At 36.2% G+C, this 461,373-nt stretch carries 387 protein-coding genes, 2 tRNA genes, 4 rRNA genes and 1 riboswitch (2 of these 394 running past the window's edge); of the genes, 197 read left to right on the forward strand and 196 right to left on the reverse strand.

Annotated elements, in window-relative coordinates; translation table 11 throughout:
* From ACM9HF_RS13215 to cyaY, 6 genes are all read right to left on the reverse strand, one after another.
* Window positions 1-382 carry the 5' portion of a PH domain-containing protein gene (locus ACM9HF_RS13215; RefSeq protein ID WP_473609299.1) on the reverse strand. Its footprint begins 164 nt before the window's first position, so 382 of the gene's 546 nt are visible here — the first part of the coding sequence; its start codon is at window positions 380-382; its stop codon lies off the left edge, out of view.
* A gap of 148 nt (window positions 383-530) precedes the next feature.
* Entirely contained in the window at window positions 531-1,715 is a 1,185-nt protein-coding gene (locus ACM9HF_RS13220; protein WP_473609302.1) for a heme biosynthesis HemY N-terminal domain-containing protein, read from the reverse strand.
* Complete coding sequence (locus ACM9HF_RS13225) at window positions 1,715-3,283, reverse strand: uroporphyrinogen-III C-methyltransferase (protein ID WP_473609307.1); 1,569 nt, start codon at window positions 3,281-3,283, stop codon at window positions 1,715-1,717. Before ACM9HF_RS13225 ends, ACM9HF_RS13220 begins: the two co-directional genes overlap by 1 nt.
* 1 nt (window position 3,284) lies before the next feature.
* Window positions 3,285-4,040 (reverse strand): uroporphyrinogen-III synthase, encoded by a 756-nt coding sequence (locus ACM9HF_RS13230; protein WP_473609311.1) that lies wholly within the window; start codon window positions 4,038-4,040, stop codon window positions 3,285-3,287.
* The gene (gene hemC, locus ACM9HF_RS13235; protein ID WP_473609315.1) at window positions 4,027-4,971 is read right to left on the reverse strand and encodes a hydroxymethylbilane synthase; all 945 of its coding nucleotides are present in this window, start codon (window positions 4,969-4,971) and stop codon (window positions 4,027-4,029) included. Before hemC ends, ACM9HF_RS13230 begins: the two co-directional genes overlap by 14 nt.
* A 124-nt stretch (window positions 4,972-5,095) precedes the next feature.
* Window positions 5,096-5,416 (reverse strand): iron donor protein CyaY, encoded by a 321-nt coding sequence (gene cyaY, locus ACM9HF_RS13240; RefSeq protein WP_473609318.1) that lies wholly within the window; start codon window positions 5,414-5,416, stop codon window positions 5,096-5,098.
* A gap of 102 nt (window positions 5,417-5,518) precedes the next feature.
* Here cyaY and lptM point away from each other — a divergent pair, with 102 nt between their 5' ends.
* The 6 genes from lptM to uvrD are packed head-to-tail and all read left to right on the forward strand — an operon-like array spanning window position 5,519 to window position 11,525.
* Window positions 5,519-5,665: an LPS translocon maturation chaperone LptM gene (gene lptM, locus ACM9HF_RS13245; RefSeq protein WP_473609322.1), complete on the forward strand. Its 147-nt coding sequence runs from the start codon at window positions 5,519-5,521 to the stop codon at window positions 5,663-5,665.
* Window positions 5,666-5,708: 43 nt separating this feature from the next.
* Window positions 5,709-6,953, forward strand: a complete 1,245-nt coding sequence (gene lysA, locus ACM9HF_RS13250; protein WP_473609326.1) for a diaminopimelate decarboxylase — start codon at window positions 5,709-5,711, stop codon at window positions 6,951-6,953.
* Between the two features lie 51 nt (window positions 6,954-7,004).
* Window positions 7,005-7,835 carry a diaminopimelate epimerase gene (gene dapF, locus ACM9HF_RS13255; protein WP_473609330.1) on the forward strand — a complete coding sequence of 277 codons (831 nt, stop codon included), beginning with the start codon at window positions 7,005-7,007 and terminating at the stop codon, window positions 7,833-7,835.
* Window positions 7,832-8,560, forward strand: a complete 729-nt coding sequence (locus tag ACM9HF_RS13260; RefSeq protein WP_473609333.1) for a DUF484 family protein — start codon at window positions 7,832-7,834, stop codon at window positions 8,558-8,560. The genes dapF and ACM9HF_RS13260 overlap by 4 nt, the downstream gene beginning before the upstream one ends.
* Window positions 8,560-9,306, forward strand: a complete 747-nt coding sequence (locus tag ACM9HF_RS13265) for an HAD-IA family hydrolase (protein WP_473609336.1) — start codon at window positions 8,560-8,562, stop codon at window positions 9,304-9,306. The genes ACM9HF_RS13260 and ACM9HF_RS13265 overlap by 1 nt, the downstream gene beginning before the upstream one ends.
* 44 nt (window positions 9,307-9,350) lie before the next feature.
* Window positions 9,351-11,525: a DNA helicase II gene (gene uvrD / locus ACM9HF_RS13270; RefSeq protein WP_473609339.1), complete on the forward strand. Its 2,175-nt coding sequence runs from the start codon at window positions 9,351-9,353 to the stop codon at window positions 11,523-11,525.
* 56 nt (window positions 11,526-11,581) lie between these two features.
* Here uvrD and ACM9HF_RS13275 read toward each other — a convergent pair whose 3' ends face one another.
* The gene (locus tag ACM9HF_RS13275; RefSeq protein WP_473609343.1) at window positions 11,582-12,037 is read right to left on the reverse strand and encodes a thioesterase family protein; all 456 of its coding nucleotides are present in this window, start codon (window positions 12,035-12,037) and stop codon (window positions 11,582-11,584) included.
* Window positions 12,038-12,166: 129 nt separating this feature from the next.
* Between ACM9HF_RS13275 and recQ the strand changes: the two genes are divergently transcribed.
* Window positions 12,167-13,978, forward strand: coding sequence for a DNA helicase RecQ (gene recQ / locus ACM9HF_RS13280; protein ID WP_473618306.1), 1,812 nt, complete (start codon window positions 12,167-12,169; stop codon window positions 13,976-13,978).
* Window positions 13,979-14,030: 52 nt separating this feature from the next.
* Here the strand turns inward: recQ and ACM9HF_RS13285 are convergent, their stop codons facing one another.
* Window positions 14,031-14,330, reverse strand: a complete 300-nt coding sequence (locus ACM9HF_RS13285; RefSeq protein ID WP_473609346.1) for a c-type cytochrome — start codon at window positions 14,328-14,330, stop codon at window positions 14,031-14,033.
* A 157-nt stretch (window positions 14,331-14,487) separates the two neighbouring features.
* On the opposite strand from ACM9HF_RS13285, the gene ACM9HF_RS13290 reads away from it, so the two are divergent.
* Together ACM9HF_RS13290 and ACM9HF_RS13295 are read left to right on the forward strand one after the other, a co-directional pair.
* Complete coding sequence (locus ACM9HF_RS13290; protein ID WP_473609350.1) at window positions 14,488-14,802, forward strand: DUF3630 family protein; 315 nt, start codon at window positions 14,488-14,490, stop codon at window positions 14,800-14,802.
* 2 nt (window positions 14,803-14,804) lie between these two features.
* A complete protein-coding gene (locus ACM9HF_RS13295) occupies window positions 14,805-15,278 on the forward strand; it encodes a 2-thiouracil desulfurase family protein (RefSeq protein ID WP_473609354.1) in 474 nt (157 codons plus the stop codon).
* An 8-nt stretch (window positions 15,279-15,286) separates the two neighbouring features.
* On the opposite strand, the gene ACM9HF_RS13300 is transcribed toward ACM9HF_RS13295, so the two are convergent.
* From ACM9HF_RS13300 to tatA, 7 genes are all read right to left on the reverse strand, one after another.
* On the reverse strand, window positions 15,287-16,258 hold the full coding sequence (locus ACM9HF_RS13300) for a GGDEF domain-containing protein (RefSeq protein WP_473609358.1): 972 nt from the start codon (window positions 16,256-16,258) through the stop codon (window positions 15,287-15,289).
* A 224-nt stretch (window positions 16,259-16,482) separates the two neighbouring features.
* Window positions 16,483-17,493: a porphobilinogen synthase gene (gene hemB, locus ACM9HF_RS13305; RefSeq protein WP_473609361.1), complete on the reverse strand. Its 1,011-nt coding sequence runs from the start codon at window positions 17,491-17,493 to the stop codon at window positions 16,483-16,485.
* A 14-nt stretch (window positions 17,494-17,507) separates the two neighbouring features.
* Window positions 17,508-19,025, reverse strand: a complete 1,518-nt coding sequence (locus tag ACM9HF_RS13310) for a sensor domain-containing diguanylate cyclase (protein WP_473609365.1) — start codon at window positions 19,023-19,025, stop codon at window positions 17,508-17,510.
* The gene (locus ACM9HF_RS13315) at window positions 19,025-19,813 is read right to left on the reverse strand and encodes a TatD family hydrolase (protein WP_473609369.1); all 789 of its coding nucleotides are present in this window, start codon (window positions 19,811-19,813) and stop codon (window positions 19,025-19,027) included. Before ACM9HF_RS13315 ends, ACM9HF_RS13310 begins: the two co-directional genes overlap by 1 nt.
* A 152-nt stretch (window positions 19,814-19,965) precedes the next feature.
* Window positions 19,966-20,721: a twin-arginine translocase subunit TatC gene (gene tatC / locus ACM9HF_RS13320; RefSeq protein ID WP_473609373.1), complete on the reverse strand. Its 756-nt coding sequence runs from the start codon at window positions 20,719-20,721 to the stop codon at window positions 19,966-19,968.
* Window positions 20,714-21,067: a Sec-independent protein translocase protein TatB gene (tatB, locus tag ACM9HF_RS13325; protein WP_473609376.1), complete on the reverse strand. Its 354-nt coding sequence runs from the start codon at window positions 21,065-21,067 to the stop codon at window positions 20,714-20,716. The genes tatC and tatB overlap by 8 nt, the downstream gene beginning before the upstream one ends.
* A gap of 2 nt (window positions 21,068-21,069) precedes the next feature.
* Window positions 21,070-21,306: a twin-arginine translocase TatA/TatE family subunit gene (gene tatA / locus ACM9HF_RS13330; protein ID WP_473609380.1), complete on the reverse strand. Its 237-nt coding sequence runs from the start codon at window positions 21,304-21,306 to the stop codon at window positions 21,070-21,072.
* Window positions 21,307-21,423: 117 nt separating this feature from the next.
* On the opposite strand from tatA, the gene ACM9HF_RS13335 reads away from it, so the two are divergent.
* Window positions 21,424-22,353, forward strand: coding sequence for a hypothetical protein (locus ACM9HF_RS13335; RefSeq protein ID WP_473609383.1), 930 nt, complete (start codon window positions 21,424-21,426; stop codon window positions 22,351-22,353).
* 12 nt (window positions 22,354-22,365) lie between these two features.
* Here the strand turns inward: ACM9HF_RS13335 and ACM9HF_RS13340 are convergent, their stop codons facing one another.
* From ACM9HF_RS13340 to ftsY, 5 genes are all read right to left on the reverse strand, one after another.
* Window positions 22,366-24,978, reverse strand: coding sequence for a sensor domain-containing phosphodiesterase (locus ACM9HF_RS13340; RefSeq protein WP_473609387.1), 2,613 nt, complete (start codon window positions 24,976-24,978; stop codon window positions 22,366-22,368).
* 146 nt (window positions 24,979-25,124) lie between these two features.
* On the reverse strand, window positions 25,125-25,988 hold the full coding sequence (gene rpoH, locus ACM9HF_RS13345) for an RNA polymerase sigma factor RpoH (RefSeq protein WP_473609391.1): 864 nt from the start codon (window positions 25,986-25,988) through the stop codon (window positions 25,125-25,127).
* Window positions 25,989-26,248: 260 nt separating this feature from the next.
* The gene (ftsX, locus tag ACM9HF_RS13350) at window positions 26,249-27,226 is read right to left on the reverse strand and encodes a permease-like cell division protein FtsX (RefSeq protein ID WP_473609395.1); all 978 of its coding nucleotides are present in this window, start codon (window positions 27,224-27,226) and stop codon (window positions 26,249-26,251) included.
* Complete coding sequence (gene ftsE / locus ACM9HF_RS13355; protein WP_473609399.1) at window positions 27,216-27,917, reverse strand: cell division ATP-binding protein FtsE; 702 nt, start codon at window positions 27,915-27,917, stop codon at window positions 27,216-27,218. Before ftsE ends, ftsX begins: the two co-directional genes overlap by 11 nt.
* Window positions 27,918-27,929: 12 nt before the next feature.
* Window positions 27,930-29,204 carry a signal recognition particle-docking protein FtsY gene (ftsY, locus tag ACM9HF_RS13360; RefSeq protein WP_473609403.1) on the reverse strand — a complete coding sequence of 425 codons (1,275 nt, stop codon included), beginning with the start codon at window positions 29,202-29,204 and terminating at the stop codon, window positions 27,930-27,932.
* Between the two features lie 184 nt (window positions 29,205-29,388).
* Here ftsY and rsmD point away from each other — a divergent pair, with 184 nt between their 5' ends.
* The gene (gene rsmD / locus ACM9HF_RS13365; RefSeq protein WP_473609407.1) at window positions 29,389-29,967 is read left to right on the forward strand and encodes a 16S rRNA (guanine(966)-N(2))-methyltransferase RsmD; all 579 of its coding nucleotides are present in this window, start codon (window positions 29,389-29,391) and stop codon (window positions 29,965-29,967) included.
* Window positions 29,968-30,010: 43 nt separating this feature from the next.
* Here the strand turns inward: rsmD and ACM9HF_RS13370 are convergent, their stop codons facing one another.
* The 5 genes from ACM9HF_RS13370 to ACM9HF_RS13390 form a co-directional block, all read right to left on the reverse strand.
* Window positions 30,011-31,456 carry a sulfatase gene (locus ACM9HF_RS13370; protein WP_473609410.1) on the reverse strand — a complete coding sequence of 482 codons (1,446 nt, stop codon included), beginning with the start codon at window positions 31,454-31,456 and terminating at the stop codon, window positions 30,011-30,013.
* A 256-nt stretch (window positions 31,457-31,712) separates the two neighbouring features.
* Window positions 31,713-33,284 (reverse strand): serine hydrolase, encoded by a 1,572-nt coding sequence (locus ACM9HF_RS13375; RefSeq protein WP_473609413.1) that lies wholly within the window; start codon window positions 33,282-33,284, stop codon window positions 31,713-31,715.
* Between the two features lie 45 nt (window positions 33,285-33,329).
* The gene (locus ACM9HF_RS13380) at window positions 33,330-33,917 is read right to left on the reverse strand and encodes a YjaG family protein (RefSeq protein ID WP_473609417.1); all 588 of its coding nucleotides are present in this window, start codon (window positions 33,915-33,917) and stop codon (window positions 33,330-33,332) included.
* Window positions 33,918-33,972: 55 nt separating this feature from the next.
* Complete coding sequence (locus ACM9HF_RS13385; RefSeq protein WP_473609421.1) at window positions 33,973-36,027, reverse strand: hypothetical protein; 2,055 nt, start codon at window positions 36,025-36,027, stop codon at window positions 33,973-33,975.
* 216 nt (window positions 36,028-36,243) lie between these two features.
* A complete protein-coding gene (locus ACM9HF_RS13390; protein ID WP_473609424.1) occupies window positions 36,244-37,008 on the reverse strand; it encodes a SapC family protein in 765 nt (254 codons plus the stop codon).
* Between the two features lie 192 nt (window positions 37,009-37,200).
* Between ACM9HF_RS13390 and ACM9HF_RS13395 the strand changes: the two genes are divergently transcribed.
* From ACM9HF_RS13395 to ACM9HF_RS13405, 3 genes are all read left to right on the forward strand, one after another.
* The gene (locus ACM9HF_RS13395; protein ID WP_473609428.1) at window positions 37,201-37,524 is read left to right on the forward strand and encodes a hypothetical protein; all 324 of its coding nucleotides are present in this window, start codon (window positions 37,201-37,203) and stop codon (window positions 37,522-37,524) included.
* Between the two features lie 116 nt (window positions 37,525-37,640).
* A complete protein-coding gene (locus tag ACM9HF_RS13400) occupies window positions 37,641-38,777 on the forward strand; it encodes a lactonase family protein (protein WP_473609431.1) in 1,137 nt (378 codons plus the stop codon).
* A 143-nt stretch (window positions 38,778-38,920) separates the two neighbouring features.
* Window positions 38,921-39,319 carry a hypothetical protein gene (locus tag ACM9HF_RS13405; RefSeq protein ID WP_473609434.1) on the forward strand — a complete coding sequence of 133 codons (399 nt, stop codon included), beginning with the start codon at window positions 38,921-38,923 and terminating at the stop codon, window positions 39,317-39,319.
* A gap of 153 nt (window positions 39,320-39,472) precedes the next feature.
* Here the strand turns inward: ACM9HF_RS13405 and ACM9HF_RS13410 are convergent, their stop codons facing one another.
* The 25 genes from ACM9HF_RS13410 to rpmH all read right to left on the reverse strand — a co-directional run bounded on the left by ACM9HF_RS13410 (window position 39,473) and on the right by rpmH (window position 64,866).
* Entirely contained in the window at window positions 39,473-40,324 is an 852-nt protein-coding gene (locus tag ACM9HF_RS13410; protein ID WP_473609438.1) for a universal stress protein, read from the reverse strand.
* Between the two features lie 9 nt (window positions 40,325-40,333).
* A complete protein-coding gene (locus ACM9HF_RS13415; RefSeq protein WP_473609441.1) occupies window positions 40,334-41,821 on the reverse strand; it encodes a SulP family inorganic anion transporter in 1,488 nt (495 codons plus the stop codon).
* A gap of 621 nt (window positions 41,822-42,442) precedes the next feature.
* Window positions 42,443-44,272: a glutamine--fructose-6-phosphate transaminase (isomerizing) gene (gene glmS / locus ACM9HF_RS13420; protein WP_473609446.1), complete on the reverse strand. Its 1,830-nt coding sequence runs from the start codon at window positions 44,270-44,272 to the stop codon at window positions 42,443-42,445.
* Between the two features lie 31 nt (window positions 44,273-44,303).
* The gene (locus ACM9HF_RS13425) at window positions 44,304-45,065 is read right to left on the reverse strand and encodes a DeoR/GlpR family DNA-binding transcription regulator (protein ID WP_473609449.1); all 762 of its coding nucleotides are present in this window, start codon (window positions 45,063-45,065) and stop codon (window positions 44,304-44,306) included.
* Window positions 45,066-45,184: 119 nt separating this feature from the next.
* Entirely contained in the window at window positions 45,185-47,092 is a 1,908-nt protein-coding gene (locus tag ACM9HF_RS13430) for an alpha/beta hydrolase family protein (RefSeq protein ID WP_473609453.1), read from the reverse strand.
* Between the two features lie 25 nt (window positions 47,093-47,117).
* On the reverse strand, window positions 47,118-48,476 hold the full coding sequence (gene glmU / locus ACM9HF_RS13435) for a bifunctional UDP-N-acetylglucosamine diphosphorylase/glucosamine-1-phosphate N-acetyltransferase GlmU (RefSeq protein ID WP_473609456.1): 1,359 nt from the start codon (window positions 48,474-48,476) through the stop codon (window positions 47,118-47,120).
* A 132-nt stretch (window positions 48,477-48,608) separates the two neighbouring features.
* Window positions 48,609-49,028, reverse strand: coding sequence for a F0F1 ATP synthase subunit epsilon (locus ACM9HF_RS13440; protein ID WP_077339686.1), 420 nt, complete (start codon window positions 49,026-49,028; stop codon window positions 48,609-48,611).
* A 67-nt stretch (window positions 49,029-49,095) separates the two neighbouring features.
* Entirely contained in the window at window positions 49,096-50,481 is a 1,386-nt protein-coding gene (gene atpD / locus ACM9HF_RS13445; protein ID WP_077339684.1) for a F0F1 ATP synthase subunit beta, read from the reverse strand.
* Between the two features lie 58 nt (window positions 50,482-50,539).
* Window positions 50,540-51,400 carry a F0F1 ATP synthase subunit gamma gene (gene atpG, locus ACM9HF_RS13450; RefSeq protein ID WP_077339682.1) on the reverse strand — a complete coding sequence of 287 codons (861 nt, stop codon included), beginning with the start codon at window positions 51,398-51,400 and terminating at the stop codon, window positions 50,540-50,542.
* Window positions 51,401-51,430: 30 nt separating this feature from the next.
* Window positions 51,431-52,972 (reverse strand): F0F1 ATP synthase subunit alpha, encoded by a 1,542-nt coding sequence (gene atpA, locus ACM9HF_RS13455; protein WP_473609467.1) that lies wholly within the window; start codon window positions 52,970-52,972, stop codon window positions 51,431-51,433.
* A gap of 12 nt (window positions 52,973-52,984) precedes the next feature.
* Window positions 52,985-53,518 (reverse strand): F0F1 ATP synthase subunit delta, encoded by a 534-nt coding sequence (gene atpH, locus ACM9HF_RS13460; protein WP_473609471.1) that lies wholly within the window; start codon window positions 53,516-53,518, stop codon window positions 52,985-52,987.
* A gap of 14 nt (window positions 53,519-53,532) precedes the next feature.
* Window positions 53,533-54,003, reverse strand: coding sequence for a F0F1 ATP synthase subunit B (gene atpF, locus ACM9HF_RS13465; protein ID WP_473609475.1), 471 nt, complete (start codon window positions 54,001-54,003; stop codon window positions 53,533-53,535).
* A gap of 47 nt (window positions 54,004-54,050) precedes the next feature.
* The gene (atpE, locus tag ACM9HF_RS13470; protein WP_076417406.1) at window positions 54,051-54,272 is read right to left on the reverse strand and encodes a F0F1 ATP synthase subunit C; all 222 of its coding nucleotides are present in this window, start codon (window positions 54,270-54,272) and stop codon (window positions 54,051-54,053) included.
* Window positions 54,273-54,384: 112 nt separating this feature from the next.
* Complete coding sequence (atpB, locus tag ACM9HF_RS13475) at window positions 54,385-55,155, reverse strand: F0F1 ATP synthase subunit A (RefSeq protein WP_077339676.1); 771 nt, start codon at window positions 55,153-55,155, stop codon at window positions 54,385-54,387.
* Between the two features lie 43 nt (window positions 55,156-55,198).
* Entirely contained in the window at window positions 55,199-55,591 is a 393-nt protein-coding gene (locus ACM9HF_RS13480; RefSeq protein ID WP_473609484.1) for an ATP synthase subunit I, read from the reverse strand.
* A 189-nt stretch (window positions 55,592-55,780) separates the two neighbouring features.
* A complete protein-coding gene (locus ACM9HF_RS13485) occupies window positions 55,781-56,659 on the reverse strand; it encodes a ParB/RepB/Spo0J family partition protein (protein WP_473609488.1) in 879 nt (292 codons plus the stop codon).
* A 15-nt stretch (window positions 56,660-56,674) separates the two neighbouring features.
* Window positions 56,675-57,469 carry a ParA family protein gene (locus ACM9HF_RS13490; RefSeq protein ID WP_473609492.1) on the reverse strand — a complete coding sequence of 265 codons (795 nt, stop codon included), beginning with the start codon at window positions 57,467-57,469 and terminating at the stop codon, window positions 56,675-56,677.
* Window positions 57,470-57,499: 30 nt separating this feature from the next.
* On the reverse strand, window positions 57,500-58,126 hold the full coding sequence (gene rsmG, locus ACM9HF_RS13495) for a 16S rRNA (guanine(527)-N(7))-methyltransferase RsmG (RefSeq protein ID WP_473609496.1): 627 nt from the start codon (window positions 58,124-58,126) through the stop codon (window positions 57,500-57,502).
* Between the two features lie 31 nt (window positions 58,127-58,157).
* The gene (mnmG, locus tag ACM9HF_RS13500) at window positions 58,158-60,047 is read right to left on the reverse strand and encodes a tRNA uridine-5-carboxymethylaminomethyl(34) synthesis enzyme MnmG (protein ID WP_473609499.1); all 1,890 of its coding nucleotides are present in this window, start codon (window positions 60,045-60,047) and stop codon (window positions 58,158-58,160) included.
* Between the two features lie 412 nt (window positions 60,048-60,459).
* Window positions 60,460-60,903, reverse strand: coding sequence for a flavodoxin domain-containing protein (locus ACM9HF_RS13505; RefSeq protein ID WP_473609503.1), 444 nt, complete (start codon window positions 60,901-60,903; stop codon window positions 60,460-60,462).
* Window positions 60,904-60,946: 43 nt separating this feature from the next.
* Entirely contained in the window at window positions 60,947-62,332 is a 1,386-nt protein-coding gene (gene mnmE / locus ACM9HF_RS13510; RefSeq protein ID WP_473609507.1) for a tRNA uridine-5-carboxymethylaminomethyl(34) synthesis GTPase MnmE, read from the reverse strand.
* Between the two features lie 152 nt (window positions 62,333-62,484).
* The gene (gene yidC / locus ACM9HF_RS13515) at window positions 62,485-64,113 is read right to left on the reverse strand and encodes a membrane protein insertase YidC (RefSeq protein ID WP_473609511.1); all 1,629 of its coding nucleotides are present in this window, start codon (window positions 64,111-64,113) and stop codon (window positions 62,485-62,487) included.
* Between the two features lie 6 nt (window positions 64,114-64,119).
* The gene (yidD, locus tag ACM9HF_RS13520; RefSeq protein WP_473609515.1) at window positions 64,120-64,368 is read right to left on the reverse strand and encodes a membrane protein insertion efficiency factor YidD; all 249 of its coding nucleotides are present in this window, start codon (window positions 64,366-64,368) and stop codon (window positions 64,120-64,122) included.
* Window positions 64,332-64,691, reverse strand: a complete 360-nt coding sequence (gene rnpA / locus ACM9HF_RS13525) for a ribonuclease P protein component (protein WP_473609519.1) — start codon at window positions 64,689-64,691, stop codon at window positions 64,332-64,334. The genes yidD and rnpA overlap by 37 nt, the downstream gene beginning before the upstream one ends.
* 40 nt (window positions 64,692-64,731) lie before the next feature.
* A complete protein-coding gene (gene rpmH, locus ACM9HF_RS13530; RefSeq protein ID WP_033080930.1) occupies window positions 64,732-64,866 on the reverse strand; it encodes a 50S ribosomal protein L34 in 135 nt (44 codons plus the stop codon).
* Window positions 64,867-65,334: 468 nt separating this feature from the next.
* Here rpmH and dnaA point away from each other — a divergent pair, with 468 nt between their 5' ends.
* The 6 genes from dnaA (at window position 65,335) to glyS (ending at window position 74,605) form a co-directional block, all read left to right on the forward strand.
* On the forward strand, window positions 65,335-66,693 hold the full coding sequence (gene dnaA / locus ACM9HF_RS13535) for a chromosomal replication initiator protein DnaA (RefSeq protein WP_473609526.1): 1,359 nt from the start codon (window positions 65,335-65,337) through the stop codon (window positions 66,691-66,693).
* 31 nt (window positions 66,694-66,724) lie between these two features.
* On the forward strand, window positions 66,725-67,828 hold the full coding sequence (gene dnaN / locus ACM9HF_RS13540) for a DNA polymerase III subunit beta (protein ID WP_473609529.1): 1,104 nt from the start codon (window positions 66,725-66,727) through the stop codon (window positions 67,826-67,828).
* Window positions 67,828-68,922, forward strand: a complete 1,095-nt coding sequence (gene recF, locus ACM9HF_RS13545) for a DNA replication/repair protein RecF (protein WP_473609533.1) — start codon at window positions 67,828-67,830, stop codon at window positions 68,920-68,922. The genes dnaN and recF overlap by 1 nt, the downstream gene beginning before the upstream one ends.
* A gap of 5 nt (window positions 68,923-68,927) precedes the next feature.
* Complete coding sequence (gene gyrB, locus ACM9HF_RS13550) at window positions 68,928-71,372, forward strand: DNA topoisomerase (ATP-hydrolyzing) subunit B (protein WP_473609536.1); 2,445 nt, start codon at window positions 68,928-68,930, stop codon at window positions 71,370-71,372.
* Window positions 71,373-71,609: 237 nt separating this feature from the next.
* Window positions 71,610-72,533 (forward strand): glycine--tRNA ligase subunit alpha, encoded by a 924-nt coding sequence (glyQ, locus tag ACM9HF_RS13555; protein WP_473609538.1) that lies wholly within the window; start codon window positions 71,610-71,612, stop codon window positions 72,531-72,533.
* A gap of 5 nt (window positions 72,534-72,538) precedes the next feature.
* The gene (gene glyS / locus ACM9HF_RS13560; protein WP_473609543.1) at window positions 72,539-74,605 is read left to right on the forward strand and encodes a glycine--tRNA ligase subunit beta; all 2,067 of its coding nucleotides are present in this window, start codon (window positions 72,539-72,541) and stop codon (window positions 74,603-74,605) included.
* Window positions 74,606-74,683: 78 nt separating this feature from the next.
* Here glyS and tusA read toward each other — a convergent pair whose 3' ends face one another.
* Entirely contained in the window at window positions 74,684-74,938 is a 255-nt protein-coding gene (tusA, locus tag ACM9HF_RS13565; protein WP_473609547.1) for a sulfurtransferase TusA, read from the reverse strand.
* Between the two features lie 335 nt (window positions 74,939-75,273).
* Between tusA and ACM9HF_RS13570 the strand changes: the two genes are divergently transcribed.
* The 4 genes from ACM9HF_RS13570 (at window position 75,274) to ACM9HF_RS13585 (ending at window position 80,785) form a co-directional block, all read left to right on the forward strand.
* Complete coding sequence (locus ACM9HF_RS13570; RefSeq protein WP_473609551.1) at window positions 75,274-77,172, forward strand: transglycosylase SLT domain-containing protein; 1,899 nt, start codon at window positions 75,274-75,276, stop codon at window positions 77,170-77,172.
* Between the two features lie 104 nt (window positions 77,173-77,276).
* Window positions 77,277-78,593, forward strand: a complete 1,317-nt coding sequence (gene pepQ, locus ACM9HF_RS13575; protein ID WP_473618307.1) for a Xaa-Pro dipeptidase — start codon at window positions 77,277-77,279, stop codon at window positions 78,591-78,593.
* Window positions 78,594-78,596: 3 nt separating this feature from the next.
* On the forward strand, window positions 78,597-79,229 hold the full coding sequence (locus tag ACM9HF_RS13580) for a YigZ family protein (protein ID WP_473609555.1): 633 nt from the start codon (window positions 78,597-78,599) through the stop codon (window positions 79,227-79,229).
* Window positions 79,230-79,303: 74 nt separating this feature from the next.
* On the forward strand, window positions 79,304-80,785 hold the full coding sequence (locus tag ACM9HF_RS13585; protein WP_473609559.1) for a TrkH family potassium uptake protein: 1,482 nt from the start codon (window positions 79,304-79,306) through the stop codon (window positions 80,783-80,785).
* A gap of 41 nt (window positions 80,786-80,826) precedes the next feature.
* Here ACM9HF_RS13585 and trkA read toward each other — a convergent pair whose 3' ends face one another.
* Genes trkA through def form a run of 4 tightly spaced genes read right to left on the reverse strand, consistent with a single transcriptional unit; the run spans window position 80,827 to window position 85,058 of the window.
* On the reverse strand, window positions 80,827-82,206 hold the full coding sequence (gene trkA, locus ACM9HF_RS13590) for a Trk system potassium transporter TrkA (RefSeq protein WP_473609562.1): 1,380 nt from the start codon (window positions 82,204-82,206) through the stop codon (window positions 80,827-80,829).
* A gap of 1 nt (window position 82,207) precedes the next feature.
* Window positions 82,208-83,524 carry a 16S rRNA (cytosine(967)-C(5))-methyltransferase RsmB gene (rsmB, locus tag ACM9HF_RS13595; protein ID WP_473609565.1) on the reverse strand — a complete coding sequence of 439 codons (1,317 nt, stop codon included), beginning with the start codon at window positions 83,522-83,524 and terminating at the stop codon, window positions 82,208-82,210.
* The gene (fmt, locus tag ACM9HF_RS13600) at window positions 83,524-84,525 is read right to left on the reverse strand and encodes a methionyl-tRNA formyltransferase (RefSeq protein WP_473609569.1); all 1,002 of its coding nucleotides are present in this window, start codon (window positions 84,523-84,525) and stop codon (window positions 83,524-83,526) included. Before fmt ends, rsmB begins: the two co-directional genes overlap by 1 nt.
* A gap of 20 nt (window positions 84,526-84,545) precedes the next feature.
* The gene (def, locus tag ACM9HF_RS13605) at window positions 84,546-85,058 is read right to left on the reverse strand and encodes a peptide deformylase (RefSeq protein ID WP_473609572.1); all 513 of its coding nucleotides are present in this window, start codon (window positions 85,056-85,058) and stop codon (window positions 84,546-84,548) included.
* A gap of 115 nt (window positions 85,059-85,173) precedes the next feature.
* Between def and ACM9HF_RS13610 the strand changes: the two genes are divergently transcribed.
* The 12 genes from ACM9HF_RS13610 to ACM9HF_RS13665 all read left to right on the forward strand — a co-directional run bounded on the left by ACM9HF_RS13610 (window position 85,174) and on the right by ACM9HF_RS13665 (window position 94,306).
* Window positions 85,174-86,268, forward strand: a complete 1,095-nt coding sequence (locus tag ACM9HF_RS13610; protein WP_473609576.1) for a LysM peptidoglycan-binding domain-containing protein — start codon at window positions 85,174-85,176, stop codon at window positions 86,266-86,268.
* 39 nt (window positions 86,269-86,307) lie between these two features.
* Window positions 86,308-87,441 carry a DNA-processing protein DprA gene (gene dprA, locus ACM9HF_RS13615; protein ID WP_473609580.1) on the forward strand — a complete coding sequence of 378 codons (1,134 nt, stop codon included), beginning with the start codon at window positions 86,308-86,310 and terminating at the stop codon, window positions 87,439-87,441.
* Between the two features lie 53 nt (window positions 87,442-87,494).
* The gene (locus ACM9HF_RS13620; protein WP_077339628.1) at window positions 87,495-87,968 is read left to right on the forward strand and encodes a DUF494 family protein; all 474 of its coding nucleotides are present in this window, start codon (window positions 87,495-87,497) and stop codon (window positions 87,966-87,968) included.
* Between the two features lie 93 nt (window positions 87,969-88,061).
* The gene (locus ACM9HF_RS13625) at window positions 88,062-88,625 is read left to right on the forward strand and encodes a DNA topoisomerase family protein (RefSeq protein ID WP_473609587.1); all 564 of its coding nucleotides are present in this window, start codon (window positions 88,062-88,064) and stop codon (window positions 88,623-88,625) included.
* Between the two features lie 164 nt (window positions 88,626-88,789).
* Window positions 88,790-89,272 (forward strand): 5-(carboxyamino)imidazole ribonucleotide mutase, encoded by a 483-nt coding sequence (gene purE / locus ACM9HF_RS13630; protein WP_473609591.1) that lies wholly within the window; start codon window positions 88,790-88,792, stop codon window positions 89,270-89,272.
* A 9-nt stretch (window positions 89,273-89,281) separates the two neighbouring features.
* A complete protein-coding gene (locus ACM9HF_RS13635) occupies window positions 89,282-90,421 on the forward strand; it encodes a 5-(carboxyamino)imidazole ribonucleotide synthase (RefSeq protein WP_473609595.1) in 1,140 nt (379 codons plus the stop codon).
* Window positions 90,422-90,494: 73 nt separating this feature from the next.
* On the forward strand, window positions 90,495-91,040 hold the full coding sequence (tsaC, locus tag ACM9HF_RS13640) for an L-threonylcarbamoyladenylate synthase type 1 TsaC (RefSeq protein ID WP_473609598.1): 546 nt from the start codon (window positions 90,495-90,497) through the stop codon (window positions 91,038-91,040).
* Window positions 91,037-91,942, forward strand: coding sequence for an oxygen-dependent coproporphyrinogen oxidase (hemF, locus tag ACM9HF_RS13645; RefSeq protein WP_473609602.1), 906 nt, complete (start codon window positions 91,037-91,039; stop codon window positions 91,940-91,942). Before tsaC ends, hemF begins: the two co-directional genes overlap by 4 nt.
* Before the next feature lie 28 nt (window positions 91,943-91,970).
* The gene (locus ACM9HF_RS13650) at window positions 91,971-92,351 is read left to right on the forward strand and encodes a diacylglycerol kinase (RefSeq protein WP_473609606.1); all 381 of its coding nucleotides are present in this window, start codon (window positions 91,971-91,973) and stop codon (window positions 92,349-92,351) included.
* 125 nt (window positions 92,352-92,476) lie between these two features.
* Entirely contained in the window at window positions 92,477-93,154 is a 678-nt protein-coding gene (locus ACM9HF_RS13655; protein ID WP_473609609.1) for an OmpW/AlkL family protein, read from the forward strand.
* Between the two features lie 108 nt (window positions 93,155-93,262).
* Entirely contained in the window at window positions 93,263-94,078 is an 816-nt protein-coding gene (aroE, locus tag ACM9HF_RS13660; protein ID WP_473609612.1) for a shikimate dehydrogenase, read from the forward strand.
* Window positions 94,079-94,306: a hypothetical protein gene (locus ACM9HF_RS13665; protein ID WP_473609616.1), complete on the forward strand. Its 228-nt coding sequence runs from the start codon at window positions 94,079-94,081 to the stop codon at window positions 94,304-94,306.
* Between the two features lie 33 nt (window positions 94,307-94,339).
* On the opposite strand, the gene ACM9HF_RS13670 is transcribed toward ACM9HF_RS13665, so the two are convergent.
* Window positions 94,340-94,885 carry a gamma carbonic anhydrase family protein gene (locus ACM9HF_RS13670; RefSeq protein ID WP_473609619.1) on the reverse strand — a complete coding sequence of 182 codons (546 nt, stop codon included), beginning with the start codon at window positions 94,883-94,885 and terminating at the stop codon, window positions 94,340-94,342.
* 751 nt (window positions 94,886-95,636) lie between these two features.
* On the opposite strand from ACM9HF_RS13670, the gene ACM9HF_RS13675 reads away from it, so the two are divergent.
* The 6 genes from ACM9HF_RS13675 to ACM9HF_RS13700 all read left to right on the forward strand — a co-directional run bounded on the left by ACM9HF_RS13675 (window position 95,637) and on the right by ACM9HF_RS13700 (window position 101,339).
* A 16S ribosomal RNA gene (locus ACM9HF_RS13675) occupies window positions 95,637-97,179 on the forward strand.
* A gap of 151 nt (window positions 97,180-97,330) precedes the next feature.
* Window positions 97,331-97,406 (forward strand) — tRNA-Ala (locus tag ACM9HF_RS13680).
* Window positions 97,407-97,869: 463 nt separating this feature from the next.
* Window positions 97,870-100,760 (forward strand): 23S ribosomal RNA (locus ACM9HF_RS13685).
* A gap of 141 nt (window positions 100,761-100,901) precedes the next feature.
* Window positions 100,902-101,016 (forward strand): 5S ribosomal RNA (gene rrf / locus ACM9HF_RS13690).
* A 91-nt stretch (window positions 101,017-101,107) separates the two neighbouring features.
* A 5S ribosomal RNA gene (rrf, locus tag ACM9HF_RS13695) occupies window positions 101,108-101,222 on the forward strand.
* The 16S, 23S and 5S rRNA genes sit together here with 2 tRNA genes alongside, the layout of an rRNA operon.
* A gap of 32 nt (window positions 101,223-101,254) precedes the next feature.
* Window positions 101,255-101,339, forward strand: a tRNA-Tyr gene (locus tag ACM9HF_RS13700).
* Window positions 101,340-101,572: 233 nt separating this feature from the next.
* On the opposite strand, the gene ACM9HF_RS13705 is transcribed toward ACM9HF_RS13700, so the two are convergent.
* Complete coding sequence (locus tag ACM9HF_RS13705) at window positions 101,573-103,207, reverse strand: response regulator (protein ID WP_473609623.1); 1,635 nt, start codon at window positions 103,205-103,207, stop codon at window positions 101,573-101,575.
* A 209-nt stretch (window positions 103,208-103,416) separates the two neighbouring features.
* Between ACM9HF_RS13705 and ACM9HF_RS13710 the strand changes: the two genes are divergently transcribed.
* Entirely contained in the window at window positions 103,417-104,781 is a 1,365-nt protein-coding gene (locus tag ACM9HF_RS13710) for a DEAD/DEAH box helicase (RefSeq protein WP_473609626.1), read from the forward strand.
* A 5-nt stretch (window positions 104,782-104,786) separates the two neighbouring features.
* Here the strand turns inward: ACM9HF_RS13710 and ACM9HF_RS13715 are convergent, their stop codons facing one another.
* Window positions 104,787-105,236 (reverse strand): YaiI/YqxD family protein, encoded by a 450-nt coding sequence (locus ACM9HF_RS13715; RefSeq protein ID WP_473609629.1) that lies wholly within the window; start codon window positions 105,234-105,236, stop codon window positions 104,787-104,789.
* A gap of 209 nt (window positions 105,237-105,445) precedes the next feature.
* Here ACM9HF_RS13715 and ACM9HF_RS13720 point away from each other — a divergent pair, with 209 nt between their 5' ends.
* The 3 genes from ACM9HF_RS13720 (at window position 105,446) to ACM9HF_RS13730 (ending at window position 106,894) form a co-directional block, all read left to right on the forward strand.
* A complete protein-coding gene (locus ACM9HF_RS13720) occupies window positions 105,446-105,922 on the forward strand; it encodes an acyl-CoA thioesterase (RefSeq protein WP_473609633.1) in 477 nt (158 codons plus the stop codon).
* A 20-nt stretch (window positions 105,923-105,942) separates the two neighbouring features.
* Window positions 105,943-106,311: a DUF2750 domain-containing protein gene (locus ACM9HF_RS13725; protein ID WP_473609637.1), complete on the forward strand. Its 369-nt coding sequence runs from the start codon at window positions 105,943-105,945 to the stop codon at window positions 106,309-106,311.
* Between the two features lie 112 nt (window positions 106,312-106,423).
* The gene (locus ACM9HF_RS13730; RefSeq protein WP_473609640.1) at window positions 106,424-106,894 is read left to right on the forward strand and encodes a c-type cytochrome; all 471 of its coding nucleotides are present in this window, start codon (window positions 106,424-106,426) and stop codon (window positions 106,892-106,894) included.
* Window positions 106,895-106,987: 93 nt separating this feature from the next.
* On the opposite strand, the gene ACM9HF_RS13735 is transcribed toward ACM9HF_RS13730, so the two are convergent.
* A complete protein-coding gene (locus ACM9HF_RS13735) occupies window positions 106,988-107,677 on the reverse strand; it encodes a cytochrome b/b6 domain-containing protein (RefSeq protein ID WP_473609643.1) in 690 nt (229 codons plus the stop codon).
* A gap of 157 nt (window positions 107,678-107,834) precedes the next feature.
* Between ACM9HF_RS13735 and ACM9HF_RS13740 the strand changes: the two genes are divergently transcribed.
* Window positions 107,835-109,064 carry a DEAD/DEAH box helicase gene (locus ACM9HF_RS13740; protein ID WP_473609647.1) on the forward strand — a complete coding sequence of 410 codons (1,230 nt, stop codon included), beginning with the start codon at window positions 107,835-107,837 and terminating at the stop codon, window positions 109,062-109,064.
* Window positions 109,065-109,287: 223 nt separating this feature from the next.
* Here ACM9HF_RS13740 and ACM9HF_RS13745 read toward each other — a convergent pair whose 3' ends face one another.
* On the reverse strand, window positions 109,288-112,740 hold the full coding sequence (locus ACM9HF_RS13745; RefSeq protein ID WP_473609651.1) for a LamG-like jellyroll fold domain-containing protein: 3,453 nt from the start codon (window positions 112,738-112,740) through the stop codon (window positions 109,288-109,290).
* Between the two features lie 489 nt (window positions 112,741-113,229).
* On the opposite strand from ACM9HF_RS13745, the gene ACM9HF_RS13750 reads away from it, so the two are divergent.
* The 4 genes from ACM9HF_RS13750 to ACM9HF_RS13765 all read left to right on the forward strand — a co-directional run bounded on the left by ACM9HF_RS13750 (window position 113,230) and on the right by ACM9HF_RS13765 (window position 121,503).
* On the forward strand, window positions 113,230-116,946 hold the full coding sequence (locus tag ACM9HF_RS13750; protein ID WP_473609655.1) for a TonB-dependent receptor domain-containing protein: 3,717 nt from the start codon (window positions 113,230-113,232) through the stop codon (window positions 116,944-116,946).
* Between the two features lie 68 nt (window positions 116,947-117,014).
* On the forward strand, window positions 117,015-119,099 hold the full coding sequence (locus tag ACM9HF_RS13755; RefSeq protein WP_473609658.1) for an Ig-like domain-containing protein: 2,085 nt from the start codon (window positions 117,015-117,017) through the stop codon (window positions 119,097-119,099).
* Window positions 119,100-119,217: 118 nt separating this feature from the next.
* Window positions 119,218-120,768, forward strand: coding sequence for a tryptophan halogenase family protein (locus ACM9HF_RS13760; protein WP_473609662.1), 1,551 nt, complete (start codon window positions 119,218-119,220; stop codon window positions 120,766-120,768).
* 15 nt (window positions 120,769-120,783) lie between these two features.
* Window positions 120,784-121,503: a SapC family protein gene (locus ACM9HF_RS13765; RefSeq protein ID WP_473609666.1), complete on the forward strand. Its 720-nt coding sequence runs from the start codon at window positions 120,784-120,786 to the stop codon at window positions 121,501-121,503.
* Window positions 121,504-121,603: 100 nt separating this feature from the next.
* Here ACM9HF_RS13765 and ACM9HF_RS13770 read toward each other — a convergent pair whose 3' ends face one another.
* Window positions 121,604-122,416, reverse strand: coding sequence for a formate/nitrite transporter family protein (locus ACM9HF_RS13770; RefSeq protein WP_473609669.1), 813 nt, complete (start codon window positions 122,414-122,416; stop codon window positions 121,604-121,606).
* A 37-nt stretch (window positions 122,417-122,453) separates the two neighbouring features.
* On the reverse strand, window positions 122,454-122,903 hold the full coding sequence (cynS, locus tag ACM9HF_RS13775; RefSeq protein WP_473609673.1) for a cyanase: 450 nt from the start codon (window positions 122,901-122,903) through the stop codon (window positions 122,454-122,456).
* A gap of 341 nt (window positions 122,904-123,244) precedes the next feature.
* On the opposite strand from cynS, the gene ACM9HF_RS13780 reads away from it, so the two are divergent.
* The 14 genes from ACM9HF_RS13780 to ACM9HF_RS13845 all read left to right on the forward strand — a co-directional run bounded on the left by ACM9HF_RS13780 (window position 123,245) and on the right by ACM9HF_RS13845 (window position 137,001).
* The gene (locus ACM9HF_RS13780) at window positions 123,245-125,095 is read left to right on the forward strand and encodes a sigma-54 interaction domain-containing protein (RefSeq protein WP_473609677.1); all 1,851 of its coding nucleotides are present in this window, start codon (window positions 123,245-123,247) and stop codon (window positions 125,093-125,095) included.
* Between the two features lie 125 nt (window positions 125,096-125,220).
* Window positions 125,221-126,864, forward strand: coding sequence for a diacylglycerol kinase family protein (locus ACM9HF_RS13785; RefSeq protein ID WP_473609681.1), 1,644 nt, complete (start codon window positions 125,221-125,223; stop codon window positions 126,862-126,864).
* Between the two features lie 182 nt (window positions 126,865-127,046).
* Complete coding sequence (locus ACM9HF_RS13790; protein WP_473618308.1) at window positions 127,047-127,970, forward strand: mechanosensitive ion channel family protein; 924 nt, start codon at window positions 127,047-127,049, stop codon at window positions 127,968-127,970.
* A 30-nt stretch (window positions 127,971-128,000) separates the two neighbouring features.
* A complete protein-coding gene (locus ACM9HF_RS13795; protein WP_473609684.1) occupies window positions 128,001-128,867 on the forward strand; it encodes an MlaA family lipoprotein in 867 nt (288 codons plus the stop codon).
* A complete protein-coding gene (locus ACM9HF_RS13800; RefSeq protein ID WP_473609688.1) occupies window positions 128,867-131,275 on the forward strand; it encodes an efflux RND transporter permease subunit in 2,409 nt (802 codons plus the stop codon). Before ACM9HF_RS13795 ends, ACM9HF_RS13800 begins: the two co-directional genes overlap by 1 nt.
* Window positions 131,276-131,522: 247 nt before the next feature.
* The gene (locus tag ACM9HF_RS13805; protein WP_076420688.1) at window positions 131,523-132,074 is read left to right on the forward strand and encodes a BON domain-containing protein; all 552 of its coding nucleotides are present in this window, start codon (window positions 131,523-131,525) and stop codon (window positions 132,072-132,074) included.
* Between the two features lie 130 nt (window positions 132,075-132,204).
* Window positions 132,205-133,197, forward strand: coding sequence for a GGDEF domain-containing protein (locus ACM9HF_RS13810; RefSeq protein ID WP_473609693.1), 993 nt, complete (start codon window positions 132,205-132,207; stop codon window positions 133,195-133,197).
* 271 nt (window positions 133,198-133,468) lie between these two features.
* Window positions 133,469-133,771: a hypothetical protein gene (locus tag ACM9HF_RS13815; RefSeq protein WP_473609697.1), complete on the forward strand. Its 303-nt coding sequence runs from the start codon at window positions 133,469-133,471 to the stop codon at window positions 133,769-133,771.
* Between the two features lie 105 nt (window positions 133,772-133,876).
* Window positions 133,877-134,530: a hypothetical protein gene (locus ACM9HF_RS13820; protein WP_473609699.1), complete on the forward strand. Its 654-nt coding sequence runs from the start codon at window positions 133,877-133,879 to the stop codon at window positions 134,528-134,530.
* Between the two features lie 85 nt (window positions 134,531-134,615).
* On the forward strand, window positions 134,616-134,930 hold the full coding sequence (locus tag ACM9HF_RS13825; RefSeq protein ID WP_473609703.1) for a hypothetical protein: 315 nt from the start codon (window positions 134,616-134,618) through the stop codon (window positions 134,928-134,930).
* 576 nt (window positions 134,931-135,506) lie between these two features.
* Window positions 135,507-135,935: a hemerythrin domain-containing protein gene (locus ACM9HF_RS13830; RefSeq protein ID WP_473609707.1), complete on the forward strand. Its 429-nt coding sequence runs from the start codon at window positions 135,507-135,509 to the stop codon at window positions 135,933-135,935.
* A gap of 70 nt (window positions 135,936-136,005) precedes the next feature.
* The gene (locus ACM9HF_RS13835) at window positions 136,006-136,320 is read left to right on the forward strand and encodes a DUF883 domain-containing protein (RefSeq protein WP_473609711.1); all 315 of its coding nucleotides are present in this window, start codon (window positions 136,006-136,008) and stop codon (window positions 136,318-136,320) included.
* A 17-nt stretch (window positions 136,321-136,337) separates the two neighbouring features.
* A complete protein-coding gene (locus ACM9HF_RS13840; protein WP_473609715.1) occupies window positions 136,338-136,754 on the forward strand; it encodes a hypothetical protein in 417 nt (138 codons plus the stop codon).
* Window position 136,755: 1 nt separating this feature from the next.
* Window positions 136,756-137,001 (forward strand): hypothetical protein, encoded by a 246-nt coding sequence (locus ACM9HF_RS13845; RefSeq protein WP_077343120.1) that lies wholly within the window; start codon window positions 136,756-136,758, stop codon window positions 136,999-137,001.
* A gap of 169 nt (window positions 137,002-137,170) precedes the next feature.
* Here ACM9HF_RS13845 and map read toward each other — a convergent pair whose 3' ends face one another.
* The 20 genes from map to ACM9HF_RS13945 all read right to left on the reverse strand — a co-directional run bounded on the left by map (window position 137,171) and on the right by ACM9HF_RS13945 (window position 163,616).
* Entirely contained in the window at window positions 137,171-137,965 is a 795-nt protein-coding gene (gene map / locus ACM9HF_RS13850) for a type I methionyl aminopeptidase (RefSeq protein WP_473609722.1), read from the reverse strand.
* Complete coding sequence (locus ACM9HF_RS13855) at window positions 137,958-138,164, reverse strand: ParD-like family protein (protein ID WP_077343124.1); 207 nt, start codon at window positions 138,162-138,164, stop codon at window positions 137,958-137,960. Before ACM9HF_RS13855 ends, map begins: the two co-directional genes overlap by 8 nt.
* 147 nt (window positions 138,165-138,311) lie before the next feature.
* Window positions 138,312-139,367: an OmpA family protein gene (locus ACM9HF_RS13860; protein ID WP_473609728.1), complete on the reverse strand. Its 1,056-nt coding sequence runs from the start codon at window positions 139,365-139,367 to the stop codon at window positions 138,312-138,314.
* Window positions 139,368-139,580: 213 nt separating this feature from the next.
* Window positions 139,581-140,165, reverse strand: coding sequence for a YqaA family protein (locus ACM9HF_RS13865; RefSeq protein WP_473609731.1), 585 nt, complete (start codon window positions 140,163-140,165; stop codon window positions 139,581-139,583).
* Window positions 140,166-140,225: 60 nt separating this feature from the next.
* Window positions 140,226-140,687 (reverse strand): hypothetical protein, encoded by a 462-nt coding sequence (locus ACM9HF_RS13870; RefSeq protein WP_473609735.1) that lies wholly within the window; start codon window positions 140,685-140,687, stop codon window positions 140,226-140,228.
* 107 nt (window positions 140,688-140,794) lie between these two features.
* Window positions 140,795-141,043 carry a hypothetical protein gene (locus tag ACM9HF_RS13875; RefSeq protein ID WP_473609738.1) on the reverse strand — a complete coding sequence of 83 codons (249 nt, stop codon included), beginning with the start codon at window positions 141,041-141,043 and terminating at the stop codon, window positions 140,795-140,797.
* A 60-nt stretch (window positions 141,044-141,103) separates the two neighbouring features.
* Window positions 141,104-141,280: a DUF1328 family protein gene (locus tag ACM9HF_RS13880; RefSeq protein ID WP_076420663.1), complete on the reverse strand. Its 177-nt coding sequence runs from the start codon at window positions 141,278-141,280 to the stop codon at window positions 141,104-141,106.
* A 196-nt stretch (window positions 141,281-141,476) separates the two neighbouring features.
* Window positions 141,477-143,483 carry a response regulator gene (locus tag ACM9HF_RS13885; RefSeq protein ID WP_473609743.1) on the reverse strand — a complete coding sequence of 669 codons (2,007 nt, stop codon included), beginning with the start codon at window positions 143,481-143,483 and terminating at the stop codon, window positions 141,477-141,479.
* Between the two features lie 44 nt (window positions 143,484-143,527).
* On the reverse strand, window positions 143,528-143,980 hold the full coding sequence (locus tag ACM9HF_RS13890; RefSeq protein ID WP_473609747.1) for a response regulator: 453 nt from the start codon (window positions 143,978-143,980) through the stop codon (window positions 143,528-143,530).
* Between the two features lie 10 nt (window positions 143,981-143,990).
* Complete coding sequence (locus ACM9HF_RS13895) at window positions 143,991-145,469, reverse strand: sensor histidine kinase (RefSeq protein WP_473609750.1); 1,479 nt, start codon at window positions 145,467-145,469, stop codon at window positions 143,991-143,993.
* 22 nt (window positions 145,470-145,491) lie between these two features.
* The gene (locus ACM9HF_RS13900) at window positions 145,492-145,704 is read right to left on the reverse strand and encodes a histidine kinase (RefSeq protein ID WP_473609754.1); all 213 of its coding nucleotides are present in this window, start codon (window positions 145,702-145,704) and stop codon (window positions 145,492-145,494) included.
* Window positions 145,705-145,721: 17 nt separating this feature from the next.
* Window positions 145,722-147,068, reverse strand: coding sequence for a sigma-54-dependent transcriptional regulator (locus ACM9HF_RS13905; protein WP_473609761.1), 1,347 nt, complete (start codon window positions 147,066-147,068; stop codon window positions 145,722-145,724).
* 232 nt (window positions 147,069-147,300) lie between these two features.
* Window positions 147,301-149,223, reverse strand: coding sequence for a bifunctional diguanylate cyclase/phosphodiesterase (locus tag ACM9HF_RS13910; protein ID WP_473609766.1), 1,923 nt, complete (start codon window positions 149,221-149,223; stop codon window positions 147,301-147,303).
* 4 nt (window positions 149,224-149,227) lie between these two features.
* Window positions 149,228-149,935 carry a transglutaminase-like cysteine peptidase gene (locus ACM9HF_RS13915; RefSeq protein WP_473609770.1) on the reverse strand — a complete coding sequence of 236 codons (708 nt, stop codon included), beginning with the start codon at window positions 149,933-149,935 and terminating at the stop codon, window positions 149,228-149,230.
* A gap of 15 nt (window positions 149,936-149,950) precedes the next feature.
* Complete coding sequence (locus tag ACM9HF_RS13920; RefSeq protein WP_473609775.1) at window positions 149,951-150,595, reverse strand: OmpA family protein; 645 nt, start codon at window positions 150,593-150,595, stop codon at window positions 149,951-149,953.
* A complete protein-coding gene (locus tag ACM9HF_RS13925; protein WP_473609779.1) occupies window positions 150,588-151,976 on the reverse strand; it encodes a TolC family outer membrane protein in 1,389 nt (462 codons plus the stop codon). The genes ACM9HF_RS13920 and ACM9HF_RS13925 overlap by 8 nt, the downstream gene beginning before the upstream one ends.
* 26 nt (window positions 151,977-152,002) lie before the next feature.
* Window positions 152,003-153,349 carry an HlyD family type I secretion periplasmic adaptor subunit gene (locus tag ACM9HF_RS13930; RefSeq protein ID WP_473618309.1) on the reverse strand — a complete coding sequence of 449 codons (1,347 nt, stop codon included), beginning with the start codon at window positions 153,347-153,349 and terminating at the stop codon, window positions 152,003-152,005.
* Between the two features lie 26 nt (window positions 153,350-153,375).
* Window positions 153,376-155,550 (reverse strand): type I secretion system permease/ATPase, encoded by a 2,175-nt coding sequence (locus tag ACM9HF_RS13935; protein ID WP_473609783.1) that lies wholly within the window; start codon window positions 155,548-155,550, stop codon window positions 153,376-153,378.
* A gap of 99 nt (window positions 155,551-155,649) precedes the next feature.
* Window positions 155,650-162,771: a retention module-containing protein gene (locus tag ACM9HF_RS13940; RefSeq protein WP_473609787.1), complete on the reverse strand. Its 7,122-nt coding sequence runs from the start codon at window positions 162,769-162,771 to the stop codon at window positions 155,650-155,652.
* A 272-nt stretch (window positions 162,772-163,043) separates the two neighbouring features.
* Entirely contained in the window at window positions 163,044-163,616 is a 573-nt protein-coding gene (locus ACM9HF_RS13945) for a PEP-CTERM sorting domain-containing protein (RefSeq protein WP_473609790.1), read from the reverse strand.
* An 802-nt stretch (window positions 163,617-164,418) separates the two neighbouring features.
* Here ACM9HF_RS13945 and ACM9HF_RS13950 point away from each other — a divergent pair.
* Together ACM9HF_RS13950 and ACM9HF_RS13955 are read left to right on the forward strand one after the other, a co-directional pair.
* A complete protein-coding gene (locus ACM9HF_RS13950) occupies window positions 164,419-165,210 on the forward strand; it encodes a class I SAM-dependent methyltransferase (RefSeq protein ID WP_473609794.1) in 792 nt (263 codons plus the stop codon).
* Between the two features lie 435 nt (window positions 165,211-165,645).
* Window positions 165,646-167,589 carry a CRTAC1 family protein gene (locus ACM9HF_RS13955; protein ID WP_473618310.1) on the forward strand — a complete coding sequence of 648 codons (1,944 nt, stop codon included), beginning with the start codon at window positions 165,646-165,648 and terminating at the stop codon, window positions 167,587-167,589.
* A 124-nt stretch (window positions 167,590-167,713) separates the two neighbouring features.
* Here the strand turns inward: ACM9HF_RS13955 and ACM9HF_RS13960 are convergent, their stop codons facing one another.
* From ACM9HF_RS13960 to ACM9HF_RS13975, 4 genes are all read right to left on the reverse strand, one after another.
* Window positions 167,714-168,532 carry a DUF6933 domain-containing protein gene (locus ACM9HF_RS13960; protein ID WP_473609798.1) on the reverse strand — a complete coding sequence of 273 codons (819 nt, stop codon included), beginning with the start codon at window positions 168,530-168,532 and terminating at the stop codon, window positions 167,714-167,716.
* A gap of 69 nt (window positions 168,533-168,601) precedes the next feature.
* On the reverse strand, window positions 168,602-169,750 hold the full coding sequence (locus ACM9HF_RS13965) for a hypothetical protein (RefSeq protein ID WP_473609802.1): 1,149 nt from the start codon (window positions 169,748-169,750) through the stop codon (window positions 168,602-168,604).
* A 324-nt stretch (window positions 169,751-170,074) separates the two neighbouring features.
* On the reverse strand, window positions 170,075-170,734 hold the full coding sequence (locus ACM9HF_RS13970) for a hypothetical protein (protein WP_473609805.1): 660 nt from the start codon (window positions 170,732-170,734) through the stop codon (window positions 170,075-170,077).
* 52 nt (window positions 170,735-170,786) lie between these two features.
* The gene (locus tag ACM9HF_RS13975; RefSeq protein ID WP_473609810.1) at window positions 170,787-170,918 is read right to left on the reverse strand and encodes a hypothetical protein; all 132 of its coding nucleotides are present in this window, start codon (window positions 170,916-170,918) and stop codon (window positions 170,787-170,789) included.
* Between the two features lie 268 nt (window positions 170,919-171,186).
* Here ACM9HF_RS13975 and ACM9HF_RS13980 point away from each other — a divergent pair, with 268 nt between their 5' ends.
* From ACM9HF_RS13980 to ACM9HF_RS14015, 8 genes are all read left to right on the forward strand, one after another.
* Window positions 171,187-171,783: a restriction endonuclease subunit S gene (locus ACM9HF_RS13980; protein WP_473609813.1), complete on the forward strand. Its 597-nt coding sequence runs from the start codon at window positions 171,187-171,189 to the stop codon at window positions 171,781-171,783.
* Window positions 171,783-173,057, forward strand: a complete 1,275-nt coding sequence (locus ACM9HF_RS13985) for an N-6 DNA methylase (RefSeq protein ID WP_473609816.1) — start codon at window positions 171,783-171,785, stop codon at window positions 173,055-173,057. The genes ACM9HF_RS13980 and ACM9HF_RS13985 overlap by 1 nt, the downstream gene beginning before the upstream one ends.
* Window positions 173,058-173,132: 75 nt before the next feature.
* A complete protein-coding gene (locus tag ACM9HF_RS13990; protein WP_473609821.1) occupies window positions 173,133-174,815 on the forward strand; it encodes a type I restriction-modification system subunit M in 1,683 nt (560 codons plus the stop codon).
* Window positions 174,802-175,959: a restriction endonuclease subunit S gene (locus tag ACM9HF_RS13995; protein WP_473609824.1), complete on the forward strand. Its 1,158-nt coding sequence runs from the start codon at window positions 174,802-174,804 to the stop codon at window positions 175,957-175,959. Before ACM9HF_RS13990 ends, ACM9HF_RS13995 begins: the two co-directional genes overlap by 14 nt.
* Window positions 175,960-176,005: 46 nt before the next feature.
* Window positions 176,006-179,392 carry a type I restriction endonuclease subunit R gene (locus tag ACM9HF_RS14000; RefSeq protein ID WP_473609826.1) on the forward strand — a complete coding sequence of 1,129 codons (3,387 nt, stop codon included), beginning with the start codon at window positions 176,006-176,008 and terminating at the stop codon, window positions 179,390-179,392.
* A gap of 12 nt (window positions 179,393-179,404) precedes the next feature.
* Window positions 179,405-180,109, forward strand: coding sequence for a M48 family metallopeptidase (locus tag ACM9HF_RS14005; RefSeq protein WP_473609828.1), 705 nt, complete (start codon window positions 179,405-179,407; stop codon window positions 180,107-180,109).
* Window positions 180,110-180,123: 14 nt separating this feature from the next.
* Window positions 180,124-180,582: a hypothetical protein gene (locus ACM9HF_RS14010; RefSeq protein ID WP_473609832.1), complete on the forward strand. Its 459-nt coding sequence runs from the start codon at window positions 180,124-180,126 to the stop codon at window positions 180,580-180,582.
* A complete protein-coding gene (locus tag ACM9HF_RS14015) occupies window positions 180,575-181,606 on the forward strand; it encodes a serine/threonine-protein kinase (protein WP_473609836.1) in 1,032 nt (343 codons plus the stop codon). The genes ACM9HF_RS14010 and ACM9HF_RS14015 overlap by 8 nt, the downstream gene beginning before the upstream one ends.
* 228 nt (window positions 181,607-181,834) lie before the next feature.
* Here ACM9HF_RS14015 and ACM9HF_RS14020 read toward each other — a convergent pair whose 3' ends face one another.
* The 5 genes from ACM9HF_RS14020 to ACM9HF_RS14040 all read right to left on the reverse strand — a co-directional run bounded on the left by ACM9HF_RS14020 (window position 181,835) and on the right by ACM9HF_RS14040 (window position 189,141).
* On the reverse strand, window positions 181,835-183,400 hold the full coding sequence (locus tag ACM9HF_RS14020) for a TnsD family Tn7-like transposition protein (protein WP_473609840.1): 1,566 nt from the start codon (window positions 183,398-183,400) through the stop codon (window positions 181,835-181,837).
* 50 nt (window positions 183,401-183,450) lie between these two features.
* Complete coding sequence (locus tag ACM9HF_RS14025; protein ID WP_473609844.1) at window positions 183,451-184,881, reverse strand: ATP-binding protein; 1,431 nt, start codon at window positions 184,879-184,881, stop codon at window positions 183,451-183,453.
* A gap of 3 nt (window positions 184,882-184,884) precedes the next feature.
* Entirely contained in the window at window positions 184,885-187,011 is a 2,127-nt protein-coding gene (locus ACM9HF_RS14030) for a TnsB C-terminal domain-containing protein (RefSeq protein ID WP_473609848.1), read from the reverse strand.
* Window positions 186,998-187,873, reverse strand: coding sequence for a TnsA endonuclease N-terminal domain-containing protein (locus ACM9HF_RS14035; protein WP_473609852.1), 876 nt, complete (start codon window positions 187,871-187,873; stop codon window positions 186,998-187,000). Before ACM9HF_RS14035 ends, ACM9HF_RS14030 begins: the two co-directional genes overlap by 14 nt.
* A gap of 83 nt (window positions 187,874-187,956) precedes the next feature.
* A complete protein-coding gene (locus ACM9HF_RS14040) occupies window positions 187,957-189,141 on the reverse strand; it encodes a BaiN/RdsA family NAD(P)/FAD-dependent oxidoreductase (RefSeq protein ID WP_473609855.1) in 1,185 nt (394 codons plus the stop codon).
* Window positions 189,142-189,554: 413 nt separating this feature from the next.
* On the opposite strand from ACM9HF_RS14040, the gene ACM9HF_RS14045 reads away from it, so the two are divergent.
* The 3 genes from ACM9HF_RS14045 (at window position 189,555) to ACM9HF_RS14055 (ending at window position 192,051) form a co-directional block, all read left to right on the forward strand.
* Window positions 189,555-189,962 carry a GntR family transcriptional regulator gene (locus tag ACM9HF_RS14045; protein ID WP_473609859.1) on the forward strand — a complete coding sequence of 136 codons (408 nt, stop codon included), beginning with the start codon at window positions 189,555-189,557 and terminating at the stop codon, window positions 189,960-189,962.
* Window positions 189,962-190,672, forward strand: a complete 711-nt coding sequence (locus ACM9HF_RS14050) for an ABC transporter ATP-binding protein (protein WP_473609863.1) — start codon at window positions 189,962-189,964, stop codon at window positions 190,670-190,672. Before ACM9HF_RS14045 ends, ACM9HF_RS14050 begins: the two co-directional genes overlap by 1 nt.
* 185 nt (window positions 190,673-190,857) lie before the next feature.
* Entirely contained in the window at window positions 190,858-192,051 is a 1,194-nt protein-coding gene (locus ACM9HF_RS14055) for a hypothetical protein (RefSeq protein WP_473609867.1), read from the forward strand.
* An 18-nt stretch (window positions 192,052-192,069) separates the two neighbouring features.
* Here the strand turns inward: ACM9HF_RS14055 and ACM9HF_RS14060 are convergent, their stop codons facing one another.
* Complete coding sequence (locus tag ACM9HF_RS14060) at window positions 192,070-193,260, reverse strand: helix-turn-helix domain-containing protein (RefSeq protein ID WP_473609869.1); 1,191 nt, start codon at window positions 193,258-193,260, stop codon at window positions 192,070-192,072.
* Window positions 193,261-194,006: 746 nt separating this feature from the next.
* Here ACM9HF_RS14060 and ACM9HF_RS14065 point away from each other — a divergent pair.
* The 5 genes from ACM9HF_RS14065 to ACM9HF_RS14085 all read left to right on the forward strand — a co-directional run bounded on the left by ACM9HF_RS14065 (window position 194,007) and on the right by ACM9HF_RS14085 (window position 205,614).
* Complete coding sequence (locus ACM9HF_RS14065) at window positions 194,007-195,689, forward strand: hypothetical protein (RefSeq protein WP_473609873.1); 1,683 nt, start codon at window positions 194,007-194,009, stop codon at window positions 195,687-195,689.
* Window positions 195,690-195,989: 300 nt separating this feature from the next.
* Window positions 195,990-200,876, forward strand: a complete 4,887-nt coding sequence (locus ACM9HF_RS14070) for an Ig-like domain-containing protein (RefSeq protein ID WP_473609876.1) — start codon at window positions 195,990-195,992, stop codon at window positions 200,874-200,876.
* Between the two features lie 11 nt (window positions 200,877-200,887).
* Entirely contained in the window at window positions 200,888-201,397 is a 510-nt protein-coding gene (locus ACM9HF_RS14075) for a PEP-CTERM sorting domain-containing protein (protein ID WP_473609880.1), read from the forward strand.
* A gap of 197 nt (window positions 201,398-201,594) precedes the next feature.
* Window positions 201,595-203,049 carry a sulfatase-like hydrolase/transferase gene (locus ACM9HF_RS14080; RefSeq protein WP_473609884.1) on the forward strand — a complete coding sequence of 485 codons (1,455 nt, stop codon included), beginning with the start codon at window positions 201,595-201,597 and terminating at the stop codon, window positions 203,047-203,049.
* A gap of 186 nt (window positions 203,050-203,235) precedes the next feature.
* The gene (locus tag ACM9HF_RS14085) at window positions 203,236-205,614 is read left to right on the forward strand and encodes an agarase (RefSeq protein WP_473609888.1); all 2,379 of its coding nucleotides are present in this window, start codon (window positions 203,236-203,238) and stop codon (window positions 205,612-205,614) included.
* 93 nt (window positions 205,615-205,707) lie between these two features.
* On the opposite strand, the gene ACM9HF_RS14090 is transcribed toward ACM9HF_RS14085, so the two are convergent.
* Together ACM9HF_RS14090 and ACM9HF_RS14095 are read right to left on the reverse strand one after the other, a co-directional pair.
* Window positions 205,708-207,057 (reverse strand): sensor histidine kinase, encoded by a 1,350-nt coding sequence (locus tag ACM9HF_RS14090; protein WP_473609892.1) that lies wholly within the window; start codon window positions 207,055-207,057, stop codon window positions 205,708-205,710.
* A complete protein-coding gene (locus ACM9HF_RS14095) occupies window positions 207,054-208,430 on the reverse strand; it encodes a sigma-54-dependent transcriptional regulator (protein WP_473609895.1) in 1,377 nt (458 codons plus the stop codon). The genes ACM9HF_RS14090 and ACM9HF_RS14095 overlap by 4 nt, the downstream gene beginning before the upstream one ends.
* A gap of 261 nt (window positions 208,431-208,691) precedes the next feature.
* Between ACM9HF_RS14095 and ACM9HF_RS14100 the strand changes: the two genes are divergently transcribed.
* From ACM9HF_RS14100 to ACM9HF_RS14110, 3 genes are read left to right on the forward strand one after another with little or no spacing between them, the layout of a single operon-like run.
* Window positions 208,692-209,936, forward strand: a complete 1,245-nt coding sequence (locus ACM9HF_RS14100) for an efflux RND transporter periplasmic adaptor subunit (protein ID WP_473609899.1) — start codon at window positions 208,692-208,694, stop codon at window positions 209,934-209,936.
* Window positions 209,936-210,631, forward strand: a complete 696-nt coding sequence (locus ACM9HF_RS14105; RefSeq protein WP_473609903.1) for an ABC transporter ATP-binding protein — start codon at window positions 209,936-209,938, stop codon at window positions 210,629-210,631. Before ACM9HF_RS14100 ends, ACM9HF_RS14105 begins: the two co-directional genes overlap by 1 nt.
* A complete protein-coding gene (locus ACM9HF_RS14110) occupies window positions 210,624-213,062 on the forward strand; it encodes an ABC transporter permease (protein ID WP_473609907.1) in 2,439 nt (812 codons plus the stop codon). Before ACM9HF_RS14105 ends, ACM9HF_RS14110 begins: the two co-directional genes overlap by 8 nt.
* A 248-nt stretch (window positions 213,063-213,310) precedes the next feature.
* Here the strand turns inward: ACM9HF_RS14110 and ftnA are convergent, their stop codons facing one another.
* The 4 genes from ftnA to ACM9HF_RS14130 form a co-directional block, all read right to left on the reverse strand.
* Entirely contained in the window at window positions 213,311-213,841 is a 531-nt protein-coding gene (ftnA, locus tag ACM9HF_RS14115; RefSeq protein ID WP_473609910.1) for a non-heme ferritin, read from the reverse strand.
* Window positions 213,842-213,993: 152 nt separating this feature from the next.
* The gene (locus tag ACM9HF_RS14120; RefSeq protein WP_473609914.1) at window positions 213,994-214,467 is read right to left on the reverse strand and encodes a peroxiredoxin; all 474 of its coding nucleotides are present in this window, start codon (window positions 214,465-214,467) and stop codon (window positions 213,994-213,996) included.
* Window positions 214,468-214,887: 420 nt separating this feature from the next.
* The gene (locus ACM9HF_RS14125) at window positions 214,888-216,342 is read right to left on the reverse strand and encodes a cellulase family glycosylhydrolase (protein ID WP_473609918.1); all 1,455 of its coding nucleotides are present in this window, start codon (window positions 216,340-216,342) and stop codon (window positions 214,888-214,890) included.
* Window positions 216,343-216,638: 296 nt separating this feature from the next.
* Window positions 216,639-218,576 (reverse strand): methyl-accepting chemotaxis protein, encoded by a 1,938-nt coding sequence (locus ACM9HF_RS14130; RefSeq protein WP_473609922.1) that lies wholly within the window; start codon window positions 218,574-218,576, stop codon window positions 216,639-216,641.
* 248 nt (window positions 218,577-218,824) lie between these two features.
* On the opposite strand from ACM9HF_RS14130, the gene ACM9HF_RS14135 reads away from it, so the two are divergent.
* The 3 genes from ACM9HF_RS14135 (at window position 218,825) to ACM9HF_RS14145 (ending at window position 221,181) form a co-directional block, all read left to right on the forward strand.
* Window positions 218,825-219,529, forward strand: a complete 705-nt coding sequence (locus ACM9HF_RS14135) for a CoA transferase subunit A (RefSeq protein ID WP_473609926.1) — start codon at window positions 218,825-218,827, stop codon at window positions 219,527-219,529.
* A gap of 12 nt (window positions 219,530-219,541) precedes the next feature.
* Window positions 219,542-220,204 (forward strand): 3-oxoacid CoA-transferase subunit B, encoded by a 663-nt coding sequence (locus ACM9HF_RS14140; protein ID WP_473609930.1) that lies wholly within the window; start codon window positions 219,542-219,544, stop codon window positions 220,202-220,204.
* 494 nt (window positions 220,205-220,698) lie between these two features.
* Entirely contained in the window at window positions 220,699-221,181 is a 483-nt protein-coding gene (locus ACM9HF_RS14145) for a chemotaxis protein CheW (RefSeq protein WP_473609934.1), read from the forward strand.
* Between the two features lie 439 nt (window positions 221,182-221,620).
* Here the strand turns inward: ACM9HF_RS14145 and ACM9HF_RS14150 are convergent, their stop codons facing one another.
* Window positions 221,621-222,115, reverse strand: a complete 495-nt coding sequence (locus ACM9HF_RS14150; protein ID WP_473609938.1) for a MarR family winged helix-turn-helix transcriptional regulator — start codon at window positions 222,113-222,115, stop codon at window positions 221,621-221,623.
* A 355-nt stretch (window positions 222,116-222,470) separates the two neighbouring features.
* On the opposite strand from ACM9HF_RS14150, the gene ACM9HF_RS14155 reads away from it, so the two are divergent.
* Window positions 222,471-223,289, forward strand: a complete 819-nt coding sequence (locus tag ACM9HF_RS14155) for a hypothetical protein (protein WP_473609941.1) — start codon at window positions 222,471-222,473, stop codon at window positions 223,287-223,289.
* A gap of 12 nt (window positions 223,290-223,301) precedes the next feature.
* Window positions 223,302-225,878, forward strand: coding sequence for a [protein-PII] uridylyltransferase (gene glnD / locus ACM9HF_RS14160; protein WP_473609946.1), 2,577 nt, complete (start codon window positions 223,302-223,304; stop codon window positions 225,876-225,878).
* Between the two features lie 126 nt (window positions 225,879-226,004).
* Here the strand turns inward: glnD and ACM9HF_RS14165 are convergent, their stop codons facing one another.
* The gene (locus ACM9HF_RS14165; RefSeq protein WP_473609950.1) at window positions 226,005-227,345 is read right to left on the reverse strand and encodes a magnesium transporter; all 1,341 of its coding nucleotides are present in this window, start codon (window positions 227,343-227,345) and stop codon (window positions 226,005-226,007) included.
* A 335-nt stretch (window positions 227,346-227,680) separates the two neighbouring features.
* Between ACM9HF_RS14165 and ACM9HF_RS14170 the strand changes: the two genes are divergently transcribed.
* The 6 genes from ACM9HF_RS14170 (at window position 227,681) to ACM9HF_RS14195 (ending at window position 233,220) form a co-directional block, all read left to right on the forward strand.
* Entirely contained in the window at window positions 227,681-227,986 is a 306-nt protein-coding gene (locus tag ACM9HF_RS14170; protein ID WP_473609954.1) for a hypothetical protein, read from the forward strand.
* The gene (locus tag ACM9HF_RS14175; protein WP_473609958.1) at window positions 227,983-228,828 is read left to right on the forward strand and encodes a mechanosensitive ion channel family protein; all 846 of its coding nucleotides are present in this window, start codon (window positions 227,983-227,985) and stop codon (window positions 228,826-228,828) included. Before ACM9HF_RS14170 ends, ACM9HF_RS14175 begins: the two co-directional genes overlap by 4 nt.
* Window positions 228,829-228,849: 21 nt before the next feature.
* Entirely contained in the window at window positions 228,850-229,449 is a 600-nt protein-coding gene (locus ACM9HF_RS14180) for a sigma-70 family RNA polymerase sigma factor (RefSeq protein WP_473609962.1), read from the forward strand.
* A 67-nt stretch (window positions 229,450-229,516) separates the two neighbouring features.
* The gene (locus tag ACM9HF_RS14185) at window positions 229,517-230,320 is read left to right on the forward strand and encodes a glucosaminidase domain-containing protein (protein WP_473609963.1); all 804 of its coding nucleotides are present in this window, start codon (window positions 229,517-229,519) and stop codon (window positions 230,318-230,320) included.
* A 319-nt stretch (window positions 230,321-230,639) separates the two neighbouring features.
* Window positions 230,640-231,761, forward strand: a complete 1,122-nt coding sequence (locus ACM9HF_RS14190; protein ID WP_473609967.1) for an OmpA family protein — start codon at window positions 230,640-230,642, stop codon at window positions 231,759-231,761.
* Window positions 231,762-232,392: 631 nt separating this feature from the next.
* Complete coding sequence (locus tag ACM9HF_RS14195; RefSeq protein ID WP_473609971.1) at window positions 232,393-233,220, forward strand: hypothetical protein; 828 nt, start codon at window positions 232,393-232,395, stop codon at window positions 233,218-233,220.
* A 140-nt stretch (window positions 233,221-233,360) separates the two neighbouring features.
* Here ACM9HF_RS14195 and ACM9HF_RS14200 read toward each other — a convergent pair whose 3' ends face one another.
* Complete coding sequence (locus ACM9HF_RS14200) at window positions 233,361-233,873, reverse strand: hypothetical protein (RefSeq protein ID WP_473609974.1); 513 nt, start codon at window positions 233,871-233,873, stop codon at window positions 233,361-233,363.
* A 194-nt stretch (window positions 233,874-234,067) separates the two neighbouring features.
* On the opposite strand from ACM9HF_RS14200, the gene ACM9HF_RS14205 reads away from it, so the two are divergent.
* The gene (locus tag ACM9HF_RS14205) at window positions 234,068-234,259 is read left to right on the forward strand and encodes a hypothetical protein (protein ID WP_473609978.1); all 192 of its coding nucleotides are present in this window, start codon (window positions 234,068-234,070) and stop codon (window positions 234,257-234,259) included.
* 107 nt (window positions 234,260-234,366) lie between these two features.
* Here ACM9HF_RS14205 and ACM9HF_RS14210 read toward each other — a convergent pair whose 3' ends face one another.
* From ACM9HF_RS14210 to prlC, 3 genes are all read right to left on the reverse strand, one after another.
* Window positions 234,367-235,173 carry a class I SAM-dependent methyltransferase gene (locus ACM9HF_RS14210; RefSeq protein ID WP_473609982.1) on the reverse strand — a complete coding sequence of 269 codons (807 nt, stop codon included), beginning with the start codon at window positions 235,171-235,173 and terminating at the stop codon, window positions 234,367-234,369.
* A gap of 45 nt (window positions 235,174-235,218) precedes the next feature.
* On the reverse strand, window positions 235,219-235,926 hold the full coding sequence (locus ACM9HF_RS14215; RefSeq protein WP_473609987.1) for a DNA-3-methyladenine glycosylase I: 708 nt from the start codon (window positions 235,924-235,926) through the stop codon (window positions 235,219-235,221).
* A gap of 104 nt (window positions 235,927-236,030) precedes the next feature.
* The gene (gene prlC / locus ACM9HF_RS14220) at window positions 236,031-238,061 is read right to left on the reverse strand and encodes an oligopeptidase A (RefSeq protein WP_473609990.1); all 2,031 of its coding nucleotides are present in this window, start codon (window positions 238,059-238,061) and stop codon (window positions 236,031-236,033) included.
* A gap of 576 nt (window positions 238,062-238,637) precedes the next feature.
* Here prlC and ACM9HF_RS14225 point away from each other — a divergent pair.
* Entirely contained in the window at window positions 238,638-243,194 is a 4,557-nt protein-coding gene (locus ACM9HF_RS14225) for an EAL domain-containing protein (RefSeq protein ID WP_473609994.1), read from the forward strand.
* 143 nt (window positions 243,195-243,337) lie between these two features.
* On the forward strand, window positions 243,338-244,690 hold the full coding sequence (gorA, locus tag ACM9HF_RS14230; protein ID WP_473609997.1) for a glutathione-disulfide reductase: 1,353 nt from the start codon (window positions 243,338-243,340) through the stop codon (window positions 244,688-244,690).
* Window positions 244,691-244,879: 189 nt separating this feature from the next.
* On the opposite strand, the gene mdoH is transcribed toward gorA, so the two are convergent.
* From mdoH to ACM9HF_RS14250, 4 genes are all read right to left on the reverse strand, one after another.
* Window positions 244,880-246,985: a glucans biosynthesis glucosyltransferase MdoH gene (mdoH, locus tag ACM9HF_RS14235; protein WP_473610001.1), complete on the reverse strand. Its 2,106-nt coding sequence runs from the start codon at window positions 246,983-246,985 to the stop codon at window positions 244,880-244,882.
* Window positions 246,961-248,505, reverse strand: a complete 1,545-nt coding sequence (locus ACM9HF_RS14240) for an OpgD/OpgG family glucan biosynthesis protein (RefSeq protein ID WP_473610005.1) — start codon at window positions 248,503-248,505, stop codon at window positions 246,961-246,963. Before ACM9HF_RS14240 ends, mdoH begins: the two co-directional genes overlap by 25 nt.
* A gap of 659 nt (window positions 248,506-249,164) precedes the next feature.
* Window positions 249,165-250,592 carry a sensor histidine kinase gene (locus tag ACM9HF_RS14245; RefSeq protein ID WP_473610009.1) on the reverse strand — a complete coding sequence of 476 codons (1,428 nt, stop codon included), beginning with the start codon at window positions 250,590-250,592 and terminating at the stop codon, window positions 249,165-249,167.
* Between the two features lie 49 nt (window positions 250,593-250,641).
* Window positions 250,642-251,190 carry a hypothetical protein gene (locus ACM9HF_RS14250; RefSeq protein ID WP_473610012.1) on the reverse strand — a complete coding sequence of 183 codons (549 nt, stop codon included), beginning with the start codon at window positions 251,188-251,190 and terminating at the stop codon, window positions 250,642-250,644.
* Between the two features lie 291 nt (window positions 251,191-251,481).
* Here ACM9HF_RS14250 and ACM9HF_RS14255 point away from each other — a divergent pair, with 291 nt between their 5' ends.
* The 6 genes from ACM9HF_RS14255 (at window position 251,482) to speB (ending at window position 258,038) form a co-directional block, all read left to right on the forward strand.
* On the forward strand, window positions 251,482-252,552 hold the full coding sequence (locus ACM9HF_RS14255) for an ATP-binding protein (RefSeq protein WP_473610016.1): 1,071 nt from the start codon (window positions 251,482-251,484) through the stop codon (window positions 252,550-252,552).
* Between the two features lie 85 nt (window positions 252,553-252,637).
* Complete coding sequence (locus ACM9HF_RS14260; RefSeq protein WP_473610020.1) at window positions 252,638-253,081, forward strand: response regulator; 444 nt, start codon at window positions 252,638-252,640, stop codon at window positions 253,079-253,081.
* Between the two features lie 367 nt (window positions 253,082-253,448).
* A complete protein-coding gene (locus ACM9HF_RS14265; protein ID WP_473610023.1) occupies window positions 253,449-254,090 on the forward strand; it encodes an MlaC/ttg2D family ABC transporter substrate-binding protein in 642 nt (213 codons plus the stop codon).
* A 30-nt stretch (window positions 254,091-254,120) separates the two neighbouring features.
* Window positions 254,121-254,966: a mechanosensitive ion channel family protein gene (locus tag ACM9HF_RS14270; RefSeq protein ID WP_473610026.1), complete on the forward strand. Its 846-nt coding sequence runs from the start codon at window positions 254,121-254,123 to the stop codon at window positions 254,964-254,966.
* 216 nt (window positions 254,967-255,182) lie between these two features.
* Window positions 255,183-257,096: a biosynthetic arginine decarboxylase gene (speA, locus tag ACM9HF_RS14275; RefSeq protein ID WP_473610029.1), complete on the forward strand. Its 1,914-nt coding sequence runs from the start codon at window positions 255,183-255,185 to the stop codon at window positions 257,094-257,096.
* Window positions 257,097-257,111: 15 nt separating this feature from the next.
* Complete coding sequence (gene speB, locus ACM9HF_RS14280) at window positions 257,112-258,038, forward strand: agmatinase (RefSeq protein ID WP_473618311.1); 927 nt, start codon at window positions 257,112-257,114, stop codon at window positions 258,036-258,038.
* Between the two features lie 50 nt (window positions 258,039-258,088).
* Here the strand turns inward: speB and ACM9HF_RS14285 are convergent, their stop codons facing one another.
* The 4 genes from ACM9HF_RS14285 to rimK are packed head-to-tail and all read right to left on the reverse strand — an operon-like array spanning window position 258,089 to window position 261,448.
* Window positions 258,089-258,955 carry a mechanosensitive ion channel family protein gene (locus ACM9HF_RS14285; protein ID WP_473610032.1) on the reverse strand — a complete coding sequence of 289 codons (867 nt, stop codon included), beginning with the start codon at window positions 258,953-258,955 and terminating at the stop codon, window positions 258,089-258,091.
* A gap of 60 nt (window positions 258,956-259,015) precedes the next feature.
* The gene (locus ACM9HF_RS14290) at window positions 259,016-259,459 is read right to left on the reverse strand and encodes an ATP-dependent zinc protease family protein (RefSeq protein WP_473610035.1); all 444 of its coding nucleotides are present in this window, start codon (window positions 259,457-259,459) and stop codon (window positions 259,016-259,018) included.
* A 43-nt stretch (window positions 259,460-259,502) separates the two neighbouring features.
* On the reverse strand, window positions 259,503-260,531 hold the full coding sequence (locus ACM9HF_RS14295; protein ID WP_473610038.1) for a succinylglutamate desuccinylase/aspartoacylase family protein: 1,029 nt from the start codon (window positions 260,529-260,531) through the stop codon (window positions 259,503-259,505).
* 8 nt (window positions 260,532-260,539) lie between these two features.
* Window positions 260,540-261,448 (reverse strand): 30S ribosomal protein S6--L-glutamate ligase, encoded by a 909-nt coding sequence (rimK, locus tag ACM9HF_RS14300; protein WP_473610042.1) that lies wholly within the window; start codon window positions 261,446-261,448, stop codon window positions 260,540-260,542.
* 212 nt (window positions 261,449-261,660) lie between these two features.
* On the opposite strand from rimK, the gene ACM9HF_RS14305 reads away from it, so the two are divergent.
* Window positions 261,661-262,509 (forward strand): LysR family transcriptional regulator, encoded by an 849-nt coding sequence (locus tag ACM9HF_RS14305; protein ID WP_473610045.1) that lies wholly within the window; start codon window positions 261,661-261,663, stop codon window positions 262,507-262,509.
* A 91-nt stretch (window positions 262,510-262,600) separates the two neighbouring features.
* Here the strand turns inward: ACM9HF_RS14305 and ACM9HF_RS14310 are convergent, their stop codons facing one another.
* Entirely contained in the window at window positions 262,601-262,849 is a 249-nt protein-coding gene (locus tag ACM9HF_RS14310) for a hypothetical protein (protein WP_473610048.1), read from the reverse strand.
* Between the two features lie 15 nt (window positions 262,850-262,864).
* Window positions 262,865-263,101, reverse strand: a complete 237-nt coding sequence (locus ACM9HF_RS14315; protein ID WP_473610052.1) for a hypothetical protein — start codon at window positions 263,099-263,101, stop codon at window positions 262,865-262,867.
* A gap of 316 nt (window positions 263,102-263,417) precedes the next feature.
* On the opposite strand from ACM9HF_RS14315, the gene ACM9HF_RS14320 reads away from it, so the two are divergent.
* Complete coding sequence (locus ACM9HF_RS14320) at window positions 263,418-263,915, forward strand: DUF1353 domain-containing protein (RefSeq protein ID WP_473610056.1); 498 nt, start codon at window positions 263,418-263,420, stop codon at window positions 263,913-263,915.
* 106 nt (window positions 263,916-264,021) lie between these two features.
* Here ACM9HF_RS14320 and ACM9HF_RS14325 read toward each other — a convergent pair whose 3' ends face one another.
* On the reverse strand, window positions 264,022-265,209 hold the full coding sequence (locus ACM9HF_RS14325) for an acetyltransferase domain-containing protein (RefSeq protein WP_473610059.1): 1,188 nt from the start codon (window positions 265,207-265,209) through the stop codon (window positions 264,022-264,024).
* Between the two features lie 334 nt (window positions 265,210-265,543).
* Between ACM9HF_RS14325 and ACM9HF_RS14330 the strand changes: the two genes are divergently transcribed.
* The 3 genes from ACM9HF_RS14330 to polA all read left to right on the forward strand — a co-directional run bounded on the left by ACM9HF_RS14330 (window position 265,544) and on the right by polA (window position 270,109).
* Complete coding sequence (locus tag ACM9HF_RS14330) at window positions 265,544-266,137, forward strand: thioredoxin family protein (RefSeq protein WP_473610063.1); 594 nt, start codon at window positions 265,544-265,546, stop codon at window positions 266,135-266,137.
* Window positions 266,138-266,213: 76 nt separating this feature from the next.
* Window positions 266,214-266,792 (forward strand): DUF2780 domain-containing protein, encoded by a 579-nt coding sequence (locus ACM9HF_RS14335; RefSeq protein ID WP_473610067.1) that lies wholly within the window; start codon window positions 266,214-266,216, stop codon window positions 266,790-266,792.
* Window positions 266,793-267,358: 566 nt separating this feature from the next.
* Window positions 267,359-270,109, forward strand: coding sequence for a DNA polymerase I (polA, locus tag ACM9HF_RS14340; protein ID WP_473610071.1), 2,751 nt, complete (start codon window positions 267,359-267,361; stop codon window positions 270,107-270,109).
* A 649-nt stretch (window positions 270,110-270,758) separates the two neighbouring features.
* On the opposite strand, the gene ACM9HF_RS14345 is transcribed toward polA, so the two are convergent.
* Entirely contained in the window at window positions 270,759-270,896 is a 138-nt protein-coding gene (locus ACM9HF_RS14345; RefSeq protein WP_473618312.1) for a type II toxin-antitoxin system antitoxin, read from the reverse strand.
* A 231-nt stretch (window positions 270,897-271,127) separates the two neighbouring features.
* Window positions 271,128-272,003 carry an SPFH domain-containing protein gene (locus ACM9HF_RS14350; RefSeq protein WP_473610075.1) on the reverse strand — a complete coding sequence of 292 codons (876 nt, stop codon included), beginning with the start codon at window positions 272,001-272,003 and terminating at the stop codon, window positions 271,128-271,130.
* A gap of 285 nt (window positions 272,004-272,288) precedes the next feature.
* On the opposite strand from ACM9HF_RS14350, the gene ACM9HF_RS14355 reads away from it, so the two are divergent.
* Window positions 272,289-275,141, forward strand: coding sequence for a M16 family metallopeptidase (locus ACM9HF_RS14355; protein WP_473610078.1), 2,853 nt, complete (start codon window positions 272,289-272,291; stop codon window positions 275,139-275,141).
* A gap of 150 nt (window positions 275,142-275,291) precedes the next feature.
* On the opposite strand, the gene ACM9HF_RS14360 is transcribed toward ACM9HF_RS14355, so the two are convergent.
* Window positions 275,292-275,858 carry a DUF4166 domain-containing protein gene (locus ACM9HF_RS14360; protein ID WP_473610082.1) on the reverse strand — a complete coding sequence of 189 codons (567 nt, stop codon included), beginning with the start codon at window positions 275,856-275,858 and terminating at the stop codon, window positions 275,292-275,294.
* Between the two features lie 216 nt (window positions 275,859-276,074).
* Here ACM9HF_RS14360 and ACM9HF_RS14365 point away from each other — a divergent pair, with 216 nt between their 5' ends.
* Window positions 276,075-276,608 carry a PEP-CTERM sorting domain-containing protein gene (locus tag ACM9HF_RS14365; RefSeq protein ID WP_473610085.1) on the forward strand — a complete coding sequence of 178 codons (534 nt, stop codon included), beginning with the start codon at window positions 276,075-276,077 and terminating at the stop codon, window positions 276,606-276,608.
* Between the two features lie 62 nt (window positions 276,609-276,670).
* Here the strand turns inward: ACM9HF_RS14365 and ACM9HF_RS14370 are convergent, their stop codons facing one another.
* From ACM9HF_RS14370 to ACM9HF_RS14390, 5 genes are all read right to left on the reverse strand, one after another.
* Entirely contained in the window at window positions 276,671-277,168 is a 498-nt protein-coding gene (locus ACM9HF_RS14370) for a 2TM domain-containing protein (RefSeq protein ID WP_473610089.1), read from the reverse strand.
* A 235-nt stretch (window positions 277,169-277,403) separates the two neighbouring features.
* A complete protein-coding gene (locus ACM9HF_RS14375) occupies window positions 277,404-278,030 on the reverse strand; it encodes a HutD/Ves family protein (RefSeq protein ID WP_473610092.1) in 627 nt (208 codons plus the stop codon).
* Window positions 278,011-278,859: an S-formylglutathione hydrolase gene (gene fghA, locus ACM9HF_RS14380; protein ID WP_473618313.1), complete on the reverse strand. Its 849-nt coding sequence runs from the start codon at window positions 278,857-278,859 to the stop codon at window positions 278,011-278,013. The genes ACM9HF_RS14375 and fghA overlap by 20 nt, the downstream gene beginning before the upstream one ends.
* Before the next feature lie 19 nt (window positions 278,860-278,878).
* Window positions 278,879-280,012, reverse strand: coding sequence for an S-(hydroxymethyl)glutathione dehydrogenase/class III alcohol dehydrogenase (locus ACM9HF_RS14385; protein ID WP_473610094.1), 1,134 nt, complete (start codon window positions 280,010-280,012; stop codon window positions 278,879-278,881).
* A complete protein-coding gene (locus tag ACM9HF_RS14390; protein ID WP_473610099.1) occupies window positions 279,993-281,702 on the reverse strand; it encodes a M1 family metallopeptidase in 1,710 nt (569 codons plus the stop codon). The genes ACM9HF_RS14385 and ACM9HF_RS14390 overlap by 20 nt, the downstream gene beginning before the upstream one ends.
* Before the next feature lie 141 nt (window positions 281,703-281,843).
* A riboswitch (TPP riboswitch) is annotated at window positions 281,844-281,942 on the forward strand.
* Between the two features lie 97 nt (window positions 281,943-282,039).
* On the opposite strand from ACM9HF_RS14390, the gene thiC reads away from it, so the two are divergent.
* The 5 genes from thiC (at window position 282,040) to thiE (ending at window position 287,935) form a co-directional block, all read left to right on the forward strand.
* The gene (gene thiC / locus ACM9HF_RS14395; RefSeq protein ID WP_473610102.1) at window positions 282,040-284,016 is read left to right on the forward strand and encodes a phosphomethylpyrimidine synthase ThiC; all 1,977 of its coding nucleotides are present in this window, start codon (window positions 282,040-282,042) and stop codon (window positions 284,014-284,016) included.
* 8 nt (window positions 284,017-284,024) lie between these two features.
* The gene (locus tag ACM9HF_RS14400) at window positions 284,025-285,248 is read left to right on the forward strand and encodes an FAD-dependent oxidoreductase (RefSeq protein WP_473610106.1); all 1,224 of its coding nucleotides are present in this window, start codon (window positions 284,025-284,027) and stop codon (window positions 285,246-285,248) included.
* A 1-nt stretch (window position 285,249) separates the two neighbouring features.
* The gene (gene thiS, locus ACM9HF_RS14405) at window positions 285,250-285,471 is read left to right on the forward strand and encodes a sulfur carrier protein ThiS (RefSeq protein ID WP_473610110.1); all 222 of its coding nucleotides are present in this window, start codon (window positions 285,250-285,252) and stop codon (window positions 285,469-285,471) included.
* A gap of 18 nt (window positions 285,472-285,489) precedes the next feature.
* Window positions 285,490-286,290 (forward strand): thiazole synthase, encoded by an 801-nt coding sequence (locus ACM9HF_RS14410; protein WP_473610114.1) that lies wholly within the window; start codon window positions 285,490-285,492, stop codon window positions 286,288-286,290.
* Between the two features lie 103 nt (window positions 286,291-286,393).
* Window positions 286,394-287,935, forward strand: a complete 1,542-nt coding sequence (gene thiE / locus ACM9HF_RS14415) for a thiamine phosphate synthase (protein ID WP_473610118.1) — start codon at window positions 286,394-286,396, stop codon at window positions 287,933-287,935.
* A gap of 12 nt (window positions 287,936-287,947) precedes the next feature.
* Here thiE and ACM9HF_RS14420 read toward each other — a convergent pair whose 3' ends face one another.
* The 7 genes from ACM9HF_RS14420 to ACM9HF_RS14450 form a co-directional block, all read right to left on the reverse strand.
* Complete coding sequence (locus ACM9HF_RS14420; RefSeq protein ID WP_473610121.1) at window positions 287,948-289,036, reverse strand: PQQ-dependent sugar dehydrogenase; 1,089 nt, start codon at window positions 289,034-289,036, stop codon at window positions 287,948-287,950.
* Between the two features lie 323 nt (window positions 289,037-289,359).
* The gene (locus ACM9HF_RS14425; RefSeq protein ID WP_473610125.1) at window positions 289,360-290,895 is read right to left on the reverse strand and encodes a methyl-accepting chemotaxis protein; all 1,536 of its coding nucleotides are present in this window, start codon (window positions 290,893-290,895) and stop codon (window positions 289,360-289,362) included.
* Window positions 290,896-291,104: 209 nt separating this feature from the next.
* Window positions 291,105-291,725: a c-type cytochrome gene (locus tag ACM9HF_RS14430; RefSeq protein WP_473610127.1), complete on the reverse strand. Its 621-nt coding sequence runs from the start codon at window positions 291,723-291,725 to the stop codon at window positions 291,105-291,107.
* 130 nt (window positions 291,726-291,855) lie between these two features.
* Entirely contained in the window at window positions 291,856-293,109 is a 1,254-nt protein-coding gene (locus tag ACM9HF_RS14435; RefSeq protein ID WP_473610131.1) for a hypothetical protein, read from the reverse strand.
* 3 nt (window positions 293,110-293,112) lie between these two features.
* Window positions 293,113-295,446 (reverse strand): bifunctional diguanylate cyclase/phosphodiesterase, encoded by a 2,334-nt coding sequence (locus ACM9HF_RS14440; RefSeq protein WP_473610135.1) that lies wholly within the window; start codon window positions 295,444-295,446, stop codon window positions 293,113-293,115.
* A 26-nt stretch (window positions 295,447-295,472) separates the two neighbouring features.
* On the reverse strand, window positions 295,473-296,150 hold the full coding sequence (locus tag ACM9HF_RS14445; protein ID WP_473610140.1) for a cupredoxin domain-containing protein: 678 nt from the start codon (window positions 296,148-296,150) through the stop codon (window positions 295,473-295,475).
* 149 nt (window positions 296,151-296,299) lie between these two features.
* A complete protein-coding gene (locus ACM9HF_RS14450; RefSeq protein ID WP_473610143.1) occupies window positions 296,300-297,535 on the reverse strand; it encodes a c-type cytochrome in 1,236 nt (411 codons plus the stop codon).
* 200 nt (window positions 297,536-297,735) lie between these two features.
* Between ACM9HF_RS14450 and yihA the strand changes: the two genes are divergently transcribed.
* Complete coding sequence (gene yihA / locus ACM9HF_RS14455) at window positions 297,736-298,383, forward strand: ribosome biogenesis GTP-binding protein YihA/YsxC (RefSeq protein ID WP_473610147.1); 648 nt, start codon at window positions 297,736-297,738, stop codon at window positions 298,381-298,383.
* Between the two features lie 619 nt (window positions 298,384-299,002).
* Entirely contained in the window at window positions 299,003-299,551 is a 549-nt protein-coding gene (locus tag ACM9HF_RS14460) for a hypothetical protein (protein ID WP_473610151.1), read from the forward strand.
* Window positions 299,552-299,621: 70 nt separating this feature from the next.
* Here the strand turns inward: ACM9HF_RS14460 and ACM9HF_RS14465 are convergent, their stop codons facing one another.
* Window positions 299,622-300,290 (reverse strand): RloB family protein, encoded by a 669-nt coding sequence (locus ACM9HF_RS14465; RefSeq protein WP_473610154.1) that lies wholly within the window; start codon window positions 300,288-300,290, stop codon window positions 299,622-299,624.
* Window position 300,291: 1 nt separating this feature from the next.
* Complete coding sequence (locus ACM9HF_RS14470) at window positions 300,292-301,602, reverse strand: AAA family ATPase (protein WP_473610158.1); 1,311 nt, start codon at window positions 301,600-301,602, stop codon at window positions 300,292-300,294.
* 192 nt (window positions 301,603-301,794) lie between these two features.
* Here ACM9HF_RS14470 and ACM9HF_RS14475 point away from each other — a divergent pair, with 192 nt between their 5' ends.
* From ACM9HF_RS14475 to ACM9HF_RS14490, 4 genes are all read left to right on the forward strand, one after another.
* Complete coding sequence (locus ACM9HF_RS14475) at window positions 301,795-302,226, forward strand: hypothetical protein (protein ID WP_473610162.1); 432 nt, start codon at window positions 301,795-301,797, stop codon at window positions 302,224-302,226.
* A 603-nt stretch (window positions 302,227-302,829) separates the two neighbouring features.
* Window positions 302,830-304,014, forward strand: a complete 1,185-nt coding sequence (locus ACM9HF_RS14480) for a hypothetical protein (RefSeq protein WP_473610165.1) — start codon at window positions 302,830-302,832, stop codon at window positions 304,012-304,014.
* Entirely contained in the window at window positions 304,014-304,814 is an 801-nt protein-coding gene (locus tag ACM9HF_RS14485) for a hypothetical protein (RefSeq protein ID WP_473610170.1), read from the forward strand. The genes ACM9HF_RS14480 and ACM9HF_RS14485 overlap by 1 nt, the downstream gene beginning before the upstream one ends.
* Window positions 304,807-305,637 carry a hypothetical protein gene (locus ACM9HF_RS14490; protein ID WP_473610173.1) on the forward strand — a complete coding sequence of 277 codons (831 nt, stop codon included), beginning with the start codon at window positions 304,807-304,809 and terminating at the stop codon, window positions 305,635-305,637. Before ACM9HF_RS14485 ends, ACM9HF_RS14490 begins: the two co-directional genes overlap by 8 nt.
* A 429-nt stretch (window positions 305,638-306,066) precedes the next feature.
* Here the strand turns inward: ACM9HF_RS14490 and ACM9HF_RS14495 are convergent, their stop codons facing one another.
* Window positions 306,067-306,960, reverse strand: coding sequence for a helix-turn-helix domain-containing protein (locus ACM9HF_RS14495; protein WP_473610176.1), 894 nt, complete (start codon window positions 306,958-306,960; stop codon window positions 306,067-306,069).
* A gap of 135 nt (window positions 306,961-307,095) precedes the next feature.
* Between ACM9HF_RS14495 and ACM9HF_RS14500 the strand changes: the two genes are divergently transcribed.
* From ACM9HF_RS14500 to ACM9HF_RS14510, 3 genes are all read left to right on the forward strand, one after another.
* Entirely contained in the window at window positions 307,096-309,174 is a 2,079-nt protein-coding gene (locus tag ACM9HF_RS14500; RefSeq protein ID WP_473610182.1) for a TonB-dependent receptor, read from the forward strand.
* A gap of 5 nt (window positions 309,175-309,179) precedes the next feature.
* Complete coding sequence (locus ACM9HF_RS14505) at window positions 309,180-310,322, forward strand: PepSY-associated TM helix domain-containing protein (protein ID WP_473610186.1); 1,143 nt, start codon at window positions 309,180-309,182, stop codon at window positions 310,320-310,322.
* Window positions 310,323-310,846: 524 nt separating this feature from the next.
* Entirely contained in the window at window positions 310,847-311,371 is a 525-nt protein-coding gene (locus ACM9HF_RS14510) for a hypothetical protein (protein ID WP_473610189.1), read from the forward strand.
* Between the two features lie 239 nt (window positions 311,372-311,610).
* Here the strand turns inward: ACM9HF_RS14510 and ACM9HF_RS14515 are convergent, their stop codons facing one another.
* Window positions 311,611-311,736 (reverse strand): hypothetical protein, encoded by a 126-nt coding sequence (locus tag ACM9HF_RS14515; protein WP_473610192.1) that lies wholly within the window; start codon window positions 311,734-311,736, stop codon window positions 311,611-311,613.
* A 373-nt stretch (window positions 311,737-312,109) separates the two neighbouring features.
* On the opposite strand from ACM9HF_RS14515, the gene ACM9HF_RS14520 reads away from it, so the two are divergent.
* The 4 genes from ACM9HF_RS14520 (at window position 312,110) to ACM9HF_RS14535 (ending at window position 314,160) form a co-directional block, all read left to right on the forward strand.
* Window positions 312,110-312,565 carry a DUF2798 domain-containing protein gene (locus ACM9HF_RS14520; RefSeq protein WP_473610196.1) on the forward strand — a complete coding sequence of 152 codons (456 nt, stop codon included), beginning with the start codon at window positions 312,110-312,112 and terminating at the stop codon, window positions 312,563-312,565.
* A 27-nt stretch (window positions 312,566-312,592) separates the two neighbouring features.
* The gene (locus ACM9HF_RS14525) at window positions 312,593-313,318 is read left to right on the forward strand and encodes a siderophore-interacting protein (protein ID WP_473610199.1); all 726 of its coding nucleotides are present in this window, start codon (window positions 312,593-312,595) and stop codon (window positions 313,316-313,318) included.
* Between the two features lie 99 nt (window positions 313,319-313,417).
* The gene (locus tag ACM9HF_RS14530; RefSeq protein ID WP_473610202.1) at window positions 313,418-313,888 is read left to right on the forward strand and encodes a DUF4405 domain-containing protein; all 471 of its coding nucleotides are present in this window, start codon (window positions 313,418-313,420) and stop codon (window positions 313,886-313,888) included.
* On the forward strand, window positions 313,885-314,160 hold the full coding sequence (locus ACM9HF_RS14535; RefSeq protein ID WP_473610206.1) for a hypothetical protein: 276 nt from the start codon (window positions 313,885-313,887) through the stop codon (window positions 314,158-314,160). The genes ACM9HF_RS14530 and ACM9HF_RS14535 overlap by 4 nt, the downstream gene beginning before the upstream one ends.
* Window positions 314,161-314,228: 68 nt before the next feature.
* Here ACM9HF_RS14535 and ACM9HF_RS14540 read toward each other — a convergent pair whose 3' ends face one another.
* Window positions 314,229-315,149 carry a hypothetical protein gene (locus ACM9HF_RS14540; RefSeq protein WP_473610210.1) on the reverse strand — a complete coding sequence of 307 codons (921 nt, stop codon included), beginning with the start codon at window positions 315,147-315,149 and terminating at the stop codon, window positions 314,229-314,231.
* Between the two features lie 270 nt (window positions 315,150-315,419).
* On the opposite strand from ACM9HF_RS14540, the gene ACM9HF_RS14545 reads away from it, so the two are divergent.
* Window positions 315,420-316,205 carry a phytanoyl-CoA dioxygenase family protein gene (locus ACM9HF_RS14545; protein WP_473610211.1) on the forward strand — a complete coding sequence of 262 codons (786 nt, stop codon included), beginning with the start codon at window positions 315,420-315,422 and terminating at the stop codon, window positions 316,203-316,205.
* Between the two features lie 16 nt (window positions 316,206-316,221).
* On the opposite strand, the gene ACM9HF_RS14550 is transcribed toward ACM9HF_RS14545, so the two are convergent.
* From ACM9HF_RS14550 to ACM9HF_RS14565, 4 genes are all read right to left on the reverse strand, one after another.
* The gene (locus ACM9HF_RS14550; RefSeq protein ID WP_473610214.1) at window positions 316,222-316,914 is read right to left on the reverse strand and encodes a tRNA (adenine(22)-N(1))-methyltransferase; all 693 of its coding nucleotides are present in this window, start codon (window positions 316,912-316,914) and stop codon (window positions 316,222-316,224) included.
* An 18-nt stretch (window positions 316,915-316,932) separates the two neighbouring features.
* Window positions 316,933-318,507, reverse strand: coding sequence for a nitrilase-related carbon-nitrogen hydrolase (locus tag ACM9HF_RS14555; protein WP_473610219.1), 1,575 nt, complete (start codon window positions 318,505-318,507; stop codon window positions 316,933-316,935).
* Between the two features lie 134 nt (window positions 318,508-318,641).
* Window positions 318,642-319,685, reverse strand: coding sequence for an NADPH-dependent curcumin/dihydrocurcumin reductase (gene curA / locus ACM9HF_RS14560; RefSeq protein ID WP_473610222.1), 1,044 nt, complete (start codon window positions 319,683-319,685; stop codon window positions 318,642-318,644).
* A 201-nt stretch (window positions 319,686-319,886) separates the two neighbouring features.
* Window positions 319,887-320,582, reverse strand: a complete 696-nt coding sequence (locus ACM9HF_RS14565) for a type 1 glutamine amidotransferase domain-containing protein (protein ID WP_473610225.1) — start codon at window positions 320,580-320,582, stop codon at window positions 319,887-319,889.
* A 159-nt stretch (window positions 320,583-320,741) separates the two neighbouring features.
* Between ACM9HF_RS14565 and ACM9HF_RS14570 the strand changes: the two genes are divergently transcribed.
* The gene (locus tag ACM9HF_RS14570; protein WP_473610228.1) at window positions 320,742-321,650 is read left to right on the forward strand and encodes a LysR family transcriptional regulator; all 909 of its coding nucleotides are present in this window, start codon (window positions 320,742-320,744) and stop codon (window positions 321,648-321,650) included.
* A 42-nt stretch (window positions 321,651-321,692) separates the two neighbouring features.
* On the opposite strand, the gene ACM9HF_RS14575 is transcribed toward ACM9HF_RS14570, so the two are convergent.
* The 4 genes from ACM9HF_RS14575 to ACM9HF_RS14590 form a co-directional block, all read right to left on the reverse strand.
* Window positions 321,693-322,649 carry a carbohydrate kinase family protein gene (locus ACM9HF_RS14575; RefSeq protein ID WP_473610232.1) on the reverse strand — a complete coding sequence of 319 codons (957 nt, stop codon included), beginning with the start codon at window positions 322,647-322,649 and terminating at the stop codon, window positions 321,693-321,695.
* A gap of 40 nt (window positions 322,650-322,689) precedes the next feature.
* Window positions 322,690-324,012, reverse strand: a complete 1,323-nt coding sequence (locus ACM9HF_RS14580) for an IS4 family transposase (RefSeq protein WP_473607552.1) — start codon at window positions 324,010-324,012, stop codon at window positions 322,690-322,692.
* Window positions 324,013-324,145: 133 nt separating this feature from the next.
* Entirely contained in the window at window positions 324,146-326,566 is a 2,421-nt protein-coding gene (locus ACM9HF_RS14585; protein WP_473610236.1) for a TonB-dependent receptor domain-containing protein, read from the reverse strand.
* A 306-nt stretch (window positions 326,567-326,872) separates the two neighbouring features.
* Window positions 326,873-328,246, reverse strand: coding sequence for an MFS transporter (locus ACM9HF_RS14590; RefSeq protein ID WP_473610239.1), 1,374 nt, complete (start codon window positions 328,244-328,246; stop codon window positions 326,873-326,875).
* A 303-nt stretch (window positions 328,247-328,549) separates the two neighbouring features.
* Between ACM9HF_RS14590 and gtfA the strand changes: the two genes are divergently transcribed.
* The 4 genes from gtfA to ACM9HF_RS14610 all read left to right on the forward strand — a co-directional run bounded on the left by gtfA (window position 328,550) and on the right by ACM9HF_RS14610 (window position 333,025).
* Window positions 328,550-330,031: a sucrose phosphorylase gene (gene gtfA / locus ACM9HF_RS14595; RefSeq protein WP_473610243.1), complete on the forward strand. Its 1,482-nt coding sequence runs from the start codon at window positions 328,550-328,552 to the stop codon at window positions 330,029-330,031.
* 199 nt (window positions 330,032-330,230) lie between these two features.
* The gene (locus ACM9HF_RS14600; RefSeq protein WP_473610247.1) at window positions 330,231-331,262 is read left to right on the forward strand and encodes a LacI family DNA-binding transcriptional regulator; all 1,032 of its coding nucleotides are present in this window, start codon (window positions 330,231-330,233) and stop codon (window positions 331,260-331,262) included.
* Between the two features lie 60 nt (window positions 331,263-331,322).
* Complete coding sequence (locus ACM9HF_RS14605) at window positions 331,323-332,120, forward strand: alpha/beta fold hydrolase (protein ID WP_473610251.1); 798 nt, start codon at window positions 331,323-331,325, stop codon at window positions 332,118-332,120.
* Window positions 332,117-333,025, forward strand: a complete 909-nt coding sequence (locus ACM9HF_RS14610; RefSeq protein WP_473610255.1) for a GGDEF domain-containing protein — start codon at window positions 332,117-332,119, stop codon at window positions 333,023-333,025. The genes ACM9HF_RS14605 and ACM9HF_RS14610 overlap by 4 nt, the downstream gene beginning before the upstream one ends.
* A 38-nt stretch (window positions 333,026-333,063) precedes the next feature.
* Here ACM9HF_RS14610 and ACM9HF_RS14615 read toward each other — a convergent pair whose 3' ends face one another.
* Window positions 333,064-333,648: a TetR/AcrR family transcriptional regulator gene (locus tag ACM9HF_RS14615; RefSeq protein ID WP_473610258.1), complete on the reverse strand. Its 585-nt coding sequence runs from the start codon at window positions 333,646-333,648 to the stop codon at window positions 333,064-333,066.
* 132 nt (window positions 333,649-333,780) lie between these two features.
* Here ACM9HF_RS14615 and ACM9HF_RS14620 point away from each other — a divergent pair, with 132 nt between their 5' ends.
* From ACM9HF_RS14620 to ACM9HF_RS14630, 3 genes are all read left to right on the forward strand, one after another.
* Window positions 333,781-334,251, forward strand: coding sequence for a nuclear transport factor 2 family protein (locus tag ACM9HF_RS14620; protein ID WP_473610262.1), 471 nt, complete (start codon window positions 333,781-333,783; stop codon window positions 334,249-334,251).
* A gap of 65 nt (window positions 334,252-334,316) precedes the next feature.
* Window positions 334,317-334,592: a damage-inducible protein J gene (locus ACM9HF_RS14625; protein ID WP_473610265.1), complete on the forward strand. Its 276-nt coding sequence runs from the start codon at window positions 334,317-334,319 to the stop codon at window positions 334,590-334,592.
* On the forward strand, window positions 334,589-334,867 hold the full coding sequence (locus ACM9HF_RS14630; RefSeq protein ID WP_473610269.1) for a type II toxin-antitoxin system RelE/ParE family toxin: 279 nt from the start codon (window positions 334,589-334,591) through the stop codon (window positions 334,865-334,867). Before ACM9HF_RS14625 ends, ACM9HF_RS14630 begins: the two co-directional genes overlap by 4 nt.
* A 39-nt stretch (window positions 334,868-334,906) precedes the next feature.
* Here ACM9HF_RS14630 and ACM9HF_RS14635 read toward each other — a convergent pair whose 3' ends face one another.
* Both ACM9HF_RS14635 and ACM9HF_RS14640 read right to left on the reverse strand, forming a co-directional pair.
* A complete protein-coding gene (locus ACM9HF_RS14635) occupies window positions 334,907-335,590 on the reverse strand; it encodes a 2OG-Fe(II) oxygenase (protein ID WP_473618314.1) in 684 nt (227 codons plus the stop codon).
* Between the two features lie 157 nt (window positions 335,591-335,747).
* Complete coding sequence (locus ACM9HF_RS14640) at window positions 335,748-336,248, reverse strand: metal-dependent hydrolase (RefSeq protein ID WP_473610273.1); 501 nt, start codon at window positions 336,246-336,248, stop codon at window positions 335,748-335,750.
* Between the two features lie 117 nt (window positions 336,249-336,365).
* Here ACM9HF_RS14640 and ACM9HF_RS14645 point away from each other — a divergent pair, with 117 nt between their 5' ends.
* Both ACM9HF_RS14645 and ACM9HF_RS14650 read left to right on the forward strand, forming a co-directional pair.
* On the forward strand, window positions 336,366-338,351 hold the full coding sequence (locus ACM9HF_RS14645; protein WP_473610276.1) for a S1 family peptidase: 1,986 nt from the start codon (window positions 336,366-336,368) through the stop codon (window positions 338,349-338,351).
* 290 nt (window positions 338,352-338,641) lie between these two features.
* On the forward strand, window positions 338,642-338,878 hold the full coding sequence (locus ACM9HF_RS14650) for an RNA recognition motif domain-containing protein (RefSeq protein ID WP_473610280.1): 237 nt from the start codon (window positions 338,642-338,644) through the stop codon (window positions 338,876-338,878).
* Between the two features lie 79 nt (window positions 338,879-338,957).
* Here ACM9HF_RS14650 and ACM9HF_RS14655 read toward each other — a convergent pair whose 3' ends face one another.
* Entirely contained in the window at window positions 338,958-339,788 is an 831-nt protein-coding gene (locus ACM9HF_RS14655; RefSeq protein WP_473610284.1) for a LysR family transcriptional regulator, read from the reverse strand.
* A gap of 130 nt (window positions 339,789-339,918) precedes the next feature.
* Between ACM9HF_RS14655 and ACM9HF_RS14660 the strand changes: the two genes are divergently transcribed.
* The 4 genes from ACM9HF_RS14660 to ACM9HF_RS14675 all read left to right on the forward strand — a co-directional run bounded on the left by ACM9HF_RS14660 (window position 339,919) and on the right by ACM9HF_RS14675 (window position 341,770).
* A complete protein-coding gene (locus tag ACM9HF_RS14660; protein WP_473610289.1) occupies window positions 339,919-340,197 on the forward strand; it encodes a hypothetical protein in 279 nt (92 codons plus the stop codon).
* A gap of 1 nt (window position 340,198) precedes the next feature.
* A complete protein-coding gene (gene maoP, locus ACM9HF_RS14665) occupies window positions 340,199-340,531 on the forward strand; it encodes a DUF413 domain-containing protein (RefSeq protein WP_077339076.1) in 333 nt (110 codons plus the stop codon).
* 205 nt (window positions 340,532-340,736) lie between these two features.
* On the forward strand, window positions 340,737-341,471 hold the full coding sequence (locus ACM9HF_RS14670) for an AzlC family ABC transporter permease (RefSeq protein WP_473610297.1): 735 nt from the start codon (window positions 340,737-340,739) through the stop codon (window positions 341,469-341,471).
* The gene (locus ACM9HF_RS14675) at window positions 341,468-341,770 is read left to right on the forward strand and encodes an AzlD domain-containing protein (RefSeq protein ID WP_077339074.1); all 303 of its coding nucleotides are present in this window, start codon (window positions 341,468-341,470) and stop codon (window positions 341,768-341,770) included. Before ACM9HF_RS14670 ends, ACM9HF_RS14675 begins: the two co-directional genes overlap by 4 nt.
* A gap of 25 nt (window positions 341,771-341,795) precedes the next feature.
* Here ACM9HF_RS14675 and ACM9HF_RS14680 read toward each other — a convergent pair whose 3' ends face one another.
* The 6 genes from ACM9HF_RS14680 to ACM9HF_RS14705 all read right to left on the reverse strand — a co-directional run bounded on the left by ACM9HF_RS14680 (window position 341,796) and on the right by ACM9HF_RS14705 (window position 349,390).
* Window positions 341,796-342,131 carry a tRNA-binding protein gene (locus ACM9HF_RS14680; RefSeq protein WP_077339073.1) on the reverse strand — a complete coding sequence of 112 codons (336 nt, stop codon included), beginning with the start codon at window positions 342,129-342,131 and terminating at the stop codon, window positions 341,796-341,798.
* Window positions 342,112-343,038, reverse strand: a complete 927-nt coding sequence (locus ACM9HF_RS14685) for a DMT family transporter (RefSeq protein WP_473610307.1) — start codon at window positions 343,036-343,038, stop codon at window positions 342,112-342,114. The genes ACM9HF_RS14680 and ACM9HF_RS14685 overlap by 20 nt, the downstream gene beginning before the upstream one ends.
* 158 nt (window positions 343,039-343,196) lie before the next feature.
* Window positions 343,197-343,916: an AraC family transcriptional regulator gene (locus tag ACM9HF_RS14690; RefSeq protein WP_473610311.1), complete on the reverse strand. Its 720-nt coding sequence runs from the start codon at window positions 343,914-343,916 to the stop codon at window positions 343,197-343,199.
* Window positions 343,903-346,944, reverse strand: coding sequence for a DUF2339 domain-containing protein (locus ACM9HF_RS14695; protein WP_473610315.1), 3,042 nt, complete (start codon window positions 346,942-346,944; stop codon window positions 343,903-343,905). The genes ACM9HF_RS14690 and ACM9HF_RS14695 overlap by 14 nt, the downstream gene beginning before the upstream one ends.
* A gap of 13 nt (window positions 346,945-346,957) precedes the next feature.
* Window positions 346,958-348,577, reverse strand: a complete 1,620-nt coding sequence (locus ACM9HF_RS14700; RefSeq protein WP_473610318.1) for a phospholipase D family protein — start codon at window positions 348,575-348,577, stop codon at window positions 346,958-346,960.
* Window positions 348,578-348,703: 126 nt separating this feature from the next.
* A complete protein-coding gene (locus ACM9HF_RS14705) occupies window positions 348,704-349,390 on the reverse strand; it encodes an SDR family NAD(P)-dependent oxidoreductase (RefSeq protein ID WP_473610322.1) in 687 nt (228 codons plus the stop codon).
* Between the two features lie 178 nt (window positions 349,391-349,568).
* Here ACM9HF_RS14705 and ACM9HF_RS14710 point away from each other — a divergent pair, with 178 nt between their 5' ends.
* Window positions 349,569-351,338: a bifunctional lysophospholipid acyltransferase family protein/GNAT family N-acetyltransferase gene (locus ACM9HF_RS14710; protein WP_473610325.1), complete on the forward strand. Its 1,770-nt coding sequence runs from the start codon at window positions 349,569-349,571 to the stop codon at window positions 351,336-351,338.
* Between the two features lie 26 nt (window positions 351,339-351,364).
* Here ACM9HF_RS14710 and ACM9HF_RS14715 read toward each other — a convergent pair whose 3' ends face one another.
* The 4 genes from ACM9HF_RS14715 to ACM9HF_RS14730 all read right to left on the reverse strand — a co-directional run bounded on the left by ACM9HF_RS14715 (window position 351,365) and on the right by ACM9HF_RS14730 (window position 355,397).
* On the reverse strand, window positions 351,365-351,880 hold the full coding sequence (locus ACM9HF_RS14715; RefSeq protein WP_473610329.1) for a DinB family protein: 516 nt from the start codon (window positions 351,878-351,880) through the stop codon (window positions 351,365-351,367).
* 197 nt (window positions 351,881-352,077) lie between these two features.
* Window positions 352,078-353,781, reverse strand: a complete 1,704-nt coding sequence (locus ACM9HF_RS14720) for a bifunctional protein-serine/threonine kinase/phosphatase (RefSeq protein ID WP_473610332.1) — start codon at window positions 353,779-353,781, stop codon at window positions 352,078-352,080.
* A gap of 145 nt (window positions 353,782-353,926) precedes the next feature.
* Window positions 353,927-354,739 (reverse strand): formate/nitrite transporter family protein, encoded by an 813-nt coding sequence (locus ACM9HF_RS14725; RefSeq protein WP_473609669.1) that lies wholly within the window; start codon window positions 354,737-354,739, stop codon window positions 353,927-353,929.
* Between the two features lie 235 nt (window positions 354,740-354,974).
* Window positions 354,975-355,397 carry a CBS domain-containing protein gene (locus tag ACM9HF_RS14730; protein WP_473610336.1) on the reverse strand — a complete coding sequence of 141 codons (423 nt, stop codon included), beginning with the start codon at window positions 355,395-355,397 and terminating at the stop codon, window positions 354,975-354,977.
* Between the two features lie 128 nt (window positions 355,398-355,525).
* Here ACM9HF_RS14730 and oxyR point away from each other — a divergent pair, with 128 nt between their 5' ends.
* A complete protein-coding gene (gene oxyR / locus ACM9HF_RS14735) occupies window positions 355,526-356,422 on the forward strand; it encodes a DNA-binding transcriptional regulator OxyR (RefSeq protein WP_473610340.1) in 897 nt (298 codons plus the stop codon).
* A 65-nt stretch (window positions 356,423-356,487) separates the two neighbouring features.
* Here the strand turns inward: oxyR and dmeF are convergent, their stop codons facing one another.
* Window positions 356,488-357,456 carry a CDF family Co(II)/Ni(II) efflux transporter DmeF gene (dmeF, locus tag ACM9HF_RS14740; RefSeq protein ID WP_473610343.1) on the reverse strand — a complete coding sequence of 323 codons (969 nt, stop codon included), beginning with the start codon at window positions 357,454-357,456 and terminating at the stop codon, window positions 356,488-356,490.
* Between the two features lie 100 nt (window positions 357,457-357,556).
* Here dmeF and ACM9HF_RS14745 point away from each other — a divergent pair, with 100 nt between their 5' ends.
* The 3 genes from ACM9HF_RS14745 to ACM9HF_RS14755 all read left to right on the forward strand — a co-directional run bounded on the left by ACM9HF_RS14745 (window position 357,557) and on the right by ACM9HF_RS14755 (window position 360,852).
* Window positions 357,557-357,838: a metal/formaldehyde-sensitive transcriptional repressor gene (locus tag ACM9HF_RS14745; RefSeq protein ID WP_473610347.1), complete on the forward strand. Its 282-nt coding sequence runs from the start codon at window positions 357,557-357,559 to the stop codon at window positions 357,836-357,838.
* 177 nt (window positions 357,839-358,015) lie between these two features.
* Window positions 358,016-358,747: a haloacid dehalogenase type II gene (locus tag ACM9HF_RS14750; RefSeq protein ID WP_473618315.1), complete on the forward strand. Its 732-nt coding sequence runs from the start codon at window positions 358,016-358,018 to the stop codon at window positions 358,745-358,747.
* A gap of 317 nt (window positions 358,748-359,064) precedes the next feature.
* Window positions 359,065-360,852: a putative bifunctional diguanylate cyclase/phosphodiesterase gene (locus ACM9HF_RS14755; RefSeq protein ID WP_473610351.1), complete on the forward strand. Its 1,788-nt coding sequence runs from the start codon at window positions 359,065-359,067 to the stop codon at window positions 360,850-360,852.
* A 126-nt stretch (window positions 360,853-360,978) separates the two neighbouring features.
* Here the strand turns inward: ACM9HF_RS14755 and ahpF are convergent, their stop codons facing one another.
* The 3 genes from ahpF to ACM9HF_RS14770 all read right to left on the reverse strand — a co-directional run bounded on the left by ahpF (window position 360,979) and on the right by ACM9HF_RS14770 (window position 365,106).
* Complete coding sequence (ahpF, locus tag ACM9HF_RS14760; protein ID WP_473610355.1) at window positions 360,979-362,583, reverse strand: alkyl hydroperoxide reductase subunit F; 1,605 nt, start codon at window positions 362,581-362,583, stop codon at window positions 360,979-360,981.
* 109 nt (window positions 362,584-362,692) lie between these two features.
* Window positions 362,693-363,262: an alkyl hydroperoxide reductase subunit C gene (gene ahpC / locus ACM9HF_RS14765; RefSeq protein WP_473610358.1), complete on the reverse strand. Its 570-nt coding sequence runs from the start codon at window positions 363,260-363,262 to the stop codon at window positions 362,693-362,695.
* 359 nt (window positions 363,263-363,621) lie between these two features.
* A complete protein-coding gene (locus ACM9HF_RS14770; protein WP_473610361.1) occupies window positions 363,622-365,106 on the reverse strand; it encodes an aldehyde dehydrogenase family protein in 1,485 nt (494 codons plus the stop codon).
* Between the two features lie 604 nt (window positions 365,107-365,710).
* Between ACM9HF_RS14770 and pobA the strand changes: the two genes are divergently transcribed.
* Window positions 365,711-366,892 carry a 4-hydroxybenzoate 3-monooxygenase gene (gene pobA, locus ACM9HF_RS14775; protein WP_473610364.1) on the forward strand — a complete coding sequence of 394 codons (1,182 nt, stop codon included), beginning with the start codon at window positions 365,711-365,713 and terminating at the stop codon, window positions 366,890-366,892.
* A 32-nt stretch (window positions 366,893-366,924) separates the two neighbouring features.
* On the opposite strand, the gene ACM9HF_RS14780 is transcribed toward pobA, so the two are convergent.
* Together ACM9HF_RS14780 and ACM9HF_RS14785 are read right to left on the reverse strand one after the other, a co-directional pair.
* The gene (locus ACM9HF_RS14780; protein WP_473610368.1) at window positions 366,925-367,854 is read right to left on the reverse strand and encodes a helix-turn-helix domain-containing protein; all 930 of its coding nucleotides are present in this window, start codon (window positions 367,852-367,854) and stop codon (window positions 366,925-366,927) included.
* Window positions 367,855-367,935: 81 nt separating this feature from the next.
* On the reverse strand, window positions 367,936-368,811 hold the full coding sequence (locus ACM9HF_RS14785) for a helix-turn-helix domain-containing protein (RefSeq protein WP_473610372.1): 876 nt from the start codon (window positions 368,809-368,811) through the stop codon (window positions 367,936-367,938).
* Window positions 368,812-369,138: 327 nt separating this feature from the next.
* Between ACM9HF_RS14785 and ACM9HF_RS14790 the strand changes: the two genes are divergently transcribed.
* Complete coding sequence (locus ACM9HF_RS14790) at window positions 369,139-370,047, forward strand: LysR family transcriptional regulator (protein WP_473610376.1); 909 nt, start codon at window positions 369,139-369,141, stop codon at window positions 370,045-370,047.
* On the opposite strand, the gene ACM9HF_RS14795 is transcribed toward ACM9HF_RS14790, so the two are convergent.
* Both ACM9HF_RS14795 and ACM9HF_RS14800 read right to left on the reverse strand, forming a co-directional pair.
* Entirely contained in the window at window positions 370,044-371,111 is a 1,068-nt protein-coding gene (locus tag ACM9HF_RS14795) for an OsmC family protein (RefSeq protein ID WP_473610380.1), read from the reverse strand. The two genes, ACM9HF_RS14790 and ACM9HF_RS14795, sit on opposite strands and share 4 nt — an antisense overlap.
* Before the next feature lie 257 nt (window positions 371,112-371,368).
* Entirely contained in the window at window positions 371,369-373,618 is a 2,250-nt protein-coding gene (locus ACM9HF_RS14800; RefSeq protein WP_473610384.1) for a TonB-dependent receptor, read from the reverse strand.
* Window positions 373,619-374,097: 479 nt separating this feature from the next.
* Between ACM9HF_RS14800 and ACM9HF_RS14805 the strand changes: the two genes are divergently transcribed.
* From ACM9HF_RS14805 to ACM9HF_RS14825, 5 genes are all read left to right on the forward strand, one after another.
* A complete protein-coding gene (locus ACM9HF_RS14805) occupies window positions 374,098-375,312 on the forward strand; it encodes an OsmC family protein (protein ID WP_473610388.1) in 1,215 nt (404 codons plus the stop codon).
* An 88-nt stretch (window positions 375,313-375,400) separates the two neighbouring features.
* Complete coding sequence (locus ACM9HF_RS14810; RefSeq protein WP_473610391.1) at window positions 375,401-376,174, forward strand: coniferyl-alcohol dehydrogenase; 774 nt, start codon at window positions 375,401-375,403, stop codon at window positions 376,172-376,174.
* 64 nt (window positions 376,175-376,238) lie between these two features.
* The gene (locus tag ACM9HF_RS14815) at window positions 376,239-377,609 is read left to right on the forward strand and encodes an alkyl sulfatase dimerization domain-containing protein (protein WP_473610395.1); all 1,371 of its coding nucleotides are present in this window, start codon (window positions 376,239-376,241) and stop codon (window positions 377,607-377,609) included.
* Window positions 377,610-377,644: 35 nt separating this feature from the next.
* Entirely contained in the window at window positions 377,645-379,993 is a 2,349-nt protein-coding gene (locus ACM9HF_RS14820) for a TonB-dependent receptor (protein ID WP_473610398.1), read from the forward strand.
* A 114-nt stretch (window positions 379,994-380,107) separates the two neighbouring features.
* Window positions 380,108-381,742, forward strand: coding sequence for an arylsulfatase (locus ACM9HF_RS14825; protein ID WP_473610402.1), 1,635 nt, complete (start codon window positions 380,108-380,110; stop codon window positions 381,740-381,742).
* A gap of 138 nt (window positions 381,743-381,880) precedes the next feature.
* Here the strand turns inward: ACM9HF_RS14825 and ACM9HF_RS14830 are convergent, their stop codons facing one another.
* Entirely contained in the window at window positions 381,881-382,738 is an 858-nt protein-coding gene (locus ACM9HF_RS14830) for an MBL fold metallo-hydrolase (protein ID WP_473610405.1), read from the reverse strand.
* A gap of 317 nt (window positions 382,739-383,055) precedes the next feature.
* On the opposite strand from ACM9HF_RS14830, the gene ACM9HF_RS14835 reads away from it, so the two are divergent.
* The 3 genes from ACM9HF_RS14835 to ACM9HF_RS14845 all read left to right on the forward strand — a co-directional run bounded on the left by ACM9HF_RS14835 (window position 383,056) and on the right by ACM9HF_RS14845 (window position 386,825).
* Window positions 383,056-384,288, forward strand: a complete 1,233-nt coding sequence (locus ACM9HF_RS14835) for a YuxH family protein (RefSeq protein WP_473610410.1) — start codon at window positions 383,056-383,058, stop codon at window positions 384,286-384,288.
* Window positions 384,289-384,595: 307 nt separating this feature from the next.
* Entirely contained in the window at window positions 384,596-385,849 is a 1,254-nt protein-coding gene (locus ACM9HF_RS14840) for an EAL and HDOD domain-containing protein (RefSeq protein ID WP_473610413.1), read from the forward strand.
* A gap of 46 nt (window positions 385,850-385,895) precedes the next feature.
* Window positions 385,896-386,825, forward strand: a complete 930-nt coding sequence (locus ACM9HF_RS14845) for a helix-turn-helix domain-containing protein (RefSeq protein WP_473610417.1) — start codon at window positions 385,896-385,898, stop codon at window positions 386,823-386,825.
* A gap of 90 nt (window positions 386,826-386,915) precedes the next feature.
* On the opposite strand, the gene ACM9HF_RS14850 is transcribed toward ACM9HF_RS14845, so the two are convergent.
* From ACM9HF_RS14850 to ACM9HF_RS14860, 3 genes are all read right to left on the reverse strand, one after another.
* Window positions 386,916-387,719: a DUF6174 domain-containing protein gene (locus tag ACM9HF_RS14850; protein WP_473610421.1), complete on the reverse strand. Its 804-nt coding sequence runs from the start codon at window positions 387,717-387,719 to the stop codon at window positions 386,916-386,918.
* 206 nt (window positions 387,720-387,925) lie between these two features.
* Complete coding sequence (locus ACM9HF_RS14855; RefSeq protein WP_473610425.1) at window positions 387,926-389,983, reverse strand: methyl-accepting chemotaxis protein; 2,058 nt, start codon at window positions 389,981-389,983, stop codon at window positions 387,926-387,928.
* A 186-nt stretch (window positions 389,984-390,169) separates the two neighbouring features.
* Window positions 390,170-391,408 carry a TMEM143 family protein gene (locus ACM9HF_RS14860; protein WP_473610429.1) on the reverse strand — a complete coding sequence of 413 codons (1,239 nt, stop codon included), beginning with the start codon at window positions 391,406-391,408 and terminating at the stop codon, window positions 390,170-390,172.
* A gap of 217 nt (window positions 391,409-391,625) precedes the next feature.
* Between ACM9HF_RS14860 and ACM9HF_RS14865 the strand changes: the two genes are divergently transcribed.
* On the forward strand, window positions 391,626-391,787 hold the full coding sequence (locus ACM9HF_RS14865) for a YqaE/Pmp3 family membrane protein (RefSeq protein WP_076417636.1): 162 nt from the start codon (window positions 391,626-391,628) through the stop codon (window positions 391,785-391,787).
* Window positions 391,788-392,168: 381 nt separating this feature from the next.
* Complete coding sequence (locus ACM9HF_RS14870) at window positions 392,169-392,936, forward strand: spermidine synthase (RefSeq protein WP_473610435.1); 768 nt, start codon at window positions 392,169-392,171, stop codon at window positions 392,934-392,936.
* 11 nt (window positions 392,937-392,947) lie between these two features.
* Here the strand turns inward: ACM9HF_RS14870 and ACM9HF_RS14875 are convergent, their stop codons facing one another.
* Window positions 392,948-393,451 carry a hypothetical protein gene (locus ACM9HF_RS14875; RefSeq protein WP_473610438.1) on the reverse strand — a complete coding sequence of 168 codons (504 nt, stop codon included), beginning with the start codon at window positions 393,449-393,451 and terminating at the stop codon, window positions 392,948-392,950.
* Window positions 393,452-393,644: 193 nt separating this feature from the next.
* On the opposite strand from ACM9HF_RS14875, the gene ACM9HF_RS14880 reads away from it, so the two are divergent.
* The 3 genes from ACM9HF_RS14880 to ACM9HF_RS14890 all read left to right on the forward strand — a co-directional run bounded on the left by ACM9HF_RS14880 (window position 393,645) and on the right by ACM9HF_RS14890 (window position 395,685).
* Complete coding sequence (locus ACM9HF_RS14880) at window positions 393,645-393,992, forward strand: rhodanese-like domain-containing protein (RefSeq protein WP_473610442.1); 348 nt, start codon at window positions 393,645-393,647, stop codon at window positions 393,990-393,992.
* Window positions 393,993-394,145: 153 nt separating this feature from the next.
* Complete coding sequence (gene zntR / locus ACM9HF_RS14885; protein ID WP_473610445.1) at window positions 394,146-394,562, forward strand: Zn(2+)-responsive transcriptional regulator; 417 nt, start codon at window positions 394,146-394,148, stop codon at window positions 394,560-394,562.
* Window positions 394,546-395,685: an SO_0444 family Cu/Zn efflux transporter gene (locus ACM9HF_RS14890; RefSeq protein ID WP_473610447.1), complete on the forward strand. Its 1,140-nt coding sequence runs from the start codon at window positions 394,546-394,548 to the stop codon at window positions 395,683-395,685. Before zntR ends, ACM9HF_RS14890 begins: the two co-directional genes overlap by 17 nt.
* Here the strand turns inward: ACM9HF_RS14890 and ACM9HF_RS14895 are convergent.
* Genes ACM9HF_RS14895 through ACM9HF_RS14910 form a run of 4 tightly spaced genes read right to left on the reverse strand, consistent with a single transcriptional unit; the run spans window position 395,676 to window position 399,178 of the window.
* Window positions 395,676-396,656 (reverse strand): WD40 repeat domain-containing protein, encoded by a 981-nt coding sequence (locus tag ACM9HF_RS14895; protein WP_473610451.1) that lies wholly within the window; start codon window positions 396,654-396,656, stop codon window positions 395,676-395,678. The two genes, ACM9HF_RS14890 and ACM9HF_RS14895, sit on opposite strands and share 10 nt — an antisense overlap.
* Before the next feature lie 11 nt (window positions 396,657-396,667).
* The gene (locus ACM9HF_RS14900; protein ID WP_473610454.1) at window positions 396,668-397,150 is read right to left on the reverse strand and encodes a copper chaperone PCu(A)C; all 483 of its coding nucleotides are present in this window, start codon (window positions 397,148-397,150) and stop codon (window positions 396,668-396,670) included.
* Window positions 397,151-397,176: 26 nt separating this feature from the next.
* Complete coding sequence (locus tag ACM9HF_RS14905; RefSeq protein WP_473610458.1) at window positions 397,177-397,728, reverse strand: DUF6436 domain-containing protein; 552 nt, start codon at window positions 397,726-397,728, stop codon at window positions 397,177-397,179.
* On the reverse strand, window positions 397,712-399,178 hold the full coding sequence (locus tag ACM9HF_RS14910) for a methyl-accepting chemotaxis protein (RefSeq protein WP_473610461.1): 1,467 nt from the start codon (window positions 399,176-399,178) through the stop codon (window positions 397,712-397,714). The genes ACM9HF_RS14905 and ACM9HF_RS14910 overlap by 17 nt, the downstream gene beginning before the upstream one ends.
* Window positions 399,179-399,523: 345 nt before the next feature.
* Between ACM9HF_RS14910 and ACM9HF_RS14915 the strand changes: the two genes are divergently transcribed.
* The 7 genes from ACM9HF_RS14915 to ACM9HF_RS14945 all read left to right on the forward strand — a co-directional run bounded on the left by ACM9HF_RS14915 (window position 399,524) and on the right by ACM9HF_RS14945 (window position 408,759).
* Window positions 399,524-400,753 carry a glycoside hydrolase family 117 protein gene (locus tag ACM9HF_RS14915; protein ID WP_473610465.1) on the forward strand — a complete coding sequence of 410 codons (1,230 nt, stop codon included), beginning with the start codon at window positions 399,524-399,526 and terminating at the stop codon, window positions 400,751-400,753.
* A 507-nt stretch (window positions 400,754-401,260) separates the two neighbouring features.
* Window positions 401,261-401,869 (forward strand): TonB family protein, encoded by a 609-nt coding sequence (locus tag ACM9HF_RS14920; RefSeq protein WP_473610469.1) that lies wholly within the window; start codon window positions 401,261-401,263, stop codon window positions 401,867-401,869.
* 24 nt (window positions 401,870-401,893) lie between these two features.
* Window positions 401,894-402,487, forward strand: coding sequence for an RNA polymerase sigma factor (locus tag ACM9HF_RS14925; RefSeq protein WP_473610472.1), 594 nt, complete (start codon window positions 401,894-401,896; stop codon window positions 402,485-402,487).
* Window positions 402,484-403,221: an energy transducer TonB gene (locus ACM9HF_RS14930; protein ID WP_473610474.1), complete on the forward strand. Its 738-nt coding sequence runs from the start codon at window positions 402,484-402,486 to the stop codon at window positions 403,219-403,221. Before ACM9HF_RS14925 ends, ACM9HF_RS14930 begins: the two co-directional genes overlap by 4 nt.
* Window positions 403,222-403,347: 126 nt before the next feature.
* Window positions 403,348-404,070 carry an SIMPL domain-containing protein gene (locus ACM9HF_RS14935; RefSeq protein WP_473610478.1) on the forward strand — a complete coding sequence of 241 codons (723 nt, stop codon included), beginning with the start codon at window positions 403,348-403,350 and terminating at the stop codon, window positions 404,068-404,070.
* A gap of 533 nt (window positions 404,071-404,603) precedes the next feature.
* Complete coding sequence (locus ACM9HF_RS14940) at window positions 404,604-407,147, forward strand: glycoside hydrolase family 2 TIM barrel-domain containing protein (RefSeq protein ID WP_473610481.1); 2,544 nt, start codon at window positions 404,604-404,606, stop codon at window positions 407,145-407,147.
* Window positions 407,137-408,759, forward strand: a complete 1,623-nt coding sequence (locus ACM9HF_RS14945) for a sulfatase family protein (RefSeq protein WP_473610483.1) — start codon at window positions 407,137-407,139, stop codon at window positions 408,757-408,759. The genes ACM9HF_RS14940 and ACM9HF_RS14945 overlap by 11 nt, the downstream gene beginning before the upstream one ends.
* A 162-nt stretch (window positions 408,760-408,921) precedes the next feature.
* Here ACM9HF_RS14945 and ACM9HF_RS14950 read toward each other — a convergent pair whose 3' ends face one another.
* The 4 genes from ACM9HF_RS14950 to ACM9HF_RS14965 all read right to left on the reverse strand — a co-directional run bounded on the left by ACM9HF_RS14950 (window position 408,922) and on the right by ACM9HF_RS14965 (window position 411,341).
* Complete coding sequence (locus ACM9HF_RS14950) at window positions 408,922-409,284, reverse strand: hypothetical protein (RefSeq protein ID WP_473610487.1); 363 nt, start codon at window positions 409,282-409,284, stop codon at window positions 408,922-408,924.
* Window positions 409,209-410,069, reverse strand: coding sequence for a lipase family protein (locus ACM9HF_RS14955; RefSeq protein WP_473610490.1), 861 nt, complete (start codon window positions 410,067-410,069; stop codon window positions 409,209-409,211). Before ACM9HF_RS14955 ends, ACM9HF_RS14950 begins: the two co-directional genes overlap by 76 nt.
* On the reverse strand, window positions 410,066-410,719 hold the full coding sequence (locus ACM9HF_RS14960; RefSeq protein WP_473610494.1) for a DUF6795 domain-containing protein: 654 nt from the start codon (window positions 410,717-410,719) through the stop codon (window positions 410,066-410,068). The genes ACM9HF_RS14955 and ACM9HF_RS14960 overlap by 4 nt, the downstream gene beginning before the upstream one ends.
* Before the next feature lie 127 nt (window positions 410,720-410,846).
* Entirely contained in the window at window positions 410,847-411,341 is a 495-nt protein-coding gene (locus ACM9HF_RS14965; RefSeq protein ID WP_473610498.1) for a hypothetical protein, read from the reverse strand.
* 181 nt (window positions 411,342-411,522) lie between these two features.
* On the opposite strand from ACM9HF_RS14965, the gene ACM9HF_RS14970 reads away from it, so the two are divergent.
* Window positions 411,523-412,116, forward strand: a complete 594-nt coding sequence (locus tag ACM9HF_RS14970; protein ID WP_473610501.1) for a DUF1294 domain-containing protein — start codon at window positions 411,523-411,525, stop codon at window positions 412,114-412,116.
* 361 nt (window positions 412,117-412,477) lie between these two features.
* Here the strand turns inward: ACM9HF_RS14970 and ACM9HF_RS14975 are convergent, their stop codons facing one another.
* On the reverse strand, window positions 412,478-412,822 hold the full coding sequence (locus tag ACM9HF_RS14975; RefSeq protein ID WP_473610505.1) for a hypothetical protein: 345 nt from the start codon (window positions 412,820-412,822) through the stop codon (window positions 412,478-412,480).
* A gap of 109 nt (window positions 412,823-412,931) precedes the next feature.
* On the opposite strand from ACM9HF_RS14975, the gene lexA reads away from it, so the two are divergent.
* The 5 genes from lexA (at window position 412,932) to ACM9HF_RS15000 (ending at window position 418,778) form a co-directional block, all read left to right on the forward strand.
* On the forward strand, window positions 412,932-413,546 hold the full coding sequence (lexA, locus tag ACM9HF_RS14980) for a transcriptional repressor LexA (protein ID WP_473610509.1): 615 nt from the start codon (window positions 412,932-412,934) through the stop codon (window positions 413,544-413,546).
* Between the two features lie 549 nt (window positions 413,547-414,095).
* A complete protein-coding gene (gene coxB, locus ACM9HF_RS14985) occupies window positions 414,096-415,652 on the forward strand; it encodes a cytochrome c oxidase subunit II (RefSeq protein ID WP_473610512.1) in 1,557 nt (518 codons plus the stop codon).
* A 78-nt stretch (window positions 415,653-415,730) separates the two neighbouring features.
* Entirely contained in the window at window positions 415,731-417,266 is a 1,536-nt protein-coding gene (ctaD, locus tag ACM9HF_RS14990; RefSeq protein WP_473618316.1) for a cytochrome c oxidase subunit I, read from the forward strand.
* 35 nt (window positions 417,267-417,301) lie between these two features.
* Window positions 417,302-417,853, forward strand: a complete 552-nt coding sequence (locus ACM9HF_RS14995) for a cytochrome c oxidase assembly protein (protein ID WP_473610516.1) — start codon at window positions 417,302-417,304, stop codon at window positions 417,851-417,853.
* Window positions 417,854-417,893: 40 nt separating this feature from the next.
* Window positions 417,894-418,778: a cytochrome c oxidase subunit 3 gene (locus ACM9HF_RS15000; protein ID WP_473610519.1), complete on the forward strand. Its 885-nt coding sequence runs from the start codon at window positions 417,894-417,896 to the stop codon at window positions 418,776-418,778.
* Between the two features lie 52 nt (window positions 418,779-418,830).
* Here the strand turns inward: ACM9HF_RS15000 and ACM9HF_RS15005 are convergent, their stop codons facing one another.
* Window positions 418,831-419,103, reverse strand: a complete 273-nt coding sequence (locus tag ACM9HF_RS15005; protein WP_473610523.1) for a DUF2909 domain-containing protein — start codon at window positions 419,101-419,103, stop codon at window positions 418,831-418,833.
* Here ACM9HF_RS15005 and ACM9HF_RS15010 point away from each other — a divergent pair.
* Genes ACM9HF_RS15010 through ACM9HF_RS15030 form a run of 5 tightly spaced genes read left to right on the forward strand, consistent with a single transcriptional unit; the run spans window position 419,081 to window position 423,080 of the window.
* A complete protein-coding gene (locus ACM9HF_RS15010) occupies window positions 419,081-419,854 on the forward strand; it encodes an SURF1 family protein (RefSeq protein WP_473610526.1) in 774 nt (257 codons plus the stop codon). The two genes, ACM9HF_RS15005 and ACM9HF_RS15010, sit on opposite strands and share 23 nt — an antisense overlap.
* Window positions 419,851-420,411, forward strand: coding sequence for a redox-active disulfide-containing membrane protein (locus ACM9HF_RS15015; protein ID WP_473610529.1), 561 nt, complete (start codon window positions 419,851-419,853; stop codon window positions 420,409-420,411). Before ACM9HF_RS15010 ends, ACM9HF_RS15015 begins: the two co-directional genes overlap by 4 nt.
* Window positions 420,412-420,466: 55 nt before the next feature.
* Window positions 420,467-421,471 (forward strand): COX15/CtaA family protein, encoded by a 1,005-nt coding sequence (locus ACM9HF_RS15020; RefSeq protein WP_473610533.1) that lies wholly within the window; start codon window positions 420,467-420,469, stop codon window positions 421,469-421,471.
* Window positions 421,472-421,479: 8 nt separating this feature from the next.
* Window positions 421,480-422,388: a heme o synthase gene (cyoE, locus tag ACM9HF_RS15025; protein WP_473610536.1), complete on the forward strand. Its 909-nt coding sequence runs from the start codon at window positions 421,480-421,482 to the stop codon at window positions 422,386-422,388.
* A 44-nt stretch (window positions 422,389-422,432) separates the two neighbouring features.
* The gene (locus ACM9HF_RS15030; protein ID WP_473610540.1) at window positions 422,433-423,080 is read left to right on the forward strand and encodes an SCO family protein; all 648 of its coding nucleotides are present in this window, start codon (window positions 422,433-422,435) and stop codon (window positions 423,078-423,080) included.
* Between the two features lie 20 nt (window positions 423,081-423,100).
* Here ACM9HF_RS15030 and ACM9HF_RS15035 read toward each other — a convergent pair whose 3' ends face one another.
* On the reverse strand, window positions 423,101-424,198 hold the full coding sequence (locus ACM9HF_RS15035) for a polysaccharide deacetylase family protein (RefSeq protein ID WP_473610544.1): 1,098 nt from the start codon (window positions 424,196-424,198) through the stop codon (window positions 423,101-423,103).
* Window positions 424,199-424,331: 133 nt separating this feature from the next.
* Here ACM9HF_RS15035 and ACM9HF_RS15040 point away from each other — a divergent pair, with 133 nt between their 5' ends.
* Window positions 424,332-424,754: a GNAT family N-acetyltransferase gene (locus tag ACM9HF_RS15040; RefSeq protein WP_473610548.1), complete on the forward strand. Its 423-nt coding sequence runs from the start codon at window positions 424,332-424,334 to the stop codon at window positions 424,752-424,754.
* An 11-nt stretch (window positions 424,755-424,765) separates the two neighbouring features.
* Here ACM9HF_RS15040 and ACM9HF_RS15045 read toward each other — a convergent pair whose 3' ends face one another.
* Together ACM9HF_RS15045 and nfuA are read right to left on the reverse strand one after the other, a co-directional pair.
* Window positions 424,766-425,002 carry a hypothetical protein gene (locus ACM9HF_RS15045; RefSeq protein WP_473610552.1) on the reverse strand — a complete coding sequence of 79 codons (237 nt, stop codon included), beginning with the start codon at window positions 425,000-425,002 and terminating at the stop codon, window positions 424,766-424,768.
* 24 nt (window positions 425,003-425,026) lie between these two features.
* Window positions 425,027-425,605, reverse strand: a complete 579-nt coding sequence (nfuA, locus tag ACM9HF_RS15050; protein WP_473610555.1) for a Fe-S biogenesis protein NfuA — start codon at window positions 425,603-425,605, stop codon at window positions 425,027-425,029.
* A gap of 326 nt (window positions 425,606-425,931) precedes the next feature.
* Between nfuA and ACM9HF_RS15055 the strand changes: the two genes are divergently transcribed.
* Window positions 425,932-428,496: a M14 family zinc carboxypeptidase gene (locus ACM9HF_RS15055; protein WP_473610559.1), complete on the forward strand. Its 2,565-nt coding sequence runs from the start codon at window positions 425,932-425,934 to the stop codon at window positions 428,494-428,496.
* Between the two features lie 27 nt (window positions 428,497-428,523).
* Here the strand turns inward: ACM9HF_RS15055 and ACM9HF_RS15060 are convergent, their stop codons facing one another.
* Window positions 428,524-429,297: a ComF family protein gene (locus ACM9HF_RS15060; protein WP_473610562.1), complete on the reverse strand. Its 774-nt coding sequence runs from the start codon at window positions 429,295-429,297 to the stop codon at window positions 428,524-428,526.
* A 54-nt stretch (window positions 429,298-429,351) separates the two neighbouring features.
* On the opposite strand from ACM9HF_RS15060, the gene bioH reads away from it, so the two are divergent.
* The 3 genes from bioH (at window position 429,352) to ACM9HF_RS15075 (ending at window position 431,673) form a co-directional block, all read left to right on the forward strand.
* The gene (gene bioH, locus ACM9HF_RS15065; protein WP_473610565.1) at window positions 429,352-430,164 is read left to right on the forward strand and encodes a pimeloyl-ACP methyl ester esterase BioH; all 813 of its coding nucleotides are present in this window, start codon (window positions 429,352-429,354) and stop codon (window positions 430,162-430,164) included.
* Window positions 430,165-430,412: 248 nt separating this feature from the next.
* Window positions 430,413-430,709, forward strand: coding sequence for a hypothetical protein (locus tag ACM9HF_RS15070; protein WP_473610568.1), 297 nt, complete (start codon window positions 430,413-430,415; stop codon window positions 430,707-430,709).
* Between the two features lies 1 nt (window position 430,710).
* A complete protein-coding gene (locus ACM9HF_RS15075) occupies window positions 430,711-431,673 on the forward strand; it encodes a putative metalloprotease CJM1_0395 family protein (protein ID WP_473610573.1) in 963 nt (320 codons plus the stop codon).
* Between the two features lie 267 nt (window positions 431,674-431,940).
* On the opposite strand, the gene pyrE is transcribed toward ACM9HF_RS15075, so the two are convergent.
* The 7 genes from pyrE to ACM9HF_RS15110 all read right to left on the reverse strand — a co-directional run bounded on the left by pyrE (window position 431,941) and on the right by ACM9HF_RS15110 (window position 438,775).
* Window positions 431,941-432,594: an orotate phosphoribosyltransferase gene (pyrE, locus tag ACM9HF_RS15080; protein ID WP_473610576.1), complete on the reverse strand. Its 654-nt coding sequence runs from the start codon at window positions 432,592-432,594 to the stop codon at window positions 431,941-431,943.
* Window positions 432,595-432,610: 16 nt separating this feature from the next.
* Window positions 432,611-433,324: a ribonuclease PH gene (gene rph, locus ACM9HF_RS15085; RefSeq protein WP_076417697.1), complete on the reverse strand. Its 714-nt coding sequence runs from the start codon at window positions 433,322-433,324 to the stop codon at window positions 432,611-432,613.
* Between the two features lie 157 nt (window positions 433,325-433,481).
* Window positions 433,482-434,234 (reverse strand): 4'-phosphopantetheinyl transferase family protein, encoded by a 753-nt coding sequence (locus ACM9HF_RS15090; RefSeq protein WP_473610582.1) that lies wholly within the window; start codon window positions 434,232-434,234, stop codon window positions 433,482-433,484.
* 21 nt (window positions 434,235-434,255) lie between these two features.
* Window positions 434,256-435,026 carry a 2,3-dihydro-2,3-dihydroxybenzoate dehydrogenase gene (gene dhbA, locus ACM9HF_RS15095; RefSeq protein ID WP_473610586.1) on the reverse strand — a complete coding sequence of 257 codons (771 nt, stop codon included), beginning with the start codon at window positions 435,024-435,026 and terminating at the stop codon, window positions 434,256-434,258.
* A 5-nt stretch (window positions 435,027-435,031) separates the two neighbouring features.
* The gene (locus ACM9HF_RS15100; RefSeq protein ID WP_473610589.1) at window positions 435,032-435,898 is read right to left on the reverse strand and encodes an isochorismatase family protein; all 867 of its coding nucleotides are present in this window, start codon (window positions 435,896-435,898) and stop codon (window positions 435,032-435,034) included.
* Between the two features lie 10 nt (window positions 435,899-435,908).
* Window positions 435,909-437,579: a (2,3-dihydroxybenzoyl)adenylate synthase gene (locus ACM9HF_RS15105; RefSeq protein WP_473610592.1), complete on the reverse strand. Its 1,671-nt coding sequence runs from the start codon at window positions 437,577-437,579 to the stop codon at window positions 435,909-435,911.
* Window positions 437,576-438,775 carry an isochorismate synthase gene (locus tag ACM9HF_RS15110; protein ID WP_473610595.1) on the reverse strand — a complete coding sequence of 400 codons (1,200 nt, stop codon included), beginning with the start codon at window positions 438,773-438,775 and terminating at the stop codon, window positions 437,576-437,578. The genes ACM9HF_RS15105 and ACM9HF_RS15110 overlap by 4 nt, the downstream gene beginning before the upstream one ends.
* Before the next feature lie 188 nt (window positions 438,776-438,963).
* Between ACM9HF_RS15110 and ACM9HF_RS15115 the strand changes: the two genes are divergently transcribed.
* On the forward strand, window positions 438,964-440,199 hold the full coding sequence (locus ACM9HF_RS15115; protein ID WP_473610599.1) for an MFS transporter: 1,236 nt from the start codon (window positions 438,964-438,966) through the stop codon (window positions 440,197-440,199).
* 119 nt (window positions 440,200-440,318) lie between these two features.
* Here ACM9HF_RS15115 and ACM9HF_RS15120 read toward each other — a convergent pair whose 3' ends face one another.
* From ACM9HF_RS15120 to ACM9HF_RS15130, 3 genes are all read right to left on the reverse strand, one after another.
* Window positions 440,319-441,932, reverse strand: a complete 1,614-nt coding sequence (locus tag ACM9HF_RS15120) for a PepSY-associated TM helix domain-containing protein (protein ID WP_473610602.1) — start codon at window positions 441,930-441,932, stop codon at window positions 440,319-440,321.
* Window positions 441,933-441,960: 28 nt separating this feature from the next.
* On the reverse strand, window positions 441,961-442,245 hold the full coding sequence (locus ACM9HF_RS15125; protein ID WP_473610606.1) for a hypothetical protein: 285 nt from the start codon (window positions 442,243-442,245) through the stop codon (window positions 441,961-441,963).
* A gap of 549 nt (window positions 442,246-442,794) precedes the next feature.
* The gene (locus ACM9HF_RS15130; RefSeq protein ID WP_473610610.1) at window positions 442,795-444,723 is read right to left on the reverse strand and encodes a TonB-dependent receptor domain-containing protein; all 1,929 of its coding nucleotides are present in this window, start codon (window positions 444,721-444,723) and stop codon (window positions 442,795-442,797) included.
* A gap of 145 nt (window positions 444,724-444,868) precedes the next feature.
* On the opposite strand from ACM9HF_RS15130, the gene fes reads away from it, so the two are divergent.
* From fes to ACM9HF_RS15155, 5 genes are all read left to right on the forward strand, one after another.
* Entirely contained in the window at window positions 444,869-446,200 is a 1,332-nt protein-coding gene (fes, locus tag ACM9HF_RS15135) for an enterochelin esterase (protein WP_473610614.1), read from the forward strand.
* Window positions 446,201-446,236: 36 nt separating this feature from the next.
* The gene (locus ACM9HF_RS15140; RefSeq protein WP_076417708.1) at window positions 446,237-446,407 is read left to right on the forward strand and encodes an MbtH family protein; all 171 of its coding nucleotides are present in this window, start codon (window positions 446,237-446,239) and stop codon (window positions 446,405-446,407) included.
* A gap of 94 nt (window positions 446,408-446,501) precedes the next feature.
* Window positions 446,502-453,800 carry a non-ribosomal peptide synthetase gene (locus ACM9HF_RS15145; protein WP_473610620.1) on the forward strand — a complete coding sequence of 2,433 codons (7,299 nt, stop codon included), beginning with the start codon at window positions 446,502-446,504 and terminating at the stop codon, window positions 453,798-453,800.
* 202 nt (window positions 453,801-454,002) lie between these two features.
* Window positions 454,003-454,962, forward strand: coding sequence for a DM13 domain-containing protein (locus tag ACM9HF_RS15150; protein WP_473610624.1), 960 nt, complete (start codon window positions 454,003-454,005; stop codon window positions 454,960-454,962).
* A gap of 83 nt (window positions 454,963-455,045) precedes the next feature.
* A complete protein-coding gene (locus ACM9HF_RS15155; RefSeq protein ID WP_473610628.1) occupies window positions 455,046-455,909 on the forward strand; it encodes a YicC/YloC family endoribonuclease in 864 nt (287 codons plus the stop codon).
* A 50-nt stretch (window positions 455,910-455,959) separates the two neighbouring features.
* Here the strand turns inward: ACM9HF_RS15155 and ACM9HF_RS15160 are convergent, their stop codons facing one another.
* Both ACM9HF_RS15160 and ACM9HF_RS15165 read right to left on the reverse strand, forming a co-directional pair.
* Window positions 455,960-457,228 carry a glycoside hydrolase family 117 protein gene (locus ACM9HF_RS15160; protein WP_473610631.1) on the reverse strand — a complete coding sequence of 423 codons (1,269 nt, stop codon included), beginning with the start codon at window positions 457,226-457,228 and terminating at the stop codon, window positions 455,960-455,962.
* Between the two features lie 189 nt (window positions 457,229-457,417).
* The gene (locus ACM9HF_RS15165) at window positions 457,418-458,533 is read right to left on the reverse strand and encodes an AraC family transcriptional regulator (RefSeq protein WP_473610635.1); all 1,116 of its coding nucleotides are present in this window, start codon (window positions 458,531-458,533) and stop codon (window positions 457,418-457,420) included.
* Between the two features lie 363 nt (window positions 458,534-458,896).
* Here ACM9HF_RS15165 and uxaC point away from each other — a divergent pair, with 363 nt between their 5' ends.
* Complete coding sequence (gene uxaC, locus ACM9HF_RS15170; protein ID WP_473610638.1) at window positions 458,897-460,306, forward strand: glucuronate isomerase; 1,410 nt, start codon at window positions 458,897-458,899, stop codon at window positions 460,304-460,306.
* 79 nt (window positions 460,307-460,385) lie between these two features.
* Window positions 460,386-461,373, forward strand: partial view of a glycoside hydrolase family 2 protein gene (locus ACM9HF_RS15175; RefSeq protein ID WP_473610642.1) — the 5' end (the start) only. 1,865 nt of this gene lie beyond the right edge of the window; the window shows 988 of its 2,853 coding nt (coding positions 1-988); it begins with the start codon at window positions 460,386-460,388; its stop codon lies beyond the right edge, outside the window.

A 461,373-nucleotide genomic window follows, 5' to 3' on the forward strand; every position in this document is an offset into this window, starting at 1 on the left:
GCTCAACATGTTGAATACGTAATATAGGTTGGGTAACTGCTTTTTTAAATATAAGGCCTGATATGTAACTTAAATCTTGGTTTCTTAATGCGTAAAATTTTCGTTTATCAGCAAAAAAACCAAAGATAGTTTTACCTAAAAATATGAGTGCTAATATCACGCAAATAATTGGGACCGTTTTTACGGCGTTAGGAGATATAGGCATAAAACTTTGAACATGAACAAACAAGGCAATAATAAGCGCGAGTAGGATTAAAAGTATATTAATACCTAAATTAGCCATACGGTGCTTACTGGATATAGCAACAAGCTTAAGTTGTTCAATTTGAGGTAAAGATTGAACATTCACTTCATTGTTTTCAAAAGATATTTCATCTTCCACTCTACTTTCCTTAATGTTGCTTTAGGTTCAATTATTATATTTTTATCATACTACGATGACTATTAATAAGGGAATATGCACACCAGTAAATCAGATACAAAAAAGGCCAGTAATATACTGACCTTTCAATAACATCTGTAAGCGTTGATTAATGCAACCTAGCGTAAACCTGTGCTGCTTTTTCAAACTGCTCACGTTGTTGTAATATTTTAGCAAAAGCAATCAAGTCGACTTTGTCGTATTGAATCTCACCCAAGTTAACTAAGCTATTAAACGCTTTTTCGGCCATATCCCATTGTTTACTTGAAACGGCTAAATGAGCTAAACAACTTAACCATAAGCCATTTTGTGGATCTTTGTGTAAATGCTTTTGCACTACAGCAATAAGTTCATCCGCTGCTCTTAACGGTAAGCTGCGCATTTGTTGTAAAAAGGTTTTATCTGTTCCTTTTTTAACAACAGGCAGTAATATTTTATTTAATGGTTGTATTATATTTTGCTCTGCAAGTACTTTACAATAAGCCATAACAACAACTTCACGCTGTTTGACTTTACTTGGTAAGTTGTTCCAGTAACGAGAAAGTTCTTCCGCATTTTTTTCAAGAACTAGCTGGTTAAACGCCCCGTAAAAAGCTGTTTCTTCCCATTGTGTAATGGTTTGTTCTGTTATTGTTTTTTGCTTACGAGCCAGCACTAAAGATTCAACAGCAGCAATAAAACGTTTTTCAATTAACATTAAGTTGATGTCTAATGAGAGCAAACGAGCGTCGTGACCAATAAATTTATGATGTTCATCAATTAAAGCACGTGCTTTTTCAAAATCATTTTGTTCAATGTGCAATTTTATAGTCACAAGTACTGACTCTAAATTACCATTTTTGACATTGTTACCAATACTGTCTAATAACCCCAAATAGTGTTGCGTATTCGAACGTAATGCTTGTTTAGATGCAGCAGATGAGGCAAGTAAATATCCAACACGTTGTTGTTGAGCGGGTTCTGCACTTTTAGCAAATAAATGCTCAGCTTGTACGTAATCTTCTAAAATGTAGGCCGCTACTGCTTTTTCAAAATCTTTAACTCCACGACGTTTACTCGCAAAGGCCAATTTATTCCATGTACCTAAGCTGAACCTAAAACCCCCTCGTAAAAGAATAAAGAGTAAGATAAGAATAAGAAAAACAAATAAGATCCAAAACATTGCCGTGTACATAGTAAGTTCGTAAATCATGCCACCCATAGCAATAGAGATGTAGCCAGGATCGTCAATTAACATTGGCGCAAACGCGATAAAGGTAAAAAATATTAATAACAGAACACCGAGTTTTTTCATTACGCTGCCTCGCTTACTTTAGCTGCTTGTTCAGCGCTTTTTTCTATAACTTCGTCTTGTATATTTTTAGGTGAGTTATCGATAGTTTTAGGACTTTCTACGTTATTAGATTTAACTTCAGGTTGAATGTTTTTTTCTACATCTTTAATTTTTTCATTTACGTTTTCTTTTGTTTCATCAATCGTTTCTATCACTTCTTTTTTTAGTGACTTAACAGGCGGTTTAACCGACTGTTGATCCGCCAATACTTGTCTAATGGCTTTTAAAGAAACAAATTTATGATTTGTATTTACGGAAATTATTTTCCCTTTTAAGCTTTCGATTGACTCGATAAAGGCTTTGTTTTTTACATCATTTAAATCAAAGTATTGCGTTAACCACGCTTGCGCATCGTTTAACGATTTAATAAATATGTCATGCTTACCTTTACTTACGGCCCACTGTGCTACTTGTAGTTTAAGGTTTAAATTTTCTTTTAAATGCTGACGTTGCTCTGCAGGTAAAATAGGCTCTAATTCACCCACCTTGCTGTGTACTACAACAAACGTCTGCATGAATCTATCCCACGTTTTCGCCATATTTTCGCGCCAGTCAGATACATTTTCTGATAATGTAAAGCGGTCTGTATTTTCAGCTTCTCGAGCAACAGTCAAGGTAATTAAAGGTAACGACTGTACCTGTTCGCCTAACGCCATTAACGACAAAATGGTTTGTTCTGTTTCAAGCTTAGGTATTAATTTTAATGCTTCAATATCTTGATAAATAAGCTGACGAATAGGTAATATTTGAGGATCATTTAATTCAGTAATACGTGCATCAGCATCTTGTAATAAACCAATTGCTGCGGTTGTGTCTTTTTCTAACCATAAGGTACGGGCAGCAATTCGCACTAAGTATTCAGCTTCATGTACTAACCAATCGGTTGGTTGATTTTCACTAAACTTTTCAACCATTTGATTAAGCTTTTCAATATTTTCTTGTGTTTCTTGTTTCATGTTATTAGCTGAATCAGTAAATTGCATCGCAAGATTTTTTTCTTGAGCTTGCAAGGTTTTCATTATTTTTTCTTGCGCTAATAGATTGCTTTTCGCTGTATCACTTTTAACTTGTTGTAACTGAGAAATAATTTCTGTTTGCTGTTGAACATGCCAAAAATAAAGTAACACAACACCCACTACGGCAATTAAACCAATAAGAAAAGATAAAATAGCCAGTTTAGATATTTTTGATGGCGCTTCTGAGCGAGATTCTGGTTTCATAGTTTGTTTTGCTTGTTCTGAGGAAGATTTAGGTGATGGTGTTTTTGTTACTGTCTTTTTATCACTTACTGGCGGTTCAATCGCTTTGTCTGCTGAACCTTTGCTATCAGCTTTATCAATTTTGGTTTCTGATTCACTGCTTTTGATAGCGTCGGTGCTATTAGACATATTAACCGATACTTTAGTTTGAGGTACATTTGAAGATGAACTGTCAGCAGACTTTTGAGCAGATTTAGTAATAGTATTCGCCTTGCTGGCAGATTCTTTTGCATTATCACTATTTTTAGACGTTGGCTTATCGGTCATCATCTTATTCCATGTTATTTGTTACATCAGATGTTATTACTTTAGAAATAGCATTATCGTTAGCGCCGTTAGCATTAATTACATGCCGAAAACCTAAGGCCTTTGCATTTTGTGCAATACGCTCACTTGCTACCACCCAATAACAAGCGGTTTGCCAATATCCATCTGATCGATTAATTAATTGTACTATGTTTTGTAATATAGCGTCACTAGTTATCACCATACAATTAATATGGTGATTTCGCCAATGTTGTTCGATATTGCTGGGTAATTGTCGCCAAATGCGTTGATACGCTTCAAAATAGGTTACATTCGCGTTTCTAGCTTTAAGAGAGTCAGCCAAATGTTCACGTCCGCCATCTCCTCGTACAATAATGATGTCTTGGCCGGTAATATTTTGTAGTTCAGCGAAAGCCAGTAAACCTTCGCTAGTTTGAATTGTAGGAGATTTTGCTTCTACATTAATTGCTTTTAATGCTTGTGCGGTTGCAGTACCTACGGCAAAAAATTGTCGAGCAGGCCAAGATGACAGGGTATAAAGTTTATTTGCATAAGTAACGGCTGAAACACTAATAAAAATAACAATGGGCTGTTGAACTTGCCTTAATAGTTTGTGTAGTGTTTCTTGATTATCGTTACCTTGGTAATCAAACATAGGCTGACAAAGTGAATTGACACCAAGTTTGTCTAGCTTGTTAGCTAACACTCGCCCTTCATTTTCAGGACGAGTGATCAGTACATTAACGTTATTGATCGGCATATACCTGTTGTAATATTTTATCAGCACCTTGCGCTAATAATTTTTGCGCTAATGTATTACCTAACGTTTCAGCTTGTTCAATAGGACCGCGGATCTCGCTATGTAATATTGTGCTGCCATCAACAGCCCCAACTAAACCACGTAAATAAAGCACGGGTTCAGATGAGTTTTGCTCTAAAACAGCATAGCTCCCAATAGGTACTTGGCAACCACCTTCTAACGCTCTATTCATTGATCTTTCAGCGAGTACTCGAATACGCGTTTCTTTACATTCAAGTGGAGCAAGTAGCGCTTTAATCTTTTCGTCATCAGTTCTACATTCAATACCTACAGCACCTTGGCCATTAGCAGGTAGCATAAGTTCTGGCGCTATATATTCTTTTATGCGCTCTGGCATTTCTAATCTGATCAAGCCAGCTGCGGCAAGTATTATTGCGTCGTACTCACCATCATCTAATTTTTTCAAACGTGTATTCACGTTACCGCGTAAGTCTCTGATCACTAAATCAGGACGCATTGCTTTAATTTGACACTGTCGACGTAAACTTGAAGTACCGACAATAGCGCCAGCAGGTAACGATTCGAAATTGGTGATAGTATTTGAAACAAAAGCATCACGTGGATCTTCTCGTGGGCAAATAACTTCTAAACCAAGTCCTTCAGGAAATTCTACCGGAACATCTTTCATTGAGTGAACAGCAATATCAGCACGATCTTCTAACATAGCCACTTCAAGTTCTTTTACAAACAAGCCCTTACCACCGACTTTAGCTAAAGGTGTATCTAAAATAATGTCACCTTTGGTGGTCATAGGCACAAGTTCAACGGTAATATTTTCATGAAACTTTTCAAGTTGTGCTTTTACATACTCTGCTTGCCATAAAGCTAAGGCACTTTTGCGAGTTGCGATGCGTACAATATTATTGTTCATAGTTTGTTGCCTGATTTTTATATTTTGATGATCGTACTTATTTAATGTATATCTCCGTTACCAATCAAGGTGCATATTTCAGAGCATCTTGAATGGTTACGGATATGGATACCCCGAATTGAGGTTAATTAGCTTGTAATGAAATTTTAGCTTCAGCTTGCACGCTAACGGCTTCTGAAATAAATTGCCAAAATTCATCTCCACCGCGTTTATCTATCCATTGATCGTTTTCAAAATGAAAGTGATGACCATTAAATTTAGTGGCAACCCAAATTTCATGTAAAGGAGCTTGCTTATTAATGATAATTTTAGTGGTATTTTTAAATGTTAACGTGAGTAAACCACCAAAACCTTCATAATCAATATCGTGACCGCAATCTTCAATAGACTCTTCTACAGCCAGTAATAAATCTTCTGCTGCAATATTATATTCACTATCGTTCATTTATTGTCCTTTATACCTAATTTGGTAAATTATTTAAGATCGCTGTTATACCAATCTGATTATAAAACGTCTATCATGGGAAAAAAATCGAATTAATCAAATATGTGTAAACAAATTTCAATTATTTTGGTCTGTATTATCTCTTTGGTGGCAATTACGGGGTGCGGTATAAAAGGCCCTTTGTATCAAACACCATTAGAAAAGGTTGATCCTAATCCTCCTGAAAAGACCGAAATGAGTCAACAATAAAACAAATTTAAATATTAGCACTAGTAGAAGGTAGGAAACACCGGTGGACTTTTTTAATCGTAAAAATACATCTTTATATGCTGAAGACAGCAAAGTAACTGACATTGCAAATGCACATGGCACACCTTTATATATATATTCAAGAGCCACCATTGAAAGACATTGGAAAGCATTTGATAACGCCGCTGGTAGTCGTCCACACATTGTATGCTATGCCGTAAAAGCAAACAGTAACCTTGCCGTATTAAATGTAATGGCTCGATTAGGTTCAGGTTTTGATATTGTATCAAAAGGTGAATTAGCACGTGTTTTAGAAGCGGGCGGGGATCCTAAAAAAGTGGTATTTTCTGGTGTTGGTAAAACCTCTGATGAAATAGCGTACGCACTTGATAAAGGTATTTACTGTTTTAACGTTGAATCAGGCGCTGAGCTTGATCGCATTCAAAACGTAGCAAAATCACTCAATGTTGTTGCCCCAATTTCTTTACGTGTAAATCCAGACGTAGATGCCGGTACTCACCCTTATATTTCTACCGGATTAAAAGACAATAAGTTTGGTATTAATATTGATGATGCTGAAGCGTTTTACGTTTATGCGTCTAAGTTATCAAACATTGCAGTAAAAGGCGTTGATTGTCATATTGGTTCTCAAATCACAGAAGTTGCACCTTTTCTCGATGCATTAGATCGTGTATTAGCGCTAGTAGATAAATTAGCGGCGAAAGACATCAACTTATCGCATATTGATGTAGGTGGTGGATTAGGTGTTTGTTACGACGACGAAAAACCACCACATCCAGAACAATACGCAAAAGCCATTGCCGATAAATTAGAAGGTCGTGAAATAACGCTAATATTTGAACCGGGTCGCGCTATTATGGCGAATGCCGGCATATTAGTTACTGAAGTTGAGTTTTTAAAATCAAACGAAGAGTTAAATTTCGCTATTGTCGATGCAGCAATGAATGACTTAATCAGACCGTCATTATACTCAGCATGGCAAGCGATTATTCCTGTTGAACAAAGAGATACACCAACGAAAACTTATGACATAGTGGGTCCTATTTGTGAAACAGGTGATTTCTTAGGTAAAAAACGTGAGCTAGCGATTGAAGCAGGCGATTTACTCGCTATACGTTCATCAGGTGCTTATGGTTTTACCATGAGCTCTAACTACAACAGTCGACCTCGTGTGGCTGAAATTATGGTAGACGGTGAAGACGTTCATGTGGTCCGTAAACGCGAAACAATAGAACAACTTTGGCAAGGCGAATCATTGCTTCCTTAAGCATAAACAGTTCATTGAAAAAACAGAATTAGTAATGAGAATAATAAGTAAATGCTTGTAAATTTTTCAAAAATGCATGGTTTAGGTAACGATTTTTTAGTACTAGACAACGTTACCCAAAATGTTTATTTGTCGAACGAACAAATAAAACAACTTGCCGATCGTAACTTTGGTGTAGGCTTCGACCAACTTTTGGTTGTAGAGCCTCCTTACGACCCCGATTTAGACTTTCACTACCGTATATACAATGCAGATGGTAGTGAAGTAGGTCAATGTGGGAATGGCGCACGTTGTTTTGCTCGGTTTGTTAGATTAAAAAACTTAACCAATAAAAACAAAATTAAGGTTTCAACTCAATCAGGCAAAATGACCCTGTTTGTTGAACGCGACGGAAACGTTACGGTAAGCATGCCAGTACCACAATTTGAGCCAAACAAAATACCTTTTACGGCTCAAAAAGCTGAAGGCACTTATATTTTACGCTGCGACGACGAAACTGTTTTATGTGGTGCTGTTTCTATGGGTAACCCTCATTGTGTGATCACAGTTGATTCAGTTAAAGATGCTCCACTTGAAACATTAGGTAAAGCCCTTTCAGTTCATGAACGTTTTCCTGAAGACGTTAATGTAGGTTTTATGGAAGTGGTTTCACCTGAGTTTATAAAACTACGCGTTTATGAACGTGGTGCCGCAGAAACATTAGCCTGTGGCAGCGGCGCATGTGCAGCCGTAGTGATTGGACAAACACAAAAAAAATTAGCAAAAGAAGTTACTGTAGAATTACCCGGAGGCCAATTAAAAATATTTTGGAAAGGCCCGGGTAACCCTGTAAAAATGACAGGTCCTGCGGTTCATGTTTTTGATGGACAATTACATTTATGAGTTCAGATAAGAGTTCAAGCACTAATAATAAAATAACTAAGGCTAATTTAATGCAATCTGCAGAACTAATACTTTCAGATGATATTGTGGTGAGTTATTTACAAGACAATCCTGAAATTTTCGCACGACATCCTGAGTTATTAACCAGCATACGCCTTGCTGATCATCAACGAGGAACCGTTTCTTTAGTTGAGCGCCAGCAACAACAACTGAGATTAAAAATTCATTCGTTAGAAGATGAAATTACACAATTAATGTCTATTGCGAATAACAACGAGCAGCTGTTTTCATTGTATAGCGACTTATACCTTCGCTTACTTGATTGCACCTCGGCGAATGAATTACTGGATTGTTTATTTCAAGCAACGACAGAACTCTTATCGTTATCAAATTTAAAATTATGGTTAGCAAAACCAATAGCAGTTGAGCACCACAGCTTAATTAAAAATGACTGTGGCGGTATTATTCAAAATAGGCTAGGTAAAGACGACTACTATTTTGGACGCTTGCAGCAAAGCGAACAAGAACTCGTGTTTTCACAAGCAACTGAAGGTTCTGTAGTACTTGTGAAGTTAGAACACCAGAATGAAGTGTTAGGATTTTTAGCTATTAGCAGTGCTGATGCTGAACATTTTGATCCTAGAATGGACACATTGTTACTAAGCCAATTTAAAAAGCTAGTAGCCAAACTACTTAAGCAACATTTAACCTTTAAAGAAGTTTAATGAAATTTTATCGTCGACTAGCCCCTTTTAAAGCCATAAGTTTTGATTTAGACGATACGCTATATAGCAATCATCCCATCATGCAGGTAACAGGTAGTGCTATGGTTGCTTATTTTCAAAAAGAGTTACCTAAATTACTTGAAAATACTACCGATATACAAGCTGAGTACGACATCAATTTTTGGTCGCCATACAAAAATAAAGCCATCGCTTTTAACGCAGAGCTAACACACGATGTTTCAGCCTTAAGAATTGAAAGCTACTATTTGGGGTTGATTGATTTAGGTATAGCGAAAAAACAAGCTCGTCAAGCAGCAGAAAAAGCGTTAGCACATTTTGATTTTCACCGAAGCAACTTTAGCGTACCTAACAACATACATAACTTATTATCTGCACTTACTAAAAAATGGCCCTTAATTGCCATCAGTAATGGTAATGTAAACACCCATACTATTGAACTTAATCAATATTTTAGTGCGGTATATCATGCAGGTGGGCAAAGTTCAGGTAAGCAAAATAGACAAAAGCCGTGTTCAGATATGTTTGATAATGCTTGTAATCATTTAAACATACATCCTTCTGAGCTTTTGCATATAGGTGATTGTGGAAAGGCTGATATTTTAGGCGGTATATTAGCTGGCTGCCAAACCGCTTGGGTATCTAGTTTTAATGTAGGTAAACCTTTATCTATTTTGCCTCATCTTGAATTATCTGATGTAGAAGAACTACATCAATTTTTATTATAAAAAGCCTTACGCTTTTTTAACTTTATCAATAATTTGGTTTATCTATGGATGTTTCTCAATTACTCGACTCGTTAAACGAAAAACAGCGTGACGTTGTCGCTGCTCCGCTACAAAATATGCTGGTACTCGCGGGAGCTGGTAGTGGAAAAACGCGTGTACTCGTACAACGTATTGCTTGGCTTATGCAAGTTGAAAACGCATCGTCTCATAGTATTTTAGCGGTAACCTTTACCAATAAAGCCGCAGCCGAAATGCGCGCTAGAGTAGAACAAACGGTTGGTGGTAATACCCATGGTATGTGGATAGGTACTTTCCATGGTTTAGCTCACCGCTTATTGCGCATGCATTTTCAAGAAGCAAATTTACCGCAAACTTTTCAAGTGTTAGATTCTGACGATCAATTAAGATTAGTTAAACGTATTGTTCGTTCACTCAATATTGATGAAAAAAGATACCCACCTAAACAATTACAATGGTATATCAACGGCAAGAAAGATGAAGGTATTCGTCCCCAACACATTGAAGTGTACGACGATCCTACAGAGCAAACCTTTGTAAAAGTATACAAAGGCTATCAAGATGCTTGTAACTTATCAGGTTTAGTTGATTTTGCTGAATTATTACTAAGAGCTCACGAGCTTTGGCTTAACAACCCTGTATTATTAGAACATTACCAACAACGTTTTAAACACATTTTGGTAGACGAATTTCAAGATACTAACAGTATTCAATATGCTTGGTTAAATATTTTAGGTAAAACATCAAGTAAAGTGATGATAGTCGGTGATGATGATCAATCTATTTATGGCTGGCGTGGTGCAAAAATTGAAAACATTGAACGTTTTTTAAAAGACTTTGATAACGCTCAAACCATCAAACTTGAACAAAACTACCGCTCGACCGCTAATATACTAAATGCAGCCAACCAACTCATTTCAAATAACAACAATCGCTTAGGTAAAGACCTGTGGACTGAAGACGAGTCAGGCGAAAAAATATCTATTTATACTGCCTTTAACGAAATAGATGAAGCTCGCTTTATTGCAGGCAGAATTAAAGATTGGCAAAAAGAAAATGGGTCATTAAGCGATGTAGCCATTTTATATCGAAGTAACGCACAATCGCGTTTACTCGAGGAAGCCTTACTGCAAGGTGGTTTACCATACAGAATTTATGGTGGCCAACGTTTCTTCGAACGACAAGAAATTAAAGACGCACTTGCCTATATGCGGTTAATTAATAATAGAGACGATGATGCTGCTTTTGAGCGTATTATTAATACACCTACGCGAGGTATTGGTAATCAAAGTATTTCACTAATACGAGATGCCGCTAGAAGCCTGAATGTTACCTTATGGCAAGCTTGCCAACATATGATCAACAATCAAGATCTCAAAGGTAGAAGTGCAAAAGTTATTACTCACTTTGTTGAGCTTATTAATCAACTTGAAGATGACTCATGTAATTTAAATTTAGACCAACAAGCTAATTTTGTTATAAAAAATAGTGGTCTAAAAGCTATGTATCAAGCCGAAAAAGGCGAACGAGCAGAAGCACGAATTGAAAACTTAAATGAGCTAGTCACCGCTTGCCAAACCTTTGAAGTTGATCCTGAATTAGAAGAAGAGCAAACAAAACTGACTTCTTTTTTAACTCACGCAGCACTTGAATCAGGCGAATCTCAAGCTGATGAATATGAGTCAGCAGTGCAATTAATGACTATGCATTCAGCTAAAGGATTAGAATTTCCATTAGTGTTTATTGCCGGCTTAGAAGAAGGCATGTTTCCTTCTCAACAATCGGTTGAAGAAATAGGGCGCTTAGAAGAAGAAAGACGCTTATGTTACGTCGGTATGACTCGCGCTATGCAGAAGTTATACTTATGTCATGCAGAAAGCCGACGTTTATATGGTCAAGAAAAGTATCACAAACCGAGCCGATTCTTAAGAGAATTACCTAACGAATGTACAGAAGAAATACGCTTGCAAAATCAAGTATCTCGACCAGCAAGTACAGGTAAATTTTCAAACACCTTTACCACTGAAACCTTCGACAACACAGGATTTTCATTAGGCCAGTCTGTTATGCACGCAAAATTTGGTGAAGGTGTTGTACTTAACTATGAAGGTTCAGGTGCGCAAAGCCGTATACAAGTTAACTTTGCTGATGTAGGTAGTAAATGGTTAGTTGTCGCTTACGCAAATTTACAAGCGCTTTAAGTGAATATCAGCTTCGTATTAAGTTTATCTCTATTTATACCCGAAGCTGATATAGCTCAACCCACCATGTAAGTTCCGGTGCCAAACGCTATATGTTCACCTTTTTCATTATGCATTTCCATTCTAGCTACCGCGACTTTTGTACCACCTCTAATAATACGAGCAGTCACAATAAATTCTTTTCCTCTACCCGGTATCAAGTAGTCAGTTCTTAAATCAATAGTACCCAATTTACTTAAGCTGTCATGTACCATTTCAGGAGAGGTTAATTCTAACCCATCAAGAATATTAGCTGCAGCTACAACGCCTCCAGCTAAATCTAAAGCTGCCGCAGTAACGCCGCCATGCAAGATTTTTTGAATAGGATTACCAATGAGTTTATCTTGCCATAAAAATCTTACTTCCGATTGCTTACTATCAAACTGAGTAATATTAAGACCCAATAATTGATTAAAAGGCATTTTTTCATTCCAAAACTCTATTACTTGTAAAGCTATTGTTTTATTAACCATAAACTCATCTGACCTCTTGGTTTGTTATTTAGATTAGCAAATAAATCATGACGGAACAAAATAATTCTCTACCATTGGCTCCAGCTGCGTTAAAATACAATTCTTATCATTACACTGAAGAATAATGTTATCAACAACGCTGAACCGAGCATATCAACCTCTGTACTACTCGATACGTTAAAACATAATTTTGGTTATCAATCTTTTCGTCAAGGACAGGAAGATATTATCCAACAACTGTTTATGGGTAGAGATAGCCTTGTTTTAATGCCAACAGGTGGCGGAAAATCCATGTGCTACCAGTTACCAGCAATTTTATTACCCGGTGTAACTATTGTCATATCGCCTTTAATCGCCTTAATGAAAGATCAAGTTGATAGCTTAACGCTACAAGGAATTTCAGCCGCTTATATTAATTCAAGCTTAGATCAAACAACAATAACCCAAACAATGCAGGCTTTATATCAAGGAAAAATAAAACTCTTATACATAGCTCCTGAACGGTTAAATAGTTACTATTTTAGACAAGAGTTAATGCAACTTAACATTAGTTTATTTGCCATTGATGAAGCCCACTGTATTTCACAATGGGGACACGATTTTCGACCTGCCTACACAAAATTAAATACCATTAAACAAAGCTTCCCTTATGTGCCGGTTATGGCACTTACTGCAACAGCAGATGTAACTACACGAAAAGATATATTGGCTCAATTAGATTTAGTTAACCCTTATATTCATCTTGATAGTTTTGATCGTCCTAACATTCGCTTAACCATGGCCGAAAAGTATAACGGCGAACAACAGTTACTGGGCTATATCAAAAAACGACGTGATGAATGTGGCATTATTTATTGTAATAGCCGTTGGCAAGTTGAAAAAATTTCAAAGTATTTAGGTAATTCAGGTATTAATTGTGCGGCTTACCATGCAGGCATGGAAGTTGAAATAAGAAATACCGTCCAAGACTCTTTCGCTAAAGATAATATTCAAGTCGTTGTTGCCACCATAGCTTTTGGTTTAGGGATTAACAAATCAAACATCCGTTATGTTATTCATTTTGAACCACCTAAAACGCTAGAATCTTATTATCAAGAAATAGGTCGAGCTGGACGAGATGGGTTAGAAGCAGAAGCCTTGTTTTTGTATGACGCTAAAGACGTAGAACGCATCAAAAAGCGCATTAGTGAAGGCGAAAACGAACAAAGAGTCAATGTAGAGCTACAACGCTTTCAAGCCATGATTGGCTTCTTTGATGCTCAAACCTGCAGAAGACAAGTCGTTTTGAACTACTTTGCTGAATATACACAAAAACGCTGTGGAAACTGTGATATTTGTTTAGATCCTCCCAGTTTATTTGACGCTTCTATAGAGGCTCAAAAAGTACTTTCATGTGTTTATCGTATTCAACAGCAGGGCGATATAGAACATGTAATTGATGTATTAAGAGGTGAACACACGCTAGCCATTAAACAAAAACAACATGATCAAGTTTCCACCTTTGGTATAGGACAAGAAAAAGCACCTGGTTATTGGTTTTCAATTGTTAGGCAACTTATTCATTTAGGTTTTTTACAACAAGATATATCTCAACAATCAGCCCTTTGTTTAACTGAAGCATCAAGATCCGTATTAAAAGCTGAAGAACCACTTATGCTCGCTTCGCCAAGACTACAAAAAGCAAGTTATTGGAAAAGAGATAAACCTAATCAAACATACGACAGAGTATTGTTTGCTAAATTACGTTCACTGAGAAAAGAGATTGCCGACGCTGAAGATATTGCTCCTTTCATTGTATTTAGTGATGCTACACTCTCAGAATTAGCCAAAGCTAAACCTCTTAATTCTAGAGATATGCTAGCAATAAGTGGTATTGGTGATACTAAATTAGCAAGGTATGGCCAGCCATTTTTAGAACTGATCCAACAGCACAATAATTAGGATATAAAAAAAGCGCCAGAAGGCGCTTTTCATATTAATTGGTACACAAAGCTTATTTTAAACTTGCGTAGTATGCTGCAACGTTTTCAATATCAGCATCAGATAAACCCATAGCCATCGGAGCCATAACAGGATCTTTACGGTTGCCCGATTTAAAATCTTTTAATTGCTTAGCGATATAGGCTTCTTTTTGCCCAGCTAGGTTAGGGTACATAGGAACAGCAGAAACCCCCATAGCTCCGTGACAAGCTGCACACATAGCAGTTTTCGATTTACCAGCAGCAATATCACCCGCAAAGACAGGAGATGCCATTAGTGCTGTTAATGCAACAGCTATAGTCAATTTTTTCATATATTTATCTCTCTAAACTTAAGTATGTTGATATTATTACTTAGACTACATTGATTATAGAAAAAAATATATCGATTATCTTAAGTTTTTTAGAGTAAGATCTTTGTCAATATTGAATTTATCTATTTTAACCCTACAAAAATGAGGGATTTAATCAATGACTATTGCTCAAACTCTTAAAATATCGTCTGTTGAATTGGTTAATCAAGCCAGTTTGCAAATTACTTTTGTTGAGAGTTGGTATCAAGAAGATATCCCTCTATTAACCTCTTTAGTATTAAACTTTCTAAAAGATCATTATCTTATTGAAACAACACAAGGAGCTGATCGAGAATACACACGTTTTAAATGGCAAAATGATTATTTTTTGCTAAATTTTGAATGTTATAGTGAGTCATGCTGGATTGAAAACGAAACGACACCTAATATCCCATTATTAAACTTAATAAAAGAAAATATAGAAGCACGTTAACGATGGAAAAAATATTTATTAGTGCCTGTTTTATGGGCGAAAATGTTAGGTACGATGGAGGCCATCAAAGTTTAACTCATCAATCTATTGAAAAATGGAAAAAAGAAAATAGATTAATCAGTGGTTGCCCCGAATGTTTAGGAGGACTTCCTGTACCAAGAGAGCCTGCAGAAATTCAGCAAAAAGACCAAAAAATCATTACTATTCAAGGTGTAGATGTAACCGATAATTTTCATGATGGCGCATTAAAAACGCTATCTGTATGTCTGAAAAATAATATCAAATTCGCTTTATTAAAAGAATCTAGTCCTTCTTGCGGTAGCAATACTATTTATAATGGGGAGTTTTCTAATACCAAAATTATGGGGCAAGGGGTTACCACTCAACTTTTAACAAAACACAATATTACCGTATTTTCAGAAAAAACACTCGATGCATTAATAGATGCAATCAATGATAGCGAAACCTACTTTTAATAGCTGAATTAAGTACTAATGGAATTTCGAGTTTTATCGATAACAGCATTAACATTTTGAGAAACATTAAATTTATTAACACCTACTGAAATAGTCATTTGCGGTAAACGAACACCTGACTTACTGCTAATAAAGCGTAATTTACCAACACCTTCCCTGATTTTTTCACCAATTTCGTAGGCTATTTGGCTATCAACTTCGGGAAGTAAAACTAAAAACTCATCTCCACCGGTTCTAACAGGTAAACCGCTACCATCAACATAGCTTTCAATTTTATTGGCTATTTTTGAAAGTAAAACATCACCTATAAGTGTGCCAAAGCGTTGTGTTATTAGGCTATATTGGTCAACATTAATAACAATTGCAGCAACACTTTTATTCGGATCTTCTTTATACCAAGCTTCAATATGTTTCGACATGGCTTTACGATTATGTAAACCGGTAAGTGGATCTAAATATATCTCTTTTCTAACGTCCTCAAGCTCTGCTTGTAACTGATTACTATGTTGCTGTACTTTTTGTAATCGCTCTATTAAGCGCTGTTGTTGTGTTTTAAATTTGATAGTTGCTTTAGTTAAGTTGCTACAGGCGTGGGTTACCTTTTCCTTATTTCCTGATTTCAAATCATTTAAATTAGTATCTAATTCAGAAATAAAGCTATCTACAGAAGTTGCTGAGTCGTTTGCATTAGTCTGCACTAAGTCTATCAAACTGCCAAATTCAGCAAGCATGTCATCTCTAAATTTACTCTGCCCCAAAATAAATTGTTGATACACAGCTTCCATGTAAAAATTATCTAATTTTTTTCCTGTAGAGAGCTGATATTTGATGGCAGCAGAAAGAGCTTTATTCGTTTGCGCAACAAATTCATAACTAACAGCATAGTTTATAGGTGTAGCCGCTAAGTACCAAAGTTGTAACTGCTTTATTGCTTGCGACAATATGATATCTGCTTGTTTAATGGAATCCTGGTATTTCATTTCAGACCTTTTTATTATTCCAATGTTTGTACTCTTATTTTATAAATAGGAGTGCAAACATATTCTTGAGCATAAACAGAAAAAGTACCACTATTAATTCAATATATTTATAAAAATCCTTAAAAACGATAGAAAGATCGCGAAACTTATCGATAAAGACAATAGCTTAAACAAGTCATATTGCGTATTTAAATTTGCTGGAAATAGAATAAGCCTTTAAAAATTTAAGAGCCTTCCTTCAACCAATAAGCAACTTTTTTAGCAAAATAGGTCAAAATCCCATCGGCTCCAGCCCGCTTAAAGGCAAGAAGCCCTTCCATAACACAAGGCTTTTCAGCTAACCAACCGTTTTGAATAGCTGCTACATGCATAGCGTATTCACCACTCACTTGATATGCGTAGGTAGGCACTTGAAAATTATCTTTAACTCTACGAACAATATCTAAATAGGGCATTCCTGGTTTCACCATAACCATATCAGCACCTTCATGAATATCTTGTGCAACTTCATGTAGAGCTTCATCGCTATTGGCAGGGTCCATTTGATATGAATATTTATTGCCCCCTTTAATATTTCCCGCAGAACCGACAGCATCTCTAAACGGCCCATAGTAATTAGACGCATATTTAGCAGAATAAGCTAAAATTTTAGTATTCACAAAACCATTTTCTTCTAGCGCTTGGCGAATAGCGCCAACCCGACCGTCCATCATATCTGACGGAGCAACAATATCAGCACCAGCTTGGGCGTGTGATACCGCTTGTTTAACTAAAATGTCTTTGGTTATTTCATTCAGCACATAGCCATTGTCGTCAATAATTCCGTCTTGGCCATGTGTTGTAAATGGATCTAAGGCAACATCAGTGATAACACCTAAGCTTGGAAATTTTGCTTTTAAAGCTTTTACTGTTCTTTGTGCTAAACCGTCAGGATTATAAGCTTCTTCAGCCATTAGTGATTTAGCATTACTCGGTGTAACAGGAAATATTGCTATAGCAGGAATACCTAGATCAACAAGCTCTTGAGCTTCTTCAAGTAATAAATCAATACTCTTTCTTTCTACACCAGGCATTGAGCTAATAGCTTCTCTTTGGTTTTCGCCTTCTAAAACAAAAACAGGGTAAATTAAATCATTAACTGTTAATTGGTTTTCAGACATTAAACGTCGAGAAAAATCATCTGCTCGCATTCTACGTAAACGACGAGCAGGGTATTGACCAAATGTGTTATTCATTTTTTTAACCTTAATTAAGACTCTGTAGTACCAGTAAGTATTTTTTTCTGTACCTGATTACGGCCATTTTTCTTAGCACTGTATAATGCTTCATCTGCTGCAGCGAAAATATTTTCAGGGGTTATATCAGGCTGCTGCCAATAAGTACTAACGCCACAACTTATAGTCATAGGTATTTCTACTCGATCAAAAACGAAAATCTCTGATTCTATAGAATCTCGTAATGTCTCAGCTAACGACATTGCACCTTTAGTATCCGTTTCAGGTAATATTAAACAAAACTCTTCCCCCCCATAACGACACCCTAAATCAGTCACACGTCCCAAAGAAGCCTTGATTTTACCTGCAACCCATATTAAACATTGATCTCCAGCAATATGGCCATGATTATCATTTACCTTTTTAAAGTGATCAATATCAATAACCACTAGACTTAAAGGGGTTAAATTACGACGGCTACGACGATATTCAGCTAATACTTTTTGGTCGTAGTAACGACGATTATATAATCCCGTCAGTTCATCGAGTGTGTTCTTTTCAGCTAATTCTTTATTCGCACTCTCAAGCTCTTGTAGAGCTATATTTAACTCTAATGTGCGCTCTTGTACTCGACTCTCTAATTTTTCTTGGCTCTCTTCTTGTAGTGTTAATAACTCAGCTTGAGCTTTTTTAGACTTGTCTAAACTTGCCAGAGCCTTTTGTTCTGCTATTTGTTTATCTTGAATTTGATAATAATATCCTCGACTCAACATAAACACAGTAATACTGCCACTTAACCAAAATGAAATTGTATACAGGTAAGGGTATTGATGATAAATATCAATACTAAAACCAAAGAGAGCAACAACATTAAGTAATGCGAAAATAAATTGAATAAAAACAAAAAGGGTAAATAAAGTCGATAAACGCTGAGATTTTTGAATTAAATAAACACCAAATATAACTAATAAGGCACTAATAGATAATTCAATATATACACTAAGGTAAATGCTAATTTTTATTGGCAACATGAAGCAGACTGGTAGGTAAAACAATAATATCCAGCACGATGATTTAATTATCCAATAAGCTTTTGTGGCGTTTACCTTAGCTTTAAAAATAAGTACCGAAAACCACATAAGTATAAGTTTAGACACTATGACTAATATAGGTACATCAATGCCGTATAGCTGATAAAAATGAGTAGAAAAAACAGTAAGAGGAAATTCTAATAGAACAGAAAGTAACATTGCACTTGATAAGAAGTACCCTGACAACAAAAGAACAGTAACCTTACCATTAGCTAAATAGATAAATAGCATAGAAAAAGCTAACGCAAAAGCCGAGCCGATAGCTAAACCATCGGTAAAACAACGGCCTTCATGTGATAAATGAGTGTTTTCTACGTTATTTAGTAGATACGAATAAGCATTTAAATGTTCTTTAACATCAGCATAATGAAATCCAATAACACCCTCAGCCATATAAATAAAGAACACGGCAAGAATAAAGGCACAAAATAGGGCTGAAGTAAGTGCTAACTTTTGAATCATTAACTATTCCCTAACCCAAAGACGCGTTGTGCGTTTTTACTCGTATATTGAATAATATCTTGTTCGGAATAATCGGTTAATCTAGCTATTTCTTCTACAACATAGCGTAAATATTTTGGTTCATTCCTACTGCTTTTGGGTTTAGGTCGTATGGTTCGAGGCGTTAAATAAGGTGCATCCGTTTCTATCATTAATCTATTTAAAGGTATTTTATTAACAATATCTCGAAGACCTTGACCTCGTCGTTCGTCACATATCCAGCCAGTTATACCAATATACATATTCGCTTCTAAACATAAATTTAATTCTTCAGCTGTACCTGTAAAGCAATGAGAAACCATGTGAGGAACGTTGGAAAAATAAGGTGTAAGAATATCAAACCATTCTTTAAATGCATCTCTTTGATGCAGAAATAAAGGAAGCTGCAATTGTTGAGCTAATTTGACTTGTTCGTGAAACACTTTTTTTTGATTAGTTGGCGTTGAAAAATTACGATTGAAATCTAAGCCACATTCACCAATGGCTTTAACATTCGACTGACTAGCTAACGATTGTAATTGTTCTAAATAATCATGAGATACATTATCTGCGTCGTGCGGGTGTACGCCAGCAGTACAAGATAAATATAGGGGGTACTTTAAACAAAGCGCTAAAGCTTTTTGGCTTTCGAACACATTTGTACCTGTTACCAACAAATGCCTCACGCCACTTTCATTAGCTTGAGATATAACCTCATCTACGTCTTTATCAAAACGATTGTTGGTTAAATTCACACCTATATCAATCAAAAAAAATACCTGCTAGCAAACAAATGAAATTTCAATTTTATGCTCTGCTTTTTTATAGTAATCAATATCTCACTTCCTTGTAAGTACAATGATAATTATATTCATGTATATTATAGTTCAGTGTAAATAACACTATTTAATTATCGATTAAACTATTCTATTTGATCCACATCTTCTTCATCTTTATTTTCTTGATAATAAAAAGAGGCAATAAATACACCAAGCTCAAATAGTATCAGCATAGGTATAGCAAGCATCGTTTGAGAAATAATGTCAGGTGGAGTTAATAACATACCCACAATAAATGAACCAACAACAATATAAGGTCGTTTAGCCCTTAAACTATCAGGGGATGTAAAATTAGTCCAACACATTAAAATAATTGCTACAGGAATTTCAAAAGCCGCGCCGAAGGCAAAAAAGAGTTTAAGCACAAAATCTAAGTAACTACTTATATCAGTGGCTATGGTAACCCCTTCAGGTGCAACAGAACTAAAAAAAGCAAATACAACAGGAAACACAACAAAATAAGCAAAGGCAATACCACTATAAAATAATAAGGTACTTCCTAACATCAGAGGAGCAATTAATCTTTTTTCGTTTCGGTATAACCCTGGTGCAACAAAAGACCATATTTGAAATAAAATATAGGGCATTGCAATAAAAACAGACAAAACGATGACCAGTTTAAAAGGTGCAAATAAAGGTGATGCCACATCCGTTGCTATCATTTGAGTACCTATAGGCATAGTCGCTAATAAAGGCTCAGCAACATAATGATAAATATCTTGTGCAAAATAAATTAAACAACACAATATAACTAAAACCCCAATAAAAGATTTTAATAATCGTGAACGTAACTCTAAAAGATGGTCAAACAATGTGTAGTTATTAGGCGTATCACTCATTAGTTGTTCTTTTCGCTATGGATTCTGTAGGCTGATCAGCCTCTTCTGTTTTCACTTGATAAGGCTTATTAACCATATCTGCTGCATCTCGCAAGGTTTTTAATGATTCAGCTATTTCTGGCGATAAATTCTCCATGTTAGCTTCTTCGGCTTTTTTCAAGTTACTATGCAATTCATGAATGCGTAATTCCTCTGTCAGCTCGCTTTTTACATTCTCACTAATTCTACGCGCATTAGCGATCCAATTTCTAACGGTTCTAATCGCAACAGGTAACCGTTCAGGTCCTAAAACAATTAAAGCCAGTAATCCTATAAGTAAAAGCTCCCAGAATCCTATATCAAACATAATTAAGCTTGATCTTTTTCTTTTTGTGCTACGGTACTTTCAACAGTTGATTTATCTACAATTGAATCGGTATTCTCTGACTCAACAGTTTTTGCTGTATCATCGTCAGTCACTGCTTTTTTAAAACCTTTAACGGCAGAACCTAAATCGCCACCCAAATTACGTAACTTTTTTGTTCCGAATAACAATACAACAATTACAACAATAATTAATAATTGCCAAATACCTATATTACTCATGAAAAATCTCCTATTATTTAATTATAGTTATTATAAAGTTTTAGTTGTAAAAAGCACCTTTTCTCACACTAATTTTATGAGGTACAACAAGGTTTGTTTAAAAATTTATGTAAGCTTGTGTTTATAATTTTTAATTTAATGCCTTTTTACTGTTTTGGTGAAGAGGATAAAAAACAATACCCTACAGAAAACACTGAAAATACTCCTTGGATAAATGCATTTCATGACACAATTTCTGATTCAGTCTATCAATCGGCAGCATGGTTTGATGAATTTTTTACCGAAGAAGGAAACACTAAGCGGAATCCCAAAGTTAATGCAAAAATAAGACTCGAATGGCGCCCACGAAGTAGTGATTGGGCAGAAATAAAAGCTCGCTTTAGAATTAAAATGACACTGCCTCACTTTAAAGAAAAAGTAGATCTTATTTTATCTGATGACGATGAATCTGAACAAAACCAGTTACCATTAGAAACCACTCATATTCAACCCGAAGAAGAAAAGTTCTCAGCCGCACTTAGATATATGCACAAAAACGAAAAAAATAAATTTACAGATACAAGAATAGGTATTTCAGGTGGTGATATTTTTATTCGCAGTCGGCATAAACGCTTTATAAATTGGAGCGAACATAGCGCTTTTAAAATTGAGCCTTCAATATTTTATTTTTTAGATGAAGGCTTAGGTAGTCGACTCCTCCTAGAGTATAACTTTCAACAAAACCCTGAAACTCAGTACAGAATAAATTACAGCATAAAAGGCTCAGAATCTTTTAGTGGTATTCGTTGGAAGCATGGTCTTTATCAACTAAAACATTTAAACGAAAAAACAGCTTCCGTTACCTCATTGCAAGTAGAGGGAGAACGCAATGGCACTCGAGGATTTGTTGTTGATAATTATACGCTAAGCTACCGTTATCGATTTAATGCATATAAAAAATGGCTTTTCTTTGAAATTGAACCATTTTTAGAATGGCCTGAAATTAGGAACTACGATACAACACCTGGTATAGCGTTTAGAGTGGAGGGATATTTTTATAAAGGATAGTTAGTTACTTAACTAACCATTTATTACATTAACAATACTACTTTCTTCATTATCAATTCGGCAAGGACGATTAATATGATACCCCTGCCCAAACTCACAGCCTACATTTTTCAATTTTTCTAGCATCTCGGCACTTTCAATACCTTCGGCAACCAATCTGTAACCAAAATTACCGCCTAATTCGTGCAATGCTTTTACTAACGACAAGTTTTTGTTATCTAAATTTAATGTTTTAATAAAGCTTCTATCAAGTTTAATAAATTCAAATGGGTAACCATGTAAAAAATTAAGTGATGACAAACCAGCACCATAGTCATCCAGCGCTAACTTAACACCAAATTCTTTAAGTTTTCTTAACCCTTTTAGGGCCAACTCTGTATGCTGTGAAAAAGCAGACTCTGTAAACTCTAAGATCAAACGTTGTGGCTCAACTGTATTTGCTTCGATCAAACTAATAAGTTTTGATAATTGATTTACTTGGGTTAAATGGCGTCCTGATAAGTTAACGCCAATAAAAATATTTTTATATTCAGACGATGCTTGCCAATGTTTAAGCTGAACACATACATCTTCTATTACCCACGCTTCTATGTCTAAAATCATCCCCGTTTCTTCAGCCATGAAAAGAAACTCACTAGGTGTCAATAACCCTTTCTCTGGGTGATTCCATCTAAGTAGCGCTTCAAAACCAATAGTTTTAGTATTTTCAAGATCTGAAATCTTTTGATAATGTAGTTCAAACTGACACTCTTTTATCGCAACTCTCAATTCTTGCTCTAATGTCATGCTCGCAATAAGTTGCTCTCGCATACTTTCATCAAAAAACACATAACGACCACAACCCAAACTTTTGGCTTGATACATTGCAGCATCTGCATCTCTCAAGATTTCATTCGAATCGTTATAATGATTTCCACACATGGCAATACCGATACTCGCATTAGAATGTACCGTGTGCCCTTCTAATTCAAAACCAGCAGATATTTTATTAATGATCCGCCCAGCAACTTCTTCTACGTCATCTTCAGATTGTAGTGAATCGAGTAAAATTACAAATTCATCACCACCTAATCGAGCCAAAATATCATTATCTCGCACACAATCTTGTAATCTAGCGGCAATCTCTACTAAAAATAAGTCACCTGCATGATGCCCAAGCGTATCGTTAATAATTTTAAAGCGATCTAAATCAATAAAAAGTACGGCAAACTGATGCGATGAGTGACGTTTTAAATGACGTAATGAATAACTTAATCGATCAGTTAACATAGCTCTATTGGGTAACTTAGTTAATGCATCATGATGAGCTTCATAATACAATTGAGCTTCAGCTTTTCTTCTTTCTTCAATTTGCATTCGTAAATTCAAATTTGTACTTTGTAATTCTTTTGTTCTTTCATTTATTGCTTGCTCTAGAGCTTCATTACTTTTTTGTATTTCGGCCTGAGATCTAATTCTAAGTATAGCAGTGGCAATATGTTGACTAACAAATTCAACCAGATCTAAATCACTTAATTGATAAGCGTTAACATCTTGATAGTGATGAACAGCAAAAACGCCAAAGGCGACGCCTTGATCAATTAACGGAGCCCCTAACCACGCTTTAGGTGTTTTATTTTTTAGCGAATTAATAGCATGAATATGATATTTCGCATTCCCATCCTCATCCAGTGTAATAATTTCAGAGCCTTTAACCAGTAACGGTTCTCCTATTTTAATCGCTAATTCAGTAAGACCATTCGAAAATTTTCTAGATTCAGCTACATATAAATATTCATCTTTGTAATAGGGAAAATCTATCCACTGATTATTTTGAGAAGTTAATGCGATATAAAAATTATTAGAGGGGATTAGAGCGGTTATTTCTTTATGTAATACTTGATAAAAGGAAGCTAGATCAGTTGTGGTTGCTGTGATCTCAGAAATAGCTAACAACGCTTTATGTATTTTTACTGCCTTTTGACGCTCAGCTATTTCTTTCTGTAATTTTTCATTGGTTTCGGTAAGTTTTTGGGTACGTTCAATAATGTTTTTTTCTAGCAGCTCACGACTTCTTACTCTATCGATTGCCGTCACTAAATGCTCAGCAATAAACTCAAGAAGTTGAGAGTCTCGGTCACCAAAAACAGTCTCATTATCGTAGCTTTGCAATGCAATAACACCAATAACCTGGTTACTCCGTTTTAAAGGAACACCTAGCCAACTCGTACAAATAGAATTATATAAAGATAAATTATATTCTTTACTTAACTCCTCTCTTTCTTGTGCATTACAACAGATAGATTTCGCTTGAGAAAACACTACACCGGTTAAACTATTTTTCCATTTATCCTTATCATGCCGAGTAAGAATACTTTTTTCACTTGGATTATGAGAATAGGCTAAAGATAAATTTTTGTGATGATTTAGTAGGGTAATATGAAAGCTATCGGTGATCAGGATCGTTTTGATAATAGCTTCTAGAGCAGAATAAAAAGAATTCATATCGGTAACAGAACTTGCTAACTCAGAAAGCTGTAAAAGTCCTGATTGTATAGTTCTAGCTTGACGATACTTTTTAAGTAAAGACTTTAACTTTGGTATCTGACGAGCCGCTAATACGTTTTCGTTTACACCCACTTGCATCAAAAATTACCTATGCTTATTAGTATTATAGTTAGGTTTAAATTTTTAAATATAAGGTAATTAAAATATTATAACGACCTTATTATCAATCTTTTTATAAACAAGAAAACCGACTACTGTCGGTTTTCTACTCACATCAGTGCTGACTAGGCAGCCATAGACGCTTTTAATTTATTTAATGCATTTTTTTCTAACTGACGAACACGTTCAGCTGATATTTGGTATTTATCTGCCAAATCTTGAAGTGTTGTTTTATCTTCAGTTAACCAACGTGTACGAATAATATGCTGGCTTCTATCGTCTAAACATACTAATGCATTACTAAGACGTTGATTGGCTTGATCACTCCAATCACTTGCTTCTACAGAGTCAGCTAAGTCAGACGATTTATCTTCTAAGTACTGCGCAGGAGAAAAACTCGCCGCACTAGCATTGTCATCATCATCTGTAGAAAGTTCAAATGCTTGATCTTGGTTGCTCATTCGAGATTCCATTTCAAGTACATCTTTTTTTGTAACGCCTAATGTTTCAGCTACATTTGAAACTTCTTCATTGCTGAACCAACCTAAACGCTTTTTATTTTTTCTTAAATTAAAAAACAATTTACGTTGAGCTTTCGTTGTAGCAACCTTAACAATTCTCCAGTTACGTAATACAAATTCATGTATTTCCGCTTTAATCCAATGAACAGCAAAAGACACGAGTCGTACGCCAACTTCAGGATTAAAACGTTTTACGGCTTTCATTAAGCCAACGTTACCTTCTTGAACAAGATCTGCTTGTGCTAAGCCATAACCAGCATAGCCTTTAGCAATATGTATAACAAAACGTAAGTGCGACATAATCAGTTCTTGAGCCGCTTGTAGGTCGTTTTCTGTATATAAACGAGTAGCTAATTCTTTCTCACGCTCAGCCGTTAACATAGGAATGCTATACGCAGATTGCATATAGGCTTCAATACTGCCACTTTGTGGGACAGTCAATGCTGTAGTTTGTATCGAATTACTCATTTACTTTCTCCGTATTACCTTACTTTCCTCGCGATTATAACATTCCTTTATTTATATCGCGACCATTTATAAATAACACATTAACTTAACTGGGATAGCGATACAACAGGCTATTACAATTTTTAAAAGCTAAAATGTATGAAATTGTTACTTTTTACAAAACTAACAATAATATGGCTGTTTTCGCCATACCTATAGTAAAGACCTAGAATAACAAGATAAAGTTACAGAGTAATTTCAAAAAAATAATATCGGTAATATTAATCAGCAGTGGGTTCTATTGTTTTAATATGTTTACGAACAGAAATATAGCTGCCTGAATAGCCCAGAATTATAGCGGATAATATTAATAATAGAATTTCAGAAGAGGTTAAACCTTCAAGTTTAAAGTTGCTGTGGTATAGGTGTGTTAGATTTTCTAGTGCATAAGATAAATACGTACCTAATACATACACACATAAACAAGCGACTAAACCACCTAATATACCGTACCAAATACCCGCGTATAAAAATGGGCGTTGAATAAAAGCGTCTGTAGCTCCTACAAGCTTCATAATAGCAATAGCGTCTTTCTGGTTTAAAATAGCTAAACGTATAGTGTTACCGATAATTAACACTACGGATAAACATAATAATAATGCTAAGCCTATTACGATATCTTCAATCAATTCAGCCATAGCTTGTAATCGAGTTAACCATTCTAAATCAAGTTTACCTTGTTCTACTTCTCTTTCTTGCTCTAATTTAAGCAGTAAGTCTCCGGCCGCTTCGGCCTGACTAGCACGTAGTGTAGGAGTAACTAAAACAGTAGCCGGTAGCGGGTTATCGTCTAAATATTCTAGCGCATCACCAAACCCTGAAAGCACTTTAAACTCAGCTAATGCCTGATCTGCTGAGACATATTTTACACTGGCAATATCAGGGTATAATGAAAGTCGTTGAACGAGTTGCTGAGCTGATTTTTCAGAAACTGAAAGCTTCAAAAATAAAGTAATTTCAGAAGCCGAATTCCACTGTTCTGTAACGGTTTTCGCATTTTTAACAAAAAGATGAAGTGTCGCAGGTAAAGTTAAGCTAATACCTAAAACTAAAATAGTCATTACTGAAGTAAAGGGCGTACGCCATAAATCACCTAAGCTTCCTATACCTTGTTGAACATGGCGGATAACCCAGCCAGCAAAACGTGCGGAAAAGCCTAATTTATTCGAAGGACGAGCAAAATGTTCGCTATCTTGCATCTTGGCTCCCTTTTGAATGTAAGCCTTCAATCAATCCGTCTGTGATCATTTTCCCTTGCTTCAAGGTTAAGGTTCTATATTTCATACGAGCGATTAAGCCTAAGTCATGAGTCGCAATAAGAACAGTTACACCTAAGTCATTAAACTCTTCAAAAAGCTTAATAATATCTAATGATAATTTAGGATCTAAGTTTCCTGTTGGCTCATCCGCCAGCAATATAGGAGGCTTATTAACAAGAGCTCTTGCTATACCAACTCGTTGCTGTTCTCCACCAGAAAGCATATTAGGGTAATATTTGAGTTTATTTTGTAGGTGTACTTTTTCTAAAGCCGCTTCAACTCGTTTACGCGTTTCTTTTAAACTACAACCTTCAATAATGAGAGGCAGTGCAACATTATCAAAAACAGTACGATCCATTAGCAGGTTATGATTTTGAAAAATCATACCGATATTACGACGAGCGTAAGGAATGTTGTTATACTTAATTTTTGAGAGATCTGTGTTATTAAGTTCAACAGTACCACTTGTGGCTTTTTCCATTAAACACATAAGTTTTAACAACGTACTTTTACCTGCGCCAGAGTGGCCCGTTAAAAAAGCCATCTCCCCTGATTCCACTTGAAAACTGACATCTTTAAGTGCAACAAATCCACCAGGGTAAACTTTACTTACATTATCAAAACGGATCATAAATTAGCAGTGTTAGCTCTGTTCGTTATCATGAGAAAATAAAGCATCAATAAAATCATCACCTTTAAAAGGTCTTAAGTCATCAATACCTTCTCCAACTCCTAAATAACGAATTGGAATATTATGTTTGTCTGCAATAGCGAATACCACACCACCTTTTGCAGTACCATCTAACTTAGTGAGTGTTAGCCCAGTTAATCCTACCGCTTTATCAAATAAGTTAGTTTGGCTTAATGCATTTTGTCCAGTGCCCGCATCCAGAGTTAGCATGACTTCATGAGGTGCATTTTCATCAAGTTTTTTCATCACACGAACAACTTTTTTCAGCTCTTCCATTAGGTGATCTTTATTTTGTAATCGACCTGCAGTATCAGCAATAAGTACATCAATACCTTTTGTTTTTGCTGAACTAATTGCATCAAATATTACAGACGCACTATCTGCGCCGGTATGTTGAGCAACAACAGGAATATCATTTCGCTCGCCCCATACTTGCAACTGTTCTACTGCGGCAGCCCTAAAAGTATCGCCAGCGGCTAACATAACCGATTTGCCTTCAGCTTGAAATTGTTTAGCAAGTTTACCAATTGTTGTTGTTTTACCTACCCCATTTACACCTACCATTAAGATAACGTAGGGGCCTTTACCTTCAGGAATAATAAGAGGTTGGTTTACAGGTTCAATAATTTTTTTAAGCTCAACTTTCAATAAGTCGTACAAAGCTTCTGCATCTTTTAATTGATTGCGAGATGCTGAAGCCGTTAAAGAATCTATAATTTTAGTGGTGGTGTCAACACCAACATCAGCAAGTAGTAAATGAGTTTCTAACTCTTCAAATAACTCGTCATCAATTTTTTTACCGCGGAATAAACTAAATATTCCACCACCTAAGTTTTGGCTGGTTTTTTTCAAACCTTGCTTTAAACGAGCAAAAAATCCGCGCTCTGGCTCTGGCTCTGGCTCTGGCTCTGGCTCTGGCTCTGGCTCTGGCTCTGGCTCTGGCTCTGGCTCTGGCTCTGGCTCTGGCTCTGGCTCTGGCTCTGGCTCTGGCTCTGGCTCTGGCTCTGGCTCTGGCTCTGGCTCTGGCAGGATAGTTTCGTTTTCTAGTGTAGTATTTACAATACTATTTTCATTATCTTCAAGTAATTTTTCATCTACTGGCGCTACGGGTTCAATTTCAGCAGACACTTCTTCTACTTGAGGCTTTTCTTCAATAGGTGTTTCTTGTTTTTCTTTATCTTGGCTACCAAAACCTAACCAAGAAAACATACCTTTCTTTTTTGACATAAAACTATTTCTTCTATGTGCCACACATATTGATGGCATTAATGCAATAAACAGGGATAATATTACCCACATAGTATCATTTAATATCACTGACATTAAAGATTGTTTCGGGTATTCCTTGATAAAACTAAGGTTTTATAAGTGTATACCTTATAAACAGTCATAATCAGCGACAACATCTTTCATGAATAAGCAAAAAATATCAAAAAGCTCATCTAAAGGAAGCATTAGAATTATCTCAGGTAAACATCGAGGTAGAAAACTCCCTGTATTAATGGCTGAAGGGCTAAGACCAACAACAGACAGAGTAAAAGAAACTGTTTTTAATTGGTTAATGCCTTATATGCATGAAAGTATATGTTTGGACTGTTTTGCGGGCTCTGGCGGTTTAGGTTTTGAAGCGCAGTCAAGGGGAGCTAAGGGTGTTACTCTTATTGAACTCAACAAAGCAGCAGCACAGCAATTAGAACAAAATAAAGCCTTATTGAAAGCCAACAATATAACCATTGAAAATACCAACACGTTAACTTTTTTAGAAAAGTGTTCAAAAAAGTTTTCAATTGTTTTTATTGACCCGCCTTTTCGTAAAGGGTTAATTGAGCAAACTATCGATTTGTTAAATAATAATCTACTTGAAACAAATGCCTTGATCTATATTGAAATGGAAAGTGAAGAAGAAATTCAATCGATACCCGGTAACTGGCAATTATTAAAAGAGAAAAAAGCAGGACAAGTCGCTTATCGTTTATATCAAACAATCTAGCTACTGCCCACTTAATTAATGAAACATTTATAACCTACTAAATTTATTGAGCGTTAGATGGGCGAAAATCATCCATTCTTTTCATAGCTGCGCCTTCATACTTACGAAGTAATTGCCACTTAGGGCGCTCTAAAGTTAATTCCCAAGAAAATAGTTTTTTGTACATTTCACGCACTCTATCAGGGTAGATTGACGCGAAGTCTTTCAATTCTGATGGATCATTTTCAATATTATAAAGTTCTGCTGGACGGTCAGGAAATCGAATTAATTTCCAATCACCGTCACGTATGGCACCACGATTTTCTTTTTTCCAATATAAGGTTTGATGCGGACGATCTTTAATTTGTTCATTGATATATGGCATTAAGTTTTCACCATCAATATTTTTTAAGTCTCCCTTATCGCCTTTAGCTACACTATAAAAAGTTGGTAATAAATCAAGCGTACTAACAGGGTAATTATAACTAGTTGCAGCTTTGATATGATGTGGCCATCGCATTATCATAGGTACTCGTATACCACCTTCAAGATGATTAGCTTTTGTACCACTTAGTGGTAAATTTACTGATGCATTTGTGTCTGAAGGACCACCATTATCGTTTGTATAAACCACTAAAGTATTATCTGCAATGCCTAAATCATCTAACTTTTTCAATACTCGACCAATTGCACGATCCATTGAAACTGTTAACGCTGCCGCAACTTTACGCTTACCCGATAGCTCGGGAAACAATTCCAAATCTTCAGGTTGCGCTTCTAATGGAGTATGTACAGCATTAAATGACAAAAATATAAAGAATGGTGAATCTTGGGTATTTTCAATTATTGATATAGCCTCATTGGCAAGAGCATCTGTTAAATACAGAGTTGATTCTTCAAATTGCTTAAAGTCACGCTCTAACTTATTCTCTAAACGGTCGAGAGGGTGTTTTTCGTTATATTCAAAATAACTTCTTGAGCCACCTCGAAAACCATAAAAAGAGTCAAAACCTCGTTTCAATGGATGAAATTTATCTGCGTTACCTTGATGCCATTTACCGATTATTGAGGTTTGATAATTTTGCTTTTTTAAATAATCAGCCACAGTCACCTCATTAACGTCAAGTCCCATTTCATCACCAGTCGTACCATTTTTACTCATATAACCTGGAACATTATTCTCTTCAAAACCAAATCGTTGTTGATACCGCCCTGTTAATAAGCCTGCACGTGATGGACCACACACAGCAGCCGACACATAGGCTTGTTTAAATAACATACCTTGTTTAGCTAATTTATCTAAATGAGGAGTTTTAAAGGTTTTACTGCCATGAAAACCAAAATCTGCATAGCCTGCATCGTCAGATAAAATAAACAAAATATTGGGTTTTTCTATTATTTTACTTTCAACCGCGCTTACGCTTGAAACATAACTAAAACAGTAAAATACAAAAAACAATGCGCTTAAGATAGGTTTACAAAAAAATGGTTTTTGCTGCGATAACATCATGAAGAACAGTAACTGTATAATTAATTGTTAACAGTATACTAATGTAAAAAATGCAATAACAAAAGATTAATAAAATATCCCGTTACCAATCAAGGTGCGTATTTCAGAGCGCTTGAGCGTTATTAACTTTAGTCAGGTTTCTACATGGGTGTAGGCACTAGGGCAACGTAGGAATCGTACCGATAATCACCATGACGTAAACTTAATGCCTTGCAAACAGACTGCTGCAAAAACATACCTGAAAGGTCAATAGACCCTAATTAGGTACCAATTTAAGATCGTGAAAATCGTAACTAAAATCGGTTAAATTCGATACGGCTTCCATAGTGGCATAACTAATGATCCCTTCAGGGGTTACTAAAAATCTTACAAAAGCATCTGCCTCTAACTTTCTATCATGCCAACGTGCAATAAAAGTATTATCTTTATAATGAATAAGCTCGCCTTTTAAAGCAGGTGTATTGCTAAACTGCATCAATAATTTATTATTGTTTAACGTGATTTTAATTTCGCCATACCATTTATCAAAATAGGTTCGGGCGTATTTTTTTAAAGAAAGTGGTGGATTAGAATGTTTCGCTAAATGCTCTTCAATTTTACTTAAACGTTTTTTATCTCGCTTTAACGCTCTGTTTTCTTGTTGATGGTAGTAATCGATCCAATCTTTTTCAGGTAGCTCTAAATAAGTTTCAAAAACCTCTCGATAAATAGCATTTAACGCAGCGCTCGATTGCTGGTTTGATAAAATAACAACACCTACGTTTTTTTCTGGTATTAAAGCGACTTTAGACATCATCCCCCGCATACTACCACTATGATGAACGAGTTTTACGCCCTGAAAGTCATTTAAAAACCAGCCTAAGCCATAAGCTGAAAAGTGTGTTTTGTCATGTTCAGTTGCTGCTTCAGAAACTGTACGTAATGTGTGTGGTTGCCACATTTTTTTGGCTTGATTTGATGTATATAGCAACTTAAAACGTGTTGTTTTTTGTGAATTTATCTTTCCTAAATTTAATAATGTTTTTAGCCAGAGCGACATATCATTCACTGTAGAGATAACAGAACCAGCGGATGAAAAACCTTCTAAATAATGACTTTTAGCCGCTATTAATTCTTTTTCTATAAATACATGAGGTGTAGCGATATCTTTTTGTTTATCGCCTAATTGTGAAAAACTAGCGAAAGAATTATACATACCTAATCCGCTGAACAAATTAGATTGAATAACATTGCTCCATGGTTTTCCTGTGATTTTTTCCACAACCTTACCTGCAACAATGTACATTAAGTTGTTATAGGAAAATTCTGTTCGGAAACTAGCAGCTTGAGGCAGGTATTTTAATTTATCCAAAACCTCTTTATTTGTGTATGTCGTCTTTGGCCATATTAATAAATCGCCAGCTCCCATACCTAATCCACTACGATGAGACAACAAATCAATTAAGGTAAAATCTTGAGTTACTGCATCGTTATACAATTGAAATTCAGGCAGAATATCTACGATTTTGGTTTGCCAAGAAACTTTATATTGATCAACCAACTGCGCTAATAGTGCAACCGTCATAGCTTTAGTGTTTGAAGCAATACCAAACAAGGTATCAGGCGTGACTTGATCTGATTTACCGTACTCTTTAACACCAAATCCTTGGCTGAATACTATTTGATTATTTTGCACAATAGCAACAGCAACACCAGGAACGTTAAATACATTCATGGCGTTAACAATAGCTTGTTCTACTTTCAGGTTTTTATTTGATAAAGCCGCCGCACAACCACAACAGCTATATAAGGATATGAGTAAGCAACTGAATAATGATAATAGTCTCATTTAGTCACCCTACACATTAAATGTTCCTAACCTAGGTTTTGATGATTAAATTTCTATGCCTAAATTAGATAAACCTTCTTCAAGAACGAGTGCTTTAGCATGTATACACGATTTTTTATTTTCTTGTGCAATGCTAATATAATTAAAAAGTTCTTGCTGGGTTGCAAGTTCCCACTCCATTAAAGGGTGCGAGTCAATATGCTCATCAGAAATAGCGTCTTCTTCCATCTCTTGGCTCAGTATTAACTCTACGTATTTTACTACGCTATTTTCAGACAGCTTACTAACATTCATACATCCATCAGAGTCTTTATCTTGCATTATTTGAAATAACGACACCATGGCCATACAAGCATCTAAAGCAGGATAAACACCAAAAAAGTCAAACGATTCCGGTTCAGGTATTTGCGGTTCTAACTTGGTTAGCTGTGCTTCATAGTTAATTTTACAGCGATTATTTTTATCTAACCACTGCCAAACAGTGTCAAGTTGATTACGTAGTACAGAATACTCACCAAACTCGGTAGCTTCTGAGAAAAGCTTATAATTAGGCAGCATACGTTCTAATAAGGCCGCACTAAATGCAATTTGTTGCCATTGGCTTAATGCATTAAAAGAAAGAGGTTTAGACAAAAGATTTTTCCATTACAGCATAATGAATAAGCATTAAAACTTATTCATTATTAGATTATTGTTGATTCAACTGCTTTTGAGCATATTCAAAGCGTAAACGGTACTCGCGTAACTTATCTTCTAACTCGCTGACTTGTTGATCTAACTTAGTATGTAGCTCTAAGTTCTCATCACGCAGATATTTAATGGTATCACGCGCTTTATTATACTCATTTTCTTGTTTTTCTTTATTTGCTTCAACCCGTTTTTGAATTTCTTGAGCATTGTTGTGTGTGCTTTCATATTTTTCTTTTAAGATTTTTATTTCTTGTTGATAACCTTCAATCGCTTTATCTGCTTTTTCATTGTTAACTAATAAGTCTTTATTTTTATCCGTTAACTCTGTTACATTTTTCTCTAACAAGTCGAGTTTATTACCTAATTCAGCTATTTGTTTTAACGATTCACTATCAGACTTAGCTGATTTTTCTGTTAACGTTTTATGAGCTTTAATTTGTTCTTCTAACGCTACTTTTTGAGTATTCAGTTGCTCTTCAAATGACTTAACCGCTTTTTGTTCTTGAGAAAGCGTTTTATTTAATTCAGCTAATACCAATTGATGAGATTTTTCTTTTTCTGCTACGGTTTGTTGTTGTTGAGATTTTTCTTTTTCTAAATCAGTAATAGTCTGAGTTAATTTATTAACGTCAGCTTTATTTTTTTCATTAGTAGAAGTTAGTGTTTCTAATTCGACTCTATGCTTATCAATGCTTTTCTTCAATGAGTCTATTTCTAATAAGTGTTTACTCTTTTGTTGGCCTTGTAATTGTCGTTCAACATTAAGTAAGTGTTCTGCCTCTTTTTTAGCATTCTCACTCATTGTGAGTTGCTTATGTAATTCTTCAAGTTTTTTCTGAAGTGATTCTGAATCTGCTTGAGTTTGTTGGGCTTTATTTTTTTCTGTTGATATTGAATTATTTAAGCTATCAATGGTTTGCGTTAATTCGGTTACTTTAGTCTGTAATACTTTACTTGAATCTTTCTCTGTAGCGATTAACTTTTCTAACTCGTTAATTTTATTAGTAAACCCTGAAATTTCTTTTTTATAACCCTCTATACTCTTTTGTTCTTGCGATAGTTTTTTCTCTACCGTTGAGCTTTCTTTAGATAATTGAGTAATATTTTCTTGTAGTAGTTTAGCGGCTTGTTTTTCACTTTGTAACGACGTTTCTATTTCTGTGTTTTTTTGCGTTAATATGTCGATTTCTTTATTAAGCTTGTCTATTACGTTTTTCTCATTACCTAAAGTTTTATCAATATCTGCAATAGATTGATTTAATGTTTTAACTTGAGTTTCTAATGTTTGTTTCTCTGACGTTTCTGCAGATAAGGATTTTTCTATCTTGGTAATTTTTTGTTTTAAATCGCTTATTTCTTTTTGGTATTGCTTAACTGTACGTTGTTCTTCAGATAATTGTTTATTTGAAGAGGCAGCCTGCTGACTATGTTCAGCTTTCAGATAATCTAGTTCACTGGTTATATTATTAAGTTGTAATGTGAGATCTGATATTTGATGATTCTGAACTTCTAATGTGGCAGCTTTAGCTTTGTCATTTTTAACTAATGAACTTTCGGCTGCTTCAAGCGTTTTAATTTTATTTAGTGATTCATCTAGCTGTTTTGTAGCATTAATTAAAGATTTTGATTTTTCTTCGTTTTCTGCGGTTAACTGTTTAAAAGCCTCAGTAAGCATAGACAACTCGGCAAGCTTCTCTTTTAATACTTGCTCTGTATCAGTGAGTTTTGCGGTGTTTAACTGATCACTATTCTTAATAGCTTCGTCGCGGCTAGCAACTTGCGTATTTAGCTCTGAAATAGTTTTTTTATATTCTTCAATTTCAGTCGTATTAGCTGAATTAACTTTTTTTAAGTCTGCTTCTAACTTTGTAAAGTCAGCTTTTAACGACTGATAAATCACATGGTTTTCTATTATTTCATTCGTAATTTCTGCAGGTTTAGCATACGTAGAAACAAATGCTGATACCTTATCTTCAATTTGAACGTAAATATCACCAGCAAGACTTTGAATTTGCTCCTCAATATCCAAAGGTGCTTTTGATTGCTGTGTCATATATCCCTCAATAGTTTATCCAAAACATTTACTTAAACTAACACAGGTCAATCAATGTGTTAATGAATAATTTTCAGAACTAATTGAGTTTAAATACCACGTTTAAAAATTTATTAAAAACATCACTTAATTTACCTTTATAAAAAAGTAGAGTTTTTTTATTTCAGGCAATAAAAAAGAGGCCTAAGCCCCTTTAAATATAACTATCTGTATTTTTTATTTTTTTTCTTCAGCAACAACCGGTGTAAATTTAATACCAGCAATTTTTTGTTCTGAACTACTTAAATTACGTAGTTGCGCTAAACGATTAACTTGAGCAATTGAACCTAACATTGCATGAATAGGGATAAATAAGCCACGTTTGTGGAAATCGACAACCTTTTCATCAGATAAATCTTGAAGTTTTGCTTCATTAATACCAAACAAACCTACTAATTTTTTAGTTTGATTGTTGCTAAAAGTAATATTAAGTTCTAACTCCATTAATAAGTTATTTTCTTCTAATTCTTTTATAAACTTATCTGTCATTATTTCACTTTCATATAAGCGACCTAATGAATCTTGTACATTTTTATAAAAATCAGTATCTTTACCGTCTGCATCAAAAAGAGCGTTTTCTTTATCTTCACCAACAAACGAGCTGTCTAAATCAATACAGGTAGTTAATGTTTTTTCTTTTTCTGGATCTAAACCTAAACCAAATGGCACCATAGAGATACCTTGTGGAACATAAATAGCGTCCCATTTATCTTCACTGTAATATAAATTTTCGCCAGCCTCTAAACCTAACATAACAACACTACGATAACGTGATGATTCAGGATCTTTTACCAAGATAACAGGGTAGCTAGTTGCTGCTTGTGCAAACTCTAACGCGTTAATAGGTGCAATGTGTTGATCTGCTACATGTGCTAAGTTACGCTGTGATGCTACTTTTAAATTTTTATGCTGATCGCTTCTTACTGGAACATTATTAGCCATTTTTATTTTCTCTTTTATTATCGCTACTGGTTATTTTATTCAAAGATAGCAGCATATATGAATTTCTTATAAGGTTATGGTGACAGCTATTCAAGCTTTCAATAGTAAATATTAAATAATCGCATTTTTTTTATCAATACTTAACTTTTGGTTATAGTTTATTAACTCATTTTAAATTAAGCGCTTGAAAATATGGATAAATATTTAATTACAATATATTGCTTTTATTTAGCTTTTTTAGGAGCTGTTTCTTTTTCGGTACAAGCTTTACCAAAAGTAAATATAGAACATAGCACTAATGCTCAAGGGGTACCAAGAATAAAGGTAACCAATGAAACTACAATAACCTTAGCTTGTTACATCGCTATTGATGGCCATAAAAAGAAGTTTATATTAGAGCCTTTTAAAGCATCAAAATGGTATTCAGCAGCAAGTAATTTATATAATCAAACAAACTTTAGTACTTGGTGTGACGCTCTAGAGTTTCATCCCGATTATAAAAAATATCGTGAATGATCCTCAAACAAAAAATTTTTAACTTATACATTTCAAATGAATGATTAATTGTATAAATATTTACGAATTTATATATGATAATGCCATTAAAAAACATTTCGATAACAAGGACTCGAATGAACTTTATATCTAAAAAAATAATACAATCAGCACTTGTCAGCTCTCTTATAATGCTAACAAGTTGTAAAACAACAGAAAATAACGCATCACCAATGGTAGAGACCAAAGAGCATTTTTTAATTGGTACTTACACTAAAGAGTCGAGTAAAGGTGTATATAAGGTAACATTAGACCCAACAACACAATCATTTACTAATGAAGGTGTAATTGCGACCGCTGAAAATCCTTCTTATTTAGCTCTATCAAAAAATCAATCAACATTGTTTGCAGCAACAGGAAGTACATCAGGCAGTGTAGATCGCCTTACTTGGAACAATGAGTTAGGACAATATAATTTAGCACAACAAATGAAAGATTTAGGCCAAGGTACTTGCCATATTTCATTAAACCCACAAGAAACTCAAATAGCTATAGCTAACTACGGCTCTGGTGACGTACATTTATTTAATGTTGATACACAAACACAAGAATTATCAAAAGCAGGTTACTTTAAAAATTCAGGTAAAGGACCAAGCTTGCGACAAGAAAAGCCACATATGCATTTTGTAACTTGGGATATTGCAGGTAAATTTTTATATTCAGTCGACTTAGGAACTGATGAAATAAAAGTTTTTAACTCAAATGATAAAACCTTCACTCCTTCTGTAGCTGCCAAGTTACCTGCTGGTGACGGCCCTCGACATATGATTTTTCATCCTACAAAACCTTGGGTATATGCGGTTAACGAGTTAACAAATACTATTGCTGTATTTACTCAAAATGAAGTAACAGGCAAGTTAACTCAAACTCAACACGTAGAAATTGCAGAAGGAAGAGGGGATAAAAACATTTCATCTGCGATAAAAATATCTAACGATGGCCAATACCTTTATGCTGCCGTGAGAGGTATTAATGAAATAGCTGTGTTAAAAATCAATGATGATGGAAAAGTTAAGTTTATTCAATCTCATACTACATTAGGTAACTGGCCAAGAGATATCACATTGTCGGCTAACCAAGATCACTTATTAATTGCTAATCAAAATTCTAATACCGTAACGGTTCTAAAGCGTGATGTGAAAACAGGCTTATTAACAAGTACTGATATGAAGTTAGATATTTCTATCCCTTCATATATAGGTGTATTTAAATAAGTTATCAAAAATCATTTAGTTACGATATAATTTACATTCGTGTATTTAAAATACAGTTATAACGGTTTCATTATAAAATTAGTCTATTTTAAGCAGTAGGGATGATCGATTTATAGTGATATCAGTTCATTTAAGGGATAAAAATGCAAAGTTTAAAAGTTATATTTTTTGCTTGTTTAATAGTAATAGTTTCAGGATGTAAAACTACAATTCCTATGCCAAGCTATTTAAATCAGCCTATTACTAACTATGGTAATAATGAAATAACTCAGCAACAAGTAGAGAAGTCAATTATACAAGCGGCAATTTTAAAAGGATGGAAACCAGTAAAAGTAGAAGAAGGAAAAATAAGAGCAACCTTGAATATTCGCAAACATCGCCTAGACATATTAATTACTTATGATAGCAAACTCGTATCAATTGAATATATTGACTCAGCCAATTTGAAATACAATGGTAAAGAAATTCATCGCCAGTATGCTAATTGGGTCAACAGTTTATTAAATACTATCAATTCTTTAGTTGTGGTTAATAACGACTAGCCTAATATTAGACAAAGATTTTAAGCTTATTTATAATGTTTAAATATCAAAAAAAAGCGACTATTCTTTATGAATATGTCGCTTTTTTTATCAAAATTTACAATAAATATTATAAAACATTCACGCTACTGTGCGCCAAGCTACCTAATAATGTTAACGCAAAATCACCATAGGTAAGTTTGTATTTTCCATCATTTTTAACGTATTACTACCTAAAAATACCTGAGCGATTTTAGAATGGGAGAATGCGCCCATCACCAACATTTCTATTTTATTTTCAGCTTTATAATTCATTAAAGCATCATAAATATTACCTTCTAAAAAGCTGGCTGTAACATTAAACCCACTTTCTATTAGTAAGTTTTTAGTTTGCTCAAATTTCTCAGCTAAAGTACTTTGCTTATTTTTTACTGTCACTAAATGACAAGTTAGGTTATGAAGTAATCCACCATCTATAATGCGCTTAACAGCTTTGTCAGCAGTTTCTCGTCCATCGTAAGCCAACATAAAGTTGCTAGGCTCTTTGAAGCCTTTATTAGCAATAAGTAAAGGCGTGTTAACCTGACGGATTATTTGTTCAATGTGCGAACCTAAAGCTTTAAAGTTTTTGCCGTGGTTTTCACCTGAACGACCAATAACAATAAAACGGGCATCAGCTTCAAGATCACAAATAGCTTCAGTGATATCACTATGGCGCTGAGTTTTATCAACTGAGCTACAGCCATTTTTAGTTGCTATTTCACAAGCCTGATCTAGCATTTCTTTACCTACCGTTAATGCTAGTTTGCTGCGCTGTTCATCTAATAAAGACATCTCTTCAAGTAAAGAGGAATGAGCACCTAAACCAATACTACCACTTAAGTTTTCTACTACAGATGTATTCACCTTTTCAATAGCATGTAAAAATAAGAGCGTTTTATTCAGTTTTTTGGCTGCCCAAATACCTGCGTTACATACATCATCCGCATAAGCCGAACTATCTACACATGTAATAATATTTTTCATGATTGTCTCCTAGTGTCCGGCCATTAATTTTTCAACTTCTTTCGGATCGTTATGTACACCAAACTTATCAACAATTGTTTCTGTTGCTTCACTCATACCAATAATTTCGACTTCTGCACCTTCACGCCTAAACTTAATAACAACTTTATCAAGTGTTGATACTGATGTTATATCCCAAAAATGTGCATTAGTTAAATCAATAACAACTTTAGTTACTGCTTCTTTAAAGTCAAACGACTCAACAAATTGCTCAGAGGAAGCAAAAAAGACTTGCCCAATAACTTGATAAGTACGAACGTCTTCACCGGTTTTTTCAGCTTTTACTACCATGAAACGCCCAATTTTATTGGCAAAGAATAAGGTTGCTAATAACACACCGACTAATACACCCATAGCTAAGTTATGCGTAGCAACTACCACTACAACGGTTGAGAGCATAACAATGCTGCTTGAAAGCGGGTTTTTCTTTAAATTAATAACTGATGTCCAAGAGAAAGTACCAATAGAAACCATGATCATTACGGCAACAAGTGCAGCCATAGGAATTTGCTTGATCCATTCATCCATAAACACCACCATGATGATCAAAAATAAACCAGCAACAAAAGTAGATAATCGGCCTCTACCACCTGATTTTACATTGATAATAGATTGACCAATCATGGCACAACCTGCCATACCGCCCATTAAGCCAGCACCAATGTTTGCAATACCTTGGCCTTTACACTCACGGTTTTTATCACTTTTTGTATCGGTTAAGTCATCAACAATCGTTGCTGTCATCATAGATTCAAGTAAACCAACTACAGCAAGCCCCACTGAATAAGGTAAAATAATCATTAATGTATTTAAGTTTAATGGTACGTCTGGCCATAAAAAGATAGGTAAAGTATCAGGTAATTCGCCCATATCACCAACAGTACGAATATCTAGCCCTACGGTCATAGCAACACCAGTTAATACAACAATACATACCAATGGAGATGGGATAGTTTTTCCAATAACAGGTAAGTACGGGAATAAATAAATAATACCAAGTCCTGCTGCTGTCATAGCATATACATGCCAAGTAACGTTTGTAAGCTCTGGTAATTGCGCCATAAAGATAAGAATAGCCAGTGCGTTTACAAAGCCAGTGACTACTGAGCTAGAAACAAACCGCATTAAACTACCCAGCTTTAAATAACCAGCAAATATTTGAAAAACACCTGTTAGCAAGGTTGCAGCAAGAAGATATTCAAGCCCATGCTCTTTCACCAAGGTTACCATTAACAATGCCATAGCACCTGTGGCCGCAGAGATCATTCCTGGGCGTCCACCAACAACAGCAATAATAACAGCGATACAGAATGATGCGTATAAACCTACTTTAGGGTCAACACCTGCAATAATAGAAAAAGCGATAGCTTCAGGGATCAAAGCCAACGCTACAACAATACCTGCGAGTAGATCGCCTCGAACATTAGAGAGCCAATCTAGTTTCATTTTTTCTAACATAAATAACCTTGTAATAAGTTTAACAAAACGCCTATGCGATATTTAGCCCAATATTATTAAGCTAAAATTTATTTAATGCTTTAACGCTTTTTAATTGTTTATTAATAATTCTGGCACTGACGCGCCCACCGAAAAACGGTATGAGGGTGCCACACTTAATTGAATGGCTTTGTATTAGGAATATTAGGGCGGCGTAACACGCAAAGCGATTTACCTTATATCAATGGAGAGTTATATAAGTATGCAACTAGCCCTATTTACGACTTAAATGGTTGTATTACTCACGCCAGAGATCAGATAATAAGTTAACCTAATCAGCCGATAATTATATCACATAATTTTTTTTAATTAATACCAAATATTACGAATAAAATGATATAACTTACTCAAAATATAGTGCCATAGATGTTCAGTTTAATTTATATGAAAACTCTATTAATATGTACGATTTTAATAACGCTTAATAACAAAAAACGATACGTTTAACGGTATCGTTTTTTAAATAATATGTATACAACATCAGGCTGAGTTATTGATTTAAATAAGTAATCCTCATTAACATTCAAGATGCGTATTCAAAGTGCATCTTGATGTAATAGACCTAATAGTAGATATAAAGACTTATTCAACAGTAACAGACTTTGCCAAGTTACGTGGCTGATCCACATCCGTACCTTTGATGATAGCTACATAGTAAGAAAGTAACTGTAATGGTAAGGTGTAAACGATTGGCGCAATAATATCGTCGCAATGAGGTACGTTAATTACTTTCATTGTTTCATCACTTTCAAACTTAGCATCTACGTCAGCAAACACATACATTAAGCCGCCACGCGCTCTGACTTCTTCTACGTTTGATTTTAATTTTTCAATTAAGTCATTTTTAGGCGCGACAACAATAACGGGCATTTCAGCATCTATTAACGCTAATGGACCATGTTTTAACTCACCCGCTGCATATGCTTCAGCATGAATATAAGAAATCTCTTTAAGCTTAAGAGCACCTTCCATTGCGATAGGGTATTGATCACCTCTACCTAAAAATAATGAATGATGTTTATCAGCAAAGTCTTCCGCTAAATCTTCAATAGAACTTGCTAGCGCAAGGACTTCTTCTAATTTGTTCGGTAATTTTTGCAATGAGCCTGTGATTTCAGCTTGAGTTTCTATACTCATACCATGATGTGAACCAATCGCTATAGTCATCATCAATAAACCCACTAACTGAGTTGTGAAAGCTTTCGTTGATGCTACGCCAATTTCGACGCCAGCTTTAGTCATAAAAGCTAAGTCTGATTCGCGTACTAATGACGAACCTGGTACGTTACAAATACTTAAACTTGATTGATAACCAATCTCTTTAGCTAAACGTAACGCTGCTAGTGTATCGGCAGTTTCACCAGATTGTGAGATAGTAACTAGTAATGCATTTTTTGGTACATGAGATTTACGGTATCTAAATTCACTCGCTATTTCGATATTACAAGAAACACCCGCTAATGACTCTAACCAGTAACGTGCCACCATACCTGAGTGATAACTGGTACCACAGGCGATGATTTGAACGTGTTCTATATTTTTAAATATTTCGTCTGCATTTTTGCCAAAAGCGTCTGTTTGAATAGTGTTTTCTGTAAAACGCCCCTCAAGGGTATTTCTTATTGCTGTTGGTTGTTCGTAAGTTTCTTTTAGCATGTAGTGACGATATTCACCTTTATCGCCAGCGTCGTGACATACTTCAGACTCTTTTGCTTCGCGTATAACTGGTTTTCCATCAACATCAAATACATTAACTTCAAAGCGTGTTATTTCAGCAACGTCACCTTCTTCTAAGAAAGCAAATCTACGAGTAACAGGTAATAATGCCATCATGTCTGATGCGATAAAGTTTTCACCCACACCGTAGCCTATTACTAAGGGGCTACCAGAACGAGCAACAACAACACGATCTTTATCATTAGTGTCTAATACAACTGTGCCATAAGCACCTTCAAGTTGCTTAACTGTTTTTTGAACAGCTTGAGTAAGGTTTTGTGATGTTTTAAGTTCATGATGTACTAAGTGGGCAATAACTTCAGTGTCTGTTTCAGAGACAAATACATAACCTAAACCCGACAATTGCGTTCTAAGTTCATCATGATTTTCTATGATTCCATTATGAACAACAGCAATGTTTTCGCTAGAAACGTGTGGATGTGCATTGATCTCGCTTGGAGCACCATGAGTAGCCCAGCGCGTATGAGCAATACCTGTACCACCCGTAAGAGGGTTAAGTTTAACCGCATCAGCTAACTCTTGTACTTTACCTAATCGACGAACGCGATTAATCTTGTTATCGCTAACAATTGCAACACCAGCAGAATCATAGCCTCGGTATTCTAAGCGTCGTAAACCTTCTACTAAAATATCTACTACATCACGCTGTGCAACTGCACCAACTATTCCACACATAACTCTTCCTTTACTTTAATTTCTCTATTCTTTAATTAACTATAATCAAGTTTAAGCCTTGATCTATAAGCTGTTTACGCTTTTCAAGCGATAAATCATCATCAGTTATTACTGTATGTATTTGATTTATTGGTATTTCTACATTGGGTATTTTTCTATTAAATTTATCTGATTCAACTAAAACAAAAACTTCTCTCGACACTTCTGCCATTACACGTGATAAGCCAATTAACTCGTTAAAGGTTGTTGTACCGCGATCTAAATCTATACCATCAGCACCGATGAATAGCTGATCAAAATCATAAGATCTTAAAGAGTTTTCAGCTACTTGACCTTGAAATGATTCAGAATGAGTATCCCAAGTTCCACCGGTCATCAATAATGTAGGTTCATTTTCTAATGTTTGTAGTTTATTCGCTATAGCTAAAGAGTTAGTCATAACCACTAACCCTTTCTTGTTATTTAATTCAGACACTAATGCTGACGTTGTGTGACCGCTATCAATAATAATTCGATTGTGATCTTTGATCATCATTGCAGCCTTTTGGGCAATCATTATCTTTCGCTGCGAAAGGTTCTCATCTTTATTGTCTGTTATCTCTTTCGGTAATGGTACTGCACCGCCATATCGACGAAGTAATAATCCGCTATTTTCTAATATAGCAAGATCTTTTCTAATCGTTACTTCTGATGTATCAAACCGTTTTGCTAATTCATCAACACCTACTTCTCCCTGTGAGTTAAGTAGAGTAATGATTGTATGTCGTCTTTGTTGGGTATTACGTTTTGACAAAAAGCATCTCCTAAGTTTCGATTCGAAAGGAATTATACCTTAAAGCGAAACAATATCAATAAAGCAAAAAAAAGAGCAACCGTATAGTTGCTCTTTTTTTATATAAAGGAAACTCTTTTTTAATGTATAGGTAAGTATTTATCTAAAAATTTGTCTAACTTTTTAAAAGTTTCTAGCCTATCTTCGTTGTTACTTAAATAATGATCTGCCCCTTCCACTTCAAGATAATCAACTATTTTATCTTCATCTATAAGTTCATCGTACATATATTCTGAATGTTTATAATCTACAACTCTGTCTTTAGATCCATGAATTAACAGTACTGGCGATTTGATTTTTTTTGCATGTTTTAAAGGTGAAGCATCCCATAATTTGTCATAATCGCTACCAATTTGTTTTTTTACAATATCATAATTCGTATACTTTCTATGTGACTTAACTAACTTTTCAATATCTGTAACGCCAGCAAAGCTTACGATACACTTGTATAATTCAGGAGTTTTAATTCCTCCCATTAAGGCCGCGTAACCACCATAACTAGCACCAACAATACAAACTTTATTTTTATCTGCAATGCCTTCGTGTATAAGCCAACGAGTTCCATCTTCCACATCATCTTGCATAGCTTGTCCCCATGAAGCAATACCTTGTTTCATAAAGTCATGCCCATAGCCTGATGACCCTCTAAAATTCATTTGAAAAACAGCATAGCCTTTATTAGCAAAAAATTGTGTCCAATAATCAAACCCGCCGCTGTCGTAACTTATTGGGCCACCATGAGGGAAAATAATAGTAGGTAGATTTTTTTCTTGTTTAATTTTTGGTAACGTTAAATATCCTTCTATAGTTAATCCATCTCGAGCTTGGTATTTTACTCTTTTCTTAGTTGCTAATAGCTCTGTTTCTAATTTAGGATATTTATAAGCAAGTACTTTAAGTGTTTTAGCTTTTTTGTCACCAATAAGGTATATACCAGGTTGATTATCGCTAGTTGCTAATAATATATACTTATTTCCGTCTGCACTTTTATCCAGTAATAAGTTATCCGTATCAGGTAACGCTTCATCAATCATTTTTACTAATTTTTTATACTCTTCATCCCAATACCTGTAACTAACACCAACTATTTCATTTGTTTCTTTAGATTTTCGTAAACGCCCATCAATATCGTAATTTTCATCATAAAAAACTAACTCTTTTTTTAATGTTTCATCATTTAAATTTACTTTGTAAATAGCATATTTGTCTTTATAAAGCGCTCTAATAAATAAAATATTATTATCTGCTCCAAATGCTAAGGGCCATACTTGGTTACTTGAAAATGCCTCAAACACCCAAAGATCTTTAAACTTACCTGTTGGCAGTTTTTCTTTTATTGTATATGTTGTTTCATCTCTATGTATTGCAATGCGTACCTTATGATTAGCATCTGTGATCCAATCAGTTACATTACCTTTTACATTTTGAATTTTTTTCCGTTTACCCTTATCTGAAATAGGTAAACGATAAACAGCTTCTCCTATACCATTTATAAAACCACCTAAAGACATGAGAATATGGTCTTTATCATTAGGTAATAAATCAATAACAGATGTTTGAACGTTTGGAATAAACTTCATTTTTTGATAGACAGATTTTGGAATTACTGGTGAAATTTTACCAGTATGAATATTTACTTTTAATAATCTAGTTTCAGTTGTAGGTGTTCTATATCTCTTGGCTGGAAACTTAGCTGTAACAAAAAGTGTCTCATTATTTGCCCAATAACTATTAGTTATAATGTACTTTTCGTTAGCGGAATAGACGAGTTGTTTATCTTCTTCCGTTTCGGTGTTGTACATCTTAATGAGTACGCCTTTATGTTTTTTCGTATTTACACGTAATGAATAAGCAATGTATTTTCCATTGGGTGCTAATCGAACATCACTAATATCAGGAATACTAACAATATCTTCAAGTGTTAACGCTTCTTGAGCTAATGACGCGCTACCTATAAATAATAGTAATGCTGTTATTAATTTTTTCATTCTACATCCTTGTACTTTATTATAATTATTTTTTAGTGGGACGCTGCCAACCATCTATATTACGTTGTTTACCACGAGCAACGGCTAGTTCATCATCCTTCACATCTTTTACTATAGTTGAACCAGCTGCCGTTGTTGCCATATTACCAATATTCACAGGCGCTACGATTGATGCATTTGAACCAATAAAAGCATTGTCACCGATAATGGTTTTAAATTTATTAACACCATCATAATTACAGGTAATTGTGCCTGCACCTATATTAGAGTTTTTACCTATTTCAGTATCACCTAAGTAAGATAAATGACCTGCTTTAGAGCCTTCACCTAATACAGTTTTTTTCATTTCAACAAAATTACCAATATGGGCATTTTGCTTTAATTCAGAACCTGGACGAATACGAGCAAAAGGACCAGCAGAAGCATTTTCGCCTATAATTGCGCCTTCAATAACTGAATTAGGTTTAATTTCTGCATTTTCACCAATAGTACTATCAATAATAATACAGTTTGCACCTATTCTTGCACCATCAGCTATTGTAACTTTACCTTCAAAAATACAATTCACATCTATTGTAATTTCTTGACCTACGGTTACTTCACCACGAATATCGATACGATTTGGGTCAAGTATACTTGCACCTGCAATCATCAATTCTTCTGCTTGACGATATTGAAAAGCTCTTTCAAGTGATGCTAATTGAACTCTGTTATTTGCACCTTCTACTTCTATTTCGCTATCAGGATGCGCTGTAGCTATTTTTTTACCTTCTTGATGAGCAGCAGCAATAATATCAGTAAGGTAATATTCGCCTTGAGCATTATCGTTTGATAAGTTTGCAAGCCATCTTTTTAAATCACCACCATTCGCTAGTAGAATTCCAGTGTTACACTCATTAATTAATAATTGCTCAGCGTTAGCATCTTTTTGTTCAACAATACCAACAACGGTGTTGTTATTACGCATTATACGACCGTAACCATTAGGATTACCTAAATGAACCGTTAACAATGACATACCGTTTTCAGGTTTAGCATCAATCAATCTATTTAAGGTAGAAACCTTTGTAAGTGGTACATCACCGTATAGTACTAATACATCTTCATCATTTTTTAAAAATGGTGATGCCATATCAACTGCATGTCCAGTACCTAATTGCTCTTTTTGTTCTACGAAAGTTAAGTCATCACCTTGTACTTTAGCTTTAAGTACATCGCCGCCAAACCCATAGACTACGTAGGTATTTTCAGCATTAACCTGCCTAGCAGCATCGATGACATGATTTACCATAGGTTTATTCGCTATAGGGTGTAACACTTTAGGTAAAGAAGATCGCATGCGAGTACCTTTACCTGCGGCTAAGATTACGACTGAAAGAGACATTTTTTTATTCCATTATCAGATTAAAGATGTATTGCTTGTCTATTGTAACTATTTTCCCATAAAAAAAGCGACCACTTACTTAACGTAAAGGTCGCCTTTTTGTATCACTAAAACTAAGTGTTAAAGTTTAAACTATTTTTTACTTGAAGCTTGGATAACACGTAATTGTGCTACTGCACGAGCTAATTCAGATGCAGCTTCTGCATAATCGACGTCTCCGCCATGATCATTTAAGTGCTTTTCTGCTCTTTCTTTAGCTTGTAATGCAGCTTCTTCGTCCAAATCATCACCACGTATAGCTACATCTGCTAATACAGTAACATTGTTTGGTTGAACCTCAAGCATACCGCCAGAAAGGTAAATAACTTCTTCGTCACCACCTTTCTTAACGATTCTTGCCATACCAGGTTTTAGTGAGGTCAGCAAAGGTGCGTGACCAGGCATAATACCTAATTCACCTTCGCTACCTGCTATCTGTAATGATTCTATGCTACCAGAGAATATGCTCTCTTCAGCACTTACTACATTAAGATTTACAGAAAGTATTGCCATGTTGACCTCCAAATGGGCGACTAAATAGACTTAGTAGTTTACTTAAGCAGTTAGTCGCCAGCCTTCATTACATGTTTTTAGCTTTTTCAGTTGCTTCTTCAATAGAACCAACCATGTAGAAAGCTTGCTCAGGTAAATCATCAAATTCACCAGCAAGTAATCCTTTAAAGCCACTGATAGTGTCTTTAAGTGATACGTACTTACCAGGAGAACCTGTGAATACTTCAGCAACGAAGAACGGTTGTGATAAGAAACGTTGAATCTTACGAGCACGGTTTACCGCAAGCTTGTCTTCTTCTGATAACTCATCCATACCTAAGATAGCAATGATATCTTTAAGTTCTTTATAACGTTGTAATGTAGATTGAACGCCACGAGCTGTTTCATAATGCTCAGCACCTACTACTAACGGATCTAATTGACGCGAAGTAGAATCTAGTGGATCGATTGCAGGGTAGATACCTTGCGAAGCGATGTCACGAGAAAGTACAACTGTTGCATCTAAGTGAGCAAAGGTTGTAGCTGGTGATGGATCGGTTAAATCATCTGCAGGTACGTATACCGCTTGGATTGAAGTGATTGAACCTTTCTTCGTAGACGTAATACGTTCTTGAAGAACACCCATTTCTTCAGCAAGTGTTGGTTGGTAACCAACGGCTGATGGCATACGACCTAACAATGCAGATACTTCTGTACCAGCAAGTGTATAACGGTAGATGTTATCTACGAAAAATAATACGTCACGACCTTCGTCACGGAATTTTTCAGCCATTGTTAAACCAGTAAACGCTACACGTAAACGGTTTCCTGGAGGCTCGTTCATTTGGCCGTAAACTAACGATACTTTATCAAGTACGTTAGAATCGTTCATTTCATGGTAGAAATCGTTACCTTCACGAGTACGCTCACCTACACCAGCAAATACTGAGTAGCCGCTATGCTCAATCGCGATGTTACGAATAAGTTCCATCATGTTAACGGTTTTACCAACACCAGCACCACCGAATAAACCAACTTTACCACCCTTAGCGAATGGACATACTAAATCGATTACTTTGATACCAGTTTCTAATAGTTCATTAGACATCGCTTGGTCAGCATAAGCTGGAGCCGCACGGTGAATTGACCATTTTTCTTCTTCGCCGATTGGGCCAGCTTCATCAATAGGCTCACCCAAAACGTTCATGATACGACCCAAAGTTGCAGTACCAACTGGAACTTGAATGTTATCACCTGTGTTTACTACGTTCAGACCACGACGCAAACCATCTGAAGAACCCATAGCGATAGTACGAACTACGCCACCACCAAGTTGCTGTTGTACTTCTAGTACTAAGCCACTAAGGTCACCTTCGGTTATATTTAATGCGTCATATACCTGAGGTACAGCATCTTGTGGGAATTCTACATCCACAACTGCGCCAATGATTTGGACGACTTTACCTGTACTCATGTTTAATCCTCTAATCTTGTGCTCTTATTTACTAATAAAATAAACAAAGAACCTTTGCTTATACCGCTGCCGCGCCAGCACAAATTTCACCCAATTCTTGAGTAATACTTGCTTGACGAGCTTTGTTATATACCAATTGTAAATCATCAATTAAGTCACCCGCATTATCTGTTGCAGCTTTCATTGCAATCATACGAGCGGCTTGTTCACATGCGAGGTTTTCAACCACACCTTGATATACTTGAGACTCTGTATAACGAACAAGTAGTTGTTCAAGCAAAGCTTGAGCATCTGGTTCGTATATATAATCCCAGCGATGCTTAATTGCGTCATCATCTGACTTAGGCAAAGGTAAAAGTTGATCGATTGTCGGTTTTTGCGTCATTGTATTAACAAACTTGTTATACACAACAAACAACTTATCTATATCACCATTATCATAGGCATTTAACATCACTTTCACACTACCAATTAAATCAGTAAGTGAAGGTTCGTCACCTAAACCTGAAATTTGTGAAGTGATTTTAGCACCCATATTGTTGAAAAATGCAGTAGCTTTAGAGCCAACAACTGCAAATTCAACTTCGGCGCCAGCTGCTTGCTGTTTACCAGCATCAGCAAGTACTTGTTTAAATAAATTAATATTTAAACCACCACACAAACCACGGTCTGTTGATACAACGATATAACCTACGCGCTTAACTTCGCGTTCAACCATATAAGGATGATTGAACTCTAAATTACCAAGCGCGATGTGACCGATCACATTTCGCATATTTTCAGCGTATGGACGAGATGCAGCCATGCTATCTTGCGCTCTGCGCATTTTACTAGCTGCAACCATTTCCATTGCGCTGGTGATCTTCTGTGTGTTTTTTACACTTCCGATCTTTGATTTAATCTCTTTACCACCAGCCATGACTAATTCTCCGCGAAAAGGTTAACTAAATTACCAAGTTTGAGTAGCTTTAAAAGCTTCAATTGCTTTAGCTAAACCAGCTTCGATATCTTTGTTATAGTCACCTTTTTCGTTGATAGTAGCCATAAGCTCAGCGTGATCACTGTTCACGTATGAACGAAGTGCATCTTCAAAATCAACTACTTTTTCAATAGCAACATCATTTAAATAGCCTTTTTCTGCGGCAAACAATGATACGGCTGTTTCAGCGATTGATAATGGGCTGTATTGCTTTTGCTTCATCAACTCAGTAACACGTTGTCCATGCTCTAATTGAGCACGAGTCGCGTCATCTAAATCAGATGCAAATTGAGCAAATGCGGCTAACTCAGCATATTGTGCTAATGCTAAACGGATACCACCACCAAGTTTCTTGATGATTTTCGTTTGAGCAGCACCACCAACACGTGATACAGAGATACCGGCGTTAACAGCAGGACGAATACCTGAGTTAAATAGGTTAGATTCTAAGAAGATCTGACCATCGGTAATTGAAATAACGTTTGTTGGTACGAATGCTGATACATCACCCGCTTGAGTTTCAATAATTGGTAATGCTGTTAAAGAACCTGTTTTGCCTTTAACTTCACCATTAGTGAATTTCTCAACGTAAGCTTCGTTTACACGAGCAGCACGTTCTAATAAGCGAGAGTGAAGATAGAAAACGTCACCTGGGTATGCTTCACGACCTGGCGGACGACGTAATAATAATGAAATTTGACGGTAAGCAACTGCTTGCTTTGACAAATCATCATATACGATTAACGCATCTTCACCGCGGTCACGGAAGTATTCACCCATAGTACAACCAGAGTAAGCTGATAAGTATTGTAATGCAGCAGCCTCAGAAGCACCGGCAACAACAACGATAGTATTATCTAACGCGCCGTGCTCTTCTAAAGAACGAACTAAGTTCGCAACAGTAGAGGCTTTTTGACCAATAGCTACATAAACACACTTAATGCCTGTGTTTTTCTGGTTGATGATTGCATCTAGTGCAATCGCTGATTTACCGATCTGGCGGTCACCAATGATAAGTTCACGTTGACCACGACCGATAGGAATCATTGCATCAATTGATTTAATACCTGTTTGTACAGGTTCATCAACAGATTTACGTTCGATAACACCTGGTGCCATTACTTCAACAGGAGAGAAACCATCGTTTTCGATAGGTCCTTTTCCGTCAATAGGTTCACCTAATGTGTTTACTACGCGGCCTAATAAGCCACGTCCTACTGGTACTTCCAAAATACGGCCAGTACTTTTAACTTTTACGCCTTCAGCTAGGTCCGCATATGGGCCCATAACTACCGCACCTACCGAATCTCGGTCTAGGTTTAACGCTATTGCGAAGCGGCTGCCAGGAAGTTCGATCATCTCACCTTGCATTACATCTGCAAGGCCATGGATGCGAATGATACCGTCAGTTACAGAAACGATAGTACCTTCGTTACGAGCTTCACTAACTACGTCAAACTTTTCAATACGATTTTTGATCAGTTCGGCGATTTCAGTGGAATTCAGTTGCATGCTCTGTCCCCGTTATGATTGCATTGTTGTTGCTAAGCGGCTCAATTTACCTCGTATTGAACCATCTATTACCATGTCACCAGCTTTAATTATTAAGCCAGAAACCACGTTCGCGTCTACAATACAATTGAGCTTTACTTTTCGAGCCAAACGCTTTTCAAGCGCGGCACTTAATGTAGTTACTTGATCCGCTACTAATTCAACAGCAGATGTTACATCCACAGTAACTTCTTTTTCATATTCAGCTTTTAAAATACTAAATTGAATAAGAACTTGTGGTAGTACCAACAAACGTTCATTTTCTGCCATTACTTTTATAAAGTTTTGGCCATTGCTATCGAGTTGATCTTCACAAACTTTTAAAAATAAGTCTGCAGCTTGATCAGAAGACACACCACCACTAAGGTAGTTTGTCATTGTTTCATTTTCAGAAACTTCTGCAGCAAATACTAACATAGATAACCAGTTATCAATGGTATTTGCTTCAACAGCAAAATCGAACGCTGCTTTAGCGTAGGGACGAGCAACGGTTGTCAATTCAGACATAAGCTCTATCCCTCTTAAAGTTCAGCTACAAGTTTATCTAAAATGTCGCTATGTGCAGCGGCATCGATTGAACGTTCAAGAATTTTCTCTGCGCCAGCTACAGCTAAAGCTGCAACTTGTTGACGAAGTTCTTCTTTTGCTTGATTACGTTCTGTTTCTATTTCTGCATGGCCTGACGCTAAGATTTTTTCTTTCTCAGCTTGGGCTTTAACTGCAGCTTCTTCTACCAATTGAGTTTCACGCTTCTTAGCTGCTTCAATAATGTCAGCAGCTTGAGCTTTCGCCTCTCTTAGTTGTGCTGTTGCTTTCTCTTGAGCAAGCTCAAGTTCTTTAGCAGCACGATCTGAAGCAGCAAGTCCGTCAGCGATAGTCGCTTGACGCGCTTCTATAGCACCAATAATTGGTGGCCATACAAACTTCATACAAAAAATTACGAATACGATAAATGCGATTAATTCACCAACTAAGGTCATATTAAGATTCATTTATGTATCTCCTATTCTAATTCGCGTAAATAACAACTTAAAAAAAATTAAGCACCAACTGCGAATAATAGGTATAAGCCGATAGCAACACCGATCATTGCGATAGCATCAATAAGACCTGCTACGATGAACATTTTTACTTGAAGTTGAGGTGCTAATTCAGGTTGACGTGCAGCAGACTCTAAGAATTTGCCACCTAGTAAACCAAAACCGATAGCGGTACCTAAAGCACCTAAACCGATTAGTAAAGCAACAGCGATATATAACATATTTATCTCCGATTATTTAAGTTAAAGTTTAAAGTTAAAAATTTGTTTTTACGGGCTTCCTGCCCTAAACCCTTCGGCCCGACTAGTGTCGTTCTAACTCAGTCCCGAAGAGTTAGTGATCTTCATGCGCAAGACTCAAATAAAGAATCGTTAGCATCATAAAAATAAACGCTTGTAATGGGATAACCAACAAGTGGAACGCTGCCCATAAAAAGTGTACTGGCAATTGGAATAAACCAATTGTCGCAATCAGTAAAAATATCAACTCACCTGCATATAAGTTACCAAATAAACGTAACGCTAATGATAATGGACGAGCTAATAAGGTAACCATTTCAAGAATAAAGTTCACTGGATATAAAGACCAATGTCCAAAAGGTTGAGTTGTTAATTCTTTAATGAATCCACCGACACCTTTTACTTTAATTGAATAGTAAATAATAAGAACAAACACACCTAATGCTAATGCAAAAGTCATATTTGGATCAGTTGTTGGTACAGCTTTCATATAATGAACACCAAACAACTCAAAAATACGTGGAATAAGGTCAACGGGTACCCAATCCATTGCGTTCATTAGTAATACCCAAACAAAAATAGTTAATGCTAAAGGCGCAATAACTGGATTTTTACCATGAAACGTACTTTTTACACTGTCGTCTACAAATTCTACTACCATTTCTACTGCACATTGCAGTTTTCCTGGTACGCCCGAGTTTGCTTTTTTAGCAACTGAACGGAAAATGTAAAGAAAAACTAAGCCTAAAAATATTGACCATCCTAGCGTATCTATGTGAACAGCCCAAAAGCCTTCGCCCACAGTAAGATTTTGCAAATGATGTTTAATATATTCTTGGCTGGTTATTTCAGCACCTGAAGCCATATTAAATTACCCTAATGATTAAAGTTTAAAAAAACTATGCCAATTATTGTTTATTAATAATTGGTTGTAGTAACGGCATAACCATTACTAAACAAAACATGCCAAATAAAGGAAGCGGCTCTATCACTAAAAACTTAAAGGCTAGTGAAAATAAAATTGCCGTTAATACCATCTTTATTTTTACACCGCTAAAAAAGGATTCAACCACTTTTTTAGCTGATCTTGCACCCGCATATCTAAATGCTTTAAGTGCAAATATTATGTTAGGTATAATTCCAATCAAACCACCAATTAACGCTGATTTGGCAGAATCTTGGTCCCAAATAATATAAATACTGACTGTAATACTTATTACAACAATAAAGGTAATTAGTATTTGTTTAAACGCTAATTTCAACCCAGGTTTAGCTAACTCGCTTTCTACAAAGAGATTCACTAAAAGCTCCGTACGAAAATATTCGTAAAACATATAGATGTTTAAAGTAAATACTTTAAACATTAAAAGTCTGCGCAAGTATACTTAATTGCGTTTTTAATGCAACAAAATAGGGCTACGTAAGCCCTATTATTGTGCGAATTATTTTATCTTTACTATCATTAATAGTTATATACTCATTTAAAGTCTTTATTGAGTATTAAATCGTGCCACTATTCCATCAAGTTCATCTAAATTAGTATAAGAAATTACAAGCTTACCTTTACCTTTTTTATTATGAGAAATTGAAACTTGTGAACCTATTTTTTCTGATAAGCTTTGTTCTAACGATTGTGTATCGGGATCTATTTCTTTAGCTTTAATTTCTTTTACAGGTTCTTGTAATTTTTTTATTAGTGCTTCAGTTTCTCTAACGGTTAATTCTTTAGCGACCACAATTCTCGCTGTGTTCGTTTGTTCATCATCAGAAAGACCAAGTAATGCTCGCGCATGACCCATTTCAAGATCACCATGTTCTAAAAATGTTTTAACTTCACTATTTAAGTTATTTAAACGTAATAAATTACTAACTGTTGTTCTTGATTTTCCAACAACATCTGCCACTTCTTGATGAGTTAATTCAAACTCAATTAAAAGTCTTTCTAACGCTATAGCTTCTTCCATAGCATTAAGATCTTCACGTTGAATATTTTCAATTAACGCCATAGCAACAGCAGATTCATCAGGGACATCTTTTACTAAACAAGGCACTAATTCTAAACCAGCAAGTTGTGCTGCTCTCCAACGTCTTTCACCCGCAATAATTTCATATTCTTCATGATCTGTTTGTCGAACCACAATAGGTTGAATAATTCCTTGCGATTTAATTGAATTTGATAATTCAATTAATGCTTCATCAGACATATCTTTACGCGGCTGATATTTACCGGTATGAAGTAATTCAATAGGAAGGTTTTGAAGTTCACTTGTTTGAGGATCTGATGATGAATTAGCAGATGAGTCCTTAGGTACCGATGTTAATAGGGCATCTAGACCACGGCCTAATCCTCTGCGTTTAGTTGGACTCATAGTTTTCCTTGAATGTTAACTTGTTACGGTTTCTTTGTTAGCTTTCTTTTCATTTTTACGTAATATTTCGCCGGCTAATGCTAAATAGGCTTTAGCGCCTGTAGACGATTTATCGTAATACATTGCTGGTGAACCAAAGCTTGGTGCTTCAGCTAAACGAACATTTCTTGGGATAACTGTTCTATACACTTTATCACCAAAATGTCGCTTAAGTTGTTCAGATACATCATTAGCTAATCTATTTCTTGGATCATACATGGTACGTAAAATACCTTCTATATGTAGATTTCCATTAACAACAGAAGTTAATTGAGAAATAGTATCCATTAATGCCGTTAAACCTTCTAATGCGTAGTATTCACATTGCATGGGTACTAAAACAGAATCTGCGGCAGTCATAGCATTTACAGTAAGCATATTTAATGATGGAGGGCAGTCTATTATAATAAACTCATAGTCATTTTTTACTTTAGCTAATGCTCTTTTTAATCGTTGTTCTCTTGAATAGACTTCCATTAATTTAATTTCTACTGCTGTTACGTCAGCATTTGCAGCAATTAAATGATAAAGACCTGTTGTTTCTGTAATAACAACTTCTTCAAAAGGTTTTTCATCTACAAGTAATTCGTAACATGTGGCAGGAGCATCATATTTATCGACACCACTTGCCATTGATGCATTACCTTGAGGATCAAGATCTATAAGTAATACTTTTCTTTTTGTAGCAGCCAAAGATGCAGCTAAATTTACTGAGGTTGTTGTTTTACCAACGCCTCCTTTTTGATTAGCTACTGCAATTATTTTTCCCACAAATCCCTCGAATTTCTCGGTTACAATATTTTATTGTATTTTAACTAATTCAATTAAGTGTCTTTCAGCATTTAACTGAGGAACAATTATAGTATGACTTTTTATCATTTTTACGTTAGTAGGTAAATTTTCAATTTCATCTGTTGGAAATTGTCCTTTTAAGGCTAGAAATTTTCCATGATCTTTCGATACTAAATGATCACACCAGGTAACCATATCATTAAGTGAAGAAAATGCTCTACTTAAAACACCATCAAATGGTTTTTCAGGTTGATATTTTTCTACTCTTGATTGAATTGGTGTAACATTTTTAAGGGATAGTTGATAAGTAACCTGTTTTAAAAAGGTAATACGCTTACCTAAACTATCTAATAAAACAAATTCTTTATCTGGATAAGCTATAGCTAATGGAATTCCTGGTAAACCGGGGCCTGTTCCTACATCTATAAAATATTGGCCCTCTAGTAAAGGGCCTATCATTAAACTGTCCATAATATGTTTAATAATCATATCTTGTGGATCACGAATGGAGGTTAGATTATAAGTTTTATTCCATTTATTTAATAATTCAACGTAATCAATAAGTAATTTAACTTGCTGATCAGTGAGCTGTAATTGTGTTTCTTTTAACAGTGTTTTTAATTTATCGGTTAACATTATTTAAATTACTAGCTCATATGGTTAAAGGTTAAGCTGATTTACGTAATAAACCATGCTTTTTTAGATAAACTAATAATAACGAAATTGCAGCGGGAGTAATACCTGAAATTCGCGAAGCTTTACCGATAGTTTCTGGTCGTGTATCTGTTAATTTTGCAATAACTTCATTTGATAGCCCAGAAATTTGTGAAAAATTAAAATCATTTGGTATTAATGTAAGTTCATGTTTTTTCTTTTTCGCTATATCTTCAAGTTGACGTTCAATATATCCAGCATATTTTATTTGAATTTCTACTTGTTCAGAAGCTTGAATATCTTCTAATTTAGGTCCTAAACTTTCAATACTCATAAGATCGCTATAATTAACTTCAGGACGACGTAATAAATCTTCTAAACTATTTTCTCTACTTATAGGTGTTTTTAATAAAGGATTAATATCATTTACTGCTGCATGATCTTTATGGATCCACGTTGATTTTAGACGTTGACGTTCTTGCTCTACATTTTCCATTTTTTCATTAAAACGTTTCCAACGAGCTTCATTTACTAAACCAAGCTTATAACCTTTTTCAGTTAAGCGGATATCAGCGTTATCTTCTCGAAGTAATAATCGATATTCTGCACGAGAAGTAAACATTCTGTAAGGTTCTTTAGTACCTAATGTTGCTAAGTCATCAATGAGTACACCCATGTATGCTTCATCACGACCTAAAATAAGTTCTTCTTTGCCTTGAACACGTGCTGCAGCATTTGTTGCTGCTATTAAGCCTTGAGCACCTGCTTCTTCATATCCTGTTGTTCCATTTATTTGGCCAGCAAAATATAGGTTATTAATAAATTTACTTTCAAGAGTCTGTTTTAAATCTCTAGGATCAAAATAATCATATTCAATAGCATAACCAGGTCTTGTAATGTGAGCATTTTCAAAACCTACAATTGATCTTACTAAGTCCATTTGTACGTCAAATGGTAAACTTGTTGAAATACCGTTAGGGTAAATTTCATGTGTTGTTAAACCTTCAGGTTCAACAAATATTTGATGAGAGTCTTTATCTGAAAAACGATGTATTTTATCTTCAATGGATGGACAATATCTTGGTCCAATACCTTCAATAACACCTGTGTACATTGGAGAGCGATCTAGACCTCCGCGAATGATGTCATGTGTTTTAATATTTGTATGTGTAATAAAACAAGAGATTTGTTCAGGATGTTGGGATCTATTTCCCATATAAGAAAATACGGGTCTAGGATCGTCACCTGGTTGTTCTTGCATTACTGAAAAGTTTAAGCTTCTAGCATCTAGTCTAGGAGGTGTTCCTGTTTTTAAACGATCGATCCTAAAGGGCATGTCTCTTAAGCTTTTAGCCAAGTTAACACTTGCAGGATCTCCAGCACGGCCACCTTGATAGTTATTTAAGCCAATATGTATTTGACCTGCTAAGAATGTTCCTACAGTTAAAACGACAGATTTAGCTTTAAACTTTAATCCCATTTGTGTTGAAACACCCACTACAACATCGTTTTCTAGAATAAGATCGTCACAAGGTTGTTGAAAAATAGTTAAGTTTTCGTGGTTCTCTAAAGTGTTTCTAACAAAAGATTTATACAATAATCTATCAGCTTGAGCTCTGGTTGCTCTTACTGCTGGGCCTTTACTCGCGTTTAAGGTTCTAAATTGGATTGCAGCATGATCTGTTGCAGTAGCCATTAATCCACCTAAAGCATCAATTTCTTTTACAAGATGACCTTTGCCAATACCACCAATTGCTGGGTTACATGACATTTGTCCTAAAGTGTCAATATTATGAGTTAACAATAATGTCTTACAACCCATACGTGCAGCAGCTAAACAAGCTTCTGTTCCGGCGTGTCCACCGCCAACAACAATCACGTCATAAGTTTCTTGATACCACATAAATTTTTTAACCTTTAGATTAATGATCTTTTCAAATTAGGGAGCGTATTTTAGCTTGTTTTTGAGGGGAGGGGAATGATCAAATACCGAAAAAGATCTTAGTATGATCTTCTTAAATATATATAAGATCTTTTTAAAGATCTTGTTGTTATTACTTATTAAGGATCCTTTTTTCTGTTGATAAGTCCTTTTATAGATTTTATTTCAATTACTTAGGCTACTATAAAGCTTGTTTACAACCTTGGATCATTTAACTTTAAACCTATGATCAAAAAGGCCTGTTATCCACAAGGAGAATAAATTTTATTTATATACACTGAATAATAATAAGAAAATAATAGCTTAATCACAGAGTTATACACATTACATGTTTTATTTTTGTAATTCTGTGAATAACTTCTTAGTAAGATCATTACAATAGATCTTTATTTTCAGTAATCCAGCATTGAGCAAGATCTTCTGGATCTATATCTTGTGACATATCTAATAGCTTTATTGTCGCTATTCTTATACAACCCTTTGAATTTAATAGTTTATCTATATTTTTAGCAGCTAAGCAATAAGTATCATAATTACGATCACCAACCCCTATGATCATATAATTAATACTTGTTAGATCCTGTGTGCAGTTTTCAAGATCTAAAACAAATTTTTGAATATTATCAGGGTAATCTCCAGCACCGTGAGTTGAAGTGCAAATGAGCCAATTTGTGTTTTTATTTTCTATTTCTTCAAAATTAGGTGTTAAATGCAGCTGAGTTTGATGTCCTAAAGCGTTTAATTGTTCTTCACAAGCTTCAGCTACGTACTCAGTTCCACCTAACATACTGCCAACAATAATTTGATATGAATTCATATTTATCTCATAAATAAGTGATTTTTACTCGTTGTTAATTGTGCTATTTACCTATACAGAATGATGAAAATATTTCTGTTAGTAAGTCATCATTAGTAAATTCACCTGTTATTTGGTTAAGTTCTTCTTGGCAAAACCTTAATTCTTCGGCGAGTATTTCACCTGCAACATAAGATTCAAGTTGTTCTAATCCAATTTCTAAATGATGATGTGCTTTCTCTAATGCAGATAAATGTCTACGACGAGCCATAAAGCCGCCTTCAGTACTTCCTTGGTAGCCCATAATCTCTTTTAAATGTTCTTTTAGTACATCTACACCGTCACCATTTTTAGCTGATAATGTAATGGTAGGCGTATTGTTTGGGTTTGAGTATCCTGTTTGAGCTTTACTAATGTCTGCTTTATTGCGAATAACGGTTAAACCTATTTTTTCAGGTAATTTAGCAAAAAATTCTGGCCATTGCTGTTTAGGATCCTCATCAATATTTAGTGATGAATCCACCATAAGTAATACACGATCAGCTTGGTTGATTTCGTTCCATGCACGCTCAATACCTATTTGTTCTACTTTATCTGTGCTTTCTCGTAGTCCAGCGGTATCAATAATATGCAATGGCATACCATCAATATGGATTTGCTCCGATAACACGTCGCGGGTTGTACCTGCTATATCTGTTACGATTGCGCTTTCTTTACCACTAAGGGAGTTGAGTAGGCTTGATTTACCAGCATTAGGTCTACCTGCAATAACAACACGCATACCTTCTCTAATAATGGCACCTTGCTGTGCTTGTTTACGTACATCAATTACTTGGGTAATGATACTTTTAAGCTTATCGACGACTTTTTTATCAGCGAGAAAATCAATTTCTTCCTCTGGAAAGTCTATCGCTGCTTCTACGTACATTCTTAAATGAATTGTATCTTCAACCAGTTGATTAATAAGTTTAGAGAAGTCACCTTGAAGAGAGTTAAGTGCGCATTTAGCCGCTTGTTCTGAACTTGAATTGATTAAATCAGCAATGGCTTCTGCTTGTGTTAAATCTAACTTATCGTTTAAAAATGCTTGTTCACTAAATTCACCTGGGTTTGCCATTCTGACTTTAGGCAAGGATAAAATTTCTTTGAGTAGCATATCTAATATTACAGGGCCACCGTGTCCTTGAAATTCAATAATATCTTCACCAGTAAATGAATTAGGGCCTTTAAAATATAATGCTATGCCTTGATCTAAAGTTTCACCCTTTAAGTTTTTAAATGGAAGATATTCAGCTTTTCTAAGTTCAGGTACTTTACTTAAAATAGCTTTAGCTACATTTTGTACCTCTGGACCAGATACTCTGATAATGCCAACTCCACCTCTACCTGGTGCAGTAGCTTGTGCTGCAATGGTTTCTTTGGCTAGATTAGATAAACTTAATTCACTCATTTATTACTCGATTTAACGCTTTCATTTTGTGCGTATTATAACCCTAAAGTATTTAAATATGCATGATGTGAATTATTATGTGGAAGGGGATGTAGAAATTATTGATGAAAAAAAGGTGACCTGAGTCACCTTTATTTACTTGCTTACTAAATTTATTCTTTAGCTTTCGCTTTTTCTAATCCTGAAAATATTATTTTCATTTGTGCTATTGATATTAAGTTACTTATAAACCAATAAAGCACTAAACCTGATGGGAACCATGCCATGAATACTGAGAAGGCGACAGGCATGTATTGCATTATTTTTTGTTGCATTGGATCTTGTATTGTCATAGGTTGCATCTTTTGCATTACAAACATACTGATACCCATAAGTACAGGTAATACGTAGTAAGGATCCATTGCTGATAAATCTTGTATCCATAACATGAAAGGTGCATGACGTAATTCAACACTTTCTAAAAATACCCAATACAAAGCTAAGAATATAGGCATTTGAATAAGTAAAGGTAAGCAACCACCAGCTGGGTTTACTTTTTCTTTACGGTACATTTCCATTGTGGCTTGAGACATTTTTTGTCTATCATCACCAAAACGTTCTTTTAATTGAGTCATTTTAGGCGCTAAAGCACGCATTTTAGCCATAGAGGTATACTGCGCTTTTGTTAGCGGGTACATAGCACCTTTAACTATTAAGGTAATTACTATAATAGCTAAGCCCCAGTTTGATACAATAGATTGAATTTGTATTAGTAACCAGAACAATGCTTTACTGATCATCCATAAAAACCCGTAGTCAATTGTAAGATCTAAGTTTGGAGCTATTGTTTCAAGTACGTCTTGATCTTTTGGTCCTACATATAAAATAGCAGACGTTGTTGCTTGACTATTTGGTTGTATTGAAATTACAGGTGCTTTGTAGCCAATTACTGCATCTTGATTTGAAGTGTATGTAGTATAAATCTGATTTAAATCGTCTTTATTTGGTATCCATGATGATACAAAGTAATGTTCTGACATTGCAATCCAACCACCTATGGTTGAAAGAGATAACTTCTTCTCTGCTATATCATCAAAACCATACTTTTCGTATCTTTCATCTGTTGTAGAATATGCGGCACCATTATATGTTGGCATAAGTGCTGAGCCGCTTTCTACTAACGTTGATTGTTTTAGTTGAGCATACATTTGCACACTAGCGACAGCTGCAGTGTTATTTTTAATGATGTATTCAACATTAACGCTATAGCTTGCTTTATTAAAGGTGAAGCGTTTGGTTACAGCTAATCCATCAGAGGTTACAAAGTTTAAATCAACAGCTATTGAATCTTTATCTGCTAGTTCATACGTTGTCGCTTGAGTTTGATAAATTGGACGACCTTTAATAACACGATCTATACCTTGTTCACCAATTAATCCACTTTGTGCTACATATTTTTTTGGACCATTTTGCATTAATGTAAATGGAATTCCATTACCTTGTTCGGTATTAAATTCTAATAATTTAGCTTCAACAATATCACCACCACGAGTATCAATTTTTATTGCTAAAACATCTGTATTTACAGATACAAGCTGTTTAACAGGATTAATTGATTCTTGAATTACGGCGCTATTAGTGGATGATTCGGGAATATATTCGCCGTTAGCATTTTGAATAGTATTAGTTTGTACTTGTGCTGGTTGTTCAATTACTGGGGCATTATCTTTTTGCCATTCAGTAAATAATAAATAGGTAACAACCATTAGCGCAATAAACAAAAAACTGCGTTGAGATTCCATAATGAATTATTTCTCTTTTTTTGATAGTGGCACGGGATCAGATCCTCCCGCATTAAGTGGGTGGCATTTTAGTATACGTTTGCTCGCTAACCAACAACCTTTTAACACTCCAAAGCGATTAATTGCTTCAATAGCATAAAAAGAACATGTTGGATTAAATCTACAATTGTTGCCCAATAAAGGACTTAGCAAGCGTTGGTAAGCTTTTATTATATAAATTACTGTACTTTGTGGCGCTGAATTATTTTTCGCCATATTTTTTCTAATTGTTGATTAATTTCTTTGTTGTCTAGTTTATCAGTACCTGATTTTACCATAACAACTATATCTATATGGGGGAGGTTGTGCTGATTTAAACGAAAACTTTCTCGAATTACTCGTTTAATTCTATTTCTTTGAACAGCTAACTTAACTCTTTTTTTAGCTATAGCTAAACCCAAACGATTAAGTTTATTAGAATTTTGGATGACAAGAATTGTTATATGACTAGAACCAAAACGTAATGGTTTAGTAAATACTGATTGGAATTGACCGGGAGTCAACAAACGTGACTCCCGATTAAATTCATAAGTAACCATGGTAGTTACTCGAACTCTATTTGATAAATCAAAAAAGAGATTATGCGCTTAAGCTTGCACGGCCTTTAGCACGACGACGTGCAATAACTGCACGACCGTTCTTAGTTGCCATACGAGCACGAAAGCCGTGGTTGCGTTTACGCTTTAATACACTAGGTTGAAATGTTCTTTTCATTACGCTAATCCGTCGGTTGTTGTTGCCCTGGCAAGTCGCCTTAAAATGAGCACACTGGTCTAAAAAAGAGGCAGAATTATATACAGATTAATTGTAGGCGTCAACATGAAGTATAGGTATTTTTAAAAAGGATCCTTGACTGATCTTCAGTATAAAACTTTAAGTATCCACAGTTTCATCACATATAAACTTTTTTACTGATTAATGTTGGCTAATTCAATGTGATTATTGCGCGGTTTTAGTATCAAAATATTATTATTATTTAATTATTAATTCAATAATAATCAATTTGTTAAGTATATTTTATTGCTGTTTATTAATTTATTGTAAATGTCAATATTGAACTTGTGGATAACTACGTAGATAATGCTACTAATAGATAATAATTTTAATAGTTTTACGTCATTTTATTTTGCTCTACTTTTTATTTATAGTAAAAAAATAAACTTGGCATCTTAGGAGTTTTGGTTGGATCAATCACATTGGCAACGTTGTCTGTCTATCTTACAAGAAGAATTGCCTGCTCAACAATTTAGTATGTGGATTCGCCCACTTCAATGCATTATAGATAACAATGTTGTAACGCTGTTTGCACCTAATCGATTTGTATTAGATTGGGTAAGAGATAAATATTTAAATCGTTTAAACGAACTTGTTGCATTAAACGATCCTACAAACCCGCCTATGTTACGCTTTGATGTGGGTAGTATTCCTGTAAATAACGCAGATCAAGTGGTGAGTAAAGTACCTACACCACAATCTAATACAGTGAAAAAATCTAAAACACCGTCTGAATCTACCTTACCTAAAACAGCAAACGTTCGCGATAAATATACTTTCGATAATTTTGTAGAAGGTAAATCAAATCAATTAGCTAGAGCCGCAGCTTCTCAAGTAGCAGATAATCCAGGTTCAGCTTATAATCCATTATTTATTTATGGTGGTACAGGCTTAGGTAAAACACATTTATTGCATGCTGTTGGTAATGGTATTTTAGCTAATAATCCTGATGCAAAAATAGCTTATATGCACTCTGAACGTTTTGTTCAAGATATGGTTCGTGCTTTACAAAATAATGAAATGGAAAAATTTAAGCAATTTTACCGTTCAGTTGATGCGTTATTGATTGATGATATTCAATTTTTTGTTGGTAAAGATCGTACTCAAGAAGAGTTTTTTCATACCTTTAATGCATTACTTGAAGGTAATCAGCAAATTATTTTAACGAGTGACCGTTACCCTAAAGAAGTTGATGTTGAAGATCGACTTAAATCTCGTTTTGGTTGGGGCCTTACTATTGCAATTGAACCGCCTGAATTAGAAACGCGTGTTGCTATATTAAAACGCAAAGCAGAAGAGAGTAATATTAATTTAGCAGACGAAGTTGCTTTTTTTATAGCTAAACGTCTTCGATCTAATGTACGTGAACTCGAAGGTGCTTTGAATAGAGTTGTGGCAAACGCTAATTTTACGGGTAGAGCTATAACAATAGACTTTGTTCGTGAGGCTTTACGTGATTTACTTGCACTTCAAGATAAACTTGTCACAATTGATAACATACAAAGAACAGTCGCTGAATATTATAAAATTAAAGTTTCAGATTTGTTATCTAAAAGGCGTAATAGATCGGTTGCTCGTCCAAGACAAATTGCTATGGCACTTTCTAAAGAACTGACAAATCATAGCTTACCTGAGATTGGTGATGCTTTCGGCGGAAGAGATCATACAACTGTTTTACATGCATGTCGTAAAGTTAAATCTTTAAGAGAAGAAACTCATGACATAAAAGAAGATTATTCAAACTTGATAAGAACACTTTCATCTTAATTAGTTAATTAAAATTTTTATAGGTATAAAAATGAAGTTTTCAATAAATAGGGAATCACTTTTAAAACCGTTGTTACTTGTTTCTGGCGCTGTTGAAAGAAAAAGTACATTACCCATTTTAAGTAATGTATTGTTGGAGGTTAGTGGGCAATCACTTACTCTAACAGCTACAGATTTAGAGCTTGAAATGGTTTCTTATGCTCAAATTGATAACCACGCACAAGATGCTAAAGTTACAATTCCTGCTCGAAAACTTTTAGACATTTGTAAAAGCTTACCAGATGATTCACTTTTAGAGTTCGAATTAGAAAATGAAATTATTAAAATTTCAACAGGCCGAAGTAAATATTCACTTTCCACTTTATCCGCTGATGATTTTCCAAATATTGAAGAATGGCAGGGTGATGTAGAATTTCAATTATTAAAATCAGAATTTTTGAGATTGATCGAAAGTACGCATTTTTCAATGGCTAATCAAGATGTTCGTTATTACTTAAATGGAATGTCGATTGAAACTGAAGGTAATGAAATACGTTCTGTTGCAACAGACGGTCACCGTTTAGCAATATGTAAAATTTCAAACGACACTTTATCTTTACCTACCAGACAAGTCATAGTACCTCGTAAAGGTATTTTAGAAATAATCAGATTACTTGATCCGTTAGAAGAAACAGTAAAAGTATTTTTAGGTTCAAATCATATTCGTATTATTGATACAGAATTTTCATTTACGAGTAAGTTAGTTGATGGTCGTTTCCCTGATTATAGAAGAGTGTTACCACGTAATGGTGATAAAATTTTACAAACTAGCCGTGAAGAAATGAGACAAGTTTTATCTCGTGCAGCTATTCTATCTAATGAAAAATTTAGAGGCGTAAGACTTAATTTTTCAAGCACTGAACTTAAAATTACGGCAAATAACCCTGAGCAAGAACAAGCTGAAGAAGTTGTTGAAATTGACTTTCCATTTGAAGATGTTGAAGTAGGGTTTAACGTAAGTTATGTGTTAGATGTACTTAATGCAATAAAAGATACAAATGTTAAATTTACCCTTGCTGATGCGAATAGCAGTGTAGTTATTGAAGGTGCTGATACTGGTGAAGCAACGTATGTTGTTATGCCTATGCGTTTGTAATGAGTGTAGTTCGATTAATTACTAGTAATTTTCGTAATATTGAACAATGTAAAACAGATTTACATCCATATTTAAATTTTTTGATAGGTGATAATGGAAGTGGAAAAAGTAGTTTTTTAGAAGCTATTTTTTTTCTGGGGCATGGTAAATCTTTTAGAACTACAAAAGTTGAAAATTTAGTATCATTTAATCAGTCTACTTTTGTTGTTAGTGTTAAAGATGATTTAGACACACAAATAGGCATTTCTAGAAATTTTATTTCTAATCAGACAGAAATTAAAATTAACGGTGAAAGGCATAATAAACTATCTGAACTTGCCAAAAATATTGCTGTTCAGATTATTACTCCAGAAAGTTTTAAATTATTTTTTGGTGGACCTAAAGAGAGAAGACGATTTGTTGATTTAGGATTGTTTCACGTGGAACAATCATTTTCTACAGAATGGAAAGAATTTAGTCGTATACTAAAACAAAGGAATGCCTATCTAAGATCGGGTCATAATTTAGAAGGTATTAAATATTGGGATGAGGTTTTTTGTATTCATTCAAATAATGTTTCCGAATTAAGAGTTAAATATATAAACAGTTTTAAAGAAGAGTTTGCTATATGGGCTCAGTTATTATTACCCAATATATATAAGAATATAGAAATACAATATTTTCAGGGTTGGAGACAAAATACTAAACTTGAAGATGTTTTACAAAGTAATCGTACACGTGAAATTGCACTAGGATATTCAATTTCAGGAACTCATAAGTTTGATGTACGTTTTCTTATGCAAAAACAACCAATAGAAAATCAACTTTCTAGAGGACAACAAAAGTTGTTTTTACTCGCTTTAACTTTTGCTCAAGCAAAACTTATAGAAAAAGTAAAACGAGTAAAACCAATTTTATTGATAGATGATGTTGGGGCAGAGCTAGATTCTCAATCAAGAACTGTTTTGAACGAAGCCATCAATCAACTAAATTGCCAAGTAATTATTACAGCAATAGATAAAGTCGCGATTGAACCTTTGGTTCCTGATGACCTTAATTACAAAATGTTTCACGTGAAACATGGTAAAATTTTTGAAATGAGTGAAATAGGCTAATAGCTATGACAATAGAAAATGAATATGATTCGGCCAGTATAAAAGTACTAAAAGGTCTAGATGCAGTTCGTAAAAGACCTGGTATGTATATAGGTGATACAGATGATGGATCTGGATTACATCATATGGTATTTGAAGTTTTAGATAACTCAATTGATGAAGCATTAGCAGGTCATTGTAGTGAAATTGTAGTAAGAATACATTTAGACGGTTCAGTATCTGTAAGAGATGATGGTCGTGGTATTCCTACTGAATTACATCCTGAAGAAGGAGTATCTGCAGCTGAAGTTATTATGACGGTATTACATGCCGGTGGTAAGTTTGGCGGTGATGATTCAGGTTATAAAGTTTCTGGTGGTTTACATGGTGTTGGTATTTCGGTTGTAAATGCACTTAGTGATAAATTAAAACTTAACATCCGTCGAGCAGGTAAACTTTATGAGCAAACTTATCATCATGGTGAGCCTGAAGCTCCATTAGCTGAAATTGGTGTTAGTGATAAAACAGGAACAGAAGTAAGGTTTTGGCCAAGCTCAAAAACATTCTCTGATGTTCTATTTCATTATGACTTACTCGTTAAGCGTATACGTGAACTTTCATTTCTTAACTCAGGTGTATCAATAAAATTAATTGATGACAGAGAAGAAGGTAAAGAAGATCACTTCCATTTTGAAGGTGGTATTCAAGCATTTGTTGATTACTTAAATACCAATAAAACACCTGTAAATGAAGAAATATTTTATTTTGATTTAGCTAAAGACGATGGAATTATTGTAGAAGTTGCTATGCAATGGAACGATGGATTCCAAGAAAACATTCATTGTTTTACTAACAATATTCCACAACGCGATGGTGGTACTCACTTAAGTGGTTTTAGAACAGCATTAACCAGAACATTAAATAGCTATATGGTTAAAGAAGGTTTGAATAAAACTAAAAAAGGTGGAAGTACTGAAACTAATGCCTCAGGTGATGATGCACGTGAAGGTTTAACTGCTGTAATTTCAGTTAAAGTACCAGACCCTAAATTTTCATCACAAACCAAAGACAAGCTAGTATCATCAGAAGTTAAAACGGCTGTTGAACAAGCTATGGGCGAAAAATTAGGTGAATACTTATTAGAAAAACCTGCTGTTGCACGTACAATTATTATGAAAATAGTTGATGCAGCAAGAGCTCGTGAAGCAGCACGTAAAGCACGAGAAATGACTCGACGTAAAGGTGCTTTAGATATTGCTGGTTTACCGGGTAAGTTAGCTGATTGCCAAGAAAAAGATCCAGCACTATCTGAACTATATATAGTGGAAGGGGACTCTGCTGGCGGATCAGCCAAGCAGGGGCGAAACAGAAAAAACCAAGCAATACTTCCATTGAAAGGTAAAATATTAAACGTAGAAAAAGCACGTTTTGATAAAATGATATCTTCACAAGAAGTAGGCACATTAATCACAGCACTAGGTTGTGGTATTGGTAGAGATGAATATGATCCAGATAAATTAAGATACCACAGTATCATTATTATGACGGATGCCGATGTTGATGGATCACACATACGTACTTTATTATTAACATTTTTCTATCGTCAAATGCCTGAAATTATGGAACGTGGTTATATCTATATTGCACAACCACCGTTATATAAAGTTAAAAAAGGTAAGCAAGAAAGATACATTAAAGATGATGAAGGTCTAACAGAGTACCTAACTACACTTGCTTTAGATAATGCCGAATTACATGTAAACGAATCTGCACCGGCAATAACAGGTGTAGCATTAGAAACTTTAGTAAAACAGTACAGAACAACAATGGATACCATTAAACGCGTATCAAGACAAATTCCAGCTGACATTCTAGAGAAAATGATTTATTCAAAACCTATTCTTAAAGAAGACTTTAACAATGAAGCTAAAGTTGATGAATGGACTGCTGACTTACTTAAACAGTTAGACGACCAAGATGGTAATGGATCTATTTACTCAGTAGTTGTTAAAAAAGATCCAGAAAGACAAATATTCTACCCAAGCTTTATTGTGCGTAAACATGGTATTGATACTGAATATAACTGTAGTTACGAGTTTATTGAATCTAATGAGTTTAAAGCTATTGTAGATTTAAATACTTCAATTAATGGTTTAATTGAAGAAGGTGGTTATATTAAGCGTGGCGAAAAAGTTAAACCTGTATCTGAGTTTGAAGAAGCTCTAAATTGGTTAATGGCTGAATCTAAACGTGGTCAATATATTCAACGCTATAAAGGACTAGGTGAGATGAACCCTAGTCAATTATGGGAAACTACAATGGACCCTGAAACTCGTAGAATGTTACGAGTTACAATCGATGATGCTATTGCTGCCGATCAATTGTTTACCTGTTTAATGGGTGATCATGTAGAACCGAGAAGAAACTTTATTGAAGAGAACGCGCTTAAAGTTGCTAACTTAGATATATAAGTAAAACTTATTTAAATCAATTAGATATAAGCCATTCCTTTAAAAGAATGGCTTTTTTTTATCTAATACTAAAAGGTTTATTTTTAATATTGATGTCCGGGTGTTTATTTCAGCACTAAATAATTAAAGATAAAAATAATCAATAAATATGTATCACATGGCTAGGCTAACAAAAGCACAATGCGTATAATTGATATTAAAATATAAACTTATAACCCTATTGAAAACTGGATATTCATGAGTACGTTTAATATAAAAACATTTCAAGGTTTAATCTTACAGTTACAAGATTATTGGGCAAGACAAGGCTGTGTAATTATTCAGCCGTTAGATCTAGAAGTAGGAGCGGGAACATTCCATCCTATGACATTTTTACGAGCTATAGGCCCAGAGCCAATGAGTAGTGCGTATGTGCAACCTTGTAGACGTCCTACAGATGGTCGATATGGTGAAAACCCAAATAGACTTCAACATTACTATCAATTTCAAGTTATGTTGAAACCGTCACCTAAAAACATTCAAGAGCTATATTTAAATTCTTTAAAAGAGTTAGGTATAGATCCATTAGTACATGATATTAGATTCGTAGAAGATAATTGGGAATCTCCAACATTAGGTGCTTGGGGTCTGGGCTGGGAAATTTGGTTAAACGGTATGGAAGTTACTCAGTTTACTTATTTTCAACAAGTAGGTGGATTAGAGTGTGCGCCTGTAACAGGTGAGATCACTTATGGTCTAGAGCGTTTAGCTATGTACATACAAAACGTAGATAGTATCTACGACCTGGTATGGACTGATGGCCCTATGGGTAAAGTGCTATATGGAGACATTTTTCATCAAAACGAAGTTGAGCAATCAACTTATAACTTTGAACATGCAGATGTAGATGCTTTATTTAAACAATTCGATCAATGTGAGCTAGAAAGTCAGCGTTTAAATGAAGCTAATTTACCGCTACCAGCTTACGAGCAAGTAATGAAAGCATCACATGCATTTAACCTGTTAGATGCGCGTCATGCGATTTCAGTAACGGAAAGGCAGCGTTATATATTACGAGTAAGAGCATTATCTAAAGCATGTGCTGAATCTTATTATGCTAAACGTGAAGAACTCGGTTTTCCACTTTGCAAAAACCAAACACCTAAAGTGGAACAGGAGTAACCGATATGTCTAAAGAAACGTTATTAATAGAATTAGGTACTGAAGAGTTACCACCAAAGAGTTTAAAAACACTCGCGATTACTTTTTTTGATCAAATAAAATCTCAGTTAGATAGTGCAAACTTAACGTATAGCGATATTAAATGGTTCGCTACACCTCGACGTTTAGCGATTAAAGTTATCGATTTAGATGAAAAGCAACAAGATATAGAAATTGAGAAAAGAGGCCCAGCAGTTAATGTGGCTTTTGATGAGACGGGCAAGGCAAGTAAGGCGGCTGAAGGTTGGGCTCGTTCAAATGGTATAACTGTTGAACAAGCTGAACGATTAAAAACAGATAAAGGCGAATGGTTACTACATAAAGCTATTCAGCCAGGTAAATCTGTTGATGAGCTTATTCCTGCTTTTGTTAATCAAGCGATAAGTAAATTACCTATTCCTAAACCAATGCGTTGGGGTAGTAGCCGAACTCAGTTTATAAGACCTGTACATACTTTAGTTTTATTATATGGTTCAAAAATTATTGCCGGTGAAAGCTTAGGTATATCATCAAGTAATCTTGCTACAGGTCATAGATTTCATCATCATGGCTTAGTTACTATCGATCATGCTAATAACTACGAATCACTTATGCATAGTGCTTACGTAATGGTTGATTACGATAAACGCCAGCAACTTCTTTTAGAGCAAATAAAAGAAGTTGCTGAAGGGATCAATGGTATTCCTCTTTTAGATGACGATTTGGTTGACGAAGTAACGGCCCTAGTTGAATGGCCTATTGCCTTAGTAGGGAGTTTTGATAAAGAGTTTTTAAATGTTCCTCCAGAGCCTTTAATTTACTCAATGAAAGATCATCAAAAGTATTTTCCTGTAAATGGTAAAGATGGAAAACTATTAAACCAGTTTATATTTATCACCAATATTGAAAGCAAAGATCCAAACCAAGTAATATTTGGAAACGAGAAAGTTATTCGTCCGCGTTTAGCTGATGCAGAGTTCTTCTTTAAAACAGATAAAAAGCAAACACTTGAAAGTAGATTAACTAGTTTAGAGTCTGTATTGTTTCAAAAACAATTAGGTACGCTTAAAGCTAAATCTGAACGTATCGCATCGTTAAGTGAATTTATAGCCAGTAAGATTGGTGAAAATACGACGGATGCTAATAGAGCTGGTTTACTAAGCAAAACAGACTTAATGTCTGAAATGGTATTAGAATTCCCACAGGTACAAGGTACTATGGGTAAATACTATGCACAGCATGACGGTGAAAATGAAGCCGTTGCTCAAGCATTAGAAGATCAATATAAGCCTAGATTTTCAGGGGATACATTACCTGAAGGTAATATCGGTTGTACGGTAGCAATTGCAGATAAAATTGATACTTTAGTGGGGATTTTTGGTATTAACCAACAACCTAAAGGTGACAAAGACCCATTTGCACTACGCCGAGCCGCTATAGGTTTGATCCGTATTATTATTGAAAAACAGCTTAATTTAGATATTACTGATTTGTTGGCTAAAAGTATCGAACTTTATGGTGACAAATTAACAAATGAAAATACCTTAGAACAAGTGATTGAATTTGTATTAGGTCGTTATAAAGCGTATTACCAAGAACAAAATATTAGTGTCGATGTAATTCAAGCGGTATTAAATAATTCGCCAACAGCGCCATTAGATTTTGATAAGCGTATTCACGCGGTAACGCACTTTAAACAATTGCCTGAAGCGGTAACTCTCGCTGCAGCAAATAAACGTGTTGGTAATATTTTAGCTAAGTTTGAAGGTGAATTATTTACTAGCGTAAATGCAGACTATGCTTGTGAATCAGCAGAAACAGACTTGTTAGCTATTTTTGAGCAAGTAAGTGCTAAAGTTAAGCCATTAACTGATGCTAAAGAATACCAAGCTGCATTGTCTGAATTAGCTTTATTAAGAGATCCTGTTGATACCTTCTTCGATAATGTGATGGTAATGGCTGATGATGAAAACGTGAAAGTGAATCGTTTAACATTATTAAACGATATTCGTAATAGCTTTTTAGCAATAGCTGATATTTCAGTACTCCAATAAATTTATGTAATTAAAATCTATAATTTCAAAAGGAAGCATTATGCTTCCTTTTTGTTTTAGAAATATTGAGTTGTACGCTTATTGTTTTTTTATTAAATAACAATAAGGTTTATCATTAATTGTCATACTAACCAGTTCATGATCCATAAATCTGCAAAAACTTGGAATATCTCGAGTAGTGGAAGGGTCGTCAGCGGTGATCAATAAAGTTTCGCCTACTTGTAGCTGTCTTATTTTTTTTCTAATCATCATTACAGGTTCTGGGCATCGTAAACCAATAGTATCTAATTGATGATTAGCTTGTTCAAATAATTGCCTTGACTGTTCAGTCATCTAGCACTCTAAAATACGGTAAAGTTGGCTAATTTTAAACTTAGAATTTTTTTAATCAACTATTAATCAACATTATATACCCGGTGCTATTTAAGATACTCTGAAATACGCACCTTGATAGGTAACGGGTATAAAATAGCAAAGATTTACTTTTAAACAGAGAGGTTATAGGGTTAAAGTTTAAAGAATTACGCAATATTTATTTAAGGTAGTGTAAATAAGTCATTTAGTTACAAAAAACTATTAAAAATAATTATTTAACCTTGATTTATAAAGCACCGCATGAATAATCTATAGTTAGTTTATCTATTTACTTTTTTAAGGCTTGGGCCAAGTTGTTTTTAAAAAATATTTTATTCGTTTCCATTCTGTTTTCGAGCTTTTTAGTTAATGCTGTTGAAAATACCGCTTTCCGTAAAATATTTTTAGATGCAGAAAGACAAATATGGTTATCAAAGCCAGATGAATTTAAAAAACTATATCAGCAATTACATTATTACCCATTACAACCTTATCTAGATCAACAGCGCTTGATGCATAAAATTAACATGGCTGATGGTAAAGAGATAACAACGTTTTTAGACAAATATGAAGGAACCCCTTTAGATTGGCCATTAAGAAAAAAATGGTTGGAATATTTAATTGATAATAAGCAAGAAAGTTTATTTTTATATCACTATAAGCCTTCAAGTAGCGCAACACTAAATTGTGCTTATTATCGTTATAGTTTAAAAAAAGGCGTTACTGAGAAAACAATTTTACCTAAAGTCACCGAGCTTTGGACAGTAGGTAAATCGCAACCTAAAATTTGTGATCCTTTATTTAAACAATGGCAGAAAGCAGGATACAGAACAGAAAGTGTTATTTGGCAGCGTATAGGTGAAGCGGCTGATGGTGGTGAACATACACTACTACCATATTTAACCAATTTATTGCCTAGTTCTCAAAGATATTTAGGTAGCTTGTGGCATAAAGTGAGACGAAACCCTGCTTATATTGTTCGTAGTAATGTCTTTAAGAAATTCAATACACGTGAAGCTGAAATTTTTACTTATGGTGTAAAGCGACTTATTTGGCGCGAACCAGAAAAAGCTATTAATATCTTCAATAAGTTAAAAACTAAATTAAAACTAACTAGTGAACAACAAAAAGAGATAACGCAAAGTTTTGCACTATCTTTAGCCAATAAAAATCATCCTAAAGCACAAAAGTGGTTACATAAGGTTGATGAGGCTTTTCTCGATGAAAGTGTAGTGCAGTGGAGAATTGCTGACGTATTGAGAAAACAAAATTGGGAGCTTATTTTAAGAGAGTTAAACAGTTTTCCTAAAGCTTTACATCACACTAAACAATGGCAGTATTGGCATAGTAGAAGCTTGATAGAAACTAATAATAAAGAACAAGGATTAACGGCGTTAAAATTATTAGCTAATACACGCCATTATTATGGTTTTTTAGCGGCTGGCTATTTAAATATTCCTTTTAATTTACAAGATGAACCAATTAAAGCGACTGAGCTTGAAAAAAATACTTTATTACAGAACTCCGCGGCTAAACGTGCTTTTGAATTATTCCATATTGGTAAATATAGTGATGCGAGAAAAGAATGGAATTATTGGTTATCTCAATTAAATGATCGCGATAAATTAATTGCTTCAACAATCTCTTATGATGAAAAATGGTTTGATCGTGCTATTTTTACGTTATCTAAAGTAGGGTACTTAAATGATGTTGATTTAAGGTTTCCGTTGGCCTTTCAAAAAAATATAACCAAATCTGCCAATAAAAATAATATAGACCCCGCATGGGCTTTTGCCATTGCGCGTAGAGAAAGTTCGTTTATGCCCGACGCTAACTCAGGCGTTGGAGCAAAAGGTTTAATGCAAATAATGCTAGGAACAGCTAAACAGTTAGAACGTAAAAGAGTGTCTACTAAGTATCTTCTCAATGCAAAAAACAACATAAAGCTTGGTACTAAATATTTAAAAATACTCTCCGATCAATATAAAGGAAATAATGTATTAGCCACAGCATCATACAATGCAGGCCCACATAGAGTTAAAAAATGGGCAAAAGAAGCGAAAGGGATGCCCATAGATATGTGGATTGAAACCATACCTTTTAAAGAAACGCGTGAATATGTAAAAAGTGTTTTGGCATATCAACAAATTTATCAACATAAAATTGGTAAAAAGGAACCTTTATTTTCTGATCTAATTAAAAATAAAATTTAAGTTAAAATAGCTATTCTTATCGTTGAATAGCTGTAAATATAAATCTAGAGTCTTATTCTAGTGTTACAATATAAGAAATGTTCCACGGAATTGATCAAATGAAAATGAATGAATTACTAAAACACTATCCAGCCCATATAGCTGAACTACAAAAAAGAAGTAAGTGTGCATTGCAAAGAGATAACCTACAGGGATTGGTTATTCATTCAGGACAAGAGATCAAAGTATTTCTAGATGATTACGGTTATCCTTTTAAAGTAAATCCTCATTTTAAAGCATGGTTACCTCTTATCAACTTACCTAATTCATGGCTAATTGTGAATGGAGAAGACAAACCAACTCTTATTTATTACCAACCTATAGATTTTTGGCATAAAGTTGAAGTGCTAGAAGATAGTTATTGGAATGAGCACTTTACGATAAAAATAATCAAGAATGCTACCGACGTTGATAAGTTACTACCTTACGATAAAAAAGGCTATGCCTATATAGGCGCGCATATTGAAGTCGCAAAAGCCTTGGGTTTTGAATCTATTAATCCAGAATCACCATTAAACTATATTCATTATCATCGAGCCTACAAAACAAAATATGAACAAGAATGTATGCGCTGTTCAAATGCTATTGCTGTAAAAGGGCATAAAGCCGCAAAAGCTTTATTTTTAGAGGGCGCCTCTGAGTTTGATATTCAACAAACTTACTTAAAAGTTACAGAGCACACATGTAATGAAACACCTTATGGGAATATTGTCGCACTTAATAAAAACGCGTCTATTTTACACTATACCGCATTAGAAAAAACCGTACCTCAAGCGCATCGCTCTTTTTTGATTGATGCTGGCGCTAGCTTTAATGGTTATGCATCTGATATTACTCGCACCTATTCTTTTAAACGCGATAAATTTGCTGAACTGATAGCACGTATGAATACTTTAATGCTGAATGCTGTAGACGGTCTTAAGCCGGGCGTGAGTTATGTTGATTTACATATTCAAGCTTACAAAGATATCGGTAATGTATTAGCTGAGTTTGGCTTTATTAAGGTAACGGCAGAACAAGCCTTTGAAGCGGGTATTATTTCTACTTTTTTCCCTCATGGGTTAGGCCATCATTTAGGTTTACAAACTCATGACGTGGGTGGTTTTATGGCTGATGAACGAGGTACTCATGTCGCCTCGCCTGATGAACATCCATTTTTAAGAACATCACGAGTGATTGAAGTTAATCAAGTGTTTACTATTGAGCCGGGACTTTATTTTATTGATTCGTTATTAAGTGATTTAAAAGCGTCTAAACATTCATCAATGGTTAACTGGAGTGCAGTTGAAGAAATGAAAGTGTATGGCGGTATTCGAATTGAAGATAATATTATTGTGCACCAACTTCATAACGAAAACATGACTAGGGACTTAGAACTGTAGCTTGTGTCCAAATCCTATTTAGTTGCTAATAATAATGTTATTGAAGAAATTATAGTTAACCGTAGTCGGTTTATTTGTTATTTAACACCATGTTCATCGATTGACACGGTAAAAATTTTTTTGAAAGAGCTTCAGCAACAGCATCCGCAAGCATCTCATCATTGTTATGCCTATTTGTCTGGAAGGGCTGATAGTAGTCAATATTATGGTTTTTCAGATGATGGAGAACCTTCTGGCACCGCAGGAAGACCTATGTTATCAGTGTTGCAAGGACATGGTGTAGGTGAAGTTTGCGCGGTTGTTGTGCGTTATTTTGGTGGAACTAAATTAGGAACCGGTGGTTTGCAAAGGGCTTACGGTGCCAGCGTTCGCCAAGCGTTAACCTTGTTAACGAGTAAAACTAAAATACCTATGGTTTCTAGAACGCTAGCGTGTCAATATACCCAAATAAACGACGTACTACATGTTATTGAAAAATCAGAGGGTATTGTTGTTGAGCAAGAGTATTTAGAGCATATTAAGTTATTAGTGAAATTACCTGAAGACAATCTTGAAATAACTGAACAACAAATACAAATTATTTCATCAGGTGCTATTACTTTATGTGAAGTGGATAAAGCTGAAGAGAATAAATAATACCTGAATCGGATTTGTGTAGAGTCAGTTAATAAAACTTATCAATAAAACATTAAGAATAACGACAACAAAACGTGCAATACAAAAATATAATTCGAATTTTAGGTCTACTTGTTACCATACTTAGTGTGACCATGTTGCCTCCGGCACTTATCTCTTTGTTATATAGAGATGGTGGCGGTTTATCTTTTTTAATGTCTTTTATTTTTTGTTTAGTTATTGGCATTATTTCTTGGTATCCCAATAGAGGATATAAAGGAGATTTAAGACCCAGAGAAGGATTCTTAATTGTTGTACTTTTTTGGACTGTTCTAGCCAGCTTCTCTGCCATTCCTTTATTATTACTTGAAACTCCTAATTTATCTTTTGCTGATGCCTTTTTTGAGTCTTTTTCTGGGCTAACTACCACAGGAGCCACTATTTTAACGAAAATAGATGGTTTACCACATGCTGTGTTGTGGTATCGCCAGCAATTACAGTGGTTAGGTGGTATGGGGATTATTGTGTTAGCCGTAGCTGTTCTTCCTATGCTTGGCGTTGGTGGTATGCAGCTTTATAGAGCTGAAACTCCGGGGCCTGTAAAAGACTCTAAAATGACACCGCGAATAGCTGATACGGCTAAACACCTATGGTATATATATCTTTCTTTAACCATACTATGTGCGCTAAGTTACTGGTTGGCGGGTATGTCTACCTTTGATGCAATATGTCACGCATTTTCTACTATTGCTATTGGTGGGTTTTCAACACACGATGCAAGTATGGGAGCTTTTGGTAGTCCGCTAATTAACTTTATTTGTGTATTCTTCTTATTGGTTGCGGGCGTTAATTTTGCGCTTCATTTTGCGGTATTGCATAGTAAATCGCTGCGAAATTATTTTTATGATCCTGAATTTAAAGTGTTTATTGGAATTCAGTTTGTACTTGTTGCTATCTGTTTTGTGGTGTTATTAGCTCATAATACTTACAACAATGAATGGCAGGCGTTAGATCAAGCGTTATTCCATGCCGTTTCAATGAGTACTACCGCAGGTTTTGCTACCTCAGTACCGATTGTTGATGGCGTTACTCCTGTTTCATTTGCTAGTTGGCCTACTTTATTGCCTTTACTGCTTATATTTTCAAGCTTCATTGGTGGTTGTGCGGGTAGTACTGGTGGTGGAATGAAAGTTGTTCGTATACTTTTATTATACTTACAAGGTTTTAGAGAGCTTAATAAATTGGTTCATCCTAAGGCTATTTTTACCATTAAATTAGGTAAAAAAGCATTGCCTGATAAAGTGGTTCAAGCTATTTGGGGATTCTTTTCAGCATATACGGCTGTATTTGTTGTATGTATGTTGTTATTGCTGGCGTCGGGAGTTGATAATATTACCGCGTTCACAGCCGTTGCGGCTTGTTTAAATAATTTAGGTCCCGGTTTAGGAGAAGTAGCAACTAACTTTTCAAGTTTAGGTGATTTTAGTAAATGGGTATTGATTGTGGCTATGTTATTTGGGCGACTTGAAATATTTACTTTGCTTGTTTTATTCACGCCAGCTTTCTGGCGATCTTAATATCAACTCAACACGTTATTGATTGGCGTTATTTTTAAATTTTAGTAAAAACTTAGCGCATCAAGTTGAAATAATGCTTCTACTTCAGATATATAGCGTTTGTTCACTAAAAATATAATAACTTGGTCGTTAGACAAAATTTTAGTTTTCGAATGAGCAATAATCACTTCGTTTCCTCTCACTATCGCTCCTATATTTACACCTGGCGGAAGTTTTAAAGTTTTAACCGTACGGCCAACCACCTTAGATGATTTTTCATCCCCTTGAGCCGATATTTCTATTGCCTCAGCAGAGCCCCCTCGTAAACTATATACATTAGCAATATTACCACGGCGTACATGAGTTAATAACGCTGAAATAGTAGCGTGTTGGGGCGATATGGCAATATCTATATTACTACCATGAAGTAAATCAACATACGCTTCACGTTGAATAAGTACCATAGCTTTTCTAACGCCTAAACGCTTAGCTAATAATGAAGACATGATATTAGCTTCATCATCATTAGTTACTGCGATAAATACATCAAAATGATCTATGTGTTCTTCTAATAAGAGCTCTTGATCGGAAGAGTCGCCGGTAAATACAAGAGTATCATTTAATTCTGACGCTAAATATTCGGCACGTTCAGGAGAACGCTCAATCAATTTTACTTGATGGTTTTTTTCTAATATACGCGCTAAACCAGAACCTATGTTACCACCACCAGCAATCATAATACGTTTATAGGCGGGTTCTAATTTTTGAAGTTCGTTCATTACTGCACGAATATGAATACTTGCTGCGATAAAGAATACTTCATCGTCGGCTTCAATGATTGTGGTGCCTAATGGTCTTATGGGTTTGCCGTTTCGGTAAATAGCAGCAACACGAGTATCAACATTAGGAATGTGTTCTTTAATGGTAGAAAGGGCATGGCCTACTAATAATCCACCATAATAAGCTCTAACAGCAACTAAACTGACTTTTCCATCAGCAAACTCTAATACTTGTAAAGCACCAGGGTAATCAATTAAACGTGCTATATCACGTGTTACAAGTTGTTCTGGTGCAATAATATGATCAACAGGAATGTTTTCGTTTTGAAATAGTTGATCTTGATATTTAAGAATTTTAGAAGAGCGAATACGAGCAATTTTGGTACTGGTTCTAAATAATGAATAACAAATTTGGCAAGCAATCATATTAATTGCGTCATCACTTGTTACTGCAATAACTAAATCAGCGTCTTCGATACCTGCTTTAATTAAAACATCGGGATGAGAACCTTGTCCTTGAACCACTTGCAGATCCATTTTGTCTTGTAGTTCGAGTAAGGTTTCATTGTTGATATCAATAAGGGTAATTTCGTTTTCTTCTCTAACTAAGTTTTCAGCTAGTGTTCCACCTACTTGCCCCGCGCCAATAATAACTATTTTCATTTTATTGTTCTTTTTTGACTAATTTAGCGTAGTAAAAACCATCCATCGAATGCTCATTAGGCAATATTTGCCAACCAACATCAGCATCATTATCTGTAATTGAAATATGTTCTACGTCATTATTATTTTCAATAAAACGTTGAACTTGTAGGTTATTCTCTTCAGGTAAAATACTACAAGTTGCATACAGCAAAGTACCACCTGGTTTAAGTAATGACCATATGTTTTTTAGAATTTGTGCCTGTAGTTCTGTGAGTTTTTCAATGTCGTTAGCTTTGCGTAACCATTTTATATCAGGGTGTCTTCGAATAACGCCTGTACCTGAACATGGCGCATCAAGTAATATTTTGTCGTAAAGGTTGCCATCCCACCAATCTTTGCTGGCGGCATCACCCGTAATAACTTGAGCTTTAAGTTGTAAACGCGCTAAGTTTTCATTAACTCGCACAAGACGGCTTTCATCAATATCAATAGCTGTCATATTTGCTAGGTTAGGTACTCGTTCTAGCATATGACAGGTTTTTCCACCGGGAGCCGCACAGCAATCAAGCACGTTGTCAGTTTCTTTGCAATCAAGCAGTATTGCTGCTTGTTGTGCTGCGCCATCTTGTATAGATACGTGACCTTGCGCAAATCCGGGGAGTTTTTCTACACCTACTGCGTGGCTAAGTTTAATGGCTTGGCTTTTTGGATCTACGTATTCAAAGGCAATATCTGTGTTATTGAGTTGTTCAAGGTAGCTTTCTGTAGAGTTATACTGCTGATTTACTCTAAGCCACATAGGTGGTCGTTCTTGGTTAGCGATTAAAATACTTTGCCATTGATCAGGGTAGGCAGCTTGAATTTTTTTAATAAACCAACCGGGGTGATTATATTTAATAGGATCTGGTAATTCAGCTTGGGTTGTATTGGTTAATTGCTTTTCGACTTTTCGTTGATAATTACGTAAAACACCGTTAACTAGGCCACCTAAATGCCTATTTTTTAGGGCGTTTGCGGCTTCTACTGTTTCACTAACCGCCGCGTGGTCTGGAATGCGCATGTATTTTAATTGATAAATTCCTACCAACATCAAAAAATGAAAAACACGTTGTTTTCCTTTTAATGGTTTCTCTATTAATTGTTGAACTTCGTTTTCTAATTCAGGTAAATAGCGTAAAACACCGTAGCAAATTTCTTGAAGAAGACCTTTATCTTTAAGCTCAATTTTAGCGACTTGTTTAGGGAGTTCGTCACCTAAACTTCTGCCTTGATCTATTACAGCGTAAGTACATTTAGCGGCAAGCGCTCTAATGTTAGCCGCTTTATTATTAGCCATTATTGTGCTCCTTGATTTGTAGAGGCTATACCTATAATAGGTTGACCTACAGCAAACCAATCTGCTCTTGCATTAATAATATCGCTAACGGGTAGGGCTTTCTTTCCAGGGATTTGAAGCACTTCTAATTGAAGGGCTTGTTTGATATTGCCTGTAGCTACTAAAATACCTTTTTTATCAGCAGATATAATGGTGCCAGCTGCTGCATTTGACTGTGTTTCAATAATACTTGCTTGCCAAATACGAATACGATGTTCTTTCTTTGATTCGCTTTCAATATAAGTAAATTGTGCAACAGGCCATGGAATATAAGCTCTAATTTTTCGATGTAATGCTAAAGCACTTTCATTCCAGTTTAACTCAGCTTCGGCTTTGTCTAATTTAGCTGCATACGTTGATAACTCGTGATTTTGTGGCTCACGCGTATAAGAAGATGTGCTCATGAGCGTTAATGCATCGGTTAATGCTTTAGGACCTGCTATCGCTAATTTTTCATATAAACTTGCGCTAGTATCTTCTGTGGTAATTTCACAAGTTGCTGTAGAAATCATATCACCTGTATCAAGACCTTTATCCATTTGCATAATAGTGACACCAGTTATACTGTCGCCAGCTTCAAGTGATCTTTGAATAGGAGCTGCTCCACGCCATTTAGGTAAAATTGAACCATGCACATTAATGCACCCTAAACGTGGTGCTTCTAATATAACTTCAGGGAGGAGGAGTCCGTAAGCAACAACAACCATAATGTCAGCGTTATAAGTAGCTAAATGTTGTTGATCTACAGTGTCTTTAAAGTTTATCGGTTGTTCTACCGGTAGGTTATGCTCTAAGGCTAAAAGTTTGGTAGCACATGCCATCATTTTTTTGCCGCGACCTGCTGGTTTGTCAGGAGGACAATAAACAGCAACCACATTGTGTTCTGAATTGATAAGTGCTTTTAAATGTTGTGCAGCAAAATCAGGCGTACCTGCAAATATGATATTAAGTGCTTTAGACAATTGATTTCCTAAATATAATGTTAGCCTGCGTTATTTAAACGCGCTTCTTTTTCAAGTTTCTTTTTTATACGCTGGCGTTTAAGTGGAGAAAGATAATCCACAAATAATACGCCTTTTAAGTGATCAAGTTCATGCTGAATACAAATAGCTAATAACTCTTCGCCGTCTAAGGTAAATTCTTTACCATTAACATCAAGCGCTTTTACTGTTACTTTTGTGTGTCTATCAACTTTTGCATAATGACCCGGTACCGATAAACAGCCTTCTTCATTAATTAAAGTCTCTTCACTTTTCGCAATAATTTCAGGATTTATGAAGACAAGTGGGTTTTCTTTATTTTCAGAAACATCCATTACAACGATCTGTTGGTGTATATCAACTTGAGTTGCTGCTAGACCAACACCATTCTCCTCATACATGGTTTCAAACATATCATCAACAATGCTTTTAATATTGTCGTTAACTTCAGTAACTTGTGTTGCTTTTGTTCTTAGTCTCTCGTCTGGAAAGCGTAAAACAGATAAAATAGCCATAATTTTCCAAAAGGGTTCGCGAAAGTTCGCATAGAATGTTATGTTTCAATTTTAACTACTAATTTTAATTAATAATAGTGGTTTAGGATAAATGCTTAAGAATAGGAAGACTAGCATGCGAAAAAAAGTCTTATTAATAATAATTAGCTTATTTTTACCTATGAGCTTATTAGCGGATGAATTAACATTAAATAAGAATGCCCCTAAATCTTATACCGTTGTAAAAGGTGATACGCTTTGGGATATTTCTGGTGTTTTTTTAAAACAGCCGTGGTTATGGCCTAAGTTATGGAGAATTAATCCAGACATTAGCAATCCACATCTTATCTATCCGGGTGATGTGTTACGTCTAGTTTATGATAAAGACGGGAACCCAATGTTAGTGAGAGGTGCTGCTGGTAAACCTCAATACAAGTGGTCCCCTAAAGTAAGAACTACGTTGAAAGACCATTCTCCTGTAAATACTATACCTTTAAATGTTATAGCACCTTACATTAAATACGATACTCTTTTTTCAGAAGAAGAATATGAAAAACTTCCTTATGTACTAGGGAGTAATGAAGGTTTTAAATCAACGGTTGAAGGTTTTAAAGTTTATATTAATGGTGATTTAGACGTAGGCCAAAGCTACGCGATTTATCAGAAGGGTGACGAAGTTTTTGATCCTGAAACAAATGAGAGCTTAGGTTATTACGCTAGGTTAGTTGGTACAGCCAAGGCTATTCGAGCAGGTGATATAAGTAAGAAAGAACCTTCAACTCTTTATGTTGACAGCGCTAAACGCGAAATTCATTCAGGAGATTTTGTTGCTCCAATTAATGAAGGTCAAATGTTACCGTCGTTCTTTACTATGCAAGCGGCTAAAACAACATTAACAGGTTCAATTGTTAAAGCGTCATCTGAAGCACGTGAATTTGGTAAACTTGAAGTTGTTATGATTAACAGAGGTCGACGAGATGAGGTTCAATTAGGTGATGTGTTATCTGTTAGAAGACAAAGCCCTGCAGTAATTGAAACAGCTAACGGCCCAGCATATAAAAAAGACAGTTCGCGATGGAATTTATTATCATCAGCAGAAGATGAATATAATATGCCCGTTGAACCTGTAGGTAATATGATGGTGTTTAAGGTTTACGATAAGGTGAGTATGGCTTTAATTTTACGAACGTCTAAACCGTTAAGATTGTCAGACATGGTAACCGCGCCATAAAAAAATAATGAAAACAGCCTGATCTTAAGGAGAAGATGTATGGCTACATCAGTTATAAAAAAATCCAATGCGCATTATTGGCTAGCATTAAAATTTATACCTCGGCTAGCCATTCATAAAAAGCTTCGTTTAGTTCAAGAAATTGGACTAATGAAGCTTTTTTCATCTATTCCATTAGTCACTTCTTTTAATTTAACAGAAAAACAGCTAACCGCTATTTCGCATCCTGATTGGGATAAAATTAATAAAGTTATAACTGATAGTGAGTTATGCGGTAGTGATATTGTTTGTTTTAATGACGATGAATATCCCGAAAGACTAAAGCAGATATATGACCCACCATTAGTATTATTTACCCAAGGTAATAAACAGCTTTTGTTAGAGCCGCAAATTGCTATTGTAGGTAGTAGAGGGGCAACTCCTTTTGGGCGAGAAAATGCCTTTGTTTTTGCTGGCGGCTTAGTTCAACAGGGAATAGTTGTTACTAGTGGCTTGGCATTAGGAATAGATGCAGAGGCACATAAAGGCGCACTTTTTAATCATGGTAAAACAATAGCCGTAGTTGCTACTGGTTTGGATCGTGTTTATCCAAGCCGACATAAAAAATTAGCTCACGATATTGTAAATAACGATGGTCTTATTGTTAGTGAGTTTGTTCCCGGCACAGTACCTAAAGCAGGTTTTTTTCCTAAAAGAAATCGTATTATAAGTGGCATGAGTTATGGTGTTTTAGTGGTGGAAGCTACCATTAAAAGTGGCTCGTTAATTACCGCGCGATGTGCAGTTGAACAAAACCGAGAAGTCTTCGCTATCCCCAGTTCAATAAAAAATCCACAAGGCAAAGGATGCCATTGGTTAATTAAACAAGGAGCAAAATTAGTTGAAGAATGTAATGATATTATTGAAGATCTTAATATTCCTTTAAAAATTGGTCTACACTTAAATTCAAAGAGTGATCCAGAAGAGCTTCAATCGCATTCACAAGAGAAAAAAAATCATCAAGAGGGCTTGTTTAACGATTCATTGTTAGATAATGTGGGATATGAAATTACTCCTATTGATGCCGTAGTCTCTAGGAGTAAGCTACCCATAGATGTAGTATTAACACAGTTAACAATATTAGAGCTGAAAGGTTTAGTGTCAGCAGTTCCAGGGGGTTACCTGAGAACTTAATAAGTAAAGTTTATCGTTCGTTTGTTATATAAGTGTTTATTAAGGGGCTAGTTATGTTTGATATCTTAATGTATTTATTTGAAAATTATATTCATAGTGAAGCCGAAGTAATGGTTGACCATGATGTTTTAACTGATGAATTAACGCGAGCTGGTTTTCATCAAGATGAAATATATAAAGCGCTTACTTGGTTAGAAAAACTTGCTGCTCTTCAAGACAGCGATGCCTATCCCTATTTAACACGTATTGCGAGTAAATCTACACGTGTTTACACATGTGAAGAAATGCAATTATTAGATGTTGAGTCTCGTGGATTCTTAATGTTTCTTGAGCAAGTTAATGTATTAGACTTTACTACGCGTGAAATGGTTATTGACCGTGTTATGGAGTTAGATACTCAGTTCTTCTCAATTGACGATCTTAAATGGGTGGTTTTAATGGTGCTTTTTAATGTGCCAGGTAAGGAAACTGCATACTCACAAATGGAAGACCTTATATTTGATGAGCAAGAAGGGCCACTTCATTAGCCATCTTTGGTTAGTTAATCACCTCAACTTTATGGCATAATGCGCAACTTGAACTAAAACTATGACTTAGTTCGTATGAAACAGGTGCGTTTTATGTCTAAATCCGATGATTCAATTTTTAAACATCATGAACATGCGTTAGAAAAAGCGTATGAAACTTGCCCTACTTGTGGGGCTGAGTTATCAATTAAACATGGTAAGTCTGGCTCTTTTTTGGGATGTAATAATTATCCTAATTGTGAATATACACGTCCCGTTGTTGAACACGAAAAAGTAGAAGATACCTTATTAGCAGGAACTCATTGCCCACTATGTGATAGCACGTTAGCTGTTAAGCAAGGCCGCTATGGTATGTTTATTGGTTGTACTAATTTCCCCGAATGCGAGCATATCGAAGATACCAATCAAAATGACGATATAGATGTACATTGTCCGAATTGTGCCAAAGGTAAATTATTCGAAAAAACAAATCGTTACGGAAAAACCTTTTATTCGTGTGATCAGTATCCATCATGTAAATACGTTATAAACTATCAACCTATTAATGAATCATGTCCTGAATGTCATTGGGCAATTTTAGTTTCCCGTAAAATGGCAAGTGGCAACATCGTTATGTGCCCGCAAAAGAAGTGTAGTTTTAAACGAAAGGTTATATAACGTACCTAATCTGTTATTAATACCAAGTTTAACTATCAAAGCATAAATATTGATAGCGACTTGAGTTTTTATCTATTTCGAACAAGGTTATAATGTTCGACTGTTAACGTCTCGATACGAGACATTTTAAAATTTAACTTAATATAATTTAAAGGCGTTTGATCATGAAAGTAGGTATTATCATGGGTTCTAAGTCGGATTGGCCGACAATGAAACATGCAGCAGATATGCTAGATCTTCTTAATGTTCCATATGAAACTAAAGTGGTATCAGCTCACAGAACCCCTCACTTACTTGCTGAATATGCAGAAGGTGCTAAAGACCGAGGCATTAAAGTGATTGTTGCTGGCGCCGGTGGTGCTGCTCATTTACCGGGTATGGCTGCAGCGTTCACAAGCTTGCCTGTTTTAGGTGTTCCTGTGCAATCAAAAGCTTTGAGTGGTCAAGATTCTTTATTATCTATCGTACAAATGCCTAAAGGTATTGCGGTAGGGACTTTAGCTATTGGTAATGCTGGCGCCGCAAACGCAGGTTTATTAGCTGCGCAAATTATCGGTACTCATGACGAAACCGTAATGGCAGCGATTGAAAAGTTTAGAAAAGAACAAACCCAAAATATTCTTGATAACCCAAACCCTGCGGAATAAATTATTTAAATGAATGTTTTAGTATTAGGCGCAGGCCAGTTAGCCAGAATGATGGCATTAGCAAGTAAACCTCTAAATATTAATGTTAGGGCTTACGATGTTGGTAGCGAACGCGTTGTTGACCCTTTATCACTGAGTGTAGATTATGGTGATTTAGCCCAAGGAATTTTAGATGCTGATGCAATTACCGCTGAGTTTGAACATATCGCTCATGATGTACTTGCCGCTTGTGAACAATCAGGAAAATTATTTCCTAGTAGCCAAGCTATTAAAACCGGTGGTGATAGAAGATTAGAAAAAACCTTACTTGCACAAGCTGGCGTTGCTAATGCTAAGCATAAAATTATAGCGAATAAGTTTGAATTTGATGAAGCCATAGAGTCGCTAACTTTACCGCTTATTATGAAAAGTGCGCTAGCAGGATACGATGGTAAAGGGCAATGGCGCTTAAAAGATAAATCTGAAGCGGAAGATATTTGGCAAGATATTCAATCATTTATTGAAGGTGATACCAGCGGTCAGCCGCAAGCGATTGTTGTTGAGCAAATGGTGCCTTTTAGCCGCGAAGTTTCTATGGTGGGTATTCGTAGTAAAACAGGACAAACCTTAGCGTATCCTCTTACTGAAAATCATCATAGTAAAGGTGTATTAAGTGTTTCGTTAGCCATTAATGAGCATCAACATTTACAAGCTCAAGCAACTGAAGCCTTTGATAAAATAGCCAAAGCATTAGACTATGTAGGCGTGCTTGCTATAGAATTCTTTCAAGTGGGAGATTCTTTATTGGTGAATGAAATTGCCCCACGTGTACATAACTCCGGACACTGGACCCAACAAGGTGCAGATACTTGTCAGTTTGAAAACCATATAAGAGCTGTTTGCCAATTACCTTTAGGTTCTACCGAATTAGTTAGACCTACAGCTATGATAAATATACTCGGTACTGATAGCGTGCCACATAGTATTCTTGAAATACCCAGTGTAACACTTCATTGGTACGGTAAAGGTAAAAGGGCGGGTCGAAAAATGGGACACATTAATGTGTGTGGTTCAACTCGAACTGAATTAATTAGTCGGTTAACTCAATTATCAACAATGTTGCCAGACTCCGACTTTCCCGATGTAAGCGAATACGTGAATTCACTTTAATATAACCTATTCTTCTAGTAGGAAGTTATTGTGATAAGTCTCGTTTAAATTATTGATAATAAAATACGGTCTAATGTTTACAGCAATTGAAATTTTTCAACAAGGTGGCGTTATTGCTTATCCAACTGAAGCCGTATTTGGTCTTGGTTGTGATCCTGATAATCAAACGGCAGTTGAAAAATTATTACAAATCAAAAATAGAGATAAAGCCAAAGGTCTTATTTTACTTGCGGGTAGCTTTGAACAATTAACGCCATATATTGATCTTTCTAAGCTGACTAATACACAAATTGACTTAATATTAAGTCGTTGGCCAAACGGTGTTACTCAAGTATTACCTGCTCAAGCTAATATTTCTTCATACTTAACAGGCTGTTTTTCTACTATTGCCGTGAGAGTTACCGATCAGCCAGATGTTGTTTCATTGTGTTCACAAACCAAAAAACCTATCGTTTCAACAAGTGCTAATTTATCAGGGCTAGAGCCAGCCAGAACATGGCAAACATTAGATCCCACATTAACTCAGATGATTGATTACCTAATAAAAGGTGAAACATTAGGCTATATGCAACCATCAAAAATTATGGATGGTTTAACTGGAGAGGTTTTTCGCACATGAGTGCTGTAAATATAGAAACGGTTGTTGAATTTTTAAAAGGTTTACAAGACCAAATTTGTGCTGCGATAGAACAGGCCGACGGCCAAGCTAAATTCGTTGAAGATAATTGGGTTCGCCCTGAAGGTGGCGGCGGACGTACACGTGTTCTAACTAACGGAGACGTTGTTGAGCAAGGAGGAGTTAATTTCTCATTAGTGTCAGGCGATAAACTTCCACCATCAGCAAGTGCCCATCGACCTGAACTAGCAGGAAGAACCTGGAAAGCTTGTGGCGTATCTTTAGTCATACATCCTAAAAACCCTTATATTCCTACATCACATGCTAATGTACGCTTTTTTATTGCAGAAAAAGAAGGTGAAGAACCCGTATGGTGGTTTGGTGGTGGATTTGATTTAACCCCATTTTATCCATTTGAAGAAGATATTATTCATTGGCATCAAACAGCTAAAACACTTTGTCAGCCTTTTGGTGATTCTGTTTATCAAAAAAATAAAGAATGGTGCGATAATTACTTTTACTTAAAACACCGTGATGAAACCCGAGGCGTTGGAGGTTTATTTTTTGATGATTTAAATCAGTGGGATTTTGAAACGTGTTTAGATTATATAAAAGCGGTAGGAGCAGGATTCATCGATGCTTATATACCTATAGTAGAAAAACGCAAAAATACAGAATATGGTGAGCGCCAACGTCAATTTCAATTATATCGCCGTGGTCGTTATGTAGAATTTAATTTAGTTTTTGATCGCGGAACTCTCTTTGGCTTGCAGTCTGGCGGTAGAACTGAATCTATTTTAATGTCGATGCCGCCGTTGGCGAGATGGGAATACAACTTTCAAGCTGACGAAAATTCCGAAGAACATAATCTAAATAAATACTTAGTTCCTAGAAATTGGGTATAACTATAATAAATGCAAATAGAGCGTTTTCATGCCAGACAAAAATACATTAGGTCATATTGAAAGAATTTTACCTGCAATTAAAAATAGTATTGCGGGTTTACTCTCAGCCTATAAAAATGAAATCGCTTTTAGACAAGAAGTTTTCTTATTTCTAATATTATCGCCAATCGCTTGGTTGATCAGTGCAAGTTTTGTTGAACTCTTTTTATTAGTATTTTCTCTTATTTTTATTATGGTCACTGAACTTCTAAATTCTGCAATAGAAGCCGTTGTGGATAGGGTTGGTTTAGAACATCACGAGCTCAGCGGTCGTGCAAAAGACATTGCTTCTGCTGCAGTGTTTGTTGCCATATTATTTTTCCTGATGGTTTGGGGTTATAAAATTCATCAGTATATTGTACTAAGTTGATTTAGATCAGAATTTAATTCTTTAATCGGATACTTTAGTGTTATCAATAGAATAAGTTGAGCTAAATCAAAATTCTATTTAACTATTCTCTTTAAAATTACTTTATTAATTTAAAGGGAATCACCATGAAAAAAAATATCTTAACGCTTACGCTTCTTACCATACTTTCCTCATCTACATATGCTGCCGATTATCAATCAGGTGATATAGTTATCAGGGGCGGTATTACAAATGTAAATCCGAGCAGTGATCATACATCTATTTTACTTAACAATACTGATTCAACAATGACCTTAACGGTTGATGATAATTCGCAGTTAGGTTTGAATTTTTTATATTTCTATAATGCTAATATAGCCGTTGAAGTGTTAGCTGCAACACCTTTTACGCATGATGTAACTATTCATGATAAAAACGCTGTACTTAATGTTGATGGAGCAAAGTTAGGTGAAGTTACACAATTACCACCGACCATTAGCGTACTTTATTATATTGAAAACCAATCAGCTTTTAAGCCTTATGTTGGCCTGGGAGTTAACTACACCATATTTTTTGACGAACAATTTGAAGATGCACCAAAAAGTTTAGGTTTAAGTAATTTAGAATTAGAGGGATCTTTTGGGTTGTCATACCAATTAGGTGTTGATTACTTAATTAATGATAACTTCCATATTAATGCTTCTGCTCGTTATATTGATATATCTACCGATGCGACTTTTGACGTAGGTGGCCAGAGTATAGGTAAGGCAACAATAGATGTGGATCCTATGGTTTATTCAATAATGCTAGGGTATAAATTTTAACTACACACTTTTAATAAAGCAATTTCATCTAAAAAAGCATCGATAAGTCGATGCTTTTTTATTGGATCTGATTTAAGCTAAAAAAAATAGCATTAAATAGAATCTACTATGGATCACTATCTCGTTTACGGTAACCCAATAAAACAATCTAAATCTCCATTTATACATACAGCCTTTGCAAAAGAAACAAATCAGAACATTGAATATAAAAGTCAGCTAGCAGAATTAGGCGAGTTTGAGAAAACGGTTAAGCTTTTTATTAAAGAAGGAGGTAAGGGGGCCAATGTGACTGCTCCTTTTAAAGAAGAAGCCATGGCAATGTGTGATGAATTATCTGAACACGCTAAATTCTCAGGGGCAGTAAACACCTTAACCTTTAAAATTGGGAAAATTTATGGTGATACTACCGATGGTGTTGGTTTAGTAAATGATCTGTTATCTCATAACGTTCAGTTAGAAAATAGTCGAATTTTACTCTTAGGGGCTGGTGGCGCTTCAAAAGGCGTTGTTTTACCTTTATTGAATCAAAAACCTAAACATTTAACTATTGCTAATAGAACCGTGTCGAAAGCAGATGCAATAGTACAACAATATACAAACCAACCTATAACAGCTATGTCGTTTGAAGAAGCTAATAAACAAAAATTTGATCTTATTATTAATGCAACATCGGCAGGGCTGTCAGGAAATAGTGTACCTATTTCGGAAAGTCTCATAAGCACTAATACGGTTTGTTACGATATGACCTACGGTAAAAACCTAACACCTTTTTTGCAAATGGCGACTAAGCAGAATGCTAAACAGATAATTGATGGTTTAGGTATGTTAGTAGGGCAAGCTGCTGAGAGTTTTTATCTTTGGCGTGGTGTTCGCCCAGAAACTAGCAAGGTATTAAACGAATTACGCAAAGAGTTAAATCAATAAATGAATCAAGCTATTATAATTAATGACGATTATGAATTTAATCACAACAAACAACATTGGCAATGTACAGCCATGTTGTCTGGAGAAAAAGTCGTTATTATAATTAATAGCCGTGTTTCATCTAATGAGCTGACACAAGCTATTAAATTTGATTGGGAATATGAAATAGAGGAATGGCTCGAAGAAAACGAGCCAAATAATAATACAGTAGAAATTACGATTAAATAATATGTACAAAAAATAGCGAATTACTTTCTATTTCTATGCTTCTTCATCTAAGTATTCATTTTTAAAGCCAACATAGTTATCAGCTGATTTTTTAAGGAACTGAAATTCAGCATCAGTTAACTTTCGTGCTTGTTTCATTGGATTACCAACATATAAATAACCACTCTTTAATATTTTGTTTGGAGGTACTAAAGTTCCAGCACCTATAAAAACATCATCTTCAATTATTACACCGTCCATAATTATTGCACCCATACCAACCAATATACGATTGCCTACCGTACAGCCATGCAACATGCATTTATGGCCAATAGTAACGTCTTCACCAATAATTAAAGGGTAGCCATCCGGATTACTTTTATTTTTATGAGTTACATGTAATACAGAACCATCTTGTACGTTTGATCTATTACCAATAGAAATAGAATTTACATCACCTCTTATAGCCACTAATGGCCAAATACTCACATCATCACCAATTGATATATCACCTATAAGAACAGCGGAAGTATCAATATAAGTGTTTTTACCAAAAGTAGGAGAGATGTTTTTAAAGGATCTAATGTTAATCGTGTTCATATTAAGTCGATTTTCCAATTTTAATTTTGTTTATTTTAACAAAGAACCATAAAAATAACGTAAAAAGCAAAAATAAGAAAACAGTTAACGTATATCAAGTCATGTATACCACTGACAAATAGCTCTTTAAATACACTAAATGTTGGTAAATAACACAATAAAACCAACGTCTGTGTGAAAATCCAGCAAACGGAAAGTTTTTTCAAAATAAGTGTTGACGTCACCTCAAAAATCTCTAAAATGCGCTCCACTTCTTCAGGGAAACCCAGAGAAGGTAAGTATAGGAAATACTGAGTTCACTGAATAAGGACAGCGAAGTGGACGTTTTGATAGGTTTAGTTAGGCTTAATTGCGAATTAAACGAAAGATAACTTTTAAAATCTTTTAAAAAGAATTTCAAAAAGTTGTTGACATCAAAACTGAGACGCGTAGAATGCGCATCTCGCTTCAGGCAAGGCCTGCAGCACAAGAGCTTAACGAATGCGATTAACCTCTTGCTTCTTTTATAAAAAGAAGTCTTTCTTTAAAAATTAGTTATCATGCAATTTGTGTGAACACTCACATTAAGATTGATTTTACATAGTCGGTTTTATTACTTAGGTAATAAGAAAGACGTAAAACAGCTTATGTTGATGTCACACAAAAAAGTATAATTTGATTTATCAAATTGTACGTTTTATGTAGTTACTGACTTCGGTTGGTAACACGACAGAATTCATTGAGCAGCATCGCAAGATGCACAAACGATTTATAATTGAAGAGTTTGATCATGGCTCAGATTGAACGCTGGCGGCAGGCTTAACACATGCAAGTCGAGCGGAAACGAGAATAGCTTGCTATTCGGCGTCGAGCGGCGGACGGGTGAGTAATGCTTGGGAATATGCCTAATGGTGGGGGACAACAGTTGGAAACGACTGCTAATACCGCATAATGTCTACGGACCAAAGGAGGGGATTCTTCGGAACCTTTCGCCATTTGATTAGCCCAAGTGAGATTAGCTAGTTGGTAAGGTAAAGGCTTACCAAGGCGACGATCTCTAGCTGGTTTGAGAGGATGATCAGCCACACTGGGACTGAGACACGGCCCAGACTCCTACGGGAGGCAGCAGTGGGGAATATTGCACAATGGGCGAAAGCCTGATGCAGCCATGCCGCGTGTGTGAAGAAGGCCTTCGGGTTGTAAAGCACTTTCAGCGAGGAGGAAAGGGTGTAGACTAATACTCTGCATCTGTGACGTTACTCGCAGAAGAAGCACCGGCTAACTTCGTGCCAGCAGCCGCGGTAATACGAGGGGTGCAAGCGTTAATCGGAATTACTGGGCGTAAAGCGTGCGTAGGTGGTTTGTTAAGCAAGATGTGAAAGCCCCGGGCTCAACCTGGGAACTGCATTTTGAACTGGCAAGCTAGAGTATTGTAGAGGGTAGTGGAATTTCCAGTGTAGCGGTGAAATGCGTAGAGATTGGAAGGAACATCAGTGGCGAAGGCGGCTACCTGGACAAATACTGACACTGAGGCACGAAAGCGTGGGGAGCAAACAGGATTAGATACCCTGGTAGTCCACGCCGTAAACGATGTCAACTAGCCGTCTGTAGACTTGATCTGTGGGTGGCGTAGCTAACGCGCTAAGTTGACCGCCTGGGGAGTACGGCCGCAAGGTTAAAACTCAAATGAATTGACGGGGGCCCGCACAAGCGGTGGAGCATGTGGTTTAATTCGATGCAACGCGAAGAACCTTACCATCCCTTGACATCCTACTAAGTTACCAGAGATGGTTTCGTGCCTTCGGGAAAGTAGTGACAGGTGCTGCATGGCTGTCGTCAGCTCGTGTTGTGAAATGTTGGGTTAAGTCCCGCAACGAGCGCAACCCCTATCCTTATTTGCTAGCGCGTAATGGCGAGAACTCTAAGGAGACTGCCGGTGATAAACCGGAGGAAGGTGGGGACGACGTCAAGTCATCATGGCCCTTACGGGATGGGCTACACACGTGCTACAATGGCAAGTACAGAGGGCAGCAATACCGCGAGGTGGAGCGAATCCCACAAAGCTTGTCGTAGTCCGGATTGGAGTCTGCAACTCGACTCCATGAAGTCGGAATCGCTAGTAATCGTAGATCAGAATGCTACGGTGAATACGTTCCCGGGCCTTGTACACACCGCCCGTCACACCATGGGAGTGGGTTGCAAAAGAAGTGGCTAGTTTAACCTTCGGGAGGACGGTCACCACTTTGTGATTCATGACTGGGGTGAAGTCGTAACAAGGTAACCCTAGGGGAACCTGGGGTTGGATCACCTCCTTATCTTGAAGTAAAACGTTTTAATGGGTATAAGATTTATTTAGGTCGATTATTTGCCATCCGTGGCTAATCGACACAGGTACATCCTGTACCAAGAGTGTTCACACAAATTGCCTGATAACGAAATAGAAGAAGTGCACACCTCATAAAATATGGGGCTATAGCTCAGCTGGGAGAGCGCCTGCCTTGCACGCAGGAGGTCAGCAGTTCGATCCTGCTTAGCTCCACCACTTTTTCTTCAAAAGAAAGAGACCAAACTTAACTTGTTCTAAGTGAACACATTAAGTTTGGTTTTTTACCGGAAACGTTCCGTACGTTTCTCGGGTTTTCCTCCATCCGTGGGGGTCAAACCAAAATTTTAGCCGAATGCGTGCTGAGATTAAGTTCTTTAACAATCTGGAAAGCTGATATAAATACCGGTATTTATATAGCACTCAACGGTGTCGCGCTGTTGTTTGTAACGTATAAATACCAAGCTATTGTTACTTCTTTTATCGGGAAGTGATGATGGTGGTCATGTTTCCTCCTCGGAAATGTGATCAACCCGATAACAAGCTTCTTATTTATAAGGAACTGTTATCAACTCTTATTCAAGACACACAATGTGTGCGTGAAAATGTCAGACTTTACAATTACTGTGGTTTAGTCACCACGGTGTACTTAATATTCTTTCGAGACTATTTAGGGTTGTATGGTTAAGTGACTAAGCGTATGTGGTGGATGCCTTGGCAGTTAGAGGCGATGAAGGACGTGTTAATCTGCGAAAAGCTTTGGTGAGGTGATAAAAACCGTTATAGCCAAAGATATCCGAATGGGGAAACCCACCCGTCGTAAGGCGGGTATCGCTACCTGAATACATAGGGTAGCGAGGCGAACCGGGAGAACTGAAACATCTAAGTACCCCGAGGAAAAGAAATCAACCGAGATTTCGTTAGTAGCGGCGAGCGAACGCGAATTAGCCCTTAAGTGGTTTGTAAGTTAGTGGAATCTACTGGAAAGTAGAGCGATACAGGGTGATAGCCCCGTACACGAAAATAAACTTACCATGAAATCGAGTAGGTCGGCACACGTGAAACGTTGACTGAACATGGGGGGACCATCCTCCAAGGCTAAATACTCCTAACTGACCGATAGTGAACCAGTACCGTGAGGGAAAGGCGAAAAGAACCCCTGTGAGGGGAGTGAAATAGAACCTGAAACCGCATACGTACAAGCAGTGGGAGCCCGATTTAGTCGGGTGACTGCGTACCTTTTGTATAATGGGTCAGCGACTTATATTTTGTAGCAAGGTTAACCGAATAGGGGAGCCGTAGCGAAAGCGAGTGTTAACTGCGCGTTTAGTTGCAAGGTATAGACCCGAAACCCGGCGATCTACCCATGGGCAGGTTGAAGGTTGAGTAACATCAACTGGAGGACCGAACACACGTATGTTGAAAAATGCGGTGATGACTTGTGGGTCGGAGTGAAAGGCTAATCAAGCCGGGAGATAGCTGGTTCTCCCCGAAATCTATTTAGGTAGAGCCTCGCACGAACACCATTGGGGGTAGAGCACTGTTAAGGCTAGGGGGTCATCCCGACTTACCAACCCTTTGCAAACTCCGAATACCAATGAGTGATATGCGGGAGACACACTACGGGTGCTAACGTCCGTTGTGAAGAGGGAAACAACCCAGACCGCCAGCTAAGGTCCCAAAGTACTAGTTAAGTGGGAAACGATGTGGAAAGGCATAGACAGCTAGGAGGTTGGCTTAGAAGCAGCCATCCTTTAAAGAAAGCGTAATAGCTCACTAGTCGAGTCGGTCTGCGCGGAAGATGTAACGGGGCTAAACTAGTCACCGAAGCTGCGGATTTGAACTTAGGTTCAAGTGGTAGGGGAGCGTTCTGTAAGCCGTTGAAGGTGTGTTGTAAAGCATGCTGGAGGTATCAGAAGTGCGAATGCTGACATGAGTAACGATAAGGGGAGTGAAAAACTCCCCCGCCGAAAGACCAAGGTTTCCTGTCCCATGTTAATCAGGGCAGGGTAAGTCGGCCCCTAAGGCGAGGCGGAAACGCGTAGTCGATGGGAAACAGATTAATATTTCTGTACTTCTATATATTGCGAAGGAGGGACGGAGTAGGCTAGGTGAGCACGGCGTTGGTAGTCCGTGTGAAAGATTGTAGGTGGGTGACTTAGGTAAATCCGGGTTGCTGTTAACACTGAGAGTCGAGACGAGTCTCTACGGAGATGAAGTCATTGATGCCATGCTTCCAGGAAAAGCTTCTAAGCTTCAGATATATAGGAACCGTACCCCAAACCGACACAGGTGGTTAGGTAGAGAATACTAAGGCGCTTGAGAGAACTCGGGTGAAGGAACTAGGCAAAATAGTACCGTAACTTCGGGAGAAGGTACGCTCTCTGGTGTGAATCCCTTGCGGAGTAAGCACAGGAGAGTCGAAGTAACCAGGTGGCTGGAACTGTTTATTAAAAACACAGCACTGTGCAAAATCGAAAGATGACGTATACGGTGTGACGCCTGCCCGGTGCCGGAAGGTTAATTGATTGGGTTAGCTCTGCGAAGCTCATGATCGAAGCCCCGGTAAACGGCGGCCGTAACTATAACGGTCCTAAGGTAGCGAAATTCCTTGTCGGGTAAGTTCCGACCTGCACGAATGGCGTAATCATGGCCACACTGTCTCCACCCGAGACTCAGTGAAATTGAAATTGCGGTTAAGATGCCGTATACCCGCGGCTAGACGGAAAGACCCCGTGAACCTTTACTATAGCTTGACAGTGAACATTGCTCCTACATGTGTAGGATAGGTGGGAGGCTTTGAAGATGCGTCGCCAGATGTGTTGGAGCCAACCTTGAAATACCACCCTTGTATGCGTGATGTTCTAACCTAGGGCCCTCATCGGGCTTGGGGACACTGTCTGGTGGGTAGTTTGACTGGGGCGGTCTCCTCCCAAAGAGTAACGGAGGAGCACGAAGGTTGGCTAAGTACGGTCGGACATCGTACGGTTAGTGCAATGGCATAAGCCAGCTTAACTGCGAGACAGACACGTCGAGCAGGTACGAAAGTAGGTCATAGTGATCCGGTGGTTCTGTATGGAAGGGCCATCGCTCAACGGATAAAAGGTACTCCGGGGATAACAGGCTGATACCGCCCAAGAGTTCATATCGACGGCGGTGTTTGGCACCTCGATGTCGGCTCATCACATCCTGGGGCTGAAGTCGGTCCCAAGGGTATGGCTGTTCGCCATTTAAAGTGGTACGCGAGCTGGGTTTAGAACGTCGTGAGACAGTTCGGTCCCTATCTGCCGTGGGCGTTTGAGAATTGAAGAGGGCTGCTCCTAGTACGAGAGGACCGGAGTGGACGAACCGCTGGTGTTCGGGTTGTTATGCCAATAGCATTGCCCGGTAGCTACGTTCGGAACTGATAACCGCTGAAAGCATCTAAGCGGGAAACAGGCTTTGAGATGAGTTCTCACTGGAGCTTTAAGCTCCCTAAAGGGTCGTTGGAGACTACAACGTTGATAGGTCAGGTGTGTAAGGGTTGTGAGGCCTTGAGCTAACTGATACTAATTGCCCGTGAGGCTTAACCATACAACACCTAAATAGTTTTGTATGAAGTTTGACACACTCTATGAGTGACACGTACACATGTGCGAATAAGAGATTAAAACGTATTTATAGTTCAATGAAAATAATTTTTTGTTGAAAGGCTTTCAAGATTGACCTTTTTTGTCTAGCGACAATAGCGATGTAGACCCACCTGATCCCATTCCGAACTCAGAAGTGAAATGCATTAGCGCCGATGGTAGTGTGGGAGTTCCCATGTGAGAGTAGGACATTGCTAGGCTTCTAATACTAAAAGCCCGTTACTGATGTGACGGGCTTTTAAACTCTAGAATTTAGTAAATTTCTTAAGTTTGTTAAATTCTAAAGTTTTGTTTAGCGACAATAGCGATGTAGACCCACCTGATCCCATTCCGAACTCAGAAGTGAAATGCATTAGCGCCGATGGTAGTGTGGGAGTTCCCATGTGAGAGTAGGACATTGCTAAACGCCTATTTCAACCTAGTAATAGGTTACCCCGTGGAGGGGTTCCCGAGTGGCCAAAGGGATCAGACTGTAAATCTGACGGCTCAGCCTTCGGTGGTTCGAATCCACCTCCCTCCACCATTTTTTCTTAGCCATATTATACCAATCGCAATAACCCATTCATTATTTATACTTGCCTTAATGGCCAATTACATTGTTATTTAATAATTAGAACACTTCTTATTAAAATAAATGCCTCACCTATATGACGTAGATGCTTAGGTTCGGTCTGAAACGGTGAACTTGTGTATTTGACAATTTATTCTTCGTATAAAATAGGTCAATTCATTAATGCGTTTGGTATTAATTGTTGTTTAAGCTTCTTTTTCTATTGCTTCATCATATTTCTTTTTTAATTTCTGATATCTAAAGTACGATTCTGAATTGACTGATAATTGATTAAACTCTCTTGTTAGGAGTTTCGCTTTGATTATGTCTTTATCTCTAGCTGTTAAGTGTTCAATTGAAACAATAATGGCTTGGTAAAGATTTAATTTTATTCCTATATGATAAGGGAATAGTGTTAATGCTTGAGTTAATTTATCAATAGCTAATTTGTAATGGCCTGTTCGGTAAAGATTAGTACCAATTTCTAATGCAATCTGTGCTTCTGCTTTATTTTTGTCACTGATGGGTTGCTCAATAATTTTTGATATCTCTAGCATTAATTCAGTATCGTCAGGGTTTGATTCAGCTAGCGCGTTAATTAGGTTTTTGCCCATTTCTTTTTTATTAAGTGATATTAAGTATTTGGCTATTGATAACGTACCTTTTGCTGAATAATTATCGCTTTCTTTTTTGAGTAATCTTTCTGCTTCGGTTAATGCTGTTAAGGATAATGAAAAATCTTTAACTTTATCATGCAAACGAGAGGTTAATAACAATGAGATTACTTTAAGTTCTGGTTGTTTAAAGTCTCGTGTCATTTTTTTTAATGCATTAAACACCTTGGTGTTGAGTTGCTTAATTTGATAAGTCGAGAGTTGATCGGCATATTCTAAAAGTGCTTCTGCAAAATTAATTGTATTTTCTGGTTTCCGATGAATAGAGTGATAGGCTAAATCATGTGTGTTTTTATAAGCATTAGTTGCTTTTTCGAAGTTTTGATTAGCTAAGCACTGTTCAGCGTATTTTTTCAGACGAGGAACTGATCTAGGCGAAATGCCAATGGCTTTTTCTAGTATACGTTCAGCCTCTATAGGTTCCTCTAGTAATTGATAAGTTTTTGCTAGCCAGTCGTAAGAAGAAAGATAATGGGGATAGCTTTCAATTAATTTATTTAAATAGTTTTTTGCTGTTAAATAGTCTTTATTGATTATGGCGATTTTGCTTAAACCTATAACAGCCCATTGGCAGTTTTCTTCATTTTCGTAAGATAAATAAATTTCTTTTGCAAGATCATATTGTTCAAGTTCGTAGTATTGGCGTGAAATAATACCTAAACATTCATTTTTATATAGATTATTTTTTTCTGCCATTGCATTAGCTAGGGTAATAACATCATTATAATTGTTGTTATCCATAGCCGTATAAATTGGAGCCATTGCTTTCTTTTTTCGTAGGCATTTCTCTAAACGCGTTGATATTTCACCTAAAGTATAGGGTTTTGTAAGGTAATCATCAGGTTTGTGTTCTAAAGCAGCTAATACCATAGATTGTGATATTTCTGCTGTTATCATAATAATTGTACAATGACGTGATATTAAATTTTTAACCCGTAACTCTTCTAATATTTGTTGACCATTCTTACGGTCTTCACCTAAATCGTAACCGAGTAAAATTACATCGTAGCCAATGTTTTCGCATTTAGAAATAATATCTGGGGCGTGCTGACTTGTATCAATACGGAGTGCATTAATACTTTGAGCAAATTGCTTTAATATTTCTCGGGATTGGCGAATGCCATCTATAATTAAAATATTTTTTTCATAACATACAGCATCAAGCATGAAATACCTTTTATATCATTAAGATAATGACGTGTAACAAAATCCATTAGCGTAACTTTACCAGTTATTTACTCGTAATATAAGTAACAGATTTGCCTATATAACGATAAAGAATTAAAACCTGATCGTTGTAAGTAAATTGCCTTAACTACTACTATAATGTAAGCTTCAGCGCCGCGATTGGCGGTATATAGTGAATTGAGTATATTATGAGTTTTACATCTTTAGGCCTTTCGACAGAAATTCTTACCGCTTTATCTGAAAAAGGTTATGAAAACCCTTCCCCTATTCAAGAACAAGCTATTCCTGCCGTATTGTCTAGAAAAGACGTTATGGCTGCTGCTCAAACGGGTACAGGTAAAACTGCAGGTTTTACTTTACCTATATTAGAAATTCTATCTAAAGGTAATAAAGCAAAACCTAACCAAGCGCGTAGTTTAATTTTAACGCCTACACGTGAGTTAGCCGCTCAAATTGCTGTCAATGTAGATACTTATAGTAAGTATTTATCACTAAGTTCTACAGTAGTATTCGGTGGTGTTAAAATTAATCCTCAAATGATGAGATTACGTCAAGGTGCGGATATAGTTATTGCCACGCCTGGTAGGTTGTTAGATTTATTTAATCAAAAAGCCATCCGATTTGATCAGCTTGAAGTATTGGTATTAGATGAAGCTGACAGAATGCTTGATATGGGGTTTCTTAGAGATATAAAGAAAATATTGTCATTTTTACCTAAACAGCGACAAAACTTACTTTTCTCAGCAACATTTTCTGACGATATTCGTGATCTTGCTCGTGGTTTAGTTAATAATCCTGTTGAAATCTCTGTCACACCTAAAAATTCAGCGGCTGAATCAGTTTCACAATTGGTTTATCCGGTAGATAAAAAGAAAAAGCCAGAGCTATTAACGCAGCTAATAAAAGATAATGATTGGCAACAAGTGCTGGTATTTATGAAAACCAAACATGGTGCTAATAAGTTAACTAAAGTTTTAGAAGGTGCTGGGATAAAAGCAGCGGCAATTCATGGCAATAAAAGCCAAGGAGCACGTACAAAAGCTTTAGCTAACTTCAAAGAAGGTACTATTAGTGTGTTAGTTGCAACAGATATAGCAGCGCGCGGAATTGATATTGACCAACTACCACAAGTGGTTAATTTTGAATTACCTAATGTACCCGAAGATTATGTTCATCGTATAGGTAGAACAGGTCGAGCAGGTGCTAGTGGTCATGCTGTTTCATTGGTATGTGCAGATGAAATAGACTTACTCAACGACATACAACACGTTATGCAGAAATTTATTCCCCGTGAAATATACGAAGGCTTTGCACCGTTTAACGAATTACCAGAATCAAGAACACTAAGACCATTAAAACAACAACGATCTAAAAAACCTAAAGCGAGCTTTGAACATAAAGATGGTCAAAGATCCGCAGATAATGCGCGCGGGCATAAGCCTAAAAGTAAAAACCAAAATCATAAAGTAGGGAGTAACCCACAAAGCCGTTCGGCTCGTAAACCTAATGCACAAAAGAGTGCTTCAAAAGATCCCTATTCAGCATCAAGGTAAATCTATTATTTGTGATTTGTAGCAAGCCATTTGTCTAAGTTGTTGGCAAAGGCTTGTCTATCATTTTGACTAATTGGTGGTACGCCACCTGTTTGAATTCCGCTAGATCTTAATGTATCCATAAAATCCCTCATATTAAGCTTTTGTTTAATATTGTGTGTTGTATACAGTTCGCCTCTAGGATTTAAAGCAATACAACCTTTTTCAACGACTTCAGCCGCAAGTGGAATATCAGCCGTAATAACTAAGTCTTTTACCTCGGCTCTTTTCACTATTTCGTCATCGGCTACATCAAACCCTGAATTGACTTGAACAAAGTTAATAAACTTAGAAGGTGGTGTTTTCAAGAAGTGATTAGCAACAAGTGTAACTTCAATTTTTGCTCGTTCAGCGGCTCTAAAAAGAATGTCTTTTATTACGATAGGACATGCATCAGCATCTACCCAAATTTTCATTTATTATTCCTGTTATTATCATGCGATGCATCTTTATGGTGCAATAGAAACACATTGATTTTTAATTGTTCAATTTTGTCTGTTTTAAGGCCATTATTAAAGCATTAAATAGGATAATCGCTATTTTGAGGTTATATTAAAGTGGAACGAAAACTGCTTAGTTAAAACATATACTATTTATTAGCTATTCATTACAAAGAGAAATAAAGATGAACAAACCACAAAGAGATATCACCTTAAGATTTTTAGCTGAGCCACAAGATGTAAATTTTGGTGGTAAAGTTCATGGTGGCGCCGTAATGAAATGGATCGATTTAGCCGCTTACGCATGTGCAGCAGGTTGGAGTGGTCGTTACTGTGTTACTGCATATGCGGGTGGTATTAAGTTTGTTGCACCTATTCATGTTGGTAGTTTGGTTGAAGTATCAGCTAAAGTTATTTATACGGGAACGTCATCAATGCACATAGCGTTAGAAGTAAATGCATGTGATCCGAAGTCTCTTATTCGTCGTAAAACCACCCACTGTATTGTTATTATGGTTGCGGTTGATGAAACAGGTCAAAAAATTCAAATTCCAGAATACATTCCTGAAACTGAAGAAGATATTTCTCAGCATAATGCAGCGATAAAATTGATGGAAATGAGAAAGAAAATAGGCGATGAAATGGAAATTTTTGCCATTTAAACTTTTAAAAGGTTAGGAATATGGCTAACGAAAACAATTTACATAAAATACTAAACCTTAATGATGAGAGTAGAGTAACCTATTTTTTAAAAGAGGTGCGTGAGCATCAAACTATTTGGATACTAACCGATGAGCATGGTTGTGTCATGTTAAATACGGAAGATGAAGATTGCGTGCCGGTTTGGCCTTCAAAAGAAACAGCTGAACTATGGATTAATGAGGAATGGAATACATGTAAAGCGGAAGCTATAAGCCTAAATAAATGGTATAGCCGCTGGACACAAGGTTTGTTAGATGATGAACTCGCCATCGTTGTATTTCCTAACACTAACGAGCAAGGTGTTGTGTTATACCCTGATGAGTTAGAAGATGAATTAAGAAAAAAATAATGAAACCAAATGTTACTTTTTAATGTGTAGTAATATAATAAATAAGTTTACTCTTAAGTGAGTATTCATTTAAGCTACGAGTAAAGTTAGTTTAATGAGGGATTTAATCAATATGAAAAAAATATTAACAAGTATAGTCGTTGCATCTTCATTTGTTGTTGCTGCATCAGCAATGGCAGATACCGCCAAGTCGTTAAAGCAAGCTGAAAAAACTGCTCATACACGTCAAGCCGTATTTGGTTTGCTAGGTAGCAATATGGGCCCGTTAGGCGCTATGGCAAAAGGTAAAATGCCATTTGATGCTAAAGCGGTAGAAAAACATGCTTTACGCATTAATCAATTATCATTAATGATTGCCGATTATATGAGTACCAATACATCAGGTTTTAAAGTTAAAACAGAAGCTTCAAATGATGTTTGGACCAAACCTGAATTATTTGAAAAGCGTACAGAAGCATTAGTATCAGCTTCAGCCGACTTATTAAAAGTTGCAAAGTTAGGTAATGAATCTGCTACTAAAAAAGCTATCGGTGAAGTAGGAAAATCTTGTGGCGGCTGTCATGATGATTTTAAAGTCGACTAAATAGTTTTTAAAAATGATAAAAAAGCGCTGCTATTAGAAATAATAGCAGCGCTTTTTAGTATCTAAGTTTAAGTTGTCTATTTAATCAGTGAGTTAATAATATTCTTCTATTACGGGAGCATTTATAATAACTAACCAATATACAAAAGCCGCAACAGCTATAGCTGTTATAATCGCAATAATAATTTTTGAATGCTTTATTGCATCTTTTTCAGATACTTCTTCAGAGCTTTTCTTTCCTGTGATCATTGAAGCAACTAATGCTTTCTTTTTAACAACCTTATAAAAAATAATGGCAAGTATATGTAAGGCTATTGCCGCTAAAATCACATTAAAACTATTACGATGGAAAAAGGTAATAACTTTTTCAAGACTGCCAGTAACTTCTCCGTAATAAGGGCCTGATGTAAATATATCGTCATTCATAAATAAGCCACTTATCGCTTGTAGTAAAATTATTACTAACATAAATACAACCATTAAACTACCTAATGGATTATGTCCTGGATAAGCCGCTGATTGTTGATCGTTTTTATTTTTTATATAGTTTATTAGTTTGTTTGGTGTAGGAATAAAATGTTTAAATTTAGCATGAGTCGTACCTATAAATCCCCATAATATTCTAAACAGCATCAATCCCAGTGCGACATAACCAAAAATAAGATGATAATCGATTAAATCGTTGTCTTGATCGGAGGTATACCAAGCACCTAATATTGTTAGCACTAATACCCAATGAAAAAGCCTAAGAGGTAAATCCCAAATTAAATATTTTTTTGCCATAATCATTCAACCTTTTTGCAGAGGTGAACATTATAAGAGGTTCGTTAGAAATGGCTATTTTATCAAGAACATTAATTGTAAAAATTAGCTACATTACTCAATGTTGAAACTTCTCTGATACAATAGCGACATTAAAAATTTATTGTTGTGAAATTGTATGAGCTTTACCTCTTTAGCGTTAAATCCTGCTTTATTAAAAGCAATTGAAGAGTCTGGTTATGAAAAGCCTACTCCTATTCAACTTGCCACTATTCCTGTTATTTTAAAACATAAAGATGTTATGGCTGGAGCACAAACAGGTACAGGTAAAACCGCGGCTTTTACGCTCCCTATTTTGCATCATTTATTATCTCAAAAAACAACGCGTACTGTTAAAGCTCTTGTTTTAACACCTACGCGTGAGTTAGCTCAGCAAGTATTTAAAAATATAGAGACCTACGCTAAATATACCGATATTAAATCAGTGCTTGTTTATGGTGGTGTAAGTATTAAACCACAAACTGAAGCTATAAATGCGGGTGCCGACATTATTGTTGCTACACCAGGTCGATTATTAGACCACTTAATTAATGGTTCGCTGACTTTGGCTGATTTACAGTACTTAGTGTTTGATGAAGCCGATAGAATGCTAGATATGGGCTTTAAAGATGAGATTACTAATATTTTAAAAAGAGTGCCTGCTGAGCGTCAAACCTTACTGTTTTCAGCAACTTTTGACGACAGTATTTTTAAGCTAAGTAAAACCTTATTAAATGATCCTCAATTAATCGAAGTGGGTGAACGTAATACAGCAGCAAAAGATGTTGAGCAAATTGTATATACCGTAGATGCGGACAGAAAACGCGAGTTAACTTCTTTTTTAATTGGCTCTAAAAACTGGCGACAAGTCCTGATTTTTACACGTACTAAACAAGGCGCTGATGAGCTTGCAAAAGAAATGTGTAAAGATGGGATTAAAACACAATCTATTCATGGCGATAAATCGCAGGGCGCACGAGATAAAGCCCTTGCTGAATTTAAAGAAGGCAAAACAAGAGCTCTTGTTGCGACAGATGTTGCTGCGCGCGGTATTGATATTATCGATTTACAATACGTTATTAATTACGAATTACCCTATGTAGCTGAAGATTATATTCATCGTATTGGAAGAACGGGTAGAGCAGGTAAAGCCGGTTTAGCCTTATCACTCATGAGTCCGGATGAAGAGTGGCTGTTAAAGGCGGTTGAAGATGTTCTTGATACACAATTGTTACCACAGTGGTTGCCTGGCTATGAACCTGACCTGACTAAGCCACCTAAAAGTGGAAGAAAAAAACAAAGTCCTCCGTCTAAAAAAAATGCTAGAAAGAAAGCGCTAGGCGCTCAGTCAAATCGTAGAAAACGATAATTTATATGATGTTATTGGCTAGTTTTTAGTATTCTTGATATATACCCGTTATCAATCAAGAGGCGTATTTCAGAGCACTTGAGCGATATCAATTCAAGATACAGATTTCAGTTGGGCCAAAAAATTAGGCACAAATTACGTGGAACGTGAAATCTGTGCCTATAAATTTTTTAATTATCTTTAAGTCGTCAATCAATTAACTTGGTATTAGTTTAGTGATTTGCTACTGAACCATTTCAACAATACCTATATCAGCGTATTGTCCCCCAATAGTTTGATGAGTATGAACAGAAATAACATTATTTCCACCTAAGTTCAGTGCGGCTTTTGCTGCCGCAGTCATCTTAATATGAGAATAGCCACTGGTATATCCGTTAAACTCTCCTGCTAATATCCCGTTTATATAAACAAGCGCTTCATCATCATGGTGGATTTCAAAATATAGATTATCTAATTGTTGAGAGTTTAAATTATCTAATATAAACGTTTGACGCATCCATAAATCAGCTGTATTCCAAACTGTTCTTACAACTGTACCTGGTGTTTCTACAGTACCAAAACCTGCGTCGCCTGTTTTCCAAGACGAATCATTAAATTCAACTGCTTGCCAACCTGCACTAGGAGCAGTGGTGGTATATTGCCAACTGATCGCTTGATTTTTAGCGCTTGGAACAATGTCATTGAAGGTTAAAGGTATTCCTTGATTCAACTTTTTGAGGCGAGCCAGATCATTCCCTTTTATCCGTTTTCGATCGTAGGTTAGAAGACCATTTTCCTCTCCTTCTACATCGGTGAGTTGTGTATAAACATAGGCGCTCAATCCTTGTGTATCTTTCCACTCGTAAAGTGTTTTAACTTTACTACCATAAGACTCGAAGAAGTTTAGATCGTCGAACACCTGTCCAGCATAAGTATGCCCACCACCTATTTGCCATAAATGATTTGGAATTTCGTAAGTGATCCCTCCATATTCACCGTTAACTTTAACACGTCCTGCTGTTTCAGCATCTGTTGGAACGCATGGGCCCGGATAGCAATGACTATCTTTGACGTGTCCTCCATTATAATCTTCCCAGCCACTTGTTTGGCTTACTACTCGGCTTGGGTCAAAGGAAATAGCCCAATCAGTAACGCGATTAGAACCTTCCTCAAGAAACTGCCCCCATTGCTCGTTAAAAATTACCCACATAATAATAGAGGGGTGGTTATGAAGTTTTTCCATCATGATCTGCAGCTCTTGTTCCCACATAACATCTTCATTACCTCGCAGATCTAGATTTCTACTTGGCATATCTTGCCACACTAATAGTCCTAGCTTATCTGCCCAATAGTACCAACGGTCAGGCTCTACTTTTATGTGCTTGCGAGTCATATTGAAGCCTAACTTTTTGGTTATTTCTAAATCATACTTTAGTGCTGCATCATTTGGTGCCGTCATGATACCGTCAGGCCAGTATCCTTGATCTAATGGGCCTCTTTGGAATAAAAATTGATTATTGAGGTACATTTTCTGGTAACCTCCATCAGCCACTATAGAAATTTTTCTCATTCCAAAATAACTACCTACGGAGTCAATGATCGAGTTTCCATTTTTCAAGTCAATTTTCAGATCGTAGAGAAAGGGATTATCGGGAGACCATAGAGTGGGATTTGGAATAGTTATAGTAAATTCAGAACCTACATTTTGCGCTATTGCTGAAGCTACCGACATACCTTCCGATGTTATCGATGCATCGACTAGAAGATCGTTCGTATCACCCTTGACATTAATGATTAGACTTACAGTATTGTTGTCAATATTAGGAGTCAGTTTAATACTATCTATATGACTTGCTGGCACAGGCTCCATCCATACTGTTTGCCAAATTCCTGTTGTTGCAGTATAAAAAATATCGTGAGGGGTTTCTGCTTGTTTTCCTATAGCTTGACTGCTTGCTCCTGTATCATCAAAAACACGAACTATAATTTCTTGATTGCCCGTTGAATTCAATGAATCCGTAATATCATAAGAAAATGAATCATAACCTCCTTTATGGATACCTTGACTTTGACCATTGACAAATACCTCGGATTCAAAATCAACCGCTCCAAAATGTAATAGGATTCGTTGATCATGCCAATTGGTGGGGATGTTGATTACTTTGCGATACCAAAGGTGATCCCAGCCTTGCATTACACCGGATAAGGCAGATTCAATCGCAAAAGGTACAAGCACAGCTTGAGGAAAGTTTTGATTGCTGGGGAGGATCTCTCCAGCAATTCCTTCTTTCACTTGCCAGATTCCATTTAAATTGTCCCATTCTGTGCGAGTCATTTGCATTCTAGGGTAGTCTTGATGGACATTGTCAGGAGACAGGTTATTAGAAAAGTCTGTCATCAAAGCAGCCGTTCCTTTAGTCCACACTGGTTCAATCCAGACAGAGTTCCCGTCGCTAGCTGCTTTTACAATAAGGTTGTCAAATGATGAGTTGGCCATAAATGATCTCACCCCTATACTGCCAGATGTGTAGCTAGTGTCGTTGATATTTATTTGGGGAATACCATCGAGATAAACCTGCAAATTGGAGCCAATAGCGATAACCTTTAATCGATAGGTTACACCTGTTTTAATTCCCGCAGCTACAGACTGTAATAAAGTCCAATTATTATCCATTTTGCCAAGCGTGATATTTCCATTGTCTTCAATTCCTGCATAGTAGCCGCTGAATGAGTCAGCACCAATGCTAGGATTGATGATGCGAAATATAACTCCTGCATTACCTGAGGAATTTAAAGTGATGTCTGCTTCGTATTCAAAATCAGTAACATTAACGTTATCTGCTACCGACTTATAACCTGGGCCACTATTAACGTGATATTGATTGTCATTTATTTGCCAAACTCCATCATATATTGTCCAATCGTTGTCGTTTCCGTCATTAAAATCATCACTGAAAAGCGCACCTTGAATATTACCTGTTGAAAATAAGTTTTTTGCTTCTGTTCCTGATAGCGCATCATTATAAACTTTCACTTCATCGATCGCGCCAGAAAAGTAATCAACATTTTCGCCTAGCCATTGTCCTCTTCCTATAGCTGTATCGCCTGAAGCACTCCAAGGCGTTGTAAATGATTGGTTTGACGCCAAGAGACCATTAACATACAGTCTTATTTCCTGAGCAGTTGCATCATACATTCCAATTAAGTGATACCAAGTATTAGGTAGAGGATTAAAACTGGCTTCAGCTCGAATTACATTAGCAGTAACTGAATCACTATCAAGCATCGAAAATGCAAACTTGTCAAACTGGGTTTTCTGTAAAAAGAAACCACTGAGGTTTACCCCATCTTGGGAGACTGCGGTTTGCCAACCTGAGGTTGAGTCTAACTTAACCCAAGCGGCAACAGAGAATGAAGACATAGTATTAATAGCGGAGCCTGATATTTCAACAGAATCACTTACTCCATTGAACTGTAAGGCGTTTTCTAGATAGCCCGTTGTTATCCACGTTGCACCTTGTACAGAACCATCGTTACTACCAGTTGAATCAGCAACAATACTTCCTGTTCCTTCATCAATAGCCCACGCATGTTCTAAATTGTTAGCCAGAGTTACTTTTGATACCCCAGCTAGAAGCAAACTGATAAATATTAAAAATACTCCATTTATATTACTTTTTACAAACCATGCTTTCATGGTATTTCCTTATAATTGCTTGTTACGTTATGAGTGATATTTTTTGTTTTTACATAGATAAAAAATGTTCAATCTTTGATTGACTGCGTTTTAGATAAGTATAGTGACTAGCATTGTTAATATTATTAATTAATCTAATATTAATGAAGTGAACACTTACGTTGCTTTTTTACTATTAAACCTAAAAAGCAGTTATATCAATTTATTATAAAAAATGTTTATTAATTTGTAATAGATATCAATATAAACAAATAATTTATTTAAAACATATTAACATTATAAAATGTAACAACTTATTTAAAGTTGGCTATAAATTAAACGCAATATAAACAGATCTTTATTGTGTATTGTTAACAAAAAAAGATTGACAAGCATGTTGTCGCGGCACTAGAGTGTCATAAGTGGTTAATTTCATATGTTGGGTATGGAATTGCTGTTCATTTGCTAGAATTAAATAATTATAAATAGAATGTTTATGGGAGATACAAAGTGAACGCAAGTAAAAAGTTTAAATTTAATGCTGTTTGCTTAGCTGTTTTTTCAGTTTTGAGTGCTAGTGCTAACGCACAGGATGCACTAGAAGATGAGAAAAAAATAGCTAAGGCTAAGGCAGAGCAAGAACAAGAGCAAATTGAAGTCATTGAAGTTACGGGCTTACGTGGTAGTTTAATAAAGTCCCTCAATGATAAACGATTTTCTAAAAACGTAGTTGATACAATTAACGCTGAAGATGTTGGTAAAAATACAGACCAAAATATAGCTGATGCTTTAGGTCGTATTACAGGTGTATCGATTGTTCAAAATCAAGGTGAAGGTTCTCAAATAACAATTCGTGGGGCTACTTCTAACCAAAATAATATTAGTCTTAATGGACAACAATTAACATCAACAGATTTTAACCAAGCGGTTGATTTAAGCTCTTATTCGGCAGACGCACTTTCAAGATTAGAAGTTGTTAAAACTCCTAGTGCTGATCATGATGAAGGCTCTTTAGGTGGTAGCGTTAACTTAGTTACTATTAAACCATTAGACCGTGTGGACAAAGATCCTATTCGTACCTTAGAAGTACAAGGAAGATATAATGAATTTGCTGATGAAACAGACAGTAAAATTCAGTTCACATTAACAGAAACTTTTCTTGATGACACTTTAGGTTTAGCACTTAGCGCATATCAAGACTCTAATAGTACACGTCGCGATCAATATCGAGTGGGTGACTTTATTGAGTCTAGCACACTTAGAACAGCATCTGACCTGAATGGTAATGTAATCAGTGACGTTATTGCAATTGAGCATCAAAGTACTGAATATTCACTTCATCAAGATACTTCTGATCGTCAAGGCTTGACGCTAGGTCTTCAATGGATCCCAACTGACCAGACTGAAATTTCATACGACCTAACATATAGTAAACAAGATCGTCGCAGAACAAATGACACTATCAAAAGTCGTTCTACTGCAAGTAGTCCAGGCTTATTTGAGGGAGAAAATAACCTCAACAATAATAATGATGCTCAATATATTTCAACATTTACAGACCCGTTTGCTGATTGGTTGGTTGTAGATACAGACACTAATACATTAGTTAAGAATACTACTCGTTTTGCAGCTGGTGACGTTAGTCGTACGAATAATGCGACAGAAGAAACTAACTTAAGTACAACCTTAAAAATAGATCAATACATTACTGACGATTTAAAAATGTCAGTTGCATTAGGCCATTCTAAAAGTAAAAGCGAGAGTGATCCTTACAATGCTTTTAGTAACCTGCAAAACTTTGGGCAAGCTCCAGCTCAACTATTAGTTGATGCAGGGAGAGATGCACAACCAGTTGGTTATGATTGTACTACCGGAGAATGTAGAATAGTGGCAGGTACAGCCATTATGGATCTTGGTACTGAAATTTTTGATCGTTATACAGATGAAGAAGGTATTAGTCGAGCTGCATGGTACGATAACACTAATGTATTAACAGGGTTTAACCCTTCTGATTTAGATGTTTTTAACTTAAGCAGTATTTCTCAAAGAGATGTGACAGTTGAAGATACACTAAATAATGCTCAAATAGATTTTGATTGGGATGTTGAGCTAGGTCCTATCACTCAATTTGAATTCGGTGCGAAAATTAGCCAACGTAAAAAAGATGTTGATAATCAAAACTACCGATTCACTTCAACGTCTGCAACCGAAGTATTAGAAGATCCTATTACTGGTCAACCTATTGTTATTAATAATGGTGATATTCGAAGCATTAGAGCAAGCTTGATCGCTAGAGAAGGTGGCAGCGGTGTTGATGACTTTATGGAAAGTTTAGGTTATGAAAGCGACAATGTAACTCAAGGCTTATCTCCTATTAATATTAGAAGTGCTCTTGATCTTCTTTTTGATAATGAAGATGTAATAAGAACACCAAACAATACAGAAACAAGAAATACAGAACTTGATACTAAATCAGTTTACTTTAAAGCTAACTTCGAGTTTTTAGATGGCGATTTAACCGGTGATATTGGTGTTCGTTATGTAGAAACAGAAGTTGAGGCTGAAGGTTATGCTGGTGCACAATGGTGGAGTTTTGGTGGTGATAGTCTTGCCCGTGAATTTGACTTTACTAAATTAAAAGAATTACGTGACACAAGCCTACCAGCATGTCCTGAGTATGATACTAGCGATACAGGTTATGCACACAAATATAACAGAGTAGATGGTTTAGGTTGGGATACCTCTTCAGGTCCAGATCCATCAGGTTGGACACGTATACCTGATGCTGGACCATGTCATGACCCATTTTATGCTGATTGGTTTTCTCTAGTTTCAGCTGACCCTACTATTAAAACGTATCCTGAAGGACATGCTAATGCAGGTGAGGATATTGTTAATGCTACTTGGATAAATATGTGGCGTTATACAGATGCTAGTGGTAGTCATCAAAATGAATTCGGTGATCCTAGTTTAACTACAGCTCCATTCACATGGGATGGAAGTGTTGCTGGCGCTTTAGATACTACAGGTTATACATCTACAGCCTTAACAGATAATCAGGTAATGTCTTTACCTACAAATGATTCATATAAATATACAAATGTATTACCGAGTTTGAATCTTAATTATGTTATTTCTGAAGAACTAGTAGCCCGTTTTGCCATATCTAAAACAATGACAAGACCTAAAATAGATTCATTAAGACCTGGTTTTTCTTTAACTCAAAACTCTTACTGGAGTGGTGAAACTTCTAATATAAACAGTCGATTAACTCAGTTTAATACAAGATTAGATCCATTAGAGTCAAAAAATATAGACGTATCGTTGGAATGGTATTTTAATCCTTCATCTATGTTGAGTGTTGCGATTTTTAATAAGGATATGTCTAACTTCGAAACGACAGAAACCTTCCAAGCTTATCTTGACGACTTTAGACCAGCAGTAACAGCTGGTGAAGCAGTTAACCCTAATGAATTATATTTATTTGAAGGTGACGATCTTAATAACTGTATCGGATTAACAGCAACGGCTGGTTCACCATTCGATAAAAGTTTACCTATTCCTCTTTCAGATGATTTAGGTTTGTTATGTGATGAATATAATATTAATAAACGTATTAATGGTGACGGTGCTGAAATTACGGGTGTAGAGCTTGGTTACTCTCAAACGTATGACTTTTTACCAGGGGTTTTCAGTGGTCTAGGTGTATCAGCTAACTATACATATCAAGACAGTAGTTATGATGCTCAGATCGGCTCAAATGGCGAACCTTTACCTGAGTACCCAGTTGCAGATACACCTAAGCATTCTTATAACTTAACTACATTCTGGGAGAAGAATGGTCATCAAGTTAGGTTAAGTTATCGTGGTACTTCTGATTCATTGGTAGGAACTGATTTTAACACTGGTCAAAGTGGTAGAACTTGGAACAGAGGTAGCCTTTGGAATGAAGGGCGTAATTCACTAGATTTATCAGCGTCTTATAAAGTTAATGACGCAGTAACAATTAGTTTTCAAGCAGTTAATTTAACTGATGCCGAGTTTAGAACTTACTTTACAAGTAGAACGTTAAACGTGGAACGCGTTGCAGCTGATAATCTAGAGGGCTTCGAATATGTTGAATATAACGAAGGTAACCCATTAGAAGGTGATGCAACTAAATCGCGTACTTATACTCGATTTAAAACAGGCAGAACGTTCCGTTTAGGTGTACGCGCTAACTTTTAAAATTAATTAAAATAGGTGTGTAGCTCTGTGAAGTTTATACACCTTTTTAAAAAAAATGGTAATTTACTATGAAAATTATAAAAAAATCTTTACTAATTGGTGCTATATCTACAGCACTGTTTGGTTGTGGTGATGAATCCTATAAACCAGACGTAAAAACTTCAAATGTGGCTCCTGTTGTTTCAAGTAACATTCAATTTACCGCTCATGAAACAGATGATGGTGAACGAATTTATTTATTAGGGACTGCATCAGGAAAAGAGGCAAATACTAATAACGGCGCTGCAGGTGTTACTGACGCAGATGGTGACGTGTTATTTGTGACTAATTTTACTGCAGATACAGATGATTTGACTGGCTTTGAATTTTTAGGGAATGCAATATTTGTACGTCCTTCTGCGTTGGCTAGTACATTAGATACTGGTGAAACAAAAACTGTTGTATTTTCGTATGATGTTTCTGATGGAACTGAAACATCAACTCGAACAGCAACACTGTCTGTGACAGGTGAAGATGTCGCACCTATAATTATCGGTGATTTAGTGGGTAATTACACTAAGGATGCAGGTACTGGCACTTTAAACTTATTAATAAATGCTAGTGATGCTGATGGTGAGCCACTAACTGCATCTAACCTTGTCGCAAGTGCAGATAACCGCTTTGTTTTGCCTTCGTCACTCAATGAAAATAATGAGTTGGTGCTAGATATAGCAAGTATTGCTAGCCAAGTCGCAGATGGCGAAAAAGTAACACTTAATTATACATATCAAATTAGCGATCATAATCACGATTTAACTCGAAACTTAATGATTAATATTTTGGGTGTTAAAGATGTTCCTGGTGCACCATTAATTAGTAGTTATTTTTTAAATGATGAGTTAAACGAAACAGACACATCAAAAGTTTATGATCTAGTTGCTGATGTAGTTGACCGTGAAGGTGACGCTATAATAGTTAAAAACGTTAAATTAAATGGTGCTGAAGCTTTGATGTATGGCGCTAAATTAGAGGGTAATAATTTAACCTTTACTCCTAATGCATTTTTAACCGATATTGCAGCAGGCGCTAATATGTCGTTTGAATTTACTTACCAAATTGAAGATGCAAATGGAAACACTTCTGATGGTGAACGTTCATTAGCGATTGTCGTTAATGGTGTAGAGTCTAATATTTTAGTTAATAATGGCGCATCAGTAGATTTTGAAGGTTTACCAGCAGGTAATTTACCAAGCAATATTGGTTGGAGAAAAATCACTTATGATGGAGTGGTAGCAAACCCAGTTGTATCAACTAATTCAGCTCATTCAGGTTCTAATAGTATTTTTCTTGAAAAAGGACTGGGCCTTGAAATAAATTGGCCAGCTACGGCTGACCGTATTTATTACTACGGAGGTTGGACCCAAACAACTGAAGACATCAATGCTAATTTCCTTCATTTTAATGTTTACGGTGGTACTCGAGCATGGTGGCAAGCTGGGGTTAGACAGTGGGTAAATGACTCAACTCAATGGCTTGAAACGACAAAAGTATTCACAACGTTTGATTGGGATTTAGGGACTATTGTGCCGGATGCATTATTTCAATCATTAAATGGGCCAACTTGTTGTTCTGATAGCGATGCTTATGTAGATGATCTACGTATTGTTGATATTACTGATATCGACGGTTATGCCAATAACATGTTAACTATGAACGCCTCTTCATTTGAAGATGGTGTCGTACCTACTAACAATGGTGTTGGTGTTATTGGTGTTACTGATACGGCTACAGAGGTTACTAGTGGTACGTATGCTTTAACTGTTGATACAACGGATAATGCATCTGCCTCTGAAGTTGTGTTACCTGTTCAAGCAGGAGCTGTGAAAGCAGGTGGTCGTTACATGTTGCAATTAGACATACACCCAACTAATGCACCTGTTGATGTAGCTACAGGTTTTGAAGTTAAATTAGAAACAGCATCTGGTGAGGTTTATAACTTTTCTGCAAGTACATGGAGCAACACGGTAAATAGTGCTGTACGTGTAATGCTTAATACAGATAGTGCAACAGGTACACCTGATTGGGAAAACGAAGATGTTTCTGTTCGTTTAAGATTCCAAATAGCTGGTATTGTCTATCATATCGATAACCTAGCATTGTTTGCTATTCCATAATAAATACAATTGCTATTTATATTAAAAAAGACCTATCAATTATGATGGGTCTTTTTATATATAGACTGTATTATTAGTTTTTATCTCTATTTAGTAATGAGTTAAAGGAGTACTAATTATGAGTAACATAGTTAAATCTATCGTTATTGTTGGTGGTGGTACTGCCGGTTGGATAACAGCGAGTATTTTGGCTTCGCGTTTTCAAGCTAGAGTCGCTAATAATGAACTTGAAATTACACTTTGTGAGTCACCAAATATTCCTATTATAGGAGTAGGCGAAGGTACATGGCCTACAATGGCTGCAACATTAAAAAGTATTGGTGTTTCAGAAACTGATTTTTTTAAGGAATGCGAAGCTTCTTTTAAGCAAGGTTCAAAGTTTGTTGGTTGGGATAACGATCAAGGTGAAGGGTTTTACAGCCATCCTTTTGATGATCTAAAGCATTCAGTAGATGGTGTTTTTGCTGAATATTGGCTTGATCAATCTATTGAAGAGCCCTTTTCAAAGCATTTTTCTGTACAGCATGAAATTTTTGAGCAATCTTTAGCACCTAAAAAAATAACAGACCCTGAATATAAATCATCAACTAATTATGGTTACCATTTAAATGCGGGGCTATTCGCTGTTTTTTTACAAAAGCATGGCGTTAAAAATTTAGGTATTAAGCATGTATTAGCTGAAGTAGAGAAAGTGAATCAAGATGACAATGAAAATATCACTTCAGTCACTTTTGATAATGGTAATAGCATTGAAGGCGATCTCTTTATTGATTGCACTGGCTTTAAATCTTTACTATTGGGGCAAACATTAGGGGTTAAGTTTAAGAGTGTTAATGATATTCTTTTTGCTGACACTGCATTAGCTGCTCAAGTTCAATATACTGATGAAAATGCTCCTATCGCTTCTTATACGCAATCTACAGCGCAAGATGCAGGTTGGATATGGGATATAGGGCTACCAAGCCGGCGAGGTGTAGGATACGTATATTCTAGCAAACATGCTTCTAAACAGCAGGCAACAGACGATTTATTATCTTATATAAAATCTACAGGTGGCAATACTGACAACCTGTCTATAAGAGAGATTAATTTTAAATCAGGTTATAGAGAAAAATTTTGGCATAAAAACTGTGTAGCTGTCGGTTTATCTGCGGGTTTTCTTGAACCCTTAGAGGCTTCTGCATTAGTTTTAGTTGAGTTATCAGCTATGTTCATTGCTGAACAATTACCACTCACTACAAGTGTAATGGATATATCAGCCAAACGTTTTAACGATAAGTTTACTTATCGTTGGGGAAGAGCGATTGATTTTCTAAAATTACATTATATTTTAAGTAATCGAACAGCGCCTTTTTGGCAAGATAATAAAGCAGAAGCTTCTATACCTAAACGCTTGCAAGAATTAATGGTTTTATGGAAAAACAAAATACCTAATGGACATGATTTTGAAGCGACAGGAGAGCTTTTTCAAGCGACGAGTTATCAATTTATATTATACGGTAGTAAATTTCGTACTAAAGCATTGTTTGAACTTGAACCTTATATAAAAAATTATGTAAAGCAGCAAGTAATGCTTAATAAAGATAGGGAAAAACAGTTATTATCTACTCTACCTACAAATCGTGACCTACTAAATAAAATTTATAAATATGGTCTTTCAAAAATTTAATTCATTGAGATAAAGATGACAAAAAATACTATTGAATTACTCGATACGGTGAAGCATCGTAATATTAAAATTAATACATTATTAGTTGATGTTCCTGAGAATCAGATCAATACAGCTTACGTAACTGTAGGTGAGTTAAGTACACTTGTTCACGAGTACGCTATTTTTATAACAAAAAACCCTAATACTGGGCAGTTTCTTATGAATGCTTTATTAGGTATAGAATCAGCTGAGAACCTTTATATACAAAAGAATGTTTGGCAAGCAAGATATTTACCTCTTGAAATATTACGTAGGCCTTTTCATGCGATACTTTCAGAAGAAGGTGACTTTTCTGGTGGTCGTATTGCTTTGGATGTCGCTAATCCGCTAGTTCAAAAAGAGTTAGGTGAAAAAATATTTGATGAAAAAGGGCAAGCTACAGGGTATTTACAACGTATTCAAAATACTTTTGCTCAGCTAATGGCAGGCACGCAGCAAACGAATAAAATACTAGAAGCATTATCTAAATATGATTTATTAGAACCTATAACATTAGAGCTTGATTTAGGGGCTGAATTTCCTTCTAAAATGAATGGATTATACACTATCAATAAAGACAATTTAGCGAAGTTGAGTGGTGAAGCACTTGAAGATTGCCATCAAAAAGGGTTATTGCAAGTATGTCATTTAATAATGAGCTCAGGCGCACATGTTGAAAAGCTTGTTCGTTGGTCTAAAGAAAAGCATTTGTAGATGAACTTCTAAGAATAAAAAAGGCTTCGTAAAGTTAATTACGAAGCCTGAAACTGCTAAATACTCATTTGTATTAATAACATGCTTTTAATAAAGCGCCTTACGAAAGTTTACGCTCAGGCGATGTTTTAACATGCGTTAAATAAAGAGGTAAACCGACTAATAATAACCCACCCGCTAAATTACCTAAAACCGTCGGAATTTCATTCCACAATAAATAATCGTAAACGGTAAAGTCGCCACCCATTATCATAGAAAACGGGAATAAAAACATATTCACAATAGAATGCTCAAAACCCATAAAGAAGAACAGCATAACAGGCATCCACATAGCGGCCATTTTAGCACCGGCAGAAGTTGAAATCATCGCGCCAACCACGCCCATAGACACCATCCAGTTACACAACATACCGCGAATAAAAATCGTTAACCAACCACCAATACCATGTTCTTGATAGCCTAAGGTTCTCGATTCACCGATTGAAGCGACTTTAGCAGCAATAGCACCACCATCAGCCGAATAACCATAGGTTAAAATAAACGACATAAAGAAAGCGGTGGTCATCGCACCGGCAAAGTTCCCCACAAACACCAAGCCCCAATTGCGCATAACGCCGCCAAAGGTAACACCAGGTCGTTTATCCAATAAGGCTAAAGGCACTAACGTAAACACACCGGTTAATAAATCAAACTTCATTAGGTACAACATAATAAAGCCAACAGGGAATAAACAAGCGCCTAAAATAGGGCTGCCAGTTTTAGTGGCTACGGTAATAGCAAAAATAGCGGCTAAGCCAAGAATAGCGCCAGCCATAAAGGCACGAATAATAGTGTCTTTGGTAGACATGTAAACTTTCTGCTCACCAGAATCGACCATTTTGGTTACGAATTCACTGGGTTCAATATAAGCCATGATTATTTCTCACTTAATTTAGTTTTATTATTAATGGTTAGTAAGTTTTGTAAGGTAAAAACTTCCCGCTTAATAGAATTTGAACCCTATCGCCGTTCTCGTTAGGTTCTCGTTTTAAGTCCATATTAAAATCGATAGCACTCATGATGCCGTCGCCAAATTCTTCATGAATAAGTTCTTTAAACGTGGTGCCGTATACGTTAATTAATTCGTAAAAACGGTAAATAAGTGGGTCTGTAGGTACTGCAGTTGGTAATGAACCTTTATATGGAACCACTTGTAGTTGAATAATGGCGTCTTCAGGTAGGTCGAGCACTGCGCCGATTTTTTCAGCTTGATCCGCTGTTAATGTCATCTGGCCTAGCAAAGCGGCTGTTGTCCATTCTTTACTTAAACCGATTACTTCTGCTAAATCTCCCCACGAAACTTTTTTATAAAGCTTTTGAGTCACAATTAATTCGGTTACTTCGTTGCGTGTCATCGTCATGGTATTTCCTCGCTAAGTTTAAAATATGTATTGTTTGAATTTTTACCTAGATGCTTTTATTGATGCGTTGCACTTATTTAGAGCAAAACTCTTGAAATGCTATTAGCTTGGCTAATTTTTTCAAACATAAAACAAACCGTTAACCTGATATAGCGATAACTGTGCCATAGCATTTGTTTTTCTATTCATTTGATTGTTAAGGTAAAAAATTAAAAGTCATTGATTTTGAAGTCAACGATATTTCGTTGATAACGATTTTTCGTGGTTCGAGTAACGATAATTCGTTGTTTGGCCTAACAATTGTATAAATGACTAAGAAGTAATACTGAGGTATAAAGAAAATGCGAGATCATTTGTTTAGCAACGCCCCCACAGCCATGTTGTTAATAGACCCAACTAATAACCAAATTTTGCAAGCCAATAGCAAAGCCAAAAGGTTATTTGCTTTAAATAATAATAACTTAAAAAACTATAAGGTCACGCAGTTCTTTCATGAATGTTTAGAGCAGCTGATACATTTTACTCAGCAAGTACTTATTCAAAAAGATGCATGGTCGAGCGATTTAAGCATTAAAGTGAACAGCGAGATTATCCATTTAGAAATCAACGCAACGCAGATTGATGAACATATATTAATGAGTTGCCAAAAAAGTGTAGAAAGCTTTGCTCGTTATCATCAGGCCATTGTTGAATCTAATTACCAATCAGGTTTAGCGCATTGGCGTCAAAACGAAACCGCTTTTGAAGAAATAGAACGACAAAATCAGCTGTTATTAACCGCGGTAGGCGATGGTATTTATGGTGTTGACGATCAAGGCAATACAACCTTTGTAAACCTAGCGGCAGAAAAAATAACGGGATGGAAAAGAGAAGATATTATTGGTAAAAAAATGCATGAAGTGATTCACCATACTTATCCTGACGGAAGTCATTACCATGCGCACGATTGTCCTATTTACGCGGCATTTAACGACGGTGAAATACATAGCGTTGATAACGAAGTGTTTTGGTCAAAAGAAGGGAAACCTATCCCAGTAGAATACACTAGTACGCCAGTAACTGAACACGGTATATTAATTGGTGCGGTGGTAATTTTTAGAGACATTACCGAGCGTAAACGTATTCAACAAAAACTACTTAATGCTATGGAAGAAGTTGATTCATTAAAGCGTCGACTAGAAATGGAAAATGCTTATTTATTAGAAGAGCTAAACGCCGATTTTAATCATCACCAAATTATTGGGCAAAGTGCTCAAGTGCAGCATATGGTACAACAAATTGAATTAGTTGGGCCAACCAACGCCAACGTGTTAATTATTGGCGAATCGGGCACAGGTAAAGAACTTATTGCTCGAGCAATACATGAAGTAAGCGAACGTAAAGCGCGGCCACTTATTCGTGTTAACTGTGCGGCTATTCCTGCTGATTTATTTGAAAGTGAATTTTTTGGCCATGTAAAAGGAGCTTTTTCAGGTGCAATATCTGATCGAATAGGGCGCTTTGAATTAGCTGATGGAGCCACTATATTTTTAGATGAAGTGGGCGAAATACCGATCCAGTTACAAGGTAAATTACTGCGAGTTTTGCAAGAACAACAATACGAAAGAGTTGGCGACTCTCGTACACGAAATGTTGATGTTCGGGTTATTTCTGCCACCAATCAAGACTTAAGAGCCCTGATAAAAGAAAACAAATTCAGAGAAGATTTATACTATCGGCTTAATGTATTTCCTATTCAATCCCCAGCGTTGCGTGATCGTATCGACGACTTACCGCTACTCGTTAAACACTTTATTAATAAGGTGTGCCGACGTATTAACAAACCACAGCCTAAAGTCTCATTAGCGCAAATGCAGTTGTTAGAACAATACACGTGGCCGGGCAATATACGCGAGTTAGAAAATATAATTGAACGACAAATAATTTTAGCTAAAGGCGATAAAATAACCTTCGATATTTTAGCCAAGCAAACTAACAATATTCAGGTGCCAGTAAAAACAGTAGCGCTATCAGAACTCATGAGCGCAACACAACATAAAGCATTAGAAAAAAGTAATATTGAAAAAGCGTTACAGCAATGCAAAGGTAAAATTTATGGTAACGACGGCGCGGCAGAATTACTCGGTTTAAAACCAACAACACTCTCCTCTAAAATAAAGAAGTATGAGATCAGTCGACATGGGTTTATGTAAATATTACAAAAAACAATAAACAAAGATGGTAGACTTTTTATATTAGTATTACTTATCAGTAACTTACCGTGTGGTCTAGTACTTGCACCTTATTGAATATCGATTCTTAATAAAGGAACATATTCATGGCTATTCATTTTTATTATATTGCCTTAACGCTAATTTTTGCTGTATTGGGCTACTACAGTACATTTTTCATCTCATTTATTTTTTATTGGGCAAGTGCTTCGTTTTTAATTATCTCAACTGCTTATTTAATAAAGCAGCCAGAAATTTTTAGAAAAAACAGTGATGGCAGAATTCCTCTCTATATCAACATTCTATTATGGCCTTTTATTTCAGGCGTTTATGTTTATAACGCGGTTGCAAGACGTTTAGATAAAACCGATAAAATGCACAAAATAGATAAAGGTTTATACGTTGCTACTCGGTTAAACACGCAAGATTTTACCTCAGCTAATATCACCAATATTCATGCGATTGTAGACATGACCGCAGAGTTTAGTGCTTTAGATTGGGGGGCTTCAGCATTAGCGCTAGACTACTTAAATGTGCCAACGCTTGATCATCAAACACCAAATATTGAGTCTTTACGCGAAAGTGTTACATGGATCGATAATCATATTAAGCAAGGGCATAACGTTGTTGTACATTGTGCTTTAGGAAGAGGGCGCTCGGTATTTGTTGCAGCAGCTTATTTGTTAGTTAAATACCCTAAGCTAACGGTAAGAGAAGTACTAGAAAAAATAACCCAAGTACGTACCCAAGCAGGGTTGAACCCTTCACAGCTCAAGCAGTTAGTAAAGTACCGTGAAAATAATGAAATAGAAATTTATCCTAGCGCATGGTTAATTGTGAACCCTGCTGCAGGCGGCGGAAAATGGAAAAAAAACCAAGATAAGGTTATCAATCAGCTTTATAAACATTTTTCACTTACCATTAAAGAAACCACTTTAGAGCTGTCAGCTAAACAATTAACCCAACAAGCGTTATCAAACAATATTAAAACGGTTATTGCTGCAGGTGGCGACGGTACATTAAGAGAAGTTGCCGAGCAAGTGGTGAATAAGCCAATTAATTTTGGTTTTATCCCTATGGGAACAGCCAATGCGTTAGCTCATAATTTATATGGTCATCTTTCTAAAATTAACCCTGTAGAGCTAGCGTTATCGCATTTATGTAGCAAGCAAACCATTAAAATAGATACAGCAACCTGTAATGGAAAAACCGTATTGTTATTGGCTGGCATTGGTTTAGAACACGACATGATCAATTATGCAGACAGAGGTGTAAAAGACGACTTAGGACAATTTGCCTATTTAAGTGGCTTTTGGAAAGCTTACACCCAAGGCAGAGCTTACAAGCTTAATGTCGCGTTCGATAATAACTCTTTTGAAGTTATAGATACCACGAGCTTTATCGTGGCTAATGCAGCTCCCTTTACGAGTGTGCTTGCTCAAGGCAATGGCACGCCTAACTGCCAAGACGGTTTTCTTGATGTTACTTGGATTAACACGATAGAAAATGGTAGCAATAAACTGATGGGGTTGGGCGAGCTTATTTCAGCAGGCTTAAATATAAATAGCTCCAGTAACGCTAATAGTGAATTAACGTCTGTAGATCAAAACATACAAACTCAACGAGTTAAGAAAGTTACTATTAAAAGCGACGAGTTGATTAACTATGTGATTGACGGTGAATTATTTAATAGCGAAGAACTGGTTATTGATATTAATCCTAATGCCTTAACCACGTTTTTAAAACAGTAATAGTATGAAATTATCATAATGAATAACTAACAATTTATTTTGTAAAATTTACTCTATAGGGACATAAAGATAGTTTGAAATAAAATAAATCACTTATACATCAATAACCTATGTTTAGGCGTAAATGTTGCAACATCCATAATATTATTTTGATCGTAGAGGTAACTATGGATTTATTAAACATGGAGCTATTGAATGTAGATAAATATTGGGAGCTTATTGGAAGCAAACTCAGTCGCTGGTTAGAAACAGGTGTACAACACATACCTAACTTAATTGTTGCGCTTGTTTTTATTATCTTCTTTTCTTTTTTTGTACGTATAGCGGGCAAGGTTATACGTAATGTTTTAAGGCGTACATTCGATTCTCGACAAATAGCTGATTTATTATCCGCTATTATAAAAAGCTGTTTAATCATGCTGGGTATCTTTATATGCTTAGACTTTATCGGCTTAAAAGGTACCGTAACCTCGTTACTTGCTGGTGCAGGTATTATCGGCCTTGCTATTGGTTTTGCCTTTCAAGACATGACAGAAAACCTTATTGCTGGCATTGTGATGGGCATCAGAAAACCCTTTAAAATGGGCGATGTTATTGAAGCTAATGGTGTATTTGGTAGCGTTCAAACCATTAATTTAAGAAACACACTGGTTGAAACTTTTTCGGGTCAAATCGAAGTTATTCCAAACAAAATATTATTTCGTAATATTTTAACTAACTTTACTATTTTGGGAAGGCGGAAGGTCGAAGTACCCGTATCTATATCTTATGCCGATGACCCTGATGAAGCGGCTAATGTTATTGTTAGCGCATTAAATAAATGTGATTTTGTTATTAGAAAAAATGAAACCGCTGTTTTCGCTGAAAGCTTTGGCGACAGCGCTATTAATCTGCTAGTTTGGTTCTGGATAGATTACCCCGGCGAACCAGGTTATATGGCGGCTAGGCACGGGGCTATCTCTAGTATAAAAAAATCATTAGAAACAGCAGATATCTTAATTCCATTTCCTATTCGAACACTCGATTTTGGTGCTAAAGGCGGTAAAGAGCTAAGCACAGTATTAACCGAACAATTTCAAACAAAAAATCAAAAAAGCGAATCTTAATCATAATTTCTACATAACTAAGGGGGCAACATGTTAAAAGCTCACAAGAATAATGTTTGTGGTGATGTTTACGTAAAACTTATATACGTAGGTATGGTGTTTTGTTTTTTACTGTTAACTGCATGCTCATCAACCGAATCGATAAATCATAAACAAAACCTAGCTGTAACTCATAGTGTTCAAACGGCTGAAGTGCAAAAAGGGCCGTACGAAACCGAGGTGATGAATCAACCCAGCGTTGTCAGTTACACGGCTCCTGAAGATCCACTAAGATTTATTAACGAACCTATTTTTTCTTTTAACAACGCGGCGTACGAATATGTACTAAGCCCAGTAGCGGCGGGTTATGAAAAAATAATGCCTGAAGTGATTGATCAAGCCATTACTAATTTTTTCTACAATCTGCGCGAACCCCTTTACGCCTTAAATCACTTACTACAGGGTAACTTTGCTGAAAGTTGGGAAAGCATAAAGCGTATCATTATTAATAGCACGGTAGGCATTGCAGGGCTATTTGATGCCGCTGACGACTTAATGGACATAGAAAGAAACAAAACAACCTTTGGTAATACATTGCAATCTTATGGTGTGGGTTATGGCGCTTATATTGTTTTACCTTTACTTGGGCCGTCAGACTTTAGAGACACAGGTTCATTAACATTCAATTATTTTACTCATCCATTAAATTTTATTAATGATGAAAGTGCCGCTCAGCAATTATTAATAGTTGATGGTGTGCACGAGCAAGTTCCGGTGTTATCAAATTATCCGAAAGTGCTTGAAAACGTTGATAACCGCTATGAATTTGTTCGCAATTTATATATGCAAAACGTACAACGTGATGGACAAGAAATACGTAAAGAAGCCTTTAGCGTAAACAATAAAGGTGGCAAGTAATGTTTAAATTTTCTTTAAAAACCTCTGCGTATTTTATATGTATCGCTTTTGCCGTAATTACAGTGGCGTTAGCTTGGCAAGCGAAAGATTTTGAAATTAACGCCTCGGCAGATACTTTATTAGTTGACGATAATAAGCACTTTATTGCGACGCAACTTGCCGACCAGCGTTATGGTTCAGAAGAGTTTATTCTTATTGCTTATCAGCCTAAAACTGAAAGTGTTGTTGACGAAAAAACGTTACAAGCGGTTTCCGAAATAGGTAAAAAAATAGCGACTATTACACGTGTTAAAAAAGTAAATAGCATTGTAAATGTGCCTATTTTTACTGCGGCTAAATCGTTTATTGCTGAGGTAAACACCTTAACGTGGGAAGAGCAAAAATTTTCTAAAAATACGCTTTTACTCAGCTTAAAAAATCATCCCCTTTACGAAGATTTATTAATTAATAAAGAGCAAACGGCTTTATCGTTACAAGTTGTTTTTAAAGCTGATCCTGAACTCACACGCATTAATAACGACATTATTGATATTAAAAAGCACGTATTAACACGAGAGCTTTCTAAAAAAGAGCGAACTCAGCTTAATCAATTAAAAGATCAAAGTGCTCAACTCAATAAAAAATTAGAAACAAAACGTATTAGCGAAATTGAAGAAATACGTTCGATATTAAAGCCTTACCAAAACACAGGCGACTTTTATTTAGGTGGTAATAACTTACTTACGTACGAACTGATCAAAATAATACAAAACGATTTAGTGCTGTTTGGCTCAGCTATTTTTTGTTTAATTGTAATTATTCTTGCGTATTTATTTCGTCAAGTAAGTTGGGTGTTACTGCCTATCATTGGCTGTGCATCCAGTGTGGTTATTACGGTAGGTTTATTAACGGCGCTGGCGTTTAAAGTTACCGTTATATCAGCCAATGTATTTGCACTCCAAATCATTTTGTCGCTCGCCATGATCATTCACTTAATTGTGCATTACCAAGAGCTCGTGAAAAAGCATCAAGACTGGTCGCATCAAGCACTAGTCATAGCGACAATAAAACAAAAAATTAAGCCGTGTTTTTTTGCCGGCCTAACCACCACTATTGGTTTTGGTTCGCTTATTTTTAGTGGTGTACAGCCTGTTATTAGTTTTGGTTGGATGATGGTTGTTGCCATGCTGGTTAGCTTTATTGTGAGCTTGGTGTTTTTCCCTGCATTACTTATCGCTTTTTTTAATAAACAAACCTACGTGACCGAACACAAAGTGGTTGAAAAAAGTATGCAATGGTTTGCTCGTACGGTTATTCATAAACCTAAGCGCATTGTGGTGAGTTCGGTATTGCTAACGGTAATTGGTTTAGGCGGTTGTTTGTTATTAACGGCAGAAAATAGCTTTTTAAATTACTTTGACGAGTCTACCGATGTACGCAAAGAATTAACTTTTATCGACCAGCAATTTGGTGGTTCTACGCCATTCGACCTTTTGTACAATATTCCTGAAAACGAAACAAAAACCGATTTAGTTATTTCAGCCGATACCGTAAAAACCATTACGAACATTCAAAACATGTTGGTAAAAAACGAAGCGATTGGCGCCATAACATCGGTTGCTGACTTTACTAAAATAGCCCAAGTGGTTAATGGTAAACCGTTAACCGAATACGAGTTAACGGCATTGTATAACAGCCTGTCGCCTGACTTACAAAAAGACCTTTTTGGTGCGTATTTCTCTGAAAGCGATAATCAAGCACGTATTTCAATGCGAGTGCAAGACAGCACCGAAGGATTAAACAGGGCAGACCTACTGGCAAATATTCATAAAGAATTAAACACATTAGGCGTACAAAAAGATCAATACACATTAACCAGCTTATTCATATTGTACGAAGACATACTATCGCGCTTAGTTAATTCGCAAATTGTTACGTTAGCCATTGTGTACGGTGCAATGGCAATAACGTTAATGATCATATTTTCATCTTTTAAAGTGGCGATTATTGCCCTGATCCCTAACTTTATAACAACAGCCGTTATTATGGGAGTAATGGGGATTTTTTCGATACCACTCGATTTAATGACCATTACAATAGCAGCCGTCGCGATGGGGATCTCGATGGACGATACCATACATTATGTGCATCGTTATTTGGCCGAATTAAAAAGCAGTAACAACGACAATATCGACACCGAGAACAAACCGAACATTGTGCTAAAAACCAATAGTTCGGTAGGTTATGCACTTATCTATACCACCACGGTTATTGTTGTTGGCTTTGGCTCACTAGTATTCTCAAACTTTGTTCCTAGTATGTTGTTTGGCTTACTTACCAGTATCGCCATGATAGTCGCGTTAGTGACCGACATTACTATTTTACCTGTGCTTTTAAAAAAATATGTTAATGCGCAATCAGGTAAATAGAACTTGATGATGTAAGTAAAGCTTAGTTCGGCTCAAGTAATTCATTAAACGCCATTGTTGTAGCAACAATGGCGTTTTTATTTATCTAGTAAATACGAATGTAACTTTTACATTATGGCTTGTAAAAAGCGCTATAAATAATAACCTAACAAATCGCCAAAAATTAAATATCCTTTAAAAATCAATTTGTTATGGTTTGGCATGATAGTCGCAACAGTTAAAGTGAATTAATTTAAAGGAGAATATTATGAAAAACTCAATTCGTTCTATTGTTACAGTAACGTTATTAACTCTTGGTTCAACTGCAGCTTATGCAGACAACACATGGGAAGATAGATCTAAAGATGCATGGTTAGACGGTAAAGCCGAAAGCACTTTACTATTTAACGGTAACTTAAATTCCTTTGATATAAACACAGACGTTCAAAGTGGCGTTGTTATTCTTACTGGTAAGGTTGATAGCGAAGTAGATAAAGCCTTAGCTGGCGAGTTAGTTGAAAGCTTAGAAGGCGTAAAGTCAGTAGAAAACAAGCTTACCGTACTAGAGAAAGACAACGGTGAAGACGCGCAAATTTTAGTGTCGTTAACCGACTCGAAAGTTGAAGCGGTTGTTAAAACCAAACTGTTACTAGAGTCAGAAGTAAGTGGTACTAACATCGAAGTAGAAGTTGAAAACGGTGTAGTAACACTAATGGGTGAGGTGGATTCAGACAGCGCTAAAGAATTAGCCGTAGCCATTGCTACCAATACTAAAGACGTTAAGTCGGTTATTAATAAATTAGAAGTTGCATTAAGTTAATTTATTAAGCTTTTTAAAAAAGCACACTTCGGTGTGCTTTACTTTATTTAATGCTAAACCCAATACAACTATTCGTGATGAAGCTGATATAATGAGCAAGCGAACATTTTTACATTAAGGAGAATATAAAATGAAACGCCAAGCTTATTTAAAAGAGGATGTTTATCAATTGTCATCTACTCAAAAAAAACTGCATTTAGTATCAAGCACTGAAACTAAAACAAAGTTAACGCTATTGTTAGTGCACGAGTTTGAGCAGCAGTTAAATCAGTGGGTTGATATTTTTGATAATGATTACACCGTAAAAACGGCAGTTGATGCCATAGGTGCTTTAAAAATAATTTTAGATGAGAAAATTGATTTAATTCTATCATCTACCCATTTACCCGACATGTCAGGATTAGACGTGTGTAAATTTGTCAAACAACACGTTACCACCCAACATATTCAAGTTATTTTTGTGAGTGATCACTACAGCGAATTTGAAGAAGAAAAAGCCTTATCATTAGGCGCAATTGACTACATATCAAACGAAACAGGTTCTAATATTTTATTTAAACGTGTAAAAAATCACATGAAATTAGTAAAACGCAGTAAAGAGCTTGAGCAGGTTTCCAAAACCGATGCACTAACGGGTCTAGCCAATAGAATGTCGTTCGACACACAATTAAAAGAAGAATGGCAAGCCGCTATACGAGGCGAAAGTTCAGTTGCACTTATTATGATTGATATAGACAACTTTAAGTTTTACAACGACGAATTTGGCCATGTAAAAGGTGATGAATGCTTAGCACAAGTGGCACAATGTTTAGCCAGCACTAAACACCGTTCTAAAGACTTTGTAGCCAGATTTGGCGGCGAAGAATTTGTTATGTTATTGCCTTTTACCGATTTAGAAGGCGCGAAAAAAATCGCTAAAAATATTGTTGAGTCAGTTAACAACTTAAATATTCTTCATTCACCGAAAGCGCAACATCGCAATGTAACCATTAGCGCTGGCGTTACAGCCTATTCTCCAACCTATAAAAACAAAGCCGATTTAAACCCGTCAGACTTTATTAAAAAAGCAGATATAAAACTGTATCAAGCCAAAAAATATGGCCGCAATAAATACTGTTTTTAAGGTAAGTCATAAAAAAAACAGTAAACAATAATTAATAGAACACATCTAGAAATCCCCTCCAGCAGATCACCTCATTATATTTAGCTTGCCCATTAATTACATGGGTAATGCTGAAACCAATATTATGCCCTCGTAATCATCAGTTAAGTTTTTAAGCTTGGTAATTTATCAGATTGAATTTACTGTGATTTCTGGTAAGTTGTTAGATATGGAAGTGGGCGTTGCATTGAAGCGTTTATATAAGTTGTTGTGTGTCTAAGGAATTTCGACTATGGATTGTCCAAAGTGTAAAGAAAAAGCGATCAAGTTTACTGATTGGATTCGAGCTAAAAATGCATTCTCAACAAGCTGCACTAGCTGTGGTATTAATTTGAAAGCTAATAATTTTGTCTATCTCAACTTTATAATAACTTTACTCGTTATGTGCTTATTATTTCCTTATGTTGAAGATGTTTTAAGTTATTTAGATATACACATTGAAGTTTCAAAATTTAAGATTGTAGTTTTGCTACCTGTTATTTTTATTGGAGGTGTTTTAGGCTGGTGTTTTGGCGGGTACAAAGTTAAAACTTAACATGTTATTACAAAGGAAGGTGGTTGGCTTTTACTTCTTCGTTTCTAAGATTAGCTAACAAGTTTTTTGATTAACAATATTGTATAAGTCATAGGAAATAGGCTCTTGGAATTATATATTATAGTGATTATTCAGTTTTTAATTTTAATGGGTATTGGAAGTCTTTTTTTCTTTAGGAAATTTTTATTCTCTTACTCATCAGAAAAAGGTAAAAATTTAGCTACAAAAGAAGATATTGAAAGTATTACTAAAAAAATTGAGGATGTGAAGTTAGTTCATGCGAAGCAGTTAGAATCAACTAGAGCTGAATTATCCTCTCAAATCAATACTCACGGCTTCAGATATGAGAAAGAATATGAAGTTTTAGCAGAACTTTCAGCTCTTTTAGTGGACGTTCGAGATGCGAGTTTAAGTTTACGTCCAGCATTGGACTTTGTTGTTCCAAATAAGACGGACGAAGAAGTAAAAAAAGAAAGATTAACTCGATACTTTGATGCTTTAAGAGCGCTTTATGTCATTCGTGAAAAGAAAAGACCTTTCTATCCTAGCGAAATATATCAATCAATAAGAGCTATAGAAAAAGAGAGCCGATCGGAGTCTATAGCTTATCAATACGATGATCCAAATGAAGGAAATAAACAGATAGCTTATTGGGATAAGGCAAAAGAAAACCAAGATAAAATTACAGAATTGGCTGAAGATTCTATGGGTAAGATTAGGGAAAGAGTCACTAAGTGGGAAACTTTGACAAGTGGTTGATAACCACACATTCATAAGAACTTTTTCTACGTAGTTTTTAAAGGCTTAGTAAAGCATTACAATACTACTTAAAGGATTAAGGATAGTGCCACATATCGATGAATCGTCACCACGCATAGCCAAATCATCAATATCCCTAAATAAACTCGTTTTGTTGGTTTGTTTACTTGTGATTGCATACTTTGGGTATGACAGATTTACTTTGCATCAAACAGAGCAACAAGAAACCGCAGTTTATATTTTAGAGCCTCAATTTAATGATATTTATTTTTTAGATTTAAGGTTACTCAATGGTAAATTAGATCTTAAAAACAAATATCAATTAGCTAAAGTTGTTCGTGTTAGTGAGGACAATGTAGCTATAGTTTATGGAAAGTTTTTCTATCAATGGCAATATTAGTATTCGGTATGGTGATCTAAGTAATAGTAACTATTTTACGTTAATACCGGATTACATTCCTTTGAATAAAATCAAAGAAATGAAGAATAATGGGTCTATTTATTTAGTTAAACGACCTATTGGAAATAAACTCTATGGTCACGCTGTTAGTCATTAATAAAGCACAAGATAACACTGAACTCCAATCTAAAATTATCGTTAGCTTTTTTGTTATTTAAACCTCCTCAAAAACATAACCTCCCGTCTACATTCTTTAACGTTAATCTCTTCCGTGTAAATCTTTCACGTAGGGTGTGTACATCTTACGTCTGCAATTTATTGTTTTTTCCTATATTTTAATAATCCTCATGTTTTCAAGTGCTTACGTTTTTATTTTAGTTGGTACAGATATTGAACCTTATTAAGTGAACATTAAACGTTTAGGCGTAACGAGCGGTAACAAGGTATGGCATTTAATACTGACGTGGTTCGTTATTATTCTGAAATATGTACATTTTGTTGTTACCTAAACGTGAGAGATATTAGCTGAGTACATACAGGCTTATGACTTTAAACAAACGACTTGTAGGAGACCACATGAAGATATTTGAAGCATTACGTAATGATCACGATAAACAAAGGGCACTTATTAAATTGTTGCTAGACACTCATGGTGATTCAGACGTTAGAGCCGAATATTATCAACAGCTTAAAGCTGAATTAGAAACCCATGCCGTAGCGGAAGAAAGACATTTTTACGCGCCATTGATGCAATTAGACAATACGGTTGATCTGTCTCGACACGGTGTTGCCGAGCATCATCAAATTGATAAGTTTATTGCTGAGTTAGATGCGTTAGATATGAGTTCGCCACAATGGTTATTAACATTTAAAAAATTAGCTCACAAAGTAGATCACCATTTAGAGGAAGAAGAGCAAGAGTTCTTTCAGCAGGCAGGTAGAGCATTGTCTGATGGTGAAAAGGAAAAACTAGCGGATCATTATCTTACTGAAATGGCGTCTTAATACGTTATTGAACGAGCTTAAAAATACTTAATTTAATCTTAATTACATTCAACAGAAAAGGATAATTAACATGGCACAGTCAAAACAAGAAACTAAACCTGTAATCAAAAAAAATGTAGCACAAGAGCATCCAGTAGCGGATAAGTTACAAGGTACTTTACATGAGTCGGTAGACACTTTAGCCGAGAAAGTAGGCTCAGCAGAAGACACTTTGCGTGCAACCGCTCAAAGCAGCTCAGCAACGCTGGCGCAAAAGCAAAGTGAATTAAAAGAGAAATGGGATAAATCTGGCGTTAAGCAATATGCTATCGAAAATCCTGTTGCTACCGCGGGTATAGCGTTTACCGTAGGTATGCTGGTGTCGTCACTTTTAAAAAGAAGATAAGCGAGGCATAAATTAGCATGAGCATTCCAAAACAAGAGCATACCGTTAAAGAACATCACGAAGAGCGCATGGAGCAAAGTGCTTCTTTCAAGAAAACCTACGACAGTATTGAAGCTTTATTTGGAAGTAAAATTGCCAGGCTAATCGCCTCTAAAAACCTTGTAGTTGCTGAGGCTAAGCTTAGCCTTAGCGCTATTTTGTTATCGTTTGCTATTAGCTTAACGCTTGTTGTTATAGGAGCGGTAATATGGATACTGTTAAATATTGGCATAGGTTTAGTGGTTTATAAATTTATTGATTCTATAAGCCTGTCTATCATTCTGTTACTCGTTGTTAATACGTCTTTAGGTTTATGGTTATTTAAGCAGTTAAAAAGTATATGGAAATTAGTGGGATTCCACTCGACGGTTGCGCAAATTGTAGAAGGTAACTAGCATGAAATTTATTATTAAAGATGAAATAAAAGAGGTAGAAAACGCGAAGCAAATTTACACCGCAGCTTGTGCGTTTGACCAACATACCAGCTTAGTCGCCAAATCAAATATTAATACGTTATTAGCGTCTGAAGAAGGAATAGCCGCGGCTTTTGGTGCAGGTGTTGTTAAAGGAATGGTAAGCGATACAGGTACGTCTTCTCATTCTTCTTTATCTGGATTAATGCAGTTATTAATGAAGCTGTAGCGTTTTAGTTACCACGAATTTTTAACTCAGCACCATATTTTATAGTGCTTGCGATATCAATAATTAATAACCCAAAAAGCACCCGTAGGTGCTTTTTTAGTTTTTACATTTAATCAATAAGGTTGAATGAACTGGCGTTGATTTGGTGCTTTAGGCGCGGTTTTAAACGTTAGTGTTTTACTGTTTTGGCTGTTAGTATTTCATCTTCACGAAGGGTTAGTACTTCATAACCCGTTTGGGTAACTAAAATTGTATGTTCCCATTGAGCAGAAAGCTTTTTATCGCGAGTTACAACTGTCCAGCCGTCTTTTTTGGTTTTTATTTTTTTTGAGCCTTGGTTGATCATGGGTTCAATAGTGAATGTCATGCCTGCTTCTAATACCAAACCTGAATGAGGTTTTCCATAGTGCAGCACTTGAGGATCTTCGTGCATTTCTTTACCAATACCATGACCGCAATATTCTCGAACGACGCTATAACCAGCCGATTCTGCATGTTTTTGAATTGCATAACCAATATCGCCGAGTGTCGCTTTAGGTTTTACTGCTTTAATACCTTTCCACATAGACTCGTAAGTCGTTTTAACCAAACGTTTAGCTTCTGGGCTTGCTGCACTTAAAATATACATTTTACTTGAGTCACTGATAAAACCATTTTTTTCTAAGGTGATATCAACATTTAAAATATCTTTTGCTTTCAAAGGGAATTTATCATTGGGAACACCATGGCATACCACATCATTTACAGAGGTATTGAGTGAATACTGATAACCATATTGTCCTTTACTGGCGGGTCGGGCATTTAATTCATTAACAATATAACTTTCTACTTTAGTGTCAATCTCTAGTGTTGTTATACCTTCACAAATAAAGTCATCAAGCATTTTAAATACCTGGGCTAAAAGCTTGCCAGATTCCCTCATAAAATTAATTTCTGCATCAGTTTTTATCATGGTTTTATTCATGTAATAACTCTGCAATAGTAAGATTTTCTTTTAGTAATTGATTTTTAATTATTTCATGAAAAGTGAGTGTTGGGTTTAACTCGGCAAGCATTCCCATTTTGATCCAAAATTCAGCCTGTGAATTAATAGATCTAGACATTACATTACTCGATTTTCTGATTTCATCATGTAATTCGTCAGATATTTTAACTATTCCCATTATACGTTCCATATATGATTAATATACGAATCATATAGTCCATAATAGAAGATGTCAATTCTGACTCCTTGAATATAAAAAAGGGTATAAATAGTTATTAACCTATTTATACCCTGTGTTCTTATGGTTTATAGCTGTTTTGTGTAGCTATTTTTCAACCACATTTTTGGTGGTTGTTTCTATTTGAGCAACAACACGACGGTTTGCTTTATGGTCGGCAGCTGTATTGCCTTGAGAAAGAAGCTGAGTTTCTCCAAAGCCTTTTGCAGTTAGGCGGTTAGCACTAATATTGAAGTTATTAATCAATGCGTTTTTTACTGAATAAGCGCGTTTTTCTGATAAGGCTAAGTTGTAGTCTGCTTCGCCTGTTGCAGAGGTATGGCCTTCAATAACAACATCGGTATTTTTGTATTCTTTCATGAAGTCGGCTAAGCGTTGAATTTCTATCATTGAAGCAGGGCTTAATGCTGCGCTTTCCAAAGGAAAATTAACGTTTAATTTAATAGATACACTTTCTTCTGCATATAACGTACAACCTCTAGAATCTACTTTTACGTTTGCTGGCGTGTCTTTACACAAGTCATTTTTGTCAAACACACCATCTTTATCGCCATCTAGCTCTGTTTTCACGATAGGTTGAACATTTGCCGTTTTAACGGGTTTGTCTATTTTTGCAGGTGTGCTTTTTTTGGTGTCGCCAAAAGCATATTTATAACCCAGTTTGAAACCTTGGTCTGTATAGCCATAATCAACATCGCGATATACAACGGCTTCAGTATAAAATGAAGAACGATCACTTAATTTGAAGTTATAGCCAACACCAACATTAAGGGCGTTGTAGCTTTCTGCATTGTTGAAGCGTTTTACACCAGTAAATAGGTACATGTCAGAGTCTTCAGGTGTATAAATAGCGTCAACACCGTAACGATTACCATAAGATTTATCTGTACCGTTAAAAACATCGTAGCGAGTACGAGCAAGTTCTATTCTTACTTTCCAAAAGTCATTAACGGCTTTTTGTAAGTCAATACCTATTGATTTACCTGCTTCCATTTGTTGCCAATCTATTGAGCTTTCTTTAGCGGTACTTGATTTAATATAGTCGCCAAAAACACCTAATTCCCATGTTTTATCAATAGTTTCTTCTGCCATTGCTGAAGTACTTATTATTGCTGTTAAAAGAGATATTTTAAAAAATTTCATATGAATTCCTTGTATGAATTAAAAATTACTCTATGTATAAAGCAAATCACAGGCCAATTAATAAATCCTTATTATTCAATTTGTTATCTGTTTTTGTGTGTTTTGTTTTAAATAGAAAATTGTAAAAAAAACAGGGTGTAGGTAAATTTTACAATTACAGTGAAGTTTGATTATCAGGTATTTTTTCCGTAGTGAGTAAGTTTAAACAACTTATTAAAAAAAACTATTTACACCCCACATAGCTAAAATGATCATCGTTAAAACAATCATTGTTTTGGTTTTATGCTTACGGATGAGTTTTTCTGCTTTATCACCCGCGTAATAAACGATTATGGCTAAACCGAAATAACGAATAGAGCGGGCAATTGTTGCGGCAATTAAAAAAAGTGTCAGTGAATATTTAGTAGCACCGGCAGCAAGCATAGCGATTTGAAATGGAACAGGAACAATGCCTAAAGTTATTACAAACCAGAAGCCTTGGTTTTCCATTTTTTGCTTGACGCCTTCAAACTGTTCTGACGTTGAAAAAGTATTAATAATCCAATCACCCACGGCATCAAATAGATAATAACCTAAGGCATAACCAAATAAAGCGCCAATAATACAACCCAGTGTTGCCATAAGTGCAATAAGCCATAGTTTTTCACGGCGTGCTTGCATTAAAGGCACTAAAATAGCTTCTAGCGGAATGGGGACTATAGTTGATTCTAAAAAAGATGCTACGGTAAGGCTACTGAGCATATGTTTAGATTTAATGAATTTTTTGGTCTTTTTTTTAAGCTTTTTTTGAATAGACATAACCCTTCCTTCGTATACCTGTTATCAATAAATAGGCTGAAAACTTTAAAGTTAAGTGTTTTAGTTAGGCTTGCGGGTTAGGTGTAAAAAGAGCCCTAATGCGGTTAACAAAAGTGCCGTGGAAGTTATTATGGCTACTGGGTAGTATAGGTTACCTGCAAGATCTAGCTGGCTATATTTTATTACCATTATTAATCCTTCAAGCGATAAAGCAACGCATACCATACCTATAAATCTAGGCAATGTTCTTCTTAATACGGTAATCGCGTCATCTTCTTTTTTATCTGGCGTATTATTTACATATTCTTTATTTATCACGAGAGCGAGTTCAAATACCGCTAATCCAATGACTCCAGTATTTATACTACTTAAAAACATTTCCATAATATCGGAGCCGTTCAATATAGCCGTAGATATATTAATCACTAAAGAGAATAAAATGGCTGCAGCTAACCCTAAAAATATAAAGGTGAATAGGGTGGCAAAAGTGTTTTTAATAAGTAGGCTGACTGTATTGTTCATGAGTTATATTCCTGTTACTGATCAGGTGTTTGGTATGAACAGTGTGTTTTTAATGAAAAACACACTATGACCTAAAGGTGATAGTGTGTTTTAGGATGAAGCTAAAATTAACAGTCTTGATCTTTAGCTTTTAAACCTTCTTTTACATTTTCACAAGCATCTTCAATCGCGTTACCTGCATCTGTTGCAGCGTCTTTAATTGAGTCGCCTGCATCAGAGGCTGCATTTTTAGCGTCTAAAACTACTTCATCAACTTTTTCACCTGCTGTTTCTGCTTTTTGCTCTGTACAAGCACTTAAACCTAAAGCCGCGATAATTGTTAATAATAGTAATGATTTGTTTTTGTTAATAGTCATAGTCATTCTCCGTTAAAAAATAAATGTGTTTATGTTTAATATATTCAGTTAATACGTTACTTAAGCTTTTGGTGCTTTACCTCGTATAGCATTGGAAATTAATGAGATAACCAACAATACGACAAAAATAAAAAATATAATTTTTGCTACACCAGCTGCTGCTCCTGCGATGCCGCCAAAACCAAAGATAGCTGCAATAATTGCTATAACAAAAAAGGTTAATGCCCAACCTAACATATGTTTCTCCTTTTAGATTTGTTAATAAGTGTTTTCAATAATGATAATGCGAGAGTTATGCCAATGGTTAAGTTGTTGTTTTTTTAGCTGTTTTTGTTTTTATTTTGACGTGGCGTGAATATATAAAAGTAAACTTTACAGGGTGAAAATGTATAATTTTCACAATTGAGGTTTATTGGTGAATGAAGGGGGAGTTTTAAGTTATTTGTTTAAGCATAGTTAAGTTGATGGGTTTAAGCAGTGCTTGATCAATTGAAAATTCGGTTAGTACGTCTTGGCTGATTGCGTTGCCACTAATAATGGTGATTTTACTGTTAGGTGAGAGTATGCGTAATTGTTTAGACAAGGCTAAACCATTAGCGTCGGGTAGGTTTATATCTAATAATATTTGGTCGTATTGGTGGTTAGATAGCCCTTCGTTTTGTGTTAAAAGTGTTGTTGCTTCTGCTGCGCTGTGGGCAATACTTGCTTCAATATTTAAGTTATTAAGGAGTAAGGCGGTAACTTGTGCGGCGTCTTTATCGTCTTCAATAATTAAAAAATGTGTTGAGGGCGATGCGGCGTTTTCTGTTGCATTAGATACATTGTTTATCGGTTGTTCAAGCGATTTTATTTGCACTCTTGCATTTTTATTATTCGCTAAGCTTTGTGTTAACGATTGATATAAAACGTGTTTATCTATCGGTTTTGCAACTACGTCGTTAAAACCTAAGCTTTTCAGTTCTTGATGTACGCCTTTCATTGTTGCTGCTGTAACGGCAACTATTTGTGTGGTTATGCCCATTTCTCTTAGTTTTAAAATAGTACGTTTACCATCTAAAACAGGCATATGAATATCCATAAGTATGCTGTTAAAAGGGTTACCTTGTTCTTGAGCTTCTAAAATTTTAGTGATGGCATGTTCGCCATTAACGGCAAACGAGGTTTTTAAACCAAACGATCGGCAAATAAAACCAATAAGATTTCGAATATCTTTTAAGTCGTCAACAATTAATACGTGTCCGGTAATTTGAGGGAAGTTTTCTGTTGTGGCTTGTGAGTGTATTCGGTTAAAAGATAAAGGCGCAACGGTGGTATGAGATATATCGCCTAACTCAAGGGTAATAATAAATTTGCTGCCAACATTTTCTGTTGATTCTACCTCTATTGTTCCATCCATTTGTTTTAATAGTTCACAACAAATAGCTAAACCTAAGCCGGCTCCTTCTTCGTTACGTGAAACAATATCTTCCACTTGTTCAAAAGGTTTAAATATTGTGGCAAGTAAATGTGTAGGAATACCAATACCTGTATCGGTAATTGTAAAATGTAAGGTGTTTTTATTGTTGCTACGCTCTAACCATATATCTACAGTAACTGAACCTTTGTCGGTAAATTTTATAGCGTTATGGATAAGGTTAATAAACACTTGTCTTAATCGTATTGCATCAGCATTAATGTGTAGCGGTAGTGGTGTTTTAGCATTTATTTTTAGTACGATACCTTTATCTTGAGCGGTTACTGACATTAAGGCGTACAAGTCAATAATGAAGTTGTCTAATGCGATATGGGTGTAGTTGAGTTCAAGCTTATCGGCGGCAATTTTTGAAAGGTCGAGTACGTTATTTAATAAACCTAATAAATGTTTGCCATTGTCTAAAATAGTGCTTAATTCAGCATGAATATGGCTGTTTTCTTTATTGAATAATAAGAGCTCGGTATAGCCTAAAATAGAGGTTAATGGTGTACGTAGCTCATGACTAAGATGGGCAACAAATTTGTCTTTAGAACGACTACGGGTTTCGGCTTTAATACGCTCTAAGCGTTCGTTTTCAATTTCTTTTCGAGACAGTGCATAGCGAATAGCACGATGAAAACGTGTGGTGTTAAGCTCTGATTTTACAACGTAATCAACAGCCCCAGCATCTAGGGCGTCGTTATCAAGTTGATTGTCGGATTGGCCGGTTAACATAATGATAGGTATGGTACAGCCGGCATTAATCGCTTGTTTTAGTACCGACAAACCATTAATTGAGCCTAATTGATAGTCAAGTAGGCAGATGTCGTGCTTATTTTGTTTAAGTAACTCTAGCGCTTCAACGGAGCTGTCAGTCCATTGAATATCAAATTGATAGGTTGAAACTTGTTGAAGATAATCACTGGTTAATAGGTAATCGTCTTCGTCATCTTCTACTAACAATACGCTTTTTATTGGGTTATTCATAACTGATCATTATCGCCAAGTGGTTACTTAAATTGTTTAATTTATTACTTGTCTTCCGATACGGGAAACTCGACAAATTCAATCCAATATTTACCTAATGTTTTCATGAGATCAACTAGGCCTTCAAAATTAACCGGTTTGGTAATGTATGAAGCTGCACCTAAGTTGTAACCTTTAACTTTATCTTCTTCTTGCTTTGATGTGGTTAATATAACAACGGGAATGCCTTTTAGTTCTGGATTACTTTTTATTTCTTTTAACGCTTCTCGCCCGTCTTTACGTGGCATATTTAAATCAAGCAAGATCAGATTGGGCCTAGGTGATAAGGTTTTATCTTGATATTTTCCTTCTCGATTTAGGTATTCAAGTAGTTCTACGCCATCTTCAACGCTGTATAGCGTATTCAGTACGCGGCTTTCTGTTAAAGCGTCTTGTGTTAATAGCCTATCGTCTTCATCGTCGTCCGCTATTAAAATGGTTATTGCTTTAGTATTCATATTCGTGCTCTTAGCTGGTTGTGGTAAACGTGAAATTATGTGGGACTTTTATAGTGAATTCAGTGCCTGAATTTATTTCACTTTTTACGGATATCTCGCCGCCATGGCGTTCAACAATTCGTCTACATATTGCTAGGCCTATACCTGTTCCTTTGTATTGACTACGTGTGTGTAGTCGTTGAAACGGGATAAATATTTTGTCTTCAAACTCTTGTGAAAAACCAATGCCATTGTCTTTTATGGTTATTTCGTACCAGAGGCTGTCTTTTTTTAATATGGAATCGAATACAGAGTTTTCTTTATAACTGATGCTAATAATAGGGGGCGTATCGTCTTGTTTAAACTTAATAGCATTACTTAATAAGTTTAAAAACAACTGATTAAGCTGTGTTATGTCGCCATTAATCTCCGGTAAATGAGTTGTTTGAATGGTGGCTGAACTTTCATCAATGGCAACTTCTAAATCGTCTATTACATCGTGTATGACTTGATCAAGAGATACAACAACAAAAGCTTTTCCTCGCGTATTTATGCGTGAGTACTCTAACAAGTCGCTGATTAAGTTAGACATACGTTCGGCGGCATTATACATGCGTTTTAGGTAGTCTTGCCCTTTAGGATCTATCGTTGATGCGTAGCTGGTCATTAACCGGTCACCAAAAGCTCTTATTTTGCGTAACGGTTCTTGTAGATCGTGCGAGGCGACAAAAGCGAAGTCTTCTAATTCACGGTTACTACGTGCTAGCTCTTCTGCGTATAAGGTAAGTTCTTTGGTGCGTGCTTTTACTTCGTCCGCTAGTTTTATATTTTGTTCTTCTAAGGAGTTTTTGTATTGTTGTTCTGTTTTGTTGTTAACTCTAACCAACACCCATAAACCAAGCAATAATAAAAAACTGGTAATAGCTGATATGCTAAAAGTAAATTTTGCTTCTTTTTCAATAAGTTCTAGTTTTTGGTATAGATGATTTCGGTGTTTTATTTCAGCATTTTGTAATTTATCGAAATGGGCTTTTATTTCATTATAAAAGTTCTTTCCTCTTCCGGTCAGTACGGCACTAAGCGCGCGTTTTTCTTTATCGTTTAAGGCTAAATCAACAGTAAAGCTGAGCTCTATTAATTTTTGCTCAACTAAGCTTAGTAATTCAATTTGTTTGCTTTCTAGGCCAACCATATCTAAACGAAGTTTTTTAACTTCTTTGATTTGATTCATAACTTGAGAAATGGCTTCTTCGTAGGGCGCTAAATAGTCTTCGTTTTCAGTTAATAAGTAACCACGTTGCCCTGTTTCTGCCGATAAAACAAGAATATGTAACTTGTCTAAAGCCAAAATAACTTCGCCCGTATTGGTTAGGCCTTTTTGGGTTTTGGCTAGTTCGTCAATGGTTTTAATAGCAAGGGTTACATTAATACTAATAACCCCAATAACGATAACAAAAACTAACGCCCATGAAACCTTTTTATTATCTAATAATTGTTTGATGGTTGACATGTAAATACCTATTTAATGTGTATTACTTGTTTGAAATTTGTTCTAAGCATTGGCTACATTCTTGGCACGAGTCAATAATTTTATTGGCAGCTTCTAATGCTTTTTCAGGCGGCATTCCGTTTTCAAGTACCAATTTAATGAGTTCGGCTTGCATTGATATTCTATTCAACGGAGCTCGAGCATCATGAATAAGCTCGTTAATATTCTTTGATTGTACTTCGTTGTTTTGACTCATTATTAATACCTTTAATATTACTCTTTAAATTCGCCGTAAGCATGTAAGCGGTTGTAGAGTGTTTTAGTGCTAATGCCTAACATTTCTGCGGCTAAGGATTTGTTGCCGTCAACATCGGCTAGAGTAACTTTTATTAACTCTTTTTCAACATCTTCAATGGTTTGGCCCGCGGTTAAGCTGTGTTTTTGTTCGGATATTGAAGAGAAGGGCGAGCGGAAGTCTTTAGGTAACTCAACTGATGACGATTGTGGTTCAGACATTATAAAAGCACGATGAATAGTATGACGTAGTTCGCGTACGTTACCGGGCCAGTCGTAATCAACAAGTCGTTGTAATTGCGTTGCATCCCATTGATGGTTTCGATCGTATTCGTTATTCAATTCGTTTAAAAAGGTGTTGGCTAATAAGGGAATATCTTCTTTACGTTCACGTAGTGCAGGAATTGAAATAGGAAAAACAGCAAGTCGAAAATAAATATCTTCTCTCAGGTATTTTTTTTCAGCGATTTCAGCAACGGACCGATTAGATGCTGAAATTACGCGACAATTAACGTCTATTTCTTTAGTGCCCCCAACAGGTGTTACTTTTTTATTTTCGAGTACACGCAATAAGTTAGGTTGCAGGTCTATTGGCATTTCGGTGACTTCGTCTAAAAATAAGGTGCCGTTACCTGCTCGTTGAAAAACACCTTCTTTTTTCGCTATAGCGCCAGTGAATGCGCCTTTTTCATGGCCAAACAATTCGCTAGTAATAAGATCTTTTGAAATTGCCCCACAGTTGCTAGCGACTAGTTGATGTTCACTATTATTAGCTTTGTTGGTCGCGTAATGTATAGCTTGTGCTACTACCTCTTTACCTACGCCACTTTCACCCATCAGCATTACATTGGCTTGAGTTTGTGCTACACGCTCTACCATGGTGTAAAGTTCTTGCATTGCTTTTGACTCGCCAATTAAACAATCAAAATGCTTAGTGGGCATAGATGAATTATTTTTTTTGCTAGGGATTTTTTTAGCTTTATGCGATAGGGCTTGCTCTAAATCTTCGCGTTGTAATGGTTTAGCTAAATAACCGATTTTTGGACCACATAAACTACTGAGCATACCTTTAACAAGTGGATGCCCTGTGATTAGGGTGATATAGGGTGACTTTTCTGATTTGTTGATGTGATCAATTAAGTGTAAGCCACTCCCATCGGGTAGCATAAAATCTAAAAATATATGGTCAAAATCGTTAAATTCTAATACCTGATAAGCCTCTTCTAAAGAACTTGCCGTTGAAGTGTCATGACCTAGAAATTCAATAATGTGACATGCGACGTTGGTAAATTCCTCATCGTCGTCAACCAGTAATATATTTAACACGAGCATCCTTTTTTGTGGTTTAGCTTAATGCATTGGTTCACTCTATTTGCAGGGTGTTCAATTGGTATTAATACAATAAATATATAATACAGTGTTTAGGAAAAAAACGATCACTTATTCTTTTTGAAAGGTAAAAGTTTATGTCTTCTGAAATAATTTTAGGGAGGAAGCGTAATAGGAGATGGAAGTCGTGACGGTTTGTTGAGGCCGCCACGATGAACTTGTCTTGTTTTTATAAGTTAATATCTTCAGGCGCTGATATGTAACCTTGGTAGCCATCAGCTCTTAATGAGACAAAGTGTGCAAGTTGCTCTTGGTCTTCAATTCCTGTGATGATCACCTCAATTTTTAAGCCTTTAGCCACACTCATTAAGGCACGGCATAGTTCGTTGTTTTGATTTAACTTTTCATAAAAAGCAAAAGACTGATCTAATTTAATATAGTCAGGTTGAAGTTTACGTAAATAATCGAGAGAGCCAATTTGACGGCCACATTGATCTATTCCAACTTTTGCGCCTGCCGCTTTTATTATTTGGGCGATGTAATTACATTGGTCAAAGTTGTTGAGCAGAGCAGACTCGGGTATTTCAAATAAAATACGATCAACATGAGATGATTCTTTAAGAAACTCACCCAGCCATTGTGCAAAACCGGTGTCTAAAAGACTGTCGTGGGTTAAGTTTATAGCTACAGGTTGTTGAGATAAGCTTAAAATATTTTGTTTTTCAATGGTTTCTAGCAAGCACTTGTCGAGTTGGCTACCCAGTGATAACAATTCAATAAAGGGCATAAACTCTGCAGCGCTAACTGTTTGATCATCTATGTTTAGCCGACAATAAATTTCGCGTTGAATAATATCTTTCGCGGGCATGTTACATATTTTTTGCCACTGAAATACGAAGTGGTTGTTGTTAATGGCATCTTCTAATTTATTACGCCATTGTTCGCGACTATATTTTTGTGTTTGTTGCGTATCGATCCAGTGACTGATTTTATTCTCGCGGTGCGCTTGTTGTAGTGCATTATCTGTTTGCGACATTAAGTCTGAAGGTTGCATGTTTTCTATACGTTCACTAATACCTAAGTAAAAGTCAGTATTTGGCAAACAGCCAGCTTTGGTAATTTCTTGATTGATCAGTCGAATGAGTGTTTGCAGGTATTTTTCAATTTGGTGATGCTCGGCTTTGGTGATCAAAAATGCAAATTCGGTATTGGTAACACGCGTAATTATGCTGTCTGCAATTTCAGGTAACTCTGTTTTCATTCTATTAGATAACACTCTAATAATTTCATCGCGCCCCTGATAACCGTATTTGCTGTAAACCTCTTCTAACCAATCAAATTTCGCTAAAATAAGGCCGCCGTAACCAGGCTCGTTAAGCCAGTTATTCAGTTGGGCAGATAGGTATTGGCGGTTAGGTAGTTGAGATACTTGATCAATGAGCTTGTCTTCTTTTAGCTCGCTGACTTCTTGATCGAGTGTTGAAAATACTTGCTGTAGCTGAGATGACATTGAGTTAATTGCAATAACAAGTTCTTGTAATTCGGCAGTTTTAGGAAGTTTTATATCTTGGCCAAATTTTCGTTGTGCTATTTCTCTTGCTTGAACCGCAACACCATTTAATGGTTTTAAAATACGGTTTAGTCTGAGTCTTAGAGCAAAAATAGAAACGATAAAGAGGAAAGATAATACCATGATGGTATCATTCATTATGCGCCATAATTCTTGGTACCCATGGGCGGGGTGAGCTTCTATTTCAAGCTTGGCGAGTTGCATCCAGCCTGAGGTTATAACACTTTCTTTTTTTTGTACTTTAAATAAATTTAAATCAACAAACCATTGAGGTACGCCTTCAATAACGATAGGGTTTTCCCATACTTGCTCTTTACCATCAACTAACCATGTTAGGGTCACTTTACGATAAAACCCGCCTTCAAAAATAACATTAACGAGCGTTTCCGCAGATACCATATCGCCTGTTTCTATATGGGGTTGCAGCATCAAACCTAATGATGTCATGGTGTTATTGAGATCTGAGGCCATTTGCTGGCTCATAAAGTCTTTGGTTTGGTTAAACTGGAAGTAAACCAAGCTGGTCATTACTAAGAGAAATAATCCAAACAATAATGAGTTTATTTGTCTAAATAGGGTCATTGCTTTAAAACTCCAGCTTTAGCTTAGGTTGTTTAAGGGTTGAAGTATTTATACGTTGACGAAGATCGCGCCATCTTTTAAGTCGTGAAGATGTACCGCTAAGTACGCCACGACCTTTTTCTTTATTGAGCCATAACTGACTACCATTAAAACTGTATATTGGTACTAAGTCGTTACGTTGCGTTGCCGGCTTTATTCGTCCGTCAATATTATCTAAAATTAATGGGACAGAGCTGGGTGTATCGTAATAGGCTAAAACCATATGATATTGATTAAGGTTTACGGCTTTAACCATAGTGATCTTCATTTTATCGTCGGGAATACCGAGTTCCAGCAGTGTAAAATATTTAGCAATAGAATAATCTTCACAATCACCACCATTTACACCAATAAATTCGACAGGAGTCGCCCAATAATTTTTAACACCCCATAGTTTTATATCATCAATAAAGTGAAATAAATTAAAAAAGTTGTTCACCTTTTTTAATCGCTCTATTTCAGATTGATCTGGTGTTGGCGTCATTAATTTCATCCATGCTTTGCCGCGCTTTCCTGCTCGAGTTCCGTAACTTTTTTCTAAAGATTGTACGATTTTTTCACCGTCTAATGGCGCTAGAGGAGCCGCATAGAGCATAGATAGCAATAGCATACTAAAGAGTAATACTTGAATGAACTTTGATAACATTGCTGTTAAAAAGCAGCTTATCTTCATATTACTCTCAAAGGGTTACAATGCTTGATTAACGGTATAAATTGTCCATTTCATATCGTCAATACGTTTAACCGTGTTTACTTTTGCCATAATACGACGGTTAATAGCATGTGCTTCGGGCGTGTCTCCTTCTACTTCTAATCGATTAAAACCATAACCGAAAGAGGCAACACGTTTCTTATCAATATTAAATTCATTCACTAACACAAGTAGAATGGCGTTTGCTCGGTTTTCTGATAGTGTTTGATTAAGATCTTGCATACCCACTTTGCTGGTATGTCCTTCAATAACTACGTTAACATCTTCATTTTCAGTTAAAAAGTCAGCTAACGCTTTAATTTTACTATAGGCTGTTTGAGGTACTTCGTAAGAGTTATTGGCAAATTTGATATCAATATTTAAAGGATCATTGAATTGTTTTTGTGTGCCACATCCGTAATTATCGATACTGGCCCCCAATACGGTGTCAGCACATTTATCACGTGCTTCTATTACACCATCACTGTCATAATCATCTAAATTTTTTAGTTGCTTAACAGGGTCTTCTATAACGACTATAGGTTGAGTAGCACAAGAGGTTATCAACATTAGCGCTAACGACGTAATAAGCAGCTTGAGTGCGTTGTTGGATTTACTATGTATTGTTGTTAGCTTATTCATAGTTGTGCTCTCCTTGCCATGCTATTGAGCGTGTTACTCGTAGTGAATCAAGTAATTGGCCGGTAACATTGAGTAATCTATATTGCGCATTTAATTCATTAAAGTCAGCGTCTAGGTAGTCTTTTCTTGCTTCGAATAATTCGTTTTCTGTATCAAGTAAATCTAATAAGTTTCTTTGGCCTAAACTAAACTGATCTTGGTAGGCTAATTGTGTTTCTTTCGAGGTAATTATATGTTGTTTAATATATTTTTTTTGTAAAGCTAACATTTCAAAAGCATTCCACGCAAGTTCATAGCTTTCAGTTACTTGGCGATGAGCGCTGTAGTTTATTTCTCTTGCTTCACTTATTTTATAGGCGGCACTGCGTTCTTGTGCAACATCTTTACCACCTGAAAAAAAGTTATATTTTAAGCGTAACATGGCACTAACTTCATTACGGTGCCCACCAACATTAGGACCAAAACGGTTTAAGCCACTTTCGCCATCAATGTCGTTATATGAATTAGCGCCAAGTTCTAAAGCTAATTCAGGGTAGTAACTGGCTTTAACTGACTTTTTAAACGATTGTGCTGCGTTAATATCTTGCTGTGCAGATTTAATAACAGGATGGTTTTCAATGGCAAAGTCTAATCCTGTGCTTTTATCTTTAGGCAGCATGTCTGCATCTGGCACTGGAAGCACTAAGTCTTTAGGTAGATCATTGGTTAATCGAATAAATTGAGCTCTTGCATCTAATTGATTATTACGTGCTGCAATTAGGTTTGATTGAGCGCGAGCGACTCGGCCTGTTACTTGTGATAAATCAGCTATGCTGCCTAAACCTGAGTCGGTACGCTCTTTTATACGTTCATATATTTCTTGATGAGAAACTACGTTTTTTTCTGCTAAAGCGATCATTTCATCAGCTTTTAAGTAATTTATATAAGCTTTTGTTACTTCTAAAGCGAGATCTTCAGCTGTAGCTACTAATGCCCATTTTTCAGCATTGGCTTCGTGTTTGGTGCGATCTACTTCACTGCTGGTAAACATGCCATCAAAAATAACTTGTCTTAAGCTAACGCCAATTTCGCCACGTTTTAATTCTGTTTTTCCATCATCAAAATTAAGGGCGCTTCTACGATTTCCTGGGCTGTCGGTGTATTCATAACCGTATCCTGCGGTTAAATCTATTGTGGGTAAATATCCTGCCGATGCGCGATTAACATCTTCTTCTTTCGATTTAAAACGGGCAAAAGATTGGCGAATGTCAGGATGAGAATCTAATGCATGCGCAACGGCTGACTCTAAACTTTGGGAGTTGACTTGGAGAGAACATAATGTAGATAAGCTAATTAAACTTATAATGCCTACTTTGCTCATACTGAACTTGTTTATTTTCATAAATGTTCCATGTTATTAATGATTACCTATCGTTCTCGTAATGCTGATTGTTTTGCTCGTAATATAGGATTCAATATATATTCCAATACTGTACGTTTCCCGGTTATTACATCTACATCAGTCATCATGCCTGGAATGATAGGCATGTCTTCGTTATTGCTATTTTTTATACTTGAGGCATCAGTTTTTACTCTGATCAAATAAAAACTGTTACCTTCTTCATCTTGTGTGGTGTCTGCACTAATATGTACGACTTCTCCAGTTAAACCGCCATATCTTGCAAAATCATAAGCGGTTATTTTAACTACAGCGGGTAACCCAGGATAAATAAAAGCGATATCTCGAGGTTTTATTTTTGCTTCAACCATTAACATATCTTCGGTTGGTACTATTTCCGCAATAGTTTCTCCTGATTTTACAACACCCCCTAGCGTATTAATATGTATAGTTTTAATGGTACCTACAACGGGGGATACGATTAATGCTTTTGTGACTTTGTCTTGAGCGCCAACTTGCGATTCATTAATTCTAGAAAGTTTATTTTGTAGTTCATTAAGTTGAGCTCTTGCATCAGCACGATATTTTAATGCTGTTTCACGACGGTTTAAGATAGATTCTTGTAAAGAGGATTTTAATTTAGGAGAAAGTAAGCGAATGGCGCTTAATTCACCTTTTAACTCGTTTACACTGCGTTCTAATTTATATAATTCTATTTTAGACACTATGTTTCTTTCTGCTAATGGTCGAGTGAGATCAAGTTCTTTGGTGGCTAAATTATAGCTAATTTCCATGGTTTCTATTTTAGAGTCTAATTCGGCTATTTCTTGTTCTCTTTGTTGTATCTGTTGGCTTTGTATAGCGAGTTGATTGATTAGGTTGTCAAGTCTTCCTGTATATTCATCTTGTTGTCGTTGAACCATAAATTCGGCGTTAAGATTAAGATCTTCCGGATATTGTGGCACTTGTTTTTTTAAGTCTATTTGCAATCGCCAGTCGTCGTTTGTGCCAATAATGATGCTTGAAAGTTCGGCTCTTAAACGAATAATGTTGGCTCTTAAGCTATCAACTTCTTGTTTTTGTTCGGCAAAGTCAGAACGAAATCGGGTATCGTCAATTCTGGCTATAGGTTGACCTTTGGTTACTTGCATACCTTCTTGTACAAATAGTTTTTGTAATACGCCACCATCTAAACTTTGAATAATTTGTAGCTGAGACGAAGGTATTACTTTTCCTGAACCTGAGGTAACTTGTTCTAATGCCGCAAAATTTGCCCAAACAATAAAGCTAAAGAGTAAGCCAGCCATTGCCCAAATTGTTAATCGATGCAAACTGGGTACTTCAGTTAATAGTGCGCCGTATACATCGTCTGCCATGTCTAAATCTTGTTGGCTTACTTTCTTCAAAGTGAAACCTCCTGATCTATTTTTCCGCCTTTAAGTTGCTCCAATACAGTATTTTTAGGGCCATCAATCACTAATTTACCTTTTTCTAAAATAATAATACGGTCGACTAAGTGTAATAGATCCATTTTATGAGTAATGAGTAGTAATGTTTTGTCTTTTGCTGTTGCTGCAATTGATTGGATAAATTGTTTTTCGGCTCGAGCATCAAGGCTTGCGGTGGGTTCGTCTAACAATAATATTTGTGGTGCATTTAAAATGGCTCTGGCTAAGGCTATTGATTGGCGTTGTCCACGAGATAAAGCAATACCGTTTTCGCCTACTTGACGATCAAGCCCTTGAGATTCATTATCAGTAAAACTGCTGACTCCTGAAAGTTGCACTGCCCTGATCAGCTGATATTCGGTCACTTGTCGTGTGCCAAATAATATATTGTCGCGAACGGTACCATGAAAAAGTGTGATGTCTTGAGGTAAATAGCCAAAATTTCTACGTAAGTCACTTGGGTGAATTTGCTGATGGTTTAAACCATCGAAACGTATGCTTCCAGATGTAGTTTGGTAAAGGCCTAATAATAATTTAGCTAAGGTGGTTTTACCTGAGCCATTTCGACCCACAATGGCAATTTTTTCACCTTGTTTAATGTTAATCGATAATTGTTGTAATGCTTCATGATCAGCCGTTGGGTATTTAAATGCTATGTTTTCTGCTGATATATTTCCTGACAGTTTTGTACGGCTAGGTAGATGAGCTTTATCTTCAAACTCACCTTCTTGATCCATTAAGGTGGTGAGCTGCCTTAGTGCGCTGATGGTTTGATTAGAACGTGTCATTAAGCCTGCGAGTTTTGCTATAGGGGAGATTGCTCTACCTGTTAACATTACTGCGGCAATAATTCCCCCCATAGATATCAGGTTATCTGAAACACGATATACGCCTAAAACTACGACTGCTACAACCGAGATTTGTAAAATAAAGCTGGCAAAATTAATAACTGAATTTGTGATTATTTTTGATTTAAGTAACCAGGTTGATGTGTGGCCGATCATTTGTTGCCATGCGTTTTGTACTACACCTTCTGCACCATTGGCTTTAATTGACTCTAAGGCGCTAAGACATTCAACTAAGTGTCCGTGGCGTAATCCAGAAAATTTGTTACTTTCTTCTATGGCAGCTCGTAATTTAGGTTGCTTTATAATGGTGTAACCAATAATTAATATGGTGGCAATAATAGGGAAGAGCACAAGGTCTCCAGCAACTAACCATATGCAAAACATAAATAAAAAGGCGAAGGGTAAGTCAACTAAAGCGGTAATAGTGGCGGATGATAAAAACTCTCTGACGTTGTCAAATTCACTGAGTTGCTTAGCCATTCCACCAACACTTGGTGATCGCTTTTCGAGTGGGATACCAATGACTTTTGCAAAAAGTTTAGATGAGACTTCAATATCAATTTTTTTACCGGCTACATCAATAAGGTAGCCACGTAATTGTTTTAATATAAAGTCAAAAATATAGGCAATCCCTGCACCAATGGCGAGTACCCACAGTGATTCAAAAGCTAAGTTAGGCACCACTTTGTCGTAAATATTCATCACAAAAAGCGGTGAAACTAAAGCAAATATATTCACCATGATAGAGGCAATAATCACATCGCGATATATTGGAGCAGCCGCTTTAAGATGTTGTAATAGCCAATGTTCTGTAGAGTCGCTGATATGAACATCAAAATTTCGGTCACCACGATATTGTTGTTTAATTAAGAACAAATAACCAACAAAATTAGACTCTAATTCTTCAATGGTAAGTCGTTCTTCTCCACCTGTTTCAGGTAAGGTAACAATCGCTTTATTTTCTTCAATATTGAGTTCTTGTAAGACGCAGGATTTTTTATCTTTTAGCATTAAGATACAAGGCAACAACATTGATGGTAATTCGTTCAAACCTTTACGTACTAATTTTGCACTGAGTCCCGCTCTTGAAGCTGCTTGTGGAAGTAGCTCTGGAGTTATGTGATTACTGGAGAGGGGGAGCCCTGCAACGAGTGCTTCAGGAGAGCATGGGTTACCAAAATGCTCGGTAAGTAATACTAAGCTATCAAGCAGTGGATCAGAATTTAACCGCTGTGAGGCATTTATAGTCCATTGCGATGAAGGTTTAGCAGAGGGTTGCACTGAATTTACATTCCTTAAAACATAATCAGCAATAGGGTAAATACATTCCCTATTGCTGATTTTAATGGTAATTACATAATGTGAGTAGCTGTAATTTAACTATAAAATATCACTTGAATCTAGATCTGCAAGCGGAATTGTTGTTGGGGCTGTGTTATCGCTGATGATAACAGCCCCATCAACTAATAGGCCATTAGTTATACTTTGGTGTTCGGTTTTTTCTAGTACTACTTGTTCTATGGATTCAATTTGTTCATCTACTGGAGTTGGTTCTGTCGTTATTTCTTCATCTTCATTAGCAAATTGTAAAAATTGATCGATGCTGTTTGAACTTCCATCACTGATTAAATCACTTAAATCAAGTTCGTTCGTAGGAGCCGCTGTTTCTTCTTGTGTATTGAGTGTATCGATAGCACTGACTTTTTGTAAGTTGGATGTATCGATAGTGGCCGATTTACTAAAAGAAGCTCCTGCAATATCGTTGATGTTATTTATCAATAAAGGGCTAGGTGCTGGCGTAGGTACAGGATCAGGTACATCGATATGAATAGTTAGTGTTGTTGTATCTGAATCAGGCTTAACGGTATCACCATCTTGAATGGTATAACTAATAACATCACTAACGTCATTTGCGGGGAGTAACATACCGCTTTTACTTGTGTAAGTGTAAGCACCACTATCTTTAACAGTAAATGTGCCGTATTCAGCAACAATCTCAAAAGATGTATTAAGGGAGTTAAATATATAATCTGTACCGTTATAACTTACGTGAGTTAGCGTTATTATGCCATCAGGTGAGGTGTCGTTAACGTCACCTGAACTTCCTCTTGCTATTAAATTTCCTTTTACTCTGCTTACTGCAGCTGTTCCACTATCATTTTCCATTAATGTAATAAAATTATTGTCCGCGTTTGCAGTAGGGGCAGTATGAGAAACTTCAATGCTCACTGTTGCTGTGTCGGTGTCAGTACCATCACTGAGCGTATAATCAAAACTTGGGTGTATTACGGTACCACCTGTAAATCCGCTATTTTGGTAGGTAAAGTTACCTTGTGCGTTAATACGTAAAATTCCATCCTGAATGGCTATGGTTGCATAGCCATCAGCGGGATCAAATATTAAATTATTACCATTAACTTGTGTTACTGATAATGCCGCTCCATCACCACCGTCGGAATCAACTTTGCCATCGCCATCATTGTGTGTGATTACATTGCCAGAAACCATTTCACCTTCATGAACCGTAAAGCTGTCGTTTTCGGCAGTAGGAGGAATGTTTACTGATGGCGTTACGTCGATATTTAAGGTAGACGTATCAGTATTCACACCATCTGAAATGGTATAAACCACTTCAGGCACCGGACCGTTGTAATCAGCGGTTGGCACAAAGGTGAAGGTGCCATTTGGATTAATGGTTAATTCACCTTCCGCTAACCTTGTAGTTGTACCTAGTGGATCTACCGTAAAGGTATTGCCGCCCACCGTAAATTCCGTAATAACTGGTGTGCCGTCGGTGCTTGAAGCGTTTGTGAGCAAGTTACCGTTGAGCGTATTATCTTCACCGATCGTTAATGTTTCATTATCATCCGTTAAATCAGATTCCGGTGTTACGTCAATATTCAAGGTAGACGTATCGGTATTGACCCCATCGGAAATCGTATAAACCACTTCAGGAACAGGTCCGTTGTAATCAGCTGTCGGTACAAACGTAAACGTTCCATTTGGGTGAATGGTTAACTCACCTTCCGCTAATGTAGCAGTGGTACCCAATGGATCTACAGTAAAGGTATTGCCGCCTACCGTAAATTCAGTAATAACCGGCGTGCCGTCGGTGCTTGCTGTATTGGTAAGCAAGTTACCGTTTAACGTGCCGTCTTCTGGCACACTGAGTGTTTCATTGTCATCGGTGAGATCCGATTCAGGCGTTACGTCAATATTCAAGGTAGACGTATCGGTATTCACACCATCGGAAATGGTATAAATCACTTCAGGAACCGGACCGTTGTAATCAGCGGTCGGCACAAACGTAAACGTTCCATTTGGGTGAATGGTTAATTCACCTTCAGTAAGAGCCGTGGTGGTACCTAGCGGATCTACCGTAAAGGTATTGCCGCCTACCGTAAATTCCGTAATAACTGGTGTGCCATCAGTGCTTGCGGCATTGGTAAGCAAGTTACCTGAAAGATCTGTATCTTCAGCGGTGGTTAATACTTCATTGTCGTCGGTGAGATCTGACTCAGGTGTTACGTCGATATTTAAGGTAGATGTATCAGTATTCACACCATCTGAAATGGTATAAACCACTTCAGGCACCGGACCGTTGTAATCAGCGGTTGGCACAAAGGTGAAGGTGCCATTTGGATTAATGGTTAATTCACCTTCCGCTAACCTTGTAGTTGTACCTAGCGGATCGACGGTAAAGGTATTGCCACCGACGGTAAATTCCGTGATTGTTGGTGTACCGTCAGTACTTGCGGCATTGGTGAGCAAGTTACCTGAAAGATCTGTGTCTTCAGCGGTGGTTAATACTTCATTGTCGTCGGTGAGATCTGACTCAGGTGTTACGTCGATATTTAAGGTAGATGTATCGGTATTGACCCCATCTGAAATGGTATAAACCACTTCAGGCACCGGACCGTTGTAATCAGCGGTTGGCACAAAGGTGAAGGTGCCATTTGGATTAATGGTTAATTCACCTTCCGCTAACCTTGTAGTTGTACCTAGTGGATCTACCGTAAAGGTATTGCCGCCCACCGTAAATTCCGTAATAACTGGTGTACCGTCGGTGCTTGAAGCGTTTGTGAGCAAGTTACCGTTGAGCGTATTATCTTCACCGATCGTTAATGTTTCATTATCATCCGTTAAATCAGATTCCGGTGTTACGTCAATATTCAAGGTAGACGTATCGGTATTGACCCCATCGGAAATCGTATAAACCACTTCAGGAACAGGTCCGTTGTAATCAGCTGTCGGTACAAACGTAAACGTTCCATTTGGGTGAATGGTTAACTCACCTTCCGCTAATGTAGCAGTGGTACCCAATGGATCTACAGTAAAGGTATTGCCGCCTACCGTAAATTCAGTAATAACCGGCGTGCCGTCGGTGCTTGCTGTATTGGTAAGCAAGTTACCGTTTAACGTGCCGTCTTCTGGCACACTGAGTGTTTCATTGTCATCGGTGAGATCCGATTCAGGCGTTACGTCAATATTCAAGGTAGACGTATCGGTATTCACACCATCGGAAATGGTATAAATCACTTCAGGAACCGGACCGTTGTAATCAGCGGTCGGCACAAACGTAAACGTTCCATTTGGGTGAATGGTTAATTCACCTTCAGTAAGAGCCGTGGTGGTACCTAGCGGATCTACCGTAAAGGTATTGCCGCCTACCGTAAATTCCGTAATAACTGGTGTGCCATCAGTGCTTGCGGCATTGGTAAGCAAGTTACCTGAAAGATCTGTATCTTCAGCGGTGGTTAATACTTCATTGTCGTCGGTGAGATCTGACTCAGGTGTTACGTCGATATTTAAGGTAGATGTATCGGTATTCACACCATCTGAAATGGTATAAACCACTTCAGGCACCGGACCGTTGTAATCAGCGGTTGGCACAAAGGTGAAGGTGCCATTTGGATTAATGGTTAATTCACCTTCCGCTAACCTTGTAGTTGTACCTAGTGGATCTACCGTAAAGGTATTGCCGCCCACCGTAAATTCCGTAATAACTGGTGTACCGTCGGTGCTTGAAGCGTTTGTGAGCAAGTTACCGTTGAGCGTATTATCTTCACCGATCGTTAATGTTTCATTATCATCCGTTAAATCAGATTCCGGTGTTACGTCAATATTCAAGGTAGACGTATCGGTATTGACCCCATCGGAAATCGTATAAACCACTTCAGGAACAGGTCCGTTGTAATCAGCTGTCGGTACAAACGTAAACGTTCCATTTGGGTGAATGGTTAACTCACCTTCCGCTAATGTAGCAGTGGTACCCAATGGATCTACCGTAAAGGTATTGCCGCCTACCGTAAATTCAGTAATAACCGGCGTGCCGTCGGTGCTTGCTGCATTGGTAAGCAAGTTACCGTTTAACGTGCCGTCTTCTGGCACACTGAGTGTTTCATTGTCATCGGTGAGATCCGATTCAGGCGTTACGTCAATATTCAAGGTAGACGTATCGGTATTCACACCATCGGAAATGGTATAAATCACTTCAGGAACCGGACCGTTGTAATCAGCGGTTGGCACAAACGTGAAAGTGCCATTTGGGTGAATGGTTAATTCACCTTCAGTAAGGGTAGCTGCTGTGCCTAGTGGATCGACGGTAAAGGTATTGCCACCCACCGTAAATTCAGTAATAACTGGCGTGCCATCAGTACTTGCGGCATTGGTAAGCAAGTTACCGTTTAACGTGCCGTCTTCTGGCACACTGAGGATTTCATTGTCATCGGTGAGATCCGATTCAGGCGTTACGTCGATATTCAAGGTAGACGTATCGGTATTCACACCATCGGAAATCGTATAAACCACTTCCGGTACGGGACCGTTGTAATCTGCTGTTGGTACAAACGTAAACGTTCCATTTGGGTGAATGGTTAACTCGCCTTCAGTAAGAGTCGCTGTTGTGCCCAATGGATCGACGGTAAATGTATTGCCACCCACCGTAAATTCAGTAATAACCGGCGTGCCATCAGTGCTTGCTGCATTGGTTAATAGATTGCCTGAAAGCGAACCATCTTCTGGCACACTGAGTGTTTCGTTGCCATCTGTTAATTCAGAGGTAGGCGACTCAGGTGTTACGTCAATATTCAAGGTTGACGTATCGGTATTCACACCATCTGAAATGGTATAAACCACTTCAGGCACCGGACCGTTGTAATCGGCTGTTGGTACAAAGGTAAACGTTCCGTTAGGATTAATGGTTAATTCACCTTCCGCTAACGTTGCGGTTGTACCTAGTGGATCGACGGTAAAGGTATTACCACCCACGGTGAATTCCGTGATTGTTGGTGTACCGTCAGTACTTGCGGCATTGGTAAGTAAGTTACCGTTTAACGTGCCGTCTTCTGGCACACTGAGTGTTTCATCACCATCGGTGAGATCTGACTCAGGTGTTACGTCAATATTGAGTGTTGATGTATCGGTATTCACACCATCGGAAATCGTATAAACCACTTCAGGCACAGGTCCGTTGTAATCGGCTGTCGGTACAAAGGTAAACGTTCCGTTAGGATTAATGGTTAATTCACCTTCTGCTAATGTAGCCGTTGTACCTAGCGGATCGACGGTGAACGTATTGCCGCCTGCCGTAAATTCAGTAATAACCGGCGTGCCATCAGTACTTGCTGCATTGGTTAATAGATTGCCTGAAAGCGAACCATCTTCTGGAACACTGAGTGTTTCATCACCATCGGTGAGATCTGACTCAGGTGTTACGTCAATATTCAAGGTTGACGTATCGGTATTCACACCATCGGAAATCGTATAAAGCACTTCAGGAACAGGACCGTTGTAATCTGCTGTTGGCACAAAGGTAAACGTTCCGTTAGGATCAATGGTTAATTCACCTTCCGCTAACGTTGTAGTTGTACCTAGTGGATCGACGGTAAATGTATTGCCACCGACGGTAAATTCAGTAATAACCGGTGTACCGTCAGTGCTTGCGGCATTGGTAAGTAAGTTACCGTTTAACGTGCCGTCTTCTGGCACACTGAGTGTTTCGTTGCCATCTGTTAATTCAGAGGTAGGCGACTCAGGTGTTACGTCAATATTCAAGGTTGACGTATCGGTATTCACACCATCGGAAATCGTATAAAGCACTTCAGGAACAGGACCGTTGTAATCGGCTGTCGGTACAAACGTAAACGTTCCGTTAGGATTAATGGTTAATTCACCTTCCGCTAACGTTGTAGTTGTACCTAGTGGATCTACGGTAAAGGTATTGCCGCCCACCGTAAATTCAGTAATAACCGGCGTGCCATCAGTGCTTGCTGCATTGGTTAATAGATTGCCTGAAAGCGAACCATCTTCTGGCACACTGAGTGTTTCATCGCCGTCTGTGAGATCCGATTCAGGCGTTACGTCAATATTCAAGGTAGACGTATCGGTATTGATCCCATCGGAAATGGTATAAACCACTTCAGGCACCGGACCGTTGTAATCAGCTGTAGGTACAAACGTAAACGTTCCGTTAGGATTAATGGTTAATTCACCTTCCGCTAACCTTGTAGTTGTACCCAATGGATCGACGGTGAACGTATTGCCGCCCACCGTAAATTCAGTAATAACCGGTGTACCGTCAGTGCTTGCTGCATTGGTAAGCAAGTTACCGTTTAACGTGCCGTCTTCTGGCACACTGAGTGTTTCATCGCCATCGGTTAAGTCAGACTCAGGTGTTACGTCGATATTTAAGGTAGACGTATCAGTATTCACACCATCGGAAATGGTATAAACCACTTCAGGCACCGGACCGTTGTAATCGGCTGTCGGTACAAACGTGAAAGTGCCATTAGGATTAATGGTTAATTCACCTTCCGCTAACGTTGTAGTTGTACCTAGTGGGTCGACGATAAAGGTATTACCATCTACCGTAAATTCAGTAATAACCGGCGAACCATCAGTGCTTGCTGCATTGGTTAATAGATTGCCTGAAAGCGAACCGTCTTCTGGCACACTGAGGGTTTCATCACCGTCTGATAATTCAGAAGCCGATGATGTAGGTATTACAGGAGCGTTAATTTCGGTATTCTGAACGTCAGGGATTATAAAATCATTGGTTAACTCGATTGTGTCATAACCAGCTTGGGCGATTGTTTCTTCTGCATTTCTTGTTAATGTAGTAAAACTGCCACCACTATTGTTAAGAATATCTCCAGCGGCAGTATCTGGAAGTTCAACATCGTCGCCTGACTCAATGAGTTCCTGAATGGCATTAATATCATCGAGTACAGCATTTTGTGAATTGGTATCTGGTGTCTCATTACCTTCAGCACTGTTAATATCACCTTCGATATTTTCAATACTGAGAGTATCGCTTGAAACACGCTGTTGACTTCCGTCATTGAAAGTAAGGGTTATCTCACTATTTTCTGAAAAAACAATTTCGGTACCTGCAGTTATGTTATCACCAACATTCAACGGAATATCTGTACCTGAATCGATGTGAACGATTCCTTTGATATCAGTTATTTTTGCATTTTTTGAGGCTACAAAATTGTTCATGAACTACATCCCGAATAATTTATTTAATTAGTTGTTAAATGGTGATTTTTTACACTTGCAGTGGCGAACGAACATTATTTTTCTATCAATTGATGTGCAATTTATTCACGCAGTAAATACTTATTATAGATGACTATAACAGTATATGGAGGACTCATCTAGATAATCCATGTTTGTCATTATTTAGTAAGGAGTTTTAATATTAAGAGGAAAATAAAAAAGGCGATATTTTAAAATATCGCCTTTAAATAGAATTAAATATAGTACTATTTTCAGATACGAGCTTTAAAGCGTCGAGCGCTTAAGCCACACAATGCAATTGCAAAAATAATTAATGTTGAAGGTTCTGGAACATTAGCTACCTTTTTGAAAATGTAATTAATATAATCACCACTCAGAGCGCGATCATCAACCCAAACAGAAACATCTGCATTGCTATCGTATTTATTGTCGCCATTAGCATCGGCTGTAACATTTTCAGCAAGTCTTGATACCGCATTTAGGTTTCCATCATACCAAGCTAAATGGTTTACAATATTTGCACCTGCACTTATTGTTGATATATCAAAAGATAATGCAAAGGCTGCTAAAGCATAATCACTAGTATTACCACCTAAAAAGTAAACTGCTGCCTCTAATCCATTCACAGGGTCAGCATCGCTCCAATGAGGAGACTCTTCACCTTTTGGGTTATTGTTACCCACTAAATCAAAAAGATTTACGTATTCCCAACGTTCACCAGCTCCGTCTAAATAAACTTCTCCTGATATTAAATTTGCATGTACGTTACTTGCGGAAAATAAAACAACAATAGTCAACGCTATGCTTAATAATTTAGAAATCATGTTACTTCTCACTTTCTCAAATTTTATGGAAAAAATATTCCAACAACTAAATGTATACTAGCATAAAATAAGCCATAAAAATAAAAGCTTTTATTAACAATGATATATGAGCTTTTCATCTATTGAGTCAAATTGTTGCTGTAAAAATAGTTGACGTTCCATTTTAATAAGTCGTTAAGATTAAGTTAATGCAATGGGCTTTTTTTGTATTGTTAATCAAAAGCCTGTCTTAACCATGCTCTGCTCTGGCGTCCTGAAACTCGCACCTTGAGTGGTAACGGGTATCTATCTATAGAAGGATAAATATGACCGCTCGAGAAAATAGATAACCAGAATTAAGATTATATAGCTTATTGTTGAAGTACTGATTGTCGTGATTTTTCCCAAAATTTTTTGATAAAAAGGCATTAAAACCAATGTAAAGGTAAACTTACAACAAGAGAGCGATATATACCCGTAGCCAATCAAGCGCTTCTTCGATGGGTCTAAAAACAATTTATACTTCGTTATTAACTTTAGTCAGGTTCCTACATGGATGTAGGACATTAGGGTAACGCAGGAGCAGTTACCGAGAATAACCATGACGTAAACTTAATGCCTTGCATACATGGATGTAGACCTTAGATTTTGTTTGGAACGTAAAATCTGTGCCTAAATTGTTTTTAGTTCCCACTGAAACCTGCATCTTGAATGGTTACGGGTATAGAATGAAACATTTTGAAATATATAATTTAACTACATTTAAATAAAAAAATGATTTACTAGTCATTCAACTTAATAGTTACTGGAAATGATGATGTTAATGTATAAAAAATTGCTAAGCATACTTTTATTAAGCTCTACGTTTAGTTCAGCATTCGCGTTTGATAGATTAAATAACATTCAAATAAATGAACTACTATCCAATAAAAATAGGCCAACAGAAGATTTAGAAAAAGATCCGATTAGAAAGCCAGCAAAAATTATACATTTCACTGATATTGCAAAAGGCGATGTAGTTATCGATTTATTTGCAGGTGGTGGATGGTATACCGAATTGTTCTCTATGGCTGTAGGACCTAATGGCAAAGTTTATGCTCAGAATGATAATGTTATTTGGCAGTTTGCTAAAAAAGGTTTAACCGAACGTACTAAAAACAACAGGCTTGAAAATGTAACACGTTTAGACAAAATTGAAATTGCCGATATGGCAATGGCAGATAAATCCGTAGATCTTGTTTTTACTGCATTAAATTATCATGACATGTTTTTTACACACCGTATTAATGATGGAAAAGTTATACAAGTTAGAGAGCAGGTAGTAGATCATAAAAAGGCGTTAGCCAATATAAAGCGTATCTTGAAAGATGACGGACAAATCGTGATTATTGATCATGTTGCGCTAGCAGGCTCTGGATTTAATGCACCAAACGACATTCATAGAATTGATCCAAATATTGTTAAGTATCAAATGCAAGAAGCAGGCTTTGAATTAGTAGAAGAAGCTTTCTACTTACGTAATAGCCATGATGATTTAAATACCAGTGTATTCGCACCTAGTACAAGAGGAAAAACAGATCGATTTGTTTATAAATTTAAAAAATTGAAAGAATAAAAACTCTACAGTGTTAACTTGAACAGAGGCTGTTAATCAATTTCATACGCCTTAATTATTTTTATATTAAGGCGTTTTTATCATTGTACGTTTACGATTACCTTGGTTTAATTGTAAGTAAAATATGAATTATTTTTATCAATTATGCTCCATTTTTTATGACTCTATAAAAACTTAAGTCCCGATCCTTCAAACTAGCAAGATTATATATAGAACCCAAAAATCACCAGTAAAGTTAATTGTTAACAATGTAGCTTGTATCGTGTATTATCGACTAGATAAGAATTTTAGGGATTGATGAAGTAACTTTTTTCTTAAATTAATCCTTTGTCCGTTGATACTTGGCTAAACAGAGTAATCGATCTAACACTAAACGGAAGATTTATATGTCGTTTTTTGTTTTGTGAATTTTAAATTAGGTGAATGTATATGAAAATGACGTTACTAAAAGCTACCTTATTAGGTGGTGTATGTCTCAGCCAGATTGGTTGTGGTGATAACAAAGAAATAGAAGCAGCGGCAGCTCCAATTGAGCAAAAAACGCCTAGTTTTACTGATGTGTCACAGCAAATTGGTTTGATCACAGAAGCTCGTTGGAAATATGGTGGACCATCAATATCAGATATTAATAATGATGGGTATTATGACTTTTTATTAACTAATCATAACGCTACACCTGTACAGTTATACTTATCAAACGCAGATGGCACCTATGCAAAAAATCCAGATATTTTTCCTAAGGTAGACTTACATGGGATCGCTTCTGGCGATTACGACCAAGATGGCGATAACGATATTTTATTATCTGTTGGTGGCGGTAATGGCTTAAAACCATCACCACAAAGATTACTGAGAAATGACAACGGAAAATTTGTTGATGTAACGGTTGAGGCAGGAATCTCTGAAATGGGAGCCCGTGGTCGATCGGTGCGCTGGGTAGATTTAGATAACGATGGTGACTTAGACTTTCTTCAGCAAAATGCAGAAAAAATGATCAATGAAGAATTACCTAGAAACATCATTTTTGCAAACAACGGAGACGGCACATTTACTTATGTACCAAGCCCATCATTTGAAGAAATAGATTCAGAACGCGTATTAATTACCGATTTTAACAATGATAACATCCCTGATCTCTTCGCCTTCAATAGTTATGCTAAATCGGTATTATTAATAGGTAATGGCGATTTTAGCTTCACTAATGCGACAGACGATATGTTTCCAGCAGATTCAAATAATTACCCTGGAGTTATTTCTGTTGCACAAGCCGATATTGATAATGATGGCGATCTCGATTATTACTTAGCTAGAGGCAAGTTATACTACACTATTGCGGATAACAGTATTTCTTTTAATGAAGAGAAAGGTCGTTTAGATCTTCGAGACCAAGGCTCAAAAAGCCATGATGGTATTACTTTACTAGCAGATAAAGATATCGGCTTAACAGACTTCTATCATTTTCCATTCGGTAAAATTATGGACGCTATGCCGGTATTTATCGGTAAAAATAAAACACCACTTAAAACACCTACTGAAGAGGTTAAAATTACTCAAGAGCAAGGAGCTGGTTTCCCTGAAGAAATTACAGATACAGGTTGGTATTTGGGTTACTTAGGTGAAGGAAAATGGCGATTAGAGTGGATGCTGACAGAAAAATTAGCGTGGGATATTCGTTCTTCTATCACTGGATTAAGTGGATACATTCCAGACTGGACACCACAAAATAGAGGTATTCCTGATGTATTACTACGTAATGATAATGGTAAGTTAGTTAATCTATCTAATCAACTACCACCAGAAGCATTGAGTAACAACTGGGGAGTTACACCGGGCGATTTTGATAATGATGGCAATACAGATTTCTTCGTATATCGTTTTGGTGAGTTAAGAGAGCGAGTAGCTGATGTTATGTTACTAAACAACGGTAAAGGTGGATTTAAAACCGTTATTGAACATGGCGCTACAACCGAAATTGGCTTAGATTCACACGGCGATATGGGTACAGCATTTGACTATAACTTAGATGGAAAAATCGATATTTTAAGTGGTGATGACGACAATGGAAAATGGCACATGTATCGTAATGATATCGCATTAACCGATAGCAGCCATTATCTTCTTACTCATATTGGCTACTCTGAAACTGGAATAGACCCACTAGGAGCTAAAGTTACAATTACTACGGCTACAGGCCAACAATTTAAATTAATTGGTTCTTCTAGCGCATCACATTCACAAAGTGTATTGAATATTGCTCATTTTGGTTTAGGTAAAAATCAACAAATTAAATCAATAAAAGTAAGATGGCGTGACGGTACTGAAAGCATAAAAGAAAATGTTAAAGCCGATCAACTTATTGTTATTGGTAAAACAAAGTAATATCAAAGATATAACACCTATATTGCACAGTATAAAATGGCGCTAATTTAGCGCCATTTTTTTGATTTATTGAATACCTTAACTAGAAAGGGCTAGTTTTTATTAAGTGATATTTAAAGAAAGCTTACTCTTTTGCTGGTTTTGCGTTTTTTCTAAAGGCATCAAGGTTTATTACATTACTTGAATTACTCTGTAATGATTGCTCTGTTTCCTCAGTATCAATCTCTGTTTCTAATTCGTCATTTTTTAAAGCTTGTTGATAAAAATCGAATTCGTCTTGCTGAAATTGGTTGATTTTTTGGGTTATTTCTTTATCACTACAGTCTGAATAGTCAACTAGCCAGTTACGTAAAAACTCATGGTGGGGAGAAAAGTAATCTTTCTGATTTTTGTTTTTTCTTAATAGTTGATTAACAAAACCATCAAATTTGATTAACTCGTAGTCTTGTGGAATATAATCGTTTTCATCAACATTATTGTCAAAATACCAAGCAACATCATTAGTGGTTGCTTGTACTGATCGGTCACCACGTTGATGAAAAGTACATCCTGAATGAGCCGCGGCATAATGGTCTAAGCTCTCTTCAATATAGTCTTCATCATCAATAACCATTTGCATTAGTTGTTGAACATGCAAACCTAAATGATGATCAAACATATTCAAAAAGGCAATTTCATCGCCTTTTTTTAATCCGGTAAAAGTCATCGAAAAACGTGAGTGATAATCCATTACAATAATTGTTTTTTTACGTTTTACGGTAATTACATGCACTAACCAATGCCAATCTTTAAGGTTGCTGCCCACTTCTATTTCTTGCTGCTGTGCCTGTATTGATGCCTCTATCGTTTTATGTGTTGCAGGTTCAATAGGAGAGTATTTTTGACCTTTGATTGTTCGAATAAAAAACTCAGTTGCTGATTTAGTGCAATTAAAAATTAACATTTTTGTGTAGTGACAATTAAGTTAGCCCTCAACCTCTAATATTTCCCTTAAAGTTTGCCCGTAAGAGGGCTAGTCATCTTTAGGCCACCTTAAGTATGGTTCAGCGTATGCAAATTTTGCATGTTCTAAAGCTACTTTATACTTTCTATAAAAGTCCTTTCCCTTAAAGTCTGATAAAGCTTTCATCTTTTGTTTTAAAGACATTTTGTTAATAATCTTCTGACGCTTGCTATAGTTTGAAATGCCCATCTTTTCTAGATAATCCAACAATATCCATCGATTAACTTCGCACCTCTTTGTTAAGCGCTCATCAGATCTTGTGGGGATAATTGCTAAATTGGAGAAACAACGTAAATGCTTACAATTTTGGCAGTCTACTTTAGTGCTTTTATATATTTCTTCGGTTATTGTTTTGCGGTTTATAACTCCAGTATATATGTGTTTAATTTCTGCAAAATTATTCCAGAAATCTCTGAATTTCTTATATTTACTTTTTTTGGCTGATTCGTAGATTTGATTCATCATGTAAGGCTCAGTGAGGTAACTTTCTGATGCATAATTTTTATCTAACAGACCTTTAGGAAAATTTTTCCAATTTGCTTTTATGAACTCTTTAAGGTCGTCGGTTAAACAAGGAGCAATATAATCGCACTTTTTTTCATGCTTATATTTCCTAAAATCATGAAAATATTCGCTTCTATATCTAGGCCCTTCGTAAACTTTAGGGTGAACGCCCCTATAGATGTAACCTAGAGCTACAATAGCTTCATTACGGTTTGTGGGCTTGGCGATGTAAAGGTCAGTTTTGTGAATGGGACAAAAAGAGTTATGAGACCATGTAACATTGATTATCCCATAACCAAAATCCTGAATATGCTTTTTGATACACTTAGGACAATATTTTATTGATGAGCTACTTGTACTATTTCTTTTTTTATCCTTGTTTTTCCCAAAAAACCTCTCTAAATCATCTCTGTAAGCAACAGGTTCATCGAATGTTTTGTCTGTAATTTTTGCAAGTCCAATATCCCTTAGTAAATTAAGAATGATTGAATCTTCAATTGGCTTATATAAATGAATAGTATTATTTAAAATCTTAGGGAATGAAGCCCAGCCACCTTTAGTTGTAATAATATTTGAAAAATCAGAAACGCCATTAATAATATGAGTACGATAAATAATACTGTGGATAGATTCATCTTCTTGTACTTTTAACAACTTAATTATCCACTTTACTTATTATTGTATTAATTATTTAGTGTCGTATTGGTATTTAATACAAAAGGCCAGCGGCCACAAAAGTGACGGCTGGCTTTTCTGCCCACCCTATCCCGTATCACATGTTATTATTCGGCTAATCAGCAGTACCTTTGGCCTAGCTTAATTCAAAGCAATAACGATATGCTCCTCAAATTGTTTGAATAGCGCTGTGGTAGCGAACTGGCTATTCACAGGGCTTACCGAAATTGGTGCTTCAAACGGTTGTGGTTACCCACATGTTTTGGCGTTAAGGTGCCAACTTCCTATTTGGGTTTCTTAAACTTACCAAACAGCAGGGTATTCAACAACCCCATTAACTGCAAAGCCATGATTTAGTAATGCTTGTCGGGTTATGAATGGTAATGTGTTTGCGTCACTTGGATATTCAGCTAAGGATTTTTCCGCATAGTTATCAATAACATTAAGCAACTCAGATAATTCATACTGTTTTGAAATGATTGAACCCCAAATTGCATCTTCAACCATTGATTCTAACTCTAAATTGGAATTTTGAAATGCTAGGCGGCTCTGATAAATAATTCTAAACTTGTTTTCACCTTGATGATGAACTACAAGTTTTTGTTTTGGGATCTTCTTAATTAATTTGTACCCTGATCTTCTAGGATCATAAAATACTTGGTTTATAACAACCTTCCCTTCAACTTTATGGAAAGTCTTTTTCTTGGTTTCTGGATCAATGCACCAATAAACTCGAAAAGAATTTCGTCGTAATTTATGACCGTAAATTTCAAGAAGTGGCTTGAGCGCTTCCTCTGTCCCAAGCTTTGTTCCTTTACTCCATGCACTTACAACAGACTGTTGAGTCCTACAAGCATCTCTGATTTCGTTTTGAGTCCAACCATCATTTAACGCCAACCTTACTAACTGCTTGGTCTGTTTAAATTTCCGCTTACTCTTTTTGGGATTTGCTGTTGCTTCCATAATTATCCTTAAAATGAAGCAGGTGAATAACCACCTGCTTCTCCATTACCAGTTACTTTTTCTGGTTGGGGTTCATTTGCTTACCTTTATTACCATGTACTTTAGCATTGGCAGGGTTATTTCCTGAAGTGCCTTTATTATTATTTCCTTGATTAGCTTTGTGATTATTATTTTGAACAGACATTATTTTACTCCTAGTTGATTGCCTAATTGAATCTTATGAAAGGAGCAGAAAAATAAAATTGATATTATTATGATAAAACGTGATATCCAGTGATAAGTTATTTATTCATTTTAAATCAATAGGATACCAAACAAAAAAGATACGGCCATAAATTCGTATGGCCAGTACGATATAAAATAATTTCAAAAACTACTTGCGTAGTATTAAGCTAATAGTCTAATATCACCCCAACAAACAGATCGTACAGCAAAAACGAATGGAGGTAATAATGAAAACTATCGAACTATTATGTAAGGAATTAATAACAGGTGCAACAAATGCTCTTTTTGAAAAGAGTGAGCAGCAGGATGAAAATATAATTCACCTGTTAACAGGAAGCTCTTTAAACCTAAATGGTGAAATTGTTGAGCAACAACTTAGCAACGTTACCATCAAAGAGGGCAAAGATATTCAGCGTTTTCAATTAGAAGAAGGCGATGTTGTACTTCTTTCAAAAGGTAACTCAATCCGAGCAGGTTATGTTACGGCTAAAATAGCAAACCTCAATGTTATCGTCTCTACCAACTTTATTTTATTAAGACCAAACAAAGACAAATTAGTTGGAGAAGTATTAGTAGCCTACTTTAACTCCCCGGAAGGTCAAAATTTGCTTGATAGCATCAGCAGAGGTGCAGCAATAAAAAACATCAGCCTATCAAGTATTAAGAATCTTGAAATTGAATTACCTACATTGGAGAAGCAACAGGAGATCGCAGAGTTGTTCCATGCAAGTAATCAGGCTTATAAATCTACTCTAGACTTGGCTGCACAACAAAAGAAGGTTGCCACAGCTTGTATCAGCCAACTAATGCAAGGAGCAGCATAATGGAGAACTTAGAAAAACAGTTATGGCTTGCTATGCAAGAGTGCCGTGGCTCGATGGATATAACACACCTGATTGAGTTATTTTCCCATGTTGCTTTTATTGCAAAAGAGGCACCTGAATTATTTCAAACAATTGTGAATACAGGTCAAGCAAAACAGTTCGAAATGTTGATAGAAGCAGGAAGATCTCTAGAAGATAAACATCCAATAGAAATATGTGCTGCTCCAAATCAGTATCGAGTTGATACCCGAGTGCTCAGTGTAGCTATTTCGTTTATAGCAGAAGTTTCTGATTTAAATTTGCTTGCCAAGTTATTAAGAGGCTTTACTAATGATGCAGGAAAAATGGGAGTGGGAATTGCATCCAATCTTAACATGGAAAGAATTTTTACATCGCTAGTGGGTGACTGTAGTGACAAGTCTCTGTATGACGGAGTCTGCGGTTTAGCTAGAGTTGCTTCAAATTTAAATGCAGGAAAGTTCTACTTAGAAGAAAAAAACCAAAACACTTGGATTACGGCTTATCGCTTATTAACCATAGAAGATAAGTATTTTGAGCTAGTTTCTGGTGATTCGCTTTTAGAATCAGGCTTTGGGTATAAGCAACATTTTGATCTAGTAGTAATGGAGCCACCAATGGCTCTAAAATTTGGGGCTGAAGATCGTCGTAGACTTGCTGAATCACCTTTTATTACTGTACCAACAGGCAATACAGTATCTGCCAACTCTGGTGATAGTTTATGGATCCAACAAGCATTAAGTAACCTTAATGATACTGGTAAAGGGTACATATTGTTACCTCAAGGGCTTTTATTTAGAGGCGGTTACGATGCTAAGGTTCGCGAATACTTATTAGAGAATGAGTTATTAGAAGCAATTATTGGCTTACCAGCATCAATACTGGATTTCACCGGAATTTCACCCGTTATATTAGTGCTTAATAAGAATAAACCTGCTGGCTCCCCTGTAATTTTTGTCGATGCAAGTGAGATAGGCACACTTAATAGAAACAACATCGAGATATCAGAAGAAGATGCAAAGTTAATAGCAGATTTAGCCTCAGGTAAGCTTGCTGATGATGAACGCTACAGAGCAGTATTTATACCTGAAATTAGAGTTAACAATAACGAATTAAATATCGCTAAATACATTCATAAGAATATTGAAGTTGAAAAATTCGATATGGCTGAAGAGCTGAAAAAATTAAATAGCTGCCAAGTAAACTTTGAGCAGTCTCAACAAAAGTTAACATCGTTACTGAATAAATTTCAATAAGTTAGTAGTATAAGCAACTTATAATGTTGCTTCTCATTAATTAGTAACGGAACCAAATAAAAAGGACACAATACAATGACGCAACATGAAAAATTAACTCTCGAAAAATTAGAAACCTGGTTATGGGACAGCGCAGATATTATGCGCGGCAGCATCGACAGTTCAGATTTTAAAAACTACATCTTTGGCCTTATCTTTTTAAAACGCTTAAACGATGTTTTTCTTGAGCGTATTGCGCAAGAAATGGAAAAAGAAAATTGTACTGAAGCTGAAGCCATTGCAATTATTGAAGAAGATTACGCGAACGAATTTGTACCTGTAGATGCCCGTTGGGACAAAATTGTTAAAAAGACTGAAAACATTGGTGAAAGTATCGATGAAGCTTTTGCAGAAATTGAAGCACAAAACCCTGACTTAGAGCGTGTTTTAACGGCAATTAAATTTGGTGATAAAGAGCGCTTAAGCAACGATTTACTACAACGTTTATTACGACATTTCAACAAACATAAGTTAGGCAATAACAATTTATATAAAGCTGATATGTTAGGCGATGCTTATGAATACCTAATATCTCAGTTTGCTGATGATGCAGGTAAAAAAGGCGGTGAGTTCTATACCCCACATGGTGTGGTAGAGCTAATTGTTAAACTAATAGACCCTCAGCCTGGTCATGAGATTTATGACCCAACATTTGGTTGTGGCGGTATGTTGGTTGAAAGTGCCCGTCACATAGCTGAAAAGCCAAATGGCACATTATACGGCAAGCCAAACTGTGTGCTTTACGGACAAGAGCGAAACCTCGGTACTTGGGCGATAGGTAAACTGAATCTATTCCTCCATAACATGAAAGCCAAGTTAGAGCGTGGCGATACTTTAGTAGATCCAAAACACAAAGACGGCAATAGCATACTTTCGTTTGACCGAGTGATCGCTAATCCGCCATTTTCAGCCCTAGATTGGTGGACGCCATTAGAAGCGAATAAACAAACAAAAACGGATAAAGACGGTAACGTAAAAGATATACCACCTAAATACAATGAAGAGCTAAAAGATCCATATGGTCGCTTTAGCTATGGTATTGCACCACGTAAAAAGGCAGATTTTGCTTTTGTGCAGCATATGGTTTCAAGTCTTAAAGAAGATGGTCGTATGGGGGTGGTTGTACCGCATGGTGTGTTATTTCGCGAAGGCGCTGACGGTAAAATCCGCAAAGGAATGCTTAAAGGCGTTAATGATTTTAAAGGTGATTTAATTGAAGGTATTATCGGCTTACCAACAGGCTTGTTTTACAACACAGGTATCGCTGCCGCAATAATCTTAATCAACAAAAATAAACCTATAGGACTTAAAGATAAAGTGGTATTTATCGATGCTAGTGAAAGCTTTGAAGAAGGTAAAAATCAAAATAAACTGCGCGATACAGACATCAAAACTATTACCTCTCGATTCAACAAGGCCGTAGAGCAATTAGTTGAAGCAGGTGAACAAACGCAAGAGCAAACTCAAACACTATTAGAACAAATTGAAGTTAAAAAATATCTTCGTATTGTTGAAATGGGTGAAATTGAAAAAAATGACTTTAACTTAAACATCAGCCGCTACATTGACACCTCTGAACCAGAAAAGATCATTGATGTTAAATCTGTATTAAAAAGCCTTCAATTAATCGATGAAGAAATAATTGAGCTAGACAAAATATTAAAGCAGCACTTATCTGCAATCAACTTTAATGAGGAGAGCAGCCATGCTGGGGAATAATATTGAAAATATTCCTGAAGGTTGGATTGTTGCGAATATTGAAGACATTGCGGATATAAAAACAGGCTCCGGTGACACTCAGGACAAAGAAGAAGGCGGTAAATACCCTTTTTATGTTCGTTCAAATACCATTGAAAGAGTTAACAGTTATTCCTTTGATGGGGAAGGAGTCCTTACCTCTGGTGATGGTGTTGGCGTAGGAAAAATTTATCATTACGTAAATGGTAAAATTCATTACCACCAAAGGGTTTATAACATTCATAACTTTAAAGATAATGTTTTAGGTCGCTACTTCTACGAATACTTTAGACACAATTTTTACAGCCGTGTCATGCGCATGAGTGCCAAAGGTTCTGTAGATTCTGTTCGCCTCGACATGATTGCTAAAATGTCTGTACTTATTCCATCTATTGCTGAGCAGGAAAAGATTGCTGATATACTTTCTTCTATTAGTCAGAAAGTCGATTTAATTGATAGAAAAATTAAGAATACACACAAGCTAAAAAAAGGTTTAACACAAAAGTTATTCTTAGAAGGGGTTGGGTCTCAGAATGAACAAGGCGAGTGGATTTCTCATCTTGAGTTTTGTAAAGAAACAGGAAAGCCTGCATGCTGGAAGACAGGAAACCTTATTGAATTTTTAGAATTAAAAAGAGGATATGACTTACCCACTAAAGAAAGAAATGCAGGAAAAGTTGAAATTATTGGTTCAAATGGTGTTGTTGGAACACATTCTGAATCTATGGCCCAAGGGCCAGGAATAATTACAGGACGTTCTGGCACCATAGGTAAGGTTATCTTTTCTAAAGGCGAGTTCTGGCCTCTAAATACATCACTTTATGTAAAAAACTTTTACGGGAATGATGCTAAGTTTTGCTTCTACTTTTTAGAACAATTCGGACTAGCTAAACATGGAACAGGGACAGGGGTTCCGACTTTAAATAGAAATGTTGTACATAAAGAGCAAGTTAGTTTCCCAAATAGCATTAAAGAGCAAGAAAAAATCGCATCGATTTTAGATACCGTAGACCAGACGTTATTTCTTCTGAGAAAGCAAAAAGAGGAATTAACTGTTTATAGCAAAGGTTTGATGCAAAAGCTGTTATCTGGTGAATGGCGTGTCAACCTGAATAAGGCCGCATAAGGGCAAGCCACTATTGAAGCATAGTTAAAAGGAATGGGTTACAAATATGGAACAAGACGAATCACAACAAAGCAATAATCAACCAGAGTTAATTGGTGTTGAAAAACCTGCTATCGCATGGTTGGTTAAATTGGGCTACACCCATTTGCAGGGTAAAAGCATAAATCAGGAACATAGAACTGATGCTCCAATATTAGAAGATGTGCTGTCTAATCGCTTGCTTATGCTCAACCCTTGGTTGGCTGATATTACCAATGGAACAAAGCTAGCGATTAATCTGCTAAGGGGCATTTGGCTTGATGAAAGTTCTAATCTAATGTTGGCTAATCAGGCATTTTGGTTAAAAGTTTTGTTTCATAGTGATCTACAACTTAAAGATAAAGATGGAACCCATAAGAGTATCCGTTTTATTGATCAAGCATCGGCATCAGAAAATGACTTCCATGTTATCGATCAATATGTTGGTAAAAATGCTAACGGTGACCCGTTTAAGCCTGACCTTTTATTATTCATCAACGGCATGCCCTTAGGTGTTATTGAATGTAAAAAAAGCAGTATTAAGTTAGAAAAGGGAATTGCGCAAATTGATGGTTACATTAATACCTTCAAACCACACTTTGCCTTTAATATGGTATGTGCAGCCATAAATCGTACCGCTGCAAAATACGGTGCAATCTATGCACCAGAGCAATTTTACCTAACCTATAAGTTTGACCCTAAGCGCCCTGAAGAAAAGAAAATACTAGATGAAATTGAGGCCAAATTAGGTAAACAACCTACCGAACAAGACAAGCTTATTTGGGCACTGTTTGAGCCTGCCCGCTTTCTACGTTTAGTGTGCTTCTATCCTATATATGAACTAGAAGATGGCACTGTCATCAAAAAGCTGCCTCGTTATCAGCAATGGCGAGCCGTTGAAAAAACCTTAAACAGACTGAATGGCAAAGATCCTAAACATCCTAGTGAGCAACTAGGCGGAACTATTTGGCATACCCAAGGTAGCGGAAAATCGCTTACTATGGTTATGTTGGCAAGGTTACTAAGGGCTGAAGCTTCAGGGTTTGATAATCCTAGTATCCTCATTCTTACTGATAGAACCGATCTAGATAATCAAATATTTAACACTATTGACCATGTAGCTGGCATAACAGCGAGTAAAGCAAACTCGGTATCAGGCTTAGAAACTTTACTTGGAAATGACTATGGCATGGTATTTACCTCGACTGTTCAAAAATTCCAAGAGCGTGATGGTAAACCCATTAAGGCGGCTCAGGAAACAGAAAGTGCTGACAGTATTGAACGTCTAAAGTCGCGAGTTCGTCGTGTTTTAAGAAAAGATGATAAAGGTCGAGAAAGCTATTGGATAATTAAAGAAAATAACGAAAACATTGGTAAATTTGCTGACGATGGAGAGCCGTTAAAAGCAAAGTGGAAAGCAATAAGTGAAGAGCAAGTTGACTTTAAAGTGCTCTCTACCAAACACAACTTTATCGTGATGATTGATGAGGCACATCGCTCACAATATGGCTTCTTAGCTGCATTTATGCGAGCGAGTCTACCAAACGCCAAGTTCCTCGCTTTTACTGGAACACCTCTTGCGAAAGATGATAAAAACACCCTAAAAGAGTTTGGTGGTAACGACTACATTGATACTTACCGACTCGATGAGGCAGTGGCTGACGGTGCAACATTGCCGATTAAATATTTAGAAGGCATGAGTAACTGGTTTAGTGACGGAAACTTACAAAAAGAATTTGATGATAAGTTTGGTCAAGAGCCGCCTGAGCGTAAAAAAGCACTTAAACAACAGCTACTGAAAAAACGTCGAGGTGCAAAAGAGCGTATTACTGAAAATGCTAAACATTTAATTGAGCATTTTTTAACATCAGTAAAAGCACGTGGTTTTAAAGGGATGCTAGTGTGTGATGGCCGTGAGCAGGCTATCAAATACAAAGACACTCTTGATGTCTTGATGGAGGAAAGGGTTAAAGGCGGATTACCAACGTTTGAAAGCCGTGTTGTTATCTCACTTAATAGCATGACTGAAAAGCGCACTGGGGCGAGTGAGCAACAAAAAGCTGATAAAAAAGGTCTTAAGAAAAAGTTAGAGACTATTGAAGAGCGCGTTAAGCGTGAAGTGAAAGAAGGAAAAACTCCTGTTTGTGTACCAATGGATGATATTTCTACGCTAGTTAATGAGCTGTTTAAATTGCCTTATGGTGATGAGAAAGAAAATAAGGAAGATGAGAAAGCTAAAGTAAACAATATTGGCTTAATTATCGTTTCAGATATGCTATTAACAGGTTGGGATGCGCCTATTGTTAATACACTATTTTTAGATAAATCTCTTAAAGAACACACCTTATTGCAAGCAATAGCGCGGGTTAATAGAACGCGTAAAGGTAAGAAAGCAGGTTACATCATGGACTACTACGGCATAGTAGAAGCGCTTGATGAGGCTTTAAAAATATTTGCTGGTGATGTTAAACGCGAACAGGTGTGGACAGACGTAGAAGCAGAGCTACCAAAGCTAAAAGCCGCTATGCAAAAAGTGCTAGATATTTTGCCAAAGAAACACAACTTAGTTAAACAAGCAGAAGCTTATAAAGAAGATGCTGATCTATATTTAGACCCTGACACACGCTTAGATATCGTTGAAGACTTTTTAGCGGCTCTGGCCGAGTTTAACAGTAAGCTTGATATTGTGTTGCCCGATCAAAGAGGTGCTCCATACAAACCTTACTTTGCTGTATTTAACGAAATCAAATTAGCACTTCGCCAAAAGTTACCTGAATTTGCAGATAAAGCACGTGTAACAGAAGCTGAAACTGCCATTTTAAAAGAGCTGCTTGACGAACATATAGAAGCTAGCCCAGTAAAAAGCTTACTAGATAGAGAAATCTCTATTCTAGATGCTGCTGACATGGACTTACTGAAAAAGCAAAAAGGTGTAGGTAGTGCTGCTTTGGTAATGAAAAACCAACTTAAGCACACCATTAACACAGGTAAAAACAAAGACCCTGGTTTCTTTGGAGATCTGGAGAAAGAGTTAGAAAAGCTACTTCAAGATGAAAAGGAAGGCAGGATTGAACAAGCACAGTTCTTAGAGCAACTTGAGCTTTTCTCTCAGCGAGTTAGGAATAAAGATGCCCAAGCTGGAGATGTCGGGTTTACAACCGCAAGTGAAATAGCTGTTTTCAACTACCTAAAAACTCAAGTAGAAAATGCTGAAGCAGAAGCATGGACAAAAGGCATTTTTAAAGATGAAGAATTAGCAGAAGTGCTAGTTTCTAATCTCTGGAAGAAACAAGATGATATTCATGCCGCCATGAAAAAGTCTGTTCGTAGCGTACTTCGTGGGTTAGCGGGTTGGGACATGACAGTAGCAAGGCAGCATACTAATGAAATATTCAAAATTATGCTGAATAACTAAGGTCTAATAAAAATGCCTGTCTTTAATTATGGTGAAACAACAATAGAGTGGCTTTTTAAGCTAGATAATACGCTAAAAAGTCACTATATCACCGTAGAACGTGATAAAACCACTCTGCTCAGAGGCCCTAATGCTAGTGAACAACAGCAGAAAGAACTGATTAAGCAACGTGCTAGGTGGATTAAACAAAAGCTTGCTGAAGTCAATCAACCAATTAAAGAAGAGATCGTAACAGGCAGCAGAGCTGTGTATCGAGGGCGTTCCTATTATTGTGAGCTAATTCATGATGATTCGATTAAGCGAGTTGAGATTAATTTTAATCACAGTAAGTTTTATATCCGGTCACCCAAAAAAGGTCCTATTCCTTTAGCAGATTTTAAGCTTGAACTAGAACGCTTTTACTCAAGAAAAGCCTCTCAAAAATTGGGCACTAGAATCCGCTATTGGCAGAGAGAAACTGGCTTAGAAGCTCTTACTCATAAAATTAAAAAACTTAAAAGCAGATGGGGTAACTGTACTGAGAACAACGTTATTGAGTTTAATCCTAAAATTATGGAATTCTCAGGAAGCGTTATCGATTACATCATTATCCACGAACTTTGCCACACAGTTGAAAAAAAACACAATAAAGAATTTTGGAACCTAGTTGCAAGCCATTGCCCTGATTGGAAGAAACGCCATGAAGAAGTAGAACAAGCTGGGAAAATGGAATTATAAATAAGGAGGTAATATTGAAAACTATAGGAATGAGAGTTTCTCCGTCTGAAGTTACGTTTAGTATTTTCGACACAGTTGAAAACTCAATAATAAATATTGAAGAGATAGCTATACCCAACGCATTAACAGTCCCTGAAAGGCTTAAATATATACGTTGTAATATTTTAGATGTTCTGCGCGAGTATGAAGTTGAAAAAGCAGGAATTCGTCTTTCAGAGCCTTCAGCAAGGCAATTGAATATTGACAGAGTACAAATTGAGGGCGTTATTCAGGAAGCTTTTGCAAGTAGCAATTTAGATAACTATTACTATGGAGCTATCAGCACCATCGCCGCCAAAAACAATTTAGACCGACAAAGCATTAAACCGTTAGTTAAAGGTGATGTGAACCACGATGATATCGAAAATTGGCAAGAGTTGTCAGAAAAAGAAAGGGAAGCAGTATTAACTGCGATAGGTGCATCGAATGCTTAGTGTTAATACAGTTGCCGAGATTGAGTTTGAACTTAGAGAGGAGATAGGGCAAGAAGGGCGTAACTCACAAGTATTTAGGAGTTTTGATCAGGCTTTAGATGCTGAACTTGTAATAAAGAGAATTAATAAAAATAGTGTTGCTGATGCTCTGTTTGATGAAGCAAAGTTATTATATAAAAGCACGCACCCTTACGTTGTTCCAATAAATTACGCTTGCCAAGATAGCGATTTCATATATTTGGCTATGCCATACTTCCCTAACGGTTCACTAGCCCAACTAATGGAGCAGCGCTTTTTAACCGTAAGAGAAATAATAAAGTTTACTTGCCAATTTGTAAGTGGGCTTCACAACATACACTCTAAAGGGCTTATTCACTTTGATATAAAACCTGACAATATTTTACTAAGCCACCGTAGAGAAGCACTACTTTCAGACTTTGGGTTAGCTAAACATACAAACTCCTTAGGTTTGGCCAGGCCGAATCAAATGTATGTAAAACAGCTACCTCCAGAGTGCTTTGCGGCGAATGAATATACAACAGCATTTGATGTTTACCAAGTAGGGTTAACTCTATATAGAATGTGTGTGGGCAATGGAGAGTTCAATCGTCAATTTATGAGTTATGTTGTTGCTGGCACTTTTGATCGTGCTAGGTTTGTAAGTGCTTTAAGAAATGAGGCGTTTCCGAATAGAACAGCATACCCTGAACATATTCCTGAAAAGCTTAAACAAACAATTACCAAATGTTTGAAACCTTCCCCTGATGATAGGTTCTCAGCAGTGTTGGAAATAACTAATGCTCTTTCTTCTATTGATGAAAAACTATTAGATTGGCAGTTTGAATTGAACGGAAATCAAAAAAAATGGTCAAAAGAATTCAATGGTGCAATTAAGTACATTGCCATTGAAAATGGAAATTCAATCGCAAAACGCGTACCATCGACTGGCAGAGAAACGAATATTAACCAATACTGTACTAATAATATTGGAGTTAGAGACCTAAAACGGTTCTTCAAAATCTAAATGAAAAATAAAACAACTGTAAACAAAAAAAGTTTTAAAGGCAGAGCTTCTTTGACACAGAAGTCTGCTCAGTTGTCGTATGAAGAAAAGTTAAAGAAGTCTAAAACATCTCGACCCGCGTCAGACTATGACCTGGAGATCGACTCTAACTGGTATGGCTCATTTGTTTTAAAGAGCTAATTTACTTCTTAGCGCACTAGTTCTTTTTTAGAGCTAGTGGGTATAACTTTATCTTGCCTTCAGATTATTAAACACAGCCATTGTTAAAGGTAGTTTATGTTGCATGCGTATAAGCCAACCATGACCGCTAATCTCTTTATCTAATCTAATCAGAGATATAGTTCCATTATTACTTTTCATGACAGTACTAACTTTAACTGCTAACTCCACATCTCTTTTTCTCCAGTCTACCTTATAGCGAATTTGGGGTCTTGTTGGAGTAGGTAATGTTGATTTTAGCCAAGTTTTTTCATGAGTGTTAAGCCAATGAAAAGCTGCATAGCAAGATTGTTTAATTTCTTGTTTTATAGCTGATGGCTTTTCTTGCAATGCTCTTAATATTTGTACTTTATACCTGCGCCTTTTGGATTCAAATTTATATTGCCTTCTTAACTTAACCAAATTTGGTACGGATGATATTATTTGCTCTACGCTTCCTGTTGAGATATTGAAACGACTTGCGATAACTTTACGGTGAAAGCCTTTGTGGGCCATAGAAATAATAATGGCTATTATTTTATCTTTAATAACTCTGGGTTTTTTTGAGGTAGGAATATGCTTTTTCATTGCAATTGATTTTATATAACACCTGCTCTTACCTGTTAACCTACTAATTTCAGCCAAAGACTTTCTTTGTTTTAATAATCTTTCACATTCTTTTTCTATATTTTCTGATGTTTCTAAGTCTTTATTATTAAGATATTTTTTGTTTGCAGGAGGGGGTGGGACTTGGTTGAGCCAGAAATTAATAAGTAGGTATTTAAAAGGGTGTTGAGATACTTTTCCTGATAGTAGTTTTGACAAATATGTGTAGTCGAACTCAGAGTATGGTAATAGATTCATATCTATGTGCTCTAATCGTTTTGTGAAATTAAATAGATCGGATGTTAGCTCACTTCTTTTAAACCTTTTATCACTATACATATAATTATTATTACGTATTTTTGTTAACAAATCATTTTGGTTAAATGATTTGTTGTTGTAGATGACTTCCTTTAGAAAATTACTTGTGTAACTTGAAAACTTATAACTAAGATCTGAGCAGACTTTAGACTCTTGATACGTTATTGGTAATAGGCCGGGTTTAATGTGAGGTCTTTTTGGTAACTCTTTATGATAAAGCCATGTTTTATGTAAATGACAGGCTTCAATACCAGGTATTTGATGTGTTAGGTGCCAATAGGAAACACCATAACATTTAATATCTTCTTGGACACATATAGGGCAAAATTTTAGAGATAATACTTCTGATTCTTTATAGCTAACCAACTGACATGCACGAAATGCTACATTACCATCATCAGCAAGTATCGATCTATAAATGTCGCTTTCTCTATGTGGCATAAAATAAGAAAAGAGCCTACCTAACGTTTGTTCTTTAAATATCTTTAATGGGCTATTTTCTGATATTTCTGATGCTCTTCTGATTCCTATCGTTAAATATGGGTGAATACTGGCACGTGGTTTATTAAGTAATAATTTTAAGTAATCTTTTTCCTTCATACCTAAAATAGTCATATGCCGTACATATCGACTAAATAGAGTTTCATCAGGTAATGCGTTAGGGAGTTGCATCTTTGCACCAATAAAAATAATTAAGCATTTGGCTTATATTTTAGACTATCCTATTTGAACTGTTCTAAAGGGTCATTACACAATACATTATTATCTTTGAAATATTTCAGCGGATTCTTCTCATCTATTGCCCTTCGCAGTAGATCTGGATCGTTAATGCGAAGAGGTAAATCAACAGCATTGAGAGTGTCTCGAAGTTGATGTTCAAATTCGGGATGCTGAGGTCTAGTGATATCACCGATAATCATTTGATCAACTTTTTTTTGTTCTCTATTAGCTGTTGAATTTAGAATATCTGCTTTTTTATTTCTTCTGGGTAATGCATTTTCTTCGCGAAGTTGTCTAACTTCTTCAGTTTTAGATGATAGGCCACAAGCTGAAATGTGAGCTTGTTCTAGCACTGCGGTTGACATCCGTTCATCCCCAGACCCTATCACTAGCCTTTGGGCATCTCGATATATTCGATGTGCCATATCAAGATTTCCAACAGATAATTCAAACAATTTATCATTCAATTCAACACTTAGCTCTGTAGTAACATTTGTCCAATGTAAATCCCATAATTCGTGAACAAAACAATCCCAACCTTTACTATCACGAGTTAAAGTCTTCATCTTAAAATATCCGCCACTTTCAGCTCGTCTTGCTGCTTTTAAGGTCTTGGCAAGAGTGTCATTAAATGGAGGATTAGCACAGAAAAAAAGTGGAACCCCCAACTTGTTTACTAAGCTGTGTAAGAAGTTAAGTAAGTTATTCTCACCTCCTGTTCGCTTAAATTCAAGGCGCTGCATTTCATCGATCACTAATATACCGAGAAAGTTTGCCTTTATTTTTTGTTCTATTTGGCGAGTAAGTTTACCAATGGTTGGTTCAGGCTTTGTACGTTGATCCCCAATAGCTTGATCTAACGTTGCTAATATTTCTTCACATAAATCTCTAACGCTTGAATTATTAGGACAATCAACTTTTAGCCAAACAATTTGATTCCTATGCTCCATGATTTGACCGTTATAGTTATCATGCCCTATTACATTAGGAAAATAGTTTAGCACCTGCTCAAGCATACTGGATTTCCCGACACCACTTTCACCAACAAGCGTAATACCGTCACCCTTAGGTTCAAAATATCCAGTATGAGGCGGTATATCAGGTTTTTCATCTACAGGGTAATGTAAAAACTGTGCTGTTGTCGGGCTTAACGGGTTTTTAGCTGAGTATCCCGTTTTAATTGCCGTTTCAATAGCTCTGAACACTTTAAAGTATAACGGTAATGGTTGTCGTAAACTTTTAAGTCGTACCGTATATTCTTCTCTTACTAATGGGTCTACGTGCTTTCTTATTTCTTCATCTAATTCAGGATAATAGCTAAACGCTTCCATCACCTCTTCTTGGCTCGCTTTGGGTCGTAGAGCTTCAATGAATGGATTGCCTTGGTACTCTGGCAATATGGCCTTAGTGTATTTGGCTTTTTCTTTTCGCATTTGTTAATTACCTTTTTTAGGTCTTCTGCGAGGTAAATAAACAACTTCGCTTGATTTTACTTTTGGCTTGGGATGACCGCTATCCTGGCGTATTGGGCTAGTAATTTTTTCTACTTTACTAGCGTTAGTTTCAATTTCAATCTTGCGATGTTCTCGTGTATTCTTGGTTTTTTCAATAAATGTCAGGTCATCTTTTTTAGCTCTTAATTTCGCCTCTTTTTCTACACTTTTTCTTCTAGCTTTACTGTCAATAGACTCTACAGTAATAGGGGTTGCTTCATGGTTTGAGTCAAGCCAATCTAAAACGAATTCAGATTCATGCATTGGGTAACTCTTCAGCATATGACTTTTTCGAAGTAACTTACACTTAGTGAAGCCTTCACCCTTATTAAGTTTTACGTAAATATAGTTGGTCGTATTTTCATTTATTCTTGCATCCAACTGCCATTGTCCATGCGTCCTAGCTATTGAAGCCAGATTTTCTCTTACAACTCGATCACAAGAGTAATACATGTTGTTATGTTCTATGCCATCACGGGTCATACTAACTTTTGCAGGTGGGTATAAACGACTGATAACATCATCATAGTCTGCAAGTTTTAATGCATGCTTATGCTCAGATATGTGAGCCTTCCAGAAATTCAAAGGAGTGGGAGGTAAGTTCTTTTCGATTAAAAGAGGACTAGAAGTTGCCAGGCTATCATAGATAGAACGGTTCAATTCAAGCACTGCATCAATCAATAAAGTAGTAAATTCTTGTAAAGTATAAATTGCATCTTTTCTAGGATCTTTGTCCCCCCGAACCACTTTTCCACCTCTTGTAGTTCCGAGGAGTTTATGCACTATTTCATCGTTTAATAGACCATACCTTCGCTCAACCATTGCTTTAAAATCAGGTCTATAAGGAGGGGATAATTGTAACTCTGTAAGAGGAACTACTAATTTTTGAGGCTGTAAGCCTATCATTTCACCGTTGTCACACATTAACCGTAGAGGGATATGTGAGGAAGGCCAGTCAGAATCCTGGATATCAACATTAAACTCTTTACAGTATTCAGATTTAGGTAGAAATGCATTAGCTAATGCTTGTCTCGCAGCTCTCCATGATGCGTGATAAAGGGAAACATTTAACCCCACTATCAAAGCACTAGCTCGGTCAACGATAGAGTATATTGTTGGCCTGCCTAGTACATACTGCTTACCAAAGCTTGAAACAATGTGAACGTCAGCAACAGTTGCATCTATTTCAAAGCAACTACCAGGTACAGGCCACTTTTCTGTAACATTGCCGAGTAAAGCTCTTTTGTTTAGCAAAAAATCACGTTCTGTAGTTGATTTTTTTACAATTTCTTCTGGTGTAAAAAGTTTCCTCTTCCACGATAAAACCTGCTTATAACTTGGAACGTAGGGTAATTCACCTAAAGCTTCAGCTCGTTTTACTTCATCAGAATAATATGTTCTCAGTAGTTCTTTACGAGTTTCAGTTAAGCTTTTACCGTGGGGCTTTAAATGGTGTGTCTCAAGTGCCTTTCGAAGATTTTCTTTATCTATATCAGTAATTATAAATGTTTTCGACCTATTAATAGCTAAAGTTCTTGTAGTTTTAGGCGCCCCAAAAGGCTTGTCACTAATATTACGTTGCTTACCTGAACCTCCGCTATATTGATATGCAGGCAGTAAGGAATTTTTATCCTGCCCAAAGCGCCAAAAAGTGTCTAATAACCTTGCTATACTTTTTCGATCTTTTCCTTTTTTTTTCGCATAGTTAGCAAGAGTTGGTACTCTACTTTTTGTTGCATAATCAAATATAAATTCAGAATTATTAGCGATGCTCTTAATTAATTTATAATTTTGATCTCTTTTTAGTAAATGACTTTTATCTATCTCTTCTTCACTAAAAAATAAGTGCGGAGGTAACTTGAACTCTCCTTTGGATATTACTTTCTGTTTTATACCAAGGTTGAATTTTTGTAAGTCTATTGCTGCTGGCCTACTTAATCCCTGATTATTTTCAAGGTAAAAAATGACCAAACAAGATATTTCATCAAATATCTTAATAACACGGTAAAGCCCAGGCTTAATACCCTCAAAATTTTCAATTTTCCAGACACTATTATTAAGAATTTCCAATTGCTAAATCCTCCTGAGCAGTTTCTATACTTAATATGTTTATAAAATCAGAATTCTCTAATGGATATGAAATATCAACAATGAGTCTTTTTTCTCCAATAAGGCATCTCAAAATGTTGAGCGCCTCATCGTGTGCCACATTCATTTCACTTACAAAAAGGTTACAAATATCTCGTATAAAATGTTTACCTAGTGTCATAAGAGATAATGCTTCCTCTAAATTATTTGAATTGTAAGTATTACTCTCTGTTCGCAACGGATGAGTTGCCCAGTTGATATTACTACTTTGTACTTGTGTTAATTCAGTTCCCACAAAATAGGAAAACTTTATTCCTAATAGTTCCCACCAAACGCGTTCTATTTCTAATTTTTCCAAGACTCGGAGTTCATCCGATACATCTTCTGTCTTAACAGAAACAGCCTCAAAAACTATTTCGCCATTTATGATTCTAGTTAGAAGGAAATCTGTTGTAATAATTATGGGTACGTCTGTTTCTGGATGCGTCGGATGATCGACACCTAGGGCTTTAGCAATTTTGATAGACAAATTTATAGGGAAAAGAGGAAATTGCTCTCTAATATCAATTACGGAATCACAGTTTTCTGCGAGATAGAAAAACTCTGTTTCTATAGAGGAGAGGGTATGATGGATTCGCTCTGTTTTTAGGCCAAGTATTTGAGAACGAACTCCCCTAGATTTAACATCTTGAACTCGAAGCCAGGGTTTGTATGATTTACCTTCTCCTAAACCATATTTGTTTTTTAAAGATCTTTTAAAGTCTTCAAATGTCTTAAGCTTCCTTCCCGCCATATTTGTTACTCGTAAGAAAATATTGATTAAAATTATAGTCAATAAAAACATTACGGGCAAACTTTAAGGGAAATAAGACTGGTTATGGGCAAACTTTAGTAGCTACGGGCGAACTTTATTGTCACTACACAATTTTATACCTCCAACCCACACGCTACACCTGCAGCCCAACAAAAGGCAAAATTGTAGCCTCCTAACCAGCCAGTAACGTCGATTACTTCACCAATAAAATACAGATTAGGTACTTTTTTCGCTTCAAAAGTTTTTGAGCTAAGTTCGTCGGTATCAACACCTCCTAGCGTAACTTCGGCAGTTCTGTAGCCTTCAGTACCATTAGGTTTGATTATCCAAGTATGTAGGTATTTACCTACTTGTGTGATTTCTTCTTTGTTCAGCTGATTAATGGCTTTGTCGGTTATTTCATTTTTACTTACCATGGCTTCAATAAAGCTTTTAGGTAGTAAGGTGGCTAGCATGTTTTTAAGTGATTTTTTCGGGCTGTTTTCACGCCATTCTTCAATAAGCGAAGTGATTGATTGGTCTGGCAATAAATTTAATGTAACTGCTTGGCCAGCTTGCCAAAATGACGATATTTGTAAAATAGCGGGGCCTGATAAACCTCGGTGAGTAAAAAGAATATTTTCTTTAAAGGTAATGCCATTTTCGCTGGTAACTTCGGTAGGAATACTAATGCCTGAAAGTCCGTCGAAGCGTTCTTTGTCAAAATCGTGCAGGGTAAAAGGTACTAAAGCTGCGGTTGTCGGTAATACTTTTAGGCCGAACTGTTCTGCAATTTTATAACCTATTGGAGAAGCGCCCAGTTTAGGCATGGTTAATCCGCCAGAAGCGACAATTAATGAATTACATTGATATTGTTGGCTGGTGGTTGATACTAAAAAACCTTGCTCGTTTTTAGTAATGCTAGAAACTTCACTACGTAAATGTACTTCTACACCGGCCCAATCACATTCGGTCATCAAAACGTCTACAATGTCTTGTGCGCTGTTGTCACAAAACAGTTGGCCTAATGTTTTATGATGATATTCAACACCATGGCGCTCCACTAATTCAATAAAGCTTTGAGAGCCGTAACGGCTAAGGGCTGATTTTACAAAATGCGGATTGCTACATAAGTAGTTTTCAGGTGTTGCGTTTTCGTTCGTAAAATTGCAACGGCCGCCACCACTTATTAATATTTTTCTACCGGGCTTTTTACCCATATCTACAACAATCACTTTTTTGCCGCGATATCCCGCTGTAGCAGCAGCCATTAAACCTGCGGCACCAGCGCCAATAATAAGTACGTCAGTAGAAATCAAAATACAGCCTAATTAAGTGTTCAAAATTTTATGGCTTTATTATAAGTGAGAACAAGCCGTATAAGCGAATAAAGTTACTCACTACTTGATGTAACCATGTGTATCATTATTGTGAATAAGTGTAATTATTACATGTGTTTATAATCGTTTTTAGCTTTTAAAATTTCGGTAAATAATTAGCGGTCAGTTTATCGAAGTTAATCAATTTAAATATTTTATTGAGATTTGAAACGGATATTAACGCAGGGTTGGGTTATAGCGTAAAGCAAACTCAATAATACCATTGTAAATTCTGCTCGTAATTTAACGTTTGTCTTATATATTTCTTTGCATCTTTTAGCTAAAAATTATTTATTGGAAAAACAAAACATAGTGCATTGCTATACCAATACACTATGTTTTTAAGTCTCAATATGAATTTAACGATTAACCCAAGTTCAGGTATTCCAATATACAAACAAATTTATGATCAACTTGAACGTATGATTATTAATAAAAGTTTAGCCGCTAATAGCTTTGTACCTTCTGTTAGGCAGTTGGCTCTTGAATTAGAGGTTAATCCTATGACTATTTCGAAAGCATATAGTTTGCTAGAAGAGCGTGGTTTTTTACTTAGACTACGAGGAAAAGGCATGGCTGTAGCTGTAATTAATAACGTACAAAATCATGAAGAAAAACTTCATATTGTGAATAAAAATATTCAGGATTTAATTATAGAAGCTGCACAAATGGGCATTTCATTAAATGAATTACAACAACTGATAGAAAATAAATTAATAGATGATAGCAATGTCGTTTTATTTGCTAAGGGAGATATCTAATGAGTAAAACATGTATTCAAATAACTAATTTATGTAAAAGTTACGAAAGCGTACCCGTTCTTGTTGATTTGAATTGGACCATTGATCAAGGCGATATCATTGGTTTGTTAGGGAAAAACGGAGCAGGTAAATCAACATTATTAAATGCCATAGTGAATGTACACCCTGCAGACAGTGGTAGTGTAACCATTTTTGATCAAAACAATACGCAATTAACCGCAAGCCATAAAGCTAGAATAGGTTATGTATCACAAATAAATGACGAAGTTTCTTGGTTGTCGATAAAAGAATTAATCGCTTTTAAAAAGCAGTTTTATACCACATGGAACGACGAAAAAGTTAATGAGCTATTACAACGTTGGCAGTTAGATGTAAGCAAAAAACTAAACCAACTCTCGGTTGGCCAAGCACAGCGTATACAAATAATATTAGCCTTAGCACCAGAGCCAGACTTGATTATTTTCGACGAACCAGCGGCATCACTTGATCCTGCAGGTCGTCGAGATTTTTTAAGAGAGTTAGTGAATATTGCGAGTGATGATAATAAAACCATTGTTTTTTCTACACATATAACGTCAGATTTAGAACGCGTTGCTAATAAGGTGGCCATTTTACATGAAGGTAGAATTTGTCGTTTTGAAGAATTAGATGTTCTAAAAGAAGAGTCTCTACAAAGCCTAGAGGACATCTTTTTAGAGGTTATCGCATGATACTTTTACATGTGTTAACTAAGGGGAGATTGTTTCGTGTTTTTGTTATTTTGATCTTATTACTCACTATTTTTATGAGGGTTAAGATTTCAAGCAATAACAATGTTTTGCATATCGTAGGCGTATTTATTTTTTTTATAACACTTCTTTATTATTTAAAAATAGCTTTTCGGTTTTTCATTTTAATGCATGTGGATCAGGCTAAGTTAATTCCTCATTATTTTTTACAGCTAAAAAAAACACTAGCAGTTTTGATTATTTGTAGCTTAATACCTAGCTTATTACTATTACCAAATGTTCAAGCGGTAGCCACTTTATGGTCGTGGCAAATGGCGTTTGTGTTGTTAATAATGCTGTGCTTTAGGTATCAAAAAATAGCTTGGGCTTTAATTGTTATCCCTATTGTAAATATGATAGCTAATTCCTTGAATATAACGTTTCCGAAAGAACTTATCTTGTATGTATTATCAGATGTAATGACTTATTGTTTACCCGTGTTGTGTTTCTGTTTGTACTGGGCTGTCAGTCGTATTGAACAATTTACTATATCTCCAATACGTGTGAATAATATTATAAATTTATATGAAGCTAATATTCTTAAAACAAAAATAAGCAATATAAATTCTGACAAAAAACATGAAAACAATTGGATTAAAAATGTTTTCCAGCCCGATCATCAACTTGCCCAATCAGTAATAAGCAAGTTAAATAATTTACGACAATTATCTAAAGTAGAGTTGTTATCTATTGCTGGCGGAAATAGTTTAATGAATGTTCGTGGTGCAATTAATGTTATAGGCTTAAATTGTGTGATGTTTTTCGTGTTTTTTCAGTTAAAAGGCCTTGAATTCTCAATTATTATTCTTTTTCTAGTTCATAGTGGGGGTATTTTATCATTATTGATGTCGAAGTCTGTTATTAACTTTACTGCGAGTAAAAGTTACTTAGCGCGTTTACGACTTACACCGATATTTGAAAATGAACAACAATTTAATATGGCTTTATTAGGCGGATATTTACATCAGCAATTAATGGGTGCTGTTGTATCGTTGAGTATCGCGTTTATTTTTTTATACATCAACAATACAATGTCTCTAGACTTATTTTGGCAATTGATTGTTGCGAATGTATTATCATTTTCGGCATTAACAACTGTGTTGTTGTGGGGATTTTTTCAAGCTAATCCATCACGAAAATATATAATTTCGGTGCAAATAATTATTAGTTTATTTATTGGCATATGTAGTGCGGCAAGATATTTTGAAAATGATTTTTTAAGTAACCAAACATTAATATTCATTAGTGTGGGTATAATTATTAGTGCTTTAATTAGCTTATTTGTATGGATGAAAAAAGGCATTAATTGGAGTGTTGGCTAGATGCTTACACAGCAGAATTTATTTTTTCCCCAATAATTTCTTTTGATATTGTAGCGGGCTTAAGCCCGTTACTTTCTTAAATAATGTACTAAAATAACTATAGTTTTTAAAGCCAACAGCAATGGACGTTTCATTTACTGAATGTTCTTTTAATAAATCTTGTGCCAGCTGAATTCTATAGTTTGTAATATATTGGTGTGGAGTTTCACCCATCACCTTCTTAAATGTTCTAATTAAATAAGAGTCGCTAACATTACTATGTAGAGCTATTTCAGAAAGCTCTATATCTTCATGATAATGGTTTTCTATGTAGTTAATCGCTTTATCAATAAGCTCTTTATTGCGCTTTGTTGGTCGAATACCGTTGTTCGGTGAGGTTTCTAATGGATCATTTGTTTTTACGAGATCAATTTCATTAGTATTTTGATGAAATGTAAATACATCTGCTGAAATACTTTCTTTTTCTTTATTAGTTAATATTTGTTGTAACTCATTTTTTAGTTTTTTTGTCTGAGTTTTCATTTTCTTGATGTCTTGATAAATGATCCAATACCAGCATGAAACCGTAAGATAAGAAACAATATATAAAGGCCAAAATTGCTTGGAAAGTTCGCCGCCAATAAAGGATAGCCCAAATACAAGCGAGTGAATTAAAAAGAGTAATGTAGGTACCTTTTTCTCTTTTTTTATTAATTGATGATAAATAAGGTAGCTGTTGGGGATAACTAACAAGATGAGAGTAACAAATATTAATACATCGCTGTACGTTGTATCTGTAATCATGAGAGGCAAGATATAACCATACTTTACATCAACAAGAATTTGTAAGGTAGAACCATCTTTAACCACAATAAAAAGTAACGAACCCACTAAACCCACTAAATATGCGGATAGCGTAGTAACGCGATTTATCGTTATATTACAACAGAGTAAATTAACGATTAACATAGACGGAATACCAATAGAAAATAAAATTAAAAACCGAATATACATAATGGAATGAGCGGTATTGATATCACCGTAAAGCTGTAATTGACGGCCAATTAACCATATTGCAAAGCTGACTATTGTAATGGCATGAAGTGAAAAGTGACTAATAATATGTCGACGAACTACAGAGAAATATACCAATACCAACAGTAAAAATGGCCCTGTGATCATTGGCGTAATAGTGTAAAAAATTGAATCTAGGGGAATTGAAAAAAACATCAGCGTATTAAAAGCATGGCGTAAAGAACATGCTTATTTATCATGATAAACATATTATTTTTGCTTTTGAGGTAATAAGTGAAAAAAGTGTTTTTATATATGTCCATATGCCTAGTTTTTTGAATGAATCTATCTTATGTATAGCAAAGTAACTTCGTTGTGGTAGCCAATATCATCAAATTATTCTATTAAAAATAGTTTTTATCTGTATTTATGTCTGTGGATTAAATAACCCAATCAGTTCAGTTCATCCATTAAGTTGTTCTAATTTATCAATCTGAATTCCTTCTTCAAGATAGTAAATTATTTTCAATAAAATATCTCTATAAAAAGTGAACATTAAATTGTTAATTATGAACAAAAACATTATTTTTTTTGAATTTAAAATAGTGTTTTATGTGTTTTTATTTAATTAAGATGTTGTTATTTAAAGTTTAATTTTGTTTGTTCATTTTTGTTGATGAAATGAGTTATCTACTTTTATTGTATCTGTTTTTCACGTTTACTTTGATTTTTATTTAATGTAGTTTGACAAAAGACTGTTAGAAAATGAGTTAATAAATATCTTTCTGATGACCTGAAATTGATTTATGTATGATTATTTTTTGTATCGTATTTTTGTTTGTAAAAACATTTTTGTATAAAGAGACATAACTTATTAACTCTAAAGTAAGCGTATAAAGTTACTGTAGAGTTAACGATAAATAACCTGAGAGTTTTCAACTTAATTTGAGATATAAAATAAAGTGAAAATAATAAATATTAAAGTAACTGTTTTTGCTATTTGTTTGTTGTTACTCGTAGTAGCGAATACACAAAGCAATGCTAATGCCCAAATTGAGGTAAAGCAGCAGGTTGGTGTTGCTACAATTGAAGAAGAGGTTAAGGGTTATTTAACACTTATTGATGAAACTTCTCATATAAATACCACCTATATATCAGGTAAAACAATGTACGTATCCGTGGCTTTTGAAGCGGGTAGTGGTAATCAGGTTGATGGTTCGGGTATACAGTTTTTTTTACGTGAAATGACACCTGCTTGGGAGGTGGTTCATGATATTAACATTCACGATTCAACAGTTATTGGTGATCAAAATGGAACGTCAACTGTTGCAATTTCATTAAACGGCATTAAGCCTACGGCTGATCTCTCGGCGGGTAATTTCTATTTTTTATTTGCCTCATTTATAAGTTCAGATGGTATTACTCATAGTATTGATGGTGTTGGTAACATCAAAATTGAAGCAGATCCTACTATCGTATTAGCATCATTAACGCTAGATAATAAATATAAATATTATAAGCGCTACACGACTGATGGCACTATTGATGTTGTGGCTAATTATAATGCGGGTACCGGACATACAGTCGCCAATGTAAATGGTGGTGTACGTTTTATGTTACGTGAAATGACACCCGATTGGTTGGTGGTTAACGACTTCGTTGTGGCTGATAGCCACACTATAGGTACTCAGTCGGGCATTGCAATGGCGAGCATATCATTGGCAGGTGTAACACCAACAGCTGATTTACCTGATGATAATTTCTATTTAATATTCTCGGTGTTCAAATCTACAGATGGAAACTTATATAGCATTTCAGGTGTAGCACCTATTTATATTGTTGCTGGTGATGGTCGTTCAGACAATAAAATAGTGGAGCCGTTATTATCTCTTGATAACAATAATAAATACTATCAAACCTACCATACAGATAAGACGATTGATGTCGTAGCTCACTATAATGCAGGTAAAGGTCATACGGTAATGGGCACTCATGGTGGCGTGAGTTTTATGTTACGTGAAATGACATCAAATTGGACCGTTGTTAAAGATGTTGTTGTGAATGATATGCATGCAGTAGGCACTCAATCAGGTACAGCAAAGGCGAGTATTCCATTGAACAAGTTAACTCCCACCGCTTATTTACCTGCAGGAAACTTTTACTTTTTATTTGCTAGTTTTGAATCTTCAAATGGTAATAAATATGACATTCCTGGTATTACTCCAATTAATCTTGTTTCTGATAATGGAGATCATACTCCTTCGCTAACACTCAATGATAAGTACAAATATTATCAAACCTATTACACCGGCGGAACAATTGATGTTGCTGCTAAATATAATGCAGGAGAAGGACATAAAGTTACTAAAGCACGTGGTGGTGTACGGTTTTTATTACGAGAGATGACGTCGAGCTGGGTCGTTGTTAACGACATTGTTGTGGATGATAGCAGTGCTATAGGCAATCGCTTAGGCACAGCAAGAGGTAGTATTCCACTAGTGGGCGTAACACCTACGGCTAACTTACCTGAAGGCAACTTCTACCTTTTATTTTCTATTTTCGAATCAACAGATGGTAAAAAATATAGCATTTCAGGCATTACCCCAATCGAAATTGAAGCAGAAACTAATAGCCTCAAGCAGTGAGGTTAGCGATTAAGTATTTATTTAAAAAGAGTTTCATGACTCTTTTTATTAAAGGTCATTATTTTTTAGTGCGGTTACACTTTTAAGGAAACCGAGAGTAGCGTTTGATATTTTGTAGTTATTAGATCACCCACTGATTATTAATGAAATATAACTGATAGTTTTCATAGCTATGAATAAGTGTTTGTACCATAAAATAAATAGTTAACAATTAATTGTTAACTATTTGGTGTTTGTATTTAAATACGGCTAGGTAAAACTATTCAATAATAACGATAATTAAAATGATAAAGGTGTTATATGAAAAGGAACTATATAAGTCAGTTGATCATAGCTTCCTCATTAGGTTTTACTGTGAGCTCAATCGCAGTGGAATCTGTGAAAGTAGATATCAACTTAGATATTAAACATGAAGTTAGAGGTGTATCAGATTTCAATCGTAAAAAGCATATTACGGTACATGCAGCATTAACAGAAGGTGATTGGAAAGGCGAAGCTGACACCATGAACTACTTAATGAACGACCTAGATGTTTACTTTGGTCGTGATAACGGTATGGCATCGTGGATTTTTAAGGCTACAGGCCAAGATCCTAACAATCTAGGTAAGCCTGATATTGCTGATCTGAAAAATTTTGGCCAATGGCATAAAGATAATATGTACGACAATTTGCCAGAATCCATACGAGCATATGAATCTCGTTCTAATGAAATGATTATGGGTATTACCCCACATGGTCCATTTCCTACACAGTCATATTGGCCTAACGATTTAGCAGGTAAAGATGATGAAGCAGGTAAGTATGTACTTAGGCATATTGCCGATGGCGCAGAATGGGTGGGTGAATACCTAGATCAATTTTTTCGTAAAAATGGTGAAAGCAGCGGTGTGTTAATGCCTAAATATTGGGAAGTGATTAACGAACCTGATATGGATATTAACGTAGGTCGTACTTTTGTGATGTCGAGTTTTGAGCAACTTTTTGAATACCATAATCTTGTTGCTGAAGAAATTAAGAAAAAATTACCTGAGGGTCAACGTCCGCTTGTAGGAGGTATGACATGGGGACTTCATGATTTAGAGCAAGGCGATTTATCAGAACGTTTCCCTACGCAAGAAAGAGCCGTGAGATCTCGTTATGCATTTGAAGAGGGAGATTTAGAAGACTTTTTACAATCGATAACGTCTTCAAATTACTGGGCTACCCAAGATGAAAAATATTTTCAGTGGGATGCCATTTGGAAAGGCTTTATGGATGCTTCAGGCGAAAATATGGATTTTTACTCAATCCATTTATACGACTGGGCTCAAATGGGTGATAACCCACGACAAGGCAGTACCTTCCGTCGAGGTATGAAAACTGAAGCTATTTTAGATATGGTGGAATGGTACGACGCGCAAGTTAACGGTAAAGAAAACTTAAAACCTTGGGTTATTTCGGAATATGGTGCAATAGCATCTAAACATGCCAAATTAGAATTTATTGGTAACGATTATCGTTATGCCGATTGGCTGCATTTAAGAACATTTAACCAAATGTTCATGCAAATACTAACGCGTCCATCTCAAGTGCTTAAATCCATGCCATTTTCACCAATCAAAGGGGCGTGGGGGTTATTAACAGGTCCTAACGGTGAAGCTATTCGTTATGAAGCATCATTAATGCAAACCGATGAAGCGCTTGCTGAAAATTATGACAATGCTGATTGGTATGTAACTGATAAAATTCAATGGTATGAATTATGGTCAGACGTTAAAGGTACTCGTGTTGACACTCACTCAAGCGATCCCGATGTACAAGTTGACGCTTATGTTGACGGTAATCACACATACTTAATTCTAAATAACCTTGAATGGTACAACATTCCTGTAGATTTATCGTTCATGGGTAACAATAGCAATTCAGTAAAAAGTGTGAATATGAAACATTCATATTTAGCTGAAGGACTAAGTGCTGTAAATTTAGGTCGTCCAGTCTTGGCTAAAGCTACGCTAGATGGCTTGCCTGAAAGCGTAACATTAGAACCTGGTTCAACGATCATTTTAGATATTGAATACAATCAAAATGTATCAATAACATCAACAATGGTTGAGGAAAAATACTACGGAGAAAGTTTAGCTGGTGCAGGAAAAGGCGCTGCTGCTAAAGGTCAAATCCATCGTATTACTGGCACAAGTATGACGGGTAACATTAACGATGTGCCTGTACCTACAAATGGTGAAGCTACATTAAGAATTGCTGCTGAATTTTATCCATTTCATGCGTCAAAGCCCACTAATAATAGCTTTACCATTAACGGACATACACTTGATGTTCCAACGCAAATTAATCCAAATGCTAGCGGTGTAATGACCGAACATTTCGATTACATGGGACCTGAAGTTGATGAAGGTAGCGTATCATTAAATTTAATTGAGATACCTGTACCATTAGAATATTTATCTGAAGATAACGTAATTACGGCCAATGTAGCATCTGCACGAGCATTTACAGCAATAAGCCTTTCTTTATGGACTACAGATAAAAATCTAAACAGAACGACTCCTGAAAGTTGTGACCCTTGTACTATCGCAACTGATTTAACCATATCAGGCGAAAGTAATGTCTTTATTAAAGAGACTATTGCATTAACGGCGAACATTTTACCTATCGATGCGCAAAGTAAAACCGTTAACTGGACAAGTTCTAACGTTAACATTGTAGCGGTTGATCAAAACGGTCTTGCAACAGGTACAGGCGCGGGTACAACAACAATAACAGCAACAACTGCAGAAGGCGTATTGATTGCAGAGCATGAAGTTACTGTAGTTACGATTGAACTGAGCAGTGTTGATATTAGTGAAGAGAGCGCTGATTTAGGTCTGAATGAAACACTACAGCTTAATGTAAGTGTAGCGCCATTTAACGCAACTAATAAAAAGGTTACATGGTCTTCATCTAATGATGCTGTTGCTACTGTATCTACCAATGGATTAATTACAGCAGTTGGTACAGGTAATGCCATTATTAAAGCTGAAGCCGTTGGCGGAGGTGCTAGTGATACTGTTAGCGTTAATGTGACCAGTGTTGCGGTAGAGGCTGTCGACTTACCAAGCATCGGTGTAATTGTACTGCCAGGTAGTTATCAAGCTAATGTGAGCTTTACACCAAATAATGCAACAGATCTGTCTGTTAATTGGAAATCAGCGAATGCTGGTATTGCTTCAGTAGATACCTCTGGGCTTATTTCAGGCGTTTCTGCTGGCGCAACAACCGTTACGGTTACGTCAAACGATGGTAGTCATGAAGACAGTATTATTGTTAACGTGATTGATGAAATCGATGTTACTGCGACACCTGTAGAAATTGAAGCTGAAACTATGAGCAATACCGGCGGTGCATTTGCTGGATTTGTTGCGAGCGATGAAGGCATAAATACTAACCAAACGGGTGATTGGGCTGAATTTGAGGTTGAGTTTGAACAAGCCGGAGTTTACCGTTTTATTCTTGATGCAGGTACGCCTACTGCTAGCGGTACGGGCGTAGAAGTATTCATTAATGGTGTTTCTTCAGGATCGGCAGATATTCCTTCAACCACTAGCTGGGATATTATGCAAAGCACGATAGTGACTAACAATCTACTTGTACCTACTGTGGGTACGCATACTATCCGTATTCAAAGTATTGGTGAAGAAGGTCTGTGGCAATGGAATGCTGACAAAATAGCGTTTGTATTACTGAGTGGATTAAATCCCGCGCTAGACCCTGACGGAGAACCGACAGATCCAACTGACCCGTCTGATCCATCAGACCCTGCAACCCCATCACTAACCCTTGATGACGCCGCTAAATATTTATCAACCACTTATTATGTTGATGGTACGCTTGATGTAGCTGCTAATTTTCAAGCAGGAACAGGACATAGCGTAGAAGGTGAATTGAATGGTGTTAAGTTTTTCTTACGGGAAATGGACGCAAGTTGGGCAGTCGTTAAAGATACGTTAGCGTTTGATGCAACAACCGTAGGTAAACAATCGGGCACAGCTACCGCAAAAATATCATTAGCGGGTCTTACACCAACTGCTGATTTACCTACAGGTAATTTCTACTTCTTATTTGCCGCGTTTAAATCAAGCGATGGCATTACCTACAAAATTGGTGGTGTACAACCTATTACAATCAAAGCCGAAGCCACTCCTGTTGAAGCATCATTAACGCTAGATGATGATAATAAATATTTAACAACCACATATACAACTGGTGGAACACTGCCCGTAACGGCTAACTTTGAAGCAGGTAGTGGTCAAACGGTTGCAGCTGACTTGAATGGTGTTAAGTTTTTCTTACGGGAAATGGACGCAAGCTGGACATTAGTTAAAGACGTATTAGCCTACGATGGCACTGCTATTGGTAAACAAAGTGGTGTTGCGAGCGCGAATATCTCATTAGTGGATGTTTTACCTTCAGCTGAATTACCTAGTGGTAACTTCTACTTTTTATATGCCGCTTTTCAGTCGACTGACGGTACGTTATATAAAATTGGAGGCGTTCAGCCAATCAATATCCTTGCTGTTGATGAACCTACAGAGCCAGAAGAACCTGTGGATAATGGAGAGCCGGGAGTTACGGTTGATGATGTAAACCAATACATTAGTACGGTATATCCAAAAGGTGGAATATTAACATTAACCGCTAAATTTGAAGCTGGCGCTAATAATACCGTGGTATCAAGTTCATTTGCAGGTGTAACAGGTGGTATTCAGTTTATTTTGCAAGAACTACGAGAAAATGGTTCTCAAGTAAAACGCGTTGTTGTGGGCGAGTCATCTTCAATTGGCCAACAAAATGGCTGGTTAACAGTTGATATTCCATTAGTACATCCAACTCAAGGCGACTTAAAAGCGTCAGACGAGCTGAACGCCGGCCACTACTACAACCTAACTGCACGTTTTAAATCGTCTAATGGTAGTACTCAGTTTTTAAGTAATTTATCTCCTATTACTATCTCTGCAAATGTAGAGGTTTTAGGCGATATGGACAACGATTCTGATGTAGACACCTTAGACGTACGTTTGTTTACGACAATGGCCAGAAACAACGAAATAACAGATTTACGTTACGACTTTAACAACGACGGTGTTGTAAATACGCGCGATGTTCGTGGTATTACCGCGTTATGTACACGTAGCCGATGTTCAATTAATTAAGGGTATAGATAATGAAAAAAGTAATATTAACATTTTTAACGTTGTTAGCGTTCAACGTTAATGCAGGTTTAATCACCACCACAAGCGACCAAGTTACCTATAATGCAGGTGATACGGTATTAGTTGATTTATTTATTAATGAGGCTAATCCGAGTATTGATTGGTTACAAGTTGAATACTTGTTTAACAATACAGAATTGTCATTCGAAGGTTTTAGTATCACAAATGAAGTATTTGATAATACATACTATGACGATATTTTTGCCGATGTAGATTTACTCACCATTCAAGTCGGTTTTTTAGCTGACTGGAGTAACTTTTTAGGTACGTCATTCCAGTTAGGTCAGCTTGAATTTACGGCATTAAGTAGCAGTGTTAGTGCTGATTTTACACTGGCGGATGTTTTTGCTGAAGATAAAGACTTTAATCCTGTATCGGTACAAGCCGTGCCAGAGCCATCGGCAATTGCTTTATTTGCTTTAGGGTTATTGGCATTGCGTCGTTATCGTGTAAAAGGTTAATGATTAATAAGTAATGATTAATCATTCATTAAAAGGAGCCGTTAAAATGGCTCCTTTTAATCGTTATTTTTGTAGGAAAAACAATATCAAAAGATAGACTTGTTATTTTATTTAAAATTGATTGTATATTGTTGATTTTTTACTATGTAAGGCAAGTAAACACTAATAATCATTTAAGTTAAATAAAGAGATATAGTATGTTAAATAGTCGTTTTTTAGTTCAGTTGCTAGCGCTTAGTAGCTTGTTTTTTTCCTCATTTTATTCAATAGCAAGTGATGAACGACCGAATATTATTGTGATTTTAGCAGATGATTTAGGTTACAACGATGTGGGTTTTACTGGAAAAACAGATATACAAACCCCTAATCTTGATAAGTTGGCGAGCGATGGTGTTATTTTTAAAAATGGTTATGTTACTCACCCATACTGCGGGCCTTCAAGAGCAGGTTTAATAACGGGTCGATACCAAGCCCGATTTGGTATGGAAAATAATGTGTCGTACTCACCTAACGACAAATACATGGGATTACCGTTAACAGAAACTACATTTGCTAAACGTTTACAAAAAGTGGGTTATAAAACGTCTGTTTTTGGTAAATGGCATCTCGGCGGAGCACCTAAATTTCAACCGAACAAACGTGGTTTCGATTATTTTTATGGCTTTTTAGATGGCGGCCATAACTATATGCCAGAGCAAGTTCATGTAGGCGGAGATGGTTATTCACTACCTATCATGCGCAACCACAAGCCTGCTGAATTTGATGAATACTTAACTACAGCATTAAGCCGAGATGCCACGCGCTTTATCGCTGACAATAAAGACCAGCCATTTATGATGTATTTGTCATACAATGCGCCGCATTCTCCGCTGCAAGCACCTGAAGAAACAATCAAAAAATATAGCCATATTAAAAATCCAAAGCGTCAAATTTATGCAGCAATGGTTGATGAAATGGATCAGGGCATTGGTATGATTATCGATGCGTTAAAAGAAAGTGGTGAGTTTGATAATACGCTAATATTTTTCCTTTCAGATAATGGTGGCTTGTATCCTGATACTTGGTGGCCAACGTTTGATTGGGCAGATAATTCACCGTTTCGTCACGGTAAAGTGGCCTTGTTAGAAGGTGGTGTACACGTACCATTTATTGCGCATTGGCCTAACCAAATTAAAAAAGGTCAGGTTTTTGAAGGCCTAGTTTCTTCGTTAGATATTGCTGCAACTTCAGTTGCGTTAGCCGGCGCAGATGATTCTGATGGTTTATTAGATGGTGTTAATCTAGTACCTTTTGTTACAGGACAAAATAAGGGTACTCCACATAAAGCATTGTTTTGGCGTTTAGAAGAAGCTGATAATATTTGGGCTGTACGTACGCTTACAGGAAAATATATGCAGCAAGGTTTACCTGGTGTAGATCGCGCTTATTTTGATATGGTTGAAGATCCCACTGAGCAGCATAATATTGTTGATCAACGTCCTGATGAGCAAGCTAAGCTTGCCGTATTATGGAACGAATGGAATAAAAAGAATCAAAATAACCTACTGCATCAAGCAAACGAATATAAAAAAGCACGTGATGCTTTTTACGAACAACTTCATCAAAAAAATATTGCTGATGCTAAAAATCAAAAAATTTATACCATTAAATAACTGATAAATAATAAAGATAAACCATTTATTGAATGGCCGTAATCCTATTAGGTTACGGCCATTTTTTATCACCAAATTTTTATTAATAAAAAATTATTTAGATAAAAAATTCACATGCATGCTTATTGATGAGAATATAGTAAACAATTAACAATATTTTATGTGAATTATAATAAAGGTTATAAAATGAATAACTTTCAAAATAAAACGTGGCGCTATTATTCAATATTGCCCGCGACTCTAGTTTTAGTTACTGCATGTAATCAGCCAGACAATACACTTGTTCAAAATGCCACTATGCCTGAAGAAGTTAAGTTAATAGACTTTGAAGATGGAAAAATACCTAGCTACATTAAAGCTTATAACGGTAGCAGCGAATTAACCTCAGGTAATAAAGGCATCGCGGGCGATTATGCTTTAACTGTAAAACTATCTACCCAAGAAAATAAGAATGCAGGTTTGTCGTTAACACCTGAAAAAGCATGGGACTGGAGTCAATATAAAGATTTTCATATTGCTTTTGATGTGGCTAATTATGGCGATGAGTCTACAGAGCTAACCCTTGGTATGAGTGATATTAAAGGACAATCTTACAGCCGTGTAATGGTAGTGCCTGTTGGCGAGGCTATTACGGTTTACGCTAAAATGGACGGTCATGATCAATTTGACCCATCGTGGGGTGGTAAAAATGAATATAATTTTGAATCAGGTTTTCGTTCTAATCCTGTAACTTGGCAATCTAACGATCAACAAGTGGCTTCTTTATGGGGTAAAAAACATTTAGACCTAAGTGGTATTAAACGTATTTCTTTTAGCGCCAATGGCTTAAGTAGCGACCGACAATTTACGATTGATAATATTCGCCTCAGACCCAACCCTAAAATGGATACGGAATTTTTAACCGGCGTTATTGATAAATTCGGACAAAATGCAAAAGTTGAATACGAAGGTAAAGTGCATTCAGAGAAAGAGCTAATTGCCCAACGTGATAAAGAATTAGCCAGCCTTAAAGGTGAGTTAATGTCTGACCGTTCTAAATTTAGTGGTTGGAAAGATGGCCCTCGTTTAAAAGCGACAGGTTTCTTCCGCACAGAGAAAGTAGACGGGAAGTGGTGGTTAGTTGATCCAGAAGGTTATTTATACTTATCAACAGGTATCGATATTATTCGTTTATCAAATTCATCTACGATGACAGGTTACGATTTTGACCAAAAGCTTATTCCTCAACGCACCGCTGATATGTTGTTAGGAGAAGATGATCTACCACTAAACCCAGCACCTAAAGAAGCTTTACCCACAAGGCATATTGCTAACGAAATTCGTGCAAATGTTTTTGAATGGTTACCAAATTATGATGATGATTTAGGTAATCACTTTGGTTACCGCCGAGAAACACAATCAGGGCCATTAAAGCATGGTGAAACATTTAGTTTTTATAGTGCCAACTTAGAACGTAAATATGGTGAAACCACAAAAGAATCCTATTTAGACCAATGGAGAGAAGTTACCTTAAAACGCATGGTTGACTGGGGATTTACTTCGTTAGGTAACTGGGCTCAGCAAGAACTATACAGTAATACCCAAATTCCATTTGTAGCGTTCGCTGATATTATTGGTGATTTTGATACTCTATCAAGTGGCTTCGATTTTTGGCATGGCGTACCGGATCCATACGACCCTAAATTTAAAGAACGCTCTCTTGCTGCTGTTAATCATGTAGCGTCACAAATTAAGAACAGCCCTTGGTGCATGGGAGTTTTCTTAGACAACGAGCAAAGCTTTGGACGTAGTGATGGCGGCGAAGGTCAGTACGGTATTATCATCAATACATTAAAACTAGATGCTGAAAAAGTTTATGCGAAAGCCGCATTTACTGAAATAGTTAAGAAAAAATATGAAACGATTGATGCACTAAATACTGCTTGGAAAAAAGACATTGCGTCATGGGAAGCTTTTGCAAAAGGGATTGATTCAAGCTTTACCACAGAGCAACAAAAGCAAGATTATAGTGAATTACTTTATGCATATGGCGATCAATATTTTGATACGGTAAAACGCGCATTACGTTCGGTATTACCGCATCATTTATATTTAGGCTCTCGTTTTCCTGGTTGGGGACGACCTATTGAAATAGTTAAATCGGGTGCTAAATATATGGACGTAATTACCTACAATACATACGACGAAGGTTTAGTACCAAGCGAATGGGCATTTATGGAAGAAGTTGATGCTCCGGCCCTAGTAGGCGAATTTACCTTTGGTGCAACCGATGCAGGGCATGTACATGGTGGCCTTTCGTTAGCGGCAAACCAAGAAGATCGCGGCCTTAAATTAAAAAACTATATTTATTCAATCGCTGACAATCCTTATTTTGTTGGAGCACATTTATTTCAATATTCAGATTCACCTATTGCAGGGCGAGCTTATGATGGCGAAAACTATAATAATGGTTTTGTTAGCGTAACCGACATACCTTATAAGAGCATGGTTGCCGCTGCAAAAGAGATGCATCAAAATATGTACAAACGCCGTTATTACGGTAAAGACGCCATGAAAAATAAATAAGAAATTAAATAAACCTGAATTTGGTAACGGGTATAAACGTTATGGCTATGGAGATATAAACTTCATAGTTATAACGTTTTTTTATTTTCGTCGCTAAAAAATTAGCTCAATCGTTGTTCCTGTATTAGGCGTAGACTTCACAGAAATTTGTCCGCCATGTGCATGTATAATCTGCCTTGTTAAACTCATGCCAATTCCTGTTCCATTGCGTTTGGTCGTAAAAAATGGTGTGAATATGTGCTCTAATACTTTGTCTTCTATACCACTACCATTATCTTTGATCGCGATAACTATATGGTTATTACGCATAGTTGCTTTAATATTAATAATACCTATTGTGTTATTTTTACAAGCCTCTGCCGCGTTATTAATAACATTAATTAGTACTTGTTCTAGTTGTTGCTTATCTGCTTGCACGTTTAAATTTTCAGGGATGACTTGCGTATGCATTGTGATATTTAAATCAGTAAGCTTAGGTTGTTGTAATAGGGCTACGGAGGTTAACAACTCTGTTAAGTTAATGGTTTGAAGGGTAGGTGTTGGCAGCTTACTCAGTTGTCGGTAGCTATCAACAAAATCCATTATACCTTGGCTACGATTGGCTATAGTGTTTAACGCTCGCTTGGTGTCATCAAGCTCTTGCTCAAGTGTTTCGGCTGGTAAGGTCAGCAAATTGGGTTGTGTTAATATATCGCGGCAGTTATCCGCTAACGAAACAATAGGCGTTATCGAGTTCATCATTTCGTGGGTGAGTACACTAATTAAATTTCGCCATGCTAAATATTCTGCCTGATTAATTTCCTTGCCAATATTTTCAATAGTTACAATGGTTTGAGTTTTATTTGCTAACATAATTTGATTAGCGGATAGTTTTAAATTGTAAGCAACACCTTCGCGATACATTTTATGCAACGCATAATTATTATCAGCTAGGCTTTGTAATAACGGTGGTAGTTCGCTAAAACTTATGGCTAAGTCGTGAATAGTGGAGGGCGACTTAATTGCTAATAATCGACTTGCTGTATGGTTAAAAAGGGTTAATCGCTGCCTATCATCAAAAGCTAAAATAGCGATAGGTGCCTGCCTGATAATGCTTTTTAAAAAACTATTTTCTGTTTGTTCGTTAACACGATTTTTTTGAAATGTATCAACTATGGTGTTTAAGCTAGCGGCTAATTCTTCACTAAGGCTATTACTAGTATAGTGCTGAGAAAAGTCTTCATGACTGGCAGCTTGAAAAAACACTTCAAGTAGTTTTAATTGCTTTTCCCAAATATAAATTATGGTGATAATTAATAAAACCGCAATACCAATCAAAACAAGTTGGCTGAAATAATATTGAGGTTGTTGAACCAAGGTATATATTGCTAATAATACTAATGAATACAGTGTTATTAGACTGAGTAATTTTACGCGGTAACGCCAGCGGAATTTTAGTTTCATAGATTATACTTCTTAATGCGTCGGTAAAGAGAGGTGCGAGTAATACCTAGTTCATCCGCTGCATGGCTTATATTGCCACCGTGTTTTTCTATTGCGTGATTAACTGCAGATTTTTCGATACGCTCAAGGTTGCAGTCGGAAAAGCTGTCTTTATTTAAGGTTTTGTTGTGAGCGGTTAATAAAAAATCTTGTTCAGTAAGCTCTGAATTTTCAGACAAAATAAGTGCACGTTCTACCGCATGGGCAAGTTCTCGTACATTGCCCGGCCAACGATAGCGTTTTAGGTTTTTAAGGGCTTTAGCATCAAGTGATTTTTTGTCAAGTTGATACTTACGCGTATAGCGCGAAATAAAGTGTTGAAGTAAAAGCGGAATATCTTCTTGGCGTTCACGTAAAGGTGGTATTTGTAGTTGTACGGTGTTGATACGATAGAATAAGTCAGCACGAAACAAGCCTTCATCTACTAATTGTTGTAAAGGCATATTGGTAGCGCAAATAAGTCGTACATCCACTTTAATGACTTTGTTTGAGCCTAGCGGTGTTATTTCTTTTTGTTCAATAACGCGTAATAGTTTGGCTTGTAAATGTAAGGGTAGGTTGCCTATTTCATCAAGAAATAAGGTACCACCTGCAGCCGCTTGAAAACGGCCTGCGCGATCACTATTTGCGTCAGTAAATGCACCCTTCACGTGGCCAAATAATTCACTTTCAAATAAATTTTCGGGCACTGCGCCTAAATCAACACTGAGCATAAGATGGTCAGCTCGGTTTGAATGACGATAAATCTCATGGGCGATAACTTCTTTACCAGCGCCATTTTCTCCTAAAACCAGTACGTTAGCATCGGTTCTCGCTGCTTTTTTTGCAATCGTTAATAATTGCTGCCATGCGGGAGATTGGCCAATAACGTCTGGATTTTTTTGTTGCTGCTCTCGTTGAAGCGCTTGTTGGCTAATATTTAGCTGCTTAATTTGCTTTTTAGATTCACTCAGTAATAAGGCAGAATTTAAGGTGGCGAGTAGTTTAGTGTTTTTCCATGGCTTTAATACAAAATCAGCAGCACCTTGTTTTATTGCTTTAACTGCAAGTTCAACATCTCCGTAGGCGGTCATCAAAATAACAACAGCGTTTGGCTCAATGGTTAATATTTTATTAAGCCAATGTAAGCCCTCATCACCCGTATTTAAACCGATAGCAAAATTCATGTCTAACAGAAAAATATCGAATGGGGTTTCATTCATGTTTTTTTCTATTTGGTTTGGATCTGTCAGGGTAACTATTTTTTGGTAATGGCGTTTTAAAAATATTTCAGCCGCCAATAAAATATCGGGGTCATCATCAATTACCAAAATATTAGCCTGATTTTTATTCATTATGTTCCTTACTTATTTTATTAAAACCTAAAGTTGCTTTCTGAAAAATTAAGCTTTAAATAAGTGTACGCTATCGTACACATTACTGTATAGCTAGCGTACACTTTTTTAGATTTAAAAATAATATCTTGTTGATATTTAATGTTATTTTTAATGGCATGTTATTCGCTTTGTTACTTGCTATCTGGCTTATATAGTAAATAAATATGAATTTATTAGATTGTTTTTTAGGTATGAATGTAGGTAATAAAGCTTAGCATTATGGATAAAAAAATTGAAAAATCTAGCTTTGCTTCTTGGAAAATACTGATTATAGCTTTCATTGTTGCTTTATTAATTGGCGCATTTTGGCGAACTGAAACGTCATTAAAAAATGTTGTAGTCACACGAGAACGTATTATTACTTCGGTAGTAAGAAAAGCATCATTTGATGATTACATTCCTTTACGTGTAAGAGTTGAGCCCTTTAAAAGTGTTTACTTAGATGCAATAGAAGGCGGACGAGTAGAAGAGGTACTGGTTGAAGAAGGCGACATTGTAACTAAGGGGCAAGCGTTACTACGCTTAAGCAATACTAAATTACAGCTCGATCTTATTTCTCGAGAAGCTCAGGTGAGCGAGCAATTAAACAATTTACGTAATACTCAGTTAGATATAGAGCGTAATCGCTTGAGTTTGAAACGAGATTTAATTGAATTAGATCATCAAATAAAACAGTTAAACCTACAGCTTAAACGTCGGAAAACAATGGCTGACTTTATCGATCAAGAACAGTTAGAAACGTTAGGTAATGAACTGCATTATTTAACACAACGCCGAAACATAACATTAGAAAGCCAAGTGCAAGAAGAAAAAATGCGTTTAGCGCAAATTAAACAACTTGAAAGTAATGTATCTCAATTAGAAAAAAATTTAAAAATAGCACGCAGTAATTTAGACAACTTATTAGTAAAAGCTCCCCGTAGCGGTAGGTTAACCTCGTTTGATCTTGATGTCGGCGAAAGTAAAAGTGGTGGTGAGCGTTTAGGGCAAATTGATGATGTTGAGCAATTTAAAGCGACAGGTTTAGTGAGTGAGTTTTATTTAAATCGCTTAGTTATCGGACAACAAGCAATAGTGAATATTTCAGGCGAGCAATACACCTTAGTGTTAAGAAAAATTTACCCACAAGTAAAAAATAATGAGTTTGAAATAGACCTTCATTTTATTAACAAAACACCAGAGAGCATTCGCCGTGGGCAAACATTAACACCGCGTTTAATGCTGAGTGATAGTGAAGAAGTACTGCTTTTTGATAATGGGGCTTTTATGCAAGAAAGCGCAGGTACATGGGTGTATGTGCTTGACCCAACAGCAAGTTATGCGCAGCAGAGAAAAATAACTATTGGCAGACATACACCTGCCCAAATTGAAATATTGAGTGGTTTAAGTGCAGGCGAAACGGTACTTATTTCTAGCTATAGCAACCTTAAGAGTGCAGAAAAAATAACAATAGAGGACAAATAATGATTCGCTTACAAAATATTAATAAAGTGTACCGCACAAGTGATGTTGAAACATATGCATTAAAAGATGTAAATGTGCAAATTGAAAAAGGAGAATTCATTTCTATTATGGGGCCTTCAGGTTGTGGAAAATCAACCTTGTTAAATTTGTTAGGTATGCTCGATTCACCCACATCAGGTGACTATTTATTTAATGATGTAAACATTAGCCAGTTATCAGAAAGTCAGTTAGCCCAAAAGCGTAAAGGCCATATAGGTTTTATTTTTCAAAGTTTTAATTTAATTGACGAACTCACCGTTGCCGAAAATGTTGAACTGCCGTTGCTGTATCACAAAATCCCCGGTAGCGAGCGTAAGGCACGTGTAAATGAAGTGCTTGAACAAATGAATATTAGTCATCGTGCCAATCATATGCCGCAGCAATTATCAGGTGGCCAACAGCAAAGGGTGGCAATTGCTCGGGCATTATCAACCAAACCTGCGGTAATTTTAGCGGATGAACCCACCGGTAATTTAGATTCAAAACATGGTGATGAAGTTATGGAACTATTAAAAGACTTAAATGATAACGGTACGACTATTTTGATGGTAACGCACTCGGCTTACCATGCTGAATATGCCAGCCGTATTATTCATTTATTTGATGGTCAAATAGCGACACAAAATAATACGGTTGAGGCGGCTGAACATGCTTAAAAATTATTTGTCTATTGCGTTACGTAATATTTTAGCCAATAAGCTTTTTAGCGTAATTAATATTGTTGGCTTGGCCTTGGGGTTAGCCATTTGCTTTCTTATTTTAATTTTTGTTCGCTATGAAAGTTCGTTTGATGATTACTACAAAGAGGCTGATCGCACATACCGAGTTACTCGCCATTACAATGCTGACGATATTCATAGTGCTGGTATTGCTCCACCTTTTAAAGAAGCGCTTCAAAGTCAGTTTAGTGATATTGAAGCCATAAGCTTAATGGGGATGGGCTGGAAATTTACCCTTGGTAACGAAGAAACCACCGTAGTTATTGACGATATGCTAATGGCCGAAAGTGACATTTTCGATACCTTTAATTTTAAGGTATTAGCTGGTGATAAAGATAATGCCCTAACAAGACCTTCAACACTGGTGTTAACAGAGTCAATAGCGAAAAAATTTTTTGATGATAAAAACCCTGTCGGCGAATATATATTATTCAATAGTAATCCTATGGAGATTACCGCTGTTATTGCTGATCAGCCTGAAAATACGCATCTACAATTTAGGGTGTTGCTTTCGCTTGAATCAATGCGTCAGTGGACGCCTGCCGATTTAAAAAACTGGGATTTAAACTATTACTACATTTATTTACGTTTACAAGAAGGGGTTGATGCCAAGCAGTTAGAAGCAAAGTTTCCTGCCATGATGCAGCAATTAGGCGAAAATGTTACCGATACGCAATCACTAAAATTACAGAAAATTACCGATATTCACCTGTTTTCTGATTTGTCTTATGAAGTTACGACTAATGGTAGTTACCTTATTGTTTATAGTTTTTCCGTTATAGCGCTAGTTATTTTGCTTATTGCCTGCATTAACTTTATGAACTTAAGTACGGTACGTTCAACGCAACGAGCCAAAGAAGTGGGTGTGCGTAAAGTATTAGGCGCAAGTAAAGCACAGCTTGCTAGTCAGTTCTTAGTAGAATCTATTTTAATGACAACTATTGCCATGATATTAGCTTGTGTTTTGGTAGAAATAAGTTTGCCATGGTTTGCGGCTTTTATTGATCGCAGCTTAAACTTTGAGAGCTTTTATACTGCTGAAGTAATCGTGGGGAGTATTTTAACCACAATGTTAGTGGGTAGTTTTGCTGGTAGTTATCCAGCTTTCTATGTATCGCGTTTTGAAGCGGCGCAAGTACTAAAAGGTGCACTAGGACAAGGCCAAGGAAAAGGCGCTGTTTATTTACGTAAGGTTTTAGTGGTATTGCAATTTACTATTTCAATTACTTTAATTATTGCGACTCTTGTGGTGATTAAACAAACGGAATTTGCTCGACAAAGTAACCCCGGTTACGATCGTAATAACAATATTGTGCTCCCTTTAAGTAATGCTAAAGGCTTTGAAAGCCGCAATGCATTATATAAACACTTCCGTGAACGTTTGTTAGAACACCCTGGTATTCTTTCGGTAACCGCGGCACAACAATTACCCACTACACCATTGCGAGATATGTGGTCTTACGTGCGTGAAGATCAAAATATTGTTGCTGAAAACTTAGTAAGTTTACCCACTCTTAACGCCAGCTTTGATTTTTTTGAGCACTATAAAATACCGTTATTAGCGGGGCGTTATTTTTCACAATCCCAGGGTGATAATTATGTCATTGTGCCGACATCTGATAATCCAGTAGGCAGTGGTACTGCGGTGATAAGCCGTACGTCAGCAAAAATATTAGGTTACACACCAGAAGGTGCGGTAAATAAGGTTATTAAAATTCCTTTTCCGCCCGGTTATACCAATTACAAAATTGTTGGTGTGGTGGAGGATATTCATATGGGATCTTTACATGAAAACAAACAGCCACAGGTTTATCATCTTGTAAAAGGCGAAGAGCGCTATGTGAGTGTTCGTTTTGATCCGAATATGTTATCGCAAGTGCTTGAACATATTGACGCACTTCATTTGGAGCTTATGCCAACCATACCGAATGCCCGAACGTTTTTAGACGAAAATTTCTATGCAATGTATCAACAAGAAGACAAGCAAGCGCAAGTGTTTGGTTTTTTTTCGGGCTTAGCTATTTTAGTGGCTTCATTAGGATTATTTGGCTTAGCCTCTTTTACCGCAGAACGTCGACGTAAAGAAATAGGCATCAGAAAAGTGATGGGAGCTTCAGTGTTTGACATTGTATGGCTGCTCACTAGTGAGTTTTCGGTATTAGTTATACTCGCTAATATATTTGCGTGGCCTATTGCCTATTTTGCAATGAACACATGGCTAGACAGTTTTGCTGATTCAATAGAATTAAGTTTTGGATTATTTTTAGTTGCCGGTTTATTTCCATTGGTATTGGCGTGGTTAATTATTGCAACACAAGCAGCGTACAGTGCTACGGCTAAACCGATCACTAATTTAAGGTATGAGTAATATAGAACTAAGAGATTCGTTCACTACGAGTTTAGTAATATGGACTTTACTTTAGATAGTAACAGGGATGTTACTTTTTATTTATTGATGTTTATGCTCGTTACCAGTCAATATGCGTATTTCAGAGTACTTGAGTGATATCAATTCAAGGCAAGGTTTTGTAATAATGGTCGTGTCTTATAAAAAACTCACTGAATATGCTTTAAAGCAAATTCAGTGAGCTTTTAAAAATATAATCCAGCTTAAACTTAAGCGTTAGCTGGCGACATAATACTTGGTGAAGTGCCTGATTTTGCCATTTCAGCTAAATCTTTATCAACAAAGAATAATGCGTGTCCGTCGTGTCCTACTAAGTTAATTTTGTCTAATATACTTTTGAAAAGTGTTTCTTCTTCATGTTGCTCGGCGACATACCATTGTAAGAAGTTAAATGTTGAGTAGTCTTGATTGGTAAAAGCTTCATGCGCTAATGAATTAATACGCTCGGTAATTAAACATTCGTGCTCGTAGGTTTTTTCGAAAATGTCAGCTAAAGATTTAAATTCATGTGGTGGCGCATCAATAGCACCTAAAATAGGTAATGCACCTGTTTCACTTACGTAAGTGAATAGACGAGTCATGTGATCCATTTCTTCAGTAGCATGTTTACGCATAAACTGCGCAGCACCTTCAAAGCCTTTTTCTTCACACCAAGCGCTCATTTGTAAATAAAGGTTTGACGAATAAAATTCTAAATTAATTTGTGTATTTAGTTTTTCAACCATTGGAGCTTTTAGCATGATGTTTCTCTAGTGTTTTAAAGTTGAGTGGATCTTGCCTTGTTTAAGTTAATACTTCAAGTGAAAAGGAAAAGAAAACCATAATAAAAACAGTAACATATAATGATAATGGTTTTCATTTTCTTTACTAACCTGAATAGTGTTAGTATCGCTTATAAGCTCGCTAATACTGTTTCAGCTTTACTCGCTTCAAATTCTTTTGGTTTTTCAACAAGTAAGTTAGTTACTACGCCGTTGTCTATTACCATAGCGTAGCGCTGAGAACGTACACCACCAAAAGCTGCGGTATCAAGTTCTAAGCCGAGTAATTTTGTATAGCTAGCGTCGCCGTCTGCAACCATAGTTATGTGTTCTGCATTACTTGCTTTGCCCCAAGCGTTCATAACAAAAGCATCGTTAACTGATAAACAAACAATTTGATCAACACCTTTAGCTTTTAATTGGTCGGCTAATACAACATAACCCGGTAAATGTGATTCTGAACAGGTTGGTGTAAATGCACCTGGTACAGCAAACAAAACCACTTTTTTGTTAGCAAATAGCTCGTCGGTATTGTGCGTGATCATACCTTCGCTGGTTAATTCTTGTAGTTCGCCCGTTGGCATTTTTTCGTTTTGCTTGATCATGAATAGTCCTTAAGATTATTTAATTAGATAATGGTAATTTGACTGGTTTACAAAGAAACCCTTTGTCATGTGCTGCTCTTGCGCAATCTTTACAGACAAATCGGGGTTTATCAACAATATGTGCTAATTCATGAAGTCCTTTTTCAATTTCCCTTTTTTTCCACTTACATAAAGACTTACTCATTGGCTTGGCCTTCTCTGTGCTATCAATTCATTTTAGATGATTATGAGAGAGCTTGCCTAGCGGTAATTCATAATTTATTTGTTTTAGGATACTAATATCAAGTGATTACTTGATTGACGAGTGAGGGATAATTAAAAGGTATATACCCGTTACCATTCAAGATGCAGGTTTCAGTGGGAACTAAAAACTTCACAATAAATGGCTACGGGTATAATTGTTTAACTTTTTGTTAAAGCTTAATTACAGCTACTAATTAATGTCCATGAACCATCACTACCAGGTGTAGTACTTGTATACCAATTTGCTTCATATAGGTTACCTTGGTATTGCATTTTGTCATCAGCATTATTATGTGTAAACGGACCTGCAGGATAATCTTTTCTAACCCAATTAGGGTAAGTGTTAATATTACTACAATCGATACCGCTTGTTACTATACAGCCAGTAGCATCTACATTGGCTCCTGCTGGAGTATTTGGGCACTGGTCAATATTATCATTAACGCCATCAGCGTCGCTGTCTGTAACAGCACAGCCAGTAGCATCTACATTGGTTCCTGCTGGAGTATTTGGGCATTGGTCAATATTATCACTAACGCCATCAGCGTCGCTGTCTGTAACAGCACAACCAATAATGTCTACAGTTGTACCCGATGGAGTATTATCGCACTGATCAACATTATCATTTACGCCATCACCGTCGCTATCTAAAACAACAACACTACTCTGCCAGCCTTGAATAATTTCTTTAACTTTAGTGCCTGATGCTGTTAGAGAGTTCCAGCTGCCACCAGGTGTAAAAGTTGATGCACCTTCATTTTTATCATTAATTGACCAATTAGCGTGACTAATATTGTTTGCTTTAAAAAATGCCATCCATGCATCTGTTTCGTTAATGTTGACACTACCATTACCATCAGCATTCACTGCTCCCCATTCTGTGGCAAATAATGCTATGCCATTATTTAAAGCTGTTTGTGCTTTATTTCGCAACGAAGCTCCGTGAGTGCCGGCATAAAAATGAATGGTATAAGCTATATTGGCGCGATCTATTGGATCTGTAGATGCAACGTCTACATCTTGTGACCATGTAGGTGTGCCTACAACGATGAGATTGTCGGGGTCAATCGCTCTAATGGTATCAATAACAACTTCTGCGTAGGGTTTTATGTCATTAGCCCAAGAAATTTGTAGGGGTTCGTTATAAATTTCATAAATAACATTATCGTATTGACCATATTTAGTTGCTACTTCTTCAAAAAATTTAATAGCATTGGCTTGATCTGTATGTGCTTCATGGCTATGAAAATCAATGATTACATACATATCTTGTGCAATAGCAGCATTTACCACGGTATCAAGGCGATCCATGTTACCGTCCCAATCAAAATTCAAGCTACCACTTGTATTAACACCATGGCCTATTGCAGCTCTGATAATGGTTGCACCAAATTCTGATTTAGCACTGGCAACAGTTTCAGCAGTGTAAAATTTTTCAGCTCCCCAACCTGTATTACTCCAAAATAAGCTCGTACCCGCAAAGCTGGTGCTTTGTCCACCTGCTAATATCTGATTACCACTTACATTGAGTGGCTGAACTGCTGCATTAGCAATTGTTGAGCAGCCTATTAATAAAGCTAGATTTAGTGCCTTGAGTGTTCCCTTGATGTAATTATTTATATCGTTATTCATAATATTTCCTTGAGTTAAAGTTTGTAATGGCAAACCCGTAGCTGGGCGTATGAAATAGACCTGTAAATGATAATAAGTCTTATTCACTAATTTAGCGTAGCAGACTTTAATTAATATGAAAGGAACATATAAATAAAAACATTAGGGTGTGTTGAGTTTTTGGGTATAAATTTTCTTTAAATGAACCTGTAAGGTAGGGCTAGTTTGGCATTGATGCTGCGTTATCGCTTTCTTGAGTCGAATAACGACATATTAAAAACGCAGCCCTGCATAATGACTAAACGAGTTATTACACATTACAGAGATATACCAAGCGTATTATTAATATCTTTCACTTGTTCTGTAACGTCGTTAACAATAATTTCAGCGAGTTGTTTGGATTGTTCGACTTGTTGATTTACTTGATACATGGCTTTTTCAAAAATTGTGTACTGTTCACGCTGCAGTGTTATTTGGCCTAATGCGTCTTGCGCTACGGTTGCAGAGGCTTTTGCATGTTCTGATACTTGTATTGCATTACTTTGTAATTGAGTGGCAATGTTTTGCTGTTTGTTTGAGGCTAATTCAATACCTAAAATTGTTTCTTCAATGCTTCTACTCGCCGACTGTAGTTGTGTAAGGCGACCACTAATTTGTAATAAAGAATCTTGAGTTTTACTAGCAAGTTGCCTGACTTCGTCGGCTACTACCGAGAAGCCTCTCCCGTGTTGGCCTGCGCGAGCGGCTTCAATGGCTGCGTTTAATGCTAATAAATTTGTTTGATCTGCGATTGAGCTTATCACTTCAACAATACTACTTACGCTATTCACTGATTGAGTCAGTTTTAGAATTTCATTTTTACTTGTTTGCGCGGCAATATTGGTTAATTCGCTGGCTTTAATGACTTGTGACACATGTTCTTGACTGGAGGTCATGGCGTGTTGTGTATTGTTGGCGTTGTCTACAACTTGTTTTGACAGCTCATTTACCATGTTGGTTGCCTCACTCAGTGTTGCCATTAGGTGTTGTGCATTTTCAACCTGTTGGCTTGCTTCTCCTGATGTGTTGTTGATGGCAGTGGCTTGATTTTGCATGGTATGTAAAGCGTTAGATACTAAGCCAAGTTGCTCGGCTTTTTGCGTATCTTGTTTGTTGAGTATGCCAACCAGCTCGTTAAAGCTTGTAGATATTTCACCCAGCTCGGTTTTTTCATTAATGCCAGTAATATTATTTACATTGCCTGTTTGTACGAGTTGAACAAAGCTATTTCTTAAAAGCTGCAAAGGTTTTAGCACAATACGTTTTTGTAAAATAAAGTTACCTAATAAATAAACAAGTAAACCAATGACTAACCCGATGGTAATACGTTGCGTGTGTTGTTCGGTTGTTATTTGCTGTTCAACGATATTTTGTTCGCCACTTTCAACGATATTTTTTAGCTGGCTAAGCTGGCTTGAAAGTTGTTTTTTACCGTTAATTTGTTCAGCTTGATTGGCAAGGGTAGTGTTTAATTCATTTTTATACCTGTTGGTCAGCGATAGTAGTTCATCTAATACTTCTTCACTTAAATCTGTGGCATCGTCATCTTCGTCGAAACTTAATTCGTCATCATCTGTGCTCTTTTCAATAATGCCCAGTAAAGGAAAGGTTTGCAGTTTTCGGCTGCTGGTAGACAAATCGTCAATCGCTAAATCAACTGAGCTACGTACAGCATTATTCACCAGCACTTTTTCTCTAAGATTAACTAAGGTAGTTAACTCGTTAGAAAGGGTAAGTAATATATTGGTATATTGTTCTTTTTGATTCGTGGTAATGGTGTTTGAGTCATCTACATATTTTTTTAAATCAATAATAATAGCGTTGATGGTTTGTTCGTTATTACGTAAAAGTGCGGCAGGATCGCCACTGAGTTTACCTAACGCTCTTATTTTTGTAGAAAGCAGTAATTGTAGCTCTATCACTTTATTTTCAATATCTGACGATATGCCTGTGCTTGACATATTTTTTGCGTTGGTGATGATTTCTTCTAATGTGATATCTGCATCTGTAAGTAGCGTGGCATCACCTGTTTCTAAATAACGGGTAATAATATTGTTGAGTTTAATAGACACAAGATTTTTTATTATTTGATACTCATTACTGATCAATCTACTGGTTTTATAAGTATTTAAAACCCAGTACAAGGTGGCTGTAAAAGTTAATGCAAAGGCAAAAATGGTGATACTTGATAGTCTAAAAAACGAGGAAACACGCATGTTATTTTCTTAATTAATAAGTGTATTCAAATTATCGCATATGCAATGTGACGTTTTTATTACAAACCATTGTTAGAGCGTGTTATGTAAAGGTGACGTTATTGTATTTAACCCTTCTTTAACAATGCGCGTTAAATATAAATTTAATTTATTAATAGTTTGATTCTTTAAATTTGATAAAACTATAGGTGTGATACAAAATGAAATACTGAAAGTTTTACTGATTTATATTTTGGAGAACAAATATCATGTCGGGTTTTAATAAAGTGGTAAACAGCTATGAAGAGGCTATGTCTGGCTTAGAAGACGGCATGACACTGATAGCTGGTGGTTTTGGTCTTTGTGGTATTCCAGAAAATTTAATTAAAGAAATTAAAAATAAAGGTACTAAAAACCTTACTGTTGTATCAAATAACTGCGGAACAACAAATCATGGTTTAGGTATTTTGTTACACGACAAGCAAGTTAAAAAAATGGTGGCTTCTTACGTGGGTGAAAACGAAGAATTTGAACGCCAAATGATGAGTGGTGAGTTAGAAGTAGAACTAACACCACAAGGTACTTTAGCTGAAAAAATGCGTGCGGCAGGTGCCGGTATACCAGCCTTTTTCACGGCAACAGGCTACGGTACTCCCGTTGCTGAAGGTAAAGAGTCGCGTGAAATTAATGGCAGGCATTACATTTTAGAAGAATCTATTAAAGGCGACTTTGCCATAGTTAAAGCGTGGAAGGCTGATACATACGGTAATTTAGTTTTTCGTAAAACTGCACGTAACTTTAACCCTATGGCTGCAACGGCCGGTAAAATTACCGTAGTAGAAGTGGAAGAAATTGTTCAGCCTGGTGAGTTAGACCCAGACCATATTCATACACCAGGCATTTATGTTGATCGAGTTATTAAAGGTAGCTTCGAGAAAGTAATTGAACAACGTACTACACGTCCTTCAGCTTAAGGAGCATATATTATGGCTTTATCAAGAGAACAATTAGCGCAACGCGTGGCACAAGAATTACAAGATGGTTTTTACGTAAATTTAGGCATAGGTATCCCAACTTTAGTGGCGAATTATGTTCCTGAAGGTATTGAGGTAATGCTTCAATCTGAAAACGGTTTATTAGGTATGGGGCAATTTCCGACAGACGAAGAAGTGGATGCTGACTTAATAAATGCAGGTAAACAAACGGTAACCATGGCAACAGGTGCGTCGTTATTCGATAGTGCCGAGTCTTTTGCCATGATACGTGGTGGCCATGTAGACTTAACCGTTTTAGGTGCCTTTGAAGTGGATTGCCAAGGCAACATTGCTTCATACATGATACCCGGCAAGTTAATTAAGGGGATGGGTGGCGCTATGGACTTAGTTGCTGGCGCAGACAATATTATTGTAACCATGACGCATGCTTCAAAACATGGTGAATCAAAACTTTTAGCAGAATGCACCTTACCGTTAACAGGTAAAGGTTGTATTAAAAAAGTACTGACTGATTTAGCTTTTCTTGAGATTAAAGAAGGTAAGTTTCATTTGCTTGAACGCGCACCCGGTGTTTCAGTTGAAGAAATTGTTAAGCTAACCGCTGGTGAACTTGTAGTACCTAATCACGTACCTGAAATGCAATTTCCTGCTTAAATTATTGTAAAAAATGAACAAAGCCCTCAATACTACCATAATAGTATTGGGGGCTTTTTTTGTTTGAGGGCCTGTTGATCTTTTGGGTATAAATTAAACGCGAGTTAATTTAGGCGTTGCGATTATGGCCTAGTCATTCTATGTAAAAGAGCAACAACGAGTAAATTACGTTTAAATGAATAGCCCATATCCTTTTTAATTGTATAATCAAGCTATAGCAACTAAAGTATTAAATAATCTGAATTTGGTATAGCTATTATGCCTAATATTGCCATTTAATCACCTAACGTTGTTGCCTGCATGTACTTGGATTTTTCGAGAATAAAAAAGCCTTGTTAGGCGAATAAATTTCAACATGAGGAAACAATTAAAGTGTTATTTGAATAGCATTTATATTTATCATCTTTTATTAATAAATCAAAAGATTACAAAATTCATCATCCCGAATTTGGGTTAAATACTTTACCTTTTAAATGCACAAACGGAGTTTAAACATGAGTAAACCTGCGCCTGAAAAAAACGCACAAAATGAAACTACACAGTGGGTAAAGTTTAGCTTAAACGGTGAAAATTACGGTATTAGAGTGCTAAAGGTACAAGAAATTCAGCGCTACAGTGAAATATCTCCTATACCTGGTGCGCCGAGTTACGTCTTAGGTATTATTAATTTACGCGGTAATGTGATCAGTGTTTTAAATACACGTGAAAAATTTGCTTTGCCAGAACTCGAAGTTACTGACGATACGCGTATTGTTATATTAGAAGTAGGCACACAAGTTATTGGGATTTTGGTAGACAGTGTTGCTGAAGTTATCAGTATTCAATCAAAGGATGTTGATGTAGCACCTAATGTTGGCAACGATGAAACAGCGAAGTTTATTGATGGTGTTTATAATAAGGATGGCGAACTGCTTATTTTATTAGATGCTGAAAAAATTCTTAACGAAGATGAATGGCAAGATCTTAGTCATTTATAAACTTAATTCTACATCTCTTTTTAGGAGTAAAACGATAACCTATCGTTTTACTCACCTAGCTCATGTCGTGTTCTATACCCGTAACCATTCAAGATGCAGGTTTCAGTGGGAACTAAAAACAATTTAGGCACAGATTTCATGTTCCAGACGAAATCTAAGTACATACATCCATGTATGCAAGGCATTAAGTTTACGTCATGGTTATTCTCGGTAACTGCTCCTGCGTTACCCTAATGTCCTACATCCGTGTAGGAACCTGACTAAAGTTAATAACGCGGCATAAATTGTTTTTAGACCCATCGAAGAAGCGCTTGAGCAAAATCACTTCATCGTTAATGCTTTTTATAAGGGAACAACCATTATTACAAAGCATTGCCTTGAATTGATATTGCTCAAGTGCTCTGAAATACGCATCTTGAGTGGTTACGGGTATAAAGCGTTATTCTCTATTTGTTTCTTCACTACTTACCTGCATAGGGTCTATCTCTAATACCGGTGCAGCGTCTAAATCGTCAGCGTCCATCATAATAGCAATACGTTGCATCGAAGAAAGCAGTAACGACTGTTCCCATTCTTCTAAGCGGCAAAAATTCTTAATAAAGTGTTCTTGTAATGGCTTGGGAGCATCAATTAAACATTCTTTGCCTGCATCAGATAAAAACAAACTCACTCTTCTTTTATCTTCTGAGCTACGTACACGTTGAATTAAGTTTCGGCTTTCAAGTCTATCAAGAATATTAGTGACAGTTGCAGCACTTAAATTAATCGTTTTAGCTATTTGACTGGCGGTAATCGCTTGGGCTTTTTCAATTTCTAGCATTATCAATAATTGAGGGCCCGTTAAGCCAGAAGATTTAGTTAATTGCTTAGAATGCAGATCAATTGCTCGAATAACCTTTCGAATTGATATTAGTAGTTCGTCATATTTTTTCATTTAAATTTACATTATCTACACATTATTGAGCTAGTTTACCACTTTAGATATAGCTGTGAGTAGTCAGATACAGGATAAACTTTAATTAACTATTTTTTGATAAGTTTATAATTTTTTAGTTAATGTTTAACTTGTTGTTTTTTATTTAGATAAATTTATATTTCAACATTGAATTAGTCATAAAGATTAAACCCGAAAATTCCTTGTGGTGCTTTATAAAATTATTTTTAAACTGAAATATTAAGATAATAAGTAAAAGCTAGAATAGCTCTTAAGAGGTTATAATTGAAAAATTTAGTTAGAATTGATACTATTTCAATTCAAATGATTGGTTCGCTTTTTATGAGAAGGTTTTGTGAGTATTAATAATTGTATTTTTGAAGAGTATGTGAAGACCGCTGGTATTGAGTTTATACACGACAATATTGCAAACACATTAATTATTGAAGATGTCGGTAATACAGATTTAAATAGTTTTGTGCCGTTAGTGAAAGATTATGCGTTTAAGCGACAAATTGCCAAAATTAGTATTAAAGTAAAAGAATCGAGCGCGGTGTATTTTTTTCAACATGGCTTTAAAGTAGAGGCATCTATAATGGCTTACTACGGTTTGCAAGATGCCTTTTATATTGTTTATTATTTAAAAGATTCCTACCTAGAAAATCAGTTTGAAGAAGAACACGATGCTATTTTAGATGCTTCTTTTATCAACAATGATGAGCATCAAATTAATTTAGACAATAGTGATATTACAATATCGTCTGGTTCTATTGAGCCGTTAATAGAAGATAAAAAGCAGTTAGTTTATTCAGGCAGAAAGATTCCAACCCCTAAGCATAATGAAAGCAATCAGTTTTACGCACAAATAAATAATGAAATTGCTGCTACAGTTAATGCTTACCATTGTAAAAAAAGAAATGTTGTCGAGTTTTCAAATTTTACAGTAAATGCTGAATTAGAGACGAATGATGTTATTACCCATTTATTAACAGAAATGGAAAATCATTATGCTTCTATCAATTGTAAAACAGCATACACAACAGTGCCCGCGAGCAGTTTAATGATTAATGCTACATGCGCTGCAAATGATTTTGAGTTTGGAGGCCGACTGATGAATGAGTCGTTTTTTAAAGGAAAATTAGACAGTTTAAATGCTTGGTCTAAGCAATTATAAGAGATAGCCCAAATGTCTTTCGTTTCAAAAGAAACATCTGGAGTTGAATTACGCCAATATATTGCTAATTACACTCAGACACTAAATGAAAAATTTCATACTGACTCGATTCAATCTTTGCTGGAAAAAAGAGCTGAATTTTTTGATGAATTATTGATTTCACTCTGGATTTCGTTTGAATTACATAACTCACCTTTATCTATTAATGCAGTAGGTGGGTATGGCAGAAAAAGATTACATCCTCAATCAGATATAGATTTGGCGATTATAAGCGAAGGCGATATTTCTCAAAAAGTTGAAGAAACACTTTCTTGTTTTTTAACTAAACTTTGGGATTTAGGTACTGATATCGGCCATTCAGTCAGAACAACTGATGAATCTATTCAACTCTCACAAAAAGACATCACTATAGCAACAAACCTCTTGGATTTAAGACCTCTTCATGGTCCTCAAGATCATGCAAAAAAAATCAAAGAAGCGCTTTATGGCGACAAAATACTAACGAGTAAAGTGTTCTTTCAAGAAAAAATGCTAGAACAAGAAAACCGTCATCAACAAGCCAAAAATACCGCGTTATATTTAGAGCCAAATTTAAAAAATAACCCCGGCGGTATGCGCGATGTACAAACTATTCAATGGATAGCACAAAAACATTTTTTGACCGACACCGCCAGTACAATCAAATCTACCGGATTTTTAACCGCAGACGAAACCTCCGAGTTATTAGAGTCTTATGATTTTGTTTGTCGTGTTAGATGGGCATTACACTCAGTTGTTAATCGTCCTCAAGAAAACCTATTATTCGATTATCAATCGGCAGTCGCTAGGTTCATGCGTTTTGGTAGTGGTGAAAATACACAACACGCCATCGAGAGTATGATGGGCTTTTTGTTTAGGGCCATGACACGTATCCGCGAGCTTAATCAAATGCTCAAAGACTCTTTCCTGTTTGACATATTAAAGCATCAGCCTAATCAGCCAGAATGTATTATTGATGAGTATTTTTCTGTTTGTAATCACCTTATTCAAGTACGCTACGACGAAGCTTTTATTGATAAAAGACAGGTAATAAGACTCTTTTTATTGATAGCTGAACACGATAATATTCATGGAATTGCCCCTGAAACCATTCGCTTATTAAGACAAACGAGACGACGTTTATTAGGTGAACTTAGCTGTTACCAAGGCTGCCAAGAAGAATTTATTGCATTATTACAGCATCCGAAAGGACTTAAAACCGCGCTGAGTTTAATGCATAGATACGATATTTTAGCGTCTTATTTCTCCCATTGGGAACGTATTCAAGGCCAAATGCAATACGACATGCATAATGCTTACACAATAGACGAACATACTTTTAAAGCCGTGCAAGCTATTGATAGCTTTAGCCATGAGTTTGATAAAAAGAGCTTTGTTTATATTGTTAATCAATATGTTAAAGATAAAAACGCTTTGGTTATGGCGACACTTTGTCATCATATTTCAGGTAAGCAAGTTGGCGATGATCATCAACTGAGTGCTGTAATTGCTAAAGAATTTGCAGAATTACATCAACTTAAAAGCTCAAGTATTAAACTCATTTATTGGCTTGTTACGCATCAAGAGTTACTGATCACTACCATACAAAGTCATGACATTGCAGATCCTGAAATTATTAAACGCTTAGCCAAAACAGTCGGTTCAGTTGATAAACTTAACGCACTTTTTGTGTTTACAGTAGCCGACATGATCGCCACCAACGAACAATACTGGAATGAATGGCAAGAGTGCCAGCTAAAACAACTTTACTTATCAACCCGAACGGCTTTAAAGCAAGGTATAGAAAACATATTTGAATCGCGTACCTTAATTAGAGAAAACAAAAGTGAAGCCAAGTTATTACTCGCTAATATGAATGTAGAAGAAGCCCGCATTACTTCGTTATGGGCTAATTTACCTAATCATTTTTTCAGTAGTAATAGTGTTGATGAAATTGTATGTATTAGCGATCAAATATTAAATCATTCAGTAAATAATAATGTTGTTTATATACCAGAGGGAGTGTCTTCAGGTTCAACTAATTTAATTGTTTACACAAAAGACAGGCCTAAACTTTTTGTAGATATATTCAACGTATTAGCTGGCGCAAAACTCAGTGTAAAAGATGCGCAAATAATGCAAACTAAAGACGGGAATGTATTAGAAATTATTAAATTACTCGACAATAACAACGAACCCATTGTTGAAGAATACCGTTTATCTCAAATTGTTAAACGTGTTGAAAAGTCTATTCACAATGAAGTGTCTAATCACAATTTAACAACCCCAAGGTTTGTAAAACATTTTGAAAACACCACAGCTGTTGAGTTTTTAAAGTCGAGTAAAAAGAATAAATCATTATTAAAAATAAATACCTTAGACGACCCCTGTTATATGGAAAAAATCTGTTTGGTATTTTCGCAGCTCAACTTAACTATTCATTCAGCAAAAATAAGCTCGCTAGGTGAATCGACAGAAAATGTATTTTTAGTCTCTAAAAATGGTGACGAGCAATTATCGAATGAAGAACAAGGCGAGTTAACAGATCTTTTGGTAGAGCGTACCGCTTAATAGTCTTGTATACCCATTGCAACCAACATATGGAAGATTGCAACGGGGATAGAATCCACAGGTTACTTTTTCAATAATTTCATCACCACTTATAATTATTCTTACTTCTCTTTTGAAGAATATGCTCTAAAGTAAAAATAAAGTACCTAACCCTAAAAAGGCAACAAACCCGACAATATCAGTTACGGTTGTTAAAATAACCGAACCAGAAAGCGCAGGGTCAATTTTTAGTTTATCTAAAATAACGGGTACAAAAATTCCAGCGCAAGCTGCTGCAATAATATTTAATAAAATGGCAATGCCTATCACCATGCCTAGTAAAGGGTCTTTAAACCAAGCTACAGCTACTAAGCCTATTACTATTGCCCATATAATTCCGTTAAGACTACCCACTTTAAATTCTTTAACTAACAATATTTTAAAATTGGCAGGGTTAACTTGTTTTAGTGCTAACCCACGTATCATTAAGGTGAGTGTTTGGCTGCCCGCTATGCCTCCCATACTTGCCACAACAGGCATAAGAACAGCTAAAGCAACAACCTGCTGTAACGTAGCTTCAAACATACCAATAAAAGCACTGGCTAAGAATGCTGTAAGTAAATTAATACCTAACCAAATAGCACGACCTTTGGCACTTTTTCGCACAGGAGAGAATAAATCTTCATTCTCATCCATACCTACGCTACCCATTAATTGCCTTTCATTGTGTTCAAGCAAAAGTTCTGACGCGGTTGTTACATCTATTCGCCCGAGTAGCTTTTGATTTTCATCTACTACAGGTAATGAGCCAAAGCCGGATAACTGAACGTCTTTAGCTACAAGGTCGCATTCAGCGTTTGCCGATATCACTAAAAAATCATCTAATGAAATATCTACCAAGGGTAAATGTTCTGGTAATCCATATAGTTTAGCGATTGGCACGGCTTCAGAAAAATGCCCTGAACGGTTAACTAAAAAAATCATATCTGTATGTCGAGGTACTTCTCTGCGAATTAGTCGCATCGCGTCTCGCACTCTAGCATTAATAGGTAATACTAAAAAATCATGAGAAATCCAGTGACCTATTTGTTCTTCAGGGTATTGATTCGCTCGGGTAAAGTATTGTTTTTGTTTCCTATCCATTGCTTCATAGGCGCGTTCGACTAACTCAACAGGTAAAGAGTCTGCTAATTCGAGCAGGTCTTCAGAATCAATACCGACAAATAATTTATCCCATTGTTCTGGATTCGTCTCTTTAATAAGGACTTCTCTGGGATCACAACGCATCTGTAATAAAGTATTAAGTTGCTTATGTTCAGGAATTGTTTGCCATAAAATAATCCGTTCATCTATTGGCAAAGATTCTAATAATAAAGCCACTTCGTCTTCATTGGCTTGAGCAATAAATAATGAAGCATTATCTATATCTGCATTGAGATCAGAATGGCTAATAACCTCTTCAATTAAATCAGGTAAGGGTTCTGACATATTATGCACTCCAGCGGGTGGGTTGATTATTGGGTTATTTTGTACGAGTTATATTTTGACGAGAGTTATAACGTAAAAGTCACAATAAAAATATATTAATTTTTTTGTGACTTTTACGTTTTTGTATTCGTCTATAAGAACAATAACGTAAAAATAGGTTTACCGTGTGGATTAAGTCTGCAGGTTATTGCAAAAAGTTATTGCAAGAAATGAGTCAATTACAGGAAGAGAGTATAGCCGACGCATTGAAATGCTTATTTTTAACTTAAACAAAGCTCATACTTGAGAAACGAATAAGCGCTAAAATTAATAAAATTTAATCATAGGATACATAAATGAATTTAGATGAAGACGAACTTAAACTGATGTGGCAAGAAACAATTCCCACGACTAATGAAGATAAAGCCTTGAAGAAAGTGTTAGAAAAATCTTCAAAAGTAACAGCCGCTAAAGATGTTACCGGGTTATTTTTGGGTTGGATTTGGGTTGTATTCTTAGGTTTTGGTGCATCTATGTATTCTGCAAAACGCAAGTTTGATTTACATAATCAAAGCACGTTAAAAAAACGAAACGTAATAAAACAATCAACTACCACAAAATATGTAACTCAGTTAAATACTAATACCGGAGACTTAAAATGAATTTAGACGTTTGGACACAATCATTTAGTAACGCATTATCCAAATTTTGGACAGAAATAGCGGGCTTTTTACCTAATTTATTAGCGACCATTTTAGTTGTTCTGGTGGGATTATTTATTTCTAAAATAATAACTAAGTGGGTTGCTAAAATTATAGAAAAATTAGGATTCGATAAGCTTTGTACAAAATTGAATGTAAGTAAAATTTTAAAAACACTTGGACTCACATCTACTCCTTCAGAAATGATAGGACGTTTACTTCATGTATTTTTCGTTTTAATTATTCTTGTTGCCGGTTCTGAAACACTAGGTTTAGATAGGTTTTCAGCCATTTTAGATACCTTTGTTCAGTATTTACCTAAATTATTAGGCGCACTTGTTATTACTTTGCTGGGTTTATTTATAGCCAAATCAGGTAAAAGTAAAGTTGAAATCTCACTGAATAATATGGGTGTAGAGTATGGTTCGTCAGTAGGTCGTGTATTACAAATACTTGTTTTAGCTATTACTTTTTCGTTAGTGATAGCTCAACTTGAACTTGAAACAGAGTTATTAAATACAATTTTTACCGTGTTAATTGCAAGTTTAGGTATAGCACTTGCTTTGGCTTTAGGTTTAGGTACGAAAAGTATTGCGAACAGTATTGTTTCTGGTATTTACGCCAGAGAGCAGCTGTTGCCGGGCGACGAAGTAGAGTTTGAAGGTTTTGTTGGTAATGTTATCGCTGTAAGTACGGTAAATACATTACTTGAAAACAAAGAAGGTCGTAGATTAAGTGTGCCTAATCAAGATTTATTAACCCGCAAGTTTATTGTTACACCAATGAATGACTCGATTAAATAAAGTACTAACAATGAGTTAACTATGAAAACACCAGAGAACGAGAAAAGTCTTGTCTCTGATCGGTTATCACAATTAGATGATTTGGAGTTAGTACGTATTGCGAGCCTCCAATTACCCTATGTGACAACAGCTTACGAAGTGCTTTTTCATCGATATCATAGCAAGTTAATACAAGTATGTTATCGATACTTAGACTCGAAAGAAGAAGCAGAAGAAGCTGTTAATGACACCATGCTAAATGTTTTTAACAACCTTAAACGCTTTGAACAACGAGCGAGTTTTAAAACATGGATATACAGAATTGCCTACAATCAGGCGTTAACTAGGTTAAGAAAAAAGAAATTAGATCAAGTCGATTTAGATGAAGCTGAAAATGTAATTTTAGAAGAAGCCTCAGAAGATTTGACTGAGAGAAGTAGCCAACTTAATCATATGTTGGCTCGACTTAGCTTAGAAGAGCGTTCGATAGTTGTTTTTCGTATTGCTGGCGATCTTGAGTTTAATGATATTGCTCTCATAGTAGAGCAGAAGTTAAGCACAGTGAAGATGCGCTATAAACGAGCATTAGAAAAAATGGCTGGCAGTGTAAGCACTGACGATCAAGAGATAGATAGTGGTTAATTAAGTGGGGTGTAAGTTTTATTATAATGATTTTTAAGACTTACACTCAAAAAATAGGTAGATATAGATGATAAGTACTTTTAAAAAAAATATAACATTAGCAATCGGCTCATTTGTAAGTGTACTGGTGATCTATTTATTTGTATCAGATGATGGCCCAATACCGTTAATATCTGTTGCCAAAGCAAAAAGTTACGACAAGTTAAATAAACTGCCTGACTTTTCAAAAATAAAGGACGTAAAGGAAAAGAAAGAGCTCTTTTTTAATACGTTATATCCCATTATTAAACAAGAAAATGAACATGTTTTAAAGTTAAGAAAAATCGTTATTTTGTTTCAAGACGTACCGGCAGAAGAACTTTCTCATAAACAAAAGGTATGGCTAAATAAAGTGGCTACTCATTACAAGGTGGATGGTGAAAATGTAGATAAACATTTTTTCACTAATCTACTTGAAAGGGTAGATGTTATTCCTCCTTCTTTAGCTTTAACACAGGCGGCAATAGAGTCTGGTTGGGGATCTTCGAGATTTTCTAAACAAGGAAATAATATTTTTGGGCAATGGTGCTTTTCAAAAGGTTGCGGTATGGTGCCGTCTTCCCGAGATCTACAAAAATCACATGAAGTGGCTAAGTTCTCGTCTATTAATGAATCGGTTAGATCTTACATAAGAAATTTAAACACCAATGCATCTTATAAAGCCCTACGAAAAAAACGTGGGCAACTTCGCCAAAAAGAAGAAGCTGTTACAGGGCTGTTATTAGCACAAACTCTTGATAAATATTCTGAAGAGGGTCACTTTTATGTAGCTAAAATAAGCCAATTTATTAATCAAAATAAACTTCAACGGTTTACTGCACAATTTAATTAGTCACTTGGGTTGTAAGGTAATCTGAACATGTATTTTACGAATTAATAGCCTTTATTAGTTCGTAGGTTATACACAAACCTCCTTTTTTACATTGTAAAAATAACGTTGCCATTCCTCATATGTAACATACCTTCTTTTTTATACCCGCGACCAATCAATAATAAAATAATGAACTTAAATGTGACTTTTCAAGTATTGATGTCGTCTATCTTTATGAAAATAGTTTTATTAACTATATACCCGTTGTTATTCAAGATTTTTGAAATAAACACCCGATTGATAATGGGTATATAAACATGAATTAAAAGGTGAAGTTAAAATGAAAAAGAAATTTGTTGCATTAAATATGCTTGCTCTTATGTCGCACGGTGCAATTGCTGCTGATAACTCTGTAGATAAAGAATCTTGGTTTGGTGGTTTTGCTGAATATTACAATGCAGACAATGAGAAGTTTCTTCCTGCTCCTCAGTACAACGATGGTTTAGGTTTAGGTCTTGAATACGGTATTCGTTTTAGTCCTTCTTGGGCCGGTCGAATTGAATGGTCGCATTTGAATTTAGATACTAAAGGGCCAAAACAAACAATTGGCGGAGATAGAGGAGGTATTGATGTTCTATTTTTCCCTCAACAGTCTGATTACTACGTATTTACAGGATTAAAAATAGAAAAGTATGATGAAACACAGCGTCTTGTTAATGTGGGATTAGGCCGTCATTGGGAAACTAATTCTAATTTAAAAATAATAACTGAAGTTGCTGCTCATCACGATTTTGGTGAAGGTTTTAATGATTACAGCGTAAAACTAGGTTTTTCGTATGCTTTTGGAGGAGAGAATAAACCTACTCGTTCAGTAGCTCGAGTTGAAGATACAGATCAAGATGGCGTTCAAGACAGTAGAGATTTATGTCCTAACACGCCAGTAAATAGCCGTGTGGATAACACAGGTTGTGTTGTTTCTCAGCCGGTTGTTGCAGACAGTGATAATGATGGTATTCCAGATAATAAAGATGCCTGTGCTAATACACCGTCAATCGATAAGGTAGACAGTAAAGGTTGTAGTATATTTGAAGATAAAGAAGTAAGAATGCAGCTAGATATTAAATTTGCTCATAACTCTAGTATTGTTAATAAAAACGATATGTCTCAACTGGAAGAGTTTTCAACGTTTCTGAAACGCTTTTCTAATACGGAAGTCGTGATAGAAGGACATAGCTCGTCATTAGGTGATAAGCAATATAACGTATGGTTATCGAAAAAAAGAGCAGAATCAGTGAAAAATATACTGGTTAATCAATACAATATTAACACCGATCGTATTGATGTTGTGGGCTACGGAGATACTAAGTTAATAGATAACAGCGGTACGATTAAAGCACATACAATAAACAGACGGATCATGGCTAATGTATCGGCTATTGAGCGCAAAAAAATAACCAAATAAAAGATATGACTTAAGGGAGCAAATAGCTCCCTTTATTATTTTTAGGAAAGTAAATGAATAAATTGTATAAGAGTCTTATACTTATCTTGTTGGTATTGGTTGTAGTCTTTATTTATTCAAAATATGGAAGAAGTGAGCGTTTCTTTTTTATTTTGGGGATTTTCGATACCACGCGCAGTGTTAATTTGTTTGGTATTGTTTATACCCGCTACCACTCAAGATGCGTATTTCAGAGCACTTGAGCGATATCAATTCAAGGCAATGCTTTGTAATAATGGTTGTTCCCTTATAAAAAGCATTAACGATGAAGTGATTTTGCTCAAGCGCTTCTTCGATGGGTCTAAAAACAATTTATGCCGCGTTATTAACTTTAGTCAGGTTCCTACACGGATGTAGGACATTAGGGTAACGCAGGAGCAGTTACCGAGAATAACCATGACGTAAACTTAATGCCTTGCATACATGGATGTAGACCTTAGATTTCGTCTGGAACGTAAAATCTGTGCCTAAATTGTTTTTAGTTCCCACTGAAACCTGCATCTTGAATGGTTACGGGTATATAGGTTTGGCGTTAGGTTTTTTATTAAGTAATCGCCGTAGAGCAACGTTCAAAAAATAGGAAATACAAAAAGTGTTCTTTATTAATAAATGCACCGTTAGGGTTGTTTTCATTATTAACATTTTTTTTATTACTGCTGTAAAAGCAGACACAACCCCGCATAAAAATGTAATAGTTAACGATCCTCAAACGAGTCGTCATGCTGTATTTGAACATACTCAATCAACTCATTCAGAGAAAGCTTTTGGTTGGGATTTTCATATTTTAACTGAGAGTGATTACATTACTGAGGGCAGAGATAATTTGTCTGGTAGTGGTCTTTATTCAATATCTACCGAGTTTAACTATGGCGACTTTTATATAACGCCCTGGCTAGCTAAAGGTATAAGTGCCGATTATTCAGAGGTTAACTTTAATGTTAATTACGGGATTTATGCTTTTGATAAATTAGAGGTGTTTGTTGGCTATGGTTATTTAAAATCTTACGAAGATGATATTGGCGCTACAGACCATGAAGTGAATATCGACTTCTCTTACGATTACAGTAACGATATTCAAATATTAGCGAGCATCTATCATTCGTTTGATGCCGGTGGTTTATTTTCAGAAATTGCTTTTATAAAAAGTTATAAGTTTAACGAAGCCTTACTTGTAGATTTAAGTAGCTCATTTGGATTCAATTCAGGCTATATAGTAGACGGTCATAATGGCCTTAATTATGCTCAGTTGCGTATGCAGTTGTCATATCTTCTTAAAAATACAATAGAGTTACATGCTTATACCAGCTATAGCTTGGCAATCAACAAAAACGGCGAACGCTTTGCTGGGGATGAGTCGTTATCAAATTTGTTATGGGGTGGGCTTAAGTTACCGATTCTAAATAACCAGAGTTTAGGTTAAGGCTAAATAGTAAGAATAATAGAGAGCTGTTGATTTTATATGATTTTGCATAATCTGCCTACCTATACCCGCTACCATTCAAGATGTTCTGAAATAGCCTCTCGATTGGTTACGGGTATAAATATTGTTACAGGGTTTTATTATAAGGTTGCTGCAGATTGATCCAGTCTCATCTTTTGGCTATTACGAATAAAGTTAGTGCCTTGTTCAACCATTTGACGACCTTTTTCTATTTGTAGTTGGCCTTCACTTTCCGTCTTTTTAGATTGCGTTATCGCTTTTTTACCTTTGTTTACATTTGAAATTGCTTTTGCCCATTTTTCGCCAATAGCCTCTAAACGCTCAGCTTCGTATTCCACTTCTTGTGGGGTTGTTGATCTTCCTGATTTTGCTGCTTCTAATTGGTAATCTTGTCTTGCTCTTATTATCGCATCATTACTTGATTGAATAAGTGCTTCCCCTTTATTAGCGCTAATACGTGCATCTTCTATGTTTTTTTCACCTTTACTAATCAGTGCTTCACCTTTTTCTGATAATTTTTTACCTTCTGACCACATGCCATTTGGGTTATTGGCATAGTCTTCTAATTTTGATGTTGATGTACAACCCGTAAATAAAAATGCTAAACATGTAATAAGTAGTATGTGCTTCATATGTATTCCTTAATGTTAATTCTACCCAATTTTTGGGGATAAAACGTTACTGATTAATTAGATGCGTTGATAGGAGGAGAAGTCACAAAATATTTAAGTTATTTATTTTGTGACTTCTGGTGAGTTCAATCGTCTAACTCTTTTGAATATGAATAATACTTGCGGGTATTAGTAAATTTTGATTGGGAGATAACATGAAAACTATATTAAAGACGATTCTATTTTTTTTGTGTGCATTGTCAGTATTTGTTATTTTTCATAATGAATCGCTTGTAAACATAGCTTTATTTAAATGGTCTATTGAATTACCTATAGCCGCTATTATATGTTTTGCACTTTCAATGGGCATTAGTATTGGTATTGTATTATCAAACCCCGATGCGTGATCGAGGTTGAATATTTTGAATAGGATGTATTTGTTGTCTAACTTATTTTGTGTCGCTGTCAGCAAAGTATGGTTTCAGCGACATTAGCGACAAGTAGAGCCATTACGCTAAAGCTTTGGAATACCTTGATTCACATAAACGTCGAATCTGTTTTTTTTCATTTTAATACTGGTAGACGGCTTTTTATTGGCTAACGGTGGCGCGTAAGTTGGGCGTTTTACTACCACTCGGTATTTCGCTATTGCTAATGCTGGCGCGAGTAATGCGTCGGCATCTAAGTCTTCACCAACGAGGGTTTGAAATACTCGCATTTCCTTTTTTACAGCTGCTGATTTTTCTCTGTGTGGGTACATAGGATCTAAATAAACCACGTCAGGTTGTAGGTGTTCAAAGCTATTTTGGGTTAAACAACTGTGCACTAATTCCATTTTGCTAATAATATCTGCTACTTCGGTGTTTAGCGTTGCACGTGCTAAACCGTCTTCTAATAAGGCGGCTACAATGGGCATGCGCTCTATCATGGTCACTTGGCAGCCTAAAGATGCTAATACAAAAGAGTCGCGCCCGAGTCCGGCTGTGGCATCTAATACATGTGGGGTAAACCCGTGTTTTAAGCCTACGGCTTTGGCAATGTCTTGACCTCTGCCTCCACCAAATTTACGTCGATGTGCGGCAGCACCTTCTACAAAGTCGACTTTAATGGCGCTGAGTTTAGGTTCGTCTATTTTAATTAATTCAAGGGTTTGAAAATTAACTTGTAGCAAAAAGGTAAGTTGTGGGTGTTTGATTACTGACGCAACGTCGCCTATGTATTGTAGTCGCCATTTTTGCGCAATTTTTTTGGCTAATTCGGTATCGGTATTGTCTACATAACCAACGGCAACATGGGCAAAATTTTCATTTAATTCGGTCATTTAACTTACTCATTTTTGATTTATTCATGTTGCTAGGTTTTTGTATTAGGCAACTTGTATGTTGTTATCGCCAGTTGCATAAGCAACGAGTCGGCTTAATTGACCCAACGATAAATCGCATTCGGTTTGCCATTGGTTAAAACTGTCTTGGATAGCTTTTAAGCTCGATTTTGTTTGAATGCCGCCAGTTACAATGTCGTGGGCACGAAAGTAGGCTTCAATATCTCGCGTTAATAAAAAGGTGTCTATACCTAAAGCTCTTAATGCATAAGGGCCGGTGTTTCCACCTAAGCGTGCGCCATTTTGTTTAAGGTAAGCCCATAAACCAATGATGTTATCGGCGGGCCAATTAACCATAAACTCAATAAAAGAATGACCATTTTGTTGCTCGTTAAACATCATTTGAGCATTAGCTTTAATGGTTTTTACTTTGTTGTAATTACGAATTATTTTAGGATCTGTGGCTTTTCTCTCCATCATTTCTTCAGGCATCATTAATATTTTTTCTAAATTAAATTGGAAAAAACTTTCTTCAAAGTTATCCCATTTATTTTCAACTACACGCCATACAAAACCCGATTGAAATATTTTTTTGGTAAAGGCTGACAGTACTCGTTCATCAGTTAGCGTGTTTTTCAATTCAGACTTACTGAAGGGCGCAACATCAGATAACAAAAGATTCAGTGCTTGCTTACCACCTTTTCGGTCTGCGGCTCTTTGGTATAACGCTTTAAATGATTCTAATTTGTCCATGGAGTGAAATGGGTCTTGTTAGTTAAATGAAAAATGCACTGGCCAAAAAGCCAATGCATTTAAGTTTTGTTAGTATACTAAAATTTAACTTTTAGCGCGTACCTTTAAAGAATACCACTATGACGAAGTAGCGCGTCGATACTTGGCTCTCTACCTCTAAAAGCTTTAAATAGTTCGCTAGGTTCTTGTGAACCACCTTTTTCAAGAATATTAGTTAAAAAGTCGTGTCCTACTTGTTGGTTGAATACGCCTTCTTCTTCAAACCTTGAAAACGCATCAGCAGATAATACTTCAGCCCACTTATAGCTGTAATAGCCTGCAGCGTATCCGCCACCAAATATATGACCAAAACCATGTTGAAAACGATTAAAGCTAGGAGCTTTTGTTACTGAATATTCGGCCCTTACTTCATCTAAAATGTTTTGAATGTAGTTGGTGTTATCTTTTGAAGCATCAAAGTTTAAATGCATTTTAAAATCAAATAACGAGAATTCTAATTGACGAAGCATTTGCATAGCCGATTGAAAGTTTTTAGCGGCTAGCATTTTGTCTAACATTTCTTTTGGTAAGGGTTCGCCTGTTTCATAATGACCCGACATAAAGGCGAGTGCTTCAGGTTCGTAACACCAATTTTCTAAAAATTGACTAGGTAATTCTACCGCATCCCACGGAACGCCGTTGATACCCGATACGCCACTAGCATTAATTTGCGTAAGCATGTGGTGAAGGCCATGACCAAACTCATGGAATAAGGTGACTACTTCGTCGTGAGTGAATAACGCCGGTTTATCGCCAACAGGTTTGTTAAAGTTACAGGTTAGGTAAGCGACTGGGAGTTGAATGTTACCGTTAGGCAACTCTCTACGACCTATGCAGTCGTCCATCCAAGCGCCACCACGTTTTTTAGCACGTGCGTATAAGTCTAAATAAAAGCTACCGCGTAAGTTGTTGTTTGAATCAAACACGTCATAAAACTTAACGTCTTTATGCCAAGTATCAATATTGTTACATTCGGTAATAGTTAAACCAAATAGTTTGTGAACCACTTGAAATAAACCAGCAACAATTTTGTTTTCAGGGAAATAAGGGCGTAATTCTTCGTCGGAGATTGAGTATTTTTCTTGTTTGAGCTTTTCGCCGTAATAGGCTAAATCCCACGCTTGAAGATCGGTTGCTGATGCATCAACCGTTTTAGCAAACTCGGTAAGTTCAGCAAGTTCGGCTTCGCCTTGGCTTTTAGATTTAGCGGCTAAGTCTTCTAAAAATTGAATAACTTGGCTGGTTTGTGAGGCCATTTTAGTTTCAATAGATTTTTCAGCGTAGTTATTAAAACCTAATAATTGGGCAAGTTCATGACGAAGGTTTAATATTTCAAGCATATTTGAGCTGTTATCAAATTCTCCCGCATTGGGTCCTTGATCTGAAGCTCTGGTAGCAAAAGCTGTGTATATTTTTTCACGTAATTCGCGGTTGTCGCAGTAGGTCATTACTGGTAAATAACTTGGAAAATCTAGGGTAAACAACCAGCCAGATAAATTTTGTTCAGCGGCGAGTGCTTTGGCTGCTTCTTTCGCACTTTCTGGTAATCCTGAGAGCTCCTCTTCGTTAGTTATATTTACGGTAAACGCTTGGGTAGCATCTAATACGTTGTTACTAAATTGTGAGCTTAGATCTGACAAACGTGTGGCAATTTCGCCATAACGTTTTTGTTGTTCATCTGCTAATGCGATACCTGATAATGTAAAATCGCGTAAAGCATTATCGATCACTTTTTTTTGAGCTGTATTCAGGGTTTTGTAGTGCTCACTGTTGGCCAGTTGTTGGTAAGCTTTATAAAGAGGTTTGTGTTGACCAACAAAAGTACCGTATTCAGATAGTAAAGGTAAACATGATTCATAAGCCTCTCTGAGTTCATCACTACTGACTACAGAGTTCATGTGCGAAATAGGTGAAAACAATTTACCTAAGGTATCGTCAACATCATCAATAGGTTCAACTAAGGTTTTCCACGTGTATTCTGAGGTTGAGGAGAGCACATCTTCAATCACTTTTTTACAATTGTTGATGGCTTGTTCAACGTTAGATTTAATGTCTTTTGGTAAAATTTCTGAGAATACGGGTAATGAATGTGCCATAAGTGACGACCTATGTGATTAGTAGTAGGGTATATGTAATTACTCGAGGAGCATATTTCAAGGTTTATAACAAAATTTAAAACTTTGAATATAGAGCTAAGTATATACCCGTTACCACTCAAGCGCTTCTTCGATGGGTCTAAAAACAATTTATGGGGCTTATTAACTTTAGTCAGATTCCTACACGGATGTAGGACATTAGGGTAACGCAGGAGCAGTTACCGAGAATAACCATGACTAAAGTTAATGCCTTGCATACATGGATGTATGTACTTAGATTTCGTCTGGAACATGAAATCTGTGCCTAAATTGTTTTTAGTTCCCACTGAAACCTGCATCTTGAATGGTAACGGGTATATTCCCATTACCAATCAAGATGTGTATTTCAGAATGCTTGAGCGATATCAATTTAGGGCAACGGGTATTGATAATTTTGGTTTTTTTTACATTGTGGTTTGCTATAAAAAAGAATTGTGTGGTAGAAAGGAGTAAGTCATTTCGAAGTCTTTATTAAAAATTATTTTATTTATTTTGGGAAATGGAATTTTTTATAAATACTGACAAAATATGGGTTGTATGCTGAAACATTTAAAAACACGTTATTTTTTATTTATTATTTTAATCATCAATGGTTTATTGCCTAATGAACTATATGCGAATGTTAAAAATTTAAGTTTGTCTCAGCTAAGTGTTGATGAGGGGTTATCACAAGGTACAGTTAATTCTTTGTTGCAAGATTCTAACGGTTTTATGTGGTTAGGAACCGAAAGTGGCATAAATATTTACGATGGTTATTCTTTTAAAACGTTAAAAGGACCTGAAGGGGATTTTGATTCATTTGAAATAAGAGTGCTACTTGAAGATTCAGCAGGGCTTTTATGGATAAACGTATTAGACCAAGGTATTTATACTTACAACTCTAAAACCAATCAATACCAGCTTATTGTTGCTCAATCTTTACTCAATAAAAATGAATATATCTCTCATGTACTTGAAGACGACAATACGTTTTGGATCTCTTCTTCTAAAAAAATATTTACCTTTAAAAAAACAGAAAATAAGGCCGTAGAGGTATTAGACCTGTCGCTTGAATTAATCAATGAGAATTGGATACATCACATAGTTATCAATAATGATTATTTATTTTTAGCGACTGATATGGGACTTTTTGTTTATCACACTATTCAAAAACGATGGAAAAAATTACCAGATATTGGTAGTAAAGGACAAAGTGTAGCCGCCACGAAAGAGTCACAGGTTTATCAGTTACATGCTCATCAAAACAAGCTATATATAGGCACTTATATAAGCGCTTTAGTGCTAGACATTAGTAGTATTGATGCCTTTTTTCTGCAAGATGAAGATTTACCTTACTATCAGACATTAGCTAACGGAATATCAATATGGCAGTTTTATCAAGATGGTGAACAGCTCTATGTAGCTAGCCACCAAGGTTTGTCGGTTATTTCTTTACAAGAAAATAAGCTGAGTCACTTATTTGGTTTTACGGAAGCATTTGATTATGCTTCCGACAATATTATTCGCTCTATGACCAAAGACCGTAATGGTATGTTTTGGTTAGGTACTAATTCTTCGGGGGTGTATTTGTGGAACCCGTCAACAGAGTTAGTCACTAATTATCGTTATAATCAAAAGGATCTTGAAAGTTTAAGTTATAACGAAATATGGAAAATATTACCGCATCATGAAAATAAAGATTTGTTTTGGGTTGCCACCAGTAATGGATTAAATTTAGTTAATGATGCCACTAACAAGGTGACATCTTATTTAGCAGTACAAAATCGAAAAGAACTTTATGGCGAAAGTCATATTTTTCAAATGGCCTATTTTAATCACTATCTGATACTTGGCACTTTTCAAGGGGTAAACGTATTTGACGTTGCAACGCGTGAAATTGTACCTAATGCTTTCTCAGAAGAAATAAACAACTTGTTTAATACTGAAATAGTTAATTTTTTCGTAGATGAAAAAAATGTACTATGGCTAGCCAATCAGCAAGGTATATTTAAAGTTGTTATTGATGAATTAATGGTAGAGCAAGTTTTTGATGTAACTTTAGATAAACATTATAAAAGCGTGAAGCAGGATGTTAATAATCTGCTGGGTTTTTTACCTAATAGCACAATGTTGTTATTTTCAAATAATGATTCATTGTGGGCGTTTGATATAACCACCAGACAATCTCAGCTACTTTATCAACACCCTAGAACCAATATTTCAGAATGGTCTTATATTGATAATTGGGTTGTAGATAATAATCAAACATTGTGGCTAAGCTTTGTGGGTAAAGGTCTTATTGGTTTATCGCTTCCTGATTTTAAGTCAACTTACCATTATTCAAACAGTAATTCCCCCATTGATAATAATATTTATAATTTACAAATAGATCTCGATGGTGATATTTGGTTCTCAAGCCATGATGGTCTTTTTTTAATGGACGGAAAAGATCATTATTTTAGAAATTTTGGCGTAAAAGATGGCTTGGTAAATAAAGAATTTAATGGCGGTGCTGGCAGTATTGTTAAAGAAAACATGTTCGCTTATGGTGGTATGTCAGGCGTAAGCCTTTTTGATCCTTTGGAATTTAAAAAAGTACAATCCCATGATTCTTTTCAAGTGAGAGTCACTCATGTAAACGCCTTATCAAGAGAATTAAATGTACCTTTAATTGTTGAATCTAATCAAGAGATCTCCCTAAATTATGACGACGTAGGTATTAGAATAGATTTTTCAGCGTTTACGTTTGGTAGAAACAACGATATTAAATACCAGTTTAAACTGATGGGGCATGATGATGTTGAGTACCCACTTACTAGCGAAAACAGTATTACGTTTCCTACATTAGTTTCAGGTACTCATACGCTTGAGGCAAGAGTTAAGTCATCCGTAACTGGGCTATATTCAGAACCAACACGTATTGTTTTTTCAGTGAGTTATGCGCCTTGGGCATCGCCTTTAGCTTATTTTATTTATGTTATTTTGAGCTTAGCGTTTATTGGTGTGTGGTTATTTAAACGCAAAAAACAAAGAATAGAGCTGCTTAGCATACATGAAGAAGTTAAATATCGAGAAAACCGGTTACAGTTAGCGCTGATTGGTAGTGATAGTGAAGTATGGGACTGGCAAGCATATAACAATTTAATCTTTGCGAAGCGGGCGGTTCAAGAGTTGGGATTAGAAAACTACAGCGATTCGTACTCGTTTGACGAGCATGTTGCTCTTATTCATCCTGATGATCAAGAAAACTTTGTTGCGCGCTGGCAGTTATTTTTAAATCAAAAAAGCCCTGAAAATAATTTCAATTGTACTTACCGACTTAAAAGTGAAAGTGGTCAATGGTTTTGGTATAAAGACTTAGGGAAAATTGTCGAATTTTATAATGATGGTACGCCTTGTCGGGTAACAGGGGCATATACAAACATTACTGAAAGTAAAGCTGCAAAAGAACGTGCACTTTATTATGGCGACGCCTTTAAACACACCAAAGATTGGGTGCTTATTATCAGTGAAAACTTTAGCAGAGTAACAGCAAATCAATCATTATGTGACGTTTTTGGTTGGGAACAAGATGAATTTGATTTTAATAATGAACTCTTTGGTTTTAATAAAGATCAGCAGAGAAAATATCGAGAAGTTTTTACATCATTAAAAGAAGGTGAGCATTGGAGAGGAGAAGAACGAATCTCGATAAGCAACCTTGTAGACTACCATGTTATTTTAAATATAACGGTTAGCCGAAATGAAACGAATAATCAGCTTCACTACATTTGTGTTTTTACTGATATTACCGCACAAAAAACGGCAGAAAAAGAATTACGCTATTTAGCTAATTACGATCATTTAACCAATTTACCGAATAAGTCTTTTTTATTAGAGCGTATTCAAAATGCAATGGATTACTCACAAAAAAAGAAAACATCTATCGCACTTTTCTTTATTGATTTAGATAAATTTAAGCAGATAAATGATAGCTTAGGTCATGATTACGGAGACCTGTTACTCAAAGAAATTACCATAAGACTCAATTCTATTTTAAGAGCAAAGGATACTGTTGCACGTATAGGTGGAGATGAATTTGTGGTTTTACTTGAATATTTTAAAGGAGCAGCGCAACTTAGCCAAATTGCTCAAAAAATGATAGCAACCATTGGTGAGCCTGTTAATTTGAATGATAATATCGTGAGTGTAGGAGCGAGTATAGGTATTGCTTTATACCCAGACGATGCGAAAAATTCAGATGAATTATTCCATCATGCTGATGTTGCAATGTACTACTCTAAACAGTTAGGTAGAAATACGTATCAGTTTTTTACTGAGCGAATGAATCAAGAAGCTACAGCAAGATTACAGGTTGAGTCTAATTTAAAACAAGCAATATTCAATCAAGAGTTAATTAATTATTACCAACCTATTATTAATACATTACTTGATAAAACAATTGGTTTAGAGCTGTTAATGCGTTGGCAAAGTAAAGATGGCCTTATTTCACCTTTAGTTTTTATTCCCAAAGCAGAAGAGTTAGGCTTGATTATTGCCATTACAGAACAGGCTGTTGAACGTGGTTTGCGAGAATTAGTAGCGTGGAGAAAGCAAAGCAAAGATCTTTTTTTATCAATAAATATATCTCCATATCATTTTGTAAATGATGATTTATATTCATTTATTAAAGCGCAACTTCAAAAATACGATTTACCGCCAAGTGCAATAAAATTAGAAGTTACTGAAAGTGCATTAATCGCTGAACCTAAAAAAGCGATAAATACAATGAACGCTTTATCGGATTTAGGGATTTTAATGGCCTTAGATGATTTCGGAACGGGCTACTCATCACTCTCTTATCTCAAACAACTGCCACTACAAGTTATTAAAATAGATCGTTCATTTATTTCTGGTATTGGCGTAGACGATAAAGATGAAGCGATTGTAGATGCAACAATAGTGTTAGCTAAACGACTTAACATGACATGTATTGCTGAAGGTGTTGAAACAAAAGAACAACTCAGTTATTTAATCATGCATCAGTGTCATAATATTCAAGGGTATTTATTTAGCCGACCTATGGATGAAGTGGGTATAACTCAATATTTATTAACACATAATGGTCGGCAATGATGTTAAGAAATATAGAGTACTTGAATATTTTACATAACGTACCCATTTACCTTATACCGTGTAACTGATTCTAATTGGAAAGTGTTTTCTTATTTTTTCGGTCTGCACAGTTTACTTATTTAAATTTACTTATCGAGGCACTCATGACTCAACATTTTGATTACATTTCTATTGGTGGCGGCAGTGGCGGTATTGCATCTGCTAATCGTGCAGCAAAATTAGGCAAAAAAGCGGCGGTTATTGAAGCCAAATATATTGGTGGAACTTGTGTCAATGTGGGCTGTGTGCCTAAAAAAGCCATGTGGTATGCAGGACAAATTGCTGATGCACTTAACTATTCAGCAGACTTTGGTTTTAAAGCGCCATTACAAGGCTTTGACTGGGCTACACTTGTTAAAAATAGAGAAGCTTACATCGAACGTATTCATGCCGCTTATCAACGCGGTTTTGATGCAAATGATGTTACCGTAATTGATGGTTTCGCGAAGTTTGTTAATAAAAACACCGTAGAAGTTAATGGTGAATTATACACAGCCGACCATATTACTATTGCAACAGGTGGTCGCCCAAGTATTCCAAATATTGAAGGTGCAGAATACGGCATAGATTCAGATGGATTTTTTGCATTAACAGAACAACCTAAAAGCGTTGCTGTAATTGGCGCAGGTTATATAGCCGTTGAGCTAGCTGGCGTTTTTCATGCATTAGGTACAGATGCCCATTTATTAGTAAGAAAAGAAAAACCACTACGCGCTTTTGATGAAATGCTAAGTGATACTCTTGTTGAACAAATGGCGAAACATGGACCAACATTACATATCAACAGTACACCGAGCCGAATTGAAAAACATGACGATGGCCAAATTACCGTTCATCTAGAAAATGGTAAATCAGTTGGTCCTGTAGAAAAACTGATTTGGGCGATTGGCCGCGAACCTGCAACCGACAATATCAACATTGAAGCGACAGGAATCGAATTAGACAAGCGTGGTTTTATACCAACTGACAAGTACCAAAATACCAATGTAAATGGTATTTATGCCGTAGGCGATAACACAGGTCGTGCTCAACTTACTCCTGTTGCTGTAGCTGCAGGTCGTCGTTTATGTGAACGTTTATTTAACAACAAGCCCGACGAGCATTTAGATTATTCAAACATTGCTACGGTAGTATTTAGCCATCCGGTTATTGGTACTGTAGGTTTAAGTGAAAAAGAAGCGATTGCTGAACATGGCGAAGCAAACGTAAAAGTATATAACTCTCAATTTACAGCTTTATATCAGGCGATCACTGAAGACTACCGCGATCCAACACGCATGAAGCTTGTTTGCGTAGGTAAAGAAGAAAAAATTGTCGGTATTCATAGTATCGGTTTTGGTAGTGATGAGCTATTACAAGGCTTTGCTGTAGCGATGAAAATGGGCGCAACTAAAGCTGACTTTGATAATACTATTGCAATACACCCTACCTCTGCCGAAGAATTTGTCACTATGTAGCTTTTTAGAAAGCTAAACGGTAGTTTTTGAAATTTGGATGAATTATTACAAATTTAAAAGCCAGTTACTTATGTAACTGGCTTTTTAACTTTCGCTAAGTGATAAAAATTTAATGGACTTGGTATATACCCGTTATCATTCAAGATGCACTCTGAAATAGCCTCTTGATTGGTAACGGGTATAAAAGTGTTAAGCCACTTTTAACGCTAACTTTTTTAATAATAAAGGTTCACATAGCACTTCCATTAATTCTTGCTTAGTAAACCAATCAAGCGCTTCTTGCTGTAGGTTTGCATCATTAATTTTATATTCAGCACTTATTTTATTTATATTAGGTTGGCCTCGTTTAGGTTCGGGTGCCTGTCCTACCATATTAAAATGTGCTTGTTGAAGATCGTTATTATTTAGTAATGCAGCAATATCAAGATGTTCAATATTTTTTTGTAAAGCTTCAGAAAATTTATCGCGCTGCAGCATAATAGGTAACTCTTTCACTTCTTCTGGTATATTTAAAATACCAAAGAAACGAAACATTTTTGCTAATGTTCTACTACCACTTAGCGCGGATAATGGAATAGAAAAAACTAAGCCAATTACCGTAGGTGATAACCACACGAGCAACATAGGTGAGTAATAATACAAAACAGCGGTAATACATACCCCTATAACGGTATGCCAAAAGTGCTGCTTACATAACAACCCCCAAGGCGCTCCTTTGTATTGTCGTTGCTGAGTAGCCCAGCCTGAATCACGGCCTCTAAAAATATCATAAATATGTTTACTGTGAATCAGCATAAAAATAGGGGCATAGAGAATTGAAAAAAACATTTCAACAATAGCGCCTAGCGTAAGCCTAATAATACCAAGAGGTTTACGTAACGGGCTATGAAAAAAAGCTCTTAATAAGCCTAATGCTTTAGGTACTAATAATATACCCATAGTAAACATAAACAGTAAAAGCATGCGTTCAGAATCAAACAGCGGCCAGTTCGGAAATAGCGAATATTCGTCGGTAAAGTATTCAATATTGACATAGTGTATTTGTATTGCCATAACAATACCGACTAAAATTAGTGCTAACCAAAATGGCGAGGCCATATATCCCATAACGCCTGTTATCATATGAAAACGATTAGGCCAGCGAAGTCCTTTAGCTTTTAATACGGCTAAATGCTGAATATTTCCCTGTGCCCAACGTCGGTCACGAATAGCAACATCAGATAAACTAGGCGGGCTTTCTTCCCAAGAGCCTTTTAGTTCAGGCAGCATTCTCACCGACCAACCCGCTCTTCGCATGAGCGCAGCTTCAACAAAATCATGAGATAAAATATCACCTTTAAAAGGTTTAATACCGCCCAGAGTGGGTAAGCCGGCTGTGTCAGCAAAAGCTTTTACACGAATAATCGCATTATGCCCCCAATAATTACCATCGTCTCCTTGCCAAGCCGTTACGCCACGCGCCACAATGGGACCATAAATAGTCCCCGCAAACTGTTGTAATCGTGCAAACAAGGTATCACCACGATATAAGCACGGTAGGGTTTGAATAATACCGCTATTGTCATCAGTGGCCATTTCTTCCATCAACGTTTTTAATGTATCTACAGAGAGTAGGCTGTCTGCATCAAGCACTAACATATAGTCGTAACGTGCGCCCCAGCGGCTAACAAATTCATGAACATTGCCCGCTTTCTTGGCTTTGTTATCATGACGTCTTCGATACCAAACATTAACTTTACCAGCCAAAGCATTTTTTAACCGTTGAACAGCGGCCGTTTCTTTAACCCATACATCAGGGTTATTAGAATCAGAAATGATAAATATTTCAAACAAATCTCCTAGTCCTTCTGCTGCAATATTTTCACCCATACTATATAGAGCGGCACATGTTTCACTAGGATCTTCATTATATGTAGGCATTAAAAGAACCGTTTTTTTACCGGAAATGCTCGCTCTTTTTTTAAACTGAGATTTACCAGAAAAAACAAAGCCACACACTGCAGCACATGCCGCTAATGCAATCCAAACAAATGTTATAGCAAACAAACTTACCATCGCCCATTGAAGTGCGGTAACCATTCCTTCAGAAACAATTAATACCATTTGATAAGTTGCGTATCCGGTTAACGATAACGCGCCGCCAAAAGTGATAAGTCGAGCTACAATAGCTCTCCATCCCTGCCAGCGATGTTTCACATTAAGGTTTTTTTTAAAATCTTGTGCTGGCATATTTAGTTTTGCTTCGGGTGGTATCGCTTGGTCTTTCAAGTTTATCGTGTCCATCGGTAAAGCCATGTTTCACCCCATTGCTTATCTTTATTTGTTAACGAAACTCTCAGTTCAGAAACGTCTTGTTCACCGGCTTCAAACTTAACAACTACTCTTAAATGACCATTTTCAGGAATGACTTTACTGATAGTCCCTACAATTTTTCCGGTACTACTTGAAGCATTTATGATCATATCTGTGGGAATGTTTTTTCCTTCATAATCTATAACAAAGTCACGAACAGTATTAGAACCAAGAGCACGCCCAGAAGCGGTAGCTACAATTCGACCGTCATGTAATTCTGCTGGCACTGAGTTTCCCCAAGATACTTTGTAAGAAAAAGAGCGTTCTTCACCTGCTTTTAAAGGTTCTTTAGGTTGCCAAAAAGCCACAATGTTATCGTGAATTTCCGCATTTGTTGGAATTTCAATTAATTCAACATGACCTTTACCCCAATCAGATATAGGAGTAACCCAAGCCGATGGTCTTTTTTGATAATGTGCTTCTATATCTTCAAAGTTGGTAAATTTACGACTGCGTTGCATTAACCCAAAACCTTTAATAGCATCATCTTCAAATACGGATACTTCTAAACGACGAGGGTTTGCTAGTGGTCGCCATAATTTTTCGCCGTTACCTTTTATCATAAACAAGCCATCAGAATCATGAACCGCTGGGCGAAAGTCATCGAATCGAGTGGTATTGATAGGGTTAAATAAAAACATAGAGGTTAATGGTGCTACACCAAAAGAAGGTATGTCTTTACGAGGAAAAATAACGCTTTCTACTTTTATTTCCGTGTTTTTCCCTGGAGATGCGGTAAAAGTAAAAGCGCCAGTGGCAGAGGGGCTTTGCATTAAGGCATGAACAATTAAATATTTGTTCTTTTTACTCGGGCGCTCAATCCAAAACTCAGTAAATTCTGGAAACTCTTCACCAGACGGTTTTGCTGTATTAATTGCTAAACCCCGCGCAGATAATCCATACCAATTTGACTCTCCAACCGCTCTAAAATACGTGCCTCCTTGAAAAACCATAAATTCATCCCACTTTGTCGGTGTATTTATAGGATGAGTAACGCTGAAGCCTGAATAACCTTTAGCTTCTGATTTTTTAATATCTTGAAGTTCGTCATTGTAATTAAAAATATCGGTTGTATATAAAATGCGGCGAGAAATACCACCAACGACTAAATTCAATTTAACGGGAGTTTTAAACAAAAAACCTGGATGAAGAGGTGTAAGCCTAAAATTACGATCTTCACGAGACCATATAGTCGCACCACGTTCAAACTGTATTTTTTTATATTCGTCGTAACTCATTTTACTTAATGGGTTATCTTCAGGTATCCGTTGTAATTGATAATCTTGAGACGCAAACTCTTTTGCTTTATTTTTGAGCCATTCTCGGTCAAAGCGATAAGTAGGGCGTTCTTGTTTCTGTTTAGCTTCTTGAACTTTATTTGTATCGTTTTGTGCCAATACATTATAAGAGGACGTTATTGCTAGTGCGGCTAGTGCCGCTAACAAATTGATTCGCTTTTTCAAAGTTATTCCTTTTTACATTGATTAACTGATATTGAGTTGATAAATATTATTTAATTGTCAGTACGTAATAATAAATCAACCCGAACTCGGGATAATAAATTGCAGTAATTTACTGATTTATAGATAAAAGGTCGCAAATATAAAGAAATATTATCTAAATAACACGTTAATTATTTTTTAATGTTGAAATTTATTCGCATAACAAGGAATTTTTACTGCTAATTGCAGTATCAGTAACGACGTTATCCTTTATGATAACGGGTATATATCTTGATAATGCAGAACTTGTACCGATATTAACCATAAGATAATTATTAGGGAATAACTCGCTTAGTCCCCTTATTTTCGCTGGCGATTGATGTGTGGTTAAGTCATGTAGGTTTGTATTTTGTGGAGATTTTCTGTGTGTAACTGGAGCAATGGTTGAGTATGTTTTTCATAACTATGTGAAATATTTACACACTACTTTCTTTTAGGACGGGTAAGCGCTAATTATCTGGAACATGTTTCCTGACTTGCCTAGCAAAAATAATGAACACTTTAACATAGCTCGTTATACGCTTTATTCGATTGACTGAATAATGCAAAGAAGTGGCCGGTTAATTACTCTTCGATAAACAGTTGAAGTAAAAGTAATCTTTAGATTCTATTGTTTAGTATTAACTATCATTCATTTCTACATTATTAGGAAATTCTACCGAAAAACAACAACCTTCGCCGAGTTTTGATTCTAATGACACTTTGCCTTTATGTTTGTCCATTATGGTTCTTACAATGGTTAGCCCAACACCTGTTCCTTCATTTGTTGAAAGTCTTTCAAAAATACCAAAAACAAGTTTGTGATATTTAGGATCAATACCCGTTCCATTATCTTTTATATGTAGGGTTGTTGTGGCTTTTGCTTGCGTAGTATAAATATCAATAATTAATTGCTGAGTAGGTTCTCTGTACTTTAAGGCATTACTTAGTAGGTTTAATACGACTTCTGAAAATAGTCGGTAATTTGCGTTAATTGTATGTAGGTTATCGGCAATATTAATAATCGCCTTGTTTTCAATAATAGTGCTTTCAAGTACTAATAATTGTTCTTCTAATACTGTATTTACATCAACATCTTCTAATATTATTGCTTGTTGCACTATTTTTGATAACTCTAATAAGTCACCTAAAAGAGTTTCCATATTGTTAACATTTTCTATTATTCGCTTGAATCGGTACTGTTGTTTTTCTGTTAATTGTGCGGATAGTTCTGTTGCTAGGTTATTAGAGAAACCAGCAATTGTAACGAGGGGGGATTTAAGATCATGGGATACGGTATAGATAAACTGCTCCATTTCTTTATTTTTATTTATTAATTGCTCATTGAGTAGAGATGCTGCTTTTTTTTCGTTGTCAATATCTTGCATAATATTGAGTAAAACTTTTTGAGAGCGTTCAATATCAAGTTTATTATTGTGTAGTTTTTTGTTTAATGCTTTGCTTTTTATTAGTGCTACTCGTTGATCTTTAATCCAAAAATGCACTATAGCAATTAATGTCACCATTAATGCAGCTAGAATAATAAAACCACTTCTTAGACTATTGTTGAATATAGTTAAGGATTTAGCGTTTAAAGCAACAGAGAGCTGTTTTGAAACGGCTTCTATTTCGTCACGGGAAGGAATATCGTTGTATTTAACGTATTTGTCTAGTTCACGAGCAGAGACATTTTTTTGTATTAATTCAGGTAAGGTATCTAACCTATTTTTATAGGCGAGTAACATACCTTTTGTATGGGGCATTGCTAACTTACCTAAAATACTTGTTCCAAGTGTTTCCAGTGTATCTACTTGTTTTGATGCTCGCGAATAGTTTTCTATCGCGTTGTCTCTATATTCAGTATTTTTTGGTCTTAGCATGTAGTTTTTAAAATTATGAATAAGACCAACGTAACCAATTTGATTTTGTAATTGAAGGATTGTTTGATATACCTTTGCTCGTGTTTTATCCAACTCTTTTTCTTGAGCAATAAAGTCAAAGGTGATGAGTACTTCAAGTGTGAAGAAAAATACTAATATCGTCCACAGTAATATGTTTTTGGTTTTCATTGTTTAATCAAAGGCATAAATACCTACTTATTTTTGTTAAAAATAGTGTTTAAGTTGAATATCGTGCGTCACGACCAAGTTCAAGCATGAGTTTGTTAACTTCTTTTTTTAACTCAATAATATTTTCTTCTCTGTTAAGTGTTACAGAATAAATAGAGCTCATTAATTCATTTTGTTTTTTTAACGTTTTTAGTTCGGCTAAATTTTGTTGGTAATCTTCCTCAACACTTGATAGTCGAATAAGTTGCGGAAGTTTAGGAGCAAGAACAAATGCGGTTAATATTGAGGTAAATGCAGTTAGGGCTTTCAGCCATCCTTGATATTCGTACATAGGAAACCAGGTAACGTATATTTGTACAAAATGTGTGGTGCCACAGAAGAAAATAAACGCAATAAATAGCGCAAAAAGTTCTTTGTGAGGTAAAGCGTTCTTTCTTTTGTAAATTAAAATAGCTAACACGAGGGGGATCAGATAGTAGGCTATACCAATTGCAGCATCAGATAAAACATGTGTCCATAGTATATCTGAACGCCATAAATAACAGTGTCCATGTGGCATGAATGAAGGATTAATAAATTGTTGTAACCAATCGTGCATATCTGTTCCTTAATTAACATTTATTGGCTTATTGTGATTTTATCAACTACAAATAACTATAGAAGTTTTTAATTCTATTTACTAAATTCGATGCTAGGCTAGTGCGCATATTATCTACAATAAATATATGAATTTTTATAATAAAAATTATATTCAAGACCATATCTTGTTATTAAAGAGAGTCATTACTTTGAATGATTTCAAGTATAGCTTACTTTAGTTTTAATGAGGTTAATTGAGCTAGGCACCTTTTATTTAAATGAGTAAGTTATCTCGACAAGGAATACCATTTTGAAAGTACTTATTATTGAAGATAATCCAGATCATCGAGAATTGATCGAAGATGCTTTGAATTTAATAGAAGATGTACGCGTTAAAATATCGTCAGCCGATACCGCACAATTGGGTAAATCCATGTTGTTGGATGGAGAGTTTGATGTTTGTTTGTGTGATTTGCAATTACCTGATTCGAAGATAGAGGAAACGATAGAATGGTTAGGTTCTAAACATTTTTCTCTGCCTATTATTATTTTGACCTCGCTTAATAATTTACAAATTGCCAAAGACTTATTAAACCAAGGTATACAAGATTACATTCCTAAAAATGATATATCACCCCCGTTGTTATATCGGACTTGTCGCTATGCAATTGAAAGGTGGCGGCATCAGCAAAGTATTGAAGAGCATAATAAGAATATGAAGGCATTTTGTGCTAGCCTTTCTCATGACTTTAATGGCCAAATAAATCATATTAAATTGATTTCTGATATTTTAAAAACTGATTTAGAGGCTAGAGTTACTCTAACACCTGATGAAAAAAACTGGTTTAAATATTTAAATACCAGTACAACGGCCATTCATCAATTGATCTATAGCCTTCAGCAGTATTTATTAGTGGGTTCTGCAAAAAAATCTTTTGAATTGATTGACTTAACCGAGATAGTAAATGGCGTCGCTGAATCACTAAAGGAGTCAACAGAGACCGATTTTATACTTAACATCGATAATCCTCTTCCGGTTATTCAAGGTAATGCAGGTTTAATTCATCTTCTTTTTCATAACTTGATCAATAATAGTATTAAGTTCAACGAAAGAGTTCCTAATATCACCTTGTCCTCAATAGAGAACGGGCGTATTGTGAGTATATCTATACAAGATAACGGTATTGGTTTCGACCCATTAAAAACAAAAGAAATGTTTACCCCTTTTACAAGGCTTGCAGATAAAAGTAAGTACCCAGGTTCTGGCATAGGTTTAAGTATTGTGAAACAGGTGATAGAACACCATCGTGGGAGCATACAGGTTGAATCAGAGTTAGGCGTAGGGAGTCGTTTTATAATTAATTTTTTAAGGGATGGTTAGGGTCTGTTGACCTTGTAAGTCTGTTTTGTAGTAATGATACTAAGTTGATTAATTAACAGCTCATTTTTAATATAAGGGATATATATTGAATAACTTAAAACCTATTTCAGCGTTAATGGTTGAAGATAATGTAGATCATGCGCAATTAATGATGGATGCATTTCATGAATTTAACATCAAAAACTCCATTGAACATGTAATGGACGGTGAGCAAGCCATTAGTTATTTAAGAAATACCCCCCCCTACGAAGATACTAAAAAATATCCACGACCAGATATTGTTTTTTTAGATATTAGAATGCCGAGACAAGGCGGAATTGAAACCTTAAAAATAATTAAAAATGATGAAAAACTTCGTGACATACCGGTTGTTATGATCAGTACATCAACCATCACGCCAGATATTCAAGAATGTTATCGGTTCGGCGCAAGTGGTTATGTGATTAAGCCTTTACAGTTTGAAGAATTTTCTAAAAAAATGAAAGAATTAAATTATTATTGGGTGCTGACTTCAGAGTTACCAAAGTGATAATTTTTATATCAAAGTAATTCGAGTGTTTTCACATTATTTCAATTAGTATTAGAGCGTGTTGAGCTTTTGGGTATAAATTGTATTTAAATTAATCGCGCTTAAATGAATCTGTAAGGCAACGCTGTTTAGAAATTTCTGCTGCGTTATCGGTTTTAAGTAGAATACTGCATATTAAAAACGAAGCCTTGCACAATGACCAACTAGCTGTTGTAAAAAGATACCGCAAAGGTCTACACGCGCTAGGTGTTTAATCAATTAATTTGATTGAATCGTCTAAATTATTGCGTTAGCAATAAAAACAGTTCTTATTACAATAGCACTTTAATTGTTAGTAACAATTCAACATCATTCAAGAGTACACAGCGTGAAAAATAAATCTAATATGACACTTAATGGCTTAACTCTAGCTTTTATCTTATTGAGTATTTTTATTGCTACGTTAGCCTTAGCAGATGCAAACAATGAACCTGATAAGCAAGTTAAAGTAGCGTTTGGCACAATAGAACAAGAAATTATTCAGTTAAAGAGTCGTAATGAGTTTAATAACACTCAAATAAAAAAAATACTTAATCAACACTTATTACCTGAAATAAATACCCGTTATTTCGCTTTAAAGTCTTTAGGTAAGTACGCTAAAGATATGTCTGAAGAAATGAAGCTAAGTTATATCCAAGCATTACAAATTCAGTTGATCAATAGCTATGCGAATTTATTAAGTAACTATAACAATGAAAAAATTGTATTTAATAAAAACTCAATATCTGAAAGTGGTAAAATAGCGCAAGTGTATTTGAATATTGAAAGCCGAAATAAAACAAATACCGCAGTAATTAAATTAATGAAAATAACCGATGATGATTGGAAAATATTCGATATTGTTATTGAAGGGATTAGTTTAGTACAAACCAAACAAGCAGAATTAAGTTCAAGTATTACTAAAGTAGGTCTTGTTGGCACATTAGAAAAACTGCAAACTATTAATGCAAAAATAGAGTCAACTCAATAGCGTTTAAGGGTGTTTAGTCAAGTGTTTGATATGTTGTTATCCACAGGTTCGAATATTAGTTCAATAGTTGAGGTACTAATAGAAAACAAAGCTGTACTCTCTATCGGTTTGATTTTACTGGTTATGCTCACTAAGTATAGTTTAGTTAAACTTATTAAACGCAAAGATAAACAAAACAAACGATTAAAAATCAATATGGTTAATAATGCGGTTACCGTATTTATTATTATTGGTCTTTTTAATATTTGGTCGCTAGAAATTCAAAAATTCGCTTTTTCAATTGCAGCGTTTGTGGTTGCTATAGTTTTAGCAACTAGAGAATTTATTCAATGCTTCATCGGTTTTTTATATATTATTTCTACACGACCATTTCGTATTGGTGATTGGGTGCAAGTAGGTGACCATTATGGCGAAGTACATTCTACAGATTGGGCAAAATTAACGTTATTAGAAATTAATATTGATGCTTATGAATACACAGGTAAAACGCTTTATTTACCCAATAGTCAGTTAATAACCTCAGCGATTAAAAACTTAAACTTTTTAAAACGTTATGCTATGCACCATTTTACGGTGACTAGAGATGGCAGCGTAAATCCGTTTATTTTTTTAGACGAACTACATAAAAAAGCTTATGAATACTGTGCCGATTTTAAAGAAGTTGCCATACGCTATAATCAACTGATTGAAAGCCGCTTAGATATAAATATTGCAGGACCAGAGCCTCACATACACATAGCTACTTCAGATGTAGGTAATACGCAAATATTGTTTACTATTTTTTGTCCAACAGACCGAGCAATGGCTATAGAGCAAAAATTAACGGCTGACTTAATGAAGTTTTGGTTTGATCAGCAGCAAAAACAACTAAAGTAAATTCAAAATAGGGAGGTAAATGATAGCTCCCTTATTCTTTTTTAACGAATACCAATTGCAATAACTCCCCCAACAAGCAAGTGATTAAATTTATTGTTCGATAAACACTTTATTATTTGTTGGACTTTAATCTCATAGCTCCTTAAATTCCACTTCACGATTTATCTCTAGATAGTTAATACTATCATTACGTAATTATACAATTTGGAACATTCAATGAAAGAATACAATTCTCTCGATGCAGTAAGAGCATGCTACAACGTACGTCATTGGAGTCAGGGGTATTATGGGATTAACGATAAGGGTAACGTTTATGTTGCACCTATTAATGACAGTCCTGAAATTACAGCTGATTTGAGTGATATTGTAGAAAAAATTCAAGAGCAAGGGTTAACTTTACCTGCTTTAGTGCGTTTTCCTCAAATCTTACATCATCGTGTTCATAGTTTGTGCGACGCCTTTAATCAGGCGATTAAACGTTATAATTACGACGAAAAATATTTATTGGTATACCCAATTAAAGTGAATCAACAACGTGAAGTGGTTGATGAAATTATTTCGAGCCAATTTAACCATGAAACCAAGCAATTGGGATTAGAAGCCGGTAGCAAGCCAGAGTTATTAGCTGTATTGGCATTAGCGCAAAAAGCGTCTTCAGTTATTGTTTGTAATGGTTACAAAGACAGAGAATATGTGCGTTTAGCACTTATCGGTGAAAAGCTTGGGCATAAAGTACATATTGTTTTAGAAAAAGTGTCTGAATTAGCAATGATTTTAGCCGAAGCTAAAGCGTTAAACGTAGAACCAAGGCTTGGTATACGTGTACGACTTGCGTCGCAAGGGAAAGGAAAATGGCAAGCAAGTGGTGGTGAAAAGTCAAAATTTGGCTTATCGGCTACTCAAATTTTGCATGTAATTAATACATTGAAAGAGGCTAAGCAACTACATACATTGAAACTCGTGCATTTTCACTTAGGCTCGCAAATTGCCAACATTCGCGATGTTAGGTTAGGAGTGAGTGAAGCGGCGCGTTTTTATTGTGAATTAAGAGAATTAGGCGCTGAACTTTCATGTATGGATGTGGGTGGTGGATTAGCGGTTGATTATGACGGCACAAGAAGCCAGTCTCATAACTCTATGAACTATAGCCTAGCGGAATACGCGAATAACATCGTGTACACCATTGGTGATATTTGTAAAAGCTATGATCAACCTATGCCGATGATTATTTCTGAATCTGGACGTTCGTTAACAGCGCATCATGCTGTGCTTATTTCAAACGTTATTGGTGCTGAATGTTATGAGCCTGAAGAAATCGCTAAGCCTGTAAAAACAGTACCGTTGATACTCATTAATATGTGGGAGTCGTGGCAGCAATTACAAGAGCGTAATGATGACCGTGCACTAATTGAAATATATCACGATACACAAAACGATATTAGCGAAGTACATAATCAATTTGCGTTGGGTTTAATTAACTTAGAGCAACGTTCGTGGGCTGAGCAAGTTAACTTACGTATTTGTTTTGAATTGAATCAACTTATGGATTCTAAAAATCGTTTTCATAGACCAATTATGGATGAATTATCTGAAAAATTAGCCGCTAAGTTTTTTGTTAATTTTTCATTGTTTCAATCGTTACCAGATTCTTGGGGTATTGATCAGGTTTTCCCTGTGTTGCCACTGAATCATTTAGACAATGAGAAAAAACAACGCGCGGTTTTACTTGATATTACTTGTGATTCAGATGGTGCTATTAACCATTATGTTGACGGACAAGGTATTGAAAGTACTTTGTTAGTACCTGCTTGGACAGAAGACAAACCATATTACATGGGATTTTTCTTAGTAGGCGCTTATCAAGAAATACTAGGCGATATGCATAACCTATTTGGTGATACCCATAGCGTTGTTGTTAACCTAGCTGAAGATGGCAGTATTGACATGTCAGAGATTAATGAAGGCGATAGCGTTGAAGAGATGCTGGATTATGTGCATTTAGATGCTGAAATGTTTAAAGAAACATACAAAGAATTAGTAGACAGCAAATTACCAAGCCATGAACGCGATAGTATCTATAAAGAACTTGTTGCGGGCTTGAAAGGTTATACCTATTTAGAAGAGCTATAAGTGAGTACGAATAAAATGGCAGGTGTTTTTAACCAAGTAGATAATTCAATCTACTCTAATGCGATGACGTTTCTACGTCAGCCATTAGTGGTTGATCCAATCAACAGCGACTCAGACATTGTTGTATTGGGTTTTCCGTTTGATATGGCGACTACAGGACGTTCTGGGGCTCGAATGGGTCCCACTGCTATTAGACATGCGTCAGTGAATTTAGCGTGGGAAGGTAAGCGTTTTCCGTGGCCTTTTAACTTAACTAAGCATTGTAAAATAGTGGATGCTGGCGATTTGGTTTATAACTGTGGCGACTCTGAAGCGTTTTGTCAGCAAGTTGATGCCGCAGTCAGTACGTTATTATCAGCTGATAAGACGATATTAGCTTTAGGCGGCGATCATTTTATTACCTTGCCGCTATTAAGAGCGTACGCTAAAAAGTTTGGCAAAATGGCGTTAATACACTTTGATGCGCATACTGATACTTATAGTAATGGCAGCCGTTATGACCATGGCACTATGTTTTATCATGCACCTAAAGAAGGGCTTATTGATAAAGATGCATCAGTGCAAGTGGGTATACGTACAAACTACAAGCAGAAAGATCATGGTTTTAAGGTGATAAATGCCTCAGAAGCGAATGATATGCCGACAGATGACATTGTCTCTATTATTCGTGAAAGAGTGAAAGATATGCCTGTGTATTTAACTTTTGATATTGATTGTTTAGATCCTGCTTACGCGCCAGGCACAGGAACACCGGTATGTGGTGGATTAACCACAGATAAAGTATTAAAGATATTACGTGGTCTTTCAGGCATTAATATTGTAGGAATGGACGTGGTAGAAGTTGCACCTTCCTATGACAATAGTGAAATTACGGCGTTAGCTGCAGCCACTATAGGGTTAGAACTTATGCACTTATGGGCTGCTAAACACCTTTCAATCTAAAGTATTTAAATATCAACCCCGTTGTCTTGAAATAAGGCAACGGGGTTATTTTACTCAACAACCTTTTTAATCATTAACGAACCATCAATATGAACATCTCTTTGCGGAAAGGCGATAACAATATTATGTTGCGTAAATAATTCGTCAATCTGAAATCTTACTTCACTTCGAGCTGTTCGTAATCCTCCTTCAACATTAGAGTTTATCCAGAATATAGCTTCAAAAATTAAGGCATTGTCACCAAAGTCTTCAAAGGTAACGATAGGTTTAGGATCACTAAGAATGTTCTCTTGGTTATCAATAACTTGTTGTAGTAACTGAGCCACAAGTTTTGCTGATGTACCATAAGCTACACCTATACGCACAGAAGTACGTACAAGTCGGTCAACTAATGTCCAGTTTACAACGGTATTTTCTAACAGCTTACTATTCGGAATGAGTAAATGTACGCCATCTGTTCTTCTTATGCGTGTTGAACGCGTATTAATTTTTTCTACAATACCTTTTGCATTATCTACTTCAAGAAAATCCCCTATACGAATGGGTTTTTCCCACATTAATATCCAACCACTAATAAAATTATTAATAATATTTTGTGCGCCGAAACCAAATCCAATAGCGATGGCACCTGATAGAAATGCAAAGGCTGTAATAGGAACATTGATTAAGTCGAGTATGGTGATGACCAATATGGTAATAGCAACAACATAGAATAGACGTTGTAAAAGATGGATAACATTAGGATCGGTATGTCTTGATACTAAACGTCTTGAGATAAACTTAATCAGAATTTTGGTTAGCCATAAACCAAGCATTATCCAAACAGGTATGAGAATAATGCTTTTCAAGGTAAGAGGTTGTCCGCCTATTACTAAAATGCTTGTATTGAGGAAGGTACTTGCTTGCTCTAACGTCATAGGTTCTCCATTTATTTTAAGAGCACTTAACTATTTTTATTTTAGGTGCTCTTATATATTTTATTTTTTAGTTATTGTTTGTAAAAAAACAAGAGAAGGGTCAACTAAAAATTGATCGCCTAGCGCTTCTCTACCTAACAACATTAAATAGTTCATATCAGATCTATCGGTTAAGGTAATTTCAATCGCCCATGTTTTGTCACCGAGTGTTATTGGTGTTTTTATAACGTAGCGTTGTTCAGCTTCACCATTAGACGATTTTACTTTTCTGATATCGCTTAAAGGCGCTGTACAAGAAACCAGCCGGCTAACATTATGAATGTCAGGATGAATATCAAAAGTAACGTAAGGTTTACCTTTTTTCATTAATCTAACAATGTTATCCACATGCAGCGACGAAGTTTTTGCGCCGGTATCAACTCTTACTTGTAAATCAGTAATAGCAAGATCAGGTAAGTCGATCGACTCTAATCGGCCGATAATCGTTTTAGTATCACTATTCATAATATTCTCTAAATTGTCTTTATAACTAATAATGATTTATGTGTTAAAGGTATAAACCACTTTCAGGTAGTAATAAATCTTGTACTGTTTCTATGTGCTCAGCAATTTCTTCATCACTTTCTTTAAAGTAAGCGATATGAAACATTGCTTCGCCTTCTTGTACTAAAGGTATATTTTGTTTACCAATTAATATGCCTGAACGTGACGCGGTTACAACGCCCAACACATCACCATACGGGCTACCAATTTCGGCTAATAATTCACCTTTCGTTATTTGGTCGCCTAAATTGACTTTGTTATTTACTATGCCACTGGCATTGGCTCTATGCCAACCACTGCTATTAGCAATATAAGGGTCTGTTGGTTTCTTTTTACGTGGTTTTTTACGCATTAGACCTAAATGTTGTAATACATTTTCAATACCTCTTATACCTGCTCTAATAGAAAACTCATCAAAACGTAAGGCTTCACCGGCTTCGTAAAGTAGTACTTTGGTGTTGTTTTTAACTGCAGCATCTCTTAATGAGCCGTCAATAATGGTTGAGTGTAAAACAACGGGTACGCCAAACACTTGCGCAAGTAACTTTGTTTCTTCGTCTTCCATATCGCCTCGAATTTGAGGCAAGTTAGAGCGATGAATTGCACCCGTATGTAAATCAATACCATAGTCGCAATGTTTCACTATTTCGTTCAAAAATATATGTGCAACACGCGCAGCTAATGAACCTTTAGCTGAACCTGGAAAACAGCGGTTTAAGTCTCTGCGATCAGGCATATAGCGACTTTGGTTAACAACACCATATACGTTCACCATAGGAACAGCGATAACAGTTCCTCTAATAATTTTGAAATTCTTTTGGCTAATTAAACGTCTAATAATTTCGATACCATTTAATTCATCGCCATGTACAGCAGCACTGATAAATATAGTTGGACCGGGTTTTTTAGCGCGAATGATGTGAATGGGTAAAGAGACATCCGCGTCGGTATATAACTTAGCTACAGGGAGTTCAATTTTACGTTGTTCTCCGGGTAAAATTTCAAATTCACCTATTCGTAATACATCACTCATTGTTGATATTATCCTTGTCCGCGTGTTTTGTTATTCGATGTATTGTTTTCATTTTTTTCAATGAAGTCAAAAACCATACCGGCAATGTTTTTACCTGTCGCCGTTTCAATACCTTCAAGACCTGGAGATGAGTTAACTTCCATTACCATAGGCCCGTTAATTGATTGTAATAAATCTACACCACATACATTTAAGCCCATTGCTTTTGCAGCATTAACGGCTGTTTCTCTTTCAGCTTTACTTAATTTAACTACTTCGGCTGAGCCACCACGATGTAAGTTAGATCTAAACTCGCCTTCAGCACCTTGTCGTTTCATGGCTGCAACAACGCGTCCGCCAATCACTAAACAGCGAATATCAGCACCGCCAGACTCTTTAATATATTCTTGTACTAGTATGTTGGCTTTTAGTCCCATAAAGGCTTCGATAATACTTTCAGCGGCTTTAGCTGTATCAGCAAGTACAACACCTATGCCTTGAGTACCTTCAAGTAGTTTAATAACTAATGGTGCGCCACCTACATTTTTAATTAAATCTTTAATATTATCTGGCTTGCTCGCAAACCCAGTTCTTGGTAAGCCAATACCTTTTCTTGATAATAATTGTAGTGAGCGTAATTTGTCACGAGAGCGACTGATTGCTACTGATTCGTTAACATTAAATGTTCCCATCATTTCAAATTGACGCGCTACAGCGGTACCGTAAAAAGTAATAGAAGCACCAATACGAGGAATAATAGCATCGTATTTTGGTAACTCTTTACCGTGGTAACGAACTGTTGGACGACTACTCGTAATATCCATATAGCAATGTAATGTGTCTATAACATCCACTTCGTGGCCTTGTGCTTCACCTGCTTCTTTTAAGCGTCGAGTAGAGTATAGGTTTGGGTTTCTTGATAAAATGGCTATTTTCATGTTGTTCGTCTTCCTAATAAAAGTAATACCAGCTTCATTAATGAAGTTGGAATAAAGGGACATTCAATAGTAAGCGTGACACTAACAACCGCCGAAATGCATTAAATGCCTTAATGTGTGCCGCAGTGTATACACTACAAACTGGACAATAAAACTAAATATTTTATACTGTTTAACAAATATTTTTGATTAGACTGGTTTAAGCGTAGACGATGAAAATTGAATTGCTAAAAACATTTCTCGAGGTCAGCCGAACCTTACATTTTAGAGTTGCTTCTGAAACTTTATTTATAACCCAATCTGCCGTAAGTGCCAGAATAAAATTACTCGAAGATGATTTAGGTGTTTTGTTATTCGATCGTAGTCAAAAGCATTTAAAATTAACACCAGAAGGGCATAGGCTAATTAAACATGCCAATGAACTTATTTTTATGTGGCAAAAAACCAAACAAGATGTAGGGATTGCACAAAGTAATACAACTCAGTTGGTGATTGGCTCTATGATGTCTATTTGGGATATAGCCTTACAAGATTGGTTACAAAAACTGCATAAAAATATGGATGATTGTAGTTTATTAACGGCTACATATAGCCCTGTAGAATTGAGAAAAAGCCTGTTAAATCGGGTTATTGATATTGCTTTTTTATTTGAACCTTCTTTTGTTGAAGATTTGATCACAGAAAAAGTTGCGACAGTACCTCTGCATTTAGTATCAACTAATCCGAGCGATATAGATAATTCAGATCATCTTGAAAATTTTATTATGGTTGATTATGGAGAGTCGGTTAACGTGAAATATATGCGAGACTTTCAACATGCTCCGGCTGCTAAGCATCATATGAATCAACCGATTGTTGCTTTAAATTTTATACTTGATGTAGGAGGTTGTGCTTACTTACCAAGGCAAATGACTTTTGAATATGTGCGTAAGAAAAAGTTGTATATAGTGGAAAATTCGCCTGTTTACTCACGTGATATTTACGCAAATTATTTGGCTAAAAGCCAAAAAGTAGAAATGATCGAACAAGCTATTGAGTTGTTTCCTTTTGTAAAACTATAACTCATCTTATCCTGTCAGCTTTTTCAAACGAACAAAATAAAATGAGTTATTTAAATAAACTATCGAGTAGATTTTACTTCTCAAATATTGATTATTTTGCTGAAGGTAACGATTTTACTTCGTTATAACCATTCGATACTAAATCATCATTTACACACTCAAGTAAGTAAGCTTTTAACTCTTCGCTTGCTACTTCATCTTCTGCCGCGTCTTGTTTACACATTGCGAGAACAGATTGAATATAAGAAGCAGAAGCTTGCTCTGAACTTTCGTTGTCTTCATCAGCAAAAGTAAATGTGCTAACGGCTGTTAATAGAGTGATTAAAAGTAATTTTTTCATTTTGTTATCCTAAAATTAGTGTTCCCATTCGTCAATTAACGTGTTGGTTTCTTGATCTAACCAACGTTTTTCACGAAGCATATCAAGCCTCTTTTTTACAATAAGCTTATGTTTTGTTTTTTTCTTAATGGCGGTCTTATTTCCAGAACCATAGGCTATTTCAAAACCTGAAATGCCTGAATTAAAATACGAATCATCGTCTAAGCTTATATCTTCATCTAAGCTTGCGTCATCATATTCACTAACGTTCATTAATTTTTCCTCTAAAAAATTCACCATTGAATTTCGCTAGATATTGAGTTGAAAATAAGAATAAGAAAAGCTAAATGTTTTTGTTTCGAAGATAAAAAATTTTGATGAATAGAGGGAGGGGGGATATACCCGTTATTATTCAAGATGCAGGTTTCTGTGGGAACTAAAAACAATTATTAGTGACTCTGTATTTTAGTGTGACTGATGTTACTCACCATAAAAATTTTTAATGCGTAGGGTAAAAATTTAACGTTTTAATATTTCACCTTACCTAATATAGAATTTAACAATAGAGAAATATAAGTTAATCATCATTATGTTAATGCCTAAGCTACAGCCTTTCCCAATTAAAACCCAAAAACAGAGCTTTTTAACAAAGCTATTTAAACTACTAATACGCAAGCGTCAATGGCAAGTTATTGAAGATTGGCGTTATAAGTTACCGAATAACCGAACTATTATTATTCCCAAAGGGTTTGTGTTTGATGGTAGTTCATACCCTTGGATTGTTTGGCTGTTTTTTTCACCAACAGGTTTGTTGTTAGTTCCTGTGATCATTCATGATTTTTGCTTTAAATATAATTATTTATGGGCTATTCAAGATGAAAAAGTGTTTAAATTTAAGCAGAATAATGGCTTTTTTAATTGGTGTGCATTAATTAGAAATATTGGTATTAAAAGAAATGAATTAATGATGATCGATTATTTTATTTGGTTATTAACGCTATTTTTTGGTTGGATAAATTGGCTCTTGTTAAGAAGAGTAGAGCACAAAGAGATATGTCCACAAGGGCATCTAACCTCAGATAATTAATTGACCATATTAAGAGGAATAGGTCAATTAATTTGGTTACACCTATACTGTAAACGAATCAGCAGTTTATGCTTATCGCTAAATTTACTTGTAAAAAGGGATGTTTTTACAAGTATTTTACCCACCATTGAGTTGTTCTTTTTTTATAAAGAGAAAAGGCTTTCGTCGGAAAATAAAGTAATACAGCTAAAAGTAGTGCTGCCGCCCAAATTTGCCAAACAAAATTAAAACCTAAAATATCACCATTATTTGGCCCTACCAAGGTATAAAAAATGCGGTAACCTATCAATAATATATACAGGTGCACTATGTAAAAAAACATAGGTGCGGCACCAAACGATTCTACAACTTTACTGTACTTATTATCTACGTTCTCTAAACAACCGAGTAATAACCATGCAATACCTAGAGTCAGTAATAAATAGTTTAACGATGGTGGGTATTTACTGTAATTAACAAAAGACTTAATGGTTTCAATTGTATTTATACCTGTTGTCCAATCAAGCGTTTCGCCGTATAAATTAAACCCTCGTAGTATTATTAATAGTATTAAAGCGCTAAAGCCTGCGACGAATAATGTTTTTTGGCGCTTGGTTGACGATATGGCTTGTGAATATAAAGGGCCTGCGAAATACCCTAAGCAAATAACACCAATCCAAGGTAATACGGGGTAAGACGCTTTTACTTTAACCAAACCATCTGAAATAAGGTAGCCACGGTCGTGTAAAATAGTCCAAAGGGTATAGCCAAATTCATCAGGCGCAAAGCTAATTGGAGTTAATGCGTTATGACCAAATATAATCGCTAACCCCATAAAAGCAATGAGTTTTATATTCATTTTTACCGCAAGAGAAAGCACTATCATGCTCACTCCTATTGCCCACATTACTTGTAGATACAAAATATTGTATGTACCAAACCATGAAAAATTGATCAGTGTGCATTCAATAAAAATAATAAATAAACCGCGTTTAAATAAAAATGAGCTTGCTGAACGGGTAGGGTTATTATGTGGATGGGCATATAGCCAAGCCGAAAGTCCCGTTAAAAATACAAAAACAGGCGCACATAAATGAGCCGTCATTCGAGTAAAAAATAACTCTGTACTGGTTTCATTTAATGTCATTGGATCGGTAACATTTTGATGATAAAAAAAGCGCTCTCTTACATGATCTACCAGCATCAATAACATAACAAAACCACGTAATATATCGATAGAGGCAATACGTTTTTTAATCGTATCGCTTTGTGAACTTTGTATAGTCGTATTTACTTGAGTGTTATTTATAGTCATATTGTTAGTACATTAATTGATGTGAAAATATTATCGTGTCTAGTGATTAAAATTGATAATATACAGAACTGTGCAGCGCACTTCTTGTATTTTTTGTTTACTTGCCTCTTACTACTCATTAATAACTACCTTTGAAATACTAGATCAAATTTGATCATAGTATTTGGCTGTCACGACATATCTTAATTCGCTCTCACTTTTGAAGATATGTGTATAATCTTAAATGTTAATAAAAAGTAAAATAATACCATTAGCTGCTATTATTATTGATTGAAATCCTTCAAAATAGCGCCAGTGAAATTGATCAATCCTATTTTAGGGGAACGACATGGCAATGACAGAATCAACAATGATGGCGTTAGGTACTAAAGCTCCAGCATTCGCATTAAAAAATACTGAAGGCACAATGACATCGCTGTCAGACTTTGATAACGCGAAAGTATTGGTTGTTTTATTTATTTGTAATCACTGTCCTTATGTTATTCATATTGCACCTACATTAGCTGAGTTAGCTGAGCAATATAAAGAACAAGGCGTTCAATTTATTGCAATAAACAGTAACGATACAGATACCTACCCAGCTGACAGCTTTGATAATATGGTGAAAGAAAAAGCTTTACGAGGTTATTCATTCCCTTATTTATTTGATGAAACACAAGCGGTTGCTCAAGCATTTGATGCAGCATGTACACCAGATATTTTTGTGTTCGATCAACAACAGAAGCTTGCGTATAGAGGGCAATTTGACAATACACGCCCAACGCGAATTTCTTCAGGTAATTATGACTCAGGTAAATCACCAGCAACAGGCGAAGATTTAAAAGCAGCAATAAATGGCTTATTAGCAGGCAAGACACTAAGTGAAAACCAAATAGCTTCTATCGGTTGCAATATAAAATGGAAACAAGGTAACGAACCACAATATTAATAGAGTGAATTATTTCAGTAATACACTGGAAGCTCTCTGTTTTAACAATTCAAAGTAAATACAATTAAGGAATAACATGAAATTACGTACAATTTTAGTATCGTCATTATTAGTAACAACGTTTTCGGCTAACGCATTTGATTTTTTAGATACCATTAAAGAAGCTTTAGGTATGGGCGAAAAGCAATCAACTGAACAAGTTCAGACTGCAGCTGACGCAAAAGCAAAAGTTGAAGAGGTTAAAGAAGAGGCTGCGCAAACAAGTAATGATCTTGTAGGCTATGCATCTGAGAAATTAGGTTTATCTAAAGAAATGACATCAGGCGCATTAGGTGCTCTTTTTAAAGTCGCTAAAGATAATTTAGGTGATAACTTTTCTTCAATAAGTGAAGCTATACCGGGTGTAGAAAACTATATTCAAAATGCTCCTGAAGCGGCTAAATCTTCATTGGGTGGCTTAGCTTCTTCTTTAGGTAAAGGCAGTGAAGAAGGTCAAGCAGCTTTAAGCTTGGGTTACTTAGATTCAGCATTTAAAAAATTAGGTATTCCAAAAGAAACAGTTTTACCATTAGTAGATACGGTAACGAGTTATTTAGAACAAAATAATTATGGTACTGCTGCTGCAATGTTGAAAGAAGGTGTTAACTTTTTATAGTGCTTGCTAAAGGTTAGTAAGTCCTAATCTTGAAATGAGATTTTTGTATTTTATCGATTGAATAATGCACTTCATCGTAAACTACAAAGTCTCATTTTTTTATGTGAATTTTTTGTTAAATTAATTTGAACGAATATAAAATATCTACAAGCCTTATGTTTACTCGCTTATGTTTTTTTGTTATTTAAGCATGTCATATTTCTTTCAAAATAGTTTAATAATTGTCTGGTAATCATCAATAATTCTGGTAATCTTTTGTCACAATTAATTAGGTAGTTCACAAATTGAACAACACATTTAAAGCCTAATAATAAGTTTATCCACATAACGTATAAAAAAAATAATAAGTTAATCAAAGCCAATCTTTATTGATTTTGTTAATTAAAACATGAGTTTAACTATATTTTAGCGTATCGGTCATCAGATCCTTATGCGAACTCTCGATGTTTTCAACAAAGTTATCCACAATTAAAACTGACTTTTTACGTAATTTACTTCATATAGGTAGAGAGAATTAGCGGAATATGGCATTCTTGTTTCAAATTGTCTGTCAGTAAAAGATTATCATGCCAACATCATCACTATCTCCACTTATTTTAGTGGATGGTTCTTCCTATTTATTTCGTGCGTATCATGTTCCTTATTTACAAGCCTTGTCTACTTCTGATGGGCAAGCAACAGGTGCAATAACCGGTGTATTAAACATGCTAGGTAGCCTGAAAAAAGATTACCCTAATGGAAATATCATCGTTATTTTTGATGCAAAAGGAAAAACCTTCCGTAACGACTTATACCCAGAATACAAAGCAAATCGTCCACCAATGCCCGATGATTTACGCACCCAAATAGCGCCACTACATGAAATCGTGGAAGCCATGGGATTACCACTACTTGTTATTGAAGGCGTAGAGGCCGATGATGTTATTGGTACTTTAGCCCAACAAGCGAGCAACGCCGGAATAGAAACCGTAATATCTACCGGTGATAAAGACATGGCTCAGCTTGTTACCGAGCATGTGCGCTTAATTAACACTATGACTAACGTAGAGTTAGACGTTGAAGGCGTAAAAGAAAAGTTTGGTGTTCGACCTGATCAAATTATCGATTATTTAGCCTTAATGGGCGATAAGGTAGATAACATTCCCGGTGTTGAAAAATGTGGCCCTAAAACCGCCGTTAAATGGTTACTTGAGCATGAAACATTAGACAACGTAATTGCAAATGCTGACAGTGTTAAAGGTAAAATTGGTGAAAATCTACGTAATGCATTAACACAACTGCCATTATCTTATGAATTAGCAACAATAAAGTTAGATGTTGAATTAGACGTGAGTGCTACAACGTTAGCGCCTAAAGAGCGTAACGTTGAAAAGCTAACAGAGCTTTATACTAAATATGAGCTACGTCGTTTATTAGCCGATCTATCTAAAGGAGACACAAAAAGTAATGCAGGTGCTTCCACAGATGCAGTTGAAGCCGAAGAGCTTGTAACGGCATCAGATATTAAATCAGAATACGATACCGTATTAACTAAAGCTGCTTTTGAAGATTGGCTAAGCAAGCTCAAATCAGCAGAGTATTTTGCCTTTGACACTGAAACCACCAGTGTTAATTACATGAAAGCAAAATTAGTGGGCTTATCATTCTGTGTTGAAGCAGGCAAAGCGGCTTACGTGCCACTTGCGCATGACTATGAAGGTGCTCCAGAGCAACTTGAATTAGACTGGGTATTAGCTCAACTTAAACCATTATTAGAAGATAAACACCTTGCTAAAATAGGGCAAAATTTAAAATACGACGCCAATGTACTTTCTCATTATAATATTCAAATGCAGGGTATTAAATTCGATACCATGATTGAATCGTATTGCTTAAATAGCGTAGCAACACGTCATAACATGGATGCATTGGCCGATAAGTACTTAGGTTATAAAACCGTACATTTTGAGGATATTGCCGGTAAAGGTGCTAAACAGCTAACCTTTAATCAAATTGATATTGAAAAAGCCAGCCATTATGCTGCTGAAGATGCCGATATTACGTTAAGGTTACATCAAGCTATTTATCCTAAGTTAAGTCAATCTGCCGATCAGCTTAAAGTATTCAATGACATTGAAATGCCGTTATTACCTGTATTAGCACGAATGGAACAACATGGTGTATTGATTGATAGCTATTTGCTTGACGAGCAAAGCCATGCGCTAGGTATGCGTTTGAATGAATTAGAAATAGAAGCGCACAATATAGCCGGGCAAAACTTTAACTTGAGTTCACCTAAGCAATTACAAAAAATATTGTTTGAAGAGTTAAAAATTCCCGTTATTAAGAAAACGCCAAAAGGTGCTCCTTCAACCGCTGAAGAAGTGTTACAAGAGTTAGCGCTTGATTATCCTTTACCTAAAATAATTCTAGAAAACAGAGGATTAAGTAAACTTAAATCGACTTATACAGACAAATTACCTTTATTAGTTGGTGAAAAATCAGGGCGTGTACATACCTCATATCATCAGGCAGTTACCGCAACAGGTCGTTTATCTTCAACAGATCCAAACTTACAAAACATCCCGATTAGAAGTGAAGAAGGGCGTAAAATTCGTCAAGCCTTTATTGCGCCTGAAAATCATAAAATTGTCGCAATCGATTATTCTCAAATAGAATTACGTATTATGGCGCACTTATCTGATGATCCAGGCCTAGTGTCTGCTTTCAGTAAAGGGTTAGATGTACATAAAGCAACGGCGGCTGAAATATTTTCAGTACCATTAGATGAAGTAACTACTGACCAACGCCGCAGTGCTAAAGCGGTAAACTTTGGTTTAATTTATGGAATGTCGGCTTTTGGTTTAGCTAAACAACTTGATGTTCCGCGCCATAAAGCACAAGAGTATATGGACACTTATTTTGAACGATACCCTAATGTACAAAACTATATGGAAGATACTCGTCAAAATGCTACTGAAAATGGTTACGTAGAAACCTTGTTTGGCAGACGTTTATACCTACCGGATATTAAGTCTAAAAACGGTATGAGACGAAAAGGTGCTGAACGCGCAGCAATAAATGCACCTATGCAAGGTACAGCGGCTGACATTATTAAAAAGGCTATGCTAAATGTTGATGCTTGGATTGAAGAGCAAAATGATCCCCGTATAAAAATGACCATGCAAGTACACGATGAATTAATTTTTGAAATTCATCAAAATATTGTAAAAGAAACTACTGAAAAGCTTGTTCAGCTTATGAATGACGCGGTTAGTTTAAGTGTTCCATTGATTGCCGAAGCGGGTATTGGTAATAACTGGGACGAAGCACATTAGCTAAAGACTATAAATGGATTGATTTGGTGTAAAAGTACAAAAATGTAATTTATTTACATTTTTAGCTTTACTTATATAGAGCTCTTGCTCTATAATTCATTTTGTTCCCGATGTGAACACTTGTTGTAATAATTGTAATTTTAAGCTTTCCTCATAGCTACTATACCGATGACTCTGTTGTCGGTTTTTTTTTGCCTAAATTAAAGTTATATAAAGAAGTAGTCTGAATTAACTTTTATTTTTTATTCTTATTTCTCACTAGGCTTCTGTTTTTATTCGTTATAATTTATTTAGTTCCTTTTTCATAAGCCTAAGCTCTAGTGCTTCTATAAGTAATAAAATGATTTCTGAGTAATTTTTTATTTTGTTATCAATGAAAAATAAAGGGATAATTTAGCGATTCAAAGTAAATAAAATCGTCTAAGAAGTTAAAAAGAATAAAAATATACAATATGTAATAAAATTTCATAAATGGTGTTTTATTAGTTTTTGAAGAGGGAGTTAATTACTTTTTATGTTTCTGCCTTTCATTGCTTTTTATTTAAAATTAAAAAGCAATACAGTTACAGCGTGTTTTTAATAGCTATTTAAAATTTTCAATGCAGTGCAATGTAAAAAACTGAGTGATATCCAGAGAGGTTAATTTAGATTATTTATCGCTTACAGGATCTACAATAGGGGTTATTGTTGGGGGTTTAGATCGACCTGATTTACGTAGAGCATCTCGTAACACATATTCAATTTGCGCATTTAAACTACGTAGTTCATCGTCCGACCAACGTTGCATAGCATCTAAAATTTCTTCATTTATTCTAAGCGGGTACGCTTTCTTTGCCAAAACACATTCACCTTACGTCGACTAACGTCTTATACCAATCGCAATACCCCATTTATTCTTCGTATAAAATAGGTCCATTCGTTAATGCCTTTGGTATTATTTATTTCGATAGCGCTTTTAAATCTTAAGTAATATTTATAAAGTAATAAAAGCGCTATAAATTAAGAGTTAACAAAATACTTAGTACAAGCTACCAGCGTTAATTACAGGTTGTGCTGCATCATCGCTACATAATACAACAAGTAGGTTACTTACCATAGCGGCTTTACGTTCTGTATCTAATTCAACAATATTACGCTCTGATAATTTTTGTAGCGCCATTTCAACCATACCAACAGCTCCTTCAACCACTTTTTTACGAGCTGAAATAATTGCCATTGCTTGTTGGCGACGTAGCATAGCGTTAGCTATTTCTGGTGAATACGCTAAGTGACTAATACGTGACTCTATAACTTTTACACCTGCCTTTTCGAGTCGATTTTGTACTTCTATTTGTAAAGCATTTGAAATTTCTGCAGGGTGACTACGTAATGTTAGACCTTTATCATCTTCATCTTCATGATTCTCATAAGCATACGTTGTTGCTAAATTTCGTAATGCAGATTCACTCTGAATGGAGACAAAATCTTCGTAGTTATCTACCTGAAACACAGCTTCAGCAGTATCTACTACTTCCCAAACAATAATGGCCGCTATTTCTATTGGGTTACCATTTTTATCGTTGACTTTTAATTGGCCACTTTCAAAGTTGCGAACACGTAAAGAAACTCGCATTTTTGTATAAAAAGGGTTAGCCCATCGTAACCCTGGCTCATGTACTGTGCCAGCATACTTGCCAAAGAACTGCATAACTCGACCTTCTTTGGGGTTAACCATAAAAAATCCAGCCCAGCATATACCTATAATAATGTTAGCTATTACGCCAAGCAAAACAAGCAGAGCATCGGCATTTTTTAATGCAAAAAATGTTAATACCAATGCTGTTACTTGTAATAGTAGTAAAACAAAGATCATAGGGATCCCGCTAGGTGCTTTAATTTCATTTTCAGTAATCATAACTCTTCCTTAAAACCAAAAGTGATATCATAATGATATCACTTTTGGTTTTTGTCAATAATAGTTTTGAAAAGAAATTGCAAAAGTTTTAAAACTAAGTATTGGAAAATAAAGAAGGATGTTATTGCAAATTGAGCCTCACAAGGCTATTAAGAGGAGGGCATTTTTATTAAACAAGTAATTGTAAATAAAAATGTCTACTACTGGTTAATAGTGTGCTTTTCGGTTTTAATAAAGCTATTGCTATTCAAATCTCATTGATTGTTCTCTTTAGGAGCTTTAACGTTGAAAAAATGGACTCTGCCATTACTTATTACTTGCTTAGCCGCTTGTGAAAGCACATTACCTTATTTAGATTCAAAAACTGACAGCCACAAAGTTGCAGGCATTACCTTCGTTGAAGAAGTAAAAAAATCTGGTCATGAAACCGTGATCCCATATGAGAAATATATTTTAGATAACGGTTTAACATTAATTCTTCATACTGATAAATCAGACCCATTAGTGCATGTAGACATGACCTATCACGTAGGTTCAGGTAGAGAAGAGGCGGGTAAATCAGGTTTTGCTCATTTCTTTGAACACATGATGTTTCAAGGTTCTGAACATGTAGCAGACGAACAGCATTTTAAGTTAGTAACTGAAGCGGGCGGTACCATGAATGGTACAACTAATAACGACCGTACTAACTACTTTCAAACGGTTCCAGCCAATCAGTTAGAAAAAATGTTATGGCTAGAGTCTGATCGCATGGGCTTTTTAGTGGATGCAGTTACGCAAGAGAAATTTGAAGTACAACGCGAAACGGTAAAAAACGAACGTGGTCAACGTGTTGATAATCGTCCTTATGGCCGTGTAAATGAACGTATTTCACAAGCGTTATATCCAGAAGGGCATCCGTATTCTTGGCCTGTTATTGGTTATATGGAAGATTTAGATCGCGTTAACGTAAACGACCTAAAAGCTTTCTTTTTACGTTGGTATGGCCCTAATAACGCAACCTTAACTATTGGTGGCGATATCAATACTACCGAAACATTAGCATTGGTCAAAAAATACTTTGGTAGTATTCCTCGTGGGCCTGAAGTAAAAATGCCAGAAAAACCCACTTTTGAAATAAAAGAAGACCGTTACATTTCAATGGAAGATAATGTTCATCTGCCACTTATATATATGTCGTATCCAACGGTTTCAGTACGCGACGAAGATGAAGCGCCACTCGACTTATTATCAAGCATACTTGGTGGCGGTAAAACGTCATTGTTCTATAAAAACTTAGTTAAAAATCAACTCACGGTACAAGCATCGGTCAGTCATCCTTGTTCAGAGCTTGCCTGTACTTTTAATTTGTATGCTTTGCCTCATCCAGCTTCAGGTAAGTCGTTAGCGGATATAGAAAAAGTAATGAGAGACACATTAGTAGAATTTGAATCACGTGGCGTAGAAGACGATGATTTGATCAAAGCAAAAGCAAATATGGAAGCGAGCTTTGTGTTTGGCTTACAAAGTGTGCAAGGAAAAGTGAGTCAATTAGCTGCCAATCAAACCTTTAAAGGTAATCCTAACTATATTGAACAAGATATTGCTCGCTATGCTGGTGTCACTAAAGCTGATGTTATGCGTGTGTATAAAAAATATCTTAAAGGGAAGCATGGCGTAATTATGAGTGTTGTACCTAAAGGTAAGCTTGATATGGTTGCAGCACAAGACACCTTTAAACCAAAAGAGAGAACTTTTGATCGAACAGCCACCACTTCGGCAGACGCTATTAAAGTACGTAAGGTTAAAGACAACTTTGACCGGAACCTTATGCCTATAGCTAAAGCCAATAAACCTGTTGATGTTCCGCAAATGTGGCAAAGGGAATTAGCTAACGGCATTAAAATATTAGGTACTCAAAGCACAGAAACGCCCACCACATCGTTATTACTTAAAATTCCTGCGGGTCATTACTTTGAGTCTAAAGATAAAGCCGGTTTAGTAACGTTATTAGCCGCTATGTTAAATGAATCAACCACCACGCGTAGTGCCGAGGATATGAGTAACGAGTTAGAGAAATTAGGCAGTTCAGTTAATATTTCCTCAACGGATCATTACTTAACCATTAGTGTAAATGCATTAACTAAGCATTTAACTGAAACAATGGCGTTAGTTAATGAAAAGCTGATGCAGCCAGCCTTTATAGAAAGCGACTTTGTACGTAACCAAAATAATGCGATTCAAGGCGCTATAAACAATAAAAAAGATGCGGGTTACTTAGCTGCAACGGCTTACCGACAGCTGTTACATGCAGACAATATAGCAGCCACACCAAGTGGTGGTTCTGAAGCTAGCTTGAAAAACATTACTTTAGCTGACGTAAAAGCGTTTTATAACAAACAAATAAAACCTAAAGACGGGCAAGCTATTGTTGTATCTGACTTACCTGAAAAAGACATACTTAAAGTATTCGATGTATTTAAAACATGGCAAGGTAAAGGCGAAGAGCTTGATTTGACGTTACCTATATCTGATACAAAAATGGGCGTTATTTACCTTGTTAATAAAGACGATGCGGCACAATCCGTTATTCGAATAGGTAAGCGCTCAATTACTCAAGACATTACGGGTGAGTTTTATAAATCGTACTTAATGAACTTTCCTCTAGGTGGTGCTTTTAATAGTCGTATTAACCTAAATTTACGTGAAGATAAAGGCTATACCTACGGTGCTCGTTCATACTTCAGCGCAGACAAACTAGCCGGTGCTTATACAGCCAGTGCTGAAGTAAGAGCTGATGTTACCGACAAGTCGATTGTTGAATTTGTAAAAGAAATTAAAAATTACGCTGAAAACGGTATTACAGCAGAAGAGCTCGCTTTTATGCGTAAAGCAATAAATCAAAAAGATGCCTTAAAGTATGAAACCCCTCATGCAAAACTAGGCTTTTTAGCGCAAATTTTAGAGCATGATTTAACGCCAGATTTCGTAAAAAAACGTACCGAAATTGTAGAAAATATTACAGCTGAAGAAATTAACGCCTTAGCTAAAAAACACCTTAACCTGAAAGAAATGCTGATGGTGGTAGTAGGTAATGCTAGCGTATTAAAACCGCAACTTGAAGCATTGGGGTATGAAGTGATTGATTACGATATTTGATGGAGTGATTAAGTTAAATATTAAATACGTAATAGCTCAATTAAAAAACCTGCAATAATGCAGGTTTTTATTTATATAACAGTAAATTAACATCTATAAAATCGCATACCATGGAAAGTATATGCAGCATCGGTAACTTTATATGTCACATCAAATAGAATGCCTATGTTCATTATACTGCGCATCTAATATTCCACTATAAGAAACAAGGTTCCCCAAAAGAGGGTAAGTAAATGCAACATGGAATTTGTATTTCCCATTTTCAATCGTTTTAAATGCTTTAGACTTGGGGATTAGCCATAGTGGTATTGGAATACCAAATAATGAAATATGTAAACAACGCCAATACCAACCACCATTAATAATGTCTACTGTTAGTTTCATTGTTATAGGTCCTGTTTTTTCTAACCAATAGCCATTGGTAATATTATTAACAGGGGTAAATAATGATGCTACAAGGTTATTATCATTAAACCTTCTGTTCCAGTGTAGACCTTTCTTTGAGTGTGAAATAGCAACACGTAGTTTATGTACTCCTTGTTCAGGAAGTTCCATTTTTTTAGCTAATCGCTTACCTATAAAACCTGATAAGCCGGTGCCATAGATTATATCAACATCACCTAATAACTCTCCTCCAAATACATGAAGCTTCTGTAAAAGGGGATCTAAATTCACAAAATCTTTATCAAACCAGTGACTGACTATCTTGTTTTGCAAATGAACCTCTGAAACGGTAAATAACTAGGAAATATAAAAGGGTATAGAAACGTGAAAATGCGAACAACATTTATTTTTAATAAAATGTTTATACTGTCCATTTTTTTTACACAAATTTCATAATAAATAAAAAAGTATATTGAATACAATGCATTACAGTGTGGCTTGATTTGTGCTTTATATTTTATAAATACAACAAATAATTGGAACATAAACATGAAAAAATATTTAGCATTGATAGCTATGCTTATAATTTGCGGAACAGCAAATGCAGGACTAATAACTTTGTCTGAAACTCAATCACAAACAGTTGCTGGAGAAAATTTTGTTTTTAATTTTTCTGCTTTAGCGCCTTCTGATGGAAGTGGTGGTGTATTGGAGTTCTTAATTAGAGGTGATTTTACTATTGGTGCTACCCTTGGTGAATCCTTTGATTTTGATGTTGAATCTGTTCTAAGTGGTTCTGGAATTCAAGCGACAGCAAGTAATTTGGTTACAAGTTTTAGTAGTGATGATAATTTATTTAAAGTGTCTCAGAGCATATCTGCTGCAGATTTAAATTTATTGTTGAATGACTCTTTAATAGTTGTAAATGTGGATTTTGCAAGCGGTGTTAACCTAAACCTAAGCACAGCATTTATTACAACTAGTATTCAATATAACGACACACTTACATCTGTCCCTGCGCCAGCATCACTAATATTATTTGGTCTTGGTTTAGTTGGATTTGCTTTATCAAGAAGAAAGTAATTAAGATAAATTAAATATGTTATTTTTTAATAGGGCCAATTGGCCCTATTTTTATACATTATTTATAACTTTCTACCTAATCGCTTTTCTATTTGTTTTTTTTCCCATTCAGGGCTGAAAAAATTGAATACTTCAAATACAGAAAGCCCGTGTGAAACAATACCAATACCCCAGAAAATAGCGGTCCATATAAACCATATATGATTTGGGTTTGTAAACATATTCACTAAAAACAATCCCACGATTACACATACATAGGTAACTAAATGGGAGTAAAAGTCTTTAATATCTTTTACATGTTTAATGGCGCTTTCTTCTTCGTGTGAAATTGACGCATGGCCTGCTGCTGATTGTGGTTGAGCTGTATCGTTGTTCATATCGTTCTCCTGTGTTAAATCAGTTATCTCTACTTCAAAAACAGCAGCTAAAGACTTTAAAGATTCAACACTGGCATTTTGACCTCGTTCAATTCTCTGAATGGTGCGAATACTTAACCCGCTAAATTCAGATAATTGCTCTTGAGACCAGCCTTGTTGTAACCTTAATTTTCTAACTATCATTATTTCTTCCTTAGCTGTTATCTGTTTCGTAGTTTGACTGATAAATGATGCTTTGCACCACGTCACTAACACGTCAGACATATGACAATACTTTAATATCAATAAGTTACCATTTATCTGTGGCAGGTTAAAGTCATGTTTATTATTGTAAGTATTAAACAAACCATATAACTTTTTCAATATGTTGCATGTATATTGGTTTGCAAAAAGGATATTTTATGAAGTAAGTGTGACTTTATTGTTGGTATAAATAAACCACAATTAAATGTGTGCCTGTTAGGCTCGCGAAGATATTGTTTTGAGTTTGGCAGGCCGGCTGTATTTTTAATAAGTGATCCGCAGGTAATTTAATTACTTCTTTTGTATCACTAATGATCAACTCAGCATCACGATATAAGCTGTAAACAAAACATAAATCGGCTTGTTCTAGCGGATAATTAACTAGTTTATGTTCAGCTATTACGTTGGTATTAAAACCTTCTGTACGGGTAATAACATTAAAATCGGTAATGTCGCCTGAATGTAAATTACCTACAGTTTTATCGTCACCGTTAAAGGTAGCCATATCGAGTAGGTTATTTAGCTTATCTATTTTACTGTCGTTGTGCTGTAGGTTAATACCGTTACCGTCAATTAAAATTAGGTGACGGGTATAGCCAGCAAAGTTTGAAAATACGCCATCTTCAATCACACTGGCTATACTTAAACACCAATCAAAATCATCTAATGTTCCCCCTACATTTATCGCCAGTTCAGTGGTTTCACCTAAGCCGTTTTTCCACGGAACTGTTTTAAATTGTTTAGGGGGAATAATTTCTATCACATGTTTCTCAGTAAACTCATTAGATAATGTGTTTAGCATGAAAACGTAAATGGTTTTCAATAAAGCTGGCGATAAAAAAGTAGCTGTGATCATAGCCCTCATGCTGATTTAGCGTCAGGTCGTAGTTAACACTTTTCGCTGCTGCTAATAAGTTTTCAGGTTTAAGCTGTTCTACTAAAAAATTATCAGCTAAGCCTTGTTCAACTAACATGGGTAAGTGTTGTGCAGATTTTTTGATGAGTTCACATGTGTCGTATTCTCGCCAAGCTTCTACATTGTCACCTAAGTATGCTGTTAATGCTTTTTGACCCCAAGGGCAGTTAATAGGATTAACAATAGGGCTAAAAGCAGATACCGACGAATAGCGTGATGGGTTTTTAAGTGCAATAGTTAATGCGCCATGGCCGCCCATTGAATGTCCGCTAATGGATCGTTGTTGTGAAACAGGAAAATTAGCTTCAATTAAACCAGGTAACTCGTTTACCACGTAATCATACATTTGGTAATGATCCGCCCAAGGTGCTTGAGTTGCATTTACATAAAAACCAGCACCTTGTCCTAAGTCGTAACCTTCATCATTGGCGACATCTTCACCACGCGGGCTAGTGTCCGGACATACAATCGCCATGCCTAATTCAGCGGCAATACGCTGCGCTCCGGCTTTTTGTACAAAGTTTTCATCAGTACAGGTTAAGCCTGAAAGCCAGTATAAAACAGGAACTTTATTAGTTTCGCTGGCTTGGGGTGGCAAGTAAATAGCAAATTGCATAACACAGTTTGTGCTACTTGATTGATGAGTAAACTGCTGTTGTTTACCTTCAAAAATTTTAGTTTCGCTCGTTTTTGTTAAAGTAGAGTCAGTTAACATAATATTATTTTCAGCCATTTTATTTATGATCAAAGTGAATTACGCTGCGAATACTCTTACCTTCATGCATTAAATCAAAAGCATCGTTAATGCCTTCAAGAGACATAGTATGAGTAATAAAGTCGTCTAACTTAAATTCGCCCGCTAAGTAACGCTCTACATATTCAGGTAACTCAGTGCGGCCTTTAACCCCACCAAATGCTGTACCACGCCATACTCGACCAGTTACTAATTGGAAAGGACGTGTTGAAATTTCTTTACCTGCCCCCGCTACACCAATAATAACCGACTCGCCCCAACCTTTATGGCAACACTCAAGAGCTGAGCGCATAATGTCAACGTTACCAATACATTCAAACGAGTAATCTACGCCGCCATCGGTTAATTCTACGATAACGTCTTGGATCGGTTTGTCGTGATCTTTCGGATTAATACAATCCGTTGCGCCTAATTTCTTAGCAAGTTCAAATTTGCTTTCGTTAATGTCTATAACAATAATGCGTGAAGCTTTTGCCATGGTTGCGCCAATAACGGCTGAAAGGCCAATACCACCTAAACCGAAAATAGCAACCGTATCGCCTTCTTCAACTTTAGCGGTATTCATTACTGCGCCCATACCTGTAGTAACACCACAACCTAATAAACACACTTCTTCAAGTGGTGCTTTAGGATTTACTTTAGCGAGTGATATTTCAGGTAAAACGGTGTACTCAGAAAACGTTGAACAACCCATGTAATGATAAATAGGTTGGCCGTCTTTATAAAAGCGTGTAGTGCCGTCAGGCATTAAACCTTTACCTTGCGTTTCACGTATTTGCTGACACAAATTAGTTTTACCCGACAAACAGAATTTACACTCACGACATTCAGGTGTGTAAAGTGGAATAACGTGATCGCCAACCGCAACGCTAGTTACGCCTTCACCAACTTGTTCAACAATACCACCGCCTTCATGACCTAAAATAGCAGGAAAAATGCCTTCTGGATCTTCTCCCGAGAGGGTAAATGCGTCGGTATGACAAACACCCGAAGCAATAATTTTAACTAATACTTCGCCTTTTCGTGGCAGCATTACATCAACTTCTTCAATACTTAAAGGTTGATTAGGGCCCCATGCTATGGCGGCTTTTGATTTAATAAATTGGTCTGTCATGATTAATACCTTTAATCTGCTTATTACCTAATATATTTAATGTATTCACATAAAAATTAGGGTCTATGGTAATTGATGGATCTGCTGTTGTTAATTCAATTTCAGCCCACTCAGATGTAGGCGTGATCCATTTTTCTTTATTATTAATAAATATTTTAACAGGCATATTAAAATCTTTAACGGTATTACTCCATTTTATTTTTAATATTTTATCTTTAACAAAAAACTCAAAGGTAGGAATTCGTACATCTCTTAAGTATTGGTTAAATACTTTAGAAAAATCTAGGCCAGTATGCTCATTAATATAATGTTCTACTTGTTGAGTAGTCACCGTTTTATGGAAAAATTCTTTATTCAAACCGCGTAATAGATTACGCCAAGTGGTATCGTTATTCACGATTTGTCTTATGGTATGTAACATATTGGCACCTTTGTCGTACATATCGCTTGAACCTTCTTGATGAACATTATACTTGCCAATAATTGGGCTCGTATTTTGAATATTCAACCGTTGGCCTCTAACATATTCAAAGGCTTTTTCTTTGCCAAAATGATATTCAACAAATAGGTTTTCTGAGTAGCTCGTAAAGCTTTCATGTATCCACATGTCGGCAATATCAACACTGGTTATATTATTGGCAAACCATTCGTGTCCTGTTTCATGCACAATAATAAAATCAAACAGTAAGCCAACACCTGTTTGACTACGGTCTGAACCTAAATAACCGTTTTTATAGCCATTGCCATAAGTCACAGAACTTTGATGTTCCATACCTAAATAGGGCGCTTCAACTAGCTTGTAGCTATCTTCATAAAAAGGATAAGGACCAAACCAATATTCGAGTGCTTCAATGGTGCGTTTAGCTTCTGCAAATTGCTTTTTGGCCTTGGTTAAATTATCGCGTAAAACATAATAATTCATATCAAGTTTGCCGTTTTCGCCTTGGTAAACTTCATTAAAATTAACGTAATCGCCAATGTTAATATTTACGCCATAATTATTTATTGGATTAGTTACTTTCCAGTGATAAGTTTTCGTTTTAGCGGTTTTGTTATGTTCAATTTTAATTAATCGACCGTTAGATACATCAAACAAATGCTCAGGCACTTCAACACTTATTAATACGCCGTTATCAGGTTCGTCGTAGGCATGGTCTTTATTAGGCCACCAAATACTAGCACCTAAACCTTGGCAAGATGAAGCAATAAAATCGATATCGTTTTCGTCTTTATTCCACGTAATACCTCCATCCCAAGGTGCTTTTACCGCTTCTTTTGGAATACCTGAAAAATGCATCACTACTGCATATTCTTTACCTATTTCGGCATTAGGCTGAGTATTAATAAAATACGAATAACCTTGTTGAGTAAATTTTAAAGCTTGGCCATTTTGTGTGACTTTTTCTAATATCAAAGGTTGCTGAAGTTCTATTTGCAGAGGTTTTTGTTGGCTTAATACACGATACTTCATGGTGTTAGTGCCTGAAATAGATTTACTTGCAGGATCAACGTTAATATCAAGATGGTAATGAGTTAAATCCCACCACGCGCGTTCTGGTGTAATAGAACCACGTAAAATATCTTGTTGCGAAACTTCATCGGCAGCAGAAAAAAGTTGTTTGGCAAAAGCTTGTGGTGCAAAGCATAAAATAAAAATGAGCAGCGAGCTAAATAGAGTAGTTATTGTCATAGTTGTTACATATCAGTTGTTATCCTTTCAAGATAATATCAACGATATTGGGCATTACAACACCATAACCGTTGAAATAACATTTGCGTGCGCTTAAGTGTTCACGTTAGAATCATGCTACGTTTAGCTTAGGCTAACGTAGAAAACTTGTCGGAGTGCCAAAGGGCTGAGATCGCGAAAGCGGGAACCGTAGAACCTGATTAGATTAACATCTGCGAAGGGAACAAGTACAAACATCGAGTATCTATTGCTTGGTGTTTCACTCGTTTATACCAAAAATATACCCAATACAGCTCCGCCTATTTTTTATTGATTATAATTAAATAAGGTGAGAGAAATGACAACAGAAAACAAACCACAAACCAGACGCGAAAAACGTGAAGCTGCTGAAGCTTTTCTAAAAAACGTGTCAGATCAATCGTTTCCTAATTCAAAAAAAGTGTATGTGCAAGGCAAAATTCACGATATCAAAGTGGGTATGCGTGAAATTACCTTAACAGACACTTTATTGCCTGGTAGCGCAAAAGATAATCCTCAGTACGAAAAAAATGCGCCACTATGTGTTTACGATACCTCAGGTTTTTATACGGACGAAAACGTAGAAATTGATGTACACAAAGGTATTCCGCGTTTACGTGAAAGCTGGATTGAAGGCCGTAACGATGTTGAAGTACTTGATTCAAAAACATCGGTTTATACTCAGCAACGTTTAGCTGATGAAGGTTTAGACCACCTACGTTTTGAACATTTACCTAAAGTACTACGTGCTAAAAAAGGTAAAAACGTTTCGCAAATGCATTACGCCAAACAAGGTATTATTACGCCAGAAATGGAGTATATCGCCATTCGTGAAAACCTTAAGCGTGAAGAAGTTAAAGACGAAATGTTACTGCAACAGCACAAAGGTCAGTCTTTTGGTGCGAGCATTCCTGAGCAAATTACCCCTGAATTTGTACGTGATGAAGTGGCTCGTGGTCGCGCAATTATTCCTGTAAATATTAACCACCCTGAATGTGAGCCTATGATTATTGGTCGTAACTTTTTAATTAAAGTAAACGCCAACATTGGTAACTCAGCGGTAACTTCTTCCATTGAAGAGGAAGTTGAAAAGCTGGTTTGGTCAGCTAAATGGGGCGCTGACACCGTAATGGATTTATCAACAGGGCGTAACATTCATGAAACTCGTGAGTGGATTTTACGTAACTCGCCAGTACCAATTGGCACCGTACCTATTTACCAAGCGTTAGAAAAAGTAAACGGTGTAGCTGAAGACTTAACGTGGGAAATTTTCCGCGATACCTTAATTGAACAAGCTGAGCAGGGTGTTGATTACTTTACGATTCATGCCGGCGTATTATTACGTTACGTACCTATGACGGCTAAACGTGTAACAGGTATTGTTTCGCGCGGTGGCTCTATCATGGCTAAATGGTGTTTAGCGCATCATAAAGAAAACTTTTTATACACTCACTTTGAAGACATTTGTGAAATTTTAAAACAGTACGATGTGTCATTCTCATTAGGTGATGGTTTACGTCCCGGTTCGGTGGCAGACGCTAACGACGAAGCACAATTTGCTGAACTACATACGCTAGGCGAATTAACTAAAATCGCTTGGAAGCATGATGTTCAAACCATTATTGAAGGTCCAGGTCACGTGCCATTGCACATGATTAAAGCTAACATGGAAGAGCAACTTGAACACTGTGGCGAAGCGCCATTTTATACCTTAGGCCCATTAACGACTGACATTGCACCGGGTTACGACCACATTACTTCTGGTATTGGTGCGGCTAACATTGGTTGGTATGGCTGTGCCATGCTGTGTTATGTAACACCTAAAGAGCATTTAGGTTTACCCAATAAAGACGATGTAAAAGAAGGCTTAATTACTTACAAAATAGCGGCTCATGCTGGCGATTTAGCGAAAGGTCATCCGGGTGCTCAAATTCGTGATAATGCGATGAGTAAAGCGCGTTTTGAATTCCGTTGGTACGATCAATTCAATATAGGTTTAGATCCTGAAACAGCTAAGTCTTACCACGATGAAACCTTACCGCAAGAATCAGGAAAAGTAGCTCACTTTTGTTCAATGTGTGGCCCTAAATTCTGTTCAATGAAAATATCTCAAGAAGTGCGTGATTACGCCGCTGATTTAGAGTCAGGTCAAAAGATTGAAATTCAATTATTAGATGAAATGATTGTATTAGACGCATCTGCAGCAGCCCAATCTGAAGTAGAAAAGGGCATGGCAGAAAAATCAGCTGAATTTAAAGCCACAGGTAGTGAAATTTACCACCCTGCAAAAGCGTAATAATTGTTGTGAGCATTAATATAGCCATTATTGGCGCTGGCTTAATGGGAAGACTTATAGCCCTGTCGTTAATGCGACAAGGTTATAAGCCAACCTTGATAGATAAAGACGACACCAATGCACGTAATAGTGCAGCTTACGCGGCTGCAGGATTACTTACGCCACTAGGCGAAGCTATGCATTGCGAACCTAATATTGTTGAAATGGGGTTGGAATCTCTCAAGTTGTGGCCAGAGTTTTTAGCCACACTTGACGAGTATACTTTTTTTCAGCATGAAGGGGCTATAATGGTCAGCCATACGCAAGATCAAGGTGATTACTTACATGTGGCTCGTTACCTTAAAAACCATTACCCACAATACCCAACACAAGCATTAAATCGACAACAGCTTGAATCTCTTGAACCTGAATTAGGTCGTTCGTTTAACCAAGGACTGTATCTTCCACAAGAAGGTCAAATAGGTAATCGAAAGCTGTTAATTGCCTTAAAAACCCAATTACAACAATCATCCGTGCATTGGTTAAGTGAAACCGAAGTGGTTGATATTGAAAATGTTGAACGGGGTTGCCTGTTAACTTACCGATCTGTAAAAACTAAGGATGCTAAAGCAATTACGCAAACATTCGATTTAGTCATTGATTGTCGAGGTACAGGGGCAAAGTCGTTGTCGAGTTCGGCTAGCGGTAATAATAAAAGTAATTTGAAAGATTTACGTGCAGTACGTGGCGAGCTATTTCAGTTGTTCGCACCTAACGTAAATATTTCTCGACCTATTCGGTTGATGCATCCACGTTATCAATTGTATATAGCACCTAAAGGCAAAGGGTTTTATGTTGTAGGAGCAACCGAAATTGAAAGCGATGATACTTCTCCAATGACGGTTCGTTCAGCGATGGAATTACTGAGTGCAGCTTATAGTGTTCATCCGGGGTTTGCAGAAGCCAATATTCGACAGCACGTTAGCCAGTGTCGTCCAGCTTTTAGTGATAATCAACCTAAAATTATGACCAACCAGCGTCTTATTCAAGTAAATGGCTTATATCGTCATGGTTTTTTAATCGCTCCTGTTGTACTTAAGCAGCTTGAGTCTTTGATTAGTGTTTTAAAAGAAAGCTATAGCAAGGGTGAAGAACCTAATGAAAGTGAATACTCACATTTTAAGTATTCACATTTATTGCCTATTACTTGTAGTGAGCAAAGTCGGGTAAATGAGATAGAGAACATAATCTAAGATGAATATTTTTATTAATGGTGACCGATTTACCATCGAAAATAGTGAACACAGGAACGTTTTTGTTGCTAACGCATTGCAGCAATTTTTAAATGAAGATCAACAACAAACAACTTTTGCCGTAGCGCTGAATAGCGACTTTGTCGGTAGGGGTGATTATGGCAGAACCCCGCTTAAAGAAGGCGATAGCATTGATGTGCTATTTCCTATTCAAGGTGGATAACGCGTTAGGTATTAATTTATGTCATTAACAATTTACGGACAAACATTAAATAGTCGGTTACTTATTGGCAGCGCGCTGTATTCGTCGCCTCAAATAATGAAAGACGCCATTTTAGCCAGTGGTTCGCAAGTGGTTACTTTGTCGTTAAAAAGACAAAATCCAGCAGATAACTCAGGCGTTAAAATTTGGCAATACATACAAGATATTGTTGCCCAAACTAACGGATTTTTATTACCGAATACGGCTGGCTGTAAAAGTGCGAAAGAAGCCATAACACTCGCCAAAATGAGTCGAGAAATTTTCGATACTGACTGGATTAAGCTCGAAGTTATTGGCGACGATTACAATTTACAGCCAGATCCCATCGAATTATTAAAAGCAACCGAGCAACTGATTGCGGATGGCTTTAAAGTGTTACCCTACTGTACTGATGATCTAGTACTTTGCCAAAGGCTGAGTGATTTAGGTTGTGAGGTGGTTATGCCTTGGGCCTCGCCAATAGGAACAGGTAAAGGATTAATGAATCCTTATAACCTTGAAACTATACGTTTGCGCTTACCTAATACCACGCTGATTTTAGATGCTGGTATTGGTAAACCGTCTGACGCATGTTTGGCTATGGAAATGGGTTACGACGGCGTACTACTCAATAGCGCAGTAGCTTTAGCGGATAATCCGGTAGCGATGGCAAAAGCGTTTGCTTTGTCGTTACAGGCAGGGGAGTTGGCCTATGTAGGTGGTGTTATGCCAGAGCGACAGACAGCTCACCCATCGACACCGACATTAGATACGCCGTTTTGGCACCAAAATAGCTCATAAATACTGCGATAATTGACTATTTTGTTGGCTCACTACTTGCTGTATCAATTAATTAGAGTGATATTTTTTATTATAAACATTAAATAATTTGAGAGTTGAATATATGATGACATCTAATAAACCGATTGTTTGGACTATCTCTGGCAGCGATTGCTCTGGTGGCGCTGGAATAGCAGCTGATATTAAAACAGGTCATGCGCTTGGGGTTGATGTTTGTCATTTAAGTACAGCGAATACGGTGCAAAACTCTCAAACTTTGCTGTCGGTTAATCCTGTCGATGTAGACATTTTAGCGCAACAAGCACAGTTATTATTAAACGATAAAATGCCAAGTGTGATCAAAATAGGTTTGCTGGCGAATATTGAACAAGTTGCTTGGTTGGCCGATTTTTTGGCGACGTTAAAGCAACATCATCATTCCATTAAAGTGGTGTACGATCCTGTTGGTCATGCTTCGGTAGGTGGTAAGTTTTCTAATTTATCTGTAGTGGAACTTGCACCCTTATTGAGCGTTATCGATGTTATAACGCCTAATAGTCAAGAAGCACAATGGTTAGCAGGTTTAAATAGCGACAACATAAAAAATTTAGCTGAACGCATTATTGGATTAGGTGTAAAATCGGTCATCATAAAAGGTGGGCATCCATTAACAAAGTGTGTACCTAATAATATTTCTTGTTTAGATTACTGCTTACATACCTTAACAGATGTCGACTTAAGTAAAATGAGTCAAGACAAAACCATAGAGTACGGTTTACGCTCAATTAAAGTTGATACTGATTATAGCCATGGTGGCGGTTGTAGTTTTGCGAGTGCATTCGCTGCTTTTGTTGCTCATGGTCATTTGGTACGAGATGCTTTTACTTTGGCTAAAGCTTTTATTAATAAAGGGTTAAGTAAAAACAAAGGTAAACATGATCACTACGGCGCTTTTGAACAAACCACTTGGCCGATTCAAAAAGAGTATTTTCCCGTAGTTTCAACAGATATTAATGACAAATACTGCGAACTTAGCGCATTTAAATCGTTAGGTTATACACGAAACAAACAAAAGTTAGGTTTATATCCGGTTATTGATTCACTTTATTGGTTAGAGCGTTTGTTGCCGCTGGGGTTACATATTGTTCAGCTACGCATAAAAAATAAAACTGAAGCCGAGTTAGATGCAATTATTGCTCAAGCGGTCGAATTAGCAAAAAACTATCCTGATACTCGCTTATTTATTAACGATTACTGGCAGTTGGCAATAAAACATGGTGCTTATGGCGTACATATTGGTCAGGAAGATTTACAAACCACGCCGCTTGATCAAATACATAAAGCAGGTTTACGTTTAGGTATTAGCACCCATGGTTGTTACGAGTTTTTATTAGCACAACAGTTAAAGCCCTCGTACTTGGCGATTGGCGCTATTTATCCAACTAAAACTAAAAACATGACAGGGCAAATTCAAGGCGTTGAAAACCTAGCTGATATTTTAGCGTTAAGCACTGATATTCCAGTTGTTGCGATTGGTGGTATTAATCATGAAAGAGCGCCTGAAGTTTTAGCAACAGGCGTAGATAGTATTGCGGTGGTTACTGCTGTTACAGAAGCTGAAAGCCCTGAAAATTCAGTAAGATTCTTTCAAAATCTATTAGCCTAATAGGATTTATTATTAAGGAACTAACTGATAAATATTACCGCTAGCATAATCTGCTGTATATATTTCACCTTTGGAATTTAGTGCGAAAGTTGAAAGGTTAATACCTGTGGCATCAAATAGTTTGATCGGAGTGGAAAAATCCGGAAATCTTGTCGCCCAAACACCACCTAAAATAAAATCAGCATATATATAATGGTTGTGTAATTCAGGTATCAATTTGCCTGTATATACATAGCCGCCAGTAATCGATAGACCATCTTTATGTGTGTAAGTTACTTTAGGTAAAGTTAAACCTTTTTGGTTACAATCTTTTTCGGGTTTAAAGCATTCATCACCTTCCATTGTATTCCAGCCAAGGTTTTGTCCTTTTTCAACAACAGAAATTTCTTCAATTTTACTTTGGCCTACATCAGCAACAATTAATGTGTCGCCAGCAAATGAAAAGCGCCAAGGGTTTCTTAAGCCATAAGCCCATATTTCTGGCCTAAAGTTAGCCGTTGCAATGAAGGGATTATCTGTAGGAACAGCATAAGGGACTTTGTCACTGGTATTAATATCAATACGTAACATATTGCCGAGTAAGGTTTTAGTATTTTGACCATGCCCTTTTGGATCTCCGCCTGCGCCACCATCACCCATGCCAATATATAAAAAATTATCAGGCCCAAAAGCTAGTTGTCCGCCATTATGGTTTTGATAGGGCTGTTTAATTTCTAAAATAATTTTTTCGTTAGATAAACTATAATTTTCAGCGTTTTTGTTTAAAGTAAATCGAGAAACTCGAGTTCTACGTTCACCTTCTTTTGGAAAGTAGTTAATAAATAAAAAATTATTTTTTGTGTGATCGGGATGAAATGCTAGGCCTAATAGCCCCATTTCAGTGTCACTTTTTACAGCGAACTCATGTACGGTATGTATTTTTTTAGTTAATAGATCCGTAAATATTAGTTTTCCTTTTTTTTCTGCTATTAATAATTCTATATTTGAATCAGGAAAAAATTTTACATCTGTAGGTTGCTCTATGCCTGTTATCACTTCTTTTAACTGTACTGCTTGGGTGTAAAAAGAGATAAATAAGACGATAAAAATACTGAGTTTCATTTTTATTTCTTTAACTGTATGTACGGTGATTTGATATTACAGATAAAAAAAACATAAATAAAATATATATTGTTAATGTTCAACAAAAATGGTTTTTCATCATATTAAATTACTTAACCTCAACTCGGGTTAATGAATGTTAGATAATGAATTAAAATTATTATTTATCAAAACCTTAACCTGTACCGTTGTTTTCCTAAGTTATATTAGTCTCTCAACATTGATATTTTTGTGTATAACAAGGCGAATTTAGCATAAAAATAGCTTGTTGAGTAACTTTGCTTATCCCGAGCTGAGGTTACTTATTATTAATTACATACAGCTTAGCGAAACGTGGAACTTAAGGCTTCTAAGGCGTTAGCATTTTCATTCACTTTAATACTGCTTTCGTTAACATTTTCTGCACTTTCTGTGTTTTGTTTTGAGATAATATCAATAGCATGGATGTTTTTATTAATTTCATTGGCTACAGCACTTTGTTCTTCAGCGGCGGTTGCTATTTGAGCGGTAATATTACTCACGTTATCAATCATAGATTTTATACTATTCATGCTTGATTTCGCTTCGTTCGTGTTTAACACACAGTTGTTGGCATCATCACGACTGACAAGCATTATATTACTCCATGAAGTTAATGTGCTTTGTAATTCAACTACTGAGTTACGAATATGCTCAGTGGCTGATTGGGTTCGACTAGCTAATGTTCTTACTTCGTCGGCAACAACAGCAAATCCTCTACCTTGCTCTCCTGCTCGCGCTGCTTCAATAGCTGCGTTAAGAGCAAGTAAATTAGTTTGATCGGCTATACCTTCAATTTCATCCATTATTTTGGCTATATTGGCAGCATCTTGAGTTAAACTTTGCGCATTCGATGCAGCGTTTTCGACTTCTTGTGAAAGCTTACTAATTTTTATTTCGCTTTCATCAATCGTATTTATTGATTTATCACACTGTTCAACAATATCTACCACTTTATCATGCGCTTCAGCAGTACTCTTACTTACTTCATTTATTGTGGTACTCATTTGTGTAATGGCTGTAGCTAATTGATCAAGTTGATTATTTTCTTCAAGTAAACCATTTAATGTTTGTTCTGATGACTGAGAAAGTCCTGAAGCTAAACCGGTTAATACGGTGCCAGAGTCATGGCTGCGACCTAAAATAGTCCTCACTTTGGCATGTTGTAAAAGAGATGGGTAATTTAATAATGCGCCAATACCTTTACCTGCGAATAATAAGCGTGAAGGGCTGTCGTATTTTTCTTTAATATTTTTAACATGTTTGGGTAATACGAGCATTTCCTCAGTAAAAATAGCGATAAACAAAATAAAGCTAATAAGCTGAATGACTGCAGCTGAAACACTGTAATTTATACCTATAAACACGGTACTGAGTGTAATAAGTATTAAAGCGATAAGGCGTTTTAACGGAATGTTTATAGAGAATTCAACCGATATTTTTTTGTTATTTAATTTGTCGTACAATTTAGTCGCTGCAATTTTCTGTGCTTGACTAGGGCAGGTGCGTACAGACTGATAACCAATAATTGTATCGTTTTCATATACAGGTGTAACGTAGGCGTCTACCCAGTAATAATCTTTTTTGTTTTTACAAAGGTTTTTTACCATGCCTCGCCATGAATCACCTCGCTTTAATTTCGCCCATAAGTCTTCAAAGGCTGCTTTCGGCATTTCAGGATGGCGGACTATATTGTGATGCTGACCAATAAGCTCTTTGGGCGAATATCCCGATATTTGAGAAAAGTTGTCATTAACGTAGGTAATATCACCCTTTAAGTTAGTCATAGAAATTAATTGTTCTGATGATGCAAAGGTGACTTCATTGCCGAGTCCATTCATAAAAAGGGATCCACGTTTTGTGATGTATAAGGTTATTTTCTTAATACATTAAAATTATAGGGTTATCGTATAATACTAGCAGTTTTAATGGGGGTAGTATAAAATTGGAAAAATTTTTTTAATAAAAACAGTATGGTTTTGTAAGATAAATTTTACTTATAAAAAAACCACTATAAATAGTGGTTTTAATGTTGGTTGTGTTAGCTGTTTTACTTTAAAGAAGCAATATATTGCGTTAGTGCTTCAATATCAGCGTCTTCAAGTTTCATAGCAATATTGCGCATCATTTTTGCTTTGTCGTTTGCGCGTGTACCCGTACGGAATTTTTCAAGCTGAGATTTAATGTAAGCTGCACTTTGTTGGCCAATAACAGGGAAACCTGCTTTATCCATACCTTGACCTGTAGCACCATGACAAGCAACACAAGCAGTAATTCCACGAGAGGCATCACCACCTAAATAGAGTTTTTTGCCCTTTTCATTGGTTGTATCTGAACCAACAGCCATTTTTTGTGAAGCAAAGTATGCACCTAAGTCTGCCATGTCTTGTTCTGATAGCGCCATTGTCATACCACCCATGATTGGATCTGCACGACCTTCTTTACCACCCGACGACATACCTAATTTAAAATCAGCAAGTTGTTTAGCGATATAAGCTGCACTTTGTCCTGCTAATTTAGGGTATATGGCAACTGCTCCATTACCGTCTACGCCATGACATGCTGCACACATAGCTGACTTGCCTTTACCTGCGTCAGCGTCGCCTTCAATAGCTGATGCCGTGTTAAGTGCACCTAGTCCTAATAATAGTGTCAAAAGTATTTTTTTCATAAATGACTCTCTGTTTAACGCTAATAATTAGCGTGTCATGGGTTAAGTAATTCGATTGGTATCGCTAGATGAACGCATTTTACACTAATTTAATGATTGTTAAATATATTACCTTGTATATTCAACAAAATTAATAAAAATAGCGAGCGGCAAAGGCAAGTTGTCTTTCGGTTAAATTTATTGGGTTGTTGGTATACATTCGCCCTGGGCGGTAGCTATCAATCCAGGTAAATTCAGTAGATAAAAACCAAGGTTTTGATAAGCGATAGGTGTAGTTTAAGGTAAATGCTTTACCGCGTTCGGTGTTGTTGTCGCCTATTGTTTTATCGTTATCTTTTATGTTGAATCGTTCTATACGTGAGGTGATTCTATGGGCTTTAATGCGTTTTGAAAGGGCAATATAACCATTAGTGTAATCGTTATTTACAACATCGGTTTTTAAAGGGCTTTGCATGAGTGTATCACCATGTAATAATTGACTCGTTAGTACAATGCCTTGTGGTAATAACCACGTTAAATCAACATGAGTAAAGCGAGTTTTCCACGCATATTGACCATTGTCTACAATATAAGGTTTGCCGTTGTTGTTGTAATAGCCTGCAGAAATAGCGCCTTTGTTATGGAATTTAATTTCAGCTCGAACATGTCCTCCAACTCTATCGTCTAATTCTAAAAAAGGATCTGAGCTTGAGGCTTGTTCGTATAAGTCGTAGCCTTGCATTCTTGCTTTAAAGTATGGGAGTTGTATTTTTTCCGAGTAAAGGGTTTGCCGATTACTGATGGTCCAGCCATGCCAAGAGAGCATGCTGCCTGCGGGGTCATTATTTACAAAAGCGCTTACGGTTAACGATAAATCGAATGGGTCTTTATTTATTCTTCCTAAACGGGTCAGGGTAATTTCGTTACCTAACACTCTAATTTCTTCACCTATCCATGTATTTAAGCTTGATGAGTTTAAGGTGTTTTTACTGGCCCATGCGTATGCATTGTTTTCGAGAGATATTTTAGGATAAAACACGCCTAGTTTTGATTGCCACCGATAACCAGAAGCATTAGGTAAACCTGAATATTTAATATAGCCTTCGGTTAAGCCTAGTTTAAATTTGCCATTGTTTTTATAGGCGTTAGCTACGGCATGAACACTTAAACCATTATCCCAGCTTAAGGCTATTTCGCCCCCCGCTTGTGCAAGAGAAAGGCTTTCTCCGTCATTTAATGCAAACTTTCCGTAACCACCTTGTGTATAACTGCTTGTTAAGGAATCGGTTGCTGTTGCTCTTAAGTCTAGTACCCCATGAAATGTACTTTCCATTTCATAAGCGCTTGCTTGGTTTAGTACCGCTAAGCTTAAGGTAAATAAAAGAGTAATAAAGTGTTGTTGCACGCGTTAGCCTTTTTCAACGCTCAATACGTCTTGTTTTTTCATCCAAGTAGTAAAGTCGTTTGTGGGTTTAGGTCTGCTAATAAAATAACCTTGTCCAAGTTCACAGCCTTGTTTTGCTAACCAGCGTAATGCGAAGTCGTCTTCAATTCCTTCTGATACTACAGATAGGCCCATGTTATGAGCTAATTCAATGGTTGATCTTACAATAATTCGGTCGTCTTCATCTTCATGCAAATGTTGCACAAAAGACTTATCTATTTTTAATTCGTGTACAGGTAGCTGTTTTAACTGAGCTAACGATGAATAGCCTGTGCCGTAATCGTCTATCGATATTTTTATGCCAGCGTCTTTAAAACGTTGTAGTAGCATAATGGCAGATTCAGGATTATCAACAACTGCGCTTTCGGTAACCTCTAAGGTAACTTTATTGGCAGGCACTTTATTTGCTGCAATGGTGTTGCAAATAAATTCGTAAAAATCAGACTCTTTTAAATTTTCAGCTGAAATATTAACAGCCACGTTAATATCTATACCGTCTTCTCGCCAAATGGCTGATTGGCTAAGTGCTGTAGCAACAACCCAACGGGTTAGGCTGTTAATTTGACCTGTTTGTTCGGCAATATGAATAAAATTGTCTGGCGGTATCATGCCTAAGGTGGGGTGATACCAACGTACAAGGGCTTCAGCATGAGTAACAATATTGGTTTTTAAATCAAGCTTGGGTTGGTAATGCAATTCTAGTTGGTTGTCAGAAATAGCGTGTTTGAGGTCGTTAATTAGGTTCAGGCGTTCAACGCTATTTACATCTAACGACTTATCGTAACATTGGTAATTTTTATTGTTTTTTCTGGCATTTTGTAAGGCCGTGTCAGCCATTTGTAGTAGTGTTTTATCTACGTTGCTGTGTTCAGGAAACGACGAAATACCAATACGTACTTGCAGTTGTAAGTTAATTCCACCGTAGTCGCAGTGAGCTTCTAATGCGGTGTTAATATTTTTAACGAGTTCAGCAATTGAATGTTTATCTTGTTTTTCAAAAAGTAAAATAAATTCGTCGCCACCAAGGTGACACAATAGGGTGAATTGCGAGAGCTTTTTTAGTCTGTCAGCGGTTCGCTGAATAAGCCAATCACCTACGTCATGCCCGAGGGTTTCGTTTACGTCTTTCAATCGACTTAAATTAAGATGAAATAGCTGAAAGCTGGTTTTGTCGTTAATTAATTGGTTTAACGTTTTAACTAAAATATTTCTGTTGGGTAATTCTGTTAAAGGGTCGTGATTAGCTCTGTGTGTAAGTTCTTGCTCACGCGTAAGTACGGCTTGTTGCATGAGGTTAAATTCGTCAGCAAGCTGTCCAAGTTCGCTACTGTCTTTTAATTCGATTTTTTGTTGATAATCACCACGGGCGATCATTTTAGCTTGTTTTACTAAACGTTTAATGGGCTTGGTAATAGAAGCGGCAATAATATAAGCACTTGTTAATGAAAGTAATAGGGTGATGAAAGTAAGAATTAAAAACTGCCACCATTGTTCTTGCAGTAATTTAACAATATCGGCTCTTAAACCGTACATAGCTAAACCAAATTGTTGATCGTCAAACTCAGTAATTAACTCACCAATGGCTATGTATTGCTCAGGGGTTTGTCCGTTAACAATGTTTTTAGCAAAGTTAATGTCGGCATCAGGATTTGATGAGGCAATAAGTAACCATTGATTATTTTGGTTAAGAATAAAATCAACTTCTAAACGCGTAATGTCTAAAAAATGAGTCGCTAATGTTTGATTAATTTCAAAACCAAAAGCTAACCAACCAATAGTGCTAGTGCCTACAGAAAGTGGCGATAAACTTAATTGATACAAGATACCGTCAAGCATATACAAGTGCGATTTTTCTTGGCTTTCTAACCAATCAGTATGTTTAAATTGGCTACCGAGTTCAGAACCTTTTTGAACTTTAGTTTTTGCATTATCTAGATGAGAAACTTGTAGTTGGGCAGTTATGTCGCCGTTTGCTGAAATAGCCATAGCAAGATCGGCATTAATACGCTTACGGTGGTTATTTAAAGCAAATAGCAGGCTGCGTGTATCGTCTTCAAATACGTCTTTTATACCGTAATCTTTTGCGGCAGTTTCAGCAAAGGCCGCTAAATAATCGCGACGACTATTAAACTGCTCTGTAAATATGGTTTTAGCCGTAGTAAGCCTATTATTAATTTCTTGTTGTTCTTGTGCATTATTACCTTTAATTAAGGTCCATAATGCAATCGACTGCACGAGTAACAGTAATAAAACAAAAAATAAAAATATTTTTGTTTGTAAGCTTTTCACATTAAGCATAATTGCTTATCCCTAATTCGGGTTGTTTAATAATCAGACAAAAAATCGAAGTCGTCTCCATTTTGTTGGCTAGGAATTTCATCCATAGGTTTTGATAACTGCATCGTTACCGCCATAGAACTATCTAAGTTAATCGTTTTAGTTATTCTATTGTTAACCTCTGTCATTTGTGGATGCCAAACTACCACTTTATATTGACCTGATTTATCAATAACAATTTCAGTATTACCGTTTTTATCTGATTTTGCGAAAAAAGGCGTGTCCACAATAAGCATATAACCACTCATCCAGTCATGAATGTTGCACCCCATGGATACTTCGCCCGCTTCGTTAAAGTCGTTTTTTATCACTTCTTGACCTGAACGAATTTTAACTGAAAACTTATTGTCACCAACGGGTGAATAGATATGGTGGGTAATATTGTCTTGGTTATTAAATTTAACTTTACTACCCAATTGCATAACACTGATGTAAGGAATAAAGGCTTTATTTGCTTGGCCTATTTCTAAAGTGTTAGTGTTTTTTAATGTGGCTTGATGGCCAATCGGCTCAACATATACCACCATGTTTTCTAATGGTTTTTGGTTAGTATCAACAATGTTAACCGTAAGAGTGTTGGTAGCATTAGCAAAAAAAGAAGGCGCACAAATAATAAAAAAGCTAATAAATAAGAATTTTATTTGAATAGGTAACTTATTAAACAACAGCTTATTCCTTGTGGTTAAATAATTAAAACAGGTAAAGCAAATTATAGTAACAATACGCAGATAAATAACAACAAAGATTAAATATATAAATTTTAGGCATAAAAAAACAGCATATAAAATGCTGTTTTTTTAAAGTGAGAGACGCTTTATTTTAATGTAGCAATAAACTGCGCTAACTCATTAATGTCTTTTTCAGATAAGCTCATTGCAATGTTACGCATCATTTTTGATTTGTCGTTTGCACGCTCGCCTGACTTAAATTTAGTTAATTGAGACGTAATATACTCAACACTTTGGTTTGCTAATGAAGGGAAACCAGCGTTAGCCATGCCTTTACCCGTAGCACCATGACAAGCAACACAAGCGGTAACTGATTGGTTTACGTGGTTAACTTTACCACCGTAATAAATTTTACTACCAAGTTCAGAGCCTTTACCGTTTCCAGCCAATGGTTTTTGTGCTGAAAAGTATGCTGCTAGTTCAACCATGTCTTGCTCAGAAAGAGGAGCAGCCATACCCGACATAACAGGATCTTTACGGTCACCATTTTTAAGCTCTGTTAATTGCTTAACAATATAACTTGCATGTTGGCCAGCTAACTTAGGATAAATCGCCACTGTAGCGTTACCACCTGTACCATGACACGCTGCACATACAGCCGCTTTCTTTTCACCTGCTAATACTTCTTCAGTAATTGCCGCAACAGTAACCTTTTTCGGTTTAATGTTAGCAACAGCCTTTGTATCAGCGAAGTAAGCGCCAATATCTAAAATTTCTTCGTCAGTCATTTGGCCAGCAAATTGATTCATCGGATAGTTAGAACGATTTTCATTTGCTTTAAAGTTATGTAATTGTTTTTGAATATACTCAGGATGTTGTTTAGCAAGATTAGGGTAAATAAGTACTTCACTGTTACCGTCTTTACCATGACAACCAATACAAGCACCAATGCTACGAGATGCATCACCTAATTCGTATAAACTTTTACCTGCTACAGCATCAGGTTCGTATTTAGCTACTGGAGCTGCGGCACTTGCGCCTGCGTCCCCACCTGCAGCACTCGCGTCAGCTGCTGTACGAGGTAAACTATTATAATATGCACCAATGTCAGCCATGTCTTGTTCAGACAAACCTGCAGCCATAGGCCCCATTACAGGATCGCTACGGTCAGTACTATTTTTTAACGCTTTAAGTTGTTTAACAATGTAGTCAGCATGCTGACCCGCAAGATTAGGGTATGCGTCACTCGCACTAATACCATTTGCACCATGACATCCAGCACATAAAGCAACCTTGCCTTTACCTGCTTCAGCATCACCAGAAGCAACGGCAACATTCATACCTGTAAAAATTATTAATAGTGAAAAAATAAAACGTTTCATTGAATAGATCTCTTCTTGCCTTAACTAAGCAACTTACCTAATTAAAAAAAAGTGTTTAAAAAAACTGGCAGTATTTTACACAAATAATTGCACCGTGTAATAAACATAGTAAAAATAAGGTGATATTTTATCTATTTTTTGAATATAAATGAAAAAAATAGATATAATGGCGATAATTATTACAGTATTTGGAAACTACCTTGTCATCATCAAGCATAAATTTACACAGAGCGACGTTTACACTTAGCGCGCCAGACATTCGTCGGTTGCCTGATGATACGGGGATAGAAGTCGCATTTGCTGGTCGATCTAATGCCGGAAAATCGAGCGCTTTGAACACCTTAACTAATCAAAAAAGCTTAGCTAGAACCAGTAAAACACCTGGAAGAACACAGTTAATTAACGTGTTTGAAATTGCAGAAAACAAACGTTTAATCGATTTACCTGGTTATGGTTTTGCGCAAGTGCCATTAGAAATGAAAAAGAAATGGCAAAAAGCACTAGGCGAATACCTAGAAAAACGCGAATGCCTAAAAGGATTAGTGATCTTAATGGATATTCGTCATCCGTTAAAAGACTTAGATAAAGATCTTATTCAATGGGCTGTAGATAGCGAATTACCTATTTTAGCTCTATTGACGAAGTGCGATAAATTATCTTTAGGGCAAAGCGCGACTGAAGTACTTAAAGTGAAAAAAATACTAAAAGAACATAATGCTGATATTACTGTTCAAGCATTTTCATCATTAAAACGCACTGGTTCAGAACAAGCGACTGCGGTTATTCAAGCATGGTTTGAAGGCGACCTTAATGAAGACCTAGCGCAAGACGAACTTATTAAAGATTAGTTTGAGCATAATTAAACAATAAGGAATCATTAAAAACCTTATTAACACCAAAGCCTTGCAATAATACTGCAGGGCTTTTTTATGTCTTGCTTAAAGCGGGAATGATAAAGATAATTTTTATACCTACTTGATATTAAATAGAAAAAACTAAATTTTAGGCAAAAAAAAGCCGATAACAATAAGTACCGGCAAAATAAGAATAAGTTATGGGGAAAACTTACAATTCAATAAACTGTTCGCTAAGAACCCTCGCATTATAGAGCATGTACTCTAGTAAAGTAAAGCTTTTACTCTAAATAAAGGAGGGATTTGTGGAAATATGATTTAATCAGAAGTATTCAAGCATAAGTTTAAATGACTTAAATAGTTAAAAAAGCAAATAAATACTATTTTTATATGCAGCCATCGAGAAATTCTTCTTTCTACAAGAAAGCGGGATTAGATCCGCCTTTTACACATCCATCAGTTGTGTCTATATTTTTAAGTCATTGATCTAATGATAACAATCACGTAATGTCGATGTTAATTATAAATTAAAGGGATTAATGGCCTTTGTAGAAAGGCGGATTACATCCTCATATTAAACTTTTAGGCTTTTGACCAATACAAGGAGTTAAAATTGGAATTTGATTACGCAAAAATACTATTTGTGGTCGTTACTACAGTTGTAACAGTAGCAATTACTTTTTACCTTAAAGATTTCCTTCAAAAGAAAAATGAATATAAAAAGTTAAAAAATAAGCTTGAAGCAGTGGCTGGGAGAAACGCTTATATTGTATATACAGGTGCTGGCAGTGGAGTAGGATCTAATTTATATAAAATAACAGATATTGATGAAGGTGGTATTACGTTAAAAAATTCATTGCAGACTATTTTCATCCCACCTTTATTGCTTTTAAATTCACCAATGGTTGTTCCTGATGAAAATTATGAAACTCTTAAAAAGGAACATCAAGCTCGGGAAGTTGAAGCTGTTGCTCAATCAATGTTTCAGCCTTTACTTGATAAAATGATTGAGGGAATTGAAACTGATCTTAGTGATGATGAAGGTGAGTTAAGTTCACGAATAGAAGTTAGAGTAACTCAGATTTTAGAATCTAAAGGTGTTTTGTCGCAAGTTTCAACAGCGGAATTAAATAGACTTAAGCAATTAGCAAAAAAAGCCTAATAAGAAAATCAACTAGGACTAAAAACAGTGGGCTGTTCGCTCCGCTCCATTTTAGCCTGTTATTTAGGCGTTAGCCGTTTTGCAAATTTTGGAGGTAATCCACTAACTCGTGAATATGAGTTGAAGGGTTATCAGTAAAATTATTTTCGACTTCAATTAAAGCTCGTAGTGCATTTTTCTTAGCAAATTCAAGTTGTTGTAGTAATGTACAAAATACTTTTTCATCTCCTTTAGAATATTCAGGCATTACTTTTTTTAATTCTTTTAATACTTCGTTAGAAATACTTGAGTTACCTGAGGCACTGAATGGTTTCGTTGTATATTGAAAGTGGAGTAATAACCAATATTCAAAACAAGGAATTGAAACAATATGAAAAAATAACCCCGCTGGTTTTTTTAATGCTATTTTAGCTTTCGTTTCTTCATAAGTTTCATGGGAATCTTTATCAAAAACACAGTAAATTCGATCATAGCCATCTCCCTTATCTTGTTCAGTCTTTGCTAACTTTTCAGCTCTTCTAAGAACACTTTTAGGGCTAGAGCCACATGAACCATCAATTTCAACATTTGCAGAATTTAGTTTGTAATAATTTACAAGCTCAGTGAAGTAATTTGGTTCTGTTTTTTCACCTTCACAAACGATAAGTACTTTGTCGTATGAAGAACGTCTAGAAGCTCTACGTTTTAGATCTCGAGTAGCTTTCGCTTTCCTTTTATGGTGCAAATCTTCCGACCCCATTTTACGCTCCTAATTTATTAATGTTCTTAATAAATGGTAAAGCGCCATATCTCCCTGAGAGATAGCTCACTTCTAAATTTTCACGTTCTTTCCTAGGGCTAAAATCAGTTAAAGGGTAAATAGAAGTTTCTTGATGTTTATTTTTTTCACAAAACCAGATTTGATCGCGTCTAAACACATCTTGATTTAGAATAGATGTTTCATGAGTTGTAAAGATCAATTGAGCATTTTTAGGGTTTGTTTTGGTGCTGTGAAAAAGGTTCACTAAATATTTAACCATCTTAGGATGCAAATTATCATGTAGTTCATCAACAATTAAAATATATCCGTTTTGAAGGATATCGATCCAAGGACCAGCAAAAGAAAAGAACTTTTGTGTACCATCAGATTCTTCTGAAAAGTCTAAAGGAACTCTCTTACCTGATTTTGTTTTATGTACTGTCTTAATATCAATTACTTCCTTTCCTTTCATCTCTCTTGAGATTTGTTCTTTTACAATATCTGGTAATTCATCAGGAAGAGATTTAGGATCAAACTTCTCAGATTCAATTTCGATATCATCAATATTAAAATCAGCAGACTGTAAAAAATCTAAAACTTGTTTTTTTGTTTCATCATTTTCACACAAAGATGCGGTATAACTAGGCCCCCAACCACTAACATTAGTTGGACGTAATTTTTCTTTAAACCAATTAAAAATAGGTTTAAGTTGCTCACTATTTAATTGAACAGCAGTGGATAAAAATAATGCATTAGAGCGGGTGGAATTCATCCACACACTTTTTGTACCTAACAAGTGCTCACTAAATTTATAATCATATTGACCATTTTTTGTATCAAAAACTCTAGAAAACCATCTCTGAGGTCTAGCTTTAGGATATGCAATTAGCCACTCTTCTAACACTTTATATTTTGTAGCCGAAAAACCATATTGGAACTTAATCCCTTCACTAATAAAAATGACTTCAAACTCAGAAGCTTCATTCATTGTTTCTTCGTCAAAAAGGTAAGGCGTGATTGGTAAAGAGTCTCCTTCTTGGATATTAGAAGAGGAGTTTCTAACAATAAACTCCATTTCCATTAATGCTCGGATTATGTTTGATTTGCCAGCAGCATTCGCACCATAAATAACAGCCGAACGAAGTAGATAAGTATTAGTGGCTTCTGGCAAAAAAGAGTTATCTTTTTCTAACTCATCACCTTTTGCTTTTACCATGCTAAATACTTGCCTCTCTTTAATAGAGCGATAGTTTTTAACTGTAAATTCAATTAGCATTTTTAGGGTATTCCATAGTAATATTTCTAAAGTCATGGTAGCACTAATTCGTAATAGCCTTCCAGTTTTATGTGTTTTTTTGACAATAAAATACAAAATATCGACTTAAAGCGGCTAACAAGTTGCTTAAACGGAGAAAAAACAGTTGGCTTTTGCTCGTCCTTCGCTAATTTTAGCTAACATATTATTTGCCTATTAACAAGGCGCTGGTTCGAGGTAATTGAGTATATGGAAGCACTCATTAAATTTTCTAAAAATATTAGATGTATATTTGAAAGTAAAAAAGATCAAATTGATCTTCCTTTTTTCTATAGTTTTCCGAAAAATTCATGTCAAAGTGCAACCTGTTTCCACGCAATACTTGTTCGAGAAAAATTCCAACATATGCAAGTGGTGCATGGTTATAATCGAGAAGGGGACGAAAATCATTATTGGTTAGAGGTGGAGGGCTTAGTTTTTGATATAACATGTGATCAATTTGAAACAATCTCTATTCCAATTTATGGTGTGAAAGCACACCCAATGGCAGCTTACTTCAACCATGTCAATCGATTTTCGGTAGTTAACTTTGTCGTAAATTATCTTGAAAATGTTGCGGATATTGAGTTGTTCTATAAAAGCAAAATAAACATTCTGAGCTGGCTTGAAACAAACGGATAACAAGTGACTTTAACTTAAAGTCTTAATGATCAATCTATTTTAGCAACAATTAAATACTATTTTTAGTGTCACAATAATTATTTTCAGCGTCTGCTTTAGATCTGGTGTTGGCATAAAATCATGGAAAAATCGACAGGCTGCTTTGAGCTCAGACTGTGTGAAAACTATTTTTAATTGGCGTAATTCAATAATATCAGAGAGAAAATACTCTGTAGATTAAATCCTGTTGTAAGTTTGGTGCCAAGTTACTTATTAATTTACGTAGCGTGACATAAAAAATTTACGCAGGGAGTTCTCACACAGCCTGAGCTTAAACTAGCCCCATAGGTATGTAGTGAATTTGGGTTAGAATTGTCCTTAATATCATCATGGTTTCACAAAAACTTAATGACCGCTTATGGCTAGTTGAAGAAGTATCTAATGATCACTAGCTTAATGTTAACAAAGATACGAAAGCGGACATTAGTATCGATAGTTTTTTGGTCTATTTGCCAGTGTTAAGAATACGTTGAATAATACGCATTAAATAGCCGTTGTAACTTTACATGAAATTAGTTTGATAATATCCTATCGGTAATGGAATCAACTTAAACGGAACTTAGTATGTCTTGGACAAAACTCAATAAAAATATTACCCCTCATTCACTGATGGCATTAGATGCCAACACCTGTAGAGATTATGGGGTAAAATTAGATCATAACTTTCCTTTTCAAAGAGTTAAATTTACCTGCCAAGCTTTGGCAATGCTCGCCCAGTTAAACGATTACGACCAACACATGGTGGTAAGGGATATAGAGCAAATTTGCGCACACCCTAATGCTAAAAATTCATTAAAACACAGCCGCAACCCGTTACGTCGGTTATGGCGTACTAAGTACCCTTTTCGTAATTATCATTATTTGATTCAATACGATTTAAAAGATAATCAAATTAATATTGGTGATATCCTTTTTGATGAGCAATTACAGGGGAGAAAAAGTACCTTTTCGGCCGAGCGTACCATGCTGTATGAAGTAACACGAGAAACCTTAGCTACTTATGATAAAGCTAAGGACAAAGCAGGAATAAGGGAACTACAAGGCGCTTGGACTAATGAACCTCAAGCAACCACGCAGGTGAAGACTGCCCATGCTGCTGTTAATGGTATGCTAAACGATGTAGTAAAAGCGGCATGGTTAATGGGTACCCATTTAGATACTGCCTACCAAGGTGATGGTATAAAAGCCTACACGCTCTTTCATAACCCAACTGATAATATGGCCCTAGATGCTGCTGAATGTGTGTTTGATAAACGCTTAGGGCGTAAATCACATAATGCCCAACATTTAGCGGCGGTATTGGCGCAAAATAACCAGCAAGGTAAAAAAGTGAAATGGGTTGCCCATAGCCAAGGGGCTATTATATTTTGTGCGGCGTTAGAGCATTACCGTATTAAATACGGTAAACCTTTAACCACTCAACAATTAGCTATACATGGCTCGGGCGCTAATCTTGACCGACTTAAACGCATGGCGAACGGTGCAGGTTTAACTATTAACAACATACGCAATAATCCTTTTGACCTAGTACCAAATATTACTAACGATATTTCATCAAGTAGCTTAGCTCGTTCAGTTAAATTTATGGGATTGACATTTGGCGACGAAGTAGGCGCTAGCCCACATACCTTACCCTTTTTAGGTCTTGAAACGTATGCAGACCAACTACAGTTGCTAGGCAATATATCAAAAGCAACCACGGTAAGAAAATTTATTAAAACGCTGCCTAAAGGTGACAGTAGAATATAATGAATATCTTCAAATTAATGAAAGCTTATTGGCGAGGTTTTGTCGGTGGGCCTGATTTTGATCGTGACGTTAACCATCGCTTTATTTTAGAAGACAAGCAACTAAGTATTAAAGTGCCTGATAGTAATGTAGTGGCTTCTCCTAGTGATATGAATATGATTTTTCCGCATTCTTCAAAAAGTTGGTTTGCTGAAAAAGCTAAAAAATATCGTCAACATTCTTATGTACATATGATGACCGAAAACTGGATGTACATGCCACCTATTACCATATTCCCTAGTAGCGAATATGGCATGTTAAGTTGTCAATTACGCATTAAACAAGTTAATCACATTAATGTTTTAGATAAAGCTGCATTATCGCATTATGTGACGCAATCTTATATTGATTATCATAATGCCCCCAAGGGCGAAAATACGAAAATTCGTACTAGGGTTGAAGAACGATTAAAGAAAAGCCCTTACACTTGGTCTCAAGATGAAATAGAAGCAGAAATTGCAATGGTCATTGATCTTCATGGTAACCAACCATTAGCACCAGCCATCATTAAAAGCTTTAATAAAACCGATTGGGTATTTTATAGTGAAGTCAGAAACAACAGCTACTATCACAATGACTTTTATTGTTTGCCCCTAGGTGAACATAGCTTTTTAGAAGTGGAATTTGCGCACCGCGTTGACCGGTCTGATAAATATAAAAAATGGAAAAAAGATGCCTTAGCAGCACAAGAGCGTATTATAGCCTCAGTTTATCTTGATGATTTACCGCAAGAACCTTCGATTGAGCATAGTATTGATTAAACTCATTAAAGCTTATTGGCGTGGTTTTGTCGGTGGCCCTGATTTTGATCGTGACGTTAACCATCGCTTTATTCTAGAAGATAAACAACTAACCATTAAAGTACCCGACAGTAATGTAGTTGCTGCACCTAGCCCTGTCGATGTTAGTTTTCCGCACTCTTCAATTGACTGGTTTACTAAACACGCTAAAAAATACCATCAACATTGCTATGTACATATGATGACTGAAAATTGGATGTACATGCCACCCATTGCCCTATTCCCTAGTAGCGAATATGGCATGTTAAGTTGTCAATTACGCATTAAACAAGTTAATCACATTAATGTTTTAGATAAAAAAGCATTATCGCATTATGTTACGCAATCTTATATTGATTATCATTACGGCCCGGATGGCACCAACACAGAACTTCGAAGAAGAGTGGTAGAAGAATCGAGTAGGATGGCAATGCCATATGAACCAGATGAATTAGAAGAAGAAGTTGCAGAATATATTAAGCTTCAGGGTCGACAGCCATTAGCACCTGCCATCATTAAAAACCTCAATCAAACGGATTGGGTATTTTATAGTGAAGTCAGAAACAACAGCTACTATCACAATGACTTTTATTGTTTGCCCTTAGGTGAGCATAGCTTTTTAGAAGTAGAGTTTGCACACCGCGTTGACCGGTCTGATAAATATAAAAAATGGAAGAAAGATGCCTTAGCAGCACAAGAGCGTATTATTTCCTCTGTTTATCTTGATGATTTACCGCAAGCGCCATCTATTGAGCATGGCTCGGTCTCTAAATTAGAGGCTAAAAGTGATCATCAAGGTTGTTGACTGAATATCAGGTATTATGATTGAAAAACAAAAAATTAATAAACTCTCATTGTCTTGCATAAATACTAAACAAGCCATTGCAAAAATACAGTAAAGGTCACACGCTCTACTGTAATAAATAAAATGGCTAACAGCCTCATCTTTATGAGTAGAAATCAATATTTAACGTTTTTGAACTGAAGTCTTATAAAACCTGCATGTTAATGCACGTGTATAGTGTTAGATGAATGATGTGGATGAAAATTATCTAAATAACCTAAACTTGGCTTAATAAATGTTCTTCTAGCCGCTATTTTTAGTCACTTCTGCGTTAAATTCACTTGCAATAGGCCAGCTATTGACGCGTAAATTTTCCTTGAATTAAGTAAAACTATCAAGCTAGAAGCAACCGAGTTTTTAGTGATTACTTTTCAATGAGTTAACTATATCTTAAACCGAACTCAGGTTAAATAATACGCGCCATTCTGTAGGAGATTTTCCATTTAAACGCCTGAAAGCTGCAGAAAATTTACTTGGATTTGAATAACCTACTGCCATGGATATTTCGGTAACCGTATAACCTTTACCTAGCAGCTCTTTTGCGACTTCCATTCTGCGCATGGTTAGATACTCAAAAGGAGCATAACCCGTTGCGGCACGAAAAGTACGAGTAAAGGTACGAACATCTAAGTTTACTTCTTTGGCAAGGTTTGCCACACGTAAATTAGAATCTAACTTATTATCAATGAATTCAAGTGAGCGCTTCAAACGATTTCCAGAAAGCGGACTTACCGGGCGAGACAGTACAACTTTTTTACGGTAATTAACTAATTGATTAAAGATGACTAACAAGCCTTGTTCAAAAAAGGCACTGGTTAAACCGTTCATTTCAGCGTCTCGCCAAAGCGCTGTCATCACTGAAGTAATGAGGGGGTTTCTATGAAATTCAGATGCTGCAGGCAATAAGTCATTAACAGCTATTTTTTCCCCAACAACTTTTTCAAAAAGGGGTAAATCCACCGCAATACCCAACATTGATATAGTTGAATAGTAACCTGTTGCCTTTGAATGAGGGAGCGCAATCAGGGCATCACCTGCACGTATAATCCCCTCAAGATTAGCTTCGTCTGAAAACCTACCCAATTTAGCAACACCGCCAGTGCATAGATTTAGCATTAAACGCGGAGATGCTTCAAAGTTACCTTCAAAGGCATCGAATTGCCCATGGGCGATTTGCAACATGCCATTTGGATCGCTCATAGATATAGAAGGCGTTACACCCAAATTAGTTAACCTAAGATTAAAATCTGCATGTTGTTGTTGCCAAGTTTTAATATTCTCCAAAATAGACTCCCAAATAATACGCTAATGGAGCTACAAGCCCTCAATTGGAGTGGCTGGTATAAGACTCAAACAATACAATAAATACGAATCATTCTCAATTAAAATTAGTCACGTCACTCGTGTAGGAAAATTAAAATGAAGTTATTAGTGTTTGTAAATGTTTGTTGTGTCGCGACCACAATGTGCGCCTCTTTCGCATATTCTCAAGAGAATATCGTTACTGACAAGCCACAAACAATCGAAAAGATCACCGTCACAGGTGAATTACTTGAACGTACATTATTTAAAACAGCAAATAGTGTAGAAATATTAGATGAGGAAATACTAAGGAATCGTGCGGGTTTAAACACTCTGCGCGACGTTTTAGATTCTGCCGCCAATATATCTGTGGTAACCGGAACAGGTAAAGGTCCAAGTGTTCGGGGAATTGACGGAACAGGCGCAGCCGAAAATGCTAATGCATTTTTTGCTGGCAGTCGTTCACGATTAAGTTGGCAAATTGATAATCGTCCCGCTAGTTATAGTGAGGTGGTTTTTGGTGATGTTGGAGTGTTTGACTTAGAGCGGATTGAAGTACTGCGAGGTTCACAAAGTACTTTAGTTGGTCGTAATGCCATTGCTGGTACCGTTATTGTTAAGACTAATGATCCGACTTTTAATAGTGAAGGGGCTGTGCAAGTAGCAACGGGTAATCATCAACAGAGCCGAAGATCTGCCATGATTAACGTGCCCCTTATCGAAGATCAAGTCGCATTGCGTTTGTCAGGTGATTTATACAAACGTACATCAGTAGTTAATTACACAGCTTATGAAGGAGTTAGTAATCCAGCTGAAACAGAAGCACTTACATTACGTGGAAAAGTGTTACTTACCCCTGATTTTGCACCGAAAAGTAAACTACTTTTAACACTATCGCATACTGATTATACCAGCCCGAATAGTGAAATTATTGTTCAGCCTTTTGCTGAACATGTATCAAACTTTCCAAATCAACCCGTGCATAACCCAAAAACTACGTCTGTAGCGGCTGATTTTGAAACTGCATTGTCTGATACCATGCGCTTAACCCTCAATACCTCTACTACCAAGTTTAAATTTAAGCGAATGGCTGTGCCAAACTCAAGCAATGCCACTATTGATACTACAGACATTATTATAGAACCGCGTATTTATTATACCGGTGATACTGGGTTTTCTATGGTTAGTGGTTTGTATTATTATCAGGCCGATCAAGATGAATATATTGAATATTGGGGTGGCCAAAACTTTGAAGATAAATCAAACACTTTCGCGGCGTACTCTGAAGGTTTAATGCCATTAAGTCATGATTTTGATTTATCTTTCGGTTTACGTTACGAGCGAGATCATCATCAACGTAATGGTGGTGATGCAACTGGCGAACTGGTTCAAATTTCTAGCGACGAAACCTATACCGCACTTTTACCTAAAATAGGTATTAATTGGCAACAAACTAAAACAACGAGCTGGGGAGCGCAGATATCTCGAGGTTACAACGCAGGTGGTGGCGGAATTACATTCACATTCCCAATTGTTAATTATGAATACGACGCTGAGTACGTATGGACATCTGAACTATACGGTCGCCAAGAATTACTAGATGGCAAACTGTCCTTAACTCAGAATATTTTTTATTCTAATTATAAAGATATGCAATTACCTTTCGACCTAACGCCTGATGACTCTCGTGATGAAGCCTTTGTAGTGCGTAACGCTGATCGCGTAAACACTAGCGGTATTGAGTTAGGCGCCACGTTAGAGATCACATCAGACTTAAATGCTTTTATCAATCTCGGCTTATTAAATACAAAAGTTAGTGAATATTCTGATTCGGGGATTGAAGGTAATCAATTATTAACAGCTCCAAGCGTTACTTCAAGCATAGGTTTAACGTGGACTCACAATAACTGGTCAACAAGCTTAGTAACTCGTTATACCAGCGGTTACTTTACTGATGTTAATAACCGACCTGATGGTAAAACAGATGCTTATATTATTGGGAATGCAAAAATTTCTTATGACTTCGAACATTTACGTATTTATGGATCTATCAATAATATTGGTAATGTTGAAAAAGCCGTTGCCCGTTATCCTGGTAGCGCACCTGAAGGAAGCACAGAAGATGACAGCGCCTTTGATAATGCAGTATTAGTACAACCAAGAACATTCCTAATTGGTCTTGAAGCGAGGTTTTAATACTCATGTCCAATAAAAAAGTTCTAGCATGGTTACATGGCTGGTTAGGTGTGATTTCAGGTTTTTTTGTCATCCTTGTGGCTGGCTCAGGTGCTATGCTCGCTTTTGTTGGCGATCTGTTTCTTGTGCAATACGGAGATGTACTCAAGGCAACACCCAGCACGCCTAATACTCCAATGGTTAATGTCTCCACGTTAATTGCATCAGCGGTTAAAGGCTATGAGGATAATTTTCAAACGGTAGGGGTACTAATGCCCCATAGCCGTGTTGAAGAAGTAGAAACTGCCATGGTGTTTGTTATGCCCACTGGATCACAAGCCAGCGAAGGCATACGCATGTTAAGCGTTGACCCTTGGAATGCTCAATACAAGGGCGACTTTCCTTTAAGTGGAGCGTTTGCGCATGAATTAATAGATTTTCATCATTCATTATTGTTGGGTAATCCAGGCATTATTTTTGTTTGTGTGCTCTCTATATTACTAATCTTCTTTGCGTTGACTGGATTGTATTTATGGTGGCCAAAACACAATAATATTTGGCGTAAAGCAACCACATTAAATTTTCATGATGGAATAAAAAAGACATGTTTTTCATTACATGCATGGTTTGGTGTTTGGAGTTCATTATTAGTTATATATTTTTGCCTGACAGGCCTAGCGTTAGCAAAACCTGACTGGTTTAGCCCTTTATTATCACCACCTAGTTACGCACCTCCCACTAGCGCGGGTTTTGCAAAACAATGTGGTAATAATATTACACCTAGTGATGCTGAAGCTGCGGGTAATAAATATTTTCCTAATAAAAAACTAGCCACTTTTTTTATGCCTAATACAGAAAATGGCCCTTATATGCTGACTTATAAGTCTAACGACGATGAAAACAAGCGTGATGGTGATGGACGGATTTACGTTCATGCATCATGCAGCGATTTAGTACATATAGAAAGAGCAGAGTTGTCAAAAGCATCGGTGAGAATAACAGGCATGCTATTGTCATTACATGGGGGATACACTTTTGGTAAACCTATTGGCAATATGCTTGTGCTATTAACAGGTCTTAGCCTTATTATTTTGGTAGTAACTGGTATGGTGAAATTTTTCACTCGTACTAAAAGTAGAAGACGAAAAATATTACCTACTTCTCAATAGTAAAGCTTTGTCGATATAGTGAGGTTAGTTAATTCGTATACTTAGTTGTGACTTATTGCCTATTAGGGAGTAATACCAAGTCCATTAAGTTTTTTCCCACTCAGCGAGAGTTAAAAGGCTTAGAGGCAAGGCATTAATTGAAGAGAGTGGTTACTCCCTTGTCAAAACCAATAACGCCGCATATAAGCCTTTTAAAGTCGCCCTTGGGAGCTCATTAGCAAACTTATAACGACACAAAATTAATGAAATATAGAATAACTATGTTTAAATAATTTTGCTTGTTCTAAGCTCGCTAATGTAGCTCTGAGTTGAGAACAAACTGAATGGAATTGGTATAAGTCAATTTCTAATATGGATAGAATAATAACTGCTAGAGAAGCATTTATTTAGCCGAGTTCAGGTTATTTACTTTAAAATAAAAACATTAAGAATAGACTATGGCTTAAATAGTCAATAATATCTCGGTGCTTATGTCTATAAGTAGCCCAATATGGAATCCATTTACCTTACTAATAAGGACATTTATGAAATATCTTTTATTAACTATTAGTCTATTCATGCTGAGCGCTTGCGGCGGAGGAGATTCTGACGAAAAAGCTCCCGATACCAACAATCTTCCAGGTGATACAAATAGCTTTACCTTACAAAATATCAGATTTGATGCAAAAGATTTTTATGAAGGGGAGCTGGTTACTGTTACAAAAGGTACTAACTTTGAAGTTCAGTGGGTATCGCCTTCTTCAGCATCCTACAGAATAGATTTATATTTATCGGCTAACGGCGCAGAACATTCTGACAATAATAAAATAGTCGGTCTTAAATGTGGTGGCGCTTCTCTTTCACTTTGTCCGAACGCTACGGGTGAAGTTCAATGTGGAATTGATGATAACAAGTTATCTTGCTCTATTGGGAGTGACTTTTTAGGCAGTGAGAACTTTCTGGAGCAAAATATATCAAGCCTAAAGTTTATTATAAAAGGTTGTGATGCCAATAGTAACTGTGATGTAAAAACGTTTGATTTGTTGGTACAAAATAAAACAGATGATTAAGAATACTGTTGTTAAATATAGTTGTTGAAAAGTGAAACCTAATAAGCAACAACTATGAGTGGCTAGGGTGTCTTTCATTACTTCAATTCGTTATGGCATTAGCATCAATACTTCTGATCCCTAACGATCTATTTCGTAAGGTTTGGCTAGAATTACTCGATGTACCTGTGCTAGGTGCTAAACCCGGAACTAGAGTTGCCAGCAATGTTTGTAATTCATGCTAGAACTTTTTCAACAATTCAACTATCTGTAAGCATAATACGTTCTATATTCCTTTCATGAATATTTTCATCATTTGTAAGTGTTTCTGCACTAACACTCTGCACAATAAGTCGAGTGAGTAAGCTCAATCGAGTTTTAATCATTATCAATCCGTTAGAAAGTTAAAGGGCCGGAGGAAATATATTGATACAAATAATAATGCGAATAATTATTATTTGTAATTATTTTTGTGTGTATTATCTTGGGTAAAAAGATAGAGTTTTTTATAGATTTAGTTTTTCTAATTAATCTATTTATCACCCCAGTGGTATTCCTGTAAGCCTTGTTAAATATGGGATGTAATTATTTTAAATAAATAGGATATTACGAATTAATAAATATTTTTTCCTCCTGTAATTTAAAGTCTTCATGTGCCACAAATTATACGAAGTTAAGAAAATCCGACAATAAACTAGTTGACAATATCTACCAATATAAATATAGTAGATTTTATCAACTAGTTTATCGGGTTTTGTTATGTCAATTAAATTAAAAAATGTACCTATTATGCTTTCCTTTATGTTGCTGATGGTTGGCACCATAACGGCTATTATGACACTCATTAATTTGCAGCCTTCTCAGAGTTTTTTAAATACTTGGGTTGACACTTTTACTTTTGCATTTCTCGTTATGTTACCGGTAGGCGGGGCTATATTTATAACGATCAGTAAGTGTATTAATCAATTTTTTTCTACATGGTCAAGTCTGCAAAAAAACCTATTACAAGGTATTTTAATGGCGGTAATTATGGAGTCTTTAATGGCTGTGGTTAGTATATTAAATAGCCATAGTTATGAGTCAATTACTGAGTTTTCCGGTTACTTTTTGAATACATTACTTTATGCGTTACCTGTAGGTTTAGCCTTATCTTGCTTTATGTCTTTGGTTGTAAAACCAAAACTTGAAAAGCATTTAACAAAAGTTTCAGCTTAAATATTTAAACAACAAGAGGAAGTTATTATGGGTCCAACTATGCGTATGACACAGGTTTTATCAGTGTGTGATTTATCTCCGCACATGAAACGAATTGTATTAACGGGAGATGATCTTTCAGACTTTCCTGAAAAAAAGGAAGGGGGTCATGTTAAAGCTATTTTCCCTAACCCAGCGTCAAGCGATCAAAAGCCTAAGCTTGGCATGTACTTTGGTTTTAAAAAATGGATGCGTTCTTATACAATTAGATCGTTTGATAAGAAAAATTTAGAACTGACTATCGACTTTGCTGTAAATGATCACGAAGGATTAGCGAGTAATTGGGCGCTTCAAGCTAAAGTGGGAGATTATCTTGGTATAGCTGGTCCAGGTGAACCAAAGCACACTGATTTAGTTATAGATAATCATTTGTTTTTGGGTGATATAACGGCGCTACCGGCTATTGCAGCTACTATAGAAAAGTTGTCTGATACTGCTAGCGGGCATGCATATATACAAGTGCCAAACAAAGAAGATATTCAGTCATTAAAAACGCCAGAAGGGATTGAGGTTCATTGGCTTGTAACACCCAATAAGTTAACAGATGATTTTTTAAGTAGCCTTGAATCAAGAGGAAATAACTTGAATAATACGGCTATATTTATAGCGGCTGAAGCAAGTGTTACTAAACAACTAAAAGGTCACCTGAATGATAACTGTGATTATGATAAGTCAAAACTTTATGCTAGTGCTTATTGGAATCAAAAAAGGTAATGGCTTAATTTAACGATTAATGTTTGCTAGAAAAACATGAGTATAGCGTTTTATTATCATTTATTATTACAGGTAAACATTAATACAAGGTCAAGGTTTATGTCAGATTGGAAACAAAGCTTACAAAAAACACGTTACGTAATGGATGCACTATTACTTATTAGTTTTATGTTGGTTTCGGCGCCACAAGCTACAGGTGTTCCGCTACATGAGTGGTGGAGTTTAGTTTTTATTATCCCGTTTATTATCCATCTTTTATTGCATTGGGATTGGATCAAAAAAAGTGCAAGCCGATTAGTCTCTAAAATATCTGCAAGAGAGCGTTTTAATATTATTTGGGATTATTTAATTTACTTAATGATGTTATTGGCTTTTGTTAGTGGATTTTTGGTTTCTGTTGCGTTATTACCAACTGTGGGAATAGATCTAAATATTCAAGATTTTTGGTCTAAAATACATCACGATTCAGCTACGTTATTAATGCCTATGTTAGGTATTCATTTGGCTTTAAATTGGAATTGGATTATTCAATTATCAAAGCGCATGTTTGCTAGAGAGGAAAAAGCATGAAATATTTACAATATCGTTGGCAGTCTCGATTGTTTGTTGTTGCGCTAGTTTCATGTTTGCTAAGTGTTTTACTGGTAGGTTTAGAGTTTACAGGCTGGGCTGAGCAGATAAATCAATTAGGGTATTCTCATGGAGAAAATGAAGGAGGTGAACGTAATATTCCTGCTGCTATGATGTATATTCTACCTTTTATTAAGGAGTTTGTTTTAATTGGAGTACCGTTGTTGCTGACACTTTTATGGATTAAATTGTTTAAAAAGCGCAAGATGTAGTAAAAATACTTAATAGATGTTGTATTGCTTTTAATAATAACGGGTATAGAAGTTTTGTTTATAAGCGTTTAACCCGTAAAATCTTTCTTATTAACGTCAAACATTATTTTTAACCATCTTAGGTTTTCTGGACCAAGGTGTGCTTGTTCATGTAAAGCAGGGTTTTCGTAAGCTTCTTTGTAAACATGGCATATTGCAACTTCGGTTAGTTCTCGCCATCTTTCATCATCTAGTTCAGGAATACTACCATCTGCTAAATTAGGACCTGTTAATGGGTCATGTTGATATTCGCTTGTGCGTAGAGTTAGTTCTAATTCTTGTAAAATAGGGTTAATTACCTGAAGGGTATTGGCGTCTTCAAACTCTTTAGCTATATGCTCTTCGGCGTCTTTTATTGATTTATCGAGCTGATATTGGCTTAATTTTTCTCCGGTTGGTTTAAGGCCATATTTATTTAGAAGCCCGCCCACACTAGGTAATATTGCTTTAGCTGCAATGCCTGCGCCGAGTAGCGGATTTACTATAGCTGCTAACCCGCCAACCAATAACATGCCATAAGTTAATTTTTTATCGAGTGAGTCAATTTGGTTTGCTAGAGATTCTAAACTGCTTGGATTGTTATTTTTGTTTTTTCGAGCCATTTCTTCAGCCGATTGGCGCATATAGCCTTTAAGCATTTCTTCTGAATGTTCATTTGGAAAGTGAAAAATACGGCGTTTGGGTAGATTATTAATTTCGGGAATTGCATTAGGTAAACAACGCATAGTGTGCAGAGCAAATTTATACTCTGAAAGCTCGTAAGGTATAACAAAGTAATGTTTTTCGTCATATTGAATCCCCTTATATTTATCTGACTTTTCAGCAGAAACAAATATTGGTAAGCCATCTAGTTTTTCTTTTACGATGGCGTAATTAGAAGATAATTCCTCTGTTGCTTTGTCTGTTAAAGAACGCGCAGCATTAATTCCTTTTTTGAAGAAGTTTTGCATGAGTGATCGATTTCCTTTGCTTAGTCATTATAAATCAAAATAATATAAAACCCGTTAATCCGAGTTCAGACCATATACGAAAATGAGTAAAGTGATAATGTTTATTTATAACCTTCGCTCAAATACTCAGAATTACGCATACTGCTTGATGCAAGGTAAAGGGAGCAAATATTAAGTGTAGATAGTCGAGTTAATTCGTTTAATGTTTGACTACCAAGTAAGCGATAAAGATAATACGCGTTTTTAACTCTGGGTTAATTAATTTCATCAATGGTAGAAAATCTAAATCAGCTAAATAGTCATTATGAAGAGCAAGGTTATTTTGTGATTCGAAACTATTTTAATGTCACTGAAATGTCGTCTCTTAGAGAGGTGATATTAACGTTTCATGAGTGCTGGAAAAAAGACAATGCTGAGTTTTATCAGACGGAAGCGTTTAACTCTTCTTTAATTACTGGCAGCCAATATTTAAGTTTTGATGACCGAATAAAACTTTTTAACTTTATTAGCTCAAAAAAAGTAATGGATATTGTTAATTGTGTTCTCCCTATTAATCCTGCCTTTATGAATACTCAGTTGTTTTTTAATCCTGTTAACCCTCAACAGAAAGACTTTTGGCATCGAGATTGTCAGTATGATCATGATGTTGAATCACAAAAAAAAGTGATTCATGAAGATCAGGTTTTACATCTTAGAGTACCTTTATTTGACGAACTAGGCATGGAGTTAATTCCTGGTACGCATAAGCGCTGGGACAGCGAAGAAGAATTTAATGTACGAGATGAAAGAAAGGGCAGGTTGAGTAGCGATGATTTATCTAACGGTAAAAAAATTGAGTTAGCCGCGGGTGATTTACTCGTTTTTTCGGCTGACATGATACATCGAGGTTTGTATGGTTTAGACCGATTAGCGTTAGATATTTTAATTTTTGATTCAGCAGCGGATTATGTTGACTACGTAGATGATGATTGTTTACCTGATAGCACAATGCTGGATAAAATCAGTGACCCAACACTATTCATGAATACCATGCGTTTAAAATCGCTAGCACGTTAGTTATTATTTATCGGTACTATCTATCAGTATGAATCACAGGTACTAGCGAACGGTAAGCATCAATTATATGTTGTACTTTGCTGGTGTCACCTTGCTGAATGCGTTGGTAATGATTCAGCGTTTTATGTAAATAGCTTTCAACTACTTTAGCTTGTTGCGGTGAGTGTGCCTGCCATATTGTTTCGCCAACGGGCGTTATCGGCTTATGCTTGTTATGGGCAGATGAAACCAATAAAACTTCATAAAAACGTTTGTTATCTTCCACCAATACTTCTTGCTGCAAACTAAAGTTAAGTTCTATTAGCTTATGGCGTAATGCAAATTGGTGATGCACAGGGCATAGTAAAAAATCTATAGCTAGATTTTGGTGCTTTTGGTAAATAGCTTCAACAAACTGGATCATTAAATCGCCACCCACTCCGGCAATAATCACAAGGTGATTACCTTGGTATTTTTCTAAAGGCAATGTTGCTACATCAAGGCAATGTGTTTCCCATCTTGAAACCGCGTTTGAATAAAAGCGTTGTAGTTTAGTGTCTAGTTCAGCCATTAACTCAGGCACAATATCAACAAAATGAATATGAGTATCCGTTTGTCTATTTAATAGCGCCGCGCCCAAAAAGCCATGATCGCAACAGCAATCCCAAATGTGGGAATACTGTGCGCTAACCATTTTATCTATTTGTTTTAGTCTTTTACTGAGCTTCAAGAAAATGCCTGTTAGTGATTAATCCGTTTGCAATATCGTAAGTTTATTACAAGCCGCGCTCGGATAAACCAACGCTTTGGTTATTTTACCGTGCTGATATTTAATTAAAGGTCGGTTGAGGTAACCTTCAAACTTTCTAAACTGCCACTGCTCTAGCTGGGTGGGCGTTGTCGTTAAATTGGCAATAAACCCCGTACATTTCTGTGCTTTTACTTTGTTTTTCTTAAATATATTGTTATCGGTTTTATCAATAGGTGTTGCGGCTGCAAAGCTTTTTTCGCGACTCGCTGCCACAATGCAAATACGGTGCTCTGCGGCTTTAGCTATTAAGTTATATTCTACTTCGCACGGCTCTTGAATATCAAAAGGAACCAGTAATACGTGAATGTTATTTAACGCTGCAAGGCTAACTATTTCGGGTATGTTGGCATCGTCGGCAGTTAACATGGCTACGTTAATATTGCCTTGTTCTAAGGGTAATTGAATAATCTGTAAGTTATTTCCTAGCGCACTCCACGAATATCTTTGGCAATAATGCAATTGTTGTTGTGTAGCAAATACCCCTTGTTCGTTGATTATGACGGCTTGATGTATTCCTTCAATCACTAAGCTTGTACATACGTATTGAAACGGTCTGAGTTCAGCGCTTATTTGACTAATTAGTTGTGTACTTAAGTTTTCTATTTCAGCGAGTTGTTCGGTGTTATGAGTAATACTTTTATCTGCAATAAAAAATAACTCAGGTAATTGAATAATATCGCTGAGGTTATTTTCAATGTAATGGCATACATCTTCAATCGCTTGTTCGTTAGATTTATAGGTGGCGAATAGTGCAACATTAGCGGTTGCTGGAACCTTGTTATTATCTGTAGTTAAGGGTGTTGTTTTTATTTGTGATTGTAGCGTTTGATAAAGTTGAGGTCGTCGTTGTTCAATAATATTTGTTTCATCGGGTCGTAGTTTTTTAAGGGCGCCTTCCAAGTCTATATCAGCAAAAACAAAGCCTGTTTCATTGTGCGTTATTTTTGCTAATAACTGACCATTAGGGGCTACTACTTGGCTTTGACCAAGGCTAACAAGCGGTTCGTTTGTCTGCTTAGTTCCAGTTAAAAATGGCCCAATTTTATTTGCTGAAGCTAAAAACACCTTATTTTCACAGGCGCGAGCAGGACCATGAATATTATGTTGATCAAGTGAAAACGTGTTCATTGAATGGCATAACAACTGTGCGCCTTGCAAAGTTAAACCACGCGATGCTTCAAAGCTAGTATCTTGGCTGTTCGATAAAAGCCCAATTTTTCCCCAAGGTGTCGTTAATGCTTGTTGTTCTGCGGGATAAATAATTTCACCTTGCGGTGATAATAAGCAAGAAGTCGGATGCTTTTTGCTTGGCTGAATTAGGCTAAGAGTAATATAACAATGATGTTTTTTAGCTTGATCGACTATTTCTTGTAAAAAAGAGATGTTACCCAGTTCAGGAAGAACAATAAGTGATGGTTTACACGCTGCGGTTTGGCTTATTACGTTAATACAATTTGCTAAGGTTTCTTGCGGATCAGATGAAGTGGCAAGCTGAGTAACGGCTATTCGCATGATGTGTTTTTCCAGTCACGAATGATCTTTGAATTGAAATATGAAAGCATAACGCTTAATTGATTAGGCTATTATACCTAATCAATTTCAATGTGCGTGACTTATTCCTTTCAAATACTACGGGATAAATGCTCTTAGGATAAGCTATCGGGTCCAACGCGAACCACTAATTTACCAAAGTTTTTACCTTCAAGTAGGCCAATGAATGACGATACGGTGTTTTCAATACCTTCAACCAAATGCTCTTTGTATTGAATTTTTCCTTCTGTAATCCATTTCATCATAGCTTCGCTAAATTCATTATAACGATGGCCATAGTCATCAAATACAATAAAGCCTTGCATTTTTATACGTTTAACTAATAAAGCGCCCATTAAAGACGACATTCTGTCGGGACCGCTGGGTAATTCAGTCGCATTATATTGCGAAATTAAGCCACATAAAGGAACACGAGCACTTGAATTTAGTAGGGGTAATACAGCATCAAATACTTTGCCACCTACGTTTTCAAAATATACATCGATACCTTGAGGACAAGCTTGGCTAAGTTGTTCTGCTAAATCGCTTGAGTGGTGATCTAAACAGGCATCAAAACCGAGTGTTTCAACAGCGTATTGACATTTTTCAGCACCACCGGCTATACCAATAACTTTACAGCCTTTAATTTTTGCAATTTGCCCAACTAAACTTCCTACTGCACCAGTAGCTGCGGCTACTACAAGGGTTTCGCCTGCTTTGGGTTGTCCTATATCTAATAGGCCCATATAAGCGGTTAACCCCGGCATACCTAAAATACCTAAGGCATAAGAGGGGTTTGTTAAGTTATTGTCTAATTTAAGTAAGTTGACTCCGTCAGATATGCTGTAGTCTTGCCAGCCGCCAAAAGCAACAACCCAGTCGCCTTGTTGATAGTCAGCATGGTTTGACTCTTCTATCCGACAAACACTGCCCCCCACCATGACTTCATTTAATGCGACAGGATCAGCGTACGACTTTGCATCATTCATTCGTCCTCTCATGTAGGGGTCAAGCGATAGATATACTGTACGTAATAATACTTCGCCTTGTTTTGGCGTTGGTCTATCTGTTTGTAATAAGCTAAAGTTTTCGTGAGTAGGTGCACCAAAAGGTCGAGATGCTAATACAATTTGTCTATTGATTTTAGTCGTTTGTGTCATAATGAATTCCTTATTTTTTCTGATCCATAAATTAGATCAACTTATTCATAAAGCGATTAAGGCAATTTTAGTCTCAGCTCAAAGACAGTGGCTATTTTACTCTCGAATTGGTTTATTTAGAGTAACGAACTTACACACATTCTGCTTTATTAAAGAGTAAAATAGCCTATTACATAAAAATAATACAAAGGTCAGCAGGCCCTAATTATTTGGGTTTAATTGGCTTAGTAATTTTTTGGCTACTAGCGTTGAGCTTGCAGGGTTTTGTCCCGAAATAATAAGGCCATCTTGCACGGCAAAAGCATTCCAATCTTCAACTTTTTGATAATCGCCACCACGCTTAATTAACTCGTCTTCAAGTAAAAACGGTACGATATCGGTAAGCTCTACAGCGGCTTCTTCTGTATTGGTAAATCCTGAAATAGCTTTACCTTTAATGGCGTATTCACCAACGCTGTTTTTAACATTTAAAAAAGCGGCTGTTGCATGACATACCGCAGCTACAGGTTTGTTGCTTGCTAAAAAGCGCTCTATTAATTGAATAGAAGTCGTGTTTTCAGTTAAATCCCATAATGGTCCGTGACCGCCAGGGTAAAAAACGGCATCAAAATCATCTGCGTTTAATTCAGCTAAAACGCGTGTGTTAGCCACAAGGTTTTGTGTTTCTGGATCAGCAAAGTATTTTACCGTTGCTGGCGTTTGAAAATCGTCTAGTTCACTCTTCGGATCGATAGGTGGTTGTCCGCCAAGAGGCGACGCTAACGTGACTTCAATACCTGCATCTTTAAAGGTGTAATACGGAGCGGCAAATTCTTCTATCCAAAAGCCTGTTTTTTCGCCTGTGTTACCTAAATCAGCATGAGATGTTAATACCATTAATATTTTCTTTGTATTCATTTTATACCTCGATAATTTCAATTTGTTACATGTATTTTGCTAGTTGGGAGCAGTTTACTCTTGTTAGTTATAGCTAACAATGCAGACAAAATTGATATCATTGTATTAATAAATGATACAATGGCGATGTGTGTTTTTTAAAGCTAAGTCGAGTAAGTGATGGATATTTCATTTGAACAACTCAAAAGTATGGTGGTATTCGCGCAAGTCATTGAGCAAGGTACATTAAGCGGCGCAGCTAAACGTCTTGGCTTGTCGCGTGCGGTGGTGAGCTACCATATTAAGAAGCTTGAAGCGCACTTAGAGATAAAGTTACTCAATCGTTCAACCCGTACTATTTCTCTCACCGAAGCGGGTAGCGATTATTATCAACATTGTCGTGTTATTGCCGAGCAAGCGTCTGCGGCTAATCAGCAAATTGAAAACTTAAAACATGAACCTGTTGGCTTACTCAAAATTACTTGCCCAGTAAATGTTGGCTTACAAACTATTGTGCCAGCACTTAACGAATTCAGAACCCTTTACCCTAAAATTGAACTTGATGTGATGCTAACGGACGAGGTAGTTAATATCATGAAAGAGGGGATTGATTTAGCTATACGCGGCGCGCCATTAGCGGATTCCGGCTTACAAGCAACCAAGCTTTCTACGCTAGGCACTTGCCTTTGCGGCGCACCCTCGTATTTTGAAAAGTTTGGTGTACCTACTCATCCGACAGACTTAAATAAGCATCAATGGGTGGTGTATAAATTGACCTCGGGTACGCTTGAGCTAACAAAAGGCACTCGTTCGTTTAGTATTGAAATGAAAGGCACTATTACCACGAACAATGCCGCAGCACGCACAGCTTTTGTTGAAGGTGGACATGGTTTAGCAAGAATTCCAGTTTACGATGCCAAACCTAAAATTCAGCAAGGTACTTTAGTGTCGGTGCTTGATGACTATAAAATGAAAGACATTAATGTGTATGGCGTATTTCCCCCAGGTGGAGCAGAGTCTAAAAAGTTACGTTTGTTAATTGATTACTTAAAGGCGTATTTTGTAAAACCACGCCTTTTGTTAGATTAAAGGGATAGTTACCAGCAAAAGTATTATTACGCTGGCGATAAATTAAATGTCTGTTATTTTAGGGAGCGCTGCAAATGCACCTTTTTTCTGACAAGTAAACGCACCACATTTTGCAGCAAATAATATGGCAGCATAAATATGGTCAGGTTGTTCTATAACATCAAATAGTGTTTTTTTGTTTTCATTACTGTAAGTTTCTTGCGCTAAATAAAACAGAAAGCCTGAAATAAAGCTGTCGCCTGCACCTGTTGTGTCAATTGGTATTATTTTAGGCACTTCATGCATGGTTGAAAAATACTTACAGGTAGCCTGTACTGCATTTGAACCGTCGGTTACTACAATAAGTTTCGCGCCTAGAGATATTAAAGATCGTATGTAATCTTGAACATCAAGTTGTTGAATATTTGCTAAGTACTCCGCTTCGTCTTTACTTAATTTTATAATGTCGCTTTGCTTAATGCAGGCTTCAACTCTTTCAGGTAATAAAGCAAGGTCGTTCCAGAGTTGCTGGCGTAAATTTACATCAAAACTTATTAACACATTGTTAGCTTTGGCCTGTTTAATGGCATAAAGGGTGTTATCGCTCATTGATTCACTGGTTAACGTGTTTGAACAATAGTGAAATAAGCTAATGCCTTGCCACTCAATATTATCGATATGTGCTTTTGTATATAAAGTATCGGCTGTGTTGTGGCGATAAAAGTTAAAGTCTCTTTCGCCGTGCTCGTCTAAACTGACTAATACGAGAGCGGTATTAGCATTTTTTATTTTTTGAGTAAAACAGGTATTAACGCCTTCGCTTTCTAGTTGCTGTAGAAGCATATTACCAAAATTATCTTCGCTGATACCTCCAGCAAAGTAACTTTCTCCACCTAGTTTAGCGAAAGCTACTGCAACATTAGCAGGAGCACCTCCAGCAAGTGGAATATAGTTTGGGTTGTTGATTGAGGCGGGTAAAAAGTCGACTAATACTTCGCCATAACTGAGTAAAGAACACATAAATTCACCTTAAAAAAAGCCCATAAAAATGTAATGCCGTTCACTTAAGGTGAGCGGCATTTCTTTTTTTAACAGGGTACCTATTCTTAGAACACTTCAATTCTCGCGGATAACTCCGCTCTCTACGTGCTGGCAATACAAACTGTTTGGCACTTTTGGTTATATCCATAACAAATTTTGACACATTTCCTGGCGAACAAAATGGCAACATAGTCAGTTGATAAATTATGTGCATTGAAGCACCATGAAAACTTAATTGGTTTGGATGTATTGAATCGAGTGACTTCGCCATTAATACCATTTGATAACGGATCAGATTATAAGCGAGTAATATCCCCCACAACTCTTGTTTTATAAGCTCAGGTTGATTACTACGCAAGGTAAATTGGCTATCAAGTAGTGACTGCTTCATTTCTCTAAAACCAAGTTCTATCTCCCACCGATGTCCGTATAAATCGACAATATCAGCGACAGGAAACTTCATTGCATCCGTCATAGACGTTAACACTTCGCACGCTTTACCATTAACCTTTCTCGATACTAATCGAGCTTCAATTGATTCAGGTAATTCAGGAAACTTCTTTCGTGCTTGGGGACAGGCGGTTAAACGAACTATTTTATCTTGGCGTCCTAATGAACGAACAATGTCATATTGTACGTTCTTTTTTAGCGGTATCAGCCAATGACGTGATATTCCCGTGGATTGCCAACGATAAAGTAATCCAAGCGAGTAGAAGCCTCTATCAAATAGTGTCAAGCTATGATCTGGTGTTGTTTCAACTAGCGAGCCAGCTAATTTCATTTCGTTAATATCAACACTATCAAAAGCACTTTGTGTTAATAAATGACTTGTTAATTCCATCTGGCATACCATGCGCACTTGGGGGTAACTTGCCTTGCCATGAGAGTTTCCTGTACGTGCAAAATATTCATTATTTTCTTTTGAGTCAGGTGTTCGCCATACAACGCCATCAACACCTAATAGTGTCAACCCACACCATGTTGGGTGAGTAGACTCCTCATGCCATAGCGATTGTGTTTTATTAAAAATAGATTCTATTGCTTTATGACCAAGTTTCTTTCTTGCTTGTGTTACGGCACTAGGTGCAACATAGGGGTCACCGTTAGGTAGAATGATATCAAGCTGATTAACTAATTGGCGGATAGACATTTTACGAAATAAAGCCATACCAATAACAGCCCACACCATTTGCTCCATAGGAAGCTTGCGCTTCCTTATGGTCGCAATACCTGACTGAGCCAACGCTTCATCAACGATGCTTGGGTCTAATAATTCACTTAATCCTGTAAATTCAGTAAAACTATTTTGTGAAACTTGTGATAAGGCGGTAGAGAGTTGCAAAAGAAAAGGCTCCTGAATAAATTCAGAAGCCTTTATATACTAACCAGAAGATCGGTCAATGGATCGTTAAACATTTCTTAACTGATCGGCATTACCATAAAAATGGGCTTTTGATTGCTTTGACTAGAAAAAATTAAAAATCGTATTTAAGAGTAATACTGCTGGTTCTACCGTTAATTGTTCTAGCTCTGATAATGTCATTTACAGGAACAGTACCTTCTTCAGCTTCGGTAATACCTGTAGTATCAAATAGATTGTTAATGTTTAAAGCAACACTAAATGCGTCGGATAAATAATATTGAGCGAATGCATTTACTTGCGTGTATCCGTCGAATTTAAGAATATTATCTACACTTTGATCAAGGTTATCTTGAGCATAAGCATCAGTCGTTCCTATTAAACTAATACCTGCAGAGCCTTCGTCGAAGTTATAACGTGTTGTTAATGAATAAACTAAGTCAGCTTGTCTTCTTGGTGTATTGCCTACTTGATCTGGGTTTTTATTGTCTTTCGTAATTTCGGCGTCAGTCCATGTAAAGTTACCTCGAATATCAAAGTCGCCAATGTAGTAAGCGGCTTCAACCTCAACACCATACGACTCATATACTCGGTCAGTAAATCGTTGACTGCTTGCTTCAAAGTTTTGCTCTTGAGTTTCAGCAAAGAAAGCCGTAGCAAATACCGAAAGTCTGTCTTGACGATACTTAATACCCGCTTCGAATTGGTCAACTTCATCAACTGCATCTTCATCATTTACACTACCGTCAGTAGCAATTTTACCAAAGGCTAAACGGTCAGCGTTTGCTGTTCCACCATGACTTAAGCGAGCAAATACAGCCATATCATCATTTAGAATATAGTTAGCACCTAAAGAGTAAGAGGTGTAACTCCAATCGTAATTTACATAAGAAGGATTGCTGTTATCTAATACCGAAACACTTTGTTCAGCAACTGAAATTGTACCGTCTCTGTTCATATCTAATTCAGCTTGTACTGCACCCGTATAAGTACCGGTTGCTTCTCCGCTGTCATGACGAACACTTGCATCAATAGTTAAATCACCAAAGATTGAATTAACCGCAATATAAGGTGCGGTTACATCGTATTGAAGATCATAGTTACGTGTACAACAGTTGCCCCAAGCTGGCACACCATAAGCAATTAAGCCGTTATCAGAAAAACGAGTACCGTTAGCTGCGGTTACATCAACAAGTGCGGCGTTGTCGCCTTTAACTTCTTGCAGGTATGAATTCCAAAGCCAAGTTGTTTCAATGTTTTGTAATGACTTGTAGTAACCAAAAGTTACATTGGTATCGCCAAATGATTTTAATATTTTTAAATCATTAACCATAAAATCTAAGTTATTCATTTCAACATCAAACGTATGAATACGCATTAAGTTGTTACCCGTATAGGCTTGTCCTTCAGAAGGGCCGTTTGCGTAACTCAAGGTTGCACCTGTACCCGCTAAACTTTCAGCAAGTGTTTGGCTGTTTTGAATACTTTCAGGGATAGGTGAAGTAAAGCCACCTTTAGTGCTTGATGTTCTAAATCTGTTTTCAATAGACCAATCGTTGCCTAAATCAAATACGGCTTCAACACCTACAGAATCAACTTCTGGGCTCATGCCGTCGCGCATGTCTGAACGACGTAGATTGTTGTTAGCATCGGTTGTTAATAACGACGTAAAATAAGCTGAGTGTGGAGTATCAGAAGAAGGGTCAAAACTACCTACTGATTTGCCTTTTGATGTTGCCGGCATAGGTAAATATGCAATAGTTTTATCGTCTAAATGTTTGTAATAAAGTCTTACGTAGCCTTTATCAAACTCTTTAGTAATATTCGCTTTTATCTGCCCGCCTTGATTACCCGTGTAACCAGCTTCTCTTGGGCCTTCGCCTTGACGGTAAAAACCACCAATATGAAAATACAGGCTATCGCTAATTTCGCTGCCGTATTCAAAATCGGTACGCGTATGATCGTAATCTAGGCCAATGGTTGTTGCTACACTACCTGATTCAGATTCACCTGTTTTACTGATGATATTAATAATACCACCCGGTGAGTTGGTGGCTAAGGTTGAGGCAGAACCACCACGAATTGATTCGATAGATGCCATGGTGCTGTCTAATCTTAAAAAGATATCAGCGTTACCAAAAGCAATATCACCAAATTGTAAAAGTGGTAAGCCGTCTTCTTGAATTTGTAAAAACTTTGCACCACCAGCAGCAACGGGTAAACCACGTACTGCAATATTGGCATTACCTTCGCCACCAGAAGACTCTGATCGAATACCTGGTATAGATCTAAATGCTTCAGCTGAGCTTCTTGGTGTACTCACTTCTATTTGATCTGAAGATAAGCTACTGACTGAAACACTTGATGCCATAACGGTTGCGCCTTTACCCGCCGAACCTGTTACCACAATGCGTTCAAAGTCTAAGCCTTTCTTTTCTACTGCTTCTGATGTGGCGGTATCTGCTGCGCTTACGCTAGAACATATCGCCATGGCTAACGTGCTTAGTATTAATTTCTTATGTGTAATGTGTTTCATGTGTTCACCCCGTGTATCTATTTAGTATAGTTATTTTTAACTCGAACTTAATCGATTAAGTTAATGTTTAACTAAACGAGTGCATTTTGCAAATATTTTTTTTCTTAAACTGTGTTTCTTCTATTAATCTGATGAAAAATAAAACGATTTAGTTTGGATTTATATACAAAATTAATGTGCCACAAGACTGTAAATAACAAATAGGGCGTTAATAAACCCTAAAAAATCACTTAATAACATTGAGGCGCATAGTAAAAAATACATTACTTAGTAAAAGTGATGTATTTTTTGCAGAAACAATTCAGGTTAATTACGGCGCTGGGCCAAATCATTTTCAATCTGAGTTAATTGCGCCCGATCAATTTTGTAGAAGAGTATAAGAATAGCACCGAATAAAAAGAAAACGCCGGGTAATATGTTAAACATATAGCGAATACCTTCAATAGACTCTGGCGTTTGGGTTTCGTTAGCTATAAACCCGAAGGCTGCTAGTATAAAGCCAGGTAGTGCGCCACCCACAGCAGAACCAAACTTTAATGAGAACATAGAGGCGGATACCGTTAAACCGGCGCTATTATTACCTGTTTTCCATTCTCCATATTCCACACAATCGGTATACATAGTAAAGAGTAGAGTAATTGCTATACCAAAAGTAATAATGCCTAAGGTATGCACAATAATTGTCAGGGCAAGGTTGTCTGGGGAAATAGTAAATGCGAAGAAGAGCAATAATGCATGAATTAAATTAATGGTGAACATCAATTTGTGTTTTTCAAAAAGCGTTACTAATTTAGGGGTAATAAGTGCGCCAAATAGTTGACCGAGTAAACCACATGAAATAATTAATGTGGTTTCATCCATCCACAAGAATATATTAGTACCGTCGTCACCCATATAGTATTTAGTGTAATAGGCAATAGATGCAAAGCGAGCCACTAAGCCAACCACAACGAATATCCCGGTAAATACGAGTATTATCCACGACTTATTTTCTATTAAAGTAGCGAAATCTTCTTTAATACTCGATTCATGCTTTTTAGGTGTAACGCGTTCTTTAGTAACAGCAAAGGTATACCAAAATACAGCGACAGACAGAATAGCAAATAAAATAATGGTTAAGCGGAAACCTAATAACTCATCGCCGCCACCTAAATAATCAACCAAAGGTTTGGCTGAGGCTCCTACGACTAAAGATCCTACAGATGCAAAAATAAACCTAAATTGTGCCGCTTTTGTTCGTTCACCAGATTGTGGATGAATAACAGCCATCAAACCAGAATAAGGAACATTAATGGCAGTATAAGCCAGCATAATTAACGAATAAGTAATATAAGCAAAAATTAGTTTTCCGGTATCACCAAACTCAGGGCCTAAAAATAGAAGGTAACCCAGTAGTGCGTAAGGAATCGCCATCCAAAGCAAATAAGGACGATACTTACCCCATTTAGTTGTGGTTCTATCAGCAATTAATCCCATAGCGGGATCACTTACCGCATCAATAATTTTTGTTACTAATAGCATGGTTGCTGCAGCCGCAGCAGAAATACCATAAACATCGGTGTAGTAATACAGCAGAAATAGTGAAAAGAACCCCATGTAGAAGTTAGACGCCATATCTCCCATGCCATAGCCGACTTTTTCTTTGAAGGATAAGGGTGGTGAATTATATTTCGTTGTCATTTTGTTTTCCCCTGACTACATTCTATATATACCATGCACTTTGAGTTGATATAGATATATTACAATTTAAGCATGATTTAATTTTTATTATTGATTTATTCTTACTCACTTGAATGGCTATAAAAATAGTACTTTATAAAGCTGATAACTAAAGAAATTCTACCTTTTATTTCGCTCTGTTTTTCTTTCTTATTGTTTTACTAACTTAAATAAAATATAAAATTATTCTTGATTAAAATGAGATTGTATATAAAGATAGTTCTTAATCGATTAAGATGCAACTTAAAATTATACGGTAAACTTATGAAAAATAATGTTCAGCTAATGACCTATATAGACAGGTTAACGGGTTCAAATACTCAAACATTAAACAATCTTTTAAATGATCAGCTTGCTGACTTGTTTTCAGGTGTTCATTTGTTGCCATTTTATTATCCAATAGACGGCAGTGATGCAGGTTTTGACCCGATAGATCATACACAGGTTGATAGCCGATTAGGCGACTGGAATGACGTAAAAGCGTTAGGCGAGGGGCATGAGTTAATGGCCGACCTGATTGTAAATCATATGTCTGCGCAGTCTAAAGAATTTAAAGATGTACTTAAAAACGGTAAAAACTCTGCATTTTGGGATTTATTTTTAACCAAAGAAAAAGTATTTCCAAATGGGTTAAGTGAAGAACAGGCTGAAAAAATATACCGACCTCGTCCAGGAAGTTGTTTCACTGAATTTTCATTACCCAATAATGACAGTGCAAATTTTTGGACCACATTTACTGATAATCAAATAGATATTGATGTTACTTCTGAAATAGGCAAAGAATATTTATCACACATTTTAAAAACCTTTTCTGAAAACAATATTAAGATCATTCGTTTAGATGCTGCAGGTTACGCGCTTAAAAAAGCCGGAACCAGTTGCTTTATGCTTGATGAAACCTTCAAATTTATTGATGACCTTAGCAAAACCGCGAACGATTTAGGTATTGAAACCCTAGTAGAAATTCATTCGTATTATCAAACACAAATAGAAATAGCTAAACGTGTAGATCGCGTTTACGATTTTGCCTTACCTCCTTTAGTGTTGCACAGTATTTTTAGTCAAGATTTTACGGCTTTGACAAAGTGGTTAACTATTGCGCCAAGAAACTGCATTACCGTGTTAGACACACATGATGGTATTGGCATTATTGATGTAGGCCCTATGAATGGCAAAGCGGGATTACTTAACGAAGAGCAAATAGATAAGTTGGTTGAAACTATTCATGTGAATAGCGCTGGCGAAAGTAAAATGGCTACCGGCGCAGCGGCAAGTAATGTGGATTTATATCAAGTAAATTGCACATATTATGATGCACTTGGACAAAACGACTTTGATTATTTAGTGGCAAGAGCTATTCAATTTTTTGCTCCTGGTACGCCACAAGTTTATTACGCGGGTTTGCTGGCTGAAAAAAATGCCATGGAATTGTTATCAAAATCCAATATAGGAAGAGATATTAACCGACCTTATCTTGATACAAATAGTATTGAACAAGCGTTAAACAAGCCTTTTACTAAAGCGTTAATTCAGCTGATTAAACTGCGTAATAATTGTGATGCATTCAATGGTGAATTCACCATAACTAGTGGCCAATCTACTTTGAAAATGACATGGAAAAATAACGAACAAATGGCGACTTTAATTGTTGATTTAACCAATAGAAATGCATTGATCGAAATAAAAGAAGGCAACAACATCAGCACGACTAAATTAGATAAGCTTTTAAACAAGGCTTTAAATTGATTAGCAGGCGTAATTTTATCAGTTTAAGTGAGTAATTTGTTGATATTAATTAGTACTTAGGCCAAAGTAACCTTACTGAAATTAGTGTTATTTAAAAGCGCTTTCATTTTATATAAAGAACATATAAATAAAGTGTAATTTAAAAATCAATTTCATAATATTCAGATACTTTAGATAAATAAGAATATGAAAGGTGAACATGACAGATACAAAAGCTTGGACGCTAAAAAGTGTAGCAAAAGAACTCGGTGTTTCAAACGCTACCGTTTCTAATGCATTTAACCGACCTGATCAACTATCTAAAAAACGTAGAGATGAAATTCTCGCCTCGTGTAAAGAAATTGGCTATTCAGGTCCAAATCGAGCAGCTCAGTCTTTAAGAAAGGGGCATTTCAATATAGTTGCCTTAGTGCTGCCCGACAGTGTTGAATATATGGTTACCGACCCTGTTGCCAGTAATTTTGTAAAAGGCGTTTCGTCTGTATTAGAAAAAAGCAAAGTCAATTTATTATTGTTTTCAGGTGCTTCAGATAATATAAATTCAGTGGCTGACTTTGTTGATGGCTTTATTTGTTATGGCAGCCCGCGTAATACTGAATTAATTGAGCAGCTAAGAGCTACAAATAAAAAAGTGGTTACTGCTGATTTTGATATTGATCGTAAAGCATCCGTTGGCATTGATAACGAACAAGCCGCTTACGAAATAGCAAAACTTGCCTTGCATTCAAAAGACGATGCAGTGGCTATTCTCGGCTTAAGGCTACTTGAGTCAACTGTTACCTCACGTGTTTATGACTTACCGAGTTTAGATTATCAATGTTCTATTTCACACAAACGTTTGAATGGTTACAAAAGAGCGATAGAAGAAATAGGGGTTGATTTACGAGGCGACCGCGTGTGGAATATACCAGAAAACAAACATCATTTTGCTTTGATTGCCGCACGAGAAGCTCTAACCTCAATTCCACGTCCGAATGTTTTACTGTGTATGAGTGACCTTATTGCTTTAGCATCTATACAAGAAATTAATGCTATGGGGCTTAAAATTCCTGAAGATATAAGAGTTGTAGGATTTGATGGTATCGACGAAGCATTAAGATCTTCACCTAAACTTACCACCATACATCAAAATAATGAGAAAAAAGGTATTAAAGCTGCAGAGCTCTTTATTGAAAGGGCGATTGAGTCAGTCATCATCCCATTTCATATTGAACATGGCGAAACTAGCTAGTTTCACCATGTTCTATACTTAGGTTATACTCTAAGCATTGAGCTGTTAAGATTAGTCATAATGAATAACATAAAAATTAGAAATAACGTTAAAGTTTCAGGTAATAAAAATGCTCCAACCTTAATGCTTGCGCATGGATTTGGATGTGATCAGAATATGTGGCGGTTTATGCAACCCATATTAGAAAAACATTACCAAGTTGTGCTTTTTGATTATGTGGGATCTGGTAAGTCATTATTGACAGATTATTCGACTGAAAAATACGGAACGTTAGAAGGTTATACTGAAGATATAATCGATATTATCGACGAATTACAACTCACCAATGTTACTATTATTGGGCATTCAGTTAGCTCAATTATTGCTTCAATTGCCTCAATCAAAATTCCTGAAATAATTACTAATCTTATTATGATTTGTCCATCACCTTGCTTTTTAAATGTTCCCCCTGATTATGAAGGCGGGTTTGAACGAAGTGATTTAGAAGAGTTAGTTGAACTCATGGATAAAAACTATATTGGTTGGGCGAATTATTTAGCGCCACTTGTTATGGGAAGCTCTCAGTCGCCTGAATTGATCGCCGAGTTATCCGGAAGTTTTTGTAGTACAGATCCATTAATCGCGAAAAACTTTGCTAAAGCGACTTTCTTCTCTGATTACAGACATATTCTAAACGACATTGCATGTCCTTCACTTATTTTGCAAAGTGCATCTGATTCATTGGCAAATGTGCAAGTTGGAAAATACATGGCTGAAAATATAAATAACTGTGAACTTGAAGTGATTAATGCAGAAGGACATTGTTTACACATGACCAATCATGAAGATATTGTTCCTATTATTCTCCGCTTCATTTGAAAACATTAAATGCTATGAGTGCCACTCAAGATCTTAATGATTTTTGTTCAGGCCACATAATTGTTAATAAATATCGCAAGATTATTTTTTGTAATGACTATATTTGCAACTTAAGTTTTAAACCTAATAATGAATTGATTAATTCATCCATATCTACATGCTTTACTAAAGCGTCAAATATTTTTATTGATAGTTATATTTACCCACTTTTACTCGTTGAAGCCGTAGCACAAGAAATTCAGCTATCTTTTGTTGACCATAATAAACAAGTGGTACCGGTTGTTGTAAATATTAAATTAGGAGAAGAAGGCACATCTTATTGGTCGTTATACGAGTGTACCAATCGGAATAAACTTCATTCTGAATTAATAAAAGCTAAAAATAAGTTAGAAGAGCAATCTAAAGCGCTTTATCAGCTTGCTATAACTGATCCCTTAACCGGTTTAATGAACAGGCGCGAACTACAAAATCAGATAACGAGAATCATTAACTTGGTTGCTCGAAACCCTTCTACCTTTGCATTATTGTCAATTGATGTCGATTTTTTCAAACAGGTTAACGACACTTATGGTCATCACGTTGGCGATAAAGTATTAAAGCACTTAGCAACTATATTGCAAGAAGACCGCAGGGCAAACGACCTAGTCGCTAGAATTGGTGGCGAAGAGTTCGTATTACTATTACCTGACATAGATGAAGCTAATGCTTATAAATTAGCAGAAAATTTGAGAAAAAAGATTGAAAATGAAGCAATTGATAACATAAGCATTACGGTAAGTATCGGCTTGGTTGTTAGCCATAAAAATGAAAAAAACAGTTTGGATGCCCTTTTAAAATTGTCTGATGATGCACTTTACCGTTCGAAAAATGCAGGTCGAAATCAAACAACCGTGGCGCATTTATAATTGTTTTTTAGCGTGATAAACCAGAAAGTTAAGTAATACTAATGCTTTAAAAACGTTAAGGCGAGTTGCTTTGCTTTTAATGCAGCTTCTTTATCACCCATTACATAAGCGCAGTTAATAACGCCTTCTTTAAGCTGTAACAATAAATCAGTTAAACTATTTACTTGTTTTGTATCACTAATATTTATAGACAGTTGTTGTTGAAAAAACTGCTTAATATTAAGTTTATGCTGCAAACATAATTGATAAATTTCACTACCTGTATCGCCATATTCAGCAGCGGTATTGACAAAAAAACAGCCATCAAATTTTTCTAAAATCGTTTCGCGATTATTAATCCAATCATTCAATGCATTAAACAGATGTTCAATAAACTCAGCAGTAGACTTTGTATCGCTACAACGTGCTGTAAACCATTGCATAAAGCGTTTGTCGCGCTCTATTACACACGCTTGTATCAAAGCCTCTTTACTCGCAAAGTGGTTATATAAGGTTTTTTTAGCAATGCCTGACTTAGCCAATATTTCATTAATACCAATAGTATGAATACCTTGCTGATAAAACAGCTGTAAGGCGGTGTCAACTAATTGTGTGCGTTTATCATTGGCTTGTGCTACAGACATAAATTAATTCCAATTAAGGAGGGCGGTAAATAAAAATGTTGCGTAAGTATACAAAGTTGTCTACCATAACTCAATGGGTAGACAGAGTGTTCTACTTTTTGTTTTATTAATTTACTATTTGGAATGATTGCTATGGAAAATTCACGCCCACCTTTACCACCCTTTGATGCTGATAGCGCAAAAATAAAAGTAAGAGCCGCCGAAAATGGCTGGAACAATAAAGACCCGCTTAAAGTTTCTCTCGCTTATAGCGCAGATAGCCAATGGCGCAACCGCTCAAGCTTTATTAATGGCAGAGACGAAATCGTTGAGTTTTTAACAAGTAAATGGCAACAAGAGTTAGACTACAAGCTGATCAAAGAGCTATGGGCATTTACCGAAAACCGTATTGCAGTACGCTTTGCTTACGAATACCGAAATGCCGAAAACCAATGGTTCAGGGCTTACGGTAACGAAAACTGGGAATTTGACGAATTTGGCTTAATGCGTAAACGCTTCGCGTGTATAAACGACTTAGCTATTACTGAAAAAGAACGATTATTCAAATGGGAAGGCGCAGTTCGACCGGATGATTTTCCAAGCTTGTCTGAGTTAGGTTTGTAGGTTGCCTCTATATAATGCTAGTGCTAACATCTGTGTGTACAGTATTAATTAAAAGGTAACTTACGATGGACACTCGTATTCAATTTAGAGTTGATGAAGAAACTAAACGTTTAGCGCAGTTAATGGCTGAAAGCCAAGGCCGAACATTAAGCGAAGCATGCAGAGAGCTTACTGAAAGCTTAGCTGAGGAACAGCGAAAATCTATAAGTCATGATGTATGGCTATCAGAACAAATAAATGCTGCATTTAATAAATTTGATAGTGGTGATGCTCGTTTTGTCGAACATGACGATGCTAAACTTCAGATGGAAGATCGTAAAATGAAGATCCGTAATAGATGATTTTTTGGGAAGAAGAATCGTTAAATGACCGAGAGAAGATATTTGAATTTCTTTTTGATTTTAATCCTAGTGCTGCTGAACAAACGGATCAAATTATTGAAGTTAAAGTTAAAAGTCTACTCGAACACCCATTAATGGGTGTTCAAAGAGATCTATTTCGAGGACGATTATTCATTATTCCTGAAGTTTCAATGATTGTATCTTATTGGGTTGATGGAAAAACAATCCGAATTATGCGTGTTTTACACCAGAAGCAAAAATTTCCACAAGGATAATATTGTCAATTCAGACGTAATGGCTGATATCCACAAACCTTAGCTTGGCGGATCAATATTATTCGCGATACTGTTATTCAACCTAAACCAGCCGGCGATAGAATAACGATCTCTATTGGCTGGTAGTACTTCGTGTGGAAAGTCTTCACTTAAAAACACCACGATAGTACCAAAATTAGGGGTTACTTTAATCACGCTGTTATCAATAATTGTAGACGCTTCGGCTTGTTTATCGTAAATCACTAGTTCGCCACCATCGTCAGGCGACCAAAATTGATTAAGGTAAACCACCACCGATAACATGCGGTTATCTTCGCCTTTAAAAGCGTCTTTATGCTTTTTGTAAAAGTCGCCTTTGGCATAATGTGCAAAATGACTTTCAAACGAAAACAATCCAAGAAACAAGCGCTTGTTTAAAAAAACACGTAATGACTCTGTCCACTTTATCCAAGCGCTACCAGCTTCACTGTTACCTGTTATCCAACATATTTCGTCAGTGCGAACAAAGTCGTTAACGGTATGATCTTGAGCACGACCAATACCCGCACGTTTAAAATTTTCGTCAGACATAACCGTAACGTGTTGCAGTAACAATTGAGCTAAATTTTCAGGTAAAGCATAAGGGCGAATGCTATAGCCCTTATCAATAATATCGTTTGTGATTGATTCAAAAAGCGATGTTGTATCGCCAGAATGAATGGTATGAAGTAAGCTCAACAGCAGCCTGTCTTAGGTATTAAAACTAACATGAGTAGATAATTTAAGAGAATGTAATAGCTTATAATATCACTATAATGTTTTTAGTCATTATCATTATTTTCTTTGTATTGTTATAAATGAAGATTGAGTGTTTTTAAGTTATGGAATGACAACTTTTTCATTATACTTTTCTTTTTAATCGCCAACTCATCACAAAGTATATCGCTGCTCCTAATAAACCACTATACATGCAAATTTTATGTAGCATTTGCACGGTAATTAAGCCTAAAAATTGATTGTTTAATGTAAATGGGAAAAAAGGCTCAACGTCTGAGTGCATAATACTATCAAGTAATACATGGCTAAAACTGCCGATAAAAGCGCTGAGTAAAACTACCCACCATGCAATATTGATGGGATGCTCTTTTTTGGATAAACCTATTATTTTAAGCCCCAACTCAGATAGGTATTTACCCGTTAATGCTGCAAACAATGCAATCAATATTGCGCCAACATAAGTATGAGTAAAACCGTGCAGATGTCCCTCGCCGGAGATCAACACAATAAGTGGCTGAATATCCATAACGATTTGAGTCCAGCCAAATACCATTAAGCTAAAGCTACCTTGCAGTAGCGCTTTTATGAGTATTCCTGGACCCATGTGTATTGGTGTAAATGGCATTGAATAACCTTTTGCAATCAAAACTTGAAGATTACAATGTGTGTTTGGTGTTATATTAATTGTATATTGAAAGGCGCGTAAGCCACAGGAAAATAAAAATTTAACGGAGTATTATCTATGCACAAAGCTTGTAAATTAATTTTAAAGCTAGTTTTATTGTTGAGTATTTCAACTTCAGCATATGCTGAACAAGAAGAGTTAACCTCTACTCAAATTAAAAAATTGAAAAAAGGAATATTTGAAGTTGTTACATTGAAGTTAGAAGACAACGCGGTTTATAAAGAAGAATTCCCCAAAAATTTAATCCCATTTCATATTCGTAATGATAAACATCATAGTTTAGGTACTGCTTTTTTAATTAAAGAAAACACCTTAGTGTCAGCAGCACATGTTTTTGGCATTGGCAATTATTCGCTTTTTTCTAATAACTACGCGATACGTGACAGCAAAGGCAATATATTTAAAATTACTAAAGTTGAAAAGTATTCAAATTACCGCGATTTAATTCAATTTTCGGTTGAAGGTGATACTTCTAAATACCATAAGTTTGAATTTGCCCAAGACTACGAAGAAGGCGATGTAGTGTATGCCGCAGGTAATGCGTTGGGCGAAGGTGTTATTTTTAGGAAGGGTTCTTTAACTTCGTTTACCTATGAACCTATAGACGGACAATGGAAAAACATACGTTATTCTGCGGCAGCGTCACCGGGAAATAGTGGCGGGCCATTATTGAATTTAAATGGTGAAGTTGTTGGTATAGTTACGCAAAAATCGTCTAATGAAAATCTTAATTACGCATTACCAATAAAAGTGTTTTCTGATTTCACCTCTGAAACCGCTGAGTTTTATACAACTCAAATGGCTGAAATAGAGTCTTTACAAAGGTTAATGTATGAATGGAAATTTAGTGCAAAGTTACCACAAGATATTTTAGCGCTAAGAAAAGTGGCAGAAAAAAGCTTTTATGCGCGTTTTGTTGATGCGAGAAATGAATTTACGACTAAATTTGATAAAGATATTTTTCCTCAACATAAAAATGTAGATAAATATTTAAGAAACCAACCCAATAAAGAGATGCTGTCGATTATTGATATTAATGGTAATGGCGAGTGGTTGCTACATTACCCTGAAAACGAGCGTAGCATTACCATAACTAAAAACCAGTCGCTGTATTATGGTACTAATAAAAGCATGATGGGCAGTTATCAATTTATTTTAGATAAGCCTGAAAACGTTAAATTAGATGATTTTATTAAAGATAAAAAAACTATTTTAGACACGTTTTTTACTTCAGTTCAGTGGAACAGAAAAATATCAGGTACACCTGTTTATATATCGTCATACGGAGAACCTGTATACGAAGAGCAGCATGAAGATAAATACGGCCGAGTATGGCAAATGGCAACTTGGAATGATCAATATTCAGACCGCTCTGTTATGCTTTATTGTTTACCTATTCCAAGAGGTATTGCTTGCGACATGGTTGAAACAAGTGTCGGATGGCTTGAAGTACAGAAAAAAGCGTATAAAGATAACCTTCACCGAATGTTAATGTCTTATTCAGGTAAGTTAAGTGAATGGAAAGAATTTGTAGAGCTGCCAGATAAGTTGTTGCCTAAATATTTTCGTGATGCCTCGTTTGATATCACGAAAGGTAAGCTTGGGTTTAAAGTTGATGGTTTTTCTGGAAAGCTCGAAAACATAAAATTAACTAACGACAGTAGTTTATATGCGGCAATAGAAATTAACCCTGAAAACACAAATGAATTATTAGTTGGCTCGGTAGATTTTAGCCCTAATATGAATGAAGACGGAACTTTCTATATCTCTAAATATTATGATTTAGGTGACGATGCGACAGATAGCTATAAAGATTTTTGGAAAAAGTTTACTTCGTTAGAATCTCCTTATAATTTTGAGCTGTTAAACGAAGGTAAGTTAATAAGCAAATATACAAACCTAAGCGCTACCTTTAAAACGAAAAAATTAACCAAAGAAACTCCGAAAGGCGCAGCTTATTTAGTGGGTTGTCAGCTTCAATCAGAAGTTAAAGTAGAAGAGTTTAATCAGTCGTGTGATGCTTTTATTAAAGGTATTGATTAGGTATTCACAAAGCCGTTTATTAAACACTACTTTTGAAGCAACCCCCAATTATTGGTTAACTGCTCTGTAATAATATTCATCAGGGCAGTTAACTTATTAGTCCTTCAATAGGTAAGGGTAGGACAATAATCGGTGTCGCTTAGTATTACCATTTGGAATAACCATAACGGTAGAGCAAGCAATTGAGCATCAACTAGGCAGGCGGTATTTTCATAAAATACACAAATGAATATAGTCTGTTGAGTATTTGTGAGATAATTGCAACAGAAGAAACACACCAATGGTTAATTATGAAACTTTTAGTTCGTAACCTTTCTCGTTCAACCACTGAACAAGAAATTCGTATTTTATTTACTGCTCATGGTTCTGTTACAGAATGCACACTTGTTTTAGACCAAGAAACGGGTAAATCAAAAGGTTTTGCTTTTGTAGAAATGCCTAATGAAGGCGAAGCAAAAAAAGCATTATCTAGCTTGCATGAAACAAGAATTGCTAATAACAGAATTAGAGTAAAAGTCGCTCAGTAACCTTTAAAGTTATTGTGTAACGTTAAAGCCAGCTGCCATTAAGGTATATGCTGGCTTTTTTGTTTTCAGCTAATTGATATTACTGACTGTTAGTAAATAATTGTCTGAATTCATTGATCAGGTTTTCGTTAATATTGTTTTTTCGGTACACCATATAAATGGGTCTTTTAATTTGTATAGGGCTTTCAATTAAGTAGAGTTTCTTCTTTTTAACTAAGTCTGCAACAAATTCGTTAGGTAAATAGGCAAACCCGCCTTTTGATAAAATAACTTCTAATGCAATCATCGCCGTTGACGATTTAAAGCTTGGAATAATTTTGTGATGTAAAACATGTTCCTTTTGAAACGTTATTCCCCAATCTATTAAAATATAATCAGTTAATTCAGCGTCAAATTCAGGGCGAGAACCGACTAACGATAGATCAAAATGACCAATAAGCTCGTTGGTAAAACCATCGTCTTTAATGGGATCTGTGAGTAAACCTACATCCAGTGTTCGGTCATCAAGTTTGCGTTGAATCGCTTCTCTAACTGATATTTCTGTACCGAGCATCAAATTTTCAAAAAGATTAAGAGTGTCTTTAATTCTTGAACTAAAAAAAGCATCCCAAATATTAGGTGTTGCAGCAATGTTAAAACTGATTTTTTGTTGATTAGCGATAGACAGTGCCACTTTAGATTGCTCCATTTGACTCACCATTAAATGAGCATGAGAAAGCAAAGTTTCACCAGACGGCGTTAACCTAAGATTGTTTTTATCTCTTATAAGTAGTTGTGTAGAATAGAATTCTTCTAGTTGCTTAATTCTTGCGCTTACTGCTGCCTGCGTGATATAAAGCATTTCTGCTGCACGCCCAAAGTGTTTATTTTCTGCTACGGCAATAAAGGTTTTAAATACTCGGATATCCATCCAAATTCCTAATAATCGGTTATAACAATACTGTAAATAAATCTTATCTTATCGACAAATATTTTTTGTTTTTCAAATGGGAAAATATTTCATAAATTCAAGTAGCAAATACTGCGTAATAGGAATTTTAATGAAAACTATACCTTGTTTACTACTTTTAAGTTTGATTAGTTTTGGCGGGTATTCAAATGACCTTGAATCGCAGTTAAGTGAGTCAACGCCTGATTTGGATACTGTGCTTAATATTTACAACTTTTGTGTAGAAAAACAGTACTCAGACCAAGATGACTTTAATATGGAAACATACTTATTAGATTGCGTTAATGTAGATTTAATAACGGCAGCTTATCAAACTTTTAATTCATATAACGGTTTAATTGAATTTATCTCATCAGATAAAGGGGAATAGTATGAATACAACAATTCGTAAAGGCACTTTATTTTTTTATGGCGATCGAACGTTTGCTCGTGGTTTTTCTCGAAGCGGTTATTTTAATAAGCGTGAGTCGCTAGAACTTGAAGAATACGGACATACACTACAAGGCTTAGCTAATGGTTTATTACAACCAGAAAACGAAGAAGAAGCGCAATTTGTGCGTGATCTAGAATCAGTTCATGCGAGTTCTTTATATCCTGTGGCATTATGGAAGAAATATCTTGCGGCAGTGGAAAAAAGCAAAGTTCATCACGGTTTCGCTAAAAGCAGCCCAAGAAATAACGAAAACTTTAGCATGAGTGCGTAAGTTAATTTACCCATTTAAGCTAATTCACAGCATTAAATAATAAACATCAAACAATATGTAAACAGAGAGCTGAAACTCTCTGTTTATTTCTTCTATAAAAAAAAATTAATTTCACAAAAGCATAGCTGAAAGATCAACAGACCCTATTATAAATTTAAGGTAAACTCTCCTTTTCTTACTTTCTTTATCTTAAATTTAAGCTGATATGTCTACGTTAACTCAACCTGAAACTTATGTTGCTCAATCAAAACATAAATCTTTTTGGCAAGGTGTTATTGCCACGCTTCCGCTGTGTATCGCTGTTATTCCGTGGGGAATTTTAGCCGGTTCTTATGCCATTGAAGTTGGCTTAACATCGTTAGAGTCGCAAGCTATGTCGGCCATTGTTTTTGCGGGCGCTGCTCAGTTAGTTGCATTAGGCATGATCAAGGCAGGTATTGGCTTAACCAGTATTTTACTTACCACGCTGTTAATTACCTCTCGGCATTTGCTTTATAGTATGGCGCTAAGAAAAGACATCAGCCCTTTACCGCTAAAATGGCGTTTATCGTTAGGTTTTTTATTAACAGACGAACTCTTTGCCATAGTTACAACACGAAAAACACCTAATAAACAGCATACATTTGATCGCTGGTATGCATTTGGAGGCGGGTTAAGTTTTTATGTCTTTTGGAACATAGCTACGCTCATCGGTATTATTGCCGGACAAACCATTCCTAATATGGAAGAGTGGGGGCTCGACTTTGCTATCGCCTCTACTTTTATCGCGTTAATTATTCCTATGATCAAAGCTAAATCAATATTGGTTTGTGTATTAGTGTCGTTGGTAGGTTCGGTAGTATGTAGCGTGTTAAATATTGAAGCAGGTTTATTAATTTCAGCCCTTATTGGTATGGCATGCGGAACCTTATACGCCCAAATGACAGGTGAAGCATCATGATTTGGTTAACGTTAGGCTTAATGACCCTCATTATATTTATCAGCCGTTATTTGTTTTTAGAGCCCAAGCTGCCACTTAAATTAAACAAAAGCACACTACAATTTTTAAGTTATGCAGCACCGGCTGTACTTACCGCTATTATTGCGCCTTTAGTGTTTGTAAAAGAACATGCGTTATATATAAGTATTCATAACAGTTATTTAGTCGGTGCTATTATCGCCTGTTTGTTGGCTTACTTTACGCGCAATACCTTGTTAACCGTTGTAGTAAGTATGGGGATTTTCTTTTTTATATTATAAAAAATAGCTTATACCCGTTTCATTATTAGATCAGCTTAGCGCCATTAGGTACATTAAATTCAGGCATGGCTAATGCTATCGCGCCATTGCTGTCGTAAAAACCGGTGACTAAACATTCCGACATAAAAGGCCCAATTTGTTTAGGCGGGAAATTAGTCACGGCAAGTACTTGCTTACCTAATAAGTCTTCTAAGTTATATAACACCGTAATTTGCGCGCTCGACTTTTTAATGCCGACTTCTTCACCAAAGTCTATTTTCATTTTATATGAAGGATTACGTGCTTCGGGGAATTCGGTTACTTCGATAATAGTGCCAATTCTTAAATCGACTTTCTGAAAATCATCCCAGTTTATTTGCATTTTTTCGCCTTATATTTTTAATTGAAAAGTTTGTAATCGATTGAATACTTATGTTGGATATTAGCGCACCTAACAGTATTAAGCTTAACGAAATCAGTATATTTGAAGACCACATGTTAAGCCCTACAACGGCTAAAATAACAGAAGATATTAGCGGAGTACAAAAACTCAAAGACGCTAATAGCTTTTTGTTACCTTGTTTTAATGCAATATCCCATAAGTAAAAAGCACCGCCAACAGGACCTAAACCTAATAAAATAATACTTAACCATTGTTTACCCGTAAACTGCCAATTTAATGCGTTTAACGGATCACTCGCCTCTAATTGAAAATGTGCGATAAGAGAAAGCACAGCAACAACCAACGATAACCAACCAATATTATCAACCGTGTTAGTAGAATTGCTTTCTGACTTTGAAAAATACCAAGAATAAGTTGACCATAATAAGGCGCAACAAGCGGCCAATGTATAGCCTTTTACATAGGCGGGGTTATACATAAGATCAGCGTCACCCACTATAATAAAACTCACACCAATAAAACCGACTGAGCTACCTATTAATGCTTTAAATCGAGTCGCTTTAGTTGCTAAAAATAGCGCTAAAAGCATTGGCCATAAATAAGCAATTAGGCTAACTTCAATGGCTGGAGCTACTTTCAGCGCAGCAAAATAACAGTAATGAAAACCGAATAATCCAGCAATACCTACTATCCACTCCTTAATAGCTAAACTGGGTTGAGCAAATAAACGTTCTTTTAAAATGAGTCGCTTAATAAACATTAATAAAGCTGAAATAGCAAAGCACATCGACAACAACTGAAATGCTGGAATATCAGCGGTATTAACGCCTAATAAAGCTAAGCAGCTCCACATAATAATAGCTAAAATGCCAAAAAATGTTGCCATAATAATACGACTCAAAGGGTTTTATAAAAGATCTATTATCTGACTATTTATAAATTAAAGTGTGCAGAAAGGACGCTTTTTTTGTTTGAGAAGACGGGGTTATTAATGACTATTCTTTTTTAACCTTACCAACCTCTGTGGTTAATATTCAGTTTTTTCTACTTCCAACGACTAAACGCCTTTGGCGAATTACCAAAATAGGCTTTAAATTTTCGACTAAAAGCAGAAGGGCTTTGATAACCCACTTGCTCTGCAATTATGGCAATAGGTGTGTCGGTATGAGTCAGTAGCGTTTTAGCTTTGTCCATTCTTTGTTGAATGATGTATTGCTGAGTGGATAGCCCTATGTTGTCTTTAAATACTTTTTTAAATTGTGTAACGCTAAGAAAGGCGAGTTGCGCTAGCTGTGTATTGGTGATCTCTGTTGTTAGATGTTGGCTAATGTAACTGAGCACTTTGTTTAGACGTTTATCTATGTTGTTCGATAGCGGTTGTTGCGCTAAAAGCTGATAAAAAAACTGAAAAGTAAATGCTTCAATTTCTTGGTTAATATGATGATTTAATTGCGTTTCAATAAATTGTATAAAGGCGAGCAGCGGGGCGTTAATTGATACTTTCTCGTTAGGCGAAGCTGTAATGTTTTCAGGCAGAATGTGCGTATCTACCACAATAAATCGAGCATTTTCGTGCGCTTTAAATTGATGAGTTTCGCCCGATTTTATAATAACGCAATCACCCATACTCACTAAGCCAGAAAATTCACCCACGCTAATATCAATAGAACCATGCAAGGGTAACACGAGTTGATGATAGCTATGTGCATGGCTCTGAATGTTATTGGTGTAAGAGCGTATTGAAATACGGCTAATGTGATTCATTTAGCGGTACATCAATATGTCTGTTTAGGTTTATTTCGTTTTCTATTCCCTTAGCTATTTCATCATTCAACTTCATTTTACTGACCAGTTTTTGATACCAAAAAGACGCAGCTAAAATAAAGATACCAATCCCCATAAATAAAATAACTTTTTGCCAAAGTAGGGCGTTTGCAGCGTCTACTAAAGCGAGCTTACCTATACCCAATAATATGAGGGTGAAGCTGTATTTTACTGTGGTTATATGTCTGTTTTTCAAAAATAATATTGCAGCGCCATGTATGGCTAATGCTGGCGCAATAAATAACTCAAGTCGATATTGGTATAACGCAGTGAATAGCGATAAGTAAGTTATTACCCCTACAGAATGAAGTAATAAATGACTGTTGTTTTTGGTGAACTTAGTCATAAATGATTGCTGAGCAAAGTAACGTTGTTGGTACACCATTACGATTAAAAACAGCGCGGGTATTATGGTATATAGCGGGTCGAGTTGCGTTAGCACCCAACCTGATACCACCAACAAGCAGTTAATTATATAAACCAATGTTTGGTTGTTTTTTATGTGATCTGAACGGCGAGTAAGTGCTAAGCAAGCTGTCCAATAAATTATAGCGGTTAGTAAGGCCAGTAATAAGCTTTCGGTATGAAAACCTACGGCATTGGGCAACGCAAAACCTAATGAAACGAGTCCCCAAGTACAAATAAATTGATAGATCGGAGTGGTTTTTTTTCTATGTAATAAATAACTTACGCCATAAAAAGCGGTAAAGCCTAATAATGCTAATACACTGTTTATTAAACTAAGTTGACCAATAACCCCCATAAATAAAACGCTGGCTAAAACCGTTAATACTTTGGTTTCTTTGATCAGTAAATGATGTTTTATTTTTTGTGCAAAAAACAGTGCAAGTGCTGGCGATAGCCATAAAATAAGCAAAGCATTTTCGTCTAATTTACGTATCGCTGAGCCAACCCAGCAAATAGGGATCAGTAAATAAAAGAGGACTCTGGCGGCTTCTGCAATATTTTTGAGTGAGCTGTTAGGGTGATATTTTCGATAGAAGGCCGACCATAACCACAGTTGTGAAAATACTGAGATAACGGCTAACTTGGCAAATAAAGGTAAAGCTGAAAATCGGTAGCTGTCTACCAATAGTGCACTTTGTGCGATATAAAATACTGGAACGGCTATTAACAATGCGGCAAATAATTCAATAGACACTTGTTTACAGTAGCGTGCTCTAAATAATATAAAAACTTGTAAGCTTATTGTTGCAACGCCTGTCCAATCACCCAACCAAACAGAACTACAAGCAATAATTAATACCGAAAGCCAAACCACTTCAACTAACTGTAATAACGGCTTTATATGGTGTTGAGAACGTAGATCAAAACCTTGCGTGGCAATCATGCGTTGCCATATGGCGATTATTAATATGATTGCGGTTGAAAGTACCCAGCCGTCTACCGACTGTAAGGCAGGTACTGGGAAATACGGCGCAATAGCTGCCCATGAGTAGATTAGCGCGATAGCCAGTAAAGCTTGTGCTTGGTTACTAACAAAGCTAAGCGCATATTTACGGCCTACATATAATAGTAAAAGCCCTTCAACTGCCCACGATATTCCCCAATAAGCATTACTAATAGCGCTAATTATAGCGAGCACTCCCCAAAGGGCGGAAAGTAATATGATGAAAGGTGTTACGGGGTGTTTTACTTTATAAAAAAGTACCGCGGTAGCCACAGTAAGTAGCGCGTTAAACGTAAAACATACGCTCATTTGTGTGGTAAATAATTCGCTGGCTTGAAAAAACATTAATACGGTAGAACCTACTAATGCGGCAATAAAAAGTAAGCTTTTTTTAGCTGAAGGGGCTAGTAGGTTTTGCTGTAATTCTGCCTCAGATTTATTACTTAATTCTTCATTGTGTTCTTTGTCTGAAAAGAGCATTAATGCCCCGTAGATAAAGAAAATAATATAAAACAGGTTAACTGCCCAAGCTGATATTTGAATGCTTTCAACACCTATAATCCATTCTACCGAAGCAAGGGTAAAGGCAAGTGTTAAATTAGCGAGCCATTGTTCTTTGTTTTTAAAAGCAAAAATTAGGCTGCTTATTGCGACAAAAGACAAAGATAATAAATAATAAAGCGGTTCAATTTGTACGGTATTCGACATGTTATTAGATAAGATAGGCATAGTAGCAACACCGATAATGCCTAAGCTTGAAACAACTTTAGTGTCTAACCATTTGGCGATACCATGACACAGCAAAGCAATACCGAAATAGAGTGCGAGTACAACTAGGCTCGGCAATATACCGTAAACACTACCTGCAAAATATACGGTGCAATACGACAATAATATGCCTAAGGTAACAATTGCAGTGGCAAATTCATTAAAACGTGTTTTTATTTTTAGTCCTATACCTATGCCCATAACGAGTAGGGCGGCAAAACACATAAGTAATGATTTGGATCCTGCGCCTAGTTGGTCTATTAGCAATTGCATTAAATAACCAAAGCCTGCTAATACCAGCGCTATACCAGCAATGGTTAGAATGAAAATACCTAACATGCCTTTTTCTTTGTACGACTTATACATATTAGCCACAGGCGTTAGCCATTCAAACATCATCGACAATATTGTTTGAATAAAAGACTGTAAAAATAAATTGATAGCAGAAGGTTTAGCTGGTTTTAGTTTTTGAGGTTTATGTGTTTTATTTTGAGTCGTGTTTTGTGTTTTATTTGGGGCAACACCAGAACTAACTCCAGCAATGCTATATTCGTTAACTGCTAATGGTGGTTGTTCTAGCGGGTTATTTTCTTCTAAATAAAGTGTTTCTTGATGCGCTGTTACTGAAGCATCGTTTTTAGTATCACTTATTTCACTGGCACTATGTGGCTGTGACTTAGCCTGCTCAACTAAGGTGTTTAAGCGTTCTTCAACCTGATTTACACGCTCGCTAAACTGGAGTTTAAGTAATGCTAACTCCGACCTTAGTAGCTTAATTTCATTATTCATCCATAAACCCTAGCTAAAGAATATTTTTAGGTACAACTCTACGTAACTTTACTTTGATTCGTTTTAACAAGCCAACTTCGCCATCAGGGTTCCAATCTAATGTAGTTTGCCATGCGTTTTGTGGCTCCATCTCTTCAAGCATACCTTTTTTTACATCTTTGGTGACTGCTTTTGAAGGGATGATGGTAATACTTTCGGTATTTAAATTAGCGCTACGTGGATCTAAATTAAAAGTACCAATAACAGTAATTTCGTCGTCTATCACCATAGATTTCGAATGTAAGCCGAAAATAGGTGGTGTGGTCAGTTGTTTATCCATAACTTCCGACATGATTTTTTGTCGGATAGCTGCATCGGGTTTAAATTCGTAAATTTTAACGCCTGTTTTGAGTAACTTTTCTCTGTCGCGTTGGTAGCCACTAAAGGCTTCTAAATTGTCGTTAGAGGCTAAACTATTGGTGAGTATTTTTATGTCTACACCTTTATCGGTAAGTTTTTTAAATAAATTTCTACTGAGTTCTGTTGTTACTAAGTAAGGGGTTTGAATGATCACCGACTTTTTCGCATTACCCACTAGTTCAATAAGTTTGTCAGTAGAAAGTCCGCTACCACCTAAAAATTCATCTTTGTCATTTTTACCCGGAATATCGGATATGTATTCAACATTTTGTAGCCAATGTACTTTACCGTTTGCCGCTTGTTGTAAAAATGCTTCAGGAATTTTATTCATTTTTGCACGTACAGATGGAACATAATTTTCTGGATTACAAGCGTATTGATGAAGTGTATCGTAATTACCAAAATCAGAGTCAGCTTCATCAGTATAATCAAACTCACTTTTAACCAGTTCAGTTACGGGCACACTTAACGGATCATTCCAAAATTCTTCGAAAGATGATTCAATCGAGCTAACAGAGCCGCCGAGTAATAGCACATCGCGATCTCTAAAATTATATGCGTGGTCGTAACCAAAGTATTCATCGGCAACATTGCGGCCACCGGTTATTGATATTTTTCCGTCAACGGTAAAGGTTTTGTTATGCATACGCTGATTAAAACCATGAAAACTAGTGGTGAGATTGGCTATTTTTTGTAGAATATTTTTACCAATATTTGCTAGAGGGTTATATATTTTTATTGATAAATTTTTGTGCGCGTCGAGTTTTAATAGTTCATCACCCTCAGCGTCTACCATTAAGTCATCTACCAACAAACGTATTTTTACGCCTCTGTCAGCTGCTTGTATTAAGTAGTCAGCAGCAATTAATCCAATATTGTCAGCTGAAAAGATAAAGTACTGAATATCAATTGTTTTTTCAGCCTTATGAGTTAGCCAACCACGAGATAATAACGATTCAATACCTTCTTCAAGCACGTAAACACCTGTGCTGTTTTTCATTTTCTTTGAAAAAGGTGCTAAATGCTCAGATAAAGGTTTTGGATCTGGTTTATTGAGGGCTGCGCAAGATTCTGTGCTGATTGTATTCGTATTCTTAGGAGTATTTACTTGTAGCACGCTAGGCTGTGCAAAGGAGCAGGCAGTAATCAATAAGGTAAAGCTTAACGTGGTTGTTTTTATTACGCATAGAGCTTGTTTTTTTAATGATGAGGGTATTGAGAGTTTATTTATCATAAATGTTGATGATCCGTCAGGGGAATATACGGTGAATTTTAATACCTTCTCTTTGTATTATGAGAATAACGCTGCCGAAACGTGTTGAGCAGCGTAGTGAATAATAATGTAATGCAATTGGTATGGCTACCAATCAATTTTTTTACCATTTTCATCAAGAAACTTACCGCTATTTTCCATTGATAACATTTCTATTGTTTGAGTTAAGGTGCTAACCGCTTCGGTAATGGTCGCGGGAGCTTCTGGTCCGCCCATATCGGTTTGTACCCAACCAGGGCTAATGGCATTTACAATAATATTTTTATCAGCAAGTTTAGAAGCTAGTCGTCTAGTTAGCATATTAATAGCGGCTTTACTCATGCAGTAACCATCAAATCCTTCGAGGGGATTTTGGTTGTTGGAAATTGAGGCTAAGCCAGAAGATAATTGAATAACCTTTGAATGCTGGTTGAGCTGAGACGATAACGCTTGTGTTAATAATGCAGGCGCTACACTGTTTACTTGAAAGTTATTGGTTAAAGCAGCTTGTGACCATTCACCAAATACTTCATGTTCGGCCACACCTGCATTATTAATGAGTAAATCAATGCCGTTACACAAGTTGTTGATGCTTTTAGCTGTATTATTAATGCTTGATTCATCGAGTAAGTTTACTGTTAGGTGATGAAAGCATTCATCTATGTTGCGATTTAATGTTGCTTGATCAATAGCACTACGTGATAAGGCAATAACCTGCCAACCATTTGATAAATAATAATTTACAAAACCTAAGCCTATGCCGCGATTTGCTCCTGTAATAACAACCGTTTTCATGTAGTTTCCTTGTAATAAGCGTTTTTATAATAATAAACAATGTACAGATAACCTCCTAGTACAATTATTGTCAGTGAATAAGAAATTAGGAGAAATGAATACTTTTGATAGAAAACTCGGTCTTTTGTGCATAAGCTTGAATTTATATTTATTTTAGGACCTGTTGTTAGCGAACTTTATGAATAAAACCAATGAAAACATTTCCGATTTACGATTAGCGTCGCTACTACCAGATACCTTATTAGGCAATATATTAAGGCCTATTTCGCCCTTGCTAGATAAAATATTAGGTATTGATAAGCTTCATCAGCTTTATGTAAAAGGTGATTTATGGGGATTAGAAAAACAAGAATTCTCTGAGCGACTATTAAATCAATTAGGCGTTCAAATTGTTGGTGGCGCTGGTGTTGTATCGAAAATTCCTAAAGAAGGGCGCTGTATTGTTGTATGTAATCATCCTTACGGCATGGTAGAAGGTGTGATTATTGCTAAAATTTTAACTGCCTTTCGAGCTGATACAAAAATAATGGCGAATTTGGGATTAAAAGTTTTTAAAGAAATTGAAGATTATTTTATTTTTGCTAACCCGTTGAAACCTAAATCACCTATAAATACCTCTGCAATAAAAAAATGCTTTAAACATATTGAAAACGAAGGTTTGTTAGTGGTGTTTCCAGCAGGAAGAGTATCGTTTTTTCAGCCTGAAAAACAACGTATTGCTGACGCAGAATGGAACCGAATTGCCATTCAAATAGCTGTTAAAAAGCAAGCGCCAATTTTACCTGTATTTATTTCAGGTACTAACAGCAAACTGTTTCATAAAATGGGGCAAATTTATTACCGTTTTCGTTTGCTCATGCTAGCGAGAGAGATGGTAAAACTTCAGCAAGACCCAATTAATTTAGTAGTAAATAACTTAATTACGCCTGAACAGCTTAACGCATTTAGTGGTATTAAACGTATGAACGAGTTTGTAAGATTACAATGTTATTTAAATGACGAAACCTATTTAACACCTTGGGTAGAAGACGATGAAGTAACAGAATTTAAAGATATTATTCCTATGTCAGACCAAAGGTTAATGTCAAAAGAGTTAGCCGAATTACCTGAAGAACAACAATTAGTTAAGTTTAAATCGTTTACCGTGTATTACGGTTATCAGCATCAAATACCTACCTGTGTGAAAGAAATTACACGTTTGAGAGAAATAACCTTTCGAGAACTTAATGAAGGTAGCGGCGAAGCGTGCGATACCGATCACTTTGACGCAACTTACATGCACTTATTTATATTCGATCATCAAAATGAAGAAATTATTGGCGCTTACCGTATTGGCCAAACTGATTTGCTTCAAAAAGACGCGGATGTGTCTAAGCTGTATTTATCGCAAATGTTTAACTTTAAACCTGAGTTTATTAACCAAAATCAGCCGTGTTTAGAAATGGGGCGTTCGTTTATTGTTGCTGAGCATCAAAACAGTTTTCATGGCTTGTTATTACTTTGGAAGGGCATAGGCGCTTATGTGTGTAAAAACCCTCGATATAGAACCTTATACGGCACAGTATCGTTAAGTAAATTGTACGATCCAAGATCAGTAGCTTTAATTGACGAAATTGTGGTGACCAAACGCGAAGGTGTTGAAGCTAAAGCTCCGTTTAAAGGAAACTTACACCCTGAAGCACAAGATTTTTTACATGAAAATACTGTAAATTTAGATCAGTTATCAGCATTAGTTGAAGGCATAGAAGCTGACGGGAAAGATATTCCAGTATTGTTAAAACAATACTACAAGCTGGGAGCTAATTTCCATTGTACGGGGATAGACCTCAACTTTAATCACACACCGGGGTTATTGCTAAGTGTTGATTTACCTAACGCACCAGACAAATTGTTGAAGCTGTATTTGGGTAAAGACAGAGAAGCTTATTTAAGTTATAAGTCAGAGTAAATAACATTGCGATGAGTTATTTATAACTACTGAGCTACAGTGTTTTTCTCACGTAAATAAGTAGCGGTAGCTGGCGCAATACCAAATGCGGTGTTGGCGGTAGTGCTTTGTGCGAAGGTAATTTGGGTGATCATTGCGTAATGATGAACAGCATGACTACCTGCAAAAATAAGCTCTCTTGCCACAGTAGTTTGTACTACTTGTACTTTTTTATTGCTGGTACTTACTTCTGTTGATAAAGGAATCATACGGTTTAAATCGCTATTTGTTAAGTTTTGCATCCAAGCAGCTATTTCATCTAGTTTGTTAATAGCTAATTGCGGATTTTCTTCCACTTTGCTACCACGTAAACGTAAGTCGTAGTCGATAAGATCGGTTTCCATTCCCGTAATAACGGATTGGTAATGATCAATAATATGACGGATATGAGAACCTGCTGAACTGATAAAGTTTGGAGAAATAATTTCTACATAATCTTCTTGTGTAACACTGTTCAGATATAAGCGTCCTTGCTCAAGAATTTCTAATTGGCTAGTAAGCATGTGTATGGTTATTCCTCGTTATTTATGTAATACCTTTTTATGTACTTTTGAGATCATTCTCTCAAAGGTCTGTAAATAAGACCGCCTATCTTAAATAAATATTCATAATTTTTTACAATAGTTAATTTACTTGTATTTTAAGTCATCAACATGAAGTTAAGGTGACAAGTTTTTATTCTAAATTACCTTATGTATATCTATAGCGCTTGAGCGATAACAATAATAAACAAAATTACGCTTATGCCTTGCCAAAACATTACTGGATCTCGTTCCATTAAAGGAGGTTTAGTTTTAGCTAAATAGGTTTTATTCGGGTGACGAATATCGTGAATAAATTCTGATAACTCGGCATAACGTTTTAATGGGTTAATGTGTAGTGCTCGTTTTAAAGTGTAGTCTAACCATAAAGGAAGCTCTGAGTCTTTAGTGATCAGGCTACGATAAGTTAGTCTTTCTTGAGCCGATAGACTATTTGCTTGTGCAATGGCATTCCCGTAGGGGAACTCACCCGAGAGCATTTGATAGGTGATGGCTGCTAGTGAGTATATGTCTGATTGTTGCGTGCCTAGCTGCCCTAAAAAGTACTCGGGAGCTGAATATCGAATGGTACCGCGCATTACGTCTTCGGTGTTTGCATCGGTCACTCCTGCAATAAACGTTGAACCAAAATCAATGATTTTTACCGTATTGCTGCTATCAATCATGATGTTGTTAGGACGTAAATCTTGATGGATCATTTCTTGGCGATGGAAAGCCTGTAGTCCTTTTGCTACTTGTTCAATAATGTCGCGAACTTGCTCTAACTTTGGCTTAGGGTTGTCTATCATCCACTGGTTTAGCGAAATACCTTCAATGTATTCTGTCACTAAATATAGATAGTTACGCTTACGTTTGGATTCAATCGCTTTAGCTACATTGGGATTATTTACCCGTTTGGCTATCCATTCTTCCAACATGAATCGTTCTAAATATTTTGTGTCGTTTCGTAGTTCGGTTGAGGGGGTTTTGATAACAACCGTTTCGTTGGTGTCTTTATCGCGAGCTAAAAATACGTGGCTGCGGCTACTAATGTATATTTCGCGCAGTATTTCATAACCATCAAACTCCATTCGTGGCGTTAATCTTGGCGGTAACGGCAGCATGGTAAGTTGATGAACTTCGTCTAGCTGATATTCAGGTATGTTTTCAACACGTGCTATTTGTATACTGAGGTTGTCGTCGCTACCTAGTTGAAGGGCTTTATCAAGAATTAATTGTGCCGCGCTGTTTAACGAATCAGTATTGTTAATCGCTTGTGTAATATCAGAACTTTTAATGAATTCGTATATGCCATCTGTCGCTAAAACAAACGTGTCACCTTGCTCTATGGTGAGGGATTGGTAATCAATTTCTAAGGTTTGATCTATACCCAAAGCGCGCGTTAAATAAGTAACATCTGCCGACACTATACGACGGTGATCTTCAGTAAGTTGTTCTAAATTATCACCTGATAAACGATAAATACGGGTATCGCCTGAGTGGAATAGATGCGCAGTATTTGATTTAAAAACCAAGGCGCTAAAGGTGCAAATATAGCCTTTGTCTTTATCGAATCGGTAAGGGCTATTGCGTGTTTGTGCATAAAGCCAAGAATTAACTGACTTAACCACTTTTTGCACTGAGCTTTTAACTGACCAAGAGTCAGAGGTGCAATAGTAGTCTTGTAAAAAACTTGCTACGGCTGTTTCGCTAGCTATTTGACTTACTTTACTCGAACTGATGCCATCGGCCATAGCCAGTGCAATACCTTTAGCACTGAGCAAAGGTTCTTTAGGCGAAACACTACCTAGAAAATCTTGATTAACGGCTTTTACGCCCTTGTCGGTTGCCCCACCAATACTGACACTCAGTGATTTGCTCATGTATTATTCCTGAAGAAGATGGCTTAGTTTACCAGAGTCGCTTTGTTGTAAAAGATAAAATAAAAAAGGCTTCGTAAAGTTAATTACGAAGCCTGAAACTGCTAAATACTCATTTGTATTAATAACATGCTTTTAATAAAGCGCCTTACGAAAGTTTACGCTCAGGCGATGTTTTAACATGCGTTAAATAAAGGGGTAAACCGACTAATAATAACCCACCCGCTAAATTACCTAAAACCGTCGGAATTTCATTCCACAATAAATAATCGTAAACGGTAAAGTCGCCACCCATTATCATAGAAAATGGGAATAAAAACATATTCACAATAGAATGCTCAAAACCCATAAAGAAGAACAGCATAACCGGCATCCACATCGCCGCCATTTTAGCCCCAGCAGAAGTAGAAATCATCGCGCCAACCACGCCCATAGACACCATCCAGTTACACAACATACCGCGAATAAAGATAGTTAACCAACCACCAATACCGTGCTCTTGATAGCCTAAGGTTCTTGATTCACCGATTGAAGCGACTTTAGCAGCAATAGCACCACCATCAGCCGAATAACCATAGGTTAAAATAAACGACATAAAGAAAGCGGTGGTCATCGCACCGGCAAAGTTCCCCACAAACACCAAGCCCCAATTGCGCATAACGCCGCCAAAGGTAACACCAGGTCGTTTATCCAATAAGGCTAAAGGCACTAACGTAAACACACCGGTTAATAAATCAAACTTCATTAGGTACAACATAATAAAGCCAACAGGGAATAAACAAGCGCCTAAAATAGGGCTGCCAGTTTTAGTGGCTACGGTAATAGCAAAAATAGCGGCTAAGCCAAGAATAGCGCCAGCCATAAAGGCACGAATAATAGTGTCTTTGGTAGACATGTAAACTTTCTGCTCACCAGAATCGACCATTTTGGTTACGAATTCACTGGGTTCAATATAAGCCATGATTATTTCTCACTTAATTATTAATATGTTGGAAGGTATAGTGAGTAATAGAGCAATTCTAATACCAAATGATTAACTAACTGTTTTTATTGGAAAAGTTTATTTCATGATAAATGTAATGAAGGTGGATGCATTAAAATAGACGGAGGAATATCAATGTTGCACTAAAGCGGAACATAAAATAAGTGCCTTTATCTTTTTATGACAGATAGATAAAAGCATTTATTATTTGTTGCTATCGGTTTACTGGTATTTTTGAACATAGCGTTAAGTTTTTGTTTAATGCATTTAAAATGTCGTGTCTTGTTAACGTACCGATCAATTGTTTATTTTCAATGACTAAATATAAGCTTGATGTCTCTTTCAATAATTTAATGGCAATGTCTGATATACCGTGGTCAGGATTAATCGCTACAAAATTCGTATGTTGAATATCACCAACTGATACTGGATTATCGCAATGATAGCTGCTCATTAGCATGGCTTTATGACAATCATAATCAGAGATAAACCCTGTTACTTCATTTGTCTCATTAACCACAGTTAAACCGGCTAATTTCTTATTTATTAACAATTCAACCGCAATCACTAAAGGCGTATTACCTTTGATTGTTAGTGGATGCTCTAACATAAATTCTCTTACCGTTACTTCAGCCATAATATGTACCTCGTTTGTTTTAGTACGGTTATCATATGGCTTACTGTGGTATAGTTAAAATAGATTGATTTTATTTATGTGATAGGATTTAACTATCAATAAAGGCCGTTTTTAAAGTTGGAGCTACTATGATTAAAATTCGTGATTTAGAATACTTAGATGCTATTGATACACATAGACATTTTGGCCGTGCGGCAGAAGCATGCTTTGTTAGCCAACCGACGTTAAGTGGTCAAATTATGAAGTTAGAGGAGCAGCTTGGACTTGTTTTAGTTGAACGCCAAACCCGAAAAGTAATGTTAACACCCGCAGGTGAGCGTTTAGTGGCTGAAGCACGTAATGTATTAAGAGCCGCACAAAGTTTTGAAGCTTCAGCGAAAGCTTTGTTAGATCCCTTTTCAGGCGATTTACATATTGGGTTAATACCTACATTAGCGCCGTATTTATTGCCTCATATCATGAAAGATTTAAATGAAAAACTGCCGAAAATAAATTTTTATTTACATGAAGATAAAACCAAAAATCTTTTAAAATCGCTAGACGACGGCAAGCTAGATTTACTTATTTTACCTTGGTTAGACGAGATGGATAAGTTTGATAGATACGACTTATTTGAAGAACCTTTAGTTTTGGCTACTTCAAATGAACATCCATTGTCGGCTAAAAAAACGGTGAGTTTAGATCAATTAACTAATTACGAAATACTCACACTAGAAGATGGCCACTGCTTACGCGACCAAGCTTTAGGTTTTTGTTTTACTGCTGGCGCTAAAGAAGACCATAGATTTCAAGCCACTAGTTTAGAAACCTTAAGACATATGGTTTCAAGTAATATGGGGATCACCTTGCTACCAGAGCTGGCAACAATAAATACAGACTCAAACAGCACAATTAACTACGTACCTTTTACTCATCCTAAACCTCATCGACAAATATCGCTTATGCTTAGGTCTGGTTATTCAAGAATGGAATGTATTCGAGCGGTAGTGAGTAGCGTTAAAGCATCAATGAAAGGGGTGATATAATAAGAGTAAATAGGGTCTGCTTATTTCATTAAACAGACCCTAAGATATTTTGCTATTGGCTAAAGCTAGCTATTATCGATTTCTACCGTTACATGAGAAACATGTGGTAAAAATTTTAAGATGAGTTTCTTAAAATCTTGAGTATCTATAATTTCGGTAGAGCTCACTGTAAGAATGGCAGCTTGGTGCGATGTCGCTATTTTCCAAACGTGAAGATCTTTAACAATCGCATTTTTTTCACTTACGGCTTCGGCTATTTTTTCTAAGGTAGACACCTTAACTGATTTGTCTAACAGCACAGAGCTTGATTCTTTGATCAAACCGAAAGACCAATGAAAAATAACCAAGGCACCCACTATGCCCATTAAAGGGTCCATCCAAGTTAAGCCAATGTATTTACCAATTAATAGGGCAACAATGGCAAGTATTGAAGTTAATGTATCTGCTAAAACATGGAAGTAAGCCGCTTTGATATTGTGATCTTGGTGGCCATGTTTGTGGCCATGTTGATGAGCGTGATGGTCATGTCCGTGTTCATGGTGCTCATGGTCGTCATGATCGTGCCCGTGGTGGTGATGATGGTGATCATCTTTAAGAATAAATACTGATAGCACATTAACTGAAAGGCCAATAATAGCTACAATAATTGCTTCGTTAAAATGAATATTGTGTGGTTCGATAAGTCGTTGAACAGACTCAATAACCATCATAAGTGCAACAATGGCTAAAGCCACAGCACTGGCAAAACCACCTAAATAATTAACTTTACCTGTGCCGAAACTAAACGACTTATTTTGCGCATGCTTTTTCGCGTAGGTATAAGTAAAAATAGTAATAAGAAAAGCTGCTGAGTGAGTACCCATGTGCCAACCATCGGCAAGCAAGGCCATAGAACCTGTCCATGTGCCGGCGCCAATTTCGAGGAACATAACCACAGTAGTTAACCAAAAAACGATTTTAACTTTGTGCATGTTTTGTGAATTATTTACGCCAAGATCATGAGAATGACAGAATTGTGTATTAGACTCGCTCACTCTATTTCTTCCTTTATTTACCAATTAAAATAGCTAAGTTGATTAATGTTTAATGAAAGAAGTATACTACCCCCCAGTATATAATCATAGAAAATATATTATGGCACATACTCATAATCCAGCAGAAAACAAGAAACTACTCACGCGTATTCGAAAAATTAAAGGACAGTCGATTGCTCTTGAGAATTCGTTAGAAAACACGCCTGATTGTGTGGCTTTTTTACAACAAATAGCGGCATTAAAAGGTGCGGTTAATGGCTTGATGAAAGAAGTATTAGAAAGTCATTTACGAGAACATTTAGGGGCTGAAGATATAACTCCAGAGCAACGGGGAGAAGAGGTAGAACAAGTGATCTCAATTTTAAAAAGTTATATGAAATAATAGAAAATTTATTTAGTTCATTATTACTTACATTTGTTATTCATATTTTTTAAAACTTCTTGAACAATCATTCAAGAAATAATGTTAGTATTCTCACACATTTATTTTGTTTAATAATATTTACCCTGAGGTTTTATGAGATTACGTTTTTTATCGGTGCTAGCAACCGCTTTTTTTATGTTAAGTAGTAATGTGTTAGCCAATGATAACAACAAATTAGAGGCACAATTAGTTAAACCTAAAGTGATTATTTTTGATGTTAATGAAACACTATTAGATCTTGAAAATATGAAAGCATCAGTTGGCAAAGCGCTAAATGGTCGTGAAGATTTATTACCCTTATGGTTTTCAACTATGTTACATCACTCTTTAGTGGTTTCTGCTACTGGAGATTATCAAACGTTTGGTAATATCGGGGTTGCTTCATTACAAATGGTTGCTGAAATTAATGATATTACTATTACTAAAGAAGAAGCAAAAAATGCTATTTTAACACCACTACGTTCGTTACCTGCGCATCCTGATGTTGAACAAGGCTTAGCAAAATTAAAAGCGCAAGGTTATAAGTTAGTTACGCTAACGAACTCGTCGTTAAAAGGGGTTAAGCTACAGCTTAAAAATGCTAATTTAAGTCAGTATTTTTCTGAAAATTTAAGTATTGAATCTGTTGGTGTATTCAAACCACATTTAACTACTTACCAATGGGCAATTAAAAATTTAGGAATTAATGCTAATGAAGCATTAATGGTTGCTGCACATGGTTGGGACATTGCGGGTGCTGAAAAGGCGGGCTTGCAAACGGCTTTTGTACGTCGCCAAGGTAAGGTGTTATTTCCTCTGGCTGAAAAACCTGACTATAGCGTGCTTGATATAAACGAGCTGGCAAGTATTGTTAGTAAGTTTAAATAATAGTAATACTAAGGAAGCTTTTTAATTAAAAACTTAAGCTGTTTTATTCGATGAACTAAACCGCTTAAGTTTCCTTCTCCCCAACTATTTTATCTGCTGAATTCGAATAGTAAAAAATGCCAAGCATTAAGTGCTGTTGTTTACTTTTTATAGCGTAAATAAAATCGATTCTGGTATATATGATTAATGTTGGTATGCCTTTATATTTAAACCCGCGCTAAGCAATGGTTTTGCAATTAATTTGCATTTGAAATATTTGTTACTATATACTCGTTGCTTCACAAAAAGGACCTCTTTTTTAAGGATAATATTCTCAGATGCTCGTATTAAATCAGCGTCATTCTCGATTGTTTTTAGTTCTTTGTTTTATTCCCGTCGTTATATTTGCTGTTGTACATTTCATAAAAGGGAATTTTCTATTAGCGTTTTCATTAGTGAGTACTTCAATTGTTTTTGCTATTAACTTTAAAAATATTAAAGATAATAAAATAAGTAATAAAAATCTCACTAGCATTATTATTTCGATGTGGTGCTGCTTAGCATTAGCTAGTTATTATGTTGGTATCCATGGTATTTTTTATACGTTTCCGTCAATTGTAGGGCTTTTCTTTTTAGTTTCTATTCGGTTGGCGTTATTAATTTCAATACCTTCTATATTTGTCTTTTTGGCGCTGACTATTTTGCATGGGGAGGAGCTTGATACCTTAAAACTTGCTTCGTCTTTTATGTTAACTATTATTTTTACAGCATATTCTGCTTATTTTTCAAGGCATCAAAAAGATGCACGAGACCAAGAATCCAAAAAAGATCCGCTAACAGGTGTAGCCAATCGTCATGGGTATAATGAGTGGCTAGATGAATGTCATGTAAATACCAGCATTATGTCTATTACATCTATTACTTTAGATATTGATAATTTTCGTATAGTTAATGATACTTTTGGGTTTGATACAGGAGATAAGTTGATTCAGCAACTTGCAGGGAAATTGCTGAATATCATAGAAAAAGAAGCAACAATTCAACGCGCGAAATCACAATGTATAGCAAGGCTTTCTGGTGATGAATTTATCATTGGTTTAACCAACTTACCTGAAGAACTAGACATCATTCCACTTGTTGACGAGCTAAAATTAGCCGTTAGTCAGTTGTCAATTATGTCAGAGAACCCAACTAAAATTTTTGCTTCTGTTGCTGTTGTACGAACAAACCGTTTAAATGGAAAGTTTACGAATATCATAGATAACTTAGATATGACCATGAGACATGCTAAGCAGCTTGGTAAAAATAACGTACAAATATTTGAGGAGTCTTTAGGTCAACAGTTTGTAGAGCAAAAATATATAGTTAAGGAATTAGCTCAAGCACTTAAAAACAACCAGTTTCATATGGTTTTCATGCCAATATTTAGTAGTACTAAAAAAATTTCTGGGGCTGAATTGCTTCTTAGGTGTGATAGAGCAGAGCTTTCTGAATATGGTCCCGATATATTTATTCCTGTAGCTGAGTCTTATGGTTTAATAGAAGAAATAGATTTTTGGGTACTTAATGAATCATTTAATATTATTACTAAAATCGATGTATTAAAGTCATCAAACATTGATTTTTTCTCGATCAATATTTCATCCAATCAACTGCGCAATAAAGAGTTTGTACCTCGAATAAAAAAATTGGTTGACCTATATAGCATTGACCCATACAAAATAGAGTTGGAAATTACTGAAACGAGCCTAGTAGAGACTGATTTACAGGTAATAGAAATATTAGTATCGTTAAGAAGAATAGGCTTTAGGCTCTCTTTAGATGACTTTGGTACGGGTTTTACTTCGTTTAATCAACTTAAAAAATATCCCTTAAATTGTTTAAAAATAGATAGAAGCTTTGTGAGTGGAGATATGGAAAATTTATCTCCGCTTAGAGGAATGTCTGATGTTATTTTATCTATTGCTAAGCTTCATAATTTTGATGTAGTAGCCGAAGGTGTTGAGACGGAACAACAATACATTGAGTTGAAAAATAATGGCTGTTTGTACTTTCAAGGATATTGGTTTTCTAAACCGCTAACCGAACAAGATTTTGTGCATTTTCTCGTACATGCTGATACTTAATAATTATACCCGTTATCATTCAAGGTGCTCTGAAATAGCCTCTTGATTGGTAACGGGTTATATACCTTACTTCCATTAAAATAACGTTATAGCTATTGATTCCTTAGCTTAACTGAGCGAACTTAATTAAGCTGCTTGAGTTTCTTTTTCAATCACTATTTTTTCAGCTGCATTTGGCGTTCTAATTAAGTAATCAAAAGCGCCTAGTGCTGCTGTTGCACCACTTCCCATTGCAATAATGATTTGCTTGTAAGGTGTGTGAGTTACATCACCTGCCGCATAAACACCTGCAACGCTTGTTTCTCCATGGCTGTTAGTAATAATTTCGCCACGAGGTGTTAAATCTACCGTATCTTCTAAAAACTGCGAGTTAGGCACTAAACCAATTTGTACAAATATACCCGCTAGCTCAAGGCTTTTGGTTTCATTGGTTTGGCGGTCTAAATAGTTAAGGCCTGTTACATGATTGCCGTTACCTAATACTTCGGTGGTTTGTGCATTCATAATAATTTCCACGTTGCCTAATGATCGGGCTTTGTTTTGTAAAACCGCATCAGCTCGTAAACTTGAATCAAACTCTAAAACCGTTACATGGCTTACAATACCCGCTAAATCGATTGCGGCTTCTATGCCTGAATTACCACCACCAATGACCGCAACTGATTTACCTTTAAATAATGGGCCATCACAGTGTGGGCAATAGGCTACGCCTTTACCTTTGTACTCTTGCTCGCCCGGTACGTTCATTTCTCTCCATCTTGCACCTGTGGCAATAATGGCCGAACGAGTTTGAAGAATGGCGTTGTTTTCAAGCTGAATTTGGAGCAGTCCTCCCACTACATCACTTTTAATGATCTTTTTAACGCGTTGACCATTCATAATGTCTACGTCGTATTCTTTAACGTGTTCTTCTAAGCTGGCAACCAGTTTTGGACCTTCGGTTGCTTTAACCGAGATAAAGTTTTCAATGGCCATGGTGTCTTGTAGTTGTCCGCCAAAACGGTCGGCTACTACACCTGTTTTTATCCCCTTACGAGCGCTGTAAATAGCTGAAGATGCACCCGCTGGACCGCCACCTATCACTAATACATCTAATGCTTCTTTTTTATTAATAGCGTCTGCTTGGCGCGAACCTGCATTTACATCAACTTTGTTGAGTATTTCTATCACCGACATTCTGCCTTGAGCAAACGGCTGTCCGTTTAGATAAACCGCAGGTACAGATAAAATATCTTTACTGTAAACTTCTTGTGAGAATACAGAACCATCTATCATTACATTGGTAATTTGTGGATTAATTGCTGACATCATATTGAGTGCTTGCACAACATCAGGACAATTTTGACAGCTTAACGATACGTAGGTTTCAAAGGCATATTCGCCTTCTAAATTACGCACCTGTTCTATAATTTCTTCACTTAATTTTATTGGGTGTCCGCCACTGTGTAATAAGGCTAATACCAGTGAGGTAAATTCATGTCCCATTGGGATCCCAGCAAAACGTATTTCAGTGTTGTTGGTTACGGACCTTACTAGCATTGACGGAGCACGTTCGTTGCTACCATCGAGTTCTACTAGTTGGATAAGAGGTGACATGGTTGCTATTTCTTGCACTAATTCGTTTAATTCTTTTGATTTTGCGCCGTCATCTAGAAACACTGCTAATTCAACTGTCGACGTTAAATTTTGTAGGTAGTTCTGTAATTGGGCTTTTAATTTTGTATCTAACATGTTGAAAATCCTTAGCGAATGTTGCTATGTAAAGTAAAGATTCAAACCTTGTTTTACACACAGTAAACAAGGTTAAAACAAGGTTTGTAATTATTGGAAAAAAGACTAATTAAATTTTTCCAACTAAATCTAAAGAAGGTGCTAATGTTTCTAAACCTGGCTCCCAAGCTGCAGGACAAACTTCACCGTCGTGCGCTGCAACATATTGCGCTGCTTGAATTTTACGAACTAATTCTTTAGCAGAGCGGCCTATACCTAAGTCATGTACTTCAGCAATTTTAATTTCGCCTTCGGGGTTGATTACAAATGTACCGCGAAGTGCTAAACCGTCTTCTTCAATCATTACACCGAAGTTACGTGTAATTCTTCCTGTTGGGTCACCAATCATTGGGTATTGAATTTTGCCAATAGTGTCTGAGCTGTCGTGCCATGCTTTATGTGTAAAGTGTGTATCAGTTGATACTGAGTAAACTTCAACGCCCATTTCTTGAAGTTGTGCGTAATGGTCAGCCATGTCGCCTAATTCTGTAGGGCATACAAAGGTAAAGTCAGCAGGGTAGAAAAATACTACTGACCATTTTCCTGCTAAGTCAGCGTCACTTACTTCAATGAAATCACCGTTGCTATAAGCCGTTGCTTTAAATGGAAGTAATTTTGAGTTGATAATTGATTGAGTCATGTTGCTCTCCAAAGTTAATGTAAGTTTGAACGTTTTGTTCAGTGCTTTTGTTTAAGTTGGGATAAGTATATGGAATGATGTTTGATAGGTATAATTGAATAAAACAATATTAACGATAGTTTTTATCTATCGTTAAAGGAGTAACGAAGATAAAACCATTAGTAATGAGCTGGCCGTCATTAAATTAAAAATCTAGCCTTCTGTAGTTCTATTTTTAGCAAAGATTTAGTGAATTAATATAAGTTTAAGGGGCTTTTCTTTAATTGAGCTTTAGTGGTATGGAGCTAGCTCTTTGATATAGATATAAGGTGAGAACTCAACAGGCAAACGAGTTTGTTTGCCTGTAGGTTAAATAGTTTTTAAAATAACCAACCACTAGGGGCCGAAATTGCATGAAATTCTTGAAACGCGATGATACCTTCATAGCCTAAATTGCGACCAATACCACTATGTTTATGCCCTCCAAACGGAGCACGGCCATCTTGAGCTAATGGGCCATGGCCATTGAGGTAAGTATAGCCAGCTTGAAGTAAAGGTGCTATTTCAAGTGCTGTATTGCGATCTTCTGTCCAAATTGATGAACATAATCCAAATTCAGAATCATTAGCTAAACTGATGGCTTCTGCAATAGTGTCAAAGGGTATAATAGGTACAGCAGGACCAAATTGCTCCTCTTTGACTATACGTAAATTAATATCAGGGTTTAATACTAAGGTTGGTTTTTGAAAGTAACCTTTATTATATAGTGCTTGATCAGGTACTTGACCCAATTCAAGCACTTCTGCGCCAGCATCTTTCGCTTCTTGTATCATACTTGTAACAATACTATATTGTTTCTTATTATTTAATGGCCCCATAGTGGTTTCAGGCAAAGTACCATCACCAATAACCTGTTTAGAAGCAATAGCCGTTAAGCCATCTACCAATTCTTGATAGCGAGAACGATGAACATAGATACGTTTTAGCGCCATACAAATTTGTCCAGCAGACATAAATGAAGCAAGATACATTTTAGTTAAAGCCTCAGTATCTAATTTAGCATCTTCTAAAATTAATCCTGCATCGTTACCTCCTAGCTCTAGTGTGACTGGAACTAAGTTTTCTGCAGCAACTTTCATGACATGTTTGCCTATATTTATACTACCAGTAAAGTTGATCGTTCTGATCGCTGGATGACTTAATAGTGGGTCTCCAATGTTTTCAGAAGAGCCTGTAAGTAGATTAATAACTCCTGGTGGTAAAATTTCAGCCATTATACCTATAGCTTTGGCTGGAGCCATTGCTGCTTCTTTCGATAGTTTAATTACTACAGTATTACCTGCAATTAACGCTTGTCCTAGCTTGGCACCTAATATGGAAATTGGCCAGTTCCAAGGTACCACTAAAGCGGCTACACCTCTTGGCTGGCGCGTAATGATTGTATCAAAAGGAGGACCTGATAATTTTTCATCTTGGGATAAACGATCTGCGTAAGCTGCTACTTCTCGAAAACGGTCGCTAATACGAGTCATCTCTAAACCAGCTTCTTTAAGTATTTTACCGTGTTCTCGGGTAAATAATTGAATTCGATTTTGTAATTCGTTTTTATCAGCCATTAGCCTATCTGCTATTTTTAATAGGTAGTCAGCTCGTTCGTGATAGCTTAAACGCGCCCAAGTAGGCATAGCTGTTTCTGCTGCTTTACATGCTAAATTAACGTCTTCAATACCTGCACTTGCAACATGACCTACTAATTCATCAGGTTGCGCAGGATTATAAATTTTATATGTTTCACCTGAAATAGCTTGTGTGTACTGCCCGTTTATATACAGCTGGGTATGTGTTGTTTTTTGATTTGAAGTCATTATTTATCCCCTCTATTTATTATTCAACATGATTTTTATGTATTTTAGTAAGTAAATTTTTTTGGTCGTTTTATTTTTATTATCAAGGTAATAACAGTTTGTCTGAGAGTCCAAAATATCGTTCTCTTAAACAATAGAAGTTAAATATTAAATTTAAATAAACTCCTTTAATTAAATTAAAGTTAAACATTATTATTATTTAATGTCAATTAATAGACCTAGGTCCGCATGGTGGACCTTTTCTTTTTTTAGTATATAATTAAGTACGCTTAGATGTTTAAGTAGAATATGTCGAGTATATTTTTATAAAATAGCACGTGTTCTTAATGTCCTAGTTGTAAGGTACTCCTTAGAGTAAATAATATGTTGTATTATAATTTAAAATATTAATTTAATTTATTATTTGTTTTTTATTTCAATTATTTATGTTTTTCTTGGTGTGCTTTTAGAGTGATGTTTTTTAAATGAAAAACACTTTTTATCAAGAGGTTTTTTATTTGTATGTTCGATAAGTACCAATAAAATAATCATTGCTGCATTATTTTTAAAACTCTTTATTGCAATAATAGAGATATAATTAAACAACAACTGTACGGTGAAATATATGAAAAAGTTAAATACAAAAGTCGTCATAATTGGCTCTGGTCCAGCGGGTTTGTTCCTAGGACAACTATTACAAAATCAAGGTATTGATAACATAATTATCGATAATAAAAGTCAGGATTACATTCTTGGACGGATCCGTGCAGGTGTGCTTGAACAAAGTACGGTTAATATTGTTAGGGAAGCAGGTGTTAATCAGCGTATGGATCATGAAGGCTTGATTCATGAAGGTTTTACTATGGTCTGGGGAAATGATAACCAAAGGCAAAGAATACCTTTTACTGAGCTTACTAACGGTAAAATTATGATGGTATACGGCCAAACAGAATTAACTAAAGATTTTTTAGATGCCCGCAATGCCAGTGATGCTATATCTTTTTATGACGCTGAAAATGTTACTCCAGATAATATATACGGAGATACGCCAACAGTACGCTTTACCCATAACGGCGAAGAGTATGAAGTGAGTTGTGATTATATTGCCGGCTGTGATGGCTATCATGGTGTATCACGTCAATCAGTTCCAAGAGAAGAAATAACAGAATATGAATATGCTTATCCTTTTGGTTGGCTTGGTATTTTGGCTGATGTTCCGCCAGTAAGTCATGAGGTCTTATATCAACATCATGAAGATGGTTATGTTCTCTGTAGTATGCGTTCAAAAACCCGTAGCCGATATTATATTCAAGTACCTTTAGATGAAAAAATAGAAGATTGGTCAGCAGATAGGTTTTGGACAGAATTAAAACGACGATTACCCGATGATATTGCTGATAAAGTGGTTACTGGTCCTGCACTCGAAATGAGTATAGCGCCATTACGCAGTTTTGTTTGTGAGCCTCTTCGTTTTGGTAATTTATTTTTAGTAGGAGATGCCGCTCATATAGTTCCACCTACAGGTGCTAAAGGTCTGAATTTAGCAGCGAGTGATGCAAAAGAACTATTTGACGCATTGGTCGTACGTTACCAAAAAAATGACGCATCACATTTAGCTCAATATTCTGCTAAAGCATTGGATCGTATTTGGAAGGCAGAACGCTTTTCTTGGTCTATGACTAAATTGTTCCATCGACTTGATGAAAACCCTATTACCATGAAAATGCAATTAGCTGAAATTAGTTATTTGGCGAGCTCAAAAGCAGGCCAAACCACGATAGCAGAAAACTTTGTTGGTTTAGATTAATTGAACTAATATACCCTCCATTCTTAAGTAAATTAAGATAGTTTATCTTCGTTGCCAACATCATCATTTATATGATGTTGGCGCCTCACTTTAACTTTAAATTTTTTTGGGGTTATGCCCGTTTGTTTTTTAAAGAAACGTGAAAAATAGCTAACATCTTCAAATCCTAAGCGATATGCGACCTCTGATACAGATTGAAATGTATAAGCTAAATTTATTTTGGCTTCACTGATAATACGGATATGAATCACTTGTAAAGCCGACTTTCCTGCAATAGCTTGACAGATCCTATTGAGATGGGTTGCTGAAATTCGAAGTTGTGCGGCATATTCCGGTACTGATTTTTTTGCGACAAGAGGATAGCCAATCATATTTTGAAAACTTCGATAGAGCCACAGGCTTCTATCCTCTTGATAGGCGCCTTTATCATTATGAGCTCCTTGAAGTATTAATCGAGTTATGCGAGTTAAAATAAGTCCGAGTAAACATTGAATTGATAAGCTTCGATCTGGTTGACGACCAGAATATTCTGCTCGTAATTGTCTAAATAAGGGGGCAATAACCTCACTTAATTCTGGTTGTTCATCGTTATTAATATAGGAAGGTTGATCAAGTATTTTTTGACTTGATTTTGCATTAACTAACAGCTGATCCATATATATTTTTGATATTGTTATCATGATACCTTCAATATCATTTTGCACATTAAAGCGGTGCACATCGCCCGCAGGAATAATACAAAAACTTGGGGAGGTAATAGTGTAATTATTCCCGCGTATTTGCATTGAACCGCCACCTGAAAAAAAATAGCCTAGGTGGTATAGATCATCGTGGCGATGAGGTTCAATAATCCAGTTATTAAGCGCTGATGAGCTTTTAATATCATCAATATAAACAGGGTTTAACGAAAAATCGGTGTCAAAATCACCATAAATACGGTAGTTAGGAATGGCCTTTTGCATTTGACTCGCCTTTATTAAAAACTTTTAATATTAACACTAGTTCATTAGCGGGGGGAATTAAACGAGATGCAAGAAGTTAAATTAAGATTCTATTACATGATTATTAGTTGTCACAACAGGAGCTAAATTCATTATGTTACCGTGTTGGCTAAATAATCTAGAAATTTCTAGCGCTGTTTTACGTAACTGAGGTAAAAGAAAATCATTAAGTTGTTCTTCAGATACTGCATCACGAAGATATAAAATAGCTAAAGCGCCAAAAGGCACATTATCAGTAACTAAAGGGATTGCTGTTGCTCTAATTCCATCAATAGGAGAATGATAATCGGCTATTGCATAACCTCTCTGTTGAATGATCTCTATTTCTTGAACCGCCTTATCTACTAACTGTTTTGCTTCATCATCTGTTTTCATTAGAGAAGCGACCGCGTTTATCATTTTTTGTCTTTTAGTTATTGTTGTTGCTGATAAATAAGCTAGACCACTAGCAGATGATAATAAAGAAAAACGCCCTTGTTCGAATCGTTTTAGATAAATAGGTGCCGTATCTCTATTTGATGCTTGTACAACCATAGCAGCACCTTCCAGTATAAGAAGATCAGTCGGCCACTTCACTGTTTGAGCAAAATCATTGAGGTAATTTCTAGCGGCAACAGCAAAATTATTATCAGCAATCATAGGGCTGGCAAGAAGGCGAACTTTAGGTAGTGGCTTATATCCCCCAGCGGTGCGATCCATAGAGATATACCCTTCATTGCTAAGTGTTTTTAGTAAACGAATAACGGTAGCTTTTGGTAGACCAGTACTTGCAACAATTTGTGTTACAGTAGCCGGTGTTTTTTCATTTACAACTACTAAGATATTAAGTCCGCGAACTAAAGATTGTACACTTTTAGATTGTAGTTTTACGTTTTCATCTAATGTTTCAGTGTTTAGCTGATTGCGATCTTTTATCATTGCAATTTGATCTTTTTTAATTAATACAGTGAGCGCTATTATGCCTTTCATATTTTTTAATTTCAAACTAGAGTTGTTCTAAGTAGCTACTTTTCATATAAAAATATCATTGCTTATGAAATTAAAAAGAAATAGGTTTTGGGCTAGTAAATTGTGGGCTTAACGATATTTTTTTAACTTTTGGCTTGCTAATAAATCTGTTTTAAAAAGTAGTCATGGTTAGTAGTACAATGTAATAATTTATTCATTTAATTTTTTATTGAAATGTATTGAGTTATCTTAGAGAGTTTTACATAATTATTTTCATCAATCTTAGTGGAGATTAATATGAATGAATTTAATATTGAAAAGGTTGATTTAAACTTGTTAAAGTCATTGCAGGCTCTACTATCTGAGCGACATGTAGGTCGGGCTGCTAAACGTATGCATTTAAGTCAGTCAGCGATGAGTCATACTTTAAGTCGATTACGCAACACCTTTAATGATCCATTGTTTGTTCGAACGGCGAAAGGATTAGAACCTACAGCGCGGTTATTAGCTCTTTCTGGTGACCTCAATTCTATACTCAGTGATATAAGTACTTTGTTAGCGCCGAAATACTTTGAACCATCGAAAGTAAATAGTGTTTTTAGGCTGCAAACTCATAGTTTTATTATTTCTAGCTATTTAGCTCCTTTTTTTAAAAGGATCAATAAAGTTGCGCCTAATTTGATTTTTGAAACTCATGCTATTTCAGAATACAGTTATCAGCAGTTAGACAAAGGGGCTGTGGATTTAATTGTTGCCGCAGGGCATCAAGCACCTAACCAAATGATGCAACGTAAAATTGTAACAGAAGATCGTGTTTGCTTGGTTGATAAAAACCATCCTGCGATCTCTCATTGGAGTATCGACAATTTTTTAAAGTATCGCCATATAAAAAATACCTTATTAGAAGAGAAAGATGACCCTATTTCAAAAGCACTCAGTAAGTGTAAATTACCCGCTAGAGTGATTGGTTTTTATGCCGATGATATGCTTGCTCAGGGGGTTTTCCTAAAAGATTCTGAATTGATTGCTACCATTCCGCGTACTTTAGCTCAAATAGAGCAAGAGCAAAATGGTCATGTTATTCTACCATGTCCATTAGAAACTGATGCAGTAACAATCAAAGCAATTTGGCATGAGAGGAGCCAGAACGAACCACTACATCAATGGTTGCGAAACGAATTGGCTGCTATTAATTTTTCAGTTTAATTTGAAAAGCGTTTAATACTTATTTTGGTTTTTAAGTTTGTCCGACAGAATGCATGCAGAAAACATGTCTTCTCAGAAACATCGAGAATATTTTGTGCAAACTCATCAGATTCACTACTTTCTAAATATACATGGGTTTCTAATGGATCTGCCTGACCCAGCTTTCCGGTGCCACCGGAAGCACCTCCCAAAGTAAAATGTGAATCTTGCATAATACGGTAAGCACTAAGGTCTTTTTTATTCATTTTTGCATAGCGACCAAACTGGGTCATAAAGCAAAAGCCAATACCTGCGGAAATATAGCTTGTGGCATCAGGTGCTCTCCCTTGCCCCCCGTTTTCTGGGCCTTCTTCACAGAGTAAAGTAAATACAGAGCCATGTGGATTATAAAGGTACTGTACTATTTCTTTAATACCGTCAGGGCGTATAGTACATATACCTCTTAAATGTAATAACCGCTGTTGTTTATCTTGCAACGAAGCGCTTTTACCCGTAACAGAATGTTGATGTTTTGGTGTCATCGGTCCTTTAACACAATGCTTAGACCAATCACCTTCACAGGGGGTCACAATATCTAAGGTTACTCCCGGGTCTGGTTCGGCAGGTTGGCCCATAGTTAAAGCATTTTGTGTTTCTATTTCACTACCATTGTGAGATAAGGTGAATAAACTTTCATGCTGACCTCTCATTAAGCCATTTAATGGAGAGGCTGCCGTTGCATCTTGAACCAAGCGGAACAAGGTATTTTGATCAACATCGCTGTCTATTTGAACTTCCAAATCAACGTCATGTGCACTGGCTTCCATAGTACCTTTTACCATACTACCATCCATTCGATAATAATTGTCTTGGATTAATCGAATATTGTTGATGGTAATATCTCTAATTTTTGCTAGTGCGGTTATTTCGTTCATATAGGAGGCAACCATTCCAACAGTGAGATAACACAGTGGAGCAGGGGCCGTGTCAGTGCCGTCTAAATAGGCCCCTTCATCGCTGGCCATTCTCCAAGTATTGCCGGTTCGAGCAGAAGTTACTAAAGCTTCTTTTTGAAAAATTGTCATAGAATTTACTATAGTACGGAGATCTTCACCTAAGCGTGGTTCAGCAGCTTGCAATCCAATTTCTTCAGCATTGGATACTTTAAAGATTAGTGGTTTACCACATTCCAATAAAAGATTCTTCACCTTGTTTGACATGATTTTCTCCAAAGGTTTTAGTGTTTTTAATTTGATAAAATTTTACTTAAATAAGGAAATATAAAGTTGTTAATGTTTTACGTTAGACAACTTTATATTTAAGGCTTTATTATGTCTAAATGTTATTCGAAACTATAAGACAAGGTCACACCAAATTGGCGAGGGGCATTATAGGTAACAAATTGTTGTCCGCCACAACCTTCGCAATCCATAAATCCAATACCGCGTAAAATATTACCTTCTTGAACTTCGTCAGTTAGATTAGTAATATATAATTCAACTTTGTATTGCTGACTTGGACTGAACCAGAATAAACGAGCGTTAACGTTGTTATAGTCATCTGCTTTATCACCTGGTCTATTGGCAAAAGAGTAATATATTTCGTCTGTATATGAGGTTTCTAAACGGGTTCTAATAGCTCCACCATTTTCTAGGTCCCAATTACCAGTTAAGCTCAACGAATATGTTAATTCAGGAGAACGAGTTAATTGGTTGCCTGAGTAGTCAACACCATCGAAAATAAGATCTTTGTACTCGCTATCCATATAACCTAAACTGCTATCTAAGACCCAGTTATCGCCTAATAGCGCCACTACTTCCATTTCAATACCATTAACGGTAGCTTTACCAGCATTACCTGCAGCAGGACCGCTATTTTGGAAAATTTGGAATTGTAAATCTTCATAATTATTAGAGTAAACAGCTGCATTAAAACGAATGGTATCTTGCAAAAATTGGCTTTTAAACCCCACTTCAAAAGTGTTTACATACTCAGGATCATAAACCGCTTGGCGACCAGCTTGCACAATAGCCACTTGATTAATACCACCACTTTTATAGCCTCGTGCATATGAAGCATAAAGCAATGAGTTTTTTGCGTAGTTCCAATCTAGAGCAAATTTTCCAGTCACTTCTTGGGAATCTGTACCCACAGCGTCTTCAAATAATGGGCCAAATAATATATTTCTATTTGTGCCTTCTTTTTCGTCATCGGTATAACGTAAACCCAAGGTTGCAGATATATCGTCAGAAAAGTTATAGGTGCTTTGGGCAAATGCGGCCCATGAAGTGGTGGAGACGTCGCCACCTAATTTAACTCCTGCCTCTGTACCATTTACTGCTGCTAGTATATCAAAACGGCTTTCGAAAAAGGTGGAATACCTCTCCCCATCCTCGGTGAAATAATATAAACCCGCTAACCAGCGTAATTCGCTATTAGTCTCAGAAATAAATTGAATTTCTTGAGAGAATTGATCTGCTGTTTCAGTTAACACTAATTCACCAAGTGCTTTAGGTGAGCTATCAGTGTCTTGATGTGATTCATACTCAGACTCAGCATAAGCGGTGATTGACTTAATAGAAAAATTTTCAAATTCCCAATCGAGTGTACCTGATACTAAGAGAAAGTTGTTCTCTTGGCTTTCTTTAACATTTTTTCCTTCTTTAAAAGGACTAAGGTCATTTTCCAGCTTGTTACCATCAACAATAAAGTTATTGGTATCAGGTATTGGAGGACCGGAAAGCTCATCTGGGAACGGTGAGCGTACTTCGGCTTGTGTGCCAACTCCGCCATTTTTCACATAACTTGCACTTAGAGTGAAATCAAGTGAATTGTTAATATCGAAATAGAGGTGACCACGAAAACCACTAGAATCAGCGTCGTTGGCTTCAGTACCGCCAGCTACACTATTTTCAGTAAAACCATCACGATCTTCAGTAAAAGCAATAAAACGTCCTTGTACAGAGTCACTAAAAGGTAAGTTTACTGAAGCACGAACACGTCGCATATTATAATTACCTACCGTTGCATCTAAAGTACCACTTAAATAGTCTTGGGGTTTTCTGGTGATTAAGTTAATCGAACCGCCTGTAGCGTTTCGTCCGTACAGTGTGCCTTGTGGGCCTCTAAGAACTTCGACTCTTTCGGTATCAAATGCAGTAAATAATGTGCCGACAGGTCGACCAATATAGACACCATCTAAATGCATAGCGACGCCAGGATCTCCACCAGCAGTGGTATTTTCCATACCTATACCACGAATGGCGACAAAGGCGACGGGACCAAAGTTACCAAATTGTAATGAAGGCACTAAAGTACTTAAGTCACTAATACCGTCAAAACCGCTGTTTTCAAGATCTTCTTCACTTAATGCACTGACGGCGATAGGGATTTCTTGTAAATTTTCCGCTCGCTTTTGAGCGGTAACATTAATGACTTCAATTTTTTTATCTTCTGAGTCTTCTGCAAAGGCAGGAAGTGCGAAAGCTAGGCTAATAACGCTACTATATAGTGCAGTACGTATACCTGTTTGAACGGCACTTCTGATCATGTTTTTATTGTTGTTTGAACGATTGTTGTTTTGATTATTCATATTTCCCTCTTCAATTACTATTTATTGGTTTAAGTGAAAACCTTATATTTTATTTTTAGCATTGTTCTAAATCACCATATAGGAACAGTTATATTAGTTGTAATGAACAAATGTCCAACTCCATATGCATGATATTAATAATTAAGATATTTTATTATTTTTCAATTGCTTGTGTTTAAAATATAAGTGGTTAGACCCCTTTAAATATATAATTTCAATAGTTTGTTGGTTCTTATGGTGGACCTTGGTTCATTTATGTGGAATTATATATTCAGATAACAATATTATTGGTGGCGTCATAATCACACCTTTTGTATTTGAATATAAAAGATATCAGCACAGTAAAAATTCGCGTTATTGGTGTTACTTCAGGTCCTTGAATCAATAATGCTCTATTACCTGTTGAGTATGATGCTGCTTTGAATGCCAAAATGAACAAATGAGCATTTAAAATCAACGAAATAGATTAGGTAAGTATTATGAGTAAAAAAGTAGAAAACCTCCTAAGAGATAGTGGCAAACCTTTATTTTATAAAGTGGATAGTAATTCTGAATTAAACCTCAAAGCACCAGAGAAACGATTAGGAGAAGATTTACGGACTGCGGTGCGTTCATTAACTATTTTCCAAAAAGAAGCATTAGTTACTTCAGCAAAAACAGGGCAAACGTGGCGCTTAGCCAGCGATGAAGGTGCTTATCTTAATGGTACAGATTATGCCCCAGCACCATTATGTTTCTTAACCGTTGGTATGATTTCTTCTTATATGAATGAAGTCATTGCTCTTGCAAAAATACGCAATATAACGATTAAAAATATTCGTCTTATTCAAGATAATTATTACAGCATGGAAGGAAGTATGGTGCGTGGGACCATGATAGCCAGCGCTCATGATGTTGATTTAGAAGCTCAAATTGAATCTGATGCAAGTCGCAAAGATTTAATGCAATTGATGATGGATGCGATAGCAGCTTCACCACTTAATGGATTAATGAGAGGTAAGCACGAAAGTTTATTTACTCTTAGTCATAATGGTGAAGAGCTAGAACCTGAAAAAGCATTACCTATTGGTAAGCCTGTCTTGGTAGATCCAAAAGTATCAATGGATGAAGCGTTACCTGCTCAAGGTGACTGGAATGACATGTGTATAAAAGGAGGTCTGACACCTGAACATAAAAATTCTGTTAGTGGCGCAGGCTCTAGCCTTACTGATCACCAATCCCGACTACTGCATTTAAGAGCTTACTGTACATTACGAGACGATGGGATCAAAGAGATCACACAACACCTTTATAATCCACATGGTTCTGTTTTTACATTGTTATCTGAAGAAGGAGAAGGTAATGGTGGTAAAGGGCGTGCGCCAGATGCAACAACCTATATATCAGCAGGTATTGGTTTTTGTTTTATGACCCAATTTGGGCGTTACGCGAAAATGAATAATAAAAACCTCACGGATTATCGTATTGTGCAGGACTCCCATTTTACTTTAGGTGGTGCTTCAGGTGGTACGGGAGTCGCTGGTAAAGCAGATCCATTAGAGACACATGTTTATTTAAATAGTAGTGAAGATAATACCTTTGCTAAAAATATTCTTGATGTATCTGAGCAAACTTGTTTCTTACATGCCTTTTGTAAGACTGACTTAAAAACAAAAATCAAACTAGGTGATTATACACAAAGCAATACTGATTAGCTGCTAAGGAAAGGGGCTTATTCTATTTTCATTAAGATAAATTTAATCCAGATCCATTAACGTATTCTGGAATATTTAGGAGAATAATATGTTAGATAATAAAAAGATAGTTGTTACTGGTGCCGCATCAGGCATAGGAGCTAAAACTGTTGAACTTTTAAAGCAGCAAGGGGCCACTGTTATAGGTTTAGATATAGTTCCTGCTGCTAATGTTGATGAATTTATTCAGCTAGATTTAACAAGTAAGAGTTCTATTGATGCTGCAATTGATAAACTAGAAGGAATTGATGGTCTTTGTAACGTAGCTGGTTTACCACCTACCCAAGATAAAATAAAAGTAATGACAGTTAACTTAGTCGCATTACGTTATTTAACTGAAGGTGCTATTGCCAAGATGAATAATGGTGGCTCTATTGTAAATGTGGCTTCATTAGCTGGTATAGGATGGCCGAATTCAGTGGACGCTATTAAAGATTCATTAGCTAACATGAATTTTAATAATATCGAAGCATATTGTGAGAAACATGAAATTGTTGGACCACAAAGTTATTTCTTTAGTAAGGAAGCATTATTAGTTTGGACCATGTTAAATCGTTGGACTTGGCGCGAGCGTGGTATTCGTATGAATTGTGTAAGTCCCGGCCCTGTAAATACCCCTATTTTGAAAGACTTTATTGAAACACTTGGCGAGCGTGCTGAAGAAGACATGAAAGTTATGGATAGAACAGGTACACCTGAAGATATCGCCCCTGTAATTTCGTTTTTATTAAGTGACGCTAGCGCTTGGCTGCGTGGCATTAATATTCCTGTTGATGGCGGAATGTCATCTCATGTTATGGAAAAAATGCATGATCTAGCTTAAGTGAGTATCGCGCTCAATTTTAGCCTCTCTTATAAACTAATTATCAAGTAATAAGGCGAAAAATATGTCTAAATTAAGTATTAAAACTCTTATCAGCACTATTGTTGTCATGCTTTTTACTGTTGAAGGTAACGCTAGTGTTGAATCTGAAGCTACGCAATTATTAATTAAGCGTAATGCGGAGTTTGAAAAACAGATCATTCAACTTAGCGATAATATATATACCGCTGTTGGCTATGGTGTATCGCCTATCAGTATGATTGAAGGTGCAGATGGTATTATTATTATTGATACTGGAATTGATGCGAATATAGGTCAGCAAGTAAGGGAAAAATTTCGAGAGATTACCGTAAAGCCAGTAAAAGGTATTATTTTTACTCATGGACATGGAGATCATACAGGTGGAGCTATTGCCTTTAAAGATAATACAGATGTAGCTGTTTGGGCTCATCATGGATATGGACATGAAGCTAGCTTTGCTCATAAAGCTGGTCTTACTATTCAGCAGAAACGTGGAGCTAGGCAAGGTGGCTTTTTGTTATTACCTGAGCAACGAATCAATAATGGCGTTGCGCAAGCTTATTGGCCAAAAAGAAAAGGAGGCGCATTTGACGCTGCAAGCGACACTTACCCCACAGATTGGTTAAGGGATAACCGACAAACTATATCTATTGCAGGAATTGAACTTCAACTTGTTGCTGCTGCTGGCGAGACGGATGATCAGCTTTATGTATATTATCCTGGAAAGCGTGCTTTATTTTCTGGCGATAATTTTTATAAATCGTGGCCAAATATATACCCTATTAGAGGTGTTGCATATCGTGATGTTGGTCAGTGGATAAAATCACTTGAAGATATGTTAAAAGAGAAACCAAGTATATTAGTTGGCGGACATACTAGACCAATACTAGGTACAGAGAAGGTTGCTGAAACACTTAGCAATTATCATGAAGCAATCTCATTTTTATTTAATAAGACTATTGAAGGTATGAACTTAGGTTTAACACCTAACCAATTAGTTGATTATGTAATTCTTCCAGATAAATTCAAAAATGTAGACTATTTAAAACCATACTACGGTCACCCTGAGTGGGCTATTAGATCAATATTTAATGGTTATTTAGGATGGTTTGATGGTAATCCCAGTAATTTATTTCCACTTTCAGATAAAGAATTAGCCACTCGTACTGCTGAGTTAGCAGGTGGTGTGGATGTATTAATCAAGCGAGCAGAACAAGCATTACTGAAAAATGATCCGCAATGGGCTGCTCAGTTATGTGATCATATTTTGGCACTAGAACCTAATAATAAAGAGACTTTACAAGTAAAAGCTAAAGCCTTAACTAAGCTGGCTGAAAGCCTATTAACAGCCACAGGTAGAAATTATTACCTAACAGTTGCCAAAGAGCTAATAAATAAGGCGAATAAACTATAACAACTAAAAAAATATAACAATAAAGGGGAGAGGTTATGATTATATCTAAACCAACAATTAAAGTAAGCGACATATCTATTGCAGTAGCACTTTCTGTAAGTACATCATTTCCAGCATTGGCAGAACTGGAAATTATAGAAGTTAGATCAACAAAAAGGGTTGAATCTGTTCAATCTGTACCAATTGCCATGAATACACTGAGTGGTGAAGAGTTAGTTAAAAATGGTGTAGATGATATTAATGACATTACTACATTGTTTCCCAATATTAGTGTGTCATCTAACTCACAAGTTGTTGCTCAATACAGGATCCGTGGTGTTGGTACATCTAACTTTCAATCAAACGCGGTAAGTGCTGTTGGTTTATATTATGATGAAGTAGTACTACCCACACCATTCTCTAGTTCTATAGGAATTTATGATTTAGAACAAGTTGAAGTGTTAAGGGGTCCGCAAAATACTTTATTTGGACGAAATACCACTGGTGGTGCTGTTAACTTTATATCTAAAAAACCAGACGTAGGCACGGGAGAGGTTGAAGGTTATAGTCGATTGACGGTAGGCTCATTTGATAAGCGTGATTTTGAAGGTGCCGTAAATATACCGTTAGGAGATGACTGGGCTGCTAGGATTTCGATGCAATCGAACAACCGTGGAGATGTTTTTAAAAATTTAGTAGCAGAGCAGGATGACGTTGGCGGTATTGAACGTCATTCAGGTCGTATTCAACTTATATGGGAGCCTTCTGATAATACTAATTTATTGTTCAATATTCATTCTGGAGTAAATCGTAGTGATGCCGGTTATGGTAAAGCAAATGGTATTGTAGATCCTAACGGCGGTAATTGTTTTGAAAACGGGTTAGTTACCGTTTTACAACTTGCAGATTTTGAATCAGAAAATTCATGTGTGACACAGATTTCTGGTCCATTTGGTCCAGGTGAGCAGGCAAACACTTCTACTGATGATTGGCGTTCGCTGTATAGCGTTTCTTCTAATACCGGAAATATAGATATATTTGGTGGTTTCGTAAAACTTAAACATAATTTCAATGATATGTCTTTCACTTCTATTAGCTCATACGACAGTACCGAAGTTTATTTCCGTGAAGATGAAGGTGCCGCTCCTTTTGATACTTTTCATCCAACTCAAGATGTAGAGTTTGACTCATATAGTCAAGAGCTTCGTTTACAATCCGATGGCGATGGCCCATTTCGCTGGATGGCTGGTTATTATTATTTTTATGATAAGTCTGAACAGATGGTTGCAGCTACAGTCGCATTAAAAAGTGGCTCATTAGAACCTCTGCATACATCATTGAGCGCTGTTGTACTTGAACAAAAAAATACGGTGAATTCACTTTACGGTAAATTTGACTATGAATTTTCTCCAAAATGGGATTTAAGTTTTGGTTTACGTTGGACTGATGAGGAAAAGGAAGGAGATAGAACAGGTATAGTTACTGGTCCTGGTGTAGGTACAGGGAATTTTGGACATGATTACACACTTAATGAAGTATTGGCATTTGATAAGGTTATACGTACCGACTCTAATACACTTGTAAATGAGAAAGTAGGTTATAACTTAATGCTTACATATCAAGCGAGTCGAGATGTCATGTTATACGGTAGTATGGCAAACGGTTTTAAAGCAGGAAGTTTTGATATAAGAGCTTTAGCTATAACGACTTGGGGTACTGAAGATGAACAAGAAGTGCAACCTGAAACTCTCGATTCAATAGAAGTCGGTTTTAAATCACTATTGCTTGATCGAAACTTAAAGCTGAATGTTTCTTATTTTATGTACGACTTTCATGATTTACAGGTGTTTGCAGTACAAAATGGTATTCCTGGCCTATTCAATATACCTGAAACTGAGTTATCTGGCTTTGATGTTGAAATCACATATGTACCAGATCCTGATTGGCAAATTAATGCAGGGTTAGGTTATCTTGATTCAGAAATTGTTGATAATGGTAATATTTCAAGCTTCGAAGAAGGAGGAGAATTATCTCAATCACCAAAATTTACGGCTAATATGCAAATAGTTAGAGATATTGAGCTTGATTCTGGGTTGATTCAATTACAAGCTACATACCGTTATGTAGGCGAGCGTTTGAGTCAATTACCTGATACGGGTGTTGGTGATTTAGACAGCGAAAATTGGTTGAACTTACGAGGTAGTTATATTTTTGGTGATGATAGTCAATACGAACTGACATTATTTGTAGACAATGTAACAGGGGTTAAGTCCTGTAGTGAGTCACAGGCACTTAGTGGTCCATCAGGTGCAGGAGCCGGTGAACCAGGTCCAACTTGGGTTGTTAAGTGTACCCCTAATGAAGGTGAAGCCTTGTGGGGGATTTCGGGAAGTATAAACTTTTAAAGATAGTGATATCAGAAGGCAAACTGATAACCACTACGTTCTAAGTTCTATCGTGTTTGGGCATCTTAAATAGATGTCCAAGTTTCGTTATTCAATTTCTTTTGGTACTTTATTATGCAGACTTATTTTAATAAATGGCTATTATTATGTTTATTGTCCACATCATTTGGATGTTTATCTTATGAGAAGGAAAATACCCAGAAAAAAAATATAAAATCACCCAATATTATTGTCATCATGGCCGATGATTTAGGGTTTTCTGATATTAAACCATATGGCGGAGAAATTAATACGCCTTCTTTACAACAATTGGCTAACGATGGTGTTAAATTTGGTCGATTCTATACTTCGCTAACTTGCTCACCTTCGCGTTCAATGTTGTTAACAGGAAGCGACAACCATATCGTTGGATTAGGGAATATGGCCGAAACCATTGCTGATAACCAAGTGGGGTTACCTGGCTATGAGACACATTTGAATTTTTCAGCCAGTACGCTGCCCGAAGAGCTCAAAAAACGCGGTTATAATACTTTTATGGCAGGGAAATGGCATTTAGGATTAGAAAAAGCGTATAGTCCTACGGCGAGAGGCTTTGATAAGACTTTTGCTTTGTTATTTGGAGGAGGTAGTCATTATCAAAATGGATTTGGTATAGATATTTATCGTAAAAAATCACTATATAGGGAAAATGGACAATTAATCGAAAAACTACCTGAGGGTTTTTTTAGTTCTGATTTTTATACAAATAGAATTATAGAAAACATAAAAGCTGATCAATCTAGTAATAAGCCTTTCTTTGCGTATCTAGCGTTTACAGCTCCACATTGGCCTTTACAATTTCCACCTGACTATAATGGCAAATACAAAGATACATATACGCAAGGATGGCAATCAATTCGTAGCAAACGTATTACACGCCTTAAAAAATTAGGTTTATTGGCAAATAATATTGATCACGCAGCCTTATCATCTAACTTACCTAATTGGCAGTCATTAACCGAATCAGAACGTAAGCTCGCAGCAAAAGATATGGAAATATATGCAGCAATGGTTGATAACATGGATGTTAATATAGGTAGGCTGACTGATTTTTTAAAGGAAATAGGCGAATATGAAAATACTGCGATACTTTTTCTTTCCGATAATGGTGCTGATTCATGGGGCGCTAAAAAGATCCCTAAAGAAATAGAAGAGTTTGCTGATACTTTTGATAATTCTCTGGAAAACAGAGGAAATATAAATTCTTTTGTACTTTATGGCCAGCATTGGGCAAGAGTGAGTAGTACACCATTTAGAGCATTTAAAGGAAATACAACAGATGGTGGGATGAGAGTTCCAGCTGTTTTAAAGCTACCTAATAAACAAGTGGGTCTATATCAACAGTCTGTTGGTATTGAACAGATAAAATCTCTTATGCTGACACTTTCAGAACAGCCAGATATCACATTAAGAGAAGCTCTTTCGGTTAACCATAAAGTCAAGTATTTAGGCCGAGAGCTATGGGGGAAAGTCGGAGTGATAGATGAAAACTGGAAATTAATTAAGTTGCCACCACCAATAGGTTCAGGACAATGGCAATTATTTAATACCGATAATGACCCGAGTGAACTTAATGACTTATCGAAAATTAAGCCAAAAAAGATGAAGGAAATGTTAATGCTTTGGCAAGAATATATAGATGAAACTAAGCTCGTATTACCCCAAGGAAAGTTTAAAATTAGAGCAGGAGGCGAACTCCCTAAAGATTAATTATGCTAAGTTGGTTAATTATGTGAGCACTTAGCAATAATTAAAAGGTTATAGAAACAGGCTTATTTTGAATGTGAAGTTTGTACCTGACTAGCTTAATATCAAGTTGATGAATTTATTAATCAGCTTGGTATTAGCTTATTTCAAATCAGTGTATAAAGTTGTAAGCCATTTTTCTTCAGTGATGAAATTCCAATTGAAGCTTTTATACTTTTCGCCAATGCCTTGTTGGATTACTTGTTCTAACGTTAATTTATCTGCAATCGCTTTTTCTACACGGCTAATGCTAAATTCAAGCATGGTTATTAAGTCTTTTAAGCCGTTCATATCTGTTAAATTACCATGACCTGGAATAATTTTAGTGGTTTTAGGGAAACGATTTAAAATACTTTTTGCATTCGCTAAGTAGCCTTTAACTGAGCCACCATTGCTTAAATCTATAAACGGGAAACGACCTTGAAAAAATAAATCGCCCATATGTAATACATTCGCTTTTTTAAAATACACAACCGTGTCGCCATCGGTATGTCCGCTAGGGTAGTGTGATAGCTCAATTGTTTCGTCGCTTAAGTGAATAGTAATACCGTTTTCATAGGTAATCACAGGAAGTGAGGCCTGGTCATGATCACTTTTACTTGATAAACGCTTTCTTACATTATGGTGAGCAAATATAGGTGCATGATGTGAGAAGTAGCTATTACCTCCCGTATGGTCGTCATGCAAATGAGTATTTACAATATATTTTAAAGGCTTATCAATAATATTTTGCATGGCTGATTCTATTTTTTCAGCCAAGGGCTCAAATTGATCATCAACCATAAGTAGGCCTTCGGGGGTTGCCAATACACCTATATTACCCCCAGTTCCTTCTAGCATGTAAACATTGCCAGCGACTAATTGAGTGTTAATTATAACTTTGTCGAATTTATTTGCTTGAACGTTATAGCTTGTAAGATTGGTGATTAATAAAGTGATACCTAAGATAAATATTTTCATTTTATACCCGTCGATTATGCTTTTTATTGAGGTGATATAGTAAACGAGTAAAAGCTTTTATCAATACTGTTATTTAGTATATGACTTACAATATAAGCTTATATACCCGTAGCCATTCAAGATGCACTTTAAAATACACATCTTGATTGGTAACGGGTATAGATTAAATTGTAATTTAATGTAAATAGTGTATCTATCAATATACATAATCGATTACAATATTATGTATAAAGCTAACAACAGATTTGTTTTTAAAGTGGTACGGATAGATATATTCGTACAATAAAACATAATGTTTAATCTAAAGCTATTTACGGATGAATACTAAATCAATATTCCCTTCTAAAATTGTACACTCGAAAAATATTATTCGAGAACCTATAGTCGATCATCGTCATAATATCTTTGCTTACGAATTATTACCTGTACATTTAAGTACGAATATAGAGACCTTTCCTACTTTATCTGCTTCAGATGATCTTGAACATCTTAATAAATTAATGGTAAGTGAAATTGAAAAAATACCTGAGCATCTTGTCATTTTTACTCATTTTCCGGCGAGTTCATTTTTACATGTTCCTGCAATAGCTAATAGAGTCGTTGAAGAAGTGGAGTTTATAAATAGTTTCAAGTCTTTCGGCGATTCAATAACACGATTAAAAAGGTCACAAATAAGGTTTTGCAGTGATCATGATGTAAGCGCTTCCTCTGAAGTTGTTACCTATATAAAGTTCAAAGCAGAGCTACCTATTATTAGAACTTTGCTCAAAATAAAAAAGGTAAAACATAGCTACCCTAAAAGCAAAATCGTTGTGTCAGATATTGCAAGTGATAATGTTTTTTGTCAGTTACAAAATGCGGGATGTGATTATTTTCAAGGCAAGTACATATCTCGACAATTACTCAAAAAAGCAAAGAGCGAAGATAAGTCGAGCAATGTAAGCTTTAATTTACTTGTATTAGTATTAGATAAACAAGTGAGTTTTATTTCAGTTTTAAAAAAAACTATACAAGATACAGATTTAACGTTTAAGTTCTTACTGTTAATAAATGCTTTATTTAAAAAGAAAAAAATTGAATTTACTACACTAGAGCAGGCATTAAACCGTCTTGGGGAAAACGTACTTAGAAAGGTTGTTTTAATTACGTTGATGAGTGAATTAGATCATGAAGACATTAAACCATTGTCTATCACTAGCTTAACTCGAGCACATTTTATATCGGCTATGCTGAAAGCAAAACGTGTGAAATATGCTGGGAGTGGCTATTTAACAGGGTTACTTTCTTTGTTAGATAGTATGTTAGATGAAGATATAGAAACCATTGTTTTTCAACTACATTTACCTTCAGATGTTATGCGAGCTTTACTTGACCATCATGGTATTTTAGGAAATTTACTTTTAATTTGTAAAATGATGGAAAGTCATAAGTGGTTTGATGTGAACAAGCTGTGCCAAGAATATGATTGGTGTGTAGATCAAGTGATAAATAAGTACAGTAATGCGTTAAATTTTTCCAACGGTGTTTTTATGTACAAAAACATACTTTAAAGAGATTAAAAATTATTTGATAAATGTTAACAATGTAAATAAGTTGTTATCAGGTTTTTATATTTTAACTATTTGAAATATAGAATAAAGTTAAAGTTTTTTGTTTTGCTAGTAAAAATAAAGAGTAAATAAATATTTTGTAAATTCTTGTTTATGGGTTGTTTGTTTTTTATACTTTTGTCGGTTGGTAAATAGCATAAAATATACACTATGCGCAACATTTCAGTCAGAGTAATATTTTTTAAGTGATCCAATAATTAAATATGGTGTAATTAATCATCATATAAATTTTAATTATTAGCTGATAATGGAAGATCCACTAAATTTCACCCACTGCTTAGATACCCAATATATTGCTAGGCAGCGAATTGTTGATAATCAAAAAAATGTGTTCGCTTATGAATTACTGTACAGAAACTCTGAAAACAACTTTTTTCCATCATATTTAAGTGATTGTGTGGCGACGAGTCGCTTACTTTTGAATTCTTTACTAATACAAGAGGTTGAACGTATTTCAAATGGTGCGTTAATTTTTATTAATACCTCTAATTATTATTCTTTAAACCATATAGCAAGTACGTTAAACGTTGATAACCTTGTTGTTGAAATCGTTGAGCGTACTGAAGATATTGATAGTATTCATCATTCGGTTAAAGAATTAAAAAAGAAAAATGTTCGTTTTGCGTTAGATGATTACGACGGCACAGAGAAGTGGGATGCTGTTTTAGAAGATGTTGATTTTATTAAATTAGAGGTAGAAGATCCTCTTATTCGCACTATTTTTAAGATCAAAAAATTAAAGTATAAATATCCTAATAAAAAGATCATTGTAGAGCGCATTGAAAATTTTAAAACTTTTCGTCAACTTAACAATGCAGGTTGTGATTATTTTCAAGGATTCTTTTTTGAGCAACCTGAAATGTTGAAATTGAACAACATTATTCCCTCTAAAGATATCATGCTTGAGCTAGTTAATTTAGCAAAGAATAAAAACATTAACTTTCCACTCATTCATAAAAAAATAGCGAAAGACGTTGGTTTAACAACACGATTATTAAGGATCGCTAATAATGTATTAAAAAATAAAGACATTAATTTTAATTCTATAGGCCATGCAATTGCTTACTTAGGTGAAGACGTTATAAAGCAATTTGTGATGGTGATAATGATGAGTGAACCCGGCGGAAAAGACGTTTCACAATTGTCTATTTTGAGCTTAGCTCGCGCCAAATTTATTATTGAAATGCTTAATGATGAGCATGACGAATATGCAGACACGGGTTATTTAGTGGGATTAATTTCATTGTTAGATGTTATGTTGGAAACTGATTTTGAAACCTTGCTTTTTGAATTGAATCTATCATCCGATTGCGCTCGATCATTACTTTATCATCAAGGCGTTGTGGGCAATTTATTATTAATTTGTAAGATGATAGAAAAAAACAAATGGTTTGATGTAAGTAGTCTTTCTCGAGTGTATTGCTGGAACATGGACAAAATAATTAAAACGTTTGATAAAGCGTCAAAATTCTCTAATGAGGCTTTAAAAGTTAGTGTTTAAATGATCAGGAGCTTTAGATTTAAGGGATGATGCCAGGTATGGTTAGATGATTATTACATTCAAAAACAACTCTATTGAAAGTTATCAAGAGATGTTGAAGCAAGTAAAAATACAAACACTCGAAGTATTACAGCTATCCAATGGATTTTATAAAGATCAAACGTCCTGTCTTGTTTTACCTAATATGCGTTTAGCTATTCAAAGTAAAAACGAATGTACTATTTTACATAAAGGGAAGTTTTCTGACGATGAATTTGTAATACCTTTACGTATTGAAGGGCCATTACACGTTGTTAATGGAATATGTGTACATATTGATGGTCTTAATCTTATTGGTCCGGGTGAGTATGTTTATACGCAATCTTGTTGCGCACGTACAATTGCGACAATTGGTATATCAAAAAATCATTTAACGAGTTACTTAGGTGAAGAGAAGATAAGTCAGTTACTTGACGGACTTACTTTGATCCGCGATGGCAAAATAGAATTTTGCAAAATGAAAAAAATAAAAATAGAACTGTATCGTTATATCGTTAAGCTATTCCACAGGAAAGAAGAGTTTAGTTTACAATCGGTCATTGATATTGAAGAAAAAATATCACTAATGATTTGTCAGTTGTTAGAAATAAATTCAGACAAGCTTATACCTCAACCCTGTTTTAATCATCGTTTGGTTATTGTGCAAAGAGCCATTAATTATATTGATTCGGAGTCTAATATTAATATACCTATTCCTCGAATACTTGATTTTTCACATTGTAGTTTACGAAGTTTAGAGTATGCTTTTAATTCTATTATTGGCATTTCACCACAGCGTTATTTGAAAATTCGTCGCATGCATTTGATCCGCAGAGAATTAATACATAGGCAACAGTGCACTATTAAAGATGTGGTTTCTAAATATGGGATTGTAAATATCGGTCGATTTTCTCATGACTTTTATACACTATTTGGTAAATATCCAAAGGAAATGTAGATCACAAAAAACCGAGCACTCAGTAAGAAAGTAAGTACTCGGTGCCAACTTTTAGGCAATTCATGGAAATTTGTTCATATTCCATTGGTATTAATTTTGAGGTAATACTACTTGGTTGATGGTGTAATTAACCGCATCGCAGGCTTCACCCCCTGAATCTACAAAATATTGTTTTGGTGCTCCAATATCATGAAATGTGGGGGCTAATTTAGGGGTACTTGCGTGTAAGCCCGCTTCAATTGGTGTTAGCTCTAACTGTAAGTTAAGCGTTTGAAATAATTCATCTATAGTCATGTAATTATCGATATTAGTCAGAAACGTTTCGTTATCAATATCGTATACCGTATCAATGGCGTTGTTACTTACGGTGATTTTTACATTGGGTGTTGGGGCAAAGCTGGGGCAATCACTGTAACTCATGTTAAATTCAAACTGATAGTCTGATGCTTTCTTCGCTTTCCATGTAGTGTATTGATCGCTAAGTTGATTGATTAAGCCGTATTTTCTTACGTCTGAGATTACTTTAAATTCACATTGCTTATCAAGTTGAGCATCTGGTAAGTCAGACAGTTGAGAAAAACCTAAAGACTCTGCCTTGTGTAAGTCTTTAGTGTGTATGGTAAATATATTAATTGAACCGGTTTCTGAACCACATGACTCTGTATATGCCATGCCGTCATGGCCCTTTTGCGAGCAATGAATTTCAATATGTTCATCAACCAATAATTTACCATGAGTCGCTACAGAGACTTGTCCTGTATCTTGGCAAGCAATAGCTTTATCGTCTTGATATACCCGTACATGCTGCTCATTTTTTAAATCAATAATGTCGTTATCGCATGCGCTTAAACACAGGAAAACTAATCCTAGTGTTATTGCCGAATGTTTTTTCATTGTATTGCCCTCATCAGTCAATCAACAGTAAAGAAAGTGGATTAATTATAAGGGGGGGAATAAGGATATTCTGTTGTTAATTGATAATGAATGTAATCAATTGTAATGGAGTTATTGTGGCGTGTATCTCGCTGTTCTAATACTACCTTAAAATGCAAAACTCGTATTTTAAGGTAGTAAGATAATAAGGTGCTGTTAAGGTTCTGTTATGTTTCTTTGATAGTAAATTCACTAATATATTGATTTAATCGGACTTCTGTATCTTTCAAGTCATGTGCTGCTGAGACAGTGTCGTTTGTTTTATGAGTTATTTTATCTGCATCGTCTCTAATGGCATGTATACGCTCATTTATTTCATTTGAAACGCTAGTTTGTTCTTTAGAGGCTGATGTGATTTTTGCTGCCATTTGCATTATGTTATCGAGTTCGGCTTTCATTGTGTTAACGGCTTCAGCCCCTTCAATTACAATATTTACAGCTTTATTCCCCTCAATTTGTAAGCCTTCCATATTCATGGTGGCTGCTTCAGCGCCTTTTTGTAAGGCTTCAATTTGATGGCGAATTTGTTCGGTAGACTCTTGTGTACGTCCAGCTAAACTTCTTACTTCATCGGCAACTACAGCAAATCCTCTGCCCATTTCACCAGCACGTGCAGCTTCAATAGCTGCGTTTAAGGCGAGCAGGTTGGTTTGTTCTGCAATACCTTGAATAACATTTAAGACATTACCAATAAGATTACTTTCTTCATTAAGTGAATTAACAACTTGGCCTGTGCTTCCTAATTCAAGCGTAAGCTTCTCCATCATATCTCGGCTTAATACTGCATTATCTGAGCTTGTAACTGATATGTTGTAAGCCTTTTGAACCGCTTCTGATGTATGATGAGCCATGTTCTCAACGGCTTCTATTGTTGTTGTCATTTGGTTAATGGCCACTGAAATATTATCGGTTGCTTGTAGTTGATTGTTTGATAAAGCAAGCGATTCGTTCATTGAAGTTGTGACATCATTGGTAGTGCCATTAATTATTTTTGCTTCTTGTTTTACATGACTTAAGGTTGTGTTGAAGCTACTTAATAAACTATTAAAGGCGATACTTAATTCGGTAAGTTCATCTTTTCCTTTTTCATCAAGTTTTATTGTCATGTCTTTATTTTGAGCTAATTGGCTAAATGCTTGCACAATACTTTTAAGTGGGCTAGTTATGCTACGACCAATTAAATAAGACACAATGATAATCATAATAAGTAATATCAACATGATTGCCATAGTTTGATAAACTTTGTTTTGAGCTTCGTCAGCTAACTGGTTTTTAGTATCAATCAATTGCTTTAATACAATCGCTATGGTTTCTTGGTAGGTTTTAAATACTTTTGCCGTTGTGTCTCCCCAATCAATATCGTCGCTAATAACCAGTGGTTTGTTGACTGTGTTATATATATTACTGCGGGCTTGTAGTGCTACTTTATCAGCTTTAATAAAGAAGTCTTTTGCTCTCATATTGTCGTATGCGGCTCTGGCTTCCTTACTTGCATAACTAAAAAATAAGTTTCGGTGAATATCTGTTCTTGTTGCGCCGCTATATATTTCGCCAAAGATGTAGACATCTAAACTGTTATACATGGCGGTATAAATAAAACTATAGTGAAAAGTATTTTCTGTGTTGGCAGCTACTAGGTTGTAGTAGGCATTGGCCATTTTTCCTAACTCTGGGTTTTGTCCAGATAAAACGACGATTTCACTTAATGTAATAACGAGCTTTCTAATTAATACGCTCATTTCATACATAATATGTATATCGTGACCGTATTGTTTTGCGTACTGTGTTGAAATATGCTTTTTATTTAATACGCCTTTACGTACATATTCAAATTTCTTAATCATATTACGAAGAAAGTCTATATAACTATTTAATATGGTAAACTTTTTTAACGCTCCTTCATTTTTAGTAATAAAATCTATAAATTCTTTCTCTTTTTTAATGGACTCTTTTTGAGCGTCTTCCATTTTTTTACGGTATTGGCTTTCTGTGTCTGGAGTGCTGTCTATATAAAGTCTTGAGTAAAATGATTCATTGAGCATACTTGATATATAAGGAGAGGCAACATTACTGTAATCAAGAACGATATTGAGTTTTTCTAAATTTTCTTGCTCTGTATGAGCATTGTTTAGGCGTTCAGCGGATAATAAAAAAGTGACAAGGAGTGGGATCAAAACTAGAATAATAATACGAGTTCTTATTTTAATCCGATTAAGAAATAACATAATAAATTTACCCCGTCGATATAATGAATTGTTATAATGTTTATTGTTAACTATAGTGCAAGATGTTAATACTTAATACAATTAATTTAAGTAAACTCTTTTACACGAGTTCAATTTAACGAAATTTTATGTTATTCATCTCATTTTAATCCGCTAAATTACAGGCTTTATAGTTGCTGAAAAATATTAATTAAACTGAAAAATTTTATCCCAATGTTGATCTAATACAATTTTTGACGAGTTTACATCAATAGCTTGATAAACGTTTTCTTGTGATAACACTAAACCTAATTTTTCTAATTTACTTAAAGCATCATCCACTTCAAAATCTAAAGTACATTGATATTTATTTTTAAACCAAGCTTCTATTTCGTGATCTAACGCTTGTTCTGTTAGTCCATTTGGATGCTTTAATAAAAAGGTGTAAGCGATAAGGGCTTCTTTAAAGTCTTCTTCTTCGGCTTCGTTCACTAAGGTATGAAATACACCAGCGTTATTATCTAAATTTTTGTAATATAAGTTATCAGCAAGGGCCTTCATAAATTTAATTTTTCGATTCTTAAACTTACTCCATTCTTTAAAGATAAAACTACCAAATACGCCTACACCTAAAGCTAGCGCGATAAGTTGTTTTTGGTTAATTTCTACCGACTGGTCACTCATGCCTATCCAAAAAGCGAAAAGTGTTGCCAGTAAAATGAGTGACGCACCTAATTTAGTAATTAATACCACAGCACCGCCAACAATAGCTGAAGCGCCAATAATAACTTTATCGATAGGACGCATACGTATTTCACTATTAGGAAATAGCATTTCTAAATCAGCTTTAGGTACATTTTGAAATAACTTGATCACAGTTGCACCCGCTTCAAAACCTACGGGTAATTGTTTATTGATAAAGTGTTCTTTGTCTTTAAATTTTATATAAACAGCAACTCGGTCGTAATTGGTGAAAGTGAGTGACTTTTTCTTTAGCCCACAAAATTGGCGTAGCACTTCAGTTTTTTGAGATTCGCCACGGCGATAAAACACAATTTCGTCAAAGTCGTCGAAAGCAACCTCAAGCCTTACTTTAAATAACGACTCTTCATTTAGCGCTGCTTGAATATCGGCTTCTGTTATTTTTTCAAAATTCGCGGCGTTTAATACTTTTTCAAAGTTGTTGGCAAAACTCTGTTGATGCTCAGCAATTTGACTATCAGATAAGGTAATAAGCTGGCGCGTATCTGCATTGGGATCGAATGGCGTATATGAACGTTTAAGGTTTTCAAGCAAGTCGTGGTATTGAAAATGTAACAAGCTCGATAATATTTGGCATACCTGTGTGAATGAATCAACATCGTAAGAAGTACTTTCAGTGATTTCACGCGTACATAAAGTAATAACATCTTGCTTAGTAAAAGGAATAAATCGTTCTGCAGTCATAAGGTTTAAGTCGTGTTTTTTTCCATAGTACGGAGTTTACTTCTATTTTTAAACGTGTTTTTTCGTGATAAAGGGGAAATATCATCGGACTTAAAATGTTTTTATTTGTTTAGATATTATTAAAGTATTTTTTATTTTAACATTTTATTTACATTTGACGGATTTGCAGGCAAGTTGTTTACTGAATCTTCTTTATTACTAATAGGATAATAAAACCATGAATAAATTAGTGCTAATTATACTTTCAATCTTACTTCCACCTTTAGCTGTTTTTTTAAATAACGGTGCAGGTAAGCATTTATTGATTAATATTTTACTATGTATATTTTTCTATATACCGGGGATATTGCATGCTTTGTGGTTAGTTACACGAAAGTAGATAACTCTGTTTATACTGACTTAAAAGAAACACGTATAGTTGTTATTAATTTAGCAATATGTATGTGCTTTTTTGTTTTTAACCGTCTCTTAATAATAATTAACCTGAGTTCGGCTTAATAAATGTTCTTCTAGCAGCTACTTTTACTAACTTCTGCGTTAAATTCACTTGCAATAGGCCAGCTATTGACGCGTAAATTTGCCTTGAATTAAGTAAAGCTAGAAGCGAACCGAGTTTTTAGTGAGTACTTTTCAAGGTGTTAACAATATCTTAAACCGAACTCAGGTTAATTAATTTTTTGAAAGGGTAAGTAAATACATGAATAATAGTTGATAATATAGCGACAATATCAACTTACATATTTCAATATTATAAAGCACTATGGATTTAAATAAGCTACTCGCGAAAAAAAATACCACAGTACATCAGCAAAATGTTGATGGGCATATGCTAACGGTTAAAGAAACCGCAGAATACCGTTGGTTTGAATATGGCGGGCAAGCGGTGCAATCGTTAATGAATTTGCAAAACCCTGAAGAACTTGTTTTACCTATTCCTCAATCTATGTTGCTGTTTCTTTTATGGAAAAAAGCCCCATTAAAAGTACTTAACTTAGGCCTAGGTGGAGCGGCGTTTGAGCGTACATTGGCAACGATTCCTAGTGTGTTACTAACATCTATTGAAGTATCGAAACCTGTTCTTGATATTGCAAAAAAGTATTTTAAACTACCGCAAAAAGTACACGCACAATGCCAAAGTGCAGAACAGTTTATTGCTAATACACAAGCTAAATATGATGTTGTTTTGTGTGACATGTTTGTTGAAGAAAAAAGCCCGAGCTTTTTGTTTAACGAAGCGTTTTATCAGCGCTTAAAAACGATAACGTTAGATAAAAGTGTGGTGCTATTAAACATGTATGTAGAAACCGATGAGCAGTTATTGCTTGCCTTACACGAAATTAAAAAACATTTCCCTTACATTGCTTTGATTGATTTTGATGGGTATAAGAACGTTGTTGTTGTATGTAGTTTAAATATAATCCCTCCTCGAGAGGAGCTATTAAAGCGCTTCGTTCAATTTAATAAAATTAATTTAAGTGAGTTAAAACAGATCATTCCTAGAATTCGTTATATACCTTATAAAGCTTAACTTTCGCCGTATTAACTTTGTGGCAGATCACTAAAATTTGCCAGTAAAAACAACGCTGAGCTATTACTTACACAACACCTTAAAAATTTAGGTAAGTAATTCGCTTGAGCGATTAATTTTTCTGCTTCTGGACTGGTTGAACTAATTAGGTTGATTAAATGTTTAGGTACAGCAATACGAGTAGCAAGCAACATTCTATAGCCATGGCGTTGATGGTAAATATCTTCTAAAAAGAACATATCGTAGTAAATACCGGTTCGAGCCACTCTGTCGGGTGTTAATATGTATTCAGCTAATGCGATTGCAACAAAGGTAAATTTGGTTTTTTTATCTAGAGTAGGATTTAAAGAAATAACGGGTTTATCTTCCTCTCCTTCTAAATGTATTTCACATAAGTTTTTTAACTTTGGGCGAATGGCAATATTTACACCTAAAGCTTCACAAAAGGCTTTAATGTCAATGTGATCTTCTCGGGTACAACTTTCTATTAATTTTTCAACAAGGGATGGAAGCATAAAGTTATAAGTACATTTATCTTGAATGGTAGGTGTATATTTAATTGATTATAACGGAAATTTTTATTTCATCTACTTATCTCAATAATAGAATGGATATCATATGTTAAAAGCACATAAATTTATTGTGACTTGTTATATTAGTTTTTTCTAATATAATGAGTTCAACCCCATAAAATTGAAAGAGTAGATCATGTTAAAATCAATCCCTTTATTAGTTGATACCATAAAAGAAAGTGTTACCACAATAACAGCCAGTGCTGCTTTTAATGAAAGCAAAACCAATAATGGCATTGTTATTGATGTGCGAGAACCAGCTGAAATAATAGAAAGTGTTGTGCCAGGTGCTGTAAATATTCCAAGAGGGGTATTAGAAATGAAAATATTGCAGCTTTATCCTGATGCAACTCAACCTATCTATATTCATTGTGCTTCAGGTGTTAGAGCTTTATTTGCCGCTGAACAGTTACAGCGCTTAGGCTATGAAAATGTAAAAGCGATTTCTTGTACCATTACTGATATTCAAAAAGCCTGTATTTAATACCTCTTCTTATTCTCTATGTTGTAAATTTTGTTGTGAGTAAAAAAAACATTTGACCTTGGAGTAAAGACTAAGGTGTACAGTAGGTGTATTATCAACAAATAGTGCCCTGAGTTTATATTGAATTTTGGGCTGAGACATAGGCGAGTAATTATGTATCAAATAGGTGAGTTAGCAAAAAAACTGTCTGTAACAACAGATACATTAAGATATTATGAAAAGCATGGGCTGCTTTCACCGTGTTCTCGATCTGATACGGGCTATCGTTTATATAACGACGGTAACTTACGTAGTTTACAATTTATTATTAGCGCGAAAAAATGTGGCTTTACGTTAAATGATATTCAAGATCTTTTGTCTATTCAGGTAGATAAAAGTAGCCATAGTTGCCATGAGGTTAAGTCGTTTACTGAACACAAACTACAACAGGTTGAAGATAAAATAAGTGAGCTGGTTGCTATTCAATCTTCATTGAAAAAATTGGTTGAAGCTTGTTGCGGCGGTAACGAAAGTGCAGCACATTGCTCAATACTTTCTACCTTGGAGGATGATAATGGAATTACTCACTAATTTTGGTCAATTATTTTTAATATCAGCGCCTTGGTTGCTATTAGGTTTATTTATTGCCGGTTTAATTAATGTGTATTTACCTAAAGATTTTTTACTTAAACATTTAGGTGAAGAAGGCTTTTTAACAACCGTTAAAGCCGCTTTAATAGGTGCACCAATGCCATTGTGTTCTTGTGGCGTTATACCTGCGGCATTGGGATTAAGACGAGCCGGAGCGTCAAAAAGTGCGACTACGGCTTTTTTAGTTTCTACTCCTGAAACGGGCGTTGATTCTATATCCGTATCTTATGTGTTACTGGGCCCGTTTATGGCGATTATTCGTCCTATTGCTGCCATATGTAGTGCTATTGTTGCGGGTGTCTTGGTCGGTAGTGAAAAAATAATACCTGCTGAGCATAAAGATAGTAGCGGGACAACTGAAAGCACTTCTTGTTGTAGTAGTTCAAAGCCAGAACCTGTAGCACAATCTTGCTGTAGCAAAGAAATACCTGAACCTGTGAAAAAATCGTGTTGTGCTAAATCAGACATACCTTATCACACAGGTAAAAGTCATTGGAACAAGTTTAGCCAAGCGGTTGTTTACAGCAGTACGACTTTATTAGCCGATACGGCAAAATGGTTGATGGTTGGGTTATTTTTTGCGGCCTTGGTACAAACTTATATACCTGCTGATTTCTTTCTACAGTGGGGTAGTGGCATATTAGCTATGGTAGTAGTTATTTTAGTGAGTATTCCTATGTATATTTGCGCTACTGCCTCTACACCTATTGCTGCAGGGTTACTGTTGTCGGGAGTATCGCCCGGAGCTGTATTAGTATTTATGCTAGCAGGGCCGGCAACAAATATTGCTACCTTAGGCATAGTGGCAAATGAACTCGGTAGAAGAGCTGTTGTGGCTTATTTAGTTGGCGTTGTTGGTGTTGCGGTACTGTTTGGTTTATTAACCGATTATTTAGTTGAGCATTACCATATTCAAGTGGCTCCTATGTTGGGTGAACATCATGAAGTATTACCACTGTGGTTAACTTACTTAACGTCTATAATATTAGCCGTACTCTTATTACGTTTAGTGTTTGTTTATATCAGTGGTTTTAAAGCTAAAGCCGCCCATGTTCATGGTTGATTAATAACGGCTAAAGGTGGCAGTTTCCACTCTTCTAAAATGCCGTCGCTAGTACTACTTAGCACGGTATTTTCTTTAAAGGCGACACTTAAAACTGAAGCGCGTTTTTTAAGGTGAGTTGTTTGCCATTGTGCGATTAGTTTTCCGTCAGCTATACGCCAAAGTTGAAGGGTTTGTTTAGGTGAGGCAGTAAGTAATAAGGTTTTGTCTGCGGAAATTTCAGCGTCGTAAATTACCTTAAAGCGTTCGATTGAATCTAGCTCAGAGATAAGTTCACCCGTTTTTAAATTCCATATATTTTTGTCTTTAATCCCATCAATTGAAAAACCTACGCTGTTATCTGCACTGATTGCAACATGATTAACACGCGACATATGATTAAAAGTATGAATAGTTTCGCCTGTTAATGTACTCCAAAATTTAGCCGTTTTGTCGCTTGCTCCAGTAAAAGCCACCATGCCATCGTCAGAAATACTCACCGAATTAATATCAAGTTTATGTTTTTGATAAGTTGCCATTGCTTTAGTAAATGGATTAATTACGCTCACTTTTCCGCTTCTAAAGCCTAATAAAATAACATCAGAATTTTTAGATAAGGCTATGTCGTTAATGATGTGATCTTGCAGTGACCATTCACCCACTAATACACCAGTTCGTAATGAATACAAACGAACAGACACGCGATTAGAGGTAATAAAGTATTGATTGCTTTTAGCAATTTTTACTATTTCTATGTAGTCTTTTGCTTTGCCGACTAAGCAATTTAATTGCAGTTTTCGAGTAAGGTTATTCCATAAACATACGTGCTTATCGTCGGCAATAAGTGTGTATTTACCATCATAAGAAATATCAGACGTTTCAACTAATGTATCAGTTTGAGGCGTTGATGATAATGCCTCCGAAGTGTAAGTATCAGAGGCACCACAGCTTGCTAGTAGTAATAAGAATAAATAAACACTTGGTTGTTTCATGCCGCTGTATTCTATTTTTTAAGCACCGGAAAATTAACATGTACAATACCTGCTCTTTCAAATTCAAAATGAATTGTAACCGTTTCATTTTCGACTAAAGGCTTTTTGATACCCATTAACATTAAATGATAGCCACCAGGTTGTAGTATCAATTTTCCATTGGGTGGAATCGTTGTATTGTCGGCTTCTAGCATTTTTAAAAGGCCGTCCACCTCTTTAGTTTGATGCACAGATACACCATTTATAGTCGGGCTCCATACACTTAATAGCTTATCTGCTACCGTGCTTGAATTGTTAATTTCAACATACCCAGCGGTGCTCATTACGGTAGGAGGAAGTAGTCTTATCCAAGGTTTGGTAAACGTAATATGATCATTGTTGGGGTTATTTTCGGCGTGTGAATATGAACTAATAATGGTCAGTAAAAAAAACAATACAATTGTACTTATGTGAAATAAAAGCGGTTTAGTCTTGCGTTTGTATGTACCAAACATTTGAATACCTTATGACTGAATAAATTTTATAGTGTGTTGCAATAACAGCCTTCAGAGTTTGCCATTATCAGTTGAGCATTAAAACCTTTTTTATAATTTGATAATACTAAATCAATTATACCCTCACCTTTCCCACAAGCTAAACCTTCAGAGTAGGGGCCAAAATAAATAAGTTCGCTGTTATGATCTAATGCTAATACGGAAGGCGTTGAAGGGATAATACCGTTAAAGCGAGTCGGCAAAGTTATATTGATTACGGTCATATTATTGTTAATTGCATTGCGTTTTACATCAGCTAAATGCTCTCTGCTAATACGATTACAACGACAACCCTCATCAATAATATTGATGAGGGTATTTGGTAAATATTTTGGTAAATTTAGTTCCTCCAAAATATTTTTAACTAACATGCGTTGAGTTAAATTAGCGAGTTTCTCTTGAGGATCAAATAGCGTTAGGCGATCGCGAATGAAATAGCTTGCAGTAAAAATGGTAAATATTAACCAAATACAAATAACACCATAATGATACTTAGTGGCTTTAGCATTATGTGTTATTGAGTTATTTAAAGTTGGCAACACTCACACCCATTGCTGCTGCTGAGTCATTAATTTTTTCCGCCTCGTTAGCTAATACTATTACCTTTTCCGAATCTTGATGGCCCATTGCATTTAAGTTTTCTGTACTTTGAGCAATACTATTTGTAGTGGCTGATTGTTCTTCTACCGATGCGGCTAAATTAATTGCAATATTACTAGAGTCAGAGACGAGGCTAGATGCTTGATTAATTATTTCACTTACTTCTTGAGTTCGCGCAATAATAATATTAATTGCACTAATACTCATATCCATAGAGTCTGTAGAGCGTTTTGAATAAGATGATAGTTTATTAACAGTATCAGCTATTTTATCTGTACTTTCTTTAGTTCTATTGGCTAAAGCTCGCACTTCATCAGCAACAACAGCAAACCCTCGCCCTTGCTCACCAGCCCTAGCTGCTTCAATGGCTGCGTTTAATGCTAATAAATTGGTTTGTTCTGCAATGCTAGTTATTTCAGATAACACAGTAGCTATATCAGCACTAGAATTGACTAATTCACTAATTTCCTCGTTCGTTTTTTGTAATGAAGATGTTAGCTCTGAATTATTAATATTTACTTCACAGATTTGTTTATTCGCATCTAGTGTAAGAGTGTTTGCTTCTTGCATCTGTTGACTCAGTTGAGAGGCGTCTTGTGCAATTGATGCCACTGTTATTGACATTTCTTCAGCGGAAGTTGCAATAATTTCAGTTTCGACTTGGCGTTGTTTTATTGAATGATGTAATTCATTTTTAGCATCATTTAAAGCATAAGCATTTTTTTCGAGATCATTTGATATGTTTTTGACTTGGATGACCATAGAACTAAAAAGTGAGAGTAGTTTGTTAAAGTTAGCTAAAATCGCATTTGATTTTGCTTCTGCGCGAACATGTACGTCAATCGATTCAGGGTTATGAGTTATTATTTCAGAAACGTATGATAATTGTTTACCCACATAACTTTCGTCGTACATTAATTTTGCAACATAGCCTGCAATAAACGCTTCAATGACTGCATAAACGGCATGAATTAATACCGTACTGAACATAAGCCTATCTTGATCAAATATATAAACGCCGTAATTTTCTGTTTGTAAAAAATAGAAAGATAGGTGGTGCACAGCCACCAAACCCACTGCAGAAATAAATACGGTCCAATTACTAAATACAATGAGAAAGGCCATAAGTATAAATATTTCAAAGTGAATTTCTATTAGGCCACTTAATTGATGTATATGTAAGCAAGCAAATATCATGGTTGCTAATGCTGCGGTATGTTGAGTTAAAGATGAATTTGGGAGTTTTTTAAACATCCATATTGGTATTAATAGGCTAGGGAGACCAATAACAAAGGCTTCAGCGAATGTCTCGTTAATAGAAGCAAGTGCTAGTGACTCAATAAATAAAACGATTAAGAGGTAAGTGAATAATTGAGTTACTTTTGACATTTTATAGTGATCCTAATAAGAGAAGTAAAGCGCATAGAAAATATTGTTAAACGATTAATTTTATGATGACAGTAGAGTCGGCTTTTTTTAGTTAAACTTTAATAAATATAAGTAAAGTTTTTAATTGTGAAGACATAAGAGACTTATAAGTAAAATGTTGTTGTTAGTACGAGCAATGCCCCCGTAGTATAGCTTTTTTCTAAATTAAACCTTATTTTTGTATTGTAATATTTTGTAATCTCAAGTGTTATTTATATATAAATTAATAATTTTATGGTTAAGTGGTGTGTGATTGAAATAAATATGAGATGGGTTATGTATTATCATTTAATTAATAAGAATAGGATGTTAAATTTTTTAACGTGCTTACTGTTTTGTTGTACTTTAGTTTCTCATGCTGAAGATCTGATTCCCTTTCCATTTGATATGCCTGATAAAAAACCTGATATCCCCCTTAGCAAAGCAATGGAAAGAGCTTATAGCCAATACGAAGCTCCGTCGTATCGTGAAAATGAACTCCATAGCTTATTTCGTTACACACGTTTAAAAGGATTTGATTACAAACAAGGTAACGGAACCATTAGTCGTCGTGATCCCAGTAAAATTATCAAAGTAGATGGTGAATATTATGTTTGGTATACAAAGCGTGACACTCCTATACCGCCACGAGGGGCTAAAGGCGCTAGTGATGTTATTCCGTCTAGCGATTGGGATCTTGCCGAAGTATGGTATGCCACGAGCAAAGATGGGTTTACTTGGAAAGAACAAGGCGTAGCTATTAAGCGTCCTGATAAACCTAATGTGGGCTGGCGCTCTGTTTCTACACCTGATATTTTAGTGTGGAAAAACAAATACTACCTTTACTATCAAGCTTTTATGGAAATGTCAGGTAAGCGAGGAGATGATTGCCCTGTAACGGTTTCTGTAGCAGATTCACCTACAGGGCCTTGGACACCTACTCATAAAATTGTTATTCCTAATGGACCTGAAGGCGCTTGGGATTCAAAGTCTATACATGACCCTTATCCGCTAGTACATAATGGAAAGATTTATTTATATTATAAATCTGACTTCGGACAAAACAGTCAATTATATCGTGCGCAAGGTTTAGCAATTGCCGAAAATCCATTAGGCCCTTTTAATAAGCACGAACTAAATCCTGTATTAAATTCAGGTCACGAAACTACACTGTTTCCATGGAAAGAAGGTATAGCAGCCTTAAGTATTAGACACGGTAACGAGAATAACACGATTCAATACGCACCAGACGGCGTAAATTTTGAAGTAAAAAGCTCAGTGTCATTAATGCCTGTTGCCGCAGGCCCATACATACCAGATGCTTTTACTGATACCAAAAATGGCAAAGGAATTTTATGGGGACTTTCACACTTTGCTCATCAAGGTAGTCGACAACATAGGCACAGTATTTTGGCTCGATTTGATTGCGATCTTCACCAAGAGGTAAATGAACCCTCAATGAGAGATACAGAGTACTTTCTTAAATCTGATGTGTATTTTTCTCAAGGATTAGGCTCTGCTTTTGAAAAGCGTAAAAAAATGTCGACCCTTGATTAAGTTTAAAACTATCTAATAATTTGTACTTTACCACTTGCCAGTAACGATATTTTAATAAGGTAATAACGAGATTTTTCACTCATTATTATCTTATTTTTTTTCTCAAATAAAACTTCTTATAAAAAAGTTAAATTTATTTAACCCCTTTCCTGAATCCCAAACGTTATATACCTGAACATGACGGAACATGTTTACTATCAATTGTTGTGTGATCACACCTCTTTCATGTTTTATACCCGTTACCACTCAAGATGCGTATTTCAGAGTGCTTGAGCGATATCAATTCAAGGCAATGCTTTGTAATAATGGCGTTCCCTTATAAAAAGCATTAACGCAGAAGTGATTTTGCTCAAGCGCTTCTTCGATGGGTCTAAAAACAATTTATGCTTCGTTATTAACTTTAGTCAGGGAATAACCATGACGTAAACTTAATGCCTTGCTTAAATTGTTTTTAGTTCCCACTGAAACCTGCATCTTGAATGATAACGGGTATATAGAGGACTTAAAATGAAAAAATTACTGAGTGTTATATCGTTAGCGAGTATTGTTACTTTTAGTTTATTTGTATTTATGGCGTATTTAGTTAACAGCGACGAGGTTAATATTGTTGACCCATTACCTGATGTAATTGTTGACGTATACCAAACCAAACCTGAGAAACCTGTCATTGAAAGAAAGCCAGCATTACCTGAACCACCCAAAGCACCAGAGCCTATGCCTAAAGTAATGACTGAAATTGATCCAACTTTACCCACAGATGGAATAGGTGAAATACTTGTGAATGTAAAAGTACCATCAACAACATTAGGAACAGGAGATATTTTTACAAAGCCCGATCACGATGCTCGACCTATTGTACGTATTAGTCCTAAATATCCGATAACAGCAGCGCGAGATGGTATTGAAGGTTGGGTTAAGTTAGCATTCGATATTAACAAAGTAGGCGAAGTGGTTAATATTTCAATACTTGACTCTTATCCTAAGCGTACATTTGATAAAGCGGCCAAACAAGCATTAAAAAGATGGAAATATAAAGCAAAATCAGTGAACGGAGTAACCGTGTATCAAACACATCAAACGGTGCAATTAGATTTTAATATGGACCAACAAATTTAGATTGTTGACTTGCTAGGGAATCATTTGAATTTACCTTCAAAAATTAGAGGCTGGTTTAATTCTACACAAACCAGCCTAACAAATGTAGATATGAGCGCTAGCCCTGAAAAGGTGATGGCGAAATATATTACGACGGGTAAAAAACAGTACTTAAGCTTATTAGTAGCGGAGTTTAATCTTGCTCTGTATCACTATTTATTAAGCCAGTCAGACAAAGCGACTGCAGAAGATGTCGTACAAATAACTTGGCTTAAAGTCATGAAAACGCAAAGCTCGGTTACCCCAACTCACGTTAAAAGTTGGTTGTTTACCATAGCGAGAAACACCTTAATTGACGAACTACGTAAACAAAATCGATGGCAACATATAGAATTTGAAGACCAAATAGCCACTGAAAACAACCCTGAGCAACAACTTGAAAATCAAGATAAATTAGCACAATTTAATCACGCCTTAGCAACACTTCCTTTTTTACAAAGAGAAGCGTTTATATTGCAACAAGAAGGTTTTTCGTTATTACAAATAAGTGACTTAACGAGCGAGTCGCAAGAAACCATAAAAAGCCGATTACGATATGCACGTAATCATTTAAAAAATAAAATAGGAACCACATCATGAGTACCGAAAAGGGTAGCGATAAGTTTGATAAAGATATCGACGCTCTTTATTTACAGCGAAAAAATAACATTCAAGCACCTGATATAACTTTTGAAGGAGCTGTGGCAGACAATTCACCTAAAAAAAGGTATCGAATGAAAGAGGTTGTTTCGATATTAATGTTAGGAGGTGTTGCTTCGTTTGGAATTTTTGCTGTAATTAATCATTTAGCACAGCTTCCCGAAAATACACAACAGCCACCAAACGAATCAATAACACTTGTTGAAGTTATTGACATAGATAAATTTGATAAAGCCAATCAGCCTATTAATTTAACGCCGCCGAAAGAGCAAAAAAAGGTACGACAAACGCTAGCCGAGCAGCCAACAAGAAACTTTGAAATTAATACCGGCATTCAAGTTAAACCTAAACCTGCCAAGGCAATAAGCATAAACAGCCTTAATGTTGAAGCAATAGCCTTAGTGCCAAATAAATTACAGCCTCATCGCGTGCACCCTACATTTAAGGTGATGCCTGACTTAAGCCGACATAGTGCATCACGTCAGTCAGGAAGAGTTAAACTTACGTATACTTTGTCTGATGAGGGCACGGTAGAAAACATAGCTGTGGTAGAAAGTAACGTGAACCGAGATCTAGAAAGATCAGCTCAAGAAGCGTTATCACAATGGCGCTATGCTCCTAAATCTTCTTTAGGTAAAGCATTACAGGTAGAGTTTCAGTTTAATCGAAAATAATTGAAGGAAAAAGATGAACAAAGCCTGAATGAAATGTACAAATTGATACAATTGTTAAATGAATTCTAGGTTATAAAATAAGTCATAATTTATAAGATATTTAAGCATTAATAAAAAGGAAACACTATGCGATATTTACTGCGAAACACCATCATGCTTTTAGGTTGTATGAGCTTTTTTACTATGGCAGCTTCATTACCCAATGTGCCACATTTTTACGTACAAGGTACGGGGAAAATTACCGTAGTGCCAGATACGGCAAAAATATCCTTTGCAATTACTACGCGTGATAAAGACCTGATCAAAGCCAAAAAAGAAGCCGACACTTTATCAGCTAAAGTGATCAAAATAGCGAAAGATTATCGCCTTGATAAAAAAGACATTTCAGCGTCTGAGTTATATATTCAACGTGAAACTCAATACGACAACATAACACGTAAACAAGTATTTATAGGCCACAAAGTCACTCGTTCAGTTCAGCTATATCTTAAAGATTTAGAACGTTATTCACACCTAGTACAAAGCTTAGTGAATGCCGGTGTTACCGAAATGCATGGCGTACAACTTATTGCTTCTAATATGGAAGCGCTTAATAAAAAAGCCTCGCTACTGGCTATTGCTGATGCTAAACAGTCAGCAAAAGATCTAGCAAAAGGTTTTGAAGTAAACTTAGGGCAATTATATCGCGCATCAAAAGAGCCTATTCAAGGCGAAGCACCGTATTCAAGTAGGGGGATGATGGAAATGGCGAGCTTTAAATCGGCTCCAGCTAATGTTGTAGATGACGCATTCGAGGCCGGTTCGATTGATGTGGTTCAACATATCTATGCTGTTTATTTGATTGATTAGGTCATTCAAACCGTTTTTAGATTTAAAAAATCTATTTCATTAATTGAATGAAAAAGTGAGACATTTTGTCACATTTCAAATAGATCATAAGTAGATAACATAGCGTTAACTTTTTATTTCTCGTTAACTTGGTGTTGTTTACTTATAAATCAATCATTTAAACTCTTGTCGCTGTCTCTTATCCTTGTTCCATTATCTTTCTCTACATTGGCTTATGTTTCACCTAGTTATTGCTGATACCAATAAAACCAGTCAAATTGAGCGATTGACTGTTACGTCAAACCGTAAATAAATGTTAGATACAGACTTAGATCAAGAAACGGTGATAAAGCGCAATTTAATAATAAGTTGTAATTTATTTGTATTTTTTGGCGTTAATAACATTTATTCGTTTCGCTTTAAATTGCATAGGAAGTTAGGCTGTTATATGACTAAGTATTTTCTTTGTGTTTATATTTGATGTGTTTATTTAATATATAAAATATCATACAATCAATGAATCATTGAACTGTATTTTATATTAAAGAGATAACATGTATAGCCAAATAGTTTCATCTTTATTCAAACATATTAGACGCAAATTTCAATCATATAGTATTGTTATTATTTATTTTTTAACTTTTCTATTCTCTATTTCATTGTCTGCTGGAGAATTAATTGGTGTTAAAGAAAGCTTTAACTATGGTTGGATGTTTTCAAAAGGTACACAAGCGGGGGCGCAATCTCCCGCATTCGACGATAGTCATTGGCAAGCCGTTACTTTACCGCACGATTGGTCAATAGAAGGACCTTTTGATAAAAAATATAACGCAAGGAATGGCGGTTTACCTGTTTTTGGTGACGGTTGGTATCGTAAGAAATTTACCTTACCTAAAAGTGCGCAAGGTAAATATGTATCGGTAACATTTGATGCCGCAATGGATCATTCAAAAGTGTATATTAACGGACACTTATTGGGCGAACGCCCCTACGGATATATTGCTTTTGAGTACGATTTAACTCCGTATTTGTACTATGGGGAGAAACAAAATGTTATTTCAGTTAGCTTGTCGCCTAAAAATTTATCGGCTCGTTGGTATGCTGGCTCAGGCTTATATAGAAATACTTGGCTTGAAATTAACGATGCAATTCATGTGGCCAAATGGGGTACAAGTGTTACCACACCTAAGGTTTCAAAAGCTCAAGCCACCGTTAATTTAGACACAACCATTAATAACTTATCTGCTGAATCTACATCGGCAAAAATTACACAAACTATTCGTAATGCTAAAGGCAATATAGTTGCAACAAGTAGTAGTGAAGTTAATCAGTTATCAGCAAATAGCCAAAAACAGGTTAATCATCAGTTTACTATTAAAAATCCTATCTTATGGGATATTGAAAACCCACATTTATATCAAATAGAAACACAAATAGTGCGTAAAAATAAAGTGGTGGATCAATATTTTACACCACTAGGTATTCGTCATATTGAATACAAGGCGGATGACGGATTCTGGTTAAATGGTCGTAGAGTACAAATACAAGGTGTTTGCCTACATCACGACAATGGACCATTAGGCGCCATAGCTAATAAACGCGCGATTGAGCGTAAATTGCAAATAATGAAAGATATGGGGGCTAACTCTGTACGCACATCTCATAATCCACCATCGCCAGAGTTGGTACAACTGGCGGATGAAATGGGTATTTTATTACAAGTTGAAGCGTTTGATGTATGGAAAATAGAAAAGAAAACCGTGGTTAACGGCTACCAAAATCATTTTGATGAGTGGCACGAGCGTGACTTAAGCGACATGATTATTCAAAATCGTAATAGTCCATCTGTTATTATGTGGAGTATCGGTAACGAAATTATTGAACAATCAGACAAAAATGGTGGCAAGGTTGCTAAAAAGTTAACAGATATTGCGAAAAAAACAGACCCAAGCCGATTAGTTGCAGCAGGTTTTAATAATCCTACCGGTGCGATTAATAATGGTTTAGCAGACGCTGTTGAAATTGTTGGTTTAAATTACAAACCATTAAGCTATGAAAAACGACATAAAGACCACCCTACATGGCCACTCGTTGCGAGTGAAACCTCATCAATTACTAGCACACGTGGCATGTATCATTTTCCTATTGATAAATACAAAACACACCCATCACGTTATGTGACCAGTTACGACATTATTGGTCCGGTTTGGGCATATCCTCCTGATATTGAATTTGAATATTTAGCTAAAACACCTGCTGTTATGGGCGAATATATTTGGACTGGATTTGATTACTTAGGTGAGCCAACGCCATATGGTGGGCGTGATCACAGTGAAGACGGTTACTGGAATGGCGATTGGCCAGTAAGAAGCTCTTCTTTTGGTGCAGTAGATCTTGTTGGTTTTCCTAAAGATAGATTCTTTTTATACCAAAGCCAATGGACGAAAAAGCCGATGGTGCATGTATTACCTCATTGGAATTGGGAAAATAAAATAGGTGAAACTATTCCTGTATTTGCTTACACCAATGCCGAACAAGTTGAGTTGTTTGTTAACGGAAAATCAATGGGTGTAAAAACCAAAGGAGTTGATAAAGCTGAAATTCCTATCGACTTTTTACGTTGGAAAAAAGAAGAACGTAAAAATTATAAAACGCCTTACCGTTTACGTTGGGATGTTAAATATCAACCCGGTGAATTAAAAGTAGTGGCTTATACAAAAGGGAAAAAAGTTGCGGAAAAAATTATCAAAACAGCATCAAATCCAGCCATTGTTGAACTCGTGCCTGATCGCACTGAAATTACTGCCGATGGCGAAGATTTATCTTACGTTAGCGTACTGATCAAAGATAAAAACGGAAACATAGTACCAACAGCAGACAACCTTGTACGCTTTTTTGTGGAAGGTGCCGGCGTAATAGCCGCAGTAGGTAACGGCGATTCGGCAACGATAGCACCTTTTAAAGCAGATTATCGAAGAGCTTTTAATGGTAAAGCTATGTTAATTATTCGCAGTAAAAAAGGCGAGCGAGGGGCTATTAAAATATCAGCATATTCAGAACAACTGGAAAGCAACGAGGTTGTTCTTCATGCTAAATAAATTCGTGGGAACTAAACACATATTGAAAAGAGAGAGTACAGTGAAAATTATTCCTATTATATTGACTGCTGCTTTTACGTTGGTGGGGTGCTCAGAGCCAAGTAATACAAACGCTGCTAATGCTGAAAAAACGTCAGAGTTAAGTAAAGTGCCAAGTAAATCAACAAAACCGAATATTTTGTTTATATTTGCTGACGATCAATCGCCTAAAACAATAGGTGCGTATGGTAACACCGAAATACAAACCCCTAACTTAGATAAACTCGCGCAAAAAGGCGTTAACTTTACTAATGCTCATAATATGGGGGCTTGGAATGGTGCGGTATGTCAAGCATCGCGTACCATGCTAAATTCAGGTCGTTCAGTATGGCAAGCCCATAAAATGGACAAAGAGTTTAACCAAGGTAAAGGGATAGATAAAACATGGGCAAAACTGCTTGAAGCACAAGGTTATAATACCTACATGACCGGCAAGTGGCATGTTGCAGCAAAGGCAGACAAAGTTTTTAATACCAGCACTCATGTTAGACCAGGCATGCCAAAAGACCACTGGGACCATTATAAAATGGTGCAACTGTTTAGAGATTTTTATGCTGGAAAAACCCAATATAAATCTGTAGAAGAATTTATGCCGGTTGGATATAACCGACCATTAGGGCCTGAGGATAACTCATGGTCACCTACCGATACAACGCAAGGTGGTTTTTATCAAGGTGGTAAGCACTGGAGCGAAGTACTAAAAGATGATGCAGTAGCTTTTATTGAGCAAGCGGCCACTAAACCTGATCCATTCTTTATGTATATAGCTTTTAATGCGCCTCATGATCCAAGGCAAGCTCCGCAAGCGTATCAAGACAAATACACAGCAGCAGAGTTATCACTACCTAAAAGCTGGCAAGCCAATTACCCAGAAAAAGACCTAATAGGTAATGGGCCAAGCTTACGTGATGCTGCTTTAGCGCCATTTCCTAGAACGGAATATGCAACTCGTGCACACCTAAAAGAATACTACGCACTAATTACACATTTAGACACACAAGTTGGCGAGATAATGGCGGCTCTTAAAGCCAGTGGAAAAATGGATAATACTTATATTATTTATACCGCCGACCATGGTTTAGCGGTAGGCGAACATGGCTTATTTGGTAAGCAAAATATGTATGACGAAAGTATCAGAGCACCTTTTATTATTTGGGGGCCAGGTATTGAAGGTGGACAAAAAGTTGATGCCAATATTTACCTACAAGACGCAATGGCAACGAGTTTAGAACTCGCAGGAGTTGAAAAACCAGACTATGTATTTTTCAATTCAATTATTGATTTAGCTAAAGGACAAACTACAAAAAGTCATTACGACGCTATTTATGGCGCATACGTAAAAAGTCAAAGAATGATCAAAAAAGACGGATTCAAACTGATTGTTTATCCTGATGCTAATAAAGTTAAGTTATTTGACTTGAAGGCAGATCCTGACGAAATGCAAGATCTTGCTAATAACAATATGTACTTATCAAAAGTTAAAGACCTGTTTTCAGAATTGTTGAGATTACAAAACAGTTTTGAAGATCAAGTCGATTTAACGCAAATGTATAAGCAATACGTAAAATTTTAATTGTTACCTCTAAAAACAACCCTTACTAAGTTGTTGATATGTAATATTAATTGTGTTTTTTGTGTAAATAATTTTTTAGAAATAAAAAATCCGATGGGCTAAGGCTCATCGGATTTTTTCACATTAATAGTTAAAGGTAGTAATTACCCATGTAGTGTATCTTTAAAATACACGGTCAATAGCTTGTTTTGCTGCGGTGTATAAGGTTTTTATCATTAAACCTAATACCCAACGAATAAACTTAGCACTCATTTCAGTAACCGCTTGGGTTCTTTTTCCTACAAACACTAACATGTGTCCTAAAACTCCTCTTAACTCTTCGGCAACTTCAGGTGACTTAGCTATAGATTCATGTAAACAACGTGCGAGAATGTCGTAAAACGACAAGCCAACACCTAGAGCTGCTTGTCCAGCAATAACCCCATATTGGCCTGTTGTTTTTAATAGTGTTAATAATGCATCAGTAATAATTTGCTGCCAACGCTGTGAAAATGAAGTGTTGTAACGTTGTTCGTATTTAAGCACTGTATGATTATGATGTAAGGTTTTAAATGAGCCCCCATGCTAGTGTAATCTTTATAAGCTTTTACTGTATTAACATAACCCGGTGTTGATTTTGTCATAGAATGAGCTCCAAGACTAAAAGACGCACCACTATTCATTGCTGTTTGATATTCGCCTACCGTATGAGTAAAGGGCCAAACAGGTACACTGGGTACGGGATCTGCCCCATGAGTTACACGGTAATGCTCAATATTCATCGCTGCTCTGTGAACTGAGTTACTAAGTACTACGCGTGGGGAACCAAAGGTATAGAGCTTTGTTTTAATGCCCGATTCACTTGCCCAAATAGCCGTTAATTCAGCAATAGCACCACCTAAACTATGCCCAACAACGTGCAAGCAACGGGGTTTGTGTTGAGTTATATATTGATTAAATGCAGGGCGCATACTACTGAATGCTTTATGAAACCCAGCATGTACGGCTAAATTTTTAGGTCCAAGGGTAACTCCTACGTTTAAGTTAGTTAACCAGTCAGCAGGGGCGGAAAATTTAGTCCCGCGAACACCAATAATATGGTGTTTTTTAAATTGTGATGAGGTGCCTTCTGCGGTTAACGCAAACCCTGTACTACGATTTAATAGTTGGTTAACTAAGCCACCACTTATGCCTTGTATTTGATTATTAGTGATTTTGAAATTATTTTCAAAATCATTGTGAAAAACCTCGTTATAGCTTGTCGATTTTCTGATGTCATAGACTCTATCAGCAACGCTCGCTGCAGTGCTGGGTGATATTACTCCATTCATAATTTAACTGCCTTCCCTGTGCCTTGTTCTGTTAGTTTATTAAAATTACCATCATGGATGCGGTATTTTGTTTCATTATCAATATGTAACCAAGTTGGTATATAATCCTCATCCCAACGGCAAATGCTAGAGGCTGTATGGTTAAGGTGCTCATTCTTATTATTTTTGAACTGAAAACTCACGCGTTTATTGCTTAATTCGCAATTTAAAAAAGTGAGCTTTTTAGTAAATTCTGGTACTTCTTTATAATCCCGAGGAGTTGCTATCCAAAGGGGAATGGGAGCTCCGTCACGATCAATAGTAATTTGTTGCGATACCCTATCTTCTGAAAAAGGTTTACTCGGAATGGAAGAGCGAATATTTTTTTGTGGAAAATAAAAATGCCCTTTATTATCCGTAATAGCCGTGTCTATATGATCTTTGCCATCGATATACATTAACGAACGTTTAATCTCAATACTAGCAACAGGCTCACCATTTTCGGTGACTATGCCATTGACTTCAGAACATAAAAATACGTCTTGTTTTTTAAACCAACCAAACATATCAACTCCTTGACTTATAATAGGAAAAGCAAGCATACATGGAATAAGTAATAACAAGATAAAACGAGGGCGAGAAAGAGAAGTGCGTTTTCTGCGTTTATTCATTTGCTATCCTTGCTGAATATTTGCCGATATCTTATCCAAGAGATCCAAAGAAGTAAATATGGCTTACTTTATTTTACCTGACGTAGCTTTATAACAAAGACACTAATTTCACTATAGATTTGGCGTCTTATCTATAACCTGCCGCTTGTTTAACAAAGCTAAAATGGGTTAACACTTCTTCAAGTTCTAATTTTATTTGAGCGCGTGCTTTTTTAGTATCGTTTTGGGTATTTGAAACAATCGCCATGGTAGTTGGGTGCACTAATAAGTCTTTAGCGTAATAACAAATAGGTGAGTCAACTTCGGGTAGTTTACCGTCAGAATGATAATCGCGCTCAATGTCATCAAGCGAGATGGTGAGCATTTCATCAGAGGCAGATAAAACCGCAGATAAGTAGTTTTTACATGCACTTTCTTTATTCATAAATTCAGGTAACAGTTGCTTAGAAAGCTCAACAAGTTCAATGCTTTTTTCGGCTAATGTTTTAAATGAAGCACTTGCTATATTTACTTCAATTGTTTCTGCAAGCTGTTCGTATTGCTCCCAGTTATTTGTTTTAGTTGCGTTTGCACTTAAGGTAAATAACGCTGTGGATAAAGCAACAATTAATAAGGTCTTCATTTTACTTCCTGTAAAGTATTTAGTGATTTTTAAACATAAGCTTAAATAACAGGGGTAAACTATATCGTAATTGTACTTTTATATAAACGAATACCATCTTGAGAAATACTCATATCACCTCATAAAAAGGGTAATATTATTTATTTTTAACAAAGCTTTAAATTACTAACAGGAAGTGAAAATGCGCTTAAAAGGAAAGTTAATAAAATGGAATAACGACAAAGCGTTTGGCTTCATTGCACCTAATGGTGGTGGAGAACACGTTTTTATTCACAAAACTGCTTTTTCAAATCGTCAGCGTGATCCTCAAATAAACGATGTTATTACTTTTTCAATAAGTAAAGATAAGCAAGGCCGCTATTGCGCAGACGAAGCAACATATGCAGGTGAAAAGTTAAAGAAAAAACAAGCTAAAAGTATTAGTAAGTTTTCTATCTATTTATCGGTTATTTTTTTAGCAAGCATAGCATTAGCTTTAATGATGGGATATTTACCTGAAAATATTGTATTTATATATTTAGGTATGAGCTTTGTTACCTTTTTTGCGTATGCGCTTGATAAGTCTAAAGCAAAACGAGGGGCGTGGCGTACTCCAGAAAGCACCTTACACATTTTAGCTTTAGTTGGTGGCTGGCCAGGTGCTGCAATTGCACAACAAATGCTTAGGCATAAATCTCAAAAAAGAGACTTTAGAATTGTTTTTTGGTTAACGGTTATTATTAATTGCTGCGCGTTAGTATGGTTGGTGTCGTTTAATGGCAAACTTATTTTTTAACACTACACTAAGGTATAACTGCTAGTATTTAGCTTTTATACCCGTTACCAATCAAGATGCGTATTTCAGAGCACTTGAGCGATATCAATTCAAGGCAATGCTTTGCAATAATGGTCGTTCCCTTATAAAAAGCATTAACGAAGAAGTGATTTTGCTCAAGTGCTTCTTCGATGGGTCTAAAAACAATTTATGCTTCGTTATTAACTTTAGTAAGGGAATAACCATGACGTAAACTTAATGCCTTGCATACATGGATGTATGTACTTAGATTTTGTTTGGAACGTAAAATCTGTGCCTAAATTGTTTTTAGTTCCCACTGAAACCTGCATCTTGAATGGTAACGGGTATATACACCATCGAGCTAGCTAATCTTCCACGCTTTAAATATCGACTCGGTTACTCCCAAGCTTACCAGAGCGCCAGAATGTAGGGTTTCAATTTCTTGTAATACCATAGTAATAAACTTATCTGGCGAGGCTATATTATTTTCGTGACAATAACGTGTGATGGCAGGTTCAATTTTACTACCCTGAATTCTGCTACGAATGATTTGTGCAATCACTTCTTTTCGTTCGGCTCTGTACTGAATTCGGTAGCTGTCTATCTCTCCTAACGAGTCTTTAACTACATCATATTGCTCGCACGACTTTATATACGCCCATTGAAAAAGCTCTAACGCGGGAAGAACATCATTCATTCTTTTCATAAAAGTTACACAAACCCCAACAAAACCAACAGGGTTGCGTTTATTTACAGGCTGTATATACTAACAGTTATCACTGTTGAAAAACACAGGTTATAACCTAAGGAATATAATGCGCCCATTAACTCCCAGACAAGAACAAATATTTGATCTGATTAAAGAAAAAATATCTGAAACGGGTATGCCACCTACACGTGCTGAAATAGCTGACTTTTTTGGTTTTAAGTCGGCTAATGCTGCTGAAGAACACCTTAAAGCGTTAGCTAAAAAAGGTTATATAGATATGCTACCGGGCACTTCTCGTGGTATTCGACTTACTGAACAATTTGTAGAGCAAGATGGCTTGCCTTTAATTGGCAGGGTTGCTGCTGGTGAGCCAATTCTTGCGCAAGAGCATGTTGAAGAGCATTACAAAATTGATGGCACTATGTTTAAACCGTGCGCCGACTATTTACTCCGTGTAAATGGTGAGAGTATGAAAGATATTGGTATTCTTGATGGCGATTTACTCGCTGTGCATCAAACCACTGATGTAAAAAACGGACAGGTAATTGTAGCAAGAGTCGAAGATGATGTTACGGTTAAGCGTTTTAAGCGTGAAGGTAATGTTGTGTATTTACATGCTGAAAACGAAGAATTTTCACCTATTGTTGTTGATTTAACAACGCAACAATTTAATGTTGAAGGTATTGCTGTTGGTGTTATTCGTGCCGCTGATTGGATGTAATATTTATTTGTGTTTGTTACACCAAACTACTTAATACCATGAACACACAGAGTTTACTTTTTAAGCGTTTTTAATTTAAAGTAAATTCTGTTTTATCTCCTTTTAGTCCTATTTTTAACTTTAGTTCCTCGTTTTAATACTTCAATTCTCTCAATTCAGGTGATTGCTCACTCTTTGATCAAAAAATAATCACTTTGCTTTTCTTGAAATAAAATTATTAATTGTCTTAAATAATAGGGCTGTTTAAAAATAAAACAATCTTTAGCCTCATTACCTATAAGGCTTTCAGCATCTTAGAGTTGTTACTCTATTGTATTTGTTAATATTTATTAATGTAATAACTCTAATTTAAAATTTGACCTAGATTAATATTTGAGTAATTCTAGAATGGAAAGTATACAAAATGATATTGAGTTGAAGTTTGATACTTAACACTCGTAGAGCGAATAATAATAAATATAGAATAGCGAAAACGTTCAAAGTATGACTGTTCATTGAACAGGTTTTGCCTTTTTTGCGTTAACAGAGGAGTGAGGGAGATGTCGAGTTATGAGACGTAACCTATGTTGGCTGAGCTTGGGAAGTTTATTTTCGAGCTCAGTATTAGCAGATATGCAGTTAAATTTAACCAAGGGTGTAACTGAGGTAAGTAGAGATGTTTATGATCTACATATGTTGGTTATGTATATTTGTACTGTTATTGGTATCTTTGTTTTTGGTGCCATGTTCTGGTCAATGGTCTTTCACCGAAAATCTAAAGGCGCAAAGGCCGCATCTTTCCATGAAAGCACTAAAGTAGAAATACTTTGGACCGCTATTCCAATCGTAATTCTAATTGCCATGGCTATTCCAGCCACTAAAACGTTAATTGAAATGGAGAATAATGACGATTCAGACGTTACCATTCAAGTGACTGCGTCTCAGTGGAAGTGGCATTATAAATATTTTGATCAAAACATTGAATTTTATTCTGTTTTATCAACTCCACGCGATCAATACGAAAATCAATCAGGTACTTCAGCAGCTAAAGGCGAGAATTATTTACTTGAGGTAGATAAGCATCTTGTTATTCCTGCTAATAAAAAAGTACGTTTTTTAATTACGTCTGACGATGTTATTCATGCTTGGTGGGTGCCAGCGTTTGCTGTGAAGCAAGATGCTAACCCCGGTTTTATCAACGAAGCTTGGACAAATGTTGATAAGCCAGGTATTTATCGAGGCCAATGTGCAGAACTTTGTGGTAAAGATCATGGGTTTATGCCGATTGTGGTTGAGGTGAAATCTGAAGAAGATTATGCCAAATGGCTTGATGAGCAACATGAGTTACTTGCACAAGCTGCTGAAGCTGAAAAAGCCTCGTTAAATGCCTCTGTTCCTATGGAAGAGTTGATGACGTTAGGTGAAACAACTTATGTCGCTTATTGTGCTGCGTGTCATCAAGTGGCTGGTACAGGTCTTCCTCCTGCATTCCCTGCACTTAAAGGTAGTCCTGTTGCTACAGGTGATATAGCGACTCATATTTCAACGGTTTTTAATGGTAAAGCGGGTACTGGAATGCAAGGTTACGGCAAGCAGCTTTCGTTAAAACAAATTGCTGCTGTGGTTACTTATGAGCGTAATGCTTGGGGTAACAATACGGGTGATGCTGTGCAAGCGGCTGATGTTCAAGAGGCGGTTGGCGGTTCTACTGATAACGCAAAAGAAGCGGTTGCTGTAGTTGAAGACAAAGTTGCTGAAATAGCAGCGGTTGTTGAAGAAGCGGCTCCTGCAGAAGACCTATCAAAAGAATATTCCAAAGACGATTTGATGAAAATGGGCCAAGAAGTTTATACAGCTTCATGTGCTGCTTGTCATCAACCCACGGGGTCTGGTATTCCTCCGGCATTTCCTGCCCTTAAAGGTAGTGCTATTGCCCTTGGCGACGTAGCGGTTCATATCGATATGGTTGTTAATGGTAGTAAGAAAAACCCAGCGATGGCCGCGTTCGGTAGTCAATTAACTAAAACTCAAATTGCTGCAGTGGTCACTTATGAGCGTAATGCTTGGGGTAACGACACCGGTGATTTAGTGCAACCCGCAGCAGTTGATGCTGCCAGTGCGAAGTAGGAGGTAGACATGACAACAGAAAATATAACAACAGAACAGTCTGATCACGATTCGCACGACGAGCATCACGATCATAAAATGACGGGGATAAAACGTTGGTTGTATACCACTAACCATAAAGACATAGGAACGCTGTACTTATGGTTCTCGTTTATTATGTTACTTACGGGCGGTGCGTTAGCTATGGTAATTCGAGCTGAGTTATTTCAGCCCGGGTTGCAAATTGTTGAGCCTGACTTTTTCAATCAGTTAACGACGGTACATGGTTTAATTATGGTGTTTGGCGCCATTATGCCGGCCTTTACTGGTTTTGCTAACTGGATGCTACCTATGATGATCGGTGCTCCAGATATGGCTTTACCTCGTATGAATAACTGGAGCTTCTGGATATTACCTTTTGCTTTCGCTATTTTATTGAGTTCGTTTTTTATGGAATCAGGTGCGCCAAACTTTGGTTGGACTTTCTACGCTCCATTATCAACAACGTATTCAAATGGTAGTACAGCATTCTTTGTTTTTGCTGTTCATATTATGGGTATTTCATCCATCATGGGGGCAATCAATATTGTTGTAACCATAATGAATTTACGTGCTCCGGGTATGACTTACATGAAAATGCCATTATTTGTTTGGACATTTTTCATCACAGCTTATTTATTAATAGCGGTAATGCCGGTGCTTGCCGGTGTGGTAACCATGCTCTTAACCGATACTTACTTTGGCACCAGCTTCTTTGATGCTGCAGGTGGTGGTGACCCCGTAATGTTCCAACATATATTTTGGTTCTTCGGTCACCCTGAAGTTTATATTATGATCCTGCCAGCGTTTGGTATTGTATCTACTATCATTCCTGCATTTTCACGTAAAAAGCTGTTTGGTTATGCGTCAATGGTGTATGCAACCTCGTCTATCGCATTACTCTCTTTTATCGTGTGGGCTCATCATATGTTTACAACAGGTATGCCGTTATTTGGCGAACTGTTCTTTATGTATTGTACTATGCTGATCGCAGTTCCAACGGGTGTAAAAGTATTTAACTGGGTAGCAACTATGTGGCGCGGTTCATTAACTTTTGAAACGCCTATGTTGTTTTCGCTGGCTTTTGTTATTTTATTTACGATTGGTGGGTTTTCAGGGTTAATGTTAGCTATGACTCCTGTTGATTTTCAATATCACGATACCTATTTTGTTGTTGCGCATTTCCATTATGTATTGGTTACTGGTTCGTTATTCTCTATTTATGCAGGGGCTTATTATTGGTTACCTAAATGGACTGGGCATATGTATAGCGAGTCGTTATCTAAATGGCATTTTTGGTGCTCTCTTATCTCTGTAAATTTACTATTCTTCCCAATGCATTTCTTAGGTTTAGCGGGTATGCCACGTCGTATACCTGACTATGCTTTACAATTTGCTGATTTTAACAAGTGGGTAAGTATTGGCGGGTTCGCCTTTGGTTTATCGCAATTAATATTCTTAGCTGTTGTTATTAAGTGTATTAGAGGCGGAGCAAAAGCCGAGGCTAAACCGTGGGATGGAGCAGAAGGACTAGAATGGACTGTGGCTAGCCCAGCGCCATACCACACGTTTTCAACACCACCAAAAATTGATTAGTGATTGTTTGAATAGTAATTGATAAAGGTATTAATGTGACTGTAGAGCAAACTGAACAAAGTAAAAATAACAAGAAAGTATTATCTAAATTAATGCTTATTGTTTTTGGTATGTTTGGTTTTGGTTTTGCGTTGGTACCTTTATATGATGTTTTTTGTGACATTACAGGACTAAACGGTAAAACCAATGAGTCGGCAGCAACTACGTATACCGATGGTATTGATACAAGCCGCACTGTTAATGTGCAATTTATTAGTAGAACCGCTCAAGGTATTCCTTGGAAGTTTGAGCCGGTTCAACGAGAAATTACTGTTCATCCTGGTGAAACGAAATTTGTAAAATTTTACGCTAAAAATGAGTCTAATCGAGATATTATCGGGCAAGCTGTTCCTTCTGTATCACCGGGGTTGGCTGCGGCATACTTTCAAAAAATTGAATGTTTTTGTTTTACCCAGCAACCGTTAAAAGGTAATGAAGAAGTAGAAATGGGATTACAATTTTATGTGGATCCTGAATTACCTAAAGATATCTCAACGCTTACCTTGTCTTATACTTTGTACGATGTAACAGGCAAAGTTGACTCATAAAAAGAATATTGCGTTTTACGCATAAATGAGGGGAAATTTAATGACTAACAAAGAATATGAAAGTTATTACGTACCATCGCAAAGTCATTGGCCAATAGTAGGTGCTGTTGCGTTATTTTTGATCGCTATTGGTGCTGGTAATTACGTATCAACACTTAATACGGCGGAAGGTGGAATAGGTGGTTATCTGTTACTTGCTGGCATCTGTTTAGTTATTTACATGCTGTATGGCTGGTTTAGTAACGTGATAAATGAATCTATGGCGGGTAAATATAGCCATCAAATGGATAATTCGTTTAGGCAGGGCATGAGCTGGTTTATTTTTTCAGAAGTTATGTTTTTTGCAGCTTTTTTTGGTGCCTTGTTTTATGCACGCACATTGTCGGTGCCATGGTTAGGCGGTGCAGGTAATAATGAAATGACAGGCGCTGTGTTATGGCCTGAATTTACTGCTGCATGGCCATTACTTAAAACGCCTGATGGAACTGAAACGACTCAAATGGGTTGGTATGGTTTGCCATTAATTAATACTATATTGTTATTAACATCGTCTATAACAGCTCATTTTGCTCATTCTGCATTAGAAAAAAATAATAGAAAGGGTTTGAAAATTTGGTTGGGTTTAACCATTTTGTTAGGTGTAACTTTCTTGTTTTTTCAAGTACAAGAATATGCTCATGGCTATTCTGAAGAAATGAAACTGTACATGACCAGTGGTATTTATGGTTCAACGTTTTATTTACTAACGGGCTTCCATGGTATGCATGTAACCCTTGGTACTATTATGTTGATTGTGGTGTTTTTGAGAGTATTAAAAGGGCACTTTACATCAACTAACGCGTTCGCCTTTGAAGCGGCTAGCTGGTATTGGCATTTTGTTGATGTAGTTTGGGTAATGCTATTTGTGTTTGTATATATTTTATAAACAATTTTTATTTTAAAAACAAAGTACTTACTTGTTTCAAGTAGGTACTTTTTTAGTAAGGTGCAGGGTTAGGGGTAATAAGGCCAGTCATAATGCCTACCAGCATTAGAATAACAATAAATGCTGAAATCATAACTCTACGACCTATAAATTTAGACATTGAAGGCTGGTTAGGATCGTTTTTATTCATAATAAACAAAGCTCTAAAAAGGTTGTACACCATAAAAATTAAACAACCAACGAGTATTATTTTAATGATCAATGGTAAGTCTCCTGATCTTTTGCTGTAAGGAAGTAGTTGTTTGAAACATGTACTATCAAACATTCGTTTACCTTGGTTAATCTTTACCCTACTGGTTTTTTCTGCATTAGTAAAATTAGGGTTTTGGCAAAGTGCTAGAGCTGTCGAAAAAGAAAAACGCCTTCACAATATTACTCAACTGAGCAAAACTACCGCGATGTCTTTGTCAGAAATACAAAAGTTTCCGATAACTGATATTAATGATTTTCCTATTAAGCTTAAAGGTGAATTTGAAAAAGACGCGTTGTTTCTGTTAGACAACCAAACCAACAATGGTCAATTGGGTTATCGTGTTTATCAAATATTTAATGCGAATAATCAATCATTATTAGTGAATTTAGGTTGGATTGTAGGTTCAATCAATAGGAATGAATTACCTAATGTTAAAGCTATTACTGGTTCTTTTGAATTGAATGGGCATATACGTTTGATTGAAAAAGGGATACTGTTGATGGAGCAGCAATTTAATAACGTGTCGTGGCCGTTAAGAATACAACAAGTTGAAATTGATAAATTGTCGGTTGTTGCCCAAAAAACACTTTTACCTTTTGTTGTTTATGTTAATGAAGATGAAAGCTTAGGATATAAAAAAAATTGGCAGCCTATTGTTATGCCACCAGAGAAACATAGAGCTTATGCTTTTCAGTGGTTTAGTTTAGCCATAGTATGGTTAATATTGATGTTTTGGGCTTCAATTAAATTTAATAAAGCTGATAAAACCGATAGTAATAAAACAAAGAGTGAAAATAATAATACTAAGGATTTAGATGTATGAGTGAAACGCAAAAATCAAAATCTCGTCGTAATTTATTGATGGTATTAGGGGCGTTTGTGCTACCCATTGTTTTAGCCAAGCTCGCATTAACTCAAAATTGGCTAGATTATGGGGTTACTAATAAAGGGACGTTAGTTGAAAGTGAGTTAACCTTAAAAGATATAGGCATCAATAACTCTGAACTTGATAATAAATGGCTGATTTTATATGTGTTACCTGATCGTTGTAATGAGCAATGCGAACAAACACTACTGAGTGTAAACAATACTTTTATTGCTTTAGGGCGAGAAATGCCAAAAGTGAGAAACGTAGCCCTTTATAAAGCGCCTTTATTAGAAAAACAGTTAAGCCACTTAGAACCTTCAAAATGGTCAGTTATCCCATCGCCAAGTAATCCACATTCTCTTATTCAGCAACAAAAAGTTTTAATTGTAGATCCTCTCGGCAATATTATTTTAGAGCACCAACCCCCAGAATTATTTGAACAACAAACACTGTTTGGAAAAAACATTCTGGCAGACATGAAAAAGTTATTAAAGTATTCAAAAATTGGTTAAACATTAAAGTGGTTAAATAAGAATTTAGTTAATTATTAAGAAGTGGATAACAGTGATGAGTCGTAACATTAAAAATATAAGAAAATTAGTGTTGGTTAGTATTTTATTAGCGATTGTAGTTGTTAGTTTAGGTGCGTACACACGATTGACTCATGCAGGATTAGGTTGCCCAGATTGGCCAGGGTGCTATGGCTTTCATGATGTACCTCATACGAGTGAAGAAATTTTAAAAGCTCAAACGGCTTTCCCAGATAGAATCGTTGAGCCAGAAAAAGCGTGGAACGAAATGATCCACCGATATTTTGCTGGTACTTTAGGATTACTGATACTCGTTATTACTTTTTTATCGATTAAAAATAGGGAGGTTGGTACACCTGTTTTTCTGCCCATATTGATACTCGGAGTTGTTATTTTTCAGGCCGCATTAGGTATGTGGACGGTTACAATGAAATTAATGCCTATTGTTGTAATGGGGCATTTACTTGGTGGATTAACGACTTTAAGTTTATTATTTCTCTTATATTTAAGACTTAAACGCTTTCATGTACGAGAAGGTAATACTAGTTTAAGAAAATTTGCAAAATTTGGCTTTATTGGCATTGTTATATTAACAGGACAAATTGCGCTAGGCGGTTGGACATCTTCTAATTATGCGGCACTTGTTTGTACAGAGTTACCTATTTGTCAAGCAGGATGGGAGCAGGAGTTGACGTTTGAAGACTCATTTGATCTTATTCCTCCAGAGCGTGACACCTATGAATTTGGTCATTTAAATCATGCTTCTCGGCTCACTATTCATGTTATGCATCGCTTTGGTGCTATCGTAACCGCTGTATATTTATTATGGCTTGCCTTTACTGTTATGCGCAGGGCTTCTTCACAATTTTTTCAGCAGGCATCTTTAGGACTTATTACAGTTTTATTTTGTCAAATAGGCTTAGGTGTTAGTAACGTGTGGTTTTCATTACCACTTGGAGTAGCTGTTGCCCATAATGTTGTAGCAGCATGTTTAATGCTAACCTTGATCCTTCTCACGTTTGGCTTACAGCGCAAAATATAGGAGTTAATATGAACACAGCAACGTCCGACTTAGGTGCTAAACTTTCCCATGCTACATGGCGTGATTATTATGATATTACTAAACCAAAAGTTGTCGCCTTACTTGTTTTAACTGCCTTAGTAGGTATGAGCTTGTCTGTGCCGGGTACCATTCCGTGGCAATTATTACTCCCATCTATGTTAGGTATTGGTTTGCTCTCTTCAGCCGCCGCGGCCATTAACCACATTGTTGATGAAAAAATAGATAGTGAAATGGGGCGAACTTATAACAGGCCGTTACCCAATGGGCGTTTAACCTCAAAAAATGCCATTATTTTTGCTGTAAGTATGGCAGTCATCGGTTTTGTTGTTTTATATGGTTTGGTTAACCCGTTAACGGCTTGGCTTACTTTGTCGGGATTAGTTGGTTATAGCTTTGTTTATACTATGTACTTAAAGCGAGCGACTCCGCAAAACATTACAATTGGTGGCTTAGCCGGAGCAATACCACCCTTGCTAGGTTGGACAGCCATGACTAATGAAATACATCCTCATGCCTTATTATTGGTTTTACTCGTTTTTACTTGGACACCACCACATTTTTGGGCATTAGCTATCCATCGTAAAGATGAATACGCTAAAGTAAATATTCCTATGATGCCAGTTACTCATGGTGTAAGTTTTACCAAAACTCAAATATTACTTTATACCGTTTTGCTGTTTATAGTGGGCTTATTGCCTTATTTGGTTGGTATGTGTAATTGGTTGTATTTGATAGGCGCCGTAACGTTAAATTTAATTTTCTTTATGTACGCATGGAAACTTAAGTTTAATGCCGATGAAAATACCGCTATGGATACTTTTAAATTTTCTATCATACATTTAATGTTACTTTTTATTATTTTATTAGTAGATCATTACATGTTACCTATATCATAACCTTGATAATTTACTTAAAAAACATGACGAGAACTCGATAAGTTATGAATAAAATTTTATATGTTGTGGTTGCAGTTGCGGCTTTAATTACTGGTGTTTTATTATTTTCCCAGTTCAACCAACAAGCTAAGCCTGAACATGCTTTGTTTTATGAACAAGCAAGAGAAATAAAACCGTTTATTATGACAGATCACAACGGAAATGATTTTTCTAATGATAACTTTAAGGGCAAGTGGTCGTGGGTGTTTTTTGGATATACTTCTTGTCCTGATGTTTGTCCAACCACATTACAAGAGCTAAATTTTGTTTACGATGATATGAAAAACATAGCTAAAAATACGCAAGTTATTTTAGTTTCTGTAGATCCTAAACGCGACACAACAGAAAAACTAGCCGGTTATATAAAGTATTTTAATAAAGAATTTATTGCGCTGAATAGTGGGCATGAAGTGCTATTTCCATTCGCTCGTAACTTAGGGCTTATGTATGCCATGAATGATGGCGAGCGAGCAGAAAACAACATGTACACAGTAGATCATAGTGCGTCTATTGTATTAATTAACCCCAACGGAAATATTGCTGCAATTTTTCAGCCTCATCAAGTGCTAGGAAGGTTACCAACAGTTGAAGGTGATGACTTAGTAAGTGACTTCGCTAAAATAGTTAACCTGAGTGGTTTTAACGTTAATTAATTTATTCCCATCTTGCATAATTACAACGGATACCACGAACCATCGGTATTTAAAATAAACCAAGGTTGTGAAAACCAATAGTACCTTTCGGGGTTATTAATACTTGGGGCCGTACAATTACTACGTACTCGGCCGATAGGTAATGGCCCTGAAAATTCAATACTAAAACGTTCTTGGTTTAGCCATTTTATTTTTTGTTTTCCTAACCCTGATACATAGCAATTTAAAGATTTTGGATAAAAGTCTTTAGTTTGTACATCAAAGTTCACACTACTTATGGTGTTGTAACGTGCAATTGTTTTTGTTTCGCTTATTTTATTGTTAATAGTCTCATTAATAACCGATATGTTAAGGGGTAATGAATATAACTTATCTTTTAAGGTATCTAATTGATCGTAAGGTTGAGATGCCGGAAAGCGTGGAATAATAGTTAAGTCGGTATGTAAACCAACAGCACCTGATTGCTGAGTAAAAGCAGTAAACTTATTTTCTCTCAGCCATGTTTGTAGCTCTAGCGTATATTCACCGTAAGGGTAAGCGAATAATCGCCATGTTTGGCCTGTGTGTTTTTCGATGAGTTTTTCAGCTAGTAGTAAATCTTGCGTTTGTTGTTCAAACCATTCTTTATGAGTTTTATTTTCTGGTTTTCTTGCAAACGAATCATGGATTAAACCGTGGTTGGCTATAGTTACTTGTTTGTTTGGAAGCTTTGTTAATGAGGTTATTTGCTGCCAAGACAAATTATGGTTAGAGGTTTCATTAATGAGTTTAGGGTTGATAAAAATAGTGTAAGGGAAGTTAAACTTATCAAGCAGGGGTTTAGCTTGCGATACAATATCGCTGTATGCATCGTCAAAGGTAATAGCAACGGTTTTATCTGGTAGAGCTTGTTTGTTTTTAAGTGCATCAACTAAGCTAGGTAAAGAGATCACATTAAACTGATGATCGGTTAAGTATTGTAAATGACGTTCAAATTGTTCTGGTGAAATAGAGGTGCTTTTAGGTGTTGTATCACTAACGTGGTGATATTGTAAAATTACCGCAGCTTCACATGTTATAAGCAATGAAAATAATACTGAAGATATAAAAACAACGAATGTAGGTACTTTTGTGAACATGATTATCTCAGCTGGTAAATAAGAGGAAATACCTTTAAATTATATTACATATGAGTGGGACTTTTATATAAATAAACGTTACAGTTTATTTTCTTAGTATGTCAAATCTACATAATCTAATTAAGGAATGAAAATGGAAGTAAAGCTAGCTGATAGTCATTCAGATTTATATGGCATTGCGGTTGTTTTACAACAGTTACGTACTCAATTTCCCGTTGCCTATATTAAAACGCAAATTACTGAACAGATGAAAGAAGGTTACCAAATAGCCTACATTGAAGAAGATAACGAAGTAGTTTGTGTAGCAGGGTTTAGATTTGGACAAAAACTCGCTTGGGGTAAGCACATTTACGTTGATGATCTTATTACCAACGAACATACACGCTCTAAATCTGCAGGGGCTACTATTGTTAAGTGGCTTAAAGAACATGCTAAAGCGAATGGTTGTCAGCAATTACATATAGATTCAGGTGTGCAGCGTTATATGGCGCATAAGTTTTATTTACGTGAAGGCTTTATTATTGCGAGTCATCATTTTTCTATGAGTCCGCTATAAAGGAGTTATTACTATTTTTTTCTTTGAAAAATATTAAGCAGTCTATTGGCAAACATTCCTATGTATCCATAAGCGGCTAATAATATGGCAGGTACTAAAAAGCACAGTCCTAGTATTTGCCAGTAATAATGAAAGTAGTAACCAACAAAAATAAATAATGCGCCAATAGCAAAAAGGCCAAGCCCACGCATAAAAAATGACAAACTACGTTGTGGGTGTTGGCCTAATTTTTCTAATAGCTTGTTCAATGATATTGACAAGTTAATTAATGGTTAATAGTAAGAATGATCACCACGTTCGTGTTCGGTCATATCTTTAACACCTTTAATCTCACCAGCCATCATCTCGATTAACTGTTTTTCAATGCCGTCTTTTACCGTTACATCAATTTGGCTACAGCCATTACAACCACCACCAAACTGTAATACCGCATAACCGTCTTCGGTAATTTCCATTAACGTACATTCACCGCCGTGGCCCGCTAATTGAGGATTAACCTCTGCTTTTAAAAAGTAATCAACACGCTCAAATAATGGAGCGTCATCACTTACTTTACGTAATTTTGCATTGGGTGCTTTTAATGTAAGCTGAGATCCCATTTGGTCGGTAGTAAAATCTATTTCGGCATCTTCTAGGAAAAGTTTGCTATCGCCGTCTACATAAGCAGAAAATTTTTCAAAGGGTATTTCAATATCTTCAGGTTCGATAGCATCAGCAGGACAATAAGACACACCACATTCAGCACTAGCAGTTCCAGGATTTACAACAAATACACGAATACTTGTGCCTTCAGCTTGTTGTGATAATAGCTTAACAAAATGCTCTTGAGCGGTTTCAGAAATATTGATCATAACAGTGTTCTACTCTCTACATATACGTTAACAAAAAAGGTAAAAATACCCGAGTAAATTACTCAAGTATGTATATTTTACTCTTCAAAGGTGATTGGTGCTAGTGGTAGATTAAAATAAAAGCTCTAATTTAGTTTTTAGTTCTAGTTTCAAGGCTAATAGTTTGGTATTTTTATATAAACCCGTTACCAATCAAGATGCGTATTTCAGAGTACTTGAGTGATATTAATTCAAGGCAATGCTTTGTAATACTCAACTCTATAAAATTTGCGTTGAATAGAAACAACTTTATACACCTTCTATAAATACCACTTTAGGATAATTAGATGTCTTTTTTTCGAACCATTATATTAATGTTCACCCTCTTTTTTGTTTATTTTTCTCAAGCGGCATCAGTTACAACTTATCTTCCTGAAAATCATACATACAATAAAATAGTTCCTACCCCTAAAAGTATTATAGGCTTTGGTTTAGGTGACAGACATGTGCGTTACGACCAACTGTTAAACTATTTTGAAGCGTTAGATGATAGCTCTAAACGTTTAAAAATAACCTCTATGGGGCAAACGCATCAGCTAAGAAATCAAATACTGGTCACTATTTCAAGCGAAAAAAATATTGAGAACCTCAGTAGTATTTTAAATTCACGTGATAATTTATCGAGTAAAAATAACGATGAACCTCTCGTTATTTGGCTAGGTTATAGTGTACACGGTGATGAATTAAGCGGCGCTAATGCAGCAATGGTGGTAGCTTATTATTTAGCTGCAAGTGAAGATAAAAAAGTAAAGGCATGGCTAGATAATACCGTTATTGTACTAGAGCCGAGCATAAATCCAGATGGAATGGATCGTTTTGCCAGTTGGGTAAGCGATAATAGAGGAACAGCTCCTAATGCTGATCCTAATCATATTGAACACCACCAAGATTGGAGAACAGGGCGATCAAATCATTTTGGTTTTGATTTAAATCGTGACTGGTTACCACTTTCGCAAATTGAAACAAAAAATAGAATGGCATACTTTCAACGTTATCAGCCACATGTTGTTGGCGATTTTCATGAGATGGTGTCAGACAACAGTTATTTTTTTCAGCCAGGCGTTGCTACTCGTAACAATCCTTTAACGCCTAAAAACAATATTAAATTAACGCACTTACTCGCTACGTACCACGCCAAAGCTTTAGATAAAGAAAATCGTTTATATTTTAGTGAAGAAAATTTTGACGATTTTTATTACGGCAAGGGCTCTACTTACCCAGATATTAACGGTAGCGTAGGTGTTTTGTTTGAGCAAGCTACTAGCCGAGGTATGCAAACCGATACCATTAATGGTTTGTTAACGTTTGAATATGGCATAAAAAACCATGTATTAACTTCTTTATCGACAATAGAAGGGGCATGGAGTAATAAAGAACAATTTATTGAGCATAGAAAAACATTTTACAAAAATGCTAAAAAGCAGGCGAAAAAAGAAAATTTTAGCGGATATATCATTACAGAGAAAAATGATCATTACCGTTTAAATGCGTTTTTAGACAAACTGAAACAGCACAAAATAGAAGTCTACGGCTTAACGGAAAATTTTAAATTTAAGTCGAAAGAGTTTAGCCCATCATATAGTTATTACATTCCACTAGAGCAGCCAAAATATAAAGTAATTAAAGCGTTATTCGATACACCCAAAGAGTTTAAAGATAACACTTTTTATGATGTTTCTGGTTGGACATTACCTTTAGCAATGAATATTGAATATCATCAAGTTGATAGCACTTGGGGGTTAGAGTTAAGTAAAAATGCTTGGGATTTTAAAACAGAAGAACATCCTATCACTCAAACTGAAAACGACTATAATGCTTACGCTTATGCCTTTGAATGGCATGACTTTTTAGCGCCAAAGCTATTAAATCAATTACAGCAAAACAATATTAAAACCAAAGTTACTACGAAAAACTTCACGATTAAAGTTGCAGGAAAAGAGCGAGAGTTTAAAGCCGGCACAATTATTATCCCAACTAATATTCAAACACAAAATTATTGGCAAAAGCAGACGATAAACATAGCTCAAGAAAACAATATTGAGCTTGTTGCTTTATCGTCTGGTTATACAAGCCAAGGTGTAGATTTTGGTAGTCCGTCTTTAAAAATAATTCCCCCTGTTAAAGTGTTAATGATAGGAGGCAAAGGTGTTTCTGAATGGGAAGCCGCAGAAGTTAAATTTTATTTAGATGATACGCAGCATATACCACTTACAGTCGTTGAAAAAGATCGTTTAGGTGTTATCGATTTTAATACTTACACACATATTGTAATGGTAGATGGTAACTATCAATCACTAAACCCAAGTGTGGTTATTAAATTAGAAAGTTGGTTGAAGCTAGGCGGTGTTGTATTTGCCCAAAAACATGCCGCTAAGTGGTTGGCTGAAAAAGACATATTACGAGCCTCTTTTGTGAGTAATAATCAACTTCGTCAGTTATTTGATAGCTCTAATTTAAGTTATGAAGATAAAAGTGATTTGGCTGCTAGGCAGCGCATCGCTGGGGCAATTTATGAAACACAACTTGATATAACACATCCATTAGCCTTTGGTTTTTCTAAAAAAACATTACCTGTATTTAGAAATAATACTTTAATCATGGAACCACTTCATTACCCTTTTACTAACGTGGGGACATACTCGGTAGAGCCTTTATTAAGTGGGTATACCGACAAAAACTTAATTAAACGAATTGCTAATACCTCATCATTAGTTGCGCATAATGTGGGTAAAGGTCGTGTTATTGCTACCACTGACAATTTAGCTTTTAGAGGTTATTGGTACGGTAGTGTAAAAATACTAGCAAACAGTATATTCTTTGGAAAAGTTTTTAACGCTCCGGCAACACGATAAATGTTATCTTGTAAATAAAACAAGGCTTTAGATCGTTTCAGGTAATGCAATAGTGACACTCAGTACACTAACTGTTTGTACGCCATGTTTTTTTAGTAAAGATGAAATTTCATTAACCGTTGTGCCTGTTGTGACTACATCGTCAATTAATATGACATGTTTAGGTAACTTTATCGTATCGAGTTTTAAATCGAACGCATTTTTCATGTTGTTGCGTCGTTGGCTTCCCGATTTACCCACTTGGCTTTCAGTTTCTAATATTCGGCTAATAATATTATGTTGATAGTGAATACCACTGTATTTTGCGAATTTTTTGGCAATTAAATGCGCTTGATTATAACCACGATATTGCCATTTAGTTAAATATAAAGGCACTGACAATATAAGTTCTGGCATAGTGTTTTTTTCAAATGTATCTATGTCTTCAGAGCCTTTTTTCCAACTTTCATAAAGTAATTTACCTAATAAATCGGCAAGCTCAAATCGGCCTTTGTATTTTAATGAAGATATCCATTGTGTATAAGGCCAAGTATGGGGAGATAAGCTATGAAGGTGGTCGAATGATTTTATGGGGATTATTTTATTAATGGCTGGCCAATTAAGTAAGTCAGCTGAAATAAGTTGATAATTAAATTTTGGTAAATCACGTAAGCAAAATTGGCAAAGTAGGGGATGTTCTTCACATTGATTTCCACATAAGTCGCAAGACGATAAAGCGAGCTTTGAGGTATGAATCAGTTGTTTTATTTTATCTAAAAAGCTAAACGCGCCATGCTTAATATTTACAGCATCAAATTCCATTTCTAAGATCCTTCAAGTAAACTTAATTCCATTGTTAATCAGTATAGAAATAAAATGAGTAATTCGCTAATTACTAAACAATATATATCAGGAAATAATAGCCAGAAGGAAAAAAAAATTCCTTTAGTGTTGATTCATGGTTGGGGGCTTAATTCTGCTGTTTGGGAACCAAGCATTAAAAAATTACAGCAACATATTGATATTATTACCGTTGATTTACCCGGTTTTGGGCTAAACATAAATAAGCCACTGACAAATTATTCGTTAATCAATGTGGTTAACGAAATTCAGTCGACTATTAATACTCCTGCGATATATTTAGGTTGGTCTTTAGGTGGCTTAGTTGCCACACAATTAGCTTATAGTTTTCCTGAAAAAGTGGTTGCTTGCGTTACAGTGGCAAGCTCTCCCTGTTTTTTAAACAAAGCTGATGAAGAACCAGTATGGCCTGGAATATTACCTAACGTATTGAAAATGTTTTATCAGCAACTAGCACAGAATACACAAAAAACCCTTGAGGGCTTTTTAAAAATTCAAGCCATGGGTAGCCCTCATGTTAGGCAAGACATAAAAACTATTCGTGACTTAGTGATGCAACACTCGTTACCCACACAACAAACGTTGGCTGATTCGTTGCAATTATTAGAAACCGTTGATTTACGTGAGCAGCTACCATTACTAAAAATGCCTTTTTTACGATTATATGGAAAGCTCGATAGTTTGGTGCCTAAATCGGCAATCGAACCTATTGATGCTTTATTGCCTAATAGTCAAAAGCATATTTTTCCTAAAGCATCGCACGCCCCCTTTATTTCTCACCCTGAAGAGTTTAATGAGGTGCTTTTAGGATGGCTGGATCAACTGTAATACATCAAAAAATTAAATATTTTTTGGTTAAGGGCATTAATTATTGCGTTGCTTATTTGATAATTAGAACAGCGAGTTAGTTAAACAAACGCCTGTAGTGAGTGATTTTACCAGCATAATATAGGTTTTGTTTAATAAGGAAACGGGTTTAATTCATTTACTTTTTATCATATATGGTCAATAATTAAACATTAGCTTATATGTTTGTTTTGAGTGTTTAACACTCATGTTGTACGAAGGAGATAACCGTGGAAATTCAATCTGCATTTAACAGTGGAATACAAGGTTTTCAAAAAGCGACTGAAGACGCCAGTCAAGCAGCGTCTGATATAGTATCAAGTACTATTCTTGATCAACAAGCGGCCACTGAAAACCAACAAGCTATTCAACCTAGCTCTCAAATTAACTCACAACAAAGTACTCAACCTAACTTAACCGAATCTGTTGTTAATTTAAAAGTGGCGGAGCATCAAGCGAAAGGCTCTGCTGAAGTTATAAAAACAGCTGATGAAGCTTTAGGCACGCTATTAGACGTTAGAGTGTAAAATGAACATCACGCCGCATATTCAAAATTTACCTGTTGCTACAGCGGTTAATCCGCCAACAGATAACTTGCGTCGTGAAAATATTCAGCGACCTATCATTACTGCCCCCACAGCAACAAGTGGATCACCGGCAGAAAAAAGTACAGCAGAGAAAGAAAAAGCCTCAGGCCAAACGGGTGACCAATTTAACTTTGCTGAATTACAAAAATCTGCAGAAAAAAATGCTAGCCAAATAAATGGTAATGCAGAACAAGAGCATCAAGAAAATAATGAGCATCAACAACATGCTCAAGAAAGTGAGAAAAAGAGTAAGGAAGGAGATGGAGCAGAAAAAACATCTCCTGAACCTAATAGTTTAGAAGCCTTTCAGCATGAAAAAGAAATTCAGCAACTCAAACAACGTGATCAAGAAGTACGTTCGCACGAGCTCGCTCATGCTTCTGTTGGTGGAGCATCTACGGGGGCACCGTCGTATGAATTTCAAGTAGGACCTGATGGTAAAAAATATGCTGTAAACGGTGAAGTGTCTGTTGATTTATCTCCCGTTGAGGGAAATCCTCAAGCGACTATAGCTAAAATGCAGAAGGTGCACGCAGCAGCTTTAGCCCCAGCAAACCCTTCAGTTCAAGATACTAAAGTCGCAGCGAAAGCCGCAGAGTTAATTACTCAAGCACAAAGAGATTTAATTGCTTTGGGTTTAGAGTTTTCTGAAAGTGAAAATCAAGCAAGTGTATCGGCTCCATATAACGATGCCAGCGAAGTGTTTAATAAAGAAAAAAACACGAATGTACAAAGTAAGTCGTTTGATGAGCAAATAAATCAAACATTAAAAGCACAAGAAGAAATAGCTCCGTCAATTTCTAATGACGTAAAAGCAAGGTCTCAACGCATTGAAGGGTTTTATTCAGGAATAACGCAAGCCTACGAGAAACAAAGCTCGTATCAATTTGAATTAACCGCTTAGTACAATATTATTATTTATATAAAAAGAAACCCGCTATCTAGCGGGTTTTTTATTAGAAGTTCCGGTTAGTTAAATAACCTGGTCTCGGTTTAAGAAATAGTTAATTCCTTGAAAAATAAACATTAAAATTCGACTCGCTTCTAGTTTGATATTTCTACTTAATTCAAGGCAAATTTACGCGTCAATAGCTGGCCTATTGCAAGTGAATTTAACGCCGAAGTGACTAAAAATAGCAGCTAGAAGAACATTTATTAAGTCGAGCTCAGGTTAAATACCGTAGTTTTCTCTGTATTGCTTAATGTTATTTAAGCTATCAATTAAACTAGGCGTTTCCGTTACTTTTTCTTCTAAATAACTAATAAGATCCGCTAAGGTTACAATCGAAATAACTTGTGTTCCAAAGTCACGTTCAACTTCTTGAATAGCGGATAACTCACCTTGGCCTTTTTCTTGGCGATCTAACGCAATAAGTACACCTGATAATTCAGCTCCGTGATCTTTAATAATTTCCATTGATTCACGAATAGCTGTACCTGCCGTAATTACATCATCAACCAACATAACTTTACCTTGCAGCGGAGAACCAACTAAAGAACCGCCTTCACCATGTGTTTTAGCTTCTTTACGGTTAAAACAGTACGGTAAATCCATATTATGATGATCGGCTAATGCTACTGCTGTGGTTGTTGCAATAGGAATACCTTTGTAAGCAGGGCCAAAGAGTAAATCAAACTCAATGTTTGAATCAGCTAATGCCGAAGCATAATAACGGCCCAGCTTTGCTAAATCGCCACCCGTGTTAAACAAACCTGCATTAAAAAAATAAGGGCTAGTACGGCCAGACTTTAAAGTAAATTCACCAAAGCGTAATACATTTTTAGCTAAAGCAAATTCGATAAATTCGCGTTGATAGTTTTTCATGAATATCGTGTCCTAGTTAATTTAAAGCGGCTTTTTGTGCGTCAAATAATTCGTTAATGCCTGCTTTAGCAAGTGCTAGCATTTCTTGTAACTCATCAAAGCTAAACGGTTCTTCTTCTGCGGTACCTTGTACTTCAATCAGCTTACCTGTATCTGTCATCACTACATTTAAATCAGTTTCAGCGGCTGAATCTTCTGGGTAATCTAAGTCGGCTACGGCTTCGCCTTTATAAATACCAACTGATACAGCGGCAATCATATGTTTTAACGGATTTGTTTTAATAATATCTTTAGCGCGCATGTAGTTAAGGGCATCAACTAATGCCACACAAGCACCGGTAATAGACGCTGTACGTGTACCGCCATCAGCTTGAATAACATCACAGTCAATACTAATTGTATTTTCACCCAAGGCTTTTAAATCAATCGCTGCGCGTAATGAACGGGCGATTAAGCGAGAAATTTCTAACGTGCGACCACTTTGCTTACCGTTTGCAGCTTCTCTTCTCATACGCGTATGCGTTGAACGAGGTAACATACCGTATTCAGCAGTAACCCAACCTTTACCTTGGCCTTTTAAAAAGCGAGGAACACCTACTTCAACTGAGGCAGTACAAATAACTTTAGTATCGCCAAACTCAATTAAAACTGAGCCTTCAGCATGAGTAGTAAATTGACGAGTAATGGTAACAGGACGAATTTGCCCTAGAGTTCTGCCGCTTGGACGCATGTTTAAATTCCTAACATTAAATAATTGCTGGGCATTATAATCGTTCAATTAGAATTTTGACATAATGACGGTTAAGTATTTTCGTATATATAGAACTCAGTGGTAAATAAAAGTAAATTCACGCAAAGCTTATGTAAGGGTATAAAGCCTATGATTGCTAGGGATAACTGAGTTTTTCTTTTTTTACTGTGATTTTTGTAACCACATGAACATTATTAATGGTATAGGTACATTTGAATTTATCGCCACATTTTATAGTGTTTGATAGATCTGTTATTAGCGTTAAAGTGAGTTCTTTTTGTCTGAACGAACCTGAAGTCACTTGAGCAGCAGAAAAATCAAAGTATTCCCCTATATTTTTATATAAGGCTTTAAACAGGCTTTCTTTTGCTGAAAAAATAACGGTAAGGGCCTTATTCAGAGGTAAATGAGGTATCAAGGATTCATATTCTGAGCTAGCTGTAATTATAGAACTTTCAATATTTTGGCGATCATTTTCTGATATCCAATGTTCGATATCTAGGCCAATATATTGATAATATTTATTCTCGCTAATTATACACTGTGCAATATTTGATGAATGAGATATTGAGCCTATAATACCGCTTGGCCAAATAGGCTCTCTATTTTCACCAATAGGTATATGCCAAAAAGGCTTTCCCATTGTTTGTAATGCTACTTTAGCTAAATAACGGCCAGCTAAAAATTCAGCTTTCCTTTTAGGTACCGCTCCTTTCAAACTTTCGGGTAATTTTATATTTAAAAGCTCAAAATTTCCGTCATTAAATAGCTCAGGAAAAAAAAGGCACTCAGTGGTAATCAAGCCATTGTGACATTGAATAATTGTTGACTTTAAATCTACACAATGAGTGTTTGAGTTTACGTTAAATTTTAAATTATTAGCTAACATATTTATTAAGCCGAGTTCAGGTTACTTACCTAACGTAGCGCCACCATCAATAACAATGTCTTGTAATGTGATATGACTTGCGTTTGGCGAACATAAAAAAATAACGGTATCGGCTATATCTTCAGGCGTTGCCAATTTTCCTAATGGAATGCCTGGTTTAAATTGTTCAGGAAAACCATTAATGGTTTGTTCTTCTCCTTGAGAGTCATTCCAAAGCGACCATTGCATTGGTGTTTGTGTAGAACCTGGCGATATTACATTACAACGAATGCCATATTTGGCTAGTTCAATGCCTGCAACTAAAGTGAGGTTAGTTAAGGCTGCTTTAGATGCACTATACGCGCCCATTGACATGCGAGGCATATGAGTAGCATTTGACGATATATTAACGATAACGCCTTCTTTGTTTAACTTCATTTGAGGAATAACTTGTCGCATAAGATGAAAAGCACCTGACACATTCACATTAAATGAAGATGTCCATTGTTCGGTAGTCAAATCCATAATATCGCCCATTTCTAGTATCCCAGCAATATTGACCAAAATATCGACTCGACCATAATATTTTAATAATGATTTACAAGTATCTGTAATGGCTATTTCATCACTAATATCTAAAACTACTTGAGTTATTTTATGGTTAGGTAAGCTAAATTCTCGGTCAAAACCAATAACTTTTGCACCTAATTGCTGAAACTGTTTGGCTGTTTCTGCGCCAATTCCTTGATTAGCTCCAGTAACCCATACTATTTTATTTTGCCAGTCATTGTGGCCTGATAATTTAGAATACATATTGATCACACGTTTTGTTGTTGATTAGGATTTGATAGGATCGCCCAAAAACCATTAATACTTGGAGATTTAGCGAGCTCAACAAAAGTTACATTAATCCCTTGTTTTTGCCATTTAGACATTAAAGTCATCACTGAAACAGAATCTAACCCAAAATCTATTAAATTATCGTCATCATCTAAATCTTCAGCATCTTCAATTAAAGGCAGTATTTGTGAGCGAATGGTGCTTTTTGAGAGTAAGTTAATGTTAACAATGTCGTCTTTACATACGACTCGTCCTGCATTTTTTGAAATATATTTCAGTGCCATTAAATGGTCTTCTAAACTAAAGTCAGCAATTGCATCGGCAATTAAAAATGGCTTAATGTCATTCATAAAAGCATCTACGGCTGTTTGCATAACACCAATATGACCGTAAATTCCGCAAATTAAGAGTTGGTTCCTATTTTGTGATTGCATCATTTCGGCGAGCGGTGAACGACAAAATGCACTATAGCGCCATTTGGTTAATACAATGTCATGCTGATCAGGTGCTAGCTCAGAGATAATAGATTGCTTTTCTGGGTATTGTGGTAGTCCTTTCCCCCACATGTCGTTTAATAAAGCTCTATCTTCATCCGATTGTTCTTTAGGTTGAGCTGTATAATAAACGGGGATGTTGTGCACTTTACAAAATGATTTAAGTTCAACAATATGTTGAATGACCTGTTCAATTAACGGGTTGTTTTGGCCGTAAAATTCAATGAAATATTCCTGCATATCATGTATTAACAATGCCGATTGGTTTGGTTCAAAGTCCCAAGAAACTTTGTTTTGTGGGATATCAATTGATGACGGTAATTTGTAAGCTTCTAAAGATTTAATAGACATAATAATCCTGTTAACAAGTGCTTTCTGTGATAAGTGAATTACGTAGGCAGCGTTTGTCTATTTTGCCTACGGCTGTTTTGGGTAAGGTATCAACCATTGTGATGTGATCAGGTATTTTAAAACTGGCCACTCCATGTTCTCTGAGGAATCGACGAATATCTTTTTTCTTTATTAGAGAATTGCATACAACAAAAGCACAACTGCATTCACCCATAATGTCATCGGGTATTGCGACTAAAGCGACATCTATTATTTCGGGCATATGTAAGAGTAATTCTTCTATTTCTTGTGCATCTATTTTTTCACCACCGCGATTGATTTGATCTTTGTTTCGACCCATAACAATAAGGTGTCCTGATGGTGTTTGTTTAACAAGATCACCTGTACAGTAAAATCCATCTTTATCGAATGCTCGTTGATTGGCGATAGGGGAGTTATAGTAGCCTCTGAAAGTGTAAGGTCCTCGTGTCCATAACGCGCCGGTTTCCCCCATCGCAACAGGGGCCCCTGATTCGTCTACTATTTTTATTTCATCGCCGGGCGACATTGGCTTTCCTTGAGTGTTGTTAATATGCCAAATGTCATCGGTATAGTGTGTATAATTGACTAATCCTTCCGCCATACCAAATACTTGCTGTAGCGTACAATCCAGTTCGCTATTAACTTTTTCAGCAATAGCCGAACTAAGCTTTGCGCCGCCAACCTGTATGGTTTTTAATGTGTAAAGCTGCTGTCTTTGATTGTGACCATTGTGTCTATCAGCAATACTATTTAACCAAAGATGTAGGGCAGGCGGGACTAATGCTGTAAAAGTAACGTTATGTTGATAAATTAATGGGAAACAAATCGTAGGGCTAGGGTCTGCTGCTGTGACGACTGTTCCTCCAGCATAAAATACACCTAAGGCACCTGGCGAACTTAACGTAAAGTTGTGCGGTGCTGGTAAGGCACATAAATAAATAGTGTTGTTTGAAAGTTGGCAGATTTCAGCACTTTGTTTGACGCTATAATAGTAATCGTTATGAGTTCTGGGTATGAGCTTAGGCGTACCGGTACTTCCACCTGATAGTTGAAAGAATGCAACCTTATCTGCAGTCGTTTCTTCTTGAACTTTTTTACATTGATTATGTTTCCCAAATATAAACGCGGAATTTTCGTTAGCCCAATAAATTGGAGCTAATGTATTCTTATGTGGAGTATCACCCACAATAAGAATGTTTTGAGGCTGTTTACAGTTAGATTTAATTTTATCAATAAATTGAGTGTCGTCATTAGCAAGTAAGGGGTGCTGGCTTGATAAAATAACCAAAGAAGGTTTTACCTGCTGGCTAAATGAAAGTAATTCATATGAGCTATGATTAAATAATGCATTAATAGGGGCTATACCGCATTTTAATAAGGCAAAAAATACAATGTAAAATTCCGCACTATTAGGCAGGTGTACTAATGCTATGGCATCATTATCAATGTTCCGCATTAATAACTGCGCTGCGAGTTGGTTGCTAAGCACATCAATATCTTGATAGGTAAACGTTCTGTTATTACAAATTAGAGCAATTTTATTTGCATTGTTTGACAGTTGTTTTTGGATAATATGGGTTAAAGGTTTATTTATCCAATACCCACTATCTATATAGTGTTGCGCAATATCATTTGGCCATTGTGTAAAAGGAATACTCATGCGATATGTTCCACTTGTTTGGCTACATTTGGTTTTATCTGCTGAGACTCTAAGCCTAACGCTTTTAGCATAGTATTGAGCTTAGCTTCAGTTTCGTTAAATTCAGCTAAGGGATCAGACCCATCCACAATACCGGCTCCCGCATAAAGACGAATTTTATTTTGTTTAATAACACCACATCGAATGGTAACAACCCATTCACCGTTACCTTCTGAATCCATCCAACCAACGGCTCCACAAAATTGATCTCGCTCGTACCCTTCAATATGCTGAATAACTGATTTAGCAAGATCCGCCGGGGTACCACATATCGCAGGAGTTGGATGTAAAGCATATGCCAGCTCTAATACATTGGTGTTTTTAGATATGAGTGAGCCGTTAATTTTTGTTGATAGGTGTAACATGGTTGGTGTTTCAATAATTGATGGTTCATTAGGGGTATTTAGTGTTTGGCAGTATGGGGTAAGGCCACTCGATACCGCATCAGCGACCAATTTATGTTCGTATCTATCTTTTTTACATTGAAATAAATCGTTCGCAGATTCTTTATCTTTTTCCAGATAATTTACCCGTTTTCTTGAACCAGCAAGAGGATTGCTACTTATTTCAGAGCCTTGCTTTCTTACTAATAACTCTGGACTTGCTCCAATTAACGTAGTGCCGTTTGATTGTGGAATTGAAAAAATAAAAGCATTAAGGTTTTGCTGATATAAAGTGGCGGCCATGGTACTTGCATTAAGTGCAATATTTGTTTCAACATCAATAGCCCTTGATAAAACGACTTTATTTAAACCTGTATGTTTAGATAGAGAGAGGGCTTTATTTACTGCCACTTTAAAGTGATTTTCTCCAGTAACTTCTGAGATGGAACTTAACGGATTTACACCTTTGTATTTAGGTGAATTTAATCTTAGAGATGAAGAAAACTGAGTCTGTTTGGGTATAAATAACTCGGTTTCGCTTGATGTATCAAAAGGGATAGAACCAATGACAATAGGATTTTCATGCCCGCTTAATTTTAATGTATGTAAACGAGATTTTATCGTTTCTATAAAGGCGCTTTGACTAAGACCTTTATTTGATATTTTGCATTCAATTCCGTAGGCCGTTAATGATTGGCCTTTAGATGTAAAAATAAACTCAGGTTCTGATTTTAAAGAATATTGTTCTTTAATCGTATCGTTATTGCATTTCATCTTGAAGCTCCCTTTATAAATTAAAATCCAGATGAGATATATTCGCATGAGAATTATTTAAAAGTCAATATAAATAACAATGATTATCATTTGTGTTTATCTGGTTGATGTGTACAATTGCTCTATCGTAATTTTTGAGAGATTAAACGGCTCTCTATTTTTATTTCACAATGTCTCAGGAAGAGAATATGACTTTACCTAAAACTGAACAGTCAGCTCCAAATAAACTTGTTATTAGATTAGCCTTTTTAATAAATATTATTTCACTAGGTGGATTTATGATGGTTGTCCCGCTGGGACCCGACTTAGTTGACAGTATTAATTTTAACCCCGCACATATTGGCTATCTTATAGGTGGAAGTATGTTTGGTTCAGCATTAATGACGTGGTTACTAGCGGGGCATATTGATAAATATGACCGTAAAAATGTGCTGGTGATATTTCTGTTATTACGTGGTGTATGCTTAATTGCTTGTGGGTTTGCTATATCACCTCTGATACTTATTTTACTGTTTACATTATCAGGGTGTTTTACGGGGCCAGCGTCATCTGTATTAATGGCATCGGTTATCGATGTAACTCCACCGCCTCATAGAGGAAGAGTTATGGCTTTTCTAGGTAGTGCTTTTTCTATTGCTGCAGTTATTATGGTACCCATATCTTTGTGGATATCTCTTTATTTTTCTTGGCAAATAAACTTTTGGTTTTTTGGTTTATTAGGATGTGCGCTTGCTTTAGTGTGTGTCTTGATCTTCCCGAAAATGACCTCTCATATTCAACCACAAAAAAATGAGGTGAAAAATATTTCAGTTGTTCGTCAATTATTTTCTCAATTCAAAGTGAAAGTGGCGTTTTTAGTGGTTGGTTTACAAATTTTTGCGCATTTTCTTATTATTAGTAATTTTTCAGCTTACTTTCAGTTTAATTTATCATTCCCACGAGAACATATGTCGGCCTTATATTTTAGCGGTGGGTTAGCCAGTTTTATCATGCTGCAATTTTCTGGTAGGTTATTCGACCAAGGTATGCGCCATCAATTACATCTCGTGAGTGCTTTGTTAGCTGTTGTAACTATTTACTTTATTTTTATATCTACTCCTAAAACAGAATATTTATTTGTTCTTTTTGCCTTAATGATGACATTTAGTACTATTCGTACCAGTGTTACGGGAAGCATTGTTAGTCACTTACCTGCACCACCTCAACGAGCTGCGTTTATGTCTTTAAATAATACCGTGAGTAATATTGCATCAGGCGCAGCGGGTTTTTTATCTGTAGCCGTATTATCCGTAGATGAAAACAGCAATATACTGGGCATGGATGTCGTCGCCATGGTGAGCATTATTCTTACGGTTATTTCTCCTATTTTATTGTGGAAGTGGGTTAATCATAAAATGTTACTACCTAGCGCCAAACCTTGTTGATTGTATGAATACAGGTATTTGACTGCTATTGATAATAAAAAACCACCTTTGTTACAAGGTGGTTTTCTTAAACGTTCTTTCAAGTTTTAAAAAGTACTTTTGTTGTGCTTGTTCACACTTTATTTAATAACGGGTTGCAGAGACCATACGCTATCAGGCTCTCCATTTATTGCTCTTAACTTCGCTTTTTTAGTTAATACCAATAACACAATGCCTGTTATTAACGCGGTAATATCGACTCCCAATGTTGAATTGGAGAGTGATGACCATATAGGCAATAAATCGAACCAAGCGATAATTGATGTAATCGGAATAGCAAATGCTGCTATTGCGGTAAGGTAAAGTAATTCTATCCCTGCTCGGGCTGCACCCCTTATAAAAGCCCAACAAACAGCACTAATGAAAAAGCTATAATACAAGCCATAATAGTAATGATTTATGTTGTTTACATGCAGGTATAACCATTTGCCAACTACCATGGTTAATAACACGGCGGTTAAAGATCCCAAGCAAACGCCTACCGTAGCACTTGCCATGTTGTAGCAAGCTCTTGATTGCACAGGAGTAGGGGAGTTAGCCTTTTGTTTTATTCGACGTTTTTCTAACCAAAGAATATTCCCTGAATAAAATAAGAACGCACCGCTAATACCAAGAAAGAAATAAAGCCAGCGCACTAAATCACCTCCGTAGCTACCAAAATGTAAGGCAAAAAAAGTGGCGACAATTCTATTCCATAGCCCTTCGGGTGTAGGATTTAATGTACTGTTGAGTATCATGCCGTTGTACGGATGAATGAAAATATAATCGGTAATAGGCCCTCTCATTACATAGTCAGGGTTATAAACACCTAAGCGAACAACGGCTCTATCTCCTTGTAAACCTGTAAACATCATATTAGTTACTTGAAAATCTGGTGCGACAGACTTTGATTTTTGAAGTAACTCTTCAACGGATAATAAATTTTGAATTTCAGCAGGTACTTCTATTTTGGATACAGGTCGTGAAAACATAGGTTCTTCACCGTATACCATTGTTTGTAATCCGCCATATAAAACATCATGAAAGGCAAAAACAACAACGGTGACACTCATAATGATATGAAAGGGTAAGCTAGTTAGCCCAACAATATTGTGAGAATCAAGCCAAAACCGGCTCGTTGATTTGTTTTTTCTCAATGCTAAGAAGGTTTTTACTAAAGAAGGCAGTAAAAATATAACACCTGAAACTAACGCTAAAAAATATAAAACTGACGCGACACCTAGGATTAAAACGCCGAGTTCTTCATGGCCTACTTCTCCTGGAATTCCCGCTGTTCTATGTAACATATCAATTAGCTCAGCTAATACCGATGGTGTAACTTGTTGCGTTACTAAGTCACTAGCCTCGTTTAGTGTACCGTGCCATTGTGTTGTTTCTAATGTTAAGCCTCTACTTTGAGGCGTATCATGCCAAATAATAGGGGACTGATTTAATTCTTTAGCATTAAAAAATAATGTAAAACCTTGGTGAGCTGCTGGTTTTTGCTCAAGCACTTTATCCACTAACTGCTGATATTGCATTGCAGGAATGGGGGATAATATTTCAGCAGGGGGAGCCATCCAGCGATCTATGTTGGGTTTAAACATAGTTAACGAACCAGCATAAAACGCGATAAATAAAACAAGCCCAGTGACTATACCAGTCCAAATATGTATAGACTGATAAATTCTGAGAATATCACTACGTACTTTCATTTTTTTTCCTTACATTGATTCGTATCAATTAAAATTTAAGCCAAGTTAATATTAATCCTGCCACTATATTGCAGCTGCATAACCATAAAAAGGCTTGCTTCCCTGAAGGAAATAAATAGGTAAAACTCAGTATAAGAAGCCAAATAGGTGAGATGATCCACATAACAAATTGCACTTTATTTGGTGCTGTTATGCCTTGGTAACCCGCCCATGCAAAAATACCGCTGAGTAATATAGCTAACGACAATCCAAGTATTGAGCCTGACAAGCTTTTACTTAACCAGTCAGGCTTTATTTTTTTGTTTGTATTCACTTTATTTTCCTTTTGGTTTTATTGACGATAAAAATGGCAATAAGCCTAAAACGAACATTAATAGAGAGATACAGGTAAATATTGCTGTATTAGTTGGGTAAAGCGTTAAAAATCCAATAAAGGATATTATCAGCACCATATAACCAATGTAGCGCCAAGGTTTTATCAAAGGTTTTTTAAGCCAGTTTTGATGTTTTAGTGTGATATAAAATAGGCAACAACTCATAATAAATATGATGATTAATGTAATTTTCATTTTAGTTAAATTATTTAATAACTTGAGCTCGGTTTAATAGATATTTAACAAGTTGAAATATAAAAAATGATTTCATTGAAGCCCTAACTTGATATTTTTTCTTAATTCAAGGCAAATTTCGCGTCAATAGCTAGTTAGTCTATTGCAAGTAAATTTAACGCAGAAGTTAGGAAAATTAGCCGCTAGAGAAACATTTGTTAAGCCGAGTTCAGGTTTAATAGTCTTACGGAAAAAGGGACTCAAGTAATGAGTCCCTTAACGTTTTATATACTTTTTAGCAAAATGCTCATTAATTAAAAACTAAATGTGCCACCAATAAATAATGAACGACCTTGTAAAATAGCTTCTGAAGTGGGCTCATCTAAAACAGGCTGTTCATCTGTTACGTTAGCCATACCAGCTCTTAGTTGAATAGCATTACTCACTTTATAATTAACACCTAGATCAACCAGTGAGTAGCCAGACATTTCTTCTGTTCTGCTATTTAAATGTTCACCGTAATAATTAACATTGGTGTATAACGAAACTGAGTCAATGACTTGCCAGCTTACTTTTACATTCCCGGTATTTTCTGGACGATAAGGTAAAGATTGGCCATTTTCATCTTCAGTGGTTAAATAAGAGTAATTTAGGTCAACAGAAACTGTTTCGCTTAAAGCAGCAGAAGCCATAAGCTCTAAGCCTTGTAAGTCTACTTCTGTGCTGTTGAAATACAGTCGTGATGGGCTAACGCCATCCCAAGCACTTACTGCTATTAAGTTTTTCACTGTGTTATTAAAGATAGTGGCAGACATAGACCAGTTTTCTTTATTCACTAAAACAGATAATTCTGTATTAGTACTCGTTTCTTCTTTTAAGTCAGGGTTACCTTGAACTGTACAAGCCCCAGCACAACTTACTGAGCCAAATGATTTTGATGATTCAAATAACGTAGGTGCTCTAAAGGCTTTACCAACTCCACCTTTAATAACAACATCATCGTTGATTGAATACACTAAGTAAGCGCGAGGACTGGTATGTGTGCCATATTCTTCACTGTTTTCTATGCGGGCACCAAGGGTTGCTATTAATGATTCACCTAATTGGATTTCATCTTGTGCAAACACTGACGTTAAGCTAATGCTATCTCCACCGGTTTCAGGGTATTGAACTGGATCATCTATCTCTGTATCTAAATATTCAGCGCCTAATGTAATGTCGTGTTTATCTAATGGTAGAAAAACGGTTCCTCGAGCGGTTGTAAATGTTTCTTTTATGTCTCTACCCAGTGGAGGTTGAAGGTTGTAGCGAGAATTATAATCGTATAAATCCGCTTCAGAACGGTTAATTAAAACTTGCGTTCCGCCCCAATCAAATTCAGCTTTATGGGTTATACCAAAGGTAAGTCTGTCGATTGATTGTTCTCTAATCGCTCCACCATAATTAGTGGGTGGTACTTCATCTTCATCTTTAGAAAGATCGAAATCAATAGATTGATTTTTAGATATATTCCATTGAAGAGAGGTTGAAAATTTTAAGGTTTCGCGTTTTTCTATGGTGTCATGATTTGGTGTAACCTTGTCGTAATTCCAGAAATCTTGTTCTGCTTTTTCAGCAGAAAAAGTCAGTGACAATTCATCATTAATTTGTCCGCTTGTGTATACGTTAGCGCGGTAACGATCACCGCCATCACCTTTACTCATAAAGCCAGATTCAGCACTGACTGTTGTTTTCCACTCTTTAGAGGGTGACTTAGTGATGATGTTTATAACACCGCCAACAGCATCTGAACCATAAAGTGCAGACATTGGACCGCGAACAACTTCTACACTGCTGATTGATGATAATGGAATTGAAGTATTGTCAAAATTACCTCCTCGCCATAATCCATTACTTGAAGATACACGCTTACCATCTACTAGCATTAATACATAATCTTCGTCCAAGCCACGTAAATTAATTTCATTTCGTCCACCAGCCCAGTTGGTAATAGATACACCCGCTAAACCTCTTAATGCATCGCCAATGTCTTTAATTGGCATTCTTTCAATATCTTCAGGTGTTAGAACTGAAATGGAAGCAGGCGCAGTAATGGCAACGTGTTCATTACCTGTTGCCGTTACCACCATATGTTCAATATTTTTATGTTCATCAGCTAGTGCTGAAAATGAAGATATACCGCAACCAATTGCTATAAGAGTTTTTAGTGGGTAATTAGATTGATTGTGTTTTCTATGTTTCATGAAAGTCCTTTATTTTATTTTTTAAAAACATTTTTCTTAGTTATGCTAATCTTAACAATAATGATTCTTATTTACAATAATGTTTGGTTCTATTATATTATTAATCGCAGCTTATATTTTTAAATTTTTAGCTTAAGGAGGTTCTTTGTTGTTAAAAGGGAATGTTGGACATGATACTTGGTGGAAAAATATCGCAGAGATGGGAACGCCAATTATCGATTGTAAAGGCGATAAATGTACTGTCACCTTTTTTTGGCGAGATCCTGAAGGTAATGAAGAGAGCTCTTCAACATCAGCGGTTTATATTGAGGTTAATTGTATAACTGATCATCATAAATCTGAACCTGAGACTTTAACAAGGGTTACTGGTACAGATGTATGGTATTGGCAAACAGAGCTTTTATCTGACTGGCATGGAACCTATCAATTTATTCCTGTTACGTCTGATTATTTGCCTCCCGTTGTTCAAGTGAGCGGTACAAGTTATAACATTCAACAAATGAAACAAAATCACCGTCAATGGTGGCGTTCAATCTTACCTTTTTCAGTCGCAGACCCTTTTAATATATTAAGTCCTAAATATTGTATATGGGGGCAAAGTCGATCTCATTTATATCTTCCTAATGCTGAGTATTACAACATATGGAAAATATGGGATGCATCAGAAACAGACCAAACATTGCCTTATAAAAATAATTGTTCGTTGTTAGCGTCTTTGCAGTGGAAAAGTCAATTGCTTGGAAACGAACGCACGGTATGGGTATTTGAAACTCAAAATTCACACTCAGATTTACAAGGTGATAAGCCTTTAGTTTTATTACTTGATGGAGAGATTTGGGCGGAGTACATGCCAATTTTTTCTGCGTTACAACAGCTTACTGAAGAAAGAAAGCTGGCTCCTGCATTTTATGTTTTTGTAAATAATACGTCGCCGTCAAATAGGCAAGTTGATTTTGGCTGTAATTCTTTGTTTTGGCAGGCAATAAAAGATGAGCTTCTTCTTGATGTTAATCAGCGATTTAACCATCGAGTTTCATTAAAAAAACGTGCCGTAGTAGGGCAAAGCCTAGGAGGTTTAGCTGCCATGTATGCAGGGCTAAGTGGCCTTGGTATGTTTAGTCATGTGTTATGTCAATCAGGTTCGTTTTGGTGGCCTGACTCATCTTTAATGTCTCAATGGATGAAGGCAGATAAAAGCGTCAAGGAAGATGGTTGGTTAACTACGGAAGTATTAAACAGCAACATAGCTAATGTAAATACGCATATTGTTATGCAGGTAGGTGATCAGGAAAAACGGTTACTTGCACTGAATCATCATTTTTTTAAATCGCTAGTAAAAACTCATCATAAAGTCAGTTTCACCGAATATTGCGGTGGACACGATCAAATTTGTTGGCGAGAGGGGCTGGTTTCTTTTCTCTTGCAGTACCTAACTGTACCAACATTAATAGCAAATAAGAGAACAACTATTTTGTAAATCATAACGCAACTACATCGTAATTAAGGATAAATAATGAGCGAATACCAAAATCCATTTGATAATACGGATCACCAATTTTTTGTTTTAATCAATGAAAAGGCTCAACAAAGTTTGTGGCCAAATTCTATTCATATTCCCGATGGATGGAATGTTGTATTTGGTCCTGATGAAAGAGAGAACTGTATTACCTTTTTAGCTGAATGATATGTAATTTTTGATTGAAAACATGGCAATACATAATTCATTTAATAATGAAATAGGTATTGCATTTTACGCCACTTAATTAAAGGATTTACCTGTGCCGCATACTATTCTTACGTCTTCTTCTACAATAGAAACTTTCCCTATTATTGGTCCGCAGTTAGGTATTTGGTTAGCTGATCAATTCGCAACAGAGCAAAATACATTTACCGTAGCCCAATATGTTGAACTACGCGGTGATATCGACATAAAAACGCTACAAAAAGCCATTAAACTGGGATTATCCGAAGCCGACACCGTACATAGTTCATATAAAAATAAGCCAGAAGGTTCAATTCAAATTATACCTTCATTACCTGCTGTCGAAAAAATTGCTGATGTCGCGTTTGTTAATTTATCTAGCGTTCAAAATGATAAAGAAGAAGCTTTATTGTTAATGCAAAAAGATATACATCAAGCAAAAAGAGCAAGCGACTCCATCTGTTTGTATAAACATAAAATTTTTATGTTAGCGCCTAAAGAGGGTGAAAACCGCTTCTTTTGGTATCAACGTTATCATCACTTAGCGATAGATGGTTTTAGTTTTACTGCCTTAACGCAACGTATTGCCACTATTTATACGGCTTTAACTTCACAGCAACCCATAGGGAATAGCCCTTTTACAGCTTATGCTAATGTAATTAATGAATACATGGCGTATGAATCGTCAGAAAAGAAAGAAAAAGATAAAATTTTTTGGCAAAACTATTGTCAATATATTCCTGCTCAAGAATCTTTATCGTACCGTAAGTCATTAAATAATGATGGTTTAAATACCTCAGTTATCAGGCACAAACTTTCAGTGCCCACTGATATTGTGAAGCAAATAAATAGTCGAGTTAATTTATCTATTGCTGATATTACTAGTGCAGCAGTACTTGTTTATATCTCTAAAATAACTCAACAAAAAACCGTATGTATAGGATACCCATTAATGAGACGAATGGGGTCTGAAGCACTAAGTACATTAGGGACTACTGTTAACGTATTACCGTTAAGTTTGGAAATATCTCCTGAAAGCACGCTAGACGATATTACAAGGTTACTTAAAAATGAGATAAGAAAAATACGTCGCCATCAAAGGTATGAATCTGAACAAATTCATCATGACTTAGGAAGAACAGGCGGCAATAAGCGATTATATAGCGCCACATTAAACTGTAAATTATTTGATTATACACTCGATTTTTCTGGTGTTATTGGCAATACACATCAGCTTGCAACAGGACCCATTGAAGATATTGAATTTGGTGTGTATGTAAATCAAGGCGAATTATCTATTGAATTATCGGCCAACTCATCTCGCTATACAAAAGATGAATTAAATTTACATGGAGAACGCTTAACTCACTTGCTCACACAATACTGTATTGATAGTGCAAGCAACATCCAATCGTTATCGTTAATAACACCAAAAGAAATACAAAAAATAACCAAATGGTCTAAAGGAAATGACTTAAGCACTGCGCAGTATGGCTCTTCAATTATAGCGTTACTAGAAAATCAGGTTGAACATAATGCTTATGGAACAGCTGTTGTTTTTGGAGAAAACGAGCTTACTTTTGCTGAGTTATCTTGCCGTGTTAATCAATTAAGCCGCTTACTCTTAACTTATGATGTTAAACCAGGTGACTTAGTTGCCGTGGCTTTACCGCGCAGTATTGATTCTATTATTTCAATATTTGCAATTATGGCTGTTGGTGGCGTGTATTTACCTTTAGATTTAAATCATCCACCTGAACGTTTAGCTATGATGTGTGAGGATAAAGTACCTAGTATTGCGCTAACATTAGATGAACAACAACACTTATTACCTAACACTATTGAATGTGTATGCTTAAATAATAGCTATATTATTGAATTACTTAACGCATGTTATTCATCTCACTTAAAAGATTATACGGCTTTAATTGAAAAAAAAGATATTGCGTATGTATTTTATACCTCAGGTTCTACAGGTCGACCTAAAGGCGTAACGGTATCTCATGGCGGTCTCATAAATTTAGTTGCGGCCTTAGAGGAAGCTGTTTATTCGAGTGTTTATAGTCAGCAAGATGACAATGGTAAGTCTCTGGTGAATAAACAACTTAATGTCGCTTTAACTGGATCGTTATCATTTGATACATCATGGGATCCTATAATACTTATGCTGTTAGGGCATACATTGCATTTATATGCAGATGAAGTAAAACAAGACGTTTTTGAATTATTAAATTTAATTGAGAAAGATAAAATCGATACTATGGCCGTTGCGCCATCTTTAGCAACTCAATTAATTCAAGCGGGTTTATGTGAAAAAACTCAGCATAAACCCTTACTGATGACTATATGCGGCGAACCTGTCTCTCCCTTTCTTTGGCAAGCATTACAGCACTCGTCTATTTCTGCGCATAATATTTATGGTCCAACCGAGTTCACGGTTTATGCAACCTCTAAAGAAATTACACCGCAATCTTCAGAGGTTTTGATCGGTAAACCATTCGCGAATACTTATGCATATGTACTTGACCAAAATTTAAATTCGGTTCCTATTGGTATGAATGGGGAGCTTTATTTAGCGGGCGATAACATGTCATTAGGTTATTTAAACAGACCAGAAATAACAGCAACAAAATTTGTAGCAAACCCTTTTGTCGCTGGCGATGTTATGTATACCACGGGAGATATTGTTCGATGGTCTACAGAGGGCGAATTAGTATTTGTAGGCCGGTGCGATAATCAAGTTAAAGTTAGAGGATACCGTATTGAACTAGGTGATGTTGAGGCTGCGTTATCATGCCTTAACGTAATTAATGAAGTGGCTGTTATTGTAGATGAAACAGAAAATGGTAATAGGCTTTTAGCTTATTGCACAACCAGTGAGCATACTCTGTCAAAAGAAGAGGTGGTTGAATCTATTTATGACCAATTATCGGCGACACTACCCGCCTACATGGTGCCCGCTATTGTGACTGTTTTGGCTGAAATGCCGCTTACCGTAAGTGGGAAAATTAATAAGAAAATGTTGCCCAAACCAGAAGTTACGAGTGAAAGTTTATCGTTACCAACAACACACGAAGAAATTGTGTTGTGTGAAGAAATAGGCAATATTTTAGGGCTTGAAAGCGTAGGTATTGATAACGACTTTTTTAAAATGGCGGGAGATAGTATCAGCGCAATGAGGCTGAGTATTGCTATGCGTAAAAAAGGATTTGAATTAAAAGCCCAAGATATATTTTCTGAACGAACGCCCAAAAAAATGGCGAGTTTGATGAGTGACCTAAGCTTAAGTACAGAGCTTGATATTAATGCGCAATCTAATATAAACATGCCAACGTCTGATGAAGTAAAACTACTTGTAGAAAAGTATGGCGAACAATCAATTATATTGCCGACACTACCGTTACAAGCAGGCTTACTGTTTCATACACAATATGCAGAAGAGGGCAGCCAATATAGCTTTACCACTAAAATAACGTTAAAAGGCCAAGTCGATCCAAGTCAGCTGCAAAATGCTATTGCACATTTAATTGTAAAATATCCTCAATTAGCCGCTAAATTTGATGTTGATATCACAGGTAAGCCACTTCAGCTCATACCCAATATGTCGTTAGACGATGCGTATCACTATTGTCGTATTACCGAGCACGATTTTCGACATTTGGAACAAGAGCCAAAACAAAAAGCGCTACATGCTATAGAAATGAAAGAAGCTTATAGAAACTTTAGTTTTAGTCATAAAAAATACACACCTGACACAGATGAAGGACGTTTATTTTTTGTTAACTTAGTTAGAATGAGTGAGCTGCAATATGAGGTTGTGATCACCGCTCATCACCTTATTATTGATGGTTGGTCAACGCCTATACTATTACGTGATCTATTCAGTGCTTATCAACATATTGAAAGCTTAAAAACAAGTACTGAAAATGTATATCAAGACATTGTTTATCAAATGGTAAACCGAACAACGCAGCACGCAGAGCAGGCATGGAAAAAGGCTTTAGCGCAGGTAACTCCTACTATTGTGTATCCAAACAGCAAGCACTCATCACATGTTAGCGAGTTACATTGCCAACTTGATACAAACTTAACCACGAAAGTTAATGAATATTGTCAAGCGCATGGTATTACGTTAAATACATTAATCCAAGGTGCTTGGGCTGCGCAATTAGGGTCACTAACCAGTCGAGATAATGTTGTGTTTGGTAGCCCAGTATCAGGGCGATTTTCTGACATTAATGGTATTGATGAACAGGTGGGATTATTTAGTAATACATTACCCGTTAGCGTAAAACTAAATACTACAGAAACGATACTCTCTCAATTAATTAATTTACAGAACCAGCAAATTAATTTGATATCGCACGACTGTTTAGGCTTAGGCGAAATACAACGTTTGGTCAATACGGATAATTTATTTGATACCTTATTGGTTGTTGAAAACTACCCAGTACAAGAATCTTTATTAAGTCAGTCTTTTAACGGTCTGAGTATTGAACATGTAGAGAACAGGGGATATACCCACTACCCATTAACTATTCTTGTTTTACCCGGTGAACAAATTAGAGTTTTATTTGAATATAAAGAGGTTGTTACTGAGCCGAAAGGTCTAGCTGACGCTTTTATACAGATTATCGCGCAAATAGTAAATGAACCATCGTTACGTCTTCAGCAGTTAACTATGCAAACAGACTACGACACAGAAATCATTAATACCGCTAACGATACTTTTAGAGAAATACCTACTGATTCTTTACGTGACTTACTGCGAAATCAAGCCGCGCAATCACCTTCAGCTATTGCATTAAAAGATAATACTAAACATTTTACCTACCAAGAAATGCGCCATGTTGTTGAACATGTAGCATTACAGTTATTAGCGGATACGCCATTATCTGACAGTATTATCGGTGTTTCAATTCCACGAAGTTGCGAGCTAAGTATCGCCTTACAATCGGTTATAGAAGTTGGTGCTGCATATTTACCGCTGGATAGTACTTATCCGGATGAACGATTAGCTATGATGCTTCAAGATGCAAAAGTGAAGCTATTAATAACAACTCGCGAACAATTATCTCGTTTTACTGAAGGCGAATTTTCGCAACTTCCCATGAAAGTTATATTGATAGAGTCTTTAATCAATAATAACTATGAACAAGCTGCCTTAAATGATGTTTCGCCACTCACAGAAAGAGTAATTTCTGCAAGTACGCCAGCTTATGTTATTTATACCTCTGGCTCTACAGGACGACCTAAAGGTGTTGTGGTATCTCATCAAAGTATCGTTAATCGATTATTGTGGATGCAACATGAATATAACTTAGCGAGTAGCGATGTTGTTTTACAAAAAACACCATCAAGCTTCGATGTTTCTGTTTGGGAATTTTTCTGGCCACTTATTCAAGGTGCTTGTTTATACATGGCTCCACCAGAAGCACATCGCGACCCTCAATTGTTATTAAATACAATGATTACAGAAAATATTACTACATTACATTTTGTTCCTTCTATGCTCGCTGCTTTTATTGATAGCGTCGGCGAATCGCCAGAATTAGCTGAAATGAATAGAAAATTAAAACGAATTTTTTGTAGTGGTGAAGCTTTATCAACGGCACTTGTCGCTAAATTTAAATCAATAAGTGACGTTCCTCTACATAATTTATATGGGCCAACTGAAGCTGCTGTAGATGTTACCTATTTTGATACATCTATTCCCTTTGATTCAAAACTACAGGGTGTTCCTATTGGAAAACCTGTATGGAATACCGAATTAAAAATACTCGATCATCAACTTCGGGCCGTAGGTGTAGGTGCAACGGGTGAACTTTATTTATCAGGCACTCAATTAGCTAATGGATATTTACACAGACCAGAACTAACCGCCGATCGATTTATTGCTGACCCATTTAAACAGGGCCAAAGAATGTATCGAACAGGAGACTTAGCTAAATGGTTACCTAACGGTAACGTTGTTTATTTAGGCCGAACAGATGATCAACTTAAAATTAGGGGGCTAAGAGTTGAAATAGGCGAAATTGAGCAAGCCTTATTACAACTTACAGGTGTTAAACAAGCGGCAGTACATGCAAGAGAATTAATTTCATCAAATGTAATGAACTCGTTAGAAGATAATCGTCAATTAATAGGATACTTCAGCAGAGAAGGGGATGAAGAAACTCCATTAGCTCATAGTGAAGGGCATAGTGAAATGCTGGCTGAATTATCATTAGTTTTACCTGCTCATATGGTGCCGGTAACCTTGATAGAAGTACGGAAATTCCCTTTAAGTGCCAATGGGAAACTGGATCGAAAATCATTACCCGACCCAGAGCAAAGCCTTAATGTTGTAGGACGAACTCCTGATATTGGTGCTGAAACTATCATTGCCAAAGAGTTTGAAAAGTTACTCAACGTAGAAAAAGTTTTTGCAGAAGATAATTTCTTTAGTTTAGGTGGGCATTCTCTAATGGCGATGAAACTTGCTGCAAACTTAAGAGCAACATTGGTTTTACCCGTATCTGTAGGGCAAATTATGGTATCACCAACTGTAGCAGGATTAGCCGAAGTATTGCTTGATGAAACATTGCGACAAGATCCCGAAAAAGCAGGGTTTGGTCATGTTTTACCTATAAGACAAGGGCAAGGTAATCCGTTAATCTGTATTAACCCAGGTTCTGGTTTTTCATGGCAATATACAGGGTTTCCTAAATACCTTGTGGGTAATTATCCTATTATTGGTTTACAGTCTCCTCGACCTAATGGCGCTGTTGCTATTAGTGAAGATATGAATGCTGCCGTAATGCATTATTATAATGTATTAAAACAGGTGCAGCCTCATGGACCATACCATTTTCTAGGTTATTCGTTTGGTGGAACGGTCGCCATGGCTCTCGCTTCTAAACTTGAGCAACAAGGAGAAAAAGTAGCCTTTGTAGGGTTGCTTGATACCTACCCACCAGAAGGACAAGAGTGGAAAGGGCCAACAGAAGAAGAAGCTAACGAAGAAGTTGAAAGGGAAAAACGTCAGTTTTTAGCTTCAGCTGAAAGTAACCTATCAGATGAGGCATCATTAGCTGAACAAAATAAAATGTTTGGCGATATCGTTGCTAATTATGGCGATACTGTTAGATTGTTATCTAATGCCTCCACTCAAGTATATCAAGGTAAAGTGCATTTATTTGTTGCTGAAAAAACATTACCCAAAGGATGGAATGTTGAAAAATCTTGGGCACCGTTCATTAAAAAGTTAGTGCAATTTAGATTACCTTTTGCTCATGACAATATATTATCACCAGAGTCACTGCAATCTATTGGGCCTATGTTAAACGAACTTGTTATTAACGAGTTGGGCAAGGAAACAATAACAGAATATTAATAATAGCACTTGAACATGAGAGAAAGTAAATACGCCATACTATAATTTTCATTCTCTCGAGTTCAGGTGGTTCAAATAGGTATATACCCGATGCAGGTTTCAGTGGTAACGGGTATAAAACGAAATTGTGATACTTTTGTTAAGACTTAACGATTTTAATGGTTCACAATTTACTCATACAATCCTATAAATTGAGTCTGTTATGAAAAATAAATTAATACCATCTATTGTTATTGGCTTAGTTGTTTCCGCTTGTGGCGGCGGGGGCGATTCGGCTCCTAGTGTTACTCCAACGCCTCCTCCAGAAAAACCACCTGTTGTAACACCTCCACCAGCGCCTACCACTTATACGGGCGTTTTTATTGATTCTGCTGTAGAAGGCTTAACATACAAAACAGCAACTCAAGATGGAACAACCAACGAGCAAGGTGAGTTTATTTATCAACTTGGCGAAATGGTTACTTTCTCTATTGGTGGTATTAGCTTTCCGCCTGTAGCAGTAAAAGCAGAGTTAACACCTTTCGATATATTTGCTACTCAAGACTTATCTCATCAAGGTGTGGTAAACATGCTGAGATTACTTCAATCGTTAGATGAAGATGGCATGCCTGAAAATGGCATTAAAATTATAGGATTAGCTCATACCTTAACGGAAAATATCACGGTAAGTTTTACTGATAATAACTTTGAATCCCTAATTGATACCGCGTTAGCGTCATACACAGGTATCAACAATAGCTTAATAAGCGAAGAAAACGCCGTACTGCATTTTAGTAATACACTCATGTTAAACCAACCTACACCATCGGTTTGTGGTAACGATCATGCAAAAGTTGGTTACACAGGTACTTTTAGCACCTTTGCTCATAACGTTTCAGGCACAGTAACTATTATGGATAATTGCACTTTGCAGATTGAAAATTTTAACTATGATGCCAGCGCCCCAGTCGTTTATTTTTATGGTGATACAAGCAGTAACTTTTTATCAGACAACGCATTTACGATTGGAGAAATTTTAAGAGATAACAGCGTTGAATATGTTAATACCTCAATTACTTTAAAGCTGCCTAACAATAAAACATTAGATGATCTTGAATACCTTAGCGTTTGGTGCATCGACTTTAACGCTAACTTTGGTGATTTACAGTTTCAAGCCCCGTAAATACAGTACATTAACAAGGTAGATACTAGCGACATCTACCTTGTTCGGGCATAATTATACAAAATACTTTATTAGGTTAAATTATGATCCACAGTATGACCGCATTTTCACGCGTAGAAGTAAAAGGTGATTGGGGCAACGCCGTTTGGGAAATTCGTAGCGTAAATCAACGATTCTTAGAAACGTACTTTAGACTGCCAGAGCAATTTCGTAGCATTGAACCCGTATTAAGAGAACGTTTTAGAAAACAGCTTAATCGCGGAAAAGTTGAATGTAACCTACGTTTTAACTCTAACGCATCAGAAAAAAACAACTTAACACTGAACAAAGACCTTGCCCTGCAATTAATTGAACATGCTGGCTGGGTTAACGAACAAACACTAAATAGCCAACTTAACCCCGTTGATATAATGCGCTGGCCAGGTGTAATGGAAGCTGAAGAAGCTGACATGAGTAAAATTCAAACGGAAATACTCGCAGGTTTTGATCAAGCCCTTACCGACTTTATTGCGGCAAGAGCAAGTGAAGGCGAAAACATGAAAGTGCTTATTGAACAGCGCTTAGATGGAATAACGGCTGAAGCTGAAAAAGTTAAAACCTTCATGCCTGAAATTATTGAATGGCAACGCAATCGCATAATCGACAAATTTACCAGCGCTAAAATAGAACTAGAATCTACCCGAGTAGAACAAGAACTTGTACTGCTTGCACAAAAAATGGATGTAGACGAAGAAATAGATCGCCTATACAGCCACGTAAAAGAAACTAAAAGTATCCTTAAAAAGGGTGGCGCTCAAGGTCGTCGTTTAGACTTTATGATGCAAGAGTTTAATCGAGAAGCAAATACCTTAGGTTCTAAATCTATCAACTCAGACATTACCAATTCAGCTGTTGAATTGAAGGTGTTGATTGAGCAAATGAGAGAGCAGATTCAGAATATTGAATGATGCAATACACTGAATCTCTTTATATAAACCGCTAATTTGGTGGTTGTTTATTATTTTTCATTTTGCTTTTTAACACGCTGTTTTTGCTTACTTGATAAGCCAAATTGGTAGTGGTGAGCGGGTGTGTATTTATAATTATGTTTTTTCATTTCAGGATCGTCAACTTCTAGGCTTAAATCAGTGTCAAAGCGTGTTAATATGGAGTGATTTTTATCCCAACCGCTGACATTGGTAAAGTGTGACAAACCCCAAGTAACACCTTTACCGTATTTTGTATCGGTAAAGGCATCAGGTACATAAAAGCCTGCGGCGTTAGGCATTAACTCGACAACCGAGGCGATATTAAAATTAACCCAATCTTCAGCGTATTGAATGGTGCTTCGTTCATTACCATCACGAATGATTAAGGCGGCAACTCCTTCTTTAAACGGGAATAATGAAGTTTCATGACCAGAGTTTAAAACCGGATTTAACGGGTGTTTGGTAAATGGCCCTAAAGGATTATCGGCAATTGCTAAACCTTGCATGCGTACCGCTTCAGATCTGTCTTTGCTGCCACGAATACGATCAAAATCTGCTTTGTAATAAAGATATATTTTACCATCGTGGACAATTGGGTGGGGATCGTGAATAGCATTTTGATCCCATTCGCCTTTTTTACCATTGGGGATTACAACTTTATTAGCGGCTTGCCATGGGCCATCAGGTGAATCAGCCACCGAAACAGCAACCGGGCAGTCATTGTCTGTTAACCCACTTGGCGCCATAAATCCTTGATAATATAAATAATATTTGTTTTTCCATTTTAGAATATCTGGGGTCGCCACCGAACGCCAGCCTACTAACGGTTTTGCGGGGCGTGGTACGGCAATGCCTTGTTCTTGCCAAGTAAAACCGTCTTTTGAGGTGGCATACCAAATTTCCGCTAAATCCCAGTCAGCTGAAGGTATTTCATCAGTTGCTAGGTGCGCTCTACCTAAGCCAACAGGGATAAATTTGGTATCTCGTTTGGTATACCAAATATAATATTGTCCGTTTTCTTTAATAATTTTTGAAGGGTCACGACGAGAAACTGTGCCGTCGCCGCCACGGTAATCAAAACCTTTAAGCTCGGTGTACTTAAATAGCGAATACAGCTCATTTTCTTCTTGGCGTGGTGATAAATAGTTATCGTAATTTCGCGCAACCGCTGCGCTTAATGGGCGGTCTGGTTTTTCGCTGGGTAAATCATAAGGAAAAGCCGATGTTGGTGCTGCCAGCGTAGCACCACTAGTTATGGTTAAGCATAAAGCAGCAGCTATTAATTTATGTGTCTTCATATTATTTCACTTTGTATTCGCTAAAGATTAATATGCATATTTCTTATTAATCTGCATATATGAGCAGTTCTTAAATTAAAATAACACTAATTATTGTCAACAAACAACAAAAATTAGTGCTTAATTATAAAGTGAACGTTTTTATGGAAAGGAATATCGAACAAATAAACTTGTCTAGATCAACTGAGCTTAATTAATTTGATATTTTTTACGATAACTTAAAGGGGGTTGACCATAAGCACTTTTAAATACACGACATAAATGCGGGCCATGGCAAAAACCTGATAATTCGGCAATCTCTTCGATTTTTTCATTAGAATTTCTTAATAAGTTTTCTGCGGTTTTTAAGCGAAATTCTAATAATTTTTTATGTACTGTGGTATTTAAGTGCTTTTTAAAGCGGTGTTCTAAGTTACGTCGTGATATGGCTAAGTTGTCAGCAACGTCTTGCGTGCCAATCGGTTTAACTAAATTATCTTGTAAATATTCAAGGGCTTTTTTAATCACCATGTCACGTGCGGCTAGTGAATCAGAGCTTGCTCGAATAGTAATACCTGTCGGTTGTATATACTGCACATTTTTGGGGGCAGGCTCGCCATTAATTATCCGGTTTAATAACAGCGCACCTTCATAACCAATGCGTTCATGGTCATGATTGATACTCGACATCGGGACTGGCATATGTTCACAAATTAAATGATTATTATCGACACCGATAATCGACAAGTCTTCCGGCACCCGATAACCTGCAGATAAACAGGTATTTAACAGCCAAGAGGCGTCATTGTCATTAAATGAAAAAATAGCACAGGGTTTGTCCAAACTGTTTAACCAGCTTTCTATTTCTTCATAGTTTTGTGTGGGTTGGCCAACTAATTTTGCCGGTTTAGGTAAACCGCGACTGATTAACTCACGTTTAAAGCTTGCTAAGCGAGCATCTGCGACTGGGTTTTGCTGATGACAAAACCAGCCAAATGATTGATGACCATTTTCACAAAAGTGTACAGCAGCTAACCTGCCAATACATTCATTGTCACCAGAAATACGCGGTAAATTGAGATCTGAACGCCATACCGATAAATCAACACAAGGTAGCTGTGCATTAGTGACAAAAGACGATAATGCTTCGTTACTGTTTAATGAACAGATAATGCCATCGCCTTGCCAACGTGTTGGAATTTGGAATGGGCTCAGCATACTCACATTTAAATGCCAGCCTAAATCGCGCGATGCTTTAGCAATACCACGATGGGTGGCCGGATTATAATTTCCCAACAACATTAAAATTTTTTTTGGTGCTTTCATTTGCGCAATTCTGCAGTATATCTAGTAAAAAGTCATATATTACGATAAGACTCACTTATGTCATTGCGCAATAATATAATAAAAACGAAAAATATCACATTAATCTACAGCATTTTATCTTCTTAACAATGCCTGTTTACTTATTGATAGCAGGTAATAGGTCGAATTATTAGGTTTTTATTGTTTGCGTATTTATACATTTTTTAATCTTTATTGTGATTTTATGTTATGCGTTAATGTGCAGTTTATTGTAAATATTGCACATATTGTCATATTTATGTATTTCCTATATGATAAAAATAAGTATCGCTAAAAGTAAGTTTTATAGCTTTCTTTGTGTAATTAATTCAATAGGTTAGTGGTTTGAGTAAGTTTATAAACAATAATTTTTTATTACAAACTGATGTAGCGTTCACGCTTTATCATGAGTATGCCGCTGATATGCCGATTATTGACTATCATAGTCATTTGTCGCCGCAAGAAGTGGCTGAAAATAAGCAGTGGGATAATTTATCGCAAGTTTGGTTAAACGGTGATCATTACAAATGGCGACAAATGCGCACCAATGGTATTAATGAGCGCTATTGTACTGGCGATGCTTCAGATAAAGAAAAATTTGAGCAATACGCCAGCATTATGCCTTATGTTTTAAAAAATCCGCTGTATCATTGGAGTCACTTAGAACTAGCGAGATATTTTGATATCGATGATTGTGTGCTTAATAGCGAAACCGCAGAGAATATTTGGCAGCGCAGCCAAGAAACTTTTAAGCAGGGGCTTTCGGCGCGCCAGTTGTTAGTAAAAAGTAAAGTGAAATTAATTTGTACGACCGATGATCCTATTGATTCTCTTGAGCACCATAAAGCACTTGCCGATGAAAACTTTGTCGTAAAAATGCTACCGACTTGGCGACCCGACAAAGCGATGGCAGTAGAAAACCCAACAAGCTATAACGAATATATCAATAAATTAGCCACAGTGGCCGACCATCAAATAAGCACTTATCAAGATTTAGTGGCAGCGCTGCGTATTCGTCATCAATATTTTCATGATCACGGCTGTCGTTTATCTGATCACGGCTTAAGCACTTGTTATTTTGCAACTGTAACCGAGCGTGAAATAGAGCGTATTTTCAAAAAAGTGCGATCGGGTGATGCATTATTATCCTTTGAAATTGAAAAAATTAAAACTGCGTTGTTATTAGAATTTGGCCGCATGGACGCGGAAAAAAACTGGACCAAACAATTACACCTTGGTGCTATGCGTAATAACAACAGCCGCATGTTAAAAGCCGTTGGTGCAGATACCGGTTTTGATTCCATTGGTGATTATAGCCAAGGCGAAAAATTATCAGCCTATCTTGATGCTTTAGATGCCGAGCAATTATTGCCCAAAACCATTATCTATAATTTAAACCCTAGCGATAACGAATTAATCGCCACCATGATAGGTAATTTTCAAGATGGTAGCTCGGCAGGTAAATTACAGTTTGGCTCAGGTTGGTGGTTTTTAGATCAAAAAGACGGTATTGAACGACAAATAGAAGCACTTTCGCAACTTGGCAGTTTAGGGCGCTTTGTTGGTATGTTAACCGATAGCCGTTCATTTTTAAGTTTTACCCGCCATGAATATTTTCGCCGTGTATTATGTAATATTTTAGGTAATGATATAAAAAATGGGTTAATTCCTAATGACTTAGCGCTGATTGGTAAAATGGTGCAAGACATTTGTTATAACAATGCCGCTGAATATTTTGGTTTTGATTTATCATAAAACAACAGTAAATAAGTAAAAAGTAAGCGAGTTATTTAAAACGTCGCTTTAAATTATTGCAATAAAGAGAATAAATATAATGAGATATTTGATTACCTTCTTCATGTTAATAGGTTTGTCATGTAATGCTTTTGCTGTTTTAAATACAGATCTAAGCGCTGAAAGAATTTATTTATCTGGCAAAGGCCCTAGTGATGCTATTGCTTGGCAATTTATGTGTTCAGAAGGGCGCAAGTGTGGCCAATGGACAACTATTCCTGTGCCCTCTAACTGGGAACAACATGGCTTTGGTAATTACAATTATGGCCATGATTTACCTGCTGAAAAGCATGATGAAGTCGGTACTTATAAAACTACTTTTTTTGTTAAAAATGAGTGGAAAGAAAAACACATTCGTTTAGTGTTCGAAGGGTCGATGACCGAAACCACGGTTTACCTTAATGGTAAAAAACTGGGGATGTCGCATTTTGGCGGCTATGTGCCATTTCGCCATGATTTAACCAAAGAAAAAGACACTTTAAAATACGGTGAAAAAAATGAATTAACCGTTGTCGTCGCAAAAAAGCCAAGTAACGAAAGTTTAGATCATGCTGAGCGTAAAGCCGACTATTGGGTATTTGGCGGTATTTATCGTCCAGTTTATTTAGAAGTACAAAATAAAAGTTTTGTTAATCGTGTTGCCATTGACGCCAAAGCCGATGGTTCATTCGCTTTAGACGTATTTCCACAGTTAAATTACATCACTAAATTTAAAAAAACACCGTCAATTTACGTTGATGAAGTTTATGCACAAATCTACAGTTTAGACGGTAAAAAAATTGGCAAAGCTATGTCAACGCCAATGTTACATGGCAGCGGCCGTATTCGTTTTAATACTAAAGTAAATAACCACAAAATATGGTCCCCTGAATTTCCCAACTTATACACAGTAAAAGTTGAGTTACGTAAAGCTGGTCAAACTATTTCACAATATCAGCAAAAATTTGGCTTTCGCACCTTTGAATTAAGAAGACAAGACGGCTTTTATTTAAACGGTAAAAAATTACTTATTAAAGGTGTAAACCGTA

This window comes from Colwellia sp. RE-S-Sl-9, assembly GCF_048296855.1.
Classification (GTDB): domain Bacteria; phylum Pseudomonadota; class Gammaproteobacteria; order Enterobacterales; family Alteromonadaceae; genus Pseudocolwellia.

Coding starts and splice junctions, on each gene's coding strand:
- ACM9HF_RS13225 (WP_473609307.1), bottom strand. CDS start 3,283: ATGATGACCGATAAGCCAACGTCTAAAAATAGTGATAATGCAAAAGAA.
- ACM9HF_RS14800 (WP_473610384.1), bottom strand. CDS start 373,618: ATGAATAATCAAAACAACAATCGTTCAAACAACAATAAAAACATGATC.
- ACM9HF_RS14365 (WP_473610085.1), top strand. CDS start 276,075: ATGAAAAAATATTTAGCATTGATAGCTATGCTTATAATTTGCGGAACA.
- ACM9HF_RS15155 (WP_473610628.1), top strand. CDS start 455,046: ATGATCCACAGTATGACCGCATTTTCACGCGTAGAAGTAAAAGGTGAT.
- ACM9HF_RS14025 (WP_473609844.1), bottom strand. CDS start 184,881: ATGCGAAAAGAAAAAGCCAAATACACTAAGGCCATATTGCCAGAGTAC.
- ACM9HF_RS14475 (WP_473610162.1), top strand. CDS start 301,795: ATGGAAGCACTCATTAAATTTTCTAAAAATATTAGATGTATATTTGAA.
- atpE (WP_076417406.1), bottom strand. CDS start 54,272: ATGTTATATATCGCTGTTGCTTTACTAATCGGTTTAGGTGCTTTAGGT.
- ACM9HF_RS13980 (WP_473609813.1), top strand. CDS start 171,187: ATGAAAACTATCGAACTATTATGTAAGGAATTAATAACAGGTGCAACA.
- ACM9HF_RS14070 (WP_473609876.1), top strand. CDS start 195,990: ATGAAAAGGAACTATATAAGTCAGTTGATCATAGCTTCCTCATTAGGT.
- ACM9HF_RS14555 (WP_473610219.1), bottom strand. CDS start 318,507: ATGCGAATAGCCGTTACTCAGCTTGCCACTTCATCTGATCCGCAAGAA.
- lexA (WP_473610509.1), top strand. CDS start 412,932: ATGCGCCCATTAACTCCCAGACAAGAACAAATATTTGATCTGATTAAA.
- ACM9HF_RS14125 (WP_473609918.1), bottom strand. CDS start 216,342: ATGAATAACGATATAAATAATTACATCAAGGGAACACTCAAGGCACTA.
- ACM9HF_RS15015 (WP_473610529.1), top strand. CDS start 419,851: ATGAGTGAAACGCAAAAATCAAAATCTCGTCGTAATTTATTGATGGTA.
- ACM9HF_RS14370 (WP_473610089.1), bottom strand. CDS start 277,168: ATGATAGTTAGAAAATTAAGGTTACAACAAGGCTGGTCTCAAGAGCAA.
- ACM9HF_RS15055 (WP_473610559.1), top strand. CDS start 425,932: ATGTCTTTTTTTCGAACCATTATATTAATGTTCACCCTCTTTTTTGTT.
- tatC (WP_473609373.1), bottom strand. CDS start 20,721: ATGAGTGATACGCCTAATAACTACACATTGTTTGACCATCTTTTAGAG.
- ACM9HF_RS13865 (WP_473609731.1), bottom strand. CDS start 140,165: ATGTCTATTCAAAAAAAGCTTAAAAAAAAGACCAAAAAATTCATTAAA.
- ACM9HF_RS13725 (WP_473609637.1), top strand. CDS start 105,943: ATGGCTAACGAAAACAATTTACATAAAATACTAAACCTTAATGATGAG.
- ACM9HF_RS13875 (WP_473609738.1), bottom strand. CDS start 141,043: ATGACTATTAACAAAAACAAATCATTACTATTATTAACAATTATCGCG.
- ACM9HF_RS14575 (WP_473610232.1), bottom strand. CDS start 322,649: ATGTGTTCTTTACTCAGTTATGGCGAAGTATTAGTCGACTTTTTACCC.
- ACM9HF_RS14425 (WP_473610125.1), bottom strand. CDS start 290,895: ATGAATGGACTCGGCAATGAAGTCACCTTTGCATCATCAGAACAATTA.
- polA (WP_473610071.1), top strand. CDS start 267,359: ATGCCAACATCATCACTATCTCCACTTATTTTAGTGGATGGTTCTTCC.
- ACM9HF_RS15020 (WP_473610533.1), top strand. CDS start 420,467: ATGAGTCGTAACATTAAAAATATAAGAAAATTAGTGTTGGTTAGTATT.
- ACM9HF_RS13665 (WP_473609616.1), top strand. CDS start 94,079: ATGAATCAAGCTATTATAATTAATGACGATTATGAATTTAATCACAAC.
- ACM9HF_RS14190 (WP_473609967.1), top strand. CDS start 230,640: ATGAAAAAGAAATTTGTTGCATTAAATATGCTTGCTCTTATGTCGCAC.
- ACM9HF_RS13900 (WP_473609754.1), bottom strand. CDS start 145,704: ATGAGTCAAAACAACGAAGTACAATCAAAGAATATTAACGAGCTTATT.
- curA (WP_473610222.1), bottom strand. CDS start 319,685: ATGACACAAACGACTAAAATCAATAGACAAATTGTATTAGCATCTCGA.
- ACM9HF_RS14625 (WP_473610265.1), top strand. CDS start 334,317: ATGGACACTCGTATTCAATTTAGAGTTGATGAAGAAACTAAACGTTTA.
- pepQ (WP_473618307.1), top strand. CDS start 77,277: ATGAATGAATTACTAAAACACTATCCAGCCCATATAGCTGAACTACAA.
- ACM9HF_RS13790 (WP_473618308.1), top strand. CDS start 127,047: ATGGAGCTATTGAATGTAGATAAATATTGGGAGCTTATTGGAAGCAAA.
- ACM9HF_RS14820 (WP_473610398.1), top strand. CDS start 377,645: ATGATTATATCTAAACCAACAATTAAAGTAAGCGACATATCTATTGCA.
- ACM9HF_RS14145 (WP_473609934.1), top strand. CDS start 220,699: ATGAGTAAACCTGCGCCTGAAAAAAACGCACAAAATGAAACTACACAG.
- dhbA (WP_473610586.1), bottom strand. CDS start 435,026: ATGTATTCTAAATTATCAGGCCACAATGACTGGCAAAATAAAATAGTA.
- ACM9HF_RS13310 (WP_473609365.1), bottom strand. CDS start 19,025: ATGATTCAAAAGTTAGCACTTACTTCAGCCCTATTTTGTGCCTTTATT.
- ACM9HF_RS13800 (WP_473609688.1), top strand. CDS start 128,867: ATGTTTAAATTTTCTTTAAAAACCTCTGCGTATTTTATATGTATCGCT.
- ACM9HF_RS14955 (WP_473610490.1), bottom strand. CDS start 410,069: ATGAATGGAGTAATATCACCCAGCACTGCAGCGAGCGTTGCTGATAGA.
- pyrE (WP_473610576.1), bottom strand. CDS start 432,594: ATGAAAAACTATCAACGCGAATTTATCGAATTTGCTTTAGCTAAAAAT.
- ACM9HF_RS15115 (WP_473610599.1), top strand. CDS start 438,964: ATGACTTTACCTAAAACTGAACAGTCAGCTCCAAATAAACTTGTTATT.
- ahpC (WP_473610358.1), bottom strand. CDS start 363,262: ATGACTCAATCAATTATCAACTCAAAATTACTTCCATTTAAAGCAACG.
- ACM9HF_RS14835 (WP_473610410.1), top strand. CDS start 383,056: ATGAATACTAAATCAATATTCCCTTCTAAAATTGTACACTCGAAAAAT.
- ACM9HF_RS13915 (WP_473609770.1), bottom strand. CDS start 149,935: ATGAAGATAAGCTGCTTTTTAACAGCAATGTTATCAAAGTTCATTCAA.
- ACM9HF_RS14210 (WP_473609982.1), bottom strand. CDS start 235,173: ATGACCGAATTAAATGAAAATTTTGCCCATGTTGCCGTTGGTTATGTA.
- ACM9HF_RS14345 (WP_473618312.1), bottom strand. CDS start 270,896: ATGCAACGTTGGTCGGACGATGAACTACGTAGTTTAAATGCGCAAATT.
- ACM9HF_RS14420 (WP_473610121.1), bottom strand. CDS start 289,036: ATGAAACTCAGTATTTTTATCGTCTTATTTATCTCTTTTTACACCCAA.
- gorA (WP_473609997.1), top strand. CDS start 243,338: ATGACTCAACATTTTGATTACATTTCTATTGGTGGCGGCAGTGGCGGT.
- def (WP_473609572.1), bottom strand. CDS start 85,058: ATGGCTATTTTATCTGTTTTACGCTTTCCAGACGAGAGACTAAGAACA.
- ACM9HF_RS14410 (WP_473610114.1), top strand. CDS start 285,490: ATGTCATTAACAATTTACGGACAAACATTAAATAGTCGGTTACTTATT.
- lptM (WP_473609322.1), top strand. CDS start 5,519: ATGTGTAAACAAATTTCAATTATTTTGGTCTGTATTATCTCTTTGGTG.
- ACM9HF_RS14710 (WP_473610325.1), top strand. CDS start 349,569: ATGAATAAAACCAATGAAAACATTTCCGATTTACGATTAGCGTCGCTA.
- ACM9HF_RS14090 (WP_473609892.1), bottom strand. CDS start 207,057: ATGAAACTAAAATTCCGCTGGCGTTACCGCGTAAAATTACTCAGTCTA.
- ACM9HF_RS14715 (WP_473610329.1), bottom strand. CDS start 351,880: ATGCTTACTAGCCAATTAGAAATTCTTGAGCAAGGACGCTTATATCTG.
- ACM9HF_RS13720 (WP_473609633.1), top strand. CDS start 105,446: ATGAACAAACCACAAAGAGATATCACCTTAAGATTTTTAGCTGAGCCA.
- ACM9HF_RS14615 (WP_473610258.1), bottom strand. CDS start 333,648: ATGTCTGTAGCACAAGCCAATGATAAACGCACACAATTAGTTGACACC.
- ACM9HF_RS14970 (WP_473610501.1), top strand. CDS start 411,523: ATGCGCTTAAAAGGAAAGTTAATAAAATGGAATAACGACAAAGCGTTT.
- ACM9HF_RS14890 (WP_473610447.1), top strand. CDS start 394,546: ATGGAATTACTCACTAATTTTGGTCAATTATTTTTAATATCAGCGCCT.
- glyQ (WP_473609538.1), top strand. CDS start 71,610: ATGAGTACGTTTAATATAAAAACATTTCAAGGTTTAATCTTACAGTTA.
- ACM9HF_RS14375 (WP_473610092.1), bottom strand. CDS start 278,030: ATGCTAAACACATTATCTAATGAGTTTACTGAGAAACATGTGATAGAA.
- ACM9HF_RS14545 (WP_473610211.1), top strand. CDS start 315,420: ATGGTAGAAAATCTAAATCAGCTAAATAGTCATTATGAAGAGCAAGGT.
- ACM9HF_RS14845 (WP_473610417.1), top strand. CDS start 385,896: ATGATTATTACATTCAAAAACAACTCTATTGAAAGTTATCAAGAGATG.
- atpD (WP_077339684.1), bottom strand. CDS start 50,481: ATGAGTACAGGTAAAGTCGTCCAAATCATTGGCGCAGTTGTGGATGTA.
- ACM9HF_RS13635 (WP_473609595.1), top strand. CDS start 89,282: ATGAATGTTTTAGTATTAGGCGCAGGCCAGTTAGCCAGAATGATGGCA.
- ACM9HF_RS14270 (WP_473610026.1), top strand. CDS start 254,121: ATGTTGTTATCCACAGGTTCGAATATTAGTTCAATAGTTGAGGTACTA.
- dnaN (WP_473609529.1), top strand. CDS start 66,725: ATGAAGTTTTCAATAAATAGGGAATCACTTTTAAAACCGTTGTTACTT.
- ACM9HF_RS14130 (WP_473609922.1), bottom strand. CDS start 218,576: ATGCGTGTTTCCTCGTTTTTTAGACTATCAAGTATCACCATTTTTGCC.
- glmU (WP_473609456.1), bottom strand. CDS start 48,476: ATGTCTCTTTCAGTCGTAATCTTAGCCGCAGGTAAAGGTACTCGCATG.
- purE (WP_473609591.1), top strand. CDS start 88,790: ATGAAAGTAGGTATTATCATGGGTTCTAAGTCGGATTGGCCGACAATG.
- ACM9HF_RS14660 (WP_473610289.1), top strand. CDS start 339,919: ATGAAAACTATACCTTGTTTACTACTTTTAAGTTTGATTAGTTTTGGC.
- ACM9HF_RS14795 (WP_473610380.1), bottom strand. CDS start 371,111: ATGACAATTTTTCAAAAAGAAGCTTTAGTAACTTCTGCTCGAACCGGC.
- ACM9HF_RS14815 (WP_473610395.1), top strand. CDS start 376,239: ATGTCTAAATTAAGTATTAAAACTCTTATCAGCACTATTGTTGTCATG.
- tsaC (WP_473609598.1), top strand. CDS start 90,495: ATGTTTACAGCAATTGAAATTTTTCAACAAGGTGGCGTTATTGCTTAT.
- ACM9HF_RS15120 (WP_473610602.1), bottom strand. CDS start 441,932: ATGAAAGTACGTAGTGATATTCTCAGAATTTATCAGTCTATACATATT.
- ACM9HF_RS14535 (WP_473610206.1), top strand. CDS start 313,885: ATGAAATATTTACAATATCGTTGGCAGTCTCGATTGTTTGTTGTTGCG.
- ACM9HF_RS13400 (WP_473609431.1), top strand. CDS start 37,641: ATGAACTTTATATCTAAAAAAATAATACAATCAGCACTTGTCAGCTCT.
- ACM9HF_RS14935 (WP_473610478.1), top strand. CDS start 403,348: ATGCGATATTTACTGCGAAACACCATCATGCTTTTAGGTTGTATGAGC.
- ACM9HF_RS13930 (WP_473618309.1), bottom strand. CDS start 153,349: ATGGCAGACGATGTATACGGCGCACTATTAACTGAAGTACCCAGTTTG.
- thiS (WP_473610110.1), top strand. CDS start 285,250: ATGAATATTTTTATTAATGGTGACCGATTTACCATCGAAAATAGTGAA.
- ACM9HF_RS15000 (WP_473610519.1), top strand. CDS start 417,894: ATGACTAACAAAGAATATGAAAGTTATTACGTACCATCGCAAAGTCAT.
- ACM9HF_RS13880 (WP_076420663.1), bottom strand. CDS start 141,280: ATGTTAGGTTGGGCATTAACCTTTTTTGTTATAGCAATTATTGCAGCT.
- ACM9HF_RS13410 (WP_473609438.1), bottom strand. CDS start 40,324: ATGAAAAATATTATTACATGTGTAGATAGTTCGGCTTATGCGGATGAT.
- ACM9HF_RS13890 (WP_473609747.1), bottom strand. CDS start 143,980: ATGAATACTAAAGCAATAACCATTTTAATAGCGGACGACGATGAAGAC.
- ACM9HF_RS14745 (WP_473610347.1), top strand. CDS start 357,557: ATGGCACATACTCATAATCCAGCAGAAAACAAGAAACTACTCACGCGT.
- ACM9HF_RS14570 (WP_473610228.1), top strand. CDS start 320,742: ATGGATATTTCATTTGAACAACTCAAAAGTATGGTGGTATTCGCGCAA.
- ACM9HF_RS14910 (WP_473610461.1), bottom strand. CDS start 399,178: ATGTCAAAAGTAACTCAATTATTCACTTACCTCTTAATCGTTTTATTT.
- ACM9HF_RS13340 (WP_473609387.1), bottom strand. CDS start 24,978: ATGCAAGTGGGTGTAAACGAAAACGTATTAGCGGCTCGTCAGATACCA.
- rimK (WP_473610042.1), bottom strand. CDS start 261,448: ATGAAAATAGCCATTTTATCAAGAAACCCAAACCTATACTCTACTCGA.
- ACM9HF_RS14620 (WP_473610262.1), top strand. CDS start 333,781: ATGGAAAATTCACGCCCACCTTTACCACCCTTTGATGCTGATAGCGCA.
- ACM9HF_RS13290 (WP_473609350.1), top strand. CDS start 14,488: ATGACTATTGCTCAAACTCTTAAAATATCGTCTGTTGAATTGGTTAAT.
- ftsY (WP_473609403.1), bottom strand. CDS start 29,204: ATGTCAAAAAAGAAAGGTATGTTTTCTTGGTTAGGTTTTGGTAGCCAA.
- ACM9HF_RS14700 (WP_473610318.1), bottom strand. CDS start 348,577: ATGATAAATAAACTCTCAATACCCTCATCATTAAAAAAACAAGCTCTA.
- ACM9HF_RS13295 (WP_473609354.1), top strand. CDS start 14,805: ATGGAAAAAATATTTATTAGTGCCTGTTTTATGGGCGAAAATGTTAGG.
- ACM9HF_RS13220 (WP_473609302.1), bottom strand. CDS start 1,715: ATGAAAAAACTCGGTGTTCTGTTATTAATATTTTTTACCTTTATCGCG.
- ACM9HF_RS13620 (WP_077339628.1), top strand. CDS start 87,495: ATGTTTGATATCTTAATGTATTTATTTGAAAATTATATTCATAGTGAA.
- ACM9HF_RS14895 (WP_473610451.1), bottom strand. CDS start 396,656: ATGAAACAACCAAGTGTTTATTTATTCTTATTACTACTAGCAAGCTGT.
- ACM9HF_RS13975 (WP_473609810.1), bottom strand. CDS start 170,918: ATGTCTGTTCAAAATAATAATCACAAAGCTAATCAAGGAAATAATAAT.
- ACM9HF_RS14165 (WP_473609950.1), bottom strand. CDS start 227,345: ATGTCAGAACCCTTACCTGATTTAATTGAAGAGGTTATTAGCCATTCT.
- ACM9HF_RS14150 (WP_473609938.1), bottom strand. CDS start 222,115: ATGAAAAAATATGACGAACTACTAATATCAATTCGAAAGGTTATTCGA.
- ACM9HF_RS13485 (WP_473609488.1), bottom strand. CDS start 56,659: ATGAGTCCAACTAAACGCAGAGGATTAGGCCGTGGTCTAGATGCCCTA.
- ACM9HF_RS14875 (WP_473610438.1), bottom strand. CDS start 393,451: ATGCTTCCATCCCTTGTTGAAAAATTAATAGAAAGTTGTACCCGAGAA.
- ACM9HF_RS13740 (WP_473609647.1), top strand. CDS start 107,835: ATGAGCTTTACCTCTTTAGCGTTAAATCCTGCTTTATTAAAAGCAATT.
- ACM9HF_RS14440 (WP_473610135.1), bottom strand. CDS start 295,446: ATGCTTAATGTGAAAAGCTTACAAACAAAAATATTTTTATTTTTTGTT.
- ACM9HF_RS14325 (WP_473610059.1), bottom strand. CDS start 265,209: ATGACTATAAATAACACTCAAGTAAATACGACTATACAAAGTTCACAA.
- ACM9HF_RS14285 (WP_473610032.1), bottom strand. CDS start 258,955: ATGACGTTAGAGCAAGCAAGTACCTTCCTCAATACAAGCATTTTAGTA.
- ftsX (WP_473609395.1), bottom strand. CDS start 27,226: ATGCAAGATAGCGAACATTTTGCTCGTCCTTCGAATAAATTAGGCTTT.
- ACM9HF_RS14870 (WP_473610435.1), top strand. CDS start 392,169: ATGGATTTAAATAAGCTACTCGCGAAAAAAAATACCACAGTACATCAG.
- ACM9HF_RS15100 (WP_473610589.1), bottom strand. CDS start 435,898: ATGTCTATTAAATCTTTAGAAGCTTACAAATTACCGTCATCAATTGAT.
- ACM9HF_RS14330 (WP_473610063.1), top strand. CDS start 265,544: ATGACAGAATCAACAATGATGGCGTTAGGTACTAAAGCTCCAGCATTC.
- ACM9HF_RS14450 (WP_473610143.1), bottom strand. CDS start 297,535: ATGAAACGTTTTATTTTTTCACTATTAATAATTTTTACAGGTATGAAT.
- ACM9HF_RS14105 (WP_473609903.1), top strand. CDS start 209,936: ATGATTCGCTTACAAAATATTAATAAAGTGTACCGCACAAGTGATGTT.
- ACM9HF_RS14000 (WP_473609826.1), top strand. CDS start 176,006: ATGGAACAAGACGAATCACAACAAAGCAATAATCAACCAGAGTTAATT.
- ACM9HF_RS14790 (WP_473610376.1), top strand. CDS start 369,139: ATGAATGAATTTAATATTGAAAAGGTTGATTTAAACTTGTTAAAGTCA.
- rsmG (WP_473609496.1), bottom strand. CDS start 58,126: ATGTTAACCGATAAATTAAAAACACTGTTAAAAGAAACACAATTACAG.
- ftsE (WP_473609399.1), bottom strand. CDS start 27,917: ATGATCCGTTTTGATAATGTAAGTAAAGTTTACCCTGGTGGATTTGTT.
- ACM9HF_RS14930 (WP_473610474.1), top strand. CDS start 402,484: ATGAGTACCGAAAAGGGTAGCGATAAGTTTGATAAAGATATCGACGCT.
- ACM9HF_RS14140 (WP_473609930.1), top strand. CDS start 219,542: ATGGCTTTATCAAGAGAACAATTAGCGCAACGCGTGGCACAAGAATTA.
- rpmH (WP_033080930.1), bottom strand. CDS start 64,866: ATGAAAAGAACATTTCAACCTAGTGTATTAAAGCGTAAACGCAACCAC.
- atpB (WP_077339676.1), bottom strand. CDS start 55,155: ATGGCTTCAGGTGCTGAAATAACCAGCCAAGAATATATTAAACATCAT.
- cyaY (WP_473609318.1), bottom strand. CDS start 5,416: ATGAACGATAGTGAATATAATATTGCAGCAGAAGATTTATTACTGGCT.
- ACM9HF_RS14055 (WP_473609867.1), top strand. CDS start 190,858: ATGCATGTGGATCAGGCTAAGTTAATTCCTCATTATTTTTTACAGCTA.
- maoP (WP_077339076.1), top strand. CDS start 340,199: ATGAATACAACAATTCGTAAAGGCACTTTATTTTTTTATGGCGATCGA.
- ACM9HF_RS15075 (WP_473610573.1), top strand. CDS start 430,711: ATGAACATCACGCCGCATATTCAAAATTTACCTGTTGCTACAGCGGTT.
- ACM9HF_RS14170 (WP_473609954.1), top strand. CDS start 227,681: ATGAATTTAGATGAAGACGAACTTAAACTGATGTGGCAAGAAACAATT.
- ACM9HF_RS14900 (WP_473610454.1), bottom strand. CDS start 397,150: ATGTTTGGTACATACAAACGCAAGACTAAACCGCTTTTATTTCACATA.
- map (WP_473609722.1), bottom strand. CDS start 137,965: ATGAATAAAACCATGATAAAAACTGATGCAGAAATTAATTTTATGAGG.
- ACM9HF_RS13735 (WP_473609643.1), bottom strand. CDS start 107,677: ATGGCAAAAAAATATTTAATTTGGGATTTACCTCTTAGGCTTTTTCAT.
- ACM9HF_RS15040 (WP_473610548.1), top strand. CDS start 424,332: ATGGAAGTAAAGCTAGCTGATAGTCATTCAGATTTATATGGCATTGCG.
- ACM9HF_RS14670 (WP_473610297.1), top strand. CDS start 340,737: ATGTCTACGTTAACTCAACCTGAAACTTATGTTGCTCAATCAAAACAT.
- ACM9HF_RS13265 (WP_473609336.1), top strand. CDS start 8,560: ATGAAATTTTATCGTCGACTAGCCCCTTTTAAAGCCATAAGTTTTGAT.
- ACM9HF_RS13370 (WP_473609410.1), bottom strand. CDS start 31,456: ATGATGTTATCGCAGCAAAAACCATTTTTTTGTAAACCTATCTTAAGC.
- ACM9HF_RS15035 (WP_473610544.1), bottom strand. CDS start 424,198: ATGTTCACAAAAGTACCTACATTCGTTGTTTTTATATCTTCAGTATTA.
- ACM9HF_RS14100 (WP_473609899.1), top strand. CDS start 208,692: ATGGATAAAAAAATTGAAAAATCTAGCTTTGCTTCTTGGAAAATACTG.
- ACM9HF_RS14705 (WP_473610322.1), bottom strand. CDS start 349,390: ATGAAAACGGTTGTTATTACAGGAGCAAATCGCGGCATAGGCTTAGGT.
- ACM9HF_RS13895 (WP_473609750.1), bottom strand. CDS start 145,469: ATGTCAACCATCAAACAATTATTAGATAATAAAAAGGTTTCATGGGCG.
- ACM9HF_RS14185 (WP_473609963.1), top strand. CDS start 229,517: ATGATAAGTACTTTTAAAAAAAATATAACATTAGCAATCGGCTCATTT.
- ACM9HF_RS13860 (WP_473609728.1), bottom strand. CDS start 139,367: ATGAAATTTTTTAAAATATCTCTTTTAACAGCAATAATAAGTACTTCA.
- ACM9HF_RS14085 (WP_473609888.1), top strand. CDS start 203,236: ATGAATAACTTTCAAAATAAAACGTGGCGCTATTATTCAATATTGCCC.
- ACM9HF_RS14020 (WP_473609840.1), bottom strand. CDS start 183,400: ATGCAACTCCCTAACGCATTACCTGATGAAACTCTATTTAGTCGATAT.
- ACM9HF_RS15130 (WP_473610610.1), bottom strand. CDS start 444,723: ATGAAACATAGAAAACACAATCAATCTAATTACCCACTAAAAACTCTT.
- gtfA (WP_473610243.1), top strand. CDS start 328,550: ATGAAAAATAATGTTCAGCTAATGACCTATATAGACAGGTTAACGGGT.
- ACM9HF_RS14485 (WP_473610170.1), top strand. CDS start 304,014: ATGAATATCTTCAAATTAATGAAAGCTTATTGGCGAGGTTTTGTCGGT.
- ACM9HF_RS13650 (WP_473609606.1), top strand. CDS start 91,971: ATGCCAGACAAAAATACATTAGGTCATATTGAAAGAATTTTACCTGCA.
- ACM9HF_RS13960 (WP_473609798.1), bottom strand. CDS start 168,532: ATGTTAATTTTTAATTGCACTAAATCAGCAACTGAGTTTTTTATTCGA.
- ACM9HF_RS14720 (WP_473610332.1), bottom strand. CDS start 353,781: ATGAGCAAATCACTGAGTGTCAGTATTGGTGGGGCAACCGACAAGGGC.
- speA (WP_473610029.1), top strand. CDS start 255,183: ATGAAAGAATACAATTCTCTCGATGCAGTAAGAGCATGCTACAACGTA.
- ACM9HF_RS14695 (WP_473610315.1), bottom strand. CDS start 346,944: ATGAATAATGAAATTAAGCTACTAAGGTCGGAGTTAGCATTACTTAAA.
- ACM9HF_RS13855 (WP_077343124.1), bottom strand. CDS start 138,164: ATGGGAATAGTTAAAATATCTGACGAATTACATGATGAAATCAGAAAA.
- ACM9HF_RS13375 (WP_473609413.1), bottom strand. CDS start 33,284: ATGAGACTATTATCATTATTCAGTTGCTTACTCATATCCTTATATAGC.
- cyoE (WP_473610536.1), top strand. CDS start 421,480: ATGAACACAGCAACGTCCGACTTAGGTGCTAAACTTTCCCATGCTACA.
- ACM9HF_RS13385 (WP_473609421.1), bottom strand. CDS start 36,027: ATGACACAGCAATCAAAAGCACCTTTGGATATTGAGGAGCAAATTCAA.
- ACM9HF_RS14095 (WP_473609895.1), bottom strand. CDS start 208,430: ATGAATAAAAATCAGGCTAATATTTTGGTAATTGATGATGACCCCGAT.
- ACM9HF_RS13925 (WP_473609779.1), bottom strand. CDS start 151,976: ATGAAAATAAACAAGTTCAGTATGAGCAAAGTAGGCATTATAAGTTTA.
- ACM9HF_RS13950 (WP_473609794.1), top strand. CDS start 164,419: ATGTATAAAAAATTGCTAAGCATACTTTTATTAAGCTCTACGTTTAGT.
- ACM9HF_RS13405 (WP_473609434.1), top strand. CDS start 38,921: ATGCAAAGTTTAAAAGTTATATTTTTTGCTTGTTTAATAGTAATAGTT.
- ACM9HF_RS13390 (WP_473609424.1), bottom strand. CDS start 37,008: ATGGCTAATAATGTTCCAGTAAGAAGCGATCAGCATAAAAATTTAAAA.
- ACM9HF_RS14215 (WP_473609987.1), bottom strand. CDS start 235,926: ATGGACAAATTAGAATCATTTAAAGCGTTATACCAAAGAGCCGCAGAC.
- ACM9HF_RS14335 (WP_473610067.1), top strand. CDS start 266,214: ATGAAATTACGTACAATTTTAGTATCGTCATTATTAGTAACAACGTTT.
- ACM9HF_RS13275 (WP_473609343.1), bottom strand. CDS start 12,037: ATGGTTAATAAAACAATAGCTTTACAAGTAATAGAGTTTTGGAATGAA.
- ACM9HF_RS14915 (WP_473610465.1), top strand. CDS start 399,524: ATGTTAAATTTTTTAACGTGCTTACTGTTTTGTTGTACTTTAGTTTCT.
- ACM9HF_RS14600 (WP_473610247.1), top strand. CDS start 330,231: ATGACAGATACAAAAGCTTGGACGCTAAAAAGTGTAGCAAAAGAACTC.
- ACM9HF_RS14675 (WP_077339074.1), top strand. CDS start 341,468: ATGATTTGGTTAACGTTAGGCTTAATGACCCTCATTATATTTATCAGC.
- ACM9HF_RS14975 (WP_473610505.1), bottom strand. CDS start 412,822: ATGAAAAGAATGAATGATGTTCTTCCCGCGTTAGAGCTTTTTCAATGG.
- ACM9HF_RS15150 (WP_473610624.1), top strand. CDS start 454,003: ATGAAAAATAAATTAATACCATCTATTGTTATTGGCTTAGTTGTTTCC.
- ACM9HF_RS14180 (WP_473609962.1), top strand. CDS start 228,850: ATGAAAACACCAGAGAACGAGAAAAGTCTTGTCTCTGATCGGTTATCA.
- zntR (WP_473610445.1), top strand. CDS start 394,146: ATGTATCAAATAGGTGAGTTAGCAAAAAAACTGTCTGTAACAACAGAT.
- ACM9HF_RS13285 (WP_473609346.1), bottom strand. CDS start 14,330: ATGAAAAAATTGACTATAGCTGTTGCATTAACAGCACTAATGGCATCT.
- ACM9HF_RS13415 (WP_473609441.1), bottom strand. CDS start 41,821: ATGTTAGAAAAAATGAAACTAGATTGGCTCTCTAATGTTCGAGGCGAT.
- ACM9HF_RS13765 (WP_473609666.1), top strand. CDS start 120,784: ATGACAAAAAATACTATTGAATTACTCGATACGGTGAAGCATCGTAAT.
- ACM9HF_RS14680 (WP_077339073.1), bottom strand. CDS start 342,131: ATGCAAATAAACTGGGATGATTTTCAGAAAGTCGATTTAAGAATTGGC.
- ACM9HF_RS14920 (WP_473610469.1), top strand. CDS start 401,261: ATGAAAAAATTACTGAGTGTTATATCGTTAGCGAGTATTGTTACTTTT.
- ACM9HF_RS14015 (WP_473609836.1), top strand. CDS start 180,575: ATGCTTAGTGTTAATACAGTTGCCGAGATTGAGTTTGAACTTAGAGAG.
- ACM9HF_RS14945 (WP_473610483.1), top strand. CDS start 407,137: ATGCTAAATAAATTCGTGGGAACTAAACACATATTGAAAAGAGAGAGT.
- ACM9HF_RS13655 (WP_473609609.1), top strand. CDS start 92,477: ATGAAAAAAAATATCTTAACGCTTACGCTTCTTACCATACTTTCCTCA.
- ACM9HF_RS14685 (WP_473610307.1), bottom strand. CDS start 343,038: ATGGCAACATTTTTTGGCATTTTAGCTATTATTATGTGGAGCTGCTTA.
- ACM9HF_RS14780 (WP_473610368.1), bottom strand. CDS start 367,854: ATGCAAAAGGCCATTCCTAACTACCGTATTTATGGTGATTTTGACACC.
- ACM9HF_RS13805 (WP_076420688.1), top strand. CDS start 131,523: ATGAAAAACTCAATTCGTTCTATTGTTACAGTAACGTTATTAACTCTT.
- ctaD (WP_473618316.1), top strand. CDS start 415,731: ATGACGGGGATAAAACGTTGGTTGTATACCACTAACCATAAAGACATA.
- ACM9HF_RS13230 (WP_473609311.1), bottom strand. CDS start 4,040: ATGCCGATCAATAACGTTAATGTACTGATCACTCGTCCTGAAAATGAA.
- ACM9HF_RS13810 (WP_473609693.1), top strand. CDS start 132,205: ATGAAACGCCAAGCTTATTTAAAAGAGGATGTTTATCAATTGTCATCT.
- ACM9HF_RS14960 (WP_473610494.1), bottom strand. CDS start 410,719: ATGAATAAACGCAGAAAACGCACTTCTCTTTCTCGCCCTCGTTTTATC.
- ACM9HF_RS13670 (WP_473609619.1), bottom strand. CDS start 94,885: ATGAACACGATTAACATTAGATCCTTTAAAAACATCTCTCCTACTTTT.
- mnmE (WP_473609507.1), bottom strand. CDS start 62,332: ATGAGTGAATTAAGTTTATCTAATCTAGCCAAAGAAACCATTGCAGCA.
- ACM9HF_RS13260 (WP_473609333.1), top strand. CDS start 7,832: ATGAGTTCAGATAAGAGTTCAAGCACTAATAATAAAATAACTAAGGCT.
- dapF (WP_473609330.1), top strand. CDS start 7,005: ATGCTTGTAAATTTTTCAAAAATGCATGGTTTAGGTAACGATTTTTTA.
- ACM9HF_RS14505 (WP_473610186.1), top strand. CDS start 309,180: ATGTCCAATAAAAAAGTTCTAGCATGGTTACATGGCTGGTTAGGTGTG.
- thiE (WP_473610118.1), top strand. CDS start 286,394: ATGATGACATCTAATAAACCGATTGTTTGGACTATCTCTGGCAGCGAT.
- mdoH (WP_473610001.1), bottom strand. CDS start 246,985: ATGGCTTTACCGATGGACACGATAAACTTGAAAGACCAAGCGATACCA.
- ACM9HF_RS13910 (WP_473609766.1), bottom strand. CDS start 149,223: ATGACCCTATTTAGACAAATAAACTCATTATTGTTTGGATTATTTCTC.
- ACM9HF_RS14650 (WP_473610280.1), top strand. CDS start 338,642: ATGAAACTTTTAGTTCGTAACCTTTCTCGTTCAACCACTGAACAAGAA.
- ACM9HF_RS14865 (WP_076417636.1), top strand. CDS start 391,626: ATGAATAAATTAGTGCTAATTATACTTTCAATCTTACTTCCACCTTTA.
- ACM9HF_RS13795 (WP_473609684.1), top strand. CDS start 128,001: ATGTTAAAAGCTCACAAGAATAATGTTTGTGGTGATGTTTACGTAAAA.
- ACM9HF_RS14730 (WP_473610336.1), bottom strand. CDS start 355,397: ATGGCTGAAGTAACGGTAAGAGAATTTATGTTAGAGCATCCACTAACA.
- ACM9HF_RS14470 (WP_473610158.1), bottom strand. CDS start 301,602: ATGACTTTAGAAATATTACTATGGAATACCCTAAAAATGCTAATTGAA.
- ACM9HF_RS13785 (WP_473609681.1), top strand. CDS start 125,221: ATGGCTATTCATTTTTATTATATTGCCTTAACGCTAATTTTTGCTGTA.
- yidC (WP_473609511.1), bottom strand. CDS start 64,113: ATGGAATCTCAACGCAGTTTTTTGTTTATTGCGCTAATGGTTGTTACC.
- ACM9HF_RS13940 (WP_473609787.1), bottom strand. CDS start 162,771: ATGAACAATTTTGTAGCCTCAAAAAATGCAAAAATAACTGATATCAAA.
- ACM9HF_RS14480 (WP_473610165.1), top strand. CDS start 302,830: ATGTCTTGGACAAAACTCAATAAAAATATTACCCCTCATTCACTGATG.
- ACM9HF_RS15105 (WP_473610592.1), bottom strand. CDS start 437,579: ATGAGTATTCCTTTTACACAATGGCCAAATGATATTGCGCAACACTAT.
- ACM9HF_RS14640 (WP_473610273.1), bottom strand. CDS start 336,248: ATGCCATTTACACCAATACACATGGGTCCAGGAATACTCATAAAAGCG.
- ACM9HF_RS14175 (WP_473609958.1), top strand. CDS start 227,983: ATGAATTTAGACGTTTGGACACAATCATTTAGTAACGCATTATCCAAA.
- ACM9HF_RS13300 (WP_473609358.1), bottom strand. CDS start 16,258: ATGAAATACCAGGATTCCATTAAACAAGCAGATATCATATTGTCGCAA.
- ACM9HF_RS14060 (WP_473609869.1), bottom strand. CDS start 193,260: ATGTTTTTTTCAATTCCCCTAGATTCAATTTTTTACACTATTACGCCA.
- ACM9HF_RS14005 (WP_473609828.1), top strand. CDS start 179,405: ATGCCTGTCTTTAATTATGGTGAAACAACAATAGAGTGGCTTTTTAAG.
- ACM9HF_RS14860 (WP_473610429.1), bottom strand. CDS start 391,408: ATGACTGCAGAACGATTTATTCCTTTTACTAAGCAAGATGTTATTACT.
- atpH (WP_473609471.1), bottom strand. CDS start 53,518: ATGTCTGAATTGACAACCGTTGCTCGTCCCTACGCTAAAGCAGCGTTC.
- yidD (WP_473609515.1), bottom strand. CDS start 64,368: ATGGCGAAAAATAATTCAGCGCCACAAAGTACAGTAATTTATATAATA.
- ACM9HF_RS14810 (WP_473610391.1), top strand. CDS start 375,401: ATGTTAGATAATAAAAAGATAGTTGTTACTGGTGCCGCATCAGGCATA.
- atpF (WP_473609475.1), bottom strand. CDS start 54,003: ATGAATCTTAATATGACCTTAGTTGGTGAATTAATCGCATTTATCGTA.
- ACM9HF_RS14080 (WP_473609884.1), top strand. CDS start 201,595: ATGTTAAATAGTCGTTTTTTAGTTCAGTTGCTAGCGCTTAGTAGCTTG.
- ACM9HF_RS14350 (WP_473610075.1), bottom strand. CDS start 272,003: ATGATTACTGAAAATGAAATTAAAGCACCTAGCGGGATCCCTATGATC.
- ACM9HF_RS14120 (WP_473609914.1), bottom strand. CDS start 214,467: ATGATCAAGCAAAACGAAAAAATGCCAACGGGCGAACTACAAGAATTA.
- speB (WP_473618311.1), top strand. CDS start 257,112: ATGGCAGGTGTTTTTAACCAAGTAGATAATTCAATCTACTCTAATGCG.
- ACM9HF_RS14250 (WP_473610012.1), bottom strand. CDS start 251,190: ATGCACGATTGGTTACAACAATTTATTAATCCTTCATTCATGCCACAT.
- tatA (WP_473609380.1), bottom strand. CDS start 21,306: ATGAGTAATATAGGTATTTGGCAATTATTAATTATTGTTGTAATTGTT.
- ACM9HF_RS14225 (WP_473609994.1), top strand. CDS start 238,638: ATGCTGAAACATTTAAAAACACGTTATTTTTTATTTATTATTTTAATC.
- ACM9HF_RS13870 (WP_473609735.1), bottom strand. CDS start 140,687: ATGAACAATACAGTCAGCCTACTTATTAAAAACACTTTTGCCACCCTA.
- ACM9HF_RS14565 (WP_473610225.1), bottom strand. CDS start 320,582: ATGAATACAAAGAAAATATTAATGGTATTAACATCTCATGCTGATTTA.
- ACM9HF_RS14295 (WP_473610038.1), bottom strand. CDS start 260,531: ATGAGTGATGTATTACGAATAGGTGAATTTGAAATTTTACCCGGAGAA.
- aroE (WP_473609612.1), top strand. CDS start 93,263: ATGGATCACTATCTCGTTTACGGTAACCCAATAAAACAATCTAAATCT.
- ACM9HF_RS13755 (WP_473609658.1), top strand. CDS start 117,015: ATGAAAATTATAAAAAAATCTTTACTAATTGGTGCTATATCTACAGCA.
- ACM9HF_RS14310 (WP_473610048.1), bottom strand. CDS start 262,849: ATGAAAAAATTACTTTTAATCACTCTATTAACAGCCGTTAGCACATTT.
- ACM9HF_RS13945 (WP_473609790.1), bottom strand. CDS start 163,616: ATGATTTCTAAATTATTAAGCATAGCGTTGACTATTGTTGTTTTATTT.
- ACM9HF_RS14430 (WP_473610127.1), bottom strand. CDS start 291,725: ATGAAAAAAATACTTTTGACACTATTATTAGGACTAGGTGCACTTAAC.
- ACM9HF_RS13920 (WP_473609775.1), bottom strand. CDS start 150,595: ATGAATAAGCTAACAACAATACATAGTAAATCCAACAACGCACTCAAG.
- ACM9HF_RS14590 (WP_473610239.1), bottom strand. CDS start 328,246: ATGACAACGAAATATAATTCACCACCCTTATCCTTCAAAGAAAAAGTC.
- hemC (WP_473609315.1), bottom strand. CDS start 4,971: ATGAACAATAATATTGTACGCATCGCAACTCGCAAAAGTGCCTTAGCT.
- atpG (WP_077339682.1), bottom strand. CDS start 51,400: ATGGCTGGTGGTAAAGAGATTAAATCAAAGATCGGAAGTGTAAAAAAC.
- gyrB (WP_473609536.1), top strand. CDS start 68,928: ATGACAATAGAAAATGAATATGATTCGGCCAGTATAAAAGTACTAAAA.
- ACM9HF_RS14530 (WP_473610202.1), top strand. CDS start 313,418: ATGTCAGATTGGAAACAAAGCTTACAAAAAACACGTTACGTAATGGAT.
- ACM9HF_RS13505 (WP_473609503.1), bottom strand. CDS start 60,903: ATGAATTCATATCAAATTATTGTTGGCAGTATGTTAGGTGGAACTGAG.
- glyS (WP_473609543.1), top strand. CDS start 72,539: ATGTCTAAAGAAACGTTATTAATAGAATTAGGTACTGAAGAGTTACCA.
- ACM9HF_RS14050 (WP_473609863.1), top strand. CDS start 189,962: ATGAGTAAAACATGTATTCAAATAACTAATTTATGTAAAAGTTACGAA.
- prlC (WP_473609990.1), bottom strand. CDS start 238,061: ATGGCACATTCATTACCCGTATTCTCAGAAATTTTACCAAAAGACATT.
- tusA (WP_473609547.1), bottom strand. CDS start 74,938: ATGACTGAACAGTCAAGGCAATTATTTGAACAAGCTAATCATCAATTA.
- ACM9HF_RS14045 (WP_473609859.1), top strand. CDS start 189,555: ATGAATTTAACGATTAACCCAAGTTCAGGTATTCCAATATACAAACAA.
- ACM9HF_RS14390 (WP_473610099.1), bottom strand. CDS start 281,702: ATGACAATAACTACTCTATTTAGCTCGCTGCTCATTTTTATTTTATGC.
- ACM9HF_RS14385 (WP_473610094.1), bottom strand. CDS start 280,012: ATGACAGACCAATTTATTAAATCAAAAGCCGCCATAGCATGGGGCCCT.
- ACM9HF_RS13780 (WP_473609677.1), top strand. CDS start 123,245: ATGCGAGATCATTTGTTTAGCAACGCCCCCACAGCCATGTTGTTAATA.
- ACM9HF_RS14755 (WP_473610351.1), top strand. CDS start 359,065: ATGCTCGTATTAAATCAGCGTCATTCTCGATTGTTTTTAGTTCTTTGT.
- ACM9HF_RS13995 (WP_473609824.1), top strand. CDS start 174,802: ATGCTGGGGAATAATATTGAAAATATTCCTGAAGGTTGGATTGTTGCG.
- ACM9HF_RS14135 (WP_473609926.1), top strand. CDS start 218,825: ATGTCGGGTTTTAATAAAGTGGTAAACAGCTATGAAGAGGCTATGTCT.
- ACM9HF_RS14880 (WP_473610442.1), top strand. CDS start 393,645: ATGTTAAAATCAATCCCTTTATTAGTTGATACCATAAAAGAAAGTGTT.
- ACM9HF_RS13440 (WP_077339686.1), bottom strand. CDS start 49,028: ATGGCAATACTTTCTGTAAATCTTAATGTAGTAAGTGCTGAAGAGAGC.
- ACM9HF_RS14725 (WP_473609669.1), bottom strand. CDS start 354,739: ATGGCTTATATTGAACCCAGTGAATTCGTAACCAAAATGGTCGATTCT.
- ACM9HF_RS14655 (WP_473610284.1), bottom strand. CDS start 339,788: ATGGATATCCGAGTATTTAAAACCTTTATTGCCGTAGCAGAAAATAAA.
- ACM9HF_RS13815 (WP_473609697.1), top strand. CDS start 133,469: ATGGATTGTCCAAAGTGTAAAGAAAAAGCGATCAAGTTTACTGATTGG.
- ACM9HF_RS14315 (WP_473610052.1), bottom strand. CDS start 263,101: ATGAACGTTAGTGAATATGATGACGCAAGCTTAGATGAAGATATAAGC.
- rph (WP_076417697.1), bottom strand. CDS start 433,324: ATGCGTCCAAGCGGCAGAACTCTAGGGCAAATTCGTCCTGTTACCATT.
- uvrD (WP_473609339.1), top strand. CDS start 9,351: ATGGATGTTTCTCAATTACTCGACTCGTTAAACGAAAAACAGCGTGAC.
- oxyR (WP_473610340.1), top strand. CDS start 355,526: ATGATTAAAATTCGTGATTTAGAATACTTAGATGCTATTGATACACAT.
- ACM9HF_RS15030 (WP_473610540.1), top strand. CDS start 422,433: ATGAATAAAATTTTATATGTTGTGGTTGCAGTTGCGGCTTTAATTACT.
- ACM9HF_RS13710 (WP_473609626.1), top strand. CDS start 103,417: ATGAGTTTTACATCTTTAGGCCTTTCGACAGAAATTCTTACCGCTTTA.
- hemB (WP_473609361.1), bottom strand. CDS start 17,493: ATGAATAACACATTTGGTCAATACCCTGCTCGTCGTTTACGTAGAATG.
- ACM9HF_RS13985 (WP_473609816.1), top strand. CDS start 171,783: ATGGAGAACTTAGAAAAACAGTTATGGCTTGCTATGCAAGAGTGCCGT.
- cynS (WP_473609673.1), bottom strand. CDS start 122,903: ATGACGATGACACGCAACGAAGTAACCGAATTAATTGTGACTCAAAAG.
- ACM9HF_RS14075 (WP_473609880.1), top strand. CDS start 200,888: ATGAAAAAAGTAATATTAACATTTTTAACGTTGTTAGCGTTCAACGTT.
- ACM9HF_RS14465 (WP_473610154.1), bottom strand. CDS start 300,290: ATGGGGTCGGAAGATTTGCACCATAAAAGGAAAGCGAAAGCTACTCGA.
- ACM9HF_RS13835 (WP_473609711.1), top strand. CDS start 136,006: ATGGCACAGTCAAAACAAGAAACTAAACCTGTAATCAAAAAAAATGTA.
- ACM9HF_RS13395 (WP_473609428.1), top strand. CDS start 37,201: ATGGATAAATATTTAATTACAATATATTGCTTTTATTTAGCTTTTTTA.
- trkA (WP_473609562.1), bottom strand. CDS start 82,206: ATGAAAATAGTTATTATTGGCGCGGGGCAAGTAGGTGGAACACTAGCT.
- ACM9HF_RS14605 (WP_473610251.1), top strand. CDS start 331,323: ATGAATAACATAAAAATTAGAAATAACGTTAAAGTTTCAGGTAATAAA.
- ACM9HF_RS14785 (WP_473610372.1), bottom strand. CDS start 368,811: ATGATAAAAGATCGCAATCAGCTAAACACTGAAACATTAGATGAAAAC.
- ftnA (WP_473609910.1), bottom strand. CDS start 213,841: ATGCTAAAAGCTCCAATGGTTGAAAAACTAAATACACAAATTAATTTA.
- ACM9HF_RS14510 (WP_473610189.1), top strand. CDS start 310,847: ATGAAATATCTTTTATTAACTATTAGTCTATTCATGCTGAGCGCTTGC.
- ACM9HF_RS14290 (WP_473610035.1), bottom strand. CDS start 259,459: ATGAATAGTGATACTAAAACGATTATCGGCCGATTAGAGTCGATCGAC.
- ACM9HF_RS14035 (WP_473609852.1), bottom strand. CDS start 187,873: ATGTTTTTATTGACTATAATTTTAATCAATATTTTCTTACGAGTAACA.
- ACM9HF_RS14805 (WP_473610388.1), top strand. CDS start 374,098: ATGAGTAAAAAAGTAGAAAACCTCCTAAGAGATAGTGGCAAACCTTTA.
- nfuA (WP_473610555.1), bottom strand. CDS start 425,605: ATGATCAATATTTCTGAAACCGCTCAAGAGCATTTTGTTAAGCTATTA.
- ACM9HF_RS13845 (WP_077343120.1), top strand. CDS start 136,756: ATGAAATTTATTATTAAAGATGAAATAAAAGAGGTAGAAAACGCGAAG.
- ACM9HF_RS14645 (WP_473610276.1), top strand. CDS start 336,366: ATGCACAAAGCTTGTAAATTAATTTTAAAGCTAGTTTTATTGTTGAGT.
- thiC (WP_473610102.1), top strand. CDS start 282,040: ATGACAACAGAAAACAAACCACAAACCAGACGCGAAAAACGTGAAGCT.
- ACM9HF_RS14245 (WP_473610009.1), bottom strand. CDS start 250,592: ATGAAAACCAAAAACATATTACTGTGGACGATATTAGTATTTTTCTTC.
- ACM9HF_RS14110 (WP_473609907.1), top strand. CDS start 210,624: ATGCTTAAAAATTATTTGTCTATTGCGTTACGTAATATTTTAGCCAAT.
- ACM9HF_RS14520 (WP_473610196.1), top strand. CDS start 312,110: ATGTCAATTAAATTAAAAAATGTACCTATTATGCTTTCCTTTATGTTG.
- ACM9HF_RS14500 (WP_473610182.1), top strand. CDS start 307,096: ATGAAGTTATTAGTGTTTGTAAATGTTTGTTGTGTCGCGACCACAATG.
- ACM9HF_RS14525 (WP_473610199.1), top strand. CDS start 312,593: ATGGGTCCAACTATGCGTATGACACAGGTTTTATCAGTGTGTGATTTA.
- rpoH (WP_473609391.1), bottom strand. CDS start 25,988: ATGAGTAATTCGATACAAACTACAGCATTGACTGTCCCACAAAGTGGC.
- ACM9HF_RS14825 (WP_473610402.1), top strand. CDS start 380,108: ATGCAGACTTATTTTAATAAATGGCTATTATTATGTTTATTGTCCACA.
- hemF (WP_473609602.1), top strand. CDS start 91,037: ATGAGTGCTGTAAATATAGAAACGGTTGTTGAATTTTTAAAAGGTTTA.
- ACM9HF_RS14830 (WP_473610405.1), bottom strand. CDS start 382,738: ATGAAAATATTTATCTTAGGTATCACTTTATTAATCACCAATCTTACA.
- ACM9HF_RS15140 (WP_076417708.1), top strand. CDS start 446,237: ATGAGCGAATACCAAAATCCATTTGATAATACGGATCACCAATTTTTT.
- ACM9HF_RS14840 (WP_473610413.1), top strand. CDS start 384,596: ATGGAAGATCCACTAAATTTCACCCACTGCTTAGATACCCAATATATT.
- ACM9HF_RS14855 (WP_473610425.1), bottom strand. CDS start 389,983: ATGTTATTTCTTAATCGGATTAAAATAAGAACTCGTATTATTATTCTA.
- ACM9HF_RS15090 (WP_473610582.1), bottom strand. CDS start 434,234: ATGTTAGCTAATAATTTAAAATTTAACGTAAACTCAAACACTCATTGT.
- dprA (WP_473609580.1), top strand. CDS start 86,308: ATGGCTACATCAGTTATAAAAAAATCCAATGCGCATTATTGGCTAGCA.
- ACM9HF_RS13955 (WP_473618310.1), top strand. CDS start 165,646: ATGACGTTACTAAAAGCTACCTTATTAGGTGGTGTATGTCTCAGCCAG.
- ACM9HF_RS14690 (WP_473610311.1), bottom strand. CDS start 343,916: ATGAATCACATTAGCCGTATTTCAATACGCTCTTACACCAATAACATT.
- ahpF (WP_473610355.1), bottom strand. CDS start 362,583: ATGTTAGATACAAAATTAAAAGCCCAATTACAGAACTACCTACAAAAT.
- ACM9HF_RS13430 (WP_473609453.1), bottom strand. CDS start 47,092: ATGAAAAAATTAATAACAGCATTACTATTATTTATAGGTAGCGCGTCA.
- atpA (WP_473609467.1), bottom strand. CDS start 52,972: ATGCAACTGAATTCCACTGAAATCGCCGAACTGATCAAAAATCGTATT.
- tatB (WP_473609376.1), bottom strand. CDS start 21,067: ATGTTTGATATAGGATTCTGGGAGCTTTTACTTATAGGATTACTGGCT.
- ACM9HF_RS13625 (WP_473609587.1), top strand. CDS start 88,062: ATGTCTAAATCCGATGATTCAATTTTTAAACATCATGAACATGCGTTA.
- ACM9HF_RS13745 (WP_473609651.1), bottom strand. CDS start 112,740: ATGAAAGCATGGTTTGTAAAAAGTAATATAAATGGAGTATTTTTAATA.
- ACM9HF_RS13830 (WP_473609707.1), top strand. CDS start 135,507: ATGAAGATATTTGAAGCATTACGTAATGATCACGATAAACAAAGGGCA.
- mnmG (WP_473609499.1), bottom strand. CDS start 60,047: ATGTGGTATCAAGAAACTTATGACGTGATTGTTGTTGGCGGTGGACAC.
- ACM9HF_RS15005 (WP_473610523.1), bottom strand. CDS start 419,103: ATGTTTGATAGTACATGTTTCAAACAACTACTTCCTTACAGCAAAAGA.
- ACM9HF_RS14630 (WP_473610269.1), top strand. CDS start 334,589: ATGATTTTTTGGGAAGAAGAATCGTTAAATGACCGAGAGAAGATATTT.
- ACM9HF_RS14750 (WP_473618315.1), top strand. CDS start 358,016: ATGTTAAGTAGTAATGTGTTAGCCAATGATAACAACAAATTAGAGGCA.
- ACM9HF_RS14770 (WP_473610361.1), bottom strand. CDS start 365,106: ATGACTTCAAATCAAAAAACAACACATACCCAGCTGTATATAAACGGG.
- ACM9HF_RS14205 (WP_473609978.1), top strand. CDS start 234,068: ATGAAAACTATATTAAAGACGATTCTATTTTTTTTGTGTGCATTGTCA.
- ACM9HF_RS15060 (WP_473610562.1), bottom strand. CDS start 429,297: ATGGAATTTGATGCTGTAAATATTAAGCATGGCGCGTTTAGCTTTTTA.
- ACM9HF_RS13840 (WP_473609715.1), top strand. CDS start 136,338: ATGAGCATTCCAAAACAAGAGCATACCGTTAAAGAACATCACGAAGAG.
- rsmD (WP_473609407.1), top strand. CDS start 29,389: ATGAATAAGCAAAAAATATCAAAAAGCTCATCTAAAGGAAGCATTAGA.
- bioH (WP_473610565.1), top strand. CDS start 429,352: ATGAGTAATTCGCTAATTACTAAACAATATATATCAGGAAATAATAGC.
- coxB (WP_473610512.1), top strand. CDS start 414,096: ATGAGACGTAACCTATGTTGGCTGAGCTTGGGAAGTTTATTTTCGAGC.
- ACM9HF_RS13610 (WP_473609576.1), top strand. CDS start 85,174: ATGCGAAAAAAAGTCTTATTAATAATAATTAGCTTATTTTTACCTATG.
- pobA (WP_473610364.1), top strand. CDS start 365,711: ATGAAAAAGTTAAATACAAAAGTCGTCATAATTGGCTCTGGTCCAGCG.
- rnpA (WP_473609519.1), bottom strand. CDS start 64,691: ATGGTTACTTATGAATTTAATCGGGAGTCACGTTTGTTGACTCCCGGT.
- ACM9HF_RS15160 (WP_473610631.1), bottom strand. CDS start 457,228: ATGAAGACACATAAATTAATAGCTGCTGCTTTATGCTTAACCATAACT.
- ACM9HF_RS13715 (WP_473609629.1), bottom strand. CDS start 105,236: ATGAAAATTTGGGTAGATGCTGATGCATGTCCTATCGTAATAAAAGAC.
- ACM9HF_RS14850 (WP_473610421.1), bottom strand. CDS start 387,719: ATGAAAAAACATTCGGCAATAACACTAGGATTAGTTTTCCTGTGTTTA.
- ACM9HF_RS14540 (WP_473610210.1), bottom strand. CDS start 315,149: ATGCAAAACTTCTTCAAAAAAGGAATTAATGCTGCGCGTTCTTTAACA.
- fghA (WP_473618313.1), bottom strand. CDS start 278,859: ATGTTAACTGACTCTACTTTAACAAAAACGAGCGAAACTAAAATTTTT.
- ACM9HF_RS14515 (WP_473610192.1), bottom strand. CDS start 311,736: ATGATTAAAACTCGATTGAGCTTACTCACTCGACTTATTGTGCAGAGT.
- ACM9HF_RS13705 (WP_473609623.1), bottom strand. CDS start 103,207: ATGCTTGATGCTGTATGTTATGAAAAAAATATTTTAATTATAGATGGC.
- ACM9HF_RS13770 (WP_473609669.1), bottom strand. CDS start 122,416: ATGGCTTATATTGAACCCAGTGAATTCGTAACCAAAATGGTCGATTCT.
- ACM9HF_RS14585 (WP_473610236.1), bottom strand. CDS start 326,566: ATGAAACACATTACACATAAGAAATTAATACTAAGCACGTTAGCCATG.
- ACM9HF_RS15110 (WP_473610595.1), bottom strand. CDS start 438,775: ATGAAATGCAATAACGATACGATTAAAGAACAATATTCTTTAAAATCA.
- glnD (WP_473609946.1), top strand. CDS start 223,302: ATGTCTTTCGTTTCAAAAGAAACATCTGGAGTTGAATTACGCCAATAT.
- ACM9HF_RS13885 (WP_473609743.1), bottom strand. CDS start 143,483: ATGAATAACCCAATAAAAAGCGTATTGTTAGTAGAAGATGACGAAGAC.
- recF (WP_473609533.1), top strand. CDS start 67,828: ATGAGTGTAGTTCGATTAATTACTAGTAATTTTCGTAATATTGAACAA.
- ACM9HF_RS14305 (WP_473610045.1), top strand. CDS start 261,661: ATGAAAATTGAATTGCTAAAAACATTTCTCGAGGTCAGCCGAACCTTA.
- ACM9HF_RS15165 (WP_473610635.1), bottom strand. CDS start 458,533: ATGAAAGCACCAAAAAAAATTTTAATGTTGTTGGGAAATTATAATCCG.
- ACM9HF_RS13990 (WP_473609821.1), top strand. CDS start 173,133: ATGACGCAACATGAAAAATTAACTCTCGAAAAATTAGAAACCTGGTTA.
- ACM9HF_RS14965 (WP_473610498.1), bottom strand. CDS start 411,341: ATGAAGACCTTATTAATTGTTGCTTTATCCACAGCGTTATTTACCTTA.
- rsmB (WP_473609565.1), bottom strand. CDS start 83,524: ATGGCTAATAATAAAGCGGCTAACATTAGAGCGCTTGCCGCTAAATGT.
- ACM9HF_RS13730 (WP_473609640.1), top strand. CDS start 106,424: ATGAAAAAAATATTAACAAGTATAGTCGTTGCATCTTCATTTGTTGTT.
- ACM9HF_RS14200 (WP_473609974.1), bottom strand. CDS start 233,873: ATGAAGCACATACTACTTATTACATGTTTAGCATTTTTATTTACGGGT.
- glmS (WP_473609446.1), bottom strand. CDS start 44,272: ATGTGTGGAATAGTTGGTGCAGTTGCACAGCGTGATGTAGTAGATATT.
- ACM9HF_RS14940 (WP_473610481.1), top strand. CDS start 404,604: ATGTATAGCCAAATAGTTTCATCTTTATTCAAACATATTAGACGCAAA.
- ACM9HF_RS13760 (WP_473609662.1), top strand. CDS start 119,218: ATGAGTAACATAGTTAAATCTATCGTTATTGTTGGTGGTGGTACTGCC.
- ACM9HF_RS14320 (WP_473610056.1), top strand. CDS start 263,418: ATGTTAATGCCTAAGCTACAGCCTTTCCCAATTAAAACCCAAAAACAG.
- ACM9HF_RS13970 (WP_473609805.1), bottom strand. CDS start 170,734: ATGGAAGCAACAGCAAATCCCAAAAAGAGTAAGCGGAAATTTAAACAG.